Origin of the sequence: Flavobacterium sp. WC2421, from assembly GCF_040822115.1 — a bacterium.
In the GTDB taxonomy this organism is placed as follows: domain Bacteria; phylum Bacteroidota; class Bacteroidia; order Flavobacteriales; family Flavobacteriaceae; genus Flavobacterium.
Window position 1 is genome coordinate 3,488,699 of the sequence record NZ_CP162004.1, and the last position, 345,277, is coordinate 3,833,975.

Sequence of the window (345,277 nt, forward strand, 5' to 3'; positions counted from 1 at the left end):
TATCATAAAAGGGGCTTTTATTTAGATTTATTATAACCTTGATTAGCAAATAATTAACTTATTCCGCTTCTGTTTTTTTATTAAAAAAAATACTTTTCTAATTTATCAAAAACAAAATAATCCCAAATGACAGATATTGCCAATCGCTATAAAAACAATCCCATACTATCTCCAAAAGACTTAAATGCTAGTGATGATGCTATGATTATCGAATGTTTGCTTAACCCAGGAGCATTTGAATTCAATGGAAGAATAGGGTTACTTTTAAGAGTTGCCGAAAGAACAGTTCAAAAGGACGGCCTTTTATCAGTTCCAATTTATAATAATGAGGGGAAAATTGAAATTTTAAATTTTAAATTAGATGACCCTAAATTAAATGCTTCCGATTCAAGAGTAATTAAATATGATGGGACCGATTACCTAACCACTATTTCTCATTTGCGATTAGTTTGGAGCACAGACAGCGTTAATTTCATAGAAGACCCTGAGTATTCTTCTCTTTTTGGAGAAGGAGAATATGAATCCTATGGTATTGAAGATTGTCGTGTTACCAAAATTGAAGATACCTATCACCTTACCTATACGATGGTTTCTGCAAATGGTGTTGGTGTTGGGCTTAGAACAACAAAGGATTGGAAAACTTTTGAAAAAAAGGGGATGATTTTTAGTCCACACAATAAAGATTGTGCCATTTTTGAAGAAAAATTCAACGATAAATTTTATGCTTTACATAGACCTAGCAGTCCTGAATTGGGAGGTAATTATATATGGCTAGCCGAATCACCTGATGGCGTACATTGGGGGAACCATAAATGCATCGCTAAAACGCGTGAAGGAAAATTTGACAGCAAACGCCTTGGTGCAGGAGCGGCACCCATAAAAACAGATAAAGGCTGGTTAGAGATATATCATGGTGCTACAAAAGAAAACAGGTATTGTCTTGGGGCCCTTTTATTAGATTTAGAAGACCCATCTATCGTTTTGGCGCGCTCCGAAGAACCTATTATGGAACCAATGGAAACGTATGAACGTACTGGCTTTTTTGGCGAAGTAATTTTTACCAATGGCCATATTGTTAAGGGAGATGAAATTCAAATGTATTATGGGGCTGCAGATGAATTTGTTGGTTTAGCCACGTTTTCTATTACAGAAATCTTAAAAACACTACACGTATAATGGAAAAATTAGCAAGAATAGGCTTGAAGGATTTCACTAGAAGCACCAAAATATTAATACTTACCAATTTAATATATTCATTTGTATTGCCCGTAATTGATATTTTTGTAGCCTCTTACATAATGCGAAATTCAAATGATCCATCAAAAGTGATGCTCTATCAATTAGCCATATATACTGGTATTCCAGTCACTTTTTTCATAAATGGTTTTTTGCTAAATAAAATAAAAATTAAAAAATTGTTTTCACTTGGTATGCTATTGAGTGGCGTTTCTATGGTGTTTATGATGTCTTTGACAGAAATAACGTATTACGGAATAATCCCTGCGGGCTTGATTATGGGAATGTCATTTGGCCTGTATTGGTCCAATAGAGATTACTTGGTACTGGCTACCACAAGCGATAAAACTCGAAATTTTTATTATGGTTTAGATACTTTTTTCTACACTTTAACAGCCGTTATTGTTCCAGTAATTATTGGATGGTATTTAATGAATGGAAATGGAACTTCTAATGCAGGAGTTAATTCTGGATATAAGGTAGTTACTGGAATTGTATTTATTTTCACCATTTTAGCATCAATAGTATTTCATTTTGGAGATTATGAAAAACCTAAAAATGAAAAATTTCTATATTTTAAATTCCACAAACTTTGGACAAAAATGCTGCAAATGGCGGTTTTGAAAGGCTTAGCTCAAGGATTTATAGTAACAGCTCCAGCGATGCTTATGATGAAATTTTTTGCCTCTGAAGGCGCATTAGGAACCGCACAATCAGTAGGCGCTATTATCGCGGCAGTTATTATGTTGATTTTAGGGAAACTTTCCTCTCCTAAACATCGGTTGGTCATTTTTAGTATCGGACTAATCTTTTTCTTTTTAGCTTCCTTTTTTAATAGTCTAATGTTTAATTCGACAGGAGTAATTATTTTTATCTTTCTATTATTGATAGCAAGGCCCATTCTTGACATTGCCTACTTCCCTATCCAACTTAGAGTTATCGATTTATTATCGGAAGTAGAAAACCGAAATGAATTCTCGTATATCTTAAATCATGAATTTGGTTTGTATGCAGGACGCCTCTTAGGAGCAGGAACTTTCTTAGGAATCGCCTATTTTGGAAATGCCGATGATGCTTTGCGTTATGCTTTATTAATCATTGCCGTTATCCAATTACTCTCTATACTAATTGCCAAACAACTTTTGGATCAACAATCAAAATTAGAAAATAAACATGCTTAAAAAATCATATATACCGTTATTATTACTCTGTATTGGATTTAATTCTTGCAGTGTAACTCAATCTAAAATGGCGTTGGTTCCTGCTGTAAAGCAAGAATCGTTAGCTCGCATAACTGCAATGCCTAACCTTCCAAAACCATTTAAAATTTTAGATTTTAATCAATTAGCTAAAGACTACGATGCCAAAGTGTACGATGCAAATCAAACAGGGAAATACTGGCCATTAATTTGGAAAGATGATTCCCGTAAAAATTTCGATCAAGAAACCTTCGGGATTTACACTGCCATGGGCGATGTAAGACAGGGTGTAGAACATTATAAAGGCATTTTTCATGAATCGTTAGCGAGTATTGGATCCGTGATGGGAGCCAGTTTAGTAGGAATTGACAAGTCCAACCAAAAAGGGAAAGACTATGTAGGAATGCTAAAAAATTATTACAATAGTGATACCAAATGGAATATAATCATGAACAATACTTCTCCTGAGGTTGCTCTTCTAGGAGGTGGTTATGCTAGAGACTGGTGGTATGATGTGTATCCCAATTTAATGTTTTATGCGGTTGCTGATTTTTATCCAAATGAAAAAGATTATACAACAATACAACGTTCAATTGCTGATAAATTTTATCAAGCCGATTCAACAATGGCGGGCAATTACCATCATTCTTTTTTTGATTATTCCACTTTAGAACCTAAAGACAGTTGGATTTGCAAACAAGAAGATGTCGCCGCAGGTCATGCCTATGTGCTTTATTCGGCTTATCAAAAATTTAAAGACCCTAAATATTTAAAAGGCGCCGAATCATCATTGCAAGCACTTTTAAATCAAAAAGACAATCGGTACTATGAAATACTAATGCCTTTTGGCGCTTATGTTGCAGCCCGATTAAATGCAGAAGAAGGTAAAAACTATGATTACTCTAAAATTATGGATTGGACCTTTAACGGCACTCCTGAATGTAGAGAAGGATGGGGCATGTTATTGGATAATTGGAATGGTTATGATGTTTCAGGATTAATGGGAAGTACGGTTGATCATGGCGGTTTTGCCTTTTTGATGAATACCTATGACTCCATGTGGCCATTAGTGCCAATGGTTCGTTACGACCCTAGATATGCCAATGTAGTTGGAAAATGGATGCTGAATGCCAGTAATGCTATTAAATTCTTTTATCCATACGAAATTGCAGATGACCATCAAACGATACCAGAACAAAAAGAGTATACTAAAGGTGTAATTGCCTATGAAGGTTTGATCAAAAAATCACATCTTAAAAAATATGAAAATATTCAAGCGCCTGTTGCTATTGGTGATGGTCCCAACTGGATAGAAGGAAATCCAGATGTTTCTCAGTTTAGTGTTTATGGAAGTGGTCATGTAGGAATCGCAGGAGCTATTATTGAAAAAACTAATGTTCCAGAAATTCTAAAATTGAATTGTTTAGCGACTGATTTTTATCGCGGGGACGCCTTCCCTACTTCCCTATTGTACAATCCATTTGGAGAAGGAAAAACGGTTACTTATCAAACAAAAAATAAGGCAAAAGTAGATTTATACGATGCTATTACTCATCAAGTGATATTGAAAAATGTATCTATGACTGGAGAAATTACAATTCCTATGATGGCTTCACGGTTGATTGTTGAAATTCCAGCTGGATCACGAATCAACTTAAAAGACGGAAAGTATTATGTGAATAATACAGTGATTTCGTATTTGTAAATTGTAATGAATTTTAAATCAAATGAACTACTCCAAAATAGGTATATCAATTGTAATGCTTTTGCTTTTTTTCTCCTGCAACAAAGAAAAGAAATCAACTGCAGATAAAGTGTGGTGGAAAGAATCGGTTTTTTACGAAATCTACATGCCCAGTTATAAAGACTCCGATAGGGATGGATTTAGTGATTTTAAGGGATTAACCTCTAAATTGGATTATATTAAAGGTCTTGGTGTAAAAGGAATTTGGTTAACCCCGTTTCTAGAATCTCCCAAAGTGGATAACGGATATGATGTTGCTAATTATTACAAAGTGGATCCCACGTATGGTACTATCGAAGACTTCAAACTATTTTTGGCGGAAGCCCATAAAAAAGATATTAAAATTATTATGGATATGGTTGTCAACCATACTTCCACCGATTCAAAATGGTTTCAAGAATCTCGTAAGTCAAAAGACAATCCGTATCGCGATTATTATATTTGGAAAGACAAACCCAACAATTGGGAATCCTTTTTCGGAGGATCCGCTTGGGAGTTCGACAAGAATACCAATCAATACTACTATCATCAATTTGACACCAGAATGGCTGATCTCAATTGGGGAAACCCGAAAGTAGTTGCCGAGATTCAAAAAATGTTACGATTTTGGTTGGATTTAGGTGTAGATGGTTTTCGCATGGATGTGATTAACTTTCTTACTACAGATGGAATTACAAAAGACAACCCTTTCAAAAATGGTATTCAAGAACATTTGAATGACATCAATCAAAAAGGAGTTAAAACTGCCATGAAATCAATAAAATCGGTGGTAAATGAGTATGAGAATCGGTTTATCGTAGGAGAAATAGGAAGCGACAAAATAGAAGTTCTTAAACAGTATCAATCTCCTGATTTACTGGATGTGGTTTTTAATTTCAATTTTGGGAGCATCAAAGAATTCTCTGCCAAAAGAATCTATGATGAGTTGCAAAGCATGGAGAAAAATATGCAAAACTACCCTACACTCTTTTTTGGAAGTCATGATATGCCCCGTTTGGTTGATCGTTTGGCAAAAAACAATCCCAAAAGAGCCGAATCATTAGCCGCTTTGATGTTAACTGCCAAAGGAGTGCCTTTTATTTATTATGGAGAAGAAATTGGAATGGAAAATATTGTAGCTAATTCGATTACTGAAATAATGGACATTCAAGGGCGTACCCAATATGAATTGGCGTTGAAAGCAGGAAAATCAAAAGTCGAAGCACTAAAAATTGGAAACGAACACAACCGAGACAAGTCAAGAAGTCCAATGCAATGGAATAATCAATCATTTGCGGGTTTTTCGGATAAATCTTCTTGGATTAAAGTAAATCCAAACTACACCAACTTGAATGTAGTTAATTTAGATAAAAATGAAAATTCCATTTTAAATAAATATAAAAAACTTATTGCTTTACGTAATTCCCAGCTTGCACTTCAATATGGAAGTTATACAAACTTATCGTTTTCGAATGATTGTATTCGATTTGAAAGAACTTTTAAAGGAGAGCATATTAAATGTTATTTCAATTTTGGAAAACAACCCCTTGAAATTAAATTAAACTCTAAAGAAACCATCTTAGCGGGTGAAAATAAAATGGAACCCGATAGTTATTTACTTGTAAAACAATAATAAATTTTATAAAAAAAGGACTTGAATAATTTCAAGTCCTTTTCTTATTTTAATCAATTGCCACTTTGTAAGTGGGATCTTCGATGATATTGATATCGATAACATCATCGGCATTGTGAAGTAACTGACGACAGTCGGCACTTAAATGGCGCAAATGGATCTTCTTCCCTACTTTGGCATATCGTTCCGTTAATTTATTTACAGCATCGATAGCACTCATATCAGCAATCTTACTTTCTTTAAAATCTACAATTACATCATTTGGATCATTTAAAATATCAAATTTTTCAGCAAAAGCAGTGGTTGAACCAAAAAATAAGGGTCCAAATATTTCATAATGTTTTACCCCTTTTTCATCTACATATTTTTTAGCTCGAATGCGTTTGGCACTTTCCCAAGCAAAAACTAAAGCTGAAATTATAACTCCGATTAAAACTGCCAAGGCTAAATTGTGTAATAAAATGGTAATCACCGCCACAAGGACACCAACAAATATATCTTGTTTTGGCATTTTGTTAATTATTCTAAAACTAATCCATTCAAATGTACCAATGGCAACCATAATCATTACCCCAACTAGTGCGGCAATAGGCAATTGTTCAATGATAGGAGCTCCAAATAAAATAATGACAAGTATAGTCAAAGCAGCAATAATTCCTGATAAACGAGCTCTAGAACCTGCTGATAAATTAACCAAGGTTTGTGCAATCATAGGACAACCACCCATACCAAAGAAAAATCCATTCAATACATTAGCACTGCCTTGTGCAATACACTCTCGGTTTCCTTTTCCTTTAGTTCCTGTTATTTCATCTACTAGATTTAAAGTCAATAATCCCTCCGTTAATCCAACTGAAGCCATAATTAAAGCATAAGGAAAAACCAATTGCAAGGTTTCAACAGTCCATTCAATATTTGGAATATGAAAAGGAGGAAAACCACCACTGATAGAAGCAATATCTGCCACCGTTTTTGTATGAATTCCTAGACCCAAAACGAGTCCAAAAACTACAATAATAGCAACTAAGGAGGCTGGCACTGCTTTTGTTATTTTAGGAAAAAACAAAACAATGGCAATGGTTAACAGTACTAATCCCGCCATAATATATAATGGATTTCCAGATAACCAAACACTTTGACCATTAACAATGGTTTTGAATTGTTCCAGTTGGGACATGAAAATAATAATGGCTAAACCGTTAACAAATCCAAACATAACGGGCTGTGGAACGAGTCGGATAAATTTACCCAACTTAAACAGTCCTACCAATATTTGCAAAATACCAGCCAAAGCGACTGCTGCAAAAACATATTCTAATCCATTTGACTTCATTAAAGCAATTAAAACAATAACTGTTGCTCCTGCTCCACCTGAAACCAAACCTGGTCTTCCTCCAAAAATAGCGGTAACCAAGCCCATTATAAAAGCAGCATATAAACCTACCAAGGGAGGAAAACCAGCTAAAATTGCAAAAGAAAGTGATTCAGGAATCATCGTCATGGCGACTGTTAAACCTGCTAAAACTTCCGTTTTGTAATTTACTTTTTGAGTAAAATCGAATAAATTGAAATACTGTTTCATTCTTTTGTTTAAAAATTTGTAAAAATAATGGCAGTGGAAAAATTTAAATTTCCAAAAAAAATGAAAAACCAATAAAAAATTGGAAATGACACACATGCCAAAATGCCTATGTCAAGGCGTAGTAACTTAAGAAAACGAGGGTTTTCTCTATTCTCAAGAATTACAAATGTAAATCTTTTTAACAGATGTTCAAATAGAATTATAAAAAGGATGAATTTAGAAAAACTATACTTAGTAATTTATTCCTATATATCTAAATTAAGGTTTCTATATAATTTTTCAAGAAGCACATTAAAATCAAATGGTTTTGATAAATAATCATTCATTCCTGAGTTAATACATCTCCTCTCTTCATCAGCAGTAGCGTGTGCAGTTAAAGCAATAATGGGTACTTTTGATTTTATTCCAGGAAGATTTCTCACCTTTTCAGTCACTTCATTACCATCCATTTCTGGCATTTGAATATCCATCAAAATAATATCATATTGATTTTCTATTATTTTTTCAAGAGCAATTAACCCATTTTCGGCAATTTCAATTTGTTTATTCCACTTCTCAAAAACTTTTTTTGTTAGAAGTTGATTAATCTTATTGTCTTCAACCAATAAAATATTTTTATTCTCTAAAAAACTAAAATCCAATTGTTTTGCTAATACTCTATTCAAGTCTATACTATTTAATTCTGCTATTTTATATTGAATTCCAAATGAAAACTCGCTCCCTTTTAAAAGTTCACTTTTTACTTTAATAGAGCCACCTTGTAATTCTATTAATTTTCGTGTAATTGTAAGTCCTAAACCCGTTCCTCCAAATTTTCTAGTAGTTTCATTTGATGCTTGATTAAAACTTTCAAATATAGCATCAATTTTATCTTCGGGTATCCCTATTCCGGTGTCAATTACATTAAAAAGAACTAATGTTGACTTGTCGGCCTTCTTCTCTTGATTTACAACTAATTCAACTTGTCCTTGTTCCGTAAATTTTAATGCATTCCCTACAAGATTAATTAATATTTGAGATAATCGTGTTGGGTCACCAATTAATGCATCATTAATTTTAGGATCAATTGTGCTTTTTAGAATAACTTTTTTTTCATTTGAAAGAGGAGATAATAATTCAATAACTGAATTCACTGTTTTTGACAATGAAAATTCAATTGATTCAAATGTCATTTTATCGGCTTCAATTTTAGAAAGATCTAAAATATCATTAATGATAACCATTAAATTTTTTCCTGCTATTTTTATAGCTTCAACACTTTGTTTTTGATTTCCATCCAATTCTGTAAATTCAAGAATACTAGCAAATCCAATAATTCCATTCATCGGAGTACGAATTTCATGACTCATGTTTGTCAGGAACCGCTCTTTAATTCGTACTGAGTTTTCGGCTATATTTTTGGCATGAATTAACTCTTTTTCTGTTTTCTTCTGTTCTGTTATGTCTTGAATGGTTCCTAAAACTTTGAACGGTTTATCACTTTCATCATTAATACAAATAATATATTCGTTTATGTGTTTTATAGTCCCTTTTTTAGTCATAATGCGATGACTAAAACTAACTTCTTCATTATTAGCCTTAACTTCTTCTAGTTTATTTTCAAATAATAAAATATCATTTGAAGAGGTAATACAAGACTTAAAAGTACTCATTGATGGCATCACTGTATTATCTAATTCAAGTATCTTAAACATTTCTTCAGAAAAGAATACCTCGCCATCATTCAAATTGATTTCCCAGCTCCCTATCTTGGCTAACTTTTGAGCCTCAGAAAGTCTTTTGGAATTTATTTTTAAAGCAAATTCAGTTTTTTTACGAAGATTCTGACTTTCAAATAATTTCATAGCATTTCTCACACTATGGGAAATACCATCAGAAGTCAATAGTGTTTTAGGCATATAATCAGAAGCACCAGCTAGAATCGCTTGACTTGCAATTTTTTCATCTCCTTGAGAAGTAATAAAAATCACAGGTGTTTCTATGGCTAAGCTCCTTATTTTTTTAAGGATACTTATTCCATCTGAATCTGGCATCATATAATCTAAAAAGATGAGATCAAAACAAACTGATTCCAATTTTTCAAAACCTTCTTTTGCTGAATAAGCACTTTCAATTTCAGCATTAATATCTGAACGAGAAATAGAACGTATTATAGTAATTGAATCAACTTTATCATCATCAATTATTAATATTTTTAATGGTTTTGTCATATTTTATTATTATCTCTTGGAAACTCAATAATGTCTAAGTATGCATTAAGTATAGAGTAAACTTCAGTTATTTTATCTTTATCCATAGGCTTATGAATAAAGCCAGCAATGTTTAAGTCTAAAGCTTCGTTCTTGTTACTGTCTGAATTGGTTAATACAAAAACTAAGAGGGATTTTAATATTGGATGTTTCCTTATTTTTTTCAATAATTCCATCCCGTTTACTCCTTCTCTATTTATATCTATAAAAATTACTTTTGGTACTGGACTTAATTTAGTATTACCTTGTAACAATGACCATGCCTCAATTTCATTTTCAGCTAAATAAATAATAGACTGATAGTTTAGGCCCAAAAAAATATCTTTTGTGCTTTGAGCATCAATTTTATTATCTACCACAATAATATTCAAATTCTTCATAAATATTATTTTAAAATTTTACATCTCACATAACTGCCAATAATTTTTTAATGTTGAAACAGACATAAGAAATTTTTCAAATGATAATGGTTTAAGAATGTAACCTGCGACATTAAGATCATAGGCTTTAATTTTATCACTGTCTTCATTTGAAGTCGTCATGACAAAAACAGAAATATTTTTCAGTTTCTCCGTTTCTCTAACAATTTTCAAAAATTCAATCCCATTCATTTTCGGCATATTTATATCCAAAATAATAATTCTTGGTAAAGGAACTATAGTATTTTCAAGCATTTCAAGTGCTTCAACACCATTTCCAGCTATAAAAAGAGGATTTTTAATATTATTTTTTAAAAATGCTCTTTTAACATTCATTACATCTACTTCGTCATCTTCAACTAATAAAATGTTTACTAATTTTTCACTCATTTTTTTTATTTTAAAATAAATTTATATTTTTTTATTTGGGCCAATTAAATTTAAAAACGGATCCCCTATCAATACTAGGTGAATACTCCATTTTACCACCTACCCTTTTTATTATTTTATTGCAAATTGTTAATCCTGCCCCTGTAGTTTCTAGAATGTCCTTTGAATTAACGGTATAGAACATATTGAAAATTTTTTCTTTAACTTCTTCTGGAATTCCAGGTCCATCGTCTCTTATAGTAAACTCGTAATTCGTTGCTGATTCATTTACTTCAATAAAGATATTCATTTTCTCTTTATCGTGAAATCGGATTGCGTTATCTAAAAGATTTGTTAGTACTTTTTGTAGTTTCTTACCTAAAGAATTGCTGTTTTCATTTTCAATTGTATACAAAAAATGAAATTCAGCTTTATCTTTTTCTTTTGTCAGTTCGACACAATCCGCTATCATTCGAGGAATATTAAACTCATACATTTCATTATCAAAATTATTGACTCTTGAAAGTTCCAGTAAAGCATTCATCATCATTTCTAGACGTCCAACTCTATTTTTCAACAAACTAAAATTAGCCAAGACCTCATTATTACTAATTCCTTCTAGGTCTTCTTCAATCCAATTAGTAATATTAGTGATAGCTCTCATGGGACTTTTTAGATCGTGGGAAACGATATAAACAAATTCTTCGTGTTCTTTTTTGAGAGCTATTAATTCCTCTTCTTCTTCGTTTACGAATTCCTTCATTTCATTTTATTTAGGGATTGTAAAAATAAAACTTGTTCCGTTACTTTCTAATGATTCAATATATATATCGCCTCCTTTTTCTTCGATTATTTTTTTTACAATTGACAAACCAATTCCTGTACTTTCCTTTTTATCTCTTGCTTCAATTGTTTGGAAAACTCCAAATACTCTTTCCTGATATTCTTTAGGAATTCCAGGTCCGTTATCGCTAATTTTAAATTGATGAAAATCAGGTAATTCAATATAAACACATTCTATTTTACCAATTTCTTTATCATTATATTTTACCGCATTACCAATAATATTACTAAAAACTTGATACAATAAAATTTTGGCATCAAAAATTTGTGGTATTTTATCTGCAATCGAAACTTCAAAATCCTTGTTTGGAACTATCGTTTCTACAATTTGGTCCAACATTAACTTAATATCAATTGTTTCCATTTCGATCTGGGTTCTTCCAATTCTAGAATAATCCAAAACCCCATTAATTAAGTTTTCCATACGCAATATACGACCACGTAATAATCCTAAATTATTTTTTACATCCTCTGGCATTTCTGGCATATCTTCAACAATCCATTCAGCAAGGTTATTGATTGCTCTTAAAGGAGCTTTCAAATCATGCGAAACAACATAAGCAAATTGATCTAACTCTTTATTGTTTTTTTCTAAATCACTTAAAGCATGATTTAAATTTTCTTGAGCTAATTTTTGTTCGGTTATATCTGTACTTATTGCTATATATTGATAGATCTTTCCTTTAGTGTCTAAAAAGGGAACAATTGTAGTTTTTTCCCAATAAAGTGATCCATCTTTTGCCCTATTTCTTATTTCCCCTTTCCAAATTCCTCCATTTACAACAACTCTTAAAATACTTTTTGCAAATTCGAAGGAAAGATAATCTGATATCATCCGTTGATTTTTACCTATCAGTTCTTCTTTATTGAATTTTGAAATAGCGCAAAAATTATCATTTACATACGTAAATACTCCATTAAGATCTGTCACTGACACAATTGCTGACTCATCTAAAGCCGCTCTAATATCATTTACTTCTTTAGATTTTTCTTGAATCTTTTGTTCTGCTATCGTTTTTTCAGTAACATCTTGAACTGAACCTTGAAGCCCCACTATTTCACCCTTTGTATTCTTAAAAGGTCTTCCTATTTCTGATATATATTTTATTCTATTTTCTGGTAATAAAATTCTATAATTTGTATTGTAATCTTCTCCCGTTTTTATGATTTTTTTATCTAATTCATCTAATAACACTAAATCATCCTTATGTATTCTACCTCTATATGATTCATAAAGTTTTCCATCAGGTACATTATCCAATTCAAATATTATAGATTGTCCCTTAGACAACATCAGGTCTTTTGTTACTAAATTAAATTTCCAACTTCCAATTTTAGCGATGTTTTCTGATTCATCTAATAACATATTGCTATTTAATAGATTTAATTCAGCTTCTTTCTCTTTAGAAATATCTTTTGCTATTCCTAAATATCCAGTTACCTCACCCTCATTACTTTTAATGGCAGTTACTGATAACCTCATAGGAAAAGTGGTGCCGTCCTTTCTAACATACGACCATTCTTGGGAATCAGCTATACCAAATTCTCGAGCTTTCACTACAAATGTGTCATATCCAGGCTCGATTACCCTTCCTAATTCAATAGATAACTCTTCCGCTCTTTTTACCACTTCTTCCTTAATATGAAAGATTTCTGGTGTAATTTTACCTTCGACATCCTCCGCTTTATAACCCAAGAGTTTTTCGGCCCCTCTATTAAATTGTTTAATAACACCATCGAGATCTGAAGAAATTATTGAAAATTCAGTTGCATTTAGGATCGCTTTTAAATCAGTTGTAGTAGAAAGTAGCTCCTCTTTGTGCCTATTTTCTATAGTCATGTCCCTAGCAATACAATATAAATTGCCAGTAACTGGATCAGGAGAAGCATTCCAACTAAGTCCTACATATTCTCCTTTTTTGGTGCGATATCGATTTTCAAAACTAATTGTTTTTTCTCCTCTAGCGAGCTTTTCAACTTCTTTGTAAGTTTTATCTAAATCTTCTGGATGAACAAAATTTATAAAGGGGGTTTTCCCCAATTCTTCTTTTGAATATCCCAAAACAGTAGTAAAAGCAGGATTTACACTAACGAACAGCCCATCACTATTGGCGATACCAACCATATCCTTCGATAACTCTAAAAAGTTTTTAAACTCTTTTTGGGCTAGAATAAGTTGCATGTTTTTTCTACGAAGCTGTAGTAAATTTATAACTTGATTTGCTAATAATTGAAGTGCATTTTTCTGCATATCCGTGAGCGTCCTTGGTATAGTATCAATTACACAAAGTGTTCCTAGATTAAATCCTTCATGATCCTTAAGCGGTGCTCCCGCATAAAACCGAATATCAGGATTTCCAGTGACTAATGGATTATCTGAAAATAATGTATCCTCTAATGCATTTTGAACTTCATAAACCTCATCTCCCATTATAGCGTATTGACAAAAAGAAATAGCTTTTGGAGTTTCTTTTGCTTTCAATCCAACACTTGATTTAAACCATTGTCTGTCTTTATCTAAGAGGCTAACTAATGAGATTGGTGTATCACAAATATAAGAAGCCAATTTTGTAATAGAATCAAACTCTTTTTCAGTCAAAGAATCCATTACTAAATAACTTTCTAGTGCCTGTAACCTATCTTTTTCATTAGATGGAGTAGGTAATTCTTTCATATAAAATGAATTAGATTATTTGAAATTAAATCAGAATATGGGGTATTTATTCTAATTAATATTTGTATGCATTAAAATACATTGGTCTTTACAAAAATAAAATTAATTTCCAATTATACATGTATTTAGAGTTATAATATCCTAATAATTAAATTTTTAAAGCTTCTTAAATTCATAGTTACATATTCTAAGGCATGTATTATTTCGATAATGGATTTTAACTGTTTCGATATCAAATGAATAAATTCTAGTTTTACTATTTATTATTTAAAATATTTAAAAAACACCCAAAGTTTATAATTCACTACAAAAACAACATAAATACTTACAAAACAAGCTATTATGACTAAATTATATTCAAAAAAAATCATAATTTAACATTGAAAAAAAAATATTTGCTTAAATTTACGATATGTCCCTTTTATACAAGAAACAGGAATATCCTCTTGTATTTATCCGTTTCTAATGAACCCTAATTTGCTTTGAATCCCTTTTAGAATTTTTCTATATATGGCTTAGTCAATCTGTTATTCATTTGTTTTTTAAGTTAGAATACCAACCACCTTACATTTTAAATATTTAAAACGATATGGAAAATTCAAAACTTATTCTTTTTTTCGACCAAATTAGCATAACGGATATTGAAATTGTGGGAGGTAAAAATGCCTCATTAGGTGAAATGTATAATCAATTGAATCCTTTGGGTGTAGCTATTCCTAATGGTTTTGCTGTTACTGCCAATGCATATCGTTTTTTTAGAAAAAAAAACCATCTTGAAGACACCTTAAACGAATTACTCTTTTCACTTGATACAAAAAATTATTCGAATCTTTCCGAAATTGGGAAAAAAGCAAGGCAAATTATTTTATCAGCTAAGATTCCAGATACCATTAAAACTGAAATTGATACTGCATACCAATTGCTTTGTAAGCAAACAGGTATTGACAATGTAGGCGTAGCGGTCCGAAGTAGCGCAACTGCTGAGGATTTACCTACAGCTAGTTTTGCAGGGCAAATGGAGTCTTTTTTAAATATTTCAGGAAAGGAACAATTATGGGACGCTTTACTTCATTGCTATGCCTCCCTTTTTACAGATCGCGCCATTAAATACCGCCATGACATGAATTTTACTAAAATAGATATTGCTATTTCGGTAGGTGTTCAACAAATGGTTCGAAGTGATAAAGCATCATCCGGCGTGGCTTTTACCATCGATCCGGATACAGGTTTTCAAAATACAATTATCATTAATGGTTGTTGGGGATTAGGGGAAAACATTGTTAAGGGAACAATTACTCCAGATGAATGGATGGTTTTTAAACCCACTTTACAAAATAAAAACTTCAACCCTATACTAAAAAAACGTTGTGGAAGGAAAGAGTTCACCATGATTTATACCGAAAAATCAAAAATAAGCTCTGCCGAAAATACCATTGTAAATATCTCTACTCCAATAGAAAAACAAAACCAATATGCATTGAATGATAGTGAAGTAATACAACTAGCGCAATGGTGTAAAACAATAGAACTACATTACAAGAAACCAATGGATATTGAATGGGCAAAAGACGGTATAAATAATCAGTTATACATAGTGCAAGCAAGACCAGAAACCATTTATGGGACAATTAAAAGGAAAATAAGAGAAATTTATAAACTCAAGGAAAAAGGGACTTTAATAACGCAAGGAATAGCTCTTGGGGACAAAATTGCTAGCGGTAAAGCTCGAATTCTTAATAATCCTCAAGAAGGTAATTTATTACTTGAAGGTGAAATCCTAGTGACTGATATGACCAATCCCGACTGGGATCCAATAATGAAAAAAGCTTCGGCTATCATTACCAATAAAGGGGGGCGTACCAGCCACGCCGCGATTGTAGCTCGAGAACTAGGAACCGTTGCTGTGGTGGGAACTGGAGATGCAACTCAATGTATAAAAAACGGGCAATTAGTTACCGTTTCCTGCGCCGAAGGTAAAGAGGGCAATGTATATAATGGTCAGTTAAAATGGGAAGTGACTGAGCATGATTTTAGTCAATTAGCAATGCCCGAAACAGAGCCCATGTTTATCCTTGCTGATCCTGAGCGCGCGTTCGAGCTCAGTTTTTATCCAAATAAAGGTGTGGGTTTAATGCGAATGGAATTTGTCATTTCAAACGTTATAAAAATTCATCCATTGGCATTATGTGAACCTGAAAAAATAACTGATAAAACTATAAATGCAGAAATTCAAACACTTACAAAAGGCTATCAAGACGGCAAAAAATATTTTATAGATCAATTGGCCGAAGCTGTAGCTACTGTAGCCGCTGCATTCTACCCCAAAGAAGTTATTGTTCGCATGAGTGATTTTAAAAGCAATGAATATGCAAATCTTATTGGTGGAAAATATTACGAACCTAAAGAGGAAAATCCCATGATTGGTTTTCGTGGCGCCTCTCGTTATTACAGTGATTTTTATCGAAAAGGATTCGCTTTAGAGTGCAAAGCCATGAAAAAAGTGAGAAATCAAATGGGTTTAAAGAACGTGAAATTGATGATTCCTTTTTGCAGAACAATTGAGGAAGGGGAAAAAGTACTTGCCGAAATGGCAAAAAATGGCTTAACCCAAGGCGAAAACAATCTAGAAATTTATGTTATGATTGAAATTCCGAGTAATGTCATCTTAGCCGATGAATTTGCTACTCTTTTTGATGGATTTTCGATTGGGTCCAATGATTTAACACAACTTACATTGGGTTTAGACCGAGATTCTGAATTGGTAAGTTATTTATTTAGCGAACAAAATTTAGCTGTAAAAACTTTAATCAGAGAAACAATAAGTGCTGCCAAACGCAATAAGATAAAAGTGGGGCTTTGCGGTCAAGCCCCAAGTGATATTCCAAAATTCGCACAGTTTTTAGTCGAAGAAGGAATTGATAGTATTTCCTTTAATCCAGATGCCTTAATAAAAGGAATTGAAAATATATTGGAAGCCGAAAAGAAAAATAAAGTACGCCTATAAGTAATCAAAAAAAAGAAATTATGGTCAAAAAAATTAAAGAATCAAGATTGAAAATAAACTACTGTATCGAGTTTATTTTTTATATAAAACCTTTCTAAAATACTAGTCTATAACAACTAAAAATCGCTATTCCTGTTGTTTTATTTCAAATTAATTATTAATAACTAAACCTATTTAATATGCAGACTTACGAAGTAAATTTAAAATGTAAAGACAATAGAAGCGGATTTTTAATTTCATCCGTATTTCCTCAAAATTCAGAAAAAGAGACACCGCTTGAGTTACCAAAAACGATGAAAGATATCTGGTCTCCCGAGCATTTATTGCTTTCCTCTTTAAACAGCTGTCTAATGACTACTTTTTTATCCAAAGCCGAAAATGCTAATATTCAATTTGTAAGTTTTGAAAGTAGTTCCAGCTGTTCTATTGAAGTCATAAAAGGAAAAAATATAATAAGTGAAATTACGCTAAGACCAAAAGTAGTTATTCCCTATTTCCAAAATCCAGAACAGGTTAAATACATTTTGGAAATGAGCAAAAATTCCTGTTTGATTTCAAACATCATTAAAACAAATATTAGATTAGAACCCGAAGTAAGTATTGAACTCACACTCATTTCTAAAGAAGAAAAATATGATTTTGGATAAAAACAAAAAATTCTAAGAGCCCCAAAAGTATTACAACTAACCTCTGATTATGTGGTTATTACCAACTGTAAAAGGCTTACCTTACTATTTGAATAACAAATTGAAGCCAATATAATTACAATTCTTATGGGTTGTGTTAAATAAAATACCAAAATCATGAAAATATTAATGTACAGCACCTTCGACTTTGAAAAACCATTTATAGAAAAAGCTAAACATGGCAAGCTAGAATTAGTTTATACTTCTAAAAACCTAAACCATGATACAGTGGATCTAGCTAAAGGTTTTGAAGGGATATCTCTTTTTACATCAGATATTGCAAATAGTACAATGCTAGAAAAATTGTACCATTTGGGAATAAAATACATTGCTTTACGTACTGTGGGCCATGATCATATTGATTTAAAAAAAGCTAGGTCATTAGGAATAAAAGTTGCAAATGTGCCTGAATACTCCCCTTTTTCGATTGCTGAACATGCAGTTGCTTTACTTATGGCACTAAACAGGAAAATAGTTCTAGGTCAAAAACTAATGGAAATGGGAGATTATCGTTTGGATAATTTGGTAGGTTTTGATCTACATGGAAAGACAGTGGGCATTATTGGAACTGGAAAAATAGGTAGCGCTTTTGCTAAAATAATGCACGGATTTGGATGTACCCTTCTCGCCTATGATCCCTTTATAAATGAAGAACTGATTCAACAAACCAAAATTCGGTATTGTAATTTAGAAGAATTATGTCAAAGTGCAGATGTGATTTCCATCCATTGCCCATTGAATGTAGATTCTAAATATATGTTTAATAAATCCATTTTTTCTCAAATGAAAAAAGGGGTTGTTTTTATAAATACGGCGCGCGGAATGATTGTGAATACTGAGGATTTAATAGAGGCTATCAACAAAGGTATTATTAGCGCAGTAGGTCTTGATGTTTATGACAAAGAAAGACCTATCTTTTTTAAAAACCACATTAGTGAAAAATTTACGGATCATGTGTATACGATTCTTCGTTCTCTTCCCAACGTATTAATTACGGGGCATCAAGGGTTTTTATCTAACGAAGCCTTACAGGGAATCGCAAATACTACTATGGCCAATTTAAATGCTTGGGCGTACAATAGTATTTGTGAAAACGAACTTGAAAAATGATATCCTAAAATAAAAGCAAATCCCAAAAATTTTTACTAAAAATAACTTCTGATAAATTAGTGCTTACTTCCAGTTATTGAAGCACAAAACTATTCGCACTAAAAGAATAAATCCAATCGACACTTTAATAGCAAGTATTATTCAAATAAATCAGTTTTGAATAATACCAAAATTCTTAATAAACAATACCGACTATTCTTCAGAAAAAAGTCGTAAATTAGTAACGCATTGATTCCCATAATCTTTCGCTTAAACCTGCATTTTTTGATTTTCATAATTGACACATTTTTTTTCTAATTATGCTTTTTAAAGCATTTAAAAAAAAGAGAAATGAAAGGATCATTTAAACTTGGAAAAGTAGCAGGAATTGGTTTGTTCATTCATTGGACCTTCTCATTACTACTCCTATTTATCATATTTGTCAATTACCGTTCAGGATATAATATCCTTCAAATAACGTGGTCTATTGCTTTTATTCTTTCTATATTTATTACTGTTGTTTTACATGAATTAGGTCATGCTTTAGCAGCAAAAAACTATGGAATTAAAACCAAAGATATTACGTTGCTTCCTATTGGCGGATTAGCCAGGTTAGAAAAACTTCCCGAAAAACCAATAGAAGAATTAATCGTTGCATTTGCTGGTCCGATGGTCAATCTTTTTTTGGCACTATTGACCAGTTTTTTTGTTACAGTACCCGAAAATGAAGAACTTCTTATGACTCAATTATCAGGAGGAATTAACTCGCACAACTTCCTCTTGAATTTCTTAATCGTTAATTTAGCGTTAGCTATTTTTAATTTAATTCCAGCATTCCCAATGGATGGAGGGCGCATTTTAAGAGCGCTCTTGGCATTTAAATTTCAACGACATACTGCAACTAAAATTGCAGCTCGAATAGGCCAATTATTAGCAATAGGTTTTATATTTATTGGTTTTTTCTCCAATCCGTTTTTAATTTTCATAGGCATTTTTGTCATTTTGGGTGCGCAAATGGAAACCGAATATACTGCCTCGAAATACCTTCTTAAAGGCTACACAGTGCGGGACGTAGTCATGAAACAATACCAAACTATTGATGCAAATCAACCCATAAAAAGAGCTATAGAATTACTTTTAGACAGTCAATCCAAGATTTTTTTAATAACCGCGAATAGCCAACCTGTAGGAACCCTAAATAGAGATCAAATAATAATAGCTCTTTCTGAAAAAGGCGAGAATACTCCCATAGTCAATGCGATGAACAAAAACTTAGTTTTCTTAAATATAGAAACTCTACTTGCGGATATTTTTGAGTTGGTTTATCATAATAAATCTAATTTGATGTTAGTCATGGAGAACAATCAACTTGTGGGTACTTTGGATACTGAAAATCTTTTAGAGTTTATATTAATTAAAGAAGTAAAACAAAAAGGTGCTTATGCTAATTAACAATTACATTAAAAACGACATAGAAAAGGTAAAATTAGTTCATAGTGGAACCGATTATTTTTCACGTTTAGAATATATAATCCAAGAAGCAAAATATGAAATTCATCTTCAATATTATATCTTTAAGAATGATTCTATTGGAAATAAAATCTTACAAGAATTAAAAAAAGCAGCAGTACGCAGGGTAAGAATCTATATTTTATTAGATGGTTTTGGTTCCTTTTCGTTTCCCAAAGATGTAATTGAGGAATTAACAAAAACTGGAATTAATTTTCGTTTTTTTTCTCCATTCCTATCCTCAAGCTCTTTATATATGGGCCGAAGATTACATCATAAAGTTGTTGTTGCGGATGACCAGGTAGTGTTAATTGGAGGAATTAATATAGCTGACAAATATGTGGGGTCCAAAGAAAATGGGGCCTGGCTCGATTATTCAGTGCAAATAAATGACGTGAAAATTGCAAAAAAACTGCAATTACTTTGTAGAGACTTATTCTTTAAGAAAAAGTACTTCTTCAAAAGAAAAATAGAATCTGTCTTTAATTCAGGGGAAGAAACTGCTGTCAGTATACTACAAAATGATTGGCTGAAAAGTAAAAACGAAATATACAATGCCTATATAGGTGCTTTTACACATGCTGAAAAAGAAATCACCATTGTGGGTAGCTATTTTTTGCCAGGTCGAAGACTTAATAATGCAATTAAAAAAGCAGCAAAAAACAAAGTAAAAATAAGATTAATCTTATCTGGAAAATCAGATGTTCCACTTTCTAGAAGAGCGACTTACCATATTTATTCTACGTTACTTACCCATAACATCGAATTGTATGAATGGAATAAAACAATACTTCATGGAAAAGCGGCCATTGTCGATAATTATTGGACAACTATTGGCTCATTTAATCTCAATAATTTAAGTTGTTATGGAAGTTTAGAAATGAATGTTGAAATCAAATCCATCCCATTTTCAAATACATTTCAACACCATCTAGATGAAATCATTTCACAAAGCCATAGAATAACACCTAAATCATTAAAAAAAGGAACAATGATTTCCCGTTTAAAAAATTATTTATCCTACTGGACCGCCAGGTTCATTCTTAATTTTGTTACCTATTTCCCAAATAAAAAATTTAAAAAATACTACTAAATATCCAAAAAAAATAGGGAACTCCAATAGCCGTTAAAATTCCATTATTATAGCAATTCACTCTAGTTTGTTAAATAATCGTATGGGTTTTTAATTTTTATATTAAAAATTTTAACGATTTGTTAATAGTATTAAACGCATAAAAACACAAATATGTATATATTTACTATCCAATAAATTAAACAAACAATTATGAAGCATTTTTACTTAAAAAGGCAGTTCTTTCTTGTAGCTGTATTTACTTTTTTAAGTGTGATTTCCTTTGCTCAAGTTCCTACGTATTATAATGGAGCAAACATTAGCCAAACTGGAGATGCCTTAAAATCAAATCTTTCTAACCTAATAACCACTACACATACGACAAAGTTGTCGTATACACCTGGAGTTTGGGATGCATTAAAACAAACAGATTTAGATCCAAACGATCCAACAAAAGTTTTACTGATTTATGGTTATAATGATAGTGATTCTGATGTTACAAATGACCGAACTCGTTCTAAAGATCAAAATGGTGGAAACCAAGGCGATTGGAATAGAGAGCACATTTTTGCCAAATCATTAGGAAACCCTAATTTAGGTACTGATGGCCCAGGAAGTGATGCACATCATTTACGAGCTGCAGATGTTACTTTGAATGCAACTAGAAATAACTATCCCTTTGGTGATGGATCTGGAAATGCTAAATTAGTTAATGGTGCCTGGTATCCAGGAGATGAATGGAAAGGTGATGTTGCCCGTATGATTATGTACATGCACTTGCATTATGGTGCTCAATGTCTTCCTAGTGCCGTGACCATCAGTTCACAAAACTACAGTGTTGATATGGCTGATATTCTATTAGAATGGAATGTTGAAGACCCTGTTTCTCAAGTAGAAATCAATAGAAATACAATATTAGAAGGAGTTCAAGGAAATAGAAATCCTTTTATTGACAACCCTGCTTTTGCTACAGCAATTTGGGGAGGACCACAAGCTCAAAATAGATTTGATGGAAGTGTACAATTAGATACTGAGGCACCATCTGTTCCAGCAACTTTATATGCTACTAATACAACCCAAACTGGAACAACTTTAACTTGGGTTCAATCAACAGATAATGTTGGTGTTTTGGGCTATCGAATTTATAATGGAACAGTACAAATTGCTTCATCATCAACAGCTAGTTATGTTTTAACTGGATTAACAGCGAATACAAATTATACCTTGTCAGTAAAAGCATTTGATGCAGCTGGAAACAATTCAACTGCTAGTAATAGTGTAGCGGTAACGACTCTAGTTAGTACGCCACCTACAACTCCAGCAACTTCTGTTGTTTTCATTAACGAAATTCATTATGATAATGCAGGTGCTGATGTGGGTGAAGGTGTTGAAATTGCTGGAACTGCAGGAACCGACTTAACAGGTTGGAGCATTATTCCTTATAATGGAAATGGTGGTGCATCGTACACTCCTATAGGAAGTTTATCCGGTGTAATTCCGAATCAATCTAATGGATTTGGAACTATTTTCGTAGCCATAAGTGGATTACAAAATGGAGCTCCTGACGGACTTGCATTAGTAAATAACTTAGGAAATGCAATTCAGTTTTTAAGCTACGAAGGCTCATTTGTTGCTACTAATGGTCCCGCAATCGGAATGACAAGCACGGATATTGGCGTTTCTCAAGCTGGAACCGAAGCAGTTGGTTTATCATTACAACTGAAAGGGACTGGAAATCAATACAGTGATTTTACATGGCAAACCTCTGTAGCAAGCACGTATGGAAGCATCAATAACGGGCAATCATTCTCTACGGTTATCGAGCCTCTCGCGGCACCAACAAATTTTGTCGCTAGTAACATCACACAAACCGCGACTAATTTATCATGGGATGCAGCTACCTCTGCAGTATCGTATGAAATTTATAGTGGAACTACTCAACTAGGAGCTACAACATCAACTACTTTTGACCTGACTGGGCTAACGGCTAATACGGTTTACAACTTAACAGTAGTAGCTTTAGATGCTGATGATAATTCTTCTGAAGCAAGTAATATAGTTACTATAACAACCTTAAACAATACTACGCCTACTCCAGCTGGAGCTGTTTTTATCAACGAAATTCACTATGATAATTCAGGGACAGATGTTGAAGAAGGAGTTGAAATTGCTGGTCTTGCAGGAACCGACTTAACAGGATGGAAAATTATTCCTTACAATGGTAATGGTGGTGCTTCTTATACTCCAATAGGTAATTTATCTGGTAGTATTCCAGATCAATTAAATGGTTATGGTACTGTATCTGTAACTATAGCAGGATTACAAAATGGTTCTCCTGACGGAATTGCATTAGTAGATGCAAATAATAATGTAATTCAGTTTTTAAGCTACGAAGGTAGTTTTACTGCTACCAATGGTCCTGCTGCAGGAATGACAAGTACTGATATTGGTATCATTGAAGCAAGTACTGCAACTGTTGGAAATTCACTTCAGCTAGTGGGTAAAGGAACAAAATATGCTGATTTTACATGGGAAGCAGCTGTAAGTACTTTCGGAAAAGTAAATAAAGGACAAAAATTTGGTGATTTAGTTTTCATCAATGAGATTCATTATGACAATGCAGGAACAGATGTTGGTGAAGCAGTTGAAATTGCCGGTTATGCCGGAACTGACCTAACTGGATGGAGCATTATCCCTTATAATGGTTCAGGTGGAGCAAGCTATACCCCAATAGGAAATTTATCTGGTAGTATTCCAGATCAATTAAATGGTTATGGTACTGTATCTGTAAACATTGCTGGATTACAAAATGGTTCTCCTGACGGAATTGCATTAGTAGATGCTACTGGAAAAGTAATTCAGTTTTTAAGCTACGAAGGTAGTTTTACCGCTACTAATGGTCCTGCTGCAGGAATGACAAGTACAGATATTGGTATTGCAGAAGCAAGTACAGCTGCACTAGGAACTTCATTACAATTAATAGGAGCAGGATATAACTATGCTGATTTTACTTGGCAAGCAGCCAATACTACTTTTGGAGCTATAAATAAAGGACAATTTTTTGGTGATGCTTCTGATATTTTAGTTGTAATTCCAATTGCTGAAGCAAGAAGTAAAGCAGATGGCGATATTGTAACTGTAACTGGTGTTTTAACTGTTTCAGACCAATTTGCTGGATCAGCTTACCTCCAAGATGCTACTGGAGCGATAGCCGTTTTTGACAAATCAGTACATGGTACTGGACTTTTCAAAATAGGAGATTCTATCACTGTTACAGGAACTAGAAGTTCCTACAGCGAGCAAGTTCAAATAAGCCCTGTAAGTGCGGTTACTAATAACGGATTACCTAATCAACCTATTTCGCCAGTTACTATCACTTTGAGTGAAATGGCAAACCACCCAGCTGAATTAGTAAGAATAGAAAATACGACTTTCCCTAAGCCTGGTGCTATTATGTTTGGTAATTCAAACACTGATATTACAGATGCAAGTGGAACAGCTCAATTGAGAATTGATGCAGATGTAAGTGATCTTACCGGTTTTGCACAACCTGAAAATTGTTCAGAAATAATAGGTGTAGTTGGAAATTATTTTGCCACTCAACAACTGTTACCTCGAATGAGAACTGACTTCCCGTGTGCCGATAAATACCAACAAACAGGAAGTGATTTAAATATTTCAAAAGACAAAACTTTAGATATTGCCACTTGGAATATGGCGTGGTTTGGTGATGAAACTAATTCACCTGCTGCAGGAAAAATTAATTCAGATGCGATACAAAAAGACGCAGTCAAAAATGTTTTGCAACAATTAGATGCTGATATTTATGCGGTAGAAGAAATATCTGATGATGTTTTATTTGCTCAAATGGTTAGCGAAATGAATGATTACAGTTATGTTTTATCTGAAGCAACTTCCTACCCAAATGATTTTAGTAGTCCAAAACAAAAAGTTGGTTTTATTTATAAAAACAAAACCGTTACACCTGTAAGTACCAAAGTACTATTAGAAACCATTCATCCTTATTATAATGGTGGCGATGTTTCTGCATTGGCTAATTATCCTGATGCTGATAAATCACGCTTTTTTGCTAGTGGTAGATTGCCCTTTATGATGACTGCAAATGTTACAATTGATGGAAATCAAAAACAAATCAATATCATTGATCTTCATGCTAGAGCAAATACAAGTGGTGATGCCCAAGGCAAATATGACATGCGTAAGTTTGATGTAGAAGTTTTAAAAGACACCTTGAATGCACAATATCCGGATGCTAACTTAGTATTACTAGGAGATTATAACGATGATGTAGATTACACCGTTTCAGATGTTCCTACAACTGTTTCTAGTTATGAAGCATATGTAAATGATAGCGCAAACTTTAGTGTTGTTACAAAATCATTAAGTGAAGCAGGATTTAGATCGTATGTGACCTATGAAAATATGATTGATCATATTACACTTTCAAATGAACTTGCGGATTTATACATCAATGAATCAGCAAGAGTACACTATGAATTTTACACGAGCGATTATACTAAAACAGCCTCTGACCACTTCCCTGTTTCAGTAAGATTACAATTAAAAGAATTGACGCTTGACGCTAGTAATACAATAGATATAACTTGCAATGGCGAAGCTAATGGTACTGCTTCTGTATCTGTTTCAGGCGGAATTGCACCATACACTTATACTTGGAATATTGGTGAAATTACCAACACAAACTCTATATCAAATCTTGATGCGGGAACTTATAGTGTAACTGTAAAAGATATTTTAAATAATGAAGTAGTTGCAACATTTACTATAAATGAGCCTTCAATAATTGAAATTCCTGAAACTGAATCACCAACTGTATATTACGGGTATACAAATTCTTCTTGTACAACGCTAACTGCAGGCAATGTAACTGGAGGTATATTACCTTATTCATATACATGGAGTAATGGAGCTACGACAAGCAGTATTAATGTATGTCCAAGCGCAACAACAACTTTTACATTAACTGTTACAGATGCTAATGGTTGCTCATCAGTATCCGAAAAAGCAGTAAATGTAATTGACGTAAATTGTGGTTCTAACCCAAAAAACCCTAAAGTTGCATTATGTCACAAAGGGAAAACAATATGTATTGATGAAAATGCAGTTGCCTCTCATTTAGCACATGGTGACGTTTTAGGAAGTTGCGATACAGCAATTGAGGATGTAAAAATCACAGCTGTAAACGTTTTTCCAAATCCATTTGTAAGCCAAATCAATGTGGAAATTAATAGCTCATCTATTGCAAAAGTAGATTTTCAAATTTATAATTTCTTTGGACAATTAGTCAGCCAATCATCTCATAACATTACTTCAGGAAAATCAACTGTAAATCTACAATTAGCTGATTTAAGAAGAGGATTCTATTTCCTAAAAACAGTAGTTAATGGAAACATAAAACATATTAAATACCTTGTAAAGAACTAATTATTTCAACAAGTTAGATTGAGATAATTTGTTTTTATCTAAAATTAAAGCCTCCAAAATAATTGTTTTGGAGGCTTTTCATTTTAAGTCGTAACAAAAAAAAATCTGCACAGATTATACTAAAATGTAAATAAAAAATTGTAAATTTATGTAGAGATACACCCCATTAATCGTTTGATATTATAATACTTACAAATTAAAAACATCTTAATTGATGCTTTAAATACTTTGATATTATGGAACCAAATATAAAAGTAAAACAAAAAAAAGAGGAATGGATTACAAAGGATCTAAAAAGTAAAATCCCAAAATTAGATTCAAAAACCATTTATATTCCAAATCAGAATAAGTTGTCATTTTGATTTATTTTTAAAATTACGTTGGCTAAGCTAACTTTGGAGCAGTGAGTCACTGTTCTGTAATTGAATGTTTTTTCAAGCACTGGGTTTAAAAGGCTCTCCGCAGAGCTCCGAACCTTTTAAACCCGTATTCCTAATTGGAGTGAGTGACATAAAAGTCCTCACTCCATTAACGATTTTAAAGCTATGGATTTTGCTCAATACAAAGAAACTTTCATGAAAGAAGCCACAAAAATAGGCTACTCTAAACAAAACATAAATCGTTGTTTGAATTATGCTGAGCCATTGTTTTCAAACAATGTTCCTGTTATTTATAACTCTTCCCACTTAACCTTACTTGTAGGATATAAAAAAGAATACATAAAAAAAGCCGCATTACACACCAAATATTTTTATCGTGATTTTGAGATTACAAAAAAGAACGGAAAAAAAAGAGCCATTTCAGAACCACTCCCAAGTTTAAAAGAAATACAACATTGGATTTTAAAAAACATCTTATATAAAATTCCTATTAGCCCATTTGCAAAAGCATATAGACCTAATGTAAGTATTTTAGAGAATATAAGATTTCACAAAAACCAACCTAAAGTATTCACCCTTGACTTAGAAAATTTTTTTCCATCAATTAAAATTGAAAGTGTAGAGCAAATATTTTTAGAAGTGGGTTATTCAAAAAGCATTTCAAATCTACTTTCACAACTATGTACTAAAGATGGTTTTTTACCACAAGGTGCACCAACAAGTCCTTATCTTTCAAACCTCATTTTTAAAAAAGCTGATATGGCTATTGCTGATTACTGTATACAACATAAAATAAGATATACCCGTTATGCCGATGATTTGAGTTTTTCAGGAAATTTTGACGAAAAAAAATTACTCGAAAAAGTAACCGACAATATTCAAGTAATGGGATTGCAAATCAATGCTGCAAAAACAAATCTTATGACTCCAAATATGAGACAAACTGTCACAGGTATTGTTGTCAATGAAAAACCACAAGTCGTTTTCCATAAACGCAATAAATTGAGACAAGCCATGTATTATATCATGAAATTTGGTATTGATGAACATCGGGAATACAAAGAAATAGATCAGGTTCACTTTCTAGAACATCTCTTGGGAAAAATAAATTTTGTTTTGCAAATCAATCCAAAAGATCATGAATTTATCGGTTACAAATCACATCTTATCGAATTAAAAGAAAAGCAAAAAGCAAGAATGATAAAAACAGAATTACTACTGATGTAAAAAGCAATATGAACAACTAATAATAGTAGAAAAGCCCTTTATTGGGCTATTTTTATTTCGCTTCCTCTCTCAAAATGAAAATTTTAGACTAAATTCACAATTCAACACCCTTTTTTCGTTTCAGGAAAATTAGAGCCCTATCACAACAATACAAAGTTGAAATCACTAAAAAACCCTTATTTAATGAAATCAAAAACTCAGTTATTTATTGCGCTATGGCAAGAAGGTAGAACTAGATTTACAAAGCAATTAGATTTAATTATAGAAAATGATTTGAAAAAGAAATTGGCAACTTCGCCCAATAGCCTTGGTTTTCTTATTCGCCATATTAGTGATGTTGAGTTGCTTTTTACAAAAAATATATTTGGTGCAAGCGAAGTTAAAGTAATTGCAAAAACAGTAATTGCAAAAAAGGATACCGGTGAATGGACCAACCTATCCGAATTAAAAGAATACTCCCATTATGCCTATCAAAATTTATTAGCTATACTTGAAAAACAAACGGATACCGACTGGGATACCTCTATTACTACGTCAGAATTTGGCACAAAGACAAAAGCTGAAGCCCTAGGAAGAATTGTATCCCATACTGCTTATCATGCTGGACAAATGTCCATCATTAATAAATATGGAACCAGTACCTAATTCATTGTTCTGCTAAATAGGAATTACTTTAGCTCCAATTTTTCTGAAATGAAAATGAAAATGAGGGATTAATGCGATGCCTAGCATAATTAAAAATATTACAATCCCCATAAAATAATAGTAATCCCTTGCGAACAAGGTATTAGTATGAATAGCAACTGCTTTACCTAACAATTTTTTAGCCACAACTTTAGCTTTCATTGCCGAAGCTCCGTTGGCAAGTGCTGCATTTTCATACAATTGCAAACGCTTACTCGATTCATAATTTAAAGTAGTAACTGAGTTGCCTAACTCATGATAATGCACACTTACTTGTCGTAGATTCATAAAAGAAATTAGCGCTAAACTCACAGTAAAAGCAAAAAATCGGAAAGAAACACCACTCAATGAGGCAGAAAAACTTTTAGATTCTGGTACTGATGCAATTGTAAACATAACGATAGAAAGCATTAAAATTCCATTTCCTAAACCTTGAAAAAACAGCGGTAATAAAACACTTTCTTCATTGGCCTGCGAGCCAAAAATAAAAAACATTTGAATATGATAGAGTAATAAAAAAGCGAATCCTGTAAGCCAAATTAAGCGCATATTTCTTTTACTTAACAGGAAACGAGCCGTTAATGCAATTCCTACAACAATTCCTAAAGCATTAAAAAACATAATGTAAGCATAATGATACGAATCTAATCCCATATCATTAAAAAGAAATGTGTTTGCAGCACTCAAATCTCCTTTACAAATATAATACAGTACGAGTAGCGCTCCACCTATTCTAAAATTTCTAAATTTGTAAATAGTTAAATCTATAAACGGACGCTTATTTTTTTGCTGCATGATAATAAAAGTAGCAAGTAATAACATTATTGTCCCTAAACAAACCCAAATACGAATACTTTCAAACCAATTGTAATATTGTCCATACAAAAGAACATAGGCAATTAATGTTAGTAGAGAACTATAAATCACAAAACTTTTCCAATCCAATTGATGTAAGGGAAACCTTTTACTATGCAAACGTATGTTAGTTTTAAGACAAAGAAATAGTAATAATACTCCTGGAATTTGAACATAAATAATGGCAAGATACATTACATTAAAATCATAGTTTTGAAATACATAAGCATCAAACAAGTATGTAAAAGCATTCGAAATAAGTAGCGTTCCGTAAAAAACAGCATACCCTAATACTCTGGAGCGCTCTGAATGAAATTGAGAAAAAATTAAACTTAATGTAATTCCAATCATTGCAACAGTAACTGCTCCACCTAAAAATCGTAAAATAAAGAAAAGTAGCGCGTCATTAGTATTATACAATACTAAATTGATAGCCGTGAACAATAAAACACTCATTAGAAAATACGTTTTGGAAGCAAAATAGCTAAAAAACCTTCTTTCTAATGGAAAGAAACTGGCAATTCCAACATAATATAAAACGATGGAGAATTGGATATCAGTAGGATCCAGACCGTAATAACTGGCAGCACTATTAATTCCTCCAATGTAACCTGCTAACATGGATACCGCTGGCAGAATTACTAAAAAAATAACCGCTTTAATTAACCATTTGGGAACCCAACTTTTAAATATGTTTGATGACTGATCCATGTAAACTATTATAATTTAGGAATCAATACCTCAGCATTCATCCCTGCACGTAGATTATTTGTTTTAGCAACAGCATCTGTCAAAAGAATTCGAACTGGAAATCGTTGAATAATTTTTACAAAATTTCCCGTAGCATTGTCTGGTGGTAAAAGCGAGAAACGAGATCCTGTAGCTGGCGCAAGCGACTGTATTTTACCATGATAGGTTTCATCTGAATAAGCATCAACTTTAATCACTACTTCCTGCCCTTCTTTCATATTGGCAATTTGGGTTTCTTTAAAATTAGCTACAATCCATTTTCCCTGGTCTTGATCTACAATGAATCCTAAAGTTTGTCCTTTTTGAATTAATTGTCCTACCTGCAAGGTTTTGTCACCCATAATTCCATCTGCGGGAGCCGTAATAACAGCATAAGTCAAATTGAGTTTTATATTCTCGACTATAGCTTCTCTCTGCTGTACATTTGCTTTAGCAACGGCCAATTGAGAATCGACATCATTTATTCTCCCCCTGGCTGTTTTATAGGTATTTTGAACTGCTTTGTACTCTGATTTTGCAATTTCAAAACTCGTTTTTATGGCTTCAAAATGCTGTTGTGTAACCGCTTCCTCATCCAATAGTTTTTTATATCTATTAAATTCTTGCTCTTGCTGCCACAATTTAGCTCTAGATGCAGCAATACTTGCCTCACTTACTGAGGCACTACTAGTTGTTGTTACAGCATTACTTTCTAATACTAATAATGAAGCTTTTGCTGAACTCAATATGGCTTCGGCTTCTTGTAATTGCATTAGCGTTTCATTTTTATCTATCACAAACAAGGTATCTCCTTTATGAACTCTTTGATGATCTCTAAATTTAATTTCCTGCACAAAACCTGTTGTACGGCTCAATATAGGATTTATATATTCTTCTACTTGTGCATCATTAGTTTCTTCATATCGATACATTTTTACCAGTGTATAACCACCATAAACTAACAATAAAATTAATACTATAGAGGCAATGCTATAGGTAATCTTAACCGTTATCCTGTCAATACGTTCGTGTTTTTCTGTTATTGTAGCCATATTATAGGTCTCCTGTATTTTTTAAAAGTTCGTAATAATGTAATTGTTCTGATATTTTGGCTGAAATGAGCTCGAATTGGGCTTGTAACAATTGAGTATCTGCATCCAATAAATCAGTAATTAAAGACAATTGGTTAAAATAAGTTTGATTGAGAATTCGGTAATTCTCTGTCGCTTGTTTTATATTCAATTGTAGTTCTTCAATTTTTTCTTGATCCTCTATATAATGTTTGTAGGCTTTATTGATATCCTTACGCAAATTATCTTGCACATTTTCTTGTGCTATTTTTTGCTCTTCATATACTATTTTAGCTTCTTCTTCCTTATGAACATCATTATAAATCGATGAAATAGTATAAGATAATTTCACTCCTACTACACCTAATAAGTAAGGTGCATTTTCATAGGGATATAACTTAATTTGTGGATACGAATAATTATAATCCCCAAACAACCCTATTCTTGGCAATTTATCTGCTTTTAACCCTTCAACATTTAATTTGCTTAGTGCTACTTTTTGCTTTGCAATCTTCTGTAATGGTGATTTGTTTATGGCACTGTCAATATAATCATCGTAGCTCAATAATTTTTGATTTTCCTGAAGACCTATATTATCTGTGGGTTTTAAATTTTGCTCATCTGGTTCCCCCATGAAAATATTTAATTCCTGCATGGCTAATTGTGCATTATTACGAATAGCCGTTAATGCCGTTTTCTGTTTGGACAATTGCAGTTGCGCTCGAAGTAAATCACTTTTTAAAACCACTCCTCCAGTATGCAGTTTCTCGATTAAATTTAAGCGTTCTTCATTTTGATAAATATTTTTCTTTACTAATTTTTCTAATTGCAAATACAGTTGTAATTTCAAATACGCTTGAGCCACTTGATAGTGAATAGACTCAATCGTTTCCTCTTCTATATATTGGGATAACTCTTGCTTCACCACTTCTTTTTGGATGTTTGTTTTAAGCTTATGTCCATTATAAATATCAAAATAAGCATCTATAGTAGCACCATAAATGGAATGATCTTCTAATGGTATATAATCTGGATGGTGTAAAACTCCGTTATTAAAAATTGGAATATTAGCTAATTTACCATAATTGGCATTAAAGCCTATTTCTGGCAATTGTTTGCTTTTTGCATTTTTTACAGCTTCCCCTCCCGACTCGGTATGCAAATGGTGCATTTTAATCTCTTTGCTGTTTGTGGACACTTTTTCCCAAACTTTTTCTAATGATATAGGAATGCTATCTTTACTAACTTCCTGTGCTTTTAGTGATACCAGTGTGAACAAGAATACAGGTACTACTATTTTGTAACAATTAAAGTGCATAATTAGTTCTTAAATTAAAATGCAAAATTGCGACATAATTTCAAGTCTTATTTTGTCAATTAAGCCATTTATTTGTTAATTTGAGCCAAATTAATATTTATCAAATGATACCGACAAAAGAGCTAGGATTTTTACAGAAAGTGAATCAATATCCTAAGACCACTTACATATACCACACTAAGATTGAAGAGCGTCTCGACATGCATAGTCATAACAAGCATCAACTTACCTATGTAGAAGGGGGTGCGGCCTTCTTAAAAACAAACAACAATTCCTATTTTTTACCCGCCCGACATTATGTATGGATTCCCGCAGGGATGGAACATTTCATTGAATTAAAAACATCTGTAAGTATGATTCGAAATATTTATATTCCAACTCATATCCTTACTAACAATGAATTTTATTCGAAAATGGGAATTTACCCTGCTTCCAATTTAATTTTGGAGATGATACTATATACTGAAAACTGGAGTGAGAATATTTTTGAAAAAGAAAAAAGTAAATACCAATACATAAAAACTCTAGGTACTATTATTGCTGAAATCAGTAAAAACCCACTGCCTGTTGTTATTCCTACTACTACAAATGTACGATTGAGTCCCATTTTAAAACACATTCATTTTCACGTTGACCAACCATTACTATTAAAAGATGTTGCAAAATTATTTGGTTTTAGTAGCCGTAGTCTTTCCCGTTTATTTAGAGATACTTTGGACATATCCTTTCTACAATATGTAAAACTCACCCGAATTATTCTCAGTATGGAAAAACTGTTACAAACTGAATTGTCTATTAGCGAAATTGCCTATGCATCTGGATATAATAGTTTAGCCACTTTTAGTAATACTTTTTATAATTTGGCTAAAATAAGACCCGTTGACTTTAGAAAAACGAACCGAGAGATTTCTAAATAATTAAAACAACTATTTCTTAAAAAGAATAGCTATTCCTTTTAATAGAACTAATCCATAGCTAAAGTTTCAATTCTTATATGAAATAAATAAGCTATTGAAATAAAACCTTTTATACTTATTTATCATGTAAAAATTGATTAAATTTGAAAGAAGCAATTTCTCTTTGCTCGGTAAACCTTTATACCATAAATCCATAAAGACTTATAATTAGTAATTCTAAAAAAACAAAGTAAAATGGCATTTATAGACTATTACAAAGTATTAGAAATAGATAAAAAAGCAACGGAGACGGAAATAAAGAAAGCCTACCGGAAAATGGCTCGTAAATACCATCCTGACCTAAATCCCAACGACAAACAAGCCGAAATAAAATTTAAAGAAGTCAATGAAGCCAATGAAGTATTAAGCAATCCTGAAAATCGTAAAAAGTATGATGAATATGGTGAAAATTGGCAACATGCCGAAGAATTTGAGAAATCAAAAAGACAGCAACAACACTATCAAGGAAGCGGGCAACAAGGCGGCTTTGCTGGTTTTGAAGGAGGTGATTATTCTGATTTTTTTGAATCCATGTTTGGCGGTAGAGGGGCTAGAGGTAGTGGACGAGGTAGCGCACAATTTAAAGGACAAGATTTTAATGCCGAATTACATTTAGATCTTAAAGAGGTTTACACCACACACAAACGTACGTTAACTATTAGTGGTAAAAACATCCGACTCACAATACCTGCTGGAGTAGAAAATGGCCAAGTCATAAAAATCACTGGACATGGTGGCGATGGCGCAGGTGGTGGACCAAAAGGTGATTTATATATCACCTTCTCGATATCAAACCATACTGATTTTAAACGCGACAAGGACAATCTATATTCTACTGTGGATTTAGACCTTTATAGTGCCATTTTAGGAGGTGAAATTACTGTAAATACATTTGACGGAAAAGTAAAACTAAAAGTAGCGCCTGGAACTCAAAATGGTACTACAGTAAAACTTAAAGGAAAAGGTTTTCCTGTTTATAAAAAGGAAGGACAATTTGGAGACCTATACATCAACTACCAAATTGTAGTTCCAACCAACCTGACGGATAAAGAAAAAGAATTATTCACAGAACTTGCTAAGCTAAAAAAACCATGAGTATAGAAAATTTTATCCCCGTAAATACCCTATGTATTCATTATAAAATGGAGCAAAGCTTCTTTGGTACTTTAAGTGAAATGGGGCTTATTGAAATCCAAATTATTGATAAAACACCCTACATCCATCAAGATTCATTATATGAAGTGGAAAAAATGATTCGGATGCATAAGGATTTAGAAGTAAATCTTGAAGGAATCGATGTTGTTCTCAACTTATTACAAAAGATAGATTCCTTAAAAAAAGAAATTCATACGGTTAGAAACCGCTTGCGATTGTACGAAAACTAATAATAGCACCCCTTCTCTATTTTCTATTACCTATAAATAACAAATTTAAAATTTTAGAAAACATGATAAAAATAATGCATGATTTACCAGATCAAGTTCTAGGTATTTCTGGAGAAGGAAAAATTACTGGAAACTAAAAAAAATTATGCATAGCAAGATACCAAAGAATTTAATATTTTTCAATATCAATCAAAAACAAGTACTTACTATACGACAGTCGTGCAATGGCTCCGTCCATTGAATCAAAAATGACGCGACAACTTTAAAGAAATGCCTTGGCCCACCACAAAATACCGCAGGTTTTAGGAAGGTTGGAAACTACTTTATCGGCGCTAATACGTGAATATCTTTTTGTATCTTTATTCAAATCTTGTACTGAATCACTAGCTACTGAAAATGCTAGAAGCTTGAGTGCTATGCAAAGAGCCGAAAAAAATATTTCAGAATTATTGGATACGCTCCATCATAAATACCATCGGTTAAGACAAAGTTCCATTGATGAAGAATTATTCGATGTAGTATCCGGATTTGAAGCATTAAAAAACAAATAGCATTCCATTTTTTTATTTAGACAAATGGCAAAAATTCAGGCCCATTGACAGCTACTTCTTTAAAATTTATTGTTTGTTTATGTCTTTTCAATTATGGAGAGATTCATTTTTATTTTTAGAATTGTCTGGTTTTAATTAAAATTTAATAATCACTAAAATGAAAACTGCATTTAACACTTTAAAACTTGTTTATCTTGGCATTGATACCCAAAAAGAAAATGTTGTCTTCATGCGTAAAGATTGTCATATCTGTAAATCTGAGGGATTTGAAGCACATAACAGAATTTTAGTTACTGCAAATAACCATTCAATAATTGCTACTTTATTTATAATCACCAATGGAATTATAAAAGATGGAACTGCAGGTCTTTCTGATAGTGCTTATGAAGATTTAAACGCTAAAGAAGGTGATGAACTTAGTTTTTCTCATGTGCAACCAGTTGCCTCCATGCGAAGTATACGATCTAAAATGTATGGAAAAGAATTAAATGATAATGACTTACAAAACATTATTGATGACATTGTGAAAGGACAATATTCTAACATAGAAATTGCCGCTTTTATTACTGCCTGTGCTGGCGATAATCTTAATATTCATGAAATTATTGGGCTTACGAAAGCAATGGTCAACTCTGGTAAAAAACTTTCTTGGAATAAACCAATAGTAGTCGACAAACATTGCGTAGGCGGGCTACCTGGAAACCGTACAACGCCTATTGTTGTAGCTATAATTACTCAATATGGGCTTACAATTCCTAAAACATCTTCCCGGGCCATCACTTCTCCAGCAGGTACAGCGGACACATTGGAAACAATAACAGAGGTCAATTTGGATATTAATCAAATTAAAAAAGTAGTCGAAAAAGAAAATGGTTGTTTTGTATGGGGTGGCTCTATAAAACTTAGTCCTGCTGATGATATTTTAATTCGTATTGAAAGAGCACTTGATGTCGATAGCGAAGGTCAAATGATAGCCTCAGTTTTGTCCAAAAAAATCGCTGCAGGCTCTACCCATGTAGTTATTGATATTCCAATTGGAAAAACGGCCAAGGTAAGAACTGAAGAAGATGCTGAAAAACTACGGTATTATTTTCATGTTGTTGGAAAGTCAATGGGTATAGAAGTAAAAGTACTTTTCACAGATGGATCACAACCTATAGGTAGAGGAATTGGGCCATCATTGGAGGCTATGGATGTGCTAAGTGTGTTACGAAATGAAAAAGAAGCTCCTCAAGACTTGAGAAACAAAGCGTTATATATTGCTGGTGCCATTATAGATTTGGCAAATACACAATCAAAAGAAAATGGATTTAATACAGCCGAAAAAATTCTTTCTTCCGGTAAAGCTTATGAAAAATTCACTGCCATTTGTAAAGCCCAAGGTGGATTTAAAGAACCTGAATATGCAATTTATAAAAAAGACATTTATGCTGATAAATCAGGAATTGTAACCGAAATTAACAATCGTAAACTTGCTAAAGTAGCAAAACTTGCAGGTGCACCACATGATTCTAAAGCAGGAGTAATGCTTCAAACTCCATTAAATACTCCATTAAATAAGGGAGATTTACTATTTTCTATCTACGCTGAAACTGAGGGAGAATTAAAATATGCAGTTGAATATTTAAAAACGGAACCAAATATTATTTTGATACATTAAAATGTTATGAAAAAAATATTTTTTGCTTTACCTGAAAATGAGAAACTTACACTTCAACTAATTCAAAAAGAACAGGGAGAAAATGGTCAGGTCGAAATTCGTAAATTTCCAGACGGTGAAACTTATATTCGAATATTATCGGATGTAAGGGACAAAGAGGTATTTCTTGTTTGTACTCTTCACCAACCTGACAATAAAATAGTACCTCTATTTTTCTTGGCAAAAACGGCTAAAGAAATGGGGGCCAAAAGCGTTAGTCTTATTGCTCCCTATCTAGCTTATATGCGACAAGACACTATTTTTAACCCTGGAGAAGGAGTTACTTCTACCTATTTTGCTAGTTTTATTTCCAGTTTTGTAAACCGCTTAATCACAATCGACCCGCACTTACACCGCCGTAGTACCTTGGCTGAAATATATTCAATCCCAACAAAAATGAGACATGCAGCAGCTCTTATTTCTTTATATATAAAAAACAATATTAAAAAACCTCTATTGATTGGGCCAGACATGGAAAGTGAACAATGGGTATCTGAGGTGGCAAAAAATGCCAATGCGCCTTATATCACATTAACAAAAATTCGCCATGGAGATCGAAATGTAAACGTCTCTATTCCTCAAGTAGAACAATACAATAATCATACTCCCGTCTTGGTAGATGATATTATCTCGACTGGAAGAACACTTATTGAGACCATTCTACATTTGAAAAAAGCAGGAATGCAACCTCCTATTTGCATTGGTGTTCATGCCGTCTTTGCAGGAAATGCCTATCAAGAAATTTTAAAATCAGGAGCCAAAGAAGTTATTACTTGCAATACTATTCCACATCAAAGCAATAAAATTGACATCAGTGATTTACTATTGTCATAAATAAAAACGCTTCTTCTTCTTAGTATTATCCTTATCTCTCTTTTATAGGAATGTATTTACTAAATACTATAATTTAGAATTATAAATCATTTATTATCGATTAAACGACTAATAATCAGGCTAACAAACAATTAAAAAGCCTGATAATCAGCATAATAGTCGTATATTTGAGTAGCCCTTTCTTGTTAAAAATTAATTCATGATGCTTATGAATGCTATTTTTAAAATAATAAAATTGATTAATTCTTTTTTACTTGAAATTGGCGAACTCTCCTTTTTTGCTGGTCGCTTTTTCAAAGAATGCTTCAAACGCCCATCGGAGTTTAAAGAATTCCTTCGGCAATGTTACAATATGGGAAACAGATCATTGTTGCTTGTTTCAGTAACAGGTTTTATTATTGGGCTGGTTTTTACTTTACAGTCAAGACCAACTTTACAAGAATTTGGTGCTGTTTCATGGATGCCTTCTATGGTAAGCATTTCGATTATTAGAGAGATAGGTCCAATCATCACGGCATTAATATGTGCAGGACGAATCGGTTCTGGTATTGGAGCTGAATTGGGATCTATGAGAGTAACGGAACAAATAGATGCAATGGAGGTTTCGGGTACAAATCCATTTAAATACCTAGTTGTCACACGAATACTAGCCACGACCTTCATGCTTCCTGTTTTAGTTTTCTTTGGCGATGCCATTGCTATTTTTGGTTCCTACTTGGTTGAAAACATAAAGGGTCATGTTTCCTTTTTGTTGTACTACAATCAAGTTTTTAATGCTTTAGAATTTGGCGATCTTGTACCAGCCACAATCAAAAGTTTCTTCTTTGGTTTTGCAATTGGCTTAGTAGGTTGTTTTAAAGGCTATAATTGTAAAAAAGGAACCGCAGGAGTTGGTATTGCAGCAAACTCAGCTGTAGTTTTTACCTCCATGCTACTTTTTATAATTGATTTTATAGCTGTTTTTGTCACTGATATATTTTATGATTTATAATTGTATATGAACGCTCTATCCAAAAATATAAAACCCATTATAGAAATCAAAGACTTAAAAAAAAGCTATGGTGACAACCATGTGCTGAATGGTTTCAATATGGTTTTGAACGAAGGAGAAAATTTGGTTATTATGGGAAAATCCGGATCTGGGAAGTCCGTAATGATAAAATGCCTAATTGGATTAGAAAAACCTGATAGTGGTTCTATTACGGTAATGGGAGAAAATATTAGTGAATTAAATCAATCCACACTAGACGACCTCCGTACCGAAATTGGATTCCTATTCCAGGGTAGTGCGCTGTATGATTCTATGACCGTTCGAGAAAATCTAGAATTCCCATTAAGACGACACACTAAAAAATTTGGCGTACTAAAAGACACCACCCCATTAGTCATGGAAGCCCTAGAAAATGTAGGCTTAGCACACACTTTGAATTTAATGCCTGCAGAATTATCAGGTGGAATGAAGCGTAGAATTGCATTAGCTAGGACCCTAATTCTTCAACCAAAAATAATCCTTTATGATGAGCCTACAACAGGACTAGACCCAATAACGGCAAAAGAAATTTTATTGCTCATGAAATCCATTCAGGAAAAATACAATACCTCAGCTATTATTATAACGCATGACGTTGATTGTGCCAGAGTAATATCTAACAGGATGATTTTATTAGTAGATGGAATTAATTATACCGAAGGAATATTTGAAGAATTATCAAAATCTATTGATCCTAAAATTCAAGCTTTCTTTAAATAAAATATAATATGGAAAAAACAACTTCACAAAAAATACGTCTTGGTCTATTTGTAATTATAGGGCTTATACTTTTTGTTTTGGCCATCTATTTCATTGGCGACAAGCAAAAGATGTTTGGAAAAACAAATCATTTAGAAACTATTTTTACTAATGTAAACGGACTGCAATTAGGTAATAATGTTCGTTTTTCAGGTGTAAATGTAGGTACAGTACGTGGCATTGAAATGGTTAATGATTCTAACATTAAGGTCGATATGATTATTGACAAAACTATTTTTAGACACATTAAAAAAGACGCAATTGCTACTATAGGTTCGGATGGATTAGTAGGAAGCATGGTTATTAATATATTACCCGGCAAAGGGAAACTACCACCTGTAGTGCCTGGGGATGTGATTGAATCCTTGAACCGCATTAGAACCGATGATCTTTTAAATACTTTTAGTAAAACCAATAAGAATGCAGCACTACTCACCGAAAATTTACTGGAAATCACAACCGAAATTAATAAAGGAAAAGGAACCGTAGGATTATTAATAAATGATATTGAAGTAGCAAATGACTTGAAGGAAACTATTCATTATTTAAAAATATCAGGTAAACAAACTTCAGAATCGATAACAAATTTAAACAAAATCATTACTTCATTAAATAATAAGAATAATGTTATCGGGGTTTTAAAAGATACAGCTGTCGCCAATAATATAAAAACGATTATCAATAATTTAGACCAGTCCAGCAGTGAAATTAATAAAGTAGTGGACAATCTCAATAAAACCATTTTGAATATCAAAGACGGAAAAGGGGCTATAAACTACCTTTCGAATGACCCAAGATTGGTAAAAAAAATTGATTCGACTATGACAAATATAAATGACGCCAGCATCCGCCTAAATGAGAATTTAGAAGCATTAAAACACAATTTTTTATTTAGAGGATACTTTAGAAAACAGGAAAGAAATAAATTGAAGAGAGACAAATAATACAATACTTAAAAAGATTACAACATAATCAACACCATTTTATGTTATGCTTACAATCGAAAAACTAGGCATTATTTTAAGTCCTACAGACAACGAATTTGAAAATAACGGGGTTTTAAATCCTGGTATTTATCAAGAAGGGAATACCCTGCATATTTTATATAGAGCAGTCCAAGAAGGAAATTATTCGACCATAGGATATGCGAAGACGGATGGTCCTATGAAAGTAACAGAAAGGCTAGATAAACCTTTAATAACTAAGGAGTTAGATTATGAAAAGCAAGGAATCGAAGATCCAAGAATTGTGAAAATTGAGGGGATTTACTATATTACTTATACCGCCTATGATGGAGTTAATACCCTAGGAGCACTTACTACCTCTACTGATTTAATTCATTTCGAAAAAAAAGGAATAATAACCCCTCAAGTGAATTATCAACAATATGAAAGTCATGTTAATTCTTGCAACCCATCCAAACTCAACCCTAAATACCATCAATATTACAATCTTTTTGAACAAATAGGTCTCGTTAATGACGAAACAAGACTGCTTCGCGATAAAGATGTTGTTTTATTTCCTAGAAAAATTAATGGTCAATTTGTATTCCTCCATCGAATTTGGCCTGGAATTCAAATTGTAAAATTCGACCGATGGGAGGATTTAACTTTAAAATTTTGGGAAGATTATTTGACAAATCTTACTGATTATATTATTCTGGATCCAAAGGACCCTTATGAAATGAATTATATTGGAGCAGGCTGCCCACCTATTGAAACTCCAGAAGGCTGGGTACTAATTTACCATGGTGTCCATGAAACTACTACAGGAAAAATATACCATGCCAAAGTAGCACTATTACATTTAGACCAACCTGAGATGGAGATTTCTAGGCTACCCTATCCCCTTTTCTCTCCAACAAAACAGTGGGAAATAGAAGGTGTTGTTAGCCATACCGTTTTTCCTACCGGTGTTGCTCTATTTAATAATGATCTTTACATCTACTATGGTGCTGCAGACAAGCATATTGCAGTAGCCAAAGTCTCACTTAAAGAACTAGTACTGGAGTTAAGAAAACAACCTTAAAAACACCAAAAATGAAATTGGATAAAGGAATAAAAATGTTGATTGTTAGCTCATATCCGCCTCGTGAATGTGGCCTAGCTACTTTTTCAAATGACATTATCAATGCTGTTAAAACTGTATTTGGTAGTACCCTTCCTATTGAAGTTTGTGCCTTACAAAATGAGGAAAACGAGGTCACTTATAATTCCGAGGTCACTTTTACATTATTGACATCAAAACTTGATCAATACCCGTTGACAGCTGAAAAAATCAATGAACGCAAGGACATAGGGTTGGTTTGCATTCAGCATGAGTTTGGTCTATATGGTGGTGAGTATGGCGACTATATACTTGCTTTTATTTTAGCTCTTAATAAACCTATTGTAACGATATTCCATACTGTATTGCCTAACCCTAATGAAAAAAGAAAAAAAATAGTGCAAGCCATTATTGATTTGTCTGATAAGATTATTGTCCTTACAAAAAAATCAGAAGAAATTTTAATTACAAACTATGAAACTCCAATTTCAAAAATCAAAATCATTCCTCACGGAAATCACAATGTATTATGGGAACAAAAACAATCTCTTAAAAATAAATATCATTTTTCAGATAAAACAGTCCTTTCCACTTTTGGATTAATCAGTGAAAATAAAAATATAGAAACCACTCTCTTTGCTTTACCTGAAATCATTACGAATCACCCAGAATTAATTTATTTAATTATTGGAAAAACACATCCTGAAATTATTAAAACCGAAGGGGAAAAATACCGAAAAAAATTAGAATTCATTGTCAAAGAACTTTATTTAGATTCTCATGTGATTTTTATAAATGAATACTTAGAACTAAAACAACTATTAGAATATTTAACCTTATCCGATATTTATTTATTTTCCTCCAAAGATCCGAACCAAGCCGTAAGTGGCACTTTTACGTATGCGATGAGTTGTGGTTGCGCTGTGATTTCCACTCCCATTCCACATGCAGTAGAATCAATAGTAGATGGAACTGGAATATTATTAACGGAATTTGAAAATCCAGAAGAATTCCGAAATGCTATCATGTCACTACTTGAAGATGAAGAAAAAAGAATTAATATGGGTAAAAAAGCATTCTCACTAGCTCATATTACGTCTTGGGAAAATATTGCCATTCAGTACCGATTGTTATTTGATTTATTAACAAACAAAGAAGAGGATCTAAAATTCAGTTTGCCTCCAATAAAATTAGACCATATAAAAAAACTCACAACCAATTTTGGAATTCTCCAATTTTCAAAATTTAGCCAACCTGATCCTGAATCTGGTTATACATTGGATGATAATGCAAGAGCGTTAATAAATATGGTTATGTATCATAGCCAATTTCCCGATGAAGAAGTTTTAGAGCTAGCAAATACTTATCTCAATTATATTGAAGGAATACAACGAGAAAATGGCTGGTTTGATAATTATAAAGACTTTAATCATCAATTGACAAAACAAAATACTGAAGTCAATCTTGAAGATGCAAATGGAAGAGCACTATGGAGTTTAGGGACTGTCATTGCATATAAACAAACTTTACCCATTGAATTTGTAGTAAGAGCTAAAAAGTGTTGGGACAAAGCTATAGTGAGAATTGAAGACATTAGTTCACCTAGAGCTATTGCCTATGCTTTAAAGGGACTTTATAACTATTATTCTATTTATAAAGAAGAAGCGACCGAAATGCAGATTGAAAAGTTAGCTGATGAATTGTTACGCCATTATCATATCAATTCAGAAGCAAACTGGTGTTGGTATGAAGATTATATGACTTACGCCAATAATGTATTACCAGAAGCTATGATGTACAGTTACTTAGTTACAGGGAAGCAGAAATATAAAAAAATTGCTATTGTTACCTTTGATTTCCTACTTTCTCATTATTTTATGAAAGGACAAATAAAAGTAATTTCGAACCGAGGATGGTTTAAAAAAGAAAATGAAAGAGTTTTTTATGGAGAACAACCCATTGAAGTGGCAACCACAATTATTACGTTGGATTTATTTAATGATGTAACTAAGAATTCAAAATACAAAGACCAACTTAAACTTGCTTTCATCTGGTTTTTAGGCAATAATCATCTCAAACAAATTATGTATAACCCAGAAAACGGAGCTTCTTATGACGGACTAGAAGACAAACATATCAATATTAATCAAGGAGCCGAATCTACATTGTGTTTTTTTAAAGCCCGATTAATAATGGAAAAATATAAAAACCACAGCCACTGAATTAATATGAGATAAATTAGCCACTTTACTTACAGTTGGTTATGATATAAAAACAATAATAAATTGTGTTTTTATTGTTAGAAATCAAAAATATTTATGTTTTAACAACCAAAAGTACTATATTACACCGTGTACTAGCCCTATTTTACATTAGTACCTATTCAAAAACAATTTATTTTATATGACCATTATAATTTCACTTTGTCTGTTGTTGCTAGTAGCTTATTTATTTGACCTAACTGCCTCATTGACTAAAATACCTTCAGTAATCTTATTACTCCTTTTGGGTTGGGTAGTGCGAGAAGCAACTTTTCTATTCAGTATAGAAGTTCCAGACCTAACTTCAACTTTACCTATATTAGGGACTATTGGACTTATCCTTATTGTATTAGAAGGCTCATTAGAGCTTGAGCTTAATAAATCTAAGATAGGACTTATTAAAAAATCCTCTTTAGGAGCGTTTCTTCCTTTGATTGTGCTGGCTTTTTCACTTGCTTATTTATTGTATTATTATGGCGGTTATTCTTTTAAAGATAGTCTTACTAATGCAATTCCTTTTTGCGTTATAAGCAGCGCTATTGCTATTCCAAGTGTTCGGAATTTATCTAGCAGCCAAAAAGAATTTATCATCTATGAAAGTAGTTTATCTGATATATTTGGGGTAGTTTTTTTTAATTTCATCGCTTTCAACACTAGTTTTGGCATAGAGACATTTGGTTATTTTTGTCTGGAAATTTTGTTTATAATCGTGATTTCTTTTGTAGCAACCATACTACTTTCTTTTTTATTGAATAAAATCGATCATCATATTAAATTTGTTCCAATCGTTTTACTGATTATTTTGATCTATGAAATTTCAAAAATATTCCATTTACCAGCACTTATTTTTATCTTGGTGTTTGGTTTGTCAATTGGAAATTTAGATGAATTAAGGCATTACAAATGGACACGTCAATTCAAACTTGACCTTCTAAACAAAGAGGTTTCGAAGTTTAAAGAATTAATAATTGAAGCTACATTTTTAGTTAGAGCCTTATTCTTTCTCTTATTTGGTTATTTAATTAAAACGGCTGAAATTATAAATACCGATACCCTAATATGGGCAATAGGAATTGTTGTTATTCTTTTTATTCTACGATTTATTCAGCTTAAAATATCTAAAATGCCTTTATTCCCATTGCTTTTTGTAGCACCAAGAGGTTTAATTACCATTTTACTATTTCTTTCTATTACTCCAGAGCACACTATCGTTTTAGTCAATAAGTCATTAATTATTCAAGTTATCTTACTGACTGCTTTTATTATGATGTTAGGATTAATGATAACTGCTAAACAAAGAGAAACCATTTTAGAGGAAAGAAGGAAAGCAAAGGCAAAAGCACTAAAAGAAACAGAAAAAATTTAAATTATTTTATAAAAAAATCCGCTAAGCGGATTTTTTTTTATTTCATACTTTTCAAACCAGCAATTAATAAATCGACATCTTCCAAAGAATTATAATGACTGAAAGAAATACGTAAACTCGGTTTTTTCAAATCTTCATCAGAAAGTATTTCTGCCAATACATGTGATGGCCTTATACTACCACTCTGACAAGCACTGCCTCGAGAAACAGCAATCCCTTTCATATCTAAATGAAACAAAATCATTGCCGTCTTATCAGCCGAAAAAGGCAATAAAACATTTAATATATTATAAAAATCATCTAAATTACCATTAATTTTAAAACCCGGAAATTCCTTTTCTAATTGTTCAATTAGATAGAATTTCAATGCAGAAATATGCTTTTTCTCCTCTTCTAAATTAGAATAAGAAAGGTCCAACGCTTTAGCCATTCCGGCAATTTGATGCACCGCTTCTGTACCCGGACGTAGTCCTTTTTCCTGTTCTCCACCATAAAACAAAGGTTGAAGTCCAGAGTTTTTTCTAACAAAAGCAAATCCAACCCCTTTAGGACCATGAAACTTATGAGCACTTGCAACTAGAAAGTCAATAGACAACTCTTGTAAATCTACATTCGTTTTGCCAATCGATTGTACTGTATCCGAGTGAAATAACACATTATGTTCCTTACATATAACCGAAACTCTTTTAAGGTCTAGAACAGTCCCCGTTTCATTATTAACATGCATCAAGCTCACTAACGTCTTCCTATCTTGCGCTAACAAATCCGTTAAATCTGTTAAATCGATTGCACCATTGGGTTTAACCCTTACATAATCAACTTGAATATTATATTCTTGTTGTAACGCCATAATAGTATGCAAAACAGCATGATGCTCTATTTTACTTGTGATAATACGCTTTACTTTTAAATCTTTAACGGCTGAACGCAGGATCCAATTATTAGCTTCTGTCCCGCAGGAAGTAAAAATAATTTCTTGTGCTGTTGCATTGATATGCTTAGCAATCGATTTTCTGGAAAGTTCCAAAATACTTTTGGCATTGCGACCAAAACTGTGCGTAGACGAAGGGTTTCCGTAATCTTGAGCCATGATTTGAGCCATTTCTTGAATGACTTCAGTTCTAATAGCTGTTGTTGATGCGTTATCGAGATATACTTTTTTCATTGCTGCAAAGTTATGAAATATCAATTGTCTATTATCCAATATCAATTATCATTTTTTTCGCTATTTTTGCAGAAATAAATTTTTCAATGAAAAAAGTTCTAAGCCTATTGGTTTTTGCATTTGTATTAAATGGCTGTGATGACGGTAATTTAACGCAAGAAGATATTAATTTTGAAACTGCTACAATGCAAAGTTGTAGTACAAATAATATTATTTACAAGTTAAAAGACAAAGAAGCACTGCTAGTTGAGATTCCAGCAGCTTCATTCACAACGGAGCCGTCATTGACCGATACCCCAACAGTTCTTGACATTAGCACTACTAATCGAGTGGTATATCGTTTTTATGGTGGTACAGTATCTGCTGATAATATTTGCGAGACAATACCACCTGCAACGCCTATCGTAACGGATCAATGGAATGCAACTGACGGTAAAATACAAATATTTACTACAGCAGTTAAAACAACAAACACTACTACTAATAGTACTAGAATTACTGGATACAATCATAATATTGTTTTCAAGAACATCACTTTTGCAAAAAATAGCGGCACCCAAGTTTATGAAACATTCCCTTTTGGTGATTATGTAACTACTGCGACAACACTCCCTTTTCTTTTTGATCAAACTGTAGAAAAATGTTCTGCTTCTAATCAAATATATAACTACACCAGTAGTGAGGCTTTAATGTTAACAATAGACCCCAATTTAATTGTTAATGAAGTAACACCATTAAATACACCTCGAACTGGAATTATTGGAACTACAACAAATGTTCTTACGTACCGTTTATTTTCAGGACTACTTACCCCAGCTTATTTTTGTAATACAACCACACCAACTACTCCAGCTTTAAGCCAAGAATGGACAGGTGTAGAGGGTGTAGCAGGAACAAGCGGTATTGTAGAAGTGACTACAACGACGAATGGCCCTGGAAGTTTCAAGCATACAATTGTCCTTAAAAAGGTCACTTTAAAGAAAGGAAATAATGATTTTTTATTGGGTGATAATTTCATTTACGGAGACTTATTAACCACTAATTAATCCCCCATTATTTTCCGAAATTAGGAACAAAAAAAGGTCCCGTTTGCAATTGCAAACGGGACCTTTTTTCATAAAAATCAAATCCTTTATTTACTGTTTTGTTTTATAAAAACCTCCGTTGCTCCTTGTCCGTATTTTTGATAATTACCTTCTTGAAAAGCAATATTATCATAGCGTCCCAATAAAAAATCCAACTCTGCTTTTAGAACTCCTTCACCAACACCATGAATAAAAACTATTTTCGGAATGCGATTTCTAATCGCAAATTCGATATGCCTTTTAGCTGTTTCTGATTGTAAAGTTAGAATATCATAATTTGACATTCCGCGTTTATTAGGAACTAATTTTTCAATGTGTAAATCAAACTCAGGAGCCGAAATTTCGTTCTTATCTTTGCGTTCTTTTACAAAACTCCTTGCTTTTGGGATTGCTTTTTCCTTAGCAATTTCATCTACATTGATTCTTTTAATAGAATCCATTAAGTTACTGGAATTGTTTACTTTAATCAACTCGTTGACAAAAAATGTCATCATAAATCCATCCTCAGTTTCAATAGTAATCTCTTTTTCTTTGGTTGAAACAACAACTCCGTTTATTGCTTCATCAAGTACTGAAACTTTATCTCCTTTATTAAACATCTTTATCTTCTTTTTCTTGATTTTTACTCGGCGTTTTAGCACTCAATTGCATCATCCCAAACATAAAAACAACTATTGCAACAACAGTGATATAAACATTTTTCTCAGCACTTACCTGCTCAAAAAAAGCTACCAGTATAGCAATAATCATTATTGGAATTATTAATTTTTTCATATTTTAAATTTCAGATAACAAAAGTAAGAAATAAAAAAAGAGCACTCCTTTTAATAAAAAACTTTCTTTATGCTTAAAAAATAACAACTATAAAAAGCAACAGTTTTAAACCAAAAACAACAGTTAGAAAAGGACCACTATTTCCAACAAATTTAAAGCTATTTTTCTCGCTTTTTATTCTATAAAATTGTGCCTATTTTTTCAATTTGGAGTTTGTGAAAACAAGATTTTTATTTTAAATTTCTTTTGAAATTCTACTTAAAATATCATTCATCATCTCAATTTGAATTTTCTGAATTTCTATTAATTCTTCTTGTTGATGCCGAATTAAATGATCTAACTTTTCATGTAGCATTCTTATTTCTAATTCAGATTTTAAATTAATCATATAATCTTTTCTTGCTCGGTCTCGGTCTTTTTCTTCCTGACGATTTTGACTCATCATAATTACCGGAGCTTGAAGTGCAGCAAGACAAGATAAAATTAAATTCAATAAAATGAATGGATAAGGATCAAACCCTTTATTCAAGAGAATATAAATATTAGCCAAAATCCAAAGCACAATAAATATCCCGAATAAAATAATAAATCGCCAACTACCTCCAAAATCGGCTACTTTATCAGCTACAATTTGCCCAACGGTTCGAACTTCAATTTCATCTTCCACCTTACTTACTACAGAGTCGTAACCATCCAGTTCTCCAATAACTTTAGATTCGATTTTTGACAACTCCCCTATTTCATTTGACAAATAATTGGAGATGTATTTTTCTCTATATAAATTAAGCTCTTTTATTGATAAAAACTGATCGCTTTTGAAATTAGGAAAATCTGCTTTCATTAATTCCAAAATTGGATTCCGAATTAATTTTCCAGAAACTTTATCCGTCAATGGAAATTCTTTTTTGGAAAGATCACTTATAAAAGTATTAATTGGTTTCATTGTAGCGTTTTTTACTAGGCTAATTTACATATTAAAAAAACACTTTGATATTAAAATAATTATCAGCCCATCAATTCACTTTTATTAAAAAAAAGCACCTGCTTTTGTTAGACTGTGCTACATCTTACAACATAATCCAAAATAGTTCAATATATTTGTTTCGTTTTTATTTAAGGAAACCGTTTCGTTATGAACTACAAACAAATCATTTTTCTTTATAACATTCCAATTTCATCAAAATGGAGTTGTTGTTGCTGTTTCTAAATAAACAACTTTTAACCCATTCTATTAACAATTCACCCCCCATAATCATGACAAAAGATCTGATTATTAATACTATTGCCTCATTAAAGAGTCATTTTTCCATTAATTATGGAATCAAAACAAAAACAGAAACTTTTACTGAAAAGCTGTTTTATACCTTATTTGATAAAAATGCTCCATTGAGCGAAAGCATTGATGAACTTGAAAAGTTATTTAAAGACATTTCAGCAATTGCTTGTAAAAAGCCCCATGCCTTATGCGACTCCATGTGGGATAAATACCTGGAAAAATTACCGTCAGTACTTGAAAAACTAAATCAAGATGCAGCTTACATTTTAGAAAATGACCCTGCCTCAAATAGTATTGAAGAAGTGTACCTCGCCTATCCTGGATTTTATGCCATTGCCATCTATCGTTTAAGCCACGAATTATATGCTTTGGACCTATTGCTGTTTTCTCGATTAATGAGTGAATACGCGCATCGTATTACAGGAACAGACATACATGCAGGTGCAAGTATCGAATCTCCTTTTTTTATTGACCACGCTACCGGAATTGTAATTGGAGAAACAGCAGTTATCGAAAAGAATGTAAAAATATATCAAGGAGTAACTTTGGGCGCACTGAGCGTAAGCAAAGACATGAAAAATGCCAAAAGACATCCTACTGTAGAGAAAAATGTATGCATTTATGCTAATGCAACTATTCTTGGAGGAGAAACCATCGTAGGAAAAGGAAGTATTATTGGAGGAAACACTTGGGTGACCAAATCAATTCCAGCCCAATCAATAGTTACAAATACAACAACAACCGAAGTAAAAGTAAAAGAGTTAAGATAGTATGGAGCCAAAAAAATTATTAGATCTAATTGGGAACACTCCATTAGTAGAAACGGTTAATTTGATCAAGAATAAAAATGTAAAACTCTTATTAAAACTGGAAGGGAATAACCCTGGAGGCAGTGTAAAAGATAGAGCCGCATACAACATGATTGCATCTGCCCTTGAAAGAGGAGATATAAAAAAAGGAGATAAACTGATTGAAGCTACCAGCGGAAACACTGGAATTGCATTAGCGATGATTGCACAGTTATTCAATATAGAAATAGAACTAGTGCTTCCCGAAGATTCAACCAAAGAACGTACACAAACCATGCGTGCTTATGGCGCAACCGTAATCCTTACATCAGCCAAAGAAGGGATTTTAGGCTCTAGAGATTATGCGGATAAAAAAGTGGCTGAAGGTGGTTATATTATGCTCAATCAGTTTGCTAATGAAGACAACTGGAAAGCCCATTACAAAACAACTGGTCCTGAGATTTGGAATGACACTAACGGTACCGTAACCCATTTTGTTTCGGCAATGGGAACTACCGGAACTATTATGGGAACTTCTACTTATTTAAAAGAAAAAAACTCAGATATTCAAATTATTGGAGCGCAACCCAGTGATGGTTCTCAAATTCCAGGAATTAGAAAATGGCCGCTAGAATATTTACCAAAGATTTTTGATGCCTCAAAAGTGGATAGGATTGTAGAAGTGAGTGAACAAGAAGCTCGAGATATGACTAAAAAATTAACTCTGGAAGAAGGTGTTTTTGCTGGAATGAGTAGTGGTGGTTCAGTTGCTACTGCCATAAAAATAGCCGAAGAACTAGAATCAGGCGTTATCGTAGCTATTATTTGCGACCGTGGTGATCGTTATTTATCTTCTGATTTATTTGATTAAACATTTCATATGATTAAAATAATTAGAACCACTCCAGAAAACATAGATTTTATCAGCTTGATAAATAAACTTGATAGAGACATCAAACTAAGGGATGGGGACGAACACACTTTCTTTGCACAGTTTAATAAAACGGATAGTATCAAGAATGCGATTGTGGTTTATGATGAGTTACAAGCGGTAGGTTGTGGTGCTTTTAAATTCTATGAAGAAGGTGTTGCCGAAATAAAAAGAATGTATGTAAATCCAGAAGCTCGTGGCAAAGGAATTGCTTCTAAAGTTTTAACCGAATTAGAATTTTGGGCAAAAGAAGAAAACTACACCAGTTGCATCCTTGAAACTGGTAAAAAATATCCAGAAGCTATTGCACTTTATAAAAAAAATGGATTTGTTGTAATCCCTAATTATGGTCAATATGAAGATATAGAAGACAGCATTTGTTTTCAAAAAACACTTTAAATACATTATTGTTACTTATAAAAGTCACTGCTTATTTTCAATTAACGAATCGGAATTTTTAATGAAAGCATATCGTTTATTTTTCGGATTATTTCTTTCATCATTTCTTATGGGACAAAAACTGCAGGCACAAGACTGGCCAAATTTAAATAAATATCAAAAAGATAACCTTCGTTTACAAAACGAACCTACTACTTCGAATAGCGTCGTTTTCATGGGCGATTCTATAACCGAGTTTTGGAGCAATGTAGCGCCACAATATTTTCAAACTCATAATTACATCAATCGTGGAATTAGTGGTCAAACAACGCCACAAATGCTGATTCGTTTTAGAGCTGATGTTATTGCTTTAAAACCTAGCATTGTAGTTATTCTTGCGGGTGTAAATGATATCGCTGAAAATACTGGACCTGCAACCTTAGAAATGATTACAAATAATATTTTTTCTATGATTGAGTTGGCGAAAGCCCACAATATTAAAGTGATTCTTTGTTCTGTTTTACCTGCTTTTGATTTTCCTTGGAACCCCAATCAAAACCCAGCTACTAAAATCATGGCTTTAAACAACTTATTAATAAATTATGCCGACGTTAATGCCATTACTTTTGTTGATTACTATTCGGCAATGGTTGATGACCGCAACGGACTACCCTTAATTTATTCAGCAGATGGCGTCCATCCAAACAAAACTGGATATGAAGTAATGGCTCGATTAGTACAACAAGCCATTCAATTGAACTCGACTAAATAACTTGATCTAAAAATTGCAACAAAATGAAATATAGAACACTAGGAAAAACTAATTTTGAAATCTCCGAAATAGCACTTGGAACATGGCAAGTTGGAGGAAAATGGGGTTCCCCTTTTAATGATAAAACAGCTGACGAATTAATAAATACAGCAATAGACAATGGTGTAAACTTTATTGATACCGCAGATGTTTATGAAAATGGATTAAGTGAAACTGCAGTAGGTAGAGTGGTTCGTTCGCGTTCAGAACGAATTTATGTCGCTACAAAATGTGGCCGCCAAATTAATCCTCATACCAGCGAAGGATATCAACCTAAAGTGCTTCAAAAATTTGTAGAAGACAGTTTAAAAAGAACAGGGTTGGAAACATTGGACCTTATTCAGTTGCATTGTCCTCCTAATCCAGTTTACTATCGTCCTGAGATTTTTGAAATGTTTGATCGGTTAAAAGACCAAGGTAAAATTTTAAACCTTGGAGTTAGTGTCGAAAAAGTGGAAGAAGCCATAAAAGCAATTGAATATCCCAACGTAAATACCGTTCAGATTATTTTTAATCTTTTCCGTCAGCGTCCTTCGGAGCTTTTTTTCAAAGAAGCCAAAAAGAAAGATATAGGAATCATTGCAAGAGTTCCTTTAGCTAGCGGACTCCTTACTGGACTTTTCAATTCCGAAACCAAATTTGAATCACAAGATCATAGAAATTTTAACCGAAATGGGGAAGCTTTTGATAAAGGAGAAACGTTTGCTGGCATCAATTACGAATTGGGTTTAAAAGCCGTTGAAGCATTAAAAGCATTATTCCCAAACACAACAAACTTAGCGCCTATCGCTTTGCAATGGATTTTGAGTTTTAATGAAATTAGTTGTATTATTCCAGGCGCTTCTAAAGTAAGTCATGTGGAATCCAACTTATCTGTTTATGATTTACCCGAGTTAACACCCGAAAAAATCAAGGCTATGAATGAAATTTATGAGCAATATATTAAACCCGAAGTACATCAGGTTTGGTAAATACATCAATTCTAATTTTATAAAAAAAAGGTCTCAATTATAATTGAGACCTTTTTTTGTACTTATTCTATTTCTTAAACCAAATTGGCTTCCGATACAATTTCTGAATTCAACAATTTAGAAATCGGACAATTTTTCTCTGCCTTAGTGACTAACTCTTGAAATTTTTCATTCGAAATTCCAGCTATTTTAGCTGCAACAGTTAAATGGGAACTTAGTATTGTTCCCTCAACCAAATTAATAATACATTTGGTCTCAATACTTTCTATTTCAAAACCTTCTTCGGTAACATAAGCAGAAAGTTGCATAGTAAAACAGCCTGAATGTGCTGCTGCTACTAATTCTTCAGGATTAGTCCCTACGCCTTCTTCAAAACGAGATTTAAATGAATATTGTGTATTTTCTAATGTTTTACTTTGCGTTGTTAATACACCAGCTCCCTCTTTAAGAGATCCTTTCCAAATAGCGGTTGCATTTCTTTTCATAATTTTAACTTTTTAGTTCTCTCAAATTTAGCTTTTTAAAATGTAAGAATTTTGATTATTATATTATTTAACGAAAATTTAAAATATGTTTACTATTTGTAATTAAATCTAAAAAAACCAGCCCAAATTAAATTGGGCTGGTTTTCTCTAAGTTCATAGTATCACCCAATTATTTTATTTTTTAATAACATTAATTGCTTTTTGGTTGCTTCCTTGTCTAATTAACAATAGATATTCTCCAGAAGGCAATTCTTCTCCTAATAAAACATTTTGCGCATTTGGTTTTTCTATTCTTTTAATCATTCTTGCAAGCATATCGTAAACATAAATTTCCACTTTTTCTTCAGTACCTTGAATCGCTATAGTAAATTGATGGTTTGATGGATTAGGATAGGCTTTTACATCAAATTCAGCTAAATCAATTATTTCTTGTTTCCCTATTACAAGAGGTCTATGTGCAATAGGTGCTTCACATTTCGCATTACAAGGTCCTAAGAAATCTCCATGTGCTAAATGTGCCGCTACTGCCGATTCATCTACACAAATTTCATTACAACTATTATTAGTTTTGTGGCAAATTTTAACTTTTGCATTACCACTTTTTCCAGCAAAACAACGAACATCTTCAGCCCAAACTTGAGTTGTTGTTATAAAACTACAACCAAATCGATCAGTAATTGTTGCTGTTATAATCGCGTCTTTCATTAATTTTACAGTTAATGCATAAGTACCTGTTGAAATAACAGTTGAAGTTACAGATGGAATACCTGTAGCACTACAAATGTTATTCATATTTAAACTTGAATTAGTTTTTGTTGCTTCTCCAGTAAAAGTTTCATTTCCTCCATTCACATTACATTCCATAGGTCGATTCAACTCATATTTAATGGTGTATGGACCAGTTCCCCCTGCTGGCAATGTAGTGATTGTTGCAATTTGATCTGTTGATAAACCAAAATACAATTGTTTATTATTTATAGATGTCGTAGCACTTAAAGAACTAGTAATGTTTACCTTAAAACTACAACTAGCAGAGTTCCCACTAGTATCTGTAGCTGTCCAAGTAACTATCGTCTCTCCCTTATTAAAAACTACTCCATCAAGGCTATTACCACTACCTATAGTAACTCCAGTAAGTTGATAAGTTACACTACTTAACGCATAATTATCTGTTGCAGTTGCATTCCAAACTGTTCCTTGTTTAGTATAAGTACATAAATTACTATTTACTTCAAGTTCCATATTCGATATGCAACTAATTATTGGTTTTTGAGTATCTGTTATGATTCCTGTTGTATTATTAATATAATTAATACTGTAGTTTAAACCGCCGTTGCCGTCACTAATTGTCAAGCCTGAAGCAGTCATTACTTTATTTGTACCTACATTTTTGTTATCATAAACTTGTAGTGGTATTGTAATAATTACATCTGGAGAAATAATTCCTGATATCGTAGGAACCGCTAATGAGCTAGTATAACCATCGTATTCTTTAGTGTCAGTTATTGCTGTGACTGTAACCTCTTTTTTACTAATATTTGCTATAGTTGTATTCAAAGAAATTAAATTGTAGTTATCCTTAGCAGGACCTGAAAGTGTAGCCCCAATTAAAGTCACTGTCTTATCTGTTCCAACATGTTTTGTATCAAAAGTACCTGAACCTCCCTCTAAACTCACATTTGTAAGATCTGTTGTCAGTACTCCAATCAATGAGCGACTAGTAACAGTAGCAGTATTATTCCCATCATAAATTTTATTACTGGCAGTGAATGAACCTTCCAAAGCTTTTGTAGTAATTACAAATGATGCTGTGTTATAAGTAATGTCATAATTACTTAATACTGAAGCTGGATTTAAAACAGCACTAATTATATATGGACTGCCTAAAACAGTTTCACCCGCAGTTCTACTGTATGAAGCCGTAACTACATCTGAAGAAAGAAACCCAACTAAATTACCGCTCAATATAGGATCTATCGAACCGTAAACTTTAGTATTTACTATTGGTGAAACACTCGCAACTTTTCGCAAAATCGTAAATGCTTCACTGTCTGAACTTGACCCGTGATTTGCATCTCCTGCATAAGTATAACTTGCTGAAGCGGTATTCACTCCTGCATCAATGTTATTGGTATAATTCGCAGTTGGAGTTAAACTCAATCCTCCTGCTCCGGTTACGGTAACCGAAGCCGGCTCAATTGCCGAACCGGTATAAGTAAATGGTGCGCCTGTGATTGTAACTGTGGTTACAGAAGCGGCTTTACCTATTGTAAAGGTTTTATTGTCTGAACTTGACTCGTGATTTGCATCTCCTGCATAAGTATAACTTGCTGAAGCGGTATCAACACCTGCATCAATGTTAGTTGCATAATTCGCAGTTGGAGTTAAACTCAATCCTCCTGCTCCGGTTACGGTAACCGAAGCCGGCTCAATTGCCGAACCGGTATAAGTAAATGGTGCGCCTGTGATTGTAACTGTGGTTACCGAAGCGGCTTTACCTATTGTAAAGGTTTTGTTGTCTGAACTTGACTCGTGATTTGCATCTCCTGCATAAGTATAACTTGCTGAAGCGGTATTCACTCCTGCATCAATGTTAGTTGCATAATTCGCAGTTGGAGTTAAACTCAATCCTCCTGCTCCTGTTACGGTAACCGAAGCCGGCTCAATTGCCGAACTGGTATAAGTAAATGGTGCGCCTGTGATTGTAACTGTGGTTACAGAAGCGGCTTTACCAATTGTAAAGGTTTTGCTGTCTGAACTTGACTCGTGATTTGCATCTCCTGCATAAGTATAACTTGCTGAAGCGGTATTCACTCCTGCATCAATGTTAGTTGCATAATTCGCAGTTGGAGTTAAACTCAATCCTCCTGCTCCGGTTACGGTAACCGAAGCTGGCTCAATTGCCGAACCGGTATAAGTAAATGGTGCGCCTGTGATTGTAACTGTGGTTACAGAAGCGGCTTTACCAATTGTAAAGGTTTTGCTGTCTGAACTTGACTCGTGATTTGCATCTCCTGCATAAGTATAACTTGCTGAAGCGGTATTCACTCCTGCATCAATGTTAGTTGCATAATTCGCAGTTGGAGTTAAACTCAATCCTCCTGCTCCGGTTACGGTAACCGAAGCTGGCTCAATTGCCGAACCGGTATAAGTAAATGGTGCGCCTGTGATTGTAACTGTGGTTACAGAAGCGGCTTTACCAATTGTAAAGGTTTTGCTGTCTGAACTTGACTCGTGATTTGCATCTCCTGCATAAGTATAACTTGCTGAAGCGGTATTCACTCCTGCATCAATGTTAGTTGCATAATTCGCAGTTGGAGTTAAACTCAATCCTCCTGCTCCGGTTACGGTAACCGAAGCTGGCTCAATTGCCGAACCGGTATAAGTAAATGGTGCGCCTGTGATTGTAACTGTGGTTACAGAAGCGGCTTTACCAATTGTAAAGGTTTTATTGTCTGAACTTGACTCGTGATTTGCATCTCCTGCATAAGTATAACTTGCTGAAGCGGTATTCACTCCTGCATCAATGTTAGTTGCATAATTCGCAGTTGGAGTTAAACTCAATCCTCCTGCTCCTGTTACGGTAACCGAAGCCGGCTCAATTGCCGAACCGGTATAAGTAAATGGTGCGCCTGTGATTGTAACTGTGGTTACAGAAGCGGCTTTACCTATTGTAAAGGTTTTATTGTCTGAACTTGACTCGTGATTTGCATCTCCTGCATAAGTATAACTTGCTGAAGCGGTATTCACTCCTGCATCAATGTTAGTTGCATAATTCGCAGTTGGAGTTAAACTCAATCCTCCTGCTCCTGTTACGGTAACCGAAGCTGGCTCAATTGCCGAACCGGTATAAGTAAATGGTGCGCCTGTGATTGTAACTGTGGTTACAGAAGCGGCTTTACCAATTGTAAAGGTTTTATTGTCTGAACTTGACTCGTGATTTGCATCTCCTGCATAAGTATAACTTGCTGAAGCGGTATTCACTCCTGCATCAATGTTAGTTGCATAATTCGCAGTTGGAGTTAAACTCAATCCTCCTGCTCCTGTTACGGTAACCGAAGCCGGCTCAATTGCCGAACCGGTATAAGTAAATGGTGCGCCTGTGATTGTAACTGTGGTTACAGAAGCGGCTTTACCTATTGTAAAGGTTTTATTGTCTGAACTTGACTCGTGATTTGCATCTCCTGCATAAGTATAACTTGCTGAAGCGGTATTCACTCCTGCATCAATGTTAGTTGCATAATTCGCAGTTGGAGTTAAACTCAATCCTCCTGCTCCTGTTACGGTAACCGAAGCTGGCTCAATTGCCGAACCGGTATAAGTAAATGGTGCGCCTGTGATCGTAACTGTGGTTACCGAAGCGGCTTTACCTATTGTAAAGGTTTTATTGTCTGAACTTGACTCGTGATTTGCATCTCCTGCATAAGTATAACTTGCTGAAGCGGTATTCACTCCTGCATCAATGTTAGTTGCATAATTCGCAGTTGGAGTTAAACTCAATCCTCCTGCTCCTGTTACGGTAACCGAAGCCGGCTCAATTGCCGAACCGGTATAAGTAAATGGTGCGCCTGTGATTGTAACTGTGGTTACAGAAGCGGCTTTACCTATTGTAAAGGTTTTATTGTCTGAACTTGACTCGTGATTTGCATCTCCTGCATAAGTATAACTTGCTGAAGCGGTATTCACTCCTGCATCAATGTTAGTTGCATAATTCGCAGTTGGAGTTAAACTCAATCCTCCTGCTCCTGTTACGGTAACCGAAGCTGGCTCAATTGCCGAACCGGTATAAGTAAATGGTGCGCCTGTGATTGTAACTGTGGTTACAGAAGCGGCTTTACCAATTGTAAAGGTTTTATTGTCTGAACTTGACTCGTGATTTGCATCTCCTGCATAAGTATAACTTGCTGAAGCGGTATTCACTCCTGCATCAATGTTAGTTGCATAATTCGCAGTTGGAGTTAAACTCAATCCTCCTGCTCCTGTTACGGTAACCGAAGCCGGCTCAATTGCCGAACCGGTATAAGTAAATGGTGCGCCTGTGATTGTAACTGTGGTTACAGAAGCGGCTTTACCTATTGTAAAGGTTTTATTGTCTGAACTTGACTCGTGATTTGCATCTCCTGCATAAGTATAACTTGCTGAAGCGGTATTCACTCCTGCATCAATGTTAGTTGCATAATTCGCAGTTGGAGTTAAACTCAATCCTCCTGCTCCTGTTACGGTAACCGAAGCTGGCTCAATTGCCGAACCGGTATAAGTAAATGGTGCGCCTGTGATCGTAACTGTGGTTACCGAAGCGGCTTTACCTATTGTAAAGGTTTTATTGTCTGAACTTGACTCGTGATTTGCATCTCCTGCATAAGTATAACTTGCTGAAGCGGTATTCACTCCTGCATCAATGTTAGTTGCATAATTCGCAGTTGGAGTTAAACTCAATCCTCCTGCTCCTGTTACGGTAACCGAAGCCGGCTCAATTGCCGAACCGGTATAAGTAAATGGTGCGCCTGTGATTGTAACTGTGGTTACAGAAGCGGCTTTACCTATTGTAAAGGTTTTATTGTCTGAACTTGACTCGTGATTTGCATCTCCTGCATAAGTATAACTTGCTGAAGCGGTATTCACTCCTGCATCAATGTTAGTTGCATAATTCGCAGTTGGAGTTAAACTCAATCCTCCTGCTCCGGTTACGGTAACCGAAGCCGGCTCAATTGCCGAACCGGTATAAGTAAATGGTGCGCCTGTGATTGTAACTGTGGTTACAGAAGCGGCTTTACCTATTGTAAAGGTTTTATTGTCTGAACTTGACTCGTGATTTGCATCTCCTGCATAAGTATAACTTGCTGAAGCGGTATTCACTCCTGCATCAATGTTAGTTGCATAATTCGCAGTTGGAGTTAAACTCAATCCTCCTGCTCCTGTTACGGTAACCGAAGCCGGCTCAATTGCCGAACCGGTATAAGTAAATGGTGCGCCTGTGATTGTAACTGTGGTTACAGAAGCGGCTTTACCTATTGTAAAGGTTTTATTGTCTGAACTTGACTCGTGATTTGCATCTCCTGCATAAGTATAACTTGCTGAAGCGGTATTCACTCCTGCATCAATGTTAGTTGCATAATTCGCAGTTGGAGTTAAACTCAATCCTCCTGCTCCTGTTACGGTAACCGAAGCCGGCTCAATTGCCGAACTGGTATAAGTAAATGGTGCGCCTGTGATTGTAACTGTGGTTACAGAAGCGGCTTTACCAATTGTAAAGGTTTTGCTGTCTGAACTTGACTCGTGATTTGCATCTCCTGCATAAGTATAACTTGCTGAAGCGGTATTCACTCCTGCATCAATGTTAGTTGCATAATTCGCAGTTGGAGTTAAACTCAATCCTCCTGCTCCGGTTACGGTAACCGAAGCTGGCTCAATTGCCGAACCGGTATAAGTAAATGGTGCGCCTGTGATTGTAACTGTGGTTACAGAAGCGGCTTTACCTATTGTAAAGGTTTTGCTGTCTGAACTTGACTCGTGATTTGCATCTCCTGCATAAGTATAACTTGCTGAAGCGGTATTCACTCCTGCATCAATGTTAGTTGCATAATTCGCAGTTGGAGTTAAACTCAATCCTCCTGCTCCTGTTACGGTAACCGAAGCCGGCTCAATTGCCGAACCGGTATAAGTAAATGGTGCGCCTGTGATTGTAACTGTGGTTACCGAAGCGGCTTTACCAATAACAAAATTACCCGCAGACAAACCTGTTAAACTATTATAGTTTGCTGAATCGGTAGGCATGAAGCTAGCCGTAACTGCATATGTACTTGCATTGGTTTGAGTAGCCACTCCTCCAGTAAGGATACTATTGACATTTCCTGGAACAGAACTACTTGATACTGAAACTGTAGCCGATTTCCCTGTTCCATCATATGTAAGTGGAGAATTATTTACTGCTAGAGTTGCTGTTGGGGTAGCTTTGCTTATTGAAAAAGCAGTAGCAAGAGAACTAGCAGAATTGTAATTCCCATTTGCTCCAACTGTTGCAATCACCGTGTAATTTCCAGCATTTGTTGGTTGTATTGAACTTTGTGGATATGTAGTTGGACTTACCCCAACATAACTGTAGGTATAACTTGTTCCTGTTCCTGTATTAGTTGCCGAATTTGGCCCCTGAGGAGAACCATTATACACATAAGATCCTACTATTGGAGTAACGGTTGGAGTTATTTTTCCGCCCACAACCAAAGTCGCGGTTGTCGTTCTAGTGTTGACAGGATTATTATCGTCAGAACCAGATATATTTAAGGTGTAGGAGCCCGTGGGCGTAGCTACCGTTGTAGTAACTGTCAAGGTTGCATCTGAAGACCCATTTGGGCTTACAACAGATGGTGCAGTGGCACCTGTTGGAAGACCACTTGTTACACTATAAGTGACTTTAGGTTTTCCTCCATTATTTACTAATCCTGCAGTCATTAAAAATGAAACGCTACCAGCAGTTCCAGAGGTAAGAGAACCTGTTTGAGCTCCAGCTGATATTGATGATAAAGTTTGTTGAGCATCTGTAAACGTCCACTCTGCATGTAGTAAAGATGTCGCTCCATCCGCAGTCAAAAGTAAAGTGGCTCCAAGAGCATCACCTTGCGCAACTGTGGGTACATACCATGAGGAAGTAAACGAACCTAAACCATCTGCGACAACTGTCCAAGGCTGATGATACTGTGGATCTGTTCCTGCAGGTTCTTCACCTGCATGCTCCACTAATAGTGTAACAGTTTCACCAGCCTGAAATCCAGAACCAGTAATAATAGCTGTTGATCCTGGTGTATAATCAAGCAGATCAGTTGATACTGTCTGTGAATAAACCCCACTAGCAAAAAATAAATTGGTAATTAAAAAAACAAAAATCAAAAATCTGGAATTGCGTAGAAATGTTTTCATATTTATTGAATTTAAATAATAAAATAACGAACAATAAAAACTTAACTGTAGGATGGTGTTGAATCTATAGAAAGGGGGCTTTCTAATTGGTATATCTAAAACGCTCTTAGATAAAAAAGGCTTTTTTAAGGTTAAAAAAAGCGTGGCTCAATTATCTGTATTTCTTTAACTTAAATACTAATTTAAAGTATTTTAAAAATAGAATTACCTTTTTTTTTAATGTTTCCGATTAAAGTGTTAAAAAAAACTATAAACGACACAATAAACTGATTACAAATGAATTAAAAATAGTACAAAACAAAAATAAAACGAATTTATTATGAATTTTTCATGAAAAAATTTACCACAAAACAAAATCCGCAATAAAATTGAATTTTATTACGGATTCTTAAATACACAGACTAAATAGTGTTAAACTTCTAGATTGTAGTTTTAAAGTAACTATTAAATGTGCAAAGATTTAAACTATTAAAAAATAATAGTAAAAGTGGCGCCTTTGTTCTGGCCTTCACTAGTAGCTGTAAGTTGTCCATGATTTTTTTCTATTATATTTCGACACAAATACAACCCAATTCCAGTAGAGCCTTCATTTGAAGTTCCTAACTTGCTCATTTTTGTGAATTTTTTAAATAATTCACCAATTTGATTTTGGTTGAAACCAATTCCTCTATCGGCAATACTAATTATCAATTTTGCATTTTCTGAATAGACCTTTAAATTAACCTCGCTTTTAGAATAAGAAAATTTTATAGCATTATCGATTAAATTCACTAAAACCCGAATTAATAACTCCTCTTCAATTAAAAGTGTGGTTTCTTGAATATCAATTGACACAATTAATTTTATCTTTTTTATGTCTAACAACTGTTTCACTTGGGTTTCAACAGCAGCAATCAGAGGTTTAAAAAGTATCGTTTTTGAATCCGGACTTGTTTTTAAAACGGCATCTTGTTCTTTAAGTAATTTTAAAAAATTCTCAATATACATGAATTGTTGATTGGAAGATTGATAAATCAACTCCGCCAATTCTTTTATTTCTTCAGTAGGATTTGCATCTAATATCAACCTTGCCAATAATTGAGGTTGTCCTGCGAAGTTTTTTAAATCATGAGACAATAAGTAAACTAAGTCTTGCTTTTCAACAATGAATTTTTCGTGTTCCATAATCGTCTCCTGAATATTACGCATTAGAAAACCGGCTTCATCAAAATAAATAATGGGCAATTCTGGCACTTCTCTTTCTTTCTTATAATTTCTCAAAGCTCTTGAAGCCACTTCTATAGGTTTTATTAATTGTTTCAAGATAATTAGTGTAATACCAGAAGCCAATAAAGTCATTAAAAGCGCAAAAAACAAAATGGTATTTGGAGAGATGGAGAAATTTCCATATAAAACGAAAAACAACAATCCTATTAATGGAATATGAATGCCAATAAAAGCAACAAAAAGAAATTTAAAAGCATAACTTCTACTAAGAAAACTAATTTGAGATAATTTTTTATAAAAATACATGAATTTACTTATTTTAAAAAAATACGTAAAAAACCGTTCCTTGGTTTTAAAGTTTACAATAAATTTAAAAATCCCTTTTAGGTGTAAACAAAAAAACCCAATCCTAACTTTAAGGATTGGGTTTCTCATTAAATTCTTGTTTCTATTATTTTAGAACCGAAAATATAATCTTAGAATCATCATACACGCGTTGTGTTTGTTTTTTAAAATCTTCTGGTTTGGCATAAAAGATATTGTCAACATAGGTTTGCGGATTCAAATCAATAAAAGGAAACCAAGTACTTTGAATTTGAATTTGAATTTTGTGTCCTTTCTTGAACGTATGCATTATATCTTGTAATTTGATTTTCACCGCTGTTTTTTCATTAGCTACAAAAGGTTCTGGATGGATAAAGCTATTTCTAAAACGGCCACGCATTACTTCACTTCGCACCATCATATGGTAATTGCTCATTTTTAAATATGGAGCTACCTCAGGTGTTTCCGGTTCATCCTTAGGGAACACATCAATTACTTTTACAATCCAATCGGAATCGGTTCCAGATGTGGACACTTGTAATTGTGCCAATATAGCCCCTGCTAGAGTTGTTTTCTCCGTTAATTTTTCTGTTTCAAATACTAAAACATCAGGACGTCTCGCTGCAAAACGCTGATCATCGGTCATGTATTTTCTTGGCGTTATCCCTTTTTGATAGATATCTTCGGTAAAAGGAACTGGTTTTTTTGGATCGCTGATAAATTCTTGAAATCCACCATCATTTTGTGGTACGTTCGACAACTTATTTTGAGTCAAATAATACGTTTCTTTTACTGCATTTTTTGGTGGCCAAACATCATAGGTTTTCCAATCTTTCACCCCTGTGTCAAAAACATAGGCTTCTGGTAATTTGTTTTCGCCCTTCCCATTGTCTTTTAAAAAGTGACGAAAAAAGTTGGCTTCAATATTTTTTTGAAAAAAACCAGAAATACTATCCCCAAATTTTATATTTCCAATCACTGCAGCAGGTGTATTTCTAGCCCAATCGCCATGACTCCACGGCCCCATAACAATCGTATTGTAATTTTTACTGCTTTTTTCGATAGCCTGATACGTATTCAAAGGACCGTACAAATCTTCAGCATCAAACCAACCTCCAACAATCATAACTGCAGGCTTGATGTCTTTTAAATGTTGTAAAATACCTCGTTTTTGCCAAAAATCATCATAGCTACTGTGGTCTTTTAGCTGTTGCCAAAATTCATTGTCTTTCCCATAAAATTTATCTAGGTTAGTCAAGGGACCCTGATCTAGAAAAAACTGATAATCATCTTTGGTTCCCATATCTGGAAATTGATACCAAGCTTTGCTCGTTTTCTCTGATTTTTGAATTCCAAACAAAGGAGTTGCTTTCCAATAGCTCAATAAATAAGCTCCATTGTGATGAAAATCATCAAAAAAGAAATCACTAATACAAGCCTGAGGCGAAACTGCTTTCAAGGCAGGATGGTTACTCAACAACGAATACGTAGAATAAAATCCAGGGTACGAAATTCCCCAAACTCCTACATTTCCATTATTATTGCCCACGTTTTTCACCAGCCAGTCAATCGTATCATAAGTATCTGATGCTTCGTCTACTTGGGTTTTCCCTTTTTTGTTAGGAATATAAGCGCGCATGTTATCATACAAACCGTCACTCATCCAGCGCCCACGCACATCTTGATACACAACAATATAACCTTCCTTCATCATGGTATCACTAGGGCCAATGCTCTTTTTAAACTGTGTTTCTCCATAAGGCGCACAACTGTAAGGCGTGCGCTGCATAATGATTGGGTATTTTTTAGAATGGTCTTTTGGCGTATAAATGGCAGTAAATAAAGTTACACCATCACGCATTTTAATACTTACTTCCTTTTTAGTGTAGTATTCTCCTACTGTACTTGGCGTTAGGTCTTGGGCAAAAACGCCAGTAGTAATTGCGAAAAATGCAATAAATAATAGTTTTTTCATGTAAACAATAGCTAATTATAGAACGGTAAAGATATTTAGAATAATAGTATAATAAAACATCCAATGATAGAATTTTGATATATCATTAAAATTAGGTCTTGTGATTCTAGTTTTTTTAGTGTCAATTTACTAATGATTAAATAAAACCTAAATTCTTTTCTATTTATGCTATCTGTTAGTAACAAAACTAAGGTAACATCGTCTTATTTATAAAGCAACATAACCTATATGAAACCAAACTTCTTTACTACTTTGTTCACGTTGCTTATGATTCAACTAGGATTTGCCCAAAATATAAAAGGAAAAATAATCGATTCTACAACTGGGGAAAGTATTCCGTATGCTAATATTAAGGTAAACGAGTCGGAAAACTTGGTTTCTAATGCAGAAGGTTTTTTTACGCTATCAGAGAAAAACAGTACTGACGAAACCTTGCTTACGGTTTCTTATTTGGGTTTCGTCAATAGGCAATTGACCGTCAGCGAATTGAAAAAATTGGATTTCAGTATTAAACTGACGCCAGGCGTTTTTGAACTTAATGATGTTGCCGTGTCTAACATAAAACCAAATCCTTATGAGATTATGGCTAATGTTAAAGCCAACTTAAGCCGTAATTATGCCACTGGAGAAACAGGGTCAAAAGACATGCTTTTTTATAGAAAATCAAACAATTTTAAACCCTCTTTAATTGATGTTGAAATTAATAAGTCGACAGGGTTTACAAAACAAGCTTTAAACAAAGTCAATACTGACTTAAAGGCTTTTTCTAAGCAATTAATTTCGCATCCTCCGCAGGAATTCACTGACATCCTTTGTAATTATTATTCGGTTAAAACCAAAAAAGGAGACAAATTCCTCTTCAACTCAAAACTGGATGTTCTTAAAGCCACTGTATTAAAAAACGAAGGCCGTTCTAGCGCAATGGACGATTTAGAAAAAACAGTCATGAATTTGATTTTGAAGCACTTAGACTCCACTAAATATTACCGCGCAAAAAGTGGCCTTTTTGGATCAAGAGACACGATTTCGTTACGTAAAGACTTCAATAAAAAGAAAAACAAAGGTATTGACATAGAAATAAACAGCCAGTTAACGGCCACCAAAGCCAGTTTGAATTCCTTTCTGTCAGATGCTAATTTTCTAAGTAGTACAAAATTAGAATTTATTAAAAAGACGGATTTATATGACTATACCTACGAAGGAGTAACGTATACTAATGAGAATGAATTTGCCTACATACTGAGTTTTAAACCTCGAAGAAGCAAGGCGAAATATCTAGGTAAATTATATATTTCTGAAACGGATTATGCCATCTTGAGAACAGATTATATCCTAGACGAAGGAGAGAAGTTGAATAATTTTAACATGAAGTTTCTATTAGGAATTAAAGCTTCAGAGAATGTCAGTAAAGGAACAATAACCTACAAGAAAAAAGCAGAAGACGGGAGTTATTATATGCAATATGCCGCTGTTGAAAAGGGAAATTACTTTTATTTAAACCGCCCTTTAAAATTTATTGAATTAACGAGTAGTGAAAAAGATGTGCTGGCACTTGATATAAAAATTGAAGCAAATACGAGCAATAAAATAGAGTTCCTCAATATGTCTCGATCTGAAACAACTGCAGCTGCAATTGAAAAAATAAAGGAAGCCGATTTTAAATTTAAAACTATCAAATCGTATGATCCTACCATTTGGAAAGACTACAATGCCATCGAACCCTTACAAGAAATGAAACAATTCAAAGCTATGAATTAAGTTAGTAAAATAGCTAATGATTAAAACATTAAGCCAAAAACTGCTAAATTAATTAACTTTGAAACTCAACAGCACTTTTCAATTTATGATTCTTCAACACTCCACAAGCCATAGTATTCCAAACCAATTAAAAATAATAAAAGAATTATATTACGATAAATACGGACTTCCTATTACCCAACTTAGTATTAATCCCGAGAGTAAAGAGTATGAAGCCTGTACGTTTTTATTGAATAAAAAAATGATTGTTTATCGTCAAGGGAAAATTACTCCTACTAAAGTTGGACAATTTGTAACCGTATGGAAAAGAAATAAAGCTGGTATTACAGCTCCTTTTGATACAAAAGATATCCTAGATTTCATAATTATAACTGTAAAAACGGATACACAATTAGGTCAATTTATATTCCCGAAAGCGGTATTAATCACAAAAGGAATTCTAACTCATAATGGCAAAGAGGGGAAACGTGGCATAAGAGTTTATGCACCTTGGGACAGAGTGAGCAGCAAACAAGCAATACAAACCCAAAGTTGGCAAACTGATTATTTTTTACAGCTTGATGAAGAAAATAAAATAGATCAAATGCGCATAAAAGAATTATTAGGAAATAATAAATAACAAAAACCAATAAGACATTTAATTATTTATGTTCTTTAATGTATTTTGCTACTTCTACCATAGGTGCAACCCAAATATCTTTTTTTCGCTTTTTTAAATATGCCAGTAATTTACGGTGCTCTTCTAAATCTACATTTAATCCATGTTCACCACCAACACCGTGAAATAGAAAAACAATAAAAGATTGCGCCTTTTCAGCGGCTTCAACTTGAGCAATCATTTGCGCAGCGGTACTACCATTTTGTCCAAAAGCATTCACATTGGATAGATCTACCTCTTTTATTGAAAGGAAATTAGATTCAACTCCACGAGCAGCTACAAAATCATTCTTTAAAAAATTATAGTAAAGCGTGTCATTTACGGTAAGATCCCCACATGGATAGGCAAAAGTACGTTCCACTTTTCCATCAATCGCTTTGAGTAATGCATTTGTCACTCGTACTTCGTTTACGGCTCTTGCCACAGAATACTTGGACAAATCAGTTTCTGAAGTAACAAAACCTCTTCCGGGTAAACGACCATCACAAGGATGATTCAAGGAATGGTTTCCTAATTCATGGCCTTTCTTTGATGCGTTACGCCATTCTTCTATTCGATTTGCCACCACTGGCGAACCGCCTATTAGATAAAAAGTTCCTTTAAATTTATAGGAATTGAGCATAGGTATTACCTTATCAAGATGAATATTTAAAGCATCATCATAGGTTAATACAACCCCACATTTTTTACCATTCCAGTTTCTATTTCCTTCTTGTGCATTAATAGTAGGAACGGCCAACACAGCTAATATAAGAAGTAAGGTATTTTTTAAATTCATTTATGCTAATTTATAAAGGGTAATGATTTATAGACAATGTATTTGAGTTGTGAATATCGCTTATTGATGTTTTTTCCTAAACTTAAAAAATAAGACAATAGTAATAACAATCATCAAAAGTACAAATATAAAATGTCTTACAAATTCAAGTTCTTTTAACAAATATTCCAAACTGTTGTGAAATAACATTACGGCGGCGATATAAAGCGTTATAAAAATAAGCGTTCCAAATCCATTAACAATAAAAAAAGTACGCCATTTAACATGAAAAAGCCCTGCAAAAATGGGACTAAAAAACCTAATTTTAGGAATAAAACTCAATAGCAATAGGGTTCTCACACTGTGTTTTTCCATTCCGTCAATATATTTTTTTTGCATCTTTTCCCCAATTTTATTTTTAAAGCGATCAATTAATTTATTCCCTGAAAAGGCCAACCAATAAAATAAATTATCAATAATAGTTAATCCACAAAAAGCGGATAATCCTGCATAATACGGATTGATTACATGATGTTGAGCAATATAACCTATAGATAACAAGGTAACTTCTTCTGGGATGGGAGTCAATTGATCCAGAAATAGAAACCAAATGAAAATACCAAAATAGCTTAGTGGATTATATGAAAAGATAAGGCCATACATATTCAATTTCATTAGTTATTCAAATTTACTAAATTAGAAAAAGAAATAACCAATTCAATATCATTAAGTTATAAAAATCAGATTTTAAAATTTCAATCCATAATTTAGTCTAATTTTGCTTTTCCTAAAAGTAACAACACACAATTATGCTCTCAAAAGTACAGTTTAAAGAATGGTTTGATCGCTATAAATATGCTGAGTTAGCTGCGACCTCTGCTGCTTTACTGGGTTCACAATTCAGTCTTTTTTTTAATGGTTTGACTACAGCCTACTTGATTACGTTTACGGAGTATTTAGCTTTTTATGGAGTTATTATCACTATGGTCTATCTGCAACTTTCAAAAAAGAATGAAGCGATAGCACAACAAACTTCTCTAACTGATTTGTTACAAATTGTCAAGAACCTACTATTAGAATTTGGATATCCTGCACTTCTGGATATTGCATTTGTTCGGCCTTTTTGTATGTACTGGTTGCCTATTGCAACAGGAAATGCCGTAACGGGAATTATGGCCGGGAAGATTTGTGCTGATGTGGTTTTTTACTTTCTCACTATTGTCAATTACGAATGGATGAAAAGGAATAATCATTACTAGACAAAAACCAAATTACACCTCAACTCCCCTGCCCCTGATTGAAGCGTAAAACCCGAAATTACCACAGCCTACAAAGCCGTGCGAGAAAAGAGCGACCGCAGGAAGCTCCTTTTATTGCCGGATATGGGCTGTGGTAAAGAGGATTTGTAGCGAAAAGCAGGATTAGGCTCAAATAAAAATCGCTCTTTTTTGAAAATATTTCCCAATTTGAATTTATAAAAGTTTACAAACGCTTATTTTTGCGCTATGGGAAGAAAAAATACAGACAAGGTTGTCTTTCATCAAATAAAAGTCCTTGATGCAGGTGCAAAAGGCGTATCGGTAGCAAAAGCGCCGGATGGTAAAGTAGTGTTCATACCGAATGTGGTTCCGGGTGATGTGGTTGATGTACAAACTTTTAAAAAGCGTAAGTCGTTTTATGAAGGAAAAGCGGTGCATTTTCATGAGTTTTCGGAGCACCGTGTGGAACCTGTTTGCGAGCATTTTGGTGTTTGCGGAGGTTGTAAATGGCAAAATATGAACTACAACCAACAGTTGTATTATAAGCAAAATGAGGTTTTGAACCACTTGCAACGCATCGGGAAAATTGAACTTCCTGAATTTGAACCTATTTTAGGATCAGAGAAAAAGTTTTTCTACAGAAACAAAATGGAATTTTCATTTTCTAACAGCCGTTGGTTAACCGAAAAAGAAATTGACAGCACGGAAGATTTAGGAAATAGAAACGCACTAGGTTTCCATATTCCAAAAATGTGGGATAAAATCCTGGGCATCAATAAATGCCATTTGCAAGAAGATCCATCGAATGCAATACGTAATGAAGTTCGAGATTTTGCTAATGCAAACGGACTGACATTCTTTAACCCTAGAGAACATTCTGGTTTATTGAGAACCTTAATGCTGCGCACCGCTTCAACAGGTGAAATCATGGTTTTGATTCAATTTTTTGAAAACGACAAAGCCAACAGAGAATTGATCTTAGACCATTTATACGAGAAATTCCCGCAAATTACTTCATTGCAATATGTAGTGAATAATAAAGCAAATGATACCTTATATGACACGGATATTAAATTGTACAAAGGTCGCGACTATATCTTAGAAGAGATGGAAGGATTGAAATTTAGCATTAATGCTAAGTCTTTTTACCAAACCAACTCCGACCAAGCCTACGAATTATACAAAATAACACGTGATTTTGCTGGATTGACAGGAAATGAAATTGTGTATGATTTATATACGGGAACGGGTACTATTGCTCAATTTGTTTCTAAAAAAGCAAAAAAAGTAATAGGTGTAGAAAGTGTTCCTGATGCCATTAAAGATGCAAAAGCGAATGCGGTACGCAATGAAATTACAAATTGTGAGTTCTTTGTAGGAGACATGAAAGTGGTGTTCAATGATAGTTTCATTGCACAACACGGACATCCAGATGTTATTATAACAGATCCGCCTCGTGACGGAATGCATAAAGACGTGATTGAACAAATCATGAAAATTGCTCCAGAGAAAGTGGTGTATGTAAGTTGTAATTCGGCTACACAAGCACGTGATTTAGCCTTGATGGACGAGAAATACAAAGTGACTCGCGTGCGCCCTGTGGATATGTTTCCGCAAACACATCATGTGGAAAATGTAGTGTTACTCGAGAAAAGATAAGATTGTTGAATAACGAATAATGATTGCTAATTTTTGATTTAAAAAAATCGGGAATTAGCAATCTTCATTCAATATAATGTATATGAAAAAAATAATTCTTTTAGTATTGACTATTGCTTTCACTTTCTCCAGCTGTGAGAAAGATGATATTTGTGATGCCAATACCGTTACTACTCCTCGATTAGTGATTTCGTTTTATGACATAAACAATTCATCTGTTTTGAAAAATGTGACGAATCTAAAAATAATTGGAGAAGGAATGACGGAAGGAATTACATATAAAAGTAGTACTTTGATTAATGGAAGTACGGTTTCTATTCCGCTAAAAACAGATGCAGATGCAACTAGTTTCCGTTTTATATTGAATTATGGTAATTCAAATCCAGCGGTAGTGTATGAAGACAATCTAAAGTTTAATTATTCCCGAACTACTGTTTTTGTATCTAGAGCCTGTGGATTTAAAACTGAATTTACTTTAGATCCATTAATTCCATATGTTCATACAGCTGCAGATGTTACTGTTGAAAAATGGATTCAATATATTGCAGTAAAAAATAGCGCTATCAATAACGAAAATGAAACACACCTTGAAATATATTTTTAGTATTTGCCTCATTTTTTCTTTGTTTTTAGCCGAAGCACAAGAAACTACTCCTGTTAAAAGTACTCCCGAAAATAACAAAACGGAGGAAGGTATTATTCCTGACAATTCGTTTAAAAATGCCGAAAAACTACCCCAAGAAGTAAATAATGACAGTATTCCAGTTATAAAAACAAATCGGTACGGTTTGCGTGTAGGAGTTGATTTATTTAAGCTGACACGTGCTTTATATGATAAAGATTATAAAGGAATTGAATTAGTAGGAGATTATCGAATATCAAAAAAATATTACCTAGCTGCGGAACTAGGAAATGAAAATAAAACAACTGATGACACTCGGTTAAACTCAACCGCCAAAGGATCTTATTTAAAAGCAGGTTTTGATTACAATGCCTACGAGAATTGGCTCGATATGGAGAATATCATTTCTATAGGGATGCGCTATGGTTTTAGTACGTTTAGTCAGCAATTAAACACCTACAAAATTTACAATGCCAATCCTTATTTTGGAGAAGTTCCAGCTCTTACCTCTGGAGAAAAATACAGTGGTCTTTCTGCCAGTTGGATCGAAGTGGTTGCAGGAGTTAAAGCTAAAGTATTCAATAATGTCTTTGTTGGATTCGGCTTTCAACTGAAAATGTTAGTTTCTAATAAAAAGCCTGATAATTTTGACAACCTATATATTCCCGGATTCAACAGAACGTATAATGGAAATTTTGGTGTAGGATTTAATTATACAGTATCGTATTTCATTCCTATTTACAAAAAGAAGGTAATACCAGTTGTTGTTACTAAGAAACAGAATCCAAAAAAATAAATTCTTTTACTGAAAACAAAAAGGAGCTAATTATAATCGTATAATTAGCTCCTTTTTTTATGTTGTCAAATCGTGTTATCCTATTTCCTTAACCTCTTTCATAAAAATCCATCTCATATACAACTTCTCCCCGTCATTCGTTTTTATCGATTTGAATTTAGGTGCTAAAATTGTCCCTACCATAAAAGCAGTCATAGGAATCCAAAATCCAGTTAAACCTGTATAACGTTCTGCCAAATAACGTACGGATATAAATAAAATGGCGAAACAACCCATTTGATATAAAAATGCTCTTACTTGTAATTTTGTCATGCTATTTTGTTTAAAGTTTAAGGTTTAAAAAAAGTTTAAAGTTAGATAATGTTTATCAATGATAAATTTGTACCCTTCTATTTTCTTTTTTCTTTCCTCTTTATTCTTTGCTCTTTTTTCTATATTCTTATTTCACTATTCCCCTTCAGTTACCTGAAATTTTGTTCTCTTACTACCCTCGTACATTTCGTATTTTACTAAACGTGCTTCGATACTTGCATTAAAAAGTTTGATTTTTCTTGAAGGTTTTAACCCTACAAATTTCAAAGCTTCCAGGTTTCCAGTAATGAACCAAGCATTAGTTCCAGGATAATTTTTCTTTAGAGTATCTCCAATATTCTTATAGAATTCTTCCATATGAATATCCAATCGTTCATCATAAGGCGGGTTGAATACCATGTGTAATTTTCCTTCGGTTGTTTTCTCCGTATCAAAGAAGTTTTTTTCTTCAATCGTGATGTATTCATCCAAATTGGCATTCTTGATATTATCTTTGGCTTTTTGAACTGCCGATGGTGCTTTATCGTATCCTTTTATCGTGTGATGAAACTCACGTACTCTTTTTAACAAGCTGTCCGTAATATTATCAAACAATTCATTATCCCAATCGTGCCATTTTTCGAAAGCAAATTCTTTACGGTTAATGTTCGCCGGAATATTACAAGCAATCATAGCCGCTTCCGCTAAGAAAGTTCCTGAACCACACATTGGATCTAAAAAATCCGTTTGTCCGTCCCAACCAGAAAGTAACAAAACTCCTGCTGCCAAAACTTCGTTGATTGGCGCAATATTAGTTGCTGTTCTGTATCCACGTTGGTGTAATGAATTCCCTGAGGTATCAAGAGCAACCGAAACTTGGTCTCTATCAATATGAATGTTGATTCTTAAATCGGGATGGATTTTATCAATGCTTGGACGTTGTCCTGTGCGCTCTCTAAATTGATCTACAATAGCATCTTTACACTTTTGAGAAACAAATTCGGAGTGATTAAAGTTATCTGAATGCACCGTAGCATCAATCACAAAAGTTTGATTGGCATTAATATATCTTGACCAGTTCACACCAGTAATTCCTTTGTATAAAGCTTGTTCGTTATTTGCCTTAAAAAAATAAATGGGTTTTAGGATTTTTAATGCGGTACGCAACGATAAATTCGCTTTGTACATAAATCCCTTATCTCCTTTAAAACTCACCATTCTTACACCCTGCTCCACGTCTTGCGCGCCTAACATTTGTAATTCCTTTGCTAATATTTCTTCAAAACCAAAAAAGGTTTTGGCAACCATCTTAAAATTATTTTCCATTTTTTTGTATCAATTAAAACAGACCTATTTCTGCTTTATATTTAACCTCTGATGAAAATCAGAGAATTCTCTACGTGAATCTCCGTCTATCTCCTCAGAATCGTTATTTTTCAGCAAAAATACACTAAATTTGCCGGATAGAATAAATTGAAAAAGAATAAATGTCTGAAGAACAAAAATCAAACCCTATAAATCAAGAAGAACCAGCACCAACATGGTTCAGTTCTTGGTTCGATACTCCCTATTATCACATTCTTTATAAAGAGAGAAACTATAGAGAAGCGCAGCTATTTATGGATAACATCACCCATTACCTCAACCTTCCTGAGAAAGCAAAAGTGCTTGACTTGGCTTGCGGTAAAGGCCGTCATTCTATTTATTTGAACCAACTGGGATTTAATGTCTTAGGCGCCGATTTGTCGGAGAATAGTATCGCTGAAGCCAACAAAAATGCCAACGACTCTTTACACTTCAAAGTACACGACATGCGTGAACCTTTTGAAGAAAAATTTGATGCAATATTTAATTTGTTCACTAGTTTTGGTTATTTCGAAAACGACGAAGACAATTTAACCACTTTAAAAGCCATCAAAGAAAGCTTGTCTGACTATGGTTTTGCCGTAATTGACTTCATGAATGTCAAACAAGTGCTCGATACATTAGTTCCTGAAGAAACAAAAACGGTTGAAGGCATCGATTTTCATCTGAAACGCTATTTAAAAGACGGACATATCTATAAAGAAATCGACTTTGAAGACAAAGGACAAAAATTTCATTATACCGAAAAAGTAAAAGCCTTAACTCTTCAAGATTTTGAAGCATTAATGGAAGAAGCAGGAATTTATCTTTTGGATATTTTTGGAGACTACAAGTTGAAAAAATTCTACAAAAATGATAGCGAACGCTTAATTATGATATTTAAGTAGTTGATTAATCCATTCAACAAATAAACGATTCAACAAAAAACATGAATTACCTTTTACCCTTACTTTCTGTACTGTTAGGCTATATCATTGCATCAATTTTAAAACCAAAAAACAAAACCAACCTCAAGCTATTATTGGCTTTTAGTGGGTCTTTTTTATTGTCTTTAACCGTGATGCACTTGCTTCCTGATGTTTACGAAAGCAAAGACAGCAACATAGGTATCTTTATCATGTTAGGGATTTTGTTCCAAATCATACTAGAATTTTTCTCTAAAGGGGCAGAACATGGACACGTTCATGGACACGAAAACATGAACCATATTCCGTGGTTATTGTTCATCAGTCTTTGTATTCATGCCTTCTTAGAAGGATTCCCTGTAGGCCATCATCATGATAATCTAGCCATTGGTATCGCCATTCATCACCTGCCTATTGCCATCATCTTGACTACCTTTTTCATCAATTCGCATTTGAATCCAAAAGCCATTTTTGCCTTCATGATCACCTTTGCCGTCATGACGCCACTAGGAACACTCGCATCCGATTATTTACCTTTTTTAAACCAATATACTACTCAAATCACAGCCGTAGTCATTGGGATATTATTCCATATTTCATCTACCATTATTTTTGAAAGTAGCGAAGGACATAAATTCAACATTGCCAAAGTTTCCATGATTATCCTAGGAATCTTACTGGCTTACTTTTTATAATAGTACCATTTGGGCGTGCCCCTTCGTAAAAACTTCGGGTCGGGCTATTCACTTCAATCTTTTTATTTTTAAAGAAAAAATAAAAAGGATTTCCGCTATTATCCCTCACGCGAATTCAACAATTTTCTATGAAATCCGTTGCCAAAATCAATCGTATATTATCAGGACGCCAAAAAAATTACAATTTTATAAAATGAAAGAAAAATTACCTATATTTGATAATCAACCATGCAAAATTTTATTAGGTTCTATCTTTTCTAAGTCAAAATCATTAATCTGACCTCGAAACACTTACCTATAATTTAGCGACCTACTTAAACCAAAAAACATGAAAATTTCCATTCCAATTTTAGTTCTTTTTTTGACATCTTCAATATGCGTAACAAATTCGCAAAACAAGTTTGACACAGATTACGGAAACAACAATGCGGTCGGGAAATATGTAGACTTAAATGGAGCAAAAATATATTATGAAGAATATGGAAAAGGGGAGCCATTACTATTAATTCATGGATGCGGAGGCGACATTAAATCAATGGAAAATCAAATTGATTTCTTTAAAAATAAATATAGAGTTATTGTTGCAGACAATAGAGGTCAAGGAAAATCAGAATTAAAAACGGACTCATTGACTTATACTCAGATAACTAAAGATTGGGAAGGATTAGTTAATCATCTTAAATTAGATTCTATTAGCATACTTGGATGGAGTGATGGAGGTATCATAGGACTAGAAATGGGAATTAGTAACAAAACTAAAATCAAGAAAATTATTGCAATGGGTGCCAATTTAAGACCTGACACAACCGCTGTTAATAGTTGGGCACCAGCAGAAGTACGGAAATATCAAACCGAAGCAAAAGAAATGAAAGCAAAAGGAGATACTTCACGAAATTGGAATCTAGAACTTCAACTTTTTGGACTTTTACTAGACCAACCCAATATTAATCCGCTTGATTTAAAAAAAATAACGACTTCTGTTTTGATTATGGTTGGCGACAGAGACATTATAAAAAATGAACATGCTGTAGAGATTTACAATAATCTACCAAAAGGCCAATTATGCATTATGCCTGGCATGGGTCACAACGCTCCTCAAAATAATCCTATACTATTTAATGAAATAGCCAATCGATTTTTAACAGAACCATTTGACTATGGTAAATAATAATTATTTACCAATCCGTTTTATCCGCGTTCCATCCTAAACGATATACTTTCTATCGAGGCTTGATCCTTCCCTTTATTGTGGATACACTTAGTGTGATTGCTTCGCTCCGTGCAATGACAAAGTGCATCAAATTATAAATTCTGTAATACTTAAACCTTCTGTACTGCAATTTGCTACACAAATAAAGCAAATAGTACTATCTACAAACAAAGTCATGGCGAGGAACGAAGCCATCTTACTAAAACTCATCGACAATAAAACTAAAAAAATATGACAACGGAAATACTAGATGAGATTGATACTTTCTTCGCAATGAATTAGTTATTGCTAGAAAAAAAATACGCATAAAATCCGTTTTCATCAACGTTTTGCTTTAGCAATCCGTTTTATCCGCGTTCTAAACTAAACGATTGACTTTCCCAATCTAATAGAAACTGTTCTTCATTGTCGAAATACTAGATGAGATTGGTACTTTCCTCGCAATGACAAAGTGCATCAAATTATAAATTCTGTAATACTTAAACCTTCTGTACTTCAATTCGCTACACAAATAAAGCAAATAGTACTATCCAAAGTCATAGCGAGGAACGAAGCTATCTCACTAAAACACATCGACAATAAAACTAAAAAAATATGACAACGGAAACACTAGATGAGATTGGTACTTTCTTCGCAATGAATTAGTTATTGCTAGAAAAAAAATACGCATAAAATCCGTTTTCATCAACGTTTTGCTTTTGCAATCTGTTTTATCCGCGTTCTAAACTAAACGATTGACTTTCCCAATCTAATAGAAACTGTTCTTCATTGCCGAAATACCAGATGAGATAGGTACTTTCTTCGCAATGACATAGCTAATGGTAAAGAACAGACAATCATGAACCCTTCTAGTACGAATTTTTAAGCCGTGTCCAGAAAGAATTTCGTCAATGAAAATCTAAAAACTGTATTGAAATTTAAAATTGCCTTGAACATTTAATCTAACTATAGCTAAAACAAAGTAGAAAACCATTTATAGGAATGATTTTCTACTTTGTTTTAAAGACTATCTTCTAAGATATTTGGTATTATCTACCTGTTCTATTTTTCTCTTCTTGATTCCCAAAATCTCTATCTTTTACATTTATTTTTTTGTTCCCAAAATTATAAACCACAGACAGACGTACAAATCGATTGCTTTCATTGTTGTTATACACTTGTTTCACTCCATTTACAACCGAAACAAAATCTTTTAAATAAGAAGTATTAAAAACATCATTAGTCAGAAACGCCACTTGAACACTTTTATTAAACAAATCTTGCTTAAAACCAATATTTAGACTTGACATATAACCTACTGCATATAGTCCTTGCTTATAAGGAGGAGTATAACTAAAATCAATTTGCAATTTTGCCGTTTTACTTAATGAAAAAGTATTGTTTGTAGAAAGATCTACCTCTAAACTATTTGTTGGCGTCGCATTTATCGCATTTGTAAAATTTGTTTTTGATCCTAAAAGATACAATGAATTTTCACTTTGCCACCAATCCATAAAATTAGCAGAATAAGTCTCTCCAATACCGTAATTCAAACCTTCAAAATAATTCTCTCTTGTCACAATTAGCGTATTGGTTTCAGGATTTGATGTAAATAGCACACCATAGCCATCTGTAATAACATTTACGAAAACACTAGTCCGTAAAATTTCTTTGTACGAATGAGAAAATTCAAAATTATCACTGAAAGAAGGCTTCAAAAACGGGTTTCCTTCTGAATAGCTATTACTACTGATGTAAATACGAAACGGATTCAATAAGTCAAAACGAGGTCTATTAATTCTTTTTCCGTAATTCAAACTGAAATTATTGTTCTCGTTTTCGTTATAAGAAGCATAAAATGTTGGAAATAATTTTAAATAATTATTCACTGTTTCTTGATTCAAATTTTCAGAAAAACCATTGGTTTTAGTATTCTCTAATCGCAATCCCAATTGAAAATTCCATTTTTCATTAATTTTTTTAGCTCCATTAATGTAAACTGCCTGATTATTTTCGGTGTACTTAAATCGGTTTGATTGCTGAGGATCTAATTCTGGACTACCAGTAATGGTATTAAAATAGAACACATCGCTCTTGCTATTTGTAAAACTCATCTTTGCACCATACGATAATTTTAACGCTTGAAGCGGATGTTCCATATCTGCCTTGAAACTAAAGTTATTGATATCTTGATTAGAAATATTTCTCCCTGACTGATTTATAGCTATAAATGTCATATCTGCATCGTAGTTATTAGCAACAAACTTTCGATCAAATTTTGAATTATAATCGAAATAATCTACATCAAATGATAATTTTCGGTTAAGGGAATCCAGTTTTGTAATCAAATGCACATTATACGTTTGATTGCTAGATTCTTTGTCAGCAAAACTAGTATTGAGTATGTAATTTTGTAATTGCTTTTGTTTATTGTATCTGTCAATTCTAATATCTGATTGAAAATCAGGATTGTTTTTGGAGTTTAAATATTGAAAACCAACCGTTGTTTTTTCTGAAAAATCATAATCTAAAGCTAATTTTCCTGATGCATTTTCGTCTTTTACTTTTGTTCTAGCTTTCAAAATCGAAAGCCCTTCTACGAAATACACCTCAGAAACTTCATCGACATTTTTATATCCCGTTTTTCCATTTATACTTGCAGAAAAACGGAACTTATTTTTACTGAAAAAGAAATTATTTCTTAAAGAATAAATGCCATATTTATTTTGATCGTAAGAAGCTGTAGTCGTGTTTTTCCAGGAATCACGTGCTCCCTTTTTCATGATAATATTAATTAATCCACCAGTTCCTTCCGCTTCGTATTTTGCTGGCGGATTACTGATAATTTCAATGTTTTTAATATCACTTGCCGAAATTGATTTTAAAAAGTTGTTCAACTCCTCAGCAGTCAACTCAATCATTCTTCCGTCAATCATCACTCGAGAAGCTCCTTTTCCTAGAATAGTGATCACATTACTTTGCACCACAACTCCTGGCGCTGTATTTATGGCACTTAATGCATCACCACCAACCGTTGTAACATTATTTTCTAGATTATAAACCACACGATCTGTTTTCTGTTCGATGGTATTCCTTTTAGCTTGAATGACAATTTCATTCAAATTTGTTGCATTCTCTTTTAAAAGAATTGTACCTAAATCGAAATCATTTTCTATTGCAATTTCTTTTTCGTAGTCTGTAAATCCTAAAAGACTTACACCTATTTTATAAAAACCTTTTTTAATATTAATTTCAAAAGTACCATCTTGTTTAGTTGTAGTACCGTCAATAATTTTCCCCTGTGAATTTGATATGGAAACATCAGCCCATTGTAAGGGAGTTGTTTCACTAACTATTTTTCCTTTCAATTTTAAAGGTGCTTGCGCTAAACAAAACAAAGGCAATAGTAAAAAAATAAGGAGGTTCACTTTTTTCATAATTTCTAATTTTAAACTTGTTCGATTAATTTGAAGCAAAGTTCCCTTAGAAATTTTCAGAATTCGACCGACAAAAAAAAGTCGAACCAATTTCTATTAAAAAAATTGGTTAGACTTTTTCAAGTATGAAGTTCGACTTTTTACAAAACCTTTATAGTGAAGCGTTTCGGTAAGAGGTAGGCGTTAGATTAGTATATTTTTTAAAAGACGTATTGAAGGATGATTTTGAATTAAAACCTACTTCGTACAAAATTTCTAAAACGGTAAGCTGACTTTTGGATTGATCTTTTAAAATATGCATCGCTTTTTGAATGCGATATTCATTCACAAAATCAAAAAAGTGCTGGTTCATACGATGGTTAATCAACACTGATAAATCCCGAACTGGAATATTAATTTGATTAGAGAGTTCTTGAATTGTAAGCGACGGATCTAGATAAGGCTCCTTCTCTATCATATAATTTTTTAATGCTAAAATTTGAGAAGATACAAATTCGTCTTTATTGCTTATTATTTCTTTTGTAACCTCATTTTCTTCAGGAAGAAAATCTTTTGTCAGTTGCAATTTAGAATTGATTCCTCTAAAAAGTTCAGGATGATTTAGAGCTTTCATTACTAACCAACAAGTAATAAATAAAGCGACACTCCCTACTACAACATTTAACCAAAGAAACAGTTGTCTGAAATCGCTGTAACGCAATACATTTTTTAATGCCACCAAGCAGTGTGCGATAAGAAAAACGGTTGTCATCTGAAAAAGATACTTGTACGTAGAAGTACTTGGATTGGTATAGTTTTCCAGATAAATCTCTCTATATTTCTTCAAAATTAAAAATGAGCTCACGATATAAAACACGTATTGCAATTCAATTAAAACCTGTATAAAGTATATTTCTGGCATTTGCTCTAGAAATTCAAAAATTTCCTTTTCAGTATCACTAGCAAGATAAAGTCTTGGAAGAAAAACTAAATTAACTAGCACAATAGGAAATAAATGCACTAAATGCTTCCATTTTAATTTAAAATCAGAATAACAAACTGCTAACACATAAAGATAAAACAAAGGCATTGCCAACAAACAGATTGTCCATCTAAAAATCACTAAATTGACATAATCTTGAATATAATCTAAAACAAAAAAACCACAAAGGTCAATAGCAGAGACAATAAAGAACCACGCAAATAAACGGTTAGCTAATTTATTTTCGGTTTTAACGGTCAGTAAAAAAAATGCCATCAATAAAGACACAAAAACCCCGATGCGAGCAATCCCTTGCAATAAGCTTATTCTATCCATTTATCTTTTAATATGTAACAAATATAATATTTTAGTTCTTTTAACAAGAATTCGTCAGAGCGATAATGTGAACAAAATGAGAAATTAAATGTTTGTGACTTTACGCTATAAATTTCGAGATTGCGATAAAAAAGATTATTTTTGGGGAGTTCAACTATACTAAAAAATGACTTTCACAAAAACTACCGAGCAATCCTCAAAATACGAGCATCTTGAAAAAATGTCCGTTCACGAATTATTGACAAATATCAATCAAGAAGACAAAACTGTTCCTCATGCTGTTGAAAAAGCATTGCCACAAATAGAAACTTTAGTCACTCAAATTGTTGCTAAAATGAAGTTGGGAGGCCGACTTTTCTACATTGGAGCAGGAACTTCGGGACGATTGGGCGTGGTAGATGCTTCAGAATGTCCGCCTACTTTTGGTGTACCCTTTGATCTCGTGGTAGGAATTATTGCAGGTGGTGATATGGCGATACGCAGAGCGGTAGAAAATGCCGAAGATAATAACACTCAAGCTTGGAAAGATTTACAAGAACAAAATATAAATACCAATGATGTTGTAATAGGAATTGCAGCATCAGGAACAACACCTTATGTTATAGGTGGTTTGCAAGCCTGCAACGAAAACAAAATTATTACAGGTAGTATTTCATGTAATGCAGGAAGTCCACTTTCTCTTACGGCACAGTTCCCTATTGATGTAGTAGTAGGTCCAGAGTTTGTTACTGGAAGCTCAAGAATGAAAGCAGGAACAGCTCAGAAATTAGTATTAAACATGATTTCTACAGCTACGATGATCCAACTAGGAAAAGTAAAAGGAAACAAAATGGTCGACATGCAATTGAGCAATAGTAAACTGGTTGATCGAGGTGTAAAAATGATTATGGGTGAAATCCCAGTAACCTACGAGCAAGGTGCTGAGTTATTAAAAACATATGGCAGCGTGCGGAAAGCGGTAGACTTTTACAATAATAAGTAGTACACAGTAGACAAAGAACTTGAAACTTTAAACCTGAAACAAAAAAATAATGGCAACAAATAAAGAGATGTTATCCAAAGGAATCAAATATTTAGCATGGGCTTTGCCGTTGTTGTTTATCGGTCCGTCTTTGATTTATAATGCCTTTATGAACAAACAAAACGTTTGGCACTATTTGGTTTTGGCAATTGGAATAATGGCATGCATTGGAGCAATGTATTTGATGTTTCTAGGTTTAAAAACAATTATGAAAGGCATATTTAACGACTAATGGAAGAATTAATACACATTCAAAAAACCTTTGAAAAAGTAGTCTTTATTGACAAAAAAGTAAGTAATCGAGAATTTGAAGATTGTACTTTTAAAAATTGTGATTTCTCAAATAGTAATTTCTCCTATAATAGTTTTCTAGATTGTGAATTCATCGATTGTAATCTATCGATGACAAAATTATCAGGAACAAGCATGAAAAGCATTCAATTTAGAAACTGCAAACTACTCGGAATTCAATTTGAGGAATGCGACGATTTCTTGTTTAATGTTAATTTCCAAGAATGTGTTCTCGATTATTCTTCCTTTGCCAATAAGAAAATGCCAAAAACAAAATTCAATTCTTGTTCGTTACAAGAGGTAACTTTTGTTGGTACTAATCTGACGCAAGCCATTTTTGATGATAGTAATCTAGAAGGCGCTATTTTTAATAATACGCAACTAGCGGGAGCTGATTTTTCGAAAGCCTCTAATTTTAAAATTGATCCCGAATTCAATCCCATGAAAAAAGCCAAGTTTTCTACACAAGGAATTATTGGACTTTTGGATAAATACGATATTAAAATTCAATAAAATGGAAACGAATCAACTGTATCTTGAAAGTGTAAAAAAGCAAATGCACTATTACAAAACAATCGGTGAGAAAGCAATCAATCAATTAGAACCGGAACAGCTATTTATTACATCGAACGATGATTCTAATAGCATTTCGACAATTGTAAAACACCTTTCGGGAAATATGCTTTCGCGCTGGACCAATTTCCTAACGACCGATGGGGAAAAAGAATGGAGAAATAGGGATTTGGAATTTGAAAATGAACCACAAACCAAAGAAGAAGTATTAGCAATATGGAATACTGGCTGGGATTGTTTTTTTAAAGCAATTGATTCTCTGCTTCCGGAACAGCTTTTACAAATTATATACATTCGAAATGAAGGACAAACAGCAATGGATGCCATCAACAGACAATTGGCTCATTATCCGTATCATGTAGGTCAAATCGTTTTTTATGCTAAGCAATTAAAAAATACAAATTGGGATAGTTTATCCATCCCGAAAAACAATTCAAAAGAGTATAATTCGGAGAAATTTGCTCAGGAAAAGAGCATCAAACATTTCACTGATGCCGAATTAAAAAGACTAAACAAATAAGGAACCGCTAATCAACTAGCCCTGATAGCAGTGGAAATCCTTTTTATCCTGATTTTTTTCAGGATAAAAAGATTGAAACGAATAGCAGGAATAAGCTTCAAAAAAAATATGAAAAAAATACTATTACTTCCTGTACTGCTCTCTATTGTGTCCTGTTATAATGTTGAACATAACTGCAAAGACTTTAAAACAGGGAAATTCCGTTTTGAATATGAAGTCGATGGGGTAAAAAAAGTAACCCTTTTTGAGCGAAATGACAGCATTGAAATTGAAAATTTTGAAGGTAAGATTGATACCGCATCTATTCGATGGGTAAACGATTGTGAGTATATTTTGAAGAAATTGCATCCAAAAAATATGGCGGAAGAAAAATCAATCGACATGAAAATTTTGTCAACATCAGGAAACACCTATATATTCGAATTTGGTATTGTAGGGACTGCACAAAAACAAAAAGGGACTGTTACTAAACTTAAAGACTAAATACAAAGACTTTTTTATAATTCTTAACTCAATAAAATGGAAGTATTTTTAAATCCTGATGCTTGGATTGCCCTGTTAACATTGACTTTTTTAGAGATTGTACTTGGAATCGATAATATTATTTTCATTTCAATTGCTACGGGTAAACTGCCCGTTGAAAGCCGTAAAAAAGCCACCAAAATAGGAATGTTCTTGGCTATGTTCATGAGAATCGGTCTGTTGTTTGGTATTAATTTATTGATTCAAATGAAAGAACCTTGGTTTACGATTGACCTAAGTTGGTTCTCTGCTGGAGTAACGGGACAAAGTCTTATATTACTTTTTGGTGGATTATTTCTTATCTATAAAAGCACTAATGAAATTCGTGAAAAAGTAGATGAAAAAGGACATGAGGAAAAAGAACTGGGTAAAGCGGCTACAAAATCATTTCAGAATGTATTACTACAAATTATTATGATTGATTTGGTTTTCTCTTTTGATAGTATTCTAACTGCTGTAGGGATGACTAATGGTGTTCATGGTGCTATATATATCATGATTACCGCTGTTGTAATTTCGGTATTAATTATGATGCAGTTTGCCGTTCCTGTTGGGACATTTGTGAACAACCATCCTTCCATCCAGATTTTAGGACTTTCCTTTTTGATCTTAATTGGCATGATGCTACTCACTGAAAGTGCTCATTTATCGGATGCACTTATTTTTGGTAGCCATGTGACACCGGTCCCAAAAGGCTATTTGTATTTTGCCATTTCCTTCTCCCTTTTTGTAGAAGTCATCAACATGAAAGTAACTAAAAAGAAATAAAAATTAGTAACTAAAAAAGCTTTCGTTTCGGCGGAAGCTTTTTTTTTATGCTCATTTCTAAGAATATGATATATAAATATCAAATTTTGTTTTTTTCTTTTTATCTCTAATTTTATAAATTAACTTAGTTGCAAATTATCGTAATGAAAAATACTATTTCCCATAGGGTTGCCGACTTTTTAAAAAACTTTCCCCCATTTAGTTTTTTACATCAAAGAGAAATCGAAGCCCTTTCTGAGCAAATATCAATTATATATAATGAAAAAGACAGTGTTGTATTTACTGAAAATGAAGAAACGCACAACAGTTTTTACATCGTTCACAAAGGAGCTGTAACCTTACGAAATAGTTTCAGTAACGCTGTTTTGGACATGTGTGATGAAGGTGATATTTTTGGGTTAAGACCACTTATAGCTAATGAGAACTATAAAATGGAAGCCCGAACTCATGAAGAAAGTATTCTGTATGCTATACCGATTGCCGTTTTTAAGCCCTATGCGCTTGAAAACAAAGCAGTAGGGAACTTTTTAATTGAAAGTTTTGCTTCAAACACACGCAACCCTTATTCCAAAAGTCATAGAGGGAAATTATTTGGTGAGGCTTCAGCAACTGAAACTTTGGATGCCAATAAAAGCATATTAGACATTCAGCCCGTAAAGTATTCAAAAAAACTAGTTAGTTGTTCTGCGTCAACTACAGCAAAAGATATTGCTGAAACCATGACTAAAAAAAACGTAGGTGCTATTCTTGTTGTCGAAAATTCACTCCCTATAGGCATTATAACTGATAAAGATTTAAGAAATAAAATTGTTACTGGAGCATTTCCCATCACCACAACTGCCAGTGTAATAATGACAACTCCTGTTATTACCTATCCTAAAAAAATGACCGTTACACAAGCGCAAATGGCTATGATGAAAAGTAATATTAGCCATTTATGTATTACCAAAGACGGTACTGCTAATACTAAAGCAGTGGGAATCCTATCCAAACATGATGTTATGGTGGAAATAGGTAATAATCCTGCAGTGTTAATAAAAGCAGTAAAAAGAGCTAAAAAATTCAAACAAATCAAGCCAATACGAGCTAATATAATGCAACTATTACAAGGATATTTAGATCAAAATATCCCAATGACTTTGACTTCTAAAATAATTACCGAATTAAATGATGTTTGTATAAAGCAAGTTATTGCCATTGCGTTAAAAAAAATGAAAACCCCTCCTCCTGTAAAATTTGCATGGTTGGCCATGGGAAGTCAAGGAAGAAGTGAGCAATTGCTACATACCGATCAAGACAATGCATTAATGTATGAAGAAGTCCCAGAAGAATTAAGTGCAGAAACCAAAAGCTACTTTTTAGAATTGGCAACACATGTCAACAAAGGCCTTTTTGACATTGGTTATGATTATTGTCCTGCTGAAATGATGGCTTCAAATCCTAAATGGTGTTTGAGTTTGAGTGAATACAAAGATTTAGTGTACCATTGGATTACTAATCCTGGAAAAAATGAGGTTTTATTGTCTTTTATCTTTTTTGACTATAGCTTGTCTTATGGAGATAAGGAACTTGTAAATAACTTGTCCGATTTTATTTTTGAAAATATAAAAGCCAATCCAGTTTTTTATATTCACTTAGTAAGTGGTGCATTGCAAAGTCCTTCCCCCACTGGATTCTTCAGACAACTTCTTGTAGAACAAGATGGAGAGCACAAAGACTTTTTTGATATAAAAAGACGTGCTTTAATGCCACTAGCCGATGCCGCTAGAGTATTAATTCTATCTCATTCTGTGAAATCCATAAGTAATAGTCCGGAGCGGTTTGAAAAATTAGCCGACTTAGAACCCCAAAACAAGGAATTGTATTTGGCTTGCTCCTATTCCTATAAAGCATTATTAAAATTCAGAACCAAACAAGGACTTTTACATCACGATTCGGGGCAGTTTATTGCTTTAGAAGCACTAACCAAATTAGAAAAAATAAAATTAAAACGAACTTTTAAAACCATTAAGGAACTTCAAGAGCTTATTACAATTCGGTTCAATGCTTCAAATATATTGTAATGAAGAAATTTTTAAAAAAAGGCCAAACCGTTTTATTGAATTTTTTGGGTAAATCAGAAAACCCATATGAAGAGGAGTTGCTATCAAAAGACATTGACTCCACCCGTTTTGTAATATTGGATACGGAGACCACAGGATTCGATTATGTAAAAGATCGCATTCTTTGCATTGGAGCAGTTGTTTTACAAAATAATACAATTGCAATTCAGGACAGTTTTGAGGTTTACATACAACAGGAGCATTACGATAAATCAACAGCTAAAATTCATGGCATTTTAAAAGAATTTGCATTAGACAAACCTAATGAATTAGAAGTGTTGCAACAGTTTCTGACATTTTTAGGAGACTCCATTATCATTGCACATCATACCGTTTTTGATGTTACGATGATTAATAAAGCACTAGAAAGAAATGGATTACCATTACTAACTAATAAGTCATTAGACACAGCGGTACTTTATAAAAAAACGCTAATTGTTTCTCACTTATTTGAGATTAAGGATACCTATAGTCTGGATGAACTTGCGGATAAATTTGATATTTCTATAAAAGACAGACACACTGCATTAGGTGACGCCTATATTACAGCTATTGCTTTTTTGAAAATTAGAAAAAAATTAGAAGCAAAAAAAATTACAACTCTAAAACAATTATTTAAATAAGCACATTCAAAACCGTTTAAAATTAAAAAGCTTCCACAGTTGTGGAAGCTTTTTTTATAGTTAAAATAAAATAACTTGGCCATCATCATCAAGATGTACATCAGTATCATCATTGTGATCATCGCTTTTAATCGGTTCCTCTTTAATTTCTACAGGAGGTTCGTAAGGTAATGATTCTAATAAGTTTACCTGTTTTAGTTTATCTGTTGTTAATTGATTTCCAAGTGCTTTAAATCCTTTGACAGCAATAAAATCTTCGATATCAATAGTTACACTTTCTTTTTGAACTCCTTTAATCTTTGGAAAAATTAATTCGGCAACGGGACGATAATCCGTTGATACAATTTCCAATTGGGAATTTGGGTGTTCTGTAATGAAGTTTTCCTCTTTATTTTCGGTTTCCACCAAGAAACGTTTTAAGTAATAACGCTCTTTTTCACCATCAAAATAAATTGCAGATATTGGTTTCTTAGGAATCCATTTTTCCAGCACTACCATATCCGTGTCGAAATGAGTGGTTAATTCCGGAATGACTACTTTTAATTTTCCAGATTGCTGTATAATCAAGATTTTATCATTTGGTCTAAACTCACCCAATAATTCTCCTCTACCATCAACATTCAAACGTTGTACTGTATCATCAAACCAAATTTTTCTTGGTAATAACGTTGAGATTCCTTTTTCTTTAATTTCAATTTTCTTAATCGGATATTTAGAAACCACATTTCCTTTAGAAGCACGTCCTTTTATACCAATTTTAGAAAAATCAATATCAAATTTCAGTTTTTTAATACTTCCCACCTGACGTAAAATTATAGTCACTACTTCAGCTTCTCCATTTGGATTACAGGTGAAATAAAGAATCTGTGACCCTTTGGTACCATTGGTTAAATCATATAATTTATCTCTAGTAACTCCCGAAACATTAAATCGTTTAATAAAAGAAGGCCCCGATTTTCCATCACGATAAATCACATTGTAAATAGTACGCTTGTCACTTTTGTCAAAAATAGCAATGTGAATAATGTCTTTACCCACAAAAGTTTTAGCATCTACTTTGGTCACCATCATGTTTCCGTCACGTAAAAAAACAATGACATCATCAATATCTGAACAATCTGTAACATACTCGTCTTTTTTCAAGCTGGTTCCTACAAATCCTTCTTCTTTATTGACATATAATTTAGTGTTTCTCAATACTACTTTGGTCGCTTCAATATCATCAAAAACTCGAAGTTCAGTTTGGCGTTCTCTCCCTTTTCCGTATTTCTCTTTCAGCTTGACAAAATAAGCAATAGCAAAATCAATTAAATGTTCTAAATCATGCTTTACTTGCTCAATATTTCCTTCTAAGGCTTCAATTTTATCTTGTGCTTTATTGCTATCAAATTTAGAAATACGCATGATTCGAATATCCAACAAACGCAGAATATCTTCTTCGGTAATTGCTCGTTTTAAATGTTTTATATGCGGTTTCAATCCATCATCAACGGCCTGAATAACATCTTCTCTAGTTGTTTTTTCCTCAATATCACGATAGATTTTGTTTTCGATAAAAATACGTTCCAAAGACAAGAAATGCCATTGTTCTTCTAGTTCGCTTAATTGAATTTCCAGTTCGCTTTTTAATAATTGAACCGTTCTGTTTGTTGAAATTTTCAACATATGGGAAACACCAATAAACAAAGGTTTGTTATCTTCAATTACACAACCTAAAGGTGCTACCGAAGTTTCACAAGCCGTAAAGGCAAATAACGCATCAATCGTTTTATCAGGAGAAACACCAGGATACAAATGAATTAGGATTTCAACATTGGCAGCGGTATTATCCTCAATTTTTTTGATTTTGATTTTCCCTTTATCATTCGCTTTCAAAATACTATCTATTAAGGTAGTCGTATTTGTAGAAAACGGAATTTGGGTAATCACCAATGTGTTTTTATCTAGTTGCCCAATTTTGGCACGCACACGCACACGACCTCCGCGCAATCCATCATTATAATTGGAAACATCGGCAATACCTTGAGTCATAAAATCAGGATAAATCGTAAACGGTTTACCTTTTAATATTTTTACCGAAGCATCAATTAATTCATTAAAATTATGTGGCAAAACTTTGGTCGAAAGACCTACAGCAATCCCCTCCGCTCCAGAAGCCAATAGTAATGGGAATTTTACTGGAAGATTGTTTGGTTCTGCTCTTCTTCCATCATAAGACATTCCCCAATCGGTAATTTTTGGGCTGTATAAAACCTCCAAAGCAAACTTTGACAATCGGGCTTCAATGTAACGAGAAGCAGCAGCACTATCACCAGTAAGGATATTCCCCCAGTTTCCCTGGCAGTCAATCAGCAGTTCCTTTTGTCCAATTTGTACCATAGCATCACCAATACTCGCATCTCCGTGAGGGTGATATTGCATGGTGTGACCTACAACATTGGCTACTTTATTATAACGACCGTCATCCAACTCTTTTAGAGAGTGCATAATACGGCGTTGCACTGGTTTAAAACCATCTTCAATAGCAGGAACGGCACGTTCTAGAATTACATAAGAAGCATAATCCAAGAACCAATCTTTGTACATTCCTGTAACTTTGGTAATGGTATCCCCACCGTCTTCTTCGTTATCGTAAAAATGTTGTCCTTCAAAATGCTTGGCATCGACTTTGATTATTTCATCCGATTCTTCTTCTTGATTTTCATCAATTGAATTGTCTTCTGAATTTATATCTTCATTCTCTGGATTTGTATTTTCTTCTTCCTCGTCTTTCATTAAATATATCCTATTGAATAGTAATTAATTGTATTTTAAACTGTTTCAATTGCATCCAATTCCACTTTCAAGTTTTTTATGATAAACTCTTGTCGGTCTGGAGTGTTTTTACCCATATAGAAAGACAGCAATTGCTCAACTGAAGTATTTTTGTCCATCATTACAGGGTCCAATCGAATATCTTCCCCTATAAAAAACTGAAACTCATCTGGAGAAATCTCTCCCAACCCCTTAAATCGGGTGATTTCTGGTTTTGGTTTTAATTTTTCAATGGCTGCTTTTCTCTCGTCATCAGAATAACAGTAAATAGTTTCTTTCTTGTTTCGAACTCTAAAAAGTGGGGTTTGTAAAATATACAAATGCCCTTCTTTTATCAATTCAGGAAAAAACTGTAAAAAGAAAGTGATCAATAACAATCGAATGTGCATTCCGTCGACATCGGCATCAGTTGCAATTACAATGTTGTTGTAACGCAAGTTTTCCATATCATCTTCAATATCTAAGGCCGCTTGAAGCAAATTGAATTCTTCATTTTCATAAACAATTTTTTTGCTCATTCCGTACGAGTTCAATGGCTTACCACGCAAACTAAATACCGCTTGCGTATTTACATCACGCGACTTGGTAATCGATCCAGAAGCGGAATCTCCCTCAGTAATAAACAGTGTACTTTCTAAATATCGTGGATTTTTTATATCTGGTAAATGCACGCGGCAATCACGCAGTTTTTTATTATGCAAATTGGACTTCTTTGCTCTGTCTTTGGCTAATTTTCTAATTCCTGAAAGTTCTTTACGTTCTCTCTCCGCTTGTAGAATTTTACGTAAAAGCAAGTCGGCCGTTTCTGGATTTTTGTGTAAATAATTATCTAATTTATTTTTGATAAAATCATTTACAAAAGTACGAACCGAAGGCATGCCAGGATCAGAACCCATATCGGTCGAACCTAATTTGGTTTTTGTTTGTGATTCAAAAACAGGTTCCATTACCTTAATACTTATCGCACTCACAATCGATTTTCTAACATCCGAAGGATCAAATCCTTTGTTGTAGAATTCCCGAATGGTTTTTACGATTGCTTCTCTAAACGCCACTAAATGTGTTCCTCCTTGTGTTGTATTTTGTCCATTTACAAAGGAATGGTATTCCTCACTGTACTGGGATTTACTGTGTGTAATTGCTAATTCGATATCATCCCCTTTCAAATGAATGATTGGGTAAACCATATCTTCTTCGGCAATATTTTCATCTAATAAATCTTTCAATCCATTATCAGAAAAGTATTTTTCTCCATTATAGATTATTGTTAAACCCGCATTCAGGTAACAATAATTCTTTAGCATTTTAATTACATATTCATTTCTGAATTTATAATTTTTAAAAATAGCTTCATCTGGAATAAAAGTAACCTTTGTTCCTTTTCGTTTTGTAGTATCAATAATATCTTCTTCCAGCACCAAATTTCCCGCTGAAAATTCGGCTGCTTTTTGTTTTTCATCTCGAACGGATTCAACGCGAAAATAATTAGACAAAGCATTTACTGCCTTAGTACCCACTCCGTTTAACCCTACCGATTTTTTAAAGGCCAAAGAATCGTACTTCCCACCTGTATTCATTTTAGAAACTACGTCAATGACTTTCCCAAGTGGGATTCCTCGTCCATAGTCACGAACCGTAACGGTCTTGTCTTTAATGGTTACTTCAATCGTTTTACCAGCACCCATTACAAATTCATCGATACAGTTATCCAAAACTTCTTTCAGAAGAATATAAATACCATCGTCCGCAGAAGATCCATCCCCTAATTTCCCAATGTACATACCGGGACGCATACGGATGTGTTCTTTCCAATCGAGGGAACGAATATTGTCTTCGGTATATTGATTTTGATCTGACATTTTAAAATTTATCGATTTTGTGCTAATATAGGATATCTCGATATATTTTAAAAGAGGTAACAGTCAAAGTTATTAAGAATGATATTGACAATTATTATGTAGTGTCACTTTTGGAGTACTAGATCCTTTTAAAGAAAACCAAAAAGTAACCAAAAAGTTAATTCTAATTAAATTTTGTAAGAATCAATTTGATTTTTACAATGATTTAATATCGGAAAATAAAATTAAATAACTGAAAAACAAATAGTTAATGTTAAATCTAAAATATTGAAATTATTAAAATATTAAGGAACAGTAACCTGTGATTTTTGAAATAGCTAAATAATTAGGTTTGTAAAAAAAATTAAGCCGTGTGTAAAATAAGTACTTTTCGATTGTCTCTATTACTATTAATTATCCCTTTTTTCAGTATAATTTATGGGTCTGAAATAAAAGGTCGAATATTGGATAAAAACACTAATGAACCTATAATAGGGGCTACCATTTATCTAACCGCTACAACTTATGGTTATTCTGGTTTTGACGGTACTTATATCATAAAAAATGTTCCTGAAGGAAGTTATATAGTGAAATGTAGCTATCAAGGATATATAAATCAAGAAACAACAATTACTGTAAAATTGGGTGCAATTACATTAAACTTTGAATTAGTAGAAAAAAACATCACCCTTTCCGAAGTCGTAATTTCTGTAAAGCAAGACAAAGAATCTTCAAAATATGCCTTACATAGAGAAAAAGAATCGCAAAATATTTTAAATGCAATTAGCGCGAAAAGCATACAGTTGCTACCTGATTTAACCACCGCCGGCGTATTACAACGTATGTCTGGAGTTTCATTAGAGCGCACCAGCACAGGCGATGCTAGATATGCCATCATAAGAGGAATGGATCAGCGATACAATTACACTCTTGTAAATGGAATAAAGATCCCAAGTCCGGACAACAAATATCGTTATGTCCCAATGGATATGTTTCCAGCTGATCTCCTAGAACGATTAGATGTTATTAAAGCACTAACACCCGAAATGGAAGGAGATGCAATAGGTGGAGCTATGGATTTAATTATGAAAAATGCGCAAGACAAATTGGCGATAACCGCTAATATTGCAACAGGATTTAGTCAATTTATTAGTGATAATGGATATGAAAATTTCGATAAAAAAGTAATTAACAGTAAGTCTCCTGCAGATATTAATGGTGCTAATTATATCGCAACACCTAATGATTTTACCTATAAAAACTTTGATTACAAACGTAAAACTTTGCCTTTAAACACCAACTTAGGATTTTCAATAAGCAATCGTTTTTTGAAAGATAAAAAACTGGGAGTAGTTGTAGCGACTAGTTATCAAAATGAATACAAAGGATCAAATAGTACATGGTTCAAACCAGAAAATCAACCTGCACCAGGGAATGTTCCTGCGTTTACAGATCTATATTCCAGAAGGTATAACACCAACCAAACTCGATATGGAATTCACACTAAGCTAGATTATATTTTAAATTCTAAAAATAAAATTAGTCTTTACAATGTGTATTTAAAATCCGAAGAAACTCAAAATCGTAAATCTATAGATACTAGTTTATCGATAGGTCGATCAGGAGTTGGAACAGGAAATACATACAAATTATACCGTTCCAGATATATAAAGCAAAGTATTTACAATAACACCTTGCAAGGAGAACATAAAATCAATGAATATTTAAATGCTGATTGGTCAGCTGTTTATTCTTTTGCTAAAAGCATAACCCCAGATTGGTCTGAATACCAAACTGTAGAACAAGTTGGTTATGATGCTAATCAAAATCAAACAGTTACTCCAGCTGTTTTAAATATTCCTTTTTATCGAATTTGGATGAACAACTCCGATAGAGATTATGCTGGTTACATAAATTTCAAGTATAAAAAAGAAATCTTAAATAAACCGATGGTCCTATCAATGGGAGGGCTTTACAGAAATAAATTGCGAAAAAACAATTACAATGAATGGAATTTAATACCTAATAATTCCAGTTCAGGCGAACCCATTCCTTATGATGGTATTTTATCTCCAGACAAATTTCATTTTAATGGTATTACTGCAGCACAAGGAAGTCCTAACAATGCTTTAAATTATGACGCTACGGAGAAAATTGCGGCCTATTATTTTCAAGATAATATTCAATTTAATGACAAACTTTCGATTCTTGGAGGTCTACGTATAGAAAATACGACACAAACTTGGAAAACAGCACAGGATGCTACCATAATTGCGGGAGCGGTTGGATCAAAAACCTATACTGATTTTCTGCCAAGTATCCATTTTAAATATAAATTAAGTGAAAAAGAGAATCTTCGGTTATCTTATTTTAGTGCCATAAACAGACCCGGATTCTACGAATATATTCCTTTTAAAATAGAAGGAGAGGATTTTAACATGAGTGGTAATCCAAATTTAAAACATGCAACTGCTTCCAACTTTGATATTAGATATGAATTATTTCCAAAAGGATTAGATCAGTTCTTAATTGGAGCTTTTTATAAAAACATTCAAAACCCAATAGAATCTGCCATTTTATTCACAGGGACATCAAGCGCCACTTTAAAACCTACCAATTTTGGAACAGCTACCAATTTTGGGCTTGAAGTAAACATGGCTAAATATTTTGGAAAGATTGGAATAACAGCTAATTACACTTACACTAACTCAAAAATCACTACTACTAAATTGTTTTACAACAGTTCTTATGTGAGCGAAGAAACGACTCAAACTAGACCACTACAAGGACAATCCCCTCATATTGCCAATCTTTCGTTATTGTATAAAAATCAAAATTCAGGAATAGATGTACAATTGGCCTACATCTATACAGGAAGAAAAATCACATTAGTTTCCCCTTATAAAGATTTAGATTATTGGCAAAAAGGAAATTCGCAACTTGATTTTTCTATAGAAAAAAGAGCATTTAAAAATTTTACTTTCTATAGCAAAATTACCAATCTTTTAAACACGCCCGTTCTTGTGCAAATTTTGCAACCCAACATTTATACTACTGGGAAGTTTGCCTTACCTAATCAAACAGACCCTGACAGAGTTACCGTACAAAAAGACTTGTATGGAATCAATTACACCTTTGGAATGCGTTATAAATTTTAATCATAAACAAAACAACTATAAATAAATTAAACAATGAAAAATAAATTAAATTTTGGAATTATAGCTTTAGCATTAATAGCTTTATCCTCTTGCAGTAATGATCAAGTCTCAACACCGCAATTTAAAGCTAGTACTACTATTACAGGAGAAACCCTTTCTGGAAGTGTAAAAGGAACAATGGAATCAGGCAAAACCTATTATTTTAATTCAAAAGTAACCATTAATGCTAATGATACATTGGTTATGCAAAGTGGTGTAAAATTATTAGCTACAAATCCTGCTGCAGAATTAATTGTAAAAGGTGTCTTTATTTCATTGGGAACAAAAGAAAATCCAAACTGGATTACTGGAAAAGATGCTTATTTGAATCCAGCTAATTATAAATTAACAACACTACAAGATCCTAATACTGATCCAGCTTTGAAACCAGATGGAAAGCTTTGGGGAGGTATTCAATGTGAAGCCACTTGTTCTTTATTGGATATCAAATGGACTCATTTAGATTTTGCAGGAGGAACTGCAGATGACTTAAATGCTGATCAAGGGTACAAATCTGGAGATGATTTATTCAATATCAAATTTGGTAATCCTGATGGAATTTTAATTCTAGAAGATTCATGGGTTTATGGTTCAACTACAGATGCTGTTCGTGCAAATGGAGGAAAAATACACATCATGAGAAATACAGTTGAAAAAGTTGCTTATAATGATGGGGACTGTTTTAACGTAAAAAATTCAAGCATAGGAGACATGGCTTATAACTTAATCATAGGAACCGCTAAAGGAGGTACAAAAGCATCTAATAAAGGTACTTACGGAAGCGTTCAAACGGAAATCAATATGTATAACAATACGTATGTATCTGGTGGTTTTAGAAGTGTAGATCCAGACCGTGGTGCTAATGCTAATATTGAGCAAGGTGCCAAAGGAAAAGTGTACAACAATCTATTTGTGAATTGTAGAACAGGCTTGCGTATTTTAGAAAACCCAGCTGCCGATTTTGCCAATTGTTTTTATGGTAATAACTTAAGTTATGGTGACACTGCCGCAATTGTAAATGAGTTTTACCCAACTACTCATGCAACAACTCCCCAACCTACTGATCTTCCTTTACCTTCTTCTTTCTTACCAGTAGGCTATGTTAATGGCGCAGTATATAACGCTCCGCAATTAGTAGGTCAAAACAATCCTAAATTTGTAAACTTCCCGTTACCTGTTCCTGTTATAGCAAATTTAACTTTGTATAACTTTCAAGGAAATTATGATTTTCACTTAGCTGCTGATTCACCAGCAATTGGTAAAGGGAACGCTTCATTTACTGCAGTTAATGCAACAGCTTCTCTAACAAATCAATATCTAAAAGCCACCGTTACTCCTCCAAATGTTGATTTAGGAGCATTCCCTAAAAATGGTTTAGGTAATCTACATAATTAATAAAATTTATTTTAATTAGAAAGGCGGCTGGGAAATCCATCCGTCTTTTTTTATTTTTTTTGAATTATGAAATTACGCTTCTGTATTCTATTTGTATCTATATTAATACATTCATTCAGTTTTTCTCAAAACAAGAAAACGCCTTTTACTTTCATTGTCTTAGGTGATATGCCCTACAATTTACCCAAAGACAATCTGAAATTTGAAAATGTAATTGCAGCACTTAACAAACGTAATCAAGCTTTTAATGTTTTTGTAGGAGATTTTAAATCGAGCAAAACACCATGCTCAGATACTGCTTTTCAAAAAATTTTAGGTTATTTCAATAGCTTCAAAAAACCATTAATCTATACTCCTGGCGATAATGAATGGACAGATTGTGGAAAACCTCAAGCGGGCTCTTACACTACCAATGAACGTTTATCTGCAATTAGAGCACAATTCTTTAAGGACACTTTACATAGTTTAGGCAAATCAACAATGGAGTTAAGTTCAGAATCGTCAAATGTTGCTTATGCGAAATATGTTGAAAATAAAATGTGGAAGTACAACGGGATTTCATTTGCCACCATTCATCTTGTAGGCTCAAATAACAATTTCAATACTGATAATTTAAATTCAAATGAAGAATTTTATGAGCGTTCAAATGCTGATATTTTTTGGTTGAATACCGTTTTTGAACAAGCAAAAAAGGACAATTCTTTAGGAATTGTGATCTTTGAACATGCAGATATGATTACACCCGATAAAGGAAAAGAGGGGTTTGTAACTTTCCTTAAAGAACTTCAAAAACGAGTAGAAACATACAAAAAGCCAGTGCTTTTAGTAAATGGTGATTCTCATGAATACAAAGTAGATAAACCATTGTATGAAAATGTGGAGTTAAAAAAAACAGTGCTAAACTTCACCCGATTACAGGTATTTGGCGAAGCTGATATGCATGCTGTCGAAGTTACAGTAAATCCAAAAAATCCAGCACTTTTTGAAATCAACCAAATTTGGATTCCAGAAATTAATAAATTTTAAATTAAAAATAATGAAATACTCTTCCCTAATTGCATTTTGTTTTTACAGCATATTTCTAACAAGCTGTACTAGCGACACTACTAAAACAGCAGAACCTGAAGTTATTATTGACCCCGTTGTCGTTGAGCCAATAGTAAACACTCCTTTGGTTTCCGAAGTAGGCTTGATGTGGTCCTATGCCCCTGAATCCTCTGGGATTGTCTTGACAAATGGTTCTATTTACACCTTTAATGATTCCGGAAACCCTAATGTTTTTTACAAAGTAAATCCTGCCGATGGAACTTTGCTGCAGTCTATAACCGTTACAAATTTTCCAAACGTAGATTGGGAAGATATTACAGCCGATGATAATTATATCTATTTAGGTGATTTTGGAAATAATGATGGAATCCGAAAAGATTTAAAAGTTCTAAAAATCAGCAAAGCACAGTTTATAAACGAAACAGCCAAAACGGTTAATGTAACAGCCGAAGCTATTGCTTTTTCTTATAATGAACAAACGAGTTTCATTTCTTCAAGCACTCATAATTTTGATTGCGAAACCATTATTTCAAAAGCAGATAATTTATATATTTTTACTAAAAATAGAGGAGATAATAAAACCAACATTTATAAACTCTCCAAAACTCCGGGTCAGTATTCCGTATCATCATTAGCCAGTTATAACGTAAATGGGTTGGTCACTGGTGGAGATTACAATGCTCAAACTAATGAAGTAATTTTAGTAGGTTACTCCCCTTCTGGTCATAAAAATTCTTTTGTTTACAGTTTGACTAATTTTAATGACGATTCGTTTTTTTCAGGAACTGTTGTTGAAAAAATAATAGGAAATAGTTCCAATGACTGGCAAACCGAAGGAATTGCTTTTGGTTCATTAGATGAAAAAAAAATATACCTTTCATGTGAAACAACAGCTTTTAGTAAAGCACAATTATACAGCACCAATAAGACTACTTTGGGTTTCTAAAAAAGGATCAGACCTAGGTAGTTGACTTTTTTGCAATAATCATTAGGGTGAACTTTTAAAATATCGATGGAACTTATCTAAAAAATTAGAAATTATTTACAATTCCATTCAATTCCTCATCCAATTGGGGATTAGAAATCTTATTGTTTGCGATATCAAAATTATCATAGAAACTAGGTAAGGAAAAAGTAGCTTTAATTTCAGCTCCGTAACGAGGAAAAGCATTTTTTGCAATTTCTAATACGGTTGCGCCCCCTCTTTTCCCATTAGAAGTAGCCATTAGAAGCATAGGCTTTTCTTGAAAAACTTTACCCTTAATTCTGGAACACCAATCAAAAATATTTTTAAATGCTGCTGAATAGTTCCCGTTATTTTCTGCCATAGAAACCACTAAAATATCGGCCGACACTATTTTATCTAAAAACGCCTGTGCCAAAGGATGCTGACCAATTTCTTCCTCGATATCAACACTAAATAAAGGCATCTGAAAATCATTCAAATCCAATATTTCCACCTCGGCATTTTCAAATAAAGACGCCGCATACGTAGCTAATTTTTTATTGATTGAGTTTTTACTAGGGCTTGCGCCAAAGGCGATTATTTTCATAAACCGTATTTTTTATAAATATACTTAAAAAATGGCAGACGAATTTATTCGATTTAAATTTTGAGCCATTAACCTCTGAAACTTTAGGAATTTGAAAACTACTATTCCATTTCCCACCATTTTAAGCTATCGGTAAAGTTAGCACTGAATAACTCTCCCATTTTCGGGGTGATGAAATTCAATTTTTCAGTAGCTGCTTTTTCTGAAAATCGCTCAACTGGCTCTTTCCATGCATGTTGCGCTAACGCAAAACCTGCCCAATGCACTGGCATACAATTTCGAACTTTTGCATCTATTGCAGCCTGAACACTCTCCTCAGGATACATATGAATTTGATGCCAGTTTTCATTGTATTGACCACATTCCATAAAAGCAAAATCGAAAGGTCCTAAACGTTCTCCTATTTCTTTAAAATGTGTACCATAACCACTATCACCGCTGAACCAAATATTTTCTTCTTCTGTGTTAAAAACCCAACCGCCCCAAAGCGATTTAGCTCTATCTGTCAATCCTCTTCCTGAAAAATGCCGTGTGGGTGTGAACGTAATTTTTATACCATTAAAGACAGACTCCTCCCACCAATTAAATTCAGTAATTATATCTGCCGGAATTCCCCAAGAAACTAAATGCCTTTTCACCCCTAAAGCAACATAAAACAACTTCGTTTTTTCTTTAAGTTTTAAAATACTTTCATAATCTAAATGATCATAATGGTCATGTGATATTAGCACCAAATCAATTTCAGGGAAACTGTCAATAATCGTGAGTGTTGAATCACTAAAACGCTTTACTTTGAATGGTGCAATCGGAGCCGCATCAGAACCAAACATGGGGTCGATTAAAATATTCTTGTTTTTCAATTGCATATATATTGCTGAATGTCCATACCATATGCTTTGCATAGATTGATGTGTATTTATAAATAATTCACTATCAAACGGCACAACGGACAAGGACTTTGCTTCTCTACCCTCTTTTTCACAAAACTGCTTACGCAAAAATTTAGGCATATTAGACAATGAAAAGTCCATACTGGTTTCTTCCAGGTTTTCAAAAATGGTACCGTTCCAATACTCTGATTTTGAATATTTTTCTATTTCGTTTTTTGACGGTTTTGCTCCAAATTGCTTTCTCATATTCTTTTAATTGTTTCCTAAAAATTCTACGACTTAAACTTAGTAAAAAATAAATTATTTAATTGTTAATTTATAATCTTGTTAACAATCAAAAAAGCCTGCAAAATTACTTTTGCAGGCTTTACCTATTTTCTATTTTCTAATCTATCTGATTATACGTTGAAACGGAAATGCATTACATCTCCATCTTTCACAATATATTCTTTTCCTTCAACTTTAAATTTCCCTGCTTCTTTTGCTTTTGCCTCAGAACCATAGTGAACAAAGTCTTCGTATGAAATTACTTCGGCACGGATAAATCCTTTTTCAAAATCAGTGTGAATTACTCCAGCTGCTTGTGGTGCAGTTGAACCCACGTCAATTGTCCAAGCACGAACTTCCTTAACACCTGCGGTAAAATAAGTTTGTTGTTTTAATAATTTGTATGCTGCACGAATAAGGACTGATGCTCCTGGCTCAGTTAATCCCATATCTTCAAGAAAAACTTGACGCTCTTCGTAGCTTTCCAATTCTGTAATATCTGCCTCAGCACCTACAGAAAGGATAATCACTTCAGCATCTTCATCTTTAACTAATTCACGAACTAAATCTACATACTTATTTCCTGTCACTGCTGAATTTTCATCAACATTACATACATATAATACTGGTTTTGCAGTAATCAATTGAAAACCTTCCATCAAAACTTCTTCATCATTATTTTGAGGAGTTATTGTTCTAGCTGATTTTGCTTGTAATAACGTTTCTCTTATTCTGTCTAAAAGTGCTTTTTCAGTTTGCGCTTCTTTATTTCCAGTTTTAGCTGCACGATTTACTTTTTCCAAACGTTTTTCAACATTCTCTAAATCTTTTAATTGCAACTCGATATCAATCGTTTCCTTATCACGTATAGGGTTTACATTTCCGTCAACGTGTACTATATTATCATTATCAAAACAACGTAATACATGAATGATTGCATTACACTCTCTAATATTTCCAAGAAATTGATTTCCCAATCCTTCCCCCTTACTTGCTCCTTTAACTAAACCTGCAATATCAACAATATCAACAGTAGCCATTTGAACGCGTTCTGGTTTTACTAATTCCTCTAATTTTTCAATTCTAGGATCTGGTACATTTACGACACCTATATTAGGTTCAATTGTACAAAAAGGAAAGTTAGCACTTTGCGCTTTTGCATTTGACAAACAATTAAATAATGTTGATTTTCCAACATTTGGCAATCCTACAATTCCTGCTTTCATTTTATTTATGTTTACAAATAGAGTTTACGCTATCCGTTTTTAGTATTTACTTTAAAAGTTTGCAAATATAAGATTTAAAAAACCTATTAGTGAAAATAAACCTAAAATTTATAGGAACAGAGGTATTTTTAAACATTTTATCAAAGTAATAATAATTTTTGTAACAATTTATTGATTCCGTAATTAGATTGTGAAATTTTAATTATCTCCCATTTATTTTTAGAAATACAGACGATATATTAATGTTATGTTAAAAAAATACTATATTGCACAAGATTTTAAACCAAAAACCAAACTTAATTAAATTATGAAAAAAATCACATTACTTTTTTTACTACTAAATGTCAGTATTCTTTTTGCTCAAAAAGAAATTTCTGGAGTAGTTAAAGATAACTCTGGAGCGGGATTGCCGGGAGTTAACATTGTCGAAAAAGGAACAAACAATGGCGTTTCAACAAATATCGACGGAGCATACAAAATAAAAGTTAAAGAGGGAGCTACTTTAGTTTTTAGTTACATTGGTTTTTCTAAAGTAGAAAAAGCAGCAACTGGCTCAACTGTTAATGTAGTTTTATCAGAAGAAGGTGGTCAAGCCTTAGATGAAATTGTAGTTACAGGAACAAGAACTGCTCCTAGAAGTAACACTACATCTGCATTACCAATCGATGTAATTTCTTCTAAAGATTTAACATCTACAGGTCAAGCAACTTTTGACAAAGCATTACAGTACAAAATTCCATCTTTTAATACGGTACAAACACCAGTGAATGATGCGACTTCATTACTTGATCCATATGAAATTAGAAATATGGGACCAAGTAGAACATTAATCCTTATCAATGGAAAACGTAAAAACTTAAGTTCATTGCTTTACGTACAAACTTCTCCAGGACGTGGTGAAACAGGTGCAGATATTTCTGCTATACCTACTGACGCTATCGAAAGAGTAGAAATACTTCGTGATGGTGCATCTGCACAATACGGTTCTGATGCAATTGCTGGGGTAATGAATATTATCTTAAAGAAAAGTACTAACGGAGGTTCAGTTACAGTAAGAAGTGGAATGACTTCTGAAGGTGATGGCGAAATGTTAGGCGTGAGTTTAAACAATGGTTCTACTGTTGGGGATAAAGGTTTCGTAAACTATACTGTAGATTTCTCTAAAGTAAACCAATCAAACAGACCAGGTACAGTAGATGCAGCTGGTGAAGCTGGAGATTTTGGTGCTTCTTTATCAGATGTTCAAGCTTTCCTTGCTAAACACCCAGATGCAGGAAACATCAACGGTTCTCCTGAAACTGCTGCTGCAAAATTCTTAGTGAATGGTGGAAAAGAGTTAAGTGAAACATCTCAACTTTACTACAATGCCGCATACGTTTACAAAAAGGTAAACTCATTTGCGAATTATAGAACTCCATACTGGAGAACATTATCTGATTATCCTTACTTAAAAGACTTTTTTGGCGATGGTACACCAGCGTCTTACCAAGGTTATGTTCCAACATTTGAAGGAGATTTGAATGACTATAATGGAACATTTGGATACAAGTCAACAAAAAATGACTGGAACACAGATGCGAGTATTACAGTTGGTGGTAACACACAAACTTACAGTGTAAACAATTCTCATAACAGATCTGACATACAAGACGAAAATGGAAATAATGTTTACCTTGAAAACAGCCCAATCTCTTTTAAACCAGGAGGAACTGCATTCAACCATATTGTAGGGAATTTAGACATATCTAAAGTATTATCTGATAAAATTAGTATTGGTTTTGGTTCGGAAATGAGAACAGAAACTTTTGAAGTTATCGAAGGAGACAAAGCATCTTGGGATGGAATTGGAGCTGATTCATTTGCAGGTAACAGACCAGAAAACTCTGGAAAATGGAATCGCTACAACTTAGGAGCATATTTAGATGTTGCTTACGATGTAACTAAAGATTTCTTAATAAATGGTACTATTCGTTATGAAGACTATAGTGACTTTGGTGGAGCAACAGTTTGGAAAATAAGTTCAAGATATAAATTTGCCGATGATAAAATTACATTAAGAGGATCTGTTTCTACTGGTTTCAGAGCACCTACATTACACCAAATTTACACTCAAAAATCGCAATACTCTTTTGTTCCTGGTCAAGGAATTCAAGTAAGTGGATTAATCAACAACTCATCTCCACAAGCTCGTATCTTAGGAATTCCTAAATTAGATGCTGAAAAATCAACTAATATTACTGTTGGTATTGGTGCAAAACCTTCTAGAAACTTCAACTTTACTGTAGATTATTACAATATTAAAGTTGCTGACAGAATCGTTTTAGGAGACAAAGTAGAAACTCAATTTGGTACAGTGGCTTGGTTTGAGAATTCATTTGATTCAAGAACTTCAGGTTTAGATTTTGTTGCTAACTATACTAACATTGAATTAGGAACTGGAAAACTTGCTTTCAACTTATCTGGAAACGTTACCATTCAAAACGAAAGAATTTCTCCAGTAAAAAGTAATAATTTCAGCCCTACATTAGATGCTTTAATGTTTACTTCTAGACCAGACACTAAATGGATTTTGGGAGCAAATTATGAAATTGGAAAATTCGGATTTTCTCTTAACAATACTTATTTTGGAAAAACTACTTTCAAACAAGATGGTTTAGATTCAAACTTAAGAACAGAATTTACACCTAAAATTGTTACTGACTTAGGAGTTTCTTTCTCAGCAACTGAGAAATTAACATTCTCTTTTAATGCAAATAACTTGTTAAATGTATTACCAGAATGGAAATTTAAAGCTGAAAATGCTGCAGGTGCTGCTTTATTAGCTGATGCTGCTCAGGTTAAAAACCAATCAAACTTGATTACTTTTAACCAACGTTATTCTCGAATGACTTATGATGGTTTTCACTTTAGTCAATTAGGAACTATGTTCAATTTATCAATGAACTATAAATTCTAATTCGGTTATCGAATAATTATAATTTTAAAAGGCTGTCTTTCGACAGCCTTTTTTTATACTTCATTTTTTCATAAATTTATATCGTACGTATTCATTTTAAAATTAATCAATACACTCAAAAAGCATTTATCCAGAAACCGTATTAAAAGAGCATCTTATGGCATCACTATACAATGAAAAAATGGCAACTATATACGACGCTATGTATCAAACTTTTGTTGATTATGATGAAGAGTATCAGTTTTACAACTCCCTTATTCAAGAAAATAATTGCAAAAGTATACTAGAGATAGGAAGTGGTACTGGCAATCTTGCCAAACGCTTTCAAGAAAACAAACAAGATTACAAAGGATTAGATTACAGTAAAAATATGATTGCTATTGCGCAGCAAAGGAATAAAAACTGTCTTTTTATTCACGGAGACATGCGTGATTTCAACCTGGATAAACCAGTCGATGCTATTCTTATAACAGGCAGATCTACAAGTTATTTAACTTCAAATGATGACATTAACGAAACCTTTACGTGTTTAATCAACAATATTAATGACGAAGGAATTATAATCTTTGATTTTATAGATGCTAACCGGTTTATCCCTTTTGTAAATGAAAATCAAAAAATTAAACATGAAGCTAAACATGAAGGAGTGAACTATTTAAGGGAAAGCAATTGGGAAACAACCTCCTTAGACAACTTTATGCTAGAATGGAATGCAAAATACTTCACTATTACCAATGGCGAAAAAGAATTAATAGCGAATGATTTTTCAACCGTACGTGTTTTTACACTAAACGAAATTCAGCTTTTATTATACATAAATAATTTTGAAATCATAAAAACCATAGATCGAAAAACCTATGCCTATGATACCTATGTTATTGTAGCAAAAAAAAGAATTCTTAAAATTTAACCTTATTTAGTTTTGACAATAGCGTAAATAATATAATCTTTTATTAAAATCATATAATAATTAAGCTAACATCTATTTGTATTTTTGTGATATACAAATCATTAAAAACAAATATCATGAAAATTATAGCTTTAGGAATGGTTGCTTTTTTACTTTCGTTTAATAGTCAAGCACAAAACAAAAATGTAAAAACAGAAGTAAAAACCAATATTACAACAATAAAAGATTCCCAAGGGGAGAAAAAATTGGTTAAAACAGAAGAAATAAAAGAAGTTCAAGCAGTTGAATTAATGGATGCCGATTCAAAAGTTTTAAACAAAGACACAAAAGAAACTCCTGTTGAAGTTACCGCAACAACAAAAATCACGGCTGATGGAGTTACTAAATTAATTGACGTAGACAGATCTGCTTATTACGAATTAGACGGAGTAAAATACCAAGTTTCTAATGATAAAAGTGGTTATACTGTTTTTTCTCCTGACGGAAAAAAATCAGCTATCTTAAGAAAAACATCGAATAACAATTACATCTATAAATCTAAAAACAAAACTTCATTTGGTTATTTTGATGGTGATGGAAATTTAGTTCTAGAATCGTATGATGAACCGACGGACACTATTACTGTTACAACATACGTTATTGAAAAATAAAAAATAAGACATAGCACAAAAAAAACCTGAACGAGAGTTCAGGTTTTTTTTGTGCTTAAATTAAATTAAACTTATTCATTATGCAGAAAAGCTTGTCTATTTAACAAGGTTTCTTCAGTTTCCACATGGTTATCATCTGGAATACAACAATCTACAGGACAAACAGCAGCACATTGCGGCTCATCATGAAATCCTTTACACTCCGTACACTTACCAGGTACAATATAGTAAACTTCATCAGAAATTGGAGTTTGAGCAGCATCTGAATCAACCTCTGTTCCATCTGGTAAAATCACCTTTCCTGCCAATTTTGTTCCATCTTTATATCTCCAGTCATCTGCACCTTCATATATAGCTGTATTAGGGCACTCTGGTTCGCAAGCACCACAATTTATACATTCATCTGTTATAATAATAGCCATCGTAATTTATCTTAAAGTTTATATGTCTTAAGCCTTATAGTCTCAAAGTTAAAAGACAATTCAATCTTTTGACTTGATGACTTTTGACTTCGACTTTATTATGCTTATTTTTGTGCAAAATTACAATCAAAACAATTCATAAGCAAACATTATGACATTAGAAACAAAAAAAAGTGTTTTTGTTGAATTAGGAAAATTTTTAAGCCAATTTTCTCAAGATAATGATTCAAAAAAAACAAGCGTACTATATAATGACCTTTTTTTCGAAGAATTCATCAATTTAATAAAACTTTCCCAGTCCCATAATGGATGGTATACACCTGAACATGTATACTTTTCTATCCAATCTTGGGCCAAAGCACTGACCGAAGATAATTTAACGAAATGGACATCTGTCTACGCAATTGAAAATATAAAAGCCAAGAACGTTGCTTTAATTTTAGCGGGAAATATCCCTCTGGTAGGGTTTCATGATTTTCTGACTGTATTAATGACTGGCCATAATGTTTTAATAAAAACATCATCAAACGACCAACATTTACTTCCTTTTTTAGCAAAATACATTATCGCCATTGAACCTGAATTAGCTGAAAAAATCACGTTTGTTGAAGGAAAACTAGAAAATTTTGATGCTGTAATAGCAACTGGAAGCAACAATACAGCTCGTTATTTTGAATATTATTTTAAAGGTAAACCATCCATTATCAGAAAAAACAGAAATTCTGTTGCAGTACTAAATGGTTCAGAGTCCAAAGAGCAGTTAATTGCTTTAGGAGAAGATATATTTAGGTATTTTGGACTAGGATGTCGAAATGTATCTAAACTTTTTGTCCCAAAAGACTATATTTTCGATCCTTTTTTTGAAGCTATTTTTGAATATCAGGATGTGATTCACTATGAAAAATATGCCAATAATTATGATTACAATAAGGCTGTATTTTTAATGAGTAATTTTAAGCTTCTTGACAATGGTTTTTTGACCTTAAAAGAGGATTCAAGTTACGCCTCTCCTATTTCAAGTGTCTTTTACGAGCGCTATGAAACCATAGCTGATCTACAACAAAGGTTAATAAATGAAAAAGAGCAAATACAATGTATTGTTAGTAATGGTCTTGTTCAAAACAGTATCGCTTTTGGAGAAACGCAAAACCCTCAATTATGGGATTACGCAGATAACGTAGATACTATTTCGTTTTTGTTAACAATATAGGTTAAAAATGTTTTATTTTTTCGAATTATTTAACGCTTTTTAAAGTCCTATTGCCGAAATTTGCATTTTAATTTTTCGGACATAAACTACATCATGAAAAAACACAACTACAGCGCAGGACCTTGTATTTTACCACAAGAAGTTTTTGATAAATCAGCACAAGCTATTTTAAATTTTAATGAATCCGGGTTATCTATATTAGAAATTTCGCATAGAAGCAAAGATTTTGTTGCGATTATGGATGAAGCTAGAGCATTGGCACTAGAATTATTAGGATTAGAAGGCAAAGGATATCAAGCACTTTTCCTTGCTGGCGGAGCAAGTCTAGAATTTTTAATGGTACCTTATAACTTAATGAAAGAAGGCGGTAAAGCGGCTTATCTTGATTCAGGAACATGGGCTAGCGGAGCAATAAAAGAAGCGAAATTTTTTGGAGAAACGGTTGTTGTTGCCTCTTCAAAAGAAGAAAATTACAATAATATCCCAAAAGGATACAGTGTACCTGCTGATGCAGATTATTTTCACTGTACAAGTAATAACACCATTTTTGGTACGCAAATAAAAGATTTTCCATCGTTAGACATGCCAATTGTTTGCGATATGAGTTCTGATATTTTTTCTAGAGTTTTGGATTTTTCTAAATTTGATATCATCTATGCAGGAGCACAAAAAAATATGGGGCCAGCAGGAACCACTCTTGTAATTGTAAAAGAAGAAATCCTAGGTAAATCAGGTAGAACTATCCCAAGTATATTGGATTACGAAAAACATATTAAAGCAGAAAGTATGTATAATACTCCTCCTGTTTTTCCTGTATATGCATCACTGTTGACTTTACAATGGTTAAAAAATCTAGGTGGTATTGCTGCTGTTGAAAAACTAAACAATGCAAAAGCTGCTTTACTTTACACTGAAATTGACAGAAATCCATTGTTTAAAGGTGCTGCTGCAATTGAAGACCGTTCTAATATGAATGCAACTTTCTTATTAAACAATCCAGAGCATGCAGCAACTTTTGACACTATGTGGAAAGCAGCAGGAATTTCTGGAATACCTGGACATCGTTCTGTAGGTGGTTATAGAGCTTCTATGTACAATGCTTTGCCTATTGAAAGCGTTCAAGTTTTGGTAGATGTCATGCAAGCTTTAGAAAAAGCAATTTAAAAATTATAATTAGGGATTGATTTAAGGATTTCAAAAACTTTTTATAATCAATCACACCATTAAATAAACAGATTGAATTTTTAAATTTTCAATCTTAAAAAAAACAATAATGAAAGTATTAGCAAACGACGGAATTTCTAAAAGTGGAATTCTAGCTTTAGAAAAAGGTGGATTTGAAGTAATAACTACAAAAGTAGCACAAGAACAAGTGGCTAATTTTGTAAACGAAAACAACGTGAGCGTAGTTTTAGTTCGTAGCGCTACTAAAGTACGTAAAGATATAATTGACGCTTGTCCAGGTCTAAAAATAATTGGTCGTGGTGGTGTAGGTATGGATAATATTGATGTTGACTATGCAAAAAGCAAAGGGATTCATGTAATCAATACTCCGGCATCTTCATCTGAATCTGTGGCAGAATTAGTTTTTGCTCATTTGTTTTCTGGTGTTCGTTTTTTACATGATTCTAATAGAAACATGCCTCTTGAAGGAGATTCAAACTTTGATGGTTTGAAAAAAGCATATGCAAACGGAATTGAATTAAGAGGTAAAACATTAGGAATTGTTGGTATTGGTCGTATTGGTCAAGCTACTGCTAAAATGGCTCTTGGACTAGGTATGAAAGTGATTGCTGCGGATAGTTTTATCCCACAAGTTGACGTAAAAGTGGAATTCTTTGACGGACAATCAATCACTACTACCATAGTTTCTCAATCACTTGAATCTTTATTCAAAGAAGCTGATTTTATTACTTTACACGTTCCAGCTCAAGATGGTTACATCATCGGTGAAAAAGAACTAGCTATCATGAAAGATGGTGTAGGTATTGTAAACTGTGCTCGTGGTGGTGTTATTGATGAAGTTGCATTAGTAAAAGCATTAGACAGCGGAAAAGTATTGTTTGCTGGATTAGATGTTTTTGAAAATGAGCCGACTCCAGAAATGACAATTTTAATGAATGCTAAAATTTCTTTGACTCCACATATTGGAGCTGCAACTGGAGAAGCACAAGATAGAATTGGTACGGAATTAGCTTCACAAATCATTAGTTTGATTGGTTAATTAACTTAATTTTAGTTACATATATACAAGTGGGTTTGTTAATTTATTTTAACAAACCCACTTTTTTTGTAAATTGCAAAGCAAATCTAAAAAGTATAAAAATGTTTGAACAATTAACCCAATTAGCCCAACAATTTGGTGTAGATTCTGTGATAAATAATGCAGCAGTACCAAATGAAAAAAACGAAGCAGTACTAGGTGAAGCCAGTAATTCAGTACTAAGCGGATTACAAAAAGTAGTTTCCGAAGGAGGCATTGACCAATTAGCTGGATTATTTCAAGGTAACAATGCTACAAATAGTACTAACCCAGTAGTACAAAAACTAACACAAGAATTATCAGGTAACTTAGGTGAAAAATTTGGAATAAATGCCTCTGATGCCTCTGGAGTAGCTTCTAAATTAATTCCTCAAATTTTGGGTGCTTTAGTAAGTAAAGCAAAAGATCCAAATGATTCCAGCTTTGAAATATCCGATATTATTGGAGCCATCACAGGAGATGCTGGGAAAAACTCTGGAATTATGGATGCAATCTCTACCTATGGAGGACAATTTAGCTTAGACCAAAATGGAGATGGCAAAGTAGATATTAGTGACGCAATGGATGCTGTTACCAAAAAAGGTGGTGGAATTGGCGGGATGCTAGGTGGTTTATTTGGAAAATAATAAACAACATACTTATTTTTAAAAATCATTTGCTTATCGTAAATGATTTTTTTTGTTAAAACACTCACAACCAACTAATTATTTTTGTAAATTTAATTTCAATATTTCAATCATGAAAAAAATTTTTTACATAGTAAGCGTTATTTTATTTTCCATTTTTAGTTGTAAAACAGCTAATACAGCTTTAGTAAAGTCTAATAAAACAATTCCTACTCAAAATGATACCATCCGAATTGCTAACGATGAATTAGAATATGAAGTAATAATTATTGACCCCGGTTTTAATACTTGGCTTGTTTCAAGAGCTTTTCCTCGAAATTATTATTCCCAATCGTATTTAGAAAGTAAAAACAGAATTTGGATTAGTGAATGGAATAACCGCGTTTTACAACCTTTTCGCTATAATCCCAATTTATATGAAATGAGTATATCTTACGATCCCAATATTGACTATGGGTATGAAGTCAATTATTTAATTTATAATTATTTAGTTTATTTTCAAAATACCTATAAACAAAAACTTTTTGGATATGTTCCCTCAAGATAATCTTAGTATATTTGTAATCATTATAAATAAAAATGAAAGGATTGAAGAAACGTTGGGGAATAGAATCTAATTTTCAACTTACCATAATAATTATTGTTTTTGCAATTACTGGATCTGCTTCGGCTTGGTTATCTAAACCTTTTTGTTTATGGTTGGGAATTATAAAAGAAGATTTAGGTATGTGGTTTACTCCTATTCGCCTTTTACTGATTTTCCCAATTTATCAAGTCCTTTTAGTGTTGAATGGATTTATATTTGGACAGTTCAAATTCTTCTGGGCTTTTGAAAAAAAAATGCTAAAACGAATGGGATTACGTTTTCTATTTAAAGATTAATTCACTCTCTTTTTTTAATCCAATAATTATAAATCCAGGTCAAGGTAAAACTTGGAATAATATCGGTAAAGGGAATAATCTCTTCCAAAAAGGCGATCACACCCGCTACCTTTCCCACAGTTCCTTTATACATTTGAGTCATTAAAAAACCTGCAATTGGCGCCCAAATAACATCTGAAAACTCCCCAATCATAGGCACCGTAAACGACAGCATACCTATTCCATCAAAGAGTATCCCAAGTATTAAATTCTTAGTTTTATTATTAGCTGCTAAAACTGGTGTATCCATATTCCATTACTTTAATAATTCGTTTCAAGAAAATTAATAATAGGTTTCTTATTTGAGTTTATCTTTAAAGACTTTTTTTAGCTTTTCGATTTTAGGAGTGATTACATAAGAGCAATACGCCTGCAATTTATTCTGATTGTAGTAATCATTATGATATTCTTCTGCCTTATAAAACGTAGATACTGGTGAGATTTGCGTAACAATAGGAGCATCAAAAGTATTTTCTTCAGTCATTAACGAAATATAGGCTTTCGAAATCTCTTTTTGCATTTCGCTGTGATAAAATATTTCACTTCTATATTGCGTCCCAATATCATTCCCTTGACGGTTTAATGTTGTAGGATCATGAGTTGCAAAAAACACCTCTAATAATTCGCCAAAAGAAATCTCATTGGGATCAAAAGCAATTTCTATGGCTTCAGCATGTCCTGTATCTCCATTACAAATTTCAGCATAAGTAGGATTTAAAGTATGTCCTCCAATATACCCCGAACCAACACTTTTCACTCCCTTTAACTCTAAAAACACTGCTTCAGTACACCAAAAGCAACCTCCAGCAAATGTGGCTTTCTCCATTGTATTTTGTAATTCCATTTAATAAATTCTTAATTTAAATTCTATTTATGACTATCCAAATTTAACCTATTTAATAGACTTCTTTCTTTTTCATTAACTAAAATTTATAGTTTGTGGGATTAAATTTATACCAATAATCATTAAAATCTTTGTTTCTTTGTACAAACTGGTTAAAATGATACAAGCAAAAAATTTACATAAATATTACGATGAACTTCATGTTTTAAAAGGAGTTGACTTACATATAAAAAAGGGAGAAATCGTATCTATTGTAGGGGCATCAGGAGCAGGTAAAACTACTCTTTTACAGATTTTAGGAACATTAGATAGACCTTCAACAGAAAATGAAATTGTTCTTCGTATCAATAATGAAGATATTTTGACCATGAAAGATAAAAATTTATCCAAATTTAGGAATCTAAATCTGGGCTTTATTTTTCAATTCCATCAGCTATTGCCTGAATTTACTGCCTTAGAAAATGTATGTATTCCTGCCTTTATAGCTAATAAACCGAAAAAAGAAACTGAGATTGAGGCCGAAAAATTATTAACTTATCTAGGTCTTTCTCATAGAATGAATCACAAACCCAATGAGCTTTCGGGTGGAGAACAACAACGAGTAGCAGTAGCAAGAGCGTTAATAAATAAACCAGCGGTCATTTTTGCAGATGAACCTTCGGGGAATCTTGATACAGCATCAGCAGAGAACTTACATCAGTTATTTTTTAAATTGCGTGATGAATTTGGACAAACATTTGTAATAGTCACACATAATGAAGATTTAGCCAATATGGCCGACAGAAAATTAATTATGATTGACGGTATGATTAGTAACTAAAACAGTTTAAAGTTCATTAAAAATGACGAAACATTTTAAACATTAAACTTTAAACAAAAATGAATCCATCTGAACTCAAATCATTTCTTGATGAGAAAGTGATACAATACAATACACTCGACTTTATCGATAGTGATCCCGTTCAGATCCCACATCTTTTTACCCAAAAAGAAGATATTGAAATTGCAGGCTTTTTAAGTGCCACAATTGCTTGGGGAAATCGTAAAATGATCATCAAAAACTCCCACAAGATGATGGATTTAATGGGGAATGCCCCCTACGATTTTATAATGTCCCATACTGAAACTAATCTAGAACAACTGGAATCATTTGTACACAGAACCTTCAACGGACAAGATTTTACATTCTTCATTAAAAGTTTAAAAAACATTTATCAAAACCATAATGGATTAGAATGCGTATTTACTAATAACCAAGATTTAGAAACTATGCAACTATCCATTTCAGAATTCAAAAAAATATTTTTTGAAATTCCACATCAATACCGAACACAAAAACATGTTTCGGATCCAATGAACAATTCAGCTGCAAAACGCATCAACATGTATTTAAGATGGATGGTACGCCAAGACAACAAAGGAGTTGACTTAGGAATATGGAAAAATATTTCAACCGCTTCCCTATCCTGTCCACTTGATGTTCATTCTGGAAATGTAGCTCGAAAGCTAGGTTTATTATCCAGAAAACAAAATGATGGAAAGGCACTTGCCGAACTAGATCTACAACTTCGAAGATTAGATTCTAATGACCCTGTAAAATATGATTTTGCCCTGTTTGGTCTAGGGGTTTTTGAAGGTTTTTAATTTATACACTAGTATATTTAAAATAACTAAACAAAAAGAATTTAAATATATCCCTCAAAGAGCTATTTTCTAAATTTTTAAATAAGATTTAACATTAAAAAAAGTAGTCTTTCACTTTCATATTCATAAATTAATGCCTTTAATCGATGTTTTTAGCATTTAATCGATGTGCGGAACGAAGATTTATATTAAATTTGGTTTAATTAAATAAGAAAAGACTTTAAAAGAAGAAAATCTAGATTAAACAAAATAACACAACTGAATTTCAATTATAAAAAAATTAAAAAAAGTCAAACAATGAGTGAATCAAAAAAAATTCTTTTGGCAGAAGATAACTCAATCCTCTCATTATTACTCAAATTCAAATTAGAGAAAGAAGGGTATAAACTTTTCATGGCCATTAATGGAAAACAAGCAATTGAAATAATAGAAGAACACAGCCCTGATCTAATTCTTACTGATATAATGATGCCATTTGTAAGCGGATTAGAAGTAATAAGTCACGTAAGAAACAAATTAGAATACATAACGCCAATCATTGTGTTTTCATCAGCAGGTCAGGAAGAAATGGTTCTCAAAGCATTTAATTTAGGTGCAACTGATTTTATGAGTAAGCCATTCAGCCCAAATGAATTAAGTATAAGAATAAAAAGATTATTACGATAGAAAAAAATTGGTAAACAAAATATGGTAAATATATTTCAATATATTGTCGACTATCTAAAATATGCCCCTACAATTATTCAATTGTCTTGGGCTTTGAGTGCTGTATTTACATTTACAATAATTAGTTTAACATTCTATTTAAAACACTTAAGAAGTCGTCTAAGGACTAAAGAAAGAATCCAAAAAGTATATGAAAAAAAATATGAAGCTGATTTAATAGAATATTTATATTCGGGTAATGAAGAAGAGGAAGTGAGTCCTGAACAACAAAAAATTATTAATTATTTGAAAAAAAGTTCAGAAGATAGTTTAAAAAGAAAACTAATCATCTCGACCTTGTTGAAATTGAGAAGCGAAATTTCTGGTGAAACAGCTAATGACATCCAGAAACTATATTACCAAACAGGACTTATTAATTATGCCTCATCAAAACTGAAACATAAAAAATGGAATATAATTGCAAAAGCAATTAAAGAGCTTACCCAATTTGGAATTAAAGATGTGCATGACGACGTAATTCTTTTAATAAATCATCCAAAAAAAGAAGTGCGTAAAGAAATCCAAATGTATTTAGTAAAATTATTCCATTTTGAAGGACTTGATTTTCTAAATGTATTAAAAACTCCATTATCAGAGTGGGACCAAATTCAATTATTAGAAATTCTTCAAAATTTTGAAGACCAAAAAATACCAGATATAAATGAATGGTTAGAATCAAGAAATAGTACCGTTGTTCTTTTTGCTTTAAAACTAGCCAAAATTTACAATCAGTTTGAAGCCAAAGATGTAATTATAAAACTTCTGAATCATTCAGAAATGCAGGTTAGAATAGAAGCAATTGATGTGCTTTCCAACATGGGAGTTATTGAAGCGGTCGCAATATTAAAAAATGATTTTGATCAACGTGATATAGAGGAACAGATTGCCTTCTTTAAAATGTTGGAAAGCATGTATGACACTAGCGATATTTCTTTCATTTCACAATTTATTAATCATGAAAACTTTTATATAAAAGTATCTGTAATGAAAATATTGAAAGTAATTAATGTTGATAATGAATCCAATACATTTAAAATAATTACTACAGATAAAGAATTTTCAGAAAGTATCAATTTAATTAAAGCCAGTTAATTATACTAAAAAACTACCCAAATGATAATAGATTTAATTCAATACCTATTTTTTGGTTTTGCACTTACTGCAATTCTATCCTATATCATATTAGCCACAATTTCAGCAATTGAGACAATAGAATATATGAAAAAAAATAGCTTTGTTAATTATAAAGAAATATTATCATCTTCAATTTCTCCTTCCATTTCAATTATTGCACCTGCCTATAATGAAACTTTAAATATTGTAGAAAACGTACGCTCTTTATTATCAAACCATTATGTAAATTACGATGTAATCATAGTAAATGACGGAAGTAAAGATGATAGTCTTGAAAAACTTATTAAAGCGTATGACTTAGTTAAAGTAGACTACCTTATCAATAACCAAATCCCAACAAAACCGCTTAGAAAAGGAGTCTTTAAATCCACTAACCCTGCTTTTGAAAAATTGATTGTAGTTGATAAAGAAAATGGTGGAAAAGCAGATGCATTGAATACTGGACTAAACATTAGCCCTAATAAATATGTAGCATGTATTGATGTCGATTGTTTATTACTAGAGGAATCCTTACAAAAAATGATTAAACCCTTTCTAGAATCTACGGATGAAAAGGTAATTGCTGCGGGAGGAGTTATCCGAATTGCAAATTCATGCATCATAAAAGACGGTAAATTACTAGATGTGAACTTGCCTAAAAATTTAATAGTAAGAGGGCAAATTTTAGAATATCTAAGAGCTTTTTTATTAGGTAGAATGGCATGGAGTAAATTGAATGGTTTATTAGTTATTTCGGGCGCCTTTGGTTTATTTGATAAAAAAATAGCTATTGAGGTGGGAGGTTACGACACCAAAACTGTTGGAGAAGATATGGAAATCATTGTGAGAATGAGAAGACATATGGAAGAGCAAAAAATAAAATATAAAGTAGCCTATATTCCAGATCCACTTTGTTGGACTGAAGCGCCGGATAATTATAAAATCTTTATTTCACAAAGAAATAGATGGACCCGAGGAACCATTGAAACATTAAAAAAACATCGTAAAATTGGTTTTAACCGTAAATACAATGCATTAGGAACCATTAGCTATCCTTATTGGTTAATTTATGAAAGACTGGCTCCAGTAATTGAAATTATGGGTTTATTCTATTTTTTATTTCTTTTACTAAATCATAATGTAAAATGGGATTATGCAATAGCATTCATTGTACTATCTTATTTATTTACTGTATTCTTTTCGATTATTACTATCATTTCTGAAGAGCTTACTTACCACCAGTATAAGAAAAAAGGAATTGGTTTACAATTAATCAGCACAGCCTTTTTAGAGCCTTTCACAAATCATCCCTTTATTCTATATGCAGCAATTAAAGGTAATTTTGATTACTATTTTAACAAAAAAATAAAATGGGGAGAAATGACTAGAAAAGGAATGACAAATGATTAAATTACCTAAATAAATAGAGATAGTAAAATATGAAGATTAAGTCGTTTTTAAATAATTGTTTCCCTTATATTTATTTAACAATTTCATTGGTAATCGCTTTTTGGTTTATTACTGCATTTGAAATATATACTAAGGCAACTAACGGAATAAACATTACAAACACAACAACAACGTTGTTCTATAAATTACTCAATGATTTTGGAATAGCATTGTTGATTGGAGTATTCTTTTTTCCAGTATATATGCTCTTTTATTATGTTAGAAAACCATGGAGTGTTATTGTAATCAAAATCATTTTTTCTTTACTGATTATTGGTCAATTTGCATTGGTTAAATACAACCTTACCACGCTAGTAAATTTAGGTGCAGATATTTTAGGATATTCCTATAGTGACATGTACACTACTGTAACTGCATCCGAATCATTATCTTATTTATACTTTATTCCTTTTATTATTTTTCCACTTCTTTATTTAGGTATTAATAACCTATTGGTAAGCTATGGTAATCCAAAAATTATTTATATCATTTCAGGAATTTCAATACTTATCTTAGGAGGTTTAAAATTGGGAATTTCTGAAGCTTCTGATTCTACTTATCAAAATAAGTTGTCCTTCTTTGCAACTGATATCTTTCGTTTTCAATCAGATAAAAATGCGTTTAATGCTGATAATCTATTTTACAAAAAAGAGTATCCGTTAGTGCAACCATTTGAATCATCTCCGGATGTATTAGCCCCTTTTTTTGAAATTCATGAGGAAAAACCAAATATTGTAATGATTATAGTTGAAGGACTAGGTGATGAATTTATTGGTAAAAATGCTTATCGAGGTTTTACTCCTTATTTAGATTCCTTAATTCCAAAATCGCTTTATTGGGAAAATTTCGTCAGTAATGCAGGAAGAACTTTTGGCGCCTTACCTTCAATATTAGGGTCTCTGCCGTATGGCGAAAAAGGATTTTTAGAAATGAACCCGTTGCCTTCTAATATTTCTCTCGTCAGTATTTTAAAAGCAAATGAATATACTACCTCATTTTATTGTGGTGATGAATCCAGTTTTGACAGAAAAATAAATTTTTTAGAATACAACGGAATCGAGAATGTCATTGATATAAATAAATTTGGTCCAGGTTATGTTAAAACCAAAGAAAATTCTGGTGGTTTTTCATGGGGGTATCCTGATGGCGAAATATTCAAAAAAACATTATCTGAATTAGATTCTAAAAAACTCCCAAGGCTGGATGTGATCATGACACTAACCAATCATGAACCGTTTGATTTTCCAGCTAAAAAAGAATATTTAAAAAAAGTAGATGATATAATCAATACAAATAAAACACTTGAATTAACCAAATCGGAGGTAAACACCTATAAAGATATATTTGCATGTTTATTATATACTGATAATTCTATTAAAAATTTCATTGAATCTTATTCCAAAAGACCTGAGTTCAAGAATACCATTTTTGTAATTACAGGTGATCACCGATTAATCCCAATAGCTCAAAAAGACAAACTATGTCGCTTTCATGTGCCATTGTATATCTATAGTCCGTTATTAAAAAAACCACAAACATTTAAGTCTGTTTCATCGCACTGGGATATAACACCCAGTTTAGTTTCCTTTTTAATGAATAATTACAAAATGAATAAAATGGAGAAAACAGCTTGGATGAGTACAGGCTTAGATACGGTAAGAAAATTCAGAAACATTCACACTATTCCTATAATGCAAAATAAAGGAAGTATAAATGAAATGATTTATAAAGACTATTTACTTTCAAATGGTGACTTATTCAAAATCAATGAAAATTTTGACATTGCAAAAGTAAACGACGCCGCAATGCTGAAAGCAATAACTGACACTTTGAATGCCGCAAAAAAACTTAATGCATATCTAACTCAAAAAAACAAAATAATACCTAACTCAATTAATATATATACAAAACCTGCTTTTGAATTTTCGAAAACAGATCTTGCTACAATCAAAAAATTAACTAAAGGATTGACCTATGACGAAATATTCTTCCTTGCACGCGACTTTGCATTTAACAAAGAGCGCGATAAAGCCAGATTACTTTGTAATTACATATTAAATGAGTTTCCAAATTATGCAGACGTACGAACATTAAAAGGTAGAACTTTAGCATGGGATAAAAATTATGCAAAAGCAGAAACCGAATTTCTTGAAGTAATAAAAAGAACTCCCTATTACAATGACAGCTACCTTGCTTTAATGGATATGTATTGGTGGTCAAATCAAAACGAAAAAGGAATCGTTACTGGAAAAAAAGGACTAAAAAACAAAGTGGAAACACCAGAACTAGGTGTGAAATTAGCGCAAGCCTATTTCCGAACAAATAACTCGCTAATAGCAAATAAAATTATTGACAGTGTTATAAAAAAGCACCCAAAAGAAACAGAATTATTTAAAATTAAAAAATCCTTTGTAAAATGATTACAAAAAAAATAGCCAAACTAACATTTGTACTTTGTTTTACAATGATTTTTCAAATGTATGGGCAAGAAGAGAAATACAATGGCAATCCAGATACTTCTTTTGAAACTGCTCGTAATATGGCTTTCAATAAGCAACGCAAGCAGGCACAAGATACTTTGTCCCATATTTTAACTAAATATCCAGATTATCATGATATTCGTTCTTTCTTAGCCACAACCTATTCTTGGGATGGTGATTATAAAAAAGCGAGAAAGGAATTTGCCTATGTTTTAGAGAAAGATCCACAAAATAAAAGTACATGGATTGCTGCAATTAAAAATGAAATATGGGGAGACAAACCCTATACTGCTTTAGAAATGACAACCGAAGCATTGAAAAACTTCCCTGATGATGCCGAAATATTATACCTAAAAGCGAGTGCCGAAGAAAAAACAAATAAACCATTAGAAGCATTAAATACTTTAGAATCACTATTAAACAAGAATCCTGAAGATCCAAAAGCAAAAGAGTACAAAGCCAGTTTAAGCACAACCCTAAGAAAAAATACAATTGGAATCAAAGCTGAAGTCGATATCTATTCGGAAGTTTTTGATCCGATGCAGTATTATACTTTAAATTACAGTCGCCAAACTAAGTACGGTAGTATTATAGGAAAACTAAATTTCAATAGAAGATTCAATGAAAACGGAACTCAAATTGAATTTGATCTATATCCAAAAATTACCAAAGGATTATATGCTTATTTAAATATAGGTTTTGCAAATACGTTTCTTTTTCCTGATTTACGATATGGAGCCGAATTGTATAAATCATTGCCAAAAAGTCTTGAAGTTTCTCTTGGATTCCGCTCTTTAAAATATACAACTACCACTAACATTTATACGGGCTCCGTAGGTTGGTATACTGGGAATAGTTATTTGTCTTTTCGCCCGTATTTTACTCCGGGTGATAATGGAACCAGTACATCAGGGACTTTTACGTATCGAAAATACCGTTCTGATGCTGACAATTACCTCGGCTTCTCTTTTGGAATGGGATTTTCCCCAGAAATAAATCAATTTAATTTTAGTGGAAATGAAACAGCTATTGTAGATCTTAAATCTCAAAAATTAAATTTAAGCTATAATTTTACTTCTAAAAACAAACAAAATGCTTGGGGAACTCAGTTTGGTGTCGCACATCAAGAAATTAGTTTTGATCAAGGAAATTATTTCTGGATCTATTCACTAGCAGTTTCATGGGATTTAAGGTTTAGATAAAACAGCCGATTTAACACAATTAGCATCTTTACATTCAAAAAACGTATCTTTGCACAAAATATACGTTTTATGACCACTTTCGAGCAATTAAATCTACCCAAATCTGTCCAAAAAGCAATAGATGATTTAGGTTTTACATCCCCAACTCCTATTCAGGAAAAAACTTTTTCCGTGATAATGTCAGGTCGTGATATGATGGGAATTGCCCAAACAGGAACTGGTAAGACTTTTGCCTATTTATTACCCTTATTAAAATTATATAAATTTATTCCAGGACATACTCCAAAAATAGTAATCCTTGTCCCTACTCGTGAACTTGTAGTTCAAGTGGCAGAAGAAGTAGAAAAATTGACCAAATACATGTCAGTTCGTACTGTTGGTATTTTTGGTGGTGTAAATATCAATACCCAAAAAACAACAATTTATCAAGGCTGTGACATCCTAGTAGGAACTCCAGGACGAATCATGGATTTAACACTAGATAATGTGATTCGTTTTGAAGAAATGCAGAAACTAGTTATTGATGAGTTTGATGAGATGTTGAATTTAGGTTTCCGTACGCAGTTGACCGCTATTTTGGCTATGATGCCAAAAAAACGCCAAAACATTCTCTTTTCAGCGACTATGACGGATGAAGTAGATGCTATTTTGAATGATTATTTTGATTATCCTGAAGAAGTTACGCTTTCTGCATCAGGAACTCCATTAGAAAACATTACACAAATAACGTATAATGCACCTAACTTTAACACCAAAATAAATCTATTAAAACACTTGTTACAAGAAAATGAAGACATGAGTCGTGTGCTGGTTTTCGTAAATAACAAGAAAATATCCGATATGGTTCATGAACGTATCGAAGAAGATTTTGAAGGACAATTTGGAGTAATCCACTCTAATAAATCTCAAAACTATCGTTTGAGCACTATGGCTTCGTTCCAAGAAGGAAATCTTCGCGGTCTTATTACAACGGATATTATGGCTAGAGGATTGGATATTTCGAATATTACACACGTAATTAACTTCGAGATGCCTGAGATGCCAGAATTATACATGCATAGAATTGGTAGAACAGGTCGTGCTGATAAAACAGGTATTGCAATTAGTTTTGTTGCACCTCGTGAAGAAGAATTTAAAGTGGAGGTTGAGGTGTTAATGAATATGGAATTAAATGCTGAGGAATTTCCTGAAACAGTTGAAGTTTCATCTAAATTAATTGAACCTGAAAAAGACAGACAGCCGATTAAGTTTTTGATGAAAAAGAAAAAACTAGAAGGTGATGGTGCATTTCAAGAGAAAAGTAAAAAAAACAAGAAAGTCAATTTAGGTGGACCTGGTGTAACCAAGAAAAAAACACATGGATCTGTCAATCGTAATATGCTTAAAACAAGAGATAAAAAACGAAAAGACAAAAACAAATAGCATAAAAAAAGGCTTAAAAATGAATTTCATTTTTAAGCCTTTTTAATTTAAAACCCTCTCTAATTTTCAGTAAACACTAAACAAACTGGAGAACATAATTCAATTCTTTTTCCTGTATCTGTTAATGCACCTGTTAGTTGATCTCTTTTAAAAATAACAACATTGTTCGTGTATTGGTGGCCTACCAAAAGATAATTTCCTGTAGGATCAATAACAAAATTTCTTGGTCCTTTACCCAAAGTACTTGTTTGTCCTTTTGACTTTAACTTTCCGTTTTTACCAATTTCAAATATCGAAATATCATTCGCTTCCCCTCTATTTGAAGCATATAAAAATTTCCCGTCAGGTGAAATATGAATATCTGCAGAACCAAAAGTTCCTTTAAAACCTTTAGGTAAAATAGTAGTTTCTGCCACTTTTTTTAATTTTCCGTTTGAATATTTAAAAGTTGTTAGGCTTCCGTCCAACTCTTGTACTAAATATACAAATTTACCGTCATTACTAAAGGTTAGATGTCTTGGCCCGCTTCCCGCTTTAACAGCTACACTATCGCATACTTTCAAGGCTCCCCCATTTGAATTGGAATCATATGCATAAGAATAAACTTTATCAAGACCTAAATCATTTGACAAAACAAACTTGTGATCAGGTGAAAAATGTACCATATGAACATGAGGCCCTTCTTGTCTTTTTGCATTTGGTCCTTGACCATAATGTTGAATTACTTGTTTAGCTTCGGCAAGACTTCCATCACTATTTTTTTGAAAAACCGAAATGTTCCCACCAGAATAATTAGCAACAATAACATTTTTATCGTCATTGATAATATAACAAGGATCAGCTCCTTTTGAACTTAGTCTATTAATTAAATCTAATTTACCACTAGATGGAATGTAACTATAAGAACTAACCGTACTTTCTGGCCCATTTTCATTTACTGAATAAACATAATTATTATCCTTTGAAACGGTCAAATAACTTGGGTTTATACTGTTTTCAGCAACGTTTTTAAAACTAAAATCAGCTGTAGTGGTATCAAAATTATAAACATATATCCCCTTGCTTTCACAACTGGTAGTATACGTACCTATAAGTAAATTAAGCTTTTGACTTTGAGCTTGAAATGCCGTTAATATTGAAAATAAAAAAAGAATTAAAACCTTATTTTTCATAATTGTGTGTTTTTTAAGAAAGCTAAAATACATAATTAACCTTAATTGTTTAATGCTTTTAAAAATTATAACAACATCTATAAAAACTGTCTACAAATTTGTATTTTTGACTACTAATATCCATTTCACTTCAAAAGAAATAGAATCCAATGAAGTAAACTAAAAACCGAATGCAGTACAAACATCCCGAAATTTTATACTTTCTTTTCTTACTGATTGTACCAATTTTGGTTCATTTATTTCAATTAAGACGGTTCAAAAAAGAATACTTTACTAATGTTCAGTTCTTAAAAGCTTTATCTATACAAACTAGGAAAAGTTCTAAAATAAAAAAATGGTTGCTCCTTTGCTGTCGTTTACTTCTATTAGCTTCTATTATTATTGCATTTGCTCAGCCCTTTTTTTTAGCCAAAGACAATAAGAATGCTTCAAATGAATTGTATATCATTCTGGATAATTCCTTTAGCATGCAAGCCAAAGGAAAAAAAGGAGAACTCTTGAAACGCTCTGTACAGGAATTACTTGAAAACACACCCGAAAATACCCGTTTTTCTTTGCTCACCAATTCCGAAAGTTATTGGAATACTGATATTAAAGAAATTCAAAATACATTACAAAATCTTGAATATAGCGCTATTCCGTTTCAATTAGACAATTTAATTGCAAAAGTAAAATCACATAAGTCCATTTTCAAAAAAGACATTATCATCATTACTGATGCCGTAGGTATTGATAAAAAACAATTAAAAGGCATTAATGAAAATGAAAATCCGTATTTTATAATTCCAAAAGCAGAACAAAAAAATAACGTAGCAATCGACAGTGTTTATATCAGTGAAACATTAGAAAATTTCTATGAAATTGAAGTAAAACTATCGAGCTACGGACAAAGCGAAAAAGAAGTTCCAATAGCTATTTACAACCAAAACAAATTGGTTGCAAAAACGCTAGTCAATTTTGAAACGAAACAGAAAATAGTTCATTTTACTATTCCAAAACAAATTTTTCACGGTTATGTAAGTATTACTGATAATGGTTTGGGGTATGACAATGTTTTATATTTTAGTATTTCAAAAACTAAAAAAGTAAAAGCACTTAGTATTGGAGACCTTCAAAAAAACACTTTTCTAAGTCGGATTTTCACAAATGAGGAGTTTGATTTCAATGCAACTACAATTTCTTCATTGGATTACAATGAAATAGAGAAACAAGATGTTATCATTTTAAATGAACTAGATGAAATTCCTCAAGCATTACAAACCACATTAAAATCAGTGGTAGAAAAAGGAGCTAATTTAATCGTGATTCCGTCAGGAAAATCATCTTTGAGTAACATCAATCCTTTCCTGAATATTTTTGGAAAACTACAATTCAACTCTTTAGAAAATTTTGAAAAACGAATCACCAAAATTAATTTTGAACACCCTTTATTCAATGGTGTTTTTGAAAATAAAATTACCAATTTTCAATATCCAAAAACGAATAGTTCATTTGAAATTTCAGGAGTAAACTCTGGAGCGCTATATTATGAAGACCAGACTTCATTTTTGACTTCATTACCCAATACTAATTCGACTGTTTATATTTTTTCGGCCCCAATAAATACCGAAAATTCAAATTTCCAACAATCGCCGTTAATTGTCCCTACCTTTTATAAAATGGCAGTAAGTAATCATAACAACGGAATTATTGCATTAACTATTGGGAATGAAAATCCTTTTTTAGTAGATGTATTATTATCTAAAGACGCTGTTTTAACTGTGAAAAATAAAACGGAACAATTCATTCCCATTCAACAAATACTAAATAATAAAGTGAAATTAATTTTTAATGATTATCCCACACAAGCAGGGAATTTTGAAATTTACAACCAAAAAGAAGCGCTAGAAAACATTAGTTTTAACTACAATAGAAGCGAAAGCAACTTAGAAAATAGCAATGAAAATGCAGTAACAGACTATAAAACACTCGATTCAATTGCAACTGTTTTTGACACTTTACAAACAGAGCGAACAGACAATCAAATTTGGAAATGGTTTGCTATCTTTGCACTGTTATTTATGGCTGGCGAAATGGCAATCATACGATTCATGAAATAAAAAGCATATTTCATGTATTAAGAATTAAAAAAATAAAATCCACATATGAAACTTATCATCCGAGAAGCAAAAATTATCGACCCACAAAGTCCTTTTCATAACAAAAAAGCAGATATTTTAATTGTAGATGGTTTTATAAAAAAAATAGCAACTTCAATCCCAAATGAAGAAAATATCGAGGAAATAAAACGTGCTAATTTACATGTTTCCCAAGGCTGGTTTGACAGTAGCGTATCGCTAGGAGAACCTGGTTTTGAAGATAGAGAAACAATAGCAAATGGATTACATGTAGCGGCAAAAAGTGGTTTTACTGCAATTGCGTTACAACCCAACTCCTTCCCTATTATAGACAATCAATCCCAAATAAACTTTGTACAAAGTAAAGCTTTTGGAAGTGCAACTCAACTGTTTCCCATTGGTGCTTTAACAAAAGGAAGCGAAGGAAAAGATATGGCTGAATTGTATGATATGAAAAAAGTGGGGGCAGTCGCTTTTGGGGATTACAATAAAAGCCAAGACAATGCCAATCTACTAAAAATAGCCTTACAATACGTTCAAGATTTTGATGGATTAGTGATTGCTTTTCCACAAGATGAAAAAATAAAAGGAAATGGAGTGGCTAATGAAGGTATCGTATCCACAAGATTAGGCTTAAAAGGCATCCCAAATCTAGCGGAAGAATTACAAATTGCCCGCAATCTATTTTTGTTAGAATATACTGGAGGAAAATTACATATCCCCACAATTTCAACTGCAAAATCTGTGGAACTAATTAAAGATGCAAAAGCAAAAGGACTAAGCGTTAGCTGTAGTGCAGCAGTGCATCATTTGGTTTTAACAGATGAAAAACTAGAAGATTTTGACACACGACATAAAGTTACACCACCATTAAGAACAGAGCAGGATCGAAAAGCACTAATCGAAGGGATACTAGATGGTACAATTGACATGATTACATCCGACCACAACCCCATCGATATTGAGCATAAAAAAATGGAGTTTGATGCCGCCAAAAACGGAACTATTGGACTAGAAAGTGCCTTTGGTTCTTTAATGACCGTATTGCCTTTAGAAATAATAATAGATAAATTAACTGCCGGAAAAACTACTTTTGGCATCGAAAATTCTATCGTTACCGAAGGAGCCAAAGCCAACCTAAGCTTGTTTTCACCTGAAGAAAATAGCACATTTACAAAAGCATCTATTTTGTCAAAATCCAAAAATTCTGCTTTTCTAGGAGTAGAAATGCAAGGAACCGTGTACGGTATCGTAAATCAAGATCAATTAATTTTAGCATAAAAACATGAATAACAACACCGTTGAAAAAGGTAAAACTACAGCCATAACCAGTTATATTCTAGGAATTGGAGTCTTTATTGCCATGTCTATGAATGCTGAAGATAAAAACACTTTTGCCTCCTTTCATATTCGTCAAGGATTAGGATTAACAATTACATTTATTTCATTAGGGCTTATTGTAAGTAACTTTGATAGTTTAATGATATCAGCTCCAATGTGGATTTTTGTTTCTATTTTATGGACTTATGGTATTTTCAGTGCGATAAAAGGAGAAACAAAACCAGTTCCTTTAATTGGAAAACTTTTTCAAAAATGGTTTACAAACATATCTTAATCAAATGAAATTATCTTTAGAATACCTCGTAAGAGAACCCAAAATAAAATTAGACAAAAATCCTTTATTACTTTTACTCCACGGTTACGGAAGCAATGAGGAAGATTTATTCTCCTTTGCAACTGAACTTCCTGATGACTATTACGTGATTTCAGCACGAGCACCTCATACTTTGCAGTATGGCAGCTATGCATGGTACGCAATAAATTTTGATGAAAATCAAAATAAATTTTCAGATAACGAACAAGCAAAAGTATCCCGAGATTTAATTACTACTTTTATTGATGAATTAATAGCGACCTATCCTATTGATACGGATAATATTATCTTGACAGGATTTAGTCAAGGGGCGATATTGAGTTATGCCGTGGCACTTTCACATCCAGAAAAGATTCATAAAGTGGTTGCATTGAGCGGTTATATAAGCGAACCTATTTTTGAAGAAAATTATAAAAATAACGATTTCTCCAATTTAAAAATATTTGCTTCTCATGGGACTGTAGACCAAGTAATACCAGTAGATTGGGCTAGAAAAACTAAACCATTTCTAGATAATTTAAATATAAAATCAACTTATAAAGAATATCCAATAGGACATGGGGTTTCACCTCAGAATTTCTATGATTTTAAAAATTGGTTGTTAGAATAAAAAAAAGGTTCCAAAATTGGAACCTTTTTTTTTAGCGTTTTTGATATAATAAAGACTGAATCACCTCAAATGAAATCGTTTCATCTTGATTTACAAAATACTTCAGTAAAACTTCTCCCCAAATTTCACCATCGCTATAATCAGCGATAATCCATCTGTGATTTAAGACTTTCACTTTGTTGATTATAAATTTATTAGCCCCTATTTGATCTTGTCCTACGTAAGGATTCCCTTTTGGATTTGAATTTAAATCCATCAATTTCTCTTTCACATAAGGAATTAACTTTTCATACTGGATTGTTTTTTCGGAACCTGAAGTATCAAAATAGTTTTGTGCATTTTCATTTTTTTCCAATGAAAAATAGTTCGCATCAGTCAATTTTGCCGTTACCGAATTCAAACTGTCTTTTAGTTTTTTGGTCGTTTTTTCGTATCTATGTTGCTCATATTCTACTTCTTTACTTAAAAACATGTAGGTATAGACGTTTAATAATGCAATAAGAATAAAGGCATACAGCAATAATGATTTTTTCATTTTATATTTAATTAAATTGTAATTTCTAAATTGTCAAAAGCAAGATAGACGTTTTTAGGTAATTTTTTTTGCACATCCTCATGAAACCCTAGTAAATGACTAATGTGCGTTAAATAGGCTTTTTCTGGATTAACCAAAGCAATAAAATCTAAAGCTTCTTGTAAGTTGAAATGAGAAAAATGATGTTCTTCTCGCAAGGCATTTATAACTAATACTTTTATGCCTTTTAATTTTTCAGTCTCGACATCTTCAATAGTTTTAACATCTGTCAAATAAGCAAAATCGTCTATTCTAAAACCAAAAACTTGAAGATTCCCGTGCATGACATTTATAGGAATTGCTATTTTATCACCAATAGGAAATGGTTGGTCGTTGATTATTTCAATTGTCTTTACAGAGGGTGCGCCAGGATACCGATTTATGGTTTCAAAAACATAATCAAATCGTCTTTTTAGATTCTCAATTACCCTTTGATGTGCATAAATAGGAATTTCTCCTTGTTTAAAATTAAAAGGTCGAATATCGTCTATACCAGCAGTATGATCCGAATGTTCATGAGTAAATAGGATTCCATCTACTTTTTGACAATTTGAAGTAAGCATTTGCTGTCTAAAATCGGGTCCGCAATCGATAACGTAAGAATAAGAATCCCACGAAACCCAAACAGAAACACGTAACCTTTTATCCTTATAATCAGTACTTTTACATACTGGATGGCTACTCCCAATTATAGGAATTCCTTGAGAAGTACCAGTGCCTAAAAAATATACCTTCAAATCTATTTTATTTTTTTACAAAAATAGGATTAATTATCTTTCATAAGAAACCTATTTCATTAACTTTGTACATTATTAGCCATATTTAAAATAAAAATGGATACTGCAATAAAACTAAAAGGTGACAAAGTCATCGAACAAATACCTTCAATAAAAGATAAGGCACTCCGTATTAATTTGAACGAAAATATATATGGAACTTTTGCCGAAATTGGAGCTGGACAAGAAACGGTAAGACACTTTTTTAGATCTGGTGGTTCTTCAGGAACTATAGCTAAGGCTATGTCTGCTTACGATAAAGACTTTAGTGATGCGATATATGGCACTGAAAATGATGGGCGTTATGTAACTGAAAATCGATTAAAAAAGATGTTAACTTTTGAAGGAGAGTTAATTGAAGAACGATTAAGTAGAGAAAAGCACCCTAATAAAATGTTTTTTAGTTATGCTAATACTGTAGCTACTATTGACTTTGCAAAGCAATTCAAAGGACATGGATGGGTTGGTATTCGCTACCAAATTGAGCCTGATGAAGATTATAATGAAATTACGCTTCATATTCGTTTTAAAGAAACGGATGCACGGTTACAACAAGAAACATTGGGTATTCTTGGAGTAAATTTAATATATGGTGCTTTTTATAAATACAACGACCCTAAGCGATTGTTGCGTTATTTATACGATCACCTTGACAAAGACCAATTAGAAATTGACACCATTAATTTTTCTGGACCTCGTTTTGCTGATGTTGACAATCGTTTGATGAGTTTACAATTAGTGAAAAACGGAATGACTGATGCTGTAATGTTTGACCCTAACGGTAAAAACATTCTTCCTGCCGCCATATTATACAAAAAGAACATCCTAGCATTGAGAGGAAGTTTCCGTCCTGTAACTAAGGTAAATATGGACATGTATGAGAAATCATTAAAAATGTTCATTGAAGAAAATAAAGTGGAAAAAGAAAATACATTAGTTGTATTTGAGATTACACTTTCTAATCTTCGTTCTGACGGAGAAATTGACGAAAGAGATTTTATGGATCGTGCTGAATTACTTTGTTCATTAGGACAAACAGTAATGATTTCTAATTTCCAAGAATATTATAAAGTAGTAGAATATTTTGCTAACTATACTAAAGCTCGAATGGGGCTTGCTATGGGAGTAAATAATCTAGTCGATATATTTGATGAAAAATACTACCGTCATCTAAGTGGTGGAATACTTGAAGCATTTGGAAAATTATTCTATCGCGATATGAAAGTATTCCTATATCCTATGCTAGATGAAAATGGAGATATTGTTACATCAGAAACACTAAAAGTACACCCAAGAATGAAAGAATTGTATAAATTTTTTAAATTCAACGGAAAAGTGATTGACATTGACGATTATGACCCTGAGAATCTGGAAGTATTCTCTCGTGAAGTACTTAAAATGATTAGTGATGGAAAACCAGGTTGGGAACCAATGCTCCCTTCTGGTATTGCGGAAATTATTAAAGAACATCATCTGTTTGGGTACAGCCCAAATAAAGTTTTAAAGGAAAGTAATTAATTTAAAACCAGAAAAAAGAGCCAAGAAAAAGACTACGATACTGTCTATTTCTTGGCTCTTTTTTTATCTGCTTATTTCAGTATTTGATCAGCATGTTCTTTCGTTTTCACTTTTTCAATTACTTCATCAATAATTCCATTTTCATCAATTACAAAAGTGGTTCTATGAATTCCATCGTATTCTTTGCCCATAAATTTTTTAGGTCCCCAAACACCAAAAGCTTCAATAACTGATTTGTCTTCATCGGCCAATAACGGAAATGGAAGTTCATATTTTTCCTTGAACTTGGCTTGCTTGGCTTGAGCATCAGCACTTACACCTAGCAAAGCATAATTATTAGCTTCAAAACGCGAAAAATTATCGCGTAAATCACATGCTTCTGCGGTACAACCTGGCGTACTTGCTTTTGGATAAAAGAAAACCACTAGCTTTTTTCCTTTATAATCGGCTAATTTATGTGGTTTTCCATCTTGATCTACTCCTGAAAATGCAGGCGCTTTATCTCCTTTTTTTAATGTTGTCATCGTTTTATTTTTTTTACCACTAAGATCACTTGGATTTTTCGCTAAGTTCACTAAGCTTTGAATGAAAATTTTATTATTTATGAATTCTTTTTGTTTGTTTTTTTTTAACCGCAAAGTTCACTAAGAGTTTTATTGCGTTTCTATTTGAAGCCCCAGATGGAAGTGAAAAGCCCGGACTGAAAAAAACTATTTTTTTCTTGTCAAGAAGAGCGACCAGAGGAAGCTCCTTATTTGACATTAGAAAAAATGTTTTTTAAAGGAGGACTTATAACGAACAGCTGGATTAGGCACATCCTAAAAATTATTCTATTTTTACAAGATATAAATTTACAAAAATGACCAAGCAAGAACGTGTAACATTTGTTATAAATACGTTAAAAGAATTATACCCTACGATTCCAATTCCGTTAGATCATAAGGATCCTTATACTTTATTGATTGCTGTTTTACTTTCGGCACAATGTACAGATGTTCGTGTGAATCAAATCACGCCTTTACTTTTTGCTAAAGCGGACAATCCGTATGATATGATTAAAATGTCAGTCGAGGAAATTAAGGAAATTATTCGGCCTTGTGGGCTTTCGCCAATGAAATCGAAAGGCATTCATGGTTTATCTCATATTTTAATAGACAAACACGGAGGCCAAGTACCACAAAGTTTTGAGTTTTTGGAGGAATTACCTGCCGTAGGGCATAAAACAGCAAGCGTAGTGATGTCACAAGCTTTTGGCGTTCCCGCATTTCCTGTAGACACACATATTCATCGCTTGATGTACCGATGGAATTTGACTAATGGTAAAAATGTAGTTCAGACTGAAAAAGATGCAAAACGCATTTTTCCAGAAGAAATTTGGAATGATTTACACCTGCAAATTATTTGGTACGGAAGGCAATATTCGCCAGCTAGAGGATGGGATTTAGAAAAAGACATTATTACTAAAACTGTAGGACGCAAATCTGTTTTAGCAGCGTACTATAAAAAATAAATTTCCCCAATTTGAAAATCAAAATAGGGAAATTTACTTCATACAAGTCATCTTAACTTAACCTTGTATATTGCTTTTAAAAAGCTAATTAGCTATTATTTCGAAGCTTTGATTCTTTACATTTATGATGCTCAAAGCTTTTGAATAATTCAATAAAAAAGAAACGATTTCTTTTTTTGGCTTCATTGTCGTGGTAACAAATGAATTCTTAGAGTAAATTTTTGCCATGTTATACTATTTGTTTTCTAATACAACGTTGCTTTTATTAATTTATTGTCAATTAGTTAAAACTATTTGATGTTTATCAATCACTTTTCTCAAATTCATTAAAGCATAACGCATTCTCCCTAAAGAGGTATTTATGCTTACGCCTGTAATTTCTGAAATTTCTTTAAAGCTCATATCCTGATACATTCTCATAACCAAAACTTCTTTTTGATCGAGCGGTAATTCCTCTATTAATTTTCTGATGTCCTGCTCAACTTGCGCTGAAATTAATTGATTTTCAATTGTGGGAGAATCATCAGACATGATTGAAAAAATAGAAAACTCCTCTGTTTCTCTGAATAGGGGCATTTTTTTATTTTTTCTGTAATGATCAATGATAAGATTATGAGAAATTCTCATTACCCACGGCAAGAATTTACCTTCTTCGTTGTAAGAGTTTGATTTTAATGTTTTGATTACTTTAATAAAAGTGTCCTGAAAAATATCATTAGAAATATCTCTATCAGAAATCTTGGAATAAATAAATCCAAAAATTCTTGATTCATGCCTTTTTATTAATGTAGCCAAGGCATTTTCATTTCCTGATACATAATTTTGTACCAATAAAGCGTCTGGAAGTTCTAAATTAGCCATAGTTTTACCTTTTAGTTTAATTAAAAATTTTTCGAAATTTTTCTAAAAAAGTAGTTTTATGTATAGGCTAATTGTAGTTTTGTGTTAATAGATTGGTCAAATTTAACAAATATTTACTTGAAATTACAACTAAAGTTAAGAAAAAAATAACGCATTATATAAAAAATTCTTACTAATTGTTGTTTTTTTTTTAACCATCCAAAATTCAAATAATAATTAGCAGTTTTCTTAAACAATAGTCCCACAGTTAATTATAAAAAAAGAGATGATTTTACTTAACTAATATCAGGTCTTTTTTATTAAATATGAATTTAAATTTATTGATACACTTTTATATAATCTAAAATGAATTTTTTAGGAAAAATAGCGTCATCAACTTCAGGTCCACCAAAATTACCTCCAATAGCTAGATTAACAAGAAAATAAAACGGTTTATCAAAAGGCCAAGTATCTTCATTTTTGACTTCTGGATAAAAGGTATAAATCAAGATACCATCAACATAAAAATCCATTTTATCTTTTGTCCAATCGATACCAAATCGATGAAAGCCATCTTCAATGCATTCAATTTTAGTTTTCTTAGAATTTATAGAATTCCCATGACTATCTTGGGTATGTAAAGTGGTATAAACCATCTGCGGTTCTTTCCCAACGTATTCAAGTATATCAATCTCACCTGATTTTGGCCAACCTACTTCATCTATATTAGAACCTAGCATCCAAAATGCAGGCCAGATTCCTTGCCCAACAGGCAACTTAGCTCTAGCTTCAAAATAACCATACAAAAATTCTTTCTTGTCTTTCGTTGTTATTCGGGTAGAAGTGTATTTATTACCTTCTTTTTTAGCGGTAATTACTAGATTCCCATTTATTAATTCATGGTTCTCATTGGTATATAATTGCCTTTCATTATTACCCCATCCGCAATTAGGACAACCATTACCTAACTCTATGTTCCAAACTTTTTCATTTAATGATTTTCCTGAAAAATTTTCTTCCCAAACTAATTTTCGTTTGCCTTGCTGAGCAAAACCCAATTGCCCAATTATCAATAAGATTAAAAATTTATTCATTTCGTATTAATTAGTATATTGAAAATTAGATTCTAAAGTTGTAGCGGAGTTTCCTCCTATAAAAATCTTAAAATCACCCACCTTTGCTTCCCATTTAGAATTAGCAGTATAATATTGAATTGTATTTTGATTAATTACAAAAGTCACCGTTTTGGTTTCATTTGGTTGTAATTCTATCATCTCAAAGCCCTTTAGTTCTTTAAGAGGTCGAGCCACACTATCTAATGGACTTGTTTTGTTATTGTCCAATGTATTAATAACAATAATTTTTTGTTACAATTTATAAGTGTACTAACTCCTTTTCATTTATCAAAAGAGCTATCGCTTTTTTAACCCCGTCTAAAATAACAATATCATTCCATTATTTTCATCAAAAAGTTTGTAATTCCTAAAATTTGTGAATTGTTCACCCGCTTTTCCCCAATGAAAAATGATTACTTTTGTAAAAATATACCATTTCTTATGCAAGTTGATTTTTCCAAAATAGACCCCAAAAAAAACATTATAATTAAAGGAGCCGAGGTACACAATTTAAAAAGTGTAGATGTGGTAATTCCTAGAAACAAATTGGTAGTTATTACTGGACTTTCTGGTTCTGGAAAATCGAGTTTGGCTTTTGATACTTTGTATGCCGAAGGACAACGCCGCTATGTAGAAAGTTTATCTTCCTATGCAAGACAATTTCTTGGACGATTAGACAAGCCAAAAGTAGAATACATCAAGGGCATTGCTCCCGCTATTGCCATTGAACAAAAAGTAAATACGACAAATGCACGATCTACCGTTGGAACTTCTACGGAAATTTATGATTACATGAAATTGCTTTTTGCTAGAATTGGGAGAACATTCTCCCCTATTTCTGGTCAAGAAGTAAAAAAAAATACCGTTACAGATGTTATTACTGATGTACAAAATTTTACCCTAGATAGTAAATGGTTGCTTCTCGCTCCCATTCACCTAGAAGAAGGTAGGAAACTAGAAGACAAACTAAAGGTATTGTTACAACAAGGTTTTTCAAGAATCTTAGTTGACAATACAATGGTTCGTTTGGACGAAATTGATCAGCATTCATTAGATAATAAAGATATAACCCTTATTATTGACAGAATTGTAGTTAAAGAGGAAGAAGAGTTTTTTAATCGTCTTGCTGATGCCGTGCAAACCGCTTTTTATGAAGGAAAAGGAATTTGCTATTTACAGGAGTTAAACTCTGAAAAAAGATATTCTTATTCTAATAATTTTGAATTAGATGGAATAACTTTTTTGGAGCCTAATGTTCATTTATTCAGTTTCAACAATCCTTACGGAGCTTGTCCTGTATGTGAAGGATATGGAAACATTATAGGAATTGATGCTGAATTGGTTGTACCCAATACCACTTTATCAATATTTGAAAATGCTATTTTTCCTTGGCGTGGGGAAAGTATGAGTTGGTTTAGAGACGAATTAGTTAATAATGCATATAAATTTGACTTTCCTATCCACAAACCATTTTTTCAATTAACGGATGAACAAAAAGAATTAATCTGGACGGGTAACTCCTATTTTCAAGGACTCAATGATTTCTTTAAAGAACTAGAAGAAAAAAATTATAAAATTCAAAACCGCGTCATGCTTTCTCGTTACCGTGGTAAAACCAAATGCCATTCTTGTAAAGGAAAACGACTTCGAATTGAGGCCTCTAATGTAAAAATAAATGATAAAACGGTTTCGGATTTAGTGGATTTACCTATTAAACATTTAGTTGCTTTTTTTAAAGATTTAAAATTAGATGTTTATGAACAACAAATTGCTAAACGCTTGTTATTGGAAATCAATAACAGATTATCATTTTTAACCGAAGTAGGGTTGGATTATTTGACATTGAATCGAAATTCATCTACGCTATCAGGTGGTGAGTCGCAACGAATTAATTTAGCCACCTCTTTAGGAAGTAGCTTGGTTGGTTCCATGTACATTTTGGACGAACCTAGTATTGGGTTACACCCAAAAGATACAGAACGCTTGATAAAAGTATTGATTTCATTACGTGATTTGGGAAATACTGTAATTGTGGTGGAACACGATGAAGATATTATGAAAGCAGCCGATATGATTATCGATATTGGACCAGAAGCAGGAACCTTTGGCGGTAAATTAGTCGCGCAAGGAACCTATAACGAAATCCTGAAGTCAACTTCTTTAACGGCTAAATATTTAAATGGCGAACTCGAAATCGCGGTTCCCAAAAAACGAAGACCATTTAAGAATTTTATAGAAATAAAAGGAGCGAGAGAAAACAATTTGCAAAATATTGATGTTACTTTTCCATTGGATGTATTAACGGTTATAACGGGAGTTTCTGGAAGTGGAAAAAGTACGCTTATTAAGAAAATTTTGTTTCCGGCGATGCAGAAAAAACTCGACAATGCAGGTGAAAAAGCAGGTCAGTTTAGTGAAATAAAAGGTTCGTTTTCACATATAAAACATATCGAATATGTGGATCAAAACCCAATTGGGCGAAGTTCCCGTTCTAATCCAGTAACCTATATCAAAGCATACGATGACATTAGAGAATTATTTGCCAAAGAAAAGTTATCTAAAATAAGAGGGTATCTACCCAAACATTTTTCTTTTAATGTAGATGGCGGCCGTTGTGAAACCTGTAAAGGAGAAGGTTCTATTAACGTTGAAATGGTATTTATGGCCGATGTACAATTACCATGTGAAACTTGTAATGGAAAACGATTTAAAAAAGAAGTCCTTGAAGTAACATTTGTAGGCAAAAATATACATGATATTCTAACACTGACTATTGATGATGCTGTCGCTTTCTTTGAAACTAATCAGCAACATAAGATTACTCAAAAACTAAAACCGTTACAAGACGTAGGATTGGGATATGTTCAATTAGGACAGTCCTCATCCACTTTGTCTGGTGGAGAAGCACAACGAATAAAACTAGCTTCTTTCCTGGTAAAAGGCGCTACAAAAGACAGAGCACTATTCGTATTTGATGAACCTACGACAGGATTGCATTTTCATGATATCAAGAAACTATTAGCGTCCTTTGATGCTTTAATTGAAAAAGGACATTCCATACTTGTTATTGAACACAATCTAGACCTAATTAAATGCGCCGATTGGATTATTGATTTAGGTCCTGAAGGTGGGGAAAATGGAGGGAAACTTTTAGCAGTTGGAACACCTGAACAAATTGTAAAAATAAAAGAATCAGTTACAGGTAAATATTTAAAAGATAAAATATAAGCTTTAAGATTTGAGCAAAAAAAACTCCTATTCTGTTTAAAATTAAACAAGAATAGGAGTTTTTCTATTTTATAGACTAATTATTAACTAAAGCATTTATCTTCAAATGGATTACCATCTTCGTCAATAGCAATTAATATTACTTTTTCTTTATTAGACACACAATACAAATAAAACCATGGCAATGACCACAGTCCAAAAGTGATACATGAAATTAAAAAATTGAAATTATGGTTCACTTTTTTCCCCTTCTTTGATAAAACAGCAAAAGGTAATTTATCATTTCTTTCCACTACAGTAAAACCATTATTCATTTTTTCTTTCAAAATTTTTGTGAATTTAGAAAAGTTTTCTTCTGGAGTAATTGTATTAATTTTCATCGCTATAATTGTTTTTATTTACCTAGTAAAATCGTCAACGGATCCTTTTATAAATAGGATATAAAATTAAACAGTTTTTCTAGTTGCCACAATACCCACTTTTAGTGATATTTCAAAAAACTTTGCAAAGCATTAGAATCTGTTCTTACTAATTATTTACAAATGTATTTCTTATAAAAAGATAAAATATTACAAATTAAAACTATAAGTTTATAAAATTCACAGTAATCTAAAACACTGTATAGCATTAATTTAACGAGAGATACAAGAGATACAAATAGGATTAAAAAAAGCAACTACAATTTGAGTTGTAGTTGCTTTTTTTAAAAAATTAATCAATCTGAAAAATATTTTTTAGATCCTCAAGATTTCGGGCCTAATTATATATTTATTTTTAACCTTTTTAAAAGATTATTTATCACTTGATTTATTTCGTTAGAAATGACAAATTTATAATTAAGGTAAACATATGAAATAGTTACCAGAATCGATTTTAACCCTATTGCAATAATGGGATTAAAGGGAAATTGCCAAAAATAAAATAATACAAATAATACAAGTGTTAGTGCCATTGAATATAAAGTTTGGTTTGTAAAAGGATACAAGTGCAATCGTTTTACTACAAACATTAATTTTGCCAAACTATATAACGTGATGGATAATAAAGTCGCAAAAGCAGAACCCAAAATTCCATAAATAGGAATAAAAATCATATTTAATCCAATAGTTAAAAAAACCAGTACTACTCCTAAAAACAAAACGGCACGATAGTATTTTGTATTGAAAATTATAGCATTATTGTTCCCCAATATTAAATCAAAATACTTGGATAACCCAATCATAAAGACAACTAATATACCACCGCTGTATTCCTTTGGAACCATTTCATACAGTTGACTTATGTTCACAAAAATGCACAACATTACAAACCCACCCACTACTTGTAAATTAATAGACGTTTTCTTGTACAAACTATTCATTTCTTCATGCTTGTCTTCGTGCATTAATTTTGCAGTTATTGGATACACAATTTGATGCATTGCACGACTAGGAACAGAAATAACTAGTGCAATATAGGTTGCCACAGAATAATAAGCTATATTTTCAATTTTAATGTATTGATTGAGCATTAGTTTATCAATATCTAAAAGTAAAGTAGCTACACTTCCAGATAAAATAATAAAAAAAGTATAGACCATAATTTCCTTCGCATTATGTGGAATGGAAAATTGAAAATTAGGTTTTTTTAAGTAAAAGGCATACAGCATTGTTACAATAAATGCAACAAAATAAATCCCTGCGGTAACATACACAAATTGAATAACCGAAATCCAATTATAATAAACTCCAACCAATGTCAATAATGAAAACGAACGCAAACCAACTTCTTTAATAAAATTACCAAAAACTGAATGCATATGAACCCTAGCCCATGCATAAAATATTTCGAAATAAGCCATGCATAAACCCGTAAATGGTATCAACCACAAATACTCTTTTACTATTGGATTTTCTTTTGATAAAAATTCTGAAATATCACTATAAAAAAACAATCCAATCAATAATAAGGGAATCGATAATAACAGTGGAAACAATACTGTAAAAGACAAAAATTTAGATTCTTCTTGTTCTGTTTTACATTGAGAATAAAATTTCACCAATGTATTTTGCATTCCAAAAGCCAAGAGCGGCATAATAATACTGGAAGCCGAAAGAACATAATTAGTTAGTGCATAATAGGTTGCCCCAAGAAAGAAAGGATACAAGTAAATTGTATTTACAGCCCCAATTCCAAAACCAACATAGGTTATTACTGTATTCTTTAAAGACTGATTTAATACTATTCCCATTCTTTACTATTGCGAGACACCAATAATCTCTTTATGTTATTTATTAAGTAGCTGTACTAATTCTTTAGTCAAGTTTTTTCTGGAATATTTTTGCAAACCCACACCATTGGATTTTAATTTACCTTCTAAAAACTGATTATAAAAGTCCAAAAGTACACTTTTTAACTTCTCTTTTTCAGAATAGTTAAAGAACACTCCTGTATTCGTATTGGTAATAATTTCGGCAAAATCAGAATCTTTTGGACCAATCGCAATAATGGGTCTATTAGAAACCATATATTCGAATAATTTTCCAGGAATAATACTCTTAGTATCTTCAGAATCAATTTCAATCAGCAATAAAACTTGTGACTTTTTTTGATGAACAATTGCTTCCCCATGTGAAACATATCCTAAGTTTTTCAAATAAGGAACTAAATCAAAATTTTTAATTTCATCCAATACTTCTTGACTAACAGCCCCAATTAATTTTATTTCTAAATGTCTTTTAAAATCAGGTATTTCGTTCAGTAATTCTTTTATACTTTCCCATAAAATAATTGGATTTCTTTCGGACAAGAATGAACCAATATGAGCCAAGCTAAACTTAGTATCTAATTCCTGATTTGCTATGGTTTCCACGTCATACCCATTGGTAATTACTTCAATCGGCTTTGTCGTTATTGCTTGAAATTCAGCTTTTGTAGTTTTACTGGTAACAATAATAGTATCTGCAGTATTCAAAACCTGGTACTCCAAATCTTTATGTTTTTTTGCAGCATAATTCGATAAACGAAGTGATTTATGATATCCTATAGTGGTCCACGGATCACGGAAATCAGCAATCCATTTTAAATTTAGTTTTTGTTTTAATTCTAATCCTATAAGATGTAAACTATGTGGTGGTCCAGAAGTAATAATAGTATCAATAGTATTCTCGGCAATGTATTTTTCTAAAAAAGAAACAGACGGTTTAACCCAAAATACACGAGCATCAGGAATAAATAAATTACCTCGAATCCATAGGAACGTTTTGTCTAAAAAAGACTGTTTTTTTTGATTTGGAATTATCCCTGAACTTATCTTTTTGGTTTTAGATCTAGAAAAAAAAGATGCCAATTGATATGGCTCAAAAATTTTATGTTTTAAAATAACTGTAGCAGCCGAAACTTCTTTTTCTAAATCGGTATCCACAATAGGATACGTTGGGTTTTCAGGAATGTAAATGATGGGTTGAACTCCAAATTCTGGTAAATATTTTACAAATTTCAACCAGCGTTGCACACCTGGACCTCCAGCTGGTGGCCAATAGTACGTTATAATTAGAACTTTTTTAGTTTCAGCTTCCAAGTTTATAGTTTAAAGTTAAATAGATTATTCTATCTGCAAAATCTGAAATCGTTAATCAACAATCTTAGATCCATTTTTTCTTTCAAAATAAACTCCGCCTATTACCAATAATAACATTCCAGCTAAACTAATTAATGTTATAATACTTCCGGTTTTAATTACTTGTGGCTCAAATTTGAACTCAATTGTATGTTCTCCTCCCGGTACAATCATGGCTCTCAATACATAATCAACAGGAAAATGATCTGTTTTAACACCATCAATATAGGCATTCCAACCATTTTCATAATAAATTTCAGAGAAAACGGCTAGACCTTCTTTTCCATTTGTAGATGTATACTTTATATAATTAGGTTTGTAAACCTTTAATTTAATAGTCCCTGAAGTATCTAAGTTTCTTTTTAATCTGGCATTTTTAAATTTATCTCCATACAGATGAATATTGAAAATAGCGGCTCTTTTTGTATCGATTTTATCCAACATTTTCATTTCATCATTGGCTTTATTCACCAACTTAACATCATTTACAAACCAAGCATTACCATTGGCATCTGGATTAACAATTGGAAATTCTTTTCCTTCCTTATCCGTTTGAATGACATACTTTACATTTAGCATATTCAGTATATCCAAATTGTTTTTAGCCAGCTGATAATCAAATAATTGTTGCACTCTTCTAGGCCTTACAGCACTATACCCTCCAATTGACTTATGAAAATAAGAAGTCCTTGCTCCCATTAAATCTCCAGCCTCAAAAACACGGTAATGAGTAGTGTCCTTTAAAATTTGAGTATCAGAAGGTTTTTCATGGAAAGGAACTTCAACATCTCTTCCACTAACAAAATCTTTAGCTGAAACATATTTTTTATCTACAAAAAACAAATCCGAGACCATAAATAATCCTACCAAAATGATAGCGGTATTTTGAGCTATTTTATTTTTAATGAATAACCATAAAACGCCAGCTACTAATAGAATAAAAAATCCAGATCGCAACAAGTCCGCACTATACAAACTCATTCGGTCGCCTTTTAGTGCCTCTACAAATTGTGGTCCGTAACTTTCTAAATAATACCCATCATTTGCGCTAGAAAAGCTAAACATGCTTTTACATAAAAACAAAATCAAAATTATTCCTAAACCTAAAGTTCCTGATTCTAATAACCCTTTAGTTTGTTTCTCTTTTTCTAATTTAAAGAATGATTGCAACCCCATTATAGCTAAAACAGGAAAACACAACTCTAGTATAACTTGTATTGATGAAACAGCCCTAAACTTATCATACATAGGTACATAATCAATAAAAAAGTTGGTCAGTAACGGGAAGTTTTTACCCCAAGAAAGTAACAATGATACAACTGCTCCTGAAAGAAAAACATATTTAATTTTACGTTCATCAATAAACAAAGCTAAAATTCCTAAAAAGAAAACAACAACTCCTATATAAGCAGGTGCTGCAACAATAGGCTGGTCACCCCAATAGGTAGGTAGTCCCATTGTGAAATCGGCGGCTTGCCCTTCTGGAACGCCCTGACTAATCATGAATTCATACATTTTACTATCAGTCCCAACTGCTTCATGATTAGAACCTCCAAATAATCTTGGAGCTATCAAATTGAAACTTTCAGTAACTCCATAACTGTATTCAGTAATATAATCACGTGTCATAGCACTATTGGTAGTGTTTTTAGAACCATCAGGATTGTATGTTAGTTCACTTTTCCCACGAATACTAAAATTTGCATATTCAGAGGTTGCTAAAAGATTGGTAGCATTAGCTCCAATAGCAAAAATACCAGCAACGGCTAAAACTCCTAAAGATTTTAAAATTGCATTATACTCCTTGATTTTTACATCCAAATAAATAAAATAACCAGAAAGTATCAACAAGAATATTAATAAGTAATAGGTCATTTGAAAGTGGTTTGCATTTATTTCCAATGCAGTTGCAAACATAGTAAGCAATCCTCCAACAACATATTTTTTTCTATAAACCAAAATAAATCCAGCAATCACAAGTGGCATATACGCAATCGCATGAGCCTTGGCATTGTGACCAACACCCAATATTATAATTAAATAAGTAGAAAAACCAAAAGCTAAAGCACCAAAGAAAGCTTTTAACGGATCCGTTTTAAGAACTAATAACAGTCCGTAGAACCCCAGAAAGTACAAAAATAAATAATCGGCAGGACGCGGTAAAAATCGTAAAACATCATCTATTGCCCCAATAAAATCATATGGATATTTAGCTCCTAATTGGTACGTAGGCATCCCTCCAAATGAAGAGTTCGTCCAATATGGCTCTATATGATCGGAGGCTCTAAAGTCATTTTGCTCCTTAGCCATTCCAGTATATTGAGCAATATCTGATTGGTAAATTTGTTTTCCCTGTAATACAGGATAAAAATAAAGAAGTGAGACAATTAAAAAACCAACAATGGCTAGCGCGTGAGGATAGAACTTATTTACTATTTTCAATTTTCGAGAGTTTATTTTTTTAAATATGTGTATGTAAACGAGGACAAATTTAATCTATTTCTTCGTAATCAACATATTCTCCTACTTTTTTAGTTTCCCGAGGATTTTTTTCGTTTTTAGTATCATAAATCACTTCATCATTCGTTGGTGATTGATTCCATGAAGTACCCTGAGAACGTTGCTGTTCCTGTTGAAAATTTTGCCCTGCTTTTTCCACTACTTTTTTAACTAATAGAGGCAAAAATAACTTTGCTAAAAACTTAAATATGTAATAGAAAGCAAGTATGTAAAACAATGTTCTTATAAAACCTGTAAAAGAGGCAGTTTGCATAATATAATATTTTTTACAAAATTAATAAATCCATCCCGAAACTTCGGGACAAAATTAAAATATCATTCTTAAATAAATGATAAAATATAGTACATTTGAAATGCGTTATTACTTTTAAACCCAAAAAATAATATGTCAAAACTCAAAACAGCCCTTCTTTTTGTCCTAATTACACTTCCCTGTTTTAATTATGGACAGCATACCGATCAAATAAATTCTAATAGACCCGGCAAAAGCATGTCCGCATTTGCAGTAGGAAAATCAGTTTTCCAAATTGAATCGGGACTATACGGAATTAAGGAAAACCACAGATTGCTTGGATATGATGCCAAAGGTTTTGGTTTAGATTTCACCCTTAGATGGGGATTGTTCATGGAAAAATTAGAATTAATAGCAGATTTACAATATCAAAATGAAAAATTTACAACACCTTATAGTGTTGTCGATAAAAAAGCATTAAAGCAAACCGTTTTAGGTGCAAAATATCTAATTTACGATCCATTCAAAAATTATGAGAAAAAAGTAAACATTTACAGTTGGAAAGCCAACCACAAATTTGACTGGCATCAAATGATTCCTGCCGTATCTATTTTTGCTGGAGCTAACCTCAGCTTTTCTGATAATCCGTATTCTTTCACTAATCAAGCCAGTATTTCTCCAAAAATAATGCTGATCACTCAAAATCATTTAGGTGACGGTACTTGGGTTTTTGTTACTAATATTATAGCTGATTACATTTCAACTGATTATCCTAGTTATGGTTACGTTTTAACTTTAACCAAAGGATTCAATGATCAATGGTCTGGATTTGTCGAAAATCAAGGCTTTAAAAGTGATTTTTACAGCGATGCTATTGTTCGTGGGGGAGCAGCCTATTTATTAAATAAAGACATGCAAATTGACGCATCGATAAGCACTAATTTTAAAGATACGCCAACCGTTCTCTATGGCGGAATTGGTTTTTCTTGGCGCTATGATGCCAATTATCAAGAAGTTAGAATGAGTCTTGACAAAGGCGGAAATAAAAAAACGAAGTCTCAAAAGAAAGTAGAGAAAAAGAATAAAAAACGCAAAGACGAAATAGAAAACACACAATAATATTTCGTAATTCAATAAAAATATAAGAAATATTTTACTAGAATATATTTATCATTAAGATAATTAACTACATTTGAAACACTTAAATACCACATTTTAATTTTTTAATGATAACAATTAAACTATATAAAATGAAACAAAACAAAACAGAACAGAACAGAACAGAACAGAACAAGTTATAAACTTGTCAAAATGTTGAAAAAATCAACATTACTATTGTTTTTAGGAATTACTTTTTTAATTTCTTGTAGTAAAGACGATAATCGAGATCGTAGATTATACACTTCTAATGAAGTTAATAAAAGTACGACTATTGATATCGCTCAATATTTTTTCAAAAACAGTAATTCTAAGGCTGGCAAAGGAGTAGATAATACAAAGACAATTAAAGACATTACCACCTACAAAACGCTTAAAAACGAAACTGCTTTTTATGTGATTAATTACAACCAAGGTGGTTTTATAGTAATAGCTGCAGATAATAGAATTAGTCCCATTTTAGCATTTTATGATATTGGCAAATTTAACACAAACCTTACCGAAACGCCAGAGCCAGTTATCGAATGGATGGAAAGCGAAAAAGAGCAGGTTCAATATACTATAGACCATAATCTTAAACAGAGTAAAAACATTGCTTTAGAATGGAGAAAAATAACAACTGACATCAATGAAACTGGTCCAAGCCAACCATTAAAAAGTATTACGGGAAGAATAGATCCAGACCCAACTCCTTGTGCAGATTTATATATTACTAAAGGCCCTTTACTAAAAACATCCTGGGACCAATGGGGTAATGGTTTTAATAATTTAATTCCATATGATTGCCCTTCTAACCCTGGAGGAAAAGCACCAACTGGATGTGTAGCAACTGCAATGGCACAAATACTATTCTATTTCAAAAAACCAAATACTTACAATTGGTCAAATATGCCCACAACATATGGAACTTATGATACTCAACTTTTAATGAAAGATGCTGGTTTATCGGTAAATATGCAATACAACTGTGAAGGTTCTGGAGCATACGCGATAAATATTGTTCCTGCTTTAAAAAATACTTTTGGATATTCGAATGCATCATATACTACAACTTATAGCTCAACTCTGATTACTGATAATATCGACACTAATAAACCTGTCTTACTAGGAAGATTTCCATCCTCTGGAAGTGGACATGCTTGGGTTTGCGACGGATATCAAAGAAACACATATTATGAACGAGACAATCTTGGAAATTGTACTGGATTTGCTACAACTACATTATATTTAAATATGAATTGGGGATGGGGAGGTCAGAACAATGGATATTATGCATATAACAATTTTAACCCAGGAACTTCTTCTTATAATAACAATCGTACTATTATATACAATATAACACCTTAAAATCTAATTTATTATGAAAAAAATTTTTATTCTTGCTGCCGTAATACTATATATTTCCTGCAATAACGATGTTGAAAGCAAACAGGCTACCTTAATTTCTGCGAATATCAATGTGTACCTTAAAAATAGTGCTGGTGAAAACATTTTAAACACAGATAAATATCCCGAAAATAACATTAGTATAAAATACCTAATAGCTGGAAAAGAACTTGGTTATGGTTATGATACACCCAGTGCTATACTAGACAATCCTAAAGGTTTTTTTCTTGGCATACTGTCTGAAAACGAAACCGGAAAAGGAATGCGTGTCTTTTTAAATAGCGATGCTTCCGAAGAGTATCCTATTACTTATATTCATTGGAATTCTATAGAAACTGATATTATCAAAACAAAATATAAAAGAGGAAATAGAAATGATGGTACTTACGTTATATTAGAAAAAGTTTGGTTAAATGATGTTTTAGTTTGGGAAGTTGAAAAACAAGGTCAAACAAATAATAATATCACGATAGTCAAATAAAATAAATAGCTATTTTCAAACTCAAAAGCCCATTAATTTGGGCTTTTTTTTATGTCGTATTTTTTAATTCTTAGAAAGATAGCTATATTCGTGGTATCGTCTTAAAAACAAAACATTTTTCTTAATGATTACAATAAAAGAAGCCATTACAAAAAAGGAAATGACGGATTACATCAAATTTCCTTTTTCCCTCTATAAAAACAACGAATTCTGGGTTCCACCCATTATTGCTGACGAACTAGAATCATTTGATAAAGCTAAAAATCCTGCATTCGAAAATGCCGAAGCGTATTTTTACATCGCCTATAAAAACAATGAAATTGCAGGTAGGATTGCCGCAATTGTGAATTGGAGCGAAGTAAACGATCAACAAAAAAAGAAAGTCCGTTTTGGTTGGTTTGATGTTATAAATGATATCGAAGTGACTAAAGCCTTGCTTGAAAAAGTATACGAATTAGGCCGAAAAAACAATCTAGAACATGTTGAAGGCCCAATGGGTTTTTCTAATTTAGATAAAGTAGGAGTGCTTACTGAGGGATTTGACCAATTGGGAACTATGATTACTTGGTACAATCACCCGTATTATGCAAAACACTTTGAGCAATTGGGTTATGTAACTGAAAAAGAATACATAGAAAGTAAATTCCCTTTTGAAAATGTAAAACCGGAATTTTTTGAAAAAGCTAATGATTTAGTAAAAAGAAGGTATCAATTAAGTCCGCTTAATTTCAAGACTACTAAAGAGGTTATGCCGCATGTAGATAAAATGTTTGATTTATTCAATGCTTCTTACGCTTCTTTATCTTCATTTGTTGCTATTTCAGATACTCAAAAAGAATATTTTAAGAAAAAATACATCAGTTTAATCAATCCGGAATATATTAAATTTGTGGAGGATAAAGACCATAATATAGTTGCTTTTAGTATTGTTATGCCTTCTTTTTCTAAGGCGTTACAAAAAGCAAATGGTAAATTATTCCCTTTTGGATTCATCCATTTACTAAAAGCTAAAAAGCAAAGTAAGGATATGATTTTTTACCTCATCGGTGTACATCCTGATTTTCAAAACAAAGCAGTTACCGCTATAATATTCAATGAATACTATCATACGTTCAAAGAAAAAGGTATTGTAAACTGTTTCAGAACACCGGAATTAGCAGATAATATTGCAATTCATAACTTATGGAAACATTTTAAACCCGAAATTCATTGCCGTAGAAAGACTTTCCGAAAAAATCTTTAATAAAACAATAAATAGAAAATCCATCAACACAGCTGATGGATTTTCTATTTATATTTGGTTACAAACACTGAATTATATTTTACAATCTACTTTTGATAAAACCATACTGTCATCAAAATTTAATTTTTTCACATCTTTAAAGATTACTTCCCCCTTATTATCATCTATAACTGCTCCGTACCCTTCCACATAATTATTCCCTTTTTTCAAGAAAACAACTTGACGAATTGAAGTTACACCTTCGGACATGAAAGTATAATCGGCATAAAGGGTATCCTTTTTTATTTCCCCAACCAATGTTCCAAAATTTTTATCCTTTTCATAAAAAACATAACTTAATTTCCCTGAAACCTGTTGATCTCCCTTAATATTCAAAGTCATATAAACCGTATCTTTTTTAATAACGGCGCTATAACATTCCTGAGAACTGGATGTATCAACAACAGCCTTTTCTGGTAGAGTTGTAGTCTCTTTTTTTTCTTTTTTACAGGAAACAAAAACACTCCCTAATAAAATACTTAATAAAATTACCTTTCTCATCAATCATTTAGTTTTTATAAATGTACAAATTCTTACATTAAATGAGTCCAAAAAAAAAAACATCAGCGATTGCTGATGTTTTTTATACTATTATAAAAGTAAAGAATTAAGCGTCTAAATCTACTTTAGTTCTAGATGCAATTTCTTTGTAAGTACCGTTTTCTAACTTTTCACGTATTGCTTCAAATGCTACCAATGTTTCATCAATATCTGATAATGTATGAGATGCTGTAGGTATCATTCTTAACAAGATAATCCCTTTTGGAATCACCGGATAAATAACAATTGATAAGAAAATACCGTAATTTTCTCTTAAATCATTTACCATAACCATAGCTTCAGGTACACTTCCTTCAAGATAAACTGGAGTAATACAGGTATTTGTATCACCAATATTGAAATTTCTTGAACGCAATCCCGTTTGCAATGCATTTACGTTTTCCCAAAGTTTATCTTTCAATTCTGGGTGGTTACGCAACAATTCTAAACGTTTCAATGAACCCAGAGTTTGGATCATTGGCAACGATTTAGCAAACATTTGAGAACGCAAATTGTATTTCAAATAATCAATAATTTCTTTATCCGCAGCTACAAAAGCACCAATGTTCGCCATTGATTTTGCAAAAGTTGAAAAATAAACATCAATATCATCTTGAACTCCTTGCTCCTCACCTGCTCCAGCTCCTGTTTTACCAAGAGTACCAAAACCATGTGCATCATCAACTAGTAAACGGAAATTGTATTTTTGCTTCATAGCAACAATCTCTTTCAATTTTCCTTGTTGTCCACGCATTCCAAAAACACCTTCAGTAATAAATAAAATACCTCCACCAGTGGTTTCAGCCATTTTAGTAGCACGTTGCAGGTTTTTTTCCATACTTTCTAAGTCATTGTGCTTATAAGTAAAACGTTTCCCCATATGCAAACGTACACCATCAATAATACAAGCATGTGAATCAACATCATATACAATGATATCATTTTTAGTAACCAAAGCATCAATAATAGACACCATTCCTTGGTAACCAAAATTCAATAAATAAGCTGATTCTTTCATTACAAAAGCAGCCAATTCTTCCTCTAATTGTTCATGGTATTTCGTATGTCCACTCATCATTCTCGCTCCCATAGGATAGGCTGCACCAAACTGAATTGCTGCATCTGTATCCGCTTGTCTCACCTCAGGGTGATTCGCTAAACCTAAGTAGTCATTCAAACTCCAATTCAAAATATCTTTTCCGCCAAACTGCATTCTAGGCCCTAATTCTCCTTCTAGTTTTGGAAAAACAAAATATCCCTCTGCTTGTGAAGCCCATTTTCCTAATGGCCCTTTATTGTTTTGAATTCTTTCGAATAAATCCTTTACCATAATATATTTAAGTAATAATTTTAATTTTAAGAAGTTGCAAAAATAAATATTTATATTTTATAAAAGTCTTGAAAGTAAATTTATTTTTTGTAGCTATTCCTGCTATTCACTATATCTTTTACTTTTTTAAAGAAAAAAAGTAAAAGGATGCCGTTCCTATCAGGGCTAAAAATTCGATTCCAATAATAAACTTTGTATATTTGAATAATATTTCAACTCAATTATAGATGTCACAAAATCCAACAGAATTAAAACTAGCTGTCCTTATTGACGCTGATAATGTTCCTTATAGTAATGTAAAAGGAATGATGGAAGAAATTACGAAGTACGGAACTCCAACAACCAAACGTATTTACGCCGACTGGACGCGTCCAAATGCTGGAGGATGGAAAGGGGTTTTATTAGAACATGCCATTACTCCTATTCAGCAATACAGCTATACCTCTGGAAAAAATTCTTCTGACTCTGCTTTGATAATTGACGCCATGGATTTATTGTACTCCGGCAAACTAGATGGTTTTTGTATTGTATCTAGTGATAGTGACTTTACACGTTTAGCCATACGCCTGCGTGAATCGGGTATGAAAGTAATAGGAATTGGAGAACAAAAAACACCAAAACCTTTTATCAGTGCCTGTGACCGATTTGTATTTATTGAAGTTTTGGATGGCGCAATCAAGAAAAACACTCCTAAAAGAGTTTCAAATACGGAAACGAAAAAAATAATTGAAAAAAGCACTGAAAAAGCAGCCGAGAAAAACACTCAAAAACCACTGAGTAAAATTGACGAACCTACAATTGATCTTATCGAAGACTCCATTGATGACATTGCTGATGATAGTGGCTGGGCTTTCCTTGGCGACGTAGGAAACCTCATTGTTAAGAAAAAACCTGAATTTGATCCTAGAAATTATGGTTTTCCAAAACTAACTCCCATGTTAAAATCCCTAACTGATATTCTAGAAATTGACGAAAGAGATTCTGACAAGAAAGGAATTAAACACGTATATGTACGCTTGCGTTTTAGTTAAACTAGCTTTTTTATCGCCTGATACAACGTTTCCTTTTTTATAGGTTTTGTTAAATAATCATTCATTCCTATTTCTGTAACTCTTAATTTGGTGCCTTCCATAACATCCGCTGTTACCGCTATGATAGGAATGTTTGCATACGCTGAACCTATTTCACCATTACGTATCGCAATTGTTGCCTCATAACCATCCATAACAGGCATTTGCAGATCCATTAAAACAATATCAAAAGTATTGGTTTTGAAAGCATCCAATCCCTCTTGTCCATTATTCGCATAAACAACATTTGTATTCAACCATTTTTTAGTAATCATCTTAATCACCATTTGATTAATTGAATTGTCTTCAACCACTAAAATTGTTTTTCCCTCTAAATCATACACTTCAGGTTCAGCCGAAACTACATCCAATTTTGGTTGCTCCACACTTTCAAAATCAATCGTAATTTTACAAGTGGTTCCTTTACCTGGGTAACTATTCATTACAATAGTTCCTCCTTGCATATCAACCAACGTTTTTACAATATAAAGTCCCAATCCTAAACCGCCAAATTTCCTTTTATTATCAATACTATTTTGAGAGAATGAATCAAAAATACTATCCATTTTTTCCTTTTTAATACCAACACCGGAATCAGATATGGAAATAATCAAACTCACCTTATCATCTGGTTTAATTTGAGATTCAATATCGAAATTTACAAAGCCTTCGGAAGTAAACTTAATAGCATTACTTATTACGTTATTTACTATTTGTGAAAACCGCATTTCATCTCCCTTAACTAAACGTGGAAAGCCCTCTCTTTTAGAAAAATTAAACTCTAATCCCTTGTCTTTTGATTTTAACTCTGCAGTTTCTTTAATTCGCTCCAAAGTATGCAAAGGATTGAAAGGCACACTTTCTAATCTCAATTCGTTCTTTTCAATTTTTGAAAAATCAAGAATATCATTTACGGAGCTTAATAAACTATGAGAAGAATACTTTATAACCTGACAGTTTTTTTTGATTTTTTCATCCTCCACATCACTTGAAACTGAATCAATTAAATTCATTATGGCATTCAAGGGCGTTCTTAATTCATGACTTATATTCGATAAAAAATAAGATTTCAAATCATTCATTTCTTCTGAACGAACCAAAGCCAGGCGATTTAATTCATTTTTTTCGTTTTTAAGATTTCTGATTAAATTAGACATCGAAAGCGAAAGAAAAATTATTTCTAATCCAGTTCCAAATTTCGAACTGTTTTGAGTTATAAAATTATTAGGCACCATTCCAAAGTTATTCAGGATAAAAACGGTGAACCCAAGAATTAAAAAGAATATACCAATTGTAAATAAAGAATCAACCTTCTTTTTTTTATAATAAAGGTAAATTACGGAACAAACAATTAGAATCAAAAATATTAGTGCCAGCACATTTACAGCTATATAACAAAATGATAAAGTGGCAGGAATAAAAAGTGTACAAAGAAACAAAACCCCTAACGTAGCATAACTAACATTAAATAATCTATAAAAAGATTTACTGTTATCTTTTATTTTCAAGAAAACTTCACTGTATTTACCTGATAAAAAAGCAGCGACAATAGCTAATAATAAAACAGCATGATTTGAAAACCATCCTCCATTTGGGGTGATGTATTTAAAGAAAAAACCATCTAAAGAAAACTGCAATAAACCAACAAAAACTACATATAAACTATAATATAAAAAAGTTTTTTCACCCAATGCAAAAAAGAAGAAAAAGTAAATTATTGCTGCAATTGTTAATATTCCATAGAATATACCAAATAGAAACTGCTCATTTGAAATCATGTCTATAAAACTCCTAGAAGTATATAACATCAAAGGCATTTTTAATACCTCACCATCACTTTTAAGATGCAAAAACATTTTTATTTTCGCTTTTGGTTTGATTATAATATTAAAAATCGACTTCCGATTGTCAAAAGAACGCATTGAGAAAGGAATATTATCTCCACTTTGTTGCTTTAAAATCTCTCCCGTTGACTCGTCTATAAGGAACAATTCAACCACATCAGTTATCGGGCGAGCCGTTTCGAGGTAATAATTCAAAACAGAATCACTATCGTTTTGAAGCTGCAGTTTCCCCCAGTAATTATCATTTGTAAAACCTAAATCCTCATTTTTAGTCTTTAATGCTTGAGGATGTAAAGAATCATAGTTTGAAATTATATATTCTATGTCAAGAGTCTTATCGCCTACATTTATTATCGATGCCTGTTTATGCAACGAAATGACATTAGGTAAATCATTAGAATGAAATACGTATTGAGAATAAGAATTTGTTAAAAAAAAGAAGAATAAAAAGAAGAATATTTTGGATTTACTTTTTGTGGTATTATTATACAATCTCATATCTTGACCTTTACTATTTATTAATATACGTAATAAAATATAGTTTAGTTTTATTGCAAATATATTGAAAAATAAAAATAGATATTTTTTCAATAAAATCTTACATAAATCAATAAAGAAGCTATATTCTTCTTAATTTAGTGCTCCCACTAAAATCATCTTCACATGAGAAAAAAATTTTTTGTTTTTGTAACTATCGCTTTCTTACTATCCATGCTATTCTATATCTATTTCAATACAAGTCTAGTAATATCAATCGTTTTATTATCACTCTTATTTATTGGGTTCCTTAATAGTTTACAACACAAGCATGCTATTTTACGAAACTTCCCTGTACTGGGATATTTTAGATATCTATTTGAAATGATAGCTCCCGAAATTCAGCAATATTTTATTGAAAGAACAACAGACGGCAAACCTTTTTCTAGAAATGAACGTTCCCTTGCCTATGAAAGAGCCAAAAATATTGATGCTACAACCCCTTTTGGGACGCAATTAGACATCAACCAATCTAGTTATGAAGGGATCAAACATTCTATATTTCCAGCAAAAGTTAATCATGAACTCCCAAGAATAACGGTTGGTGGCCCAGATTGCAAACAACCTTATTCCGCTTCTTTATTAAATATTTCAGCCATGAGTTTTGGCTCATTAAGCGAAAATGCCATTGTTGCACTTAATAAAGGTGCCCAAAAAGGGGATTTTTATCACAATACTGGTGAAGGTGGATTAACTGAATTCCATTTACAAGGTGGAGATGTTACTTGGCAAATAGGTACTGGATATTTTGGATGCAGAACTAATGAAGGAAATTTTGATGCAGAAAAATTTACAGAAAAAGCCAATAATCCTTTTGTAAAAATGATTGAAATAAAACTATCTCAAGGAGCAAAACCTGGACATGGCGGAGTTTTACCTGCCGCCAAAAACACAGAACAAATAGCCAAAATAAGAGGCGTACAGCCACATACCACCATACTTTCACCGCCTAGTCACACTGCTTTTAACAACCCTGAAGGCTTAATACAGTTTATAGCTCAATTACGTCAACTATCTAACGGAAAACCTATTGGTTTTAAACTATGCATTGGTCAAACTAGTGAGTTTGAATTAATTTGTCAAGAAATGATTTTACAAAATTGCTTTCCCGATTTCATAACCGTTGACGGTGCCGAAGGAGGAACTGGAGCAGCACCACTAGAATTTTCTGACGGTGTAGGAATGCCATTTGAACCCGCACTGATCTTTGTAAACAAAACATTAATCAGTTTAAACATCCGCGATAGAATACGGGTAATAGGAAGTGGCAAAATTATTTCAGGATATTCTATCCTTAGGGCTATTGCAATGGGCGCTGATATGTGCAATAGTGCCCGTGGGTTTATGTTTTCATTAGGCTGCATACAGGCCTTGCGTTGCAACAACAATACTTGCCCTACAGGGGTAGCTACCCAAGATAAAATGCTAATGAAAGGATTAGTTGTAACTGACAAATCTGAAAGAGTGTACTACTTCCATAAAAACACTTTACATGCGGCTAATGAACTTTTAGCGGCAGCTGGTAAATCCAGTTATAATGAAGTTGATAACTCAATTTTTATGCGTGGAGATGAATTTACGAAACTATCTGATCTCTATTTTCCAGATAACTTAACGAATGTCTCTCGTTTTTAATAAAAATAAAAGAGAATCATTTTATTTATACCCTAAAAAAAAGGAGGGCATCTATAGCCCTCCAGTTGTCAGTTCTGATTTACCATTATCAACTCATACCTCTAACAGTATAGTTGACTATTGCGTTTTTTATCTTATGTGAAGATTAAAAATACACAAGTAATTAATCAAAACCACATAGTAAAGATACATCAAAACACCTTTTAAACCCATGTAAAACAGTTATTTAACCTCATTTTAACTCATTCTGTTTTAAAATTACATAAATGACAGCCATTTAATACAAAAACACTAAAGTGTGCACCTAATTCATTTTCAAAAAAAGATAAACCACAGATATGTAAAACCTACATACTTTTAAATAATAGTATCTTTGTTTAAAACAATTAAAAGATTAAAATATGCAACTTGTTTTCGCTTCCAATAACAAAAATAAAATAAAGGAAATACAACAATTACTACCAGCTACAATACAATTGTTAAGTTTGGAAGACATTGGTTGCCATGAAGAAATTCCTGAGACTGCAGATACTATTGAGGGAAATGCAATTTTAAAAGCAAACTATGTCACTCAAAAATATGGTTATGATTGTTTTGCTGATGATACAGGACTTGAAGTAGAAGCCTTACATGGTGCTCCAGGAGTGTATTCAGCCAGATATGCAGGTGAACAAAAAGATTCAAACGACAATATGAATAAACTGTTGACTGATTTATCAGGGAAATCGAATAGAAATGCACAATTCAAAACGGTGATTACTTTAAATAAAGATGGAAAACAACAACTATTTACAGGAATTGCTACAGGGAAAATTACTGAAGAAAAATGGGGTGACAAAGGATTTGGCTATGATCCCATTTTCAAACCAGAAGGGTATCAGGAAACTTTTGCTCAACTATCATCAGAAATAAAAAACAAAATCAGTCATAGAGGAAAAGCAACACAACAATTAATTGCCTTTTTAATAAACAAAGAATAATTGTTTGAAATACAACATTTTTTATTCAAAATTTTAAATTTCGAGCAGAAAAATAGCTCTTATAATTATAAATCATAACCCCAAAACTCGAAAGCAAAATATAACTTTCTGATAATCAAATAATAATAAAACATTAAAACTTAAAATAGCATTAGTTTATCTGAATTATAAACAGTAATTTTGCACCCTATTTTAAAAATACATATGAATAAATTTGAACAATTAGGATTGAGTGAATCGTTACTGAAGGCGATTTTAGATCTAGGATTTGAGAATCCGACCGAAGTACAGGAGAAAGCGATTCCCCTATTATTGGAAAAAGACACAGATATGGTTGCGTTGGCTCAGACAGGGACAGGGAAAACGGCAGCATTTGGATTTCCAGTTATTCAGAAAATTGATGCCAACAATAGAAATACACAAGCATTGATTTTATCTCCAACACGCGAATTGTGTTTGCAGATTACCAACGAAATTAAAAACTACTCTAAATACGAAAAAGGTATTAATGTGGTAGCAGTTTACGGTGGAGCTAGCATTACGGAACAAGCGAGAGACATTAAGAGAGGAGCACAAATTATTGTAGCTACTCCAGGAAGAATGCAAGATATGATTAATAGAGGTTTGGTAAACATTTCTCAAATTAATTTTTGTATTCTAGACGAAGCGGATGAAATGTTGAACATGGGATTCTACGAAGACATCGTAAACATCTTATCAACTACTCCAGACGAAAAAAACACATGGTTGTTCTCTGCAACAATGCCTGCTGAAGTAGCACGTATTGGAAAACAATTCATGAAAGACCCTATCGAAATTACTGTAGGAGCTAAAAATTCAGGTTCTGCAACAGTTTCTCATGAGTTTTACCTTGTAAATGCTCGTGACCGTTACGAAGCTTTGAAACGTTTAGCCGATGCTAATCCAGACATTTTCTCAGTAGTTTTCTGTCGTACTAAACGTGACACACAAGCTGTAGCTGAAAAATTAGTTGAAGATGGATACAGCGCTGCTGCATTGCACGGAGATTTATCTCAAGCGCAACGTGATGGTGTTATGAAATCTTTTAGAGGAAGACAAATCCAAATGCTTGTAGCTACTGATGTTGCAGCACGTGGAATTGACGTTGATAACATTACTCACGTAGTGAACTACCAACTTCCTGACGAAATAGAAACTTATAATCACCGTTCAGGTCGTACTGGTCGTGCTGGTAAACTAGGTACTTCTATTGTTATTGTAACTAAAAGTGAATTGCGTAAGATTTCTTCTATCGAAAGAATCATCAAGCAAAAATTCGAAGAAAAAACAATCCCATCTGGAATTGAAATCTGTGAAATCCAATTATTACACTTAGCGAATAAAATTAAAGATGTAGAAGTTGATCACGAAATTGACAACTACCTTCCTGCAATAAACAATGTTCTTGAAGACTTAACGAAAGAAGAGTTAATCAAGAAAATGGTTTCTGTTGAGTTCAATCGTTTTATCAACTATTACAAGAAAACTAGAGATATTTCTAATCAAGCTTCAGGTTCTGAAAGACGTGATCGTGATGATAGAGATGGTGCTCCAAGAGAAAATAATAATGGTGGTGCAACAAGATATTTTGTGAACATCGGTTCTAGAGATAACTTTGATTGGATGTCATTAAAAGACTACTTGAAAGAAACTCTTGACTTAGGTCGTGATGATGTTTTCAAAGTAGATGTAAAAGAAGGATTCTCTTTCTTTAACACGGATCCAGAACATACTGATAAAGTAATGGAAGTATTGAACAACGTACAATTAGAAGGACGTCGTATCAATGTTGAAATTTCTAAAAATGACGGTGGCGGAAGACGTGACCATAATGGAAGAAGTTCAGGTGGAAGTTTTGGTGGAGGAAGAAGTTCTGCTCCAAGAAGAGAAGGTAATTTTGCTCCAAGACGTGAAGGTTCAGGAGGTTTTAGAAGCGATAGAAATTCAGCTCCAAGAGAAGGTGGTTTCAGAAGCGACAGAAACTCTGCTCCAAGAGAAGGTGGATTTGGTGGAAGAAGTTCAGCTCCAAGAGGAGAAGGATCTTCTGACAGAGCACCTAGACGTTCTGAAAGTTTCGGTGATTCACCTAGACCAAGAAGACCAAGAAGAGACTAACATTTATTGTTAATTTTCTGATAATTATATCTGAGAACTACAAAATATTTAATCCTGTTTTACTACTTTTAAAGTTTTAAATCAGTTTATGAAATATTTTGTAGTTTTCTTTTTTATATTACTTTCCATAACTAGCTCAGCTCAAGTTATCACTCCATCTCAAAAAGTATCTGGTTATATCTATAATGATAATACCAAAAGTCCATTGATTAATGTCAACATAATCAATATCAACAAAGTAAGAGGAGCTCGTACTGATTCTCAAGGATATTTTGAAATTGATGTGCAACCAAGCGACACTCTACATCTTTCTCTTTTAGGATTTCAATCATTGAGAGTTAAAGTAACCAATGACTGGATCAAAAACAAAGTAGCAAAAATCTACCTTACTGAAAAAGCAATTGCACTTGAAGAAGTAGTTATCCGACCATTTAACTTAACTGGTTATCTTGAAGTCGACTCAAAAACAATCCCAACAAACGAAAACTTCCGTTATAGCATTTCTGGATTAACTCATGGTTATGAAGCAGGGGAATATTCACCAAATGCTTTTGGAAGAGTTCTTGGCTCCATTTTCAATCCAGCTGACATGCTTTATAATTTCTTTGGAAACAACCCCAAAGAACTTAAAAAACTTAAGGAAATGAAAAAAGATGATACCGTACGTAATTTATTGGAATCTAAATTTGACAGAGAAACTATTGCTGTACTCCTTGGTGTTGAAAAAAAAGAAATAGCCGAAATTTTGCAACGTTGCAACTATTCCGAAGCCTTTATACAAACAGCAAATGACTTACAAATCATGGACGCTATAAGTGGTTGCTATGAAGAGTATAAAATATTAAAGAAGAAATAATAACACATTTACTTAAAAATAACAATCCCTAATTACTTGTAGTTGGGGATTTTTTTTAACCTAATATACCTATCAACATGTCAAATATACCTTTTCAAACTATTAATTGGGATACCATAGAGAAAACAGAACACAAAGGAGAAAACGGAACTTCGTTTTGGCAAACTTTACAATTAGGAGGGTTACGAATTCGAAAAGTGAGCTATTCTAAAGGGTATCTAGCAGATCATTGGTGTCAAAAAGGGCATATTGTACATTGCTTAAAAGGAAGCTTTATAAGCGAACTGGAATCTGGAAATCAAGTTTCATTATCCGAAGGTGGAACTTATGTTGTCTCAGATGATTTAAGTTCTCATCGTTCTACTTCAATTTATGGAGTTGAATTATTAATCATTGACGGCGATTTTCTAAAATAAAATTCAAACACAATCAATAAATTATATACATTTACTTCAATCAAATAAATTAATAACCGAAAATCTAAATACATATCATGGCAAAAAGTCAAGACGCTAAGAAAACAGCAAAGAAAGAACCGTTAAAAACGGCTAAAGAAAAGAAAGACGAAAAAAGAGAAAAGAAAAACAGTCCAAAAAGAGACTAATTCTTATTAAATAACAAACCCTCGTTTATTACTAAACGAGGGTTTGTTTTAAAATTTATAACTGAAATTTATTTCAACGGAATATTAGCCAAAATGGCTACTAAAAATTTCCAGAATTTCTGAGATGAAGAAATACTTGCTCTTTCATCAGGTGAATGCGCACCATGAATCGTTGGTCCAAAAGAAATCATATCCATTTCTGGATAATTAGTTCCCAGAATTCCACATTCTAAACCTGCATGACACGCTACAACACTAGGTTTTGCTCCATTTTGTTTTTCATAAATAGGAACTAGAACATCTAATATTTCTGATTCAGCATTAGGAGTCCAACCCGGATAAGATCCTGAAAATTCCACTTCACAACCCATTAATTCAAAAGCAGAACGTAAACCGTTTGCTAAATCAAACTTAGCCGTTTCCACTGAAGAACGTGTTAAACATTTAACCGTAAGGTTCCCATCTCCTACTACTACTTTTGCAATATTATTAGATGTTTCCACAAGATCAGCAAAATCAGCACTCATAGCATAAACCCCATTATGAGCTGCATACATTGCTCTAACAAAATAAAATTGAGCAATTGAAGGCATTACTTTAGCAGGAGCTGCTTTTAATTTTTCGAAAACAACCTCAAGATTTGGCTCAGTCGTTTTTAATTCTGTTTTGATATCATTTACAATCTGTTGCATATCAAAAACAAATGCTTCATCATACACTTCAGCAATTACTACTGTTGCAACACTTTCTCTAGGAATAGCGTTACGTAAACTTCCTCCTTGTATTTCAGAAATTTGCAAACCAAAATTATCAAAACCATCAAATAACAAACGGTTCATAATTTTATTAGCATTCCCTAATCCTTTGTGGATATCCATTCCAGAATGCCCACCTTTTAAACCTTTTATCGTAATTTTATATCCAACAGAAGCTTCTGGTGTTTCCTCTTCATCATATTCAGCAGTAGCTGTCACATCAATACCTCCAGCACAACCGATATCAATTTCGTCATCTTCTTCAGTATCTAAATTCAATAGAATTTGACCTTGAAGAATCCCTCCTTTAAGATTTAACGCACCCGTCATTCCTGTTTCTTCGTCTATCGTAAACAATGCTTCGATAGCTGGATGTGGAATATCAGTACTTTCAAGAATCGCCATTATAGCCGCAACTCCAAGTCCATTATCGGCCCCTAATGTAGTCCCTCTAGCACGTACCCAGTCTCCATCAACATACATATCAATCCCTTGAGTATCGAAATCAAAAATGGTATCTCCATTTTTTTGATGAACCATATCCAAATGTCCTTGCATTACTATTGCTTTACGATTTTCCATTCCTGGAGTCGCTGGCTTACGAATAATTACATTACGGATCTCATCTTCAAAAGTTTCTAATCCAAGATTTTTTCCAAAGTCTTTCATAAATTCGATTACTCTTTCTTCTTTTTTTGAAGGGCGAGGAACTGCATTCAAATCGGCAAACTTATTCCAAAGTACTTTGGGCTCTAAATTTCTTATTTCTTGACTCATTTATTATTGTTTGAAGTTTAACATTTTTAAAGTCCAAAGTTACAAAGTTTAAATTCTTTTTCGGTACTAATTGATATTGTAATTATATTTACATTCTATAAATGAATCCTGTGAAACCGAAATACATTTTACCTTTTTTTCTAATTGTTCAAATCATTTTTTTACAAATCATTCCTTTTTACCCAGAATGGATAGAGCAAAACTATAGTAACGGGCTGTACCCTAGTATCGCAGCATTTTTAAGGACTTTTTTAGGAGCGATTCCATTTTCTATTGGAGATTGCATTTATTTTATTCTTATTTTTTTGATTATAAAATGGTTTTGGAATAAAAGAAAATCTTGGAAATTGCAGTGGAAAAATAACATTTTGACTATTCTAAGTTTCTTTTCCGTTTTTTATTTTTTGTTTCACAGCCTTTGGGCGTTTAACTATTATCGTCAACCTCTTTTTGAAAAAATGGCTATTCAAAGAGAATATACCGATGCTGATTTACTTGATTTCACCAAAGCTTTAATAATTAGAACAAATAGTATACAGAGACAGTTAGCCCAAAATGACAGTTTGAAAGTAAAATTTCCCTACACCCAAAATCAGGCATTCCAAAAGAATTTAAATGGGTATAAAAACCTATCCAAGGAGTATCACTATTTTACTTTTAACCAAATAAGTACCAAGAAATCACTACTTAGTTTGCCATTATCTTATATGGGTTTTAGTGGTTATTTGAATCCTTTTACAAATGAAGCACAAGTCAATGATTTAGTTCCTATGTATAATTTTCCTACTACTACCTGTCATGAAATGGCACACCAAATGGGCTATGCCAGTGAAAGCGAATGCAATTTTATAGGATTTATGGCTTCTATAAAAAATGAAGATTTGTATTTTCAATACTCAGGGTACAGCTTTGCTCTGCGATACTGCTTAGGTAATTGGGAAATACGAGATAAGAAAATTTTTAAACAATTACTAAAAACAGTTCACCCTGGAATTTTAAAAAATTACCAAGAAAGTAGCAATTTTAGAAAACAATACCAAAGCCCAATTGAAAGTGCATTCCATATTTTTTATGATAATTTCTTGAAATTAAATCAACAAAAAGATGGGATGGAGAGCTACAGTAAATTCATCAATTTAATGGTAAACTATTACAAAGAAAAAAAACTTTAGTCAGAAAACAAAAAAATAAACTTTCCTTTCTCACTTCAAATCTTTGAATCCTTGAATCCTTGAATCCTTGAATCCTTGAATCCTTGAACCTTAAAAAAACTAAACCTCGTCACTAGTAAAAGAAGTAAAGCTTTTCTTTTTATAAGGACGAATAATTAATCGACCTTCCCGGTCAAAACGAATGTAATTGTACACCCAATTCAAGAAAACTACGGCTTTATTTTTGAATCCAATAAGGGAAAACAAGTGTACAAACATCCATACAAACCAAGCAAATACTCCGCTGAAATGATAATTAGGCAAATCAACAACGGCCTTATTTCGACCTATAGTAGCCATAGAACCTTTGTCATTGTATTCAAAAGGCTGCATCTCTTTATGCTGAATTAACTTTATTATATTCTCTCCTAATAATTTTCCTTGCTGCATGGCAGGCTGTGCCATCATGGGATGTCCTTCTGGGTATTCCTTCGTTTCCATAGAAGCAATATCTCCTACGGCAAATATATTGTCATAACCCTTTACTTGATTGAATTCATTCACCCGAATACGTTCTACTCGCTCAACAAGAGATTGTGCATCTAGACCCGCTACAAGCGCTCCTTGAACACCTGCCGTCCAGATTACAGTAGCCGTTTCAAAAGTTAAATCGGAATTAGTGGTAATGGTGCGTCCATCATAATTAGTTACTCGAACATTTTTCCAAATTGTAACGCCCAAACTTTCTAGAAATTTTTCGGCTGCCAATGATGATTTCTCACTCATTGTATTTAAGATTCGGTCTCCGCTTTGTATGAGGTTAATTTCCATTTTTGCAATATCAAGATCGGGATAATCTTTTTGAAGAATTGCTTTTTTCATTTCGGCCAATGCGCCTGCCAGCTCCACTCCTGTTGGTCCACCTCCTACGAGTACAAAGTTGATTAAGCTATTCTTTTCGGCAACATCTGTAGTCAAAACAGCTTGTTCAAAATTTTCCAGAATAAGAGAACGAATATTGAGTGATTGCGGTATGGTTTTCATAGCCATACTATTGCGTTTTATTTCTTTATTTCCAAAATAATTCGTTTTGGAACCGGTAGCAATAACAAGGTAATCGTAACTCAACTCCCCTATTTCGGCAATTACTTTTTTGTTTTTAGTGTATATTTCTTGAACAGATGTCAATCTAAAATAAAAATTATCATATTCTTGAATTACTTTACGAATTGGATACGCTATAGATCCGGCTTCAAGACCACCTGTTGCTACTTGATACAATAAGGGTTGAAATGTATGGTAATTGTGCTTGTCCAATAAAACTACTTGTACCTTTTTATTTTTTAATTGTTTGGCTAACGCTATTCCTGCAAAACCGCCACCGATAATAACAATTCTAGGTAAAGTTGAATTTGGGATATTCATAATTAAATGCTGTTTCAAATTTGTAAAACTCAAATATACAAAGTTTAGTGTTTGTTGTTCTAAATTACTGCAACTGAAAATGCAATTATGAAAAATAGACGGTATAGATAGCCCCGATAGCAATGGAAATCCCACGCTTTTTTGCGTGGATTGCAATGGATAGCGGGACAAGACTTTATTGTAATTCAAATCATGGTGCTACAAAATAAAAAAGCGGTACTTTGTAACAAAATCTAAATTTAGATTACTAACGTATATATGAGTGAAAATCTAGAACATTCTTTTGTAAAGCAACTGAAGGACAATCAGAATATAATCCACAAGATATGTAGGTTGTATACTGACAACGAAGATGCACATAAGGATTTATTTCAAGAAATCACCATTCAACTATGGAAGGCTTTTCCAAAATTTAGGGGCGATAGCAAATTTTCTACTTGGGCGTATCGTGTTGCCTTAAATACTGCCATTACTTTATACAGAAAAAACAAACGATCGATCGCTACAGTTGAATACGAGAGCCGGCAGCACTTTATCAAAGAAGTCGATTACAACTATGAAGAAGAAGAACAGATTAAGCTCATGTACAAAGCGGTTTATCAGCTCAGTGATATTGAAAAGGCGTTGGTCTTTATGTATCTAGAAGACAAAGATTACCGAGAAATTGCAGAGACATTAGGGATTAGTGAAGTCAATGCGAGAGTTAAAATGAACAGAATAAAAGGGAAATTAAAAAAGATATTAAATCCTTAAGGAATATGAAAGAGCTGGATTTATTAAAAAAAGACTGGAAAAAGAACGAGAATTCTTTTGTTCAGATAAGTGAAATAGAGATTTATAAAATGATTCATAAAAGATCCTCGTCTATAGTAAAGTGGATTTTGATTATTAGCATTTTAGAAGTACTTCTATGGACATCCATTAGTATTCTTTTTAATACTGATGACTATTTTAAAAAAATGGATCATGTTGAATTGATTCCGTTTATGAAGGGAATTACTTATTTAAACTATGGTGTAATATTGGTTTTTATCTATTTATTTTATAAAAATTACATTCAAATTTCAACTACCGAATCTACTAAACAATTAATGAAAACCATTTTAAGAACAAGAAAAACGGTTCAATGTTATGTATGGTATAATCTAGGAATGGCATTGATTAGTTTGATTATCGGGTATATAATTGCTTTGCTATACAATCCCGAGACAAGTGCTTTAATGAGTCAAATTACAAATAGCGGAAAAGTTATGGCTATAACTATTGGCGTTTTAGTTTTAACAACTGTTGCCTTTTTTGGTGTTTTTTGGTTATTTTACAGATTACTTTACGGCATCCTGCTACGCAGATTGTATGCTAATTATAAAGAATTAAAAAAAATAGATTTATAAAAAAAAGAGTTAGCCATGGCTAACTCTTTTTTTTATAATTAATATTCCCACCTACGGAGCTTATTTAATTTTTCCTGCTCTTCTATTTCCTCACACGGAATTACCTTTAGGAAAGACGGATGTTGTTCAATAGCATACTCCACTTTTTCAACAATTTCATCAATTGTATCATTATCATAGTCAATTTCTAAAGGTTCTTTAATTATAAAAGACTGAAGAATTCCTTTCTTTTTCATACGTAGTCCCTTTTTGTCAAATGAACGTCTAAAGCCATCAATTACAATAGGTACCACTATAGGACGGTGTTCTTTTATAATGTGAGCCGTTCCTTTTCGAACTGGCTTAAAAGATTTAGTCGTTCCTTGAGGAAAAGTAATTACCCATCCATCATTTAGCGCCATTTTTATGTTCTCCGTATCGTTAGGGTTTACATCTTTTTTCTCTGTTACATCAACCCCTTTTGCTCGCCAAGTACGCTCTACGGATATCGCTCCAGCATATGCCATAATACGTGGCAACAAACCAGATTTCATTGTTTCTTTGGCAGCTACATAATAGATATTCATCTTCGGTTGCCATAAGTAACATACATTTTTTATGGTATCCTCACGACCACTTAGGCTAGCATTAAAAACATGAAACATAGCTACTACATCAGCAAAGTATGTTTGATGATTGGATATAAAAAGCACATTTGTATCTGGTAGATTCCTGATAATCTCCGAACCTTCAATTTTTAATTCATTAAATCCTCTATAGCGCCTGTGTGTTGCTGCACCAAAAAATCGAATTAACCATTTTTTCAAAAATAGTATATGACCAAAAGGATTTCTCTTAAATAACCCCATAAAAGTGTTTGTTTATTTTTTTGATTTCGGATTACAAACTTACAAAAATTATTTTTGTCGTTTTTTCGAATTGACCCATCTATTGTCAGAAATTATCTCAATTCATTTCTAAGTTAATAAACTAAATTCCATATGCTAAGACTGAATTCAAAACATCTTTCAATTCACTCAGCATCATTGCCGTAGCCCCCCAAACCACTTGTCCTTCTATTTCAAAAGCAGGAACATTAATATCATTTGCATACGAAGTTGAAAGTCTAGCATTAATAATTATTTCATCATTTAGAAAAACGGATAATGGCAGCTCAATTATTCTGGCCACTTCACTAGCATCAGGAACAAAGCAAATTTCCTCACTGCAAATTCCGAAAAAAGGATATACCATAAAATTACTTGGCGGAATATACATAGGTGTAAAAGGCTTTATTATTTTCATTTTTTCAGGAAGGACACCAATTTCTTCATGTGTTTCACGCAAAGCTGTTGTCGAAAAATTTAAATCCTCTTTTTCATATTTACCTCCTGGAAATGCAATTTGTCCAGAATGTACCCCTTCATACGAATTACGAACAATAAGAACCAAATGTGTTATTCCATTTTTAGGATAAAGCAACATCATTACTGCAGCTTTTTTAGCGTTTTTATTCTCCACAGTACTATTTAAGCTTTCAATCCTTTCCATAGGAGCCATTTTCACATGGGAAGCCATAGCGGGAAGTTTCGCTTCTGCTAAATAAGGAACAAATTCTAAAAATGATTGAAAATCCATTATCAAAGTCTATTTTTGCATTCAAATTATTATATAAATATAGTCTAGAAAATAAGATTTCGCAAATTTTCTAAAATCAAATTCAGAGAAACAAAATGTACAGCAAAGAAGAAACTCAAAAATTAAAAAGAGAATTCTGGATCACATTCGCAGAGAAATACCCAAGAAAATGGGTCCTATACGATACCAAAATAAAAGACTTCTCCTTTAAATTTTATGTTGACAATAAAAAAGCACAAGTCTTAATTGACATTGAACCTCGCAATGACGAAAAGCGTACTGCTTATTTTGAAAAAATGGTAGCTTTAAAAAATATTTTAGAAGAGGAATTTATTAAAGATTTGGTTTTTGAAAAAGACTATGTTTTAGAAAGCGGAAAAACCATTAGCAGAATTTGGGTAGAAAAACTAGGTGTAGGTGTAAGTAATAGAAACAATTGGGATGTAATATTTGATTTCTACAACGATAAAATGAGCGCCTTGGAACTTTTCTATTTAGAATATGATGAGTTTATTAAAGATGTAGAATAATTATCTTTATAAAGACCACGGTAAAAATTGTTTTTAAATCATAAAAAAGTCGCTATTCGCGACTTTTTTTATGATTTAAATTACATATTGAAAATATTATATACAATAATTCTGTTATCATAATTGATATACAATTGTTTTCTATTGTCCTGATTTTTTCTTGTAATAATTGATAAGGTACAATCCTCTCCATTATTATCTTTACAAGTAAAAGAATACACAATATCAGTATCATTTTCGGCTATTGGTTGATACACGATAATCTCAAATAACTGAATCACTTCTGAATAAATTACAAATCTGCTTTTATTAGTGTCCAATGAAACTAAAATGTTGACCAAATTCAAGTCGGACCATTTCCCCCATTTTCCTCTTTCGTTTTTTTCCAAAACACTAAACCCAGAAGTTTTAAACTTATAATTTTGACTGTATCCCTGCTGCAGACCAAGTCCTAAAAAAAGCAATATGATATATAATTTTATTTTAGTCATTTCTTTATATTAAAAATCAAATACTTCAACTTCTTTTCTAGCTGTGTCAAAATCAGCAATCATTTCAATTATAATTCCTTCAGCAGATTTAATTTCATTGATCACTCCTGCTATTTGCCCTATTTCTAGTTCTCCTTCAATTAAATCCCCTTCAAACATACCCCGTTTTGCTCGCGCTCTACCTAATAAATCAATTAATTCTTCTTTGGTTGGGCATTTTTCATAAAGCGCTTGAACATCATTATAGAATTTATTTTTCACTAAACGCACTGGAGCTAATTCTTTCAATGTCAATTGCGTTCCACCTTCTTTGACATCTAAGATTGTCTTTTTGAAATTTTCATGTGCTGATGATTCAATTGAGGCCGCAAACCTACTTCCTACTTGTACCCCATCAGCACCAAGAACCATAACAGCTAGCATTCCTCTCCCAGTTCCAATTCCTCCAGCTGCAATAATAGGAATTTTAATTTGTTCTTTAACTATTGGGATTAATGTTAATGTGGTTGTTTCATCCCTTCCATTATGACCACCAGCTTCAAAACCTTCAACAACAACAGCATCAACGCCTGCCTCTTGTGCTTTTAAAGCAAATACTAAACTACTCACAACATGAACAACAGTTATTCCTTTTTCTTTTAAAAATGATGTCCAGGTTTTGGGATTTCCTGCCGAAGTAAAAACGATTTTCACCTCTTCTTCGACAATTATTTTCATAATCTCTTCCAAGTTAGGATATAACATGGGAACGTTCACTCCAAATGGTTTTGACGTTTCTTTTTTACATTTTTGAATGTGCTCCCGTAAAACTTCCGGATACATTGATCCAGCACCTATCAACCCTAGTCCTCCAGCATTACTGACAGCGCTGGCCAATTTATGTCCACTAACCCAGATCATTCCTCCTTGGATTATTGGGTATTTAACATTGAAAAGTGTTGTTATTTTATTCATTTAGTAGATTAAATGTTACTGCTTTATAATTTTACCCATCTTTGAAAAACCATCCGATTCTATTTTATAAATGTAAACTCCATTACTTAAAGAATGTAATGAAATGGAATCTGAATTTGCACTCAGGTCTCTTTCTAGAATCTTTTGACCGGAAAAAGTATAAATAATTACTTTTCCTTTATTAAAACTTTCAGGAAATGAAACCGTAACAAAATCAGTTGTTGGATTGGGATACAGTACAAAACTAGTAGTAGAAAATTGATTTACATTTAGCGTTCCTTTATTCAAAGCTAAACTAAAATCAGGTATTCCATAACCATATTGATTTGTTGGATTGGTAAATCGATCTGCAGATTCAAGAATTAATTGTCGAATTTCTTTATTGGTTTTATTAGGAAATGCTTGCCAAAAACTCGCTATTATTCCTGCCATTATAGGACTGGAAAAAGAGGTGCCATTTGAAGTAATTATATTACCAAATTCATCTGATAAAACTGTCGAAACACCTTGTGCCATAACATCTGGTTTTATTCGCCCATCAAAAGAGGGGCCAATAGAACTAAAAGAAGCCCTAACCTCCGTTGCATTTACAGCACCAACAGCAAGCACTGAAACAGCATCAGCCGGGACTGCAATATAGGGATTTCTAGTTCCTCCTTCATTGCCTGCAGCTGTAACAACTATCATACCTCTACTAAAGGCTATTTCGGCTCCACGAGACATGAAAGCAGTCGTGCCATTCATTTCACTATAAGTATGGTTATAGGTTGAATTATCAAATTCAAAATAACCCAATGAAGTATTAATTACATCAACTCCCAAACTATCCGCTTTTTCTGCCGCTTCAACCCAAAGAGATTCCTCTATAGGATTTTCTGAAGTGGTATCTTCTGTAATAAATAAATAATAGGATGCATCAGGGGCACTACCAACTAAAGCATTTTCTTTATATCCTCCCATTGTGGAGAGCACCGAGGTTCCGTGTGAATTTCCTGTATAAAAATTTTCGCTCCTTGATACAAAATTATACCCTCCTAGTATTTGATTGTTATCTTTTAATCTTTGAAAAGGCAAGGCTGAATCCACTCCTGGATAACCAGCATCCATAATGGCAATTATTTTACCTGAACCAGTAAAATTTTGCTGATGTAAAAGCTGTCCATTCACCATTTGTATTTGATTTGCCGATGTTCCGTAAGTATAATCAGCTTTAATTCTCTTCGTTTTACTTTGCTCTTTAACGCTAGTTACCTTTGCTAGCTTTTCAGCTTTAACAGTCTTAGCACCTAGATTTAATGTTTTGTTTGCAAAATCAACTTTGTCTACAAAAGCAAAATCTTTTATTGAGTTTATTGCTGTTTGAGTTCCACGAACATGAATCGCATTTAACCATTTAGATTTAGCCATTACAGTAATTCCGGAAACCAATTTAACTTGGCTTACAAAGTCTTTATTCATTGGAATATCCATGAAGTCCAACGCAATACTTTGATTTGTCCTCCTATCCAAAGCTCTTTGAGTGAGCATCAGCAAAGGAGATTCATAATACGACTGCGAATTTGCTTTGGCATTAAAGTACACCCAAGCATCCTCTTGAGAAAAAGCGAATGTAGTCAGAAATAAAAAGAAGAATAAACAAAGCTTTTTCATAGTTAACAATTAGAATCAAGAAAACGTATTGAAATAAATATCTTCTGGTAATAGTTTTTTTTTAACAATCTCAAAAATAAAACAGCAAGCTAAGAAATAACTCCCGAACCAACTAATTCATCTCCAATATACCAAGCTGCAAATTGACCTTCCGTTATTGCGGATTGTGGATCTTCAAAAGACACATACATCCCATTTTCAAATTGATGCAATACTGCTTTTTGTAATGGTTGTCTGTACCGTATTCTTGCCATCACTTCCATCGATTCTCCATTGGCCAATGCCAAATCATTACGAATCCAATGTACTTCTTCTTTTTCGATAAACAGTCCTTTCCTAAACAAACCAGGATGCTGGCTGCTTAAACCCGTATAAATTGTATTGGTCTCTACATTTGTTGCAATTATAAATAAGGGATCAGTTGTTCCTCCTACATTTAATCCTTTGCGTTGCCCAATGGTAAAATAATGTGCGCCTTGATGTTTTCCAACTATTTTACCCATTTCTGGAGTGTAATGAATTTTATTAGAAGCTATTATTAATTTTTCTTCAAGGGATAGTTCTTCTTGTTCATTAAAATTATAAATAGAATCATTTTTATCAATCTGAATTATTGTTCCCTCTTTTGGCTGCAATTTTTGTTGCAAAAATTCAGGCAAACGTACTTTCCCAATGAAACATAACCCTTGAGAATCTTTCTTTTCAGCCGTAACTAGTTCCATTTCGGCCGCAATTTCTCGTACTTCAGGCTTCGTTAGCTCCCCAATAGGAAATAACGATTTGGCTAATTGCTCTTGTGATAATTGACAAAGAAAATAAGATTGATCTTTATTATTATCAGCCCCAGCAATCAATTGATAAACGGTTTCTCCATTGACTTCTATTTCACTCTTTTTACAATAATGTCCTGTCGCTACATAATCAGCACCAAGACTTAAAGCAATTTTCATAAAAACATCAAATTTAATTTCGCGATTACAAAGCACATCTGGATTTGGAGTACGTCCTTTTTCATATTCGCTAAACATATAGTCAACGATCTTTTCTTGGTATTCTTCACTTAAATCTACAGTTTGAAAAGGGATTCCTAGTTTTTCAGCCACTAGTAATGCATCGTTACTGTCTTCAAGCCATGGGCACTCATTAGAAATAGTAACGGAGTCATCATGCCAATTCTTCATAAAAAGACCAATCACTTCATATCCTTGTTTTTGCAGCAAATAAGCTGCAACACTTGAATCCACACCTCCAGAAAGTCCTACTACAACACGTTTCATTTCAAAATCTTTATTAATTTTATAAGACTGCAAAGTTACAAAGTTTTATTACAGTATTAGTTCCAACTTAAAGTTAATTGCGCTTGGCTTTTGGAGCACTTTGAGTAGCACTCATATTTACTTCTTTGACTCCTTTTCCTTTTTCAAAAAACTGCCAAACACCTGTTTTTTTTCCATTGATAAATTGTCCTTTTGAAACTACAGATCCATCAGGGTCTTTAAAAATAGCCAAGCCATTATATTCATTATTCTTATAAACGGATTCTTCAAGAACAATTCCGTTTTCAGAATATTTCTTATAATTTCCATCTTTAAAATTGGCAACATAAAAAGCTTCTTCAGCGATTTTACCACTGAGATAATATACACTTCTCACTCCTTCCAATTTCCCTTTTTTATAATTTTCGGTTGTCATAATCTTATCTGATGCTTGATGGTAATATTTCCATGGGCCTTCATATAATTTATTGATGACATTACCTTCACTTACTTTGTTGTTTTTTTGATCATAAAAAATAGTATAGGCTCCATTGCCATTCAAGTTGAATTCTCTCGTAGCGATTACAGAACCTAGCTTAGTGTCATCAAAAAACTTAAAAAGCCCTACTTCTTTTCCATGTAAAAAACTTCCTTCATATCTTAGTCTTTTAGACTCTTCATAAATGCCTTTCCAGATTCCATGCTTTTTCCCATTTGCATCTAATACATTGGATTGTGCTTGAAGTAAAAAAACATTTGATAAAAGCAAGACCAATAATGCTACCTTACAAAATACTTTCATAAATACTTTTTTAATACTAACGTTTCCGTGAAATTAAAATTACATTTAAAATAAAAAAATCCCGAATTAACGAGATTTTTTTTAAACTTAAATTATTTCTTTTTTTGTTCTGCTTTAATAGCTTCTTGTTGTGCCATAACTTCTTGCAGTTTTCTTTGAAACTTACCTTGTTTTTTGGGCTCTTTCAATTTGTTTTCTTGAATTTGAGCGTGAATTTTATCACTATCAATGATATAATTCTTAATTACAAGCATAATTCCAATTGTAATAGAGTTAGATATAAAATAGTACAAACTCAGTCCAGCTGCATAATTATTGAAGAAAAGCAACATCATTAATGGTGAAATATAAATCATCACTTTCATCATTTTAGCCATATCTGGCATCCCTTCTTGTTGAGGAGCTGCCATTTGTTGATCTCCAGTTGTCATTTTCATATAAAAGAAAATAGCAATAGAAGCTAATATTGGAAACAAACTAATATGATTCCCATAAGCTGGAATATGAAACGGTAATTCATAAACAGAGTCATAAGACGATAAATCATCTGCCCAAAGGAACCCTTTTTGTCTTAAACTGATTGCCGAAGGGAAAAACTGAAACAATGCATAGAATACTGGCATTTGCAATAAACCTGGTACACAACCGGCCATTGGGTTTACGCCTGCTTTATTATACAACTTCATTGTTTCTTGCTGTTTTTTCATTGGGTCTTTTTTAAATTTCTCCCCCAATTCAGCAATTTCCGGTCTCAATACTTTCATTTTTGCTTGTGACAAAAATGATTTATAGGTTATAGGAGACATTACCAGTTTGACTAATATTGTAAACAATACAATCGCCCAACCTTGTTGTAAGAACAAAGTCAAGAAACCAAACATTGGAATAAAAGCATGACGGTTAATCCAACCGAAAATTCCCCATCCTAATGCAACAATATCTTCTAAATTACGATCGTACGATTTCAACAATTTATAATCTGTTGGACCATAGTACCAATTCATTTTCTGGTCAATTTCTCCATTTTTAAAAGCCAATGGAACAGTTGCTTTAAATTGTTTGGTGTAAGTTGTATCAACATTATCACCACCAACCAAATTATTAGAATACAATTCCGCTTTTTCAAAAGGAGTGCTAGTCAATAAAATAGAAGAAAAGAAATGTTGTTTGTAGGCGATATAAGAAACACCTTCAACAGTTTCTGTTTTATCTTTACCAGAACCCATATAATTACTCTTACCATCTTCATGCTCATAGTACATCTCAGAATAACGGTTTTCAGTAGTTATACTTTTTTCATTAGTATACCCTTTTAAATCCCACTCTAAATTTAATGGTTTTGATGTATTCAATACTTTACTCAATCCTTGAGATTGAATATCAAAATCCAACATGTAATTATCGGCTTTCAAAACATATTTATATTCTAAATATTGGTCGTCAGCTGATTTCAAACGCATTGTCAAAATTTGGTCTTCCCCATTTTTTGTCAAAGTGGGTTCAAAATATAAATCCTTAGTATTTAAAGTATGATTATCACTTGTAAACAACTGAATATTTAAATTGGCATTATTGTCTTTAATCAACTTCACCAATTCTCCAGAACCTTTTTTAAATTTTTCAAAATTCTTTAAGGTTGCTTCAACAATATATCCACCCTTATTAGCAATTTTTAGTATTACTAATTTATTTTCGATAGTTGTATAAGCTTCTTTAGCTGAAGGAAGTGCTGCAGAATAAGCAAAATTCCCTAATGACTTTTGCAATTGAGCCATTTGTAGTGTATCTCCAACCGCCACAGTTGCTGGAACTGTAATCGTTTTTGAAGCATCTTCTTTGGATTTAGCTTCTTTTACAACCAACTCTTTTTTGGCTTTTTCTGCCGCAATATCTTTTTCAGATGGCTGATTGTTATACATTATCCATATTAATATCCCAAATATCAATATAAAACCAATTATCGAATTAGGATCAAATTTTTTTTCTTCCATTATAATTTTTGTTCAAAGTTTAATGTTTTGAGTGCTTATAGCAACTCGCAACAATTAGAATTAGTATTCTTGTGTTTAATTATTGATACAACAATCAAACTGGTTGTTGAATATTATTTTTTACTTGCTTTTACAGCCGCTGCCACAAAATTCACAAAAAGTGGATGTGGGTTAGCTACCGTACTTTTATATTCTGGATGGTACTGTACTCCAATAAAAAAAGGATGATCTTCTAATTCTATAATTTCTACCAAACCTGTATCTGGATTCACTCCAGAAGCTTTTAATCCTGCCTCATGCAAAACATTTACATACGCACTATTGTATTCGTAACGGTGACGGTGACGTTCTGATATTGTAGTTTGACCATAGATTTTATGTGCCAAAGTATTAGGCTTAATATCACATTTCCAAGCTCCCAGACGCATTGTCCCTCCTTTGTCAGTAACATTTTTCTGCTCTTCCATTAAATTCACCACAGGATGTGTGGTTTGTTCATTCATCTCTGTTGAATTTGCATCAGCATAACCTAAAATATTTCTTGAATATTCGATTACTGCCATTTGCATTCCTAAACAAATTCCGAAAAAAGGCATTTTATTTTCACGTGCATATTGAACTGCAGCAATTTTACCTTCAATTCCTCTTTCCCCAAATCCTGGAGCTACTAATATAGCATCAAGGTCTTTGAATTTTTCATTTACATTTGAAGCATCTATATATTCCGAATGGATAGAAATAACGTTCACTTTAGTTTCATTGGCAGCACCTGAATGAATAAAAGCTTCCAAAATTGATTTATAACAATCTTGCATTTCAACATATTTCCCAATCAAACCAATATTTATAGTATGTTTTGGATTTTTTATTCGACGTAGAAAAGTATTCCAGTTTTTTAAATCTGGAGCCGCTTTTTTAGGTAAATCTAATTTTTTTAAGGCTACAACATCAAGTCCTTCTTCTAGCATTAAATTAGGAACTTCATAAATAGTAGAAGCATCAATTGATTGAATAACTGCTTCTCTTTTTACATTACAAAATAAAGCCAATTTATTACGAATTTCATCCGAAATTTCATGTTCCGTTCTACAAACTAAAATATCCGCTTTTATTCCGCTTTCCATCAATGTTTTTACGGAATGCTGTGTAGGTTTTGTTTTCAATTCCCCAGCAGCAGCTAAATAAGGCACCAAAGTTAAATGAATAACAATAGCATTATGCTCTCCCATATCCCAAACTAACTGACGAACAGACTCAATATATGGTAAGGATTCAATATCTCCAACAGTACCACCAATTTCAGTGATAACTATATCAAAATCACCTGTTTTACCAAGTAATTGCATTCTATCTTTAATTTCATTGGTAATATGAGGTACTACTTGTACTGTTTTACCTAGAAATTCTCCTCTTCTTTCTTTTTCAATAACCGAAAGATAAATTCTTCCCGTAGTGACATTATTCGCCTGAGAAGTAGGAACATTTAAAAAACGCTCATAATGACCTAAATCCAAATCTGTTTCTGCTCCATCATCCGTTACATAACACTCCCCATGTTCATAAGGATTTAGTGTTCCTGGGTCAACATTTAAGTAAGGATCAAACTTTTGAATAGTTGTCCTATATCCTCTTGCTTGTAACAGTTTTGCTAAAGATGCTGCAATAATTCCTTTTCCTAAGGAAGAAGTCACACCTCCTGTAACAAAAATATATTTTGTTTGATTCATTATGTTGTTGTTTGTATTGTAGTTGTGTAAAAAACTTGGCAAAAATACGATTATATATTGAGAAAATACTAATTTAGAAATGAGATAATTTGGAAAATTGACAATTGTTTAACGTCGTTATTTAAAAATAAAAACAGCATTAATTTAAGAAATTAACGCTGTTTTGGATATCTTTTTTTAATATTTAGTATCAATTCTTCTAACCCATTCAATTTTATCTCGTAAATTAGTTTTAATTGCTCTCCTAATTCTCCTTTTGGAAATCCTTTATTATGATACCAAACCACATAATATTCTGGTAAATTTATCAGATATCTTCCTACATATTTACCAAAAGGCATTTTAGTATGAGCGAGCTTAATCAGTTGTTCTTGATTTTTATCCATTTTTCAAACTTAGAAAAAAAAGCAAAAGTTAAGATGCCAAAAGTTCTAAACCTCGTGCATCTTAACTCCCACTTTACATTTCTTTTTATTTCCAGTTAAAAGTAATTCGCTTCTCTATTTCAACATTCAAACTTAGAAAAACAGGACATGTCATCGCCGTTCTTTCTAAAATAGTTTTGTTTTTTTGATCCGCATCGACATTCATATGAAAAATTATTTCGATTGCTCCAATTCTTCTTGGTTCGGCATTCATAATTTTAGTTACTTCTGCAGTAGATCCTGTCAAATCGACATTCAAATCACGCGCTTTTATACCCATCACAGTCATCATGCAACTTGCCAACGCATTAGCTACTGTGTCTGTTGGCGAAAAAGCTTCTCCTTTTCCATTATTATCTATAGGTGCGTCCGAAACAATTTCACTTCCAGATTGCAAATGAATTGATACTGTCCTTAAATCACCCAAATAGGTTACTTTTGATGTCATTAGTTTGCTTCTTTTATTGTTAAATCGGAATCGTAGTACATTATGAAAACACCTTTGTTGGTATAACCACCATCCTCTTTTTTATAATACTCAAACTTATTCTCAATTTGTTTAGTTGCTGCTGAATTTACCGTTTCCTCAAAAGTTTTATTTTGAACCAATCGCATCATCGTATCAAAAGTCACATCAAATCCACGAGTAGCATAATCACTAGGATAAATGGAATTTATTTTTTTAAATTCTTTTTCAAAAACAATACCACCTGGAGTCTCATCATCTCGAGTCACTGATGGATACATTAGTTTCAACTTAATCAAATTGGCAAACTTAATTTCATCTGTATCCAACGTTTCATTAGGCTCTAATATCACCAATTGAACCTGATAATCAGACATAGAACCTACCATTGCTGCGATAGTCGTTTTTATCATCCATGTATTTCCAGTTTCCATAACTACATAATTCATCTTTCCTTTCTGTAGCATGCTTTTCAAACTTTCTGCAGACACGCTTCCATTTTCTTTGAAAGCTACAAATGGAACGTCTTTTTGGTATTCTTTGATATATTGAACTATGGATTCCTTTTTCTTATCTACAACCGCCATAATATTTCCATTATGCGCTCTCATATAATCAAACATGGTGTTTTTTATCACTTCACTAGTTGGAATTGTTTGATATAAATTAGTATACGGGTTTCCAACATCTTTTGAAAGTGGAGAAATCACTGGAATGTTATTTACACTCAATAACTGAGCAGCAATTTCAGCATTACTTTGATAAAAAGGACCAATAATTGCATTGGCCGTTTCAAGATTGTTCTTTTTGATAATTGAAGCTACATTTGAGCTATTTTTAGTTTCCTGCGAATCGTATATCTCGATATCTAAAGGAAGTCCTAATGTTTTAGCAGAATCAATTGCCATCAATGCGCCTGCATAAAAGTCCAAAGTCATATTCAAAAACTTATCCTTCTTCAAACGAGATGCATTAGAATTGATCGTATCACTTTCAATTAAAGGAATATTAAATGGTAATAATAAAACCATTCTTTTACGGTAACCTAAATTATTATTTTTGGTTAACGCTGCGTATTCTTTTCTTTCTTCATTTACAAGAGAAGTTTTAACTGGAACTTTTAAAATCATCCCAATTTCAACTCCATTTTTCAGTTCCGGATTAAGAGCAACAAACTCTTCCTGACTCATCCCATAAGTTTTAGATAAGCTATAAAGTGTTTCTTTAGGCTGTACTTCATAAGTGGAGTACTTAACCTCCGTCGAAGTTGCTATTGGAATTTGCTTTACAATTTCTTTTTTAACTTCCTTTGTTTCCTTTTTTAAATCCGCTTGCTCCATTACTTTTGGAGCAGTCCCTTTAATTATTAATCGATACCCAATTGGCAAATTAGATACTACTTCGGGATTGCGTTTTTCTAATTCTGCAATTGAAATTCCATATTGTTTAGCAATGGAGTATTTAGTTTCTTTTGCGAGTACATCATGATACACGTACTTCTCTTGAGTTACTGTTGCCACTTTATTGACAACCGAATTTTTTACACTATTTTTCGAAGGAATCGTTAATACTTGTCCTATTTGCAAACCCTCTTTCTCAATAAAAGGATTGGCCTTTTTTAAATCTTCGTCAGAGACACCATATTTTTTTTCAATTCCATATAAAGTTTCTTTAGGAGTCACTTCATGCGTTACACCTGTTGGTCCTTTTACATTAGAATTAATAGGATTACTTTTAATCTCAACTATTTTAGCTCCAGATTTTTTTGGAATTAGCAAAACACTGTTTGGCTTTAATCCGCTTTGTGCATCTGGATTTAGTTGATAGATATCAAATGGAGTCACTTGATATTTTTGTGCAATTTGGCTTATCGTCTCTCCTTTTTCTACTTTATGTGTAATTGCTTTTTCTTGGGAAGAAATAGAATTAACAGACATTAAAATAGTAATACAAATCGCTAAAAAATATTTCATTATTCTTATTTATAAAATTATTGTTTCAAAGATAAGAAAACGGTATCAAATTTTATTCCAAAATCTGATACCGTCTTTATAATAATAGTAAAATTAATGATTCTTACAAACCAAAAACGCTACATTTTATTCCCATTCTATAGTTGCTGGTGGCTTTGAGCTAATATCATATACCACTCTATTTACCCCTTTTACTTTATTAATAATATCATTTGACACTTTCATTAAGAAATCATAAGGCAAGTGTACCCAGTCAGCAGTCATACCATCTGTAGACTCTACTGCGCGAAGCGCTACTACTTTTTCATAAGTACGCTCATCACCCATTACACCTACACTATTCACAGGAAGCAAAATAGCTCCTGCTTGCCAAACTTTATCGTATAATCCCCAAGATTTTAGTCCGTCAATGAAGACTTTATCAACATCTTGTAAAATTTGTACTTTTTCAGGAGTGATATCTCCTAAAATACGAATGGACAATCCTGGTCCTGGAAAAGGATGTCTTCCTAATAATTCAGGATCAATTCCTAATGATGCACCTACTCTACGCACTTCATCTTTAAAAAGCATACGAAGCGGTTCTACAATTTTCAATTTCATATAGTCAGGTAATCCACCTACATTATGATGCGATTTAATGGTAGCTGAAGGTCCTTTTACCGAAACTGATTCAATTACATCCGGATAAATTGTTCCTTGTGCTAACCATTTTACGTCTTCAATAAGATGTGACTCATCATCAAAAACTTCGATAAAAACCCTTCCGATAATTTTACGTTTGGTTTCTGGATCACTAACTCCTGCCAATTCTGACAAGAAACGATCACCCGAATCAACTCCTTTCACATTCAATCCCATTCCTTTGTATTGATCTAATACGCTTTGGAATTCGTTTTTACGAAGCAATCCGTTATTTACAAAAATACAGTATAGGTTTTTACCAATAGCTTGATGTAATAAAACAGCTGCTACAGTTGAATCTACTCCTCCAGAAAGTCCAAGGACTACTTTGTCATCTTGTAATTTCTCTTTCAATTCTGCAACCATTTCCTCTACAAAAGCATTTGGTGTGAAATTTTGAGGAACATCAGCTATTTTAACCAAGAAATTCTCTAACATTTTTGATCCATCAGTAGAATGAAAAACCTCAGGGTGATACTGTATTGCGTAAGTAGTTTCACCTTCAATCTTGTACGCTGCAAATTCCACATCATGTGTACTAGCAAGCTTCACTCCATTAGTAGGTAATCCTTTAATACTGTCGCTATGACTCATCCAAACCTGACTGTTAAGGTCAACTCCTTCAAAGAAAATTTCTTCTTCTTTTATATAAGATAAATTAGCTCTACCATATTCTCTTGTATTTGATGCTGCTACTTCGCCACCACTAAAGTGAGCTAAATATTGGGCACCGTAACAAACGGCTAACATGGGTAATTTCCCTCTGATTTGAGATAAATCAGGATGTGGAGCGTCTTCTGAACGAACAGAAAAGGGGCTTCCACCTAGAATTACGGCTTTATAACTTGATAAATCACTCGGAAAATGATTGTATGGGAAAATTTCGCAGAATATATTTAATTCGCGAACTCTACGCGCAATAAGTTGAGTATATTGCGATCCGAAATCTAAAATAAGTACGTTGTGTTGCATGCGCAAAAATACTTTTTATATTCGGAATTGAAAAATTGAAATTTGAAAAATATTTATTTTTTTTTACAACAAACTTTATTGCACTATTTACAAGCCGAAATAGTAATTTTAGAACTACTAATGAAAAGCACGATCAAAAAGTATTTAAACACAAAAAACGCTCCTGCTTCATTAAAGAACTTTCTGTATTTAATATAGTATATTTGCCAATCATACATTCAACCTATTTATTCAAAATACACTTTGAGTATGTGACCCAAATTTAAAAAGAAGATGAAAATAAAATCATATACCGTTATCGCTCTATTGTCCTTAGTTGTTTTTTCATGCAGTGTAATTGACAACCTACTCACTTTTACCGTTTCAAACCAAACTGAGTTTAAAATCGCTAGTAATTTCCCACTTAATGTGGCAAGCGGCATCGTTACACCAGATGTTCCGACCAACTCAAGTGCCCAATTTGATAATAATAACACGAAAGCTAACTTAGTAAAAGACGTTAAGTTAAAAGAATTGAAACTAAGTATAACAGATCCAACCAATAAAACATTTAGCTTTTTAAAATCAATACACATCTATATTTCAACAGATGCAAATGATGAAGTAGAATTAGCTTATTTAGATAATGTCAACGCTACCACAAACACAATAATGCTAACACCAACTTCTGAAAAATTAGATAAATATATCAAGGCATCCAGCTATAAATTAAGAACTGAAGCTGTCATTAAAGAATCTTTAACTACAGATATAACAGTTAAAGCAGATATGAAATTCCAAGTAACAGCTGATCCTTTTTAATTTAAAAAGGACAAAGACCGACTCTTATTCTTTTATAAATGTAAATTTAGACTTGACTCCTGTATCAAAATTATTCCACAAGTCAGACAATAACAAGTTTCCGTCGTTGTCATAAATATAAAAAGCGCCCGTATTCCCACCTAAAGCTCCACGATTCAGGGCTTCCAACTCTAGATAATTCAATCCCTCTTGAAGTTCGATTTTAATATCTTTTAAATTGCCTTCTAAGTATAAATTATTGGCTAGAACCGTACTCTTATAATTTTGTATAATAGTGGCTTTTATTAAATCGCCATCAATAGCGCCATAATCTCTTACTCGAATCACTAAGTTTTTAGACTTCGTACGAATAATTCCAAAACTTAAGTCCTTTTCATTTAAATAAGAAGTATCTTCTTTTAATCCATTATTGACTAATGATTTATCAATACTTTTATTCAATTTATCTCTTACTTCATCACCTGGATTTACAAAATCATTAGTTCTAGTCATCGAAATGGGATCAGGATCACCAATTTTAAAATTGGTACTAGGCAGTTTGGATTCTGGTTTTTTAAATAGATTAGGTGCTAAAATATCTGGAGGAGCCACTGTTACTGGTGCAGCTTTTTTAGCTTTAATACCTGTATCCAAAGGTGGTATTGCCTTAAACTTAGAACTAAACTCCATTTGAGAATAGCCGTTTATTGCAAAACACATCATAATTGCCAGTAATACCTGCTTCATATTATACCACTTTGTTTTAATTACTCTAAATATTGAGATGCCACAAATATACCAAGCTTTCTATTTAGAAAACAAAACCTCGAGCGAACATTAAAAAAAATTTAACCTAATCAATCTTAAATATTACTTTAAAACCTATCTTTTATATAAAAAATGTACTTATTCTTTGTTTATGATTATAGTAGCCATATATCCAATACCTATGTTCCATTGGCTAGACGAAATTAACTTCCCTTTATCGTCATACACTTGAAATTCGGCTGTATTAGGTGGTGCAAAACCTTCATTTAATGCCTCAAAATCGATTCTATTAGTTCCTTTTTCAAGTTTTACATCAAATACTTTAAAGTTACCATCCAAAAGGACATCATAATCTATAACCTTATAATTTACATAAATCCTAATTCTATCCCCATCGACATAAGCTCCATCACGATATTGTACTCTTGCCGTTTTAGAACTCGTTTTATAAACGCCTAAATCTTGATTTCTTCTGTACGCTTCAGAAGCTACAATAACGTTACTTTTAGGTACTTTAAAATTATTTTCTGGTATTGCAGTAGCAAAATAAGGCAATACTTTAGGTGGTCCCGGAATTGATGGGACTAATGATTTAGCCTTCGGTTCTTTAGCCTTAGGTGGAATCGCTTTAAACTTTGTGCTAAATTCTTCCTGTGAATATCCATTAAAAACCATCCCTAAAAGGAAAAGAAAGAGAAAAATTCGATTCAAAAAAATTTTATTATTATTCATCATTTCTTTTTAAATTAAAACCACTTTATAAAATCGGCAACCTCTAATTATAAACTCCTATTTATAACTATAAATTTCAATAAATATTACTTTTTCAAGCAAAAAAACATTTTATTAAAAACGAACATTTTATATAAAATCAGTGTTTTTTACTTTACTATATTTTTATAAATTGCAAAAAATATACCAAAATTTAAATTGAGTAGAAATCAACAATAAAAAACGAATAAAATGAAAAGAGAAAACATATTAACAGGCTCTCCTTGGGAAGATAAAATGGGTTACTGTCGTGCGGTACGCATTGGAAACATTATTGAAGTTTCAGGTACAGTAGCTATTGTAGATGGTGAAAAAGTAACCGCAACGGATGCTTACGCACAAACATTCAATATTCTTGAAAGAGTAGAAAAAGTTTTAGAAGACCTAAATGCAAGTATGAAAGATGTGATTCGTACTCGAATATTTACCACTGACATCACAACATTTGAAGCGGTTGCTACGGCGCATGCAGCCTTTTTTAAAGATGTAAAACCAACTACAGGTTTTTACGAAATAAGCAAATTAGTGGCTCCAGAATACCTTGTTGAAATAGAGTTTACTGCTGTACTTGCTTAAAAACAGCATAATTTAAAAGGATTGTAATACTTTAGCAAAATAAAGCATTACAATCTTTCTATTTAAACGCATGAATTTAGAAAAAATTAAAAAAATAATTGTGCTCGGTCTCAAATGGATTCTCATTTGTATCCTGCTAGGCTTTTTCTCTGGTTCAGCCTCAGCTCTACTATTAGTTTCTTTAGAATGGGCAGCACAATATAGAGAACAAAATAGCTGGATTATTTGGCTTTTACCAATCGGCGGTTTACTTATTGGTCTTTTGTATCATTATTATGGAGCATCAGTGGTGCGAGGCAATAATTTATTGCTAGAAGAATACGAGACACCTAAAAAGACCATTCCATTAAAAATGGCGCCTTTTGTACTTTTTGGAACTATTGTAACCCATCTTTTTGGTGGTTCAGCAGGACGTGAAGGAACGGCGGTTCAAATGGGAGGTTCTATTGCCGACCAATTTACCAAAATCTTTAACTTAGACCCAGCCGAAAGAAAAACATTAATTATATTAGGAATTAGCGCGGGTTTTGCCTCCGTTTTTGGAACGCCATTAGCAGGTGCAATATTTGCTTTAGAAGTATTATATTTTAGTAAAATTACATCCAAAAGTATTGTTTTGTCTTTCCTAGTGGCTTTCCTTGCTTACTTTACAGTAGAATTATGGGACGTAAAACATACGCATTATTCTATTCCTATCACTCCCGACTTTGGGTTTGAAAAACTGCTTTGGATCATTCCAATAAGTATTTTGTTTGGACTTGCAGCCATGCTTTTTTCCAGAAGCACGCATTTTTGGGGAAATTTATTTTCGAAAACAATACCATACCCACCACTACGTCCTTTTGTAGGCGGACTACTTTTTGCGGTGGCTATGTATTTCATCAGTACAACAAAATACTTGGGTTTAGGAGTTCCTATTATTGTTGAGTCCTTTTCAAAACCAAGTGAATATTATGACTTTTTACTGAAAATTTTATTCACAGGATTTACTCTAGGGGCAGGATTCAAAGGCGGTGAAGTTACCCCACTTTTCTTTATAGGTGCCACATTAGGGAGCACTTTATCCCTTTTTGTACCACTACCCATAGCACTTTTGGCTGGAATGGGATTTGTAGCTGTTTTCTCGGGAGCAACACATACTCCAATAGCTTGTACCGTTATGGGTATGGAACTTTTTGGAGTAGAAAGCGGCATTTATATTGGACTTGCTTGCTTTATAGCCTATTTCGCATCAGGTCCTATAGGCATCTATCATTCTCAAATAGTCAAAGGACCCAAATATCATTTGTACGAAAAATTTAAAAGAAGAAATTTAGATAATTTCTAATATCTAAAAAGCATGTTAAATTGCAAATGATTAAAAACTTTACATTAAAAAAATGTAATTTCGCAAACTATGAAAACACAAGACATTCAAGCAGTACAAATACTATTAGCAACACCAAAAAAGATAGCAATCATCCCACACAGAGGTCCTGACGGAGATGCTATGGGTTCAACTTTAGGTTTGTATCATTTTTTATTAAAAAATAATCACCAACCAGTAGTAATTGCACCAAATGAATTTCCCGATTTTCTAGCTTGGCTTCCTGGGTCTGAAACCGTTAAAATATTTGAAAAAGACAAAGAAAACTGCACTAAAATACTTGAAGAAGCCGATTTGATATTCACATTGGACTTCAACGCATTACACCGTGTAGGATCAGAAATGGAAAAAGTACTAGCAGAGATGAAAGCACCATTCATCATGATTGACCATCATCAAAAACCAGATGATTATGCTACAGTCACTTATTCTGATACTTCATTTGGATCTACTTGTGAAATGTTATACAACTTCATTGGGTTTTTAGCCAAAAAAGAAGCTATTGATAAAACAATTGGAACTTGTATTTATACTGGAATTCTAACCGACTCTGGTTCATTTAGATTTCCTGGAACTACCGGAAATACCCACCGAATTGTAGCTGATCTAATCGATTTAGGCGTTGAAAACACCAAAATACCAAATTTACTTTTTGAAAACAGCTCGTACAGTCGTTTACAATTATTAGGAAGAGCACTTCAAAACATGAAAGTATTGACAGAACACCATACTACCTACACGACGCTTACTCAGGAAGAATTAAATACTTTTGAACATGTAAAAGGGGATACAGAAGGAATTGTAAACTACGGATTAAGTATAAAAGGAGTTGTATTTACGGCTATTTTTATTGAAAATAAAGAAGAAAAAATCATCAAAATATCTTTCCGTTCCCAAGGGGATTTTGATGTGAATGAATTCGCCAGAGAACACTTTAATGGAGGTGGTCATCGTAATGCTGCAGGAGGAAAATCAGACGTTTCAATGAGTGAAACAGTCCGTAAATTTGAAGATTTAGTAACAAAATTAACGATATAGTCCAATATGAAATATACCTATTTAATTGTAATTACACTCTTTTTATCTGGACTAATTTCCAGCTGTAAACAGCATCAAGAAGCCAGAAGACCTATTTCACATACGTCTGGGACTTTCATGAAAAAATCAGTGGCTAGAAATAAAAAACTAGTAGCGACTGAAGAAGATCAAATCAAGACACTAATGAAAAGCAAACCAACTGTTGAATATTTTTCTTCATCAAAAGGGTATTGGTATTCTTATGAAATAAAAAATGACATTGATACAATCAGTCCAAAAAAAGGAGATATTGCTTACTTTGATTATGAAGTAAAAGACCTTGACGGCACTATTATTTACTCTCAACTAGAATTAAGACCTCAGGTTTATCATATCGACAAAGAAGATATCATGATGGGATTAAGAGATGGGATTAAACTAATGCATAGAAATGAAAAAGTAAACTTTCTTTTCCCTTCTCATATGGGTTTTGGGTATCATGGAGACAATAAAAAAATTGGGGTCAATCAGCCTTTACTTTGCACTGTAACCCTACGTGATTTTAGACCTGAATCAACTTATAAAAAACAAGCAGAATTAGAGACATTATCTACTGACAATACTTTAAAAAAGGTAAATAAAGACACCACTCCAAGGTCTCAATCCGCCGTAAAAAAGACGATAACTCAAATAAAAGATACCTTAAAATAATTCGTTAATTAATATCAATATGAAAAAAAGCATCCTATTTGTATTACTTGTACTTGCTACCTTGACATCCTGTAAAGATGAAAACAGTAATCTTCCTGATGGCTTATATGCCAAAATAGAAACAAGTAAAGGAACAATCATTCTAGCCTTAGATTACAAGCAAGCGCCTATTACAGTGGCTAACTTTGTGACTTTGGCCGAAGGAAAAAATGACTTTGTTACCAATGATAATCTTAAAGGAAAACCTTTTTTTAATGGTTTAAAATTCCACAGAGTGATTAAAGATTTTATGATCCAAACTGGAGATCCACTAGGAACAGGATCTGGAGACGGTGGTTATAAATTCAAAGACGAATTTAACGATTTGCGTTTTGACAAAGGAGGTATTATGGCCATGGCTAATAATGGTCCAGCAACAAATAGCAGTCAGTTTTTCATCACTCATGTTGCCACTCCATGGTTAGACGGGAAACACACCATTTTTGGTCATGTAGTCGAAAACGGAATGGAAGTGGTTAATAAAATTGAGCAAAATGATTTTATAAAAAGTGTAACCATCATTAGAAATGGTGAAGCAGCAAAAAAGTTTAATGCTGTAAAAACATTTTTCAACTATTTTTCTGTTGAGTCAGAAAACCAAAAGAAAAAAATGGAAATCGATGCTCAAAACAAAAAAGCATACGATGAAAAATACAAAGATGTTCGAGAAGATAAAGTAAAATATTTCAATGCTTTAAAGAGTAAAGCGACTAAAACTTCAAGTGGTCTTAAATATGTAATCACTAAGAAAGCCGGTGGTAAAAAACCAGAAAAAGGGTCAACGTTATACATTCATTATGCAGGTTTCCTAGAAGATGGCCAACTTTTTGATAGTAGTATTGAAAATGTAGCACAAACTTTTGGAAAATACGATCAAAACAGGGCCAATCAAGGCGGATATCAACCTATTCCATTTCAAGCGGGAAAAAAAGATGGCATGATTCCGGGCTTTATTGAAGGATTAGAAAAATTATCTTTGGGTGATAAAGCAATTTTATTCATACCCTCGCATTTAGCTTATGGCGCAGGTGGTGCAGGAGATGTTATTCCTCCCAATGCAAATATTGTTTTTGAAATAGAGTTATTAGATCCTAGTGCAAAATAATAAATAAGACCAAAAAAAGGCAGACCTTAATTTAAAACAAGATGAAATTTAAACTTTTAATTTTAGTGTTTTTTGGAGTATTAAATACCCAAGCTCAAAACACAAAAAAAGCCGTTACTACAAAAAAAACAGCTGTATCTACAACAAAAGCAGTTGTTAAAGCACCCGTTGCTATTGAAGGAATTTTTGCAACGATTGCAACAAATAAGGGAGATATTACCCTGCAACTAGAATACCAAAAAGCGCCCATTACAGTGGCTAATTTCATTTCACTTGCGGAAGGAAAAAATGCTTTTGTAACTGATGAAAAATTAAAGGGAAAACCATTTTTTGACGGTTTAAAATTCCATAGAGTAATTAGTAATTTCATGATTCAAACTGGAGACCCAACTGGAAGTGGTGCCGGTGGAACTGGATATGCGTTCAAAGATGAATTTACCGATTTAAAGTTTGACAAAGGCGGTGTTTTAGCCATGGCTAATTCTGGTCCAGCAACAAATTCGAGTCAATTTTTCATAACGCACAAAGACACACCCTGGTTAAATGGCAAGCACACCATTTTTGGTCATGTAACTCAAGGAATGGATATTGTTAATAGTATTGCTCAAGAGGATGTAATTACTAAAGTGACTATTACACGAAAAGGAGCTGCTGCTAAATATTTTGATACATCAAAAGTATTTGCTAACTACTATGAAAACAAAGCAGAGGATGCAAAAAAACAAGCTTTAATTGAAGCCGAAAAAGTAAAAGCTACTAATGAAAAGTATGCAGGCGTAATTGCGGCTAAAGTAGCCTACCTTGCTGCTGCCAAAGCAACTGCTACCACTACTCCATCTGGTTTGACTTATAAAATCATACAAAAAGGGACAGGAGTAAAACCAGTTGATGGCAGTACATTCTACTTCCATTATGCCGGTTATTTTGAAGATGGAACTTTATTTGACAGCAGTTATGAAGAAGTAGCCAAAGCATACGGAAAATATGATGCCAATAGAGCCGCACAAAACGGATACGCCGCCTTTCCTTTCCAAGCAGGGAAAAAAGACGGAATGATCCCAGGTTTCTTAGAGGGATTAAGCGTAATGTCTTATGGTGACAAAGCAATACTTTTCATCCCTTCTAACTTAGCTTATGGAGAAAGCGGTGCTGGTGGCGTTATACCTCCCAATGCCACTTTAATTTTCGAATTAGAAATGTTTGAAAAACAACCTACAAAATAAAAAGAGTCCTCTTTATTCATCACAACCGATTTGCACCTGCAAGTCGGTTTTTTTTTATGCTTATTTTGGGCATGCCCCAGCTTCCACTCCTTTCCAGCAGGGTCGGGCTGTACGTTATAATCTTTTATTACACTACGTTCCATAAAAGGATTTCCACTTCCATCCCTCATGCAACCCCACGATAAAGAAATACACTAGAAAATCAACACCCCTATTCACCTCTCTTTTAATAAGAGCCATTTAAATAATAATCAGTCACTTCAATCGTTTAGTTAGTAAGAAAAAACTGCGTTTACCTTAAAAAATCCTTAAAAGATGTATATATTTGATGTTGCTGTGAATATTCTTGCCGAATTTTGCGCTGAAAAATCAGAATAAAATCGTGAAACAGAAAATATTTTGGTTGAATTTAAGTGATGCAGTTTGCGTCCAAATGGATTGTAGCGAAATCGTTAAACAGAAAGGAATTCGCTTCAATAATACTGATGCAGTTTGCGGCGAAATGTATTGCGGTGAAAAAAAGAAATGCGAAAAGAATGATTATTAATGAAACACACACAGCAACAATCATTTTGAGCTAGCTGGAGTTTAGTGCAATTACCGATTCGCATTATATTTTTTGCAAAGCCGAAAATTAAAAGATTACGAATCTCAAAGCAGCGAAACTTTGGCAGTAATATTACCTATCAAAAAACAGGAAATTCCGTATGAAAAGACAATTATTTATTATGTTCATTTTGACACTTTTAATATCTTGTGCAAAAAAAGAAAAAGATTTTGACTCTTTCGAGTATTCGTTTGGTGGAACTTTCTCAACTCTATTTTCAATAAAATTCACAGAAAACGACACGATTTATTTAAGAGAACATTGGAATGTCTCAGAAAGATATGGGAAAAAATTTCCAAAAGCTAAAACAAATTATTATGCAATACTTACAAAAGAACAAAGAAATCAATTACGTGAATTATTAAAAAAAATAGATTTTAAAAAAATAAAATCAGAATATAATCAAGATTATGTTGACGGAAGTGCATATCAAATAATTATAAAAAAAGATACTTTTAAAAAAAGTGTTTTTGTTCACAGTCATAAAGTTCCCAAAGAATTAGATTCTCTTTCAAGGTGGATTTATAGGACAAAAGAAAATTTAAAACTAATTGAGACGAGTAAAAATTTTGATTTTGCAAGTATTAATGGAATTTTACCGCCGCCTCCACCGCTGCCTCCAATAAAGAAAATAATATTAAATGAAAAATAAATACTCACAGCAACAACCATTTTGAGCTAGCTGGAATTTAGTGGAATTATCGTTTCGCATCAAGTTTTCGTTAAGCAGAAAATTGAGCGGTTACGAACTTCCAGCCATCTCAAAGTGGCAAAACGTTATGCATCATTTAAAAAGACGACAGTAATTGAAAAGACGACCTCTATATATTGAAACCAAAATAAAATGTGACTTTGACACTTTGTGGACGAATACGCAAGAACCTTCTATTCATCAACAATGGGACTTACGGTTTACAGAGATTGAATACTTACCAAAAAATGACCCGACAGACCCGCAAAAATTTCTATACTCAACAAAAGTTGGCTTGGGAATTAAGGTAGACGGAATCGGAGAAAGCGTTGCGACTAAAACCAAAGACAACGGGGAAAGCACATCAGTTTTAAAATTTTCATCAGACAGTAAAATTTCATTAATCAAACAAGGTTCAGGCTATTGGAAATATGTTCCTGAAGCAGACGGAATAAAATTTTTTACAGGTTATGACTATGAAACACGTTGGGGACTTTTCGGAAAAATCATTGACAAATTTGTTTTCAGACCATTAATGATTTGGGCAACTGCTTGGAGTTTTGATTGCCTGAAAAATTGGATTGAAAAAGGACTTCACCCAAAGCAAGCTTTAAATGCTCAAATTTCTGTTTTGCTTGTGAATTTAACTTTAGGAATTATTTGGATTTATCAGGGACTAATTCCAAAAATACTTTTTACTGACACAGGTGAAATTGAAATATTAAGACAATCAGGGTTATTTAATGGAAACGAAGACAATATTTTGACCATCATAGGAATTGCGGAAATTGCTTTTGGAGTTGCATTGATTTTTATTCATAGAAAAGTTCTTCAGTATTTAAATATATTAGGACTGTGTCTTCTCTCAGTTGGAGCAATTTTTAGCGACTTGATGATTTTTACACTTCCATTTAACCCATTTTCGCTAAACATATCAATGATAGCTCTTTCGATAATAGCAATTTTGAATTTCAGCAATTTACCAAAGGCTTCAAATTGTATCACAAAACAGAAATAATGAAATCAATATACCAACAAGTTTTAGGTTCGGACTTTGACAAACTTCATCCACAGATTCAAAAGCGTTTTGGCTTCAACAGCAATGACAAAATTGCCTCGATTGGAAAAGGAGTTATGCAAAGTGTTTGGTATGGAAAACCATATACACTTCCGTTTCTATACATTGGGACATGGAGAAACATTATGTTTCCGCAGAAAGGAAAAGATATTCCTTTCACAATTGAAAACTACGCATATAAAGACAAATTTGGAAGAGAAACCGTTACTTGGGTTCGTAAATATCAATTCCCAAAGCGAGTAAGAAGATTTGACGCAACAATGATTTACAGCGAACAGAGAAATAGAATTGTTGATTACTTGGGCACACATCAACATCTTGCAGTTGACATTGAAATGACTGTGGCGGAAAACGGTGGTATAAAATTACGGTCAGGTGAACAAAGATTTTATGAAGGTTTTTTAGACTTTAAATTTCCAATGCTATTTTCAGGTGAAGCGAACGTTTGTGAATGGTATGACGATAAAGAGCAAAAATTTAAAATCTCTGTAGTGGTAAGAAACAAAACTTGGGGAAAATTATTCGGCTATGAAGGAACTTTTGAGACTGAATACATAACCGTGAATTCAAAAGCGGACATACCAAAAGACGTTTTGCCAGTAAGAGAAGAAATAAGAGAATAGAATGAAAATAGAAAGAAAAACGCCCTATAACAGCACCTACCCAAAAGTGGCGGTTCAGTGGTTAAATCAAGCTTTGTGCTTCTATCAAAGTTTCTGCTTGGTTGACAGTGAAGTGCTTCGAAATCGCCACCTTCGGGTAGCTGCAAACCGTTGTGAGTAATGCAACCGTTAAAAAGAAACTTCTGTCTTTAATGAAAAAATTAAACTTGAAACTTATACTAATTCAATTGTTAGGGATTTTCTTTTTTATTGAAGGAATTCAGAAAATTTATATCGCATCTGACGCTGAAAGATTTATGTGTTTACTGAAGTATGACGTAAACTCAGAATGCTGGAAAAATTTAAATTCAACTTTCACAACTCTTGGAGATTTTTTAGCTAAAAGAGCATATTGGAGTTTTGGTGCATTCGTAATTGGAATATTAATTATTTCATTGATTAACTTGAAAAATAAAAAACCTTTTCTGAATACATTATTTGTATTCTTACTTGCATTTTTAATTTTCCCAACTGGTATTTTTTTTCGTGGAAAAATAAGTGACTATTTCAACTATTTCGGCGCTTTATTCACTAAAGATTATCAATACTCATTTATTATCAGTGGAATTATTTTTACTCTAATTGGAAGTCTACTAATGTGGAAAAGTTACCGAATTGAAACCGTATAATATGCACTACTCACAACAGCCACTACAACGGATTTGGGCATTTGACTTAATGGAAAAATGGTCTTGTATTTGGGATGATTTGGCAAATCCGAAAATAGGGCTTAATTTAGTCCCAAACCCGCTGTAGTGCCAAGACGTTGGGCGTAATGCTACCAGCAAGTGTGCAAACATTAATAGTCAGACAAAAAATGAACGAAAACGACACAAAACGACTTTCACGACTGACTGCAATTTTGACCCAACTGCAAACAAGACGACTTACCACTTCAACAAGTCTTGCTGACAGATTCAATGTTAGCGTAAGGACAATTTACCGAGACATTAGAGCATTAGAACAGGCAGGAGTTCCAATCATAACAGAAGAAGGAAAAGGATATTCTTTAATGGAAGGCTACAAAATTCCACCAGTTATGTTTACAGAAAGCCAAGCCAATGCTTTAATTCTTGCCGAAAAATTGGTTCTAAAAAGTAAAGACTCTTCTTTTATAAAAGATTATACCGAAGCAATTGAAAAAATAAAATCTGTCTTGAATTATACTGTAAAAGACAGAGTAAATCTGCTTTCCGACAGAACCATATCAGGCGAAAATCTTGAAAAACTAATAAACAGCAACAATTTATCTCATTTGCAACTTGCTATAACCAACCTTGATTTAACGGAAATTGATTATACAAATGAAAGTGGCAAATCAACAAAAAGAATCATTGAGCCATTTGCACTGATAAGAACAGAAAATTGGTTGCTAATTGCTTGGTGTCGTTTACGGCAAGAATTCAGATTTTTCCGTTTGGATAGAATTACAAAAACGCAAGTCCTTTCAGAGAAATTTGAACAACATAAAATGACTTTACAAGAATATTTTGATAAATTTCACTAACATATTTTGACCCCTGACATAAGGCTGTCACTTAACCATTTTACATTTGCATCATAAACTTTTTAAAAAAATAAAAATAAACTATGAGCGTTCAAACAACACCACATTTCAACTTTCGCGGCGAAGCTCGCACAGCACTAGAATTTTATCACTCAATTTTTGGCGGAAAGATTAGTATTGCTACGTATGCCGATATTAATGCAGTTGAGGATCCTTCACAAACAAATTTAGTTGCTTTTGGCGATGTCAAAGCTCCAAATGGTTTTCACATTATGGGTTACGATGTACAACCTTCCAAAGCTTTCGACAAAGGTATAAATCCTTTCTATGTAACCCTTCACAGTACTGAACCGGAAGAAATTAAAAAAGGTTGGGAAGCTCTTGCTAAAAATGCGAAGGCTATTCTAATTCCTTTCGGTCCTGCGCCTTTTGCACCACTATACGGAATGCTGACTGACCAGTTCGGAGTTACTTGGATTGTCGGTTTAGTCCCCGAAGATTAAAATAATAACGTTATTTAGTCATTATTTAATAATGTTAATAGTATATAAATTTATTGAAAGCATAAATTGACAAAAAGAAAGCACTACGCCCAACAGCCGTTTCTCGCAATTGCGAATTTTGTGGAAAGTTCACGTTCACGTTTCGTAGAAATATTATCTTAGGGAAAATTAGTTATTTATTTTATAATGCAAACTAAAGGCGAAATGTCCATCAAATTGTAAAATACTTGCAGACTTACATATTTAAAAACTGATTTTTCTCCAGTTAACAGAACATTCTTTAAATGTAAAACCCGATACAGCTAGCTGTATCGGGTTTTGTATTTAATGGATCGAGTAGGATTTATTTTTTACCAAATTTCCAGTCAAATTCATCCTTTTGATTGATGATGGCACCAATTTCAAACTTTACAACCTCATCATATTCCGTTTGAAAAATAATCCAATTCTCTTCGTTAAAATAGTTTTCAAAAGTATCAAATTCTTCCTGAGTAAATTTAGTAATCCCTTTTTGAGCAAGTTCTTTCTTTACATCACTTATTTTTCTACCAATCACCTTATTCCCGAATAATTCCAAATCAGGACTTGAAGCAACCATATAACCCAATTTAAATTCTTCTTCTTGATAAAAAGTCAAACGTATTTTGTGAGTATTATAAGCAAAAATAACATTGTCATCTTCGTCTTTGTAGTTTCTATCTGGTTTACCGTAAAGAGCGGTAACGTCTTTTTGTTTCATCCCGAAAATGAGCTTATCAATTCCGTTTTTTAAGTTTATTTTCATATCAAAGTATTTGATTGCAAAGTTCGCAAAGTTTTCAGCAAAACCAACTACCTTTTTGAGTAAAAATACAAAGGCATGCAATGTATTCGACCGAATTTGTAATCTACAAACGCTTTTTCATACTGTCAAACTAAAATTTTAAGTTAAATTGCAAGAGGTATAAATAATAAGAAATAGATTATTTTTATATTTAACTATTATTATAATTTTAGTTCAAAAATTTCAAATAAAAAGGTTTCTCTTCCTTAATAACTCACTTTTTCATTAACGTTATTTCCATATTGGAACGTTGTAAAAAAAATAAAAAAAGTATTTTTATGAAACTCCCCATCAAAGACAAAAAATTTATATTCCTTCTTTTTGCTATTACAATTGTCATTATTTTGGAAATCCTATCCATCATTGGCATACATATTCCTATGCCTTATGGACCATTTATTTTTGCTTTTTTCATTATCGGCATTGGGTACGAGGTGTTAATCAATGGGTTCAAAGCGCTATTTAAACTTAAATTCAGTAGCATTAATCTACTAATGACTATTGCTGTTATTGCCGCCTTTTATTTGGGCGAATATCCTGAAGCAGCTGTAGTAATCGTTCTTTATGTTTTAGGCGAAAGACTGGAAGATATAGGACTCGAAAACTCTAAATCAGCTCTGGATGAATTAACTCGTAAAGCTCCTAAAACCGCCTTTGTAAAATTAGAGAACCAAAATATTCCTATTAGTAAAATTGCTGTAGGAACAATTATACAAGTTAAACCAGGTGAAATGATTCCCCTTGACGGAAAAATAATTTCAGGAGAAACCATGATTGATGAAACAGCAATCACTGGAGAACCTTTACCTAAGGACAAACATCCTGGCGATATTATATTTGCTGGGACATTAAACAAAAATAGTTTTATAGAAGTTGAAACGACCAAATTATCCATAGACACTACTTTTTCTAAAATTATCCGACTGACTTTCGAAGCAGCGGCTTCCAAAAGTGACACTCAAAAATTCATTCAGAAATTCTCGCAATTTTACACGCCTACCATTATAGCGTTGGCTGTTTTAGTTTTAGTCATCCCCGTTTTTATACTTCACTTGGATTTTGATCTTTGGCTAAAACAAGCCATCACTCTGCTAGTCATTGCCTGTCCTTGCGCTTTGGTGATCTCTACGCCTGTTGCCATATATGCCGCTATAGGGAATGCTTCCGCAAAAGGGGCACTGGTAAAAGGAGGGAAATACATAGAAGGAATGGCCCGAATAAAAGCAATCGCATTAGATAAAACCAGAACAATCACTTACGGGAATCCTATAGTGACTGATGTATTTCCTTTGAATGGAACCAGTAGAGAAGAATTGCTGGCTTGCACCGCTGGAACGGAGCTATTCTCTGAACATCCATTGGCACAAGCGATTGTTACTGCCAGTAAAAAAGAAGGTTTTGAGCCACACAAAGCGGAAGGGTTTAAAAGTATTATGGGCAAAGGAGCTATTGCCAAATGTTTGGTTTGTGAAGATGAAACCGTATATGTAGGAAAAATGGAATTCATTAAAGAATACCATGAGGTCACTGACGATGCCGAAAAAATTGTGGAACAACTGGCTTCCGAAGGAAAAACTAGTGTCGTGATTAGTTTTGGTAAAGGAGTAGCTGGAATCATTGGTTTGACTGACGAAATAAAACCAGACAGTATCAAGGCCATAAAACAATTGCAGGCCATGAATATAGAACTTATAATGCTTACTGGAGACAGTAAAAAAGCAGCACATTATGTCGCAAAACAAGTAGGAATCGAGAAGATATTTGGTGGCTTACTTCCTGAAGAAAAATCCAGCAAAATAAAAGACCTAATCCATCAATTTGGTGATGTAGCCATGGTTGGTGACGGAATAAATGATGCCCCTGCTCTGGCGCAAAGTACTATAGGAATTGCAATGGGAGCCGCAGGAAGTGATACCGCAATTGAAACAGCAAATATTGCTTTATTGAATGATAATCTTTCTCTAATTCCGTTTTTAATCCAACTTAGCAAAAAAACACTTATTAGAATCAAAAGCAATACAATTGGAGCTATTGCGGTGAAAGTTATTTTCATAACATTAGCTTTTCTAGGATATAGTAATTTGGTTTTCGCGATTGCCGCTGATGTAGGAGTTACTTTAATTGTAATCTTATTGAGCTTAAATTTGATGAAATTTAAAAACAGTGCTACCTAAACATCTCTTCTTATAAACTGTTACTTTCATTTTTATACTATTTAAAAGGTAATAGTCAAATAACTTTCATCAAAACGATGCAGCATTTCACGATTAAAAAATTAAAACCCGAATGAATAAATTCAATATAATTCACTAACTTTCATAGATATAACATTCCCTTTTTGGGTTTTATTTAAATTAAATATAAAATCACTAGTCTATGAAAATTTCTTTTGAAAAAAAAATATTCTTAGGGTTTGTCATCAATGTATTAGTAGTAATTGCATCAGGGTTAATTTTCATAAATCGACTTGATACAGGGCGAGATATCACTAGGGACCCAGTTTTTGACTGGGTTGAACTTTCATTATTTATACTATCTATCGTACTCCTTATTGTGGTCTATATTATTATTAGAACCCAATTGAAAGCAAAAACAGAGTCACAAAACTTACTCAATCAAAACCGACTCTTACTGCAATCGATAATTGACAATACATCAAACCCCATTTTTATAAAAAAAATTAATGGAGAATATTTGTTAGTCAACAAACAATTTGACTCTTTATTTAAAAACCCCACTGAAACAATTATTGGCAAAACAGATCACGACCTTCTACCCGAAACCATAGCTGAAGACTACCGGAACTCTGACCTTGAAGTAGTAAAACAATTAAAAGAGTTAAAAACAGAAGAAGTTATTACGCAAGAAGATGGCAAACACACTTATATTGCTGTGAAATTTCCATTGTACGATGCCAATAATAGGATATATGCTATAGGGGGAATATTAACTGATATTACAGCACGAAAAAAACTAGAAGATTCATTACTAGTTTCTGACAAGTTTTTCAATATGTCTGCGGAAATGATGGTTATCGCCTCGTTTGATAAATTTATCAAAGTAAACCCTGCAACAATTGAAATACTAGGATATTCAGAAGACGAACTACTAAGTCAGCCCTTCTTAAATTTTGTACACCCAGAAGATAAAGTTAATACCGCATCTGAAGTGGTCAAACTAAAATCTGGAATGAATTCTATGCAATTTAAAAACAGATACATCTGTAAAGATGGTGCTATAAAATGGTTACAATGGTCTACTTATTCCGAAATAACTTCTGGCTTATTGTATGCGGTGGCCAGTGACATAACTCCCTTAATTGAAAAAGAAATTGAATTAAAAGCAGTAGATAAATTCTTCAATATGTCTTTGGATTTCATGGTGATAGCACAGAAAGATAAATTTATAAAAGTGAATCCCGCTACTAGTACCATATTGGGTTATACAGAAGAAGAGTTAACAACTGTTTCTTTCCTAAAATATATTCACCCTGACGACATTGAAATTACAAACGAAGAAATAAATAAGCTTGAAAATGGTGCTACAATAATAAAATTTGAAAATCGATGGATTGCAAAAGAAGGATCGATCAAATGGTTAGTGTGGAATGCTGCAGCAGATATTGAAACGGGTTATTTATATGCCGTTGCCAGAGATATGACTTCACAAATAGAAACACAAAAATCTTTATTAATAGCTGAGAAATTTTTTAATATGTCTTATGACATGCTTGCCGTAGGAAGTGGAGACTATTTTATAAAAATTAATCCTGCTTTTACGAGAACACTAGGGTATGAACAAAGTGACATGGACCATAAAACTTTTTTATCTTTTACGCATCCTGAAGACATAAAAGCTGCTACTGAAGCTATCAAATCTTTACAAAAAGGAAAATCATTAATCAATCTTAGAGCTCGTGCTCGTTGTAAAGACGGAACTTATAAATGGTTGGATTGGACAAGTACAATTGACATTGAGACGGGAAAAATGTTTGCAGTTGCAAGAGATGTAACTGAAATGGTTAAATACGAGGAATCCTTAAAAGTAGCCGATAATTTCTTCGATATGGCTTTTGATATCTTATCCATTTCTAAAGAAGACCAATTTATTAAAATAAATCCTTCTTTTACAAAAACATTGGGCTATGAACAAAAAGATCTCAACAACATAAAATTCACTGATTTAATACATGCTGATGACAAAGTTTTGGTAGAAGAAGAATTTAATAAACTCTTGAAAGGAACCCTCATGATTAATTATAAAAACAGGACTCTTTGCAAAGACGGAACCTACAAATGGTTAGATTGGCATTGTAATTATGATGCCAAAAAAGGGTTGATTTATTCCGTTGCAAGAGATATTTCGGAAGAGATTCGATTAGAAAATGAGGAAAAAGTAATTATAAATGATTTGTATGAAAATGAAGAAAAATTACGCTTAATCCTAGAAAACATAGGGGAAGGTGTTATCGTTGCTAATGCAAATAAAGAAATCGTAATGGCCAATTATATGGCCAATGAAATTTTTGGAATTGAAGAAGACGAGAATATCCCTTTGAATATTACCGATCATTTTGATTTGTTCTTTCCTGATGGCAGAACTATATTTCCATCCCAGAATCTTCCCATGGAAAAGGCCTTAAATGGAGAAGTAACTAATGATATTGATGTCATCCTTTCGGACTCAGAAACGCATGAAAGAAGACGCGTTTTGATTAGTGGAAGACCCTTGATAGATCAAGAGAATAATGTAGTTGCTGCAGTTGTAACCATAAAAGATATTAGTAAATACAAACATCTAGAGGAAGAGTTACAAGAAGCCGAAACTAAATATCGAAAGTTAATTGGGTTTAAAAAAGACGAAGAAAAAAAAGAATAGATTAATTCTCAATCTTTTTTAATAAATTTGGTTTGACCTCTTCAAACCATTCGTTTCGTAGAATACTCAAAATAATGGAATCTCGTCTCTTTTCACTACCCACATTTATAGGCATGTGGTTTCTAAGGATTCCTTCTTCCTTACATCCTATACTTTTCATGGCAGCAATACTTCTCTTATTGTTATTGTCGGCACGAAACTCAACACGCTCCATGCCTAGGGTTTCAAAAGCAAATTGTAACAGCAAAAATTTACATTGTTTGTTAAGTCCAGTGCCACGAAATTGTTCTCCATACCAAGTATAACCCAGTTGTAGCGTTTTGAAATCTAAGTTTATGTCGTAGAAGCGAGTGCTTCCTGCGTATTTTCCTGATTTTTTATCAAAAACGATAAAAGGAAATTGGTTTTTATTCTCTCTTCCTTTTACTGCCGATTGAATATAATTCAACATATTTTCTTTTCCGTCAGCACGGATTAGAGAATATTCCCAAGTAGTAGGTTCATTGATGGCAAACTCTAGTAAATTTTCTAAATCACTTTCTTGAAGGGAACGTAGTAAGACATGATTATTTTCAAGAATTACCTGCTGAGAAAAGTTTAAACTCATAGTCAATTATTTAAAATACGGATAAACTATTCACTCATTTCATCGTAACGCTCTGGAACTTGTGGGTCATATAGCGGACATTTAAATTCCTCCATTAGATTTACCAATTTATCCATTGTACTTCCTTGGGTACCGTAGCAATCAATTTTTATACTTTGAGGTGTTGTTCTAACGTGAAAAGCTCCTACTCCGTCGTTGTTTTTCCAACTTTTATCATCTACTTTTTCCCATTTTGAAAATACCGATGCGATGCGATTCAAGATCACTTGAACTGGAAGTTCTTCTAGTCCTTCAATTGCTGCTTGTTCTTCGGAAATGGATTCATAAACCAAGTGATGGTTTAAATATACTTCCTCTAGGTATTTCCAAAATACTAATTCGTACATGATATTTATTTTTTAGCCCCGATAGTAGCGGCATCTCCCGATTTAGAAAAACAAGGCTTTTTAGCCTTAGTTTTTATTATCGGGAATACAGCGGATAGCGGGATTAGCTTCTTATTTAAAAACTATTAGTATTCAAAAGTTCCGTATACACTACTGATAGTTAATTTCTTACTATCGGCAGCTTCTACTCTTCCTACGATTTGAGCATCCACATTAAATGATTTTGAAATTGCAATAATATCCTGTGCAATTGCCTCAGGAACATATACTTCCATACGGTGACCGCAGTTAAAAACTTGGTACATTTCTTTCCAATCTGTTTTGGATTGTTCTTGTATCAGTTGAAAAAGGGGTGGAACTGGAAATAAATTATCTTTTATAATATGCAAGTTTTGTACAAAATGTAAAATCTTAGTTTGCGCTCCTCCACTACAATGCACCATTCCGTGAATGTCAGCAGATGAGTATTTATCTAACATTTTCTTGATAATAGGTGCATACGTTCTTGTTGGCGAAAGTACTAATTGCCCTGCATCGATAGGTGAATTTTCAACTGCATCAGTCAGCTTCACTTGACCAGAATAGATTAATTCCTCAGGAACTGCTGCATCAAAACTTTCTGGGTATTTGGTTGCTAGATATTTTTCGAAAACATCATGACGTGCCGATGTTAAACCGTTACTTCCCATTCCGCCATTATAGCTTTTCTCGTAGGTTGCTTGACCAAAAGAAGCCATTCCTACTATGACATCACCTGCTTTAATGTTAGCATTATCAATCACCTTAGAACGTTTCATACGAGCCGTCACCGTAGAATCTACAATAATGGTACGTACCACATCTCCTACATCGGCAGTTTCTCCACCTGTAGAATGAATGCTTACACCAAAAGATTTTAACTCCTTGATTAACTCTTCGGTTCCATTTATAATTGCTGATAAAACTTCACCTGGAATTAAATTTTTATTTCTTCCAATGGTGGAAGAAAGTAAAATATTATCGGTTGCTCCTACACACAATAAATCGTCGATATTCATGATCAAAGCATCTTGAGCAATTCCTTTCCAAACAGAGATATCTCCAGTTTCTTTCCAATACATATAAGCTAGAGACGATTTGGTCCCCGCTCCATCCGCATGCATAATCAAGCAATAGTCTTCATCTTGGGTTAAATAATCAGGAACGATTTTGCAAAATGCCTGAGGAAATAATCCCTTGTCAATATTTTTTATAGCATTATGCACATCTTCTTTGGATGCTGAAACACCGCGTTGTGCATATCTTTTTGAAGTATCTGAACTCATGTAGTCTAGTTGTGTAAGCTGTTTTTAAGCAACTGGGTTGTGCGGCAAAGATAATTATTTTTTTGGGTTTTGCCTATTGGGATATAGGAAGTGTTTCAGGAAATAATAGGTCCTTAACTAAAAAATAAAGTGCAAAAAAAATGCCTATCTAAAACCGATAGGCATTTATAGAACACTGTATTTTATTTTATTCCCAATCCGGCATACTCGCGTTGGAAAAAAGTATTGTTCTTGCCGCAACAGTACTATTACTAGAAGGAACTTGTTTTACTATGTTTTTTGTTGATAAGCCATCATTGGATGTATTTACAAAAATGTATTCCGACTCGCTTGGAGAATATCGCACGTCCAAATCTAAAGTACCTGTAGGTTTATCTAATCCAATATCAGTAGTTATCCCAGTACTAAAGACATACTCATAAATCCTAGTGTCTAGCTGTCGATAATTGGCATTTTCATAACCTGAAATATCTCTCGTGAAAATTAATTTTTGCCCAGTTACTGAAAAATTCAGTCCTCCTAAAGCGCCATCAATTCCAGATAAAACTTGATTTATTACCGTTCCGGAAGTATTAATAACCCGTATTTCTGCATTATAACCACTCGCATTATTAATTTTCAAAGCAATTTTTGCACCATCAGTACTCCAGTCACATTCCGAAATAAATCTTCCGTCAGGAGTTTGATACATTTTAGTTAAGCCACTTCCATCTTTATTTATCCGATATAATTTATCAAAATAAGGATAGATAATTTGACTTCCTGATGCATTCCAAGAGAAATTTATAAACTCCGAATTAAATCCTGCAATGGGAACGGCATTCGTCACTTTAAAAACTCCAGATCCATCCGGATTCATAGTGTAAATATGATTTTGTGACCCACTTGATCTAATAAAAGCAATTTTTTTAGATTGTGTATTTTTTCTAGGCCTCCAACTATTGGTAGCAGAATTGGTAATTTGTAATTGATCGCCTGAATCATTACCTGAATAAATTACGTTATTGTCATTTATATTTTTTACAAATAAAAATCGAGCATTAGGTAAAGCCAATGTAGTAAATGTATGTACCGCACTCAATACTACTGGGTTTATTCCGTCTGAAGCTGATACTTGCCAATAATATTTGGTATTGTAGGTTAGATTTTTTAAGTTGTAACTGGGTTGAGCAACATTAGAGTAAACAACAACATCAGTATTCGCATCATTTCTTAATGTAATTTCATAGGTTAATGCGTCATTTTCAGGATCAGTGTCAGTCCAACTTAAATTCAATTCTAAATTTTGATTTACAGCATTGTCCGCTGGAGTGACTAGTGCAGGAGTTGTTGGAGGTTTGTTATTGGTGGTTGCTAATTTGAGTTCGAATACTAGATCTGTTGTGCTATTAATATTTACTGTTCCTGATTCAAATTTAGCTAGATAATTGTCTTTTTGAGCTTCAAAGGAGTATTGCCCTACTTTAATTTTAGGAATAGAAAAACGACCATCACTATCTGTAAAAACAATACTTGAACTTGGATTTGAAAAAACCTTTACATTCTCTAAAGGTTCAAATGTCACTGCGCTCACTACTCTTCCATTAACTGTCCCAAAATCTTCTCCTGAAATTTTTTCCTCACTACAAGAAAAGAAAAGAATTAAAAGAGACAGGCTTAGTTTTATATATATATTTTTCATTTTTTTAATATTAGATTTTAGGTAATAGAAAATTATTTAAGATCAGAAGATCTACAATTATTTAATTTGAATTTTATCTTTTTTCTTGGCAAAGTAATAGGTCAGCCCTACCCCAAAACGGTAATAATAATCATCCCGTACTCCTCTTTTTATATAATCGATATTATCACTAAAATTCAAGTTATGTTCCCCATACATTTTTATACCAATTCTATCTGAAACTAGATATTCAAGCCCTAGCCCATATTGCACTTTTGTATGGAAATTTTCAAAATCCTTATTCATACCAAAACCACCTCCGGCAAATACATAAGGAGAAAATTTATCTTTAGGTAGTAAAATAAATTCGGCATTAAGATCAAATGTTGCATACCATTTATCGAAACGGTCTTTATTAACGAGATTTATAGCATTTGTAGAAGCACTCAAATTAAAACTTGGTGTTAAAAAATATTTTAAAGCCCCACGCCCCATTGGGCGCAATAATGGATTTGCATAATCTCCATCCATTAAGGTAACACCACTTCCAAACTCGATTGCAAATTTTGACCTTCTATCCGTTAATTTTCTACCATATATCGCCGTTGCATCAGCATCTTCATTTTCTTTTTGATATTTTAACATTACAGAGTCAATCTCTTCTTTAGGCACATCAGCTTCCCAAATACCATCTTTAATTCCTTCCATAACAAGTGAGGCTACTGCTTTTTCTATAGCTTCAGTAACTGCCATTTGAATGGGTTCATTTGTAGTATAGCCCGTTTCTACTTCCAATAGTCTTTTAAAATTTACATATTTAAATAAACTTTGATCAATAGCTTGCGATAAAATCGTTTTAGAAATATAAACGGATTTAAGTATCTTCCCATTTGCAGTAGAAACCATACGTAGATATATCGTAACTCTATCTTGTCGATATTTTACAGAACCTCCTGTACCAAAATATCGGGCACCAAAACCACCTGTAATAATATTAGAATCATACGAAATAATTCCTCCTTCAAGTAATACCCCCGCATATAATAAAGGGGATATTTGAGGTGCTTTAGGGTCTACATTTGCTGTATATTCTTGTCTAGTGGAACGGATAAGATTTCTCTCTTGAAGTAAGTTTCCTATATTTTCACGCTCTATAGGAACAAACCATTTTGAGTCTTCTAAAGCTTTAATTAAAATTGATGTCGCTCCTTGAGTTACGGCTGTACTAAAAGTACTTCCATTTTCGGAAGCTTTATATTGTCCCGTTTGGTCTCTAAATTTATAAATCCCTACTACTATAGGCTCTTTAGCTTTAGGAAGTCCTTTTAAAAGGGATGTTGCAGGAGTACTTTCGCCAATAACTGCTTTCTCAATACCTGTGGGTTGGTTATAAAAAGCACCGCAACCGATAAATAAAAAAATAATAGGAAAAATTAAATAGGATTTGAATTGCATAATATTAATTTGGGATAATAACTTGAGTTTGTTCACCTGTCGTGGTATCTAAAATATCAACAGTCAATCCTCCAGAGGAAGGATAAATCTCAACTGATAAACTACCAAAAGTGTAGCTTCCTGCCGAAAGACCTTGTGAACCAAACTGCTGGGTATATAACGATCTTGAGATTTGGTTTAATAGTTGCGAATTCAACTGATCAGCAAACTTTTCTAAATCCGTTTTAGCAGTTGTTGCTGATGATGTTTCTTTAAATTTATTTTGCGATTCAGCTGAACTAGCCAACCATTGATAATTAAATGTATCACCTCCAAAAGCTGGATTTCTTGGTTTATAAACTAAATCCTGCGCATTCACCGACATAGTCAATAAAACTATTATTAAGGAAAATAAGAACTTCATTTTTTTCATAAACTTAATATTGCGTAAAATATTTATTTTCTTTTTCTAAATTTTTTAAATAGGAATATGTAGCATAAATTGATTTTTGCACCATATTGTTTAAGTACTCTTCATCCGGTTTTGCCATAAATTCATAAATGGTTTCATTATTCATACTGATAACCAATTTAGTATTTCTTGCAAAACTTAATTCTTCACTTATTGAAACTATATTGGGTGCATTTATTTTATACTCATTGTATTTATAGTAATATAAATCGTAAAAATCTTTTCCTACTTTAGTTTTAGTTTCATCTATTACAATTCCTTTTAATTCAAAACCGTCAATTGGTAACGATTCTACTTTTTTTTTTCAGTACCAAGTACAATTCTATCCTTTCCAATTAGCTGCTTATTTTCATCGTAAAACAATAACAAAACAATAACCTCATCATCTTTACCTACATTTACTTGTGTCACTGATAATTTTTTATTTTCACTTGGTTCCAATGAAAACAACCCTTCTTGAGCATTATTAGATTGATTATTATTGATGTTGTTTTTTTTAATTACAGATAATTTATAGGACAAACTTTGAACTATTTCTGATAAATTTTCAGCTGTTCCAGTTATTTTAATACTTCCTTCAATTTCTTCCGTTTCAATTTTGGCTTTTACTACCGTATTTGAAATTTGAGAATAAGAAAGGGAAGAGACCAGTAAGACTATTACTCCTAAAAATTTCATACCTTTTTTCATAATTATTTATTATTTATAATAATTACAGCAGCACCGTTTCCAGATTGAATAACCTTCATATTCTCAGAAATTGAATTTGTACCATAATTCTGGATATTTTGATTACTACCTTGTTGAATGAGCTCCATATTTACATTATTATTTGCGTACATCGAAAGGTCTTTAATTGAATTATTTTGACCATCTTGAACTACCTTTTGCTTGATTGAGTTTACTTCTTTATCTAATTCTAATTGATTATTATCTCCATTTTGGACAATATCAACCTTAATAATCGCTCCTTTTAAGTTAAGATTAAGATTATTATAGTCCCCTATTTGCTTGATATTTAACCCCCCAGATTGAATTAAATTTTCAAAAGGTGTTTCTTTTTTTGAAGTAAGATAATTTTCAGAAACAAATTGAAACGTTTTTTCTTTAGAGTCAAAAGCAGAAAACCCAGATTCATCGTGTCCTAAACTTCCCTTGTTTTCTTGACAGAATACTAAAGAGGAAGATATAATAACAAAAAACAACAACATTCTTTTAATTGAAAGTATCATAAATATTCTTTTTAATTAATACTGATGAAATTGTTCTATCTAAAAACAATTCCATCAGTATACTATTAGTATCTAATTCAAAACGCTCCTTAATTTGATTGTACTACATTAGAAATATTACTACCCCCATTTTGATTAACATAACTTGTATGTAAATCTCCAGTTTGAATAGTTGCAGCAAAATTTAAATCTCCATTAAACTGGTAAATCTCTGATCTATTTGAGTCTCCATTTTGCATTGAACTTGCTTCATTTTCATCACCATAATATTGTTGAATAAACGAATAGTTAACCGCTCCATTTTGATTAATTGCAGCTTCATTAGAATCACCATATTGATCGGTATAACTTGAATTATTATCTCCAACAACGTTAATTGAAGCATTATTAAAACCCCCATGTTGATAACTCCATGAAGTGTTACTGTTCCCGTTTTGACTTAAATCTGCATTATTTGCATCGCCATATTGAGATGTAATAGAGTAATTAAAATCTCCAATTTGATCATGCTTTGCAAAATTCGAATCCACATATTGATACGAATAGGACCTATTACTATTTCCTACTTGATTTTGTGAAGTAGAATTATTTGAACCTCCTACATCCCATGCGCCTTGCGAAGCTTCGGCAGTATTTGAGTCCCCTATTTGAGTTTGTTTAGCGCTATTATTACCGCCTACAGTTGCATATTTATGCGTACTCCCATCCAACCAATCTATATAGAAATACTTATTTTGATGCACTGATGCCCTATTGCTATTTCCTTCTTGAACTTGAGAGGAAGAATTGACTGCACTTCCTTGCTCAGCATACGAATTATTAAAACTACCAGTTTGATCTTGAACGGCTAAATGCCCAGTTCCTATTTGGTCAATTTTAGCACTATTTGAATCTCCTTTTTGATCTTGATCTGCATTGTTTAAAGTGCCTAACTGAAATACATCTCCAGCATTAGCGCTACCATTTTGCAACACATCCGAAGTATTAGACAATCCTGTTTGAAGTACTACACCATTATTTGCAACTCCTATTTGATCCACTTTGCTTTCATTTCCTTGAGCAGTTACTATAGTTCCAATTAACAGTAAAGAGATACTTACAATTATTTTTTTCATAATTAATTCATTTTATAAAGGGATAGCAAAAAAGCTACCCCTTAATCTATTATAAATTAATTTGATTGTGTTACATTAGAGATATTACTATTCCCAATTTGACTAACTGTACTCATATGAGACATCCCTGATTGACTAGTTGTTGCTATATTTAAATCCCCTAATTGCAAAATACTTGACACATTAGAATTTCCATTTTGCATTGAAGTAGCCCTATTATTATCACCAGTTTGATCCGATATTGATTCATTCGAATTTCCTACTTGACTTTCATAAGATGTATTTCTATCACCATGTTGTATAGCGATTGCAAAATTAGAATCACCCAGTTGAACTTGTGTAGCATCACCATTAGAAGCATCACCAAAAATTCCTTGACCTATACCAGCAATATTACCATTACCAGTTTGAGTTTGTCTTGCTTCATTAGATCCACCAATTGATGAATCGTTTTGATAAACAACTGCCAAGTTAGAATTACCCAATTGATATTGATCAGACCAGTTCCCATTATCCCCTTGCGTAGCAAAAGCGATATTACTTACCCCATTCTGTGTTTGAATTGCAGAATGATCAGCTCCAACTTGATAAATTACAGCTCCATTTAATGAACCTGTTTGTTTTTGTTTTGCCGTGTTATCTTCTCCATATTGATTAATTAAAGCATTATTCAAGCTTCCATTTTGATCTTGTTTTCCATAGTTATCATCTCCTGCTTGGGTAATAAAAGCTATATTCCCTGCTGAGTGATTTGGACCAGAACTTTGATCTTGATACGCTTTGTTTTTATCCCCTACTTGCACAACAGTAGCAAGATTATTATCATACAATTGTTTTTGCTCAGAAATATTTTTGTTACCAGTTTGTGTCGCTGTAGCAACATTATTTTCGGCATTTCCAGCACCTTGGCTAATAATTGCTTTGTTTTTATCACCCAATTGTGTCACTGTACCTTTATTTAAATCTCCATCTTGTTTTACGTTTGATGTGTTTTTATTTCCAGTCTGTTTAACAGTAGCATCATTGCTCACACCACTAATTGGAGAAACTGACCCAAGTTGTTTTACTATTGAACTATTTTCTTGCCCAAGTTGGTTAACATCCGAAGTATTCGTTGTTCCTTTTTGCGAAACATCAGAGATATTCGACAATCCAGCTTGAACCACTAAGGCATCATTTGCTGTTCCCGTTTGATTTACTGTACTTCCATTACTCTGTGCAACAGCGACAGAACCTACTAACAGTATCGCGGAGATGCTTAAAATTACTTTTTTCATGATTTTTATTTTTTATAAAGGGATAACATTTTAATATTATCCCCTATTAAGTTTTAATTTGATTGTGTTACGTTAGAAATATTACTAGCTCCGTTTTGGTTAACATTGCTAGAATGCATATCTCCTGTTTGGGTAGTTGCAGCAAAGTTAAAATCACCTCCATATTGTCCAATATAAGATTGATTTGAATCTCCATCTTGAATTGAAAAAGCTTCATTAGAATCACTACTTTGATAAACTGTAGAGTTGTTGAAGTTTCCTGTTTGTGTAGTTTCGGCTAAATTAAAATCAGCACTAAAATATTGATCAACGTGCGAATAGTTTGAATCTCCTGTTTGAATTTGCGCAATCTCATTAGAATTCCCTGGACTTGAAGTACCACTACCAGAATAACTGTTTTGATGTGCATAGGCAGTATTACCATTTCCTACTTGTGCAGTATTAATGATATTATCATTCCCATTTTGCCAAGAATCAGAGTAGTTACTATTCCCTTCTTGAGTTGTACGAGAAAAGTTAGTATCCCCATTAACACCTACAACAGCATTGTTTAAGTTACCTATTTGATTTGTTCCACTGTCATTTGAAGAACCCACTTGACTAATCCACGCACTGTTAGAGTCTCCTAATTGATCCATATCGGCAATGTTAGTAGCGCCTAACTGAATAACATCTCCGTTATTAGAGTTACCATTTTGCATTACATCAGATGCATTAGACATACCAGTTTGACTAACCATTGCGTCATTAGCCGTTCCTGTTTGATTCACAGTACTCCCATTACTTTGTGCAACTGCAGCTGCACTTACTAGTAGCATCGCTGAGATGCTTAAAATTACTTTTTTCATAATAAATATATTTAATTGGTTATTAATACAAGTTATCATGTAGGTTTTAAAAATGATTTGGGAAAAATTTTTAAAAAGAAATACTATAGCATAGTGCTATTTATTTCTAAATAGTTGAGCATATTTTATTTAAAAAATCTGCGCTTTTTAATCAAAATATAAACTTTAAGGAAATTCAAATTAATTATTTTAAAAGAATAAATCAGTATCTTTAAGTATTATAGTAATATCAATACAATAGCTACTATTAGAATTAAAAAATTGTTCTTAAAAAGAAGGGATAGTTATATAACTATCCCTTAATTAGATTTGCATTAATTTGATTGTGTAACATTAGAAATATTACTCGCACCGTTTTGATTAACATAACTATTATGCATATCTCCTGTTTGAGAAGTTGCAGCATAATTCATATTACCACCATACTGCGATATACCTGATTGATTTGAATCTCCGTTTTGAATAGAAAAAGCTTCATTTGAATCAGTTACTTGATAAACTGTAGAATTATTGTAATTTCCATCTTGTGTAGTTTCAGCTAAATTAAAGCTAGAAGTACCTCCATATTGGTCAACATGAATGTAATTTGAATTCCCAGTTTGAATTTGAACAATCTCATTAGAATCACCAATTTGATGTGCATAAGCAACATTACTATCTCCATGTTGAGTAGTTAAAATGCTATTATCATTCCCTATTTGCCATTCATCAGAAAAGTTACCGTTACCAAATTGTTCAGCCCATGAATAATTTCTATCACCAACTACACTAGTAGCATACGCTCCATTATTATCCCCTTGGTCTTGATTACTTCCATTACTATTCTCATTTCCTACTTGGCTAACACTAGAATAATTATTTCCACCATGTTGATACATACCAGATTGATTATCATTACCTTGCTGAGACTGTATAGTAGTACTAGTACTTGCTCCATTAGAATACCCTTGCAAACTACTTGCATTATTACGATCCCCTATTTGAGTTTGAGTAGCAACATTATTACCTCCAGCACCATATAAATCAGCAAGATATACATTTTGATGTGCTCTAGCATAATTAGAGTTCCCATCTTGCACTTGAGTTATTGAATTGCTTTCATTCGCTTGCTCTGCAAATGCATCATTAGAAACCCCAGTTTGATCGATCGACGCCATATGACTTGTTCCCAATTGATCAATTTTAGCAATGTTAGTAGCTCCTAGTTGCGCAACATTAGCATCATTACTTGCACCATTTTGTAGTACATTAGACCCATTTGACAAACCTGTTTGAGCTACTAAGGCGTCATTTGACGTTCCCGTTTGATTCACTGTACTTCCGTTACTTTGCGCAACTGCGGCTGCACCTACTAGCAGCATCGCGGAGATGCTTAAAATTACTTTTTTCATAAAAATATATTTAATTGGTTATTATACAAGTTATCAAGTAGGATTTAAAAATGATTTGGGAATAATTTTTAAAAATGAAATAGAGCTAAATTGTTAAATTTAATTTACACAAATCTAGGTCTTGAATGCTTATTAAAAAACAGGTATAAATACCCGATTCGTAAAATATTAACGTTTTACACGTTAAAGAGTTGATTTATTCGATGAACTACACTTCATAATGAATAATTTACAATAAAACCCTAATAAGTTAATATGCAAACCTATTATAATACTTACAAACTATTATTTCACATCATTTATTCGCTAAATGTCTACTACTAATTACTATTTAATAATGAAACACATTGATGATGAAAAATTGTAAAAACAACATCCTAAATTATTGTTGCCAAATTATCTTTCTTACATTCCTTTATGCAACAGCTGAGCCGTCTATTAACAACATCTCAGAGCAACTTAAAACTAATTTTATTCAAAATACGTTCAAGTTATTATTACTTCAAGTTATTGATTAGATTTACAAAAGGATTTACGAATCATTTTTACAAAAAGGAACACAAGATTAGTGCGCCATTTCCTCTTAGAATTTGTAAGGTATTCTTTAACAAACCGGAATCAATACTTTTTTCGTCAAAATGTAAACATACCCGACTAAATACATATTTAAATTACTATATGATAAAAAATTAGATAAAAAACACTCTAATTATTAAAAAATATCATAATAACGAACCTCAATTTCAACATTATTTTATTCCTTAAAAATTTTATCTCATCTTTTATCCTTTTTATAAAATCCAAAAAAAACAATAACACATCATAACTTCATCTAATCAAGATTAAAACACCTTTAACCGATAATGGAATACCCCAACGCAAAAAAAAAGCCTATCCAAAAGGATAGGCTTTTACTTGAAATAATAGAATTACTTATTATTTTGTAAATAACAATTCTCTGTATTTAGTTAAAGTCCAAAGTTCATTATCAACTAAAAGTTCTAGTTTATCACAATGCTCACGGATTATTTCAAAGTAAGGTTTTACTTTGTCACAATACGCTTCAGCCATTTCTTGAGCATCAGTCAATACGTTTGCTTTTTTTCTTTCGTTTGTCATAGCAAGTACTTTTGAATTGATTCCTTCAATATGTTTTGAAATTTCTTTGATAATGATAATTTGCTCTTTAGCAATTGTTTCAAAATCAGATCCAAAAATATCTTTCAATCCTTTTACATTTTCGATTAACGTATTTTGGTAACGAATTGCAGTTGGAATTACATGATTTGTTGAAATATCACCTAAAACTCTACCTTCAATTTGAATTTTCTTAGTGTACTCTTCTAATTCAATTTCGTAACGTGCTTCTACTTCGACATGGTTCATAATACCCATTTCCGAAAATAAATCTAAAGCTTGTTTTGATGCTCTAGCTTTTAATGCTTGTGGTGTTGTTTTAAAATTACTCAACCCTCTTTTTGCAGCTTCTTTTTCCCAAGCTTCACTATACCCATCCCCTTCAAAAAGGATTTTTTTAGAATGCTTGATATATTCTCTTAACACATTGAAGATAGCATCATCTTTCTTCATGTCTTTTGTTTCAATTAATAAATCAACTTCCTTTTTAAAGTCTTTTAATTGTTTTGCAACAATCGTATTTAAAGTGGTCATTGCATTTGAACAGTTTGCTGTAGAACCTACTGCTCTGAACTCAAATTTATTTCCTGTAAAAGCAAAAGGCGATGTTCTATTTCTATCGGTATTATCAAGAATTACTTCTGGAATTTTCCCCACAACATTTAATTTTAAATCTGTTTTTTCTTCAGGAGATAATTTTCCTGTAGTCACCCCTTCTAATTCAGCTAATACTTTAGTCAACTGTGCTCCAATGAAAACAGAAATAATTGCTGGTGGTGCTTCATTAGCTCCTAACCTATGGTCATTACTTGCCGTAGCAATTGCAGCTCTTAACAAAGCTTCGTGATCATTAACCGCTTTAATCGTATTTATAAAGAAAGCTAAAAACTGTAAGTTAGTCATAGGGGTTTTACTAGGGCTCAATAAATTAACTCCAGTATCAGTTGCTAAAGACCAGTTATTATGTTTTCCAGAACCATTAACTCCTTTAAACGGTTTTTCATGTAGCAATACTTTTAAATCATGACGTTCAGCCACTTTTTGCATTACATCCATCAATAAACAGTTGTGATCTACTGCAAGATTAGTTTCTTCAAAAATTGGAGCAAACTCAAATTGGTTTGGCGCTACCTCATTATGACGTGTTTTTACTGGTATACCCAATAACATACATTCTTGTTCTAAATCTCTCATGTACGTTAATGCACGAGTAGGAATAGAACCAAAATAATGATCATCTAGTTGTTGCCCTTTTGCCGAAGTATGTCCTAGCAAAGTTCTTCCTGTCATCATAAGATCTGGACGAGATTTCGCCAATGATCTATCAATTAAGAAATATTCCTGCTCCCATCCAAGTGTAGCAGTAACCTTCTTAACATTTTTATCAAAATATTTACATACATCAGTAGCCGCTTCATCAATTGCAGACAATGCTCTTAATAAAGGAATTTTATTATCTAATGCTTCTCCAGTGTAAGAAATAAATACAGTAGGAATGCACAAAGTAGTACCGTATATAAATGCAGGTGATGTAGGATCCCAAGCAGTATATCCTCTTGCCTCAAATGTATTTCTAATTCCCCCATTTGGAAAACTAGAAGCATCTGGTTCTTGTTGTACTAATTGAGCTCCACCAAATTTCTCTACTGGATCACTACCATCGTATGATGTTTCAAAAAAGGCATCATGCTTTTCAGCAGTTGCGCCTGTAAGTGGCTGAAACCAGTGTGTATAATGAGTCACTCCTTTTGCCAGAGCCCACTCTTTCATACCCATTGCTATGTAATCTGCTAATTTTCTATCTATCTTAGTTCCATGCTGAACAGCACCTTGGACACCTTTAAATGCATCCGAAGTCAAATACTGCTTCATTGCCTTATCATTAAACACATTTGAACCGAAAATAGCAGATTTTCTTCCTGATTCTTCAAATTGAACTGGTTTTCTTGTAGAAGCTTCTCTCAAAGCTTGGAAACGAATTGTTGACATAATTTTTTTTTACAAAGATAACAAATACTAAGGAAAAAACCCAGATATCAGGATGAATAAAGCTCAAAAATAACCTCTTAAATTGATAATTTAAAAATTCAACCCTATAAAAAATAGGGTTTTCGTAAAAATAATAGGAATGAATACAAAAGCCCCCCCATATTTTTAACCGAATTAAAAACATCTTTATATTTGCATGAAAATTAAAACAACCAACAAAAAATTATATTATTATGGCTAAAATAAAATTAGAATATATCTGGTTAGACGGATATGAACCTACACAAAATCTTAGAAGTAAAACTAAAGTTGAAATACATGAAGATTTTCAAGGTACATTAGAAGAGATAGGAAACTGGTCTTTTGATGGTTCATCTACAAGACAAGCTGAAGGAGGATCTTCTGACTGTTTATTAGTACCTGTTGCCATTTACCCTGATCCTACTCGCATAAATGGATATTTAGTAATGACTGAAGTTATGAATCCTGATGGTACAGCACACCCTTCAAATGGTAGAGCTACTATTGATGATGATGGTGATTTCTGGTTTGGATTTGAACAAGAGTATTTCATCATGGATACTAAAACTTTATTACCACTTGGATTCCCAATTGGTGGATATCCTGCTCCACAAGGAATGTACTACTGTTCAGTAGGTGGAAAAAACACTCATGGTAGAGATTTAGTTGAAGAGCATGCTGATTTATGTATTGCTGCAGGACTTAATTTTGAAGGTATCAACCAAGAAGTTGCTTGTGGACAATGGGAGTTTCAATTGTTTGCTAAAGGTGCAAAAATAGCTGGTGATGAAATCTGGATTGCTAGATACTTACTTGATCGTTTAACTGAAAAATATGGTTACTATATTGAATACCACCCAAAACCACTTGGTGACACAGACTGGAATGGTTCTGGAATGCATGCCAACTTCTCTAATGAAGTATTGAGAACTTGTGGTTCTCGTGAAACTTACGAAAAAATATGTGAAGCTTTCAGACCTGTAACTGCTGAACACATTGCAGTTTACGGAGCATATAATGACCAACGTTTAACTGGTAAGCATGAAACTGCTTCTATCCATGATTTCTCTTTCGGAATTTCAGATAGAGGAGCTTCAATCAGAATCCCATTAATCACTGTTCAAAAAGGATGGAAAGGTTGGTTAGAAGACAGAAGACCAGCTTCAAACGGAGACCCATACAAAATTGCTGCTAGAATTATTAAAACAGTTAAATCTGTTTTGTAATTTAAGTTTATAAATATAAAAGTGCCATTGCTAACAATGGCACTTTTTTTATACCCGTCAATTAATATCCTCTTACCTCAAATATTTATTGAAGTTAAAAAGTATCTTTGTAAATCTAAATGAAAACTATTTATGATTGTCTGGATTTCTTTCTTTATAATAGTGCTAATAATTCTTATTTTAGACTTAGGTGTTTTTAATAAAACGCCACATATTATCAGTACGAAAGAAGCTACTAAGTGGACATCAATTTGGGTAACTATTTCCTTTTTATTTTCAGGTGTTATCTATTGGATCTATAATAACAATTACATTTCAAACCCCGATGAACTAAAGCCAATAGGAGCAGCCATAAAATTCATAACAGGCTACTTAATTGAATTATCTTTAAGTGTAGACAACATATTTGTAATTGCCATTATCTTCTCCGCTTTCAAAATACCAAAAAAATACCAACACAGAGTTTTATTTTGGGGGATTTTGGGAGCAATTGTATTTAGAGGAATAATGATTTATTTTGGAGTTTTACTCATCAATAAATTCTCATGGACCACTTATGTTTTTGGAGCTTTCCTTTTTTACACAGCGGTCAAAATGCTTTTCACTAGTGACGAGGAACAATTTGAACCAAAGAAATCATTGGTTTTCAAAATGATAAAAAAAATCATTCCAATTACTACACATATTGATGGCGAACATTTTTTTGTAAAAAGAAAATACATTAGAGCCGCAACTCCACTTTTTGTAGCATTAATAGTTATTGAAATAATGGATGTTGTCTTTGCCTTAGATAGTGTACCTGCAATATTAGCCATAACTAGTGATCCCTTTTTAGTATTTAGTTCAAATATTTTTGCCATCTTAGGATTGCGTTCCATGTATTTCTTTTTAGCTAACATGCTGGAAAAATTCAGTTATTTAGAATTTAGTCTTATTGCCATTTTAAGTTTTGTAGGACTTAAAATGCTCCTTCATGATTTTATAGAAATTCCTGAATGGGCTTCCTTAGCTTTTATTGCATTGGCTCTTTTCGCTGGAATTGTAATTTCATTACGAATGAGTAAAATTAATAATATTAAAGATTAATTTAATTCGCTGCGTGAAATTCAATTTATACTATTCGTTTTAACCACATAAAAAAGGGAGACTAAACAGTCTCCCTTTTTTATAAAATATATTATTTTTAGAAATTAATTTGTTGCACTTGACTTTCATTTATATTTAAAGCAGCCATAACATCAGCATAATTATTTTTATTTACTGACGCCGAAAAACTTCCTGGAACTATTACCACTCTAAACGTCTGATTATTTATATAAGATGGCGTTAAACTCAAATCATAGTTACCTCCTGCATAAATTGTGAAGTCTTCTTTACTAAAATCAAAATCATAATCTAGTTCTCCTTGTGGTAAAAAAAGAGTTCTTGGTATCAATTGCCAAATTGGTGTTGTAGAATCAATTGTTCCAGTCATTCTATAAATCAAAATAACATCCGAAGAATATATTTGAGGATTTAAAGCTCTATATATAGTATAGCCATCTGTAGCATTATAAGCAAAATTCACATTCTTAAGCTCAAAAACTTCAGAAATCAGACCATCTGCTCCATTTTGCCCATCCAAACCATCATAACCTGGAGGCCCCTGTGGTCCTGAACAACTTGAAATTACAATCATTCCAATAACTGCCAAAAGTGTACTTATCTTTTTCATAACTATTTTTTTTTAAAAAGGTTGCTTTATTAATCCTACGGTTCTTCATTGAACCAAATTTAATTTCTAAATAACTAATTTACAATTAATTATTTATTTAAAATTTCAAAAAAGGAAATCTTTCGACTTCCTTTTTATACTTTACTATTCAAAGTTAGAAGTTTATTTTCTGAATTTGACTCTCTTTTAGATTTAAAGCCGTAATAACATCCGAATAACTATTTTTGTTAATTGAAGTTGCATAATTTGCGGGTACAATCACAATTCTTAAAACTTGATTTATTCTGAATTCGGCAGTTACATTTTGTAAATTAGATCCTATCATATAAATATCGACGTCAGTATTCGTATAATCATATTTATACCCAAAATTCAAACTACCATCATTATAATAATGTGTTTCGGGCAATAATTCCCATATATCACCTTGTGAATTAGCTCCCGATAGTCGATAAACTAAAACTACATCCGAAGAATAAATTCTAGGGTTAAAAGTTACCAGTTTACCAAAATTATTGGTTGAATTAAACGAAGTGGTTATTTCAAACACTTCACTTGTAGTCGTTGTAGGTGCTATTTCAAAACTACCTGATGTGGTACAACTTTGCAAGGTTAACAATCCTGCAATAGCTAAAAGTGTAATTATCTTTTTCATGATTTCATTTTTTTATAGATTCTTATTTACATCTATTCATGAACTGTGCCAAAAATTTATTTGGATAACAAATACAAATTTGAAATACAGATGAAAAATTAAATTTATTTATAGTAATGCTTGGGTGCAGCACAGAAAAAACAATTATAAAGCAACACATTTTTTTTTCAAATTGAAAAGTTTTAGAATATTTAATCCTAAAAATGATTGCCTTTTATCCCAAAACTAAAGGAGAAACTCATAGTTGTCCTCTGCGCAAAATAAATAAACTATATGATGCTGTAGTTGCAATCATTGCTAAAGAAAAAGCTGAAATTACTACTTCATGTAAATTATTATATATTAATCTAATGGAATAATATATTAAATGAGTTTGCAAAATACTACTCTAAATTCTTACTGTTTCTAAAAGCTGAGTACCAGTTATAAAAAATCCAAAACTAGCACTTTCTACAAATATTATGATGTAAGTGAGCAGCTTCCATAGATAAATAAGTTTGATATGAATGTATCTGATCTAGCAGACCAATTGAATTCCTGATTCAAAGACAACTACTCTTTAAAAATTACTAAAACTGTAACTGATATAAAATAGATTAAATTATATATTAAGTATTTGAAATTAAAAAAGCAAACTGCTTTATAAACCTGAATTATACAAATGAAAAAAGCATCCGTTTTGGTGGATGCTTTTTAGTAAAACTTTTACTATTTAATCTATTTGGAAGAAATTACTTTTTTAGAACTACTCTCTCTATCAGTAGTCAACTTCACAATATACACTTGTTCTTTCATTTTACTTGCATTTAAATCTAGTGTAATTTCTTTGTTTAAATAACTATTGGTGTCTTTTTTTGAAAGTACCAAAATACCTTGTGCATTGAATACTTCAATCTTCACATCCGATACGTAATCAAAATTGTATTTGATTGTTAGCTGGTCTTTAATAGGAACAGGAAAAGCCTCAAAACTTGATTTTGTAGTCACCTTGTTTGTCAATACCTCTTTTGGAACAACTGGTTCAGCTGATTTAAGAGCTAACACTACTCCACAGGTAGTTAAACCAGAACCGCAACCATTGACTGAAACAGAAACCTTATAGCCCGAACCCGCAGGTATATTACTAAATATAACGGGGGAGACTGCTGTCCCTATGTAAGTTGTTGCTGTAGTAAGCCCTACGATACCTACAATGGCATTTCCTTCTTTATTCAATACAGTATAAGTAGCTCCATTGATTACACCGGACAGAGTAATACTAAAAGTGGTTTGATCGCAAGTAGGAGCTGTGTATGAAACACTTGGCGGAGATGGATTTGCTATTACCGTTACTGTAGCTGTTTTTTGACAACCATTACTATCCGTATATGTGATAATAGAAGTACCTGCTGACACACCTGTTACCAAACCTGTAGTACTTACAGTAGCAACACTTGGAGTGGCGGACACCCAGGCATTTGAAATAGCTGGAGTGCCAGATCCGGTCAACTGTGTTGTAAAACCTACACACATACTAAGAGTTCCTGTAATAGTGGGCAATGCATTTACCGTAACCGTAGCCGTTTTTTGACATCCATTGTTATTGGTATAAGTAATGACTGATGAACCTGCTGACACTCCTGTTACCAAACCTGCAGCGCTAACAGTAGCTACACTTGGCGTAGCAGACACCCAAGGATTAGATCCTGCTGCAGTAACTGACCCTGTCAACTGTGTAGTAGAACCTATACATATACTAAGAGTACCGGTTATCGTAGGTAATGCATTCACCATAATTTTAATCGATCCGGTGCAACTACCATCGGCACTACTATAATTGATAGTTTTCTCCCCAGCACCACCAGAATTAGAGGGTGTAAAATAATAGGGACCGCTACCACTTACACCAGGCCCACTAAAAGTACCTCCGCTGGGTGTAGCCGATAGAAGATAAGCTGTTGTATCATCTGCGCATTTAGCCGCAATAGGAGTAATATCTGTACTACCAAAATCAAAATCCACAGGAATAGGGGTTATAAAATCTTTAAGTGCAGCAGTCGAAGCTGCAGAAGCTTTTGTTTTAACCCATAATGTTTTTATTTTTAGACCACTACAACTAGCTCCCCCTCCCCCAAGTACCTGATTTAGAAGATAAGTCACATTGACAGCTGCTTCTACAAATGCATATTGTTGGTACGTATTCGTTCCAAATGCAGAATAAGGTACATTCAATTCAGCACCCGCTCTGTTAGTTTCGGCAAATGCATTAGCGCCCAAAGCTGCCAAAGTTACCAATTCATAAGACCACTTGGTTCCACTCTGTTTCCACTGGTAAATATATACAATCGGTTTTGAACCCCCATTGGTATACTCCATGGAAATGATTATATCGTCTTTTGTTCTACCGCCGCCATTTGCCTTACTCGCCAATGGAGTTCCTGTAAAAGTTCCATTATCATTTTGAACAACGGTACCTTGCAATAATTCAAAATCTATATAACTGGTTCCATTAGTAGACTGACGGTCTCCGGAAATAAAGATCCACTGGTTGTTACTAGCGTCACGAGACACATGATACAGGGCATTATCAATATCGTTTTTATCTGGCGCTGAGTTTGTAAACCATTTTAAATCTGACACATAATCGTTAAATTTGCTTCCATTTGTAAAAACATCGTCATTAGAACCATAAGGCTCCTCTGTATCAACACGACCGCTTGTTTGAGCCGTAGCAGGTGCCAAAATATCACCCGCATTATCAAAGACAGAACCACCTGAACCTGAACCTGAAGCTCCGGGATACCAATCGCCCTGATTAGCGGTGAAGGGAGTGGGACTAATTGGCGTATTAGCTCTTAACCCTCCATCAATGGCGAATCCTCCCGATGGTGGGTTTACATCGGCAAACTGCCCATAAATTTGTGAAGAAAAACCCAGGAAACTAATTAAAATCAATGTCACCAAGTTTCTAAAAGAAAGTAGAAATCCATCATATCCTGATTTTGAAATGCTATTACGTGAAGTCTTTTTTGTAAGATTTAAATTCTGAAATCTAGAATTTAAATAAGAAAAATTAGGAATCAGAAAACCTAATGTGACCATACTATCTTTCGTTAAAAAAAAACTATTCACTTTACGGGATAAAAATTCGAAAAAATTCGAAATTGTAAAATTTTTCATGATAATAAAGTTTTAATACCATAAATTATTTAAAAGCAGGAAACTAGTGGACTTGGGAAAGAAAAACTTGCAGAAAAACAAAACATCTTCAATAAATGGATTTATGAAGTAGTCCATCATCAAAAAGAAATTATATTGTAAAGAGCAATAATGGATTCTTTTATCTATCGAGTAGTCATTTTTATAAAACAACTTAAATTTTAAAAAAATATAAATAAACCCCGAAAGTGTACTTTCGGGGTTTAATCTTAATGATCTAATCCTTCTCTATATTTTATAGAATTAGATGGTTATTAATACTACTATTGTGAAGACATTACTTTTTTAGAGCTGCTTCCTCTATCAGTAGTCAGTTTTACAATAAAAACTTGCTCTTGACCTTTATTTATATTTAAGTCAAGTACTACGTTTTTGTTTAAAAAACTATTAGTATCTCTTTTAGAATACACCAAGTTTCCTTGTGTATTAAATACTTCAATTTTAACATCTGATTGATAATCGAAACCGTATTTAATGGTTAATTGATCTTTAAAAGGAACTGGACTAGCAGTAAAACCTGCGATTTCAGTTTGTGTAACTTTAGATGTTAAACTAAGTACTGGACAATTCAATGGCGCAACATTATAACCTACGAATATTCTACATTCATCAAAAGCATTATTAAGTAAATCTTCTAATCCTGCAATTGCTGAAAGAGAAAGACCGTTTGTTGATCCTCCACCTAATGCTTGGTTTGCTAAATCAAACAATCCTTGAACTGTAGGGTTACCTCCTAAGGCAGTAACAACATTGCTAGGAATAGTGTAATATTTATATTCATTATTCACTGTTCCGTCTAGATTACAAGTGCGTTCTTTTGCTATTTCTGATCCACAGCCTCCTTGAGGAACTGCAACAGCTAAAGTTCCTGCTTGCAAGGTAAAGTTACCAAGGTTACTATTGATTCCTATATTAAGACCTAGTGCAATGGTTTGAGCCAATAAAGTATTATTGATTCTACCATTTTTCAAGTAGCTAGAAGGCAAACTATTTATTTCATAGTTACCTGCTGATAAAACATAGCTACCTCCTCCTCCAGGCATTACAGAGATAAGAGCATTTATATCGGTCATATTATTCATAATATAAACAGAATGACCTAGTGTACCAATAGTCATTTTACCTCCATAAGAAGTCAATGCTTTAGCAATTAGCTCTTTTGTTGAGTATGAAATACCTTCGACACATGATTTACCTCCTACATTTCCATAATATCCTTGAGTATACGTACAGATCGCTTTAACACAAATTTGAGTTGTAACCAAAGCATCATCCGTAGCTGTACAACCATTGGCTGGATCAGTAACAGTGAGTGTATAAGTACCATCAGCATCAACTATTGGGCTCGCTGTATCAGCTCCCGAAACAATATGACCTCCATTACTAGCAGTCCACAAGAATGTAGCTCCTATTGTTGTAGAAGATCCTGACAATCCTACAGTGGTGTTGCCGCACAAAATTTGAGCATCAGCACCTGCATTTGCATTTGGTAGCGTATTGTTAACCGTTACAGTAACATCATCCGTAGCTGTACATCCAGATGTAGTATGTGTTTTTGTTACGGTATAAGTAGTAGTTACAGAAGGATTCACCATTGGGTTAGCACTTGTAGAAGTAAATCCTACTGGTGAAGATACCCAAGAATAAGTATATCCTGCTGCCGCTACTTCTCCTATTAAACCACCTGATACATTAATCAAACAGTTTTTAGTGAAGTCGGCTCCTGCAACAGCTACAACTGTTGGTTTATTTACCGTTACAGTCACATCATCTGTATCTGTACAACCAGATAAAGTATGTGTTTTTGTTACGGTATAAGTAGTAGTAACTGATGGATTCACAAATGGGTTTGCACTTGTAGAAGTAAATCCTACTGGTGAAGATACCCAAGAATAAGTATATCCTGCTACCGCTACTTCTCCTATTGAACCACCTGATACATTAATCAAACAGTTTTTAGTGAAGTCGGCTCCCGCATTCGCTGTTACATCTGGTTTATTAACCGTTACAGTAACATCATCCGTATCTGTACAACCAGATGTAGTATGTGTTTTTGTTACGGTATAAGTAGTAGTTACAGAAGGATTCACCATTGGGTTAGCACTTGTAGAAGTAAATCCTACTGGTGAAGATACCCAAGAATAAGTATATCCTGCTACCGCTGCTTCTCCTATTGAACCACCTGATACATTGATCAAACAGTTTTTAGTGAAGTCATCTCCTGCAACAGCTACAACTGTTGGTTTATTTACCGTTACAGTCACATCATCTGTATCTGTACAACCAGATAAAGTTTGTGTTTTTGTTACGGTATAAGTAGTAGTAACTGATGGATTCACAAATGGGTTTGCACTTGTAGAAGTAAATCCTACTGGTGAAGATACCCAAGAATAAGTATATCCTGCTACCGCTACTTCTCCTATCGAACCACCTGATACATTAATCAAACAGTTTTTAGTAAAGTCGGCTCCCGCATTCGCTGTTACATCTGGTTTATTAACCGTTACTGTTACATCATCTGTATCTGTACAACCAGATGTAGTATGTGTTTTTGTTACGGTATAAGTAGTAGTTACAGAAGGATTCACCATTGGGTTAGCACTTGTAGAAGTAAATCCTACTGGTGAAGATACCCAAGAATAAGTATATCCTGCTGCCGCTGCTTCTCCTATTAAACCACCTGATACATTAATCAAACAGTTTTTAGTGAAGTCGGCTCCTGCAACAGCTACAACTGTTGGTTTATTTACCGTTACAGTCACATCATCTGTATCTGTACAACCAGATAAAGTATGTGTTTTTGTTACGGTATAAGTAGTAGTAACTGATGGATTCACAAATGGGTTTGCACTTGTAGAAGTAAATCCTACTGGTGAAGATACCCAAGAATAAGTATATCCTGCTACCGCTACTTCTCCTATTGAACCACCTGATACATTAATCAAACAGTTTTTAGTGAAGTCGGCTCCCGCATTCGCTGTTACATCTGGTTTATTAACCGTTACAGTAACATCATCCGTATCTGTACAACCAGATGTAGTATGTGTTTTTGTTACGGTATAAGTAGTAGTTACAGAAGGATTCACCATTGGGTTAGCACTTGTAGAAGTAAATCCTACTGGTGAAGATACCCAAGAATAAGTATATCCTGCTGCCGCTGCTTCTCCTATTGAACCACCTGATACATTGATCAAACAGTTTTTAGTGAAGTCGGCTCCTGCAACAGCTACAACTGTTGGTTTATTTACCGTTACAGTCACATCATCTGTATCTGTACAACCAGATAAAGTTTGTGTTTTTGTTACGGTATAAGTAGTAGTAACTGATGGATTCACAAATGGGTTTGCACTTGTAGAAGTAAATCCTACTGGAGAAGATACCCAAGAATAAGTATATCCTGCTACCGCTACTTCTCCTATTGAACCACCTGATACATTAATCAAACAGTTTTTAGTGAAGTCGGCTCCCGCATTCGCTGTTACATCTGGTTTATTAACCGTTACTGTTACATCATCTGTATCTGTACAACCAGATGTAGTATGTGTTTTTGTTACGGTATAAGTAGTAGTTACAGAAGGATTCACCATTGGGTTAGCACTTGTAGAAGTAAATCCTACTGGTGAAGATACCCAAGAATAAGTATATCCTGCTGCCGCTGCTTCTCCTATTAAACCACCTGATACATTGATCAAACAGTTTTTAGTGAAGTCATCTCCTGCAACAGCTACAACTGTTGGTTTATTTACCGTTACTGTAACATCATCTGTATTTGTACAACCAGATAAAGTATGTGTTTTTGTTACGGTATAAGTAGTAGTAACTGATGGATTCACAAATGGGTTTGCACTTGTAGAAGTAAATCCTACTGGTGAAGATACCCAAGAATAAGTATATCCTGCTACCGCAACCTCGCCTATAGAACCACCTGATACATTAATCAAACAGTTTTTAGTAAAGTCGGCTCCCGCATTCGCTGTTACATCTGGTTTATTAACCGTTACTGTTACATCATCTGTATCTGTACAACCAGATGTAGTATGTGTTTTTGTTACGGTATAAGTAGTAGTTACAGAAGGATTCACCATTGGGTTAGCACTTGTAGAAGTAAATCCTACTGGTGAAGACACCCAAGAATAAGTATATCCTGCTGCCGCTGCTTCTCCTATTGAACCTCCTGATGTATTAATCAGACAGTTTTTAGTGAAGTCATCTCCTGCCACAGCTACAACTGTTGGTTTATTCACTGTTACAATCACTTCATCAGTATCACTACAACTTGTACCTGTTTTAGTTTTAGTAACAGTATATGTAGTGTTTACTAATGGATTTGCGATTGGATTTGCAATATTTGTTACAGATAATCCTTCAGCTGGGCTCCATGAATAGGTAAATCCAGCTTGTGGAGTTTCTCCTATTTCTTTACCATCAGGATTGCTAATACATGTTTTAGTAAAATCAGCTCCAGCAAAAGCTTTTGGAGTAAAATCCAAATCTAATTGAATTGGTCTTCCAGGGAAATCTTTTAATTCAGATTGACTTGAGTTTCCTGAACTTCTAGTTCTAATAAACAAGGTACTTATCGTAAAGCATTCACTACTTGTGGCTTTAAATACCTGAGTCAAATTTATACCACCTTCAGCCCATTGATTTGGTGCATAAGAACCTGTAGCTCCACTTCCATAAACATCAAAAGGTACATCAGTAGTTGAAGTATTATTAGTGCAAAAAATATTTCCTTTAATTCCTGGAACTGAATAGTTAACACCATCAAAAACAACTACGTATTCAAAACCACCGCCTGCTTTTTCAGACCATTTTTGAATTACGACAGTAGCATCACCACCACCCTGAGTAAACTCAATAGTAATTAACAAATCGCCTAAGGTACGACCACCATCTGTTCCCTCAGATATAAAGCTACCACTTCCACCAGTAATTGGTGCTGTATTAATTAAGGGATCGATCACTCCAGGATTGGGTAGTGCTCCAGTTATAGTTAAGCGTTTTTGTAAAAACTCAAAATCGATATAACTACTACCATTAGTTACCTGACGGTCACCCGCAAAAAGGCACCACAAATCTTTAGAATTTCCTGTAATAGGAAAACTAAAGCTTGTACCATTAGTGCTTATTCCTCCATCCATACCATCTTTTCCATAACTAAAATGAGCACCACAATTTTGAATTTCATTTTTGTTCGGTGAAGATCCTGGACCCCAAGTATACGTATTTGGGTTATCATTTATTTTATTGGAACTCGTGAATATCGTTGGATCATTTTGAAACGGATCCTTTAGAAAAAAGGTAACTGGAACAGGATCAATTGTTCCAGGATAAAGAAGACTTCCATCTGCAAGGTTAAGTATCCCATGGTTAGTGCCATCAATAGGATAGTATTCTTGAGGATTGGTACCTGGAATGGGTTTACCACTTAAATAATTTTTTCTATCAAACAAATCTCCAACATTTAAGTAGATGGAACTGGTACCAGTAGGTTCATGAGCCCAACCATCACCGTCAATTCCATCACCTAATAATGGATATTGTACAGGTACAACCCCTTTAATAGACTGTGCATTTGTCGTATATCCCGTCACTAAAATTGCCACTAAAATAAGTGGCATAGCAAACCACTGGCGCCAAAAGTAGGACCAGTAATCCGAAATAAAATCAATAGCTCTTCTCTCCTTAAATTTTAAAAAATTTAATTTAGAAACTGTTTTTTTCGATATAAAGAAACTCATTACTTCATTAGACAAAACATCGAAAAAATTCGAAATTGTATTCTTTTTCATAATAATAGTATTTTTATGCCATACGTTATATTAAGTAGGATATTGAAAGAATGGGGGAATCAAATGTCTAAACATCATCTTCATAGCTGATTATGAAGTGTACCATCATCCAAAGGAGTAATGTAATTCAAACATGAAATACAATCAACCTCTAGCAATATTTGCGTCACTTTTTGCAAATGACTTTTAAAATTATGAGTAACAAATAGGTTCTATCAAATGTTTTCAAACTTGGGGAGAAAACTAGTTAAAAATCAAAATAACTTCAGAATTTATATTCTTGAAGTTTTCCATCATTTAAAGAAATTATTAAACAATAAAACAGCATCCTTTTACAAACCAAATATTTATTAATTAATAAAAATTGAAAACTTAGTTTAAAAAATTGAAAATGAAGACTGATAAAAGCTTCTATGCTTGATATAGAAACTTGCAAAAAAATAAAATCCAAAAAATTGATTCTCAAAGTTTCATTTTCTTTAAAAGCACTTTTGGAAAAAATCGTAATAATGCTTTCTTTGGTGTTTAAAAGCTACTTTAAATTACAACCTATCCCGAATTATTTGTTAATCAAAGTTAAAGGATTAACTAAAAAAAGGGAAGAAAAGGCGGTAAAACAAGACCAAATTCTATTTTTAACGATGAGGAACATTGTTCGTTAAGAAAAGCATTACATCAATAAAATATTAATAAAAAACTACTGGTTAACTTATTGTTTATCAATACATTATGAATAATATTACATAAATTTTGTTAAACATAAATTCGTGTTAAACTTCTAAAAAATAATCTAACATATTCTTATTCACTTGATTTTTATATTGATTTTTCCATAAAAAAATTAGAAAAATTTTTCATAATCTTAAATTAAAAAAAAGCAACACACTTTTTTAAATTTCCAAATAAGTGTTCAAAATTTTAACATAATTATTCATTTGAAAAATGGAGGCAAACAAAAAACAATAAAAAAGACATTTTTACTAAAAAGAGAAATCACTTTACGAACATAAACACATCAATAAACATTCTTGTAAAAATTTGAATCTACAGCTACAAAATAAACTTCATAACACTTTGAAAATCAACAACATAATACAAAATCGTTTTTAATTGATTCTTTTTTAAATAAAAAAGAATTAGTCTAATAATATGTCATTCCATTATTAACAAGTTTATTGTACTAATATCTTCATAAAAAGGATTCATTCAGTTCCCGTATTAATCTGCTTAATACAATTCCAAAAACAGTTTAAATAATTCCTTTTATTTATAGTTATGTTATCCAAATTTGTTTTTTTATAGTTCTAACTTTTCAAAAAAAACTTCCTCTTCTTATGAGGCTCCTTAAAGCACTGTATTTATTTTTTGGCTTATTGATTAGTAAAATAAGTTCCTTCAAAAGCTTCAATTGTTGCAATTGTTTATTTTTTGCATAAAATACAACCAGTATTATTTAGTTGCAAAACAAATTATTCATTGTTTTGAATTTAAAAACACTCCTTTTTTTTAACATAACAAAAAATATGCTTAACTTTAAGTTCCCTTAGTCGTAAATAAAAAACACACAACTAGCTGTACAACAAATACTTAGTAGCTAAAATATTACTTTTTTATTTCTACAGTTTTTCCTCTTATTTTATTAATTGAATTTAGATTACAATTAAAAAAACACTTACGATGAAAATAATACTTACAGGTGCAACGGGAGTTTTGGGTTCACAAATCATGTATGAAATCCTTGAACTATTTATACGAGATTCAATTAATGGAAAACTTTTATTGATTTCTAGAAGCAAAGGAAAAAAGTCTGCATTAGACCGCATCAATAAATTACTTTCCAGTAGTTACACTCCAAAAATATTAAAAGACCAAGGGCTTGAAAAGCTAGATCAATACATCGAAATTATTGATACCGATTTAGATTCGGTACAAGAAAACTTTTCTAGTAAAATTGATGGTGCTTATTTCATCCATTCGGCTGGTTACGTTAATTTATCAACAGACGAAGAACACCGAGAAAAAATATTTGACGAAAACACTAAAATCACCAAAGTCATTTTAAACAATTTTCATCATTCCATAAAAAAATTCATTTATATAGGCACTGCTTTTTCCTCAGGAGAACGTACTGGAATTGTAGAAAATGATTTTCACAATCTTGATTTCATTCCCCAACATCGCAACGCATACGAAAATGCCAAATTTTATTCGGAGAACTTTGTTGCAAAACGATGTAAAGACTTAGGATTGCCTTTTCAAATACTGCGTCCAAGTGTTATTTGTGGACGATTAATGGATGACGAAAACAAATATTTCGTTTCCAAATACATGGTTTTCTATCTCTTGGCTAAATTTTTCTATCTTGCTGCTCAAAGAACAACCGAACAGGAAAATGTACGTTTTATGATCAATGAAAAAACAGGTTTAAATATAATTCCTGTAGATTATGTAGCCAAAATAATTGTTTCCGTTTTCAGGAGAGATGACATTCAACAACTCAATATTGTAAGCCATAAAAGTTTAAATCTGGTCAAAGGGTTAGAATTAATTATGGATGAAATGGGCTATAAAAATTATACTATAATAAAAAATGCTCCCCATTTTGAGTACCAAAATACCACCGAAAAATTATATTACGAAAGTATTGGTAAGCACCTCAAACCCTATTTAGTGACTAGTGCCAAACAATTTAACACTACCTTATTGAATTCTATTCTAGAAATTCCAGTACTCGATGATGAAACATTTACACAACTCATTCGATATGCGAAATTGCACAAATTCAAAGATGTAAATATCTAATTTCGTTTTCTAATAATTACTTTCAAAAGTAAAACAAAATAAAAAAGACCTTCCTCCCGAAGATTCGGAACTGAAAGGTCTTTCTAATTTTTAATCTGTTCCACAAAAAAGGCAGAACTGCGATTCATCTCTTTTATGGAATGCAAAAGTGGTTCTCTGCTTACATATTTCTTCTGTATTGTCCACCCACTTCAAATAAAGCGGCAGTTATTTGTCCTAACGTACATACCTTAGTTGCTTCCATTAAGTGGTCAAATAAGTTTTCATTTTCAATTGCTGCGTCTTGTATGCGGTCCAATTGTTCTTTTACTTGCATTGCATTGGCTTTATGTAAGTTTTCCAAGGTATGAATCTGGAATCGCTTTTCTTCTTCCGTTGCACGAATCACTTCAGCAGGAATCACTGTTGGCGACCCTTTGGAACTTAAAAACGTATTTACTCCTATGATTGGGAATTCCCCAGTATGTTTCAACGTTTCATAATACAAACTTTCTTCTTGAATTTTAGAACGTTGGTACATGGTTTCCATAGCACCAAGAACTCCTCCTCTTTCAGTTATTCTATCAAATTCTTGCAGAACAGCTGCTTCAACAAGATCCGTTAATTCTTCAATGATAAACGAACCTTGAATTGGATTTTCATTTTTGGCTAGACCTAACTCTTTATTAATAATCAATTGGATTGCCATGGCACGACGTACTGATTCTTCTGTAGGTGTTGTAATCGCTTCATCATACGCATTGGTATGCAAAGAATTACAGTTGTCATAAATAGCATATAATGCTTGTAATGTGGTACGGATATCATTGAAATCTATCTCTTGCGCATGTAAAGAACGTCCAGACGTTTGAATATGGTATTTCAACATTTGCGCTCTTTCGTTAGCTCCGTATTTAACTTTCATGGCTTTCGCCCAAATTTTACGTGCCACACGACCAATAACTGCATATTCAGGATCTACTCCGTTCGAAAAGAAGAACGATAAGTTAGGTCCAAAATCATTGATACTCATTCCACGACTCAAATAGTATTCTACATACGTAAATCCATTTGAAAGTGTAAATGCCAATTGTGTTATTGGGTTTGCACCCGCCTCAGCAATATGGTATCCCGATATTGAAACCGAATAAAAATTACGAACATTGTTAGTAATAAAATATTCTTGAACGTCTCCCATTAAACGCAAAGCAAATTCGGTAGAGAAAATACACGTATTCTGCGCTTGATCTTCTTTTAAAATATCAGCCTGAACCGTTCCACGAACTTGTGAAAGTGTTCTAACTTTAATTTCATTATATACGTCTAAAGGCAATACTTGATCTCCTGTTATTCCTAAAAGGAACAAACCTAAACCATTATTCCCTTCGGGTAAATCACCATTGTAAACAGGGCGATTAACTCCTTTTTCTTTATATATTTTGCTAATTTTAGCTTCTACTTCTTTTTCTAAATCATTAGCTTTGATGTACAACTCACATTGTTGATCAATAGCAGCATTCATAAAGAAACCAAGCAGCATAGGCGCTGGTCCATTGATTGTCATACTTACCGAAGTCATAGCATGTACCAAATCAAAACCTGAATACAATTTTTTAGCATCATCTAAACAACAAATAGAAACTCCAGCATTACCAATTTTTCCGTAAATATCAGGACGCAAATGCGGATCATTACCGTACAAAGTCACACTGTCAAAAGCAGTTGATAAACGCTTAGCCGGTAAACCTGCACTTACATAATGAAAACGCTTGTTAGTTCTTTCCGGTCCACCTTCACCTGCAAACATACGTGATGGATCTTCTCCTTCTCTTTTAAAAGGATACAATCCGGAGGTAAAAGGGAATTCTCCTGGTACATTTTCTTGTAAACACCATCTCAATATATCTCCCCAAGCTTCGTACTTAGGCAAGGCAATTTTTGGAATTTGGGAGTGCGATAACGATTCCGAATGTGTTTTTATTTCAATAACCTTATCTCTAACTTTAAACGAGTAGATCGGGTTTTTATATTTGTTTACTTTTTCATCCCAAGTCAAGATTACTTCCCAATTGTAAGGATCTAAATCCATTTTTACTTTATCAAATTGATTCAATAAAAGGTTAAGAAAGATATTATTTTCATCGTGCTCTTTGATTGCACTTGGATAAACCGAAGTATCGTCAAGTCCAGTTTTAGTAATCACTGGAACATTTCCAGAAACCGATTCTATAGTTTTGAAAATACCATACAATTTTTGAGCTACTTTTTGTTGGCTCAAAGCGGTTTCATCATATTTTCTGTTGCTTTCGGCAATTTCAGACAAATAACGGGTTCTGTGAGGTGGAATTACGAAGATCTTCTCACTCATTTCACGCGTTACTTCAAAGGTTGATTTCAAGTCGGAATCCGTTTTCTCTACAATTTTATCCATAATGGATTTGTAAAGCGTATTCATTCCCGGATCATTGAACTGTGAAGCAATAGTTCCAAAAACAGGCATATCATCTGGATTTGCATCCCATAGATTATGATTGCGTTGGTATTGTTTTTTTACATCACGAATAGCATCTAATGCGCCACGTTTATCAAATTTATTCAATGCTACTAAATCAGCAAAATCAAGCATGTCGATTTTTTCTAATTGTGTTGCAGCACCAAATTCTGGTGTCATTACGTATAACGAAACATCAGAATGGTCCATAATCTCGGTATCCGATTGACCAATTCCTGAAGTTTCCAAAATGATGATATCGTATTTTGCCGCTTTGATTACTTGAATCGCATCAGCAACATATTTTGATAAGGCTAGATTGGATTGACGTGTTGCTAGAGAACGCATATACACTCTAGGACTATTAATCGCATTCATACGAATTCGATCTCCAAGAAGCGCTCCTCCTGTTTTACGTTTTGATGGATCAACCGAAATTAAACCAATGGTTTTCTCTGGAAAATCGACTAGAAAACGACGAACTAATTCATCTACTAATGATGATTTTCCAGCTCCACCAGTACCAGTAATTCCTAGAACGGGTGTTTTGCAGTTTTTATTTATTTCATGAATGGCATCCAATGCTGGTTTCGCAATTTCAGGAAAATTCTCTGCCGCCGAAATTATTCTAGCAATAGCTGTTGGATTTTTGGAAGCCAATTGCGCTACTTCATCCGTTAATTTGTCTCCAGTAGGAAAGTCTGATTGTTGAACTAAATCATTAATCATTCCTTGTAATCCCATCGAACGCCCATCATCTGGCGCATAAATTCGGGTGATTCCGTAAGCTTGTAATTCCGCAATTTCAGAAGGCAAAATTACTCCTCCTCCTCCTCCGAAAATTTTAATATGTCCTGCTCCTTTTTCTTTTAGCAAATCATACATGTATTTAAAATACTCATTATGGCCTCCTTGATAGGAAGTCAAAGCAATTGCATTAGCATCTTCTTGAATAGCGGTATTCACCACTTCTTCAACACTACGATCATGCCCTAAATGAATTACCTCTACTCCTGTAGACTGAATAATTCTTCTCATGATATTTATAGCTGCATCATGACCATCAAATAATGAGGCTGCAGTGACAATTCTTACTTTATTCTTAGGAATATACGGTGTTTGTGGATTCATTTTGAGAATATGATAATTTTAAGGGTGCAATTTACAAAAATTTTTAATGATTGTTCTATGTTCCTTTGAGATGTTAATAAAAAAGCAATAATCTTCTAAATTAGCCCCGATGGAAGTGGCATCCCACGCTTTTGGGCGTGGATACAACGGACAGCGGGACAATTGTTCCTAAATATAACATAAAGTTTATGCTTCTATAAAAAATTATGCAACTCTATTTGAATTAAATAGTATTTTTGGTCTAAATAAAATAAAATTATGAAAAAATTAATAGCAATTATAGCCTTGTTTTCTCTTTCTAGTTGTGCTGAATTACAACAAATTGCCAATCAATATCCGACCCTTGGAACTGTGGGAAGTGTTAATATTGCAGGTGGTTTGCGAGAAGCTTTAAACAATGGAATTTCTAAACAAGTTACAAAGCTAACAGCGACTGATGGGTTTTTGAAAAATGAAGCTGTAAAGATCTTATTGCCACAAGAATTGCGAAAAGTTGATTCGGCTTTAAGAAGCGTAGGTCTTAGCTCGCTGGCAGATGAAGGTTTAAAAGTACTGAATCGTGCTGCCGAAGATGCTGTAAAAGAAGCAACTCCTATATTTGTAGATGCCGTAAAAAACATGACTTTTACGGATGCTAAAACTATTTTATTAGGCAATAATACTGCTGCAACTGCTTATTTACAAAGTAGTACTTCGACTGCGTTGTACGGCAAATTTAATCCTGTAATCAAGAATTCATTTAGCAAAGTTGGAGCTGATAAAGTGTGGTCTAACATCATCACTAAATACAACAGTATTCCACTGGTTAACAAAGTAAACCCTGACTTAACGGACTATGTTACGAATCAAGCGATGGATGGTGTTTTTAAAATGATTGCCGTTGAAGAATTAAACATAAGAACGAATATCACTGCAAGAACTTCTCCTTTATTACAATCTGTTTTTGCTATGCAAGACAAAAAATAATTAATACCTATTCTCAAAAATAATTATCCAAAATGCAAAAGATTACCTTACTCATTCATTGCAAAGACCAAAAAGGAATTATTGCCGCAGTAACTAATTTTATACTAAAAGTAGAAGGAAACATTACCTATATCGATCAACATGTTGATGTAGAACAAAATGTTTTTTTCATGCGTTTAGAGAGCCAATTGACCAATCCTGAAATTAGTTTAGCGGCTATAAAAGAAGATTTTGAAAAAACCATTGCCCATGATTTCAATATGGCTTGGGATTTTTATAATAAAGATTTAAAACCAAAAATGGCTTTGTTTGTTTCTAAATACAACCATTGTTTATATGATATTTTAGGTCGCTATAGTGCTGGAGAATTAAACGTTGAAATTCCTTTGATTATTAGCAATCACATGGACTTGAAACCTATTGCGGATCAATTTAATATTCCGTTTTATCATGTTCCTTTTACAAAAGACAATAAAGAAGAAGGAGAGAAAAAACAGATTGAATTATTGAAAGAATTTGAAGTGAATTTTATTGTTTTGGCAAGATACATGCAAATCATCACGCCGAAACTGATATCGCTTTACGAAAATAAAATCATCAACATTCACCATTCCTTTTTGCCCGCTTTTCCAGGTGCAAAACCGTACCATTCGGCATTTAAACGAGGTGTAAAGATTATTGGAGCAACAAGTCATTATGTTACTGAAGAACTAGACGAAGGACCCATTATTGAACAAGACATCTCTCGGGTATCCCATATTAATTCAGTAGATGACTTTATAATGAAAGGTCGAGATTTAGAACGAATTGTTTTGGCAAGAGCCATAAAACTACATGCCGAAAGAAAAGTAATGACCTACAGTAATAAAACAGTCATTTTTCTTTAAAATGATTTTTTTTTATCATGAAAATAGCTCACTTAATGTGGGCTATTTTTATAGAAATACATTCCTAAGATAAAAAGAATTTAATAACGCATTGATATACAGACATAAAGCGTAAAAACTAAAAATCTTAACTTATACACAACAAACTAATAACACAATATTAACAGCTTTACGCTTCCTTATATATGATCTTTGCAGAGTAATAAACTGGTTATTTATTATTTGGTTTTGGTTAGTTAAAGAATTGCCGGCATCTTAGGATGCCGGCATTTTTTATTTAGTTCTATTCATAAAAGAAAGAACCTCTTTATTGAAAACAAGAGGTTGCTCTACATTTACCACATGACCACAATTTTCTATTACTAATAGACTCGAGGATTTATAATGATTTTCAACCACCTTGCGAACGGCTGGTAAAAACATATAGTCTTCCTCTCCCATAACATATAGCGTAGGAATATTCAACTCTACCTGACGAAACCATTTTAGAACGGGATTAATTTCGGCAGTGAGTTTAAACCATTTAATAAATTCTTTTTGGTATAATTTTTTGGCTTCATTTATAAAAAGCAGTCGAGATTGTTTGTGGCTTTTTTTAGGCATAATCACAAAGGCGAAAAACCGATATAAAACCAAATAAGGTAAAACATACTTAAAAGCATTACCCAATTTCATTAAAATCTGTGAACGAAAATTCATTTTCAATATGGCGCCACCAAGAATCATACTTTGTACGCGTTGGGGATACATTTCGGCCAATTGTCTAATTAAGATAGTTCCCATTGAAATACCAATAAAATGCGATTTTTCAATTTTAAGATGATCCAGCACTTCCAAAATATCATTGGCCAAAGCCGAAAAAGTATATTTTTGCTTAAAAGCGGTTTTTAAAGTAGTTTTAGATGCTCCATGACCTCGCAAATCCAATAGCAATACATTATAATGCTTTTGAAAATCCCTAATTTGCTTGAACCAAATAGAAGAACTTCCACCTGCACCGTGTACAAAAGTCACCCATTGCTTTGCCTGTTGACTTTCGATCAAGCTAGCAACATTTTTATTTTCATAAATTGTATAACAAATCACCGTTTTTTGGCAAAAATAGTACATTAATTCTAAATCTCAATCTTAACTAATTTTTAAGTATTTTATAAGAATCAAAAAAACTAAATTTGCAAAAAATTACGATTATGATTGGCTTACTGAAAGAGAAGAATGAAATTGAGAAACTCCAAGAAGAATATAAAAAATTAGCAGACACAAACTTTAAAGTGGACGCTACTATCAAAACTGAAATCCCAAAAGAAGAATTAGTTCTTGAAGAATGTGAATCATAGTTTTTGATGTAACATTTTGAAATAATCAAAGGCTTTTAGCAAGCGGCTACCGTACCACGAAAACATTTCTCCATCTACCAAGACAGTTTGCGCTTTATCCGTATAGTTGCTTATTTCATATCCATCTTCTTTTTTAAACGGATAAGGTTCAGAAGACAGAAAAATAAAATCGGGATCACCATCTTGAACAATTTCTTCTATGGCAACTTCGGGATAACGTCCTTTAGTGTCATATATGTTCTTGAAGTGGTTGAGTTTTAATAATTCGTTTATAAAATTATCCGAACCCGCCACCATATAAGGATTTTTCCAAATAAAATAGGCCGCTTTCTTCACTGGAATGTCCTTTATGAAATTTTTAAAATCGCTCAAGGCAAAAGCCAATTTGTCGTTCCATTTTTGGGCCTCGGTTCTACAATTAAACAGCTGACCAAAATCAGATATCATTTGGAAATTATCTTCAATTGTAATGATATTTGTAACCCAAACAGGGCATATTTCGCTTAATCTTTCAACAATTTCTTGGGTGTTCTCCTCTTTGTTGCAAATGATAATATCTGGTTCTAATAGACGGATTTTTTCATAATGCACTTTCTTAGTTCCTCCTACTTTAGTTTTGGTGGATTTAAAATGATAAGGATGTACACAAAACTTCGTTATCCCAATTATTTTAGCCTCTTGCCCCAAGTCATACAATAATTCAGTTTGCGAAGGCACAAGAGAAATAATTCGTTTTGGCGAAGTTATAAAGGTGTGTGAAGTCCCAAGTTGATCGATGAAAGAAATTTGTTTCAAGTTTTTTTGTTTAAAGGTTTAACCACAAAGTTCGCAAAGGACACAAAGGATTTTTTTAAGTTGCAAAGTTACGGAGACTCAAAGTTACAAAGTTCGTAGGTTTTAACTTGAGGTTTGAATTTCATAATTCGATCAGCGAATTTTAAGTACTAAAAACGTTAAACTTTTTAAAACCATGTAGGTATGAAGAAAAATCAAGACCTCTCTTTATAGACAATCCAAAACTTTAAACTTTAAACCTGAAACTTTAAACTAAATTACCCACAAACTGAGACAACTTGAAACTTTAAACCTGAAACTTTAAACTTACAATAGCCTCCATCTCCTGTTGCATTTTCAAGGCTTCTTCTCTTGCTTTGACGGCAAAATCAGTTCCGTTTGAGGCATAGATAATTGCTCTTGAAGAGTTGATCAATAACCCTATGTTGTCGTTCATTCCGTATTTGCATACTTCTGAAAGGCTTCCACCTTGTGCTCCTACTCCCGGAACTAGCAAGAAACTATCTGGAACAATTTTTCGAACCTCTGTAAAATATTCTGCTTTGGTAGCACCAACCACATACATTAAGTTTTCGCTGTTTTTCCAAGATTTAGAGGTTTCAAGTACTTGCTTGTACAATTCTTGTCCGTTCACAAGTAAAGTCTGAAAATCAAATGCACCTTCATTAGAAGTCAGCGCCAACATGATAGTATGTTTGTTTTCGAAAGCTAAGAAAGGCTCTACCGAATCTTTCCCCATATACGGAGCAACAGTTACACTATCAAAGTTTAAATCTTCAAAAAAAGCTTTGGCATACATCGAAGACGTATTTCCTATATCTCCTCGTTTTGCATCGGCAATCGTAAAAATTTCAGGATAATTGGCATTGATATATTGGATTGTTTTTTGCAAAGCCAACCATCCTTTTATACCGTAAGCTTCAAAAAAAGCAATATTGGGTTTGTAAGCAACACATAAATCATGTGTTGCATCAATAATAGCTTTGTTAAACTCAAAAATAGGATCTTCTAAATCTAAAAGATGTTTTGGAATTTTATTTAAATCGACGTCCAGACCTACTGCGAGGAATGATTTCTTGATTTTGATTTGTTCAATTAGTTCTTGTGTAGTCATTTTTCTTGTAGTTGTGCGACAAAATTACAAACATAGAGTTAATATCGGTTAGAATACTACGATAAAATTCCATTTAATTTACAAAATTAAAATCCGTAGTTCTCAGTTTAATGAAATCTTTACTACCCAACAAATTGACTATTTGTAAGTTCTTTTTTTAATACCATACAAATGAAATGGAACTGTAAAAGCGTAAAACAACTGTTAAAAAAAACACAAAATACAAGAAACTGCTACTAGAGTCTATTTTAATAACCAAAAAAATCTCACAAATAATCCGCTAATAATCAACACACAACTATTATTTTATTGTCGAAAATTTCATAATTTCACGCCTAAAATTTAAAAAAATGATAGTACGAATGGGTATTCAATAAATTTAGTATTAACATTTTTATATCTTTACTAATTAACAAAAATGCTTATGAAAGTACATTTGAAGTTTGACTATGCTCAGTTAACAAAAAAGATTGTCCAAGAAAAACTATCCGAATTAGGATATAAATACAATTATATTGGGTTTGGTGAATTCAATTTTTTAGAAAAAGTACCTACTGCAAAAATAAAAGAAATCACTTCTATTTTCGATGAGTATGGTATAGAAATAGTTGAAAATCAAAAAAGCATATTAGTTCAAAAAATTAAAGACACCATCGTTGAAATGGTTCACAATGACGAGCAATTAAATATAAAAAGCTCCGTATACATTGCTGATAAATTAAACATGAGTTACGCCTATTTGTCTAATCTATTTTCAGAAGTCACTTTTACTTCGATTGAAAACTTTATTATAATTCAAAAAATAGAATTAGCAAAACAATTAATGCTTAACACCTCATTGAACATAACTGAAATTTCCATTCAGTTGAACTATTCCAGTGTAGCGCATTTAAGCACACAATTCAAAAATATGACAGGCATGACTCCTTCCGTTTTTCAAAAGTTAATTAACAAACGAAAAGAACAATTAGATAAAAATAACAGCTAAAACAAGACTCTATGACTACTGATTACATAAATATTTGCCTTGCAGACGATGACGAAGACGACAGGTTGTTTTTTACAGACGCTTTTGACGAATTGAAAATAAATACAAAAGTGAGCACTTTTAAAGATGGTGTAGAGTTAATGAATTACTTAAACCATTTTGATGCTGTTTTACCTAACATTTTATTTTTAGACTTAAACATGCCAAAAAAAAATGGTCTCGAATGTTTATTGGAAATAAAAAAAAATAAAACCCTAAATGATATTGTCGTTGCCATCTATTCAACCTCATCATCAGAAGAACATATCGATGAGACTTTTATAAATGGTGCTAATATTTATATTAAAAAGCCAAGTGATTTTGATAGTTTAAAAAAAATACTTTCTGACGTGGTGACCATTAACTGGCAATACCATACCTCTGGTTTAAATAAAGATAATTTCTTAATGAGAATGTAAAATGAAATATATTCAGCTTCATAAATCGCCGCTATTTTTAAAAATAATTTTTATTATCTCAGTAACGATTATATTTTTTATTGGCGCTATTACTTTTAAACACATTACTGTTCTAAAAAAAACATCCAATTGGGTAAGTAATAGTTATGAAGTAAATATTGAACTGGAGCGTTTAATTTCTTACCTAAAAGATGCCGAAACTGGAGAAAGAGGTTATATATTGACTAAAGAGAAAAGTTTTCTTGAACCTTATATTGCATCTAAACATTTAATCAAAAATTCTTTCAAGAAAGTAACCTTATTAACTGTCAACAGTAGGACTCAACAAGCAAATTTAAAAAAATTAATATTCCTCATTAATACCAGACAAAACTACCTTTCCAAAACATTGTATCTTGTTGAGCAGGAAAATTATGATCAGGAAGTTTTTAAAAGTTATTTAGAAATTGGAAAAAAAACAATGGATTCTATACGAGATAAAATAGAAGAAATGATTATTGTTCAAAAAAGACTTTTACAAAACAGGCAATTGGATTATGAGTCCACTATGAGTTATACTCCGCTACTTATTTATCTCACCCTCTTAGTGACGTTAGTTTTAATTACGATTGCATTTATTAAAATGAATCAGGACTTAGTGACCCTTAAAAATACAATTAACACACTTTCAGTTGCCAATGAAGCCAGTAATCTTGCGGAGATTGTGGGAGGTTTTGGAAGTTGGCAATTCAATTTAAATACAGAAACCTTTGCTTTCTCAGATAATGAATATCGCTTATTAGGATGTGAACCTCAATCTTTTAAGGCAAGTCTCGAAGAATTTTACAAATTTGTTCACCCAGACGATTTACAACACGTAATTGACAACGCGAACAACATTCCTATTGAAACAACTTTACCTGCATTTACTTATAGAATTATCAGAAAAGATGGCGAAATAAGATATTTCAGAGCTTTAGGACGAGTTGTAACAGTAGCTTCTGGCGAGAGAACACATATAGGAACTACAAGTGATGTAACTGAGGAAGTGTATGCTAATAACTTTATTGAAGATCGAAATAGAGAATTAGAAAGTAACAATAAAGAACTAACGGCATTCAACTACATTGCGAGTCACGATTTACAAGAACCACTAAGAAAAATTGAAACTTTTCTCTCAAGATTAGTTAGTAAAGATTATAACAATTTATCTAAAGCAGGACAACAATACGTGACCAGCATACAATATTCTGCTAATCGAATGCGTATTCTTATTGAAGACTTATTGCAATTCTCTAGAACTAATAAAACTGAAAAAGCTTTTGAAGACGCTGATTTAAATTCCTTATTAGAAAATGCAAAACAAGAACTAGCTCAAATAATTGAAGATAAAAATGCAAGTATTGAAAATACTGAATTACCTCATTTAAAAGTAATTCCATTTCAAATGCAGCAGTTGTTTATTAATTTAATTGGTAACTCATTAAAATATAGCAAAGAAGACAGCAGTCCAATCATTCAAATTAATTGTTCAACAATCAGTGCTAATAACGAAGAATTATTACCTAACAACAATCTGAACTATTATAAAATCACCATTAATGACAACGGAATCGGATTTGAGCAAGAATATGCTAAAAAGATTTTTATCCTCTTTAATAGACTTCACAACAAAAACGAATATAACGGAACAGGAATTGGTTTGGCTATTTGTAAAAAAATAGTAGAAAACCACAAAGGATTTATATTTGCCAATGGAGTATTGAATCAAGGTGCTACATTTACTATTTTTCTCCCTGAGGCATAAGAGTCAACCATATACTATCTTCTAAACTCAATAAAAGATACTTCAACTCCTGATAAAACGCACAAAAAAAATCTCTTTTTGGCATGTATCAGTCTGCAATAAGTTTTAAATTATATAAGACCACATTTAAATTCTGTAATAAAAATCGAAATTGATGTAACAAACTTTTGCTATCAACTATCGATCTTTGTATATATAAAACAAATCTTTAAATAAGATGCTGAATTAGAACATTTATAAAAGAATATGGGTTGCTTTATTAATGACGGGAATAACCAAATTAATGCAAGCAGCTAATACACTTTAATTATTAATTATATATAAAAACATCATGCAAAATTTATTATACATTGTAGCAGTAGTATTAGTAATACTATGGGCATTAGGATTCTTCGTTTATAGTTTAGGAAGTATTATTCACATATTATTAGTAATAGCTGTTATTGCAATTTTACTAAGAGTGATAAGAGGGTAATTAGATAAAACAAATGAAAAACAACAATTTAACAATAGGAATACTTGGAGGTTTCGTATTAGGATCTTATTTAGGAATTCTATTCACCCAAGAAAAAAGAGAAATTGCTAAAAATAAAATAGTTGACAACACCAACAATTTAAAAAAAATGGTAAAACACTCAACTAATATATTGAATGATACAATTTCTGAAAAAATAAATAGCCTAAAAAATCAATCACAACAATTGAAAGAAAACGCTATAGTACTTATAGAACAAGAAAAAACAAAATTAGAAAATATAAAAGACATTAATAAATCAGTCTTTTTATAATAGCAAGCGAATTAAATGTACAGTAAAAAACCGTACTATTTTAAAAAGCACATTCAATCTAAACATAAGAGTATTCAATAGCTTGCTACACTACTAATTCTATGTTTAATACGATGATCAATTGTATGAAAAATGTCCTTTTTAATGATTTTCAAGCAGTCAAAATAAAGGTGCTAAAAAACGGTTTAGTACATATCTATTTTAGACTTATATATGTAATAAAACCATAATAATACCAGAATGAAAAATTCAATACCACTATTAGGATTTTTTTTAATAGCAATTAGTTTGGCATCTTGCAAAACCCAAGAAGAAAAAAAAGCAGAACAAGTTACTAATAATTATGTTCGTTTTGTAGATTCGATCAGTCATAAAAATACTGATGATATACTAGCAAATTGGGATTCTATTAATACGTCTTTCGAAAATAAAACAGCTGAAATAAATACTGAAATTGACAAATTAGAGGACAATCATGATTTTGATGCCAAAATCGATTCGGCTATCGCCAAATATGAAGTTTTAAAAAAATCAGTCCTTCTACTAAAAGAAAACAAGTAAATATTCAAGAACTAAAACTAAAAAAAATGCCACACTAATTAGTAGTATGGCATTTTTATGTATTCAATATTTTTATTCTGTTTTCTTAAAAAACCTCACTGGCTTCTTTCAGTTTCTCCATGTTGTTCACTAATGCTAGTTCGTCAACAATTTTTTGAATATCACCATTCATAATGTTTCCTAGGTCATACAGGGTTAAACCAACTCTATGGTCCGTTACACGGCCTTGTGCGTAATTGTAAGTACGAATTTTAGCAGAACGGTCACCTGAACTAACTTGAGACGTACGTGTAGTAGCATCTTCAGCTTGTTTTTTGGCTAATTCTTGTTCGTATAAACGAGAACGCAATACGCCAAAGGCTTTATCCTTATTCTTGTGTTGTGATTTTTGATCTTGACATTGTGCTACCAATCCAGTTGGAATATGCGTCAAACGCACTGCCGATTTGGTTGTATTTACTGATTGTCCACCAGGTCCTGACGAACAAAAGAAATCCACACGTACATCATTCATATCAATTTGCACATCAAATTCCTCTGCTTCTGGCAATACCATAACAGTCGCTGCTGAGGTGTGCACACGTCCTTGCGTTTCCGTTTGTGGTACACGTTGCACACGGTGAACACCCGCTTCAAACTTCAATGTTCCATAAACATCCTCACCAGTAACTTCAAAGATTACCTCTTTAAATCCACCCGAAGTTCCTTCATTCATATCCACAACTGACGTTCTCCATCCGCGGCCTTCACAGTATTTAGTGTACATACGGAATAAATCCCCTGCAAAAATACTCGCTTCATCCCCACCCGTTCCGGCACGAATCTCCACCATCACATTCTTCGCATCTTCAGGATCTTTAGGAATCAACATAAATTTAATTTCTTCCTCTAGTTCTGGTAATCTTTCCTTTGCTTCGTCCAGTTGCATCTTGGCCATTTCGGTCATATCTGCATCACTACCGTCAGCAATTATTTCATTTGCTTCATCAATATTAGCCATAAGTAGCACGTATTCGTCTCTCTTTTCAGCCAATGCTTTCAAGCTTTTATACTCTTGATTCAATTGCACATAACGTTTCTGATCAGAAATAACATCCGGCTGGATAATCAAATCCGATATCTCATCGAAACGTTGTTTTACTATTTGAAGTCTATCTAACATAATCTTAGTCCTTTATTTGGAGTGCAAAAATACGAAATTTTTGTTTAAAGTGTAATGTTTAAAGTTCCAAGTTTTTTCTGGAGCTATTTCCTGCTATCCGCTGTATTCCCGATAATAAAAACTAAGGCTAAAAAAAGCCTAGTTTTTCTAAATCGGGAGATGCCGCTACTATCAGGGCTAGCGCATTTGTTATAGAAAGATTAATACAATTCCACAAACAAAGTCATTGCGAGGAACGAAGCAATCTCACGATCAAAAGCAAATCCAATAAATTATCTACGCGGATAAACTGGATGAGATCCCTCATTCTTCGGAATGACAAGAATATAGCAAAGGTCTTAATATAAAAAACCAACGATTCAAGCAATACTTATTTCGTATTCTTAAACCGTTGGTTTTAGTGTATTAGCTAAGTTAGAAAAGACAATAATTCATTCCTCGCTTGCAGATTATTTATCAACGCAATCGACACTTGTTAATTTATATTTTACATTATCATAATCGATAGGTTGCCCTTTAACAAAATAAGACTTTCCAAAATAGTATTCTATTTTTCCATTTCCTAAAATTAGGCTATCTCCCCTTTTTAGAAATGCCATTGGGTTACTAAATATTTTTACTTTGTCCGCTCCCTGATAAAAAGAATAGTCTACTAATAGCGTATCTCCATGGAATGATCCCGTGATTTTTCCAATCTTTTTTGGCTTAGCATAAAGACTCATTATCATATCCCCAGTTATTTTATTGTCTTTTGAAGTAATCATTTTCATTTCGATAGTATCACTTTCATACAACGCTTTATAGCAAGCTACGTTGGCAGAATTTTCAGCCTGTACTTCAGTAGCTTTAGTATCTTTTTGACTTTGCTCTTTTTTACAGCTTTGGAGTCCAAAGCATGATAATAGCAATAAAAATAGACCTAGATTTTTCATAATAGTAAACAGTTTAGTTTATAAATTGGTGAATATTTACTACTAATTTACGAATAAATAGCGTGATTTAACGCCTATTTTCAGTTTAATATTAGGACTGTCCGCAAATCGAACCAAACGTTCTTTATTTGGCTACTTTGAAACAAGTGAAAATATTTATTTAAAGCACTTTGTAGCATTTACAAAACGTTTTTTTATACTTTTATAAAACTAAAAGCTACTTCAAAATTTAAAACTACATCAACAATGAATCTCAAAGTCGACGACTTTATTAGTAATGCTAAAAAATGGCAGCCCGAAATGGAGCAATTACGACAATTGTTACTCGATTGTGGTCTGACCGAAGAGTTCAAGTGGCGCACGCCTTGTTATAGTTTTCAAGGGAACAACGTAGTTTTAATAGCCAGTTTTAAATCATTTTGTGCGCTTAGTTTCCTCAAAGGTTCGTTGCTACAAGATACCAACGGAATGTTAGTACAACCGGGAGAAAACAGCCAAGCAGTCCGTTTTTTTAAATTTACTAATGTATCTGAAATTGAGGAACTAAAACCTATCCTGAAAAACTACATTTATGAAGCGATTGAGGTCGAAAAAGCGGGTTTAAAAGTAGCTTTCAAAAGTAATAAAGAATTAGAGTTAGTAGATGAACTGAAAGCTATTTTAGATAAAAACCTAGCTTTAAAAGCAGCTTTTGAATCCTTAACTCCAGGACGACAACGGGCATATAACTTGTTTTTTGAAGCTGCGAAACAATCCAAAACTAGGGAAACCAGAATAGAAAAATACATTCCCCGCATTCTTGACGGTAAAGGAATCAATGATTGTGTTTGCGGTTTATCTAAAAAAATGCCCAGTTGCGACGGTTCACACAAATCCATTTGTGGAGAAAAATAAACGACACCCTTCAACCTCCTATTGCATTAGTTATTATTGAAAATAAAACGTTCTCACTAGCCCTGATGGAAGCGGCATCTCCCGATTTAGAAAAACAAGGCTTTTTTAGCCGTAGTTTTTATTATTGGGAATACAGCGGACAGCAGGACCATTCGTTTTTATAAATCCTATTTATTCTGCTCCTAAAAAACCTGGCAATTTACTACCCGTTCATAACTCCCGACGATTTTTTTTTAATACCAATTTCTAAATTCCTAATTTGCGCCATCAAAATCAGTAGAAGAAAATGAAGGTCTGTATTGCCGAAAAACCAAGTGTAGCACGTGAAATCGCATCCGTTTTAGGAGCCAATACCAAGCATGATGGCTATTATGAAGGCAATGGTTATGCGGTAACCTATACTTTTGGTCATTTATGTACCTTGAAAGAACCTAACGATTACAAATCCTATTGGAAAAGTTGGGACTTGAACAACTTGCCCATGCTTCCTGAAAAATTTGAGACTAAAGTAGTTTCTAATTCAGGAATTCAAAAGCAATTTAAAATTATAAAAGGATTATTTGACAAGGCCACTTTAGTCATCAACTGCGGGGATGCGGGACAAGAAGGAGAACTGATCCAGCGCTGGGTGATGAATGAAGCCAATTACAAAGGCGAAGTGCAACGCTTGTGGATTTCGTCCCTAACCACCGAAGCTATTAAAGAAGGTTTTGAGAATTTAAAACCATCGGCCAACTACGATAATTTATACTATGCCGGTTTTTCAAGAGCCATAGGTGACTGGTTACTGGGTATGAATGCCACCCGTTTGTACACCGTAAAACATGGCGGTTACAAGCAAGTATTGTCTATAGGACGCGTACAAACGCCTACATTAGCGATGGTAGTCGATCGCTGGAAGGAAATAGAAAATTTTAAGCCACAACCCTATTGGGAATTGCAAACCTTATATAGAGAAACACTTTTCAGCTATGAAGAAGGTCGTTTTTTGAAAAAGGAAGACGGAGAAATTTTGGCCAATAAAGTCAAAGAAAGTGAATTCGAAATTGTTTCTGTAGAAAAAAAGAACGGAAATGAGTTTGCACCTAAGTTATTTGATTTAACTGGATTACAAGTATATTGCAATACAAAATTTGGTTTTACAGCTGATGAAACGCTTAAAATAGTACAGACTTTGTATGAACAAAAAGTAGTCACCTACCCCAGAGTAGACACCACTTTTTTACCAAACGACGTCTATCCAAAAGTACCCGGAATTCTACAAAAGCTGACTAATTATGCTGCATTAACGCAACCGCTTTTAGAAAAAAAGATTAAAAAATCATCTAAGGTTTTCAACGATAAAAAAGTAACAGATCACCATGCGATTATTCCTACGGGAATTCAATCGAACTTGCAATACAATCAGCAGCAAGTCTATGATATTATTACAAAGCGTTTTATAGCTGTATTTTATGATGATTGCTTGGTAGCTAATACCTCAGTGATTGGGAAAGCAGCCGATGTACTGTTCAAAACTACTGGAAAAGAAATCTTAAAAAAAGGATTTCGAGTTGTTTTTGAAGATCCAAATGCCAAAGAAAAAGAAGCCGATTTATTACCCAGTTTTACTGTGGGTGAGAAAGGACCTCATCAACCTTCCTTTTTAGAAAAGGAAACCAAACCACCCAATCAGTTTACGGAAGCTACGTTATTGCGTGCTATGGAAACTGCAGGTAAACAAGTTGATGATGAAGATTTACGGGAATTGATGAAGGAAAATGGCATCGGACGACCGTCAACACGAGCCAATATTATTGAAACCTTGTTCAAACGCCAGTACATTGTAAGAAATAAAAAACAAGTATTGCCAACCCCAACAGGAATTCAATTGATAGACACGATTCAAAATGAATTAGTAAAATCAGCGGAACTGACGGGATCTTGGGAAAAGCAATTGAAAGATATCGAAAAAGGAACTTTTACCGCTGGTGCTTTCATCAATAATATGAAACGCATGGTCGAGGCCTTAGTCTATGAAGTACGCAGTGAAACCAAACGTGCTAATATTTCGCATGTGGGTAATATTCAAAAAGAAGTAGCTAAAGTAGAAAAAAAGAAAGCGGCTGGAATCATGGCAGAAGCCTGTCCTAAATGTAAAAAAGGTACAATTATAGCAGGAAAGTCGGCTTATGGTTGTACCGATTATAAAGCGGGTTGCACTTTTTTATTGCCTTTTACTTTTATGGAGAAAAAAATATCCGAGAATCAATACCTGCGATTGCTACAAAAAGGATCCACTGTAAACTTGAAAGATTTTAAAACGGATACAGGTACTGTAGAAGGATTACTGCGATTTGATGAAAACTTCAATTTAAAATTAGAACCCAAAAAAACGGCTGCTCCTGCTCCTGCAAAGAATACAACTGCTGACATGCTGGCTTGTCCCAAATGCCAAAAAGGAACCGTTATAAAAGGAAATACAGCTTATGGGTGCAGCAATTACAAACTGGGCTGTGATTTCAAAGTCCCTTTTGATGTGGTTCGAACAAAACTAAAAGATCAAAAACCGACCAAAGAATTGGTTCATACTATTTTGAAAGAAAGCATTTAAGATACTTTTTTTTAGGAGCTTCTTCCAGCTATCCGCTATATTCCCGATCATAAAAACTACGGCTGAAAAAGCCTTGTTTTTCAAAATCGGGAGATGCCGCTTTTATCTGGGCTAGTTGTGTATATTTTTCCTAATTTTGTATCCGTTCAACAAACAATAATTCGAAATCAAGATGTTTAAAAAAATAACTTTACTACTGCTGATCGTAACATTGCTATCCTGCAAGAAATCAGATTCATCTGATAAGAATGAAAAAGACAAGATAAAAACTGCCCATTGGTTACTGGGAACTTGGGAAAACAAAACTGCCGAAGGAAATTTATCAGAGACTTGGGAAAAAGTAAATGACAGTACATATGAAGGGCAATCGTATTTCATAAAAGGAAAAGACACGATTCACTTTGAAACCATTCAATTGCAACAAAAAGGAGAAGAATTAACTTATAATGCTAACGTACAAGGGCAAAATGAAGACAAACCGGTTCCTTTTAAACTAACTAAAACCACCGAAAAAGAATTGGTTTTTGAAAATCCAAAACACGATTACCCTCAAAAAATAAGCTACAAAAGCGTTTCAAAAGACAGTTTAATAGCGGAGATTTCAGGTATGCAATCAGGCAAACCAAGCTCCGAAAAATATGTGATGACGAAATCTAAATAGTACCGATTTAAGAAAAAATACAATTATGCTTCTTCGGTTGCAATTTTATTGACCATAAAAATCATAATGATTCCCAAAAGAGCCATTATTAAAAAGGCCCATTTCATACTCGAAATTTGAGAAATGAATCCAACCATTGGTGGCACAATCAAAAAACCAAGATATCCAATAGTTGAAATAGACGTTAGTGCGCTACCATTGCTCAAACTTTTTGATTTTCCAGCGATACTGAACACTAATGGGACAACACACGACACCCCAATTCCTATTAAAAAATAACCAATTATGGTTGTCGAAATAAAAGGAAAAAGAAAACAAATCAAAAAACCAGAGCTAATAAAAATACCGCTATAAAATAAAATTGGTTTTATACCATATTTAAATACGGCATAATCTCCCAAGAGACGCCCTAATGTCACCGCAGTCATAAAAAAAACAAAAGCTGCTGTGGTCCATTTTGGTGATGCATGTAATATGTTTTGAAAATAAATTCCGCTCCAATCATACATGGTATTTTCACAGGCCATCGACACAAAACAAATTATAGCAAACTTGATCAGGTTTTTGTCGGGCATCAAAAAGAATTTTTTCTTCTCCTTCACCGGTTCGGTATGAATTGTTTGTGGATAAACCCATGCTGTAACTGCCATCATTGCAACACTTACTCCCAGCAAATGAAAGGAAGGCGCAATTTTTTGAGTAACCATTACATAACCTAAACCTGCTCCTATAAATCCTGCCAAACTCCAGACGGCATGAAAAGTAGTCATTATTGATTTTGGATACAGTTTTTGAACTTCAAGTGCCTGTGCATTCATTGATAAATTCAAAATATTTCTAGAAGAGCCAAAAATCAAGAGGATTATAACCAATTGCCAAACAAAAACAGCAAAACCAGGTAAGGCCAATACGATATTAAACAATATGGCACCTAATAACATACAATACCGACTGCTATATTTATTCAATAACCTTCCAGTAAATGGCATAGTTAACATCAATCCTACTGGAAATGCAAATAAAACGGCTCCAAATTGCGCTTCACTTAAATGCAATTGCGCTTTAATAGCAGGAATTCGAGATGCCCAAGAAGAATATCCAAATCCCGAGATGAAAAAAAATACGGTGTTGGCAATTCTATATCCTTTAGGAGAATGCTGTATTTTTTTTAAATAGGATTGTATCATTTATTTTGAATGGTTTCAAAAATTATTGCTCTTTTTAAAAAATGATAGGCACTAATTCGAAGCTGTAAATTTAAGTATTTTCAAAACTAAATTTCTATGCTCCTTCCACTTTCTCCTAAAATTTAAAAAGTCAGTTTAAATACTACTATTTCATGTATCCAGTTCAGACAATTATTCTTGGATGAAGATTCATAAAAAAACGACCATTTTACATAATACATTATAAACAACAACCTTTCATATAAAAAACAGTGTTATTTAGGATTCATAAAATGCTGTAAAACAATTGTGTAAAAACTTTATTTTTATTTAATCTAAATAACTATTGTTAAATAAAAATTAAAATATAGATTTGCATTATTCTTATTCATTATAAATAAAAATAAATCTATAACTTTAATTATTTTTTAATATGCACTATTTTAATAAAAAAACACCCACTTTCTTATTACTCCTTTGTCTGTCACTAATTTCATTAAATACAGCTTTTGGTCAGCAGCAAAAAACAGCAATAAAAGGAACTGTTTATACCAGCGGTAATAAAGCGGCTGAAGGAGTATCCATTACCTTGAAAGGAAAAAACAAAACTACCATTACAGATAATGACGGTGTCTTTATTCTAAAAAATTTAAACGAAGGGGAATACACCTTAGTTGTAAGTTTAATTGGAAACAATGATATTGAAAAACGAGTTGCAGTAAAAAATAACGAAACAACCACTGTTGACATTACGCTTTCTCTATCAAACAATGAACTGAACCAAGTAGTAATTCTAAGTAATAAAAGTGCTTTTAAAACCAATAGAATTTCTTCCTCGTTGCGTTTACAGTCTCCCATCATTGAAATTCCTCAAAACATACAGGTAATCACTGGAAAACTAATTAATGACCAACAAATATTTGACATGTTAGAAGGGGTTACTCGTAACGTAAGTGGTGCTACCAGAGTAGAGCATTGGGATAATTATGCTAATATAACGATGAGAGGAAGTCAAGTAGCTGCTTTTAGAAACGGTATGAATATGAGTTCCACTTGGGGACCATTAACTGAGGATATGAGTATGGTAGAACGTATTGAATTTGTAAAAGGGCCTGCCGGATTTATGCTGGCTAATGGAAATCCAAGTGGTTTTTATAATGTAGTTACTAAAAAACCCAGCGGCCGTACAAAAGGAGAAGCGAGTTTGACTTTAGGAAGTTTTGACATGTACAGAGGGACATTAGATTTTGACGGAAAATTAACCAAAAATGGAAAATTATTGTACCGTATCAATGTAATGGGAGAAAAGAAAAACAGTTACCGTGATTTTGACTTCAATGATCGTTATTCCTTTGCCCCTGTTCTTAAATATTTGGTTTCAGATAAAACAGCAATTACACTTGAATACACCCAACAATTCTCTAAAGTAAATGCGATAGGAGCTAATTATTTGTTTTCACACAGAGGATATGCTGACTTACCCAAAAGTTTCTCCACATCCGAAGCCAATTTAGATCCTACAAAAATGACAGAAAGAAATATTCTTGCTATTGTAGAACATAAAATCAATTACAATTGGAAATTCACAGCACAAACGTCTTACCTAAATTACCAGCAAGAAGGGATGTCATTGTGGCCAACTGGTTTTGATACTACTAATGATGCAATTCTTAAACGTGGTGCTGGTATTTGGGATGTTTTAGGTAAAGTATATGTAGGTCAAGCATTTTTAAATGGTGAAGTTCAAACTGGAGCTATCTCACACAAAATACTATCAGGCATCGATATGAGCGATAAAACATTCTATCATGACTTTGCACAATCTGTTGCTTTACCCGATTTAGACATTTACAATCCTGTACACGGAACACTAGCTGCCTCGCCTACTTTTGACAGAAGCAAAAGCCTAGAAGAAAGAGGTGTTAAATACCAAAATAACTACAAAGCTTTTTATGTGCAAGACGAATTGGGGTTTTTAGACAACAAACTGCGATTGACATTAGCAGGAAGATATACTGTACTTAAAGCATATAATGCTTATTCTGGCAACGCTAAAAACAACAAATTTACGCCAAGAGTGGGATTAAGCTATTCAATTGATAAAAATACATCAGCCTATTTTGTAAACGATCAATCTTTTAATGAAAACTATGGTACAGACTGGCAAGGAAAATCTTTTAATCCTGAAACAGGTGGAAATATTGAATTTGGCTTAAAAAGAGACTGGTTGAACGGAAAATGGAATTCTGTCGTTTCAGTTTACCAAATCACAAAAAATAATGTACTTACAGCTGACCCAGAACACGCTTCAGGAGGGATGCAGTATAGCAGAGAAAGTGGACAACAAAAAGTAAAAGGATTTGAAGTTGACATTAGAGGTGAAATCGTAAAAAACTTAGACCTTATAGTTAACTATGCCTTTACTGAAGGAAAAACTACTAAAGATACTGATGAATCTATAATAGGAAACCAAATAGCAGGAACTACCAGACACATTCAAAATACTTGGTTGAATTACAAAGTAGACAGAGGTACTTTGAATGGAGTTGGTTTTTCACTAGGTTATCAATACCAGATAAAAAGAGCTCCATGGTATATCTCACCAGATAACACTGCTAGTTTACCTGATTATTTCCGATTAGATGGAGGAGTTTCTTACCAAAAAAACAAAGTATCTATCAATCTAGTTGTCAATAATATCTTAAATAAATACTTGTATTCTGGAGGCTATTATAGCTATAGTGATATGTATTACTGGCAAGCGGAAGCGGGTACTAATTTTCGCTTATCAGTTGGATATAAATTTTAAAGTTAGTTCGTTTTGTTTCAGTTTTGTTTAATTAAGCTCCTCATTTCGGTGAGGAGTTTTATTCTTATCTAATGAAAAATAATAATTTAAAAAAAGGAATAGGGAAAATACACTTATGGTTGGGTTTATCTTCGGGCATAATTGTATTTATCATTGCTATTACAGGTTGTTTGTATGCTTTTCAAGAAGAAATTCAAAACCTGACTGAGGAATATCGTTTTGTCCCAGAACAACAATCTCCTTTTTTGCCTCCATCTCAATTACTCAAAATTGCCCAGAAGCAACTACCTACCAAAACGATTCACGCTTTAAAATACAATAGAAAAACAGATGCTGCAGAAGCCATTTTTTTTCATTATGAGCCTACTTATTATTACACCACGTACTTAAACCCCTATTCTGGAAAAGTATTGAAAACAGTCGATAATGAAACTGGTTTTTTTCATTTCATTTTAGACGGACACTACTACTTATGGCTACCAGATCAAATTGGGCAAGTTGTAGTTGCCTCAGCTACTTTACTATTCCTAATTCTCATCATTTCAGGATTTATATTATGGTACCCTAAAAACAAAAATGCAGCCAAACAGCGTTTCACTTTCAAGTGGAAAAAAGGGATGAAATGGAAACGAAAAAATTACGATTTACATAACATTACTGGATTTTATGTTTTGCTGATTGCCTTCATTTTTGCGGTAACAGGATTAATATGGGGATTTCAATGGTTTGCTTTTTCTTATTATAAAGTTTTAGGGGGCGAAAAATCCTTAGTTTATGTCGAGCCAATTTCTAAAATAGAAAAAGGACCAAAAAATGCTCCAGCTTCACCTCTAGATATTATCTGGGAAAAAATGAAAATAGAACATCCCAAAGCCGAATCTATAGAATTACATCCTCCAGAAAATGATAATTCCTCTATAGCAGTAAATATAAATAGTGATAAAGAAACCTACAGTAAAATAGACTACCGCTATTTTGATCAATACTCCTTAAAAGAAATTAAGGTCAACCACATTTGGGGAAGAAAAAAGGATGCTAAACTTGCAGATACCCTAACGAAAATGAATTATGACATTCATACTGGTGGCATCTTTGGCCTAGCCGGAAAAGTATTTGCTTTTCTAATTAGCTTATTAATAGCCAGCTTACCCGTTACAGGAACTTTAATTTGGTGGGGGAAAAATAAGAAACAAAAAAACTAAAATTACGTAATTATACATTTTTGTCATCCAATAAAAATAGTAGATGACTAACAATCAAATTCTTAAAAAAAAATTAAAATAATTATTGATATTTAATCTAAATAAGCTTTGTCAATTCAAAATCAGATTATATATTTGCACCGTTATTTTTAATAAATCTAAATAAAATGAAAGCTCAACTTAGAATCATAGCATTATTATTATTTGCAACTCTTTTTGTAAACGCACAAGAAAAAGGAATTATACAAGGAAAAATAGTTTCTGCTGATGGATATCCTTTGAAAGAAATTGTAATTAAATTAGCAAAAGGAGCTTATACAAGTGAAACAAATAATGATGGAACCTTTAGATTTGATAATTTCCCCGTAGGTATTCATACCTTAACAATTGAGGGAGAAGGATTAAAAAAACAATCCAAAGAAATTAAAGTATCCCCAAATACAGTGACCTACGTAGAGTTCAAATTAAATGAAAACATTGAATCCTTACAAGAAATTGTAATTGTATTTAAAGGAAGTACCAATAAGAAAAAAGAAAATGTACTTTCTGGACTATCGTTAAAACCATTAGATATCCCTCAAAGTATTCAGATAATTGGTAATGAAATCATCACACAACAACAAGCCATCCGATTAAGTGATGTTATAAAAAATGTAAATGGTGCCTATGTAGGCTCCGCTCGTGGTGGTGCTCAAGAATCCATCTGGTCTAGAGGATATGATATGACGGCAAACAATATGTTTAAAAATGGGTTCCGTTTTAGTGGCGGATCTGTTCCCGAAGTATCATCTTTAGAAAAAGTAGAGATTTTAAAAGGAAGTGCCGCTCTTTTATTTGGAAATGTAGCTCCAGGAGGAATTATGAACATGGTGACTAAAAAACCTTCATTCGAAAAAGGAGGAGAAATAAGCATGCAAGCAGGTAGTTTTGCTTTCTATAAACCCTCTATTGATATTTACGGTCCTTTAAACAGCTATATTGCATACCGATTTACAGGATCTTATGAAAACTCTGAAAGTTTTAGAGATGTGGTAAAAAAAGAACGCTATTATATTAATCCTTCGTTCCTTTTCAAAGTTAGTGATAAAACGGAGATTGTATTACAAGGTGATTACCTACATGATAATTGGACACCCGATTTTGGTACAGGAATCATAGGAAAAGAAATTGCCGATGTACCTCGTAGTACTTATTTAGGAGCGACATGGTCTAATGGACAAACAAGACAATCTAGTGTATCTGGATTAGTAAAGCATGAGTTTAACAAAGATTGGAAATTAAATTTCAATACCTCTTTTCAAGATTACAACAGAATTTCAAAAGGGACAGAGCGTATTCAACCAGCCGATAATGGAGATTGGAGCAGACCACTGGGACAAAACAAAAACCTGGAACAAAATATTGGTCAACAAATTAATCTACAAGGTTGTTTTACTACTGGAAGTGTAAAACACCAATTGTTTACAGGAGTTGATTTTGAAAACTCATTTGCACAAGCGTATCGATTTAGCTTCTCCCCCTCTACTTACGGATCTGGAAATATTTTTGATTTCGAAAATTTTGATCAAGGTGGTGCTATTCCAGAAGGAGATATTACTAGAATCGTAAAAACAAACACGAATAGTTTTGGAGTATATGCACAAGATTTGATTTCGATTACAGATAAATTTAAAGTATTAGCAGGATTACGTTGGTCATGGCAAGAATCACAAGCAACCACTCATGATTATACTACAACACCTATCACTATCACAGAAGATCAAATAAGAAATGATCAAGCCTTTACTCCTAAGTTAGGATTGGTATTTCAACCAACCAAAGACCTGTCATTGTTTGCGAGCTATTCGAATTCATTCACACCAAATTCAGGAACTACAGTTGATGGAAAAGTAATAAAACCCTCTTTGATTGATCAATATGAGGCGGGAATTAAAAAAGATTTCTGGAAAGGTTTATTGAGCGCTAATGTTACTGTCTATCAAATTACCAATAGCAATTTAGCGCAAACGGCTGAATTCAAAGCCGATGGTACTTTTAATACAGATACTTCAATAAAAGTATTAAGCGGGGAAACAACTAGTAAGGGAATCGAAATTGATATTACTGCAAGACCAACTGATGGATTAAATATCAATGCAGGTTACAGCTACAATGATATGCGATACACTAAAACATCAGGCCTTAACGGAAGTTTTATTGAAGGGGATCGTTTAGCAAGAACACCTGCTAATACTGCCAACTTGAGCTTCTTCTATACGTTACAATCAGGATTGTTAAAAGGAGTTTCTATAGGAGCAATTGGAAACTATATAGGAAAACGTGTGGGTGGATGGAACAACCAAATTCTTATTGATGCCAATACACAAGAACAAACTATAAGAGACAGACAAATCCCTCTTGGTGATTACACAACAGTAGATGTATCTGCAGGTTACGAATGGGGTAAATTTTCAATCCTTTGTAAATTATCAAATGTTGCTAATGTATTGGCTTATACAGTACATGAAAATTATAGTGTAAATCCCATTGGACCTCGTCAAGTAATGACTTCATTAAAATATAAATTTTAAACAATCCCTTTTATCTCTTTTTACTTTTAAAAAGAACTAGAACTATGAAAAAAATCAATTTCAGAAATTTACACCGCGACTTAGGTTATTTCTACATCGGGTTAATTGTTTCCTTTGCTTTATCAGGACTTATGATGAATCACAGAGAATCTTGGCATCCTGAAAAATATACTACCCAAACAAAAGCAATTGAAGTTCCACTTCCAGAAGAAAGTGGGTTAAACGAAGATTTTGCTAAGGACTTAGGTAAAAAATTAGGAATTGAAGACAAAATGAGACGTCAAATGGTTCGAAAAGGAACTTATAAAATTTCATTTGAAAGTCATGATGTCGAAATAGACATGAAAACAGGAAAAGGGGAAATTGTTTCTTTCTTTAAAACCCCCATAATAAGTCAATCAATGACATTGCACAAGAATACGTCCAATTTTTGGATTTATTATTCCGATATTTTTGCGATAAGCCTAATTATTATTGCCTTAACTGGAACTATAATGATAAAAGCAGGTAAATTCAGTTGGAAAAATAGAGGTTGGAAACTAGCAGTAGCTGGTGTTGTATTTCCTTTATTATTCTTGTTTTTATTTAGTTAGCATTTTTGAAAAAAATAAGTAAACCCCGTTTAGCAATAGGCGGGTTTTTTGCTTTTAAGAAGAATACAAATTTTTAGTATATTTGGCTCAAATAATACTTTTTCTTACAAACTTAACATCGTAAAAGTGAATAGATAATAAGTATCATAATCTTTTTTAGGCTAAGACTAGTTACACTTCTACTGCTACAGCTATTAAAAACTAAATTGCTATGACAAAATCAAAAAAAAACCAATTGAAAAAAAGCTTAGGCTTGGGTTTTGGAATTGCAATATTAATTGGAGGTACCATCGGAGTAGGAATACTGAGAACACCAGGTGCCATCGCGGGCATGTTGGACAATTATTGGCTTATCATTAGCTGTTGGTTTTTAGGCGGACTTTATATCTTAGTTGGCGCAAATTCCTATGCAGAATTAGCTACTATGCTTCCCAAAGCTGGTGGATCATACAATTACATAAAAAGAGCTTTTGGTGATTATGCCGGTTTTTTATCTGGCTGGTTTGACTACATTACTAATGTGGTCCCTCCCGCTTTTTATTGTATCGTAATTAGTGAATATCTAGTTATTTTATTTCCGAGTCTTGAAAGTCAAACAACAGTAATAGCCATCGGTTTTCTAGTCGCCTTTACCTTATTACACGTCAGCGGAGTAAAAAATGGCAGTTTCATACAAAAAATGACAAGTATAATAAAAGTCCTGTTTTTTGTTGCCTTAATTGTTGCTTGTTTTATCTATTCGGGATTTAAATTTAATCCTATTGAAAAAGATACTCCTTTCTTTGAAATGGGAATTGTTTTCGGTTTCTTTAAATCACTACAATTAATTATTGGTACTTATGATGGCTGGTACGCTGTTTGCTTTTTTGCTGAAGAAGATAAAAACCCAAGTAAAAACATCCCCAAATCTTTATATACTGGAGCTATAATAGTTATAGTAATATATATATTGATAAATATGGCATTCTTTCAAGTATTGCCCGTTTCAGCATTGGCTAATTCTCCATTAGTAGCTTCAGATGTTGCTAAAGTTGTGTTTGGACACAATGGTTCAATAATAGTCACTGTCATTGCCATTTTTTCTTTAATTAGCATTCTGAATGCCTATATGATGATACCTGCTCGCATACTATTTGGATTGAGTCGCGATGGCTTTTTTACACAAAAAGGAACTAGAATAAATAAGGGTGGCACCCCAATTGTGGCGCTTTTAATCTCTTCATTATTTAGTCTATTCTTGATTAGTATAGGTTCATTTGAAATATTGTTTTCGTTTGGAACCTTCATGTCTGTCATTGTTTGGGGATTGGCCTATTGCTCACTAATGAAATTAAGAACCAAAGAACCCAATTTACCAAGACCTTATTTATCTTGGGGGTATCCATGGACATCGATATTGATGATTATAGCCACCTTAACTTTGTTAATAGGCTTTGCCTACAGCGACACTAAAAACTTTGTAATTATTATAATTATTGCTGTACTATCCTATCCAACTTTCTTACTTATTGATCGTACAAATAAAAAAGAGTGATTTCTAAAATCCTAAAACTGAAAACTCCAGTTTTAAAAGCATTAATAATCGAGTAGTATTAAAAAATTTATTTCATAAAAATCCCGTTCTCTTCCAGTAATTCTACTAGGCTAGTATGTTCATTAGGCTCATATTTTTCAATACCACTTTGATACCATTTTGAAATTATATTGATTTGATAAGCCGTGTATTCATCGGCATCTATAGGTAAACCGAACATGCCTGCAATAAGGAAATCTTCTAAAACTTTTTCAGTAACAATCCGATTTGGAATTCCGTTACTAATACATCCATTCATTCGTTCATAGTCTAAACGTCCTGATTTAAATCCAGCAATAAAACCTGCCTTTTTTGTACCACTAAATGGCAACAAAGGGTCTAAACCTATTGAATATCCGTCAAAATAATCTTTTCTGTAAGTGGAACTAAATATTTTTTTCATTGGTAGTAAATGTGGTATTTAATAATTACTGTACAAAAATATTAACAATTTGTCCGTAAATACGCATAAATCGTTTAAAGGAAAAAATACCCTTTAAAATACAATCACTATGATGTTCGTCGATAAAATAGGGCTACCATCTATTTGATTACACTTATTAAATGAGTTCGTTTTGCAATAAATCTAAAAAACCCATCTCATTTTAAATGAGATGGGTTTTAAATTGAGTTATCTGCTTCCCTTTATTTCAGTCCTGCCAAACTATTTTCAATAGTTTCAATTTTAGCCAAAGCATCTGCCTCTTTTTGCTTCTCATTTGCCAAAACTTTTTCTGGTGCTCCTGCAACAAATTTTTCGTTCGCTAATTTATTTTGAACTGATTTTAAAAATCCTTTTGTATAATCTAATTCAGCTGTCAGTTTTGCAATTTCTTCTTCAACGTTTATGTTTCCAGTAATTGGAATAAAATATTCATTAGAATTCACACGGTACGATAAAGCCCCATCCACTTTTTCAGTAACATATTCTAACGAAGTGATGTTCCCTAATTTAGTGATAACCGAATCAAAATAAGTAGAAACTTTATCGTTATTGATTGCTTTTAATTCAATCGCATCCTTAAATGGAATATTCTTATCCTTACGGATGGTACGAATTCCAGAAATCACTTCCATTGTGCTTTCAAAATCAGTAATTAAAGTTGCATTAAATGGTTTCATCTCTGGCCAAGTAGCAACAATCAAAGCTTCTTCCTTAGTTCTTGTAGCTAATATTTGCCAAATTTCCTCGGTCAAGAAAGGCATAAATGGATGCAATACTTTTAAGTTATTTTCTAGCATTTCTATCGCTTTCGCAAAAGTTATACTATCAATTGGCTGTTGGTATGCTGGTTTAATCATTTCTAAAAACCAAGAACAGAAATCATCCCAAACTAATTTGTAGGTTCCCATTAAAGCTTCTGAAATTCTGTATTTCTCAAAATTATCTTCGATTTCTAAAAGTGTTTGTTGCAACTTCGCTTCATACCATTCTATCGCCACTTTAGAAGATTCTGGTTGTGGAATACTTTCAGATACTTCCCATCCTTTGATCAATTTAAAGGCATTCCAAATTTTATTAGTAAACCCCTTTCCTTGGTTGCATAACTCTTCATCAAACATAATGTCGTTTCCTGCAGAAGCACTTAAAAGCAATCCTACACGAACCCCATCAGCACCAAATTTTTCAATTAAATCCAAAGGATCTGGTGAATTCCCTAATGATTTAGACATTTTACGTCTTTGTTTGTCACGAACTAAACCTGTCAAATAGACATTTGTAAATGGTTTTTTTCCTGTATATTCATAACCTGCAATAATCATTCTCGCTACCCAGAAAAATAAAATATCTGGACCCGTTACTAAATCATTCGTTGGGTAATAATATTTAAAATCTTCACTTTCTGGATCCATTATACCACCAAAAACTGACATTGGCCATAGCCAAGAAGAAAACCAAGTGTCTAATGCATCAACATCTTGTCTTAAATCTTTTGTTTCAAGTTTTGAGTTTGAAGTTTTCTCTCTCGCAAGCACTAGAGCATCTTCGATCGATTCAGCCACAACAAAATCTTCTTTTCCGTCTCCGTAGAAATAAGCAGGAATTTGTTGTCCCCACCACAATTGACGAGAAATATTCCAGTCACGTATGTTATTCAACCAGTGTGCATAGGTGTTTTCAAAACGTTTTGGATGCAATTTAATATCTCCATCTACCAAAACTGATTGGATTGCTGGCTTTACTAAATCTTCCATTTTCAAGAACCATTGATCCGATAAACGCGGTTCAATAACAGCTTTCGTTCTTTCAGAAGTTCCTACTTTGTTCAAGTGGGTTTCTGTTTTTGCTAAAGCACCTAATGTTTCCAGTTCTTTTGCTATTTCTTCACGAACCACAAAACGATCTTTCCCTTGGTAATGTAAACCAAAACTATTCATTGTTGCATCTTCATTGAAAATATCAATAATTTCAAGGTTGTGTTTTTCCCCTAAGGTTTTATCATTCATATCATGGGCAGGAGTTACTTTCAAACATCCTGTTCCAAATTCGATATCTACGTATTCATCTTCTATTATAGGAATAATACGACCACAAATAGGAACAATGGCGCTTTTTCCTTTTAAATGAGCAAAACGTTCGTCATTCGGGTTAATACAAATTGCACTATCCCCAAAAATAGTTTCAGGACGAGTCGTTGCAATGGTCAAGAAGTCTTCACTTCCGTCAATTTTATATTGAATGTAATATAGTTTCCCTTGTTGCTCTTCAAATATTACTTCTTCATCAGATAAAGTCGTTTTAGCTTCTGGATCCCAGTTTACCATTCGATATCCACGGTAGATAAGTCCTTTGTTATACAAATCAACAAAAGAACGAATTACAGATGCTGACATATCTGGATCCATAGTAAATTTTGTTCTTTCCCAATCGCAAGAAGCACCAAGCTTTTTTAATTGATCCAAAATTACGCCACCATATTTATCTGTCCAATCCCAAGCATGTGCCAAAAACTCTTCTCGAGTCAAATCATTTTTATTGATTCCTTCTGCTTTTAATTTAGCCACCACTTTAGCTTCTGTAGCGATTGAGGCGTGATCCGTTCCTGGAACCCAACAAGCGTTGAATCCTTTTAAACGTGCTCTACGAATCAAAACATCTTGAATAGTATTGTTCAACATATGCCCCATATGCAAGACTCCAGTGACATTTGGAGGAGGAATTACAATAGTATAAGGTGTTCTATGGTCTGGCTGCGAATGGAAATAATTATTTTCCATCCAGTATTCATACCATTTGTTCTCAATAGTTTTAGCGTCAAATTGTGCAGGAATTGTCATTTTATAGTGAATTCGTTTAATCGTTATTTAGTGATCTAATTATTCTATTAATACAATGATTACTAGTCGAATAACCGACTGACCAAGTCATAAAAATAGTTTGGTCTAATTATTGCAATTCATATTGGGAACAAAAGTAAATAATAAAGTACACTATAAAAAGGGAAATAAAAATTTGTGCTCTAATTAAAACAAAGTATATTTACTTTTATTAAATAAAATTTAAAATGAAAAAAATAGCAACATTAATAGTGGTCGTATTATTCAGTAGTATTGGATTTGCACAAAACGGAGCTAAAATTGACTTTAAAGACGAAAATAATACGATTGACTACGGGACAATTACAAAAGGAAAAGATAATGGTATAAGAGCATTTGTATTTACAAATACTGGAAATGCTCCTCTTATTATATCCTCTGTGCAATCGACATCGAGTTGTACTATTTTATCGAAACAAACGGACACCATATTACCAGGTAAATCATCCAAAATAGAAGTAAAATACAACATGGTAGCAGGCCCTATTAGAAAAACAATTACTGTAGAGTCTAATGCTGTTAATTATGATGAAGGTAGAATCCCTTTAAAAATAAAAGGTGAGGTTATAGCTAACTAAGAACTAAAACAATACATAAAACACTTCTTGATAAATAGTTCAAGAGGTGTTTTTTTTTACAAAATATTTTGCAGTTGAAATTTAAATTTTAAAACTACCCCTTCTCTTAATACCTCTACAGTAATCCATTTTTCATCCTCCGATTTTAAGAAAGAATTCATTTGCTGTAATGTATATTTATGAGCTAAATTCGAATTGATAGAAACAATCACATCACCTAATTGTAAACCACAAAGAGCTGCTGGAGAATTTTTCCTAAGGTTTGCTATTTCATAAATAGGTTTTAATTTAAATTTATATTGAAAATCAGATGTTTTCTTTTCCACTTTTGAATCAAAAGTATCCGCCAATACTGGTACAGTCTGAAGATGGACGGTTTCTTGCACCCATTGCATTCCACTGTGCCTGATCTCAATTCCACTTTTATTATAATTAAAAGGAGCGAAGTACTCTTTCCCTTTTCTAAAATACAAGCTATTGTTAGGATAATCAAAAACTATTGAGAATCTTTTTAAAATTTCACCCCCTACTGAACCGAATCTGTTGGGTACCATTTTTACATGCTTCACTGAATTCGAATCTGGGAATGCTATAACGAGATTAGAAAATTTAAAATCGGAAATTGTAAATTCTGAAATACGGGCTCTTCTCCCTTCCACATCTCCACTAAAACCTTTACCCAAATAATCTTCAAAATTTCTGTTTGGTACTTTTATTTTATCAGATACATTTTGAAAAAGCCAAACTGCATCACTATTACCAATATCGACCAATAATTTTGAAGCGATATTAACGGAGTCAATCATGACATTTGCAACAATATATGGCTTTGCTCTTTCAATGGAAATTGGTAATTTTTTATATTTTTTTTCAATCCTTCTCTTATTTTTACCATTATCATGGTAAAAAAATATTCTTTTTTTATCGTAATTAATTTCTACTAGATTATTTTTAAAAAAAGAATATCCTATAATTCCATTTACAGGAATTCCAATATGAGATGACAGATTAAAATCCGGATCCAAAATAATATACAAAAGATGATTCCGCGATTCCATCCCTTTTACCTCCAATAAATTCCCAGTTGACTTTAGTCCTTCAACAGCTTCTTCACTTCCCAACCCTTTTAAACTTATTTTTTCAATGTTTTTTAAATTGATTTCCTTTTTATCTTCTAAACTAAATAATACTGTCTCTTCAACACCTGTATCCAATAAAAAAGTCAGCTCAACCCCATTAACATTTAATGGAATGAAGACTAAATTATTTATTAATTTAAAAGGAATACTTACTTTATTACTATTTTTAACAAAATGAAATCCATCTTGAGCATTAGTAGAAAAAGAATAAAGGAGTAAAAAAAAATACAGCAGATTTTTTTTCATAGAAATGATTTATATAAAATTACTAAAAAAACAGATAAATATTGCACATTTAACAACAAATAAGGGATATAAGCCTATTAAAATTGAGAAAAAAATCGCAAATTTGCATTTCAACAATTATAATCATGCCAAAAATATCGAATAAAGGTAATTTAATGCCTGAATCACCTATCCGTAAATTAGTTCCTTACTCGGAAATTGCTAAGAAAAAAGGCAATAAAGTATATCATCTAAATATTGGTCAACCCGATATAAAAACACCAGAAGTAGCTATCAATGCTGTTAAAAACTTTGATATAGAAGTTTTAGAATACAGTCATTCCGCTGGTTTTGAAAGCTATAGAACTAAACTATCTCAATTTTACAAAAACCAAGGTTTACCAATTAATTTTGAAGACATCATTATTACTACTGGAGGCTCTGAAGCGTTGTTATTTGCAATGGGTAGTACTATGGACCAAGGAGATGAGATCATCATTCCTGAACCTTTCTATGCCAATTACAATGGTTTTTCAACAGCATCTGGTGTAACGGTAGTTCCAGTTATTTCATCGATTGACACTGGATTTGCTTTACCTCCTATCGCAGATTTTGAAAAATTAATTACACCAAAAACAAAAGCTATCCTTATTTGCAATCCTGGTAATCCAACTGGTTATTTGTATTCCAAAGAGGAAATCATGCAACTAGCAGAAATCGTAAAAAAACACGATTTATTCTTGATTGCTGATGAAGTGTATAGAGAGTTTACTTACGATGGTGATTTACACTATTCTGTAATGAACATTCCTGGACTAGAGGAAAACGCCATTATGATTGATTCTGTTTCTAAAAGATACAGTATGTGTGGTGCAAGAATTGGTTGTATTGTTTCAAAAAACAAAGAACTAATGGCTACAGCAATGAAATTTGCACAAGCAAGATTGAGCCCGCCTACATTTGCTCAAGTAGCAAGTGAAGCCGCTCTTGATACTCCACAAAGTTATTTTGACGAAGTAATATCTGAATATAGAGAACGTAGAGATACACTAATTACCGAATTAAATAAAATAGAGGGTGTAAAAGTAGCTACTCCAAAAGGAGCTTTTTATTGTATCGCAGAGTTGCCTATAGACAACGCAGATTATTTTGCACAATGGCTATTAGAAACTTACGATTTAAATGGTGAAACGGTAATGGTAGCACCAGCTGCTGGTTTTTATTCCACTCCTGGAGTTGGTTTAAACCAAGTTAGAATAGCCTATGTATTGAAAAAAGAAGATTTAATTACGGCTGTACACATCCTTAAAGAAGCAATTACAACTTATAATTCTAAATAATTAAATAGGGTACAATAAAATAAGGAAACCTTTAAAAAAATCCTTTCCATAGGGGGATCCTGAAAACATAACCTATTAATTACAAAGGCAATAACTACCATTTAGTTATTGCCTTTGTTTTTTAGTTATCAAAATAATGGCATAAGCTATGCCAATACCATTTAAAAGAGACCATTTATTATTAAAGCCTATAGAAATTCTTTAGTTTTTATTAATTATCTTTACAGCCTAAAAATATATACCCACTATAACAGTACCTTTTAATGATAAACAATGAAGAAATTCATGACGAAATAGGAGATAATCATATTGGTTCATGTGCAAAAAATCCAGTTCGAGACGATGCTTTTGCAATAAGTGACGACGAAAAAATTGAAAAAATAAAAAAAGATGTTGAAAGTATCCTAATTACCCTTGGGATGGACTTGACAGATGATAGCATGAAGGGCACACCTAATCGTGTTGCAAAAATGTTTGTTAAAGAAATTTTTGGAGGATTGAATCCTGCAAAAAAACCAAAAGCATCTACTTTTGACAATAATTATAAATACGGTGAAATGTTAGTTGAAAAAAACATTACACTCTACTCTACTTGTGAGCATCATTTATTACCAATTATAGGAAGAGCACATGTTGCTTACATCTCTAATGGTACAGTAATTGGACTTTCAAAAATGAATCGTATTGTAGAATATTATTCTAAAAGACCACAGGTACAAGAACGTTTAACAATGCAAATAGTTCAAGAACTTCAAAGGGCATTAGGAACTCAAGACGTTGCTTGTGTCATTGATGCCAAACATCTTTGTGTAAACTCAAGAGGTATTAGTGATATTGAAAGTAGTACCGTAACCTCAGAATTTGGTGGTAAATTTAAAGAACCTCAAGCAAGAAGAGAATTTTTGGATTATATCAAATTAGAAACAAAATTCTAGAAGGATTACTTAAAACAAATAATGCCCTAGCCCTGATTGAAGTGAAAATCCTTTTTATTTTTATTTTCAAAAATAAAAAGATTGCAGCGAAAAGCAGGAAATAGCTCCTAAAAAAATAAAAATGCCTCTATATAACGATCAATCTTTAAAAATATACAATTCTCTTTCGGGAGAAAAAGAAACATTTGTTCCTATTAACGAAGGAAACATTGGAATGTACGTATGTGGACCTACGGTTTACAGCAATGTTCACCTTGGAAATGTTAGGACATTTATGTCTTTTGATGTTATTTTTAGATATTTATTGCATTTAGAATACAAAGTTAGGTACGTACGAAACATTACGGATGTAGGTCATATTGTGGATGATGTAGATGAAGGCGAAGATAAAATTGCTAAAAAAGCGCGTTTAGAGCAACTGGAACCTATGGAAGTAGTGCAACGCTATACTGTAGATTTTCATGATATCTTGAAAGCGTTTAATTTTTTACCGCCAAGTATTGAGCCAACGGCTACTGGACATATTATTGAACAAATTGAAATCATCAAAAAAATTATTGAAACAGGAGTTGGTTATGAAGCCAATGGATCTGTATATTTTGATGTTGTTAAGTTCAATAAAACAAATCATTATGGAAGACTAAGTGGAAGAAATATCGAAGATATGCTTGCTAATACCCGTGATCTTGATGGACAATCGGACAAGAGAAATCCGCAAGATTTTGCGCTTTGGAAAAAAGCAGAGCCACAACACATTATGCGTTGGCCGTCTCCATGGAGTGATGGATTCCCAGGTTGGCATCTAGAATGTACTGCAATGAGTACAAAATACTTAGGAAATCATTTTGACATTCACGGTGGCGGAATGGATTTAAAATTCCCGCATCATGAGTGCGAAATTGCACAAAATGAAGCATGTACAGGACAGACTCCAGTAAATTATTGGATGCATGCCAATATGTTGACTTTGAACGGTAAAAAAATGGCAAAATCTACTGGAAACAACATTCTTCCAAGAGAGATTTTGACTGGTGAAAATTCAATATTAAGTAAAGCATTTTCGGCATCAGTTGCTCGATTTTTTATGCTTCAAGCCCATTATAGAAGTATTCTTGATTTTTCTGACGATGCCATCGTTGCTGCCGAAAAAGGATATAAAAGATTGATGGAAGCGATTGATACTATAAAGCAACTAACTTCTAGTACTACTAGTACACTTGATATAGCTGCATGGAAACAATCTTGCTATGACGCTATGAATGATGATTTTAACTCTCCTATTTTAATTGCTCAATTATTTGAAGGAGTACGTTATATCAACCTACTAAATGACGGAAAAGAAAAATTAACTGCTTCTGATCTAGAACTGTTTTCAACAGCTATGCATGCTTTTGTATTTGATGTCTTAGGCTTAGAAGACGAAAATTCAGCTAGTAACAGTAATGACAAGTTAGAAGGAACAGTTAATATGCTTATTAGCATGCGAAATCAAGCGAGAGCCGATAAGAATTTTACGCTATCGGATCAAATTAGAGATCAATTAATTGCTTTAGGAATACAATTGAAAGATGGAAAAGAAGGAACAACCTTTAGCATTTAAAGATCAATTTAAGATAGTCAATTACATTAAGTAAAAATAGAAATCAAGTGCAACACTTCAAAACTATACTATCAAATATCCTCATTTTTCCTTTTTTACTATTGGTCCGATTGTATCAATTAGTATTATCTCCACTTATGCCTGCAACCTGCCGTTTTGAACCTACATGTTCTGCTTATATGATTGAAGCTTTACAAGTACATGGTCTATTTCGAGGTGGTTATCTAGGTATAAAAAGAATTTTAAGTTGTCATCCTTGGGGAAAAACAGGCTATGACCCTGTTCCAAAAAAGAAATGCAACCATTAATCAAGTTTAACCGCATAATGAAAATCAGAATGTTATAAAAAGCTTAAAAAGTAATCTTTAACTTAAATTTCACACTGAAACTCTTAACAAAAAATGTATTTTTACATAAAATAAAAAATAATGACACACGCTTTAAATATAGTTTGGAATCCATCGGAAGGAATTGATCTTGGTTTTTTTATAATCCGTTTTTACAGCCTTATGTTTGTAATTGCTTTTGGATTAGGATGGTATATCATGAAAAATATATATGAGCGAGAAAATGAATCTATAGAAAAACTAGATTCTTTATTCATTTGGACTGTACTTGCCACATTACTTGGAGCCCGTTTAGGTCATGTATTTTTTTATGATTGGGAATATTATCGTAATCATTTAGTCGAAATTCTTCTACCTATTAGAGAAAATGCTGTAGAAAATTTGTTTGGCTTTATCCCTGGCTGGGAATTTACTGGATATCAAGGGCTGGCCAGTCATGGCGCAGCCATTTCTATCATAATTGCAATGTATTATTACAGCAAAAAAATACTAAAAAGACCCTTATTATGGATTTTAGACAGAGTTGTTATTGCTGTTGCAAGTGGAGCAATTTTTGTACGATTAGGTAATTTTTTCAATTCAGAAATTGTTGGAAAAGAAACAACTTCATCATTTGGAATAAAGTTTGTTAGAGATTATTTTAGTCCAAGAGATGCTGTTAATGCGACTCAAATTGCAAATCCAAAAGAAGCTTATCATGCGATAGCAACTAATCCAAAGTTTGCTAGTTTATTAGAGCAAGTACCTGCTAAACATCCAGCACAATTATACGAAGCATTTTGTTATGTTTTTGTATTTGCTATCTTGTTCTTCTTGTATTGGAAAACAGAAGCAAGAGAAAAATCAGGTTTCTTATTTGGTCTTTTTCTAGTTTTATTATTCACTGTACGAATAGTCGTAGAATTTGTAAAAGAGAGCCAAGGAGGTTTTGAAAGTGCCTTAGGTTTGCTTTCTACAGGTCAATGGCTCAGTATTCCTTTTATATTAATTGGTGCTTATTTCATCTTCACTGCTGAAAAACCTGTTACTATCTAAACATAAAACACATTTTAGAATTAAAAAAAAACTCCCGCCATGGCGGGAGTTTTTTTGTTTTTAACGTTTTAATGAAAAGTGAGATTTAAACTTTTTTGAAATATTCTGTTCTGTATATTCAACTACAAACCAGTAATCATTGCTTGGCATTGGCTGCCCATTAAAATTACCATCCCATCCATTTCCGTTTGGTCTAATTTCCTTTAGTAACTTACCATATCTATCAAAAATAAAAATTTTAGAACCCAATTCATCTTGTAATTCCGCTATATTCCAAGTATCATTATAACTATCTCCATTTGGAGTGAAATATTTTGAATAATTAATTACTAGAATATTTGATTTTGTAATTGGGTTACTACACCCTCCTTGGTCTATAACCGTTACAGAATGATAGCCCGAAGAAACATATTCAAATATTGGACTATCCTGTAGCGGTCCACTATCCAGCATATAAGAATAGTTCCCTGCTGCGGTAGCTGAAATTGTAATTACTTGATTTTCTGCAAAAGCTTCCGTTACAGTCCATGTGAAATCAACTAAAGTATTAGACAGTATTACAGTAACATCGATTGTTTGAGCACTAGCACATTGATTTGGATCTGGAATAAAGTCATATGAAGCACTTGTCATATTATCAACTATTCCAGGAGACCAAGTCCCTGTAATTCCATTTGGAGACGTTTGATTTAAAGTTGGAGGTATACTTCCTGAACAAACTGAAAACGAAGCAAATCCAGGGTTTATAAGTGGTGTAATTACAACATTAAGCGTCTGCGTATTTGCACATTGATTTGAATTAGGTGTAAATACATAACTTCCACTAGCGGTGTTATCAATTGTCGCTGGAGACCAAGTACCAGTAATTCCGTTTGGTGCCGTATTATTCAAAACAGGAGTTGCTGTCCCTGTACATATAGGGGAGATAGGTTGAAAATCGGGTGTAGCTTTTTGAATAATCGAAACATTTAATGTCTGTGAACTAGCACATTGATTTGGATTGGGTGTAAAAACATACGATCCGCTAGTAGTATTGTCAATTGTAGCAGGCATCCAAGATCCAACGATCCCGTTAGGAGAGGTACTTGTTAATATCGGTGCTGTTGTTCCTGAGCAAAAAGGGGCAATTGAAGCAAAATCTGGGGTAACATTTTGAACAATTGTAATAGTAACCATTGTAGGAGTTACTGAAGTACATTGCCCAGGGTTAGGCGTAAATGTATAAGTAACCGGGCCCAAAATTGAAGTATCTACAGTAGCAGGACTCCATGTTCCAGAAATAGAAGGCACATTATTTGAGTTAGAAGGTAAAACTGGAGCAATAGCATTTTGACATACAATTGCTGGAATACCGGAAAAAGTAGGTGTAATTAAAGGTGTAACTGTAACGTTTAAAGTTTGCGTAGTAGCACAAGGAAATAAAACTGGATTTGGTGTAAAGACATAACTACCACTTGTTGTATTGCTAATGACAGCCGGTAACCAAGTACCTGTAATATTATTTGGCGATGTAAGACCTAAAATTGGCGCCACCGATCCAAAACAAATAGGAGCTATGGTAGGAAAATTTGGAGTTATCGTAGAAGCTCCACAAGGAACAGTACAAGTCAATGTTTGTGGAGGAACACAAGGATGTGTTGCAGATGACAAGGTCAATGTTGCTGATTCTCCTGGTGATACACCAAAAACCTCTTGATGCGAAACACCTGTGGTTCCACTAACTGTAGGACCTCCATTAATAGTATACGAATAATTATAAGTATTCGAAATAAGCGGGTTATTTGCCCAATCAAAAAAAACAGAAGTGGTAGTTGTAGCTTGTGTAGGGTCACACCTGAAAGATAAAATAGCTGCTCCATTATCAGCGACTACATTTACAACAATTTCGGCCCTAGTGCTCTCTCCTGTGCCATCGTTCTGACTTACGTAATACTTTGTCTGGCCGACTGTTGTTGTAGAAGGAGTTGGTGCAGATGCAGAACCTACACCGCCAATTGCATTTGTCCCATACCAAATTAAAGTCCCACCGGGAGAAGATGTAGCTGTTAAGGGGCTTGCTGTACTATTTTGACATAAATTAATGGGGGTATTTACTGTAGGCGGTGGGGCAATTAAATAAATTCTCTCTTTTAGATCAGAAAAACTGACACTAGCATGCACATGAATGATACTAGAAGATAAAAATATAATTATAAAAAGAGAAGCAAATAACCGGATACTATTTTTCATTATTTGAGGTATTTAATTTGATATAAACAAATAGTCGATTCTATCAATAGGAAGTAAATATATAAAATTTGAAACTTTTATAAAATAATTAACACATTTAAAATGATGGCCAACTCAAACAAAACCTAGAACACACTTCAAAATGTAAATAAAATCTTAAAAAAAACAGAATACGAAAAGAAATATAAAATTTACAACTTGTAGAAAATACCAAATTCAAAATTCTGAGTATTAAATCCAAGATTAGGACTACTTAGGCCTGCATTAGAAACATGTCGAAAACTAGGCTTGATTTCAATTGTAAAACTGTTAATTTCTAAATCAAATCCTATTGCTAACGTATTTGACAATGCAAACCCTTTGGCCAAACGTTCAGTTTCAACATCAGAAATTAAAGGTCCCACACTTCCCAAAACAAAAAAACTAAAGGCATTAGAAATTGGCTTTCTTAAAATAACTCCAAAGTTTAAAATGTACTGATTGATTCTATTAGTTTTGGAATAATATTCTCTTTTCACCAAATAATCAGGATCATCACTGGTAATAAAAAGAGGATTGATCAGTTTATGATTGGCTAAATTTATTTCTGGCTCCAAAATTAATTCACACCTAAATTGCTTTAGTTGTTTGACTATATATCCTACATGTGCTTTATAAAATTTATTTTCAAATGTATAGTTCTTGTTTTTCAATTCATGTCCAAAACCGTATGAAAAACCCACTAATAAATCATTCTTGTTTTTTTGAGCAAAAGAAGCATGAATTAAAAAAAACACCAATAGCGCAAAATGTATTTTTTTACTCATAATGCATTCATTTAAAAACGATTAAATATAAATACCCTTATTAAATTTAACCATTAAAATTGAATAAAATCCAATTTATTAAGACAAAAAAAAAGACCCAATTTTTCAATTGGGTCTTTAAAAATATTTAAAAAAGTTATACTAACTTTCTTGATGTTGTTTTTCAATTAATTTTTTATCTTCTCTAGATATGGTGTCAACCAATACTGGTGTTGCAATAAATAAAGACGAATAAGTACCTACAACGATACCAACTAACATAGCAAATATAAATCCTCTAATAGATTCACCTCCAAAGATGAACATGATTAATAATACACCAATCATAGTCAATGAAGTATTAATAGTTCTTGACATAGTAGAGTTAATCGATTTATTTACAATTTCACCAAAAGTTCCTTTTGTTTTACCATCCAAGAATTCACGAACTCTATCAAATACAATTACAGTATCATTCATAGAATATCCAATAACTGTTAATATTGCAGCTATAAAGTGTTGGTCAATTTCCATTCCAAAAGGCATGAACTTATAGCATAATGAATAAATTCCTAATACAAAAATAACATCATGCGCAACAGCAGCAATAGCACCTAAACCATATTGCCATTTTCTAAAGCTTATTAGTAAGTATAAAAATACAATTAACATAGCTCCAATAACAGCCCAATACGCATTCGTTTTAATATCTTCTGCAACTGTAGGTCCTACTTTAGAAGCTTGTACAATACCAAATTTCTTTCCATCATAAGCATTTACAAATTTCTCATAAGTCAATCCAGCAGCATAATATTCTTTTAAATTATCGAATAATAACTTATTAACTTCTTCATCCGCTTTTGTACCGTGCTCCTGTACTTTATATTTAGTTGTAATTTTTAACTGGTTGTCATTACCAAAAACTTTCACTTCGGCACTACCATCAAAAACTTTTGCCAATTGTGCTTTTACAACTTCCGTTTCAACTGGTTTTTCAAAACGCACTTGAAAAGTTCTTCCTCCAACAAAATCTACTCCTTGATCCAAACCATTTGTAAATAAAGAGACAAAACTCACTACTACAACAATTGCAGAGAACAAATACGTCCATTTTTTTATTTTTAAGAAATCAAAATGGAAATTAGTAAAGAAATTTTTAGAAAAATTTGTTACGAATGACAAATCATTTTTACCAAGAATATTTTTATCAATAAAAATCCTAGCTATAAAAATAGAGGTAAACAATGAAGTAATAATACCAATTAATAATGTAGTTGCGAAACCTTTAATTGGACCCGAACCAAATATAAAAAGAACTGTTCCAATCAAAATGTGAGTAACATTCGCATCAACAATAGAACGCATTGCTCCTGTCCAACTATAAGAAGCCACAACAGCTTCACTCAAAGATTTTCCTTCTCTTAATTCTTCTTTAGCTCGCTCGTATATGATAATATTCGCATCAACTGCCGTACCCATTGTCAATACAATACCAGCAATACCTGGCAAAGTCAATACAGCACCTAAACTTGCTAAAATTCCAAATAAGAATAGTAAGTTAACTGCCAAAGCAATATTTGCATACCAACCTGCTTTACCATAATAAACCAACATCCATAGAGAAACTAAAAGTAACCCTACAAGTGCTGAGTTAGTTCCGTTGTCAATAGCTTCTTGACCTAAAGAGGGTCCTACTACATCTGACTGAACAATATCAGCAGAAGCTGGAAGCTTACCAGCTCTCAAAACATTTGCTAAATCTTTAGTTTCTGTCACATCAAATGATCCTGAAATTTCAGATCTACCACCAGAAATTGGTCCGCTAGAAACACCTGGAGCAGAATATACAATATTATCAAGAACGATTGCTATATTACTTTTTTGAGTATAAGCTCTTCCTGTTAATTCTTCCCAAGCTTTAGCACCTTGTCCGTCCATTTGCATAGAAACCGAAGGCTTTCCTGATTGATCAAATGAATCTTTAGCATCAGTAACAACACCACCACTCATTGCAGGAATATTATCTCTATTTCCTTTTAAAGCATATAATTCAACAGCTTCAACATCTTTTGCTTTAGCATCTTTGATCGTTGTCAATTTACCCCAAACAAATTTAGCGTAACGTTGATCAGCAGCTAATAATACTCTTATATCAGCTCTTTTTAAATATCCATTTACTGTAGCTGTATCTTTTGGAGAGAAAAGACCTAAAACTGGACCTCCACCTTGACCAATTATTTTATCCAATAAAGGATTATTTCCTTTTTTAGTAGAAGCAGAATCTTTACCATCCGTTAATAAAGCACTCAAAGAATCTTTAACAACTGCTTTTGTCTCTACCTTTGAAACTTCAGTATTTTTTAATGACTCATTTGCAGCCATTAAAAAACTTCCCATTTCATCAATCTTATACGTTTCCCAAAACTCTAATTGAGCAGTACTTTGTAATAACTTTTTTATTCTATCTACATCTTTAGCTCCAGGAAGTTCAACAAGAATTCTTCCAGTCTCTCCTAATTTTTGAATATTAGGTTGAGTTACTCCAAATTTATCAATACGTTTTCTCAATACTCCAAAAGCACTTTCTACAGATTCATCAATTTTTCTTTTGATTACTTTTTGTACTTGTGCATCTGTCATTTGATAATCTACACCACCTTCACCTTGCAAACTTCTGTTAGCAAAAATATCCGGCGAAGCTAATTTTACAGTTCCTTTAGAATTTGCTTCAAAAGCATCAAAAAACTTATCTGTAAAAGATTTATTTCCTTCAACATCTGCAGTAGCGTCAGCTAATGACTTATTGAAAACTGGGTTTTTAGAATTATTAGATAATCCTTTCAATATATCTTTAACTGAAATTTGAAGAATCACGTTGATTCCTCCTTCTAAGTCAAGACCTTTATTGATTTGCTTGTCACTTACTTCATTAAAAGTAAAGTTGGTAAAACCTAAGTTAAATACACTTTCCTTACCAATAGAATCTAAATATTTTACTTCTTTTTCAGAGTTTCCATTTGCAAAAGATTTTGCATCACTTTTTACTTTGCTTGCAACAAAAGTGAAAGAAAGTTGGTAAATACTTACCAATGCAAATAGAATTGCGAAAAATTTAATAAGTCCTTTATTCTGCATTATTACTAAAAATTAATTATTTTATATTTATTTATTTTTGCTTTAACCCCTATAAGACAAGTCTTGAACATTTTTTTGATCTTAAAATAGAAACCCAATAATTATGATATTTATTTTAAACCGAGCAAATATATAATTAAGGTTAAGATTAACCAATTTATTTATTGATTAATCTCAAAAAAAAGACTGCATAAGTGCAGTCTTCTCTATTATATGACTAAAATATTAAGCTAAAATTGTTTTTAAGGCATCATTCATCTGTCTAACAGCATCTGCACTTTTTGCAAACAATGCTTTTTCGGCATCATTCAATTCAATTTCAAGAATTTCTTCTACTCCGTTTTTCCCAATAATACAAGGTACTCCGATGCAAATATCATTTTGACCGTACTCTCCTTCAACAAATACAGAGCAAGCAATCATTTTCTTTTGATCGTTTAATATACTATCTACTAAAAAAGCAACTGATGCTCCAGGAGCATACCACGCTGATGTACCCAAAAGACCTGTAAGTGTTGCTCCACCAACCATAGTACTTGCAGCTACTTTTTGCAAAGCCTCTTCTGAAAGAAATTGAGAAACAGGTATACCATTATAAGAAGCCAAACGAGTCAATGGAATCATCGTCGTATCTCCATGTCCTCCTATAACCATTGCTGAAATATCATTTGCTGGTTTACCTAAAGCCATAGACAAATAAGTTCTAAAACGAGAACTATCTAATGCTCCACCCATACCAATTATTCTATTTTTAGGCAATCCAGTTGATTTTAATGCTAAATATGTCATAGTATCCATTGGATTAGAAACAACTACAATAACTGCTTCTGGAGAAAATTCAAGTACATTTTCGGCAACTGTCTTAACAATTCCCGCATTAATTCCTATTAATTCTTCACGAGTCATTCCTGGTTTTCTAGGAATTCCAGAAGTAATAACTACTACATCACTATTAGCAGTTTTAGAGTAATCATTAGTAACACCAGATACCTTAGTATTAAAACCCGTATTGGTAGCACACTGCATAATATCCAACGCTTTTCCTTCAGCAAATCCTTCTTTAATATCTAATAACACTACTTCACTTACAATTCCTCTATAAGAAATCACATCCGCACAAGTAGCACCTACATTCCCTGCCCCTACAATAGTAACTTTCATATTTTATGGTTTATCGGTTGTTTGTTAATTTTATTTTAATCTAAAACAATACTAATTGTTTTTATGGTTATGCATCAATATTTGCATACACTGCATTTTTCTCTATAAACTCTCTTCTTGGTGGTACTTCATCACCCATCAACATAGAGAAAACTCTATCTGCCTCAGCTAAACTATCGATGTTCACTTGACGCAATGTTCTAAAACTTGGATCCATTGTCGTTTCCCACAATTGTTCCGCATTCATCTCTCCAAGACCTTTATAACGCTGAATTCCTGCGCTTCCACCCATTCTTTCATTGGCTTGATCACGTTGTAAGTCATTCCAAGCATATTCTTTCTTATTCCCTTTTTTAACTAAATACAAAGGTGGAGCAGCAATATAAACATGTCCTTCTTCAATTAGTTCTTTCATAAAACGGAAGAAAAATGTTAAGATTAAAGTAGAGATATGACTACCATCGACATCGGCATCACACATAATAATTACTTTATGGTAACGTAGTTTTGAAATATTCAAAGCTTTACTGTCTTCTTCTGTACCAATTGTGACTCCAAGAGCCGTAAAAATATTTCGAATCTCTTCGTTTTCAAATACTTTATGATGCATTGCTTTTTCTACGTTCAAAATCTTACCACGCAATGGCAAAATCGCTTGAAAAGCACGATCACGTCCTTGTTTAGCCGTTCCTCCTGCCGAATCTCCCTCGACAAGATATACTTCACATTTAGCTGGATCTTGTTCTGAACAATCAGACAATTTTCCTGGCAATCCACCACCACCCATTACGGTTTTGCGTTGTACCATTTCACGCGCTTTTTTAGCTGCATGACGCGCTTGTGCTGCAAGAATAACTTTTTGAACAATGATTCGAGCATCATTTGGATTTTCTTCCAAATAATTTTCAATCATTTCACTCACCGCTTGACTTACCGGCGAAACTACTTCCCTGTTTCCAAGCTTCGTTTTAGTTTGCCCTTCAAATTGTGGCTCTGCTACTTTTACTGATATAATTGCTGTTAATCCTTCACGGAAATCATCCCCTGAAATATCAAACTTCAATTTATCTAACATTCCAGAAGCATCTGCATATTTCTTTAATGATCTCGTAAGACCCGTTCTAAAACCTTGCAGGTGTGTTCCTCCTTCGTGTGTATTAATATTATTTACATATGAAAAAATATTCTCTGTATAACTGGTATTGTAAATTAACGCAACCTCAACAGGAATCTCTCCTTTTTCGTGATCCATAGAGATTACATGAGCAATAATTGGCTCACGATTCCCATCTAAATAACGAATGTATTCTTTTAGACCTTCATCGGAATGAAAAATTTCACAAACAAAATTTCCGTCTTTATCTTTTTCTCTCTTATCGGTAAATGTAATTGTAATTCCTTTATTCAAATACGACAATTCGCGCATACGTGCCGAAAGTGTATCATACGAATACTCAATTGTTTGAGTAAAAATACTTGGATCCGGATAAAAAGTTACAATAGTTCCTCTTTTTGTCGTTTCTCCAATTTGTTTCACTGGATAAAGCGCTTTTCCTTTTTCATATTCTTGCTCATAAACCTTTCCATCACTGCTATGAACCGTAGCTCTTAAGTGATTTGAAAGTGCATTTACAACAGAAACCCCAACACCGTGAAGTCCTCCAGAAACTTTATAAGAATCTTTATCAAATTTACCTCCGGCACCAATTTTAGTCATTACAACCTCCAATGCCGAAACCCCTTCTTTTTTATGAATTCCTACTGGAATACCACGTCCATTATCTTCAACAGAAATTGAACCATCTTCATTAATATCTACTCTTATGGTGTCGCAATGACCTCCCATAGCCTCATCGATAGAGTTATCGACTACTTCATAAACTAAATGATGTAATCCTCGAACACCTACATCCCCAATATACATTGATGGTCGCATTCTTACGTGCTCCATACCTTCTAACGCCTGAATACTATCTGCTGAATAATTGTCCTTCTTGATTTCTTCGCTCATATATTTTATTCTAAAAAAAATGTACTATTTGTCTAACACGCAAATATATAAAAACACAAACTATATAACCGTTAAAATCATGTTTTAAGCGGTTAAGTTATTAACATAATGTTGATTTTTTAACATAAAAAAACGCTCTCAAAACTGAGAACGTCTTTATTTTCATGAAAAGTTGTTTTATCAAACAATAATTCTTGTTTTTGCAATTTCTATATCTGCTTTTACGTGAGCCGCATTTGCTCTTCCGCTTGGATCTTCATTTTCCTGCCATTTTGGAATCCATTTTCTCACTGTTTGAGCAGCACTTTGTTGTGGGAAATATTTATGAAAAATAGACCTGTAAAAATACGCTTCTTTTGTTGTTGGAGCATTATATTGAAACTCTGTAGCAGCTCCAGCTAATTGCTCATCAGTCACTTGTAAAGAACAATAACTTATCAATTCATCAATCCAATTGTAACCCACCCCGTCTGAAAACTGTTCTTTTTGCCTCCATAAAACATCATCTGGAAGATAAGGATCATCTGGTGTATCAAATGCTTTTCTTAAAATATATTTTTCTTTACCATCATATGTTTTAGGCATTTTTTCTTCTGCTTTTACTCGAATAGCAACATCTAAAAATGCTTTATCCAGGTAAGGAACTCTAGTTTCTAATCCATGTGCCATTGTCGATTTATCCGCTCTTAATAAATCGGCAGTAAATAATTTCTGAACTCTTTCGATTGTTTCTTTTTGAAAATCTTCGGCTGACGGAGCATTTCTAAAATACAAATACCCTCCAAAAATCTCATCAGCACCTTCTCCTGAAAGTACCACTTTTACACCTAAATCCGTAATAGCCTTCGACAAGAAATACATTGGAGTACTCGCTCTGATCGAAGTTAGATCATAGGTTTCTAAATTCCATATTAATTTCTCTAACACTTCCAAACCTTCCTCTACAGTGAAGTAAATTTCATGATGTTCAGTCCCTAAAAAAGCAGCTACTTTTCTTGCAGCAACGGTATCTGGTGCATTAACATCTAAACCTATAGAAAACGAATGCAGTTTTTTTCCGCTTTCCGCCAATAATCTTGAAGCAATTGCTGAAGTTAATGAGGAATCTAAACCGCCTGACAGCAATACCCCAATAGGCACATCACTCATTAAACGCTTGCGGGTTGCTTCTGTCAAAGATTCTCTTATTGCAATCAAATCTAAATTTTGATCTGCATTTAAATAATCTTCATATTCTGGTTGATAGTACTTTACAAAACCTGTTTTTCCTGTATAATAATGTCCCGGAGGAAATGTTGCAAATGTTTTACATTGATCTGAGATAGATTTCATTTCAGATGAAAAATAAATTCTTCCCCTTTCATCTAATCCATAATATAACGGTTTTACACCCATAGGATCTCTACCAGCGATATAGTCATCTCCGTCAACAATTACAAATGCCCAGTCTCCATCAAGCATATTACAAAAGTCATAACCAAACTCTTCATACAAATGAACAATTACTTCCGAGTCGGATTTAGTTCTAAAAGTATGATTTTTCAAAATACCATCTCTCAATTCTTGATGATTGTATATCTCTCCGTTATGGATCATATACGCTGATTTAGTTCCTTGTATAGGCTGTTTCCCTGAATGTAGGTCAATTATAGACAAACGTTCATGACTTAAAATATGTCCTTTTTCAGTAACATGCAAATCGCTTTCGTCAGGGCCACGATGTGACATTCTTTTAGAAAGTTCCATAACAAGTTTCTCCTCTTTACCTTTCCCTATAATGGCTAATATTCCGCACATAAATCTATTTATTAATATTTTAATTCACCTTAATAAAACAAAGATGTACCATCAGTTACAAATACAAAAGACAATACTAGTATTTAATTATAAAAAATTACAAAAAAAGTAGATTTACATCAAATATGTAATACAAAAGCATGTAAAATCGATCATTATGTTATCTACTCTCAACCTCTTTTTACAAACTGCATTTTATTTTACTTTAACCCCTTTTATATACGTCCTAGATGCTTTCATCTCCAGAATTTCGCTATCAATAATCTTCATAATATCTCTATCAAAAATAACAAAATCTGCCCATTTCCCAACTTCTAGACTTCCTTTTTCTTTTTCTTCAAAATTAGAGTAAGCAGCCCAAATCGTCATTCCTTTCAAAGTCTCTTCTCTAGTCAATGCATTTTCCATTTGAAAACCTCCTTTTGGATATCCCTTACTGTCTTTTCTTGCTACCGCTGCATGAAAAGTCAACATGGGGTTTACCTCTTCAACCGGAAAATCAGTACCTAATGCAATAACTCCCGCTTTGTCCAATAATTTTTTATAAGCATATGCATTCTTTAATCGGTCTTTTCCTAAACGATCTCCTGCCCAATACATATCTGAAGTTGCATGTGTGGGTTGTACCGAAGGAATAATTCCCGTCTTGAAATAATCAAAATCTTGTTCTCTCAAAACTTGAGCATGTTCAATTTTCCATCTTCGATCTTTCTTACCTGTTAATGCTTCTTTATATATCTTCAGCAAAACTGTATTTGCCGAATCACCTATAGCATGCGAATTCAATTGAAAGTCTGAATTAGCTATTTGTTGCGCAACTGATTTCAACTGAGTTATCGACGAAAGCAATGCTCCAAACTGCTTCGGCATATCCGAATATGCTTTGTGTAAACAAGCACCACGAGATCCCAAAGCACCATCACCGTACATTTTAAAAGAACGAACATCTAAATTATCTGTTTTGTATATTCCTTTTTTCAAATACAAATCAATGTTTTTTTGATTAGCGGTAACCATAGCATAAACATTTAATTTCATCGCTTTTGCCTTTTGCAAGCTATCCATTAAATTGATAATATCTGGATCTAAACCCGCATCATTTACTGTAGTTAATCCATAATCAAACATTACCTTTTCAGCATCTAGTAAAGCAGCAATTTGAGTTTTACGACTTGGTTTTGGAATTATATTAAAAACCAACTCCATCGGATTATCAATTAAAATCCCTGTAGGCTCACCGTCTTTAATTTCAATTTGACCACCCACCGCTTTTGTATGTTTTGTAATTCCAGCCAATGCCAAAACTTTACTATTTACAATTATTGCATGACCATCTACTCTATTCAGTACCACAGGCGTATCAGGGAAATATTTATCTAAAATAGCTTTAGAAGGAAATTCTTTTACACTCCAATCGTTTTGGTCCCATCCATTTCCAACAATGAAATTTGATTTTTTTTCTTTTTGAAAAGCTTGAATGCGCTGTATCACCTCTATCATACTTTTTGTCCCACGTAAATCAACTTCTTGCAGACTTAGTCCAAAACCATAAAAATGACAATGCGCATCGATTAAACCTGGATAAATAAATTTACCTTTTGCATCTACATTTTTATCTGATTGAAAATTATTTTGTATTTGAGCATTCGAACCTATTCCAACAATTTTACCATTCTTTATTGCCATAGCTTGAGCAGTGTCAAAAGCTTTGTCAACTTTATAAATAGTTGCGTCTGTAACAATCAAATCAACCGAAGTCTTCATGTTTTTTAAACAAGAACTAAGGGAAAACAATATAAGGATGACAACAAAACGTCTCATGGTGTGTATTTTAGATTGGCTAATATAAAAAAGAAGACTTATATAAAAAAATGCTCTTAAATTATTTTCTAAAATGGCTAAATAAAAAATGCTCCCAAAATTTGGGAGCATTTTTTAATCAATAAATAATTTTAAAATTATGCTTTTACATAAGAATCAGTATGAACATTAGCCACTGCTCTTCCAGAAGGATCGTTCATGTTTTTGAATGCTTCATCCCACTCTAATGCAATTTTTGTACTACAAGCTACGCTTGCTTCTTGTGGTACACATAAAGCGGCTGCATCACTTGGAAAATGTTCTGTAAAAATAGAACGGTAGTAATATTCCTCTTTTGATGTTGGAGTTTGTAATGGAAACTTATATTTAGCATTTGCTAATTGTTCATCAGAAACTTCAACAGCTACTACTTCTTTTAACTTATCAATCCAACCGTATCCAACACCATCACTAAACTGTTCTTTTTGTCTCCAAGCTACACTTGGTGGCAACATCTCTTCAAATGCTTTACGTACTACCCATTTCTCCATTGGGTGTTCTTTGTTAATCATTTTATCTTGTGGGTTGATTCGCATTGCCACATCCATAAACTCTTTGTCTAAGAATGGCACACGCCCTTCAATTCCCCAAGCTGCTAAACTTTTGTTTGCTCTTAAACAATCGTACATGTGTAGTTTTCCTAATTTACGTACGTTTTCTTCATGAAATTCCTGTGCGTTTGGTGCTTTATGGAAGTATAAATACCCTCCAAACAACTCATCAGCACCTTCACCTGACAATACCATTTTGATCCCCATTGATTTAATCACTCTTGCCATTAACCACATTGGTGTCGATGCTCTAATCGTAGTTACATCATACGTTTCTAAGTTGTAAATTACATCTTTAACAGCATCTAAACCTTCTTGAATAGTAAACTTAATTTCATGATGAATGGTTCCAATATGATCTGCCACTATTTGAGCAGCTGCTAAATCTGGAGAACCCTCTAGTCCTACAGAGAAAGAATGCAATTGTGGGTACCAAGCATCAGCAGTATCTCCTGATTCTATACGTTTTTGAGCATATTTTTTAGCTACAGCCGAAGTAATCGATGAATCTAATCCTCCAGAAAGTAACACTCCGTAAGGAACATCACTCATTAATTGTCTGTGAACCGCAGCTTCAAGCGCTACTTTGATATCTTGAATGTTTGTTTCATTGTCTTTTACAGCATCATATTCTGTCCAGTCTCTTTTATACCATTGTACAAATTCACCATCTTTACTTGTCATATAATGTCCTGGAGGAAACAATTGTATTTTTGTGCAATATCCTTCTAAAGCTTTCAATTCAGAAGCCACATAAAAAGTACCGTGTTGGTCCCAACCAATATATAATGGAATAATCCCCATATGGTCACGAGCTACAAAATACTCATCTTTATCTACATCATAAATTGCAAATCCAAAAATCCCGTTCATTTCATCTATAAAATGAGGCCCTTTTTCTTTGTAAAGTGCTAGAATAACTTCACAGTCACTTTCTGTTTGAAAGTTATATTTCCCTTCAAATTGTTTGCGTAATGCTCTATGGTTATAGATTTCTCCATTGGCAGCCAAAACTAATTTACCATCTTCACTAAACAATGGTTGTTTTCCTGAAGCTGGATCCACAATCGCCAAACGCTCATGAGACATAATCGCTTTTTCATTGCTATAAATTCCACTCCAGTCTGGTCCACGGTGACGAATAATTTTAGACATTTCTAATACTTGCGGTCTTAAAACTTCTGCTTTTTGTTTTAGATCAAAGGCACATACGATTCCACACATAACACTATATTTTTATATTTTTTTTGATTTTATTTTTTTTGATGAAGCAAAGATGCAATAACAGTTACATTTGAAAAACACTAACAGCAATTATAGTTATAAATTAAAACTTAAATCGATGTTTTAAATTAAATTAGTAATCAAAAGCTATTGAAAATCGTTAGCAAGTTAAAAATCATAATTTATCATTATAAAATAGCTTCTATCAAATACTTTGTAGTGTTAATCTCAAACCCAAACCCTACTTTATTCCCCATTAGTTTACTTCCCAATGGTGATTGAGGTGACAAAGCAATTACATTAACTCCTTCAATAGTAATTTTTGGCAGTGCTAAACTGAGATACAAATAAATCCCATTGGCTTTAACTAAGCTACCCACAATAATAGTTTCAGCGGTTTTAGTCGAATCAATTTTATCCAGTACTGCTTTTTGAGTAAGCACTTCCTTCAATTTAGTATTGAGTTTTTCTTGTTCGATGTGCATCATGGACAGCGCTGTTTCATGTTTATCCCCAGCAGATCCTTTGGCATCATTCTTAGAATCTTCAGTAAGTGCCGTTATCATATCTCTAAAAACATCCATTCTATCTTGAACCAATTGTAAGTAGTACTGATGTATTTTTTGTTTAAATGTCATGTTTCTTTTTAAATTTATAATAGATAGAGCACTAATTGAAATATCACTGAGTTCGCTACTTCATGCGACCAAAGTTAACGTATTATTCCAAAATTGCGCCATATTTTCCAAACTCCAACTCATTTATTTACTAAATTTTAACATGAATTTTTAACTTTATAAAAAGACAATTGATAATTTTAACATTCTAATCATATAACTTTATAATACATACTATGAAAAAATCGACACTTGTAGCTACAGTAGCCTTTGCTTTTACATTGCTTTTATCTTCGAATGCAAATGCTCAAAAATTTCCCGACCTAGATAAAAGTCCAATGGACGTCGCCTCATTCCCTACTGATTATAAAAATCCTGCCAAAATTGCTAAAGTAACCTACAGCAGACCTCAACTAAAAGGACGTAGTTTAGACGAACTAGCTCCAAACGGAAAAGTATGGAGAACTGGTGCTAATGAAGCTACCGAAATTACTTTTTTTAAGGATGTAACTCTAGGAAGCACTAAAATTAAAGCGGGTACTTATACATTATATACCATTCCTGAAAAAGACAAGTACACTGTTATTATCAACAAAGACTTAAATGTTTGGGGAGCTTATTTTTATAAAGAAGAAAATGATGTAGCGAGACTAACCATTCCTGTAACCGAAGGAAAAGAATCACTTGAATCACTTTCTATGGTTTTTACCAAAACGGATAAGGGAATTGAATTGAATATGGGTTGGGACAAAGTGAGAATTGCTATTCCTTTCTCAGAATAATAATTTATTAAACCTAAAAAAATAGGCTTCCTTATCAGGAAGCCTATTTTTTTTGTCTTAGAAATTAAATCGATTAAAAATCAAATTTATAATTAGCTCCAACTACGATTTGAAAACCTTGAACAGGGTAATTCAACCATTTTTGATACGACTGATTCGTAATATTATTAGCTCTTATAAACCCAGTTAATTGCTCATTGTATTTATAACCTACATGTGCATTAACATCAAAATAACTATCTAAAGTTATTGGAGTAGAATCCACCGTGAAATTAGTATTGAATTTCATGTCCTTACGTTCCCCAACATAGAAAACAGTAGCACCTGCAAACCATTGTGGTGTAATATTAAAATCAATATTTGAATTTAATTTCAGTTCTGGCAAATTCCATGCTTCTTGCTGAAAATCATTCGTATAACTATTATACGTTCCGCTGATACCAAAAGTAACATTTTCTGAAAAATTAGCTTTTAAATCACCCGTAAAACTCAATGTTCTCATGTCATCATAAACCACCTGCATTGAATTCCCAAAAGCATAATTTTCATTGGAAGCATTTTCATTGTAATCATTGCTTCTAAACAACGCTTTATTTCTTTCGTTCACATATGACCCTTTAATGTTATAACTCACATTATTTGTAATTTTCCCTTTTAAACCAGCAAAAATATCATATTGTTTGTCTGTAGGCGCAATATTTAAAGTAGGAGATAAAAATGAGTTTTGATTCACAAAATCCATATAAGAATTTTGCTCCAAATTCCCTTCGGCTCCTGCATAAAAAATCATTAAGTCTCCAACCACTTTATAAGAAGCGTTGATTTGAGGATAGACAAAAAACTTATTATTACTATGCTCATTATCTAAACTATAAAATAAAGAAGCACCCAGATTCAAAGTCCAATCGTTATCTTGCATTACAAAAGTAGGTGAAATACCAAAGTTAGTGAAACCGTATTTTATAACTTGGGTATTGGTGTTTTGGTAATTTTTATCAAAACTTCCACCCACGTAATCCACAATTATATTTGTTTTTATCGCTTCGTCCATTATATTGAACTTCAACGAAGGTTTAACATAAAAACGATTTTCAGTAGAACCAAAAGTATCTGTAAAATGATTGAATTTCAAACTTGCATTGTCTAGAATTCCCTCATTAAAATCAATTTTTGAACCTAACGAAAAAGTATTGTAAACATGTTGTGGATTTATACCATTAATTAACATTGCTCTATCTGAAGAAGAAAGTGTACTACCAAACTCTGTTGGCAATCCATACCAATTATAAATTTGGTTTTGGTATCCTAAATCAACATTCCATGACATATCACTATAATTAGCACCATAAGTCAAATCAATTGCAGAATCATAATAACGGTCATCTAATTCCACTCCACTAATTCCACCTTGTGATGAAAGATGACGAAACATTCCCCCTACATAATCATTGCTCCCTAATTCTTGATTAACAAACAACTCGGCATTGAGCGTTCTATAACTCCCAAATCCTAATGTCGCATAATTATTATACAAATGGGCTTGCTTTGTTTTGTCAACGCCTTCTGCTTTTCCTTTTGAAGGAGTAAATGTAGAAGCTACAGGGAAAGAAAAAATAGAGTACTTAATTGTTTCTTTTTTAGCATTACCTTCATCATCCAGCACTGGAGTTTCTTGTACTTTGAAAGCATCCGAAATAGTTGGGGTATATGGCTTCACTACATTTACTACTTCAGATCCTATGTTGTCCTCTTTTTTTTGAGCAAACGAAAACTGAAAAACTACTAAAAGTAGTACAATTGTAATTTTATTTTGGAAATTCAATTTCATATTTTTTTGTTTTATTATAAAAAAGGCGATTAAAAGTTATTTACCCTCTCCTGCATTTTATACATTATCTTTTTTTACTACTATTTTTATTTTTTTAATCTACTTCCCATTCACCTTGTGCTACAAACTGAGTTTCTCCACCGATATTAATGTCAAAAAGAGGCTCTTCTCGTTTTCCTTCAAAATATATTTGAGAACTTCTATTGATATATTCTCCCTGGTTATTCACCATATTTATTTCATCTGCATGGTATTTCAATAAAAAAGCTTGCAAACAAGTACTAGCACTTCCTGTCGCTGCATCTTCTATAAGCTGGTTATTTTCAATACACAACATTCTACTGGTTAGCACTTCATTTTCTAAACTAAAAAAATACAAAGCCCTATGTTCCGTTTTACATTTTGCTTTAAGCCACTCGGCTGTTTTATCTTTATCCAATTCAACTGCTTTTAATGTCTCTCTATTTTTTAGAGGCACCATGACAAAAGCACTTCCAGTAGTTACTTCTTGAATTTCAAAACGAGTATCAAAATCAGTTACACTTAAATTACTAAATGAAGCAAAATCTTCCTTCATTAAAACATCTAGAAAATCAGGCTGTGCGGCTTTCAACCAAACTAAATCCGGAGTTTGCCTAACCGGAATTTCTCCTATTGGAACATTTAATTTAATCCCCTTAGGATGGTGTTTGAATACTTTATTCATCAAAACCCATGAAGTTCCTATTATTGGATGCCCAGCAAATTGCATTTCATGCGCTGGAGTAAAAATTCTAATTGTTGCTTTATTATTCTCAGGTGCTATAGCAGTTACAAATGTACTTTCGGCAAAATTAATTTCGCGTGCCACTTGCTGCATTTGATCAGTCGTTAAATCAGTCGCATTTAAAAAAACTGCCAGTTGATTTCCCGCATATTTTTTTTTGGTAAATACATCTACAATATAAAAAGGAATCGTCATTTTTTAATAATTTTAAATTCACAACAACGGCATCATCACAGTTGTTTTAAATATTCCTAATTGGTTATTGATGAATTTGTTTTAGACTCTTCGGCTTTAATTCTATCTAATTCATTTTGCGCCTCAGCAACTACATCTGAAAAATCAGTGAAATTTTTAATCACATTTTCTAAAATATAAGTCGCTTGAAAACTATCTTTTAGTCCATAAAAGTTTTTCGCCATTAGAATCAATCCTTTCGATCCATAAAATCTATAACTAGAATAGTTTTTTGCTAATTTTTGAATCGTCACATTTGAAGCTTCATATTTTGAATCTTTATTTTTAAAATAGGCATCATAATATAATGCTTCAGCGGCTAGTTCTCCTTTAGCAATGGTCAGCACTTTTGCATATCCCGCTCTCGCTTTAGCTTCATCACCTGTTTGCATTGCTGAACGAGCAATAATAATTTGCGCATCCGAACGAACATTATCATCTGTTTTAGGATTATTTAATACTTTATCCGCATAAATAACAGAATTTCCATAGTCCTTTTTATCGTAATAACACTTCATCAAATTTGATTGAGCAAATACTTTGTTTTGAGGAAAATCCGATTCGTTTTCTAAACGAACTAAAACTGGAATTGCTTTATCTTTTTGATTGTTATCCAATAACACTTGGGATAATCTTGCCAAAGACTGTTCCGTAAATTCACTTCTAGGTTCACTAATTACATATTGATAATTAGCCACTGACTTGTCTTTTTGTCCTTCAGAGAAATAGGCTTGCGCCAAATAAAAATTAGCTTGAAGTGAATGAATTCCTCTTGGAAAACTAGAAATATAAGCACTAAATCCAGAAATGGCCTGCTTATTATTATTTTGCTCAAATTGTTTCAAAGCTGACTCATACGAGTCATTATCCAAATCCGCATCAGTAACCGCCACAAAGTCTAAGGTTCTCACCCAAGTAGCATACTCATTAACTCTTCCACCATCAACATATATCAATCTAGCAGTAGAAACGGCTTCAAGAGCTTCGGGAGTTTTAGGAAAATCAGCCGTTACTTTTTTAAATTTTGTTAAAGCTAGTTCACTTTTATCCGAATTATAGTAAATCAGTCCTTGACGCAATATTGATTTGGCAGTATAGCTTCCGTTTTTGTACTCCCCAATTAATCGATCAAATGTTTTTAAAGCCAAATCTTGTTTGTTTGCCGCTACATAAGTATTAGCCAATTCATACATGGCATCATCACGGTAACTTGATTTTGGATACATTTGTAAGAACGAATTTAATTCTTCAATTTTCGTGTCATTTTTGGATACAAAACCATAACAAATTGCTTTTTGATAATAAGCATAATCTGCATCAACACCTTTTAATTCAATTACTTTATTGTACGCTTCCATTGCTGGCCAATATTTAGAACTAACAAATCGGCAATCACCTAAACGCAAATAAGAATCATTCAATCTCACTTTATCGTCTTTTACTTTATCAATTTGATTTTGAAAATAGGTAGCCGCTTGATCGTACTCTTTCAATTTAAAATAAGTATAAGCAATATTATAATTGCTGTTTTTATATTCTGATGCCGAAGACGCACGAGGCCCATTTACAAACTGCTTATAACTCAACAAAGCATTATTGTAATCATCTTGAATGTACTCCGTTTCCGCTTTCCAAAAAGTAGCTCTGGCCGTAAAATCTGCATCAATTTGACCGTCTATTGATTTCTTAAACATCTTGGCCGCTTCTTGATAATTTCTGTCTGCATAAAGCTCTAAACCTCTATAGAAAGTCACTTTTTGATACGCCAATTTATTTTCTGGCCCTCTATTTTTTTCTAATAAAACCAAGGCTTCTTTGTAGTTTTTAGAAGAAATATAAGAATCGATTAACAGTTTTTCGACTACTGGACGACTTGCATTGTTTGGGTATTTTTTTATAAAATCCAGTAAAACCTGAGGAACAGTTTGATATGAATTCCCTATTTCATAACTCAATTTCGCATAATTCAAACTAGCGTCTTCTTGGATAGAAGCATCAAATGTCATTTCGGAAGCATTTTTAAACGCATTCAACGCTTGTTGTTTTTGATCTAAATTTAAATAGCTTTGCCCTAAATGGTAGTAGGCATTTTGCGCTACAAAATCTTTACCATTTATGATTTTATTGAATTGAGAAATCGCATTTTCAAAATCATTTTGCTTGTAATACGCGTATCCCAATTGGTAAAAATCAGTATTGTTCCATCTTCCTTTTTTACCTTTATAATCCGCTAAATAAGGGATTGCTTTATCATATTGTTTTAAATTAAAATAACTTTCTCCAATGATTTTATTTAATTCAGACTTTTCCAATGCGTTCGACTTTGACATTGCCTTTTGTCCTAAATCAATTGCTTTTTGAAAATTTCCTAATTTAAAATTCATATCGGCCTGATAGTACGACAGTTTTTCTTTGTACTTTTCTTCGCCTGAAACCGCATCAAAATATTTGGTCGCCTCTTTATAATCATCTCCTTCATAGGCTATAAAACCCAAGTAGTATTTAGCTTGAGAACCATATTCAGCTGAATTTACCACTTTATTAAAATAAGTGGTAGCCTCTTTTTTATTTTTAGAATTAAAAAAAGCATACCCTTTTTGGAAATTAAATTTATCGCGCTCTTTATATGTTAATTGGCTCTCATCTACTTTTTCAAACCATTTTAGGGCTTGAGGATAATTTCCTTGTTCAAAATAATAATGCGCTACTTCTATAAAAGCTTGATTGCTCTTAGCACTTGTTGGATAGTCTTCAACAAATTTCTCCATCAAAACATCCGCATTCGCTTGATTCAAACGAATAGCACAAGATGCATCATAATAAGAACAATCTGATTTGATTTCTTCATTTGTAGTTTCCAAGTTTACTTTTTCAAAAATAATTTGGGCTGAAGCAAATTGATTGTCATTAAATAAGGAAATTGCCTTATTAAAATCTTTTAATTCATGGGTATATATTATTGATTTTTGAGCAGAAACAGTAAAAGTGCCAACAAAAATCATTAAAAGAAAAAGCCAAGAGAGTTTACGCATTTTGTTTGTTTTTTTTGATATTCAAAAGTATTATAACTAACGGGTATAACGAATTGTTATTCCCTTTTATTATGAACAAATGTTTTAACAAAAAATAAAAAAAATTAGAATTGATAATTGATAATTGACAATTGATAATTACTTTTACCCAATAAACAATTTTTCAATTATGTCTCAAACTGTACTGTCTTTAAAAAACGTAACCATTTATCAAGAAGATAAAGTAATTTTATCTAATGTAAACTTGGAAGTAAACCATGGTGAATTTTTATACATCATCGGAAAAACAGGATCAGGTAAGAGTAGCTTAATGAAAACACTTTATGCTGATATGCCTTTGACTGAAGGCGAAGGACATATAGTCGATTTTGATCTAGTTACTTTAAAAGAAGATGACATTCCTTTTTTAAGAAGAAAAATTGGTATCGTATTTCAAGATTTCAAATTATTGCCCGATCGCTCAATCAAAGACAACATGTTATTTGTCCTTAAAGCGACAGGATGGGTTGATAAAAATGAAATGGATCGTAAAATTGACGAGGTTTTAGACAAAGTAGGAATGAAAGCCTACGCAATGAAAATGCCACATCAAATTTCGGGTGGTGAACAACAACGTGTCGCTATTGCTAGAGCTTTACTTAACGACCCTGAGTTGATCCTTGCAGATGAACCTACTGGTAACCTTGACCCACAAACAAGTGCTGAAGTTCTAGAAGTTTTAAGAAGCATTAATGCTAATGGAAAAACGATTATAATGGCAACGCATGATTATGCCTTATTAATGAAATTTCCATCGAAAACATTGAAATGTGAAGACACTAAAATCTTTGAAGTAGTTCAAAGAACAGTGTAATGCTCTCCATTCTTATTCCAATATACAATTACAATGCCTATCCTTTAGTTCAGGAATTGCAAAAGCAATGCATGAAATATGAAATTGATTTTGAAATTCTTTGCCAAGATGATGCCTCTCAATCCCCACTAAACCAGTTTAATGAAAATATAAATTTACTCCCAAATTGTAATTTTATGTCATTAGATAAAAATATTGCCCATCGCGAAAACAGAAATTCGCTAGCTAAAAAATCTAAATTCGATAATTTACTTTTCATAGATGGTGATTCCATAATTTTGAATACCAATTATATCCATAATTACGTGGAAAATATTCATGATAGTGATGTAATTTATGGTGGCCGATTACATCCTGAAAAATGCCCTTCAAATCTTCAAAAACTAAGATGGAAATACGGTAAATTTATTGAAGATCAACCAACCTTAAATCGAAAAAAAACTCCCTACAAATCATTACTTTTTAATAACACTTTGATTAAAAAAAAATGTTTTAACAAAGTAAAATTTGACAAAAGCATCATTAAATATGGTCATGACGATACTCAACTTTCTTTCCAGTTAGCTTTATTACAAGCCAAAGTTAACCATATTGAAAACCCTGTTGAACACGGTGACATCGATACAAACTTAGTTTATTTAAAAAAAACAAAAGAAGCTTTAGAAAATTTAATGCTCCTATATGAGAATCGACAAATTGACGGAAAGTTTGTGAAATTAATTTTTTTATTTGAGTGGCTGAACAATTTAAAATTAACCTATTTAATATCTCAGTGCTATCTTTTTTTCGAAAAAAGGTTAATCAAAAACTTGAAAGGAAACAATCCTAATTTAGTTGTTTTTACATTGTTTAGAATTGGTTATTTCTGTACAATTAAAAGAAGCTAATTATTTTTTATAATATTTTCAAAAAGTGCATTCCATTGTAACATTATAATATCCAAATCATAATCGGCAACTGATTCACGGGCTTTTTTACCTAGTTGTCTTCGTAAAACAGCATCTTCAATAAGTACACTAAGTTGTTCTACAAAAAGCTGCTCCTTTCCTTCCGGTACAAGAATTCCATTTTCTCTATTTGTTATAATTGCTCTTGGTCCTACTGGACAATCATATGCAACACAAGGTAAACCGGACGCCATTGCTTCAACCAGTACCATAGGAAATCCTTCAAAACGGGAAGTCATTACAAACAGAGAAGCATTATTATATTTTTCTTCAATATTCATTACTGGTTTATGGAATCGTACCGTAGCATTAATATTTAATTTTTCAGCGACAGTCTCCAATGGTTTTAAATCATCACCATATATTTCTAGAATCCAATCAGGGTGTTTTACTGCTGTTTTTTGCCAAATCAACAGCAATCGATCTAGCCCTTTTTCATACGAATTTCTAGCTACTGTAATTACTTTCTTATTTTCTAATGGATTATCGGCGGTCACTTTCAACCAAGATGGATTAGGAATAATGGTGTAGTTCAACACATCCCATTCTTGTAAACTCTCATTGGATAAAGCTATAAATCGCTTGTATTTTTGTGCTCCCAAGTTTTTGAATTTATATTTAAAAAATTGAATTCCTTTAAAAAAAAAGGAAGCCTTCATTTTATTTTCTTGTATGTATTTTGAACCATGACACTCAAACACCAAAGGTATATTTGAATTGAGAAAAAATGGAATTGTAAATGCTTTCAACCCATTATCACAAACAATAATAATATCTGGTTTTATAATTGAGATTTGGAGTTTTAAACTATTTATATAATCCTTAAAAAACTGAAAAACACTACCTTTTAAAATCATATCGTGGAATACAATTCCAGAATTAAAATTATAAAAAGGACTCGTATTTCCATCATTTTGGGTAAGAATATGAATGTCATATCCCCATTTCTCAATAAGACTATTTGTTTTTACCGAAAGCACTCGTGCCACGCCTCCTTCAGTATTACAACTGGGAACGATGTATAGAAGTCTCATTTTTTAGAACTCATAAATGCATCATAATCTCTAATATAATCTTGCTCAATAAATTCATCCGAGGCCAAAACCAAACAAACAGCGCCAGAGGAAAAGTTTTCCAATTCTCTCCAAATCCCGTTTGGAATATATAATCCGATATTAGGTTTATTTAATCCAAATGATTTCTTTTCGAATCCATCATTGAGTACCACCTCAAAACTACCACTCAAAGCGATTAATACTTCCTGTTGCTCTATATGCGAATGTCCTCCTCTAAAAGCATTACTTGGCACATCAAAAAGATAGTACACCCGCTTGAATTCAAACGGTAAAACATCTTTTTGAATAAACCCTAAATTCCCACGCACATCTTCTACGACAGGAATTTTTATTAATTGAATTGCTTCTATTTTTGTCATTTTTTAGTTGGTACTTATTTGCATCAAATCTAACCATTGTTGCCCGATATTCTCTAATAGAAACGGACTAATACTTTCTATAGTGTTCTGTTTGCAATTTTGATATAAAGAATCATCTGTAACCATTTCATTAATGGCACTAGTCAGTTTTTGCCAATTCTGGTTTTCAACCAAAATTCCATTTTTGTGATGATGTATCATTTCTTTTGGACCAGAAGGACAATCAAAAGAAACAACGGGAGTGCCACAAGCCAATGATTCTAAGATAACATTTGGCATTCCTTCATTTTTACTGCTCAATACTAGGAATTTTGCTGCTTTCAAATATTTATAAGGATTGTCTTGATACCCTAAAAAATGAACGAAACCTTCCATTTTTACTTTTTTAACTGCCATTTCCAAATCAGTTCTATCGCCTTCACCCAAAATTAAAAGATGAATTTGTTTTTCAGGCAAAACAGAATTCCCATAACTTGAAATCAACTGATTAAACTGCTTAATGGGATTTTCAAACTGGCCGATAGCAATAATATAATCAAAGGTTATATCAATCTTTTCTATACTTTTTTCATTAACCTCAACAATGTTAACGGGATTAGGAATCGTAACAACATTTTTTAAATTATGTTTTTGTTTTATTAGCACTTTCATATCTGGAACAAGGGCCACATTTGCATAACAATGATTGTACATGAATCGTGTCAACCCTGAAATATTAGGCATATAATGATCAATTAAAAAACTATGAACCGTAAATATGGTTTTGGTATTGTAAATCCATCGCGAAATCACAAGCTCTTGAATGACTTTAGTTCTAAACCTAAAATCAATTATAAAATCAAAATCATTGCTATTTAAATAATTTCGCAATGCCGTTAATCGTTTGAATTTATTGAAAATACCATTAGAACTATTTTTCAACAAACCTAAATTCACCAACTTCCCTGCATACGGGAAAGAGACTTCATCGATAACCGTAATAATATGCACTTCAATTCCTTTACTTTCGAAAAAAAGAGACAGATTCGCCATCACTTTATCACCTCCGCCACCGCTCAAACGGTAACCAATTAAAGCAATTTTATATTTTTTGTTAGGCAATATCATTATCGATTTCTTATTTTCGTATCAAATATATAACTCTTTTAAAAAGATATGCAAGATAAAGCATTAGTTACCATTATTTGCTTGTGCTACAATCAGGAAGCGTTTGTATTGGAAAGCTTAGAATCTGTTATCAAACAAGAGTACAAAAACATTGAACTTATTATTATTGATGATTGCAGTACCGATAATTCTAAAACTACAATTGAGAAATGGATAGTTGACCATCCAGAGGTACAATTTATAACTAATAAAACCAACTTAGGGATTACAAAAGCATTTAATAAAGGGTTGAAACTTGCCAAAGGCACCTACATTATTGATTTGGCTGCTGATGATGTTTTGCTTCCCAATTGTGTAAGTCTTCAAGTCAATACTTTTAAAAATAGCAACTATAAAAATCTAGGAGTTGTCTATGGTAATGCAGCTTTGATTACTAAAAAAGGGCTCTTAGATTCTTATTATTTTGCTGTAAATAAAGACAAAAAAGTAACCCAAAAAAGAATTACTGGAGACATTTACACCTCCGTTCTTGCTGGAGGAGACAGTATTTGCTCTGTTTCTAGCATGACCAAAAAATCAGTTTATGATGTACTTGACGGTTATGATGAAAACCTAGCGTATGAAGATTTGGATTTTTGGATTCGTGCTTCTCGAATTTATGCATTTGATTTTATTGATGAAATTTTGATTCAAAAAAGAATCGTATCCAATTCTATGGCAACCGATTTTTATAAGAAAAAAAATAAAATCAACCATTCTACCTATGTTATTTTGAAAAAAGCCATTGGACTAAATCGCTCCAAAATAGAAAACAAAACAGTACTAAAACGCATTCATTTCGAGATGATTTTGGCCTATAAAAATCTAGATTTTGTTTTGCTTGTAAAATATATTTTTCTAGAAATAAGAATTCGAATTTCTATTTTATAAGGTATTACTGAACGGTTAAAAATGCATCTAAAACCTTTCGTTCCCCTTCCCAATCTCTTGATATATTTGTCCTAATCAATTTAGCAGGCATTCCTGCCAATAAACAATTTTGCTCGAGTTGTGAATAGTCCTTATTGCACAAACTATTAGAAGCTATTGTACAATAATCCGGTGTGTGTGTCCCCGCCATAACCGAAACTCTACCGCCAACATAATTATAATTCCCAATATGAATGGCATTAGTGATTTTGTAGCGCTCACCTGTACTTGTGTCAATCATTTGATGAAAATTAGTATCAATAATCTGAGATTCTGGTCCAAATCGAGCATAATCACCTAAAACCACTTTTTCTATACATGTTAATTTTGAATTCGAACCTAAAGAAGCCATATGCCCTAATTCACAATACCCATCCTTACCCACATAAATGAAATAGTCCTTACCAAATTGTACCTGCCCTTTAAAAACTAATTTACCAGTGATATTAATTTCTGCGATTCCGCTAGCCACTGTATTCATTTCATAATCTTGACCAAAACCAATCATTCCTCTTAGTATGGGTGCCGCAATTTCAATTTCGCCAGTAATCAAAGTAAGTTTTACTTTTCCATAAAAAAATACAGGTAACTTTTTTGCTGTTGCAAAAGGGAATTTTTTAAAATTAAAATAGAGTGTTTTTGTCCAATTTACGGAATAGTAAAATCGTATTTTGTAAAAAAACAATCGCAATTTATCATATTGATTTTTAATAATATCAGCCATTTTTTTTCTTGATTAAAGCATTAAAAACGGATTTCAACTCCATTTTTTTATTGATGTGAAACAACACATAACTAACGGAAACCAAAATCATGATAAACATTAAACTGTATTTTACAATCGGATTTGGTATATATCTCAATAAAAAAGTAATACCGCATAGAAAAATACAAACGAGATAAGTAAGGTAAAAATCTTTTTCAAAATACAGCCCATACCTTTTTTTGGAAATGATTTTTAATCCTACAAAATGAATGATATAATAGATTAAAAAGCTGAAACCAAGTCCTTCCAATCCATAGTACGTATAACCTAAAATATTCAATAACAAAGATATAACATTAAAACCAATAGCAGTTCGCAAAAACATTTTGGAATCTCCTTTTGCAATTAAAACAAATCCCATAGACCAAGAAACCGCTCTAAAAAGCATCCCTATTATTCCAAAACAAACCATCGGAATTATCAAATTAAATGATTCGGTATAAATCACTTTTACAATCAAAGGAACAAAGGTGAGGAACAAAATAATGATTGGCGTTATTATTAAAATCGAAATATAAGATTGCTGCATTACGCTTTCTCTTACCTTCTCGTTATCCTCACTTATGGCAGATAGTCTTGGAAAATAATCGGTGCTCATGACTGTAAAAATAATCCCAACATAGGAGTTTAGTAACGTAAAACCTGCATTGTAAAATCCTACTTCCTCTAATCCGCCTGTTTTCTCAATATAAATTTGAATTAAATAAGTTGTCACTAAAGTGAGTAATCCACTTATGGTTAATAGAATTCCTAATCTAACAACACTTTTTCCTTCACTGATTACTTGCCTGGTATTTATCACTTCCTTCTGTATTCCCAATTGGTTCGAAAAGTAAAATGAAAACACTAAAGCTGATAAAGACACCACTATGATTGTGGGTATTATAGCGTCAATTCGATAACAATAATACAACGGAATTGAGACCAACAACCCCAATAAATTGCCATAAAAATTGGCTTTGGCTAAAAGACGCATTTTTCTCAATCCTTGCAAAACTACTAATTGACCCGAGCTAAGTTGCCTGAACAAAACTGTAATGGAAATAAAAATAAAAGCAGTCGCATAGTGGGTATTCCCAAAAGTAAGTGTGCTCAACCAAGAAGAAAAAACCACAGTTAATAACGTTCCAAATATTCCCGTAATCAAAACCAATTTTCTAACAATTGTCACAATTCTTGAAACACTTTTTAAGTCATTCTCTTTATAATCTCCAGAAATGTGTTTGACCGCGCTCGTTTCAATTCCTAAACTAGTAGCACCATTTATTGTGTTTATTGCTGAATTTAGCAATGCAATAATTCCCATTCCGGCTGGACCAATAAAAACAGCTATCAGCTTAGTACGAATTATCGAAATGATAATATTTAAAAACTGTACACCACCAAAAAGCGAGGTCGTTTTTAAAATTTGGAGATAGGAGGATTTTTGGTCTGTCATCTCTAATAGTTATTTAGAGTTGCAATAACAAAATCAATTTCTTCCATTGTTAAAGCAGGATTTAAAGGCAAACTCAAAACCTCATTGTGAATTTTCTCCGTAATAGGAAATGACCATTCATTCCAGTTTTTCAAAGCTTTTTGTTTGTGTGCTGGAATAGGATAATGAATTACGGTTTCTATTCTGTTTTTCAATAAGTAAGCTTGTAATTCGGCTCTATTTTTTGTTCGAATAACAAACAAATGAAAAACATGATTAGTAGACAAATCCCAAAATGGAAGCACAACTTTATCGTTTTTAATTTCTGATAAATAGCGTTTGGCAATTGCTCTTCGCTTATCATTCTCAGCATCTAAATGCGGTAATTTCACATTCAAAAAAGCGGCTTGTAATTCATCCAATCTTGAATTTACTCCTATATAATCAGTATAATATTTAGTTTCAGAACCATAGTTTCTAAGTGTTGAAACTACTTTTGCCAGTTCTTCGTCATTAGTAACTACCGCCCCTCCATCTCCCAAAGCGCCTAGATTTTTCCCTGGGTAAAAACTGTACGCTTGGGTATTCCCGCTTTCGACTTTCGACTTTTGACTTTCGACCTCAAAAAAAGCACCATGAGACTGAGCAGCATCTTCAATTACCAATAAATCATTAGCAAAAGCGACTTCATTTATCTGATTCATTTCTGCTAGTTGCCCATATAAATGAACAGCTAGAATGGCTCTGGTTTTTGAAGTGATTTTTTCTTCAATCAAGTCAGGATTAAGATTGTGGGTTTCCAACTTTGGCTCGACTAAAACTGGAACTAAATCGGCTTCTAGAATCGCCAAAATACTTGCTATATAAGTATTCGCGGGCACAATAACTTCGGCTCCTTTTTGCAATTTACCCAGCTGAATGTATCCTTTGAAAATTAATACCAATGCGTCAAATCCATTCCCTACTCCTATGCAATATTCTGATTTACAAAACTGGGCAAAATTAGTCTCAAATTCCTTTACTTCATTTCCTAAAATATACCAACTACTATCTAAAACCGATTTCAATTTATCTTGAAAAGCAGTTTCATATTGTGCATTGATTTTTTTTAAATCCAGAAATGGTATCATTTAAAAAGGTTTAAGGTTTAAAATTGCCGAAATTGTATTGATTAAAAAAGGTTTTATACTAATATGTTCTCCAATTTGGAATAATTAATTGTATCCACTTCATAGAAATCATGAACTATCGTGCTGGCACCAAAACTTTCTTTCCAGTAAGATAACCCTTCATTGAGTTTTTTCCCTTGGGCTTCATTCGAAACTCCAAAATCAAAAAATCGCTTTTCAACAAATACTTTATGAATTAAATAATCATATAAAAAATCCAAACTCCCTAGGTTTTCGTCTTTTTCAAATTTGGATATGTATTGACAATGCACCACTGTTTCTGTTTCAAAAACAGTAGTCCCAGCCACTATTTTTCCTTGATAACACACATTGAACTGTCTAATATTAGTAGGAAAATCTTTTTTTAATCGCACTATTTCTTCTAAGGAATGGACTGGTTTTGCATTATGACGATTTGCTAGATTAGGAATCAATATTTCGGTCCAAAAAGATTCGAAATCCGTTTCTTCTTTAATCTCTAATCCCAACTTTATCCCTTTTTGAATCCCTCTTTTTCTAATTTTCGAAAAAGAAAATTCCTTTTTTAAATCAATTACGGATAAGGTATCTCTCCGAATTAATTTGGCATCAGCCAAAAACAAAGCATAAAGCAATTCCTCGGCTGGTTTTTTATGGTAAATGGAAGGCGTTGTTTTTAAAATTAATTTTTCGATTTTATTTTCATTTAAAAAAGCCAAAACACTCTTAAAAATAGCAATAACCGAAGCTAAGATCGTTTTTTCAGTATATACTAATCCTCCATAAGTCAATCCTTGATGAGAATGAACCACATTACCAACGCTATTGGCAGGAAGAACGGCTACCCAAGTATCACCATTCAAAATTACTAAAGAATTATCTTGAAATCGCTCTTTATGATAGTCCATAAAATCACGATGAAAAAGGAAAGTAGCATTTTTGGCTTGACCAATAAAACTATTCCAATTACCATAATCACTTTCTAGGTATTGTTTGACGGTGTATTTAATCACAATTAATTTTTAAACTTCGTGAAAGTAACTAATTTTTTATTTACTTTCAAAAGTAGGCAAATACCATTTGAATTTAACCGCCATCAATCGCACCGAAATAATGACCAGCGAAGTTATTAGATATAAAAAATCATCATTAAGATTAAATTTTTTCAGGATAAAAAAGACGACTCCTCCAAGAATACAAATAGTAGCATAAATTTCTTTTCTGAAAATTACTGGTATTTCGGTACATAAAATATCCCGAATAACTCCACCAAAACAAGCCGTCATTGTACCTAAAGCTATACATATCAAAGGGTGCAAACCAATACCGATTCCTTTTTCGAGACCAATTAAAGTAAAAACACCTAGCCCAATTGTATCAAATAAAAACAAGGACGTTCGTAATCGATCAAATTTCTTTCTGAAAACGATAGCTAAAACAAAAGCAAGAACAATGATATAAACGTACTCTAAATCGACCATCCATCCCACAGGTGTTCTCCCAATCAAGACATCACGTAAAGTTCCTCCTCCAACAGCAGTTACAAAAGCAATAATAAAGACGCCAAAAGCATCCATTTTTTTACTCATGGCCGTTAATGCTCCTGACATAGCAAAAGCCAAGGTTCCTATAATATCTAATAAATGAAACATGAAATCTTTTGGATTTTAAATTGAAGAAATGCAATTGCTCAAAAAAACAATTGGGACAAAATTAATTAAAATTAGTGGTGAAAAATGGTAATTAAAAACTTAAATCCACTTTATCCTTTTAGATTGCTAAATATTCTATTTTAAATTTATAATTCTGCATTTTCTCTGTGTATATTTGTTTCCTATATAATAATTAAATTTTAGAGTCTCTTGAAACAAATCACTTCTATTCAAAATCCATTCATAAAATCTTTGGTATTATTACAAGAAAAAGCGAAGAATCGCAAGCAAAGCGGTACGTTTTTAATGGAAGGAAAACGGGAGATTTCATTAGCGCAAAAAGGAGGATATGAATTAGAAACGGTTTTATTTTATCCTGAAATTTGTTCTGAAAATGAGGCCAAAAAATTAGCGCCAAATACCGAATTAATAGAAATTAATAAAGAAGTTTTCCAAAAACTGGCGTATCGCGATACTACCGAAGGGATTTTGGCTGTAGCCAAAACAAAATCGATGCAATTGACTGATTTGAAGTTATCAGAAAACCCATTAATACTAGTTGCCGAAGCACCTGAAAAACCAGGAAATATTGGTGCATTATTGCGCACTGCCGATGCTGCTAATCTTGATGCTGTTATTATTGCCAATCCAAAAAGCGATTTATACAACCCAAATATTGTTCGCTCCAGTGTAGGTTGTTTATTTACCAACCAAATTGCGACTGGCACAACTGCCGAAATTATTTCTTTTTTGAAAGAAAGAAACATTAATTTCTATTGCGCCACCTTACAAAACTCGACTTCCTATCATACCCAAGACTACACTACTCCAACTGCTTTAGTTGTAGGTACAGAAGCTACCGGCTTGACCCAAGAATGGCGCGATGCAGCCACTCAAAACATCATCATTCCCATGCAAGGAGAAATTGACAGTATGAACGTTTCTGTAGCTGCCGCGATTTTAATTTTTGAAGCCAAAAGACAAAGAGGGTTTTAGATTAGACCTTAAAAAACAAAAATCATTTTTAATACCCATTAGCATGAAAAAATATCTATTTGTAGCCATTACATTAATTGCAACTACATTCTCATTTGCACAAATTACAGCCTCAGAAGTGGATCAATTAGTGAATCGTACTTTAACTGCTTTTAATGTTCCTGGAATTGCAGTTGCAATCATCAAAGATGGAAAAATAGTTTTAGCCAAAGGGTATGGTGTGAAATCTATAGCAACCCAAGAAAAAGTGGATGCAAATACGCTTTTTGGAATTGCTTCAAACAGTAAAGCCTTTACAAGTGCCTCTTTAGCTATTTTAGTTGATGAAGGAAAAATAAAATGGGATGATAAAGTCATCAAATACCTTCCCAATTTCAGGATGTACAATGATTATGTAACCCAAGAATTTACCATTCGAGACTTATTAACCCATAGAAGTGGTTTAGGTTTGGGTGCAGGAGATTTAATGATTTGGCCTGACGGTAGTAATTTTACTGCTCAAGATATAATCGTGAACCTTCAGTATTTAAAACCCGTTTCTCCATTTAGAACTAAATATGATTATGATAATCTGTTATACATCGTTGCAGGAGAAGTAATTCATGTAGTTAGTGGTAAAAGTTGGTGCGATTTTATTGAAGAGCGCATCATGAAGCCATTGGAAATGAACAATAGCGCAGCTTCCTATGTTCGATTAAAAGACACTACAAATATTATTGCTCCGCATGTTCCTATTAATGGGAAGTTGAAAGTCATTAAAAGATACCAAAACCAATTATTCGATGCTGCAGCTGGAATTTATTCTAGTGTAAATGATTTGAGTAAATGGGCCATTATGCAAATGAATAATGGAAAATACGGTCCCGAAAATAAACAATTGTTCTCCGAAAAAGAACACGATGAAATGTGGCAATTGCAAACGATTATTCCAACCAAAACAAGAGCGCCTTACAATACTCATTTTAACGGTTATGGATTAGGTTGGTTTTTAAGTGATGTAAAAGGATACAAACAAGTGACACACACTGGAGGATTAGAAGGAATAGTTACTCAAACTACTTATATTCCGGAGTTACAATTAGGAATCATTGTTTTGACTAACCAACAATCGGGTGCCGCATTTAGCGCAATAACCAATACCATTAAAGACAGTTACCTAGATATTAAGTCAGAAGATTATGTAACGCTTTATAGTAGTCGATTGAAAGAGCATGAAGACTCTGCCGATAAAGTAACTGACGAAGTTTGGGCTACCGTTGCCAAAAATAAAAAAGACAATTTAAAACCCGATTATAAAGGAATTCTAGGAACATATAAGGACAATTGGTTTGGAGAAGTGATCATTAGTAAAAAAAAAGGGAAATTATTCTTTGAATCCAAGCGTTCTTCGCAACTAAAAGGAGAGGTATTTTTCTATAAAGAAGGGAACTATGTTGTGAAATGGAATAATGCTTATTTTCATGCCGATGCCCATCTCTTTTTCAAATATGACGCAACAGGAAAAGCTACTACACTCAAAATGAATCCGATATCTGAATTGACTGATTTTAGCTATGATTTCCAAGACTTAGATTTCATTCGATTATAAGGCTAAATAGGCTTTAAACTGAGAAAAAAAACACTCAAAATATATTTTTTACGCATTAATTTATTGCTTGCATATATGCAAACTTATCGTTATTTTTAGGAATTGAACCATGCCGTTATGATAGAAATAGACATCGAAAAAGAAAATAAAGCAATTGCTCAAGAATATAAAGAATTACTTCGCATCAGTTACCAAACCTTAACTCCCGAAGATAAAAAACTAATTCGAAAAGCGTTTGATGTTGCTGTAGAAGCGCATAAAGACCAGCGTAGAAAATCTGGTGAAGCTTATATATTTCATCCTATTGCTGTTGCAAAAATTGTTGCTTCTGAAATAGGTTTGGGAGCTACTTCTATAGCCGCTGCATTGATGCATGATGTTGTTGAGGATACTCCAACTACAGTAAAGGATATTGAACGTATGTTCAATCCTAAAGTGGCGCAGCTTGTAGAAGGATTGACTAAAATTTCTTTGGTTCAAAAAGACATGAATGTGTCCATGCAGGCCGAGAATTTCCGTAAAATGTTATTGACGCTTAATGATGATGTACGTGTAATCCTTATAAAAATTGCCGATAGATTGCATAACATGCAAACTATGGAGTCAATGGAGAATTACAAACAAGTTAAAATTGCCTCCGAAACCTTATATATTTATGCTCCTCTCGCTCATCGTCTGGGTTTATACAATATTAAAACCAAACTAGAAGATTTAGGATTAAAATACACTGAACCAAGCGTTTATAACGATATCGTCAGCAAAATAAAAGAAACCAAAGAACAACAAGATGCTTATATCAAGGATATTTCGGATATTCTTAAAACAGCATTAGATGCTGAAGGAGTAGAATACATTATCAAAGGTCGACCAAAATCCATCTACTCTATCCGCAGAAAAATGAAAGCGCAAAACGTGAGTTTTGATGAAGTTTATGACAAATTTGCCCTTCGCATCGTTTATAAATCAAATCCACACGATGAAAAATTTCTAGCTTGGAAAATTTATTCAATCGTTACCGATCATTACAGGCCAAGTCCTAGCCGATTACGAGATTGGATTTCGTCTCCTAAATCAACGGGGTACGAAGCGCTACATATTACCGTCATGGGACCCAAAGGACGTTGGGTAGAGATTCAAGTTCGCTCGGAACGTATGGATGAAATTGCCGAAAAAGGGTATGCTGCGCATTACAAATACAAAAATGGAGCTACTGAAGAAAGCGGATTGGATGTTTGGCTTAATCTATTAAAAGAAGCACTAGAAAATTCAGAAAGCAGTGCAGTAGATTTTGTCGAAGATTTCAAAATGAATTTGTACTCCAAAGAAATCTACATTTTTACGCCAAAAGGAGATATTAAATCGCTGCCAAAAGGCGCCACTTCACTTGACTTTGCTTTTAGTATTCACTCCGAAATAGGAATCAAAACCCGTGGAACTAGAGTCAACGGAAAATTAGTTCCTTTAAATTACGAGTTGAAAAGTGGTGATCAGGTTGAAATAATAACCTCTCCAAACCAGAAACCTACTATCAACTGGCTCGATTATGTGACCACTTCGAGAGCAAAAAATAAAATTAGAAATGTATTAAATGAGAATACAAAGAAAATTGCTGAAGATGGAAAAGAACTACTTACCAGAAAACTAAAACACCTTAAAGTAACACTAAACGAAGGTGTAGTCAATGAACTAGTAAACTTCTTCCACCTCAAAACGAGTTTGGATTTATTTTACAGAGTAGGTATCGGATCCATAGAGAACCAACAGTTGAAAGACTTTGCCGCTCAAAAAAGTAATACTTTAATAAATTTCTTTAAAAACAAAATCAAACGTTCCGGCAGTACTGCAGATGTTGATATTCACAAACCCATGTTGAATAGCAATTATGATATGCTTGTTTTCGGTAAAGAGCAAGACAAACTGGACTACAAACTATCTGCTTGTTGTAATCCTATTCCAGGAGATCAAGTTTTTGGTTTTGTAACTATTAATGAAGGAATAAAAGTCCACAAAAAAGATTGTCCTAATGCCATCGCTATGCAATCCAATTATGCCTACCGAATCATGCAAGCCAAATGGATTGATTCTTCACAGCAAGAGTTTAAAGCAATCCTTAATATTACAGGAATGGATACTTTGGGACTTACTAACGAATTAACAAAAGTAATCTCAAACAACATGAATGTAAACATTCAAAGTATCTCCCTTAGTGGTGATGCTGGTTTATTTAAAGGGCAAGTTATTGTTATTGTTCAAAACATCACCATCTTGAAAAAACTGATTGACAATATTAAAAAAATTGATGGAGTTGACAAAGTATCAAGAGTATATCAAAAATAATTAACCTGTGAATTTTTGTATTAAAAACAGAATATTGTTGTGGATAGATTGTCAAAATTGGCATTTATAAAAACTGTTTTTGTTTCAAAACTCACAAAATTATCCCCTTATACTTATTTAAACTTGAAAACTATTAAAATAAAAAATTATCTTTGCCAGATATGACACTCATTTCCACAAATAATAACAAAAACCAAGAAATTGTAAAAAATGTTTTTACAATGTATCTTGAGCAAAAAGGACATAGAAAAACACCTGAACGTTACTCTATTCTTCAGGAAATTTACGAAAGTGAAGAACATTTTGATATAGAAAATCTGTATATCAAAATGAAAAACAAAAACTATCGTGTGAGTAGGGCCACTTTATACAACACAATTGAATTGTTATTAGACTGTGCTCTAGTACGTAAACATCAGTTTGGTCAAAATCAAGCACATTACGAGAAGTCCTATTTCGACAAACAACACGATCACATCATCATGACAGATACTGGTGAAGTAATTGAGTTTTGTGACCCTAGAATACAAAGCATAAAAAAAACGATTGAAGAAATATTTGATATTGAAATTACCAATCACTCTTTGTATTTATACGGTGTTAAGAAAAAATCAAAACCCGATAGTGCGGTTGAAGAATAACAAAAAAGAACAAAAAGTTAAAAAATATTATAGCAGAAATTAATCAGTACGGACGACATAAAAGTGGTCTCAACAACAAATAATAATTAGAATGACTGTAGATTTATTACTAGGATTACAATGGGGAGATGAAGGAAAAGGAAAGATAGTTGACGTTCTTACCTCAAAATACGATATTATTGCTCGTTTTCAAGGTGGCCCAAACGCTGGACATACTTTAGAATTTGACGGAATAAAACACGTGCTTAGAACTATTCCTTCTGGAATTTTTCATGGTAATAACATGAATATCATTGGTAATGGTGTTGTAATTGACCCAGTTGTTTTTAAAGGAGAAATTGATGGTTTGGCTAAATTTAATTTGGATATCAAATCGAAATTAATCATTTCAAGAAAAGCACATTTAATTTTACCAACGCACCGTTTACTGGATGCTGCTTCTGAAGCTTCAAAAGGAAAAGCAAAAATTGGTTCTACTCTTAAAGGAATTGGACCAACTTACATGGACAAAACTGGTAGAAACGGTATTCGTGTTGGAGATATTGAACTAGAAGATTTCGCAGCACGTTATAGAGCTTTAGCTGACAAGCATGAAGCAATGATTGCCTTTTATGATGTAAATATTCAATACAACTTAGAAGAACTAGAAAAAGAATTTTTTGAATCAATCGAAGATTTAAAAAAATTAGATTTTATTGATAGCGAAGAATACTTACACCAAGCTCAAAAAGCGGGTAAATCAATTTTATGTGAAGGAGCTCAAGGTTCGTTGCTAGATGTTGATTTCGGAACGTATCCGTTTGTAACTTCTTCTAATACAACTGCAGCAGGTGCCTGTACAGGATTAGGAATTGCTCCTAACAAAATTAAAGAAGTATTCGGAATTTTTAAAGCATATGTAACTCGTGTAGGTAGCGGACCATTCCCTACTGAACTTTTTGACGAAGACGGTACTACAATGGCACGCGTAGGAAATGAATTTGGATCTGTAACAGGAAGACAAAGACGTTGCGGATGGTTAGACTTAGTAGCATTAAAATATGCTGTTCAAGTTAATGGTGTAACACAATTGATAATGATGAAAGGAGATGTTCTTTCTGGATTCGAAACTTTGAAAGTGTGTACAGACTACAATTATAAAGGTCAAAAAATTGCGCATTTCCCTTATAACATTGAGCCAGAAAATGTAACTCCAGTTTACAAAGAGTTCAAAGGATGGAAAGCGGATTTGACTGGTATGACAACATACGATGAATTACCAATCGAACTAAAAGAATATATCGAATATATCGAACAAGAAGTGGAAGTTCCTATAAAAATTGTTTCTGTAGGACCAGACAGAAAGCAAACGATATTAAAATAAATTAATTAACGTCCCGATATATCGGGGCGTTTTTTTTTATAAAAAATGTATTTTTACCCTTCAAAATAGAGATTTGTAAAAAATATAATTTTATGACACAGGCTACAAACAATATTTTCTCTTCGCTCCTTTTTCTGTTTTTGATTATTTTTTCTTCTTGCAAGAAAGAAGATTTACCTATTTCAAATGCGAGTAATTTAGCCTACTCTGTTACGGGTTCAAAAATTATATACAAAGCAAAACCCGTTCAACTCATTGGAGCCAATGCCTTTCATGTATTTAGTGTAGGCAGTCAAGACATGAACAGTTGGAATCTTGATATAGTGAGGGAATTCATTGGAAATGTTATAGAAACTCCAATCACAGCTGGTCCTATACAATCTACTAACGGATCGTACCTCTATTCATTGCAACGTATCGTAGATGACAATCGCATCAACGGTAAAATCACAATCCTTTGTGCTTTTGGTTGGGATGGAAACAGTCCAACTGAATTTACTGGAAAAAAACCCACGCAAACTTTCTGGTGGAATGATTATAAAGCGAAGTTAGCACAATGGGCGGTTCAGTTTAAGTACCAACCTGATGTTTGGATTGAAGTATGGAACGAACCCTATCAATATGATAGAGGCGATGGATATACCGATACGCTATGGATGAACGACATGAATGAATTGACATCGATAATAAGAAACACTGGAAATCCAAATATAATCCTAATCCCATGTGCCGAACAAGGCCAAGACGAGAGCGTTTTATTAAATAAAGCAACTGAATTCTTGGTCAACAAATCAAATATTTTATTTGACATTCATGCCTACGAAAAATGGCTTTTAGATACTCCAAATTCAATTAATTCCCGCTTAAGCCAGTTACAAAATAAAAAAATACCAATTATCTTTGGAGAAACGGCTCCCATGAATGCTGGCGTTCTAATGAATCCAAAATCCTTTTTAGACATCCTTTCTACCCGTGGAATTTCGGTTTGTGCTTGGGTTTGGAAAAAAGATGGTACTGATCATGATGCATTATTAACTGCTTCAGGTCTTCCAAATGACACTAACAATAATAATTGGGGAAGTACATTTAAAAATCTTAGTTTAACTCCTAGAAATCCTTAATTTTAACACTCAAAAATCAATATACATCACATGCAAAACCCTGAAATAAAAATCAAACAAACTGACCTACTATCCGACAACTGGTACATTCTAAACAGAGTCACTTTTGATTATCAAAAAAAAGATGATTCTTGGATTACTCAAAAAAGAGAAGTCTATGACCGAGGTAACGGTGCCGGTATTTTACTTTATAATTCTAAAGAAAAAAAAGTAATCCTAACTCGTCAATTTCGATTACCTACTTACCTTAACGGAAATCAAAGCGGAATGATGATTGAAGTTTGTGCCGGACTTTTGGATGCCGATCATCCAGAACAATGCATCATTAGAGAAACTGAAGAAGAAACGGGTTATCGCCTAACAACCGTTCATAAAGTAATGGAAACCTATATGTCTCCTGGTGCCGTAACTGAAATTTTATATCTTTTTGTAGGTGAATATGATGAATCCATGAAAGTAAGTGATGGTGGCGGAGTAGCACATGAAGAAGAAAATATTGATGTATTAGAAATGTCCTATGACGAAGCATATGCTATGATTGATAACGGACAAATAAAAGATGCCAAAACAATTATGCTCTTACAATATGCGAAAATACACAATCTTGTTTGATATAAAATACATCCTTAAAAAATGAATAATCAAACAAAAGGCGTTTTATTTGCCTTGACTGCAACTTTACTTTGGTCTGTAAATATGGTTATTGCCAGTGGTATAAAAGGGCATATTCCACCTGTAGGATTGGCGTTTTGGCGATGGACAATTGCTTGTGTGGCTTTGGCTCCTTTTGCGTTAAAGAGCACCATAAAACACAAAACTATTTTACTACACAATAAAGGATATCTGGTTGTAACAGCTATTTTAGGAATTACCATTTTCAATACGTTGATTTACTTCGCTGGCAAAACCACCTCGGCAGTCAATTTGTCTTTGATCGCAATTTCGATTCCGTTATTTATTGTTGTCTTATCCCGAATTGCCTTTAAAGAAAAAGTGGCTGCCATACGGATTCTGGGTATTGCAACCATTATTACAGGTGTTTTAGTACTAATAACCAAAGGATCTTTACAAGCATTACTGGAAATAAATTTTACAATTGGTGATTTATTAATGCTACTTGCTTGTTTTTTCTTTGCGAGTTACACTATTTTGGTACGGCTCAAACCCAAAGAAATTCCGTCAAATGTATTTTTATTTACCGTCTTTGTTATAGGAACTATGCTATTATTGCCTTTTTACTTATGGGAACATTTCTATTATAAAAAAGTTGTTTTTGATGCTACCACAATTTATGCTACAACTTATGTTGGGATATTCGCTTCATTGATTTCCTATTACTTATGGAATGAAGCCATTCGGTTAATAGGAACCAATAAAACAGCATTGATTTATTATTTAATCCCTGTTTTTAGTGGAATATTAGCTTACTTTTTTCTAGATCAAGCTATCATTTTAACTCAAATAATAAGTATGGGAATTATTATTACGGGGCTATTATTGACTAATAAAAAAGGGTAATTTTAAGAATTGGAATAAAACAATTTAATTTCTTTGCAAACGCTACGATTTTTCTACCTATTTAAGTAGGTACTCGTCACATATAAACACCCGAGTATTGACAATAAGCGAGAGCTATAGTACCTCTTTTTATTTTGTTTGGCGATATAGTTTAGTGTGATAGCTTCGTTCCTCGCTATGACTTTCTTTGTGAAATCGTATTGTTTTCTCAGTTTGCGTTAAAAGACGGGATAGTTCACCCCGTTCAGTCATTGCGAGGAACGAAGCAATCTCATTCCGTTTTTCCGTCCTGAAAATTCAAAATTTGATAGCGTATTTTTAAACCATGGCAATTATCAATTCCAATTCACTTTCAGAGTTTAATTGTCCAAACTCTTTGTGTTCACGGATTGAATCAGTTCTTTGAAACAATGTACTCCACTATAGCTTGTGAATGTATTTTAGTTGTGTCAAAAATTGGAATAGTAAAATCGTCTTGACTTATCAACAACGGTATCTCAGTACAACCTAAAATAATGCATTCTGCTCCGTCCTCAACTAATTCATTTACAATTGAAATGTATTTTTTCTTTGTTTCTGGATTTACAAATCCAACTCCTAATTCTTCTTTGACTGTCTGTTGAATATAATCTCTAGTTTCTTGTTTTTTGGGTGTCAATACTTCAAGCCCAAACTCTTCCAGTTTTTCTCTATAAAAGTCCATTTCCATTGTGAACTTTGTTCCCAGTAGTCCCACTTTTTTAAATCCACACTTGTTAATCGCTTTTGCTGTTTCTGCTCCAATATGAATGATAGGTAAATTGATTGTCTCTTGTAATTTGTCGGCAAAAAGATGTGCCGTATTTGCACACAAAACAATACTATCAACCCCATTTTTCTTTAGACTTTGACAAGCATTCAGCAAAAGTTCAAATGAGTTTTCCCAACTGACCGCTTGAATGTCTCCAAAATTTAAAGAGTAGATAATACATTCCGCAAAGTTTAATCCACCTAATTCAGCATTGACTCCTTCGTTGATGAATTTGTAATAATCCATGGTCGAAACCCAACTAATTCCGCCTACTAAACCTACTTTATTCATATCCTTTTTGTTTATTACACTTTTGCCAACTTATTTCAGGACGATAGCGTATCGATTTTATAAGTGGTCCAAAAAACATTTTGTTTCGGTTATCCGCGTTGCAAACGCTATTATTTTTTTTTCTAATTTAAGTAGGTCCTCGTCATAGACGAGAACCAGATGATTTGCTACATCATCTTAAATACAAAACCAATTTCAAATTAAGCCTAAAACCCAAATTGCTTGTAGCGTGTGTTAGCAAACGTATCTTTATATTGAGCCAGTTTGTTCAACTTTTTCTAATTTCCATTTCCCATTTTCTTTTTCAATAGAAACTTCATAATTGGCTCCACATTTAGTTCCGCAACCATATAATACTTTTAAAGTTCCTTTTTCTTTTGTCGAGTTGAACTTAATAGGATAAAAATAGAGAGCACCAGCAAATTCAAAATCATATTTTGTTTCCCATATTTCATCATTAGTATTTCTGGGGAATTCGGAAATACTTTTAAATTCAAACTTGCGATTGTTATATTTCTTTAAGTCTAATTTATATTTTTCAATATCTATTGCTAATACAATTCTTGTTGTATCTTTTTCAAGTAATACTTTTCTAGCTTCAATACTTATCAAATCAGGAAACTTAAAATACAACCTTCCGTCTTGATATGTAGAATCTACTATTTCTGTAAAGACTTCAGAAAAAACTTCACTTTCAAAATCGTAGAAATTTTTTTTCTGCACTTCTTTCTTTTTACAACTAAAAAAGAAAAAAGTGAGTAAGATTAGAAATATGATTTTTGCAGTTTTCATCTCGATATGTTTGCCAACGTTCCCTTGCTACAAGTGGTTTGGGGTTAAATTAAGCCTTATTTTCGGATTTGCTACATCATCCCAAATACAAAACCAACTTTCCATTAAGCCAAATACCCAAATTACTTGTAGCGTGTGTTGTGTGCTGTGTTTTTTAGTGTTCAGTGTATCTAATTCTTTTTCTAATATAATTCATTAGTTTTTCTTCATTATTCAATTCGTTTTTATTCCAAATCGTAATTTCCTTTGCATTATCTAAAGATTTTAGGTTTATATTACCAAAAAACAGAAACAGTATTTTAATTTTTAATTTTCGTTTTCTATTTATGAATTGTGAACGATTTAAATTGCCAAATATATCTTCATACTTCATAAAAACTACAATTAGGTAAACAATTGGAATAAAGAATAGAGTAAAAAGCGGTGAAAATAAAAAGGATTTTAAATTAGAAATTGATATTAAATCTTTTCCATTAGTAATTACTTTGTAAACTACATAGATTAAAATTGAAATCCCAACAATTGAAAGTAAAGAATTCAAAAATTTAGAAACCGCTAAATAGCCTTCTTTCTGTTTATTGTAGTCTGCATAAAAGTATAATAATGAAATAAAAGTTACAGTTGGAATTAAAATCAATTCGCCAATTAATGAAAAATTAAAAAAACCAATCAGAAATTCAGAAAACAATGTAATTGAAAACAACTTTAAAATTACAACTTTAAAATCTTTGAAATTTTTTAAACTTGTAACGTTAAAAACCATTACTAATGCAGTTGTTAAAAACCAAAATATAAAATCTTTATAAAGTGATATTTCCCAAATTCCATTTCTGTTCAAGTACGAAATTATGAAGTAAAAATAAATTGCGATTATAAAATATATTGCGACAAAATATTTGTTGAATAACATTTTTAGAAGATTTCCGATTTGTTTTAAATCTTTTCTTTGGCTAAAAATTAGAATAATTATACAAATTATAGACCACGTAACAATTGAAATTTCTCTATTTGAAAAAGATTGCAAAAATTCATTCATTTATTTTTCAATTAATTTATTTCGTTTCGTTTTCCGGTCTTTTTTGGCAACATAGCACACAACGTTCTGGTACTACAGCGGGTTTGGGACTAAATTAAGCCCATTATTCGGATTTGCCAAATCATCCCAAATACAAAACCATCTTTCCATTAAGCCCAATACCCAAATCCGTTGTAGTGGCTGTTGGCAGTAGTATGTTTATTTATATTTTTTGTTAAGTTCTATTTTTGTAGGTTCAAATTCTGTATTAAAAACTAAATATTTATCATAATCAAAAGTTATTTTTTTTGTTACTTCATCAAAAGTATCAAAATCAATTTCATTTATTTTATCTTTTTTTAGACTTCTTAATGGGTTTGTTTGTATTTCAGAACTTGGATGATACATAAACAAGCAAAAATCTTTTGAAAGAGACAGATAAATTTCAGATTCGATAGGAATCAACACTCCGTATTTTCCTTGAGTGTCTAAATGAACTGGACTATCTGTTGTTAGCCAACCTATATTGTTAAAATCTTTTATGAATACTTTATTGAAATGTTTAAATACATTAGCTAGATAATGCATAATTGTTTCCAATATAATATTTAATTGATTTTCTTTTTCGAAATAATTTAAAACAAATTCTATGTCTTTTTTATCGTTTGAAAAATGACTTATTTCTGAAATAAATTTTTCCCGAGTTAGATTATCTGTTAAAAGTCCATTTATGAAATTTCTAAATGGATTAGTTCGGCACAATATGTTTGCAACAAAAAAATAAAGAAATTTTGTGTCTTTGGAGTTTAATTGCTTTTGATTATGAAGATTTGAAATGAGTATATTGTAATGATTCTCTATTTGATTACTCATATTCTCAAAACCTCTTCTTATTTCAAAATCTTCAAATGGCAAATCAAATATATTAGTTTCGATTGTAAAATCATTTACTCTAATATTTTCCGTTTCTGTTTTACCTATTTCTAGTATTGAAAGCCAAAATTCTTCATTTTTTTTATAACCAAAATGCTTCAAGTAAACTTGAGAAACTTTATGTTGTTTTTGATTTTCAGGCTCTTCTTTTTTCATATTACTGCCAACTAGTATATAAGCGAAACAAAACTTCGTATATACCCCAAAATTTGGGTAGATTGGCGAAGGTTTGTTTCGCTTTACCTACTCTCAAATATATAACTTATTCTTTAGAAAGTTTGTAAAGTAGTTATAGAAACAAAAACGGTCTGCCTAGCCCTGATGGAAATGAAAATCCCGAGCCCTTGCGAAGCTAAAGGGTGAGGATTGTAATGTACAGCAGGACTGAAAGTGGTTTTGGAAAAGAATCGTTATGCTCCTAAAAAATCAAGCGCATAAAAAAGGGAACTCCAGTAGAATTCCCTTTTTTGCCTTTCATTAATTCCTATTTATTAGGTTGTGGTGTCATCCTTAAATAGTATTTTATTCTTTCGAATCCTTTAGGGAATTTAGCAGGAATGTCTTCGTCTTTTATGGCGGGAGAAATCACTACGTCTTGACCATCTTTCCAGTTGGCCGGAGTAGCTACACTATAATGGGATGTCAACTGCAGGCTATCAATTACACGTAGTATTTCGTCAAAATTCCTTCCTGTCGACGCAGGATAAGTAAGTATCAATTTTATTTTTTTATCAGGTGCAATTATAAAAACGGAACGAACGGTGAAGGTATCGTTTGCATTGGGATGAATCATGTCATACAAATTAGCGACTTCTTTACTTTCATCAGCTATGATAGGATATTGTAAAGTCACATTTTGAACTTCTTCAATGTCTTTAATCCATTTTAGGTGCGATTCGAGTCCATCCACACTTAATGCAATGACTTTGGTATTTCGCTTGACAAATTCTGGATAATAATTAGCCACCGTTCCTAATTCGGTAGTACAAACGGGAGTAAAATCAGCAGGATGTGAGAATAAAACGCCCCAAGAATCGCCTAACCATTCATGAAAATGTATTTTTCCTAATGTTGTTTCTGCAGTAAAATCTGGAGCTATATCTCCTAATCGCAATGTTGCCATGAGTTTTTGTTTTAAATTTATTTAAAATTAGTCAAAAAGTCCCACAAGACACACAACCAACATCATAAATAAAACAAAAATGTTCTAGAAACACTGGTAATGAAACCTAAAAGATAAAGTGAATGGCGTTTTTAAAACCATTGCAAAATAAAGTACCAAAAAACCAAGCTGATAAAAGAGATTGGTATTCCATAACCAATCATCATACTGCTTAATCGGGGTTTTAGACCGTGAGTAGCAGCTAATATACTTCCTGTAATCATAGGCGCCATTGCTGCCTCCATAATAGAAACATCAATCATTTTAGAATGTTGGCCCAAAACGATTACATATAAAAAATAAATTAGCGCAGGTGTCAATAGCAATTTATATAAAAGACCCAGTCCTAAAAATTTCCAGTGCTGACTTCTACTCTCAAATCGCAACTGTAATCCTACTGAAACTAATGCTAATGGAGTAACTGCACTTCCTGTTTTTTGTAAAATAAACTGTATCCATTCTAGAAAATCATATCCAAATACATTCATGAAACAAGCAAAGAGAAATGTAATAAATGGCGGAAAAAACATAATTTTTTTTACAATTTGACCACTGCTTTGTTCCCCTTTTGAATATAAGGTTGCCACTAGAATCCCTAAGGTAGAAAGTACCACAAAAGTGCCCGGCTGATCGACTAATATGGCCGTTTTCATTCCGTCAGCTCCATATAAAGCTTGAATGATTGGAAATCCTAAAAAGGAGGTGTTTCCTAGTCCCGATGTTATAATTAAACAACCAGTCAATTTTTTGGACCACTTATATTTCTTTCCTAAAAAACGAAAAAACACAAACGAAAATCCAAATGTAATCCATGCGACTCCAATGGGAAATAACAATTGATTATTCCAGTGGATTTTTGGAATAAAATACAAGGCCAAAGCGGGAAGACAAATGTAAATAACAATCTTGTTTAACAACTTATAACTATCTGTAGGAAAACATTTTACCCGTTGTAAAACAAGACCGATGAATAAGTATATAAAAATGAGAAGAATATTGATCATAGCGCAACAAATATATTCACTAATTTATATAGTAGCTAGAATAAAAAACAAAATTATTAAAGAAGCTTCAAAAATTTTTACTGCATACTTTTTTAAATACTATTGCTCTTTTCTTATCCATAAAAAATTTAATTAATTCCAATAATTCCCGTTTAAGTATTAATTTTACGGAAAACGATTTAAAATTTTGGAAAACGACAACATAAAACATTCTGCTCTTAACGAAAAAGCTGGAATTTCACCTCCAGAATTTATCAGCTCAACTGTTGTAAAAAAAATTCAGAAATTCAGAAAAATACAACCTTCTGCCGAGGAATTAGTTGGTGGCATTTTATTGGGCAACATAACTGATTTAAGTCGGGCCATTACTTTAGTCGAAAGCTTAAATCCCGATCATTTGATAAAAGCGAATGAAGTGATCAATGCCTGCTTACCGCATGCCAATAAATCAGTTAGAATAGGAATCACTGGTGTTCCAGGTGTGGGAAAAAGTACTTTTATAGAAGCTTTTGGAAAATACTTAACGGGAATAGGCAAGAAAGTCGCTGTTCTAGCTGTCGATCCTAGTAGTTCTATTTCTCACGGAAGTATTCTTGGGGACAAAACCCGAATGGAAGAATTAGTAAAAGATAAAAATGCCTACATACGTCCCTCCGCTTCTGGAGATACATTAGGCGGCGTAGCACGAAAAACAAGGGAAACCATTACCCTTTGTGAAGCTTGCGGTTTTGATACTATTATTATTGAAACAGTAGGTGTAGGTCAGAGTGAGACCGCTGTTCACAGCATGGTTGATTTCTTTTTACTGCTAAAAATTGCAGGTGCTGGTGATGAGTTACAAGGTATTAAACGTGGTATAATGGAAATGGCCGATGCTATCGTTATCAATAAAGCAGATGGAGATAACATCAGAAAAGCAAAACTGGCAAAAACAGAATTCAATCGTGCTTTGCATCTTTTCCCTGCCAAAAAATCAGGATGGACGCCTACAACCGCTACCTGTAGTGCGATTACTCAAGATGGTATATCAGATGTTTGGGAGACTATTTCTACCTTTCTTGAGTTGACAAAAGACAATGATTATTTCTATACAAAACGAGCTGAGCAAAACGAATATTGGCTGATGGAAACCATCAATGAGCAGCTAAAATCTAATTTTCACAATGATCCAGAAATTCAAAAATTATTGGATTCTACTAAAAAAGCGGTGCAAAATGATGAAATTTCACCCTTTGCAGCCGCTCAGTTATTATTAAAAACGTATTTTAAAAAATAAAATTATTCTTTTTCGTAACGCTCCATTTCTCTGTCATAAAAAGCATTCGCCTGTTCTATCAAGCCTTCCATTTCTGAGTTCAATTCAGATTCATCTAGATCTTCTGCTTCTTCCATGAACTCCACTTCATCATCTTTTAGATTAATGATAAATCTAGGGTAATCCATATGAATGATAAAAATATCATCTGGAAAATCAGTATTGTCGCCTAGTAAAAATTTTGGTAATTCCATTTTTTAATATTTGTTGATTGATGTGTTTATCCTGTCTATTATAATCGTTTAAACGAATGAACAAATAACCGAATAAACTTTTAAAAAATCTATTTGTCAGAAAGAATTATTGGAGCACCGCCTTTACCATTCATGAAAATAATTTTCGTATTGGGTGAAGCTGCTAATTCTTTTTGGGCTTTAATCGTTTCGTATTGCAATTGCTTATCGGTTAATCCCGTTGAAATTATTTTTTGATAATCAGCGATACCTTGTGCTTCCACCCTTTTACGCTCTGCTTCTTGTTTTTCTTTTTGCAAAACAAATTGCATCTTTTGCGCATCTTGTTCTGCATTAATTTTACTTTCAATAGTTGTTTTAACAGATGCAGGAAGATTTATATTTCGAATCAATAATTGCTCTAAAATAAGTCCTCTACTTTTAAAATCAGCTTCAATACTTTTAAAAATTCGATCTTGAAATTCATTTCTTTTAGTTGAATATAAAGCTATTGCATCATAATAAACAGCATTGTCACGAATACGAGTACGAGTAACAGGTCTAACGATTTTATCAGAATAATTTACTCCAATTTGTTTAAAAATCTTAGGAGCATCTACTGAAGATACGCGGTATAACACCGTCAAATCAATTACTACTTCCAATCCATCATTAGATAATACACGAATAGCATCATCACCAACTTGAGCACCTTCGCCATGCTCTGCTGACATAGTATAATTTTGTGTTTGAATATCAAATTCAGTGATATCCAAAAGTGGATTAATTAAATGCAAACCACTCTCTAAAATATCCGGTTCTACATTACCATATAGTGATTTCACACCTACTTTTCCAGCATCAATTTGCTTGAAAGCAGAAGAGAAAAAGCCTATAATAATTATTAAAACTCCAATAATCTTAAGAAGGTTAGCAAATTTAGAAAATGGACTATGGTCATTTTTTAAAGTAAAACTCATAACCACTAAGATGATACCCAGAATAATAAATACAATCATTTTTTAAATTTTTAGTTGCCTAGATAAGACGATCAAATGAATAAGAAGTTACACAGAATAATTATACTAAATTCAATGGTTTTCCAAAACCAATTTTTTAGTCAATCTAGTAAAGCGAATATACAAAAATAAAGCAGCAGTTGATAATCCTGCGAGAAGTCCTATCCAAATTCCAGTTGCTTTTAATTCAGTATATAAGCCTAAATAAATGGATATCGGAAACCCAACCACCCAATAAGCTACAAAAGTGATGTACATAGGCACTTTTACATCCTGCAATCCTCTTAATGCGCCTAATACAACTACTTGGATTCCATCGGAAATTTGAAAAACGGCGGCAACTAATAATAATTGAGCAGCAATAGTTACGACCTCCGTATTTACGGCTAAATCTTCCATATTTTTCATATCAACAAATAAAGCTGGTAAATAAGAATGAAAAATTACAAATAAAGCGGCAAAAAATGTTTCTAATACAATTGCTAATAAAAAGATAGAAAAGGCAACGATACGAAGTTGCTTATAATCAGCAAGTCCTTTTTGATTCCCTACACGAATCGTGGCTGCTACACTTAATCCCATAGCAAACATAAAAGTAAAAGTAGCCAAACTTAATGCGATTTGGTTGGCTGCCTGATTGATTATTCCTAAACGTCCAGAAAGCCAAATGGCTCCTGTAAACAAACCTACTTCAAAAAACATTTGCATAGCTGAAGGCGCTCCCAATCGGATGATTTTCATATTCACCTCCTTTTTTATATTCTTCAAAGAAAAATTCTCGAAAAAAGGATGAAACTTTTCCTTTTTTTGCATCATATAATGCATATATCCCAACATTACAAAACGGGAAGCTATCGTTCCTATAGCTGCGCCAACAATTCCCAACTCTGGAAAAATCCAAATACCATATATAAACAGATAATTTAAAACCACATTCACTACATTCCCTAAAATAGTAGCCCACATCGAATATTTGGTTTCACTCATCCCATCAGCAAATTGCTTGTATCCTTGAAATATGATTAACGGGATTAATGAAAAAGCGACAATGTCTAAATAAGGTTTAGCCAACTCGACTACGTTTTCTGGTTGTCCCATGAAACCTATTAATGGTTTAGAAAAGAAAATAAGTCCAAAAAGAAACACGCCTAAAAAAGAACACAAATACAAACCATGATGAAAAGCACTTCGCCCTTCTAAAATGTTTTTTTTGCCGTCAGCTTGTGCAGCCAAAGGGGTAATTGCTGTAGAAAATCCAATCCCCAAAGACATGGCTATAAATACAAAACTATTCCCTAGAGAAACTGCGGCCAATTCAGTTGGGCCTAGTTTACCCACCATTATATTATCTACTATCCCAACAACAGTATGCCCTAACATTCCCAAAATTATAGGATAGGCCAATCTTAAATTATAGGAAAACTCTTTTGTATAACTAGCTAAATTCAATTTTTATTTTTTTTTAGAAGCAAATATAATTAGAAGCATTTGATTGTTCTTGTATAAATCAATTTATAGCTGAAAAATTTTAAGATTTTTTTAAGGATTCAGATATTATGTAACAAAATCAAATAATTCTATAACATTTCAGGAGGGTCTCAGATATAAATTTGCACCAGTCATCAACACAAAATAAATATATAAGATGGCTTTAAAATTTAATAATATAAAACTCAAAATTATGAAACCTACACAAAAAATTAAAATTTTATTCGTATTTGCAGTCTCGACACTATTTGCAAGTAACGTTCAAGCCCAAGAAAAAACTGAAACTCCAAATTATGATCAAGGATTCCGTTTAGGAGTTGGTTTAAATGCAGGATATGCAACTCAAGACCCATACAAATTGGCTTTAGGAGCTGATGCTAGATTACAATATGATCTATCAAAAATCTACTCTTTGACATTAACTACCGGATACACTAATTTATTTGTAAGCAAAGCAGATACATTCCCAGGTCAAGTAGAAGGAAAAGATCTAGGAATAATTCCAGTAAAAGCAGGTTTTAAAGCATTCGTTTGGAAAGATCAATTTTATTTAATGGGAGAAGCAGGTGCTGCATTTGCAGTTAGTAACGTTGACAACACCAGAGATAAAACATCTTTATTATTGTCTCCAAGTATAGGATACGCTACTAAATACATTGATATATCTGTAAATTATACACATTATAACCATTTTGACCGTATTGACAGTAATGGTTCTATTGGCAGAGGAGTAGGACAAGTTGGTGTACGTTTAGCTTATGGTTTTAAACTATAAAATAGAATTGAATTAGTAAAAAAAATGCGCTGAAATTCAGCGCATTTTTTTTATTTATCATTTTTCAAAATGTCTTTATACATCTCAATATTAGCTTTTATTTTCTCGTCTAGTTCCGGCTCTTTAATATCCGTATGCTTCTGCATTTCTTCCCAGATAATTTTGGCAATTATATAGCGACACATTTCTTTATCATCAGCAGGCACGACATACCAAGGTGCGTTTTCAGTCGACGTATTATTTATTGCTTCCTCATAATAATGCATATAATCAGCCCAACGTTCTCTTTCTTTTAGGTCACCTGTAGAGAATTTCCAATTGTGTTTTTCTTCATCCAATCGACGCAACAAGCGCTGTCTTTGCTCTTCTTTACTCAAATTCAAAAAGAATTTCAGCACGATAATTCCATTTTGGGTAATGTGTTTTTCAAAATTCCTTATTTGCTCCATGCGATTTTCCCAAAATTCAGGCGTAATATCCTCTACCTTTTCGATTCCAGGAATATTTTCATTCATAATATATTCAGGATGCACTCGAGTGACCAAAACATTTTCATAATGGGTACGATTAAAAATGGCAAACTTTCCTTTCTCTGGCAAAGCTAGATAATGACGCCATAAATAATCATGCTCCAGCTCCGTCGAATTGGGCGTTTTAAAACTATGAACGATAACTCCTCGAGAATTGAATTCTTTAAAAACTTCGCGAATCAAACTGTCTTTTCCAGCAGTATCCATCCCTTGCAAACAAATCAAAACCCCGTAACGGTTGTGTGCATACATCACATCCTGCAACGCACTCAGCTTTTCCCGCACATTGTCTAATTTATCTTCTTTTTTATCATCATTTGCCCCAATATTCAAATTGGTCGCCATCTCAGCTAATTTTATGGCATTAACTACTTTAAAATCGTCGGGATTAATAGACTTCATAGGAAAAATTTTATCTTTATAGAATCAAATATAACAAATAATTAGGACTAATCCTGATGTATTTCAGGAGCTATTTCCGGCTATCCGTTGCAATCTTTCTAGTCCTGAACTTGTTTCAGGACTAGAAAGGATTTCCACTTCTATCCGGGCTAGGGCATCCGTTTTACAATTACAAACATGGGCAACTTTACACTCGAATTATTATTTCACATCATTGGCATTGGCTCAGCCTCAGGCCTTTTTTACAAAGAAAACAGCTTACTACTTATTGGCGACAATAGCGGATTCCTTTATGAATACCATCTGGATTCCAAGGCGTTAGAACAGCATCCATTGATACAAAACCCAACAGAAAATATTCCAAAAAGTGAGAAACCTGATTTTGAGTCCATAACTCATTTTCAAGATACTTTATATATTTTTGGTTCGGGTTCCACTTCAAAAAGAAACACGATGGTGGAATTTGATTTAAACAAAAAAAAGAAAATCAAAACCAACAATCTAGTTGATCTCTATGCCGTAATGCAAAGTTTTGGAGACATCAAACCCGAAGATTTTAATCTAGAAGGTGCCGTTTACGATGGTGACAATTGGTATCTATTCAATCGTGGGAATGGAGTTTCAAACAAAAACACACTCTTTACGCTGCACGCCAAAAAACTAACTGATGAATTCAGCTTACTTTCTAATGATTACAAATTGCCCAAAATAAAAGGAATTCGCTCTACTTTTACTGATGGTGTTTTGGTCAATGACAAACTTTACTTTTTAGCCACTGTCGAAGATACTCAATCCACTTATGACGATGGAGCCATTCTAGGCAGCTTCATAGGGCGCATTGATCTTGAAACCATGAAAATCGATTTTACCAAAAAAATAACTAGCATTAATAAATTTGAAGGCATAACTGTTTTCTCCAATTCCAAAGAGAAAATCGAATTCCTTCTCTGTGAAGACAAAGATACTGATGAGTTAAAAACAGCCATTTACAAATTGGTACTAGATTTAAAATAAGATGAGCGATAGTACAAAAACAGCCCAAAAATCAACGGTTATTGGTGGAATCGCATTTCTACTTTTTATCTTATTTACGACCACTTTTTTTCTTCCTTCCATAAGACAGTTAGGCATTGATTACAAAACTGCCTTCTTCATCTCTAGATTAATAATTTGGATTTGCTTGCTATTAACATTCCTATATGCCATGTATATAGAAAAGCAACCTTTTTTATTATGGAAAGAAAAAGAATACTCTTTTCCCTATTATTTAGCGTCCATAGCGGTAACGATGATCGTTTTAGTCTTTGTTGTATTTGTAGTTTCTATGGTATTAAAAACATTGGATTCGAATCTTGAAAGTAAAAAAATGAACGAAATCATACAGTTTTTCAAGAATAACACGCCATTAATCTGGTTTACATCCATAACTGCAGGAATTACCGAAGAATTACTCTTTCGAGGCTATCTAATCCCTAGATTGGAAATAATAGTAAAAAACACTTTCCTATCAGTCCTTATTTCTAGTATTTTATTTGGCCTTTTACATTTTAGCTATGGGACTTTAATACAAGTAATAGGACCGTTTTCTATTGGCTTAGTTTTAGCCTTGCATTATCAAAAATACAGGAACATTAAAATCGTAATCATTTGCCATTCCTTATGGGATCTAGCATCATTATTAGTAAATACATCCCATTAACCCTAACTTTAAGTATTTTTTCACATTGCCCATTCATTTAAAAAAACGGAATGGTTTAACTTTGCTCACAACATCTAAAATTGAATGAAATGACTGACTTAAAAAATAAAAATGCACTGATCACTGGTGCCGGAAAAGGAATAGGAAAAGCAATTACTTTGGCCTTAGCTAAGGAAGGCGTAAATGTAATATTACTTGCGAGAACGCAAGAAGAGATTGATAATGTTGCTGCTAAAGCGCGTTCTTTAAGAGTAAAAGCACTTGCCTTAACCGCTGATGTAGCCGATATTGATTCGGTAAATTCTGCCGTTGAAAAAGCTTTGGCCGAATTTGGAACTATTGACATCTTAATTAACAATGCTGGAATTGCAGCTTTTGGTAAATTCTTAGAACTAGAACCTACAGCTTGGGAACGCATCATTCAAGTCAACTTAATGGGAACCTACTATATGACTCGTGCTGTTTTACCTAATATGATCGAAAGACAAACGGGTGACATCATCAACATTTCATCGACTGCAGGATTAGCAGGAAACGCATTAACGAGTGCGTATAGCGCTTCTAAATTTGCTGTTTTGGGACTTACTGATTCTTTAATGCAGGAAGTTCGTAAGCACAATATTCGCGTAACCGCATTAATTCCAAGCACGGTTGCTACTGATATGGCCAAAGATTTAAAACTAACGGACGGAAATCCTGAAAAAGTAATGCAAGCCGAAGATATGGCTGAATTAATTATCGCCCAGTTAAAATTAAACCGACGCGTTTTCATTAAGAATAGTAGTATTTGGTCTACGAATCCTTAAAATTAGACGAAAGTCAAATGTTTTAAAATCGAAAGACTAATTAGTACTAAAAAACCATTAAGAGATTAAGTTTATTAAGCGCAACACCTAATAAACTTAATCTCTTAATGGTTAAAAAAACTTATATTACTTTAATATTTAATCTTAGGATTGAAGAGTAAAAAACTTAATCTCTTAATGGTTAAAAATTAAACTTCTACTTCAATAAACTCCATTCGCACTGAACCATCCTCATCAATATGAGTCAAATTGATATTGTGTAATGTATTCACCAATTCTGGATTCCAAGGTGTTTTTACTTTTACGTAATTCTCTGTAAAACCGTGGATATACCCTTCTTTATTTTCACTTTCGAATAAAACGGTTCTATTACTTCCTAGCTGACTTTCATAAAAAGCACGACGTTTCTTTACGGATAAACCACGTAACATTTTACTTCTTTTAGAACGTACATTGGCAGCAACAACTCCAGGCATATCGGCAGCTTCTGTATTATCGCGTTCTGAATACGTAAAAACATGCAAATAAGAAATATTCATCTCATTTAAGAAATGATAGGTTTCTAAGAATTGTTCATCGGTTTCTCCGGGAAAACCAACAATTACATCTACACCTATACAAGCGTGTGGCATCACTTCTCTAATCTTATTCACTCGCTCTGTGTACACTTCGCGTTGGTAACGGCGTTTCATCAGTTTCAAAATTTCATTACTTCCAGATTGTAATGGAATATGAAAATGAGGAACAAACGTTCTGCTTTTTGAAACAAATTCTATCGTTTCGTTTTTTAATAAATTGGGTTCGATAGACGAAATTCGCAATCTTTCGATTCCTTCCACTTCATCTAATGCTTGAACTAATTCTAAAAAAGTATGCTCGTGTTTTTTATTCCCAAATTCACCTTTACCGTAATCGCCAATATTTACACCGGTAAGAACAATTTCCTTAATATTTTGCTTCGAAATTTCATATGCATTTTTCAATACATTCTCCAGTTCATCAGATCGAGAAATTCCTCTCGCTAGCGGAATCGTACAATAGGTACATTTATAATCACAACCGTCTTGTACTTTCAAGAAAGCACGAGTTCGATCACCAATGGAATAACTTCCTACATAGAAATCAGCTTCGGAAATCTCGCAAGAATGTACTTCGCCCATGTCGTTTTTGGACAAGTCATTAATATAATCGGTGATTTTAAATTTTTCTGTAGCTCCCAGAACGAGATCCACTCCATCAACAGCCGCTAATTCTTCTGGTTTCAATTGGGCGTAACAACCTACAGCCGCAACAAAAGCTTTGTCATTCAACTTCATCGCTTTTTTAACGACTTGTTTGAATTGTTTGTCTGCATTTTCCGTTACTGAGCAAGTATTGATAACATACATATCAGCCACTTCTTCAAAATCGACGCGGTCAAAACCTTCATCTTGAAAACTTCTTGCTATCGTTGATGTTTCTGAAAAGTTTAGTTTACATCCCAGCGTATAAAAGGCAACCTTTTTTCTATTTTCCATAAGTAAGCGCTATTAATGAAATCGTTGTCAAAAAATAGCGTGTGCAAATTTACGAACAAAAATCTATAAAAAGAAACCAATAATTATTGATATATTAGCTTACTAATTAAATATAAAAAATGAGCAAAATTTCGTTAATTGCATTACTACTATTTTTATTTTCAGCACCATTAATTGCTCAAAATACTGTTGAATGGAATGAAAATTACAAACTTCAACTTTCTGATTTTCAATCCAAAGGAACTTTAATTGGGAATACTCAAATAAACAGCATCCACACTGCTTCTGGGCTTGATTTTAGCTTACAAATGAGCAACATAGAATTTATGTTTACTAAAAACTTCAATTCTAAAGTAAGTTCCACTTTTAAACGTGACGCTGCATCCATCATTGCAACTGATACTCTTACAGCAAAACATTTATTAGATTTTGCTCAATACGCGTTTGATTTATCAGAACTCTATGCTCGAAAATTAAGACAAGACCTATACATAAACAAAGGAACCTTTTCGGATATTAGTTTTTTACAACCATTATATGACGTCATTCAAAAAAAATATATTGAGGAACATGATATTGCATCAAATAAATCTAATTTAGGACAAAATGAAAAAATTATTAAAGAACTCGATGTAGATGTTTTAAAAAGAATCCAAGAGTTATCTGATTTTTGTAAAAGTTGCAAACCTCCTAAAAAGATAAAATAGTACTTATTCTAATATAAATCGTCTCACTACCTCAGCAACACCATGATTATTATTTGAGGCAACTATTACATCAGCTTTGTCTCTCAATTCAGGATCCACATTATCTACCCAAACACCTAATCCGGCATATTCAATCATGGTTAAATCATTCCCAGCATTACCCACAGCTATGATTTCTGATTGCAGGATCCCTAGTTTTTCGGCCAAGAATTTAATACTAGCTCCTTTATCAATTCCGTTTTGAGCCACTTCTAAAAAGAAAGGTTTTGACATACATACACTAAGATGTGGCATAGCTGCTTTTAAATCTTTTTCTACTTCTTTAAGATAACTGGGTTCTTCTAATAAAATACATTTTATAGCTGAAGACTGCACTTCTGCTTTAAAACTTACTACTTTATTGTGTTCTAAACCGGTGATATTTTTTTCGATTTCAATATATTCAGAATCCGTTTCACTCACGATTTTCCCATTAACATAAGTAATAATGTGCGTTTTACTTTTTACACTATATTCATATAATTCATGAATTTGTTCTTGAGTTAGTGTTTGCTCAAAAATAATTTTATCTTCTTTTAAATCAGAAATTACGGCCCCATTATAAGAAATCATAAAGGAATTATGCAAGTTTAATTCTTTGGCGTAAGCCGTCATTGCTGGTGTAGGTCTTCCAGATGCCAAAACTACATGAATACCTAGTTCCATTGCCTTAGCAAGCATTTCTTTATTTTCAATCGAAACTTCATGGTTATCATTCAACAAGGTATCATCCATGTCTAAAACCAACATTTTATATTTTATTTTCATTTTATAATTTTAATACATTAAAAAAGAAAACCTTGATGTTAGTTGAGCATCAAGGAATTCATTTTATAAAAACTATTACAGTATTAAATACTTAATCGGAATTCTTCAATAACAGGATTCACCTTAGCAAATTCAGTTTCTTGAACGAATAATTCCACAGCTTGACCATAACTTCCAAAACCTGCTAATCTAGCCGATTGAATATTGTCTTTCATCACAACATCAATTCCAATTTCTTCAATTTTTTCTTTTAAAGCTAAAGCCAAAATCTCACTTCCCGAAAACACTTTCATTAATCCCATGGTATTGTATTTTTTTATTATTTTTCATCTATTTCTTCATCCTCATCCTCTTCTTCGAAATCCTCAAAATCAAATTCAACAGGCTCTATCAGCATTTTATCAGCAAGACTTTCTATTCGATCAGTCAACTGTTCCGTAAAGATTATGCGTTGTGTTTTTAGTATGCTGTTTGAAATACGCATGATTTTAGTTTCATGACGCAATTTCAAAATAGGATCAGCATCATCAAGAATAAACATTTTTAAACGGTTTACATTAAATCCTGCTGTGGTAAACATTTCACTCAACTTATTAGGAGTACCAATTAACACGTCTACTCCTCCAGAAATAAAATTTTTATCATATTCCATGTCTCCCTTATCGTGAACTCCATAAACGTGAAGATCAGTATATTTTCCATATTTTTCAAAAAGTGCTTCCATGGCCAATACCTTGGCTTTGTCCTCAACAATAATTAAAGCACGAGGAGATTGCTCACCTTCTTTAACTAATTGCTGAATTACATTAATGACAATGGTAGTTGATTTCCCACTTCCAGCTGGCGCAATAATTAGACAATCAGAACCACTTTTTAAAGTTGAAAAAGTTTCTTTCTGTATCGCATTGGCTTCCGTTAAGCCATTCTCAATTAAAGATTCTTTTAAACCTTCGTTAATTTTTTTTAATTTCATTACCTATGATTGAAAGATTAAAAAATTGAAAAATTGAAAAATTACAACTGAATGCCGAATCTTTAAATCATTAAATTTTTGAATCATTAAATTTATTTTTTACTTTGACGCAAACAACTTGACATCATTCTCGGAAATCTCGCTTCCTCCAAGAATTATTAAACGCTCTACCACATTTCGTAATTCTCTAATATTCCCTGTCCAATCGTATTCTTGCAATAGTTTCACAGCATCTTTAGAAAATTTCTTTACCACATTTCCTTGCTCAGAAGCAATTTTGTCAGCAAAATGAGCAATTAACATTGGAATATCATCACGTCTATCATTTAACGAGGGTACTTTTATTAATATTACTGCTAATCTATGGTATAAATCTTCACGGAAACGACCTTCGGCTATTTCTACTTTCAAATCCTTATTTGTTGCAGCTACTACACGAACATCGACTTTAATATCTTTATCGGCACCAACTCTTGTAATCATACTTTCTTGTAAAGCACGCAATACTTTGGCTTGAGCCGAAAGACTCATATCGCCAATTTCATCCAAGAAAATAGTTCCTTTATCAGCCGCTTCAAATTTACCTGCACGGTCTTTTACAGCAGAAGTAAAAGCGCCTTTTACGTGACCAAACAATTCGCTTTCTATCAATTCAGATGGGATGGCAGCACAGTTAACTTCAATTAAAGGAAAATTAGCTCTTTCGCTTTTTTCATGTAATTGGTGTGCTACTAATTCTTTTCCGGTTCCATTAGGTCCAGTAATTAGAACTCTAGCTTCAGTAGGAGCTACTTTGTCAATCATCACTTTGATGTGATTGATGGCCTCACTATCCCCAATCATTTCGTAATTCTTACTTACTTTTTTCTTTAAAATCTTATTTTCAACTACAAGTTGTTTTTTGTCTAATGCGTTTCGAACGGTATTTAATAAACGGTTCAAATCTGGTGGTTTTGATATGTAATCAAAAGCCCCCAAACGCATGGTATTGATTGCCGTTTCCATATCGCCATGACCAGAGATCATTACCATTGGGATTTCGGGTTTTATTTTTTTTACAGCTTCGAGCAATTCTACACCATCCATCTTTGGCATTTTGATATCGCACAAAACCAAATCGTAATCGTTGTTTTTTATTTTTTCAAAACCTACAACACCATCTTCGGCATCTTCTACTTCATAGGTATCATTTTCTTCGGAAAGTATTTTTGTCAATACTCTTCGAATAGCTGCTTCGTCTTCTATAATTAGTATTTTAGGCATGTTTTTTTATTATTTTACCGCAAAGTTCGCAAAGTTTTTTTTGCAAAGTTCACAAATTAATTATAATCTATTTCAATAACCCTGATTGCAGTGAAAATCCTTTTTTAATTCGCTTCTTTAGCGAATTAAAAAAGATTGAAACGAAAAGCAGGAAATTGTTCCAAATTATTTTAATAGTTAAGCCATTTATACAACTCTTTCCAAGTTGGTTTTTTTCCGTACATCAATATTCCTACTCTATAAATCTTGGCAGCAAACCAAACTACTCCAAAGAAAGTGGCAAATAACAATGTTACAGATATGGCAATTTGCCACAAAGGTACGCCAAACGGGATTCGCATCAACATAACAATAGGCGATGTGAGCGGAATCATGGAGAAAACGACTGCAATTGTTCCATGTGGGTCATGTATTACACTAAAAAATCCAACATAAACACTCAACATCAACGGCATGATAATAGGCAGTAAAAACTGTTGTGAGTCGGTTTGATTATCAACAGCCGCACCAATTGCCGCGTAGAATGAACTGTAAAGGAAATAACCACCTATGAAATAAACCACAAAACCCAGCAAAATATTAGCAATGGGTAAGTTCCATAATTCCTTGATATACATTTGGGCTGTGCCAGCAAATTCCTGCTGAGCTTGCTGCATTAATTCCGGTGGAACTTTAGCAGTTGGCCCTACGTTAACCCCAAAAAACAGTGAAGCAGCAAACATTAATGATAGACCAATTACTGCCCAAATTACGAACTGCAATATTCCTGCTAGCGATGTTCCTATGATTTTACCAATCATTAATTGGAATGGTTTTACGGAGGAAATAATGATTTCTATGATCCGATTTGTCTTTTCTTCGATTACAGAACGCATCACCATATTTCCATAAATTATGATGAACATCATGATTAGATAACCAAAACCGCCACCTATAGCAACTTTAATTTCGTTTAATCCTTTTACACTTGCTTCCCCTGAAGCCTTGGCCAGACTAATATTTACTACTGATTGTGCCTTTTTAATCGCTAACGTATCAAGGTGTGCATTCTCCAAATTTATTTTGGTGATTTTATTGCCTATCACATCTTGGACATTCTCAATAAAGGAAATACTAGGACTACTGTTCGATATAAATTGAATTTCACTTTCAAAATCAGTAATTTTTGTTGCTTTAGGTATGATCAATAAACCTTCATAACTTTCATTAGTGATGCTATCTTTTAGAAACTTGGAATCAATAATAGATAAATCGATGTATTTATATTCGCCTTTTTTACTGTTTTGTGAAGTAAAGTCTTTTACAAACAAGCCTGATTCGTCGTGAATGGCGATTCGTTTTGTATCTGCTTTCATCGAACTTAAATAACCTACAAAAGCGGCTATACCTACAAATAGTAACGGACTTAAAAAAGTCATTACAATAAAAGATTTATTACGCACTTTGGCAATAAACTCTCTTTTTATGATTAATGAAATGATGCTCATTTAATTTAGAATTTAGGATTTACCAAAAAATTATTTTTCGCTAACGGATTGAATAAAAATATCATTTACACTTGGTATTTTTTCCACAAAATGGGTGACTTGTCCACGTTGCGTCAATACGTTTAATAGTTCATTTGGCAAGGCTTTTCCCAATTGAATTTCTAGCTTTAGTTCCTTGTTTAAGGATTTGAAATTAGCGGGACCAACAGTGAATTTTTGTGTAATATCATACATCAAACCTTCTACATTATCAGATAATATCCCCACTTCATAGCTATTCGTTTTAAACTGTCTTTTTACATCACTCAGTTTTCCTTCTAATAACTTATTTGACTTATGGATTAAAGCAATATCATCACATAGTTCTTCTACGCTTTCCATACGGTGTGTAGAAAAAATGATAGTTGCACCCTCTTCTCTTAAAGCTAAAATTTCCTCTTTTATAACATTGGCATTTACTGGATCAAAACCGGAGAAAGGCTCGTCAAAAATCAATAATTTTGGCTTGTGCAACACACAAACTACAAACTGAATTTTTTGTGCCATTCCTTTAGAAAGCTCTTGGATTTTTTTGTTCCACCAACCTTGAATTCCTAGTCTATCAAACCAATAATCCAATTGTTTTTTGGCTTCGGCTTTTGAAAGTCCTTTCATTTGAGCCAAATACAAACATTGTTCCCCCACTTTCATACTGGTGTACAAACCTCTTTCTTCCGGAAGATATCCAATATATTGAACGTGTTTAGGTTGTAGTTTTTCACCATCAAGAATGATTTCACCACGATCTGGAAATGTAATTTGGTTTATGATTCGGATTAAAGAGGTTTTTCCGGCACCGTTAGGACCTAATAGTCCATAAATACTGCCCTTAGGAACTGATAATGAAACTTCATTAAGCGCTACATAATCACCATATTGCTTAACCACTTTATTAACTTCAAGTAAAATACTCATGCTGAATTTTGAATTTATTTCATCCGTTTGGCTCGTTATCGCCTCACGCGTGTAAAAGTAAATAATTAGTAGCGAATTAGGCCCAAATGTTACATAAAAAAACCCATCCTTATTTGAACAAGGATGGGAATATATTTAATTTTTAACCTTTATAAAAATTAAGAAAACATATCTTTTACTTTCTCGAAAAATGATTTATCTGATTTTTCAGGATTTGGAACAAAGTTTTCATTATCAATATTTTTTTCAAAAAATTGTTTTTGCTCTTTGTTTAATGTTTTTGGAGTCCAAACGTTTACATGAACTAGCAAATCACCACTTCCGTAACCATTAATACTAGGAATACCTTTTCCTTTTAGCCTAAGAATTTTTCCTGATTGAATTCCTTCTTCTAGTTTTATTCTTACTTTACCATTGATTGCTTCGATATCTTTAGAGATTCCAAGGACCGCTTCGGCAAAACTGATGTATAAATCATAATGTAAATTCTCTCCTTCACGTTTCAAGAATTCATGTTCTAGCTCTTCAATAGCTACAATTAAATCTCCTGGAACACTGTTCCCTGGAGCATCATTTCCTTTATTAGAAACTTTCAATTGCATTCCGTCTACTACTCCAGCAGGAATTTTTATTGATACAGTTTCATCTTCAAGAATCATTCCTTGAGAATCCGCTTCAGATGGTTTTTTATCTAAAATTTGACCAGAACCACCACAAGTTGGACAAGTGGAAGCTGATTGCATTCTACCCAAAATTGTATTGGTCACACGCATCACCTGCCCTTGACCATTACAGGTAGAACAAGTTTTATACGATACGCCAGGCGCTTGTACTTTACGTTTTACTTTTACTTTTTTCTCTACACCATTTGCAATTTCTTCCAAAGTTAATTTCACTTTGATACGAAGATTGCTACCTTTGGTTCTGCGTTGACCTCCGCCACCGCCTCCAAATCCGCCACCACCACCAAAGGCGCTACCGAAGATATCTCCAAATTGACTGAAGATATCATCCATATTCATTCCGCCATGATGACCACCTCCACCAAAACCTCCTGAACCATCAAAAGCTTGATGACCATATTGGTCGTATTTTGCTTTTTTATTTGGATCACTTAAAATTTCGTAAGCTTCAGCAGCTTCTTTAAATTTATCTTCTGCCGATTTGTCTCCAGGGTTTTTGTCAGGATGAAACTCTAACGCTTTTTTTCTGTAGGCTTTCTTTATAGCTGCAGCATCTGCACCTTTAGAAATACCTAATATCTCGTAAAAATCTTTTTTCATTTTTTTGTTTTTCAATGGTATAGAAGCGAAAAAAATATTCCTCTACTATTGTCCTATTACAACTTTTGGAAAACGAATAATCTTATCTCCCAATTTATATCCTTTTTCAAGAACATCAACAATTTTACCTTTCATTTTATCATTAGGAGCCGGAATCTGAGTGATTGCTTCAGCAAAATCAGCATCAAATGCATCACCTGCTTTTAAATCTACTTGTTCCAATCCTTTTGCTACTAAAGTACTTTTCAGTTTTTCATGAATAAGCTCAACCCCTTTCATCATTAGCTCATCGTCTGATTTAGCTATTTCTATAACAGCTCTGTCAAAATCATCCAAAACAGGAAGCATCGCTAATAAAACTTCTTGATTTGCTGTTTTAAACAACTCAATACGCTCTTTAGTAGTTCTACGTTTGTAATTTTCAAATTCAGCAAACAATCGTAAATACTTATCTTTTTCTTTTGCTAAATCTTGCGTTAATTGCTCTTCAACACTTAATTCTTCAGCAATCACTTGCTCGTCATTAGCGTTAGTATCTGGAGTTACATCTTCAATTTTTGGATCCATTTCTGTGTTATCAGTAGCCATATTGCCCTTATTTTTAAAAATATTCTTAAAGTTCATTTTTTTCACTTTTCTTTGAATTGCAAAAGTACTGCCAAATCTTATAAAATGTCAAATTGTCATTCTTTAATTTGACGAAACTTATTTTCAGAACTATTTTAGTTCAAATAAATTCCTATCAAAATATAAATTTTAATATAATTTTAAGACTATTACGTTTTAGTTTCTATAAGTTTGTTACTGGTTCTGATCTAAAAAATTTAAGGTTAGTTTCTAAATAATTATTAATTCGTGATTACCTTATATTAAAAAAAGCTTTGTTTACTAAAACAAAGCTTTTTTTTATGTTACAAAGTCGTTATAATAACGCTTCCTTCAGTCCTTCAAAGTCTATTGAAACTTGCTCCCCAGTCACTAAGTTTTTAAGCGAAAATAGATTTGATTCTATCTCCTTTTCTCCCGCAATTACCGCAAAAGGAATATTTCGTTTATCAGCATGTTGAAACTGTTTTGCCATTTTTACATTATCAGGGTACAACTCTACCTTTATTCCCGAAGCCCTTAATCGCTTAATCGCTTTCATGGCATAAAAAGCTTCATTATCACCATAATTAATAAATAAAGCTTTAGTGGTTGCAGTTACCGTTTCTGGAAATAAATTGAGTTCTTCTACAACCAAATAAATTCGGTCTAAACCAAAAGAAATACCAACACCACTCATGTTTTTTAATCCAAAAATTCCAGTCAAATCGTCATAACGTCCACCACCACCAATAGACCCCATAGCAACTGTCTTTGGCGGAGCTACTTCAAAAATAGCACCCGTATAATAATTAAGTCCTCTTGCTAAAGTGACATCCAAATCTAAAATTGCTGTCGATAATCCAAGCGTCATAACATTATCACAAATAAAACGCAATTCTTCCACTCCTTTCATTCCTTCAGCAGAAGACACTAAAAGTTGGGATAATTTTTCAATTTTTTCAGAAATCGTTCCGGTAAAATTAAACAAAGGCTGTACTTTTTCAATAGCTACTTCATCAATTCCTTTTTCGATCATTTCCTTTTTTACGCCATCCTCACCTATTTTGTCTAGTTTATCCAAAGCAACAGTAAAGTCAATCAATTTATCCGATGCACCGATTACCTCAGCTATTCCAGATAATATTTTTCGATTATTGATTTTAACAGTTACTCCTTCTAAACCCAAAGCGGTAAAAACAGTATCGTAAAGTTGTACCAATTCTACTTCTTGCCATAACGATTTTGAACCCACCACATCAGCATCACATTGAAAGAACTCTCTAAAACGGCCTTTTTGAGGACGATCAGCTCGCCAAACTGGTTGTATTTGATATCTTTTAAAAGGAAATTCAATATCATTTTGATGTTGCACCACGTATCTTGCAAATGGTACTGTTAAATCATAACGCAACGCTTTCTCAGAAATACTTGAAGTTAATTTAGTACTGTCTTTATTTTCTAAATGAGTTGTATTGGCTTTAGCCAAATAATCTCCAGAATTCAATATTTTAAAAATTAATCGATCGCCCTCTTCTCCATATTTACCCATCAAGGTATCTGAGTTTTCAAAAGAAGGTGTTTCTATGGGCTGAAAACCAAATTTCTCAAAATTACTTTTAATAATTTGTATAATATATTGACGTTTCGCCACCTCTGTTGGTGAAAAATCTCTTGTCCCTTTTGGAATGCTTGGTTTTGATGCCATTACTATAAGTTATGAATTTTAAATTATGAATTATGAATTTTAAATTAGAGGCGATTTTTAAAAATCGCAATCTTTAATTCAAAATTCATAATTGGTGCTGCAAATATCTTATTTTTAAAATAAATATTCCATCTTCTAAAACAAACTTGTAACAAAAATTGTATTTTCGTGTCAAACTAGTATGATGCTAAATTTATTCAAAGAAAATGTTCGGATTGCAGTAGGTTCAATTAGAACTCAATTATTACGTACAACACTAACCGTTTTAATCATTGCTATAGGAATCACCGCTTTAGTAGGAATACTAACTGTTGTATCTGCATTAGAAAACACGATTTCCTCTGATTTTGCATCGATGGGAGCCAATACATTCAATATAAATCAATACGAAAACACCACGCGAAGACGAGGGGAAGAACGAGAAATTATTAATCCAATTATTTCGTATCCCGAAGCTGTAGAATTCAAAAATAAGTATAAATATCCTTTTACAGAAACTTCATTATCATTTACCGCCACATCTTCAGCCGAAGTAAAATTTGAAGCTACTAAAACTGATCCTGAGATTTCTGTTGTGGGTGTAGACGAACATTTTATTACCAATTCAGGTTTAGAAACAAAACTAGGACGAAATTTCAATGGTTTTGATATTTCAAACAATACCTATTCTTGCATTGTAGGCTCTGATTTTGAAAAAGGATTATTAAAAGACGTAAACCCAATTGACAAAGTCATCTCCATTCGTGGCGCCCGTTTTAAAGTAATTGGAGTATTAAAAGAAAAAGGGTCCACCTTTGGTAACAGCCAAGACTTAAGAGTTTTAATTCCTATTCAAGTGGCGCGGTCTTTATTTACAGCTCCTAATATTAATTACACGATGAGTATCATGGTTTCTAAGAAAGAACTTCTAGATCAAGCCATTGATAATGCCACGAGCACCATGCGAAGAGTTCGAAAACTGAGTCCTTTAAAAGATAATAATTTTGGAGTGGTACGTTCTGACGATTTGATTAATAGAATTCTAGGAATCACAAAATATTTAGGATTAGCTTCTTGGTTAATTGGAATTATAACCATCCTTGGTTCATCAATCGCTTTAATGAACATCATGATTGTTTCTGTAACGGAGCGCACAAGGGAAATTGGAGTTAGAAAAGCGTTGGGTGCTAAAAAAAGTACCGTAGCTTTTCAATTTTTTATTGAAACCCTACTTATTGGTCAATTGGGTGGATTGATGGGAATTATTTTTGGAATTCTTATTGGGTACGGAATTGCAACCGCGATGAGTTTTGCTTTTGTAATCCCTTGGGGCGCTATTTTCGCTGCTTTTTTAACTAGTTTTATTGTAGCGATTATATCTGGTTTATATCCAGCCATAAAAGCATCTACACTAGATCCTATTGAAGCATTGCGATACGAGTAGTTAAATAAATTAAAACTTATTAACGCATACTACTTTTCGTCATTCGATCATTTCCGTAAATATCTTTACGCAATTCAATGTTTTTAAAATTCAATTCTTGGAGTAATTCAATCATTTCTTTTCCTAGATATTGATTGATTTCAAAATACAATAACCCGTTTTGGGTTAAGTTTTTCTGAGCTAATTCGGCTATTTTTTTATAAAAAATCAAAGCATCTGTATCATCTACAAAAAGAGCCAAATGGGGCTCGTTATCCAAAACATTTTTTTTGATTTCTAATTTTTCTAAATTCCGAACATAAGGAGGATTCGAAACAATAATATCAAACTGCTGCCCTAAATCTTCGGTTTCAAGAATATTTTGATGAATAAAGGTGACGTCGACTTTGTTTTCAATTGCATTTTTTTTGGCTGTAGCCAACGCTTTTTCTGAAACATCGATAGCAAAAACTTGAGCATCGGGAATATTTTTTGCTAATGAAATGGCAATACAACCGCTTCCTGTACCAATATCTAGAATTTTTATTTTTTGGTTTTCGACTTTCAACTTTTGAGTTTCAATAATCCATTCTACCAATTCTTCGGTTTCTGATCTTGGAATTAATACATTTTCATTTACTTCAAAATCCAATCCATAAAAACTCGTTTTCCCTAATAAATATTGAACTGGAATTTCTAGTTTTAATTGTTCCAAAAAAGTATTCCAGACCAAGATTTCATCATTTGTGAAAACCAAATCAGGCTGCAAAGCCAAATCAATTCTTTTTAATTGGTTTTTATCTTCTAAAATCAAATAGAAAAAACTCTCGGCCTCCCCTTCACCATGAATTGGCGAAAGGGCTTGAATAAATTGATCTCGGTATTGTTTTATATTCATTCTATATATTTTGAATATGAAGAATAATTTTATTTTCTATAATTTTTCTCATTTTGAAAAGTTGTTTAGTTTCTGCAGTAGTTTCATTATAAACCTTTTTTCCTAAATCAGATAAAGCAAATTTATTTCCAATTTTTAAAATCCACTTTTCGCTTTTAAGCCATGAAATAGAAATTTCTATTTCTTTTAATGTTGGTACAGAATGATTTATTCCATCAGCAATTTCTGAAATTTCAGTATAATCAACTGCTTCGTTTTTTGATCCAATTGCCAAAGCCAAAAAAATCCATGATATTTTTTCTGTACTTCCCATTAATTATAAAAATAAATAGATTAATCTACTAAATTCTTCAACATCCAAACCGGACAAGAAGTATGACCTGTAGATCCCATAGGGGAATCAATATACTCAAAACCTACTTTTTTATACAGTTTTTGAGCGCCAAGCATATAAGGCATCGTTTCAAGATAACAGCTTTCAAATCCAAAATCTTTAGCACTTTGCAAACAAGTAGCCATCATTTGGCTTCCTATTCCTAAACCACGAGTTTCAGGCAAAAAATACATTTTTTGCAATTCACAAATAGTCTCCGCTTCATTTTCAAGTGGTGCAACCCCAGCAACTCCTACAATTCTTCCTTCATTTTCAACTACAAAATACGCTGATCTAGGTTTACTGTATTCCTCATACATTAAATCTAAATAAGGGTCGGCATATGCTGTTCCCACTTTTGGAATATTCAATTCATCAAAAACAGCACGAATTAATTGCGCAACGCTTTGATTATCTCTTTTTTCAATTTTTCTAATGATCCAGTTTTCCATTATAATTAAATGCTACTATTTGAAAGACAAAAATAGAAATACTTTATTGTTATTTACTGAAGTTTTAAAACTAAATCATAAACTCAAAAATAACTACTTTTGCATAGTGAAGAAAAATGAAACATACATCAAGCGCTGCATCGAATTAGCCAAAAACGGACTAGGAACTACCTATCCTAACCCTTTAGTGGGAAGTGTTATTGTTTATGACGGCAAAATTATTGGAGAAGGCTGGCACAAAAAAGCGGGTGAACCCCATGCTGAAGTAAATGCTATAAATTCCGTAAAGGACAAATCCTTATTACAAAAAGCGACCATTTATGTGAGCTTGGAACCTTGCAGTCATTTTGGAAAAACGCCTCCATGTTGTGATTTAATTATCCAAAATAAAATTCCAAATGTTGTTATTGGAACTGTTGACCCAAATGAAAAAGTGGCAGGAAATGGAATCAAAAAATTAATTGAAGCAGGAATACATGTCACTGTTGGCATACTCGAAGACGAATGCAACGAGTTAAACAAACGCTTTTTTACTTTTCATCAAAAGAAAAGACCTTACATAATTTTAAAATGGGCAGAAACTCAAGATGGTTTTATTGCACCGAAAGAAAAAACAGAAAAAAGACCCGTTTGGATAACCAATACCTATTCTAGACAACTCGTCCATAAATGGCGAACTGAGGAGCAAGCTATACTTGTAGGCACACAAACTGTGATGGATGACAATCCAAAACTAGATGCTCGCGATTGGAAGGGTCAAAACCCTATTAGGATCATTATCGACCAAAACAATCGAATCCCGAAAAACAGACATGTACTTGACAACCAAGTTAAAACTATAATTTTATGTAAATCCACATCAAATGTTGACAAAGAAAACTGTATCTTTGAAGTAATTGATTTTGGGCAAAACATAGCTCATCAAATCGCAAATGTATTATTTCGACACCAAATTCAATCTGTAATTATAGAAGGCGGTAGACAAACTTTACAAACATTCATTGATGAAAACCTTTGGGATGAAGCACGAATATTCGTAAGCAACGTCTCTTTTTTATCAGGAACAAAAGCCCCTGCTTTAGAAAAAAAACAGATCGAAAAGCATTCGATTGGTACTGACGAACTTATAATTTACAAAAACCATGATTAATACTATCATTTTTGATTTTGGGGATATTTTTATAAATCTAGATAAGCAAGCCACTAGTGATGCCTTAAAAAAATTAGGATTAAAAGAATGGAATGAAGATCTAGATAAATTAAATATTGCATTTGAAAAAGGAGAAATTTCTAGAGAAAATTTTTTGATTGGAATTCAAAAACACATTCCTAATGCAAGTATAGATGAAATATTAAAAGCTTGGAATGCCGTACTATTAGACTTTCCATTGTATCGTTTGGAATTCCTTCAAATGCTTTCAAAAAAATACCGTTTATTTTTATTGAGCAATACGGATGCCATTCATATTAAAAAATTTGAACATAAAAGCGGAATATCCTTTTATAGTGATTTTTACCAATGTTTTGAAAAAGTATATTTTTCATTCGAAATTGGCATGAGAAAACCAGACAGTAGCATTTATAATTACGTTTTGAATAAACATGAATTGCAACCCAAAAGAACCTTGTTTGTTGATGACAAAAAAGAAAATACAGATGCTGCCCTTTTACTTGGGCTAAATATTTGGAATTTACAAGTAGGACAAGAAGATGTCGTTGATCTATTTACCAAAAATATAATTTAAAATTCCTTTTGAAAAACAAAGATACTTACAATACCATTGAAGCCCCAACGGAAGAAATTTTATTTAAAGAGAAAAATAGTAAATTTTTTGGTTATGCTTTTCCAATCCAATCGGAGGAGGAAGTAAAACCATTAATTGACGTTCTTAGAAAAAAACATCCAAATGCAGGCCATTTTTGTTATGCATATCAATTAGGCACCGATATGCTGTCCTATAGAGCAAATGATGATGGAGAACCAAGTAATAGCGCAGGAATGCCTATTTATGGACAAATACAATCCTTTGATGTAACAAATACATTGATTGTTGTGGTTCGAATTTTTGGAGGAACAAAATTAGGAGTAGGAGGCTTAATCTCAGCTTATAAAACAACCGCACAGATTACACTTGAAAATTGTACCATATTTGAAAAAACGATAGATATACATTATCTAATTTCATTCGATTATAAAAACATGAATAAAGTCATGCGGGTAATTAAAGAAAAAAAGCTTGATATTGTTTCTCAAGAAATGGAACTAAATGAAGAAACTGGATTACCAATTGGAACAATTGAAATAAAAACACGTAAAAAAAATGCCGAAACAATTTTCGACATTTTTAATTCGTTATATGAAATAGATATTAAAATTAAGGAATAATTATAATACAATTCTAATAATTTTAAATTCGTAATAACTTTTCTTTTACATAGTCTGGTGGAAGTGTGGGGCGAGTCGTTTTCATATCAACAAAAACCAAAATTGAGCTCGCAATTGTTAATAACTCCATTTTTTCATTATATATCTCATAGTCAAATTCTATCTTAACGGAAGTCTGACTTTTAAAAATAGTTTTAACAGTTAAGAGATCATCATATCGGGCTGGTTTTTTGTAATTTATATTCAAAGATACCACAGGAAGCATTATGCCATTTTCTTCCATCCATTTATACGAAACCCCAAGGTTTCTTAGCCATTCCACGCGTCCCATCTCAAAATACTGCGCGTAATTACCATGATAAACAACCCCCATTTGGTCCGTTTCTGAGTATCTAACCCGTACTGTAAATTCGTGTACTTTCATTATGAATTTTATTATTTTAACATTATTATTTTAACATTCAATACCTACTTACAACAATATTTCTTCAAAATCAACCCCTAATTATTTTTTTTTACAGAAATTTGTTCACATATTTGTTACCCCGAAAAATATCATCTTTTTTGATAATATTTAATAAGACAACGATTACTAAATAAAATAATTTACATAGAATTT

Annotated in this window: 290 protein-coding genes; 154 read left to right on the forward strand and 136 right to left on the reverse strand. The window is 32.9% G+C overall.

The genetic code is table 11. The annotated features are described in order from the left end of the window. Positions 1-126 precede the first annotated feature (126 nt). The 4 genes from AB3G33_RS14900 to AB3G33_RS14915 are packed head-to-tail and all read left to right on the forward strand — an operon-like array spanning position 127 to position 5,791. Positions 127-1,176, forward strand: coding sequence for a glycoside hydrolase family 130 protein (locus AB3G33_RS14900; RefSeq protein WP_367771011.1), 1,050 nt, complete (start codon positions 127-129; stop codon positions 1,174-1,176). Further along, on the forward strand, positions 1,176-2,417 hold the full coding sequence (locus AB3G33_RS14905) for an MFS transporter (RefSeq protein WP_367771013.1): 1,242 nt from the start codon (positions 1,176-1,178) through the stop codon (positions 2,415-2,417). The genes AB3G33_RS14900 and AB3G33_RS14905 overlap by 1 nt, the downstream gene beginning before the upstream one ends. Then, positions 2,410-4,140 carry a hypothetical protein gene (locus AB3G33_RS14910; protein ID WP_367771016.1) on the forward strand — a complete coding sequence of 577 codons (1,731 nt, stop codon included), beginning with the start codon at positions 2,410-2,412 and terminating at the stop codon, positions 4,138-4,140. The genes AB3G33_RS14905 and AB3G33_RS14910 overlap by 8 nt, the downstream gene beginning before the upstream one ends. Before the next feature lie 22 nt (positions 4,141-4,162). After that, positions 4,163-5,791 carry an alpha-glucosidase gene (locus AB3G33_RS14915; protein WP_367771019.1) on the forward strand — a complete coding sequence of 543 codons (1,629 nt, stop codon included), beginning with the start codon at positions 4,163-4,165 and terminating at the stop codon, positions 5,789-5,791. A 49-nt stretch (positions 5,792-5,840) separates the two neighbouring features. Here the strand turns inward: AB3G33_RS14915 and AB3G33_RS14920 are convergent, their stop codons facing one another. The 6 genes from AB3G33_RS14920 to AB3G33_RS14945 form a co-directional block, all read right to left on the reverse strand. Then, positions 5,841-7,373, reverse strand: coding sequence for a SulP family inorganic anion transporter (locus tag AB3G33_RS14920; RefSeq protein ID WP_367771022.1), 1,533 nt, complete (start codon positions 7,371-7,373; stop codon positions 5,841-5,843). 245 nt (positions 7,374-7,618) lie between these two features. Next, entirely contained in the window at positions 7,619-9,583 is a 1,965-nt protein-coding gene (locus AB3G33_RS14925) for a response regulator (protein ID WP_367771025.1), read from the reverse strand. Continuing rightward, positions 9,580-10,002 carry a response regulator gene (locus AB3G33_RS14930; protein WP_367771028.1) on the reverse strand — a complete coding sequence of 141 codons (423 nt, stop codon included), beginning with the start codon at positions 10,000-10,002 and terminating at the stop codon, positions 9,580-9,582. Before AB3G33_RS14930 ends, AB3G33_RS14925 begins: the two co-directional genes overlap by 4 nt. An 18-nt stretch (positions 10,003-10,020) precedes the next feature. Next, positions 10,021-10,431 carry a response regulator gene (locus AB3G33_RS14935; protein ID WP_367771031.1) on the reverse strand — a complete coding sequence of 137 codons (411 nt, stop codon included), beginning with the start codon at positions 10,429-10,431 and terminating at the stop codon, positions 10,021-10,023. Positions 10,432-10,462: 31 nt separating this feature from the next. Beyond that, complete coding sequence (locus tag AB3G33_RS14940) at positions 10,463-11,173, reverse strand: ATP-binding protein (RefSeq protein WP_367771034.1); 711 nt, start codon at positions 11,171-11,173, stop codon at positions 10,463-10,465. Positions 11,174-11,179: 6 nt separating this feature from the next. Beyond that, the gene (locus AB3G33_RS14945; protein WP_367771036.1) at positions 11,180-13,927 is read right to left on the reverse strand and encodes a PAS domain S-box protein; all 2,748 of its coding nucleotides are present in this window, start codon (positions 13,925-13,927) and stop codon (positions 11,180-11,182) included. A 589-nt stretch (positions 13,928-14,516) separates the two neighbouring features. Between AB3G33_RS14945 and ppsA the strand changes: the two genes are divergently transcribed. From ppsA to AB3G33_RS14985, 8 genes are all read left to right on the forward strand, one after another. Further along, the gene (gene ppsA, locus AB3G33_RS14950) at positions 14,517-16,931 is read left to right on the forward strand and encodes a phosphoenolpyruvate synthase (RefSeq protein ID WP_367771039.1); all 2,415 of its coding nucleotides are present in this window, start codon (positions 14,517-14,519) and stop codon (positions 16,929-16,931) included. A 179-nt stretch (positions 16,932-17,110) separates the two neighbouring features. After that, entirely contained in the window at positions 17,111-17,578 is a 468-nt protein-coding gene (locus AB3G33_RS14955) for an OsmC family protein (RefSeq protein ID WP_367771041.1), read from the forward strand. A gap of 156 nt (positions 17,579-17,734) precedes the next feature. Beyond that, positions 17,735-18,727 carry a 2-hydroxyacid dehydrogenase gene (locus AB3G33_RS14960; protein ID WP_367771043.1) on the forward strand — a complete coding sequence of 331 codons (993 nt, stop codon included), beginning with the start codon at positions 17,735-17,737 and terminating at the stop codon, positions 18,725-18,727. A gap of 330 nt (positions 18,728-19,057) precedes the next feature. Beyond that, a complete protein-coding gene (locus AB3G33_RS14965; RefSeq protein ID WP_367771046.1) occupies positions 19,058-20,158 on the forward strand; it encodes a M50 family metallopeptidase in 1,101 nt (366 codons plus the stop codon). Then, entirely contained in the window at positions 20,148-21,308 is a 1,161-nt protein-coding gene (locus tag AB3G33_RS14970) for a phosphatidylserine/phosphatidylglycerophosphate/cardiolipin synthase family protein (protein ID WP_367771049.1), read from the forward strand. Before AB3G33_RS14965 ends, AB3G33_RS14970 begins: the two co-directional genes overlap by 11 nt. A 192-nt stretch (positions 21,309-21,500) precedes the next feature. Continuing rightward, positions 21,501-26,753 carry an endonuclease gene (locus tag AB3G33_RS14975; RefSeq protein ID WP_367771051.1) on the forward strand — a complete coding sequence of 1,751 codons (5,253 nt, stop codon included), beginning with the start codon at positions 21,501-21,503 and terminating at the stop codon, positions 26,751-26,753. Between the two features lie 545 nt (positions 26,754-27,298). Next, complete coding sequence (locus AB3G33_RS14980) at positions 27,299-28,360, forward strand: reverse transcriptase domain-containing protein (RefSeq protein WP_367771053.1); 1,062 nt, start codon at positions 27,299-27,301, stop codon at positions 28,358-28,360. Between the two features lie 183 nt (positions 28,361-28,543). Then, on the forward strand, positions 28,544-29,005 hold the full coding sequence (locus AB3G33_RS14985) for a DinB family protein (protein WP_367771056.1): 462 nt from the start codon (positions 28,544-28,546) through the stop codon (positions 29,003-29,005). A gap of 12 nt (positions 29,006-29,017) precedes the next feature. Here AB3G33_RS14985 and AB3G33_RS14990 read toward each other — a convergent pair whose 3' ends face one another. From AB3G33_RS14990 to AB3G33_RS15000, 3 genes are read right to left on the reverse strand one after another with little or no spacing between them, the layout of a single operon-like run. Further along, complete coding sequence (locus AB3G33_RS14990) at positions 29,018-30,610, reverse strand: MFS transporter (protein WP_367771059.1); 1,593 nt, start codon at positions 30,608-30,610, stop codon at positions 29,018-29,020. 8 nt (positions 30,611-30,618) lie between these two features. Next, the gene (locus tag AB3G33_RS14995) at positions 30,619-31,680 is read right to left on the reverse strand and encodes an HlyD family secretion protein (RefSeq protein ID WP_367771062.1); all 1,062 of its coding nucleotides are present in this window, start codon (positions 31,678-31,680) and stop codon (positions 30,619-30,621) included. Position 31,681: 1 nt separating this feature from the next. Continuing rightward, complete coding sequence (locus AB3G33_RS15000) at positions 31,682-33,016, reverse strand: TolC family protein (protein WP_367771065.1); 1,335 nt, start codon at positions 33,014-33,016, stop codon at positions 31,682-31,684. Between the two features lie 104 nt (positions 33,017-33,120). Here AB3G33_RS15000 and AB3G33_RS15005 point away from each other — a divergent pair, with 104 nt between their 5' ends. The 12 genes from AB3G33_RS15005 (at position 33,121) to AB3G33_RS15060 (ending at position 45,903) form a co-directional block, all read left to right on the forward strand. After that, positions 33,121-33,933, forward strand: coding sequence for an AraC family transcriptional regulator (locus tag AB3G33_RS15005; protein ID WP_367771067.1), 813 nt, complete (start codon positions 33,121-33,123; stop codon positions 33,931-33,933). A 234-nt stretch (positions 33,934-34,167) separates the two neighbouring features. Further along, complete coding sequence (locus tag AB3G33_RS15010; RefSeq protein ID WP_367771070.1) at positions 34,168-35,067, forward strand: DnaJ C-terminal domain-containing protein; 900 nt, start codon at positions 34,168-34,170, stop codon at positions 35,065-35,067. Further along, positions 35,064-35,357: a chaperone modulator CbpM gene (locus AB3G33_RS15015; protein WP_367771073.1), complete on the forward strand. Its 294-nt coding sequence runs from the start codon at positions 35,064-35,066 to the stop codon at positions 35,355-35,357. Before AB3G33_RS15010 ends, AB3G33_RS15015 begins: the two co-directional genes overlap by 4 nt. A gap of 275 nt (positions 35,358-35,632) precedes the next feature. After that, positions 35,633-35,908 carry a F0F1 ATP synthase subunit gamma gene (locus AB3G33_RS15020; protein ID WP_367771076.1) on the forward strand — a complete coding sequence of 92 codons (276 nt, stop codon included), beginning with the start codon at positions 35,633-35,635 and terminating at the stop codon, positions 35,906-35,908. 157 nt (positions 35,909-36,065) lie between these two features. Then, positions 36,066-37,568 carry a thymidine phosphorylase family protein gene (locus tag AB3G33_RS15025; protein ID WP_367771078.1) on the forward strand — a complete coding sequence of 501 codons (1,503 nt, stop codon included), beginning with the start codon at positions 36,066-36,068 and terminating at the stop codon, positions 37,566-37,568. 6 nt (positions 37,569-37,574) lie between these two features. Next, on the forward strand, positions 37,575-38,441 hold the full coding sequence (locus AB3G33_RS15030) for a ribose-phosphate pyrophosphokinase (protein WP_367771080.1): 867 nt from the start codon (positions 37,575-37,577) through the stop codon (positions 38,439-38,441). Between the two features lie 199 nt (positions 38,442-38,640). Then, positions 38,641-39,432 (forward strand): MlaE family ABC transporter permease, encoded by a 792-nt coding sequence (locus AB3G33_RS15035; RefSeq protein ID WP_367771083.1) that lies wholly within the window; start codon positions 38,641-38,643, stop codon positions 39,430-39,432. A 6-nt stretch (positions 39,433-39,438) separates the two neighbouring features. Next, positions 39,439-40,191 (forward strand): ABC transporter ATP-binding protein, encoded by a 753-nt coding sequence (locus AB3G33_RS15040; RefSeq protein WP_367771086.1) that lies wholly within the window; start codon positions 39,439-39,441, stop codon positions 40,189-40,191. Positions 40,192-40,199: 8 nt separating this feature from the next. Further along, complete coding sequence (locus AB3G33_RS15045; RefSeq protein ID WP_367771089.1) at positions 40,200-41,174, forward strand: MlaD family protein; 975 nt, start codon at positions 40,200-40,202, stop codon at positions 41,172-41,174. A 46-nt stretch (positions 41,175-41,220) separates the two neighbouring features. Beyond that, entirely contained in the window at positions 41,221-42,258 is a 1,038-nt protein-coding gene (locus tag AB3G33_RS15050; protein WP_367771092.1) for a pesticidal protein Cry7Aa, read from the forward strand. Between the two features lie 11 nt (positions 42,259-42,269). Next, positions 42,270-44,498: a glycosyltransferase gene (locus AB3G33_RS15055; protein WP_367771095.1), complete on the forward strand. Its 2,229-nt coding sequence runs from the start codon at positions 42,270-42,272 to the stop codon at positions 44,496-44,498. Positions 44,499-44,679: 181 nt separating this feature from the next. After that, on the forward strand, positions 44,680-45,903 hold the full coding sequence (locus AB3G33_RS15060; RefSeq protein WP_367754261.1) for a cation:proton antiporter: 1,224 nt from the start codon (positions 44,680-44,682) through the stop codon (positions 45,901-45,903). Positions 45,904-45,940: 37 nt separating this feature from the next. On the opposite strand, the gene AB3G33_RS15065 is transcribed toward AB3G33_RS15060, so the two are convergent. Next, on the reverse strand, positions 45,941-47,068 hold the full coding sequence (locus AB3G33_RS15065; protein WP_367771097.1) for a cysteine desulfurase family protein: 1,128 nt from the start codon (positions 47,066-47,068) through the stop codon (positions 45,941-45,943). A gap of 86 nt (positions 47,069-47,154) precedes the next feature. Here AB3G33_RS15065 and AB3G33_RS15070 point away from each other — a divergent pair, with 86 nt between their 5' ends. Beyond that, a complete protein-coding gene (locus tag AB3G33_RS15070; RefSeq protein ID WP_367771099.1) occupies positions 47,155-48,114 on the forward strand; it encodes a hypothetical protein in 960 nt (319 codons plus the stop codon). An 86-nt stretch (positions 48,115-48,200) separates the two neighbouring features. On the opposite strand, the gene AB3G33_RS15075 is transcribed toward AB3G33_RS15070, so the two are convergent. From AB3G33_RS15075 to AB3G33_RS15085, 3 genes are all read right to left on the reverse strand, one after another. Further along, positions 48,201-48,752, reverse strand: coding sequence for a Smr/MutS family protein (locus AB3G33_RS15075; RefSeq protein ID WP_367754267.1), 552 nt, complete (start codon positions 48,750-48,752; stop codon positions 48,201-48,203). Next, on the reverse strand, positions 48,745-48,927 hold the full coding sequence (locus AB3G33_RS15080; protein ID WP_367771101.1) for a hypothetical protein: 183 nt from the start codon (positions 48,925-48,927) through the stop codon (positions 48,745-48,747). The genes AB3G33_RS15075 and AB3G33_RS15080 overlap by 8 nt, the downstream gene beginning before the upstream one ends. Before the next feature lie 235 nt (positions 48,928-49,162). Further along, positions 49,163-49,870, reverse strand: a complete 708-nt coding sequence (locus AB3G33_RS15085) for a DUF1003 domain-containing protein (RefSeq protein ID WP_367771104.1) — start codon at positions 49,868-49,870, stop codon at positions 49,163-49,165. 311 nt (positions 49,871-50,181) lie between these two features. On the opposite strand from AB3G33_RS15085, the gene epsC reads away from it, so the two are divergent. From epsC to AB3G33_RS15110, 5 genes are all read left to right on the forward strand, one after another. After that, positions 50,182-50,973 (forward strand): serine O-acetyltransferase EpsC, encoded by a 792-nt coding sequence (gene epsC / locus AB3G33_RS15090; RefSeq protein WP_367771106.1) that lies wholly within the window; start codon positions 50,182-50,184, stop codon positions 50,971-50,973. A 1-nt stretch (position 50,974) separates the two neighbouring features. Then, the gene (cysM, locus tag AB3G33_RS15095; protein WP_367771108.1) at positions 50,975-51,862 is read left to right on the forward strand and encodes a cysteine synthase CysM; all 888 of its coding nucleotides are present in this window, start codon (positions 50,975-50,977) and stop codon (positions 51,860-51,862) included. 9 nt (positions 51,863-51,871) lie between these two features. Beyond that, positions 51,872-52,321, forward strand: a complete 450-nt coding sequence (locus AB3G33_RS15100) for a GNAT family N-acetyltransferase (protein WP_367771111.1) — start codon at positions 51,872-51,874, stop codon at positions 52,319-52,321. A gap of 109 nt (positions 52,322-52,430) precedes the next feature. Then, entirely contained in the window at positions 52,431-53,072 is a 642-nt protein-coding gene (locus AB3G33_RS15105; protein ID WP_367771114.1) for an SGNH/GDSL hydrolase family protein, read from the forward strand. 23 nt (positions 53,073-53,095) lie between these two features. Then, positions 53,096-54,082 (forward strand): aldo/keto reductase, encoded by a 987-nt coding sequence (locus AB3G33_RS15110; protein ID WP_367771117.1) that lies wholly within the window; start codon positions 53,096-53,098, stop codon positions 54,080-54,082. A gap of 74 nt (positions 54,083-54,156) precedes the next feature. Here AB3G33_RS15110 and AB3G33_RS15115 read toward each other — a convergent pair whose 3' ends face one another. The 4 genes from AB3G33_RS15115 to AB3G33_RS15130 form a co-directional block, all read right to left on the reverse strand. Beyond that, complete coding sequence (locus tag AB3G33_RS15115; protein WP_367771120.1) at positions 54,157-54,567, reverse strand: OsmC family peroxiredoxin; 411 nt, start codon at positions 54,565-54,567, stop codon at positions 54,157-54,159. Positions 54,568-54,741: 174 nt separating this feature from the next. After that, entirely contained in the window at positions 54,742-62,481 is a 7,740-nt protein-coding gene (locus tag AB3G33_RS15120; protein ID WP_367771122.1) for a YDG domain-containing protein, read from the reverse strand. Between the two features lie 468 nt (positions 62,482-62,949). Continuing rightward, positions 62,950-63,993, reverse strand: coding sequence for a sensor histidine kinase (locus AB3G33_RS15125; RefSeq protein WP_367771125.1), 1,044 nt, complete (start codon positions 63,991-63,993; stop codon positions 62,950-62,952). Positions 63,994-64,138: 145 nt separating this feature from the next. Beyond that, positions 64,139-65,986, reverse strand: coding sequence for a CocE/NonD family hydrolase (locus tag AB3G33_RS15130; RefSeq protein ID WP_367771128.1), 1,848 nt, complete (start codon positions 65,984-65,986; stop codon positions 64,139-64,141). Between the two features lie 228 nt (positions 65,987-66,214). Here AB3G33_RS15130 and AB3G33_RS15135 point away from each other — a divergent pair, with 228 nt between their 5' ends. Together AB3G33_RS15135 and AB3G33_RS15140 are read left to right on the forward strand one after the other, a co-directional pair. Beyond that, positions 66,215-67,744, forward strand: a complete 1,530-nt coding sequence (locus AB3G33_RS15135; protein WP_367771130.1) for a carboxypeptidase-like regulatory domain-containing protein — start codon at positions 66,215-66,217, stop codon at positions 67,742-67,744. 58 nt (positions 67,745-67,802) lie between these two features. Beyond that, positions 67,803-68,363 (forward strand): MepB family protein, encoded by a 561-nt coding sequence (locus tag AB3G33_RS15140; protein WP_367771133.1) that lies wholly within the window; start codon positions 67,803-67,805, stop codon positions 68,361-68,363. Positions 68,364-68,385: 22 nt separating this feature from the next. On the opposite strand, the gene AB3G33_RS15145 is transcribed toward AB3G33_RS15140, so the two are convergent. Both AB3G33_RS15145 and AB3G33_RS15150 read right to left on the reverse strand, forming a co-directional pair. Beyond that, the gene (locus AB3G33_RS15145) at positions 68,386-69,180 is read right to left on the reverse strand and encodes a polysaccharide deacetylase family protein (RefSeq protein WP_367771136.1); all 795 of its coding nucleotides are present in this window, start codon (positions 69,178-69,180) and stop codon (positions 68,386-68,388) included. Positions 69,181-69,240: 60 nt separating this feature from the next. Continuing rightward, entirely contained in the window at positions 69,241-69,834 is a 594-nt protein-coding gene (locus AB3G33_RS15150; RefSeq protein ID WP_367771139.1) for a DedA family protein, read from the reverse strand. A gap of 134 nt (positions 69,835-69,968) precedes the next feature. Here AB3G33_RS15150 and AB3G33_RS15155 point away from each other — a divergent pair, with 134 nt between their 5' ends. From AB3G33_RS15155 to AB3G33_RS15170, 4 genes are all read left to right on the forward strand, one after another. Further along, entirely contained in the window at positions 69,969-70,418 is a 450-nt protein-coding gene (locus AB3G33_RS15155) for a hypothetical protein (RefSeq protein WP_367771141.1), read from the forward strand. A gap of 246 nt (positions 70,419-70,664) precedes the next feature. Beyond that, positions 70,665-72,077: a 23S rRNA (uracil(1939)-C(5))-methyltransferase RlmD gene (rlmD, locus tag AB3G33_RS15160; protein WP_367771144.1), complete on the forward strand. Its 1,413-nt coding sequence runs from the start codon at positions 70,665-70,667 to the stop codon at positions 72,075-72,077. Between the two features lie 82 nt (positions 72,078-72,159). After that, positions 72,160-72,681: a DUF6452 family protein gene (locus tag AB3G33_RS15165; RefSeq protein ID WP_367771147.1), complete on the forward strand. Its 522-nt coding sequence runs from the start codon at positions 72,160-72,162 to the stop codon at positions 72,679-72,681. Then, positions 72,653-73,495 carry a DUF6048 family protein gene (locus AB3G33_RS15170; protein WP_367771150.1) on the forward strand — a complete coding sequence of 281 codons (843 nt, stop codon included), beginning with the start codon at positions 72,653-72,655 and terminating at the stop codon, positions 73,493-73,495. Before AB3G33_RS15165 ends, AB3G33_RS15170 begins: the two co-directional genes overlap by 29 nt. A gap of 75 nt (positions 73,496-73,570) precedes the next feature. Here the strand turns inward: AB3G33_RS15170 and AB3G33_RS15175 are convergent, their stop codons facing one another. Continuing rightward, positions 73,571-73,807 carry a hypothetical protein gene (locus AB3G33_RS15175; RefSeq protein WP_367754313.1) on the reverse strand — a complete coding sequence of 79 codons (237 nt, stop codon included), beginning with the start codon at positions 73,805-73,807 and terminating at the stop codon, positions 73,571-73,573. Positions 73,808-73,942: 135 nt separating this feature from the next. After that, the gene (locus tag AB3G33_RS15180; RefSeq protein ID WP_367754315.1) at positions 73,943-75,112 is read right to left on the reverse strand and encodes a class I SAM-dependent RNA methyltransferase; all 1,170 of its coding nucleotides are present in this window, start codon (positions 75,110-75,112) and stop codon (positions 73,943-73,945) included. Between the two features lie 161 nt (positions 75,113-75,273). On the opposite strand from AB3G33_RS15180, the gene AB3G33_RS15185 reads away from it, so the two are divergent. The 3 genes from AB3G33_RS15185 to AB3G33_RS15195 all read left to right on the forward strand — a co-directional run bounded on the left by AB3G33_RS15185 (position 75,274) and on the right by AB3G33_RS15195 (position 77,919). Next, entirely contained in the window at positions 75,274-76,038 is a 765-nt protein-coding gene (locus AB3G33_RS15185; protein ID WP_367771152.1) for a class I SAM-dependent methyltransferase, read from the forward strand. Positions 76,039-76,079: 41 nt separating this feature from the next. Beyond that, the gene (locus AB3G33_RS15190; protein ID WP_367771154.1) at positions 76,080-76,751 is read left to right on the forward strand and encodes a ZIP family metal transporter; all 672 of its coding nucleotides are present in this window, start codon (positions 76,080-76,082) and stop codon (positions 76,749-76,751) included. A 328-nt stretch (positions 76,752-77,079) separates the two neighbouring features. Next, a complete protein-coding gene (locus AB3G33_RS15195) occupies positions 77,080-77,919 on the forward strand; it encodes an alpha/beta fold hydrolase (RefSeq protein ID WP_367771156.1) in 840 nt (279 codons plus the stop codon). A 1,070-nt stretch (positions 77,920-78,989) separates the two neighbouring features. Here the strand turns inward: AB3G33_RS15195 and AB3G33_RS15200 are convergent. Together AB3G33_RS15200 and AB3G33_RS15205 are read right to left on the reverse strand one after the other, a co-directional pair. After that, a complete protein-coding gene (locus tag AB3G33_RS15200) occupies positions 78,990-81,377 on the reverse strand; it encodes a TonB-dependent receptor (RefSeq protein WP_367771158.1) in 2,388 nt (795 codons plus the stop codon). 151 nt (positions 81,378-81,528) lie between these two features. Further along, entirely contained in the window at positions 81,529-82,674 is a 1,146-nt protein-coding gene (locus tag AB3G33_RS15205) for a helix-turn-helix domain-containing protein (protein ID WP_367754324.1), read from the reverse strand. A gap of 166 nt (positions 82,675-82,840) precedes the next feature. Here AB3G33_RS15205 and murQ point away from each other — a divergent pair, with 166 nt between their 5' ends. The 8 genes from murQ to AB3G33_RS15245 all read left to right on the forward strand — a co-directional run bounded on the left by murQ (position 82,841) and on the right by AB3G33_RS15245 (position 89,094). Then, positions 82,841-83,656 carry an N-acetylmuramic acid 6-phosphate etherase gene (gene murQ, locus AB3G33_RS15210; RefSeq protein ID WP_367771160.1) on the forward strand — a complete coding sequence of 272 codons (816 nt, stop codon included), beginning with the start codon at positions 82,841-82,843 and terminating at the stop codon, positions 83,654-83,656. A 49-nt stretch (positions 83,657-83,705) separates the two neighbouring features. Then, complete coding sequence (locus tag AB3G33_RS15215) at positions 83,706-83,927, forward strand: DUF6095 family protein (RefSeq protein ID WP_367754328.1); 222 nt, start codon at positions 83,706-83,708, stop codon at positions 83,925-83,927. Then, on the forward strand, positions 83,927-84,499 hold the full coding sequence (locus AB3G33_RS15220) for a pentapeptide repeat-containing protein (RefSeq protein WP_367754330.1): 573 nt from the start codon (positions 83,927-83,929) through the stop codon (positions 84,497-84,499). The genes AB3G33_RS15215 and AB3G33_RS15220 overlap by 1 nt, the downstream gene beginning before the upstream one ends. 1 nt (position 84,500) lies before the next feature. Next, positions 84,501-85,079 (forward strand): DUF1572 family protein, encoded by a 579-nt coding sequence (locus tag AB3G33_RS15225; protein ID WP_367771163.1) that lies wholly within the window; start codon positions 84,501-84,503, stop codon positions 85,077-85,079. 108 nt (positions 85,080-85,187) lie between these two features. Next, on the forward strand, positions 85,188-85,562 hold the full coding sequence (locus AB3G33_RS15230) for a DNA topoisomerase IV (protein ID WP_367771166.1): 375 nt from the start codon (positions 85,188-85,190) through the stop codon (positions 85,560-85,562). A gap of 36 nt (positions 85,563-85,598) precedes the next feature. Further along, entirely contained in the window at positions 85,599-86,369 is a 771-nt protein-coding gene (locus tag AB3G33_RS15235; protein WP_367754336.1) for a TerC family protein, read from the forward strand. Positions 86,370-86,512: 143 nt separating this feature from the next. After that, positions 86,513-88,432, forward strand: a complete 1,920-nt coding sequence (locus AB3G33_RS15240; protein ID WP_367771169.1) for a DUF294 nucleotidyltransferase-like domain-containing protein — start codon at positions 86,513-86,515, stop codon at positions 88,430-88,432. Continuing rightward, the gene (locus AB3G33_RS15245) at positions 88,432-89,094 is read left to right on the forward strand and encodes a PolC-type DNA polymerase III (protein WP_367771172.1); all 663 of its coding nucleotides are present in this window, start codon (positions 88,432-88,434) and stop codon (positions 89,092-89,094) included. Before AB3G33_RS15240 ends, AB3G33_RS15245 begins: the two co-directional genes overlap by 1 nt. Before the next feature lie 60 nt (positions 89,095-89,154). On the opposite strand, the gene AB3G33_RS15250 is transcribed toward AB3G33_RS15245, so the two are convergent. Then, a complete protein-coding gene (locus AB3G33_RS15250; protein WP_367771175.1) occupies positions 89,155-91,869 on the reverse strand; it encodes a DNA gyrase/topoisomerase IV subunit A in 2,715 nt (904 codons plus the stop codon). A 35-nt stretch (positions 91,870-91,904) separates the two neighbouring features. Then, the gene (locus AB3G33_RS15255; RefSeq protein ID WP_367754344.1) at positions 91,905-93,767 is read right to left on the reverse strand and encodes a DNA topoisomerase IV subunit B; all 1,863 of its coding nucleotides are present in this window, start codon (positions 93,765-93,767) and stop codon (positions 91,905-91,907) included. A 443-nt stretch (positions 93,768-94,210) separates the two neighbouring features. Between AB3G33_RS15255 and AB3G33_RS15260 the strand changes: the two genes are divergently transcribed. The 4 genes from AB3G33_RS15260 to AB3G33_RS15275 all read left to right on the forward strand — a co-directional run bounded on the left by AB3G33_RS15260 (position 94,211) and on the right by AB3G33_RS15275 (position 100,331). Further along, positions 94,211-96,904 (forward strand): TonB-dependent receptor, encoded by a 2,694-nt coding sequence (locus tag AB3G33_RS15260; protein ID WP_367771178.1) that lies wholly within the window; start codon positions 94,211-94,213, stop codon positions 96,902-96,904. Positions 96,905-96,937: 33 nt separating this feature from the next. After that, entirely contained in the window at positions 96,938-98,338 is a 1,401-nt protein-coding gene (locus AB3G33_RS15265; RefSeq protein WP_367771180.1) for a hypothetical protein, read from the forward strand. A gap of 66 nt (positions 98,339-98,404) precedes the next feature. Further along, entirely contained in the window at positions 98,405-99,364 is a 960-nt protein-coding gene (locus AB3G33_RS15270; RefSeq protein ID WP_367771183.1) for a hypothetical protein, read from the forward strand. Positions 99,365-99,374: 10 nt separating this feature from the next. After that, positions 99,375-100,331 (forward strand): hypothetical protein, encoded by a 957-nt coding sequence (locus tag AB3G33_RS15275; protein ID WP_367771186.1) that lies wholly within the window; start codon positions 99,375-99,377, stop codon positions 100,329-100,331. Between the two features lie 85 nt (positions 100,332-100,416). Here the strand turns inward: AB3G33_RS15275 and AB3G33_RS15280 are convergent, their stop codons facing one another. From AB3G33_RS15280 to ychF, 3 genes are all read right to left on the reverse strand, one after another. Beyond that, complete coding sequence (locus tag AB3G33_RS15280; RefSeq protein ID WP_367771189.1) at positions 100,417-100,938, reverse strand: NADPH-dependent FMN reductase; 522 nt, start codon at positions 100,936-100,938, stop codon at positions 100,417-100,419. Positions 100,939-101,039: 101 nt separating this feature from the next. Continuing rightward, on the reverse strand, positions 101,040-102,074 hold the full coding sequence (locus AB3G33_RS15285; RefSeq protein WP_367754356.1) for an MBL fold metallo-hydrolase: 1,035 nt from the start codon (positions 102,072-102,074) through the stop codon (positions 101,040-101,042). A 152-nt stretch (positions 102,075-102,226) separates the two neighbouring features. Next, positions 102,227-103,321 (reverse strand): redox-regulated ATPase YchF, encoded by a 1,095-nt coding sequence (ychF, locus tag AB3G33_RS15290; protein WP_367754358.1) that lies wholly within the window; start codon positions 103,319-103,321, stop codon positions 102,227-102,229. 307 nt (positions 103,322-103,628) lie between these two features. Here ychF and AB3G33_RS15295 point away from each other — a divergent pair, with 307 nt between their 5' ends. From AB3G33_RS15295 to AB3G33_RS15305, 3 genes are all read left to right on the forward strand, one after another. Next, on the forward strand, positions 103,629-106,277 hold the full coding sequence (locus AB3G33_RS15295) for a TonB-dependent receptor (protein ID WP_367771192.1): 2,649 nt from the start codon (positions 103,629-103,631) through the stop codon (positions 106,275-106,277). A 157-nt stretch (positions 106,278-106,434) separates the two neighbouring features. Beyond that, positions 106,435-107,187: a class I SAM-dependent methyltransferase gene (locus tag AB3G33_RS15300; protein WP_367771195.1), complete on the forward strand. Its 753-nt coding sequence runs from the start codon at positions 106,435-106,437 to the stop codon at positions 107,185-107,187. 116 nt (positions 107,188-107,303) lie between these two features. Further along, positions 107,304-107,837: a hypothetical protein gene (locus AB3G33_RS15305; RefSeq protein WP_367771198.1), complete on the forward strand. Its 534-nt coding sequence runs from the start codon at positions 107,304-107,306 to the stop codon at positions 107,835-107,837. A gap of 71 nt (positions 107,838-107,908) precedes the next feature. Here the strand turns inward: AB3G33_RS15305 and AB3G33_RS15310 are convergent, their stop codons facing one another. Beyond that, positions 107,909-108,259 carry a 4Fe-4S dicluster domain-containing protein gene (locus tag AB3G33_RS15310; RefSeq protein ID WP_367771200.1) on the reverse strand — a complete coding sequence of 117 codons (351 nt, stop codon included), beginning with the start codon at positions 108,257-108,259 and terminating at the stop codon, positions 107,909-107,911. A gap of 151 nt (positions 108,260-108,410) precedes the next feature. On the opposite strand from AB3G33_RS15310, the gene AB3G33_RS15315 reads away from it, so the two are divergent. The 6 genes from AB3G33_RS15315 (at position 108,411) to AB3G33_RS15340 (ending at position 113,240) form a co-directional block, all read left to right on the forward strand. Then, entirely contained in the window at positions 108,411-109,469 is a 1,059-nt protein-coding gene (locus AB3G33_RS15315) for an acyl-CoA reductase (protein WP_367771202.1), read from the forward strand. A gap of 93 nt (positions 109,470-109,562) precedes the next feature. Next, entirely contained in the window at positions 109,563-110,633 is a 1,071-nt protein-coding gene (serC, locus tag AB3G33_RS15320; protein ID WP_367771205.1) for a 3-phosphoserine/phosphohydroxythreonine transaminase, read from the forward strand. A gap of 109 nt (positions 110,634-110,742) precedes the next feature. Beyond that, positions 110,743-111,693, forward strand: a complete 951-nt coding sequence (locus AB3G33_RS15325) for a D-2-hydroxyacid dehydrogenase (RefSeq protein ID WP_367754370.1) — start codon at positions 110,743-110,745, stop codon at positions 111,691-111,693. Positions 111,694-111,794: 101 nt separating this feature from the next. Next, the gene (locus tag AB3G33_RS15330) at positions 111,795-112,358 is read left to right on the forward strand and encodes a hypothetical protein (protein WP_367771208.1); all 564 of its coding nucleotides are present in this window, start codon (positions 111,795-111,797) and stop codon (positions 112,356-112,358) included. 112 nt (positions 112,359-112,470) lie between these two features. Beyond that, positions 112,471-112,905, forward strand: a complete 435-nt coding sequence (locus AB3G33_RS15335) for a DUF6146 family protein (RefSeq protein WP_367771211.1) — start codon at positions 112,471-112,473, stop codon at positions 112,903-112,905. Positions 112,906-112,937: 32 nt separating this feature from the next. Further along, positions 112,938-113,240, forward strand: coding sequence for a DUF6787 family protein (locus tag AB3G33_RS15340; protein ID WP_367754376.1), 303 nt, complete (start codon positions 112,938-112,940; stop codon positions 113,238-113,240). A 1-nt stretch (position 113,241) separates the two neighbouring features. Here the strand turns inward: AB3G33_RS15340 and AB3G33_RS15345 are convergent, their stop codons facing one another. Both AB3G33_RS15345 and msrA read right to left on the reverse strand, forming a co-directional pair. Continuing rightward, positions 113,242-113,529, reverse strand: a complete 288-nt coding sequence (locus AB3G33_RS15345) for a hypothetical protein (protein ID WP_367771214.1) — start codon at positions 113,527-113,529, stop codon at positions 113,242-113,244. Positions 113,530-113,577: 48 nt separating this feature from the next. Then, the gene (gene msrA, locus AB3G33_RS15350) at positions 113,578-114,123 is read right to left on the reverse strand and encodes a peptide-methionine (S)-S-oxide reductase MsrA (protein ID WP_367771217.1); all 546 of its coding nucleotides are present in this window, start codon (positions 114,121-114,123) and stop codon (positions 113,578-113,580) included. A 157-nt stretch (positions 114,124-114,280) separates the two neighbouring features. Here msrA and AB3G33_RS15355 point away from each other — a divergent pair, with 157 nt between their 5' ends. The 8 genes from AB3G33_RS15355 to AB3G33_RS15390 all read left to right on the forward strand — a co-directional run bounded on the left by AB3G33_RS15355 (position 114,281) and on the right by AB3G33_RS15390 (position 124,138). After that, entirely contained in the window at positions 114,281-114,943 is a 663-nt protein-coding gene (locus tag AB3G33_RS15355; protein WP_367754382.1) for an ABC transporter ATP-binding protein, read from the forward strand. A 59-nt stretch (positions 114,944-115,002) separates the two neighbouring features. Further along, a complete protein-coding gene (locus AB3G33_RS15360; protein ID WP_367771220.1) occupies positions 115,003-115,767 on the forward strand; it encodes a TIGR02757 family protein in 765 nt (254 codons plus the stop codon). Between the two features lie 297 nt (positions 115,768-116,064). Beyond that, complete coding sequence (locus tag AB3G33_RS15365; RefSeq protein ID WP_367771223.1) at positions 116,065-116,433, forward strand: response regulator transcription factor; 369 nt, start codon at positions 116,065-116,067, stop codon at positions 116,431-116,433. A gap of 21 nt (positions 116,434-116,454) precedes the next feature. Then, positions 116,455-117,564, forward strand: a complete 1,110-nt coding sequence (locus AB3G33_RS15370; protein WP_367771226.1) for a HEAT repeat domain-containing protein — start codon at positions 116,455-116,457, stop codon at positions 117,562-117,564. Between the two features lie 21 nt (positions 117,565-117,585). After that, complete coding sequence (locus AB3G33_RS15375) at positions 117,586-118,995, forward strand: glycosyltransferase (protein ID WP_367771229.1); 1,410 nt, start codon at positions 117,586-117,588, stop codon at positions 118,993-118,995. A gap of 29 nt (positions 118,996-119,024) precedes the next feature. Continuing rightward, the gene (locus AB3G33_RS15380; RefSeq protein WP_367771232.1) at positions 119,025-121,454 is read left to right on the forward strand and encodes a sulfatase-like hydrolase/transferase; all 2,430 of its coding nucleotides are present in this window, start codon (positions 119,025-119,027) and stop codon (positions 121,452-121,454) included. After that, positions 121,451-122,716, forward strand: coding sequence for a YaiO family outer membrane beta-barrel protein (locus tag AB3G33_RS15385; protein WP_367771235.1), 1,266 nt, complete (start codon positions 121,451-121,453; stop codon positions 122,714-122,716). Before AB3G33_RS15380 ends, AB3G33_RS15385 begins: the two co-directional genes overlap by 4 nt. Before the next feature lie 69 nt (positions 122,717-122,785). Then, positions 122,786-124,138 carry a DEAD/DEAH box helicase gene (locus tag AB3G33_RS15390; RefSeq protein ID WP_367771238.1) on the forward strand — a complete coding sequence of 451 codons (1,353 nt, stop codon included), beginning with the start codon at positions 122,786-122,788 and terminating at the stop codon, positions 124,136-124,138. A 59-nt stretch (positions 124,139-124,197) separates the two neighbouring features. Here AB3G33_RS15390 and AB3G33_RS15395 read toward each other — a convergent pair whose 3' ends face one another. Further along, a complete protein-coding gene (locus tag AB3G33_RS15395) occupies positions 124,198-125,310 on the reverse strand; it encodes a lactonase family protein (protein WP_367771240.1) in 1,113 nt (370 codons plus the stop codon). Positions 125,311-125,480: 170 nt separating this feature from the next. On the opposite strand from AB3G33_RS15395, the gene AB3G33_RS15400 reads away from it, so the two are divergent. Genes AB3G33_RS15400 through AB3G33_RS15415 form a run of 4 tightly spaced genes read left to right on the forward strand, consistent with a single transcriptional unit; the run spans position 125,481 to position 129,691 of the window. After that, on the forward strand, positions 125,481-127,409 hold the full coding sequence (locus AB3G33_RS15400; protein WP_367771243.1) for a BatA domain-containing protein: 1,929 nt from the start codon (positions 125,481-125,483) through the stop codon (positions 127,407-127,409). A gap of 45 nt (positions 127,410-127,454) precedes the next feature. Further along, complete coding sequence (locus tag AB3G33_RS15405) at positions 127,455-128,708, forward strand: dihydroorotase family protein (protein ID WP_367771246.1); 1,254 nt, start codon at positions 127,455-127,457, stop codon at positions 128,706-128,708. A gap of 4 nt (positions 128,709-128,712) precedes the next feature. Further along, positions 128,713-129,042 (forward strand): hypothetical protein, encoded by a 330-nt coding sequence (locus AB3G33_RS15410; RefSeq protein WP_367754404.1) that lies wholly within the window; start codon positions 128,713-128,715, stop codon positions 129,040-129,042. A gap of 4 nt (positions 129,043-129,046) precedes the next feature. After that, positions 129,047-129,691 carry an alpha/beta hydrolase gene (locus AB3G33_RS15415; protein WP_367771249.1) on the forward strand — a complete coding sequence of 215 codons (645 nt, stop codon included), beginning with the start codon at positions 129,047-129,049 and terminating at the stop codon, positions 129,689-129,691. A 31-nt stretch (positions 129,692-129,722) separates the two neighbouring features. On the opposite strand, the gene AB3G33_RS15420 is transcribed toward AB3G33_RS15415, so the two are convergent. After that, positions 129,723-130,226 (reverse strand): hypothetical protein, encoded by a 504-nt coding sequence (locus tag AB3G33_RS15420; protein ID WP_367771252.1) that lies wholly within the window; start codon positions 130,224-130,226, stop codon positions 129,723-129,725. Between the two features lie 11 nt (positions 130,227-130,237). Next, positions 130,238-131,002: an MBL fold metallo-hydrolase gene (locus tag AB3G33_RS15425; protein ID WP_367771255.1), complete on the reverse strand. Its 765-nt coding sequence runs from the start codon at positions 131,000-131,002 to the stop codon at positions 130,238-130,240. 96 nt (positions 131,003-131,098) lie between these two features. On the opposite strand from AB3G33_RS15425, the gene AB3G33_RS15430 reads away from it, so the two are divergent. Beyond that, a complete protein-coding gene (locus AB3G33_RS15430; RefSeq protein WP_367754412.1) occupies positions 131,099-132,559 on the forward strand; it encodes a TonB-dependent receptor in 1,461 nt (486 codons plus the stop codon). A 71-nt stretch (positions 132,560-132,630) separates the two neighbouring features. On the opposite strand, the gene bcp is transcribed toward AB3G33_RS15430, so the two are convergent. Next, positions 132,631-133,083, reverse strand: a complete 453-nt coding sequence (gene bcp, locus AB3G33_RS15435) for a thioredoxin-dependent thiol peroxidase (RefSeq protein ID WP_367771258.1) — start codon at positions 133,081-133,083, stop codon at positions 132,631-132,633. A gap of 335 nt (positions 133,084-133,418) precedes the next feature. On the opposite strand from bcp, the gene nth reads away from it, so the two are divergent. After that, the gene (gene nth / locus AB3G33_RS15440; protein ID WP_367754416.1) at positions 133,419-134,069 is read left to right on the forward strand and encodes an endonuclease III; all 651 of its coding nucleotides are present in this window, start codon (positions 133,419-133,421) and stop codon (positions 134,067-134,069) included. A 276-nt stretch (positions 134,070-134,345) separates the two neighbouring features. On the opposite strand, the gene AB3G33_RS15445 is transcribed toward nth, so the two are convergent. The 3 genes from AB3G33_RS15445 to AB3G33_RS15455 all read right to left on the reverse strand — a co-directional run bounded on the left by AB3G33_RS15445 (position 134,346) and on the right by AB3G33_RS15455 (position 136,183). Next, positions 134,346-134,930 (reverse strand): RNA polymerase sigma factor, encoded by a 585-nt coding sequence (locus AB3G33_RS15445; RefSeq protein ID WP_367754418.1) that lies wholly within the window; start codon positions 134,928-134,930, stop codon positions 134,346-134,348. 317 nt (positions 134,931-135,247) lie between these two features. Further along, the gene (locus AB3G33_RS15450; RefSeq protein ID WP_367754420.1) at positions 135,248-136,003 is read right to left on the reverse strand and encodes a family 16 glycosylhydrolase; all 756 of its coding nucleotides are present in this window, start codon (positions 136,001-136,003) and stop codon (positions 135,248-135,250) included. A 6-nt stretch (positions 136,004-136,009) separates the two neighbouring features. Beyond that, on the reverse strand, positions 136,010-136,183 hold the full coding sequence (locus AB3G33_RS15455) for a fibronectin type III-like domain-contianing protein (RefSeq protein ID WP_367754422.1): 174 nt from the start codon (positions 136,181-136,183) through the stop codon (positions 136,010-136,012). A gap of 282 nt (positions 136,184-136,465) precedes the next feature. Between AB3G33_RS15455 and uvrA the strand changes: the two genes are divergently transcribed. Then, complete coding sequence (gene uvrA / locus AB3G33_RS15460; RefSeq protein WP_367771261.1) at positions 136,466-139,252, forward strand: excinuclease ABC subunit UvrA; 2,787 nt, start codon at positions 136,466-136,468, stop codon at positions 139,250-139,252. Positions 139,253-139,335: 83 nt separating this feature from the next. Here the strand turns inward: uvrA and AB3G33_RS15465 are convergent, their stop codons facing one another. The 5 genes from AB3G33_RS15465 to AB3G33_RS15485 form a co-directional block, all read right to left on the reverse strand. Next, positions 139,336-139,632, reverse strand: a complete 297-nt coding sequence (locus AB3G33_RS15465) for a hypothetical protein (protein ID WP_367754426.1) — start codon at positions 139,630-139,632, stop codon at positions 139,336-139,338. A gap of 380 nt (positions 139,633-140,012) precedes the next feature. Next, positions 140,013-141,482, reverse strand: coding sequence for a lipopolysaccharide biosynthesis protein (locus AB3G33_RS15470; RefSeq protein ID WP_367771264.1), 1,470 nt, complete (start codon positions 141,480-141,482; stop codon positions 140,013-140,015). Positions 141,483-141,518: 36 nt separating this feature from the next. Next, a complete protein-coding gene (locus tag AB3G33_RS15475) occupies positions 141,519-142,811 on the reverse strand; it encodes a glycosyltransferase family 4 protein (RefSeq protein WP_367771267.1) in 1,293 nt (430 codons plus the stop codon). A gap of 51 nt (positions 142,812-142,862) precedes the next feature. Continuing rightward, complete coding sequence (locus tag AB3G33_RS15480) at positions 142,863-145,292, reverse strand: YfhO family protein (protein ID WP_367771270.1); 2,430 nt, start codon at positions 145,290-145,292, stop codon at positions 142,863-142,865. Between the two features lie 49 nt (positions 145,293-145,341). Continuing rightward, complete coding sequence (locus tag AB3G33_RS15485) at positions 145,342-145,623, reverse strand: DUF4834 family protein (protein WP_367754434.1); 282 nt, start codon at positions 145,621-145,623, stop codon at positions 145,342-145,344. 132 nt (positions 145,624-145,755) lie between these two features. Here AB3G33_RS15485 and AB3G33_RS15490 point away from each other — a divergent pair, with 132 nt between their 5' ends. From AB3G33_RS15490 to AB3G33_RS15505, 4 genes are all read left to right on the forward strand, one after another. Continuing rightward, the gene (locus AB3G33_RS15490; RefSeq protein WP_367771273.1) at positions 145,756-146,721 is read left to right on the forward strand and encodes a transporter; all 966 of its coding nucleotides are present in this window, start codon (positions 145,756-145,758) and stop codon (positions 146,719-146,721) included. Positions 146,722-146,913: 192 nt separating this feature from the next. Continuing rightward, the gene (locus AB3G33_RS15495; RefSeq protein WP_367771276.1) at positions 146,914-148,107 is read left to right on the forward strand and encodes a C10 family peptidase; all 1,194 of its coding nucleotides are present in this window, start codon (positions 146,914-146,916) and stop codon (positions 148,105-148,107) included. Positions 148,108-148,120: 13 nt separating this feature from the next. Further along, the gene (locus AB3G33_RS15500; RefSeq protein ID WP_367771278.1) at positions 148,121-148,627 is read left to right on the forward strand and encodes a hypothetical protein; all 507 of its coding nucleotides are present in this window, start codon (positions 148,121-148,123) and stop codon (positions 148,625-148,627) included. Positions 148,628-148,751: 124 nt separating this feature from the next. Continuing rightward, positions 148,752-149,870: a GTP cyclohydrolase gene (locus tag AB3G33_RS15505; protein WP_367771280.1), complete on the forward strand. Its 1,119-nt coding sequence runs from the start codon at positions 148,752-148,754 to the stop codon at positions 149,868-149,870. 72 nt (positions 149,871-149,942) lie between these two features. On the opposite strand, the gene AB3G33_RS15510 is transcribed toward AB3G33_RS15505, so the two are convergent. Together AB3G33_RS15510 and AB3G33_RS15515 are read right to left on the reverse strand one after the other, a co-directional pair. Beyond that, the gene (locus AB3G33_RS15510; protein WP_367771283.1) at positions 149,943-150,410 is read right to left on the reverse strand and encodes a hypothetical protein; all 468 of its coding nucleotides are present in this window, start codon (positions 150,408-150,410) and stop codon (positions 149,943-149,945) included. A 106-nt stretch (positions 150,411-150,516) separates the two neighbouring features. Beyond that, positions 150,517-151,779: an aminotransferase class I/II-fold pyridoxal phosphate-dependent enzyme gene (locus AB3G33_RS15515; protein WP_367771286.1), complete on the reverse strand. Its 1,263-nt coding sequence runs from the start codon at positions 151,777-151,779 to the stop codon at positions 150,517-150,519. Between the two features lie 227 nt (positions 151,780-152,006). On the opposite strand from AB3G33_RS15515, the gene AB3G33_RS15520 reads away from it, so the two are divergent. Next, the gene (locus tag AB3G33_RS15520) at positions 152,007-152,810 is read left to right on the forward strand and encodes an NYN domain-containing protein (protein ID WP_367771288.1); all 804 of its coding nucleotides are present in this window, start codon (positions 152,007-152,009) and stop codon (positions 152,808-152,810) included. Here AB3G33_RS15520 and AB3G33_RS15525 read toward each other — a convergent pair. Further along, complete coding sequence (locus AB3G33_RS15525; RefSeq protein WP_367771291.1) at positions 152,807-155,191, reverse strand: 7TM diverse intracellular signaling domain-containing protein; 2,385 nt, start codon at positions 155,189-155,191, stop codon at positions 152,807-152,809. The genes AB3G33_RS15520 and AB3G33_RS15525 overlap by 4 nt on opposite strands. 165 nt (positions 155,192-155,356) lie before the next feature. Between AB3G33_RS15525 and AB3G33_RS15530 the strand changes: the two genes are divergently transcribed. The 5 genes from AB3G33_RS15530 to AB3G33_RS15550 all read left to right on the forward strand — a co-directional run bounded on the left by AB3G33_RS15530 (position 155,357) and on the right by AB3G33_RS15550 (position 161,253). Further along, positions 155,357-156,865, forward strand: a complete 1,509-nt coding sequence (locus AB3G33_RS15530) for an FMN-binding glutamate synthase family protein (protein WP_367771293.1) — start codon at positions 155,357-155,359, stop codon at positions 156,863-156,865. 401 nt (positions 156,866-157,266) lie between these two features. Beyond that, positions 157,267-157,845, forward strand: coding sequence for a non-canonical purine NTP diphosphatase (locus AB3G33_RS15535; protein WP_367771296.1), 579 nt, complete (start codon positions 157,267-157,269; stop codon positions 157,843-157,845). A 204-nt stretch (positions 157,846-158,049) separates the two neighbouring features. Further along, positions 158,050-159,981: a DEAD/DEAH box helicase gene (locus AB3G33_RS15540; protein ID WP_367754466.1), complete on the forward strand. Its 1,932-nt coding sequence runs from the start codon at positions 158,050-158,052 to the stop codon at positions 159,979-159,981. Between the two features lie 88 nt (positions 159,982-160,069). Then, positions 160,070-160,837 (forward strand): carboxypeptidase-like regulatory domain-containing protein, encoded by a 768-nt coding sequence (locus tag AB3G33_RS15545; protein WP_367771299.1) that lies wholly within the window; start codon positions 160,070-160,072, stop codon positions 160,835-160,837. Between the two features lie 77 nt (positions 160,838-160,914). After that, the gene (locus AB3G33_RS15550) at positions 160,915-161,253 is read left to right on the forward strand and encodes a DHCW motif cupin fold protein (protein WP_367771302.1); all 339 of its coding nucleotides are present in this window, start codon (positions 160,915-160,917) and stop codon (positions 161,251-161,253) included. Between the two features lie 256 nt (positions 161,254-161,509). Here the strand turns inward: AB3G33_RS15550 and AB3G33_RS15555 are convergent, their stop codons facing one another. After that, entirely contained in the window at positions 161,510-162,973 is a 1,464-nt protein-coding gene (locus AB3G33_RS15555) for an aminoacyl-histidine dipeptidase (protein ID WP_367771305.1), read from the reverse strand. Between the two features lie 101 nt (positions 162,974-163,074). Here AB3G33_RS15555 and AB3G33_RS15560 point away from each other — a divergent pair, with 101 nt between their 5' ends. Then, positions 163,075-164,145: a DUF3810 domain-containing protein gene (locus AB3G33_RS15560; RefSeq protein WP_367771308.1), complete on the forward strand. Its 1,071-nt coding sequence runs from the start codon at positions 163,075-163,077 to the stop codon at positions 164,143-164,145. 99 nt (positions 164,146-164,244) lie between these two features. Here the strand turns inward: AB3G33_RS15560 and AB3G33_RS15565 are convergent, their stop codons facing one another. Beyond that, positions 164,245-165,549: an NAD(P)/FAD-dependent oxidoreductase gene (locus AB3G33_RS15565; RefSeq protein WP_367771311.1), complete on the reverse strand. Its 1,305-nt coding sequence runs from the start codon at positions 165,547-165,549 to the stop codon at positions 164,245-164,247. 258 nt (positions 165,550-165,807) lie between these two features. On the opposite strand from AB3G33_RS15565, the gene AB3G33_RS15570 reads away from it, so the two are divergent. Then, positions 165,808-166,302 (forward strand): RNA polymerase sigma factor, encoded by a 495-nt coding sequence (locus AB3G33_RS15570; protein WP_367754478.1) that lies wholly within the window; start codon positions 165,808-165,810, stop codon positions 166,300-166,302. Positions 166,303-166,307: 5 nt separating this feature from the next. Further along, complete coding sequence (locus AB3G33_RS15575) at positions 166,308-166,940, forward strand: hypothetical protein (protein WP_367771313.1); 633 nt, start codon at positions 166,308-166,310, stop codon at positions 166,938-166,940. A 38-nt stretch (positions 166,941-166,978) separates the two neighbouring features. On the opposite strand, the gene AB3G33_RS15580 is transcribed toward AB3G33_RS15575, so the two are convergent. Both AB3G33_RS15580 and AB3G33_RS15585 read right to left on the reverse strand, forming a co-directional pair. Then, entirely contained in the window at positions 166,979-167,788 is an 810-nt protein-coding gene (locus AB3G33_RS15580; RefSeq protein WP_367771316.1) for a lysophospholipid acyltransferase family protein, read from the reverse strand. Positions 167,789-167,909: 121 nt separating this feature from the next. Then, on the reverse strand, positions 167,910-168,557 hold the full coding sequence (locus tag AB3G33_RS15585) for a CoA pyrophosphatase (protein ID WP_367771320.1): 648 nt from the start codon (positions 168,555-168,557) through the stop codon (positions 167,910-167,912). Positions 168,558-168,652: 95 nt separating this feature from the next. Here AB3G33_RS15585 and AB3G33_RS15590 point away from each other — a divergent pair, with 95 nt between their 5' ends. After that, positions 168,653-169,087, forward strand: a complete 435-nt coding sequence (locus tag AB3G33_RS15590; RefSeq protein WP_367771322.1) for a DUF4268 domain-containing protein — start codon at positions 168,653-168,655, stop codon at positions 169,085-169,087. 80 nt (positions 169,088-169,167) lie between these two features. Here the strand turns inward: AB3G33_RS15590 and AB3G33_RS15595 are convergent, their stop codons facing one another. From AB3G33_RS15595 to guaA, 11 genes are all read right to left on the reverse strand, one after another. Next, positions 169,168-169,578 (reverse strand): hypothetical protein, encoded by a 411-nt coding sequence (locus AB3G33_RS15595; protein WP_367754487.1) that lies wholly within the window; start codon positions 169,576-169,578, stop codon positions 169,168-169,170. A gap of 9 nt (positions 169,579-169,587) precedes the next feature. Then, the gene (locus AB3G33_RS15600; protein ID WP_367771325.1) at positions 169,588-170,532 is read right to left on the reverse strand and encodes an NAD(P)H-dependent flavin oxidoreductase; all 945 of its coding nucleotides are present in this window, start codon (positions 170,530-170,532) and stop codon (positions 169,588-169,590) included. A gap of 15 nt (positions 170,533-170,547) precedes the next feature. Continuing rightward, entirely contained in the window at positions 170,548-172,182 is a 1,635-nt protein-coding gene (locus AB3G33_RS15605) for a S8 family serine peptidase (protein WP_367771327.1), read from the reverse strand. A gap of 89 nt (positions 172,183-172,271) precedes the next feature. Further along, positions 172,272-173,459 carry a tRNA 2-thiouridine(34) synthase MnmA gene (mnmA, locus tag AB3G33_RS15610; protein ID WP_367771330.1) on the reverse strand — a complete coding sequence of 396 codons (1,188 nt, stop codon included), beginning with the start codon at positions 173,457-173,459 and terminating at the stop codon, positions 172,272-172,274. Positions 173,460-173,532: 73 nt separating this feature from the next. Then, positions 173,533-174,240, reverse strand: a complete 708-nt coding sequence (locus AB3G33_RS15615; protein WP_367771333.1) for a toxin-antitoxin system YwqK family antitoxin — start codon at positions 174,238-174,240, stop codon at positions 173,533-173,535. A gap of 92 nt (positions 174,241-174,332) precedes the next feature. After that, on the reverse strand, positions 174,333-176,231 hold the full coding sequence (gene yidC, locus AB3G33_RS15620; RefSeq protein ID WP_367754492.1) for a membrane protein insertase YidC: 1,899 nt from the start codon (positions 176,229-176,231) through the stop codon (positions 174,333-174,335). Positions 176,232-176,344: 113 nt separating this feature from the next. After that, complete coding sequence (locus AB3G33_RS15625; RefSeq protein WP_367771336.1) at positions 176,345-177,958, reverse strand: CTP synthase; 1,614 nt, start codon at positions 177,956-177,958, stop codon at positions 176,345-176,347. A 152-nt stretch (positions 177,959-178,110) separates the two neighbouring features. Continuing rightward, complete coding sequence (locus AB3G33_RS15630; protein WP_367771339.1) at positions 178,111-178,344, reverse strand: DUF3820 family protein; 234 nt, start codon at positions 178,342-178,344, stop codon at positions 178,111-178,113. A gap of 85 nt (positions 178,345-178,429) precedes the next feature. Further along, positions 178,430-178,831 (reverse strand): OsmC family protein, encoded by a 402-nt coding sequence (locus tag AB3G33_RS15635; RefSeq protein ID WP_367771342.1) that lies wholly within the window; start codon positions 178,829-178,831, stop codon positions 178,430-178,432. Beyond that, entirely contained in the window at positions 178,831-180,822 is a 1,992-nt protein-coding gene (locus AB3G33_RS15640; protein ID WP_367771345.1) for a LysM peptidoglycan-binding domain-containing protein, read from the reverse strand. Before AB3G33_RS15640 ends, AB3G33_RS15635 begins: the two co-directional genes overlap by 1 nt. 126 nt (positions 180,823-180,948) lie before the next feature. Beyond that, positions 180,949-182,478: a glutamine-hydrolyzing GMP synthase gene (gene guaA / locus AB3G33_RS15645; RefSeq protein WP_367754502.1), complete on the reverse strand. Its 1,530-nt coding sequence runs from the start codon at positions 182,476-182,478 to the stop codon at positions 180,949-180,951. Positions 182,479-182,751: 273 nt separating this feature from the next. Between guaA and AB3G33_RS15650 the strand changes: the two genes are divergently transcribed. After that, entirely contained in the window at positions 182,752-183,279 is a 528-nt protein-coding gene (locus tag AB3G33_RS15650) for a hypothetical protein (RefSeq protein WP_367771348.1), read from the forward strand. Positions 183,280-183,303: 24 nt separating this feature from the next. On the opposite strand, the gene AB3G33_RS15655 is transcribed toward AB3G33_RS15650, so the two are convergent. Continuing rightward, entirely contained in the window at positions 183,304-184,005 is a 702-nt protein-coding gene (locus AB3G33_RS15655) for a hypothetical protein (protein ID WP_367771350.1), read from the reverse strand. A gap of 159 nt (positions 184,006-184,164) precedes the next feature. Then, on the reverse strand, positions 184,165-184,761 hold the full coding sequence (locus tag AB3G33_RS15660) for a hypothetical protein (protein WP_367771353.1): 597 nt from the start codon (positions 184,759-184,761) through the stop codon (positions 184,165-184,167). A 228-nt stretch (positions 184,762-184,989) separates the two neighbouring features. Here AB3G33_RS15660 and AB3G33_RS15665 point away from each other — a divergent pair, with 228 nt between their 5' ends. The 13 genes from AB3G33_RS15665 to AB3G33_RS15725 all read left to right on the forward strand — a co-directional run bounded on the left by AB3G33_RS15665 (position 184,990) and on the right by AB3G33_RS15725 (position 195,882). Then, a complete protein-coding gene (locus AB3G33_RS15665; RefSeq protein WP_367754510.1) occupies positions 184,990-185,373 on the forward strand; it encodes a RidA family protein in 384 nt (127 codons plus the stop codon). Between the two features lie 70 nt (positions 185,374-185,443). Next, on the forward strand, positions 185,444-186,700 hold the full coding sequence (locus AB3G33_RS15670; protein WP_367771355.1) for a voltage-gated chloride channel family protein: 1,257 nt from the start codon (positions 185,444-185,446) through the stop codon (positions 186,698-186,700). A 69-nt stretch (positions 186,701-186,769) separates the two neighbouring features. Beyond that, on the forward strand, positions 186,770-187,777 hold the full coding sequence (locus AB3G33_RS15675; RefSeq protein WP_367771358.1) for a bifunctional oligoribonuclease/PAP phosphatase NrnA: 1,008 nt from the start codon (positions 186,770-186,772) through the stop codon (positions 187,775-187,777). Positions 187,778-187,783: 6 nt separating this feature from the next. Then, complete coding sequence (gene gldI / locus AB3G33_RS15680; protein WP_367754516.1) at positions 187,784-188,467, forward strand: gliding motility-associated peptidyl-prolyl isomerase GldI; 684 nt, start codon at positions 187,784-187,786, stop codon at positions 188,465-188,467. 19 nt (positions 188,468-188,486) lie between these two features. Beyond that, positions 188,487-189,611 (forward strand): peptidylprolyl isomerase, encoded by a 1,125-nt coding sequence (locus tag AB3G33_RS15685; protein WP_367771361.1) that lies wholly within the window; start codon positions 188,487-188,489, stop codon positions 189,609-189,611. Positions 189,612-189,652: 41 nt separating this feature from the next. Next, positions 189,653-190,834 carry a peptidylprolyl isomerase gene (locus tag AB3G33_RS15690; RefSeq protein WP_367771364.1) on the forward strand — a complete coding sequence of 394 codons (1,182 nt, stop codon included), beginning with the start codon at positions 189,653-189,655 and terminating at the stop codon, positions 190,832-190,834. Between the two features lie 382 nt (positions 190,835-191,216). Continuing rightward, positions 191,217-191,381 carry a hypothetical protein gene (locus AB3G33_RS15695; RefSeq protein WP_367771366.1) on the forward strand — a complete coding sequence of 55 codons (165 nt, stop codon included), beginning with the start codon at positions 191,217-191,219 and terminating at the stop codon, positions 191,379-191,381. Between the two features lie 160 nt (positions 191,382-191,541). Further along, the gene (locus AB3G33_RS15700) at positions 191,542-192,093 is read left to right on the forward strand and encodes a hypothetical protein (protein ID WP_367771367.1); all 552 of its coding nucleotides are present in this window, start codon (positions 191,542-191,544) and stop codon (positions 192,091-192,093) included. Between the two features lie 154 nt (positions 192,094-192,247). Further along, positions 192,248-193,150, forward strand: a complete 903-nt coding sequence (locus tag AB3G33_RS15705) for a DoxX-like family protein (RefSeq protein WP_367771370.1) — start codon at positions 192,248-192,250, stop codon at positions 193,148-193,150. Next, positions 193,150-193,833 carry a DUF4166 domain-containing protein gene (locus AB3G33_RS15710; protein ID WP_367771373.1) on the forward strand — a complete coding sequence of 228 codons (684 nt, stop codon included), beginning with the start codon at positions 193,150-193,152 and terminating at the stop codon, positions 193,831-193,833. Before AB3G33_RS15705 ends, AB3G33_RS15710 begins: the two co-directional genes overlap by 1 nt. 206 nt (positions 193,834-194,039) lie before the next feature. Then, positions 194,040-194,501 (forward strand): hypothetical protein, encoded by a 462-nt coding sequence (locus AB3G33_RS15715; protein WP_367771375.1) that lies wholly within the window; start codon positions 194,040-194,042, stop codon positions 194,499-194,501. A 188-nt stretch (positions 194,502-194,689) separates the two neighbouring features. Then, complete coding sequence (locus AB3G33_RS15720) at positions 194,690-195,379, forward strand: helix-turn-helix transcriptional regulator (RefSeq protein WP_367771378.1); 690 nt, start codon at positions 194,690-194,692, stop codon at positions 195,377-195,379. Positions 195,380-195,462: 83 nt separating this feature from the next. Beyond that, positions 195,463-195,882 (forward strand): VOC family protein, encoded by a 420-nt coding sequence (locus AB3G33_RS15725; protein WP_367771381.1) that lies wholly within the window; start codon positions 195,463-195,465, stop codon positions 195,880-195,882. 343 nt (positions 195,883-196,225) lie between these two features. Here AB3G33_RS15725 and AB3G33_RS15730 read toward each other — a convergent pair whose 3' ends face one another. After that, the gene (locus tag AB3G33_RS15730; RefSeq protein ID WP_367771384.1) at positions 196,226-196,666 is read right to left on the reverse strand and encodes a hypothetical protein; all 441 of its coding nucleotides are present in this window, start codon (positions 196,664-196,666) and stop codon (positions 196,226-196,228) included. A 317-nt stretch (positions 196,667-196,983) separates the two neighbouring features. Here AB3G33_RS15730 and AB3G33_RS15735 point away from each other — a divergent pair, with 317 nt between their 5' ends. After that, entirely contained in the window at positions 196,984-198,879 is a 1,896-nt protein-coding gene (locus tag AB3G33_RS15735) for a heavy metal translocating P-type ATPase (RefSeq protein WP_367771387.1), read from the forward strand. A 202-nt stretch (positions 198,880-199,081) separates the two neighbouring features. Continuing rightward, positions 199,082-201,583: a PAS domain S-box protein gene (locus AB3G33_RS15740; RefSeq protein ID WP_367771390.1), complete on the forward strand. Its 2,502-nt coding sequence runs from the start codon at positions 199,082-199,084 to the stop codon at positions 201,581-201,583. A 1-nt stretch (position 201,584) separates the two neighbouring features. On the opposite strand, the gene AB3G33_RS15745 is transcribed toward AB3G33_RS15740, so the two are convergent. From AB3G33_RS15745 to AB3G33_RS15810, 14 genes are all read right to left on the reverse strand, one after another. Then, positions 201,585-202,190, reverse strand: a complete 606-nt coding sequence (locus AB3G33_RS15745; protein ID WP_367771392.1) for a GNAT family N-acetyltransferase — start codon at positions 202,188-202,190, stop codon at positions 201,585-201,587. A gap of 26 nt (positions 202,191-202,216) precedes the next feature. After that, on the reverse strand, positions 202,217-202,576 hold the full coding sequence (locus AB3G33_RS15750; protein WP_367771394.1) for a hypothetical protein: 360 nt from the start codon (positions 202,574-202,576) through the stop codon (positions 202,217-202,219). A 125-nt stretch (positions 202,577-202,701) separates the two neighbouring features. Then, on the reverse strand, positions 202,702-203,880 hold the full coding sequence (locus AB3G33_RS15755) for an AIR synthase related protein (RefSeq protein WP_367771396.1): 1,179 nt from the start codon (positions 203,878-203,880) through the stop codon (positions 202,702-202,704). Between the two features lie 187 nt (positions 203,881-204,067). Then, positions 204,068-205,561: a carboxypeptidase regulatory-like domain-containing protein gene (locus AB3G33_RS15760; RefSeq protein WP_367771399.1), complete on the reverse strand. Its 1,494-nt coding sequence runs from the start codon at positions 205,559-205,561 to the stop codon at positions 204,068-204,070. A gap of 57 nt (positions 205,562-205,618) precedes the next feature. Next, positions 205,619-206,995, reverse strand: coding sequence for a CsgG/HfaB family protein (locus AB3G33_RS15765; protein ID WP_367771401.1), 1,377 nt, complete (start codon positions 206,993-206,995; stop codon positions 205,619-205,621). 4 nt (positions 206,996-206,999) lie between these two features. Continuing rightward, a complete protein-coding gene (locus tag AB3G33_RS15770) occupies positions 207,000-207,398 on the reverse strand; it encodes a curli production assembly/transport component CsgF (RefSeq protein ID WP_367771403.1) in 399 nt (132 codons plus the stop codon). Positions 207,399-207,411: 13 nt separating this feature from the next. Next, positions 207,412-207,726, reverse strand: a complete 315-nt coding sequence (locus tag AB3G33_RS15775; protein WP_367757961.1) for a CsgE family curli-type amyloid fiber assembly protein — start codon at positions 207,724-207,726, stop codon at positions 207,412-207,414. Positions 207,727-207,737: 11 nt separating this feature from the next. Further along, positions 207,738-208,136, reverse strand: a complete 399-nt coding sequence (csgH, locus tag AB3G33_RS15780) for a curli-like amyloid fiber formation chaperone CsgH (RefSeq protein ID WP_367771406.1) — start codon at positions 208,134-208,136, stop codon at positions 207,738-207,740. Positions 208,137-208,138: 2 nt separating this feature from the next. Further along, positions 208,139-208,678 (reverse strand): hypothetical protein, encoded by a 540-nt coding sequence (locus AB3G33_RS15785; protein ID WP_367771409.1) that lies wholly within the window; start codon positions 208,676-208,678, stop codon positions 208,139-208,141. A gap of 89 nt (positions 208,679-208,767) precedes the next feature. Beyond that, the gene (locus tag AB3G33_RS15790) at positions 208,768-209,793 is read right to left on the reverse strand and encodes a hypothetical protein (RefSeq protein WP_367771412.1); all 1,026 of its coding nucleotides are present in this window, start codon (positions 209,791-209,793) and stop codon (positions 208,768-208,770) included. 56 nt (positions 209,794-209,849) lie between these two features. Then, complete coding sequence (locus tag AB3G33_RS15795) at positions 209,850-211,070, reverse strand: hypothetical protein (protein WP_367771415.1); 1,221 nt, start codon at positions 211,068-211,070, stop codon at positions 209,850-209,852. A 53-nt stretch (positions 211,071-211,123) separates the two neighbouring features. After that, the gene (locus tag AB3G33_RS15800; RefSeq protein ID WP_367771418.1) at positions 211,124-211,918 is read right to left on the reverse strand and encodes a hypothetical protein; all 795 of its coding nucleotides are present in this window, start codon (positions 211,916-211,918) and stop codon (positions 211,124-211,126) included. A gap of 314 nt (positions 211,919-212,232) precedes the next feature. Further along, positions 212,233-213,309, reverse strand: coding sequence for a hypothetical protein (locus AB3G33_RS15805; RefSeq protein WP_367771421.1), 1,077 nt, complete (start codon positions 213,307-213,309; stop codon positions 212,233-212,235). Positions 213,310-214,245: 936 nt separating this feature from the next. Then, positions 214,246-216,435: a glutamine synthetase III gene (locus AB3G33_RS15810; RefSeq protein WP_367771424.1), complete on the reverse strand. Its 2,190-nt coding sequence runs from the start codon at positions 216,433-216,435 to the stop codon at positions 214,246-214,248. Between the two features lie 233 nt (positions 216,436-216,668). Between AB3G33_RS15810 and AB3G33_RS15815 the strand changes: the two genes are divergently transcribed. Together AB3G33_RS15815 and AB3G33_RS15820 are read left to right on the forward strand one after the other, a co-directional pair. Beyond that, on the forward strand, positions 216,669-217,682 hold the full coding sequence (locus tag AB3G33_RS15815; protein WP_367754563.1) for a glutamine synthetase beta-grasp domain-containing protein: 1,014 nt from the start codon (positions 216,669-216,671) through the stop codon (positions 217,680-217,682). 132 nt (positions 217,683-217,814) lie between these two features. Continuing rightward, the gene (locus AB3G33_RS15820; protein ID WP_367771427.1) at positions 217,815-218,768 is read left to right on the forward strand and encodes a TerC family protein; all 954 of its coding nucleotides are present in this window, start codon (positions 217,815-217,817) and stop codon (positions 218,766-218,768) included. 97 nt (positions 218,769-218,865) lie between these two features. On the opposite strand, the gene AB3G33_RS15825 is transcribed toward AB3G33_RS15820, so the two are convergent. The 4 genes from AB3G33_RS15825 to AB3G33_RS15840 form a co-directional block, all read right to left on the reverse strand. Continuing rightward, entirely contained in the window at positions 218,866-219,396 is a 531-nt protein-coding gene (locus AB3G33_RS15825; protein ID WP_367771429.1) for a hypothetical protein, read from the reverse strand. A gap of 154 nt (positions 219,397-219,550) precedes the next feature. Next, positions 219,551-220,051, reverse strand: a complete 501-nt coding sequence (locus tag AB3G33_RS15830) for a hypothetical protein (RefSeq protein WP_367754568.1) — start codon at positions 220,049-220,051, stop codon at positions 219,551-219,553. Between the two features lie 717 nt (positions 220,052-220,768). Further along, the gene (locus AB3G33_RS15835) at positions 220,769-223,210 is read right to left on the reverse strand and encodes an Ig-like domain-containing protein (RefSeq protein WP_367771432.1); all 2,442 of its coding nucleotides are present in this window, start codon (positions 223,208-223,210) and stop codon (positions 220,769-220,771) included. A gap of 302 nt (positions 223,211-223,512) precedes the next feature. After that, on the reverse strand, positions 223,513-229,044 hold the full coding sequence (locus tag AB3G33_RS15840; protein ID WP_367771435.1) for a hypothetical protein: 5,532 nt from the start codon (positions 229,042-229,044) through the stop codon (positions 223,513-223,515). A gap of 413 nt (positions 229,045-229,457) precedes the next feature. On the opposite strand from AB3G33_RS15840, the gene AB3G33_RS15845 reads away from it, so the two are divergent. Further along, on the forward strand, positions 229,458-229,706 hold the full coding sequence (locus AB3G33_RS15845) for a hypothetical protein (protein ID WP_367771438.1): 249 nt from the start codon (positions 229,458-229,460) through the stop codon (positions 229,704-229,706). Between the two features lie 1,015 nt (positions 229,707-230,721). After that, entirely contained in the window at positions 230,722-231,846 is a 1,125-nt protein-coding gene (locus tag AB3G33_RS15850; protein ID WP_367771440.1) for an SDR family oxidoreductase, read from the forward strand. Positions 231,847-232,006: 160 nt separating this feature from the next. Here AB3G33_RS15850 and AB3G33_RS15855 read toward each other — a convergent pair whose 3' ends face one another. After that, positions 232,007-235,447: a methylmalonyl-CoA mutase family protein gene (locus AB3G33_RS15855; RefSeq protein ID WP_367771442.1), complete on the reverse strand. Its 3,441-nt coding sequence runs from the start codon at positions 235,445-235,447 to the stop codon at positions 232,007-232,009. Positions 235,448-235,705: 258 nt separating this feature from the next. Between AB3G33_RS15855 and AB3G33_RS15860 the strand changes: the two genes are divergently transcribed. Together AB3G33_RS15860 and purU are read left to right on the forward strand one after the other, a co-directional pair. Beyond that, on the forward strand, positions 235,706-236,413 hold the full coding sequence (locus AB3G33_RS15860) for a DUF4197 domain-containing protein (protein WP_367771445.1): 708 nt from the start codon (positions 235,706-235,708) through the stop codon (positions 236,411-236,413). Positions 236,414-236,445: 32 nt separating this feature from the next. Next, on the forward strand, positions 236,446-237,300 hold the full coding sequence (gene purU, locus AB3G33_RS15865; RefSeq protein WP_367754580.1) for a formyltetrahydrofolate deformylase: 855 nt from the start codon (positions 236,446-236,448) through the stop codon (positions 237,298-237,300). Positions 237,301-237,573: 273 nt separating this feature from the next. On the opposite strand, the gene AB3G33_RS15870 is transcribed toward purU, so the two are convergent. Then, entirely contained in the window at positions 237,574-238,344 is a 771-nt protein-coding gene (locus AB3G33_RS15870) for an alpha/beta fold hydrolase (RefSeq protein WP_367771448.1), read from the reverse strand. A gap of 146 nt (positions 238,345-238,490) precedes the next feature. On the opposite strand from AB3G33_RS15870, the gene AB3G33_RS15875 reads away from it, so the two are divergent. Beyond that, a complete protein-coding gene (locus AB3G33_RS15875) occupies positions 238,491-238,637 on the forward strand; it encodes a hypothetical protein (RefSeq protein ID WP_367771450.1) in 147 nt (48 codons plus the stop codon). On the opposite strand, the gene AB3G33_RS15880 is transcribed toward AB3G33_RS15875, so the two are convergent. Then, on the reverse strand, positions 238,632-239,432 hold the full coding sequence (locus tag AB3G33_RS15880) for an ABC transporter substrate-binding protein (protein WP_367771452.1): 801 nt from the start codon (positions 239,430-239,432) through the stop codon (positions 238,632-238,634). The two genes, AB3G33_RS15875 and AB3G33_RS15880, sit on opposite strands and share 6 nt — an antisense overlap. Before the next feature lie 286 nt (positions 239,433-239,718). Then, a complete protein-coding gene (gene pyrF / locus AB3G33_RS15885) occupies positions 239,719-240,546 on the reverse strand; it encodes an orotidine-5'-phosphate decarboxylase (RefSeq protein WP_367771455.1) in 828 nt (275 codons plus the stop codon). A gap of 424 nt (positions 240,547-240,970) precedes the next feature. Between pyrF and AB3G33_RS15890 the strand changes: the two genes are divergently transcribed. From AB3G33_RS15890 to AB3G33_RS15915, 6 genes are all read left to right on the forward strand, one after another. Then, a complete protein-coding gene (locus AB3G33_RS15890) occupies positions 240,971-241,534 on the forward strand; it encodes a helix-turn-helix domain-containing protein (protein WP_367754589.1) in 564 nt (187 codons plus the stop codon). Between the two features lie 11 nt (positions 241,535-241,545). Then, the gene (locus AB3G33_RS15895) at positions 241,546-241,992 is read left to right on the forward strand and encodes a response regulator (RefSeq protein WP_367754591.1); all 447 of its coding nucleotides are present in this window, start codon (positions 241,546-241,548) and stop codon (positions 241,990-241,992) included. A 1-nt stretch (position 241,993) separates the two neighbouring features. Beyond that, on the forward strand, positions 241,994-243,778 hold the full coding sequence (locus tag AB3G33_RS15900; protein ID WP_367771459.1) for a CHASE3 domain-containing protein: 1,785 nt from the start codon (positions 241,994-241,996) through the stop codon (positions 243,776-243,778). 331 nt (positions 243,779-244,109) lie between these two features. Further along, positions 244,110-244,253 carry a lmo0937 family membrane protein gene (locus tag AB3G33_RS15905; protein ID WP_367754595.1) on the forward strand — a complete coding sequence of 48 codons (144 nt, stop codon included), beginning with the start codon at positions 244,110-244,112 and terminating at the stop codon, positions 244,251-244,253. A gap of 13 nt (positions 244,254-244,266) precedes the next feature. Beyond that, complete coding sequence (locus tag AB3G33_RS15910) at positions 244,267-244,566, forward strand: hypothetical protein (protein ID WP_367771462.1); 300 nt, start codon at positions 244,267-244,269, stop codon at positions 244,564-244,566. Between the two features lie 240 nt (positions 244,567-244,806). After that, complete coding sequence (locus AB3G33_RS15915) at positions 244,807-245,127, forward strand: hypothetical protein (protein ID WP_367771465.1); 321 nt, start codon at positions 244,807-244,809, stop codon at positions 245,125-245,127. 85 nt (positions 245,128-245,212) lie between these two features. Here AB3G33_RS15915 and prfA read toward each other — a convergent pair whose 3' ends face one another. Beyond that, complete coding sequence (gene prfA, locus AB3G33_RS15920; protein ID WP_367771467.1) at positions 245,213-246,289, reverse strand: peptide chain release factor 1; 1,077 nt, start codon at positions 246,287-246,289, stop codon at positions 245,213-245,215. A 449-nt stretch (positions 246,290-246,738) separates the two neighbouring features. Beyond that, on the reverse strand, positions 246,739-247,221 hold the full coding sequence (locus AB3G33_RS15925) for a hypothetical protein (RefSeq protein WP_367771470.1): 483 nt from the start codon (positions 247,219-247,221) through the stop codon (positions 246,739-246,741). A gap of 246 nt (positions 247,222-247,467) precedes the next feature. Between AB3G33_RS15925 and AB3G33_RS15930 the strand changes: the two genes are divergently transcribed. The 3 genes from AB3G33_RS15930 to AB3G33_RS15940 all read left to right on the forward strand — a co-directional run bounded on the left by AB3G33_RS15930 (position 247,468) and on the right by AB3G33_RS15940 (position 251,369). Next, complete coding sequence (locus AB3G33_RS15930) at positions 247,468-248,115, forward strand: DUF1801 domain-containing protein (protein WP_367771473.1); 648 nt, start codon at positions 247,468-247,470, stop codon at positions 248,113-248,115. A gap of 286 nt (positions 248,116-248,401) precedes the next feature. Then, positions 248,402-250,708, forward strand: coding sequence for a DNA topoisomerase 3 (locus tag AB3G33_RS15935; protein WP_367771476.1), 2,307 nt, complete (start codon positions 248,402-248,404; stop codon positions 250,706-250,708). A gap of 172 nt (positions 250,709-250,880) precedes the next feature. Then, positions 250,881-251,369, forward strand: coding sequence for a DUF6265 family protein (locus AB3G33_RS15940; protein WP_367754613.1), 489 nt, complete (start codon positions 250,881-250,883; stop codon positions 251,367-251,369). Positions 251,370-251,392: 23 nt separating this feature from the next. Here AB3G33_RS15940 and AB3G33_RS15945 read toward each other — a convergent pair whose 3' ends face one another. Next, positions 251,393-252,556 (reverse strand): MFS transporter, encoded by a 1,164-nt coding sequence (locus tag AB3G33_RS15945; RefSeq protein WP_367771479.1) that lies wholly within the window; start codon positions 252,554-252,556, stop codon positions 251,393-251,395. Between the two features lie 412 nt (positions 252,557-252,968). On the opposite strand from AB3G33_RS15945, the gene AB3G33_RS15950 reads away from it, so the two are divergent. From AB3G33_RS15950 to AB3G33_RS15970, 5 genes are all read left to right on the forward strand, one after another. Further along, positions 252,969-255,344 (forward strand): TonB-dependent siderophore receptor, encoded by a 2,376-nt coding sequence (locus AB3G33_RS15950; RefSeq protein ID WP_367771482.1) that lies wholly within the window; start codon positions 252,969-252,971, stop codon positions 255,342-255,344. Positions 255,345-255,415: 71 nt separating this feature from the next. Next, positions 255,416-256,546 (forward strand): PepSY-associated TM helix domain-containing protein, encoded by a 1,131-nt coding sequence (locus AB3G33_RS15955; RefSeq protein ID WP_367771485.1) that lies wholly within the window; start codon positions 255,416-255,418, stop codon positions 256,544-256,546. 167 nt (positions 256,547-256,713) lie between these two features. Next, positions 256,714-259,116, forward strand: a complete 2,403-nt coding sequence (locus tag AB3G33_RS15960) for a TonB-dependent siderophore receptor (protein ID WP_367771488.1) — start codon at positions 256,714-256,716, stop codon at positions 259,114-259,116. Positions 259,117-259,160: 44 nt separating this feature from the next. Beyond that, positions 259,161-259,709, forward strand: a complete 549-nt coding sequence (locus tag AB3G33_RS15965) for a PepSY-associated TM helix domain-containing protein (RefSeq protein WP_367754623.1) — start codon at positions 259,161-259,163, stop codon at positions 259,707-259,709. Between the two features lie 211 nt (positions 259,710-259,920). Next, complete coding sequence (locus AB3G33_RS15970; protein WP_367771491.1) at positions 259,921-261,243, forward strand: APC family permease; 1,323 nt, start codon at positions 259,921-259,923, stop codon at positions 261,241-261,243. 67 nt (positions 261,244-261,310) lie between these two features. Here the strand turns inward: AB3G33_RS15970 and AB3G33_RS15975 are convergent, their stop codons facing one another. Beyond that, positions 261,311-261,685 carry a hypothetical protein gene (locus tag AB3G33_RS15975; RefSeq protein WP_367771493.1) on the reverse strand — a complete coding sequence of 125 codons (375 nt, stop codon included), beginning with the start codon at positions 261,683-261,685 and terminating at the stop codon, positions 261,311-261,313. Positions 261,686-261,927: 242 nt separating this feature from the next. Further along, positions 261,928-264,561, reverse strand: a complete 2,634-nt coding sequence (locus AB3G33_RS15980; RefSeq protein WP_367771496.1) for a valine--tRNA ligase — start codon at positions 264,559-264,561, stop codon at positions 261,928-261,930. A 227-nt stretch (positions 264,562-264,788) separates the two neighbouring features. Between AB3G33_RS15980 and AB3G33_RS15985 the strand changes: the two genes are divergently transcribed. Beyond that, a complete protein-coding gene (locus tag AB3G33_RS15985) occupies positions 264,789-265,178 on the forward strand; it encodes a DUF1573 domain-containing protein (protein ID WP_367771499.1) in 390 nt (129 codons plus the stop codon). A 56-nt stretch (positions 265,179-265,234) separates the two neighbouring features. Here AB3G33_RS15985 and AB3G33_RS15990 read toward each other — a convergent pair whose 3' ends face one another. Then, complete coding sequence (locus AB3G33_RS15990; RefSeq protein ID WP_367771502.1) at positions 265,235-266,563, reverse strand: aspartyl protease family protein; 1,329 nt, start codon at positions 266,561-266,563, stop codon at positions 265,235-265,237. A 125-nt stretch (positions 266,564-266,688) separates the two neighbouring features. Here AB3G33_RS15990 and AB3G33_RS15995 point away from each other — a divergent pair, with 125 nt between their 5' ends. From AB3G33_RS15995 to lgt, 5 genes are all read left to right on the forward strand, one after another. Next, a complete protein-coding gene (locus tag AB3G33_RS15995; RefSeq protein ID WP_367771505.1) occupies positions 266,689-267,882 on the forward strand; it encodes a pyridoxal phosphate-dependent aminotransferase in 1,194 nt (397 codons plus the stop codon). 263 nt (positions 267,883-268,145) lie between these two features. Beyond that, the gene (gene folE / locus AB3G33_RS16000; RefSeq protein WP_367771508.1) at positions 268,146-268,817 is read left to right on the forward strand and encodes a GTP cyclohydrolase I FolE; all 672 of its coding nucleotides are present in this window, start codon (positions 268,146-268,148) and stop codon (positions 268,815-268,817) included. 121 nt (positions 268,818-268,938) lie between these two features. Next, complete coding sequence (gene cysS / locus AB3G33_RS16005; RefSeq protein WP_367754639.1) at positions 268,939-270,417, forward strand: cysteine--tRNA ligase; 1,479 nt, start codon at positions 268,939-268,941, stop codon at positions 270,415-270,417. A gap of 65 nt (positions 270,418-270,482) precedes the next feature. Further along, the gene (gene yidD / locus AB3G33_RS16010; RefSeq protein WP_367774162.1) at positions 270,483-270,725 is read left to right on the forward strand and encodes a membrane protein insertion efficiency factor YidD; all 243 of its coding nucleotides are present in this window, start codon (positions 270,483-270,485) and stop codon (positions 270,723-270,725) included. A gap of 120 nt (positions 270,726-270,845) precedes the next feature. Beyond that, a complete protein-coding gene (gene lgt / locus AB3G33_RS16015; RefSeq protein WP_367754641.1) occupies positions 270,846-271,799 on the forward strand; it encodes a prolipoprotein diacylglyceryl transferase in 954 nt (317 codons plus the stop codon). Between the two features lie 60 nt (positions 271,800-271,859). Here the strand turns inward: lgt and AB3G33_RS16020 are convergent, their stop codons facing one another. The 9 genes from AB3G33_RS16020 to AB3G33_RS16060 form a co-directional block, all read right to left on the reverse strand. Continuing rightward, positions 271,860-274,028, reverse strand: a complete 2,169-nt coding sequence (locus AB3G33_RS16020; protein ID WP_367771511.1) for a T9SS type B sorting domain-containing protein — start codon at positions 274,026-274,028, stop codon at positions 271,860-271,862. Between the two features lie 191 nt (positions 274,029-274,219). Then, positions 274,220-274,834 (reverse strand): acyloxyacyl hydrolase, encoded by a 615-nt coding sequence (locus tag AB3G33_RS16025; protein WP_367771514.1) that lies wholly within the window; start codon positions 274,832-274,834, stop codon positions 274,220-274,222. A gap of 141 nt (positions 274,835-274,975) precedes the next feature. Further along, positions 274,976-277,948, reverse strand: coding sequence for a protein translocase subunit SecDF (gene secDF / locus AB3G33_RS16030; RefSeq protein WP_367754647.1), 2,973 nt, complete (start codon positions 277,946-277,948; stop codon positions 274,976-274,978). A 225-nt stretch (positions 277,949-278,173) separates the two neighbouring features. Continuing rightward, the gene (gene mdh, locus AB3G33_RS16035) at positions 278,174-279,109 is read right to left on the reverse strand and encodes a malate dehydrogenase (RefSeq protein ID WP_367771517.1); all 936 of its coding nucleotides are present in this window, start codon (positions 279,107-279,109) and stop codon (positions 278,174-278,176) included. 67 nt (positions 279,110-279,176) lie between these two features. Next, positions 279,177-281,120 carry a DNA topoisomerase (ATP-hydrolyzing) subunit B gene (gene gyrB, locus AB3G33_RS16040; protein ID WP_367771520.1) on the reverse strand — a complete coding sequence of 648 codons (1,944 nt, stop codon included), beginning with the start codon at positions 281,118-281,120 and terminating at the stop codon, positions 279,177-279,179. A gap of 180 nt (positions 281,121-281,300) precedes the next feature. Then, positions 281,301-282,917: an asparagine synthase B gene (gene asnB / locus AB3G33_RS16045; RefSeq protein WP_367771523.1), complete on the reverse strand. Its 1,617-nt coding sequence runs from the start codon at positions 282,915-282,917 to the stop codon at positions 281,301-281,303. Positions 282,918-283,112: 195 nt separating this feature from the next. Further along, positions 283,113-284,738: an amidohydrolase gene (locus AB3G33_RS16050; RefSeq protein ID WP_367771526.1), complete on the reverse strand. Its 1,626-nt coding sequence runs from the start codon at positions 284,736-284,738 to the stop codon at positions 283,113-283,115. Positions 284,739-284,875: 137 nt separating this feature from the next. Further along, on the reverse strand, positions 284,876-286,552 hold the full coding sequence (gene asnB / locus AB3G33_RS16055) for an asparagine synthase B (protein WP_367771529.1): 1,677 nt from the start codon (positions 286,550-286,552) through the stop codon (positions 284,876-284,878). Positions 286,553-286,740: 188 nt separating this feature from the next. Continuing rightward, the gene (locus AB3G33_RS16060; RefSeq protein ID WP_367754659.1) at positions 286,741-287,190 is read right to left on the reverse strand and encodes a hypothetical protein; all 450 of its coding nucleotides are present in this window, start codon (positions 287,188-287,190) and stop codon (positions 286,741-286,743) included. A gap of 215 nt (positions 287,191-287,405) precedes the next feature. Here AB3G33_RS16060 and AB3G33_RS16065 point away from each other — a divergent pair, with 215 nt between their 5' ends. Next, positions 287,406-287,951, forward strand: coding sequence for a DUF2911 domain-containing protein (locus AB3G33_RS16065; RefSeq protein ID WP_367771532.1), 546 nt, complete (start codon positions 287,406-287,408; stop codon positions 287,949-287,951). Between the two features lie 73 nt (positions 287,952-288,024). Here the strand turns inward: AB3G33_RS16065 and AB3G33_RS16070 are convergent, their stop codons facing one another. From AB3G33_RS16070 to AB3G33_RS16080, 3 genes are all read right to left on the reverse strand, one after another. After that, positions 288,025-289,779, reverse strand: coding sequence for a TonB-dependent receptor (locus AB3G33_RS16070; protein ID WP_367771535.1), 1,755 nt, complete (start codon positions 289,777-289,779; stop codon positions 288,025-288,027). Positions 289,780-289,873: 94 nt separating this feature from the next. After that, positions 289,874-290,740 (reverse strand): PhzF family phenazine biosynthesis protein, encoded by an 867-nt coding sequence (locus AB3G33_RS16075; RefSeq protein WP_367771537.1) that lies wholly within the window; start codon positions 290,738-290,740, stop codon positions 289,874-289,876. A 56-nt stretch (positions 290,741-290,796) separates the two neighbouring features. Next, positions 290,797-293,811, reverse strand: a complete 3,015-nt coding sequence (locus AB3G33_RS16080; protein ID WP_367771540.1) for a tetratricopeptide repeat protein — start codon at positions 293,809-293,811, stop codon at positions 290,797-290,799. Positions 293,812-293,980: 169 nt separating this feature from the next. On the opposite strand from AB3G33_RS16080, the gene AB3G33_RS16085 reads away from it, so the two are divergent. Continuing rightward, positions 293,981-294,664 (forward strand): cell division ATP-binding protein FtsE, encoded by a 684-nt coding sequence (locus AB3G33_RS16085; RefSeq protein ID WP_367754669.1) that lies wholly within the window; start codon positions 293,981-293,983, stop codon positions 294,662-294,664. Further along, positions 294,664-295,551: a glycosyltransferase gene (locus AB3G33_RS16090; RefSeq protein WP_367771543.1), complete on the forward strand. Its 888-nt coding sequence runs from the start codon at positions 294,664-294,666 to the stop codon at positions 295,549-295,551. The genes AB3G33_RS16085 and AB3G33_RS16090 overlap by 1 nt, the downstream gene beginning before the upstream one ends. Here AB3G33_RS16090 and AB3G33_RS16095 read toward each other — a convergent pair. Genes AB3G33_RS16095 through AB3G33_RS16105 form a run of 3 tightly spaced genes read right to left on the reverse strand, consistent with a single transcriptional unit; the run spans position 295,548 to position 298,153 of the window. Further along, a complete protein-coding gene (locus AB3G33_RS16095) occupies positions 295,548-296,645 on the reverse strand; it encodes a glycosyltransferase (RefSeq protein WP_367771546.1) in 1,098 nt (365 codons plus the stop codon). The two genes, AB3G33_RS16090 and AB3G33_RS16095, sit on opposite strands and share 4 nt — an antisense overlap. Further along, positions 296,642-297,046, reverse strand: coding sequence for an FdtA/QdtA family cupin domain-containing protein (locus AB3G33_RS16100; protein WP_367771550.1), 405 nt, complete (start codon positions 297,044-297,046; stop codon positions 296,642-296,644). Before AB3G33_RS16100 ends, AB3G33_RS16095 begins: the two co-directional genes overlap by 4 nt. 3 nt (positions 297,047-297,049) lie before the next feature. Then, a complete protein-coding gene (locus AB3G33_RS16105; RefSeq protein ID WP_367771552.1) occupies positions 297,050-298,153 on the reverse strand; it encodes a glycosyltransferase in 1,104 nt (367 codons plus the stop codon). Positions 298,154-298,201: 48 nt separating this feature from the next. Between AB3G33_RS16105 and AB3G33_RS16110 the strand changes: the two genes are divergently transcribed. Next, a complete protein-coding gene (locus AB3G33_RS16110) occupies positions 298,202-299,083 on the forward strand; it encodes a glycosyltransferase (protein WP_367771554.1) in 882 nt (293 codons plus the stop codon). Between the two features lie 4 nt (positions 299,084-299,087). Here the strand turns inward: AB3G33_RS16110 and AB3G33_RS16115 are convergent, their stop codons facing one another. Genes AB3G33_RS16115 through AB3G33_RS16135 form a run of 5 tightly spaced genes read right to left on the reverse strand, consistent with a single transcriptional unit; the run spans position 299,088 to position 304,105 of the window. After that, on the reverse strand, positions 299,088-299,846 hold the full coding sequence (locus AB3G33_RS16115; protein ID WP_367771557.1) for a transferase: 759 nt from the start codon (positions 299,844-299,846) through the stop codon (positions 299,088-299,090). Beyond that, entirely contained in the window at positions 299,839-301,326 is a 1,488-nt protein-coding gene (locus AB3G33_RS16120; protein WP_367771560.1) for an oligosaccharide flippase family protein, read from the reverse strand. The genes AB3G33_RS16115 and AB3G33_RS16120 overlap by 8 nt, the downstream gene beginning before the upstream one ends. Before the next feature lie 2 nt (positions 301,327-301,328). Beyond that, positions 301,329-302,435: a DegT/DnrJ/EryC1/StrS family aminotransferase gene (locus tag AB3G33_RS16125; protein ID WP_367771563.1), complete on the reverse strand. Its 1,107-nt coding sequence runs from the start codon at positions 302,433-302,435 to the stop codon at positions 301,329-301,331. A 53-nt stretch (positions 302,436-302,488) separates the two neighbouring features. After that, entirely contained in the window at positions 302,489-303,466 is a 978-nt protein-coding gene (locus AB3G33_RS16130) for a GNAT family N-acetyltransferase (RefSeq protein ID WP_367771565.1), read from the reverse strand. 36 nt (positions 303,467-303,502) lie between these two features. After that, positions 303,503-304,105, reverse strand: coding sequence for a trimeric intracellular cation channel family protein (locus AB3G33_RS16135; RefSeq protein WP_367771568.1), 603 nt, complete (start codon positions 304,103-304,105; stop codon positions 303,503-303,505). A 210-nt stretch (positions 304,106-304,315) separates the two neighbouring features. On the opposite strand from AB3G33_RS16135, the gene AB3G33_RS16140 reads away from it, so the two are divergent. The 8 genes from AB3G33_RS16140 (at position 304,316) to AB3G33_RS16175 (ending at position 313,669) form a co-directional block, all read left to right on the forward strand. Continuing rightward, positions 304,316-305,101: a TrmH family RNA methyltransferase gene (locus tag AB3G33_RS16140; protein ID WP_367771571.1), complete on the forward strand. Its 786-nt coding sequence runs from the start codon at positions 304,316-304,318 to the stop codon at positions 305,099-305,101. Between the two features lie 43 nt (positions 305,102-305,144). Then, the gene (locus AB3G33_RS16145; protein WP_367771573.1) at positions 305,145-306,689 is read left to right on the forward strand and encodes a serine hydrolase; all 1,545 of its coding nucleotides are present in this window, start codon (positions 305,145-305,147) and stop codon (positions 306,687-306,689) included. A 117-nt stretch (positions 306,690-306,806) separates the two neighbouring features. After that, a complete protein-coding gene (locus AB3G33_RS16150; RefSeq protein ID WP_367771576.1) occupies positions 306,807-309,026 on the forward strand; it encodes a bifunctional (p)ppGpp synthetase/guanosine-3',5'-bis(diphosphate) 3'-pyrophosphohydrolase in 2,220 nt (739 codons plus the stop codon). Positions 309,027-309,187: 161 nt separating this feature from the next. Further along, positions 309,188-309,667: a Fur family transcriptional regulator gene (locus AB3G33_RS16155; protein ID WP_367771579.1), complete on the forward strand. Its 480-nt coding sequence runs from the start codon at positions 309,188-309,190 to the stop codon at positions 309,665-309,667. Positions 309,668-309,758: 91 nt separating this feature from the next. Beyond that, the gene (locus tag AB3G33_RS16160) at positions 309,759-311,030 is read left to right on the forward strand and encodes an adenylosuccinate synthase (protein WP_367754698.1); all 1,272 of its coding nucleotides are present in this window, start codon (positions 309,759-309,761) and stop codon (positions 311,028-311,030) included. 92 nt (positions 311,031-311,122) lie between these two features. Next, positions 311,123-312,151: a cellulase family glycosylhydrolase gene (locus AB3G33_RS16165; RefSeq protein WP_367771581.1), complete on the forward strand. Its 1,029-nt coding sequence runs from the start codon at positions 311,123-311,125 to the stop codon at positions 312,149-312,151. A 30-nt stretch (positions 312,152-312,181) separates the two neighbouring features. Continuing rightward, on the forward strand, positions 312,182-312,763 hold the full coding sequence (locus tag AB3G33_RS16170; protein ID WP_367771583.1) for an NUDIX domain-containing protein: 582 nt from the start codon (positions 312,182-312,184) through the stop codon (positions 312,761-312,763). A 21-nt stretch (positions 312,764-312,784) separates the two neighbouring features. Then, positions 312,785-313,669 (forward strand): DMT family transporter, encoded by an 885-nt coding sequence (locus AB3G33_RS16175; protein WP_367771586.1) that lies wholly within the window; start codon positions 312,785-312,787, stop codon positions 313,667-313,669. A 394-nt stretch (positions 313,670-314,063) separates the two neighbouring features. Here the strand turns inward: AB3G33_RS16175 and AB3G33_RS16180 are convergent, their stop codons facing one another. The 6 genes from AB3G33_RS16180 to AB3G33_RS16205 all read right to left on the reverse strand — a co-directional run bounded on the left by AB3G33_RS16180 (position 314,064) and on the right by AB3G33_RS16205 (position 319,656). Then, complete coding sequence (locus AB3G33_RS16180) at positions 314,064-314,750, reverse strand: aspartate/glutamate racemase family protein (RefSeq protein ID WP_367771588.1); 687 nt, start codon at positions 314,748-314,750, stop codon at positions 314,064-314,066. Positions 314,751-314,999: 249 nt separating this feature from the next. Beyond that, positions 315,000-315,542: a hypothetical protein gene (locus AB3G33_RS16185; protein WP_367771592.1), complete on the reverse strand. Its 543-nt coding sequence runs from the start codon at positions 315,540-315,542 to the stop codon at positions 315,000-315,002. A gap of 154 nt (positions 315,543-315,696) precedes the next feature. After that, complete coding sequence (locus AB3G33_RS16190; protein ID WP_367771595.1) at positions 315,697-316,245, reverse strand: hypothetical protein; 549 nt, start codon at positions 316,243-316,245, stop codon at positions 315,697-315,699. Positions 316,246-316,776: 531 nt separating this feature from the next. After that, positions 316,777-317,646 carry a DUF4238 domain-containing protein gene (locus AB3G33_RS16195; RefSeq protein WP_367771598.1) on the reverse strand — a complete coding sequence of 290 codons (870 nt, stop codon included), beginning with the start codon at positions 317,644-317,646 and terminating at the stop codon, positions 316,777-316,779. A gap of 328 nt (positions 317,647-317,974) precedes the next feature. Then, positions 317,975-318,613, reverse strand: coding sequence for a peroxiredoxin (locus tag AB3G33_RS16200; RefSeq protein WP_367771601.1), 639 nt, complete (start codon positions 318,611-318,613; stop codon positions 317,975-317,977). Between the two features lie 131 nt (positions 318,614-318,744). Continuing rightward, positions 318,745-319,656, reverse strand: a complete 912-nt coding sequence (locus AB3G33_RS16205) for an AEC family transporter (protein ID WP_367771604.1) — start codon at positions 319,654-319,656, stop codon at positions 318,745-318,747. A 187-nt stretch (positions 319,657-319,843) separates the two neighbouring features. Between AB3G33_RS16205 and meaB the strand changes: the two genes are divergently transcribed. Continuing rightward, a complete protein-coding gene (gene meaB, locus AB3G33_RS16210; RefSeq protein ID WP_367771606.1) occupies positions 319,844-320,932 on the forward strand; it encodes a methylmalonyl Co-A mutase-associated GTPase MeaB in 1,089 nt (362 codons plus the stop codon). Positions 320,933-320,934: 2 nt separating this feature from the next. On the opposite strand, the gene AB3G33_RS16215 is transcribed toward meaB, so the two are convergent. The 3 genes from AB3G33_RS16215 to AB3G33_RS16225 all read right to left on the reverse strand — a co-directional run bounded on the left by AB3G33_RS16215 (position 320,935) and on the right by AB3G33_RS16225 (position 323,612). Continuing rightward, positions 320,935-321,165: a hypothetical protein gene (locus tag AB3G33_RS16215; protein WP_367754720.1), complete on the reverse strand. Its 231-nt coding sequence runs from the start codon at positions 321,163-321,165 to the stop codon at positions 320,935-320,937. A gap of 89 nt (positions 321,166-321,254) precedes the next feature. Beyond that, positions 321,255-322,163: a prohibitin family protein gene (locus AB3G33_RS16220; protein ID WP_367771608.1), complete on the reverse strand. Its 909-nt coding sequence runs from the start codon at positions 322,161-322,163 to the stop codon at positions 321,255-321,257. 72 nt (positions 322,164-322,235) lie between these two features. Further along, on the reverse strand, positions 322,236-323,612 hold the full coding sequence (locus tag AB3G33_RS16225) for an MATE family efflux transporter (RefSeq protein ID WP_367771610.1): 1,377 nt from the start codon (positions 323,610-323,612) through the stop codon (positions 322,236-322,238). Between the two features lie 232 nt (positions 323,613-323,844). Between AB3G33_RS16225 and AB3G33_RS16230 the strand changes: the two genes are divergently transcribed. Then, complete coding sequence (locus tag AB3G33_RS16230; RefSeq protein ID WP_367771612.1) at positions 323,845-324,426, forward strand: hypothetical protein; 582 nt, start codon at positions 323,845-323,847, stop codon at positions 324,424-324,426. Positions 324,427-324,476: 50 nt separating this feature from the next. Here the strand turns inward: AB3G33_RS16230 and AB3G33_RS16235 are convergent, their stop codons facing one another. Further along, on the reverse strand, positions 324,477-325,358 hold the full coding sequence (locus AB3G33_RS16235) for a PPK2 family polyphosphate kinase (protein WP_367771615.1): 882 nt from the start codon (positions 325,356-325,358) through the stop codon (positions 324,477-324,479). Positions 325,359-325,535: 177 nt separating this feature from the next. Between AB3G33_RS16235 and AB3G33_RS16240 the strand changes: the two genes are divergently transcribed. The 3 genes from AB3G33_RS16240 (at position 325,536) to AB3G33_RS16250 (ending at position 327,863) form a co-directional block, all read left to right on the forward strand. Then, positions 325,536-326,372, forward strand: coding sequence for a hypothetical protein (locus AB3G33_RS16240; RefSeq protein ID WP_367771618.1), 837 nt, complete (start codon positions 325,536-325,538; stop codon positions 326,370-326,372). A 1-nt stretch (position 326,373) separates the two neighbouring features. Next, positions 326,374-327,057, forward strand: a complete 684-nt coding sequence (locus AB3G33_RS16245; protein ID WP_367771621.1) for a lysostaphin resistance A-like protein — start codon at positions 326,374-326,376, stop codon at positions 327,055-327,057. An 89-nt stretch (positions 327,058-327,146) separates the two neighbouring features. Continuing rightward, a complete protein-coding gene (locus tag AB3G33_RS16250) occupies positions 327,147-327,863 on the forward strand; it encodes a 3-ketoacyl-ACP reductase (protein WP_367754733.1) in 717 nt (238 codons plus the stop codon). A gap of 188 nt (positions 327,864-328,051) precedes the next feature. Here the strand turns inward: AB3G33_RS16250 and mtaB are convergent, their stop codons facing one another. Further along, on the reverse strand, positions 328,052-329,380 hold the full coding sequence (gene mtaB, locus AB3G33_RS16255) for a tRNA (N(6)-L-threonylcarbamoyladenosine(37)-C(2))-methylthiotransferase MtaB (RefSeq protein ID WP_367771624.1): 1,329 nt from the start codon (positions 329,378-329,380) through the stop codon (positions 328,052-328,054). A 119-nt stretch (positions 329,381-329,499) separates the two neighbouring features. Between mtaB and AB3G33_RS16260 the strand changes: the two genes are divergently transcribed. After that, positions 329,500-330,087 (forward strand): hypothetical protein, encoded by a 588-nt coding sequence (locus AB3G33_RS16260; RefSeq protein WP_367771626.1) that lies wholly within the window; start codon positions 329,500-329,502, stop codon positions 330,085-330,087. 3 nt (positions 330,088-330,090) lie between these two features. On the opposite strand, the gene AB3G33_RS16265 is transcribed toward AB3G33_RS16260, so the two are convergent. The 9 genes from AB3G33_RS16265 to hisS form a co-directional block, all read right to left on the reverse strand. After that, positions 330,091-330,894, reverse strand: a complete 804-nt coding sequence (locus AB3G33_RS16265; RefSeq protein WP_367771628.1) for a Cof-type HAD-IIB family hydrolase — start codon at positions 330,892-330,894, stop codon at positions 330,091-330,093. An 83-nt stretch (positions 330,895-330,977) separates the two neighbouring features. Further along, positions 330,978-331,196, reverse strand: coding sequence for a DUF2007 domain-containing protein (locus AB3G33_RS16270; RefSeq protein ID WP_367771631.1), 219 nt, complete (start codon positions 331,194-331,196; stop codon positions 330,978-330,980). Between the two features lie 17 nt (positions 331,197-331,213). Next, positions 331,214-331,867 carry a DEAD/DEAH box helicase gene (locus AB3G33_RS16275; protein ID WP_367771633.1) on the reverse strand — a complete coding sequence of 218 codons (654 nt, stop codon included), beginning with the start codon at positions 331,865-331,867 and terminating at the stop codon, positions 331,214-331,216. Positions 331,868-331,966: 99 nt separating this feature from the next. Beyond that, positions 331,967-333,130: a sigma-54-dependent transcriptional regulator gene (locus tag AB3G33_RS16280; RefSeq protein ID WP_367771636.1), complete on the reverse strand. Its 1,164-nt coding sequence runs from the start codon at positions 333,128-333,130 to the stop codon at positions 331,967-331,969. Between the two features lie 170 nt (positions 333,131-333,300). Continuing rightward, entirely contained in the window at positions 333,301-334,617 is a 1,317-nt protein-coding gene (locus AB3G33_RS16285) for an ABC transporter permease (protein ID WP_367771640.1), read from the reverse strand. Positions 334,618-334,647: 30 nt separating this feature from the next. Continuing rightward, positions 334,648-335,571, reverse strand: coding sequence for an ABC transporter ATP-binding protein (locus tag AB3G33_RS16290; protein ID WP_367754749.1), 924 nt, complete (start codon positions 335,569-335,571; stop codon positions 334,648-334,650). 158 nt (positions 335,572-335,729) lie between these two features. Next, positions 335,730-336,854 (reverse strand): molecular chaperone DnaJ, encoded by a 1,125-nt coding sequence (gene dnaJ / locus AB3G33_RS16295; RefSeq protein ID WP_367771643.1) that lies wholly within the window; start codon positions 336,852-336,854, stop codon positions 335,730-335,732. 45 nt (positions 336,855-336,899) lie between these two features. Further along, on the reverse strand, positions 336,900-337,478 hold the full coding sequence (locus tag AB3G33_RS16300) for a nucleotide exchange factor GrpE (RefSeq protein ID WP_367771646.1): 579 nt from the start codon (positions 337,476-337,478) through the stop codon (positions 336,900-336,902). Positions 337,479-337,776: 298 nt separating this feature from the next. Beyond that, complete coding sequence (hisS, locus tag AB3G33_RS16305) at positions 337,777-339,147, reverse strand: histidine--tRNA ligase (protein ID WP_367771649.1); 1,371 nt, start codon at positions 339,145-339,147, stop codon at positions 337,777-337,779. Between the two features lie 181 nt (positions 339,148-339,328). Here hisS and AB3G33_RS16310 point away from each other — a divergent pair, with 181 nt between their 5' ends. Beyond that, positions 339,329-340,570 (forward strand): ABC transporter permease, encoded by a 1,242-nt coding sequence (locus tag AB3G33_RS16310; protein ID WP_367771651.1) that lies wholly within the window; start codon positions 339,329-339,331, stop codon positions 340,568-340,570. Positions 340,571-340,589: 19 nt separating this feature from the next. Here the strand turns inward: AB3G33_RS16310 and prmC are convergent, their stop codons facing one another. From prmC to AB3G33_RS16325, 3 genes are read right to left on the reverse strand one after another with little or no spacing between them, the layout of a single operon-like run. Continuing rightward, positions 340,590-341,447: a peptide chain release factor N(5)-glutamine methyltransferase gene (gene prmC, locus AB3G33_RS16315; RefSeq protein ID WP_367771653.1), complete on the reverse strand. Its 858-nt coding sequence runs from the start codon at positions 341,445-341,447 to the stop codon at positions 340,590-340,592. 1 nt (position 341,448) lies between these two features. Next, positions 341,449-341,760: a hypothetical protein gene (locus AB3G33_RS16320; RefSeq protein WP_367771655.1), complete on the reverse strand. Its 312-nt coding sequence runs from the start codon at positions 341,758-341,760 to the stop codon at positions 341,449-341,451. Between the two features lie 20 nt (positions 341,761-341,780). Continuing rightward, a complete protein-coding gene (locus AB3G33_RS16325) occupies positions 341,781-342,272 on the reverse strand; it encodes a GNAT family N-acetyltransferase (protein WP_367771657.1) in 492 nt (163 codons plus the stop codon). 106 nt (positions 342,273-342,378) lie between these two features. On the opposite strand from AB3G33_RS16325, the gene ribD reads away from it, so the two are divergent. From ribD to AB3G33_RS16340, 3 genes are read left to right on the forward strand one after another with little or no spacing between them, the layout of a single operon-like run. Next, positions 342,379-343,422: a bifunctional diaminohydroxyphosphoribosylaminopyrimidine deaminase/5-amino-6-(5-phosphoribosylamino)uracil reductase RibD gene (ribD, locus tag AB3G33_RS16330; protein ID WP_367774165.1), complete on the forward strand. Its 1,044-nt coding sequence runs from the start codon at positions 342,379-342,381 to the stop codon at positions 343,420-343,422. Next, positions 343,415-344,017 (forward strand): HAD family hydrolase, encoded by a 603-nt coding sequence (locus AB3G33_RS16335; RefSeq protein WP_367771660.1) that lies wholly within the window; start codon positions 343,415-343,417, stop codon positions 344,015-344,017. The genes ribD and AB3G33_RS16335 overlap by 8 nt, the downstream gene beginning before the upstream one ends. 8 nt (positions 344,018-344,025) lie before the next feature. After that, entirely contained in the window at positions 344,026-344,658 is a 633-nt protein-coding gene (locus AB3G33_RS16340) for a YigZ family protein (RefSeq protein ID WP_367771663.1), read from the forward strand. Between the two features lie 22 nt (positions 344,659-344,680). Here AB3G33_RS16340 and AB3G33_RS16345 read toward each other — a convergent pair whose 3' ends face one another. Beyond that, complete coding sequence (locus AB3G33_RS16345; RefSeq protein WP_367771665.1) at positions 344,681-345,082, reverse strand: acyl-CoA thioesterase; 402 nt, start codon at positions 345,080-345,082, stop codon at positions 344,681-344,683. Positions 345,083-345,277: the final 195 nt, after the last annotated feature.

Bases quoted from the DNA above. Each gene is read 5' to 3' on its own strand.
- AB3G33_RS14900 (WP_367771011.1), top strand. From the start codon at position 127: ATGACAGATATTGCCAATCGCTATAAAAACAATCCCATACTATCTCCA.
- AB3G33_RS14905 (WP_367771013.1), top strand. From the start codon at position 1,176: ATGGAAAAATTAGCAAGAATAGGCTTGAAGGATTTCACTAGAAGCACC.
- AB3G33_RS14910 (WP_367771016.1), top strand. From the start codon at position 2,410: ATGCTTAAAAAATCATATATACCGTTATTATTACTCTGTATTGGATTT.
- AB3G33_RS14915 (WP_367771019.1), top strand. From the start codon at position 4,163: ATGAACTACTCCAAAATAGGTATATCAATTGTAATGCTTTTGCTTTTT.
- AB3G33_RS14920 (WP_367771022.1), bottom strand. From the start codon at position 7,373: ATGAAACAGTATTTCAATTTATTCGATTTTACTCAAAAAGTAAATTAC.
- AB3G33_RS14925 (WP_367771025.1), bottom strand. From the start codon at position 9,583: ATGACAAAACCATTAAAAATATTAATAATTGATGATGATAAAGTTGAT.
- AB3G33_RS14930 (WP_367771028.1), bottom strand. From the start codon at position 10,002: ATGAAGAATTTGAATATTATTGTGGTAGATAATAAAATTGATGCTCAA.
- AB3G33_RS14935 (WP_367771031.1), bottom strand. From the start codon at position 10,431: ATGAGTGAAAAATTAGTAAACATTTTATTAGTTGAAGATGACGAAGTA.
- AB3G33_RS14940 (WP_367771034.1), bottom strand. From the start codon at position 11,173: ATGAAGGAATTCGTAAACGAAGAAGAAGAGGAATTAATAGCTCTCAAA.
- AB3G33_RS14945 (WP_367771036.1), bottom strand. From the start codon at position 13,927: ATGAAAGAATTACCTACTCCATCTAATGAAAAAGATAGGTTACAGGCA.
- ppsA (WP_367771039.1), top strand. From the start codon at position 14,517: ATGGAAAATTCAAAACTTATTCTTTTTTTCGACCAAATTAGCATAACG.
- AB3G33_RS14955 (WP_367771041.1), top strand. From the start codon at position 17,111: ATGCAGACTTACGAAGTAAATTTAAAATGTAAAGACAATAGAAGCGGA.
- AB3G33_RS14960 (WP_367771043.1), top strand. From the start codon at position 17,735: ATGAAAATATTAATGTACAGCACCTTCGACTTTGAAAAACCATTTATA.
- AB3G33_RS14965 (WP_367771046.1), top strand. From the start codon at position 19,058: ATGAAAGGATCATTTAAACTTGGAAAAGTAGCAGGAATTGGTTTGTTC.
- AB3G33_RS14970 (WP_367771049.1), top strand. From the start codon at position 20,148: ATGCTAATTAACAATTACATTAAAAACGACATAGAAAAGGTAAAATTA.
- AB3G33_RS14975 (WP_367771051.1), top strand. From the start codon at position 21,501: ATGAAGCATTTTTACTTAAAAAGGCAGTTCTTTCTTGTAGCTGTATTT.
- AB3G33_RS14980 (WP_367771053.1), top strand. From the start codon at position 27,299: ATGGATTTTGCTCAATACAAAGAAACTTTCATGAAAGAAGCCACAAAA.
- AB3G33_RS14985 (WP_367771056.1), top strand. From the start codon at position 28,544: ATGAAATCAAAAACTCAGTTATTTATTGCGCTATGGCAAGAAGGTAGA.
- AB3G33_RS14990 (WP_367771059.1), bottom strand. From the start codon at position 30,610: ATGGATCAGTCATCAAACATATTTAAAAGTTGGGTTCCCAAATGGTTA.
- AB3G33_RS14995 (WP_367771062.1), bottom strand. From the start codon at position 31,680: ATGGCTACAATAACAGAAAAACACGAACGTATTGACAGGATAACGGTT.
- AB3G33_RS15000 (WP_367771065.1), bottom strand. From the start codon at position 33,016: ATGCACTTTAATTGTTACAAAATAGTAGTACCTGTATTCTTGTTCACA.
- AB3G33_RS15005 (WP_367771067.1), top strand. From the start codon at position 33,121: ATGATACCGACAAAAGAGCTAGGATTTTTACAGAAAGTGAATCAATAT.
- AB3G33_RS15010 (WP_367771070.1), top strand. From the start codon at position 34,168: ATGGCATTTATAGACTATTACAAAGTATTAGAAATAGATAAAAAAGCA.
- AB3G33_RS15015 (WP_367771073.1), top strand. From the start codon at position 35,064: ATGAGTATAGAAAATTTTATCCCCGTAAATACCCTATGTATTCATTAT.
- AB3G33_RS15025 (WP_367771078.1), top strand. From the start codon at position 36,066: ATGAAAACTGCATTTAACACTTTAAAACTTGTTTATCTTGGCATTGAT.
- AB3G33_RS15030 (WP_367771080.1), top strand. From the start codon at position 37,575: ATGAAAAAAATATTTTTTGCTTTACCTGAAAATGAGAAACTTACACTT.
- AB3G33_RS15035 (WP_367771083.1), top strand. From the start codon at position 38,641: ATGATGCTTATGAATGCTATTTTTAAAATAATAAAATTGATTAATTCT.
- AB3G33_RS15040 (WP_367771086.1), top strand. From the start codon at position 39,439: ATGAACGCTCTATCCAAAAATATAAAACCCATTATAGAAATCAAAGAC.
- AB3G33_RS15045 (WP_367771089.1), top strand. From the start codon at position 40,200: ATGGAAAAAACAACTTCACAAAAAATACGTCTTGGTCTATTTGTAATT.
- AB3G33_RS15050 (WP_367771092.1), top strand. From the start codon at position 41,221: ATGCTTACAATCGAAAAACTAGGCATTATTTTAAGTCCTACAGACAAC.
- AB3G33_RS15055 (WP_367771095.1), top strand. From the start codon at position 42,270: ATGAAATTGGATAAAGGAATAAAAATGTTGATTGTTAGCTCATATCCG.
- AB3G33_RS15060 (WP_367754261.1), top strand. From the start codon at position 44,680: ATGACCATTATAATTTCACTTTGTCTGTTGTTGCTAGTAGCTTATTTA.
- AB3G33_RS15065 (WP_367771097.1), bottom strand. From the start codon at position 47,068: ATGAAAAAAGTATATCTCGATAACGCATCAACAACAGCTATTAGAACT.
- AB3G33_RS15070 (WP_367771099.1), top strand. From the start codon at position 47,155: ATGAAAAAAGTTCTAAGCCTATTGGTTTTTGCATTTGTATTAAATGGC.
- AB3G33_RS15075 (WP_367754267.1), bottom strand. From the start codon at position 48,752: ATGTTTAATAAAGGAGATAAAGTTTCAGTACTTGATGAAGCAATAAAC.
- AB3G33_RS15080 (WP_367771101.1), bottom strand. From the start codon at position 48,927: ATGAAAAAATTAATAATTCCAATAATGATTATTGCTATACTGGTAGCT.
- AB3G33_RS15085 (WP_367771104.1), bottom strand. From the start codon at position 49,870: ATGAAACCAATTAATACTTTTATAAGTGATCTTTCCAAAAAAGAATTT.
- epsC (WP_367771106.1), top strand. From the start codon at position 50,182: ATGACAAAAGATCTGATTATTAATACTATTGCCTCATTAAAGAGTCAT.
- cysM (WP_367771108.1), top strand. From the start codon at position 50,975: ATGGAGCCAAAAAAATTATTAGATCTAATTGGGAACACTCCATTAGTA.
- AB3G33_RS15100 (WP_367771111.1), top strand. From the start codon at position 51,872: ATGATTAAAATAATTAGAACCACTCCAGAAAACATAGATTTTATCAGC.
- AB3G33_RS15105 (WP_367771114.1), top strand. From the start codon at position 52,431: ATGGGACAAAAACTGCAGGCACAAGACTGGCCAAATTTAAATAAATAT.
- AB3G33_RS15110 (WP_367771117.1), top strand. From the start codon at position 53,096: ATGAAATATAGAACACTAGGAAAAACTAATTTTGAAATCTCCGAAATA.
- AB3G33_RS15115 (WP_367771120.1), bottom strand. From the start codon at position 54,567: ATGAAAAGAAATGCAACCGCTATTTGGAAAGGATCTCTTAAAGAGGGA.
- AB3G33_RS15120 (WP_367771122.1), bottom strand. From the start codon at position 62,481: ATGAAAACATTTCTACGCAATTCCAGATTTTTGATTTTTGTTTTTTTA.
- AB3G33_RS15125 (WP_367771125.1), bottom strand. From the start codon at position 63,993: ATGTATTTTTATAAAAAATTATCTCAAATTAGTTTTCTTAGTAGAAGT.
- AB3G33_RS15130 (WP_367771128.1), bottom strand. From the start codon at position 65,986: ATGAAAAAACTATTATTTATTGCATTTTTCGCAATTACTACTGGCGTT.
- AB3G33_RS15135 (WP_367771130.1), top strand. From the start codon at position 66,215: ATGAAACCAAACTTCTTTACTACTTTGTTCACGTTGCTTATGATTCAA.
- AB3G33_RS15145 (WP_367771136.1), bottom strand. From the start codon at position 69,180: ATGAATTTAAAAAATACCTTACTTCTTATATTAGCTGTGTTGGCCGTT.
- AB3G33_RS15150 (WP_367771139.1), bottom strand. From the start codon at position 69,834: ATGAAATTGAATATGTATGGCCTTATCTTTTCATATAATCCACTAAGC.
- AB3G33_RS15155 (WP_367771141.1), top strand. From the start codon at position 69,969: ATGCTCTCAAAAGTACAGTTTAAAGAATGGTTTGATCGCTATAAATAT.
- rlmD (WP_367771144.1), top strand. From the start codon at position 70,665: ATGGGAAGAAAAAATACAGACAAGGTTGTCTTTCATCAAATAAAAGTC.
- AB3G33_RS15165 (WP_367771147.1), top strand. From the start codon at position 72,160: ATGAAAAAAATAATTCTTTTAGTATTGACTATTGCTTTCACTTTCTCC.
- AB3G33_RS15170 (WP_367771150.1), top strand. From the start codon at position 72,653: ATGAAACACACCTTGAAATATATTTTTAGTATTTGCCTCATTTTTTCT.
- AB3G33_RS15175 (WP_367754313.1), bottom strand. From the start codon at position 73,807: ATGACAAAATTACAAGTAAGAGCATTTTTATATCAAATGGGTTGTTTC.
- AB3G33_RS15180 (WP_367754315.1), bottom strand. From the start codon at position 75,112: ATGGAAAATAATTTTAAGATGGTTGCCAAAACCTTTTTTGGTTTTGAA.
- AB3G33_RS15185 (WP_367771152.1), top strand. From the start codon at position 75,274: ATGTCTGAAGAACAAAAATCAAACCCTATAAATCAAGAAGAACCAGCA.
- AB3G33_RS15190 (WP_367771154.1), top strand. From the start codon at position 76,080: ATGAATTACCTTTTACCCTTACTTTCTGTACTGTTAGGCTATATCATT.
- AB3G33_RS15195 (WP_367771156.1), top strand. From the start codon at position 77,080: ATGAAAATTTCCATTCCAATTTTAGTTCTTTTTTTGACATCTTCAATA.
- AB3G33_RS15200 (WP_367771158.1), bottom strand. From the start codon at position 81,377: ATGAAAAAAGTGAACCTCCTTATTTTTTTACTATTGCCTTTGTTTTGT.
- AB3G33_RS15205 (WP_367754324.1), bottom strand. From the start codon at position 82,674: ATGGATAGAATAAGCTTATTGCAAGGGATTGCTCGCATCGGGGTTTTT.
- murQ (WP_367771160.1), top strand. From the start codon at position 82,841: ATGACTTTCACAAAAACTACCGAGCAATCCTCAAAATACGAGCATCTT.
- AB3G33_RS15215 (WP_367754328.1), top strand. From the start codon at position 83,706: ATGGCAACAAATAAAGAGATGTTATCCAAAGGAATCAAATATTTAGCA.
- AB3G33_RS15220 (WP_367754330.1), top strand. From the start codon at position 83,927: ATGGAAGAATTAATACACATTCAAAAAACCTTTGAAAAAGTAGTCTTT.
- AB3G33_RS15225 (WP_367771163.1), top strand. From the start codon at position 84,501: ATGGAAACGAATCAACTGTATCTTGAAAGTGTAAAAAAGCAAATGCAC.
- AB3G33_RS15230 (WP_367771166.1), top strand. From the start codon at position 85,188: ATGAAAAAAATACTATTACTTCCTGTACTGCTCTCTATTGTGTCCTGT.
- AB3G33_RS15235 (WP_367754336.1), top strand. From the start codon at position 85,599: ATGGAAGTATTTTTAAATCCTGATGCTTGGATTGCCCTGTTAACATTG.
- AB3G33_RS15240 (WP_367771169.1), top strand. From the start codon at position 86,513: ATGAAAAATACTATTTCCCATAGGGTTGCCGACTTTTTAAAAAACTTT.
- AB3G33_RS15245 (WP_367771172.1), top strand. From the start codon at position 88,432: ATGAAGAAATTTTTAAAAAAAGGCCAAACCGTTTTATTGAATTTTTTG.
- AB3G33_RS15250 (WP_367771175.1), bottom strand. From the start codon at position 91,869: ATGAAAGACGAGGAAGAAGAAAATACAAATCCAGAGAATGAAGATATA.
- AB3G33_RS15255 (WP_367754344.1), bottom strand. From the start codon at position 93,767: ATGTCAGATCAAAATCAATATACCGAAGACAATATTCGTTCCCTCGAT.
- AB3G33_RS15265 (WP_367771180.1), top strand. From the start codon at position 96,938: ATGAAAAATAAATTAAATTTTGGAATTATAGCTTTAGCATTAATAGCT.
- AB3G33_RS15270 (WP_367771183.1), top strand. From the start codon at position 98,405: ATGAAATTACGCTTCTGTATTCTATTTGTATCTATATTAATACATTCA.
- AB3G33_RS15275 (WP_367771186.1), top strand. From the start codon at position 99,375: ATGAAATACTCTTCCCTAATTGCATTTTGTTTTTACAGCATATTTCTA.
- AB3G33_RS15280 (WP_367771189.1), bottom strand. From the start codon at position 100,938: ATGAAAATAATCGCCTTTGGCGCAAGCCCTAGTAAAAACTCAATCAAT.
- AB3G33_RS15285 (WP_367754356.1), bottom strand. From the start codon at position 102,074: ATGAGAAAGCAATTTGGAGCAAAACCGTCAAAAAACGAAATAGAAAAA.
- ychF (WP_367754358.1), bottom strand. From the start codon at position 103,321: ATGAAAGCAGGAATTGTAGGATTGCCAAATGTTGGAAAATCAACATTA.
- AB3G33_RS15295 (WP_367771192.1), top strand. From the start codon at position 103,629: ATGAAAAAAATCACATTACTTTTTTTACTACTAAATGTCAGTATTCTT.
- AB3G33_RS15300 (WP_367771195.1), top strand. From the start codon at position 106,435: ATGGCATCACTATACAATGAAAAAATGGCAACTATATACGACGCTATG.
- AB3G33_RS15305 (WP_367771198.1), top strand. From the start codon at position 107,304: ATGAAAATTATAGCTTTAGGAATGGTTGCTTTTTTACTTTCGTTTAAT.
- AB3G33_RS15310 (WP_367771200.1), bottom strand. From the start codon at position 108,259: ATGGCTATTATTATAACAGATGAATGTATAAATTGTGGTGCTTGCGAA.
- AB3G33_RS15315 (WP_367771202.1), top strand. From the start codon at position 108,411: ATGACATTAGAAACAAAAAAAAGTGTTTTTGTTGAATTAGGAAAATTT.
- serC (WP_367771205.1), top strand. From the start codon at position 109,563: ATGAAAAAACACAACTACAGCGCAGGACCTTGTATTTTACCACAAGAA.
- AB3G33_RS15325 (WP_367754370.1), top strand. From the start codon at position 110,743: ATGAAAGTATTAGCAAACGACGGAATTTCTAAAAGTGGAATTCTAGCT.
- AB3G33_RS15330 (WP_367771208.1), top strand. From the start codon at position 111,795: ATGTTTGAACAATTAACCCAATTAGCCCAACAATTTGGTGTAGATTCT.
- AB3G33_RS15335 (WP_367771211.1), top strand. From the start codon at position 112,471: ATGAAAAAAATTTTTTACATAGTAAGCGTTATTTTATTTTCCATTTTT.
- AB3G33_RS15340 (WP_367754376.1), top strand. From the start codon at position 112,938: ATGAAAGGATTGAAGAAACGTTGGGGAATAGAATCTAATTTTCAACTT.
- AB3G33_RS15345 (WP_367771214.1), bottom strand. From the start codon at position 113,529: ATGGATACACCAGTTTTAGCAGCTAATAATAAAACTAAGAATTTAATA.
- msrA (WP_367771217.1), bottom strand. From the start codon at position 114,123: ATGGAATTACAAAATACAATGGAGAAAGCCACATTTGCTGGAGGTTGC.
- AB3G33_RS15355 (WP_367754382.1), top strand. From the start codon at position 114,281: ATGATACAAGCAAAAAATTTACATAAATATTACGATGAACTTCATGTT.
- AB3G33_RS15360 (WP_367771220.1), top strand. From the start codon at position 115,003: ATGAATCCATCTGAACTCAAATCATTTCTTGATGAGAAAGTGATACAA.
- AB3G33_RS15365 (WP_367771223.1), top strand. From the start codon at position 116,065: ATGAGTGAATCAAAAAAAATTCTTTTGGCAGAAGATAACTCAATCCTC.
- AB3G33_RS15370 (WP_367771226.1), top strand. From the start codon at position 116,455: ATGGTAAATATATTTCAATATATTGTCGACTATCTAAAATATGCCCCT.
- AB3G33_RS15375 (WP_367771229.1), top strand. From the start codon at position 117,586: ATGATAATAGATTTAATTCAATACCTATTTTTTGGTTTTGCACTTACT.
- AB3G33_RS15380 (WP_367771232.1), top strand. From the start codon at position 119,025: ATGAAGATTAAGTCGTTTTTAAATAATTGTTTCCCTTATATTTATTTA.
- AB3G33_RS15385 (WP_367771235.1), top strand. From the start codon at position 121,451: ATGATTACAAAAAAAATAGCCAAACTAACATTTGTACTTTGTTTTACA.
- AB3G33_RS15390 (WP_367771238.1), top strand. From the start codon at position 122,786: ATGACCACTTTCGAGCAATTAAATCTACCCAAATCTGTCCAAAAAGCA.
- AB3G33_RS15395 (WP_367771240.1), bottom strand. From the start codon at position 125,310: ATGAAAAATAAGGTTTTAATTCTTTTTTTATTTTCAATATTAACGGCA.
- AB3G33_RS15400 (WP_367771243.1), top strand. From the start codon at position 125,481: ATGCAGTACAAACATCCCGAAATTTTATACTTTCTTTTCTTACTGATT.
- AB3G33_RS15405 (WP_367771246.1), top strand. From the start codon at position 127,455: ATGAAACTTATCATCCGAGAAGCAAAAATTATCGACCCACAAAGTCCT.
- AB3G33_RS15410 (WP_367754404.1), top strand. From the start codon at position 128,713: ATGAATAACAACACCGTTGAAAAAGGTAAAACTACAGCCATAACCAGT.
- AB3G33_RS15415 (WP_367771249.1), top strand. From the start codon at position 129,047: ATGAAATTATCTTTAGAATACCTCGTAAGAGAACCCAAAATAAAATTA.
- AB3G33_RS15420 (WP_367771252.1), bottom strand. From the start codon at position 130,226: ATGAAAAAATCATTATTGCTGTATGCCTTTATTCTTATTGCATTATTA.
- AB3G33_RS15430 (WP_367754412.1), top strand. From the start codon at position 131,099: ATGGATACTGCAATAAAACTAAAAGGTGACAAAGTCATCGAACAAATA.
- bcp (WP_367771258.1), bottom strand. From the start codon at position 133,083: ATGACAACATTAAAAAAAGGAGATAAAGCGCCTGCATTTTCAGGAGTA.
- nth (WP_367754416.1), top strand. From the start codon at position 133,419: ATGACCAAGCAAGAACGTGTAACATTTGTTATAAATACGTTAAAAGAA.
- AB3G33_RS15445 (WP_367754418.1), bottom strand. From the start codon at position 134,930: ATGGCTAATTTAGAACTTCCAGACGCTTTATTGGTACAAAATTATGTA.
- AB3G33_RS15450 (WP_367754420.1), bottom strand. From the start codon at position 136,003: ATGAATAAATTTTTAATCTTATTGATAATTGGGCAATTGGGTTTTGCT.
- AB3G33_RS15455 (WP_367754422.1), bottom strand. From the start codon at position 136,183: ATGATAGAATTACAACCAAATGAAACCAAAACGGTGACTTTTGTAATT.
- uvrA (WP_367771261.1), top strand. From the start codon at position 136,466: ATGCAAGTTGATTTTTCCAAAATAGACCCCAAAAAAAACATTATAATT.
- AB3G33_RS15465 (WP_367754426.1), bottom strand. From the start codon at position 139,632: ATGAAAATTAATACAATTACTCCAGAAGAAAACTTTTCTAAATTCACA.
- AB3G33_RS15470 (WP_367771264.1), bottom strand. From the start codon at position 141,482: ATGGGAATAGTATTAAATCAGTCTTTAAAGAATACAGTAATAACCTAT.
- AB3G33_RS15485 (WP_367754434.1), bottom strand. From the start codon at position 145,623: ATGCAAACTGCCTCTTTTACAGGTTTTATAAGAACATTGTTTTACATA.
- AB3G33_RS15490 (WP_367771273.1), top strand. From the start codon at position 145,756: ATGTCAAAACTCAAAACAGCCCTTCTTTTTGTCCTAATTACACTTCCC.
- AB3G33_RS15495 (WP_367771276.1), top strand. From the start codon at position 146,914: ATGTTGAAAAAATCAACATTACTATTGTTTTTAGGAATTACTTTTTTA.
- AB3G33_RS15500 (WP_367771278.1), top strand. From the start codon at position 148,121: ATGAAAAAAATTTTTATTCTTGCTGCCGTAATACTATATATTTCCTGC.
- AB3G33_RS15505 (WP_367771280.1), top strand. From the start codon at position 148,752: ATGATTACAATAAAAGAAGCCATTACAAAAAAGGAAATGACGGATTAC.
- AB3G33_RS15510 (WP_367771283.1), bottom strand. From the start codon at position 150,410: ATGAGAAAGGTAATTTTATTAAGTATTTTATTAGGGAGTGTTTTTGTT.
- AB3G33_RS15515 (WP_367771286.1), bottom strand. From the start codon at position 151,779: ATGGTAAAGGATTTATTCGAAAGAATTCAAAACAATAAAGGGCCATTA.
- AB3G33_RS15520 (WP_367771288.1), top strand. From the start codon at position 152,007: ATGTCACAAAATCCAACAGAATTAAAACTAGCTGTCCTTATTGACGCT.
- AB3G33_RS15525 (WP_367771291.1), bottom strand. From the start codon at position 155,191: ATGAGATTGTATAATAATACCACAAAAAGTAAATCCAAAATATTCTTC.
- AB3G33_RS15530 (WP_367771293.1), top strand. From the start codon at position 155,357: ATGAGAAAAAAATTTTTTGTTTTTGTAACTATCGCTTTCTTACTATCC.
- AB3G33_RS15535 (WP_367771296.1), top strand. From the start codon at position 157,267: ATGCAACTTGTTTTCGCTTCCAATAACAAAAATAAAATAAAGGAAATA.
- AB3G33_RS15540 (WP_367754466.1), top strand. From the start codon at position 158,050: ATGAATAAATTTGAACAATTAGGATTGAGTGAATCGTTACTGAAGGCG.
- AB3G33_RS15545 (WP_367771299.1), top strand. From the start codon at position 160,070: ATGAAATATTTTGTAGTTTTCTTTTTTATATTACTTTCCATAACTAGC.
- AB3G33_RS15550 (WP_367771302.1), top strand. From the start codon at position 160,915: ATGTCAAATATACCTTTTCAAACTATTAATTGGGATACCATAGAGAAA.
- AB3G33_RS15555 (WP_367771305.1), bottom strand. From the start codon at position 162,973: ATGAGTCAAGAAATAAGAAATTTAGAGCCCAAAGTACTTTGGAATAAG.
- AB3G33_RS15560 (WP_367771308.1), top strand. From the start codon at position 163,075: ATGAATCCTGTGAAACCGAAATACATTTTACCTTTTTTTCTAATTGTT.
- AB3G33_RS15565 (WP_367771311.1), bottom strand. From the start codon at position 165,549: ATGAATATCCCAAATTCAACTTTACCTAGAATTGTTATTATCGGTGGC.
- AB3G33_RS15570 (WP_367754478.1), top strand. From the start codon at position 165,808: ATGAGTGAAAATCTAGAACATTCTTTTGTAAAGCAACTGAAGGACAAT.
- AB3G33_RS15575 (WP_367771313.1), top strand. From the start codon at position 166,308: ATGAAAGAGCTGGATTTATTAAAAAAAGACTGGAAAAAGAACGAGAAT.
- AB3G33_RS15580 (WP_367771316.1), bottom strand. From the start codon at position 167,788: ATGGGGTTATTTAAGAGAAATCCTTTTGGTCATATACTATTTTTGAAA.
- AB3G33_RS15585 (WP_367771320.1), bottom strand. From the start codon at position 168,557: ATGGATTTTCAATCATTTTTAGAATTTGTTCCTTATTTAGCAGAAGCG.
- AB3G33_RS15590 (WP_367771322.1), top strand. From the start codon at position 168,653: ATGTACAGCAAAGAAGAAACTCAAAAATTAAAAAGAGAATTCTGGATC.
- AB3G33_RS15595 (WP_367754487.1), bottom strand. From the start codon at position 169,578: ATGACTAAAATAAAATTATATATCATATTGCTTTTTTTAGGACTTGGT.
- AB3G33_RS15600 (WP_367771325.1), bottom strand. From the start codon at position 170,532: ATGAATAAAATAACAACACTTTTCAATGTTAAATACCCAATAATCCAA.
- AB3G33_RS15605 (WP_367771327.1), bottom strand. From the start codon at position 172,182: ATGAAAAAGCTTTGTTTATTCTTCTTTTTATTTCTGACTACATTCGCT.
- mnmA (WP_367771330.1), bottom strand. From the start codon at position 173,459: ATGAAACGTGTTGTAGTAGGACTTTCTGGAGGTGTGGATTCAAGTGTT.
- AB3G33_RS15615 (WP_367771333.1), bottom strand. From the start codon at position 174,240: ATGAAAGTATTTTGTAAGGTAGCATTATTGGTCTTGCTTTTATCAAAT.
- yidC (WP_367754492.1), bottom strand. From the start codon at position 176,231: ATGGAAGAAAAAAAATTTGATCCTAATTCGATAATTGGTTTTATATTG.
- AB3G33_RS15625 (WP_367771336.1), bottom strand. From the start codon at position 177,958: ATGAATCAAACAAAATATATTTTTGTTACAGGAGGTGTGACTTCTTCC.
- AB3G33_RS15630 (WP_367771339.1), bottom strand. From the start codon at position 178,344: ATGGATAAAAATCAAGAACAACTGATTAAGCTCGCTCATACTAAAATG.
- AB3G33_RS15635 (WP_367771342.1), bottom strand. From the start codon at position 178,831: ATGACATCAAAAGTAACCTATTTGGGTGATTTAAGGACAGTATCAATT.
- AB3G33_RS15640 (WP_367771345.1), bottom strand. From the start codon at position 180,822: ATGAAATATTTTTTAGCGATTTGTATTACTATTTTAATGTCTGTTAAT.
- guaA (WP_367754502.1), bottom strand. From the start codon at position 182,478: ATGCAACACAACGTACTTATTTTAGATTTCGGATCGCAATATACTCAA.
- AB3G33_RS15650 (WP_367771348.1), top strand. From the start codon at position 182,752: ATGAAAATAAAATCATATACCGTTATCGCTCTATTGTCCTTAGTTGTT.
- AB3G33_RS15655 (WP_367771350.1), bottom strand. From the start codon at position 184,005: ATGAAGCAGGTATTACTGGCAATTATGATGTGTTTTGCAATAAACGGC.
- AB3G33_RS15660 (WP_367771353.1), bottom strand. From the start codon at position 184,761: ATGATGAATAATAATAAAATTTTTTTGAATCGAATTTTTCTCTTTCTT.
- AB3G33_RS15665 (WP_367754510.1), top strand. From the start codon at position 184,990: ATGAAAAGAGAAAACATATTAACAGGCTCTCCTTGGGAAGATAAAATG.
- AB3G33_RS15670 (WP_367771355.1), top strand. From the start codon at position 185,444: ATGAATTTAGAAAAAATTAAAAAAATAATTGTGCTCGGTCTCAAATGG.
- AB3G33_RS15675 (WP_367771358.1), top strand. From the start codon at position 186,770: ATGAAAACACAAGACATTCAAGCAGTACAAATACTATTAGCAACACCA.
- gldI (WP_367754516.1), top strand. From the start codon at position 187,784: ATGAAATATACCTATTTAATTGTAATTACACTCTTTTTATCTGGACTA.
- AB3G33_RS15685 (WP_367771361.1), top strand. From the start codon at position 188,487: ATGAAAAAAAGCATCCTATTTGTATTACTTGTACTTGCTACCTTGACA.
- AB3G33_RS15690 (WP_367771364.1), top strand. From the start codon at position 189,653: ATGAAATTTAAACTTTTAATTTTAGTGTTTTTTGGAGTATTAAATACC.
- AB3G33_RS15700 (WP_367771367.1), top strand. From the start codon at position 191,542: ATGAAAAGACAATTATTTATTATGTTCATTTTGACACTTTTAATATCT.
- AB3G33_RS15710 (WP_367771373.1), top strand. From the start codon at position 193,150: ATGAAATCAATATACCAACAAGTTTTAGGTTCGGACTTTGACAAACTT.
- AB3G33_RS15720 (WP_367771378.1), top strand. From the start codon at position 194,690: ATGAACGAAAACGACACAAAACGACTTTCACGACTGACTGCAATTTTG.
- AB3G33_RS15725 (WP_367771381.1), top strand. From the start codon at position 195,463: ATGAGCGTTCAAACAACACCACATTTCAACTTTCGCGGCGAAGCTCGC.
- AB3G33_RS15730 (WP_367771384.1), bottom strand. From the start codon at position 196,666: ATGAAAATAAACTTAAAAAACGGAATTGATAAGCTCATTTTCGGGATG.
- AB3G33_RS15735 (WP_367771387.1), top strand. From the start codon at position 196,984: ATGAAACTCCCCATCAAAGACAAAAAATTTATATTCCTTCTTTTTGCT.
- AB3G33_RS15740 (WP_367771390.1), top strand. From the start codon at position 199,082: ATGAAAATTTCTTTTGAAAAAAAAATATTCTTAGGGTTTGTCATCAAT.
- AB3G33_RS15745 (WP_367771392.1), bottom strand. From the start codon at position 202,190: ATGAGTTTAAACTTTTCTCAGCAGGTAATTCTTGAAAATAATCATGTC.
- AB3G33_RS15750 (WP_367771394.1), bottom strand. From the start codon at position 202,576: ATGTACGAATTAGTATTTTGGAAATACCTAGAGGAAGTATATTTAAAC.
- AB3G33_RS15755 (WP_367771396.1), bottom strand. From the start codon at position 203,880: ATGAGTTCAGATACTTCAAAAAGATATGCACAACGCGGTGTTTCAGCA.
- AB3G33_RS15760 (WP_367771399.1), bottom strand. From the start codon at position 205,561: ATGAAAAATATATATATAAAACTAAGCCTGTCTCTTTTAATTCTTTTC.
- AB3G33_RS15765 (WP_367771401.1), bottom strand. From the start codon at position 206,995: ATGCAATTCAAATCCTATTTAATTTTTCCTATTATTTTTTTATTTATC.
- AB3G33_RS15770 (WP_367771403.1), bottom strand. From the start codon at position 207,398: ATGAAGTTCTTATTTTCCTTAATAATAGTTTTATTGACTATGTCGGTG.
- csgH (WP_367771406.1), bottom strand. From the start codon at position 208,136: ATGAAAAAAGGTATGAAATTTTTAGGAGTAATAGTCTTACTGGTCTCT.
- AB3G33_RS15785 (WP_367771409.1), bottom strand. From the start codon at position 208,678: ATGATACTTTCAATTAAAAGAATGTTGTTGTTTTTTGTTATTATATCT.
- AB3G33_RS15790 (WP_367771412.1), bottom strand. From the start codon at position 209,793: ATGAAAAAAATAATTGTAAGTATCTCTTTACTGTTAATTGGAACTATA.
- AB3G33_RS15795 (WP_367771415.1), bottom strand. From the start codon at position 211,070: ATGAAAAAAGTAATTTTAAGCATCTCCGCGATACTGTTAGTAGGTTCT.
- AB3G33_RS15800 (WP_367771418.1), bottom strand. From the start codon at position 211,918: ATGAAAAAAGTAATTTTAAGCATCTCAGCGATGCTACTAGTAAGTGCA.
- AB3G33_RS15805 (WP_367771421.1), bottom strand. From the start codon at position 213,309: ATGAAAAAAGTAATTTTAAGCATCTCCGCGATGCTGCTAGTAGGTGCA.
- AB3G33_RS15810 (WP_367771424.1), bottom strand. From the start codon at position 216,435: ATGTCAACAATTCGTTTCCAAGCTTTGAGAGAAGCTTCTACAAGAAAA.
- AB3G33_RS15815 (WP_367754563.1), top strand. From the start codon at position 216,669: ATGGCTAAAATAAAATTAGAATATATCTGGTTAGACGGATATGAACCT.
- AB3G33_RS15820 (WP_367771427.1), top strand. From the start codon at position 217,815: ATGATTGTCTGGATTTCTTTCTTTATAATAGTGCTAATAATTCTTATT.
- AB3G33_RS15825 (WP_367771429.1), bottom strand. From the start codon at position 219,396: ATGAAAAAGATAAGTACACTTTTGGCAGTTATTGGAATGATTGTAATT.
- AB3G33_RS15830 (WP_367754568.1), bottom strand. From the start codon at position 220,051: ATGAAAAAGATAATTACACTTTTAGCTATTGCAGGATTGTTAACCTTG.
- AB3G33_RS15835 (WP_367771432.1), bottom strand. From the start codon at position 223,210: ATGAAAAATTTTACAATTTCGAATTTTTTCGAATTTTTATCCCGTAAA.
- AB3G33_RS15840 (WP_367771435.1), bottom strand. From the start codon at position 229,044: ATGAAAAAGAATACAATTTCGAATTTTTTCGATGTTTTGTCTAATGAA.
- AB3G33_RS15845 (WP_367771438.1), top strand. From the start codon at position 229,458: ATGCTTGATATAGAAACTTGCAAAAAAATAAAATCCAAAAAATTGATT.
- AB3G33_RS15850 (WP_367771440.1), top strand. From the start codon at position 230,722: ATGAAAATAATACTTACAGGTGCAACGGGAGTTTTGGGTTCACAAATC.
- AB3G33_RS15855 (WP_367771442.1), bottom strand. From the start codon at position 235,447: ATGAATCCACAAACACCGTATATTCCTAAGAATAAAGTAAGAATTGTC.
- AB3G33_RS15860 (WP_367771445.1), top strand. From the start codon at position 235,706: ATGAAAAAATTAATAGCAATTATAGCCTTGTTTTCTCTTTCTAGTTGT.
- purU (WP_367754580.1), top strand. From the start codon at position 236,446: ATGCAAAAGATTACCTTACTCATTCATTGCAAAGACCAAAAAGGAATT.
- AB3G33_RS15875 (WP_367771450.1), top strand. From the start codon at position 238,491: ATGATTGGCTTACTGAAAGAGAAGAATGAAATTGAGAAACTCCAAGAA.
- pyrF (WP_367771455.1), bottom strand. From the start codon at position 240,546: ATGACTACACAAGAACTAATTGAACAAATCAAAATCAAGAAATCATTC.
- AB3G33_RS15890 (WP_367754589.1), top strand. From the start codon at position 240,971: ATGAAAGTACATTTGAAGTTTGACTATGCTCAGTTAACAAAAAAGATT.
- AB3G33_RS15895 (WP_367754591.1), top strand. From the start codon at position 241,546: ATGACTACTGATTACATAAATATTTGCCTTGCAGACGATGACGAAGAC.
- AB3G33_RS15900 (WP_367771459.1), top strand. From the start codon at position 241,994: ATGAAATATATTCAGCTTCATAAATCGCCGCTATTTTTAAAAATAATT.
- AB3G33_RS15905 (WP_367754595.1), top strand. From the start codon at position 244,110: ATGCAAAATTTATTATACATTGTAGCAGTAGTATTAGTAATACTATGG.
- AB3G33_RS15910 (WP_367771462.1), top strand. From the start codon at position 244,267: ATGAAAAACAACAATTTAACAATAGGAATACTTGGAGGTTTCGTATTA.
- AB3G33_RS15915 (WP_367771465.1), top strand. From the start codon at position 244,807: ATGAAAAATTCAATACCACTATTAGGATTTTTTTTAATAGCAATTAGT.
- prfA (WP_367771467.1), bottom strand. From the start codon at position 246,289: ATGTTAGATAGACTTCAAATAGTAAAACAACGTTTCGATGAGATATCG.
- AB3G33_RS15925 (WP_367771470.1), bottom strand. From the start codon at position 247,221: ATGAAAAATCTAGGTCTATTTTTATTGCTATTATCATGCTTTGGACTC.
- AB3G33_RS15930 (WP_367771473.1), top strand. From the start codon at position 247,468: ATGAATCTCAAAGTCGACGACTTTATTAGTAATGCTAAAAAATGGCAG.
- AB3G33_RS15935 (WP_367771476.1), top strand. From the start codon at position 248,402: ATGAAGGTCTGTATTGCCGAAAAACCAAGTGTAGCACGTGAAATCGCA.
- AB3G33_RS15940 (WP_367754613.1), top strand. From the start codon at position 250,881: ATGTTTAAAAAAATAACTTTACTACTGCTGATCGTAACATTGCTATCC.
- AB3G33_RS15945 (WP_367771479.1), bottom strand. From the start codon at position 252,556: ATGATACAATCCTATTTAAAAAAAATACAGCATTCTCCTAAAGGATAT.
- AB3G33_RS15950 (WP_367771482.1), top strand. From the start codon at position 252,969: ATGCACTATTTTAATAAAAAAACACCCACTTTCTTATTACTCCTTTGT.
- AB3G33_RS15955 (WP_367771485.1), top strand. From the start codon at position 255,416: ATGAAAAATAATAATTTAAAAAAAGGAATAGGGAAAATACACTTATGG.
- AB3G33_RS15960 (WP_367771488.1), top strand. From the start codon at position 256,714: ATGAAAGCTCAACTTAGAATCATAGCATTATTATTATTTGCAACTCTT.
- AB3G33_RS15965 (WP_367754623.1), top strand. From the start codon at position 259,161: ATGAAAAAAATCAATTTCAGAAATTTACACCGCGACTTAGGTTATTTC.
- AB3G33_RS15970 (WP_367771491.1), top strand. From the start codon at position 259,921: ATGACAAAATCAAAAAAAAACCAATTGAAAAAAAGCTTAGGCTTGGGT.
- AB3G33_RS15975 (WP_367771493.1), bottom strand. From the start codon at position 261,685: ATGAAAAAAATATTTAGTTCCACTTACAGAAAAGATTATTTTGACGGA.
- AB3G33_RS15980 (WP_367771496.1), bottom strand. From the start codon at position 264,561: ATGACAATTCCTGCACAATTTGACGCTAAAACTATTGAGAACAAATGG.
- AB3G33_RS15985 (WP_367771499.1), top strand. From the start codon at position 264,789: ATGAAAAAAATAGCAACATTAATAGTGGTCGTATTATTCAGTAGTATT.
- AB3G33_RS15990 (WP_367771502.1), bottom strand. From the start codon at position 266,563: ATGAAAAAAAATCTGCTGTATTTTTTTTTACTCCTTTATTCTTTTTCT.
- AB3G33_RS15995 (WP_367771505.1), top strand. From the start codon at position 266,689: ATGCCAAAAATATCGAATAAAGGTAATTTAATGCCTGAATCACCTATC.
- folE (WP_367771508.1), top strand. From the start codon at position 268,146: ATGATAAACAATGAAGAAATTCATGACGAAATAGGAGATAATCATATT.
- cysS (WP_367754639.1), top strand. From the start codon at position 268,939: ATGCCTCTATATAACGATCAATCTTTAAAAATATACAATTCTCTTTCG.
- lgt (WP_367754641.1), top strand. From the start codon at position 270,846: ATGACACACGCTTTAAATATAGTTTGGAATCCATCGGAAGGAATTGAT.
- AB3G33_RS16020 (WP_367771511.1), bottom strand. From the start codon at position 274,028: ATGAAAAATAGTATCCGGTTATTTGCTTCTCTTTTTATAATTATATTT.
- AB3G33_RS16025 (WP_367771514.1), bottom strand. From the start codon at position 274,834: ATGAGTAAAAAAATACATTTTGCGCTATTGGTGTTTTTTTTAATTCAT.
- secDF (WP_367754647.1), bottom strand. From the start codon at position 277,948: ATGCAGAATAAAGGACTTATTAAATTTTTCGCAATTCTATTTGCATTG.
- mdh (WP_367771517.1), bottom strand. From the start codon at position 279,109: ATGAAAGTTACTATTGTAGGGGCAGGGAATGTAGGTGCTACTTGTGCG.
- gyrB (WP_367771520.1), bottom strand. From the start codon at position 281,120: ATGAGCGAAGAAATCAAGAAGGACAATTATTCAGCAGATAGTATTCAG.
- asnB (WP_367771523.1), bottom strand. From the start codon at position 282,917: ATGTGCGGAATATTAGCCATTATAGGGAAAGGTAAAGAGGAGAAACTT.
- AB3G33_RS16050 (WP_367771526.1), bottom strand. From the start codon at position 284,738: ATGAGACGTTTTGTTGTCATCCTTATATTGTTTTCCCTTAGTTCTTGT.
- asnB (WP_367771529.1), bottom strand. From the start codon at position 286,552: ATGTGTGGAATCGTATGTGCCTTTGATCTAAAACAAAAAGCAGAAGTT.
- AB3G33_RS16060 (WP_367754659.1), bottom strand. From the start codon at position 287,190: ATGACATTTAAACAAAAAATACATCAGTACTACTTACAATTGGTTCAA.
- AB3G33_RS16065 (WP_367771532.1), top strand. From the start codon at position 287,406: ATGAAAAAATCGACACTTGTAGCTACAGTAGCCTTTGCTTTTACATTG.
- AB3G33_RS16070 (WP_367771535.1), bottom strand. From the start codon at position 289,779: ATGAAATTGAATTTCCAAAATAAAATTACAATTGTACTACTTTTAGTA.
- AB3G33_RS16075 (WP_367771537.1), bottom strand. From the start codon at position 290,740: ATGACGATTCCTTTTTATATTGTAGATGTATTTACCAAAAAAAAATAT.
- AB3G33_RS16080 (WP_367771540.1), bottom strand. From the start codon at position 293,811: ATGCGTAAACTCTCTTGGCTTTTTCTTTTAATGATTTTTGTTGGCACT.
- AB3G33_RS16085 (WP_367754669.1), top strand. From the start codon at position 293,981: ATGTCTCAAACTGTACTGTCTTTAAAAAACGTAACCATTTATCAAGAA.
- AB3G33_RS16090 (WP_367771543.1), top strand. From the start codon at position 294,664: ATGCTCTCCATTCTTATTCCAATATACAATTACAATGCCTATCCTTTA.
- AB3G33_RS16095 (WP_367771546.1), bottom strand. From the start codon at position 296,645: ATGAGACTTCTATACATCGTTCCCAGTTGTAATACTGAAGGAGGCGTG.
- AB3G33_RS16100 (WP_367771550.1), bottom strand. From the start codon at position 297,046: ATGACAAAAATAGAAGCAATTCAATTAATAAAAATTCCTGTCGTAGAA.
- AB3G33_RS16105 (WP_367771552.1), bottom strand. From the start codon at position 298,153: ATGATATTGCCTAACAAAAAATATAAAATTGCTTTAATTGGTTACCGT.
- AB3G33_RS16110 (WP_367771554.1), top strand. From the start codon at position 298,202: ATGCAAGATAAAGCATTAGTTACCATTATTTGCTTGTGCTACAATCAG.
- AB3G33_RS16115 (WP_367771557.1), bottom strand. From the start codon at position 299,846: ATGGCTGATATTATTAAAAATCAATATGATAAATTGCGATTGTTTTTT.
- AB3G33_RS16120 (WP_367771560.1), bottom strand. From the start codon at position 301,326: ATGACAGACCAAAAATCCTCCTATCTCCAAATTTTAAAAACGACCTCG.
- AB3G33_RS16125 (WP_367771563.1), bottom strand. From the start codon at position 302,435: ATGATACCATTTCTGGATTTAAAAAAAATCAATGCACAATATGAAACT.
- AB3G33_RS16135 (WP_367771568.1), bottom strand. From the start codon at position 304,105: ATGTTTCATTTATTAGATATTATAGGAACCTTGGCTTTTGCTATGTCA.
- AB3G33_RS16145 (WP_367771573.1), top strand. From the start codon at position 305,145: ATGAAAAAATATCTATTTGTAGCCATTACATTAATTGCAACTACATTC.
- AB3G33_RS16150 (WP_367771576.1), top strand. From the start codon at position 306,807: ATGATAGAAATAGACATCGAAAAAGAAAATAAAGCAATTGCTCAAGAA.
- AB3G33_RS16155 (WP_367771579.1), top strand. From the start codon at position 309,188: ATGACACTCATTTCCACAAATAATAACAAAAACCAAGAAATTGTAAAA.
- AB3G33_RS16160 (WP_367754698.1), top strand. From the start codon at position 309,759: ATGACTGTAGATTTATTACTAGGATTACAATGGGGAGATGAAGGAAAA.
- AB3G33_RS16165 (WP_367771581.1), top strand. From the start codon at position 311,123: ATGACACAGGCTACAAACAATATTTTCTCTTCGCTCCTTTTTCTGTTT.
- AB3G33_RS16170 (WP_367771583.1), top strand. From the start codon at position 312,182: ATGCAAAACCCTGAAATAAAAATCAAACAAACTGACCTACTATCCGAC.
- AB3G33_RS16175 (WP_367771586.1), top strand. From the start codon at position 312,785: ATGAATAATCAAACAAAAGGCGTTTTATTTGCCTTGACTGCAACTTTA.
- AB3G33_RS16180 (WP_367771588.1), bottom strand. From the start codon at position 314,750: ATGAATAAAGTAGGTTTAGTAGGCGGAATTAGTTGGGTTTCGACCATG.
- AB3G33_RS16185 (WP_367771592.1), bottom strand. From the start codon at position 315,542: ATGAAAACTGCAAAAATCATATTTCTAATCTTACTCACTTTTTTCTTT.
- AB3G33_RS16195 (WP_367771598.1), bottom strand. From the start codon at position 317,646: ATGAAAAAAGAAGAGCCTGAAAATCAAAAACAACATAAAGTTTCTCAA.
- AB3G33_RS16200 (WP_367771601.1), bottom strand. From the start codon at position 318,613: ATGGCAACATTGCGATTAGGAGATATAGCTCCAGATTTTACTGCAGAA.
- AB3G33_RS16205 (WP_367771604.1), bottom strand. From the start codon at position 319,656: ATGATCAATATTCTTCTCATTTTTATATACTTATTCATCGGTCTTGTT.
- AB3G33_RS16215 (WP_367754720.1), bottom strand. From the start codon at position 321,165: ATGGAATTACCAAAATTTTTACTAGGCGACAATACTGATTTTCCAGAT.
- AB3G33_RS16220 (WP_367771608.1), bottom strand. From the start codon at position 322,163: ATGATTGTATTTATTATTCTGGGTATCATCTTAGTGGTTATGAGTTTT.
- AB3G33_RS16230 (WP_367771612.1), top strand. From the start codon at position 323,845: ATGAAACCTACACAAAAAATTAAAATTTTATTCGTATTTGCAGTCTCG.
- AB3G33_RS16235 (WP_367771615.1), bottom strand. From the start codon at position 325,358: ATGAAGTCTATTAATCCCGACGATTTTAAAGTAGTTAATGCCATAAAA.
- AB3G33_RS16240 (WP_367771618.1), top strand. From the start codon at position 325,536: ATGGGCAACTTTACACTCGAATTATTATTTCACATCATTGGCATTGGC.
- AB3G33_RS16245 (WP_367771621.1), top strand. From the start codon at position 326,374: ATGAGCGATAGTACAAAAACAGCCCAAAAATCAACGGTTATTGGTGGA.
- AB3G33_RS16250 (WP_367754733.1), top strand. From the start codon at position 327,147: ATGACTGACTTAAAAAATAAAAATGCACTGATCACTGGTGCCGGAAAA.
- mtaB (WP_367771624.1), bottom strand. From the start codon at position 329,380: ATGGAAAATAGAAAAAAGGTTGCCTTTTATACGCTGGGATGTAAACTA.
- AB3G33_RS16260 (WP_367771626.1), top strand. From the start codon at position 329,500: ATGAGCAAAATTTCGTTAATTGCATTACTACTATTTTTATTTTCAGCA.
- AB3G33_RS16265 (WP_367771628.1), bottom strand. From the start codon at position 330,894: ATGAAAATAAAATATAAAATGTTGGTTTTAGACATGGATGATACCTTG.
- AB3G33_RS16270 (WP_367771631.1), bottom strand. From the start codon at position 331,196: ATGGGATTAATGAAAGTGTTTTCGGGAAGTGAGATTTTGGCTTTAGCT.
- AB3G33_RS16275 (WP_367771633.1), bottom strand. From the start codon at position 331,867: ATGAAATTAAAAAAAATTAACGAAGGTTTAAAAGAATCTTTAATTGAG.
- AB3G33_RS16280 (WP_367771636.1), bottom strand. From the start codon at position 333,130: ATGCCTAAAATACTAATTATAGAAGACGAAGCAGCTATTCGAAGAGTA.
- AB3G33_RS16285 (WP_367771640.1), bottom strand. From the start codon at position 334,617: ATGAGCATCATTTCATTAATCATAAAAAGAGAGTTTATTGCCAAAGTG.
- AB3G33_RS16290 (WP_367754749.1), bottom strand. From the start codon at position 335,571: ATGAGTATTTTACTTGAAGTTAATAAAGTGGTTAAGCAATATGGTGAT.
- dnaJ (WP_367771643.1), bottom strand. From the start codon at position 336,854: ATGAAAAAAGATTTTTACGAGATATTAGGTATTTCTAAAGGTGCAGAT.
- AB3G33_RS16300 (WP_367771646.1), bottom strand. From the start codon at position 337,478: ATGAACTTTAAGAATATTTTTAAAAATAAGGGCAATATGGCTACTGAT.
- hisS (WP_367771649.1), bottom strand. From the start codon at position 339,147: ATGGCATCAAAACCAAGCATTCCAAAAGGGACAAGAGATTTTTCACCA.
- AB3G33_RS16310 (WP_367771651.1), top strand. From the start codon at position 339,329: ATGATGCTAAATTTATTCAAAGAAAATGTTCGGATTGCAGTAGGTTCA.
- prmC (WP_367771653.1), bottom strand. From the start codon at position 341,447: ATGAATATAAAACAATACCGAGATCAATTTATTCAAGCCCTTTCGCCA.
- AB3G33_RS16320 (WP_367771655.1), bottom strand. From the start codon at position 341,760: ATGGGAAGTACAGAAAAAATATCATGGATTTTTTTGGCTTTGGCAATT.
- AB3G33_RS16325 (WP_367771657.1), bottom strand. From the start codon at position 342,272: ATGGAAAACTGGATCATTAGAAAAATTGAAAAAAGAGATAATCAAAGC.
- AB3G33_RS16335 (WP_367771660.1), top strand. From the start codon at position 343,415: ATGATTAATACTATCATTTTTGATTTTGGGGATATTTTTATAAATCTA.
- AB3G33_RS16345 (WP_367771665.1), bottom strand. From the start codon at position 345,082: ATGAAAGTACACGAATTTACAGTACGGGTTAGATACTCAGAAACGGAC.